The organism is Sphingomonas sp. S1-29 (assembly GCF_026167545.1).
In the GTDB taxonomy this organism is placed as follows: Bacteria; Pseudomonadota; Alphaproteobacteria; order Sphingomonadales; family Sphingomonadaceae; genus Sphingomonas.
In genome coordinates this window covers 990375-1445542 of the sequence record NZ_CP110678.1, presented here as the reverse complement: position 1 = coordinate 1445542, position 455168 = coordinate 990375, and the positions used below count along the sequence as shown (strand labels likewise).

Sequence of the window (455168 nt, the reverse complement as noted above, 5' to 3'; positions counted from 1 at the left end):
GACGGGCTTTATCCTGGCGCTGGCGGCGTTTGCTGCCGGCTTTGCGGTGCGGCCGTTCGGCGCGTTGGTGTTCGGGCGGATCGGCGATCTGGTAGGGCGCAAGAACACGTTTCTGGTGACGATGGGGCTGATGGGCCTGTCGACCTTCGCGGTGGGGCTGTTGCCAAGCTATGCCTCGATCGGCGTTGCCGCGCCGATCATCCTGGTGGCGCTGCGACTGATCCAGGGCCTCGCGCTGGGCGGCGAATATGGCGGCGCGGCGACCTATGTCGCCGAGCATGCCCCGCCGGGCAAGCGCGGGCTGTTCACCAGCTGGATCCAGACGACCGCGACGATGGGGCTGTTCGCGGCCTTGCTGGTCGTCATCGGGCTGCGCACCGCGATGGGCGAGGAAGCCTTCGCTGCCTGGGGCTGGCGCGTGCCGTTCCTGATCTCGATCTTCCTGCTGGCGGTATCGTTGTGGATCCGCTTGCAGCTCGCCGAAAGCCCGGTCTTCCAGAAGATGAAGGACGAAGGTGCCACGTCGAAGGCACCGCTGACCGAAGCGTTCGGGACGTGGAGCAACGGCAAATGGGTGCTGATCGCGCTGTTCGGCGCGGTCGCGGGGCAGGGCGTGGTCTGGTACACCGGCCAATTCTATGCGCTCTTCTTCCTCGAACGCACGATGAAGGTCGATGGCGCGAGCGCGAACATCATGATCGCGATCGCGCTGGCGCTGGCGACGCCGTTCTTCGTGTTCTTCGGCTGGCTGTCGGACAAGATCGGTCGCAAGCCGATCATCCTCAGCGGCTGCGCATTGGCGGCGATCCTGTACTTCCCGCTGTTCGGTGCGCTGACCGACGCGGCCAACCCGGCGTTGGCGCGCGCCACCGCGGCTGCCCCGATCACCGTGCTGGCGCACGAGAATGAATGCTCGTTCCAGTTCGATCCGGTGGGCAAGAACAAGTTCGACAGCACCAGCTGCGACATCGCCAAGGCGTATCTGGCCAAGAACGGCCTCGACTACAACAATGTCGAGGGGCCTGCGGGCACCGTGGCGCAGATCCGCATCGGCGAGACGGTGTTCACCTCGCCCGATCCGGCGACGGTGAGCGGCCCCGAGCGGGCAGCCGCGATCACCGCGTTCCAGAACGAGGTGAAGGCCGGGCTGGCGACTGCGGGCTATCCCGCCAAGGCAGATCCGGCGCAGATCGACCGGGTGACGGTGGTCGCGATCCTGTTCGCGCTCGTCTTCCTGGTGACCATGGTCTACGGCCCGATCGCGGCGTTGCTGGTCGAATTGTTCCCGACGCGGATCCGCTACACCTCGATGTCGCTGCCCTATCATATCGGCAATGGCTGGTTCGGCGGCTTCCTGCCGACGGTAGCCTTCGCGATGGTCGCGGCGACGGGGGATATCACCTACGGCCTGTGGTACCCGATCGTGGTCGCGTCGCTGACGGTGGTCATCGGGCTGATCTGGCTGCCCGAGACGTTCAAGCGCAGCCTGAACGACTAACCAGACAACCGCCCCTTCAAATCCTCCCCCGCAAGGGGGAGGTGGCAGGCGAAGCCTGACCGAAGGGGAGGACACGAGCCGCTGGGTTCGGGAGTCCTCCCCCTCCGTCGCCTTCGGCGCCACCTCCCCCTGGCGGGGGAGGATTGGTTTGGGCGAGCAGCCGCCGCAGGATCATCGCCCCTTTTCTCGCACAACGGGCTTGCCCGTGGCCCCCCCCATCGGCCACACGCAGCCGATGGCGATATCGGTGGACATGGGGGTCGACGATGCGGGACGTCCCGCGTCGATCGACCTGGAAGAACTATTGGCGACCCGCCTGCTGGTGCAGGGCAATTCTGGGTCGGGCAAATCGCACCTGCTGCGCCGGCTGCTCGAACGCAGCGCACCGCACGTCCAGCAAGTGATCATTGATCCCGAGGGCGATTTCGTCACCTTGTCCGAACGCTATGGCCATGTCGTGGTCGAGGCGGGGGAATATTCGGCGGCGGAGATCCTGCGCTTTGCTGGGCGCTGCCGCGAGCATCGCGCGTCGGTGGTGCTGAGCCTGGAGGGGCTGGAGGCCGAAGGGCAGATGCGGACGGCTGCGGCGTTTCTGGGCGGATTGTTCGATGCGCCGCGTGAACATTGGTATCCGGCATTGGTGGTGGTCGACGAGGCGCAGGTGTTCGCGCCGGCAGGCGGCGGCGAGGTGGCCGAAGAGGTGCGGCGTGCATCGCTGGGGGCGATGACCAACCTGATGTGTCGCGGGCGTAAGCGCGGGCTGGCCGGGATCATCGCGACTCAGCGGCTGGCCAAGCTTGCCAAGAACGTCGCCGCCGAAGCATCGAACTTCCTGATGGGGCGCACCTTCCTCGACATCGACATGCTGCGCGCCGCCGATTTGTTGGGGATGGAGCGCAAACAGGCTGACGCGATCCGCGATCTGGCGCGCGGCAGCTTCCTGGCGCTGGGGCCGGCGATCTCGCGGCGGCCGGTGTCGATCCGCATCGGTTCGGTCGAAACCGGCGCGCGTGCGGTGGCACCCAAGCTGACGCCGTTGCCAACGCCATCGGCGGACATGAAGCAGACGTTGCTCGAAGAACCTGAGCAGCCAAGCCTGTTCCTGGTGCCGCCACCGCCGCCGCCGCCAGCGCCCGCCGAGAGCGTGCTCGAAACGCTGGCGCAGGTCGATCTGCCGCCGCCGGTCGAGGATGATTCGCCCCCCGTCGATGTCGCCGCGGTGGTCGCCGACGTGCTGCGCGCGATCGTTGCCGAGCCCGATGCCGCCGCGCGATCGGCGACGATGTTGTTCCAGGATTTCCAGGTGCGCTGCCGGATGCAGGGGGTACACCGCTCGCCGCTCGACGCTTCGGCCTTCGCCCGCCGGGTCGCGGCAGCGCGCGCTGGGGTCTATGATTGCGAGGGCGAGGAATGGGCACCCGCGATCCGCGCCGCGCGTGACCTGCCCGACGACATGCTGGGACCGTATCTGGCGATCGCCCGCGCCGCGCGCGACGGGGCGCCGTGCCCGAGCGACGAGGAACTTGCGCGGGTATATGGCACCACCTCGCTGGGGCGCGCGCGGCGGGTGATCGGCTATATCGAGGAGCGGCAGATACTGGTCACGCGGGTGGATCTGTCAGGCAAGCGTTCGATGACGATCCCGGCGCTGGGTTGGACGACGCTGCCGGCGGCGGCCTGATCGCGCGGGTCAGGCGGTCGCGAACGCCCAGCGCAGCGCCCTGGCGACGCCGGTGGTCGTGCCCGATACCAGCGGCCGGCGCATCCGCGAGGTCGGGAGACCATGCATTGCCGCCGCCCAGGGCGGCAGCAGATCGACCGCCGCCTGCAGCAGCATCGCCTGCACCGGCCCCGCGACTGCCGAGCGCGGCGGCTGCGACAGGATCAGCCGCGAAACCTCGCGCGTCCGCGCATCGACGCGCAACTCGCTTCGATAGGACAGCAACAGCGCATCGGCGGCGGCGCGGGTTGCGGGCACCGGATCGGCCCCCAGCGCGCGCGCAATCTGTGCGAATTGCGCAAAATACCGGTCCTGTTCGGGGCGAGTGAGCGGCTTCGATCCGAACTTCTGCCACGCATCGAGAAAGCCGATCGCCTCAGCGACATGCACCCATGCCAGCAGACGCGGATCACCCGCGCGATAGGGCGTGCCATCGGCCAGCGTGCCGCCGACATGATCGTGGATCCGCCGCACCCGCGCCATCGCGGCTTCGGCATCGACGCGGTCGCCATAGGTGGTCACCGCGATGAAGCGCGCGGTGCGGCGCAGCCGGCCCAGCATGTCCTCGCGGAAATTCGAATGGTCCCACACGCCGGCAAGCGCGGCGGGGTGGAGCATCTGGAGCAGCAACGCCGCGACTCCGCCGACCATCATGCTGGTGACGTCGCCATGCACGCGCCAGATCGGCGTGCCGGGATCGAACAAAGCGTTGTCCGATCGCATCACCGGGCGCTCGCCCTTTGCCTGATCGTTGAATACCGCGCGCACCTGCCCGATCATTTGCCGTCGCAACAGCGCGGCGGGACCCGAGCCGATATCGGCCAAGCGGAGCGGGGTGGGGGGTGGCATCCCACCCGATATGGGGCCGCGGCGCGCAACGTGCAGGGGGAAGCGCGCGAATTCGTCAGCCCAGATGCCTTCGCAGCGCGGCGACGAAGGCGGGCGGGGTGGTGGCGAGCCCCTCGGCATTGGCGGCGTAGATCAGCCCGATCGATCGGCGCAGCTTGAACCCGGCGAGCTTGGGCCGCGCGACGCCGGCCGCGCGATAGGCGTCGGGCATTACCGTCAGTCCCAGCCCGGCAGCGATCATCGCGAGCACGCGCTCGTCATTGGTCGATCGATAGGCGAAATGCGGGCGTACCCCGCGTTCGGTGAAGTGGCGGCTGGTTTCGGACAGCGCCTCACAATGGCGGCGGACGATCATCACCTCGGCGGCGAGCGCCTCGGCCTCGATCACCGCTTCGCCCGCCAGCGGGTGCCCGGCGGGAAGCGCGAGCGCATAGCCTTCGTCGATCAGCGGCTCCTCGAGGAACCGATCGCCGCCGCGCCCCACCAAGGTGACCGCGCAATCGACCCGCCCGCGCGCGACATGGCCGATCAGTTCGCGCTCGCTGCCGCCGACGAGTTCGACCCGCGCGTCGGGATCGATCGCGAGCATGCCGGCGATCGCACCCGCCACCAGCGCGCCGGGCACGCTGCGCAGCATCCCGACGCGCAGCACCGCGCGATCGGTCGCGGCGGTGGCGGCCTGCAGCGCCAGGTTGAACTCGCTTTCGATCCGCCGCGCATGATCGAGGAAGCGCGTGCCGGCGCCGGTCAGCTCGACCCGCTGGCTCGATCGCAGGAACAAGGCGGTGCCAAGGAAGCGTTCGAGCTTCGCGATGCCCGCGGACAAGGTCGGCTGCGACACATGGCAATTGGTGGCGGCACGCGAGAAATTGCCGTGATCGACCACCGCGAGGAAATAGCGAAGCTGATAGCGATCGATCATAGGTGTCATCTATAGCATGGGGCGCGAAGCTTCAATTTCTGTCGCAGCTCGGAATCGGCTAGAAGGGGTGAAAATAGGAGAGAGCCATGGCCAGTTTCGATTTCGCACTCGGCGAAAATGCCGACATGATCCGCGACAGCACCCAGCGGTTCGCGACCGACCGGATCATGCCGATCGCCGCGCGCGTCGACGCCGACGACTGGTTTCCGCGCGAGCTGTGGCCCGAAATGGGCGCGCTCGGGCTGCACGGGATTACCGTTGCCGAGGCGGATGGCGGGCTGGGCCTTGGCTATCTCGAGCATGTGATCGCGTGCGAGGAAGTCAGCCGGGCGTCGGCTTCGGTGGGCTTGAGCTATGGCGCGCATTCGAACCTGTGCATCAATCAGATCGCGCGCTGGGGCAATGCCGAGCAGAAGGCGAAATATCTCCCCAAGCTGATTTCGGGCGAGCATGTCGGATCGCTGGCGATGTCCGAGGCGGGTGCCGGATCGGACGTGGTGTCGATGAAGCTCAAGGCCGAGCGCGTGGCGGGCGGCTATGTGCTCAACGGCACGAAGTTCTGGATCACCAACGCGCCCTATGCCGACACATTGGTGGTCTATGCCAAGACCGGCGAGGGCTCGCGCGGGATCACCACTTTCCTGATCGAAAAGGATATGGCGGGGTTCGCGATCGGCCAGAAGATCGACAAGATGGGGATGCGCGGCAGCCCCACCGCCGAACTGGTCTTCACCGATTGCATGGTGCCCGACGAAAATGTGATGGGCCCCGAAAATGGCGGCGTCGGGGTGCTGATGTCGGGGCTCGATTACGAGCGCACCGTGCTGGCGGGCATCCAGCTGGGGATCATGCAGGCGTGCCTCGACGTCGTGCTGCCCTATGTTCGCGAGCGCCGGCAGTTCGGCGCGGCGATCGGGTCGTTCCAGTTGGTGCAGGCCAAGATCGCCGACATGTATGTCGCGCTCAACTCGGCGCGCGCTTATGTCTATGCGGTCGCCAAGTCGTGCGATGCGGGGCGGACGACGCGCTTCGATGCGGCGGGCGCGATCCTGCTGGCGAGCGAGAATGCGTTTCGGGTTGCGGGGGAGGCGGTGCAGGCGCTGGGCGGGGCGGGTTACACCAAGGACTGGCCGGTCGAGCGCTTCCTGCGCGATGCCAAGTTGCTCGATATTGGGGCGGGGACGAATGAGATCCGGCGGATGCTTATCGGCCGTGAGCTGATCGGAGCGGCATGAGCGCGCCTGTTCTTACCTCGGCGATCGCCACCGATACGCCCGAATTCGCCGCCCGCGCCGCGCATAATCGCGCGCTTGCCGATGAGCTTCGCGCCCGCGTAGCCGAGGCGGCGAAGGGTGGGCCGGAACGCGCGCGTGACAAGCACACCGCGCGCGGCAAGCTGCTGCCGCGCGATCGGGTCGAGCATCTGCTCGACGCGGGCAGTCCGTTCCTTGAGATCGGGCAGTTGGCGGCCAACGGGTTGTATGGCGATGAGGTGCCCGGCGCAGGCGTGATCGCCGGTATCGGTCGGGTATCGGGGCGGCAGGCGATGATCGTCTGCAACGACGCCACGGTGAAGGGCGGCACCTACTTCCCGATGACGGTGAAGAAGCATTTGCGCGCGCAGGAAATCGCTGAGGCGAACCGGCTGCCGTGCATCTATCTGGTCGATTCGGGCGGCGCGAACCTGCCCAACCAGGCCGAGGTGTTTCCCGACCGCGACCATTTCGGGCGCATCTTCTTCAACCAGGCGAATATGAGCGCGGCGGGGATCGCGCAGGTCGCGTGCGTGATGGGAAGCTGCACCGCGGGCGGGGCCTATGTGCCCGCCATGTCCGACGAAAGCGTGATCGTGCGCGGGCAGGGGACGATCTTCCTGGCCGGGCCGCCTTTGGTGCAGGCAGCGACCGGCGAAGTCATCAGCGCCGAGGATCTGGGCGGCGGCGATCTGCACGGGCGGCGATCGGGCGTGGTCGATCATGTCGCCGAGGATGACGCCCATGCGCTGACGATCGTGCGCGACATCGTGTCGACGCTCGCGCCCGATGCGGTGCCCGACGTGAATGTGCGCGCGCCGGTGCCGCCGAAATACGACCCCGCCGAGCTGTATGGCATCATCCCCGACGATGTCCGCGCGCCCTATGACGTGCGCGAGGTGATCGCACGGCTGGTCGATGCGTCGGAATTTCACGAGTTCAAGGCGCTGTACGGCACCACCCTGGTGTGCGGTTTCGCGCATATCCATGGGATGCCGGTCGCGATCCTGGCCAATAACGGCGTGTTGTTCAGCGAAAGCGCGGTCAAGGGCGCGCATTTCATCGAACTGGCGTGCCAGCGGCGGGTGCCGTTGTTGTTCCTGCAGAACATTTCGGGCTTCATGGTCGGCGGCAAATATGAGGCCGAAGGGATCGCCAAGCACGGGGCCAAGCTGGTGACCGCGGTGGCGACCGCCAGCGTGCCCAAGGTGACGGTGCTGATCGGCGGCAGCTTTGGTGCTGGCAATTACGGCATGTGCGGCCGCGCCTATAGCCCGCGCTTCCTGTTTGCCTGGCCCAATAGCCGGATCAGCGTGATGGGCGGCGAGCAGGCGGCAAGTGTGCTGGCGACGGTCCACCGTGACGCCGCGACCTGGTCCGAGGAAGAGGCCGAGGCGTTCAAGGCCCCGGTGCGCGCGACCTATGAGGCCGAGGGTAGTCCGTATTACGCGACCGCACGGCTGTGGGACGACGGGATCATTGATCCGGCGCAGACCCGCGATGTGCTGGGGCTGGCATTTGCGGCGTGTCTGAACGCGCCGGTGCCGCAGCGGGCAAGCTTTGGGGTGTTCCGGATGTGATGGGGCGGGGCGAAACCTTAATCCTCCCCGAGCTTTGCTCGGGGAGGGGGACCATGCGAAGCATGGTGGAGGGGCAGCTGCGCAAGCGCCGCCGCAACGACGCCGCGCACCACTGCCTCCATATCCCCCAGCACCGCAGCCGCAGGGATGCGCAACACCGCGATACCAGCCTTCGCACACCACCGATCACGCGCGGTATCTCGCATTGGCTGGTCGCCGCGCGAATGCACTTCGCCATCGACCTCGATCGCCAGCCGAGCGTCACTGCAGTAAAAGTCGAGGATATAGCTGCCACAGGGATGCTGGCGGCGAAACTTCAGCCCCGCCGGGCGGGCGCGAAGAGCGTTCCACAGCAGCACTTCGGGCAGCGTCATCGCGCGGCGCAAGCGGCGGGCACGGTCGACGCCGCCCGTGGCAGCCTTAGGTGCGATGTCTTTCAGCATCCCCATTTCCCCTCCACCATGCTGCGCATGGTCCCCCTCCCCGAGCAAAGCTCGGGGAGGATTTAGGTAGTCATCATGATCCAGTCGCTGCTTATCGCCAATCGGGGCGAAATCGCCTGCCGCATCATCCGCACCGCACGGGCGATGGGGATCCGCACCGTTGCCGTCTATTCGGATGCCGATGCCGGGGCGTTGCACGTGCGGCTCGCCGATGCGGCGGTGCATGTCGGGCCTTCGCCGGTGCGCGAGAGTTATCTGGTTGGCGAGCGGATCATCGCCGCTGCTCGCGCTAGCGGCGCCGAGGCGATCCATCCCGGCTATGGCTTCCTGTCGGAGAATGCAGCGTTCGCGCAGAGCGTGATCGATGCTGGCCTCGTGTGGGTCGGGCCGCGCCCCGCCTCGATCACCGCGATGGGGCTGAAGGATGCCGCCAAGCGGCTGATGCAGGATGCCGGGGTTCCAACGACGCCGGGCTATCTGGGCGAGGACCAGTCGCCGCAGCGGCTCGCGGTAGAAGCCGATGCGATCGGCTATCCGGTGCTGATCAAGGCGGTGGCGGGCGGCGGTGGCAAGGGAATGCGGCGGGTCGATGATCCGGCCGACTTTGCCGAAGCATTGGTTTCGTGCCGGCGCGAGGCGAGCGCCAGCTTCGGCAATGACCATATCCTGCTCGAAAAATGGATCACCAATCCGCGCCATATCGAGGTGCAGGTGTTCGGCGACACCCACGGCAATGTCGTCCATCTGTTCGAGCGTGACTGCTCGCTGCAACGCCGCCACCAGAAGGTGATCGAGGAAGGGCCCGCACCCGGGATGGATCCCGCCACCCGCGCCGCGATCTGCGATGCGGCGGTGCGCGCGGCGCGCGCGGTCGACTATGTCGGGGCGGGGACGATCGAGTTTATCGCCGATGGTTCGGGCCCGGTTTCGGCCGATCGCACCTGGTTCATGGAAATGAACACGCGGTTGCAGGTCGAACATCCGGTGACCGAGGCGATCACCGGCGTCGATCTGGTCGAGTGGCAATTGCGCGTGGCATCGGGCGAGCCGTTGCCGCTCACCCAGGATCAACTGACGATCACCGGCCATGCGATGGAGGTGCGGCTCTATGCCGAGGACCCTGCCAAGGGATTCCTGCCGTCGATCGGGCGGCTCGATCGGTTCCGGCTGGGCGAGGGGTGCCGAGTCGATACCGGGGTAGAGGAAGGCTCGACGATCTCGCCCTTCTACGACCCGATGATCGCGAAGGTGATCGCGCACGGGCCGACGCGCGAAGCGGCGCGGGCGCGGGTTTCGGCAGCGCTGGCGACGAGCGTGATTTCGCCGCTGCGGACCAATGCGGGGTTTCTGGTCAAGGCGCTCGACCACCCGGCGTTCGTTGCGGGCGAGGTCGATACCGGGCTGATCACGCGCGAGGGTGAGGCGCTGATGCCGGCGGCGATGCCTTCGGAGGCTCGGCTGGCTGCTGCTGCTGGCACGCTGGTGGCGGGGGATGCGCTTGGCGGGTTTCGGTTGAATGCGGCGCGGCAGGCGACGGGGCGGCTTTTGCTCGATGGGGTAGAGGTGGAAACAAGCCTTGAGGGTGCCCTTCGACAAGCTCAGTACGAACGAAGTGGGGGCGGCATTCTCATCTCCGAAGCCGGTCAGACCTGGCACCTGACCCCCTGGCGGATTGATGGCAAGGGTGCCGCTGCCGCCGGCGACGGGTCGATCATCTCGCCGATGCCGGGGCGGATCATCGCGGTGGCGGTGGTGCAGGGCGAGCAGGTGGTCAAAGGCCAGAAGCTGTTGACGCTCGAGGCGATGAAGATGGAGCATAGCCTAGTCGCGCCCTATGACGGGGTGGTCGTCGAACTGAATGCGGTCGAGGGTGGCCAGGTGAGCGAAGGCGCGGTGCTCGCGCGGGTTACCGAAGCGGAGGCAGGGTGATGGCGGGGCGCTATTTCGACCAGTGGAGCGTTGGCGACCGGATCGTCCACGATATCCGCCGAACGGTTACCGAGACCGACAACCTGCTGTTCACGGTGATGACGCACAATCCGCAGCCCTTGCACCTCGATGCCGAGGCGGCGCGCGCGTCGGAGTTCGGGCAGATACTGGTCAACGGCACCTTCACCTTTGCGCTGATGGTGGGGCTGTCGGTCGGCGATACGACGCTGGGGACGCTCGTCGCCAACCTTGGCTATGACAAGCTGGTGATGCCGTCGCCGGTGTTCCTGGGCGATACGCTGCACGCCGAGACCGAGATCGTCGCGCTGAAGGACAGCCGATCGCGGCCCGAGGCGGGGATTGTGACCTTTGGTCACCGGATGCTCAACCAGCGCGACCAAGTGGTGTGCGAATGCCTGCGGACCGCGCTGCTGCTGCGGGCACCGGCATGAGGCTGCGCTCGCTGTTGTTCGTGCCCGGCGACCGGCCCGAACGCTTCGTCAAGGCCGCGGCTAGCGGGGCCGACGCGATCATCCTCGACCTCGAGGATTCGGTGACGCCGGCGCGCAAGGACGACGCGCGTGCGGCGGTGGCTGACTGGCTGGCGGCCGAGCGGACGGTGCCTGCGATTGTGCGGATCAATCCGGTCGACGGCGGGCTGGCCGAGCGCGATCTGGCGGCGGTGCTGGCGGCGCGGCCCGATGCGATCATGCTGCCCAAGGCCGAGGGGGCGGCGTCGGTCGAGGCGCTGGTGGCGATGATGGGGGCGGGCGCGGTGCCGGTGCTGCCGATCGCGACCGAGACGCCGCGCGCGATCTTCGCGCTGGGCGAATATGCTGCGATCGCCGATCGGTTGATCGGGTTGACCTGGGGGGCCGAGGATCTGCCCGCCGCGATTGGGGCGACGTCGTCGCGCGAGGCCGATGGCGGCTACACCGCGCCCTATGAGATGGTGCGATCGCTCACGCTGTTCGGCGCGCATGCCGCCGGCGTGGCGGCGATCGAGACAGTGTTTCCCGCGATCAGCGATGGCGCGGGGCTGGCGGCTTATGTCGCGCGGGCGCGGCGCGATGGCTTTACCGGCATGATGGCGATCCATCCCGCGCAGGTCGCCGCGATCAACCAAGGCTTCACCCCCAGCGCCGATGAAGTGGCGCGCGCGCGGGCGATCGTCGCGGCGTTTGCCGAGGCGGCCGAGGCGGGGGCGTTGCAGCTCGACGGGCGGATGATCGACCGCCCGCATCTGGTGCAGGCGCGCAAGCTGCTCGCCCAGGCGGGGGCGAGTTAGGGCAGGCCCAGCCCCGTCCGATTCGAGCGCAGTCGAGAAATCTGCGTGTCGCGCGAACGGCTTCTCGACTTCGCTCGAAGCGAACGGGTGGGGTTTAGCGGTCGCTGACCCCGAGCGCATCGGCGATTACGTAATAGATGCTGTGCTGTTCGATCGTGCCCTTGAACAGATGCGCCTTGGGGCCCGCCGCGCGCACCGCGACGTCTTCGCCGGCATGGGTTTCGCCGCCTAGCGGCACCAAGGCCTGCTGCTTATAGTCGAGGGCCGTCGTGTCGGTCGCGACCGGATCGGCGCGCGCGCCCTCGACCGCGCCGGGGCCGTTGGCATAGCCGAGCGTCGTGTACCCCTTGCCGTCGCGTGCGCGCGAAGGCTGTTTGTCGTCGCCCGCGACGACGCCCAGGATCGGATTGCCGCGCGCCGGATAGCCCGCCATCGCGAAGGCGTGGCTGTGATCGGCGGTGGTGACGATCAGCGTATCGGTGCCCTTGGTCGCTTCAAGCGCGGCGGCGACCGCCTGGTCGAGCGCCACCGCGTCCTCGAGCGCGCGGCGGGCGTTACCGGCGTGGTGTGCGTGGTCGATCCGGCCGCCTTCCACCAGCAGCACGAAGCCGCGGCGCTCGCGCGACAGCATCGTGATCGCGGTGCGAGTCATGTCGGCTAGCGAGGGCTCGCCCGCCTTGTCGCCCTTGCGGTCGGCTTCATATTGCATGTGGTCGGGCTGGAAGAGGCCGAGCACCTTGCGGTCGCGCGCGGGGTCCAGCGCGGCGAAGCCGGCGGTGTCGGTGATATAGCGCGCGCCGCGATTGCGCCGCTGCCACTCGGCGATCAGGTCGCGGCCATCGTCGCGCGCGCCCTTTACCTCGGGATATTCGGGGTCGACGGCGGTCGCGGGCAGGAAATAGCGCCGGCCGCCGCCGAGCACCACGTCGAGCTTCGATCCGACCTTGTCCTCGACCAGCTGCGCGGCGATGTCCTTGCAGCCTGCCGCCTTGGCTTCGGCGGGCAGCTTGGCCTCCCAGTCGCGCTCGGGGGTGTGGGCATAGGCCGCCGCCGGGGTGGCGTGGGTGATCCGCGCGGTCGAGATCACCCCGGTCGCGCGGCCCTGCTGCTGCGCCAGCGCGATGAACGACGGCACGACATGGCGAAGCGCGCCCGCGCAATCGGTGACGAGCGCTTCGGGACCGACCCCGATCGATCCGTTGCGCGTCTTCACCCCGCTGAGGATCGCGGTGGCGGTCGGCGCCGAATCGGCGACCTGGGTGTCGTGCGAATAGGTCTTCACCAGCGCCGCATGCGGCAGCGTGTCCATCGCGGTGACGAAGGATTCGCCGTCCTTGCCCGCGACCTGCCCCTGATGGATCCGCGCCGCGGTGAGCGTCGATACCCCCATGCCGTCGCCGATGAAGACGATGACGTTGCGCGCCGGGCGATCGATCGGCACCGCCGCCTTCAATCGCGCAAGCTCGGCGCGTCCCTGCTCGCGATAGGCGGCGGTATCGGCCTCCTGCGCGGCGGCGGGCAGCGCGGCGATGCAGAGGAACGGAACGAGGCAGTGGCGCAGGGCGAGGGTCATCGAAATCTCCTTGGCGGTCCCCTTTCCAGACCGATGTGACAATATCGATACAAGGGTGGGATGCGGGCGGCGGGGACGGCGGTCGTATCCAATTGTGTTCCCGGCGACCGGGACTCGTTGCGGCCCAGTTTCGGAGTCGTGGTGGCCGTGGGGTGGCTCCCGGTGCTCGGAAAGCTACAAAAGCTACACTACGTACCCCCCGGATTCGCCTATTCCGCCCAACAAAGCGCGATGCGGGTGGAGTATGCAGGGAGCGTGGTCATGCGGCATGCGTACCAAAGCGGGGGCTTGTAGGACAGCGGGGTTTGGTTGGCGGCGTGGGGGACGAGCCGGTTCGGTAGACGAGGTGGCGGAAAGGGGTGAAAGCGGACGCGCCCCGATCGTCACCCCGGACTTGGTCCGGGGTCCACCGAGCCGCCGGGTGCTACCGATATGGATGGAGGACCGAACCCGAGGGCAAGCTCATGCCACGCCGACCACACCAAAACATGGCGTGTGGTTATAGCGGGTCGACAGGATGTAGACGCAGGGGGGCGTTCGTTCATCAGCGGCATTATGTGTGGCACGGCAGACCCCGGAACAGGTCCGGGGTGACGAGGAAATGCTGTCGGCAATTCGGCGCTTTCATACGGCCAGATTTCCCGGTTGGGTGGGATTTGTAGAAATGGCAGTCGCTTTCCCCGGACCCGCAATTCGTATATACGTCGTCAGTATAAAAGCGAGGACGCCATGCCTAAAGCCGCCGTGTTTACGATGAAGCTGGAAGCCGATCTGCGGGCCGCGTTCATGGCTGCGGCCGAAGCGAGCCATCGCCCGGCATCGCAGGTGGTGCGCGAGATGATGCGGGAGTTCGTCCAGCGCCAGCAGGAGCAGCGCGACCATAGCGCTTTCCTGCAAGGCAAGGTCGAGGCCGCGCGCGCGTCCGCCGAAGCAGGACGGGGCCGGTCCAACGAGGTGGTGGAGACTGCGTTTGCTGCACGCCGTGCCCGGATCACTGATCGGGCGTGAAGGTCCGCTGGACGCCGGAAGCCGAGCAGGACCGCGCGGCGATCTGGGACTATCTCGAAGCCCGCGATCCCGATGCTGCGCTTCGAATCGACCGGCTGTTTAGCGAAGCCGTGGCGGGATTGGCCGAGTATCCGATGCTCGGGCGCGAAGGCGAGGTGCCCGGCACGCGCGAGCTTACGCCGCACCGAAGCTACCGCCTCATCTATGAGGTCGCCGGCGATACGGTCTGGATTCTCGTGCTGATCCACACTGCCCGACACTGGCCCCCGCTCCGCATTTCCCAAAAGTGATGCTATTTTGGGGCTGACCGGGTCTGCTGGGAAGCGGAACGACCGCTTAGGCTTTATAGAATTCAGGAAAGCTCAAGGCGCAATTGGCGTAGATATCACCCTCGAAGCCGGTATATTTGAAGGAAAAGCTCCTTACGATTGCCACTTTCTCAGGCCCTCGATATATTGAAATATCGTTTGGCACGTATTTTTCTTTCATGATCAAATCGGGGGTTTTGGAAAAAACGACTTCAAATCCACTCTTTTCCGAAATACTCACGATTCGGTAGCTGGTTTCAGAGTTTTGACGAAAGCCACTCAGATACTGCTGCCACGCAGAGCTATCGAAAACCGATATACGAGACTCCTGCATGCAAAATCGCTTGAAGCTTTCTATCTTGCTTTCTTGGCATCCAGAAAGGAAAAAAAAGAGTCCAAATATCGAGGCGGCTGTTGGTGCAATGATTCCATCTTTCGAAAACTTTGGGATGAATCGCTCGCAGTAGAATGAACGGACCCTGGTGGATGAATTCCAAGTTGTCACTTTTGGTTACTTCTTAATCGAGTACTAAGCCGATCGAGCCTTATCCTTGCTTCGGCAAGGCCTGTCGCCGGCCCCTTTTGCTGCAAAGGTACAATGCCAGCTGGAGCACCTCCGACCGCAGGCGCGTAGACCCAGTTCGGTTGTTCGTCGTCACGTGCCGCAAATCGATAAAGGGTCGCGGCTCGATCAAGGTTAGGCAATACGCCGTCGCCCTGTTCGTATCGAATACCTAATTCAAGCTGCGCTGCCTTGTCGCCTGCCTTAGCACGGACTGCGAGCAGCTGAATGTCGCTAGATGAACCGCCGGGTCGCAAATCGATTCCGGCATAGCGGCCAAGGGGCGCACACGACGCCAGCAGCGCCGCTGAGGTGCCGAGTATGAAAGCGAAAAGCCGACGCAACATAGCACGTATTGGTAGTCGTATGGCCCGCTCTCGTCTCGTGGAAAACAAGCCACGACCGGCTCCCTTGCCACTTCGCGCTTTTATTCGAAACGGCAATCCAGGGGCCCCCCGCTTTCCGTTTGGCAACGGTGATTCGAAGGAGCCGAGGTTTCCTAAAAAGGAAGGTTTATAGGGGAGGCAGGGCAATGATCGCCCCCCTCGCTACCACCGATACGACCGCTTTCCCAAAACCCGTTCCCAATTGCCCTTTCCCAGAATGGGCGGCTGGAGATGGAGTTATGGGAACGACGACCTAGCGCTCGAACCGCCACCTTCGGTTGATACGCGGTCGCTCCCGGCGGTATGCCACTCACCAAAGGAGCAAGCATGACGACAACGCTATACGGCATCCCCAATTGCGACACCGTCAAAAAGGCCCGGGCGTGGCTGGCCGAGCATGGCGTCGCCTATCACTTCCACGATTATAAGAAGCAAGGCGTCGATGCCGCGCGGCTCGCCAAGTGGAGCGAGCAGGTCGGCTGGGAGCGGCTGGTCAATCGCGCGGGTACCACCTTTCGCAAGCTGCCCGAGGCCGACAAGGCGATTGCCGATGCCGATGCGGCGATCGCGCTGATGGCCGCCCACCCGTCGCTCATCAAGCGGCCGGTGGTCGAATATCCCGGCGGGTTGCTCGTCGGCTATTCGGCCGAAGGCTTCGCCGCGGCGCTGGGCTGAGCGCGGTCGGCGGCGCTGGCATCGTCGTTGTATCTGCGTTACGATTGGGCTCGGGCGCCGCTTCGGGCGCGGGCACGAGAGGACATCCGCCATGTTTAAACGGCCTTTGCCCGGCTGGTATTGGATCGCATCGGCGTTGATCGTGCTGTGGGGCGCGATGGGGGTATTCGCCTTCTATACCGATGCGACGATGTCCGACGCGGCGCTGGCGGCGCTGCCCGCATGGGATCGCGCTTTTTATCAGGCGCGGCCGGGCTGGTTCGTCTGGGTCTATGGCATCGCGACCTGGGGCGGGCTGCTCGGCGGCGTCGCCTTGCTCGCCAAGCGGCGGCTGGCGATCGCGTTGTTCGGGGTTTCGCTCGCGGCGATCGTCGTCCAGTTCGGCTATGTGTTTCTGGCGACCGATATCGTCGCGGCGAAGGGCGCGGCGGCGACGGTGCCGTTCCCGCTGCTGATCGCGGCGGTCGGCGTGGTCCAGCTCTGGCTGGCGCGAACCGCGGCGGCGCGCGGCTGGCTGCGGTGAGGCTTGCCGCCGCGCTTGGCGTTTGCGCGCCGAGGCTCTAGAGCGCGGCGCAATGTCCACGACCTTCACCCTCGACACCGGCACCAGCCGCGCCAACCCCACGCCGGCACCGATGCGCCGGCTGACCGTGCCCGCAATCGCGGCGCGCAAGGGGGGCGAGCCGATCGTGATGCTCACCGCCTATACCGCGCGGACGGCGCAGCTGCTCGATCCGCATTGCGACATGCTGCTGGTCGGCGACAGCCTGGGGCAGGTGATCTATGGCCTGCCGTCGACGCTGTCGGTGACGCTCGACATGATGTGCGCGCATGGCGCGGCGGTGGTGCGCGGCAGCTATCATTCGGTGGTGGTGATCGACATGCCCTTCGGCAGCTATGAGGCGAGCCCGCAGCAGGCCTTCGCCTCGGCGGCGCGGATCATGGCCGAGACCGGCGCGGCGGCGGTGAAGCTCGAAGGCGGGGCGGCGATGGCGCCGACGATCGCGTTCCTGTCGCAGCGCGGCGTGCCCGTGATGGCGCATATCGGGCTGACCCCGCAGGCGGTGAACGTGCTCGGCGGCTATGGCGCGCGCGGGCGCTCGGATGCCGAGCACGAAAAGATCCTGGGCGATGCGCGCGCGGTCGCCGATGCCGGCGCGTTTGCGATGGTGGTCGAGGGCGTGGTCGAGCCGCTGGCGGTGGCGATCACTGAAGGCGTGTCGTGCCCGGTGATCGGCATCGGCGCGTCGGCCAAGTGCGACGGGCAGGTGCTGGTGACCGAGGATATGCTGGGCATGTTCGAGCGCACCCCGCGCTTCGTGAAGAAGTTCGACGACATGGCTGGCCGCATTTCCGCCGCGGTTGCCGATTATGCCTCCGCCGTGCGCGGGCGCAGCTTTCCGGGGCCGGATCAGCTATACCAACCCAAGCCCTGACCGATCCGATAGACCATTTCGTTTCGCCCGCGCTGCGGCTAATGTCCGCCGCCGCAATACCGCATGGAGTTCCCCTTGGCGTTGACCCCCCAGAATAACGACCAGTTCGCGCGCGAAGTCGACGAGGAACTGCGCCGGGAAGAATTGCGCAGCTTCTGGCAGCGTTGGGGAATTGCGGTCATTGCCGCGATCGTGCTGGCGCTTGCGGCGCTGGCGGGCTGGCTGTGGTGGCAGCAGCATCAGGTGACGCAGGCGGGGGTGCAGGGCGAGCAATTCTCCAAGGCGCTCGAAAGCCTGGGCGCGCAAAAGACCGATGCCGCCAAGGCGCCACTGGCCGAGCTCGCGACTTCGGATGCCGCGGGCTATCGCGCGATGGCGCAGTTCACCCAGGCCGATATCCTGCTGCAGGCCGATGATCTGAAGGGCGCCGCCGCCAAGTTCGCCGCGGTCGCCGCCGATGGCTCGCTGCCGCAGCCCTATCGCGACCTGGCATTGGTGCGCCAGACCAGCGCCGAATTCGACACGCTGAAGCCGGCAGCGGTGATCGACCGGCTGCGCGGCCTCGCGACCAAGGACAGCCCGTGGTTCGGCAGCGCGGGCGAGATGGTCGGCATCGCTTACATGCGGCTCGGTCGCAACGCCGAGGCGGGGAAGCTGTTCGGCGAAATCGCGCAGGCCGAAACCGTCCCCGAAACCATCCGTCAACGCGCGGTTCAGCTCGCCGGCGTACTCGGGGTCGACGCGGTCGACACCGACCAGGAAAAGAAAGCGGCATGATGATCAATCGGGTCAAATTTCCCATCGCGTTGCTCGCGATGACCGCGCTGAGCGCGTGCGGCATCTTCAAGGGCGGCGACAAGAAGACCCCGGTGCTGGGCGATCGCGTGCCGATCCTGGTGTCCGAAAGCGATACCGAGGTCGATCCGACGCTGGCGGGGCAGGAAGTGCTGCTGCCGCCCGCGGTGGCGAACACCGGCTGGACCCAGCCCGGCGGCAATGAATCGAAGGCGATGGGGCATCTGGCGCTGGCCGCGCAGCCGACGCGCGCCTGGTCGGTATCGATCCCCGGCGGCGACACGCGGGTTCGGCTCGCGGCGACCCCGGTGATCGATGGCACGCGGTTATACGTCTCCGACGTCAACGGCGCGGTGCACGCGATCGACACCGCGACCGGCGCGACCGTGTGGCGCGCCGAAACCGCGCGCGGCGACGAGAACCAGAATGCGCGCTTCGGCGGCGGGGTGAGCGTCGAGGGCGACCGGCTCTATGCCAGCAACGGCGTGGGCGACGTGGTGGCGATGAACATTGCCGATGGCAGCGAGATCTGGCGGGTGAAGCCCGGCGGCCCGCTGCGCGGTGCGCCGACGATCGCCAACGGCGCGCTGTACATCCTCACCCAGGACAACCAGCTGTTCGCGCTCAACACCGCCGACGGCAAGACGATCTGGACGCAATCGGGCTCGCTCGAGGCGCAGGGGGTGTTCGGCGTCGCCGCGCCTGCTTCGGCGCAAGGCACCGTGGTCGCGGGCTTCTCGTCGGGCGAGCTCAACGCCTATCGCTACGAGAATGGCCGCTCGGTCTGGGCCGACAGCCTGTCGCGCACCAGCATGACGACCTCGGTGTCGAGCCTAGCCGATATCGACGCCTTCCCGGTGATCGACAATGGCCGGGTCTATGCGGTCGGGCAGGGCGGGCGAATGGTCGCGCTCGAGATCCTCAGCGGCCAGCGGCTTTGGGAACAGAATATCGCGGGCATCTCGACCCCCTGGGTCGTGGGCGAATGGATCTTTGTCGTGACCGACGAAGCGCGACTGATGGCGATCTCGCGCGGCAATGGCCGGATCCGCTGGATCTCGCAGCTGCCGCGCTGGCGCAACGAGAAGAAGAAGTCGGGTGCGATCCGCTGGGTCGGGCCGGTGCTGGCGGGCGATCGCCTGCTGGTGGCGAGCTCGCGCGGCGTGGTGGCTTCGGCATCGCCCGCCGACGGAACGCTGACCACGATCGCCGAGGGCAAGACCGGCTACACGCTGCCGCCGGTGGTGGCGGGGAACACGATGTACCTGCTCGACGACGCGGGCGAACTGAGCGCGTATCGGTAACCCGAGCGCTGTGCTAGGGCGGGATTCAACACAGGTTTGACCCCGTTCGGGCTGAGCTTGTCGAAGCCCGCCCTGTCCGAGCCGCGCATGCAGTGCTTCGCGATCTGCGGGGTGCCCTTCGGCAAGCTCAGGGCGAACGGTGGCAGCTTGGTATTTGTTTCAAGGTACACCCATGCCCCTGCCTACCGTCGCCATCATCGGCCGCCCCAATGTCGGCAAATCGACGCTCTTCAACCGCCTGGTCGGCAAGAAGCTGGCGCTGGTCGACGACCAGCCCGGCGTCACGCGCGACCGGCGCGAGGCCGATGCGCACCTGCTCGGCCTCGATTTCCGCATCATCGATACCGCTGGTTTCGAGAATGAGGATATCGCAACGCTGCCCGGGCGGATGCGCGCGCAGACGCAGGCGGCGCTCGACGAAGCCGACGTCGCGCTGTTCCTGGTCGATGCGCGCGACGGGCTGACGCCGATCGACGAGGAAATCGCGCGCTGGCTGCGCGTCGCCGACGTGCCGGTGATCCTGGCCGCGAACAAGGCCGAGGGGCGACTGGCGCAAAGCAGCATCTATGAGGCGATGTCGCTCGGCTTCGACGACCCGATCGCGCTGTCGGCCGAACATGGCGAAGGCATCGCTGACCTGTTCGACGCGCTTCGCCCCTATATCGAACGGCTCGAACAGGAGATCGAGGAAGAGGATCCCGAGGATCCCGACGCGATCCTGAAGCTGGCGGTCGTCGGCCGCCCCAATGCGGGCAAATCGACGCTGATCAACCGCATCCTCAACCAGGAACGGCTAATCACCGGGCCCGAGGCGGGCATCACCCGCGATTCGATCGCGATCGACTGGGTGTGGACCGATGCCGAGAACAAGGACCGCCGCGTCCGGCTGATCGACACCGCGGGGATGCGCAAGCGCGCCAAGGTGCAGGAGAAGCTCGAGAAGCTGTCGGTCGCCGACGCGCTGCGCGCGGTCGATTTCGCCGAGGTCGTCGTGCTGCTGCTCGATGCCACCAAGGGGCTCGAGGTGCAGGACCTCAAGATCGCCGACAAGGTGCTGCAGGAAGGCCGCGCGCTGGTGATCGCGCTGAACAAATGGGACGTCGCCGAGAATGCGTCGAGCCTGTTCAACGGGGTGAAGGGCGCGCTCGACGAGGGGCTGGCGCAGGTGAAGGGCGTGCCGCTGCTGACGGTGTCGGGCGCCACCGGCAAGGGGCTCGACGTGCTGCTGCGCGTGGCGTTCGAAACGCGCGCGGCGTGGAGCCGGCGCACCTCGACCGGCGCGCTCAACCGCTGGTTCGAAAAGGCGATCGAGGCCAATCCGCCGCCCGCCCCCGGCGGCAAGCGGATCAAGCCGCGCTACATCACCCAGAACAAGACGCGCCCGCCGACGTTCGTGCTGTTCGGCACGCGCGTCGACCTGCTGCCCGAAAGCTATCGCCGCTATCTGGTCAACAGCATGCGCAAGGAATTCGACATGGGCGCGGTGCCGGTGCGGCTGATGCTGCGCGCCTCGTCGAACCCGTTCGACCACGACAAGTGAGCGGGGGACCGCTGCGAATCGACGCACGCGGGCTGAAATGCCCCTGGCCCGCGATCCGGCTGGGCCGTGCGTTGCGGGCGGGCGCGGCGATCGTCGAGATTCGTGCCGACGACCCCGCCGCCGAGCGCGAACTGGCGGCACTGGCTTCGGCGTGTGGGGCGGCGTTTACCCAATTGGAATCACAACTTTTTTGCATTGAACGACAGGCGGCGTAACCTGTCATTTACCGCAGCGGGTTAAGCCTTCGTTGTCCGCGCCTTGGCGGATGGGAGGTATTGCATGATCCTTGGCGCCGATACTGGTTCGCTGGTGAATATGGCGACCCTGTCGCGGGCGCGCGCCGAGTTGGGCGCGAATTTCGTGCGCATCCTCGGCTATTTCCGCGAGGATGGGGTCAAGTCGCTAGAGCTGATCGAGACCGCGATGCGTGGTCGGGTCGCCGCGGCGATGGTGATCCCCGCGCACACGCTGAAAGGCGAGGCCGGGCAGTTCGGTGCCGATGAGCTGGCCGAGCTTGCCGAAACGATCGAGGCGATCGCGCGCGATTGCGTGGAAACGCATGATTCGCCCGACGAGGCGCTCGAGCATGTGGTGCGGCTGCGCCCGTTGTTCGAGGCGACGCTGGCGCTGCTCGAAACGGAGGCAAATCCGTTGGTGGCGCGCAAGCCTGCGGTCTTCGGGCGCCGCGCGGTATAGCCGGGGGCGTCGACCGCCATTCGCGCGGGCTGCGCGAATGGCGGATCGCGACGATCAGTCCTTCTTGTCAGCGTCGGCTTCGGCCTGCGAGTTCAGCTGGACGTAGTTCTGCAGCCCCATCCGCTCGATCATGTCGAACTGGCGCTCGAGCGTGTCGAGATGGCTTTCCTCGCTGTCGAGGATGCGGCGGAACAGGTCGCGGCTGACATAGTCGCGGACCTTCTCGCAATGCTCGATCGCGTCGCGCAGCAGCGGGATCGCTTCTTCCTCGAGCGCGAGATCGCCCTTGAGCACTTCCTCGACGGTTTCGCCGATGCGCAGGCGCCCGAGCAGCTGGAAATTCGGCAGGCCGTCGAGGAAGAGGATGCGTTCGGCAAGCCAATCGGCATGCTCCATCTCTTCGATCGATTCCTGGCGCTCGAACTTGGCGAGCTTGTGGACGCCCCAATGGTCGAGCAGGCGATAATGCAGCCAATATTGGTTGATCGCGGTCAGCTCGTTCTTGAGCGCCGTGTTCAGATATTCGATGACTTGGGGGTCGCCCTTCATGGTCGCGTGCCTTTTTAGATTAGGCGACGAACATAGCGCGGCGGGCGCCAAACGAACAGGGAAAAATCGGCAGTTTTCCGCGGGTTTCAGCCGCTGCAAACGCTACGCAGCAGCGCGTTCGGCGTCGATAATGGCTCGCGCGAACGGGACGCACTGGCCGCATTTTGCCTGGCAGCCGAGCGTGCGATACGCCTGGCAGGCGCTCATCGCACCATTGCGTGCAGCGGCGCGTACTTCGCGTTCGCGGATGGCATTGCAGACGCAGACGACCATGAGCACCCTCGCTTTGTTGGGTGCATGCTACGGCTAATGCGAAACGGTCGCAAGCGTTATTGCGTCGCTGTCGCAACTTTTCGGAGCGGCTCGATCCGGCCGCGGGCGAGCGAGCGCCAGAGCCATTCGAGCGGGCCGTTCGAGAAGCGCTGCAGCCAGGGCTGCGACCACGCGAGGATCAGCGCCCAGACCAACAGGACGACCGGCACCAGTTGGGCGCGGTCGAGCCGCCCAAACAGCGCCAGGCCGTGGCCGTAGAAGATCGCGGTGCAGACCAGGCTGGTGGCGATGTAGTTGCTGAACGCCATCCGCCCGGTTGCCGCCAGCCGGCGGGCGCTCGCGCTTCCTGGAGGGACGGCGAGCAAAGTCAGCGGAATCCAGCCGAAGATCATCACCGGGCGCACCGGAACGGGCAAGGTGAGCACCGCCAGGACGATCGCATAGAGGTCGAAGCCGCGCGCGGCGAGGTAGAAGGCGAGCAGCAAATAGATCGGCAGCGATATGCCGAAGCTCAGCGTGGCGAGCCGTAGCAGACGGCGTCGCTCCCAGCCGCCGGTGAGCAGTCCCGAGCGGAACGCCGCCATGCCGAACAGCATATAGGCGAGCGTCTCGAAGCCGTTCTGCAGCAGCGCGTTCCACGGCGTGCCGGCATAGACGCGCCAACGAAACGCGACGGCATCGGCATAGCTGCCGCGATAGGCCGCGAGCTGCTGCGCGATATGTGCCGGGTCGGGGCGCCCGAAGGCGCGCTCGAGCTCGACCAGCGTCCGCACCGCCGAGGCAGGGTCGGGCTGCCCCGCCTGCGCCGTGGCGACCGCGACGGGCAGCCCCGCCATCGTGATCGTCTGGAGCGCGACCAGCACGATGCCGGTGACGATCAGCTGGTGCGTCGCCTGACGCCGGAACGCATAGGCGATCATCCCCACCAGCGCATATTGCGCGAGGATGTCGCCCCACCAGATCAGGTACAGATGCGCCAGGCCGAAGGCGAGCAGCCAGCCCATCCGCGCGAAATGCACCTGCGCGGGGCTTCGGCCATCGGCTTGCGCACGCTCGATCACCAACAGCATCGACGCGCCGAACAGCACCGAGAACAGCCCGCGCATCTTGCCGTCGAACAGCACGAACTGCGCGAGGTAGAGCAACGTATCGAGCGTGCCCGCCGGGCCGGTCGCGGTCGGGTTGAGATAGGCGGCGGGGACGTCGGCGAAGGCGACGATGTTCATCGTCAGGATGCCGAGCACCGCCACCCCGCGAACGATATCGAGGCTCGGGAAGCGGGTGTCCCTTCCCGAGCCTTGGAGAATCACGCCGCGATTTCGCCCTGCATCAGCTTGGGCAGGAAGCCTTCATGCGCCGCGCGCAGATCGTCGAGCGCGACGGTCCAGTCGCCGGCGTCCATCTCGAACACGATCTTGTCGCGGATCGTGCGGCCGAGCCCGTCGACCGCGACATCGGCGCGGTGGGCGGCCTGCATGAAATCGGCGAGGCAGGTGTCGCAGACGGTGACGACATAGACGCCCTGGTCTTCGCCGAAGAAGCTCTCCGCCATGCCGAAGGGCTGGACCGAATCGATCAGCGCGCCGATGTTCGATGCCAGCGCCATCTCGGCGACCGTCACCGCCAGCCCGCCATCGGAGACGTCGTGGCATGCGGTGATCGCGCCGCAGGCGATCTGGCTGCGGACGAAGTCGCCGGTGCGGCGTTCGGCCTTGAGGTCGACCTCGGGGGGCGGGCCTTCCTCGCGGCCATAAAGTTCGCGCAGGTACAGCGACTGGCCGAGATGACCGGCGCGCTCGCCGATCACCAGGATGACGTCGCCGAACCCCTTGAAGCCGATCGTTGCCGATTTCGACCAGTCAGCGAGCAGCCCGACCCCGCCGATCGCGGGGGTGGGGAGGATCGCCGATCCGCCGCCGGTCGCCTTGCTTTCGTTGTAGAGCGAGACGTTGCCGCTGACGATCGGGAAGTCGAGCGCGCGGCAGGCATCGGCCATGCCTTCGAGACAGCCGACGATCTGGCCCATGATCTCGGGCCGCTGCGGATTGGCGAAATTGAGGCAGTTGGTGATCGCGAGCGGAGTCGCGCCGACTGCGGTGAGGTTGCGCCAGGCTTCGGCCACCGCCTGCTTGCCGCCCTCGACCGGGTCGGCGAAGCAATAGCGCGGGGTGCAGTCGGTGGTGATCGCGAGGCCCTTTTGCGTGCCGTGGACGCGCACCACCGCGGCATCGCCGCCGGGGCGCTGGACGGTGTCGGCGCCGACCATGTGGTCATATTGTTCCCAGATCCAGCGGCGGCTGGCGATGTCGGGGGTGCCGATCAGCGCGAGCAGGTCGCGCGCGACATCGTCGCTTTCGGGGACGTCGGTGAGCGCATCGCGCGGCGGGGTGGGGACGTGCGGACGGTCGTAGAGCGGGGCTTCGTCGGCGAGCGGCGCGAGCGGAATGTCGGCGACGGTCTCGCCCTTCCATTTCAGCACCATCCGCCCGGTATCGGTGACGCGGCCGATCACCGCGAAATCGAGTTCCCATTTGCGGAAGATCGCCTCGGCCTCAGCCTCGCGGCCGGGCTTGAGCACCATCAGCATCCGTTCCTGCGATTCGGAGAGCATCATCTCGTACGGCGTCATGCCGGTTTCGCGCTGCGGCACGTCGTCCATGACGAGTTCGATGCCGACCCCGCCCTTGCTCGCCATCTCGACCGAGGAGGAGGTGAGGCCCGCCGCGCCCATGTCCTGGATCGCGACGATCATGTCGGTTGCCATCAGTTCGAGGCACGCCTCGATCAGCAGCTTTTCGGTGAAGGGGTCGCCGACCTGCACCGTCGGGCGCTTGGCGTCGGCGTCGTCGCCGAAATCGGCCGAGGCCATCGTCGCGCCGTGGATGCCATCGCGCCCGGTCTTCGAGCCGACATAGACGATCGAATTGCCGATCCCCGACGCCGCCGAATAGAAGATCTTGTCCTGATCGGCGATGCCGACGGTCATCGCGTTGACCAGGATGTTGCCGTCATAGGCGGGGTGGAAATTCACCTCGCCGCCGACCGTCGGCACGCCGACGCAATTGCCATAGCCGCCGATGCCGTGGACGACGCCCGAGATCAGGTGGCGCATCTTGGGGTGATCGGGGCGGCCAAAGCGCAGCGCGTTCATGTTGGCGACCGGGCGTGCGCCCATCGTGAACACGTCGCGCAGGATTCCGCCGACCCCGGTCGCCGCGCCCTGATAGGGTTCGATGTACGACGGGTGGTTGTGGCTCTCCATCTTGAAGATCGCCGCCTGGTTGTCGCCGATGTCGATCACGCCGGCATTCTCGCCGGGGCCGCAGATGACCCAGGGGGCTTGCGTCGGCAGCTTCTTCAAGTGAATGCGACTCGATTTGTAGCTGCAATGCTCGGACCACATGACCGAGAAGATGCCGAGCTCGGTCAGGTTCGGCTCGCGCCCCATCGCGTGCAGGACGCGGTCATATTCCTCGGGCGACAGGCCGTGCTCGGCGACGATTTCGGGCGTGATCTGGGTCATGGCTTGCCCTTAGCCGGGGGCGGCGCGGGGGGCTAGAGTACGAATGCGGTTGGCGTGCTTCCGTTCGTTTCGAGCGAAGTCGAGAAACCGCCATGTGCGGTGGGCCAGGTTTCTCGACTTCGCTCGAAACGAACGGGGCAGGGTTAGTTCTCAAGCCCCGATAGAAACCGATCCACCTCGCGCGCCGTCGCGTCGGGCGCTTCCTCCATCGGCAGGTGGCCGATGCCCGGATAGGTCACCAGCTCGGCGCCGGGGATGTGGCTCGCCAGCCAGTCGCCCGACGATGCCGGGATCATCCGGTCGTCGGTGCCCCACAGGATCAGCGTCGGCACCGCGATCCGGCCGAGCGTCTCGGGGGTGGCGGGGGTGTTGGGGGTGGCGAAACGGTCGATCGTCGCGAGGCGATTGCCGGGATAGCGGAGCAATTCCCAATAGAGGTCGATCGCCGCCGCATCGACCTTGGCGGGGTCGCCATAGGCCGAGGGCAGCGCCTGTTCGATCCAGCTGCGCGGCGTCACCATCGTCGCCAGGTCGCGCAGCACCGGCAGGCGGGCGATGCGCATCACCAAAGGCGGCTCGGCATAGGTCGGGTCGGGCTGGCCGGTCGAATCGACGAGCACCAGCGCGTTCACCCGCGCGGGATGCGCGAGCGCATAGGACCAGGCGACCCCGCCGCCCATCGAATTGCCGCCGATCGCGAACCGGTCGATCCCCAGCGCGCGCACCAGCCGATCGACGATCTCGACCTGGCGCGCTGTCGAATAATCGTGCGTCGGATCCTCGCCGGTCAGGCCGTGGCCGGGCAGGTCGAGGCGGACGATGCGGTAGCGCCGACCGAGCCGCTCGGCCCAAGGCTCCCAGGTGTGGAGCGAGGCGTTCGATCCGTGGATCAGCAGCAGGGCGGGCGCATCGCGCGGGCCGGTGTCGCGGACATGGAGCGTCAGCCCGTCGCCCAGATCGACGAAGCGCGACGGCGCCCCGCCATATTTGGCGCGCATCGCGGCGGCATCGGTATCGGGGGTGCGAAACAGGAACAATGCGGCGGCGACAATGGCGATCAGCGCGAGCAGCGCCGCGATCAGCCATTGCCACCATCGCATCAGGCGGCGTCCTCGCGCGCCAGCCATTCCTCGAGCCACTTGATCGTATAGTCGCCGCGCTGGAAATCGGGGTCGTTGAGCAGCGCCTGGTGCAGCGGGATCGTCGTCTTCACCCCGTCGATCACGAACTCCTCGAGCGCGCGGCGGAGCCGCATCAGACAGCCTTCGCGGGTGCGCCCGTAAACGATCAGCTTGGCGATCATCGAATCATAATATGGCGGTATGCGATAGCCGGCATACAGCCCGCTATCGACGCGAACGTGCATGCCGCCCGGCGCATGATAATAGGTCACCTTGCCCGGCGACGGCGCGAAAGTGCGCGCATCCTCGGCATTGATCCGGCATTCGATCGCATGGCCGTGGAAGACCAGGTCCTCCTGCCGCACCGACAGCGGATGCCCCTCGGCGATGCGGATCTGCTCGCGCACCAGGTCGACCCCGGTGATCATCTCGGTCACCGGATGCTCGACCTGCAGCCGGGTGTTCATCTCGATGAAGTAGAACTCGCCGTCTTCCCACAGGAATTCGATCGTGCCCGCGCCGCGATAGCCCATATCGGCCATCGCCTTGGCGCAGATCGCCCCCATCCGCGCGCGATCCTCGGCGCCGAGTGCGGGCGAAGGCGCCTCTTCGAGCACCTTCTGGTGGCGGCGCTGGAGCGAACAGTCGCGCTCACCCAGATGGATCGCATTACCGTTGCCGTCGCCGAACACCTGGAATTCGATGTGGCGCGGGTTGCCGAGATATTTCTCGATATAGACGGTGGCGTCGCCGAACGCCGCCTTCGCCTCGCTGCCCGCTTGGGCCATGAGCGTTTCGAGCTGGTCTTCGGACTCGCACACCTTCATGCCGCGCCCGCCGCCGCCCGATGCCGCCTTGATGATCACCGGATAGCCGACGCGCGCCGCGATCGTCTTGGCTTCGGCGAGGTCGCTCACCGCGCCGTCCGAGCCGGGGACCAAAGGCAGCCCGAGCGCGCCCGCGGTGCGCTTGGCCTCGACCTTGTCGCCCATCGTGCGGATATGTTCGGGCTTGGGGCCCACGAACATCAGATTGTGGAGCTCGACGATCTCGGCGAACTTGGCGTTCTCGCTCAGGAAGCCATAGCCCGGATGGATCGCGTCGGCGCCCGAGACTTCGGCGGCCGAGATGATGTTGGGGATGTTGAGATAGCTCTCGCCCGCGGGCGGCGGGCCGATGCAGATCGCCTGATCGGCGAGCCGGACGTGCATCGCATCGGCGTCGGCGGTCGAATGCACCGCGACGGTCTGGATGCCCATTTCATGGCATGCACGATGGATTCGCAGCGCGATCTCGCCGCGATTGGCGATCAGCAGCTTCTTGATCTGCGCCATTATTCGACCACGACGAGCGGCTGATCGAACTCCACCGGCTGGCCGTTTTCGACGAGGATGGCACCGACGGTGCCCGCCGACGGCGCGAGGATCGGGTTCATCACCTTCATCGCCTCGACGATCAGCAGCGTGTCGCCCGCCTGGACCTTCTGGCCCGGCGAAACGAACGGCTTGCTGCCGGGTTCGGCCGAAAGATAGACGGTGCCGACCATCGGCGAGCGGACCGCGTTGGCCGCGGGATTGGGCGCGGGCGCGCCGACCTCGGCAGGCGCGGGGGCAGCGTTGGTCAGCGCGGGGGCCATGTTCGCCATCGGCGCGGCCTGCATCATCTGCGGCGCGATCATCACTTCGCGCGCGACGCGGACGCGGCGTTCGCCGTCCTCGACCTCGATTTCGGTCAGTTTCGTCTCGTCGAGGACCGCGGCGAGCTGGCGCACGAGATCGACATCGATTCGCATATTGCCCGGTTCGTCGTGTTCGTTGCTCATTGCGACCTGTTTCTCTGTTAAGCGCGGGGCCTTACGGCAGGCGGGCGGCGGCTTCAAGCGCGAGCACATAGGATTGCGCGCCGAACCCGCTGATGCTGCCGCGCGCCGCCATCGCGACATAGCTTTTGTGGCGAAAAGCCTCGCGCGCATGCGGGTTCGACAGATGGACCTCGATCACCGGGGTGCGGATCGCGCGGATCGCGTCGTACAGCGCGACCGAGGTGTGGGTGAAGGCCGCGGCGTTGAGCAGCACCGCGCGCGCGCCTTCGGCCTGCGCCTCGTGCAGCCAATCGACCAGATGGCCCTCATGGTTCGACTGACGGACCTCGACCTCGACCCCTAGCTCGCGCGCGCGATCCTCGAGCATTCCGGCGATGTCGTCGAGCGTGTCGGCACCATAGACATCGGGCTCGCGCATGCCGAGCAGATTGAGGTTCGGGCCGTTGAGGACATAGATGGTCGCGGGGATCGCGGCTGGATTCGTTTCGGCCATCATGCCCCTCTTGGTTGCGGGCGCGCTCTCGCACCCCTAGATCGCGCATTCCTTACCCGTTCGTGTCGAGCGAAGTCGAGACACGTCCGCGGGCGCAACGAAACTCGTTTCTCGACTTCGCTCGAAACGAACGGCTTGGGGCAGACATGCACACCGACGGTACCGTATCGATCATGGTCAATGGCGAGCACAAGCGTGTCCGCGCGGGCCTCAGCATTGCCGGCCTGGCGAGCGAACTCGGGCTGGTGCCCGAAAAGGTCGCGGTCGAGCGCAATCTCGAGGTGGTGCCGCGCTCGACCCTGGGCGATGTCATGGTCGAGGATGGCGACGAGCTCGAGATCGTCCATTTCGTCGGCGGCGGCGATCATGAGCCCGCGGTCGACACCGATAGTTGGAGCGTCGCCGGGCGCACCTTCCGCTCGCGGCTGATCGTCGGCACGGGCAAGTACAAGGACTTCGCGCAGAACGCCGCCGCGGTCGAAGCCGCAGGGGCCGAGATCGTCACCGTCGCGGTGCGCCGCGTGAATGTCAGCGATCCCAAGGCGCCGATGCTCACCGACTTCATCGATCCCAAGCGCGTGACGTATCTGCCCAACACCGCGGGCTGTTTCACCGGCGACGAGGCGATCCGCACGCTGCGGCTGGCGCGCGAGGCGGGGGGCTGGGACCTGGTGAAGCTCGAAGTGCTGGGCGAGGCGCGCACGCTGTATCCCGACATGGTCGAGACGCTGCGCGCGACCGAGGTGCTGGCCAAGGAAGGCTTTCTGCCGATGGTCTATTGCGTCGACGATCCGATCGCGGCGAAGCGGCTCGAGGATGCCGGCGCGGTGGCGATCATGCCGCTGGGGGCGCCGATCGGATCGGGGCTGGGGATCCAGAACCGGATCACGATCCGGCTGATCGTCGAGGGGGCCAAGGTGCCGGTGCTGGTCGATGCCGGCGTGGGCACCGCGTCGGATGCCGCGGTGGCGATGGAGCTCGGCTGCGACGGCGTGCTGATGAACACCGCGATCGCCGAAGCCAAGAACCCGGTGATGATGGCGGCGGCGATGAAGGCGGCGGTCGAATCGGGGCGGCTCGCCTATCGCGCGGGGCGGATGGGGCAGCGGCGCTATGCCGATCCCTCGAGCCCGCTGGCGGGGCTTATCTAATTCGGAACCAAGTTCACCCCGGGCCGTTCTTACTACAAGCGCAAGCAATGATGGCAAACATCATCGCCGCACATGATTTGAGGAGAAACCCCATGGGTGAATTCGTAGACAAGGTCAAAGGCAACACCAACGAAGCCATTGGCGAAGTGAAGCAGCAGTCGAGCAATCCTGAGACGCGCGCCGAAGGCGAAGCGCAGGAAGCCAAGGGCAAGCTTCAGCAGACTGCAGGCAAGGTCAAAGGCGCCCTCGGCGACGACATCTGACCTGCAGCGTTACTTCGGGTAACGCGAAACGATTGGGCCGCTTCGGGAAACCGGGGCGGCCTTTTTCGTGCGCATCGACTTTTGCGGATGTCAGCGCGCGCGGATCGCGCTGATCGTCGTGCCCGGATTGATCACCTCGATATCGGTGCGCAGGTGCAACAGCCGAACGCCGGGCTGTTCCTGCGCGCGCGCGAGCGCCGCGGCGAAATCCTCGGTGCGCTCGACGGTTTCGGACCAGCAGCCATAGGCGCGGGCGAGCGCGGCGAAATCGGGGTTGGCGAGCCGCGTCGCGCTCACCCGGCCGGGGAATTCGCGCTCCTGATGCATGCGGATCGTGCCATATCCGCCATTGTCGATCACCAGCACGAGCATCTCGGCGCCATGCTGGACCGCGGTCGCCAGCTCCTGGCCGTTCATCAGGAAATCGCCATCGCCCGCCAATGCCACGACCATCCGGTCGGGCGCGCGCAGCGCGGCGGCGACGGCGGCGGGTACGCCATAGCCCATCGCACCGCAGGTCGGCGCGAGTTGCGAGGGCTGGACGCCATACTGCCAATAGCGGTGCCACCAGCCCGCGAAATTGCCCGCGCCGTTGCAGATGATCGTATCCGCCGGCAGCGCTTCGCGCATCGCCGCGACGCATAGGCCGAGGTCTAGCGTCACGCCGTCGCGCGGCTTGGGGGTCGACCATTCGCGCCATTCGGCATGCGCCTCGCCGCCGCCGGCATGCGGGGTCGGCGGATACTCGGCGCGCACCAGCGCGTCGGCGAACGAGAAGGTGTCCGAACAGACCGCGACGTCGGCGCGATAGACGCGGTTGAGCTCGGCGGGATCGGGGTGGACGTGGATCAGCTTCTGGCCCGGATGGTCGGGGGTGATCAGCGTATAGCCGTCGGTCGTCGCCTCCCCCAGCCGGGCGCCGAGGACGAGCACCACATCGGCCGCCTTGATCCGCGCGACCAGCCTGGGGTTGGGGCCATAGCCCAGATTGCCCGCCCACGCCTTCGAGGCGTTGGGGATCGCGTCCTGTCGGCGGAACGCACCCGCGACGGGGATGCCCCAGTTGCGCGCGAAGCAATCGAAGGCGCCGGTGGTCGCTTTGTCCCAGCCCGCCCCGCCGACGATCGCGACGGGGCGCTTCGCGGCGCGCAGCAGGTCGAGCGCCGCGTCGGCGTCGTCGGGATTGGCGGCCTGCCAGACCCGCTCGATCCGCGGCCGATCGACCGCCTCGACGACATCGCACAGCATGTCCTCGGGCAGCGCGATCACCACCGGGCCGGGGCGGCCGCTGATCGCGGTGTTCCACGCGCGCGCGATATATTCGGGGATTCGCGCGGCGTCCTCGATCCGCGTCGCCCATTTGGCGAGCGGCGCGAACATCGCGGGAAAATCGACCTCCTGGAACCCCTCGCGGTCGCGCATGCCGCGGTCGACGTCGCCGATGAACAACAGCATCGGCTGCGAATCCTGCATCGCGACATGGACGCCGATGCTGGCATTGGTCGCGCCGGGTCCGCGCGTTACGAAGCACACGCCGGGCCGCTGCGTCATCGCCGCGTCGGCGCAGGCCATGAAGGCCGCACCACCCTCCTGCCGGCATGTCACGACCTCGATCGCGGGCACGTCGACCAGCGCGTCGAGCACCGCGAGGAAGCTCTCGCCGGGCACCTGGAACAGCCGGTCGCAGCCCTGCGCCACGAGATTGTCGACGAGGATGCGGCCGCCGGTGCGCTTGGTCATGCGATACTCTCCTGCAACGCCCGTTCGATCGGACCCGTCAATCATCGTCGGCCGCGAAGCCCTGTTCCTCGACCGCGGCCAGCAGCACGGTGATCGCGGCGCGTTCTTCCTCGCCGATATCGGGTCGCCAGATTTCGAACAACAGCACCACGCGGTCCGAGCTGCCGCGATTCCACGCCTCATGCTCGAAGCTGTCGTCGAGGATCAGCAGCTCGCCTTCGCGCCACTGGCGGGTATGGCTGCCGACGCGGATGCCGCAGCCATCGGGCACCACCAGCGGCAGATGGCAGATCAGCCGGGTGTTGAAGACGCCGTGGTGCGGCGCGATGTGGGTGCCCGGCTTGAGCCGCGAGAACAACGCCATCGGCGAGCGCGTGCCGATCGCGGGCTGCGGCGCCAGCGCCAGCGCAGCCATCGTCGCGGGGCAGCGCGCGGCATGAACCGGGTGCGGGCGCCCCTGCTCGATCAGGTGGATGGCGCCCCAGCCGGGATGTTCGAGCAGGTGGTTGGCAGGGGCCGGCGCGCGCGGGTCGGTGCGGACATAGGGGGTGAAGACATCCTGGAGCGCGGCCAATTCGTCGCGAATCGCCTCGGTCGCGGCTTCGACTTGCGAGGCCCAGGCGAATTCGGAGCGGCCGAAGAACGCGCGCTGCGCCAGACCGGGGAAATAGAACATCGAGGGCTGCTCGAGGTACAGCTGGCGGCGACCCAGCAGCAGGTCGATCGCCTCGGCGACGCGCGGCGGGGTATCGGACTGCATCAACCCCGCAGCCTCGACCGCGGCAACCATCGTGTCGGTGAAATCCTGCGTCTGCTCGGCAAGGAACGCCTGCGCCTCGCGGAGCGCCGGATGGAGCGCCGGCGGCGGCGGTGTCGCTGCGGCTACCGCAAGCGCGGTGCGCAGGAACCGTACCGCCACGCGCGGTTCGCCCGCACGCCGCTCGCAATCGCCGCGCGCCAATAATGCCGACAGGTGGCGCGGCTCGTGGCGCAACGCTTCGATCAGCGCCGCGCGTTCGGCTTCGAGGGCGCCTGCTTGTCGCTCCACGAAGGCGAGCGCGGTGAAACCATCGGCGGTCGCATCGATCCGATCCAGCATCGCCCGCGCCGCTGCCAGATCGCGGTTGCGCGCCAAGCCGATCGCCGCGCCGATGCTGTCGGGGGTGTTGGGCTGCTGCATTGGTGCGAACCTGCCCCAACGCTTGGCCGTTGCCTAGACCGCGCATGGTTTATAAGCACGGCGCATCTCTCCATCGTTCCACGAGGCCGCGCATGCAGAAACTCTATCCCGATGCCGCAGCCGCGCTCGACGGGCTGCTCCATGATGGCATGACGATCTGCGCCGGCGGGTTCGGCCTGTGCGGGATCCCCGAGCGGCTGATCGATGCGATCCAGGCATCGGGGATCAAGGACCTGACGATCGCCAGCAACAATGCCGGCATCGACAATGAGGGCCTGGGCAAGCTGCTGCGCACGCGGCAGGTGAAGAAGATGATCTCGTCCTATGTCGGCGAGAACAAGGAATTCGAGCGGCAATATCTCTCGGGCGAGCTCGAGGTCGAATTCTGCCCGCAGGGCACGCTCGCCGAACGCTGCCGCGCGGGCGGGGCGGGGATTCCGGGCTTCTACACCAAGACCGGGGTCGGCACGCTGGTGGCCGAAGGCAAGGAGACCAAGGTCTTCGACGGTCAGGAATATATCCTCGAACGCGGCATCCGCGCCGACCTTTCGATCATCAAGGGGTGGAAGGCCGACGAGGCGGGTAATCTGATCTTCCGCAAGACCGCGCGCAATTTCAACCAGCCGATGGCGACCGCGGGGCGGATCTGCGTCGCCGAGGTCGAGGAGATCGTGCCGGTCGGCGCGCTCGATGCCGATGCGGTGCATCTGCCGGGCATCTACGTGAAGCGGATGATCGTCGGCGCGCCCTATGACAAGAAGATCGAGTTCCGCACCGTCCGCGAGCGCGCGGCGTGAGAATGCGGCTTTCTCCCCTCCCTGGAAGGGAGGGGCCGGGGGTGGGTATGGTCCGGGGGATACGGGTACCGCATACGCAGTTGGGCGGCCGTATCGCCAGGCATCGACCCACCCCCAACCCCTCCCTTTCAGGGAGGGGAGTGATGGCGGCTGGCCTTCTCGCACTTTCGGCGTGCGCGACTGCGCCGGCGCAGGTGGCGAGCGCGCCGCCGCCGCCGCCCAAGCAATATCAGTGGCTGCTCGGGTCGGGCGAGGCGGCGGTGCTGTCGCGGCAGGCCTATGACGGGATGGTCGAGCACGTCACTGCGGCACTCGCCGCGCGCAAGGCCGGTCGCGCGGTTGATTCGGCGATCTTCGCCCCCGGTGCGACGCCCGGCGATCCGCGCTGGGCGAGCTGCGATGCCAAGCCGCCAGCGGTGGTGCTCGACATGGACGAAACCGCGATCCTGAACACCGGGGCGAATTACGACACCGCGCTGCGCGGCGATCCGCCGTTCGATCCGGCGCGCTGGGAGCGCTGGGAGCAGGACGGCGCGACGCTGGTCGAGCCCGCCCCCGGCGCGGTCGATGCGCTGGCAAGGCTGCGCGCGGCGGGCGTCGCGATCGTGTTCAATTCGAACCGCGAGAACCGCTTCGCGCGCCAGGCCGTCGACGCGCTCCGCGCGGCGGGGCTGGGCGATGCCAAGCCGGGCGAAACGCTGTTCCTGCGCGGCGATATCGCGCCCGGATCGAGCAAGGACCCGCGCCGCACCGCGATCGCCGAGCGCTATTGCGTGCTCGCGATGGCGGGCGACCAGCTCGGCGATTTTTCCGACGCCTTCAACGACAAGGCGCTCGGCGTGCAGCAGCGCCGCGCTTTGGCGGTCGCACCGGGGATCGCGGGCAAATGGGGCAAGGGCTGGTTCCTGCTCCCCAACCCGATGTACGGTCCCGGCGTCGCGGGCGGCTATGACGACCTGTTTCCGGCCGACAAGCGCTGGACCCCCAAAGGAGCGAACTGACATGCCCTGGACTCGTGACGAGATGGCGGCGCGCGCCGCCAAGGAACTGCAGGACGGCTTCTATGTGAACCTGGGCATCGGCATCCCGACGCTGGTCGCCAACCACATCCCCGCGGGCGTCGAGGTGACGCTGCAATCGGAGAACGGGATGCTCGGCATCGGGCCTTTCCCCTATGCGGGCGAGGAAGACCCCGACCTGATCAACGCGGGCAAGCAGACGATCAGCGAGCTGCCGCAATCGGTGTATTTTTCGAGCGCCGAGAGCTTCGCGATGATCCGCGGCGGGCATATCGATCTGACGGTACTCGGCGCGATGGAAGTCGCCGAGAATGGCGACATCGCCAACTGGATGATCCCCGGCAAGATGATCAAGGGGATGGGCGGCGCGATGGACCTCGTCGCCGGGGTCAAGAAGATCATCGTGGTGATGGAGCATACGTCGAAGCACGGCGATCCGAAGTTCATCCCGGCGTGCACGCTGCCGCTTACCGGCAAGAACGTCGTCGACATGATCGTCACCGACCTGGCGGTGTTCCAGCGCCCCGACCATGCCAGCGCGTTCCGGCTGGTCGAGACCGCGCCCGGCGTCACCGCCGACGAGGTCGCCGCCAAGACGACGGCGCGGTACGAGGCGTGATCCGGCTGGCGGTGCCGGCGCTGATCGCGGCGGCACTGTCGGCCTGTTCGCCGCCGGGCCTGCTCAACCGTCTCGATTCGGTCGCGGGCGGCGGGGCCGGGGTCGAGCGCGCGGGGCAGGGGGTGGCGTTCGGCAGCCACGGCCAGACGCTCGACGTGTGGCGTCCGCGCGGTGGCGGTACGCACCCGGTGGTGATCTTCTGGTATGGCGGCGGCTGGGTGTCGGGCCGGCGCGAGGAATATGGCTTTGCCGGGCGCGCGCTGGCGGCGCGCGGCTTCGTCGTGGTGGTGCCCGATTATCGCAAGGTGCCCGCGGTGCGCTTCCCCGCCTTTGTCGAGGACGGCGCGCAGGCGGTGCGCTGGACGCGCGACACGATCGCGTCCTTTGGCGGCGATCCCGAGCGGATCGCGCTCGCGGGCCATTCGGCAGGCGCCTATACCGTCGCGATGCTGGCGCTCGACCCGCGGTTCCTCGCGGCTGAGGGGGTGCCTGCGGGGACGGTAAAGGCCGGCATCGGCCTGAGCGGACCCTATGACTTCTATCCCTTCGACACGCGGCGGTCGATCGACGCGATGGCGGGGGTGGCCGATCCCGCAGCGACCCAGCCAGTCAATTTCGCGCGCGCCGATGCGCCGCCGCTGCTGCTGGTGACCAGCAGTGACGACGCCGTGGTGCGCCCGCGCAACGCGATCAACCTCGCCGAGCGACTTAAGGCAGCGGGCGCGCCGGTCGAACTTCGCAACTATCCGGGGCTGGCACATGAGGAAGTCGTGATGGCGCTCGCCAAGCCGTTTCGCGGCAAGGGGCCGGTGCTCGACGACAGCGTGGCGTTTCTCGAGCGGACGCTGGGCGAGCGATAGATCAGGCGCGCGCGCGCAGCGGCACCGGCTCGGGCGCGACCATGCGATCGACGAATGCCTGGTGCGCGGGCAGCTTGGCGACCGTCGCGTTGACCTGCCCCGACAGATTGCCGAGCACTTCCTTGAGCCGCCCCGGCGGCATCAGCCGCGCGACGCGGTTGTGCCCGGCGGGATGCAGTTCCTGCCCGAGCATCACCTGCACCCACGAGGTGACGGTGAAGAGTTCATCGCTCGCCTGGAACGCCTGTGCGCTTTCCGCGAACAGCGCGATCCGCTCGGCGAGGCTGTCGGGCAGCGATGCCTCGCGATGCGCGCGCCAGAAGGGCTCGTCGCGCTGGTTGAGGTGGTAATGCAGGACGATGAAGTCGCGCACCCCCTCGATCTCGCGCCGCGACATTTCGTTGAAGCGCGCCGCGGCGGGCGCAGTCACGCCGTCGAAGGGGAACAGCTGGAGCAGCCGGGTGAGCGCGATCATGATCAGGTGGATGCTGGTCGATTCGAGCGGTTCGACGAACCCGCCCGCCAGGCTGAGCGCGACGCAATTATGTTCCCACGCCTTGGCGCGGCGACCGGTCTGGAAGCGGATCAGCCGCGGATCGGTCAGCGCCTCGCCCTGCACCGCGCCGAGCAGGCGTTGGTGCGCGGCATCGTCCGAGAGATGGTCGCTGCAATAGACGATGCCGTTGCCGACGCGGTGCTGGAGCGGGATCCGCCATTGCCAGCCGGCATCGTGCGCGGTGGCGCGGGTATAGGGCACCGCCGGCCCGACCGCGGCGGTCTGCACCGCGAGCGCGCGGTTGGTGGGCAGCCACTTGCTCCAATCCTCGTACGGCACGCCGAGCGCGTCGCCGATCAGCAGCGCGCGAAAGCCGGTGCAATCGATGAACAGGTCGCCCTCGATCCGCGACCCGTCGGCCATCACCACCGCGGCGATGTCGCCGGTTTGGGGATCGCGGTCGGCGCGGGTGATCCGGCCTTCGATGCGGGTCAGCCCATCGGCCTCGCAACGCTCGCGCAGGAAGCGGGCGTAGCGGCCCGCGTCGAAATGATAGGCGTAGTTGAGGTTCGTCTCGGGCCGCCCGGCAAAGCGCTCGGCGCGCGCGGCCTCGTGCTCGACGCAATAGGCCCCGAGTTCGGCATTGCTGCCCTGCGCGCGGGCTTCGAGCCAGAAATGGTGGAAATCGGCCATCCAGGTCGAGGTGCCGAGCGTGCCGAACGAATGGATGTAACGCGAATCGGGCTGCGACCAGCCTTCGAACGAGATGCCGAGCTTGAAGGTCGCGCCGGTCTCGCGGACGAAATCCTGCTCTTCGATCCCGAGCAGCGTGTGGAAGGCGCGCACGGTGGGAATGGTCGATTCGCCGACCCCGACGGTGCCGATCTCGTCGGATTCGATCAGCGTCACCTCGACCAGCTTGCCGATCTGGCGGGTCAGCAAAGCGGCGGCGAGCCAGCCGGCGGTGCCGCCGCCGGCAATCACGACGCGTTTTACGGGCTTCATCGGTTCAGCCTCCGCAAGAGTTCGGCGCGCAGCCGGCGCGCACCCATGTCGTCGAGCGGGGCGAGCGGCCCCTGCGCGGCCCTTGGCAGATGCGCCACCGGGCGGGTGGCAGGGCCGAAGACATAATAGTCGAACATCGCCGCCCACGCATCCTTCTCGGTCTGCGGCCGATCGCGCAGGCTGAGCATCGCGTGGAGCAGCGTGTTCATCGGGGTGTCGGCGAACGCCGGCGCGGCGTTCCACCAATAATTCACCAGGATGTTGAACTCGCCGAGCGCCTCGACCTGATGCCACCAGAGCGCTGGATACACGACCGCGTCGCCCGGCCCGAGCTCGGCGATCTGCGCCGCCTGCGCCGCGTGCGCGAAGTTCGGAAAGGCCTCGAGATCGGGATCGGCGAGGTTCACCAGCGACACGACTTGTCCGCCGGGGGTGGGCTCGAGCGGGCCGGGATAGAGGTTCGCGACCTGGTCGGGAGGAAACAGCGTAAAGCGACGCCGGCCCGCCGCGACGCAGGCGATGTTGTTCGACATGTCGTAATGCGTCGTCGCGGTGGTGCGGTTGCCGATCCAGATGCTGCGCAGCACGCGATCGAACGCAGGCCCGGGCAGCGCGAGCGGATTTGCGTCGCTGAAGCCGGGGAAATATTGGTTGAGATCGGTCGATCCGACGTAGAAACCGGGGGAGGCGGGGTCGCCGAGCGCGCCGAGGATGCGGCCTAGATACTCGTCGAGCTGGACGCGTTCGCGATCGAAATCGAGCGCGGTCAGCGTCTCGTCGTAATAATAGCGGCCGCGTAATTCGGGCCGCGCGGTGTAGCCGGTGCCGGGGCGGCCATTGTAGAATTGCAGGACATAGTCGGCGGCTGCCTTGGCGCCGCTGCGGCCCGCCGCCACTACCGGCCAGTCGGCGACCAGCCCGCGGATCACCACCGGCTGACCCGCCGCGACCAAGGCTTCGAGATCACCGGCGGCGGGGTCGCCGGCCGAGATCTCGATCGCGTGCCGGTCGGTGATCGGCTTGGTCACGGGGCAGCACGCTTGCGGTTCTTGCGCGCGATCAGCTCAGGGATGTTGCCGAGCGAGCAGGCGGCCATCGTCGCGGCGTGGAGCAACCCGCTGCGGTGCAGCCGTTCGAGCGCGTCGCCCGACAGCTCGGCCAGCGCCTGCGGATCGACCGTCAGCAGGTCGGGCACTTCATATTGGGTCTCGTCGTCGAGATCGATCTGCATCGTCACCGGCTTCAGCAGCCCGGCGGCTTCGAGCTCGGCGTTGATCGCGCGCGCGGTCTGCATCCCTTCGAAGATGACGGTCAGCACCGCGCCGGCCTCGTCGAGATACGGCGCGTTGCCGCCATGATCGAGGAACAGCGGCAATCCGTCGGGATCGCCGACGCGCGGATCGTCGAGGTCGACATGGATCATCAAGTCGGTGTTGGCGGGCGCGCCGCCGGGGTCGGGCCGCGCCAGCGCGATCGAGAAGGGGCCGCGGCGCTGGATCGCGGGGACATAGCGGCTGGTCCAGCCATGTTCGCCGAGGAACAGGTTTTCGTCGCGATCGAGCCCGAGCAGGACATAGGCGTCGATCCCGTCGTCGTTGCGGCGGAAAACGATCGCGAACTCGCGCTGGAGCTCCTGGAATTCGGAAGGGAAGACCGGCAGCTGGTTGGCGCAGTCGCCGAACGCGGCGCCGCTGAGGATCGCCACCTTCATGGCGTGATGATCGACGTTGTTGAGCAGAACGCGGTTCATTCGGTCGTGACGCCCTTCAAGGATGCAGCAGGGTAGCAATCGTCCGGCGCGGGTCCAAACGGAAAGGGCCGCCCATGACGGACGGCCCCTCCTGCTTTGTACGGTACCGGCAGGTGCCGATCAGAAGCGATAGCGGGCACCGAACAGGATGCGTGGCTTGAGCTCCTGCGCGAATACCAGGTTGCGCTCGGTACGGCCGTAGGTCCGCACGCTTTCGCTCAGCAGGTTGATGCCCTCGAGCGTAAGCGCGATGTTCTCGTTGACGTCGTAGCTGACGTTGACGTCGAGCGTGCCGAACGGCGCGACGAACAGCGGGTTGCGGTTGCCGCCCTGGTTGGTGGCCGTCAGGTAGGATGCACGCCAGTTGTAGGCAGCGCGCGCCGACAGGCCGTTCTTGTCATAGATCGCGGTGGCGTTGGCGCTGTCGCCCAAGCCGGTCAGAGCGAAGATGTTGACCAACGGGTCGGCATAGGGGTCGACGTTCACGTCGCCGCTGACCTTGGTATACGACCCAGCAAAACCAAAGCCGGTATCACCAAAGAAGTGCGTCAGGGCAAATTCGAAACCGTTGATCTTGCCTTCGCGGTTGTTGATCGGCTGCGATACCGAGAAGTTGAACAGCGGATCATTGGCGTCCGCGACGATGTCGACCTGGTTGAGGACCGTATCGACGAACCCCTGGTTGAGTGCGCCGTTCGAATAATTTGCCTCAAACTGCGCGGTTGCCGCTGCCTGATTACCGTTGTTGCGGATCAGCAACGCAGTGTAGGTGAACAGGTTGACGTCGCTCAAATCGCGCGCATTGGCACGCAGATAGGCGGCGGCAATTCCCGAGCGCGAACCCGGTGCGCCCGATGTCGGGTCGCGCAGCCCGAACAGTTCTTGATTGATCACGCCGTTGCCGAGGAAGTTCGACACGCGCTTGTCGAAGAAGCCGAGCGAAACGAAGCTCGACGGCTTATAATACCATTCGACCGACACGTCGAAATTGTCCGACAGCAATGGCAGCAGGTTGGCGTTGCCCGAGCTGCCGGTGGGGATGCCCCCCAGCAAGGTCGGCCGACCCGGTGCACCGGCAGAAGACGTGGCGAAGAGGCTGCCGTAATCGGGGCGACCAAGCGTGCGGCTAAACGAAACGCGTGCCTTGACGTTCTGGATCGGCTCGACGCTGAAATCGACCGCGGGCAGCAGGTTGTTGTAGTTGCCGCGCTGAGTGATCGTCGTGAACACCCCGCTGGCATCACCGCGGAAATCATTGTCCGAAATCCAGGTGATGTTGTTGTAAGTCTGGACCGCATCGGACCTCACGCGCGTCTGCTCGTACCGCGCGCCGATCACGAGGTTGGCGGGAACCTGCGCGACTTCGCCGTTCCAGGTGAACTGACCATAGACCGCCCAGATGCGCTCTTGCACCGTATCGTCGGCGGGCGCCGACGCGATGTTGGGATTGCCGAGACCCGCATAATAGGGGCTGAATACGTCGAGCAGATCGACCGCATTGCCGCGAAAGGCGATGAGCGACGACCCGGTCGCGCCTGGATCGAAATCGTCGAACTTGCAGGTGATGCAAATCGTGTCGACCAGGTCGCCCGCCAGCTGGCTGACGATTCCGGTGTCCTCAATTCCCCAGTTACCCAGCGTCTGCTGGGTTTGCGCCTGCGTCGAGCGCATCTTCGAATCGGTATAGTTGAAGCCGGCGTCGAAGCGGCTGCCGCCGCCCAGATCCCAGCCAAGCTCGGCACGCGCCTGCGTGATCGTCTGCGTCTGGTTGGCAGTCACGGTGCGCCCGATCTGCGTACCCAGATCACCGACGTCGAGCTGGTTGTTGCAATTGCCTTTCACGCAATCGTTGAGCGTCTGCGTCTGCTGCGGAAAGCCGCTGGTGAAGTCGAGCGTATGGCCTGCGATGACCGGCGCGCCCATTGAGAACAACGTGGCCGACGTCCCATTAGGGTTGTCGGGCGACGAGGTCGACTTCGAATGATGTCCGTCGAGCTTCAGCGTGAAGTTGTCGGCGAATTCCCACTTTGCATTGAGACCAACCGACACCAATTCGGTCTTGGTCGCGAAACGCTGCTGCTCGAAACCCTCGTCCTTCGGTCCGCTGGGCAGATAGTCCGACAGGAACGTGGCGGTCGCCATGTTGGGGTTGTCGTCGAAGGTGACGCGGCTGAACGGGCGGTTGAACCAGTTGGTCTGCTCGCTGCGTTCCTCGCTCAGACGGTTCTGCGCGTACAGGCTGTCGATGCTGATCTCGAGCCGGTCAGTCGGCCGAAACTGCAAAACGCCCTGAAAGTTGATACGTTCGCGGCGGTTTTCGGAGAATGCATAGCGGCTGTCGTTGGGGATCAGCACATAAGGCGCTGTCGGACGGCTATCGACCACGGTCAGCGCGTTGATGAAGGTACCTGGGGTGAAGAACGTCGAGGTCGGAACCACGTTCCAATAGTTCGGATTCGAGTTCACCGATGCCGAATGGCGCAGCTGATAGCTGCCGAACACCGCCGCGCCGAAGGTGTTATCTTCGTTGGCATAGCTTAGGAGCCCCGAAAGCTCTGGGGTGATGCGGTTCTTGTCGCCCTCGGCCTTCTCGACCGAGGTGTCGTACAGGGCCTTGGCACCGATCGACCCTGTGAGGCCGCTTTCGCGCGCATCGAGCGGCTTGCGGGTGACGATGTTAATCGCGGCGCCGATGCCGCCCGACGGGATCGCGGCGCGACCGGTCTTGTACACTTCAAGCCCGCTGACGCCTTCCGACGCGACATTCTGGAAATCGAATGAGCGGCCTGCACCGCGCGCAAAGGCGTTGGCGCCGCTGGTGTCGATGTTCGACGCCGGCAACTGGCGGCCGTTGACGGTGACCAGGTTATAGCCGCCCGAGAAACCACGGACCGAGACCTGCGAACCTTCGCCGTTGACGCGGTTGATCGACACGCCGGTGATGCGCTGGAGCGATTCGGCAAGGTTGGTGTCGGGGAACTTGCCGATGTCTTCGGCCGAGATCGCGTCGACGACGCCCGAGGAGTTGCGCTTGATGTCGATCGCGCGCTGAAGGCTGGCGCGGACGCCGGTGACGACGATGTCCTCCTGCCCGGCGGTATCCTGATCCTGGCTGGCGACCGGTGCGGTTTCCGCCGGCTGCGCATTGGTCGGCGACTCGGCTGCGACCTGGGCGCTCGCCGTACCCGGCAGCGCGAGCCACGTGAGCAGTGCAATCGTCGATGTCGTGTGCGCGAGTGCGCGCGTGCGTGTTGAACGCATCGTAATCCCCTCCTGTGCGGCAGTCGCCGCTCCCGTTGCCGACTCTTGTGGCCGTCCTGATAACGCTACCACTGCGGCAAATGGTGTCAATTGAGAAAGTACAATATGGACCAAGCAGGTGAAATGATGTTGCGCGGCGGCCACAGTCGTGGCCGCCGCTAGCCTTGCCTGTCCTAAGTCAATCGCGCCGGATCGGCGGGCGTATAGCGCGGCACGATCAGGTGGATCACGAGCAGCGCCAAAAGATACGCGCACGACGCGACGATGAAGATCGGCTGGTAGCTGCCCAGCGTCTCGAGGATGTTGCCGGCGAAGCGCGCCATCAACATCCCGCCGATCGCGCCCGACAGGCCGCCAAGCCCCACCACCGACCCCGCCGCCCAGCGCGGCAACAGATCGCCGGGCAGCGCGTAGAGATTGGCCGAAAAGCCCTGATGCCCCGCGCAGGCCAGCCCGATCAGCAGCACCGCCCACCACATCGAGGGCACTTCGGTCGCGAAGGCGATCGGCACCGCGCACAGCGCGCAGGCGAACATCGCGGTCTTGCGGCCGCGATTGATGCTCGCGCCGCGGCCGATCAGCCGCGACGAGAACCAGCCGCCCGCCACCGATCCGACATCGGCGAGCAGATAGATCGCGATCAGCGGCGGGCCGAAGGCGAGCATCGTGACGCCATATTGGCGGTTGAAGAAGTCGGGCAGCCAGAACAGGAAGGTCCACCACACCGGGTCGATCAGGAAGCGGCCCGCCATATACGCCCAGGTCTGGCGCTGGCGCAGCAGCTTGCTCCACGCGACGGCGCGCGTCGGCTCGACCGGATCGCTCTCGATGAACGCCAGTTCCTCGGCCGAGACGCGCTTATGTTCCTGCGGCTTGCGGTAGAAAGCCAGCCACGCAACCAGCCAGATCACGGTCAGCAGCCCGGTGAGGATGAACGCCATCCGCCAGCCCATCGTCACCGCGATGATCGGCACGATCAGCGGCGTCAGGATCGCGCCGATATTGCTGCCGGCGTTGAAGATCCCGATCGCCAGCGCGCGCTCGCGCTTGGGAAACCATTCGTTGGTCGCGGCGATCGCGGCGGGGAAGGTGCCCGCCTCGCCGATCGCCAGCGGGATCCGCGCGAGGATCATGCCGCCGGTCGAGGTGAAGAAGATGTGCGCGACATGGCCGATCGTCCAGATCGCCACCGCCATCGCATAGCCGATCCGCGCGCCGACCTTGTCGATCAGCCGCCCGAAGACGACGTACGAGATGCCGTACGCCGCCTGGAACCAGATTGCGAGATCGGCATAGCCGGTCTCGGTCCAGCCATAGCGCCCCTGCAGATCGGGCTTGAGCGTCGGCAGCACCAGTCGATCGACATAGCTCAGCACGACGGCGAAGAAGAGCAGCGCGCAGACGATCCAGCGGACATTGCCCGATGGCTTCGGCATCGCCGCGGCGGTTTCGGCGGTGTTGCTCACCAGTCGTGCATCGTGCCGTCTTCGCGCCGGTTCACCGGCAGATAGGCGCGGCTATATTCATAGCCCGCCGCAAGTTCCTCGTCGATGTCGACGCCCAGCCCCGGCGCATCGCCCGGGTGCATCGCGCCGTCGGCGAAGGTGTAGGCGTGCGGGAAGACCGCGTCGGTCTCGGGCGTGTGGCGCATATATTCCTGGACGCCGAAATTGGGCACCGACAGGTCGAAGTGCAGCGCGGCGGCCATGCAGACCGGCGACAGGTCGGTCGCGCCGTGGCAGCCGGTCTTGATCTGGTAGAGATCGGCGAGCGCGGCGATCCGGCGCAAATGGGTGATGCCGCCGGCATGGACCACGGTGGCGCGGATATAGTCGATTAGCTGGTTCTCGATCAGCGCCTTGCAGTCCCAGATCGAATTGAAGATCTCGCCCACCGCCAGCGGGCTGGTGGTGTGCTGGCGGATCAGCCGGAACGCGTCCTGGTTCTCGGCGGGGGTCGCGTCCTCGAGCCAGAAGGGGCGATAGGGTTCGAGATCCTTGCCGAGGCGCCCGGCCTCGATCGGCGTCAGCCGGTGATGGATGTCGTGGAGCAGATGGACGTCCCAGCCCAGCGCCTCGCGCGCCGCCTTGAACAATTCGGGCACGACGCGGAGATATTTGCTGGTCGACCAGACATTTTCGGTGGGCAGGTCGGCATCGGCGGGTTCGTAGAAATAACGGTCCTTCGACACGCCATAGGTCGATGCCATGCCGGGAACGCCGCATTGCAGCCGGATCGCCTTATAGCCCTGCTGCTGATATTCGAGCGCGGCCTCGATCGTGTCGTCGATCGAGCTGCCGTTGGCGTGGCCATAGACCATCACGCTCTCGCGGCTTGCCCCGCCGAGCAGCTGGTAGACCGGCAGGCCGGCCAGCTTGCCCTTGATGTCCCACAACGCGGTATCGACCGCGGCGATCGCCGACATCGTCACCGGGCCGCGCCGCCAATAGGCGCCCTTGTACAGATACTGCCAGACATCCTCGATCCGGTGCGCGTCGCGACCGATCAGGCAGGGGATGACATGTTCGCTGAGGTAACTGGCCACCGCCAGCTCGCGGCCGTTGAGCGTCGCGTCGCCGACGCCGGTGGTGCCATCGTCGCATTCGATCTTGAGCGTGACGAAGTTGCGGCCGGGGCAGGTGATGATCACCCGGGCGGCTGTGATACGCGGCATCCAGCATCCTCTCATATTTCAGGTCGAATCGATATGATTCGCCGGGATTTTGGCGACTGATGATCGCCCCTTTATTGATAGCGCTACCATGGTATAGCCCCTGTCTGTCAATGCCGGCCACGCACGAGCCGGCGAATCGGAGCGGATAAATTATGCAGCGATCGCTGACGAAATTCGGACTGGCCCTTGCAGCAACGCTGAGCGCCACCGCCCCCGCGCAGGCCGAAGACGGCTATGATCTGTGGCTGCGGCACGCGCCGCTTCCCACCGCGCAGCGCCTCGCGGTCGATCCCTATGCCGGCTGCGTCGCCGCGGCGCAGCGCGCGACCCAGGCGACGATCGCGATCGCCGCGCGCGAGATCGAAACCGCGATCGACGCGATGACCGAAAAGGCCGCGCCGCGCGATTGCACCGCCTCGACTCCTGCTGCCGCACCCAGCCATGGCGTGATGATCGGCACGCGCGACGATCCCGCGATCGCCGCGCTCGGACTGCCGCTCGCCAAGGCGGGCGATGAAGGCTTCGTGATCCGCAGCATCGAGCGCGACGGGCGCAAGTTGATCGTCGTCGCCGCCAATCGTCCGGTCGGGGTGTTGTACGGTGCGTTCGCGCTGCTGCGCGAGCTCCAGACCGGCACCGCGATCGATGCGATCGACGTTGCCGAGCAGCCCAAGGTCGATCTTCGCCTGCTCAACCATTGGGACAATCTCGATCGCACCGTCGAGCGCGGCTATGCGGGCCAGTCGATCTGGGACTGGTGGAAGCTGCCCGACGTCAACGACCAGCGCTATACCGACTATGCGCGCGCCAACGCATCGATCGGCATCAACGGCGCGGTGCTCAACAACGTCAACGCCAAGCCCGACAGCATGACCGCGCCGTGGATCGCCAAGGCCGCCGCGGTCGCCGATGTGCTGCGCCCCTATGGCATCAAGGTGTATCTGTCGGCGCGCTGGTCGACCCCGGTCGAGCTCAAGCAGACCACGACCGCCGATCCGCTCGATCCCGCGGTGGCGGCGTGGTGGAAGGCCAAGGCCGACGAAATCTATGCCGCGATCCCTGATTTCGGCGGGTTCCTGGTCAAGGCCAATTCGGAAGGCCAGCCGGGGCCGCAGGATTACAAGCGCACCCATGCCGAGGGTGCCAACATGCTCGCCGCGGCGGTCAAGCCGCATGGCGGTATCGTAATGTGGCGCGCCTTCGTCTATTCGGAGGCCGATCCCGACGATCGCGCGAAGCAGGCCTATTCGGACTTCAAGCCGCTCGACGGCAAGTTCGCCGACAATGTCATCGTCCAGGTCAAGAACGGCGCGATCGATTTCCAGCCGCGCGAACCCTTCCACCCGATGTTCGGGACGATGCCCAAGACTCCGCTGATGATGGAGTTCCAAATCACCAAGGAGTATCTCGGCTTCGCGACGCACCTCGCCTATCTCGCGCCGATGTACGAGGAGGTGCTCGACGCCGACACCTTCGCCAAGGGCAAGGGATCGACCGTCGCCGAGGTGATCGACGGATCGCTCGAGGGCCACACGCTCAACGGCATGGCGGGGGTCGCCAATATCGGCAGCGACCGCAACTGGTCGGGGTCGATCTTCGACCAGGCCAATTGGTACGCCTTCGGTCGGCTCGCCTGGGATCACCAATTGTCGGCGGACGCGATCGCGCGCGAATGGGCGAAGCAGACCTTCACCCCCGATCCGGCGTTCGTCCAGCCGGTCACCGCGATGATGATGGGGTCGCGCGAAACCGTCGTCGATTACATGACCCCGATGGGGCTCGCGCACCTGATGGCCACCGGCCACCATTATGGTCCGGGGCCGTGGGTGTCCGATCTGGCGCGCCCCGAATGGAACCCGGTCTATTATCACCGCGCCGACAAGGACGGCATCGGCTTCGATCGCACCGCAAGCGGATCGAACGCGGTCGCGCAATATATGCCGCAGGTCGCGCGTCGCTTCGCCAGCCGTCGCAGCGTCGACGACAAGGATCTCTTGTGGTTCCACCATGTCGGCTGGGACGAGAAGATGAAGTCGGGGCGGACGCTCTGGGCCGAATTGCTGCACCGCTATGATCGCGGCGTTGCCGGGGTGGGCGACATGCAGGCGCGCTGGGCGACGCTCAAGCCCTTCGTTGATGCGCCGCGCTTCGAAGAGGTTACCCAGTTCCTTGCGATCCAGCAGCGCGAGGCCATATGGTGGCGTGACGCCAGTATCGCGTATTTCGCGAGCGTTTCAGGCCGGGCGTTGCCGACGGGCGTCCAGCCCCCAGCGCATGATCTCGAATATTACAAGGCCATCGAGCATTCCTATGCCCCTGGCCATCACTAAGACTGTAACGGAGAAGCATCTATGAAACTTACCGGCGATCTATTTATCGGTGGCGAACGCCGCCAGTCGACCGAAAGCTTCCGTGCTTATGATCCCTCGAAGGGCACCGAGATCGACGATGCGTCGTTCTTCGGCGCGACCGAGCAGGACGTCGCCGACGCGTGCGCCGCTGCCGAGGCGGCATTCCTGCCCTATTCGAGCGCACCGATCGCCGACCGCGCCGCGTTCCTCGACGCGATCGCCGACGAGATCGAAGCGCTGGGCGACACGCTGGTCGAGCGCGCCTGCCGTGAGAGCGGGCTGCCGCCTGCGCGCATTACCGGCGAGCGCGGGCGCACTGCGGGCCAGATGCGGCTGTTCGCCAAGGAAATCCGCGACGGCCAGTGGCAGAAGCTGCGGATTGACCATGCCGACAAGCAGCGCACCCCGCCCAAGCCCGACCTTCGCCTGCGGATGATCGCGCTCGGCCCCGTCGCGGTGTTCGGCGCGTCGAACTTCCCGCTCGCCTTCTCGACCGCGGGCGGTGACACCGCCGCCGCGCTTGCCGCCGGTTGCCCGGTGGTGATGAAGGGCCACAGCGCGCACCCCGGCACCGCCGAGCTGATCGCCACCGCGATCGAGCGTGCGGTCGAAAAGACCGGCATGCCCAAGGGCGTGTTCAGCCTGGTCAACGGCATGTCGCGCAAGGTAGGGCAGGCGCTGGTCGCCGATCCGCGGATCATGGCGGTCGGCTTCACCGGATCGCGCACCGGCGGCGAGGCGCTGATGAAGATCGCCGCCGAGCGTCCGCGGCCGATCCCGGTTTATGCCGAAATGTCGGCGATCAACCCCGTCGTGCTGATGCCCGAAGCGTTGAAGGCACGCGGCGCGGCGCTTGCTGAGGCCTATGTCGCCAGCCTCGGCATGGGTGCGGGCCAGTTCTGCACCAATCCCGGTCTGGTGATGGCGATCGACGGCCTCGAGCTCGACGCCTTCGTCGCGCGTGCGGGCGAAGTACTGACCGGCCAGGCGGCGCAGGTGATGCTCACCTCGGGCATCTACCAGGCGTTCGAGGACGGCAAGGCCAAGCTCGAGGGCAGCCCCTTCGTGACCAAGGTCGCCGAGGGTGCCGAGCCCGCCGGCCCGACCCAGGGTCGCGCTGCGCTGTTCAGCGTCGCAGGCAAGGACTTCCTGGCCGATCCGGTCCATCTGCACGAGGTGTTCGGTGCGTCGTCGGTGGTGGTGCGCTGCGCCAACCTCGACGAACTGCTGAGCGTGTTGTCCGAGCTCGAAGGCCAGCTCACCGCGACGCTGCAGATCGACGAGGGCGACTATGCCGATGCCAAGCGCGTGCTGCCGGTGCTCGAGCGCACCGTCGGCCGCATCCTGGCCAATGGCTGGCCGACCGGCGTCGAAGTGACGCACGCGATGGTGCATGGCGGCCCGTATCCGGCGACGTCGGATGGGCGTTCGACCTCGGTCGGCACGCTGGCGATCGATCGCTTCCTGCGCCCGGTGAGCTATCAGGACCTGCCCGAGGCGCTGCTGCCCGAAGCGCTGCGCGAAGGCGCGCAGGCCGGCGTGCTGACCCGCGTCGACGGCGCCTGGAAGCTCTGATCGACTGAACCCGCCCCCACTTGCCTCGCGGTCGCCAAGGCGACATCGTCATGCGATGGCAAGTGGGGGAGGGACTTCCCGATCGGCTGCGAACGATAGCCGGCGGTTGCGACGACCCTGCAAAGCCCCGGATCGTCGTCGGAGAGTAGCGTGAACAGCCTGCCTGAACCCCGGCCGCTTGCCGAACGCGAACCGGTCGCCGCCGACCGCTTCACCACCGACATCTTCGACCACTATGAGCCGATCGTGCTGCGCGGCCAGGCCGCGCATTGGCCCGCCGTCGCGGCGGCGCGCGAGGGGCATGAGGCGATCGCGCGCTATATCGCCGGCTTCGATACTGGTCGCCCCGTCGAGGTGATGGTCGGTGCCCCGACGATCGAGGGACGCTTCTTCTACCGCGACGACATGCGCGGCTTCAATTTCAAACGCGAGCCCGCCAGCGTCACCACGCTGCTGCGCGAACTCGTGCGGCTGGCGGCCGACCCGGCGGCACCCGCGCTCTATGCCGGCGCGGCGGCGGCGGGGCAGCATCTTCCCGGCTGGATCGAGGCCAATGCGATCGGCCTGCCGCTCGCCGGCACCACCCCGCGCGTCTGGATCGGTAACGCCACCCATGTCTCGACGCATTTCGACGCCTCGCCCAACCTCGCCTGCGTCGTCGCGGGCGAGCGGCGCTTCCTGCTGTTCCCGCCCGATCAGATCGCCAACCTCTATATCGGCCCGATCGACGTCACGATGGCGGGGCAGCCGTCGAGCATGGTCGATCCCTATGCCCCCGATCTCGATCGCTTCCCGCGCTTCGCCGAAGCGATGCGCCATGCGCGCGTCGCGGTGCTGCGGCCGGGCGACGCGATCTTCATGCCCGCCTTGTGGTGGCACAATATCCGCGCGTTCGGCCCGCTCAACGTGCTGGTCAATTATTGGTGGGACAGCGACCCGCGCGCCTCGCCGATGGGGGTGCTCGCGCACGCGCTGCTGGCGATCCGCGACCTGCCGCCGGGCGAGCGCGCGGCGTGGCGCGGGTGGTTCGACCATTATATCTTCGGCGATGCCGCCCCCGCTGCGGTCGACCACGTGCCCGAACATGCGCGCGGGGTGCTCGGGCCGGCGAATCCGGCGCGCGACGATCGGCTGCGGACCTTTCTGAAGAACGTGCTGCCGGGCTGAGCAATATGCGCGATCGGTCCATGTTGCGGACCGGCGTCAACGCTGATAGCGCTATCAGCATAAGCCGGATTGGGAGAGGTACATGCAGGTCAACTGGAGTTCGCAGGCATTGCCTGTCGATCACGCCGATGCGGTGCTCGCGGGCCGGGTGCTGACCCCGCAGGGGCCGGTGCCGGTGATCGTTCGTGGCGGCACGGTGGAATCGGTGATCGCGCATGCCGAGACGACGTCGGACCTGTTCGACATGGCCGATCCGACCGCGGTGTCGGGCGAAGCGCTCTGCGCGGTCGAGGATCTGGGCGCCGCCGGTTCGGACGCGCGCTTCCAGCTGCTCGCGCCGATCGACCTGCAATGCGTCAAGGCCGCCGGCGTCACCTTCGCGGTGTCGGCGATCGAGCGGGTGATCGAGGAGCGCGCGCGCGGCGATTCGGCTGCAGCATCGGCGATCCGCGCCGAGCTCGAAGAGAAGGTCGGCGGCGGTATCCGCTCGGTGGTGCCGGGCAGCGACGATGCTGCACGGCTCAAGACCGCGTTGATTGACGCGGGCATGTGGTCGCAATATCTCGAGGTCGCGATCGGCCCCGATGCCGAGGTGTTCACCAAGACCCCGGTGCTGTCGTCGATCGGCTGGGGCGGCGAAGTCGGCGTCCGGTCGGATTCGACTTGGAACAATCCCGAGCCTGAAATTGTGCTGGTCTCGGACAGCCGCGGTCGTACCGTTGGCGCGACGCTCGGCAACGACGTCAATCTGCGCGATTTCGAGGGGCGCAGCGCGCTGCTGCTGGGCAAGGCGAAGGACAATAACGCATCGTGCGCGATCGGGCCGTTCGTTCGGTTGTTCGACGGCGGCTTCACGATGGACGATGTCCGCAGCGCCGAGCTCGACCTGACGATCGAGGGGACCGAGGGCTATACGCTGACCGGGCACAGCTCGATGCGCGAGATCAGCCGCGATCCCGAGGATCTGATGCGCCAGGCGATGAGCGAGCATCAATATCCCGACGGCTTCGTGCTGTTCCTGGGCACGCTGTTCGCCCCGGTGCAGGACCGCGACGAGCCGGGCCGCGGCTTCACCCACAAGCAGGGCGATATCGTATCGATCCGCGCCGAACGGCTGGGGACGCTGGTCAACCGCGTCACCACGTCGAAGGCCGCCGCCCCTTGGGCCTTCGGTATCCGCGACCTGATGCGCAACCTCGCCGATCGCCGCCGCGCGGCGGCATGAACGACCTTCTAGACAGCGGAACCACCATGGCCGAAGCCGACATCAGTATCCCGAAACAACAGGCTGCACCGCAGGGCAACCGCGCAATCTACCCCAGCCTGCGCGGCAAGCGCGTGCTGGTAACCGGCGGCGGATCGGGGATCGGCGCGGGCCTGGTCGAAGGCTTCGTCGCGCAGGGCGCCGACGTTACCTTCTTCGACATCGCCGAGGCCGATTCGCGCGCGCTGGTCGAAGCGCTGGCCCCTGCCAAGGTGCGGTTCGAGCATGTCGATCTGACCAAAATCGATGTGCTCCGCGACACCATCGCGCGGCTGATCGCCGAGGAGGGCGCGTTCGACATTCTGGTGAACAACGCCGCCAATGACGACCGCCATTCGATCGACCAGGTCGACGAAGCCTATTGGGACAACCGCCTGTCGGTGAACCTGAAGCATATGTTCTTCAGCGCGCAGGCGGTGATCCCCGCGATGCGCGAACGCGGCGGCGGGGTGATCGTCAACCTCGGCTCGATTTCGTGGCATTTGGCGCTTGCCGACCTGACCTTGTACCAGACCTGCAAGGCGGCGATCGAGGGCATGACGCGCAGCCTGGCGCGCGAACTCGGCCCCGACGGCATTCGCGCCACCTGCGTGATCCCGGGCAATGTCCGCACCGAGCGTCAGCTCAAATGGTACACGCCCGAGGGCGAGGCCGAGATCGTCGATGCACAGTGCCTAAAGGGCCGGCTGCTGCCGCACGACATCGCGGCGATGGTGCTGTTCCTGGCGAGCGATGATGCCGCTTTGGTGACGGGGCACAATTACTTCGTGGACGCGGGCTGGCGGTGAGCGGCGTGGCGACAAGCGAACCGCGCAGCGTCTGGTCGCTCGGCGCGCCGTTGCCCGAAGGGCCGACCTGGGTCGCGCGCGACCGCGCCTTGTGGTTCGTCGATATCAAGGGCCGGTTCGTCCATCGCTACGATCCCGCCAGCGGGGACCGGCAGAGCTGGAACGCGCCCGCGCAGGTCGGCTTCGTGCTGCCGATGCGCAGCGGGGGCTTCGTTGCCGGGCTACAGACCGGGCTGGCGCGCTTCGATCCCGCAGACGGATCGTTCGCGCCGCTGATCGATCCCGAGCCCGACATGCCGGGCAATCGGCTGAACGACGCCACGATCGATCCTGCCGGGCGGCTGTGGTTCGGGACGATGGACGATGCCGAAGCGGCGGCGACCGGGCGGATATATCGCTATGACGGCAAGGATTGCGTCGCCTCGACCGCGCCGGTGTCGATCACCAACGGCCCCGCGATCAGCCCCGATGGGCGGACGCTGTATCATGTCGATACGCTGGGCGGCACGATCCACGCCTGCGCGCTCGCCGCCGACGGTACGCTGACCGACATGCGGCTGTTCGCGCAGATCGACCCCGCAGACGGCTATCCCGACGGCCCGGTATGCGACGCCGAAGGCTGCGTATGGATCGGCCTCTACAATGGCTGGGGCGCGCGGCGCTATTCGCCCGCCGGCGAACTGCGGGAAACCGTTCGCTTTCCGGTGAGCGCGATCACCAAGCTCGCCTTTGGCGGTCCCGATCTGCGCACGGTATTCGCGACCACCGCCGCCAAGCATCTCGATGCCGCGGGGCGCGACCGCGAACCGCTAGCGGGCGATCTGTTCAGCTTCACCGTCGACGTGCCGGGGGTGGCGGGGGTCGAGGCGGCGTTCTAAGCGCCGGGCGATGATCCACGCAGGACGAGCATGAACTTCTTCAAACCGCTGTTGGCCGGCGCCAACTTCACCGACCGGCTGATCGGCTGCCTCGGCGCGACGATCGGCATCGCGCTGACGATCGTCGTCACCGGCGGCTTGCCGCTGACCAGCATCGATTTCCCGCTGATTGTCGCGCCGCTCGGCGCATCGGCGGTGCTGGTGTTCGGGGTGCCGTCGAGCCCGCTGGCGCAGCCCTGGCCTGTCGTTGGCGGCAACGTCATCTCGTCTTTGGTGGGGGTCGCGGTGTATCGGCTGATCCCCGATATCACGATCGCGGCAGGCGTCGCGGTGGGGGCGGCGATCCTGGTCATGTCGCTGCTGCGCTGCCTGCATCCGCCCGGCGGCGCCGCGGCGCTGACCGCGGTGATCGGCAGCGAGGGCATCCATGCCGCGGGCTATGGCTTCGCGTTCGCGCCGGTCGCGATCAATTCGATCGCGCTGGTGGCGGTGGCATTGCTGTTCCACCGCGCGACCGCGGGCAATTACCCGCATGTCCCGGCAGCGGTGCCGGTGTCGCGGCTCCAGCATGCCGATATCGAGGCTGCGCTCGAGGATATGGACGAGAGCTTCGATATCGCGTCAGAGGATCTGGAAGCGCTGCTCGCGCACGCCGAGCGCCACGCCGCGAAGCGCCAAGCCAAGCGCTGAGGTTTCGGGGCCGGCAACCTACCCCATCCGTTCGCGCTGCGCTTGTCGAAGCGCCGTACTTCTTAGGCGTGCCGGTCGCTAAGTAAGGACAGTGCTTCGACAAGCTCAGCACGAACGGGGAGGGGGCGGGGTGGTCCCGCTATCCCCGCTTAGTGATTATGCCGCGGCGGCTTTTCCGACGTTCCGCGATATTTCAGCGCCATTTCCATCACGCCGCCCTCGGCGAGCTGCCCCGTCTTTTCGCGGTACAGTTCCTCCCAGGGCGTGTTGCTGGCGGGCACGGGCGGTGCCGGCTCTGCCTTGCGGCGTTCGATCTCGGCGGGCTCGACCAGCGCGTTGCACTCGCCGCGGTTGAGATCGACGCGCACCCGGTCGCCGGTGCGCAGCCACGCGAGGCCACCGCCGCCCGCGCTCTCGGGCGAGGCGTTGAGGATCGAGGGGCTGTCCGACGTTCCCGACTGGCGGCCATCGCCCAGCGTCGGCAGGCTCTGGACGCCGCGCGCCAGCAGGGCGTCGGGCGGCTGCATGTTGACGACTTCGGCCGACCCCGGCCAGCCGAGCACGCCCGCGCCGCGGATCACCAGGATGCAATCCTCGTCGATATTCAGCGCAGGATCGTTGATCCGGTGATGATAATCGTCCGAACCGTCGAACACGATCGCTCGACCCTCGAAGATATTCTCCTCGCCGGGGCGTGACAGATAGCGCGCGCGGAAGGCGTCGGAGATCACGCTGGTCTTCATGATCGCGAAGTCGAACAAATTGCCCGTGAGCACCAGGAAGCCCGCGCGCTCCTTGAGCGGCGCGTCATAGGGCCAGATGACGTCGCGGTCGCGAGTCTCGCGCCCGGCGACATTCTCGGCCAGCGTGCGGCCGGTGACCGTCGGCACGTCGCCGTCGATCTTGCCCTTGGCGAGCAGCTCGCACAGCACTGCGGGCACGCCGCCGGCGCGATGGAAGCGCTCGCCCAGATATTTGCCCGCCGGTTGCATGTTTACCAGCAGCGGCAGGTCGTAGCCGACCATCCAGTCCTCGGGCGTGATGTCGACGCCGGCATGGCGCGCCATCGCCATGATGTGCGGCTGCGCGTTCGACGATCCACCGATCGCGGTGGTCAGCGCGATCGCGTTGAGGAACGCCTGGCGGGTGAGGATCGACGAGGGGCGGATGTCTTCATACGCCATCTCGACCGCGCGGACGCCGGTTTCATAAGCGATCTGCCCGCGCTCGCGATAGGGGGCGGGGATCGCCGCGCAGCCGGGAAGCGACAGCCCCAGCCCTTCGGCGATCGCGTTCATCGTCGATGCGGTGCCCATCGTGTTGCAATGCCCTGCCGACGGGGCCGAGGCGGTGGCGGCATCGAGGAATTCGTCCTCGGTGATCTCGCCCGCGCCCAGCTTGCGCCGGCTGCGCCAGATGACGGTGCCCGAACCCACCAGTTCGCCATCATGCCAGCCATCGAGCATCGGTCCGCCCGACAGCACGATCGCGGGAATGTCGACGGTCGAGGCCGCCATCACCTGCGCGGGCGTCGTCTTGTCGCACCCGGTGGTGAGCACCACCGCGTCGATCGGATAGCCGTTGAGGATCTCGACCAGCCCGAGATAGGCGAGGTTGCGGTCGAGCGCCGCGGTGGGGCGGCGGCAGTTTTCGAAGATCGGATGGAGCGGAAACTCCATCGCGATCCCGCCGGCATCGCGGATCCCGTCGCGCACGCGCTTGGCGAGCTCGACATGGATCCGGTTGCACGGCGCGAGGTCCGACCCCGATTGCGCGATCCCGATGATCGGTCGGCCCGAGCGCAGCTCCTGCGGTGTGATGCCGTAGTTCATGAAGCGCTCGAGATAGAGCGCCGCCATGTCGCTGCGCCCGGGGGCGGCAAACCATTCGCGCGATCGGAAGGGACGGACCGGAGTGCGCATCAGCCTTCCATATTCTCGAGCTCGACGCCGCGCGTTTCGTGCACCGCACGCATCACGAAGAAGTACGAGATCGCCGCGCTGATCGCGAAGAAGCTGTAGGTGACGACCAGGCCGATATTCGCGGCCGCCCAGGGGAAGCTGACCGAGATCGCGAAGTTGGCGAGCCACTGCGCGAGGCCGGCGAAGGCGAGCGCCGAACCGCGGATCTGGTTCGGGAACATCTCGCCCAGCATCACCCACATCACCGGGCCCCAGCTGACGTTGAAGAAGATGACGTACAGATTGGCGGCGATCAGCGCGATGATGCCCCAATTGCCCGGCAGGCCGACGCTGCCATCGGCTGCCGTCACCGAGTTCGAGAAGGCGAAGGCGACGGTGCCGAGCGTAACGGTCATGCCCGCCGAACCGATCAGCAGCAGCGGCTTGCGCCCCACCTTGTCGATCACCAGCACGGTGACGAGGCAGGCTAGGATCGACAGCGTGCCCGACACGATGTTGATCAGCAGCGCGTCGCTCTCGGAGAAGCCGACCGACTGCCACAGCACCGCGCCATAATAGAACACGACGTTGATGCCGACCATCTGCTGGAAGATCGCCAGGCCGATGCCGACATAGACGATCGGACGCACCTTGCCGGTGGTCTTGCTGATCAGGTCCGACAGGCGCGGACGATGCTGGTCCGAGCTCAGCGAATCGCGGATCTCGACGACCTTGCGCGACCCTTCGTCGCGGCCGAGCAGCTTGACCAGCACCGCTTCGGCCTCGGCTTCGCGGCCCTTGGCCATCAGGTAGCGCGGGCTTTCGGGGATCGTCAGCAGCGCGAGCAGATACACCAGCGCAGGGATGCCCTGCAGCCAGAACATCCAGCGCCATGCTTCATAGCCGTACCAGAATTCGGCGGTCGATCCGCCGGCGACCGACGCCAGCGCCCAGTTGGCGACGAACGCGCCGGTGAGGCCGGTGATGATCATGATCTGCTGGATCGAGGCCAGCCGGCCGCGGATCGCGGCGGGGGTGACTTCGGAAATATAGGCGGGCGACAGCACCGATGCCGCGCCGACGCCGAGGCCGCCGATGATGCGCGCCAGGATGAACCAGCCCGACGAACCCGCGGCACCCGCGAGCAGCGCGCTGACGAGGAACAGCACCGCCGAGATCATCATGACCTTGCGGCGACCCATGATGTCGGCAAGCCGGCCGGCGCCGAACGCACCCGCAGCGCAGCCGATCAGGATCGCGCCGACGTTGAACCCGGTGCCGAGCTCGGACAGGTCGAACGCTGCCTCGAGCCCGTCCTGCGTGCCGTTGATGACGCCGCTGTCATAGCCGAACATGAAGCCGCCGATCGTCGCCACCGCAACGATGGCGCCGATGAACCCTATATTCGCGCGATTGCCTGCTGCCCCGTCCATGCCTGCTCCTGAATCCGTGCGCTCGCTGCGCCTCGTGTGTTAGCGGTAACCAAAGAGCGCAAATGCCCGCCGATTGCAAGCGACTGTTAGCCGCGGCAATTCGTCGCGCCAAGCCTTTCCGCAAGCGACCCCGCGGGGCGGCCGTTCAGCGCCTGGGCGGTGGCGGCGCGGTCGATTCGCGCAGGATCAGCTCGTGCGGCAGGATGTGTTCGAGCGTGTCGTCGCCCGCCACCCCGCCGCGCGTGCGCAAGCGGTTCAGCAGCATCGTCACCGCCATTTCGGCCATCCGCGCGATCGGCTGGCGGACGGTGGTGAGCTCGGGCCAGACATTGGTGGCGAGCGCGGTATCGTCGAAGCCGACGATGCTGAGGTCGCGCGGCACCTGCAGCCCCAGCCGATGTGCGACACCCACTGCGGCGGCGGCCATGTCGTCGTTGCTCGCGAAGATCGCGGTCGGGCGCCGCTCGCGCGCCAGGATCGATTCGGCGGCGGTCATCCCCGATCGGAAGGTGAAGAAGCCCTGTTCGACCTGCATCGCCGCGGGATCAAGCCCCGCGCGTTCGATCGCCCAGGTGAAGCCGCGATAGCGCTCGGCGCTGGCGACCTGGTTGGGGTGGCCGCGGATGAAGGCGATGTCGGTGTGGCCAAGGTCGAGCAGATGCTGCGTCACCGCGACCGCGCCGTCGAAATCGTCGATCCGCACGCTGAGGCTGCCGGGGCTGGGGCGGCCCATGGCGACAGCGACTGCGGGAATACCCGCAGCTTCAAGCTCGGCGCGGACCGCCGCCGATTCGGACAGCGGCGGCGGCAGGATCACGCCCTGCACCTGGGTACTGGCGAAGATGCGGGTCGCTTCGGCCTGTTCCTCGGCGCTGTCGCCCTCGCACGGTTCGAGCACCAGGTGGCAGCCCGCGCGCCGCGCGCCCGCCAGCGCACCGATCAGGAACTGGCTGAGATAGGCCGCCGAAGGGTTCGAATAGAGCAGCCCGATCTGCGTCGCATCGCCCGCCGCCAGCGTCCGCGCGGCGGCGTTGGGCTTGTATTGCAGCTTGTCGATCGTTTCGAGCACCGCAACGCGTGTGCTTTCGCGGACATTGGTGCCACCATTGACGACGCGCGATACCGTCATCGCCGAAACCCCGGCCTCGCGCGCCACGTCCTGAACCGTAATTCCGCCTTGCCCCCGCCGTGTCGATCGCATCGTCTCTCCCCTGTCGCAGGGTTATTGCGCCTTCCACGACTTGGCAAATTCCCGCCGGCATTGACGCCAAACTCGGGCTTCGCCTATCCGTGATAGCGCTATCACAAACGACATGACCGCGTTCTACGCGATCGGCGGTGCAAATGGGAGAGTTGCGTCATGGATAATCGAGCGATGAAGCGCGCAGGTCGCCGGCTGGCGATCGCGACGCTGGCACTGGGCACCGCGACCGCTGCGATCCACGCACCACAACTCGCCGCGCAGACCCGGGCCCCTGCCGATGCGCCGCTGTACAAGGATGCACGCCAGCCGATTCCTGCGCGTGTCGAGGATTTGCTCAAGCGGATGACGCTCGAGGAAAAGGTCGCGCAGATGGTGACGATCTGGGAGGGCAAGGCCAAGATCCAGACCGCGACCGGGGTGTTCTCGCCCGAGATCGCAGCGAAGTCCTTCCCCAACGGCATTGGCCAGATCGCGCGTCCCTATGACCGCCGCGGCGTGAAGGTCGCGGCGCAGGGCGGCGTCGGCGCCGCCGGTGCCGCTGCGGGGGCCAGCAACCGCAGCCCCGCCGAAACCGCAGCCTATGTGAATGCTGCGCAGCGCTGGGCGGTCGAACAGACCCGGCTCGGTATCCCGATGATCTTCCACGAAGAGGCGCTGCACGGCTATGTCGCGCCGGGCGCCACCAGCTTTCCGCAGTCGATCGGGCTCGCCAGCAGCTTCGACCCCGCCTTGGTCGAGCGCATCTTCGGCGTTGCGGCGCGCGAGATGCGCGCGGTCGGCGCGCAATTGGCGCTGGCACCCGTGGTCGATGTCGCGCGCGATCCGCGCTGGGGGCGGATCGAGGAGACCTATGGCGAGGACCCGCATCTGGTGAGCGAGATGGGGCTCGCGGCGATCCGCGGCTTTCAGGGGACGACGCTGCCGCTGGCCCCAAATAAGGTGTTCGTCACGCTCAAGCACATGACCGGGCATGGCCAGCCCGAGGGCGGCACCAACATCGCACCCGCCAACATTTCCGAGCGCACGCTGCGCGAGAATTTCTTCCCGCCGTTTGAGCGCGCGGTGAAGGAATTGCCGGTGATGTCGGTGATGGCGTCGTATAACGAGATCGACGGCATCCCCAGCCACGGCAACAAATGGCTGCTGGGCGACGTGCTGCGCAAGGAATGGGGGTTCCAGGGGCTGGTGGTCAGCGACTATTTCGCGATCCGCGAGATGGTGACCCGGCACAAGATGTATAGCGACATCGGCGATGCAGCAGCGCGCGCGCTCGATGCCGGGGTCGATATCGAGACCCCCGATGGCGAGGGTTTCACCAAGCTTCCCGAATTGCTCAAGGCGGGCAAGGTCACGCAGGAGCAGATCGACACCGCGGTGCGCCGCATCCTGACGATGAAGTTCCAGGCAGGGCTGTTCGAGAACCCCTATGTCGATGCCAACGCGGCGGCCGCAAAGGTCAACACCCCCGACGCGGTGGCGCTGGCGCGCGAGGCGGCGCAGCGCGCGATGGTGCTGCTGAAGAACGATCAAGGCGTGCTGCCGCTCGACGCGACCAAGATCAAGCGGATGGCGGTGATCGGCACCCATGCCAACGACACGCCGCTCGGCGGCTATTCGGAGGTGCCGGCCAAGGTGGTCAGCGTCCTCGACGGGATGCGCGCCGAAGGGCAGGGCAAGTTCGCGGTCGATTATGCCGAGGGGGTGCGGCTGACCAAGAGCCGCTCCTGGTCAGCCGATGCGGTCGATCTGGTCGAGCCCGAAGTGAACGCCAAGCTGGCCGACGAAGCGGTCGCGACCGCGCGCAATGCCGATGTGATCGTTATGGTGTTGGGCGACAACGAGCAATTGAGCCGCGAGGCCTGGGCCGACGCGCATCTGGGTGACCGGACCTCGCTCGACCTGATCGGGCCGCAGAACGAACTCGCGCGGCGGATATTCGCGCTCGGCAAGCCGGTGGTGGTGTTGCTGCTCAACGGGCGGCCATTGTCGGTGAACTATCTGTCCGAGGCGGCGCCCGCGCTGATCGAGGGCTGGTATATGGGCGAGCAGACCGGTGCCGCTGCCGCCGACGTGATCTTCGGGCGGGTCAATCCGGGCGGCAAGCTGCCGGTGTCGATCGCGCGCAATGTCGGCCAGCTGCCCAATTTCTACAACTACAAGCCGTCGGCGCGGCGCGGCTATCTGTTCGACACCACCAAGCCGCTCTACCCGTTCGGCTATGGGCTGAGCTACACCAGCTTCACGGTCGGCGCGCCCAGGATCGTGACGCCGCGGATCGGCGCGGGCGACACCGCGCGCGTCGAGGTCGAGGTGCAGAATACCGGGCGCCGGACCGGCGACGAGGTCGTCCAGCTTTATGTCCGCGACGACGAGGCGAGCGTCACCCGACCGGTGCAGGAGCTCAAGGGCTTTCAGCGGGTGACGCTCAAGGCAGGCGAGCGGCGGACGGTACGCTTCGAGCTGAAGCCTGCTGACCTTGCGATCTGGAACCAGCAGATGCAGCGCGAGGTCGAGCCGGGGACGTTCACGATCTCGGCGGGGCCGAACTCGGTCGATCTGAAGAGTGCGAAGCTGACGGTGCGGTAAGCCGCGGGGTCGTCATTCCCGCGTTGGCGGGAATGACGACCCGATCAGCGGTCAGCTATCGGCGGTAGTCGCGACCCACACCAGCGGCGCGTTCCAGTTGATCGCGACTTCGTTCATCGTGAACGCGCCGATATCGTCGACCCAGCAGCGCTGCGGCGCGCATTTGCCCTTCAGCTTTTCGGCAACCGGATCGCCCATGTTGCTGTTATTGGGGCCACCCGACAGCGCACCCGGCGGCGGGCCGGGATAGGCGGGGTCGGCCTGGCGTGCCCAGAAGCGGTGATGCGGGTTCTGCAGAGCGCGCTCGCCATGGCCGCTGACATAAGACGTCCCCATGGGGTTGCGCCCGAGGATGTAATCGAGCGCATCGCCCGCCGCCGCGCCGAAGCGTGCCTCGCCGGTCCAGCGCTGCGCCATCCGCAGCAGCATCGCGCGGTTGAGCAGGTTGCTGGTCGATCCCCAGACATAGCGTTCGCCCGCGAAGGGGATGCGATAGGCAACGTCGCCGCGTTCGCGCTCGAACCGGTCGGCGGCCTCGACGATCAGCGCGCGCGAACGGTCGCGCCGCTGCGCATCGCTGCCGATCGCGAGGGTCGCATGGCCGAGCGCCGCGACCGACGCCCAGCTCGGCTCGCCGCCGAGCCGGCCGGCGTGCGGCGATGCATCGACCGCGGTAGCGAAGCGCGGATCGCCGGTCGTCGCGTAGAGCTCGGCGGCGGCCCAGAAGGCTTCGTCGGACACGTCGCGATCGCCATAGCCCCCCGATCCGGTGAAATCGCCGACCGCGAACAGCTGCGGATTACGCTGCGCAGCCGCCCAGGCGCTGGTGGCGGCATCGAGGCATTTTTTGGCGAAGGCCGGGTCGATCGTGCGCCAGATCCGCGCCGCCTGCGCCGCGACCGCGGCCAGGTTGAGCGTCGCCGCGGTGCTCGGCGGATAGAGGCGGCGCGCCTCGGGATCGCGATCGGGGCGCATCGGGATGCTGGTCCAGCGCTCGTCGGCGACCTTGTGGTGCGCCATCCCGCCGGCATCGACCGCGGTGAAGGTCAGCTTCTTGGCGGGGTCGTTCTGGCCGACGGGCAATTGCATCGTCGTGCCCTGCGGCACCTGCATCGCCAGCAGGAATTCGACCTCGTAGCGCGCCTCGTCGAGCAGGTCGGAGACGCGGTTGCCCGCTTCGGGGATCGACTGCGCGCCATCGGGGAAGGCGGCTCCGGCGGTCCATTCGTGGAGGTTGAGCAGCGTCCAGGTCGCGATGCCGCCATTGACGACATATTTGCCGTGATCGCCCGCGTCATACCAGCCGCCGGTCACGTCGAGCGTGTGGCCGCAGCCCGGCCAGACATTGCCGCGCTGGTCCTTGCCCGCGAAGCAGGTGACGCGCTCGCCGACATGCGCGGCGGGGCGTGCCCATTGCGCGCCGCCGGCATGGCGCGCCAGGATCGGCGTACCCGCACGCTGGTGGTAGAAGAAGGCGAGCGCATCGCTGGCGAGTACGCGATAGGGCTGCGGCGCTACCGCGAACGCCGCGCTGGCGGCATCGCCGATGCGGATGCGGTAGCCCTTGCCCGGATCGGTCAGCGCCGACAGGTCGATCGCCTGCTGGTGCCCGCCGGCGCGCGGGTCGGCGGGCAAGGGCGTGGTCTTGCCCGCCAACATGGTCTTGCCCGCCGCGTCCTCGACCCGCCAGTCGCGCGGCGCCGCATCGGGCGTCCGCGCGATTGCCAGCTTGGGCGCGTCGGGGGCGAAGCCGAGCTGGTTGACGTCGATCGCGAGCTCACCCTGCGCCGCTAGCAGCAGCAGGGCGGCCTTCACCGCTTTGCTCCGGTGGTGGCATAGGGGCCGAACACCGCGCCGACGAACCCGCCCGCAGTCTTGGTGCTCAGCATCTTGCCATCGCGGCCCTCGGCGAGAATCTGCCATTCGCCGGGCTTGGCGGCATAGGCGAAGTCGTAGCGGTCACCGCGCGCGGTGATCTTCAGCTCGACCGGGTGGCCGGGGGTGCCGGTGAAGGGCACGCTGGCGATCGTCTTGCCGTTCTTCGGGTCGGCCTCGCCCGCGCGCTGGTCGAGCCGCAGCACCTGCTTGCCCCCCTCGCGCGCGACGACCAGCGCGTACCAATACTCATCGCTCTGCAGCGCGACGAGCCCGGCAGCCTCGCCGTCACGCGTCGGCGCGAAGCGGACGACGGTGGTCGCGGTCGCGTCGCGATGCTGCTGGCGCCGCGCCAGGAACGAGGGGTTGGCGTTGTCGCCCAGCGTCTCGGGCCGCGCGCGCAGGTGGAGGGCGCCGCCTTCCAGCCGGTGCCATTGTTCGCGCGGGTTGCGCATCATCATCCATTGCGGCCCGAGCTTGTCGGCATCGAACTGCTCGAGCACGCCGAACGCGCCGTTGGTCGGCAGCGCGGGCTTGGGCTGCGGCGGCAGCGCGGGGCGGGCATGGGTGTAGGGCAGAACCTCGCCGGGCTTGGTGATGCTCGGCCAGCCATTTTCCCAGGTCACCGGCATCAGGAACGTTTCGCGCCCGGTATTGTAGAAATCGCCCTCATAGGGACGCACCGCCAGGAAGGTCGCCCACCAGTCGCCATTGGGCAGCTGGACCAGATCGGCATGGCCCGCCGAGGTGATCGGGTTGGCGCGATCGGCGGGAAGCCCGCGCTGCGTCAGGAAGGGGTTGGCGGGGTTGGGGGTGAAGGGGCCATCGGGGCTGCGGCTGCGCAGCACGACCTGGCTGTGCGCCTCGGCGGTGCCGCCCTCGGCGCAGGTGAGATAATACCAGCCGTCCTTCTGGATCAGATGCGGCCCTTCGATCCAGATCGGGTTCTTCGACGGATCGACGCCGCCATCGACCAGCATCTTGCGCGGGCCGAAGGTCTTGTTGGTCTTGGCATCAAAGCGCTGGATCCAGATCGCGCGATGCCCCTGGTAGCGCGGTTGGCCGATCGGCGGGCCGTTGTTGAGGATCCACGCGGTGCCGTCGTCCTCGAAGAACAACGACGGATCGATCGCGCCTTCGAGGTCGGGCAGCCAGACCGGATCGCTCCACGGCCCCTTGGGGTCGGTCGCGGTCACCAGGAAGTTGCCGCCGCAATCGACGCAGGTGTTCAGGATGTAGAAAATCCCGTCGCGATGCTCGATCGCGGGGGCGAAGACGCCGCGCGACAGGCCGAGCTGCTTGAAATCGAGCTGATCGGGGCGATCGATCGCGTTGCCGATCTGCGTCCAGTTTACCAGATCGCGGCTGTGCCAGATCGGAATCCCAGGAAAATAGCTGAAGGTCGAGGTGACCAGATAATAATCTTCGCCGACGCGGGTGATGCTGGGATCGGGGTAGAAGCCCTGCAGGATCGGGTTGCGATAGTCGCCGGGGCCGGGGCGGACGACGCTGTCGATCGGATCGCTGCCGCGATAATCGAACCAGTCGAAGCTGGCGGTGCCGGGCGCCTGCTGCGCAACGCCGGGTGCGGTGGTCGCCAGCAGCATTGCCGCGAACATGGGGGCAATCGATCGCATCAGTCTCTCCCTGTCGGCTCTTGGTGGCCGTTGATAGCGCTACCGTGTCGAAGGGGGGCGGCGCTAGGGGGAAAAGGAAAAATCGACGGCTGCCGTACGGGATTGCGGATCGTTGCGCCGGCTCGCGCCGCACCATGCTGCGCAACAAAACCGCCTGGGCGCCTCGTGGCTCCTTGATTGACAATGGGCGCGGGCGGGGCATGATATCGCTATCAACCCGGCGGAAATCGGCCTTTCGATCCGCCGGTGCGAGCGCAGCATAAGGATCGCCGCATCCAGACCGATCTCGCGCGATCCCGCCACCGACCTTTACGCCCTGCCAGATCGAGGATTCCATGAAAACCAACGTACCGATCGACCGTCGTAGCTTGCTCGGGGGCGGCCTCGCCGCCGCGGGTACCGCCTTGCTGCCTGCCGCCGCGTTCGCGCAGGCCGAGGGCGAGGGGCTGCACGCGATCGCCAAGACGCGGAATCTTCGCTTCGGCTCGGCCTTTGCGTGGAGCCGGCCAGGGGCCGACGCCGGATCGTTCGCCAACCCCGCTTTCGCCGCGCTGCTGCAGCGCGATTGCGGCGTGCTGGTGCCCGAGAACGAGCTGAAGTGGCAACGCACGCGCCCCTCGGCCGCCGCGTTCGACTTCGATCGGCTCGATCCGATGATTGCCTATGCCAAGGCGGCGGGGATGCCGGTGCGCGGGCATACGCTGTTGTGGCATTACAGCCGCTGGTTCCCGAAATGGCTCAACGACTATGACTTCGGCAGCAAGCCCGCGGCCGAGGCGCAGCGGCTGTTGTCCGCGCACATCGATACCGTCGCCGCGCGCTACGGCACCGCGATCTACAGCTATGACGTGGTCAACGAAGCGGTCGATCCCGATACCGGCGGTATGCGCGAGACATCGCTGTCGAAGGCGATGGGCGGGCCCGAGCAGGTGCTCGACCACGCCTTCCGCACCGCGCGCGCCGCGGCGCCGCACGCCGAGCTGGTGTATAACGACTATATGAGCTGGGAAGCGGGCAACGAGAAGCATCGCAGCGGCGTGCTGCGGATGCTCGAAGGGCTGCGCAAGCGCGGCACCCCGGTCGATACGCTGGGGGTCCAGTCGCATATCAGCATTTCCAAGCCGACGTCGTCGATCGCGGCGCTGGTGGGGCAGCTGACCCCGGCGTGGCGCGCGTTCCTGAACGAGGTCACCGGCATGGGCTATCGCCTGAGCATCACCGAGTTCGACGTGCGCGACCGCGGGCTTCCCGCCGACATCGCGACGCGCGACCGCGCGGTCGCCGATTTTGCGGGCGCCTATCTCGACCTGATGCTGTCCTATCCGCAGCTCACCGACGTCCTCGCCTGGGGGATGAGCGACAAATATAGCTGGCTGCGCAGCTTCGAGCCGCGCCCCGACAAGGAGATCACGCGCGGCCTGCCCTATGACGTGGCGTTCGAGCCCAAGCCGCTGCGCGCGGCGATCGCACGATCGCTCGCGGGCGCGCCGATGCGCCCCGCTGCGCCGGAGCGCGCGGCATGATCCGCGGCTGGCTGATCGCGCTGTGCCTGGTCTTCGCGGTGCCGCAGGCGCAGGCGGGCGACCGCGATTGGGTATCGAGCTGGGCGACCGCGGTGATGCCGATGGAGGGCGACAATGCGCTGCCGCCGGGCGAGGCGGGGCCGCTGACGATCCGCCAGACGATGCGGCTGTCGGTCGGCGGCACGCGGATCAGGCTGCGGGTGTCGAACCGGCATGGCCGCCAGCCGCTGCGCGTCGACGGCGTCCGCGTCGCGCTGGCCAGCGCGGCGGGGGCGGCGAGCGGTACCCCCGGCACCGAGCGGGTCGCGACCTTCGCAGGCGAGCGCAGCTTCACCGTGCCCGCGGGGGCCGACTATTGGTCCGACCCGGTCGCGCTGGCGGTCAAGCCGCTGGCGCATGTCGCGGTTGCGATCGACCTCGCCGAACGCCCCGAGCTGGCGACCGGGCATCCGGGCGCGCGCACGACGACGCATATCGGCAAGGCTGATGCTGCGGTGAAGGTGGTACGCTGGTATCATCTGTCGGGGATCGACGTCGATTCTCCCGGCGCCTCGGCGATCGCGCTGCTCGGCGATTCGATTACCGACGGCTATGGCGTCGTGCCAGACAGCGACGGGCGCTGGACCGACTATCTGGCGCAGCGGCTCGCGGCCGATCCGGCGACGCGCGACCTGGCAATTGCCAATTTCGGGATCGGCGGCAATCGGCTGCTGCTTGATGGGCTTGGCCCCAATGCGATGGCGCGGCTCGACCGCGACGTGCTGCTGCTGCCGGGGGTGGAGCAATTGGTGGTGATGATCGGGGTCAACGACCTCGGCACGCTGACGCGCGAACAGCCGGTGTCGGAGGCCGAGCACCGCCAGTTGGTCGCGCGGATGATCGCCGGCTATCGCCAGATCGCGACGCGCGCGCGGGCGGCGGGGGTGCGGGTGATCGGCGCGACGATCATGCCCTATGGCGGCTCGGAATATTACCACCCCGACCGGCTGAACGAAGCCGATCGCCAGGCGCTCAACGCCTTCATCCGTACGCCTGGCAATTTCGACGCGGTGATCGATATGGACGCCGCGATGCGCGACCCCGCCAAGCCGACGCATCTGCGCAAGGCTTTGGATTCGGGCGACGGGCTCCATCCGTCGAACGCCGGCTATCGCGCGATGGCGGCGGCGGTGCCGCTGGCGGTGTTCGAAGACGCCGCACGTTGAAACGGAGCGGGGCGGGGGAGGCACCTCCGCCCCGGCATGACCCGCGCCATACGCGGCGCTTGCCACTTCTACCCGACCCGTTCGTGCCGAGCTTGTCGAAGTACCGTTCTTTGTCCGGCAAGTTGCGCCTGTGGTGCGCAGGGCGGTGCAACGACAAGCTCGGCACGAACGGCAGGAGTGCGGTTCCTACTCACCCGTCCCCAATCGCAAACGCACAAAAAAAGTGGCCGCCACGAACGTGACGACCACCGAGGGGGAGGAAACAGATCGGGTCGAGGCGCTTAGAAGCGGCCGCGAACCCCCACGAGCACGGTGCGGCCCGGGTTGTATTCGTTGAACGTCGCGTTCTCGTACTGGAAGTACGAGCTCTGCGCCTGCTTCGTGATGTTGATCACGTTGACGACCAGCGTCGGCAGATAGTCGTTGCCCAGAATCTTGCCGAGATCGACATTGCCCGAGAAATCGAGCTGCCCATAGTCGCGACCGATGATCGCGGCGGCAGGGAGGCCGTTCTGGTTCAGACCCGAGTTCACCGACCCTTCGTTATAGGTGTAGGTCAGCCGCGCCGAGAGGCCGTTGCCTTCGTAATAGCCGGTCGCCGTATAGGTGGTCGGGGCGACGCCGAGCGCCACTGCGGGCACCTGGCCTTCGCCGCGCTGGTCGATCAGCGTCAGGTTGCCCTGGAAGCCGAAGCCGCGGACGCCGATATATTGCGTCAGGAAGTCGAGCGGCTGGGTGAGCTGGAACTCGAGCCCGTTGACCTTGAGCTTGCCGTCGGCGTTGACCTGCTGCTGGAGCTGGATCGGCACCTGCTCGGGTGCGATGCCCGATGGGCGTGCGCGATCGAGCAACGCTTGCTGCTGGGCCTGCGTCAGCGAAGCGAACGTGATGCCGAACGGCGCCAACGTCGAGAACGGCACGGTGTTGATGCCGTTGACGGTGAAGCCGGTGATCGACTTGCGGAAGGCTGCGAACGCGATGACGCCTTCACCGCCGGTATAATATTCGAACCCAAGGTCGATATTGTCCGAGATGTAGGGGTTGAGCGCGTTGTTGCCGAGCGTGCCGACGTCGGCCGAAGGCTGGACGAACGAAGCACCGGGCAGCAGCTGGTTGGGATCGGGCCGCGTCATCGTCCGCGAGATCGAGCCGCGAGCGACTGCCTGGCGGCCGAAGTTGAACGCCACGCTCGCCGACGGCAGGAAGTTCGAATACAACCGGTCGGTCTGCGCGAAGTTAACGATCGTCGGATAGCACGAACCGTCGAGCGCGAAGGTCGGGCTCACCCCGGGGCAGGTAACGCCGCCACGCACGTTGAGCGGGTTCGGCAAGGTCGTGCGACCGCCGACCAGCTGTTCGGTGCGAACATAGCGCAGGCCACCGTTCAGCCGGAGCGTATTCTCGGTGCCGACATCGAAGATGCCGTTCATCTCGATGAAGGTGCCCGTCACCTTTTCGCGGATCAGGCCGCCATTCGCGCCGCTGCTGCCAGCGCCGGTCTCGGTCGCGCCGGCCAGCAACTCGTCATAGCCGGTATCCTGCTTGAACTTGTCCCAATCGACGGTGATGAAACCGTTGCTGCCCGGCAGCAGATAGCTGGGGACCCCCGCGGTGGGGATGAGCGACCCGCCGTAATTGAGCGGCGCGCCGCCGACGGTGGCGCCGGTGCCATAGCCTGGATAGGTCGGATAGCCTGCCGGCGCGGTGGTGCCGGGCTGATTGGCGCCGTCGCACGGCGGCTGACGGTTTGGCCCCGGCAGCACGACGCTGGGGTTGTTGCCGCAGATCGCCGCCTGCCAGGGATTGGTGTTGTCGAACGGCGTGATCCGGCGGCTGATATCGTCATAGGCCGCGCCGACGCGGACGCTGAAGCGCTGCTCGTCGCCGAACAACAGGCTGCCACGGATACCCTTGGTCTCGGTCTCGCGCTCTTCGCCGTTCAGATTGACGCGACCACCACCGTTCCAGCCGAAGCTGTTCGGGTTGTTGAGGTCGATATTGCTCTGGATATCGGGGATGCCGCCATTGTTGGTGTAGTTCACCGTCAGGCCGCTGCTCGGCGGGGTGATGACCAGCACCGTCGGGCTCTCGCGGCGGAAGTTGCTCCGCGTGTAATTGGCCTGCAGATCACCCTTGATGTAATCGTTGATGATGAAATCGATGCCGGGGTTGACGCCCCAATAGTCCTGCGTGTCCTTGTACGGACGATATTCCAGGAAGAATTGCGAATTCGCGTAGGTACCGCCGGTCACGGTGCAGCCGACGCTGCAATCGCTGTTGTCGTAGGTGGTGTTGAGCGGAATGACCGCGCCGTTGCGAACCACCCAGTTCATCGACGTCCGGGTCATGTCGGTTTCTCGCTGCGCATACATGCCGTCGACATAGAAATGCAGCGCGTCGCTGGGGCGCCATTCGAGCGACACCAGGCCGTTGTAGCGCGTGCGTTCGCCGATCTCGGTGCGCGGGCGGCCCAGGCGCGGCAGGAGGCCGTTGTCGATCTGCTGGATCGTCGCGCCGGGGTTGTTGGCAAGCAGGAACGCCTGATCGATCGTCGTGCCGGGGGTCAGGCCGTTGCCCGCGTTCATCGGCACGGTGCCGGGGATGGTGAAGTTGCCGCCGCCGGTGTTGTTGCGCGTCGAGCTGGTATTCTGGGTGGCGGTCAGGTTGGGGTTGGTGAAGCCGATCGTTTCATAGCCATCGACCTGGAAGCGGTTCTTCACCGCCGCGCCGCCGACCAGGATGCCGAAATCGCCAAAGGTGGCGCTGGCCAGCGCATAGCCGCGATAGCCCCATTTGTCGGTGGTGCTGACCTGCGAACCCTGCAGGCCATAGCTGAAATAGGGCTTGGGGTTGTCGAACGGGCGGGCCGAACGCAGGTTCACTGTGCCCGCGGCGCCGCCTTCGAGCTGGCTGGCAACCGGCGACTTGCTGACGGTCAGCTGGGTGAACAGCTCGGTCGGGATCAGGTCGAGATCGACTTCGCGGTTGGTGCTCTGCGCGTCGAAGCGGACCGATGCGATCGCGATCGGCGCGCCGTTGAGCAGCACGCGGGTGAAGTTGGTGCCGAGCCCGCGGATCGCGACGTTCGAGCCTTCACCGGTCACTTCGCGGCTGATCGTCACGCCGGGGATACGGTTGACCGATTCGGCGATGTTGGTGTCGGGGAACTTGCCGATATCCTCGGCGAAGATCGTGTCGGTGAAGCCGATCGAGTTGCGCTTGGCGTTGGTCTGGCTTTCGAGCGAAGCCCGATAGCCGGTCACGACGATATCGGCGTTGCCCGTTGCCGAAGGATCGGCGCCTTGCTGGTCGGTCGAATCGATCGCGGTCGGCTGAGTCTGGCCCGCGCCGTCCTGCGCAGCGATGCTGGGCGCTTCGTTGGCGCTGCTGCTCGACGATGCGGTCGGAGCGGGCGGCGTGGTTTGGGTGGTCTGCGCAAAGGCCGGCCAGGCGGCGGTCGTCAGCAGCATCGCCGACATCGTCGCGACGCGACGCGACATTCCAATGGTGTCCATTTCTTTCCCTCTCCCGTGTCGACGCCCCGAGCTTCGGGGTCGCAAAGGGCCGGTCCAACCGGATCGGCTGTTGCGCTGATACCGCTGTCAGGACAACGGTGTCAATTGGCGGCGACCGGTATTAAAGACGGTACGGCGGGTTGACCCGATGGGCAGCCATCGTGATGGTAACGCTAACCTAAAACAGGCTGCGAGCAGCGGTCGCGAGGGGAGAGACGATGCGGTTTGATCGGACCATGGGCGCTGGGGAAAGGCTGTCCATCGCCTTCGGGCTGGCGGTGCTTTGGGCATTGCTGGCGACTGCGGCGATCGCGCAAACCGCGGTCGGGCGTGAGCGAATCCGCATCGACGATAATTGGCGTTTCACGCGCGGCGATCCCGCCGGCATGACCACCGATCTTCGCTACGACGTCCGTCCCGTCGTCGAGCGCAGCGCCGATGGTCGCGTCGCCGATGCCGAGCCCGAGGATGCGGTGGCGGTGCGCGCGGGCGACAGCCGTGTGCTCAAGCCGTGGATTTTGCCCACCGCCAACGCCTTTATCGCCGATCCCGCCAAGTGGCATGTCCGCCCCGCAGGCGATCCCGGCAGCGACGTTGCCTATGTCCAGTCGGGGTTCGACGACAGCGCCTGGACCAAGGTAACGCTGCCGCACGACTGGGCGATCGCCGGCCCGTTCATCAAGGACGGCCCTTATGGCGGGATGGGCCGGCTCAAGAGCTGGGGGATCGGCTGGTATCGCAAGACGCTCGACATCCCCGCGCGCGATGCCGGGCGCTCGATCTTCCTCGATGTCGATGGGGCGATGTCCTATGCGACGGTGTGGCTGAACGGTCGGCTCGTGGGCGGCTGGCCTTATGGCTATAATGGCTGGCGGCTTGACCTGACGCCGCATGTCGTGCCCGGTGGACGCAACCAGCTGGCGATCCGGCTCGACAATCCGCCCGAATCGGCGCGCTGGTATCCCGGCGGTGGGCTGTATCGCGACGTGTGGCTGGTGAAGGCCGCGCCGGTGCATGTCGGCCATTGGGGCAGCATCGTGCGCACCCCGAAGGTCGACAAGGCAGCCGCCGAGGTCACGCTGGCGCTGACGATCGACAATGATTCGGACGCGGCGGCGACGGTGGAAGTCGCAAGCGACCTGTATGTGCTGGGGGCCGATGGCCGCCACACCGGTCGTCCGGTCGCGCGCATCGCGGCGGCGCGGCAGCAGGTAGCCGCCAAGGGCTCGGCGCGGTTCGATGGCGCGACGGTGATCGCCAATCCGCGGCTTTGGGGGCCGCCGCCGACGCAGCAGCCCAACCGATATGTCGCGGTGTCGAGCGTTCGCGTCGGCGGGCGTGTCGTCGACAGCTATGAAACGCCGTTCGGGGTGCGCGACATCGAATTCGCTGGGCCGCGCGGGGTGATCGTCAATGGCCAGCCGGTGCGGCTGAACGGGGTGAACAACCACCATGATCTCGGCGCATTGGGGGCGGCGTTCAACGTGCGCGCCGCCGAACGCCAGCTCGAAATCCTGCGCGAAATGGGGGTCAATGCGATCCGCATGAGCCACAATCCGCCCGCGCCCGAACTGCTCGACCTCACCGACCGGATGGGGTTCCTGGTGATCGACGAGGTGTTCGATTCGTGGGAGCGCAAGAAGACCCCGCTCGATTTCCACCTGATCTTCCCCGATTGGCACGAGGCCGATCTGCGGTCGATGCTGCGCCGCGACCGCAACCACCCCTCGATCATGTTGTGGAGCGTCGGCAACGAGGTAGGCGAGCAATATACCGGCGAGGAGGGCGCGGCGATCGCGCGCAAGCTGGTCGGCATCGTCCGCGAGGAGGATACCCGCCCAGCCACCAGCGCGATGAATTATGCCAAGCCCGACATGCCGATGCCCGCCGAGATGGACGTCATTAACATCAACTATCAGGGCTCGGGTATCCGCACCTTGCCCGGCCAATATCCCGCGTTCCGCGCGAAATTCCCCGACAAGGTGATCTTCGAGAGCGAAAGCGCGTCGGCGCTGAGCAGCCGCGGCGAATACCTGTTCCCGGTGTCGGGCAGCGTCAGCGGGCCGGTGCGGCCGGGATCGGGGGGCGATCCGGTGACGCATCACGTCAGCGCCTATGAGCTCCACGCGTCCGATTTCGGATCGTCGGCCGATCGCGAATTTTCGGCGATCGACCAGAACCCCGATGTCGCGGGCGAGTTCGTCTGGACCGGCTTCGACTATCTCGGCGAGCCGACGCCTTATTATACCTCGCGCAGCTCCTATTCGGGGATCGTCGACCTGGCGGGGTTCCGCAAGGATCGCTTCTATCTCTATCAGGCGCGCTGGCGCCCCGACCTCAAATTCGCGCATATCCTGCCGCATTGGACCTGGCCGGGGCGCGAGGGCGAGGTGACGCCGGTGCATGTGTTCAGTTCCGCCGACGAAGCCGAATTGTTCGTCAATGGCGAGTCGCAGGGGCGGATCAAGCGCGCCCCCTTTGCCTATCGCTTCCGCTGGGACTTCGTGACCTATCAGCCGGGCGTGCTGCAGGTGGTGACGTGGAAGGAGGGCAAGCCCTGGGCCGACGCCAGTGTCGAGACGGTGGGGGAGGCGAGTGCCTTGTCTGCCACCGCCGATCGGTCGCGGATTGCGGGCGATGGCCGTGACCTCGCCTTCGTCACCGTCGATGTCGTCGATTCGCAGCGCCGGATCGCGCCGCGCGCCAAGATGCCGATCCGCTTCCGCGTCGAGGGGCCGGGTGAACTGGTCGCGACCGACAATGGCGACCCGACCGACCTGACCGCTTTCCCCTCCGCCACCCGCGCCGCCTTCAACGGCAAGGCGCTTGCGATCGTCCGCGCCCGCCCCGGCGGCAAGGGGCCGATCACCCTGGTTGCCGAAGCCGATGGGCTGGCACCGACCCGCGTCGTCGTGACGGCGACCGGCAAATGAACAGGAACCAGACCATGCGCACCGCCTGCCTGATCGCCACCGCGATCGTTTCGCTTGCCGCCACCCCCGCTTTTGCCTGCACCGAGGCGGTGAGCATGTGCGATCGCAATACCACCGGCGCGCTGTCGCTGATCGAGCGCGGGGTCGCCGCGCGGGTGGTGGTCGAGGGTGTCACCGATGCCGGAGTGCGCGACGCAGCCGAAGACCTGACGCGCGATCTGGCGGCGGTCGCGGGGCGGGCCGACGTCGCGCCCGATCGCGCGGTGCTGATCGGGGTGGTGGGGGCCAGCCCCCTGGTCGACCGGCTGATTGCCGAAGGTAAGCTCGACGTCTCGACGCTCGCCGGGCGCTGGGAGGGTTATGTCCAGCAGGTGGTCGACGCGCCGATGCCCGGAGTTGCGCGCGCGCTGGTGATCGCGGGGAGCGATCGGCGTGGGGCAATCTTCGGCACTTACGACCTTTCGCGCCGCGCCGGGGTGTCGCCGTGGAACTGGTGGGCCGATGTGCCGGTCGCGACCAAGGCGAGCCTGTTCGTCACGCCGGGCCGGCGGATCGACGCGCCGGCGGTGCGCTATCGCGGTATCTTCCTCAATGATGAGGAGCCGGCGCTCGGCGAATGGGCGCGGACCAGCTTCGGCGGGATCAACGCCAAATTCTATGAGCGGGTGTTCGAGCTGACGCTGCGGCTGAAGGGCAATTATCTATGGCCGGCCATGTGGGGCAAGTCGCTTTGGCAGGACGATCCCAAGAGCGCGGCGCTGGCGCAGCGTATGGGAATCGTGCTTGGCACCTCGCACCACGAACCGATGCAGCGCGCGCATGTCGAATGGGCGCGCGGCAAGGGCGGCGCATGGGATTACAACACCAACCCCGCCGAATTGCAGCGTTTCTGGGCCGATGGGATCAAGCGCAATGCGGGGCGCGAGACGGTGATTACCGTGGGCATGCGCGGCGATGGCGACGAGCCGATGACCACCGGCACCGCGACCAAATTGCTCGAGACGATCGTCGCCGACCAGCGCAAGATTCTCGCCGACGTCACCGGCAAGCCCGCCGAGCAGACGCCGCAGGTCTGGGCGCTCTACAAGGAAGTGCAGGATTATTACGACCAGGGGATGCGCGTTCCCGACGACGTGACCCTGCTGTTCGCCGATGATAATTGGGGCAATATCCGCCGCCTGCCCAAGCCCGGCGTCACCCGGCCCGGCGGTTATGGCGTCTATTATCACTTCGATTATGTCGGCGGGCCGCGCAACTATAAGTGGCTCAACACCAACCAGATTTCGCGGACCTGGGAGCAGATGTCGCTGGCCGCCGCGCATGGCGTCGATCGGATGTGGATCGTCAACGTCGGCGACCTCAAGCCGATGGAATTGCCGACCAGCTTCTTCCTCGACATGGCGTGGGACCCCGCGGCGATGACGGTCGAGAAGATGGCCGGGTATCACCAGGCCTGGGCGACCGAGCAGTTCGGCGCCGCGCCGGCGCCGGCGATCGCGTCGATCCTCGATCGCACCACGCGCTATCTGGCGCGGCAAAAGCCCGAGCTCTGGTCGCCCGATAGCTGGAGCCTGGCGGACGGTACCGCCGATCGCGTGCTCGCCGAATGGGCGGCGCTCGATCGCGATGTCGCGGCGGTGCGGCCGAGCGTCGCGCCGGGGGCGAGCGATGCCTTCTACCAACTGGTCGAACATCCCGTGCAGGCGGCGGGCAATCTCGCGCGGCTATACGTTACCGTCGCGCGCAACCGCGCCGCCGCCGCAGCGAACGATCCCCGCGCCAACGCGCTGGCCGACGAGGCCGAGCGGTTGTTCGCGCAGGACCGCGTGATCCGCGATCGCTATGAATCGCTGGGCGGCGGCAAGTGGAAGCACATGATGGCGCAGACGCATATCGGCTATACGAGCTGGCAGCAGCCCGATCAGGATATCATGCCGGTGGTACAACGCGTGGCCGCCGGCAGCCCGATCAAGCCCGCGCCGCGTCCCGCCACGACCGCGCGACCGATTGAGATCGATGCCACCGCGCACACCGCGGTTCGCGCGGGCAAGGATGCGACCCGCTGGCTGACCGTACCCGGCCTCGGCATCACCGGCGCCGCGGTAACGCCCTGGCCGCAGACCGCACCGATCCAGGCGCCGGGGCAGGGGCCGATGCTCGAATACACGGTGACGCTGCCGCGTGCGGGCGATGTCCGCATCGATGTGCTCGCCGCCCCTTCGCTCGACGTCGTGGGCACCGGACGCCGCTATGCGATCGCGATCGACGACGCAGCGCCGCAGGTGATCGACCTGTGGAAGGGCACCGGCGAAAGGGAATGGGAGCAAGCCGTGGCCAACGCCGCACGCACCACCAGCTCGACGCATCGCGTGGGTAGCGCTGGCAAGCACCGCATCCGTATCTGGATGATCGATCCAGGCGTGGTGATCCAGCAGCTGCGGGTCGCTTCGTGAAGGCTGCCCGCCGCCCGATCAAGAATCTGCGCTGGTGGCTGATCGGCGTGGTGATGATCGGCACCAGCCTGAATTATCTGACGCGCAGCACGCTCGGCGTCGCCGCGCCGACGGTGCTCGCCGATCTGGGGATCGGCGAGCGCGAATATGGCTGGATCACCGGCGCGTTCCAGCTGGGCATCATGCTCCAGCCGGTCGCGGGCTATCTGCTCGACACGATCGGGCTTCGTATGGGGCTGGCGATCTTCGCCAGCGCCTGGGCGGTCATCACGATGGCGCATGGCCTGGCGACCGGCTGGCTGTCGCTGATGGGGCTTCGCGCCGCGCTCGGCTTTGCCGAGGGCACCGCGCATCCCGGCGGGCTCAAGGTGGTCGCCGAATGGTTTCCTGCGCGCGAACGCGGCTTTGCCAGCGGTATCTACAATGTCGGCGCGTCGTTCGGGTCGATGCTCGCGCCGCCGTTGGTCGCGGGCGCGATACTTTGGTGGAACTGGCGTGCGGCGTTCGTGGTGGTCGGGATCCTGGCAGGGCTGTGGGTCGTGCTGTGGCTGTTCACCTATCGATCGGTCGAGACGCACCAGCGGCTGAGCGAGGAAGAGCGCGCGCTGATTGCGACCGGGCGCGAGGCGCATCTGGCGGTCGGCCCGCGGCGGTCGATCCCGACCTTGCTCCGCCAGCGCAACCTGTGGGGCATCGTGCTGCCGCGCTTCCTCGCCGATCCGACCTGGGGGACGCTCACCTTCTGGCTGCCGCTCTACCTGGTCACCGCGCGCGGCTTCGACCTGGCGCAGATCGCGATGTTCGCGTGGCTGCCCTTCGTCGCCGCCGATTTCGGCTGCATGGCCGGCCCCGCGATGGCGGCGTGGCTGCGGCGGCGCGGGGTTGGCCTGATCAACGCGCGGCGCGGGGCGTTCACGATCGGCGCGCTGCTGATGACGTGCATGATCTTCGTCGGCAGCGTCGAGAGTCCCTATGCCGCGATCGCGCTGCTGAGCCTGGGCGGCTTCGCGCACCAGATGCTGTCGGTGACCTGCATCACGCTTGCCACCGATCTGTTCCCGCAGAACGAGATCGGCACCGTCGCGGGGATCGGCGGCACCTTCGCCAATTTGGGGGTGCTGTTGTTCTCGGTCGCGATCGGCACGCTGGTGACGACGATCGGCTACGAGCCCTTCTTCGTCGCGTTGTCGATGCTCGACCTGCTCGCCGCCGTGGTGCTGTGGACGGTGGTCAAGCCGCCCGCGGTCGCCCCCGAACCCCAAGGACAGGATGTCGCCGCATGATCCGCAATCCGATCCTGCCGGGGTTCAACCCCGACCCCTCGATCGTCCGTGTCGGCGACGATTATTACATCGCCACCTCGACCTTCGAATGGTTTCCGGGGGTGCAGATCCACCATTCGACCGATCTGGCGAACTGGACACTGGTCGCGCGCCCGCTTGCGCGTGCCGACCTGCTCGACATGCGCGGCGATCCCGACAGCTGCGGGGTGTGGGCGCCGTGCCTGACCTATGCGAACGGGCTGTTCCACCTCGTCTATACCGACGTCAAACGCTATGGCCGCACCACCACCGGCGGCGCTTCGGGGGCGTCGCTGCGCGATTTCCACAATTATCTGGTGACCGCGCCGTCGATCGACGGGCCATGGTCGGATCGGGTGTATCTCAACAGCAGCGGCTTCGACCCGTCGCTGTTCACCGATGAGGACGGCCGGCAATATGTCTCGAATATGCTGTGGGACCATCGCCCCGGCCGCAATCGTTTCGCCGGCATCGTGCTGCAGGAATATGATGCGACCGTGCGCGCGCTGGTGGGCGAGCGCCACCTGATTTTCAAAGGCACCGAATTGGGTCTTACCGAAGCGCCGCATATCTACCGGCGCGACGGCTATTATTATCTGCTGACCGCCGAGGGCGGGACGGGATGGAACCACGCGGTGACGATGGCGCGGTCGCGCACGCTCACCGGTCCGTATGAGCTCCATCCCGATCGCTACATCCTCACCGCGCGCAACCGCCCCGACGCGCCGCTCCAGCGCGCGGGCCATGCCGATCTGGTCGAGGCGCCCGACGGGACGCCGTGGCTGGCCTATCTGTGCGGCCGCCCGCTCCCCAATCGCGGGCGCTGCGTGATGGGGCGCGAGACCGCGATCCAGCCGATGCGCTGGGGCGACGATGGCTGGCTCTACACGCTTGCGGGCGATGCGATGCCGGTGCTCGCGGTCGAGCATGATGCCGCACCGCCCGAACCGCGGCAGGAGCGCACCCGCTTCGACACGCCCCAACTGCCGATCGATTTCCAGTGGTTGCGCACCCCCGAACCCGATCGCATCTTCTCGCTCACCGCGCGTCCGGGGCATTTGCGGCTCTATGGCCGCGAGACGATCGGCAGCGTGTTCGAGCAAGCGCTGGTCGCGCGGCGGCAACAGGCATTTTGCTACACCGCGCAGACGCGGATCGAAGTCGCACCCGCGCACTTCCAGCAGATGGCGGGACTGGTCTGCTATTATAACGGCACCAAGTTCCATTACCTGTACGTCAGCCACGACGACGCGATCGGGCGACATCTGGCGGTGATGTCGGCGCTGCCCGACAGCCCGCAGGCCGATGCCTTCACCGCGCCGATCGCGATTCCCGACGGCGCGATCGAACTCGGCGTCGAGGTCGATTTCGAGCGGCTGCGCTTTCGCTATCGTTGCGAGGGCGACGCCGATTGGACCTGGCTGCCGCAATTGTTCGACGCGAGCATCCTGTCGGACGAGGCGAGCGCACCGGGGATGGCGAACTTCACCGGCGCCTTCGTCGGGGTCGCGGCGCAGGACATGGCGGGCACCGCGATGCCCGCCGATGTCGCCTGGTTCGATTATCGCGAACGCGAATATGCCGCGTGAACGTGGGGCCGAGCGGCATGGCTTCTGCACGTTCTGTACCCTTGTGCCGCCACGATCGCGGCCATAGAAGCATGTCGATGCGTACGTTGCCGGACCCAGTTACCGCATGACCGACGCCGATAGTGCGCGTGCCCTGCTGTGCGATGACATCGCGCGCGTCGCGGCGGGTGATCGCGCTGCGCTGAAGGCGGTCTATGACCGCACCTCGGCCAAGCTGTTCGGCGTATGCTTCCGTATCGTGAAGGACCGCGAATCGGCCGAAGACGTGCTGCAGGAAGTCTATCTCAAGGTCTGGCACCGTGCCGCGCGCTTCGATCGCGAGCGGGCGAGCCCGATCACCTGGCTGTGCGCGATCGCGCGCAACAGCGCGATCGACTGGCGCCGCACCAGCGAGCGCCGGCTCGAAGATCCCGATGAACTCATCCAGACCGCGTTCGCCGACGTAGCTTCCACCGATGAGAACATGGTCGATCACGAAGGACGGATGCTGCTGGCACAATGCCTCGACACGCTCGAGGAGCATCAGCATCACTCGATCCGCGCTGCGTTCTTCGATGGCTACACCTATGCCGAGCTCGCCGAGCGCGCGTCGGTGCCGTTGGGCACGATGAAGAGCTGGGTCCGCCGCGGCCTCGAACGGCTCAAACGGTGCATCGATCATGGTTGAGCCGATGACCCCCGAGGAGCGCGCGTTGCTGGCGGGCGAATTGTCGCTCGGGCTGCTGAGCGGCGCCGAGCGGCTCGCGGCCGAGCAGCTGCGCGCCGAGGATCCGGTGTTCGCCGCCGAAGTCGATGCCTGGGACCAGCGCTTTGCCGGGCTCTATGCCGAAATTACGCCGATCGCGCCGACGCAGCGCGTGTGGAGCGCGGTCGAGCAGCGCTTGCCGCCGATCGCCGCGAACGATCCCGGCCCGGCGCTGACCGGCGGGGCGGGCGGCTGGAAATGGGCGACCGCGGGTTTCGCCGCGATCGCTGCGACGCTGGCGCTGATGCTGGTCACCCAGCCCGATCCGGTCGCACCGCCGCCGGTGGTCGTCGCCGAAGCACCCGAACCGCTGCCGCCCGAACCTTTGCCGACCGAGACGCTGGTCGCGCAGCTCAACGACGGCGAAGGCGCGTCGATGCTGGCGATGCGCCTCGACCCGCAGGGTGGCGTGCTGCGCGTCCGCGCGACCGCGATCCCGGCGGGCGCCGGCGAGCCCGAATTGTGGGTCATTCCCGAAGGCGGCGCGCCGACCTCGCTCGGCCTGATCGCGCGCGACGGCGAGAGCGAAGTGCGGTTGGCGGCTGACACCGGGCGACTGCTCGCCGACGGTGCGACGCTGGCGCTGACGCTCGAACCCGCCGATGGCGCACCGCATGCCGCCCCGACCGGCGATATCCTGGGCACGGCGCGGATCACGCTGCTGTAGCGGGGAAGGGGCCACCCTTTCCCCGTTCGTGCTGCGCTTGCCGAAGCACCGCTTTTCCCTCTTTGGGCGGCACGAAAAAGAAGAACGGTGCTTCGACAAGCTCGGCACCCCCTGCTCTGGGTTGGGGTCTACCGCTCGAACAGCGCAGCATAGGCGGCCTCGGCAGGGCCATAGGCCGGTCCCGCCGCGGCTTCGAGCGCGCCGCGATCGCGAACGAAGATCTTGCCGCGGGTACAGCGGACGATCCGCTCGCCTTCGAGCACGTGGAGCGAATCGGTGATGCTCGCGCGTCGCGCGTTGAGGAACGCCGCCAGGCGCAGATGGGTGATGTCGAGCGTGTCGCCCTCGACCCGGTCGTGCAGCATGCACAGCCAGCGCGCCAGCCGGCGATCGGGCCCGTTCTGCAGCCGCGCGGCGATCGTCCAGCGCATCTGAATCAACAACGTCTCGCGATAGCGCAGCAGGTGCGCGAGGATCGCCGGACGTTGGTCGCAAAGCGCCGCCGCCTGGCCGCACGGTATCGCGTGCAGGCTGCCGCCGACCAGCGCCGCGACCCGCTGGTTCGATTGCGGCAGGCCGATCAGCGGCTCCCAGCCGATCGCGCCCTCGGCGCCGACGATGCCGCATTCGACATTGCGTTCGGCAAGCGTCTCGCCGAACGACAGCACCGCGGTGTCGGGCAGCCACAACACCGCTGCGCCGCCGGCAACCACCGCCGGTTCGCCCGCGCGAAGCGTCATCGGCTGGGCGAGCGCGGCGAGCGCCGCACCGTCTTCGCGCGGCAGCGCGGCTATTAGCCGGTTTTCCATCGACGACGTGCGCCGGCCAGAATCGCGTTCGATCTGCTGGGTTTCATTCAAGCGTAGCACGGACCCTCTTTCGACATTTCGCTCAGCGAAGGTTCGACGCGCGGCGCTGAAAAGATGCGCACCTCGAAGAATATAAAAGATCGCGCGCAACTGCGTCTTTGTCGGCGCGGCGCGGCGTAGCTTTCGCGTCCACATGAATGGGCGATCAAGGGAGGCTGCCGATGACTGACAGTAGCGAAATGGTCGAAATGTTCGACAAGCGGGCGCTGCGCCTGGAGGATCGCCGCGATTTCTTCCGTAGCTTCGGCGTTGCCGCGGCGGTGGCGGGCGGCGCGATGATCGCGACGAAATCGTCGCCGCTGATGGCGCAGGCCGCACCGGCGATCACCGATGCCGATATCCTCAACTTCGCGCTCAACCTCGAATATCTCGAGGCGCAATTTTATCTCTATGCCGCGACTGGTTCGGGCCTGCCCAACGACCTGCTGACGGGCACCGGTACGCGGGGCGCGGTCAGCGGCGGCCGGCAGGTGGCCTTCACCGATCCGGTGGTTGCCGCCTATGCGCAGGAAATCGCCGCCGATGAAGTCGAGCATGTCCGCTTCCTGCGGACCGCGCTCGGCAGCGCGACCGTTGCCCAGCCGGCGATCGACATCGGCTCGACGCCGACCGGCGCGTTTTCGAGCGCGGCGCGCGCCGCCGGCCTGATCGGCCCCGGCAACACCAGCTTCGATCCCTATGCCAGCGACGAGAATTTCCTGCTCGGTGCGTTCATCTTCGAAGATGTCGGCGTCACCGCGTACAAGGGCGCATCGCCGCTGATCACCAGCAAGGTGTTCCTCGAAGCCGCCGCCGGGCTGCTCGCGGTCGAGGCGTACCATGCCGCGTTGGTGCGCACCGTGCTGTACGCCAAGGGGATCGAGACCCCGAGCGCGATGCTGATCCAGGCGACCGAAGCAATTTCGGGCGCGCGCGACAGCCTCGATGGCACCACCGATCTCGACCAGGGCGTCGCCAATATCGGCAACGCTTCGAACATCGTCCCGCTCGACGAGAACGGCCTCGCCTACAGCCGCAGCGCCGGCCAGGTGCTCAACATCGTGTACCTCAACAACATGATGACCGACCGCGGCGGGTTCTATCCCGCAGGCATGAACGGCACCATCCGCACCAGCGCCGCGAACTGAGAAAGAGGGAGGATACGACATGAACGATCAGAACCTGCTCCTCGACGTATTGGCGGCGGGCGAAGCCCGGCGCGAGAGCCGTCGGGCGATGCTCAAGATGGCGGGCACCGCCGGGCTCGCGGTTGCCGGGGCATCGATGCTCGCGGCCTGCGACGACAGCGGCGATTTTCCGGGCAACCCGCCGCCGGCCCCCGCGCCGACGCCTACCCCGACCCCGACGCCAGCGGCGATCACCGATGGCGATGTGCTCAACTTCGCGCTGAACCTCGAATATCTCGAAGCGCAATTCTACCTGTTCGCGGCGACCGGTGCGGGGCTTCCCAACGACGCGTTGACCGGTGCGGGAACGCAGGGCGCGGTTACCGGCGGTCGGCAGGTGAATTTCACCGATCCGCTGGTGGCGGCCTATGCGCGCGAAATCGCCAATGACGAGCGCCAGCATGTGCTGTTCCTGCGCAGCGCGCTTGGCGCGGCGCGGGTGGCGCAGCCCGCGATCGACATCGGATCGGCTGCGAACGGCGCGTTTTCCAACGCCGCGCGTGCTGCCGGGTTGGTCGGCGCGGGGGTCGCGTTCGATCCCTATGCGAACGACGAGAACTTCCTGCTCGCCGCCTATATCTTCGAGGATGTCGGGGTCACCGCGTACAAGGGCGCGTCGCCCTTGCTGACCAACAAGACCTTCCTCGAGGCAGCGGCAGGGTTGCTCGCGGCCGAGGCGTATCACGCCGGCCTCGTTCGCACCGTGCTGTATCGCAAGGGGATCGATACTCCGTCGCTGATCGCGGCGACCGAAGCGATTTCGGACGCGCGCGACAGCCTCGACGGTGCGACCGATCTCGACCAGGGCGTCCGCGCGACGACCAGCAACGGCGTGACGCGGTCGAACATCGTGCCGACCGATGCCAGTGGCCTCGCCTATAGCCGCTCGGCGGGGCAGGTGCTCAACATCGTCTATCTCAACCGCATGGCGGCGACTGCGGGCGGGTTCTTCCCCGCGGGCGTCAACGGCACGATCCGGAGCAGCGCCGCAAGCTGACCCGATCGCCGCCGCGCGGCCTCCCCCCTCCAGCGCGGCGCCCTATGGCCGCTCGACCCGCGAAAGTCGGTCGGGCGGCCATTTTCTTGTCGCGCCGGGTGCGTTAGGGGGTGCGCACACGACCTGCGGAACCCACGCAGGCAGAACGGCCGCTTCGCTCCTGGACCGAGCGCGCGGTCGCGACAGACAGACGTCAGGAGATGAGATGCGGATCATTGATCATGTGATCGCGGGCGGTGCCGGCGGCACTTCGGCGCGTACCGGCGACGTTTTCGACCCCAATACCGGCCAGGTGCAGGCGCGGGTGAACCTCGGCACCCAAGCGACGCTCGACGCGGCGATCGCGGCGGCACAAGCGGCGCAACCGGCCTGGGCGGCGACCAACCCGCAGCGCCGCGCGCGCGTGATGTTCCAGTTCAAGGCGCTGGTCGAAGCGCATATCGACGAACTCGCGCACCTGCTGTCGTCCGAACACGGCAAGGTGATCGCCGATTCGAAGGGCGACATCCAGCGCGGGCTCGAAGTGATCGAATTCGCCTGCGGAATCCCGCACGTGCTCAAGGGCGAATATACCCAAGGCGCGGGGCCGGGGATCGACGTCTATTCGATGCGCCAGCCATTGGGCATCGGCGCTGGCATCACCCCGTTCAACTTCCCCGCGATGATCCCGCTGTGGATGAGCGGCGTCGCGATCGCCTGCGGCAATGCGTTCCTGCTCAAGCCCAGCGAGCGCGATCCTTCGGTGCCGGTGCGGTTGGCCGAACTGATGCTTGAGGCCGGCCTGCCCGAGGGCATCTTGCAGGTGGTGCATGGCGACAAGGAGATGGTCGACGCGATCCTCGACCACCCGGCGATCAGCGCGGTGAGCTTCGTCGGATCGTCGGACATCGCGCACTATGTCTATCGGCGCGGTGTCGCGGCGGGCAAGCGGGTGCAGGCGATGGGCGGCGCGAAGAATCACGGCATCGTCATGCCCGACGCCGATCTCGACCAGGTGGTGAACGACCTGACGGGCGCAGCCTTCGGTTCGGCGGGCGAGCGCTGCATGGCGCTGCCGGTGGTGGTGCCGGTGGGCGAGAAGACCGCCGATGCCTTGCGCGAAAAGCTGTTGCCCGCGATCGCCGCGTTGCGCATCGGCGTGTCGACCGACAACGACGCGCATTACGGTCCGGTCGTGAACGCCGCGCACCAGCAGCGCGTCGAAAACTGGATCCAGACCGGCGTCGACGAAGGCGCCGAACTGGTCGTCGACGGGCGCGGCTTCAAATTGCAGGGGCATGAGCAGGGCTTCTTCATCGGCCCCAGCCTGTTCGACCATGTCACTCCCGACATGCAGGCGTATAAGGAAGAAATCTTCGGCCCGGTCCTCCAGATCGTCCGCGCCCCCGATTTCGAAACCGCGCTTCGGCTGCCGAGCGAGCATCAATATGGCAACGGCGTCGCGATCTTCACGCGCAACGGCCACGCCGCGCGCGAATTCGCCGCGCGGGTGAATGTCGGCATGGTCGGCATCAACGTGCCGATCCCGGTGCCGGTGGCGTATCACAGCTTCGGCGGCTGGAAGCGAAGCGCGTTCGGCGACACCAACCAGCACGGCATGGAAGGCGTCCGTTTCTGGACCAAGGTGAAGACGATCACCCAGCGCTGGCCCGATGGCGGGGTGGGCGATGCTGCCAATGCGTTCGTTATTCCGACGATGGGGTGAGGGATGTCGGTGCTTCAGTCCGTCGTCCCGGACTTGATCCGGGATCCAGCGTTACGGGCGGTGTCGCCTGCAGCCCTGGGTCCTGACTTTCGTCAGGATGACGGTGGAGTGGTGGATTTGGCGTCGTTTACCTTTGTCATCCCGGACTTGATCCGGGATCCAGGGTTACGGGCGATGCCGCCTGCGGCTCTGGGTCCTGACTTTCGTCAGGATGACGGTGGGGGTGGGTCGAGCGGGTCGAACCCCAGATCGAGCGCCAGGTCGCGCCAGGTCGGGTTGTCCGTTTCGATCAGCTCGAGCTTCCAACTACGGTGCCAGTTCTTGATCCGCTTTTCTCGGACGATCGCTGATTCCATCGTTTCGTGGACCTCGAACCAGACCAGGCGATCGCAGCCATACTCGGCGGAGAAACCCCTGAACGCCTTAGTGCGATGCTGATGGATGCGCCCGAGCAGGTTGGACGTGACGCCGGTGTAGATCGTGCCGTTGCGCTGGCTTGCGACGATATAGACGGTGGGGATTTTCGCCATGTTCGATCCCCCCATCGTCATCCTGGCGAAAGCCAGGACCCAGAGCCACGGGCGGCATCCTGCGTGGCCCTGGGTGCCGGATCAAGTCCGGCATGACGGATACGTGATCAAATGAAGACCGAAGCGACCGTTCACCCGGTCGCGGCAAAGGAATCGTAATGAACCAGTTCGACCTCACCGACGACCAGCGCGAGATCCAGGAGCTCGCGCGGAAATTCACCGCCGACCGGATCACCCCGTTCGCCGCCGAATGGGACGAGAAGCACATCTTCCCGCGCGAGACGATCAAGGCCGCCGCAGAGCTTGGCTTCGCGGCGATCTATGTCAGCGAGGAAGGCGGTGGCATCGGGCTCGGGCGGCTCGAGGCGGCGTTGATCATGGAGGCGATGGCCTATGGCTGTCCCTCGACCAGCGCGTTCATCAGCATTCACAACATGGCCGCCTGGATGCTCGACCGCTTCGGCAGCGCCGACCTGAAAGCCCGCTACCTTTCCAAGCTGACGACGATGGACTGGATCGCGTCCTACGCGCTGACCGAACCGTCTTCGGGCTCCGACGCCGCGGCGCTCAAGACCCGCGCGGTGAAGGATGGCGACCACTACGTCGTCAACGGCAGCAAGCAGTTCATCTCGGGTGCGGGCGAGAACGAGCTGTACCTGGTGATGGTCCGCACCGGCGAGGACGGGCCGAAGGGCATTTCTTGCCTGGCGATCGAAAAGGACATGGCCGGTGTCAGCTTTGGTGCGAACGAGAAGAAGCTCGGCTGGCATTCGCAGCCGACGCGGCAGTTGATCCTGGAGGATGTGCGCGTGCCGGTGGCCAATCTGGTCGGCGGCGAGGGCGAGGGCTTCCGAATCGCGATGATGGGGCTCGATGGCGGGCGGCTGAATATCGGCGCATGTTCGCTCGGCGGGGCGCAGCGCTGCCTCGACGAGAGCATCGCCTATACCAAGGATCGCCAGCAATTCGGCCAGCCGATCGCCGAGTTCCAGAACACCCAGTTCATGCTCGCCGACATGGCGACCGATCTCGAGGCGGCAAGGGCGCTGCTGTATGTCGCAGCGGCCAAGGTTACCGCCAATGCCCCCGACAAGACACGCTTTGCCGCGATGGCGAAACGGCTGGCCACCGACAATGGATCGAAGATCGTCAACGATGCGCTGCAGCTACATGGCGGCTATGGCTATTTGCAGGATTACCCGATCGAGCGCTTCTGGCGCGACCTGCGGGTGCATTCGATCCTCGAGGGGACCAATCAGGTGATGCGGATGATCGTCGGCCGTGATCTGGTGCGGCAGGGTTGAACTCCCTCTCCCGCTGGCGGGAGAGGGATGCGTAGACTTGGGTCGCATTCTTCATGCGGCCCTAGTCGAAGCTGGGTGAGGGTGGTGCGGTCGCGCTCGCGACCGCGCGGCGCGAGCGCCGCTCGACCCCTCACCAACCTGCGCTAGCCAGCAAGCTGGCAAGCTGCGGTATCCTCTCCCCTATCCAGGGGAGAGGGAAATGAAGGAGCAGGCGTGGAAGAAGTTCTCATCACCACCGAGGGCCGCATCGGTCGAATCCGGCTCAACCGGCCCAAGGCGATCCATGCGCTCACGCACCCGATGTGCGACGCAATCACCGCCGCGCTCGATGCCTGGGTCGAGGAGCCCGCGGTCGAGGCGATCCTGATCGACCACGCCGAGGGCCGCGGCTTTTGCGCTGGCGGTGACATCCGCATGATCGCCGAGAGCGGGGCCAAGGACGGCGTTGACGCGCGCGCCTTCTTCCGCGCCGAATATACGATGAACCACCGGCTGTTCACCTATGCCAAGCCGATCGTCGCGTTCATGGACGGGATCACGATGGGCGGCGGCGTCGGCCTGTCGCAGCCTGCGACGTTCCGCGTCGCGACCCAGAACACCAAGCTGGCGATGCCCGAGACCGGGATCGGGCTGTTCCCCGATGTCGGCGGTGGCTGGTATCTGTCGCGGCTGCCGGGGCGGATCGGCCAGTATCTGGCGCTCACCGGCGCGCGGATCGACGGCGGCGAATGCCTTGCACTTGGGTTGGCGACGCATTTCGTGCCGGCAGAGGCGCTCGACGGCGTGAAGCAGCGGATCGCGCAGAACCCGCAGGCGATCGAGGCGATCCTGACCGAAGCATCCGCCCCCGCCCCGCAAGCGCGCATCCTGGCGCAGCGCGAGGCGATCGACCGGCTATTCGCCAGCGATCGGCTCGAGGACATCTACGCCGCGCTGCGCGAGGATGGCGGCGAATGGGCGATGCAGACGCTCGCCACGCTCGACACCAAGTCACCGCAGACGATGAAGGTCAGCCTCAAGCTGCTGCTCGACGGGCGGACGATGCCGACTTTCGAGGACGAAATGCGCCAGGAATTCGCGGTGGCGAGCCACGTCGTCCAGCGCCACGACTTCATCGAAGGCGTGCGCGCGGTGATCATCGACAAGGACAACGCGCCGCGCTGGCAGCCAGCGACCCCCGAGGAGGTCACCGGCCATTTGATCGACCAGATTTTCGCGCCGCTGCCCGCCGATGACGAATGGAATCCGGCCTGAATATCGTCATGCCGGACTCGATCCGGCATCCATGCGACCCATCAGCCGCACCCCCGACGCCGAGGTTTCGCATGGACCCCGGATCAAGTCCGGGGTGACGAAGGAGAAGAGTGCGATGAATTACGAAACCATCCTGGTCGAACAGCGCGGCGCGGTGACGCTGGTCACGCTCAACCGGCCCCAGGCGCTCAACGCGCTCAATGGGCAGGTGCTGACCGAATTGCTCGATGCGATGGCGGCGTTCGACGCCGATCCCTCGCAGGGCTGTGCGGTACTGACCGGCAGCGAAAAGGCGTTCGCCGCGGGGGCCGACATCAAGGAGATGCAGGCACAGGGCTTTGCCGACATGTACGGCCATGATTTCTTCGCCGGCTGGGACGCCTTCACCCGCACGCGCAAGCCGGTGATTGCTGCGGTCGCTGGCTATGCGCTGGGCGGTGGCTGCGAGGTGGCGATGATGTGCGACTTCATCCTCGCCGCCGACACCGCCAAGTTCGGCCAGCCCGAGATCAAGCTGGCGGTCTCCCCCGGCATGGGCGGATCGCAGCGGCTGGCGCGTGCGGTGGGCAAGGCCAAGGCGATGGAAATGTGCCTGACCGGACGGATGATGGATGCGCAGGAAGCCGAGCGCGCCGGGCTGGTCAGCCGGATCATCCCCGCCGCCGATCTGGTCGAGGAAGCGGTCAAGACCGCCGCGACGATTGCGGGCATGGCGCCGTTAGCGGTGAAGGCGAATAAGGAAATGGTGAACGCTGCCTTTGACATGGGGCTAAGCCAAGGGGTTCAGTTTGAGCGGCGGCTGTTCCACGGGTTGTTCGGCACGCAGGATCAGAAGGAAGGCATGGCGGCGTTCGTCGAAAAACGCGCCGGGGTGTGGACTGGGAAGTGACGCAGTTTCCCTCGCCCCTGCTTGCAGGGGAGAGGGTTGCGCAGACTTGGTCCGCGTTCTTCACGCGGGCCTAGTCGTAGCTGGGTGAGGGGTAGGCGGTCGCGCTTGCGACCGCGCGGCGTAAGTGCGCCGCTCGACCCCTCACCAACCTGCGCTAGCCAGCAAGCTGGCAAGCTGCGGTATCCTGTCCCCTGTCCAGGGGAGAGGGGAGATAGAATAGGAGAGCAACATGGCACGCATCGCATTCATCGGGCTGGGCAATATGGGCGGCGGCATGGCCGCGAACCTGGCCAAGGCCGGCCACGACGTCCGCGCGTTCGACCTGTCGGCCGACGCACTCGCCCGCGCCAAGGACGCCGGCTGTCTGCCCGCCGACTCCGCCGCGATCGCGTGCGCCGAGGCAGAGGCGGTGATCACGATGCTGCCAGCGGGCAGCCATGTCGAGGCGGTCTATACCACCGACGTATTCGCCGCCGCACCGCCGAGCGCGATCCTGATCGACTGTTCGACGATCGACGTCGAAACCGCGCGCCGCGTCGCCGAAGCGGCGGCGGTAAAGGGGCTGACGATGGTCGATGCGCCGGTGTCGGGCGGGATCGCCGCCGCCAATGCGGGCACGCTCACCTTCATGGCGGGCGGCAGCGAGGAAGCGTTTCGCCGCGCCGAGCCGTTCCTGGCCGACATGGGCAAGACCGTCATCCATGCCGGGCCGGTCGGCGCCGGGCAGGCGGCGAAGATCTGCAACAACATGCTGCTCGGCGCGACGATGGTCGCGACCGGCGAGGCGTTCGTGCTGGCGCAGAAACTCGGGCTCGACCTCCAGACCTTCTACGACATCGCCAGCGTATCGTCGGGGCAAAGCTGGTCGATGACCAGCTATTGCCCGGTCCCCGGTATCGGCCCCGAAACCCCCGCCGATCGCGACTGGCAGGGCGGCTTCGCCGCCGCGCTTCAGCTCAAGGATCTGCGGCTGGCGATGCAGGCGGCGGCTAGCGTTTCGGCCGACACCCCGATGGGCGCGCGCGCGGCGGAGATGTACCAGCGTTTCGTCGACGAAGGCGGCGCGGCGACCGACTTTTCGGGGATCATCAAGATGCTGGGGTTGAAGCAAATGTGATCCTCACCCCCGTTCGTCCTGAGCTTGTCGAAGGACCGTCCTTTTGCGACGATGCAGAGATAAGGACGGTGCTTCGACAGGCTCAGCACGAACGGGGAAAGGGCGGTATGTAAATCGCACCGGCGCGCGCTATGGTGTTCGCACACGTCCACCCCGAAAGCCGCCAATGCCCCTGTTGCGTATCCTTGCCGCCCTGTTGATGCTCGCGCTGGCGATGCCGGCGTTCGCGCAAGGCGCGGGGGCCGCGCCGCACATCGCAATCGAGCTGGTGCCCGAAACCGCCACCCCCGCGCCCGGCGACGAGGTGACGCTGGCGTTCGTCTCCACTCCCCAGCCCGGCTGGCATGGCTATTGGAAGAACCCCGGCGATGCCGGACTTGAAACCACGCTGGATTGGGGCTTGCCCACCGGGGTCACCGCCGGGCCGCTGCAATATCCGGTGCCGCAGCGGCTGCTGATCGCGGGGCTGATGAACTATGTCTATGAGGGCCGCTTCACCCAGTTCGTCACGCTGAAGATCCCCGCCGATGCCGTGCCGGGCACGGTGATGCCGGTGTCGGTGAAGGCCGATTATCTGGTCTGCACCAACGAGATTTGCGTGCCCGAAAGCCAAAGGCTTGCAACCAAGCTGACCATTGGCGACGGCGTGATCGCCCCCGACATACGCGCGCGGTTCGACCAATGGCGCGCGGGGCTGCCCAAGCCGCTGGGGTCGCAGGCGAGCTTCGAGGTGGCCGAGGGCATGTTCCGCCTCGCGGTGCCGTTCCCCGCCGAAGCCGCCGCGACCGACCCCTATTTCTTCCCGCTGACGCCCAATGCGCTCAACTACGCCGCGCCGCAGACGGTGCGCCGCGAGGGCGACCTGCTGATCATCGAAACCACTGCGCCCACCGCGGGGCCGCAGGCGGTAGAGGGGGTGTTGTCGATCGGCGAGGGCAAGGGCTTTGCGGTAACCGCAGTGCCGGGCTCGGTCGCGGCGGGGCAGGCGGCGGCGACGCTCGATGTCGCCACTGCGCTGCTGGCGTTCGCTGGCGCGCTGCTCGGCGGGCTGATCCTCAATATCATGCCCTGCGTTTTCCCGATCCTCAGCCTCAAGGCATTGAGCCTTGCGCGCGCGGGCGGTGATGAGCGCAGCGCGCGCGGCGAGGCGCTCGCCTATACCGCAGGCGTGGTGCTGGTGTGCCTCGCGCTGGGCGGCATCCTGCTCGGGCTGCGCGCGGCGGGGGCAAGCGTCGGCTGGGCGTTCCAGCTGCAGGACCCGCGCGTCATCCTGTTCCTGCTGCTGCTGGTCACCGCGATCGCGCTGAACCTGGCGGGGCTGTTCGAGGTCGGCGCGCCGGGCATCGCCAACCGGATGAGCGCGAAGGGGACTGGCAGCGCCTTCCTCACCGGCGCGCTCGCCGCCTTCGTCGCGACGCCGTGCACCGGGCCGTTCATGGGCGCGGCGCTGGGGACAGCGCTGGTGCTCCCGTGGTGGATGGGGATGCTGGTGTTCGCCGGGCTGGGGCTTGGCCTAGCGCTCCCGTTCCTGCTGCTCGGCTTCGTCCCCGCGCTTCGCCGGCGGCTGCCCAAGCCCGGCGCGTGGATGGCGACCTTTCGCCATATCCTGTCGGTGCCGATGTTCCTGACCGCGCTGGCGCTCGCCTGGGTGCTGGGGCGGCAGGCGGGGGTCGATGGCATGACGCTGGGGCTGGCGGCGGCATTGGTGCTGGCGCTGGCATTGTGGTGGACCGGGCGGCGGCAGTTAGGGGGCAAGGCGCTGCAATGGGCACCAGCCGGCGTCGCGCTGGCGATCGGCCTGGTCGCGGTCGCCAGCGTCGAGCGCAGCGCCGCCGAACCCTCGCAAGTCGCCGCATTGGGGGCCGAGCCCTTCAGCGAAGCGACGCTCGAACGCCTGCGCGCCGAGGGGCGCCCGGTCTTCGCCTATTTCACCGCCGACTGGTGCGTCACCTGCAAGGTCAACGAAAAGGCGGCGATCGAGACCGGGGGCGTCGCCAAGGCGTTTGGCGACGGCAAGGTCAGCGTGCTGGTGGGCGATTGGACCGATGGCGATCCGGCGCTGGGGCGCTTCATCGAACGGCATAACCGCGCCGGCGTGCCGCTGTACCTCTGGTATGCCCCGGGGGCCGCAGCACCGCGCGTGCTGCCGCAATTGCTGACCCCGGCGATGCTGACCGAGCTGCCGGCGAACCGCACTAGCTAATCCTCCCCCGACGGGGGAGGGGGACCGCGAAGCGGTGGAGTGGGCTGCCACAAACGGTGTCGCCCGTGGCTCGCCCCCTCCACCATGCTGCGCATGGTCCCCTCCCCCTGAAGGGGGAGGAATGAGGTTAATCCTCCCCCGAACGCCCTTGTGCGACCCAACGTTCGCGGGCAGCATGCAACCAACCGGCGGCTCGAAGCTTTTGAGGTCGAATGGAAGATACGCGCGCGTTCGACGAAATCTGGGGGAAGGGCGGGCCGCAGGCGCCGCGGCCCGAATTCGCGGCCCTGGCCGCCTGGATCAACGAAACCCCGCGCGAGGAGCTTCAGCGCCGCACCGAGGCGGCAGAGAACACCTTCCGCCAGCTCGGCATCACCTTCGCGGTCTATGGCGACCATGACGCCAGCGAACGCATCATCCCCTTCGACATCGTGCCCCGCGTGTTCCTCGCCGACGAATGGGCGCGGCTGAGCCAGGGGTTGATCCAGCGGGTCGAGGCGATCAACGCCTTTCTCGACGACATTTACGGCGAACGCCGCATCCTTGCCGAAGGCGTGCTGCCCGCCGAACTGGTGCTGGGCAACGCGCAGTTCCGCCACGAAGTCGTCGGCATCCGCCCGCCGCACGGCGTCTTCGCGCATATCTGCGGCATCGACCTCGTCCGCACCGGGCCCGACGAATTCTACGTGCTCGAGGACAATGCCCGCACCCCGTCGGGCGTGTCGTACATGCTCGAAAACCGCGAGGCGATGATCCGGCTGTGCCCCGAGCTGTTCCGCTCGTTCCGCGTCGCCGCGGTCGACAGCTATCCCGACCGGCTGCACGAAACGATGCGATCGGTCGCGCCCGAGGGTAGCGGCCTGCGCCCGGTGTGCGTCGTGCTGACGCCGGGGCATTTCAACAGCGCCTATTACGAACACAGCTTCCTGGCCGACAGCATGGGGATCGAGTTGGTCGAGCCCGCCGATCTTGTGGTCGACGACGATGTCGTCTGGATGCAGACGATCGCCGGGCGGGTGAAGGTCGACGTGATCTATCGCCGCATCGACGACGACTATCTCGATCCTTTGGTATTCCGCGCCGATTCGATGCTCGGTGTGCCCGGGCTGATGGCGGCGTATCGCGCGGGCAACGTCACGCTCATCAACGCGCCGGGCAACGGCATCGCCGACGACAAGGCGATCTACAGCTACATGCCCGAGATCGTGCGCTTCTATTCGGGCGGCGAGGCCAAGCTGCCCAATGTCGAGACCTATCGCTGCCGCGAGCCGCAGGCGCTCAAATACGTCCTCGAACGCCTGCCCGAACTGGTCGTGAAGCTTGTCGATGGCTCGGGCGGCTATGGCATGCTCGTCGGCCCGACCGCGACCAAGGCCGAGATCGAGGCCTTCCGCGCCGCGCTGATCGCCGAGCCGCACCGCTATATCGCGCAGCCGACGCTGGCGCTGTCGACGGTGCCGACGATGACCGCGGCGGGGCTCGCGCCGCGCCATGTCGATTTCCGCCCCTTCGTGCTGACCGGGCGCGACGGGGTCCAGGTGGTCCCCGGCGGCCTCACCCGCGTGGCGCTGCGCGAAGGCTCGTTGGTGGTCAATTCGTCGCAGGGCGGCGGGACCAAGGACAGCTTCGTGCTGATGCCCGAGGAACGCCGCCAGATGCAGGCAATGGGGGGCATGTTGCAGCGTCAGGAACTGGGATCATGAGCGGCCACCTACATCCTCCCCATGCAATGGGGAGGGGGACCATGCGCAGCATGGTGGAGGGGGCCGGCGCGCAGCGTCGGCTTCGCCGCCGCCCCCTCCACCACCGCTTCGCGGTGGTCCCCCTCCCCATCTGTGATGGGGAGGACGTCGCATGGTGATGCTCTCGCGCACGGCGGCATCGCTCTACTGGCTCGGCCGCTATGTCGAGCGCGCCGATTTCGTCGCGCGGCTGGTCGAGGCCACCGTCCGGCTCGATGCGCTGTCGCCCACCCCGGCGGGCGAGGCGGCGTGGGAAAGCGCGCTGCGCGTCACCGATAGCGACGCGCTCTATGCCGATACCGGCGCGCCGATCGACCAGGCCAATGTCGCGCGCTTCCTGACGATCGATACCGCCAATGCCGGGTCGCTGGTCCGCTGCCTCGACATGGCGCGCAACAACGCCCGCGCGGTGCGCACCGCGCTGACGCGCGAGGCATGGACCGCGATCAACCGCGCGTGGCTGTTGTTCAACAGCCAGGTGCGCCCGGGCAACGCGATGGCGACGCTCAATCTGGTCGAGGCGGTGAAGGCCGAAACGCGCGGGTTCGAGGGCGCAGTGCTGCGGATGATGCGCAACGAAGCGGTGTGGCTGATCCGGCTGGGCGCCGCGATTGAGCGCGCCGACAACACCGCGCGGCTGGTCGACGTCAAATATCATCTGCTACTGCCCGAGGGCGAGCCGGTCGGCGGCATCGTCGATCGCGACCAGTGGACGACGATCCTCCAGACGGTGTCGGCGGTGACCGCCTATCGCTGGCTCTATGCCGAGGGGCTCAAGCCCAATCTGGTGATCGACCTGCTGCTCACCCGCCCCGAACTGCCGCGCTCGCTCGCTGCGTGCGTCGAGGAAACGGTTGAGGTGCTCAGCCTCGTCGGCAAGCGCACCGGGCTGCAGGGCGAGGCCGATCGGATGGCGCGCAACCGCATGGCCAAGATGCACCGCACTCGCACCCACGAGGTGATCGTGCGCGGGCTGCACGAATATCTGGGCGGATTCCTCGCGGAAAATGCGGCGCTCGACGCCGCGATCGCCCGCCAATTTCGGTTCATCTGATGCGCATCACGATCGATCATCGCACCCGTTATGCCTTTAGCGAGCCGCAATTGCGGCTGGTCCAGGCGCTGCGGCTCTCGCCCGACGACACCAACGACCAGACGATCGTCAGCTGGCGGATCGACGTCGATTGCGACGCGCGGCTGCGCGAGGCGCGCGACGGCTTGGGCAACAAGCTGACGATGCTCTATGCCGAAGGGCCGCTCGAAAGCATCGAGATCAGCGTCCAGGGTGAAGTACTCACCGCGGGCGCCGACGGCTTCGTCCACGGCACCGCCGAGCCGTTGCCGCCCGCTTTCTATCTGCGCGAGACCGAGCGGACGCGCGCGGGCGATGCCCTGTCGGGCGTCGTCGGGGCGGCAGTCGGGCTGGGCGGGGTCGAGGGGATCGACGCCGCGGTTCGCGCGATGCACGACCGCTTTGGCCTGGCCGAAGACGTCAACGAACCGCTGCGCGATGCCGCAGCAGCGTTCGAGGGCGATCGCGCGACCGGCCGCGAACTCGCCCAGATGCTGGTGGCGGGGCTACGCAGCGCGCGGGTGCCGGCTCGCTACGTCAGCGGCTATCGCCAGGCGCAGAGCGAACGCTGCTCGCCGCACGGCTGGGTCGAGGCGCATCTGCCCGATCTGGGGTGGATCGGGGTCGATCCGTCGGTCGGCGCGCGGATCGACGAGCGCTATGTGCGCGTCGCGGTCGGGCTCGATGCGGGCGATGCGACCCCGGTGGCGGGATCGCGGCTGGGACCGGGCGAGGAGGAGCTCGACGTCGCGCTTCGGGTGGCGGTGGTCGGCGGGAATGCTTGAGCGCGGGTGCTTAACTCGTTCGCTAGCGCGGATTGCCCAATAAATCCGTTCGTTTCGAGCGAAGTCGAGAAACCTGGGATGGCGCTGCTTGACCGTTTCTCGACTTCGCTCGAAACGAACGGGGGGCTAGATTGTAGCATGATGACTTTACCTTGATCCGTTCGCCCTGAGCTTGTCGAAGGGCTGTCCTTCTTCTTGCCGCAGTCATTCCGGCTCGAAGAAAAACAGTGCTTCGGTCCGCTCAGCACGAATGGCAGCGGTCGGATCAAGCTAACTTAAACCCCCGCCGGCTTTCATGCGCCGGGCTGGCCGCCGCCGTGCCCTCAAACCAGCGCCGCCACCCGCGCGCACGCCGGCACCGCCACCGCATCCACCTCAAGCGGCCCCCAGCCGTTGCGACCCAGCACCTCCATCGGGCGATAGCGCGTCTTATATTCCATTCGCGCCGACCCCTTCACCCAATAGCCGAGATAGACATAGGGCAGCCTGGCGGCGCGCGCGCGCATGATGTGATCGAGGATGATGTAGTTGCCCAGCCCCTGGCGCGCGTCGGGCGCGGCGTCGAAGAAGCTGTAGATCATCGACAGCCCATCGGCCTGCTGGTCGCTGATGCACGCCCCCACCAGCTTGCCCGGGCGGCCGCCGACCGAAGGTTCGCGATATTCGACGACATAGCTGCGCACCGGGCTGTGCTCGACCATGTCGGCATAGTCGCCCTCGTCCATCGCCGCCATGCCGCCGCCGGGATGCCGGTTCGCCAGATATTGCGTCAGCAGCTCGAACTGCTCCTCGGTCGCCCAGGGGCGGCAGGCGCTGACTTCGAGGTCACCGTGGCGCCGGAGCAATTTGCGCTGCGTCGCATTGGTTTCGAAGCGGTCGGCGACGACGCGGACCGACTGGCACGCGCTGCAGCTGGGGCAGCTGGGGCGATAGGCGACGCCCTGGCTGCGGCGGAAGCCGATCCGCCCGAGCGCATCGTTGAGTTCGCCGGCATGTTGGCCGTTGAGTTCGGTGAACACCTTCCGCTCCTGCCGCCCGGGCAGATAGGGGCAGGGTGTCGGGGTGGTCACGAAGAACCGGGGGAAACGAAACGGCGCGGTCACGCTGTGGAAAAGCCCTTCGAACCAAGCCGCGAGCTGCGACCGTGGGCTCACTATGTGGCCGCGCGGCAATGATGAAAAGCTTGTTAACCAAGGAAAGAGCGTTAACGCGCGAAAGAGTTTCGCCGAGCCGCGACCTGCCCCGGTGCGGGCGTCAGGCGAGCTCGACGGGGCTCACTTCGTAATGCGCCGCGGTCAACGCCGCCATCAGCCGGTCGAGATGCGCCTTGTCGCGCGTCTCGCATTCGATGTCGGTGATGAGGCCCTTGGCGGGCAGCGTGGTGAACACCCGCTGGTGATACACCTCGATGATGTTGACGCCCTGTTCGTGGAAGATCCGCGCGACGTTGAACAGCGCGCCGGGGCGGTCCTGCAGCCGCACCCGCAGCCTCGCGAGCCTGCCCGAGCGCGCGAGATCGCGCAGCAGCACGTTGGCGAGCAGCCGCGTGTCGATATTGCCGCCGCACAGGATCGTGCCGACGGTCTTGCCGCGGAACTTCTCGGGGTGCGCGAGCAGCGCGGCGAGCCCGGCGGCGCCGGCGCCTTCGACCACGGTCTTTTCGATCTGCAGCAACAGGCTGACCGATTCCTCCAGGCTGCGCTCGTTGACCAGCACGATGTCGTCGACCAGCTCGCGCACGATCTGCGCGGTCAGCCCGCCGGGCTCCTTCACCGCGATCCCCTCGGCCAGCGTATCGCCGCCGCAGGGCAGGTCGGTACCGTTGATCCGGTTGTACATCGACGGGAACAGCTCGGCCTCGACCCCGATCACCTCGATCGGCCGCTCGCTCGCCTTGGCGACCGTCGCGACGCCCGAGATCAGCCCGCCGCCGCCGATCGGCACCAGGAAGGTGTCGATTTCGGGCACGTCCTCGAGCATCTCGATCGCGATCGTCCCCTGGCCCGCGATGATCCGCGCATCGTCGAACGGATGGACGAAGGTATAGCCGTTGGTCGCCTCTAACTTGCGCGCATGCGCGTGCGCGGCGTCGAAGGTTTCGCCCTCGAGGATCACCGTCGCGCCATGGCCTTCGGTCTGCGTCACCTTCACCGTCGGCGTGTTCTGCGGCATCACGATCGTCACCGGGATGCCCAGCCGGTTGCCATGATAGGCCAGGCCCTGCGCGTGATTGCCTGCCGATGCCGCGATCACCCCCTTGGCGCGCGCGGCAGCGTCGAGCTGGAGCAGCGTGTTGAGCGCGCCGCGCTCCTTGTAGGCGGCGGTGAACTGGAGGTTTTCGAACTTCAGATACACCGTCGCGCCGGTCAGCTGCGACAGTGTCCGGCTGATCAGGGTCGGCGTGCGCACCACCGCATCGGCGATCCGGATATGCGCGGCGCGCACATCGTCGAGGGTCACGAGCGCAGAGGCGGGCGGTGCGACGGGAAGGGTAGCCATGCGACAGCGCCTAGCCGATCGCGCGCGCGGGGGAAACCGGGTTGCGATTTCGCCGCCGAGCCTCGAAACTGCTGGCCATGCATCGCTATTTCTTTTCGCTGCGCGTCGCCATGCTGGTGGTGCTCGCAGGAATCGCGGTCGCGTCGGTCGACCTGTTCGTCAACGGCTTCGTGGTGGTGAGCGACCCCGATCATGTGCTCGCGTCGGGGGCGCTGGTGAGCGGCGCGGGCGAGCGGCGGCCGCTGCGCGAATTCGCCAGCGGCTATTGGGCGACGCGGCCGCGCCAGGATGCCGCGGTGAAGCTCACCTGCCGCACCGGACGCGAGGTGGCCGCGGGCTATGCGACGCGCGGGGTGCGCACCAGATATACGGTACGCGCCGACGACTGCGCCGCCGTTGCGGGGCGCGCGGCTCGCGCCTAAGGCAGTGCGCATGGCAGCAATCGCATTCATCGGAACCGGCGTCATGGGCGCGCCCATGGCGGGGCACCTTGTCAAAGCCGGGCACCACGTCACCGTCTACAACCGCACTCGCTCGAAGGCCGACGCCTGGGCAGCGACCCATGGCGGCGCAGTCGCCGCGACTCCCGCCGAGGCGGCGGTGGGCAAGGACGCGGTCATCACCTGCGTCGGCAATGACGACGATCTGGCCGGAGTGACGCTCGGCGACGACGGAGCTTTCGCTGCGATGCGCGACGATGCGGTCTTCATCGATCACACCACGGTCTCGGCCTCGATCGCGCGGCGGCTGGCGGGTGCGCGCGCGCTGGTCGTCGATGCGCCGGTGTCGGGCGGGCAGGCAGGCGCCGAGAACGGCAAGCTTTCGATCATGTGCGGCGGCTCGGCTGACGCGCTCGCGGTCGCAGAGCCCTTGATGCAGGCCTACGCCGCGCGGATCGTCCATGTCGGCGATGCCGGTGCCGGCCAGACCACCAAGATGGTCAACCAGATCGCGATTGCCGGGGTGCTCCAGGGCGTGAGCGAAGCGCTGCGCTTCGCGCAGGCCGCCGATCTCGATCTCGACAAGGTGTTCGAAGCGATTTCGGGCGGAGCGGCGCAGAGCTGGCAGATGGTCAATCGCTGGCAGACGATGGGCGAGGACCGGTTCGATTTCGGCTTCGCGGTCGATTGGATGCGCAAGGATCTCGGGCTGGCGCTCGACGAGGCCAAGCACAACGGCGCATCGCTGCCGGTCGCCGCGCTGGTCGATCAATTTTACGCCGAAGTGCAAAAGATGGGCGGCGCTCGGCAGGACACGAGCGCGCTGGTGCGGAGATTGCCGAAGTGATGAACAACATTCTCTCCTCCCTGAAGGGGAGGGGAGCCTTGGCGGCCCTCGCCCTGCTCGCCGCCAGCCCGGCCTTCGCCGATGCGCTCGTCGAGAATGTCGACGGCATGACGCTCGACGAGAACGGCCGCGTCGTGCGCTTCACCGGCGTGCTGGTCGATCGTGACGGCAAGGTGTCCAAGCTGCTCCAGCGCCGCGACAAGCGCCCCGAGAAGCTCGACTGGCGGATCGACATGAAGGGGCGGATCCTGATCCCCGGCATGATCGACGCGCATGGCCATGTGATGGGGCTGGGCTTCCAGGCGCTCGCGCTCGACCTGTCGGAGACGCAGAGCTTCGACGAGGCCAAGGCCAAAATCGTCGCCTATGCCGCCGCCAATCCCGATCGCCCCTGGATAACCGGCGGCGGCTGGAACCAGGAACGCTGGGGGCTGGGTCGCTTCCCCACCGCCGCCGAGCTCGACGCGCTGGTGCCGGGCAAGCCGGTATGGCTCGAACGAGTCGACGGCCATGCCGCCTGGGCGAACAGCGCGGCGATGAAGGCCGCGGGCATCACCGCCAAGAGCGAATCGCCGAGCGGCGGCCGGATCGAAAAGGGCGCCAATGGCCAGCCGAGCGGGGTCTTCATCGATGCCGCGATGGCGCTGGTGGGCAAGGCGGTGCCAGCCCCGTCGCCGCGCGACCGCAACGCCGCCTTCCTCGAGGCGCAGAAGATCCTGCTGCGCAACGGCATCACCGCCACCGCCGACATGGGCACCAGCCTCGACGACTGGATGACCTATCGCCGGATGGCCGATCTCAACTTCCTGCGCGTCCGGCTGATGACCTATGCCGATTCGGTCGATACCGCGGTGCGCGTCGGCGGCAGCGGGCCGACGCCGTGGCTGTATGCCGACAAATTGCGGATGGGCGGGATCAAGCTGTATCTCGACGGGGCGCTGGGGTCGCGCGGGGCGTGGCTCAAGGCGCCCTATGCCGATGCCGCGGGCCAGACCGGGCTGCCCTTCCAGACCGATACCCAATTGCTCAACCAGATGAGCCGCGGCGCGATGGACGGCTTCCAGCTGGCGATCCACGCGATTGGCGACCGTGCCAACGGGCAGGTGCTCGACGCGATCGACGAGATGCAGACCAGCTACAAGGGCGACCGGCGCTGGCGGATCGAACATGCACAGATCGTCGATGCGGCCGATCTGCCGCGCTTCGGGCGCAACGGCATCATCGCCTCGATGCAGCCGGTCCACCAGACCAGCGACCGCACGATGGCCGAGACGCGGCTGGGTGCCGAGCGGCTGGGCGGCGCCTATGCCTGGCGGTCGATGCTCAGGAACAACGCACGGATCGCGTTCGGATCGGACTATCCGGTCGAGAACCCCAATCCCTTCGTCGGCTGGGCAGCGGGCTTTACCCGCCAGGGCCCCGACGGCCAGCCCTTCGGCGGCTGGCGCGCCGAGGAAGCACTCACGCGCGAGGAAACGTGGAAGGCGTTCACGATCGACGCCGCCTATGCGGGATTCGCTGAATCGAAGTTCGGGCGGCTCGCGCCCGGCATGCGCGCCGATTTCGTGATCGTCGATCGCGATCCGAGCGCGGTGTCGCCCGCCGAGCTTCGCCAGACGGTGGTGCTCGAGACCTGGGTCGGCGGGCAGAAGGTGTTCGAACGCGGCGGTCGCGAAGATGCGGTGCCCGAGGCGCTGACGCGCGATCCGGTGCGGGCGGGTCCGCCGGGGCGCTGACGCTTCGTCACCCCAGCTTCGTGCCGGGACTGACCGGGGCGCTCGAACCCCCGCCGTCGTCACCCCGGCCTTGTGCCGGGGTCCACGACGCGGCGGTCGGTGCCGCCCGGGGCCGCCTGCCGATGCGGCTTCGGCGCGGTGGACCCCGGCACAAGGCCGGGGTGACGGCTAAGGAGGCTCCCCCCCAAGAAGCTTTTGTTTCTCCTACAATCGCTCGGCTGCTTTGCGCACTGCAACATGAGCGCATAGCTTGGAGACATGCACGCACCCGCACCCACGCCGGCGATCGATCGCACCGGGCTGATCCAGGGCGTCGCCGCCTATTCGATCTGGGGGGTGCTGCCGCTCTATTTCCTGCTGCTCGAGGGTGTCGGGTCGAGCGAGATCGTCGCCAGCCGGATCGTCTGGTCGCTGGTGCTGCTGACCATCGTCGTCCTAGCGATGCGCCGCCGCGACAAGCTGCTCACCGCGCTGCGCGACCGGCGGGTGATGCTCGCGCTCACCGCCAGCGCCGCGCTGATCTCGGTCAACTGGTTGGTCTATATCTGGGCGGTCCAGCACCAGCAGGTGCTTGCGGGCAGCCTCGGCTATTTCCTCAATCCGCTCATCAACGTGCTGCTCGGCGTCGTCGTGCTGCGCGAGCGGCTGACGCGGCTGCAGGCGCTGGCGGTGGGAATCGCCGGGGTCGGCGTCGCGGTGCTTGCGGCGGGGGCGGGCGAGGGGTTGTGGATCAGCCTGACGCTGGCGATGTCGTTCGCGCTCTACGGCCTGGTGCGCAAGATGGTGCGCGTCGAATCGATCGAGGGACTGGCGCTCGAAACCGCGATCCTCACTCCGTTCGCGCTCGCCTATCTCGGCTGGATGGCGAGCAGCCATTCGCTAGCGTTCGGCGATCGCACGGATGTGAGCATCCTGCTGGTGCTCACCGGCATCGTCACCGCGGTGCCGCTGCTGTTGTTCGCTGCCTCGGCAAGGCGGCTACCTTATGCGATGGTGGGGTTGCTGCAGTACATCGCGCCGACGCTCCAGTTCGCGCTGGCGGTGCTTTGGCTGGGCGAACCGCTCACCACCGCGCATATCATCTGCTTCGTCTGCATATGGACAGGGCTGGCGCTCTACGTCGGCAGTGGCTTCCTGCCCAAGCGCCGCCCGGTGCCCGCGGGCTGAGATTGTTGCCGATCGGCAGATTGCCGCTTAGAGCCCGGGCATGACGCTTTACACCCGCTTTGCCGCCCATCTCAACGCAGCCCTCGACGCGCTGGTCGCCGCGGGCGACCTGCCCGCCGGGCTCGAACGCCGCGCGGTAACCGTCGAGCCGCCGCGCGACGCCAGCCATGGTGATCTTGCGACTAACGCGGCGATGGTGCTCGCCAAGCCCGCGGGCACCAACCCGCGTGCGCTCGCCGAAAAGATCGCTGCCGAGTTGCAGAAGATCGACGAGGTTTCGGCGGTGTCGGTCGCCGGCCCTGGCTTCATTAATTTGACGCTCACCGACGCCACCTGGCGCGACGAGCTGGCGACGATCCATGCCGAGGGCGACCGTTATGGCCGCTCCGAGCTGGGCAAGGGCACGACCGTCAACATCGAATATGTCTCGGCCAACCCCACCGGCCCGATGCATATGGGGCATTGCCGCGGCGCGGTGGTGGGCGATGCACTCGCCAGCCTGCTCGAATTCGTCGGCCACGACGTGATCCGCGAATATTATGTCAACGACGCCGGCGGCCAGGTCGATACGCTCGCGCGCTCGGCGCACCTTCGCTATCGCGAGGCGCTTGGCGAGACGATCGCGATCCCCGAGGGGTTGTACCCCGGCGAGTATCTCAAGCCGATCGGCGAAAAGTTGGCTGCCGAACATGGCAATGCGTTCGTCGACGCGCCCGAGGGCGAATGGCTCGCATTGTTCCGGCGCGAAGCAGTGGCGGCGATGCTGGTGATGATCCGCGCCGATCTCGCCCTGCTCGGCATCCACCACGACAAGTTCGCCTCCGAGGCCGAGCTCCAGGCGGCGGGCAAGCCCGAGGCGGCGGAAGCCTGGCTGCGCGCGCGCGACCTCGTCTATGACGGTGTGCTCGAAGCCCCCAAGGGCGAAGTCGCCGATGATTGGGAGCCGGTCGAGCTGCCGCTGTTCCGCTCGACGAAGTTCGGCGACGACCAGGATCGCCCGATCAAGAAGTCGAACGGTGCCTGGACCTATTTCGGCGCCGACCTCGCTTATCATTTCCAGAAGGCCGAGAGCGCCGACCAGCTGATCGACATCTGGGGTGCCGACCATGCCGGCACGGTCAAGCGCATCGTCGCCGCGGTCAACGCGCTGACCGAGGGCAAGACGCGCTTCGACGTCAAGCTGGTGCAGATGGTGCGGCTGCTGCGCGCGGGCGAACCGGTGAAGATGTCGAAGCGCTCGGGCAATTTCGTCACGCTCGCCGACGTGGTCGAGGAAGTCGGCAAGGACGTCGTCCGCTTCACGATGCTGACGCGCAAGGCCGATGCGCAGATGGATTTCGATTTCGCCAAGGTGGTCGAGGCGTCGAAGGACAATCCGGTCTTCTACGTCCAATATGCCCATGCGCGGATCGCATCGCTCCACCGCCGCGCGCTGGAGGCGGGAATCGAACCGACCGCTACGCCCGACCTGTCCCGGCTTGATACGGAGGAGCTGGCGCTGGTGAAGCTGGCGGCGCAGTTCCCGCGCATCGCCGAAAGCGCCGCGCTCGCCCGCGAACCGCACCGAATCGCGTTCTATCTCTACGATTTGGCTGCCGAATTTCACGCTGCGTGGAATGTCGGCAACGAGCGCGCCGATCGCCGCTACCTGATCGCCGACGATGCCGGGCTTACGCAGGCGCGGCTTTATCTGGCGGGCGCGATCGGGCAGATCATCCGCAGCGGTCTCGGCGTCATGGGCGTCGTGGCGGTCGAGGAGATGCACTGATGACGACTCTCGAAATGACCGGCGATTCGATCGAGCGCGACGAGGATCGGCTGCCCTGGCTCGAAACCGTCGACGACGGCTATGACGACCGGCCGTCGATGCTGCGGCTGATCCTGCTGATCGGCGTCGGGCTGGCGGTGATCGCCGCCGCGGTCGCGGGTCTCTACTGGTATCAGGATCGCCGCGTAACCGGCGGGTCGGGCGAGCTTATCGCCGCGCCCGAGGGGGATTATAAGGTCAAGCCCGACCAGCCCGGCGGCATGCGCGTCGCGGGCGAGGGCGACGCGGTGTTCAAGACCAGCGAAGGCAGCGCGACCAAGGCGCGGGTCGACCTTTCGGCGGTGCCGGAGGCGCCCGTCGCTGGCCGTGCGCAGCCGCAGGCGGTGCCCGTCGCCCCACCCAGCGGTCGCCGCGTCGAGGCCGATGTGCCGCCCCCCTCGGGCCGGCTGAGCGCCGCCGCGCCCGCCACCGCCACCCCGCCGCCCACGGCGACCGGCGGCGGCGGTGCGGTGGTCCAGCTCGGATCGTTCCCGAGCGACGCGGTCGCGCAATCGTCGTGGAAGCAGCTCTCGAGCCGCTTCGGCTATCTCGCCGGGCTCGGCCAGTCGATCCAGGCCGCCGAGGTCAATGGCCGCACCGTCCACCGGCTGCGCGTCAACGCCGGCAGCAACGCGCAGGCGCGCGAGATCTGCGGCAAGCTGAAGATCGCGGGCGAGGCGTGCTTCGTGGTGTCTTGAGCGCAAGCGCTCCGGTGCTGCTTCGCCCAACGGATAAAGGGGGGGGCTTGAACCTTTCCCGTTCGTCCTGAGCTTGTCGAAGGACCGTACTTTCTTCGACGTTACAGAAGGACAGTGCTTCGACAAGCTCAGCACGAACGGAGAGGGTTTTGGATGAGGCGGTGATCGGCTACCCCCCGCCGATGCAACCCGTGATCTATGGCCTCTCCGGCCTGACGCTGACCGCCGACGAGCGCGCCTTCTTCGTCGATGCCGATCCACTCGGCTACATCCTCTTCGGCCGCAACGTGCGCGATCGCGCGCAACTCCGCGCGCTGACCGACGAGCTTCGCGCGCTTTCTGGCCGCGACGAATTGCCGATCCTGATCGACCAGGAAGGGGGCCCCGTCGCCCGGATGCGCGCGCCCGAATGGCCCGCCTTTCCCGCCGGCCCCGCCTTCGCCGCACTGTGGCAGGTCGCGCCGATCTCGGCGATCGAGGCGGCGCGCTGCAACGCCCACGCGATCGCGCTGACGCTCGCAGAGGTCGGCATCACCGTCGATTGCATGCCCTTGCTCGACGTCCCTGTTACCGGCGCCGCCTCAATCATCACCAGCCGCGCTTATGGCAACGAACCGATGCAGGTCGCCGCGATCGGCCGCGCGGTGCTCGACGGGCTCGCGCGCGGCGGGGTGGTGGGGGTGGTCAAGCACATGCCCGGCCATGGCCGCGCCGGCGTCGACAGCCATCTCGAACTGCCGCGCGTGACCGCATCGGACGCCGAGCTGGCGATCGACCTCGAACCCTTCGCCTCGCTCGCCGATGCACCGATGGGCATGACCTGCCATTGCGTGTTCGAGGCCTGGGACGCCGAGCGCCCGGCAACGCTGTCGCCGATCGTGATCGAGGAAGTGATCCGCGGGCGGATCGGCTTCGACGGGCTGTTGATGAGCGACGATATCGACATGAAGGCGCTGTCGGGCAGCGCGGGCGACAAGGCCGCGGGGGTGCTGGCGGCGGGGTGCGACGTCGTGCTCGATTGCTGGGGGCGGATGGGCGAGATGGTCGATATCGCGGGCAGGGTGGGCGACATCACCCCGCAGGCACGCGAACGGCTCGACCGCGCGATGGCGTGGCGGACCGCGGCGATGGTCGAAGGCGACTTGGCCGAACTCACCGCCAAGCGCGATTCGCTGCTCGCCTTGGTGTGACACCGAAAGCCTTGGTGCGGCGGCATCGTCTGGCATATCCTGCGGCGATGCGTCGTGCTCCCACCGGCCTTTGCCCTGTCGCGCCTCGCCGCGATGGCTGATCCCGAACCGACGCTCACCGTCGCGCTCGACGGGTGGGAGGGGCCGCTCGACCTGCTGCTCGGGCTCGCGCGCGCCCAGAAGGTCGATCTCAAGGCGATCTCGATCCTCGACCTGGTCGAGCAATATCTCGCCTTCATCGAAGGTGCGCGTGCGCTCCAGCTCGAAGTCGCGGCCGATTATCTCGTGATGGCGGCGTGGCTCGCCTATCTCAAATCAGCGCTGCTGCTGCCGCGCGACCCGCAGGAGACGCCGAGCCCCGAGGAACTCGCGCTGCGCCTCACGCTCCGGCTCGAACGGCTGAACGCGATGCGCGAGGCAGGCGCGCGGCTGATGGCACGCGACAGGATGGGCCGCGACGTATTTCCGCGCGGCGCTCCCGAAGGGCTGCGCACCGATCGGCGGACGCGCTGGGAAGCCGAGATCTACGACCTGATCGCGGCTTATGGCCAGATCAGCGCGCGCTCGCGCCCGGTGATGCACGTCGTCGCGCGCCGCGCGGTGATGACGCTCGACGAAGCGATCGCGCGGGTGTCGCGGATGGTGGGGGAAGCGATCGACTGGGCGGTGCTGGCAAGCTTCCTGCCGCTCACCCCCGACGAAGCCTATCGCCGCTCGGCGCTGGCATCGAGCTTCGTCGCCGCGCTCGAACTCGCGCGGCAGGGCAGGCTCGAATTGCGCCAGGCATCGCCCTTCGCGCCGCTGTACGTGCGCGAACTCGCATGACGCCCCCCGACGATCTGGTCCGCGCGGTCGAGGCGGTGTTGTTCGCCTCGCCGACGCCGCTCACGCCTTCGCAGATCGCCGAGCATCTGGGCGAGGGCGCCGACGTCCGCCGCGCGCTGGGTACGCTGGCGGACCACTATGCCGGGCGCGGCATCGCGCTGGTCCGGCGCGGCGAGCATTGGCATTTCGAGACCGCGGGCGACCTGGCCCATCTGCTGCGCCGCGACCGCGAGGACAGCCGCAAGCTCAGCCGCGCGGGGATCGAGACGCTGGCGATCATCGCCTATCACGAGCCCGTCACCCGCGCTGAGATCGAGGCGATTCGCGGCGTTCAGGTCGCCAAGGGGACGATCGATGTGCTGATGGCGGCGGGCTGGGTGCGCCCCGCCGGGCGCCGCGAAGTCCCCGGCCGGCCGCTAACGTACGCAACGACGGCGGGGTTTCTCGACCATTTCGGGCTGGCGAGCCGGCGCGACCTGCCCGGCATCGACGATCTGCGCGCCGCGGGGCTGCTCGATCCGGTCGATCTGTCGATCGAGGTGGTATCTGCCGACGACTCGGACTAGATAGGGCCCGACACGAGGAGAATTGTCATGGGTGGTTTCAGCCTGATGCATTGGCTGGTGTTCGGCGTGATCGCGATCCTGTTGCTGGGTGGCGGTCGCTTCTCGAACCTGATGGGTGACGTTGCCAAGGGCATCAAGAACTTCAAGAAGGGCATGATCGAGGACGACGACGACAAGGTCGAGCCGAGCCGGATCGAAGCCCAGCGCGCCGCCGAGCCCGCGTTCAAGACCGACGCCGATCGCACGCGCGACGATCGCTGAGGCGACGCCTTTTTGACTTTCGGCGCGCCCGCGTGGCGCGCCGCTAACGGCGGAGCACGATGCTCGACTTCAATCTGAGCGAGATGATCGTGGTCGCGGTCGTCGCGCTTCTGGTCATCGGTCCCAAGGACCTGCCAAAGGCGATGCGCTTCGTCGGCCAGTGGGTCGGCAAGGCGCGTGGCGTCGCGCGCCAGTTCCGCAGCGGCTTCGATGCGATGGTGCGCGAAGCCGAGCTGGCCGAGATGGAAAAGAAGTGGGCCGATGAAAATGCGCGGATCATGCGCGAGCATCCGCCCGAGCCTGCGCAGTCGCCCGAGCCCGCGCAGGCTATGCTGCCGGCACCCGAGGGCGACGTGGCGCACGCCTATGACGGTGAGCAGCCGCCGGTGAGCGTCGCCAAGCCCGATATCCGGCCCGAGATCGGGTCGGTCGACACGCCGCACCTCGCGCCCGCCGATTCGCGCGATCTGCCGGCCACCGACGGCAAGGCGCCGTCGTGAGGGACGATATCGACCAGAGCCAGGCGCCGCTGCTCGATCACCTGATCGAGCTGCGCAAGCGCGCGCTATATTGCGTGCTCACCGTCGTGATCGCGTTTGCGGTCTGCTACGCCTTTGCCGAGGAAATCTTCTCGTTCCTCGTCCAGCCGCTGGTCGCCGCCGGACAGAAGCGCGTCATCTTCACCCAATTGTTCGAAGCCTTTTTCGTGCGGGTGAAGGTCGCCTTGTTCGCGGCGCTGATGATCTCGTTCCCGGTGCTGTCCAACCAACTCTGGCAGTTCGTTGCGCCCGGCCTGTATCGCGCCGAGAAGCGCGCGCTGTTCCCGTTCCTGCTGGCGACGCCGGTGCTGTTCACCGCGGGCGCGTCGCTCGCCTATTTCGTGACCATTCCCGTCGCGCTCACCTTCCTGCTGAGCTTCCAGGGCAATTTCGGCGGGATCGAGCAGGAGGCCTTGCCTTCGGTCGGCAACTATCTGTCGTTCGTGATGCAGTTCCTGTTCGCGTTCGGCATCTCGTTCCTGCTGCCGGTGCTGCTGATGCTGCTCGAGCGCGCGGGGATCGTCACCCGCAAGCAGCTGGTCAGCGCGCGCCGCTACGCGATCGTCGCGGCGTTCGGGATCGCTGCGGTGCTGACCCCGCCCGACATCGGGTCGCAGTTCCTGCTCGCGGTGCCGCTGATCCTTTTGTACGAGCTGGCGTTGATCGGCATCTGGTTCACCGAGCGCAAGCGCGCCAAGAACGCCGACGCGACCGCCACCGATGCGGTGGAAAAGCCCGCCGAATAGAAAAGGGGCCGCGGTTGCCCGCAGCCCCTCATCGATACAGTGCGAAAAGATCGGGTCAGTCGACGGCGTCTTCGACCGCCGCGCCAGCCGACTGAACGTCGCGCCCTACGCCCTGGACCGTGTTGCATGCGCTTACCAACAGTGCGCTGGCAACGATGGCCAGACCGAAAAACTTGCGCATCTTGATTCTCCTTGGCGGATACAAACTCCGGCAATTGAATGATCGCCGGGCGATTTCGTTCCGCATCACGAACCAAATGCTTCGGTGCAATTGGCGGGCTAGAATCAATTACGGCTGGAACGAATTAGGCCCGGAAGCGCCTCCGGGGGGGGGGGAGGGTGGCGCTTCCGGGCCCATGTCGTGGATAGCGAGAGCGGGGGGGCAAATAGTCGCTATCCGAAGAGTAAAACGGCGCGGTCGGACAGGGGTTCCAGCCGGTTGTAAGATTTTTTTATGCGCGCATCACCGCGATCGATATCTCATAGGCGCCGACCAGCGGATCATGGTGCAACGGTGCGCGTAGCTGGCGCGCGAGACCGGTAATGACCCTGCCATAGCGAGTTGCCAGCAGGTGATCGAGCGTCGGTCCGCCGACCAGCGACGGTGAACTGACGCGCAGCGTCGCGGTACCGTCATGCTCGCCAGCGCGCATCGTCAGGCGTATTTGCGTTTGCGGCTGGACGTTCATCGCCAGCTCGATCAGCTCGGTCAGCAGAAATGCCACCGCCACCGCGACGTCCTGCGACGCCTGCAGCGGTTCGATCTCGAGCGCGATTCCCAGCCGCGACCCGGGGTCGGGCGCGGTCGCGCGGATGTTCGACGCGAGCTCGCCAATCACCGATCGCAGCTCGAGTCCGCGATTATCTTCCATCTCGGCGAAGTGATAGCGATGCACCACCGCGAGCGCGTCGACGCGCCGCTGGATCGATGCATAGGCGGCGGCAGCATCGGGCGAGGGCGCGCCGCGTGCGTGAAAGTTGATCAGGCTGGCGATCACCTGCAGGTTGTTCTTCACGCGATGATGCACTTCGCGCGTCAGCTTGGTCTGGCGGACCAGCCCTTCGGCCAGATCGGCCTCGTGCAGCTGTACCGTGCGGGTGATTTGTTCGAACGTGTCGCCGAGCTCGCGAATCTCTTCGGCGGGCATCGCGCCATATTGGATCGGCTGCAGCACTTCGCCCGGCTGATAGGTGCCGACATTGGCGCGCAGCCGGCGTAGCGGGCGAATCAGCAGCCGATCGACCACGAACCAGCCGATCCCCGCCGCGGCTGCCCACATCAGCAGCGGCAGCAGCATCGCGATCAACAGCGGCGAGGTGATCGGCGGCGAGCTGATCGTCATCGCCATCGCCAGGCCGGGGACGCCGATCGGCGCGATATGCGTGTCGCGTCGCCGCAAGGTCGATTGATCGGGCAGCGATGTCAGCTCGATCGTATCGGGACCGGCGGTCAGGCGGCTGCCATAATCGGTGGGGAAACCGCTCGGCCGGCCAACGACCGCCAGGAATTCGGTGGGAAAGAATGCCGTGGCGACCGCGTTACCGCCGCGTCCCTTGATCCCCAGCACCAGCCCGTTGTCACGCATCCGCACGCCGATCCGGCCGGGCCCGCTCGCCACAGACCCGGCGTCGATCGGGTCACCGCACAGCAGCCGCCCGGTGCGATCGGTGATCGCGAAGCTGGTGCCGGTGGAAAATTGCTGCGCGAACACGCCGCGTGCCCTTGCGCAGGCCGGGCTGTTCGCAGCGTCGCGTTCGAGCGCGCTGGCGGCATCGCGCAACGCGGTCATGTCGCCGACCAGTTCGATCGTGAGCGCGCGCGCGCCCTGTTCGGTCGCGATCCGCAGCCGCGCGCGGGCTTCCATGTCGGATGCGCGATTGGTCTGCAGCGAGGCGAAGAAGGCGATCAGCGCCAGCGGCAACAGCGCGCAGCTGAGGATCAGGAAGACCTTCGCGCCGGTGGGAATGCGCGCCAGTCTGTCCCCGGCGCGGGTAGGCTCCGGAGTACCCTGATCGGTAATGCTCATGCTGTCGGGCTAATCTAGCTTTTTGAGGAGGTCCAGCAACTCGTCGGGAATGCTTTCGTCGATTGCCTGGCGGTACACGGCACGCAATGCGTCGCCCACGGACTTCTCGCTGTGACGCGGATCCGACGAACCTTTGGTCGTCACCGCTTCGTTTGTGGGCTTATTCCCAGGACGCACCAATTTCCCCCTTCATCCCGCGGTGAGCGCGGCACGATGATGTGATCGACCCTCTGTGCATCTTCTGCGGCAGATTGGCCAGCGGCTGTAACATTTTCGGGTGGACGCCATCCGAACGCATCATTCCTTAACGCGCTCGCAAGTGCGCTTGCGGTGTGAAACCAAAAACAATCTCGTTGGTTCCAGACCCGAAGCAAAAACGGGGGATGCGTCTCCCGCCATTGCGCTCGCATCAAAAAACGCCTTTGAGCGTTGTCATATATCGCGCTCAACCGGATGGAGACCACCCCGATCATGTCGCTTGGCCAACAGCTTGCTCCCCATCTTCCTTTCCTGCGCCGCTACGGCCGCGCACTGACGGGGAGCCAGACCGAGGGCGACCGCTATGTGCGCGCTACGCTCGAGGCCATCGTTTCGGCGCCCGAGGAGTTTCCCAAGGACGTCGATCCGCGGCTCGGGCTGTACCGCACCTTCCAGGCGATCTGGTCGTCGGCGCACATCGACGATGACCGCTTTCCCGGCGAAGCATCGAGCGATCCCGAAGCAATCGCACGCGCACGGCTCTCGCGCATCGCGCCGCTGTCGCGCCAGGCACTGCTGCTGACCGCGATGGAAGGCTTCACCGTCGAGGATGCGGCGTATCTGATCGATGTGTCCGACGACGAGATCGACGCCCTGGTGTCCGATGCGCTGTCCGAGATCGAGCAGCAGACCCGCGCGCGGGTGCTGGTGATCGAGGACGAGCCGATCATCGCGATGGACATCGAAACGATCGTCCGCGATCTCGGCCACGAGGTTACCGGCGTTGCGGTGACGCGCGACGAAGCCGTCGCGCTGGCGATGGAAGACCGCCCCGGCCTCGTCCTGGCGGACATCCAGCTGGCTGACGACAGCTCGGGCATCGATGCAGTCAAGGACATCTTGGCGCAGTTCAACGTGCCCGTGATCTTCATCACCGCCTTCCCCGAGCGGTTGCTGACCGGCGAGCGGCCCGAGCCGACCTTCCTCATCACCAAGCCGTTCCAGCGGTCGACGGTGAAGGCGGCGATCAGCCAGGCATTGTTCTTCGATCAGTCGTCGGTACCCGCCGGCTGATCGCCAGCGGTCAGATTTTCAGTTTATCCAAGGGGGCGCTTACATGGCCGACCAGAACGAACCACATATCGATACCGACCGCGCCCGTGCCGGCGCCACCCCGCACATGACGCGCTATATCCTGCCGATCTCGCTGGTGCTGGTGGTGATCATTTTCGCGGTGCTCCTGCTCAGCTGAGCGCGGCGCCCCGGTTGATCGCCGGGGAAGGGGGGTGGCTATCCCCCCGGCCACCCCCTATCTTCGCGGTTCCGGCGCGGACCGACCGCGCCCTGTCGAACGGAAACGAATGTCGCAGCACGACGAGCATGAAGAAGCGCCCGACGTCGAGGTTGTAGTCGAGCATGTTTCGCTTTCGGATAGCGAGTTCAAGGTTCAGCTGACCCAGGTCATCCCGCATCTTCGCGCCTTCGGGCGGTCGCTGTCGGGCAGCCGCGACCTGGCCGACGATCTGGTGCAGGAAACCTTGCTGAAGGCATGGGCGGCGCGCCAGCGTTTCCAGGCGGGCACCAACATGCGCGCATGGACCTTCATCATCCTGCGCAACCTGTATCTGTCGCAGATGCGGCGTGCGCGGTTCAAGGGCGAGTGGGACGATCTGGTGGCCGACCGGCTGTTGGCGGCACCCGCTAGCCAGGATCGGCATGTCGAGCTCACCGACATGCAGCGCGCGCTGCTGCACCTGCCGCGCCCGCAGCGCGAGGCGCTGATTCTGGTCGGGGCGGGCGGTTTCGCTTATGAAGAAGCGGCGGAGATCTGCGAAGTCGCGGTCGGCACGATCAAGAGCCGGGTGGCGCGCGGCCGCGTGGCGCTAGAGAATCTGCTGACCGATGGCGCCTTGCCTTCGCGCCGCGAGCATGACGCCGGCGGGCGCAGCGCGCTCGATACGATCATGGGCGAAGTCGACGAACTCAGCCGCGACCGTTGAGCGCGGCTTAGCCGCGCAGGGCGGGCGAAGCGTCGATCTGTGCGAGTAGGTCGAGCATATCGCTCGGCAGCGTGCGCTCGCGACCATAAACGCGGCGCAGCGCGCCGCCGATCGCGTCGCATGCTTGCGGCATCGCTACGATGACGTGCATGGCGTCGTCGTTGGTTCCATGATGCGGCGAAAGCATTTTCATACAGGCGACAACGAGCGATTGGGCGATTTGTTGCGGCGATGTTGCAGCGTCGGCGAATTCTTTCTGCGGGGTACGCGATGAACCCAATTCCTGACACCGGCGCGCTGTCCGAAGCGCTCGATCGCGCACGTCGATTCGCGCCCTTTCTCGCCTGGCTGATCGATCGCGAGCCCGATTTGGCCGCAGATGCTGCAACCGCGCTGACCGATCCACTGCGCGCCGCGGCGGGGGACGTCGACGACCGACCGGTCGCGCAACGCTTGCGGATCGAGCGGCGGCGGCTGGCGTTGCTCGTGGCGCTGGGCGACCTCGCGGGTAGCTATCGATTCGAGCAGGTGGTGCGAACGCTCACCAGCTTCGCCGATCACGCGCTCGACATGGCAATCCGCACCGCGATCGAAGAGCGGACGCCGGGGGCGGCACCCACCGGGTTCGTCGCGATCGCCTTGGGCAAGCAGGGCAGCCACGAGCTCAACTACTCGTCGGATATCGACCCGATCCTGCTGTACGACCCGGCGACATTGCCGTGCCGCCCGCGCGAAGATGTCGAAGACGCCGCGGTACGGATCGGCAAGCGCGTCGTCGAATTGCTGCAGGCGCGCGATGCCGATGGCTATGTGCTGCGCGTCGACCTGCGGCTGCGGCCTTCGCCCGAGATCACCCCGATCGCGCTGCCGGTCGATGCCGCGATCGGCTATTATGAATCGCAGGCGCTGGCGTGGGAGCGCGCGGCGTTCATCCGCGCGCGGTCAGCGGCGGGCGACATCGCGCTGGGCGAGCGCTTCCTTGCCGCGATCCGCCCTTTCGTCTGGCGGCGCGCGCTCGATTTCGGGACGATCGCCGAAATCCGCCAGATCACCGTCCGCATTCGCGACCATCATGTCCAGGGGCAGGCATTCGGTGCGGGATACGACCTCAAGCGCGGCCGCGGGGGCATCCGCGAGATCGAATTTTATGCGCAGGTGCACCAGCTCATCCACGGTGGCCGCGACCCGGTGCTGCGAGCGCCCGCCACGCTCGATGCGCTCGCGGCGCTGGCGGCGGCGGGCTGGATCGACGCCGGCGACGCGGCGCACCTTGCCGAGGCTTATCGCCTGCTGCGCACGATCGAGCATCGCGTCCAGATGATCGACGACCGCCAGACGCATGCGCTGCCGAGCGGCGAGGCGCTCGATCGCGTGGCGCGGCTGCACGGCCTAGCGGACGGGGCGGCGCTACTCGATCTGCTGCGCCCGCATGTCGAGCGGGTGGGGCGGATCTATGACGCGATCGAACCGCCGGGAGAGACGCGGCTTCCGGGCAGCGACGATGGACTGGGCGAGCGGCTTCGCGTGCTCGGGTTCGGCGAAACCGACGCAGTAGTGCGGCGGATCGACCAGTGGCGGACGGGCAATTATCCGGCGCTGCGCAGCCCGCCCGCGCGCGCCGCGCTCGAAGCGGTGCTGCCGCAATTGTGCGAGGCGTTCGGCGACGCGCCCGATCCCGCGGCGGCGGTCGCCCGGCTCGATACGATGCTCGCGCGGCTGCCTAGCGCGATCAACTTCTTCCGCCTGCTCGAAGCGCAGCCGCCGCTGATGCGCCTGCTCGCGACGACGCTGAGCTACGCCCCGACGCTCGCCGACACGCTCGGGCGGCGGATCGAGCTGCTCGACGGGTTGATCGACGCCAGCGCGCTCGATCCGGTGGGGTCGGTTGCCGAACTGGCGGGCGAGATGCGGCTGCGATCGTTCGATGGCGACGGCTATGAGCGCCAGCTCGATCACGTCCGCCGGATCGTCAACGAAAAGCGTTTCGCGCTGGGCGTGCAGATCGTCGCGGGCACCGCCGATCCGCTCGACGTCGCGGCGGGCTATGCGCGCGTCGCCGAAGCGGCGATCGTCGCGCTGGGCGATGCGACCGTCGCCGAATTCGCGCGGCGGCATGGCGTGGTGCCCGGTAGCGAACTGGTGGTGCTCGCGCTCGGCCGGCTCGGCGGCGCGGCGCTCACCCATGCGTCGGACCTCGACCTGATCTATCTCTTCACCGGCGATCACGGCGGCGAGTCGGACGGCGCCAAGCCGTTAGCCGCGGTGCTCTACTACAACCGGTTGGCGCAGCGGCTCACCGCCGCGCTATCGGTCGCGACCGCGTCGGGGCCGCTCTATCCGGTCGATACCCGGCTTCGGCCTTCGGGAACGCAGGGGCCGCTGGTGGTCTCGCTCGAGGGGTTCGCGCGTTACCAGCGCGAGAGCGCGTGGACCTGGGAGCATATGGCGCTCACCCGCGCGCGCCCGGTGTTCGGCTCGCCCGCCGCGCGCGCCGCGACGCAAGCCGCGATCGATACGGTGCTGGCGGGCGAACGCCCCGAGCGCGACATCGTCGCCGATGCGCGCGCGATGCGGCGCGACATGCGCGCGCACAAGCCCGCGCAAGGTCCGCTCGATGCCAAGCTGCTCGATGGCGGGCTGGTCGATCTCGAATTCGCGGTGCACGTCCGGCAATTGGTGCAGCGCACCGGCTTTTCGCCCGACCTGCCGACCGCGATCGCGTCGCTGGTCGCTGCGGGGCATCTGCCCGCTTCGATCGGGCCGGCGCATGATCTGCTGACGCGGTTGCTGGTGACGCTGCGGCTGGTCGCCCCCGATGCGCAGCCCCCCGCGGTGCCGACGCAGGCGCTGATCGCGCGCGCGCTGGTTTTGCCCGATTGGGACGCGGTGGTTGCGTCGCTCGAGGCGACGCGTCAGGACGTGCGCGCCGCCTGGGCGGCGATTGGTGGAGACGAAGAATGACGCTCGAACCCGGTGCCCCGATCCCCGATGTCGCGGTAACGCTGCCCGATGGCAGCGTGCGGCGCCTGGCCGACGCTACCGGCCGCGCGCTGGTGGTGTATTTCTACCCCAAGGACGACACGCCGGGCTGCACCCGCGAGGCGCAGGGCTTTTCCGAGGCGATGCCCGCGTTCGAGGCGGCGGGCGTCGAGATCCTCGGCATCTCGAAGGATCCTCCCGCCAAGCACCAGAAGTTCGCGGCCAAATATGCGCTCGCCGTACCGCTCGCCAGCGATGTCGACGACAGCGTCTGCGAAGCGTTCGGCGCCTGGGTCGAAAAGAGCATGTACGGCAAACAATATATGGGGATCGACCGATCGACCTTCCTGTTCGGCGCCGATGGCCGGCTGGTGCGCGCCTGGCGCAAGGTGAAGGTGCCGGGCCATGTCGATGAGGTGCTTGCAGCCGCCAACGCGCTGCCGCGGGGGTAGCGCTAACCGGATTCGGGCCGGGCTAACGCTTCGAATTCGGACGATTAAGCCGCCGTTCAACGACTCAACGTGCGGCCAACCCGGTTTAACCCGCGATAATCGGCACGCTATTGCTGTCGATGCGTAGTTTCCGCACAACCCAATCGTCAGAGCGCGGAGGGGCTGCGATCATGACAAATCTCTCGCAGCCGCCATTCTGGGGGCCGCGCAACATGGTCGCCGGGGAAAAATGAACAATCTTTCCAGCAGCAAGAACGAAAGCCTGTCAGACAGGTTCCGAAATTTTTTCACCACCCGCGATTTCATCTTCCATGACGGCCACAAGCTCCGCCGCCTTTCGGTGACCGGCCGCACCCAGGCGATGATGGCCGGGGTTGCCGCGATCACGCTGACCTTTTCGGCGCTCGGCGTCGCCCAGACCGTCGATGGCGCGCTCGAGAGCAACGGTTTCGCCGCCGCCGATGCCGAACTGTCGCAGATGGAAGCCGAAGTCGCCCGGATGCGCGCCGACGTCGCATCGGTGAAACAGACCGCCGAAGCGCATGCCGCCCGCGTCGAGCAGCGCCAGGCGCTGATCGCCTCGGTCCTCAGCGGGAAGGGCGATCCCCAGGAACTCGCCGCACTCGCCGAAATCCCCGCCAACCCCGCTGCCGCCTCGGTCATCGCCCCCCTCCGCCGGATCGAGAATCAACAGGTCGCCTTCGCCATCCAGGCCCGCGCCGCCACCGAGCAGCGGATCGCCGCCACCGAAAAGCATCTTCGCCGCCTGGGCGTCCGCCCCGACCGCGTCCTTTCGAAGGCCGGTCTGGCCATGGGTGGCCCGTTCGAGCCGCTCGACCGCGAAGCCGAGGCGGAAGCCGCAGCTGAGCCCAATGCCGATGCGCAGTTCCGCTCGCTTTTCCAGAGCTGGAAGAAGCTCGACACGCTCGAGCAGGCGGTGATCGCGATCCCGTCGCTCCAGCCGGTCGAAAACCTCACCTTGACCTCGAGCTTCGGCGTCCGCTCGGACCCGTTCCGCGGCACCGCGGCGATGCATGCCGGGCTCGACATTCCCGGCCCGATCGGCACCCCAGTCTATGCCACCGCCGACGGTGTCGTCAGCCGCGCGCAGCGCGCCGGAGCCTATGGCAACCTCGTCGAGATCAACCATGGCAAGGGCATCCAGACGCGCTACGGCCATCTCTCGCGCGTCATCGTATCGGGCAACACCCGCGTGAAGCGCGGCCAGCTGGTCGGGCTGATGGGCTCGACCGGGCGTTCGACCGGCAGCCATCTTCACTATGAAGTCCGCATCGATGGCCGCCCGGTCAATCCGATGCCGTATATGCAGAGCGCCGACATGCTGCTCGCCTCGCAGGACAAGGCGCTGCGCCAGCGCGCGAACGTCGGCGGCCCGCTGTCGAAGTGAGCTGATCGGTCGAGCAGGGCGCCATCCATTGCCGGTGGCGCCTGCTTCCCCTATCTCTGATCCATGGCCAGTATCGAACCATCCGCGATCGCGTTGACGCCGTCGGCGGCGGCACGCGTTGCCGCAATCGCCGCCAAGCAGGCGAAACCCGCGATCCTGCGGCTCTCGGTCGAGGGCGGGGGCTGTTCGGGTTTCCAATATCGCTTCGGGCTGGCCGATGGCCCCGATGCCGACGACACGATCGCCGAAACCGATGGCGTCCGCTTGGTGGTCGATTCAATGAGTCTCGACCTGGTGCGCGGCGGGCAGGTCGATTTCGTCGAAAGCCTGGGCGGCGCGGCGTTCAAGGTGACCAACCCGCAGGCTGCCGCGGGCTGCGGATGCGGCTCCAGCTTCGCGATCTGAGCCTGTGCGAATCACCAGCTACAACGTCAACGGCATCAAGGCGCGTCTGCCCCGGCTCATCGAGTATCTCGACGAGGTGAAGCCCGATGTCGTGTGCCTGCAGGAACTGAAGTCGAGCGACGAAACCTTTCCCGAACGCGATATCCGCGACGCGGGCTATGGCGCGATCTGGCATGGGCAGAAGGGCTTCAACGGCGTCGCCATCCTCGCGCGCGGTGCGGACCCCGTTGAGCGCCTGCGCGGGCTCGATGGCGAGCCCGAGGACGAGCATAGCCGCTATCTCGAGGCCGAGGTCGACGGCGTGGTGATCGCGTCGATTTATCTACCGAACGGCAACCCGCAGCCCGGCCCCAAATTCGACTATAAGCTGCGCTGGTTCGAGCGGCTGTCAGCGCGCGCGCGAGCGCTGCTGGCCGAGGAACGCGCGGTGGTGCTCGCGGGCGACTACAACGTCATCGCCAATGACGACGACACCTATTCGGTGCGCGCGATGGCGAGCGATGCGCTGATGCAGCCCGAATCGCGCGAGGCCTATCGGCGGTTGCTGTCGCAGGGTTGGACCGATTCGCTACGGACCCGCTTCCCCGGCGGCGGGGTATGGACCTTCTGGGACTATCAGGCAGGCGCCTGGCAGCGCGACGCCGGGTTTCGCATCGATCATCTGCTGCTCAGCCCGATGGCCGCCGATCGCTTGGTCGATGCCGGGGTCGACAAGGCCTATCGCGGCCGTGAAAAGGCGAGCGATCACGCGCCCACCTGGGTCCAGCTACGCTGATTGGCGCGCCGCGCCACGTTATGGCGTGATTCACTGACTACTAGTGTAAACAAGGAGCGGGATTCTCGCTAAACCATTGATATTGCGTCGATCGAGTGTCTGGCATGCTTAGTGCAGTGCTACACGTGCCGCCGCGTAAGGCGGTTACGGAGGACAAGCCGATGACCCGTTTTACCCCGATTTTCGCCGCCGCCTGCGCCCTGGCGATCGCCGCCCCCGCGCTTGCCGAAGACCCTAAGCCGGCGACGCGCGCCACCGCCGCCGATTCGCAAAAGGCGGTGCCCAACCCCAACCAGCGCATCTGCTTCCGCGACACGCTGACCGGTTCGCACATCCCGCGCACCGAATGCAATACGCGCGCCGAATGGGCCAAGCAGGGGGTGAAGGTACCCGCACGGTGACGCTTCACGATGCCGGGCCGCGACGATCGCGGCCCGGTATTCGCCGCGCTACAGCGTGCGTTCGTAGATCGTGTAGCGCTTGTTGATCTTCGCCTTGATGGCATCGGCGATCGCGATCATCCCCTGGTTGTCGTCGAGGATCCAGCCGATCTCGCCGCGAGTCGCGCCGAACTTGGCGAGCGTGTCGCGCCGGACATATTCGATCATCATGAAGGCCAATTGGCTCGCCATCCGCGAGGCCTGCAGCCTTTTGACCACCCCCATCAACGGCACCCGCACCGTCCGGCATTGCGGCGGCGTGCGCAGCCACCACAGCAATTTGGCCCAGCCGAAGGGGAAGAGATTGCCGTTCAGCGGTGCGATCGCTTCGTTGAGGTCGGGCAGAGTGATCAGGAACGCGACGGGCTCGCCATCGACCTCGGCGATGCGGATCAGGTCCTCGAACACGATCGGCTTCAGCTTGCGCCCGACATCGGCGATCTCGGGCGGGGTCAGCGGCACGAACCCCCAATTGTCGCGCCAGGCATCGTTGAGGATGGCGAGGATGATCCCAGCCTCTTCGTCGAAGCGCGACTTGTCGACCCGGCGGATGACGATCCGCGGGTTCTTCTCGCCCGCGGCGATGATCCGCCCGACGATCGGCGGGAAATCGGGGGTGATGTCGAGGTCGTAGGTGACGAGTTCCTTGGCGGGGGTGTAGCCCGCGCGTTCGATCCAGCCGCGCTGCTCGGGCAGGTTATGCCCCATCATCACCGTCGGCGGATGATCGAACCCCTCGACCAGCAGCCCCGGCTGTTCCCAGATCGACAGGCTGATCGGCCCCAGCGCTCGGGTAAGCCCGCGATTGCGCAGCCAGGTCTCGGCGGTCGCGATCAGCGCGTGCGCGACTTCCTCGTCCTCGGCTTCGAACAGCCCCCATTGCCCCGCGCCCGGACCGAATCCGCGGTCGGCGGGCATCGTCAGCGCCAGCGTATCGACATGCGCCGAGATCCGCCCGACGACCTGTCCGTCGCGTTCGGCCAGGAACAACTGGCCCTCGGCGTGGCTGAACCAGCCATTCTTGGCGGGGTCGATCGTCTCGGCCACTTCGCTGCGAAGCGGGGCGATCCAGTTGGGATCGCGGGCGTTGAGCCGATAGGCCAAGTCGATGAATTTGCTGCGATCGGCGCGCGTGGCGACGGGGCGGATGGCGATCATGGCAGCGTCGTCCCGCGTCGCCCGGCGGATGTCAACTTATTGAATGCCCATATACTGCCACTATCTGGCGTTAATGACGAGCACCATGAACTCTTTCTCTCTCGACGGGCTCGACGCCACCGGTGTCACTTCGGCGCGGCTGTCGCTGCCGCGCGGGCAGGTGGCAGACGACAAGGCGATGCTTCGCACCGCCGCCGAAATGACGCGCGACCTGCTCGCGCCGCGCCCGGCCGTTTATTGGACCGATCTGCTGGTCTCGACCGCAGTGGGCTATGCGGCGCTTGCCGGTGCGATCCTGTTCGAACCGCTCGACTGGGCGATCGTGTCGTGGCTCGTCTCGGTGCTCGCGCTCTATCGCGCCGCCAGCTTCATCCACGAAGTCAGCCATATGAAGCATGCCGCGGTGCCCGGTTTCCGGTTGGGGTGGAACGCGCTGATCGGCGTGCCGCTGATGGCGCCGTCGTTCACCTATGAAGGCGTGCACAACCTGCACCACGCCAAGACCCGCTATGGCACCGCCGAAGATCCCGAATATCTGCCGCTGGCGCATATGAAGCCGTGGAGTGTGCCGCTGTTCGTGCTGATCTCCGCGCTGGCGCCGATCGGCTTCCTGGTGCGCTATGCGCTGCTGACGCCGCTATCGATCCTGGTGCCGTCGCTTCGCCGCCCCGTCGAGGCGCGTTTCTCGGCGCTGTGCATCAACCCCGATTTCCGCCGCCGCCCGACCGAGGGCGAGGCGATGCGTCGCTGGTGGCAGCTCGAGATCGCGACCAGCATCTGGGCGATCGGCCTGATCGCCGCGACCGCGACCGGGGTGCTGCCGCTCAAGGCGTTCGTCATCCTGCTCGCGACGATCTCGGGGATGATGGCGATCAACCAGGTGCGCACCCTGGTCGCGCATCTGTGGGAGAATGAGGGCGAGGAAATGTCGCTGACCGCGCAGTATCTCGATTCGGTCAATGTGCCGCCGCCCGCCACGCTGCCGGTGCTGTGGGCGCCGGTGGGGTTGCGCTATCACGCGCTGCATCATCTGCTGCCGGGGCTGCCCTATCATTCGCTGGGCGAGGCGCATCGCCGGCTGACGACCGCGCTCGACGGACATTCGCCCTATCACAAGGCGAGCTATGCCGGCTTGCCGGGGCTGCTGAACCGGCTGGTGCGCGGGACGCTGCGCAGCCGCTAAGCGGCTAGGATCATTCCTCGGTCCGCACCAGCACCGCTTCGCCGATCAGGAAGAACAGCAGGAAGGGCGCCCACGCCGCCAGGAAGGGCGGATAGGCGCCCAGGTTGCCCATCGCGAGCGCGAAATTGTCGGCGACGAAATAGGCGAAGCCCAGACCCATCCCGATCACCGCGCGGATGAAGAGCTTGCCCGATCGCGCGATACCGAACGCTGCGACCGCTCCCAGCAGTGGCATCAGGATCGACGACAGCGGGCCCGACAATTTGTGCCACAGCGCGCCCTCGAGCGCCTTGGTCGGGCGACCCGCCTGCTCGAGCTCGCCTACCGCGGTCTTGAGCGCGCCGAACGACATCGCATCGGCCTCGACCGACGACAAGGTGAACTGGTCGGGGCTGATCCCGCGCCCGATCACGATTGAGGGCAGGCGCTGCACCTCGCCGCGGCGAACGTCGAAGCGCGTCGCGTCGGTCAGCCGCCAGCCATCGCCCTCGCGCACCCCGCGCTCGCCGGTGATGACCGACACGATCGATCCGCCCTGGCGCTGATATTGGCTGATGCCGCGTAGCTGCGCCGCATCGCCGCGGCCGCGCACTTCTTGCACCTGCACTAGGTCGTCGCCCTCGCGCACCCAGATATTCGCGCGATCGCCGCGATCGACGGGCATCGGCCCGAAATCGACCCGCTCCCAGGCGCTCAGCGTCGCGGTCGCGCGGCTGACGACGCGGTCGTTGAACGCGAACGACAGCACCGCGACGCCCAATGCGGTGACGATCAACGGCGCGAGCACCTGATGCGCCGAAAGCCCCGCGGCCTTGAGCGAGATGATCTCGCTATTCTGGTTGAGCGTCGACAGCGTGATGATCGTGCCGAGCAGCACGGCGAAGGGCAGGAAGCGCGCGATGATCTGCGGCGTGCGCAGCGACGCATAGCGCCACACCTCGGCCTGGCCATTGCCCTCATAGGCAAGGATGCGCCCGCTCTCGCTTAGCAGGTCGAGCGCCTGGAGCACCATCACCAGCGCCGCCAGGATGGCGAAGGTGCGGATCAGGAACATCTTGCCCATGTAGAGCGACACCGTCCGCGACGGGAAAAACGACACGTTCATTGCGATAGCGCCTTAAGGAAGCGGTCGGGCATCAAGCGGTCCGGCGCCGGCCAGGCAGGCGGCTGGTCACCACCTTCACCAGCTTGCCAGCGACGCGTTCGAGCCCGCCGATCGGCTGGCCGCCGGGGACATAGGCGATCTGATAATACATCCAGCCGACGAGCGCGGCGAAGAGCGCGAAGGGCACCCACAACGCGATGATCGGATCGACGCGGCCGAGCCCGCCCACCGCTTCGCCGTATTCGTTCACCTTGTGATAGGTGACGATCATCACGATCGACAGGAAGACGCCGAGCGCCGATCCCGATCTTTTGGCGGGGACGCCGAGGGCAAGCGCGAGCAGCGGCAGCAGGAACATCGTCGCCACCTCGACCACGCGGAAGTGGAACGCCGCGCGGCTGGTGTTGCGAAGCTCGGGGCTGGCATCGTCGTCGCCGCCCAGCCGCACCAGTTCGGGCAAGGTACGTTCGAGATTGCGGTCGCCGCGCGCGCGGAAGCGCCCGAATTCGGGCAGCGGGATCGGCAAATCATGGCTGGTGAAGGTCAGCACCCGCGGGCGCACGAAGCCGGGCGAATTATGCACCAGCGTGCCGCGCGTCAGGCGAAACAGGATGGTATTGGGATCGTCGGTCGCGAGGAACTGGCCCTTTTCGGCCGAGGCGGCGTACCAGCCGCCGTCCTTGTCGCGGAAATTGACGAAGATGCCCGAGAGGTCGCGGCCGCTGTCGCGGCTGTCCTCGATCCGCATCGTCATGTCGGCGCCGAAGCTGGTGAATTCGCCGACCTTGATCGAGGCGCCGAGCGCGCCCGATCGCAGCTCGAAGCGCAATTCCTCATAGGCATAGCGCGCGGTCGGCTGGACATAGCCGACAATCGCCAGGTTCAGCGCCGCCAGCACGATGGTGTAGAAATACGGCACGCGCAGCAGCCGCCAATAGCTCATGCCGACGCCCTGGAGCACGTCGAGCTCGGACGAGGCGGCAAGCTTGCGGAAGGCGAGCAGGATGCCGAGCAGCAGCCCGATCGGAATGCCCAAGCCCAGATATTCGGGCAGCAGGTTGGCGAGCATCTTCCACACGACGCTCACCGGACCGCCCTCGGTCGCGACGAAGTCGAACAACCGCAGCATCCGGTCGAGCACCAACAGCATCGCCGCGATCACCAGCGTCGAAAACAGCGGCACCGCGATCAGGCGTGCCATGTAGCGGTCGATCGACTTCATGTCGGGAAAAGCGTGCTTTCGCTGCGGGGTGAACGCCCGGCTATACCCGGCAGAGGACAAGGCGTCAGCATCGAATTCGCCATCGGTACGTCACCCCGGCCTTGTGCGCCGCCGATTCCTCCCCCGCCAGGGGGAGGTGGCGGACGCTTCAGCGTCCGTCGGAGGGGGAGGATGGGGCGCGGTCGGTGGTTGTGCGGTTCTCGGCGCGCGTGGGTCGAGAGCGCTTCGTGTCCGCCCCCTCCGTCAGCCTTTGGCTGCCACCTCCCCCTGGCGGGGGAGGATGGAACGACCCCAGGATTTACGAAATCACGCCGACCGCACGCCCCGCCGCGCCGAACATCGCCAGCACGCGCTCGATCTGTTCGGGGGTGTGCTCGGCGCACAGCGAGCAGCGCAGCAGGAAGGTGCCGGCGGGCGTCGCCGGCGGGCGCGCCATGTTGACGTACAGGCCGCCTTCGAGCAGCGCCTGCCACATCACCACCGCCTGCTGCTGGTCGTCGAGGATGATCGCGATGATCGCCGAATCGGGCTGCGCGGTGCCGAGCTTGAACCCCATGTCGGTCAGCCCGCGATGCAGCGTGCGCGCATTGTCCCACAATTGCGCGCGCTTCTTGTCGGCGGTCATCAGCTTGCGGATCGAGGTCGCGGCGGTCGCGACCACCGAGGGCGGCAGCGAGGCGGTGAAGATATAGGGCCGGCACGACAGCCGCATCACTTCAAACTTGGGATGGTTCGACACGCAGAAACCGCCGACGGTGCCGACCGACTTCGAGAAGGTGCCGATCACGAAATCGACGTCGGTGCCGAGTTCGAGCCCGACTTCCTCATACACGCCGCGGCCATGGTCGCCGAAAAAGCCCATCGAATGCGCTTCATCGACCAGCACCATCGCGCCGTGCTTGCGCGCGACCTCAACCATTTCCTTGAGAGGCGCGATGTCGCCGAGCATCGAATACACGCCTTCGAGCACCACCAGCTTCCCGGCATCGGCGGGCAGCCGGCCGAGGCGCTTGTCGAGGTCCTCGACCGAATTGTGGCGGAAGCGGACGATTTCGGCATTGCCCAGCGCGCAGCCGTCATAGATCGACGCATGGCTGTCGGCGTCGAGGATGATGTATTCGCCCTTGGTGGCGATCGTCGACAGGATGCCGAGGTTCGCCTGGTATCCGGTCGAGAACACCATCGCGTGGTCGGCGCCGTAGAATTCCTTGAGCGCTTCCTCGGCATCGACATGATCGCGGAAGGTGCCGTTGAGCATCCGGCTGCCATTGGTGCCCGACCCGAACTGGTCGAGCGCCGCCTTGCCCGCGGCGATCACGTCGGGATCGAAGGTCATGCCCATGTAATTATAGGTGCCGAGCAGGATCGTGTCCTTGCCGCGGATCACCGCCTCGGTCGGTGATTTCACGCGCTCCATCACGATCGCGAACGGATCGCGCACGCCGGTGGCGAGCAGCGCCTCGCGCTCGGCGATCAGCGGGTCGAACTTGCTGAACAGGTCGCGCGCGGGCGGCGCGGTCGCCGGTTCGACGGGCAGGGCGTGGGGCGCGGTTGCGGCTTCGGTCATCTCAAATCCATCCTGGCCCGTTCGTCCTGCGTAGGGGCTGAGCTTGTCGAAGATCCGTATCGAAGGAGCACGCCCCAGACGACCCGGTCCTTCGATACGCCATTTCGACGGGCTCAATGGCTACTCAGGACGAACGGTGGTTACTGCTTCAGCTTCTGCACCGCATCGACCAGCTGGCCGACGGTTTCGATCTCGGCCTGCATGTTCATCGTGATCAGCACGTCGAACTCGTCCTCGACCGCGGCGACGAAATCCATCACCGTCAGGCTGTCCCATTCGAGATCGCCGGCGAAGGTGGTGCCCTCCTCCAGCGCGATGCCCTTCTTGTTGAAGGGCTCGATCTGGGCGGTGACGGTGTCGAAGATCGCCTGACGGTCGGACATTCGGTGCTTTCTGGCTAAGTTGCGTATCGGCCTGCCAGCAAAATGCGGCGGCATTCCGGCGCTGCTATAGCAGGCCGTTGGCGCGATACCACTGGGCGGTGGCAGGTAGCCCCTCTGCAGCGCTGATCCGCGGTTGCCACAGCGCGGCGGGCGGGCGGCGATCGGGGTCGGCGGTCCAGTCGGGATGGCAGAAATAGGCGACGCGATCGGGGGTGAGCTTGGCCTTGTCGCCCTGCACCGTGCGCGCGACCCGCGCCGCGATCGCCAGCAACGGACGCGGCAGCGACAGCGGCATCACCCGCTGGCCGACCGCACGACCGAGCGCGCGCGCGAAGCTGTCGTGCGTCCAGGCGCCGGGGGTCTGGTCGTCGACCTCGTAGATCGCATGCGCGCCCTTGCTGCCCGCGAGCGCGAGCAGCAGCCGCACCAGATCGTCGACGTGCAGGATCGAAAGCCTGCCCGGTGGCGGCAGCGGCATCACCCCGCGCGTCGCCAGCCGGAACATCTCGCGCAGCTCCATGTCGCCGGGGCCGTAGATTGCGGGCGGGCGGACGATGTCCCAATCGCGGTCGCTCGCGGTCACCAGCGCATCGCCCTGCGCCTTCGACCAGCCATAGCCCGAGAGATCGGGCTCGCGCGCCGCGAGCGACGAGACATGGACGAAGCGCGCGACCCCCGCCGCCTTGGCCGCGTCGAGCACCGCACGCGTGCCCTCGATATTACCCGCGACGAACCCAGCGCGATCGGGCGCGTTCACGACGCCCGCGACATGGATCACCGCATCGGCGCCCTCGCACAGCCCGCCGACGCGATCGAGCGCGCCTTCGATCCAGGTCACGCCCTCACGCGGCGGCTGCGCGCGGCGGGTGAGGGCGCGCACCCGGTGGCCGTCGGCAAGCGCCTGCGTAACCAGCCGCGACCCGACGAAGCCAGTGCCGCCGGTGATCGCCAATACGCTCACAGCAACGCCATGTGGTTGCGATGCACCAGCGCCGAGCGCGGCGCGTAGCCGAGCAGGTCGCCAAGCTCCTCGCTGCGCCGGCCGATCACCAGCGAGGCATCGGCGTCACCATATTCGGTCAACCCCCGCGCGACATGGCTGCCATCGGGCGCGACCAGCAGCACGAGGTCGCCGCGTGCGAATCGTCCGTCGATCCGCTGTGCGCCGGCGGGAAGCAGGCTTTTGCCCGCGCGCAACGCCTCGACCGCGCCGGCATCGATGTGGATCGCGCCGCGCGCGGTGAGCCCGCCGCGCAGCCAGGCCTTGCGCGCAGGCGCGCTCGCGGGTGCGACGAAGACGGTGCCGTGGCCGCTGTCGGCGAAGCGTTGCAACGGATTCAGCCCATGGCCCCCGGCGATTGCGAGATGCGCGCCCGCGGCGGTGGCGATCCGCGCCGCCTCGACCTTGGCGAGCATGCCGCCCGATCCCATCCCCGAGCGCGACGAGCCATCGGCCATCCCCTCGATCGCGGCGATCGTCTCGACGCGCGGGATCAGCGTCGCTGCGGGATCGGTCGCGGGGTTGGCGGTGTAGAGCCCATCGACGTCGGACAGCAGGATCACCCCCTGCGCCATCGCCGCGCCGGCGACGCGCGCCGCCAGCCGGTCATTGTCGCCGAAGCGAATTTCTTCGGTCGCGACCGAATCATTCTCGTTGATGATCGGCACGACGTTCAGCCGCAACAGCCGGTCGAGCGTCGCGGCGGCGTTGAGGTAGCGGCGGCGATCTTCGAGATCGTCGAGCGTCAACAGCATCTGCGCGGCGGTTAGCCCCTGTTCGTGCAGCAGCCCCGCCCAGGTGCCCGCCAGCGCGATCTGCCCGGTCGCCGCCGCGGCCTGCGCATCCTCGAGGCTCGCGCGCCCGCCCTTGGCGAGCTTCAACCGCCTTGCCCCGAGCGCGATCGCGCCCGACGACACCACCGCGACCTGCTGCCCGGCGCGCGTCCGCTCGGCGATGTCGGCGACCAGGCTCGCCAGCCAGTCGCGGCGAATCTCCCCCGCCGGATCGACCAGCAGCGAAGACCCGACCTTGACGACGAGCCGCGGACAGGCGGCCGGCGAAAACGTCATACCCCCCTCCCTTCCAGGGAGGGGATGGGGGTGGGTAGAGGCCTGGCAATACGGCCGCCGCCAGGCGACGAGCGTTCGGTATCGCGAGCACGCGACCCACCCCCGACCCCTCCCTTCCAGGGAGGGGGGCCTAGATCGGCGACCATGCCTTCACTTCTCCAGCGCCGTCGTCCTCGTCGTCAGCATTGTCGAGTTCGTAATGCGTCCGCTCGACCGGGCCGATCGTCTCGATCATCCGGTCGAGCAGTGGCTCGATGCCCGCGCCGGTCGCGCCAGAAATCGCGAAGATTTCGGCGCCGCCCGATGCTTCGCGCAACTCGGCGGTCATCGCTTCGACGAGTTCGGCGTCGAGCAGGTCGCATTTGTTGAGCGCGATCACTTCGGGCTTGTCGTCGAGGTCGGCGCCATAGGCGGCGATCTCTTCGCGAACGATGCGATAGGCTTCCATCACGTCGTCGCCATTGGCGTCGACCAGATGGAGCAGTACGCGGCAGCGCTCGACATGGCCCAGGAACCGGTCGCCGATCCCCGCGCCATCGGCGGCACCCTCGATCAGCCCGGGAATGTCGGCGAGCACGAATTCGCGGGACTTGTGGCTGACCACGCCCAATTGCGGGCGCGTGGTGGTGAAGGGATAGTCGCCGACCTTGGCCTTGGTATTGGTCACCGCGTTGATGAAGGTCGATTTGCCCGCATTGGGCAGCCCCAGCAGCCCGGCATCGGCAAGCAGCTTCAGCCGCAGCCATACCCAAGCCTCGTCACCCGGCCACCCGCTGCCATGCTGGCGCGGGGTGCGGTTGGTCGAGGTTTTGTAGCTGGCATTGCCGCGCCCGCCATCGCCGCCGCGCATGAACACCTGGCGCTGCCCCGGCTTGGTGAAGTCGGCGAGCACATGTTCCTTGTCTTCGCTGATGATCTGGGTGCCGACCGGCACCTTGATCACCAGATCCTCGCCGCCGCCGCCGGTGCGGTTGCTGCCCGCACCGCCATTGCCGCGCGGCGCGCGGAAATGCTGGGTATAGCGAAAGTCGATCAGCGTGTTGAGACCGGGGACGGCCTCGAAGATGATGTCGCCGCCCTTGCCGCCGTCGCCGCCATCGGGACCGCCATATTCGATATATTTCTCACGCCGGAAGCCAACCGCTCCGCCGCCGCCCGCGCCCGATCGGACGAAGATCTTTGCCTGGTCAAGAAAATGCATGGCGTGCCGATAGCGCAGTTACAGGGAAATGTCGAAGCCTACCAAATCCTCCCCCGCAAGGGGGAGGGGGACCGCGAAGCGGTGGAGGGGGAGGACACGAGCGGCCGTTGGTAATCCGCCCCCTCCACCAGCTTCGCTGGTTCCCCTCCCCCTGGCGGGGGAGGATCTAGGCGTTCACCCCGTGCGATCGCACCAGCGCCTGCAACGCCAGCCGCCTGGCGGTATCGCGCGGCAATCCCAGCGCCTTGGCCATCGGCCCGCCCATCAGCGCATCGCCCAGCGCCATCAGCACCAGCTGCAACGTATCGTCGTGGATCGGCCGGTCGCCCCCCGCCGCCGAAAGATCGTCGACCAGCCGATGGATCGCCTCGAGGATCGGGTCGAGCGCGTCGTTGTTGCCCGACAGGATCATCCAGCTCGCCAGCGCGCCGGCGCCTTCCTTGTCGAACGCATCGAAGGTCAGCTCGACCACTTCGCGCGGATCCTGCTCGGCGCGCGCGCGCAGCGCCGCGGCACCGATCTTGGCGGTGATCGTGTCGGCCATGCTCTCGGCCAGCGCCTTTTGCAGCCCTGCCGCCGAGCCGAAATGGTGGAGCAGATTGGCGTGGGTCCGCCCGATCCGCGCCGCGACCGCCTTGAGCGTCACCGCCTGCGGGCCGGCTTCGATCAGCAGCTCGCGCGCGGCCTGCAGTGCAGCGACCCGCGACTGCTCGGGGCTAAGCCTTTTGCGTTCTATTGACATGAATGTAAGTAGCGATTATTTCGAGGCATCTGTCGCAAACCGTGGAGGATTTCGGTGTCGAAAGCAAAGACTCCCGCCGACCTGACGATCACCCCGCGCGATCGTCGCTTCGGTCGTGGCGGCGATCGCTACCGCCGCTGGTGGCTGAACGACGATCCGATCGCGACCGCCTTCTACAATGCGCTGTCGGTCACTTTTCCCAAGGGGGAGGGGTTTTTCGTCGATTCGGTGCGCAAGTTCCGCGACGATGCGCCGCCGCGGCTCGCCGCCGAAATCAACGCGTTCGTGAAGCAGGAAGTGCTCCACACCCGCGAGCATGTCGCATTCAACCGCCACGTCACCGACCAGGGCTATGACGTGTCGCGGCTCGAGCGGCGCGTCGATGACGAGCTTGCGATCACCAAGGGACGGCCGCCGATTGCTAATCTGGCCGCGACGATGTGCCTCGAACATTTCACCGCGATCCTGGCGCACGAGCTAGTCGCGACGCCGGCGCATCTCGCCGGTGGCGATGCCGAGGCGGTGGCGATGTGGCGCTGGCACGCGATCGAGGAGATCGAGCATAAGGGAGTCGCCTACGACACCTGGATGCACGCGACACGCGATTTGAGCCGGCTGCGGCGCTGGTATGTCAAATCACTGGTGATGGTGATCGTCACCGCGAAATTCTTTCGCGGACGGACCACCGGGATTCTCGACCTGCTCGACCAGGACGGGCTGCGCGGGCCGGCGGTGCAATGGCGGCTGTTCCGCTACGCCTTCGGCCGCCCCGGCATGGCGCGCAAGATCATGGGCGCTTGGGCGAGCTTCTTCCTGCCCGGCTTCCACCCCTGGAACCACGACGATCGCGCGCTGATCGGCAAGGTCGACAGCGATTATGCCGCGGCGAGAATGCCGGTGGCGGCATAGGTCCAATCCCCCTCCCGCAGGCGGGAGGGGTTAGGGGAGGGTCTGTCACGCTACCGCTTCAACCAGTCCTCCCCCGACCCCTCCCGCAAGCGGGAGGGGAGAAGGGGCGTCGCGCTCGTACAGCACGCACGGCACCTCGACACCGCGGGCGCGCGACCAGCGCGGCTCGACCGCGCCCGTGGGCACGAACCCCAGCTTCGCCAGTACCCGTCCCGACGCCGGATTGTCGGCGAAATGCCCCGACACGATTCGCTTGATCCGCAGGCTGGCGCGCAGCGTCTCGAGCACCGCCGCGCCCGCCTCGGTCGCATAACCGCGCCCCCAGGCATCGCGCCTTATCCAATAGCCGAATTCGAGCGCGCCGGCATCGTCGCGATGCACGCCGATGCTGCCGATCAGCCGGACCGCGCGATCGACATGCTCGAAGATCAGGAAATTGGGTTCGCCCGCGCGCGCAGGCTGCGCCAGGAATGCCGCCGCGTCGTCAAGGCCATAGGGCCAGGGCGCCCGTGCGAGCATCTCTACCACGCCGCGATCGGCGATCGCCGCGAACAGAGCAGGGGCGTCCTCGGGCCAGCCGGGCCGCAACGTCAGTCTTGCCGTGCGTATGAACATGCTCGCGCTCCTCGCAAACGCCGTCGCCGGCGAGCGGCGGGGCAGGGGAGGGAGCATGAAAAAAGGGAGACCGGGGTGACCCGTCTCCCTTGTTCGCTGGTTCCTTGACGGAACACCGGGTCGCCCTGGTGGGCAACCCGGCCGGTTGCCCGTTATTCTGCGGCTTGCGCCATCGGCTGCACCGCACAGAAAGTACGGCCAAGCTTGCCCTTGTTGAACGCGACATGGCCGTCGACCAACGCGAACAGCGTGTGGTCCTTGCCGATGCCGACGTTCGGGCCGGGATAGAATTTGGTGCCACGCTGGCGCACCAGAATGTTGCCCGGCACGACCAGCTGGCCGCCGAACTTCTTCACGCCAAGGCGCTTGCTCTCGGAGTCGCGACCGTTGCGCGACGAGCCGCCTGCTTTCTTATGTGCCATTGTCTATGCTCCTCGTGCTCGGATCAGGCCGCAGCGTCTTCGCTGGCGCCGGCCTTGGCCTGCTCGCCCTTGGCCCGCTCGCCGCCGATCGCCACGATCTTCAGGATCGTGTGATTCTGGCGGTGGCCGTTCTTGCGGCGATAATTGTGGCGGCGACGCTTCTTGAAGACGATGACCTTGTCGCCCTTCGCCTGCGCAATGATCTCGGCGGCGACGGTCAGCCCGCTGCCAGCCTTCAAATCGCTGCCTTCACCGGTCATCAGGACATCGCCCAGCGTGACCGAATCACCAGCTTCACCGTCGATCTTCTCGACGACGATCTTGTCTCCGGCGGCAACGCGATACTGCTTGCCGCCCGTGCGCACGACTGCGAACATGGGCTTTCGACTCTTCTTCAATGCGTAATCCCCGCGAAAAGCCAAAGCCCCGCGAGAAGGAAAGGTGGGGTTATGCCAAGGGGCGGCGGCTGTCAACCGCCTGCGCCCCTGGATGTCAGTGCCGATGGCTCTGTTTTAGCCGATATCGACCGTTATCCAACTTGTCGAACAGCCCGCCGATCGCTGGATGGTCGATCGGCTCGTCGCTGTCGTCGGTCACCAGATTCTGTTGGCTGACATAGGCGACATAGCTCGAATCGGCATTTTCCGCGAGCAGGTGGTAAAAGGGCTGGTCCTTGCGCGGGCGCACGCTCTCGGGGATCGCGTCATACCATTCCTCGGTATTGGCGAAGACCGGATCGACGTCGAAGATCACGCCGCGAAAGTCGAACAGGCGGTGGCGGACGACTTCGCCCACGTTGAAGCGCGCATGCGCGATCGGCGGCAGCGGCACGCCGGGATCGAGCGGGCGGTCGTGTGGAAATTGGTTTTGCGACATGCCCCCAATCTAATGGCTGTTGCGCAGCGCACAAGCAGCCCCTTGCACGCCCGTCGATTGTCGATTAGACGCCCGCCTTCGTCGACCGGAGCCGGTCTCGGACAGCTTGTCCACCGGCACCAAATGACCTCGCGGAGAGGTGGCAGAGTGGTCGAATGTACCGCACTCGAAATGCGGCGTGCCCTTGCGGGTACCGTGGGTTCGAATCCCACCCTCTCCGCCATTTGGTCTTCACGCTTTTCGAATTTGGCGGAAGAACCTGGCCACGGGCGCATTTCTGCGCCGTTCCGCGCCGCTGCGGTACCGCAGCGAGTCTGATGCTGACCCGCGGACGCGCATTCTGCCCGACGATTCTCCAGGCTTACGGGTTGCAGTGCCGCACTGGGAGCGGCCCACGGCGCGGCCGAACGGGGCCCTTATGGACGCGCCCAGGTTCGACCGCTTGATGGGCGGTGCGATGGTGTGTCGAGGGGTCCTGATGCCCCGCCCGCACAAGCCAGTCAGCCCGTTTCGCTACTTCAGCTCGTCGCCGGAGGTGATCCGGCTGAAGTGCCGATGTATGTGCGCTTTCTGCTGTCACTGCGGCACGTGGAGGAGCCGCTACGCGAGAGGGAGATCGACATCTGCCATGAGACGGTACGGATGTGGTGGAACAGGTTCGGACCGATGTTCGCTGGTTACACCCGCCGCCAGCGGTTGAGCTGGATGCGGGCTTTTGACGCTGGCGCTGGGACCTCGACGAGATGTACGTGAAGCTGAATGGGGAGATGGTCTACCTCTGGCGAGCCGTCGACCAGCGTCCCGGAATAACCGGTCCCATAGAGATGCGTTCACCGCCAGGTTAGTTAGGCGGTATATGTCACGCCAGAGCTTTTGAACTTCAACGACCTTCTCACCGATAGCTGTCGGCGCGGCCAGGCGGTCTGCAATTTGCAATGCAGACGAAACGTGATCAGCGTGGGGATGTGTACCCAAATCCCAATCAAAAATTAGCCGCTCCTTTTTTACAATGCCGATTAGCTTGTCAGCATTTATCGTCGATATGTTCGCGGATAAAGAATCAAAACCGAGCACCGGGTCGATAATCTCGGCGTGATCAGTGGCCCTGTCGATTAATACATATTGTCAAATGCCTGTGGTCGATATTAAAATCGACGGTAATTATTCCTCGCTCCTGTGGGAACTATAGATTAAACGACAGGTGTAAGTTGGTCATATATCAACTTGCACTGGCGCGATCGACGAGCATGTCGGTGGTCAGCACTTGGGGCAGCTCATGCTCGCGCCCTACGGTATCGCTGAAGAGGTAGTAGGGTATCGAATTCCGGCCATTGGTCTTGAGAAACTTGGTGATAGTAGGATCGCCGCGCGTCCAGTCGCCAACGAGCATCACTACGCCTGCATCAGCGAATGCCTTGCGTGTCGAGGGGCGGTCGATCGCGACACGCTTGTTAACCTGGCAAATCAAGCACCAGTCGGCGGTCATGTCGACGAAGACCGGCGTGCCAGCCGATCGAAGCTCGGCGTAACGGACCTCCGTGAAAGCTTCGGTTGCTTGAGCCGTCTGACTGGCGGCGGTTGCGGGCTGAGGCAATTCGATGACCAGCGAAATGGCCAGCGCGGCAGCCATCGGAACAAGGCTGATTGCAATTGGCTTGCCGTTTTTTTGGCGAAGCCCGAACCACCATAAGCCTAGCGCGGCTACCATAGCCAGGACAAGGCCGACCGCCATGCCATCCGCCCCGCTCTGCCGACCGAGCACCCATGCAAGTCCGATCGCAGTCAGCAACATCGGTATCGCTAGAAGGCGACGGAACGTTTCCATCCAGGCACCCGGCTTTGGTAAAAGTTGGCGCAGCGGCGGGAACATCGCGATCGCAAGAAATGGCAGCGCCATCCCTAGCCCGAGACCAGCGAAAACCGCCAAAGCTGATGCAGGTGGCAGTATCAGGGCCGCGCCAAGTGCGACGCCCATGAACGGCCCGCTGCAGGGTGTCGCAATCACCGCCGCAAGAGCGCCAGTCCCGAAAGCGCCCTGCCAGTCGCGTCGCGTCAGCCAGCCCCCCGATAGGGAAGGGCCGCGTACATTGAAGACACCAGCCAAATTGAGGGCAATGGCCAGCGTCATAATCATCAGGACGATGATCGCGCGCGGGTCTTGGAGCTGGAAGGACCATCCGATGTCCTGGCCCATCGCTCGGGCGGCTAGCAAAACCGCGCCCAGCGCAGTGGTGACCGATACGCTGCCCGCTAGATAGGCCATTCCTTCGACACGCGCAGCGCTTGGATTGCCGGCTGAGCGAACCAAGCTCAAGGCTTTCAGCGACAGAATAGGAAAGACGCATGGCATAAGGTTGAGCAGCAGGCCGCCCAGCAATGCGCCGATGAGTGCTACCCATATGGCTGGGGCGTCATCGCCCACGCTAGGCGCCGCGAAAGCGGGAATTTCGGGTACCCTGGCAAGCGGCGGCGATGCCTGCTCCAGCTGGATAGGCTGCTCGCTAGATTTTGGCGCATTTCGAGCCTGGGTGTTGGAACGTTGTGGGTCCGCGTTCACGACAATGCTGTGTTGCCCGTCGCTGAGTACGCCCTTGAACTGCCTGGCCGGCAACTTGGCGCTCGTCGTGACGGATATCCGAATTCCACTCGATGAGGAGGAAACCTGCTGAACGACATCCGCAGGGAACCACCCGGATTCCGCCGGATAAAGCCGAACCTGCTTCATGTCGAAGGCGACCGGAGATTCGATCTCGATTTGCAGACGATCTCCCACCTGATCGAAACTCGCCTGAACGGATGGGTTGATCGGCAATGCGGCTTCGGCGCGCCTGAAAACCGCATTGCTGCTTTCGCTGACCGAGCCGTCGCCGGCCGCCAAGTCCAGCTTTATCTCAGCCTTTTCCGGAACACACAGACTGTCGGAGCAGGCAAGCCAGCTTAGTGAACCCCGTATGGGCAGGGGTGTCCCGGCCGGTACGGATGGGCTTATCGTCAGGTCAGCCAGTAGGGTAAATGTCCCCGCGTGGACGTAGCTGGCTAGTCCGCCCAATTCGAGCAAGCTCGGCGCAGGATGCTCGAACGCACCGATCCTCACCCCTTCGGGCAAGGTCCAGGTTGCCTCGGGAGGCAATCCGCTATCGCCGGGGTTGCTCCAATATGCATGCCAACCTGGTTCAGGCGTCATGACAATAGCGACACGAGCGCCCGAGCCGGGGCGGGGGGCAGTGCTGCTTGCCGTTATGGCTACAGAGATGTGCTGATCGGCAGCAGACACAACATTGGGCGTTGCTGCGACCAGCAATGCTATCAGGCCAAGCAGAAATCGAGTAATCATTGCTAGCCCCGGTTATGTTGTGGAGGCGCCATTTGGATTTTCCCGCGCCATGGCTACGGCCTTGCGCATACCAGGCAAATCGATCGCACCCGGAATAAGGTAAGGGCCTACCAGCATCGCGGGCGTGCCGCTTAATCCCATCATGGCGGCATAGCGCCCGGTACGGTCTATCGCTCCATCGATGTCACTCGTATGGGCGGTCATATCAGCCTGTAATTTGGCCCAGTCGACGTTAGCGCGGCCCGCGGCGGCGCGGATGCTGGCCGACGTGACTTTGCCCTGGACGTTCATCATCGCATCGTTGAAGGCAGCATGCTTACCTTGGTATTGCGATGCTATCGACGCCCTAGCCGCTTCTAATGATCCCGCACCGAAGATCGGCCAATCCCGGTATACGATCCGCAATTTCTTGTCTTCGCGCTTCATCTGCTCGAGGACTGGATGAACCTTGCGGCAATAGGGGCACTGATAGTCGGAAAACATCACCACGGTTACATCGTAGCCCCTGGGAGCAACCTTCGGCACGACAGTGTCATTCTGAATTTCGGCCCTGATAAGCGCACCTTCGTCCACTCGCCGGGTGTCGCCCGCGAGTTCGACGTTCTGTGCATGGGCACTGTTATCGATGTCCGACCGACCAACCAGTACGGCGATAAGCAGGAGCACAGCGGCAGCCAGGCCTAGTAAGTAGAGCCTCTTCATAATGTCGCCCTTTCAAGGTCGCGAATAGCGGCGGTCAGCGCCGCTCGAGATATTTCGCCAGTGTGGACGCGGGCTATTTCACCATCGGCATTCACAAAAAGCGTCGTCGGAAAAGCGCGAGCGCCGGTCGCAGCGGCGACGCGCTGTTCGGTGTCGAGGATCACCGAACCCCCGGGCAGGTCATTGATCGAAAGAAATGCCCGTACCCTTCCCGCCGGCTCGCCCTGGTTAACAAGAAGGACCGGGACGTCTGTATTGCCAGCGACGTCCATCAACATCGGAAGTTCTCGGCGACACGGGGGGCACCACGTCGCCCAAAGGTTCAAAACGAACGGCTGACCGCGCATTGTGTCGAGCGCAACCTCTGCGCCCGCCATCGATCGCAGCACGATGGTCGAGGGCAGAGGCTTGGGCTTTGTGGCGGTAGCTGCTCCAACCGCCACGTGGGTCAGCGACAGGGCAATCAGGGCACCGATCAGGTACGCCGTGGCAGGCTGTCGCCCAAGCGTCACTATTACTGTCGCCGCCGTCGCCGCGATCCCCAGCCACGGCATGAACCCTCCTTGCCAAAGAGCGATAATGGTCCACGGCTCGACTAGGAAAGCCCCCATATTTTGAAAGATGAATCCCGCTCGCGCTGCAACAATACCGATGCCCACCGCAATCCAAGCGACTCGCCCGGCACGGCTTTCGGTTTGCGCAGCAATGATTGTTCCGGCGCTGAGGAATGCCCAAATTGCAATCAATGCCAGCGCTCGATCGATTTCGATCATAAAAGGGCCAAGTCGAAAGATACCATCCATGGCCATCCCGATCGCCTTGCTACCTTAAGGCTCGCTTATGGCCTGCGTTAAGCTGGCTATAAGATTGCGGCCCGAGGGAATGAGAATGCGAATTTTATTGGTAGAAGACGACGACGTCCTACGCGATGGATTGGTGGCAGGTCTTGGGCTTGACGGTTTCGAGGTCGATGCTGTCGCCTGTATTGCGGACGCCCGTGCAGGCCTCGTTGCAAGCGATCATCTAGGTGTCATTCTCGATATTGGGTTACCCGACGGGTCGGGCCTCGACCTACTAGCCGAATGGCGGCGAGCAGGAAACGACACGCCGGTTCTGCTGCTCACGGCGCGAAACCTTGTAGGTGATCGAGTCGACGGGCTGGATTCGGGTGCGGATGATTATCTCGGCAAACCGTTCGATCTCGCGGAGCTTTCAGCCCGCGTCCGCGCCATGTTACGCAGATCGGTCGGTCGGGCGTCTGACGCGATCGTGCTAGGCGAGCTCGAAATCAGTGTCGCGCAAAGAAAGGTCACGCTTGGCGCTGAGCAGGTAACCCTGTCTCGCCGTGAATTCGCTATCCTGCACGCCCTTGCCGAACATCCGGGGCATATCCTGTCGCGAGTTGTGCTCGAAGATCGGATCTACGGCTGGCGAGAGGAGGTCGAGAGCAACGCTGTCGAAGTTCATATTCACAAGCTCCGAACCAAACTTGGCCGAACGCGCATCGAGACGGTGCGCGGTGAAGGCTACAGGATTGCGACCTGATGCGTTCGTTGCGTATCCGCCTTTTCGCGCTCGTTGCAACGGTAACCTTACTGGTGTGGTCTGGGGCCGCAGCATGGACGGCGATCTCGACTCGCGCCGAAATTGAACGAGTGCTCGATCGCCGGCTTGTGGAAGCAGCGCGAATGGTCGCGGCACTCGATGTAGCCGCTGGAACGCCTGCCAAGCAGGCGATTGCCGCACCCTATTCGAGAGAGCTTTCCTGCCAGATATGGTCGCTTGGCGGGGGATTGCTCGGTCAGTCGGCCGGCGCGCCTGATGTGCCGCTGGCCGGGGGAGCTCCTGGCTTTTCCGAGCGTAGTATCAACGAGCATAATTGGCGGGTTTATACGCACATCGATACGGCGCGCAGTATTCGCGTAATGGTCGGCGACAATCTGGCGGTGCGGCAGCGGCTGCTGCGCGATTTGATGTTCGGTTTGCTGCTCCCTGCCTCGGTGGGATTAGCGGCGCTTGCGATGCTTCTATGGCTGGGGGTGCGCCGCGGGCTGTCGCCGCTGCAGCGCCTTACCGCTGCCATCGATAGCCGGTCTCCCGATAGCCTGTTGCCTCTGGAGACACACGCGGTACCGTCTGAGCTCGGTCCGCTGGTTCGGGCGATGGATGAATTGCTTCGTCGGTTAGATGCAGCTCGACAAGCCGAGCGGGCTTTCGTTGCCAACGCTGCCCACGAACTGCAAACGCCGCTCGCTGGGCTAAAAACGCAAGCCGAGGTCGCACGCCGGGCAACCGACGACGGCATGCGTGATCACGCGCTGGAGCGGATTACGGTGTCGGTCGATCGAACCAGCCGACTTGTCCGTCAGTTGCTCGACCTTGCTCGCCAGGAAGCACAGGCTCGGGGTTCAAAGCAGACTTTTACCCGGCTCGGTGATGTTATTGAGGCGGTCGAGCATGACTATGGGTTGATAGCCGACCTCAAAGAGCGGCAGCTGAAGACGGCATGTCGCCATTCAGGGTTGGAAATCGCCCTCGATCAAGAATCCCTGCGACTGGCCCTGGGCAACCTGGTTGAAAATGCGATCCATCACGGTCAGCCCGGCAGCGTTGGCATTAAGTGCGTGCTCGCGGATACGTTCGAACTTCACGTTACCGATGTCGGTCGCGGCATCGCACGATCTGACCAGGAACGAGTTCGTCGACGCTTTGAGCGCGGCCCCGGCGCACAAGCGGGAGGAACAGGACTCGGTCTGGCTATCGTCGAAGCTGCCATTGCTCCCGCTGATGGCGTGCTTGAGCTTGTTACGCATGAGGGCGGTTTTACCGCGGTGTTGCGCTTCCCCCGATCGCGGATACGCGAAGGCACCACTTAATAAGGAGTTCGTCTTGCACGACCGTCATCGAATGGAATTGGCCTGAAGTGACTTATGACGCGGTGATCGCGATCTTCATTCGATTTGCAAGCCCAGCAGAGCGTCCTGCCATTTTCGGGGGCATGAAAAAGGGTACGCGGCCGGGTGGACTGGTCCTTTTGCAGGGATACCGGGTGGACTGGTCCTTTTGCAGGGATATCGGCGCGAGCATATAAGCAATGGGGCCGGAGGGCCGCCTAACGTCGCTTATATGTATACTGAAGACTTACTGCGCTAGTGCTTCCTAGGCTGGGAGATCGAGCACCTTGTGGTTCATCACAGCCCCATCAACGAAGGACCGAGGCATTGTGGAATGTCTGCGCTGATCGATCTCGATCGACCAGGTCGCGGCGCAAGGCGTGCGCACGATCATCAACAACTGCCCCGATGACGAGGAGCCTGGTCAACCGCGCTCGGCCAATCTCGAACCGCGCGACGTACATCATTATCAACCCGGTTGGACGATGGTGGGGGCCGGTGGTTTCGATCTTGATTTGACGAGCCACAGCATGGCTTCGGTCGTACCAAAGGGCGTGAAATCGGTGAAGGACGCGGTCGCGACCTTCCTACCAGCTGCGGTTCGGAAGCAGGCGCCGATCGTCGCGATCAATCTCCTTGCGACGCTGGCGGGCAAGCCTTTGGTGGCGGGCTATGACGGCTATGGTTTCTGTCTACTGACCGTTGAACGCGGCAAGATCGTGCTCGCTGAGTTCGGCTATGGCGGCAAGCTGCTACCAAGCTTTCCGAAATGGTTGATTGACGGCACCTAGCCGCGTTCGGGCGCGTTGACGCCATAGCCGACGAAGACGACGTAGGAGTCTTTCAGGTCGATGCGCGGCGTGACCTGATGGGTGCCGATCACCATTTGCGGCCCGTATGCGAGGCTCATCGGAGTCTTGTCGCCGGTGAAGGTCAGCGGCGACACGTTGCGCGCGGTGATTTCGACCAGCGGCACATCCTGGAACCATTCGCCCTGATTGCCCGGCTCCAGCCCTGCCGCTTGGAATTGCTCGACGAGATAAGGGTAGGGCGCGGAACAGCGCTTTCCGCTCGCTACGCGCGCGCGCTGAATGCGACGTTGCCGATCCTGCTCGTGTCGGGCTACGCTGGCGTAGATAGCATCGCGCCGAGGCTACCGCGAGTGACTACGCCGTTCAAGAATGCCGATCTGGCCACTAGTCTTGCGGCGTTATTCCCTGACCAGCGCAGATAAGTGACGCGTCGCGAAAACCAGCAAGCGGAGAACGGCTTCCGAACAGCCAGCCCCGCGAGCCTCAGCGCCTCGTCGATGCGGCTTGAGTGGCGTCACCGCCGCCCGAACGCTTCAAGGCCCGCATGACAGCGGCTAGCTTCCCCGACGCGGAGGGTAGAAGCGATCGAGGTCCATGACCTTTGCCCAGGCGGCGACGAAGTTGTCGACGAACTGCGTCTTGGCATCGTCCGAAGCATAGGCCTCGGACACGGCGCGCAGCTCGGCATTCGATCCGAAAACGAGATCGACCGGGGTGGCGGTCCATTTCAGCTTGCCGGTGGTCCGGTCGCGCCCTTCATACAGGGCGGCGTTCTTGGGCGATTTTTGCCATTTCGTCGTCATATCGAGCAGGTTGACGAAAAAGTCGTTGGTGAGCGTGCCGGGGCGGGTGGTGAACACACCGTTTGCCGAATGCCCGGTATTGGCATCGAGCGCGCGCATGCCGCCGACCAGCACCGTCATCTCGGGTACGGTAAGGTTCAGCATGCTGGCCTTGTCCACGAGCATCGCTGCCGGTGCCAGGTCGCTGTCGGCGCCGTAGAAGTTGCGAAAGCCGTCGGCTCGCGGGCGCAGATGGGCGTAGGAGGCAGCGTCGGTTTGCGCCTGGGTGGCATCGACCCGGCCCGGGGTGAAGGGCACCGTCACGGAGCGTCCGGCCTTGGCCGCGGCCTGCTCGATCGCCGCATTGCCGCCCAGCACGAGCAGATCGGCGAGCGACACCTGCTTGCCGCTACCGGCCGAACGGTTGAAATCGCGCTGCACGCCTTCGAGCTTGCCGACAACGCGGGCGAGTTCGGCGGGGTCGTTGGCGGCCCAGCCGCTCGCCGGGTCGAGCCGCACGCGCGCGCCATTGGCGCCGCCCCGCATATCGCTTCGGCGAAAGGTCGATGCCGACGCCCAGGCGGCCTTGACCAGTTCGCGCGGGGCAAGGCCGGTTGCCAGGATCTGCGCCCGGAGCCGGGCGGCGTCCGATGCGTCGATCATGGCATGGTCCGCCTTGGGCAGCGGGTCCTGCCACGAAAAGGCTTCCTGCGGCGCGTCCTTGCCCAGATAGCGCGCGCTGGTTCCCATGTCGCGATGGGTCAGCTTGAACCAGGCCTGGGCAAAGGCTTTGGCGAAGGCGTTGGGATTCTCGTGGAAGCGCCTGGAGATCGCGCGGAAGCCCGGGTCTTCCTTGAGTGCGATATCGGTGGTGAACATGATCGGTGCGTGACGCCTGCCTTCGACATGCGCGTCGGGTACCAGCCTGGCGGCGAATTGGGTGGTGGGGATCCACTGGACCGCGCCTGCCGGGCTCTTGGTCTTCACCCAGTCGAACCCGAACAGATTGTCGAAAAATTGCGTCGTGAACGCGATCGGGCTGGCCGACCATGCGCCCTCTAGACCGCTGGTGACGGTATCCTCGGCATTGCCCTTGCCGCATTTATTGTCCCAGCCCAGGCCCTGCTGTTCGACGCCGCCACCGGCGGGATCGGTGCCGACGCAATCGGCGGGTTTGTGTGCGCCATGTGCCTTGCCGAAGGTATGCCCGCCGGCGATCAGCGCGACGGTTTCCTCATCGTTCATCGCCATATTGCCGAAGGCGATCCGGATCGCCTTGGCCGCGGCGATCGGGTCGGGGTTGCCGCCGGGCCCTTCGGGATTGACGTAGATCAGCCCCATTTGGGTGGCCGCGAGCGGGCCTTTGAGGTTGCCGTCCTTGTCAAAGCGATCGGCGGCAAGGAATTTGGATTCGGGGCCCCAAAAGACCAGATCGGGCTGCCAGGAATCGACGCGGCCGCCGGCGAAGCCGATCGTCTTGAAGCCCATATTCTCGAGCGCAACATTGCCCGTCAGCACCATGAGGTCGCCCCATGACAGTTTGCGGCCATATTTCTGCTTGATCGGCCACACGAGTCGGCGGGCCTTGTCGAGGCTAACATTGTCGGGCCAGGAATTGAGCGGTTCGAATCGTTGTTCACCGCCGCCCCCGCCGCCGCGCCCATCGCCGACGCGGTAGGTCCCCGCGCTGTGCCAGGCCATGCGGATGAATAGTGGACCATAATTGCCATAGTCGGCGGGCCACCATGGCTGCGAAGTGGTCAGGAGTTTGGCAATGTCGCGCTTCACCGCGTCAAGGTCGAGCGTGGCGAATTCGGCGGCATAGTCGAAATCGGCGCCGTAGGGGTTGGCACCTGCATCGTCCCGGCGCAGCGGGCTGAGATCTAGGCGGTTCGGCCACCAGTCCTGGTTCGACATGATCTTGTCCTGCGCATGCGCTGAAACGGGCAAGAAGGCCGGCGCCATTACCACCGCTAAAATGGCCAGGATCGATGTCGAATGCTTTGGCATGTCGCTTCCCTGTTCACCGCAAGAGGAAAATCAAGAACAGCGACTGGGTGCGACTTCGGCAGCGTTGGAACAATAGGTATAGTCCCGGACCATCACTTTAGCCTGCCGCACAACTTGCTGCCGCCGCCGACCGGGCCCCGATGCGCTGCGACTATCCCGTATATCGGCAAGCCCAACCGCGCCGCAGGGTTGCCGTCAGGCGCTCGTCAGCATCGTCGCTGAAAAGGGGCCTTGGAAAAGGAGACCGCGCATGCGCGAAGCCATGACGATGCGCCGTTTGCGAGCGCTACCGCGGCGGCTGTGGCCGTGACTAGGTTGGCGCTGCACCGCGAACGGCACCTCGTGTCGCGCGTGGGCTGGCTGCGCGCCGCGGTGCTGGGGGCGAATGACGGGATCGTCTCGACCGCCAGCCTGATCATCGGCGTCGCGGCGGCGGCGGCCAAGCCGGCGGACATCCTGATTGCGGGCGCGGCAGGGCTGGTGGCTGGCGCGATGTCGATGGCGGCGGGCGAATATGTCTCGGTCAGCTCGCAATCGGATACCGAACAGGCCGATCTCGCGCGCGAACGCGCCGAACTGACCGATGACGTCGATGCGGAGATCCGCGAGCTCGCCGGAATCTATGAAAAGCGCGGCGTCGACCGCGCGACCGCCGACACCGTCGCGCGGCAGCTGATGGCCAAGGATGCGCTGGCGGCGCACGCGCATGACGAGCTGGGCATTTCCGAAATGACCACCGCGCGGCCGATCCAGGCGGCGCTGACCTCGGCGGCGACCTTCACCGCGGGTGCCGCGCTGCCGCTGGCGATCGTGATCTTCGCGCCGCGAGCGGGGCTGGTCGTGATCGAGGCGGTCGCCTCGCTGCTGTTCCTCGCGCTGCTGGGCGCGGTCGGGGCGCGGGCGGGCGGGGCACCGGTGTGGACCGCGACGCTCCGCGTGACCTTCTGGGGGGCGCTGGCAATGGCGCTGACCGCGGGAATCGGGAGGCTGGTGGGCACTGCGATATGAGCCCGCGGCCGGTTCTTGCCCCGCCGGTCCGCCATCCCCGATGACCGCGCTCGCGCTTCTTGGCTACATCTCACTTGCGTTGCTGGCGCAGCTTGGCGCGGTGATCGTCATGACTGTTTTGCGCTACCGACCGCATGTTGCACCAACGGTCGACACCGCCCCGGCAGCCCCTGCCGATCGCCAGGGAGCCTGGGCGGGCTTGCGCGAGTTTCGCGTGCGCTACCGCGAGGACGAAGACGAGGCGCTCAGCCAAACCTCCTTCTATCTCGAGCCGGTCGACGGCCGGCCGCTCGCCGCGTACCACGCCGGCCAGTTCCTGACGCTGCAACTGGCGCTTCGCGATGCGCAGGGGGCGCTCCGCACGGTCACGCGCTGCTATTCGCTGTCCGATCGGCATGACCCCGGGGGCTACCGAATCACGATCAAGCGTATCCCGGCCCCGCCCGATCGGCCCGATCTGCCGCCCGGACTGGTTTCCAATCATTTCCATGATCGAGTCGCGCCCGGCACGCTGTTGGAGGTGCGGGCGCCGGCGGGCAGCTTCGTGCTTGATGAGGATCGCGGCATCGTTGCGGTGCTGGTCGCGGGCGGTATCGGCATCACGCCGCTGTTCGCGATGGCGCGGGCGGCGTTGGCGGCGCAGCCCGATCGCGCGATCCATCTGATCTATGGCGTGCGCAACTGGCGCGACCTGGTGTTCGAGGCCGCGCTGGCGGAAATGGCCGAACGCCACCGCAATTTCCAGGTAACGCTGGTGCAGAGCTGCCCCGCTCCAGGGGACAGCGCCCGCCATGGTTTCGGCCTGAGCGGGGTGATCGACATGACATTGCTACACCAGGTCCTGCCCCCCGGCCGGCATGATTTCTATGTCTGCGGGCCGCCGCCGATGATGGTCAGCCTGATCCCCGCGCTGCGCGACGGCGGGGTGCCCGCCGATCGCATCCATCACGAAGCATTTGGCCCCGCTTCGATCGGCGTGCCAGAACCAGCCGTGGATGTGCCGCTCGACACGCGAATCGTGGTTCGCTTCGCGCGCTCGGGGCGAACGCTCGGCTGGACCGGCGAGGACGCCAGCCTGCTCGACTTTGCCGAACGCAACGGCGTCGCGGTCGATTCGGGATGCCGTTCGGGGAGTTGCGGCACCTGCGAGATCGGCATCAGCTCGGGCACGCTGCGCTATGTGCGCCCGCCCGTTTTCGAGCCAGGGCCAGGGCGATGCCTGTTGTGCGTGTCGGCCCCCATCAGCGACCTGGTGCTCGAAGCATGACCGGGCTCGGTGCCAGCCTGATCCGCCGCGAGGTGATCCCCTTCTATCTTTCGCTGGTCGCGCTGGGGGGCGCGGCGCTTGCGCTCGATGCGTTGCTGCATTTGTCGAACCTGGTCTGGATCGGGCGCTACCTCGGCATTCCCGGGGTGCTGCTGATCCTGGCGTCGTCGGGCTATTCGCTGCGCAAGCGTAAGCTGATCAAACGGGGCAAGCCGGCAACGCTGCTGCGCTGGCATGAGAGGCTCGCCTGGGCGGGATCGTTGCTGATCCTTGTCCATGCCGGCATCCACTTCAACGCGATCCTCGCCTGGCTGGCGGTGTGGGCGATGCTGATCAACATCGCGAGCGGACTGACCGGCAAATATCTCCTCGGCCGCGCGCGTAAGCGGCTCGAGGCGACGCGCACCCGGCTGCGCGCGCAGGGGCTGACCCCAGACGCGCTCGAAGAACAAACCTATTGGGACAGCCTCACCTTCGACGTCGTGAAGGCGTGGCGGGTGGTGCATCTGCCGATCACGCTGGGGTTCGGGGTGCTGGCGCTGGCGCATATCATCGCCATCTTGCTTTTCTGGGGGTGGCGGTGATCCGGCGCTGGGGCCTGTGGCTGATCGCGGTCAACCTGGGCGCGCTGATCGCGCTGAGCTTTGCCTGGCCGCACCTGATGGTCGCGCCCGGGCCGCTGGTCCCGGCGCATGCGCGCATCACCGGCGACTGTTTCGCCTGCCACGCGCCGTTCCGGGGCGTATCGGCCAATCGCTGTGCAACCTGCCACAAGGTCGCCGACATCGGCATCCGCACCACCCGCGGCGTGCCGGTGGCAAGGCGAAGCAGCGCGATCGCGTTCCATCAGGCGCTCCGCCAGCCCGATTGCGTCGCCTGCCACACCGATCACAGCGGGCCGCGGCTGGTCCAGGCATCGCACCAGAGCTTCGCGCATGCGCTGCTGCGCCTCGAGGTCCGCGGCCAGTGCGCGGCCTGCCACCGGCCCCCACGGACCCCGCTGCATGCGCAGGCGGGACGCAACTGCGCCGCATGCCATAGCAGCACCGCGTGGGAGCCCGCGACGTTCGACCATAGGCGCTCCTTTGCGCTGACCGGGCCGCACAACGTGTCGTGTGCGACGTGCCACACCGGGGGCGACTTGACGCGCAACACTTGCTTCGGCTGCCACGAACATCAGCCCGCGCAGGTCCGCGCCGAGCATGCCGAGGAAGGAATCCGCAACATCGACAATTGCGCGCGCTGCCACCGCAGTGGCGCCGGTGAGCAGGGTGGCGAGCGGGAAGGTGATGATTGAACTCGGTAATCCGACCGGGTTTGCGTCGGCGGCCTTACCTAAGCGCTGGTGCTGGTAGGCTTCGCCATCTTGTGGTCGGCGTGACCATAATTCAGGAGCCTTGCACCGAACATGTTTTTGAAGCGCTTCGTAACCTGTCACTCCGCGTGCGCTGTTCATTCGAGACCGCTCGGGTGCTCCATCGCAAGACGCGACGTGGTGCACGAAGACCTTCTAGTCATCGAGCAAGTAAACCGCATCGCCGCTGATGGCGTGCTGGTCGGGGCAAGCGATTTGAACGTCAATGCGCCACCGTTGGCCTGCAAGCCGTGTGCAATAGCTTCCAGCCAAAGCATCGCGACAGTGTCGTCTGATATCAAGGCTTCGATTGGGCAGGTAGTTCTAAACGGAAAAACTTGCGATCGGGGAAGGTTCGGTACATCATGGGCGCGTGTCAAGACGTTATTCGTGTACTATATAACTTAAACTGGATTGGTGTTGCGTTTTACAGACCAGAGAGAGAGCGGGCGTCCGTGATATTTATTGCGCATCCAACCTCTGCCCCGGCGCATTTTCCCGTTCGCCGGGGCACCATTTGCCCGACTGGCTCTGCACCGCTTCACTGGTATAGGCCAACAGACCGCTGACGACGATGGGCTGTTCCGTATGGTCTGCCGGGGCCCCGATGGCCTAGTGCAATCCAAGCACCAGGTGGCCGCTCGCGGACACGCAAAAATCTATGCGGTCGTAGGGCCGCAGCACGTCGACGCCGTTGGTGATCAGGCTTAGCTTGGTCAGCTGGCATCGCTTCAGTCATGCCCACTTGGTTCAGCCGGACGCGAGGCTATTAGGGTCAAGCGGCGGGCCGCCTGCTTTGCAATGACATGATCAATATGGTTCAATGCATGATCGGCCCCGTCGCTGCGCTCCGGTTGCGCCATCCATGCATGCAATGGCGGGTTGCGCCACCAGCGGAGTCGTTGAACCTTCGCCGCAATGGTATGTGATGTTCAACGCAAATACCGCTCTAATCGTCATCGTCGAAATGCGTCCGCTGCCCGGCTAGGTGCGACCTGACGCGTAATTGCGGTTGGCTAAAGGTCGATTGTGCCGAAGCGAGGAGTCTTCGCCGTCGGCCGTGTGGCGGAGGCTCCTCACGGTATTAATCAGCTAGCGGCGGTGATCGCGATCTTGCGCGTGCGCTCGGCGGCCTGCGCGTCCTTGGGCAGCACGATCGTTAGTACACCGTGCTTGAATTCAGCGTTAATAGCGTCTTGATTTACATCCGCTGGAAGGGGAACCCGGCGTTCAAATGCGCCATAGCGTCGCTCGCGAAGCAGAAAACCGTTGTCTTTGCGTTCGTCTTCCTCGTGCTTTTCTCCCGAGAGCGTGAGGGCGCCATCGGCGATGCTTATCTCGACATCGTCTTCCTTTAGTCCGGGAAGCTCGGCGGTAAGCCGGTATTCGTTTTCCTTTTCCGCCAATTCCAAAGCGGGCGCTGGCGTCATCGTGCTCAGCCCCGAGGTGAAGATGCTACGGGCGGGGCCGCCGAAGTCGTCGAACAGCCGGTCGATCTCGGTACGCAGCCAGCCAAGCGGACTTTCCTGCACAGGGCGTTCACTTACCGTAACGGGGATTTGGTCATTCATCTGAGTTCACTCCAGTTCGAGTTTTGGCCGACAAGGAACCCTGCGCTAACTGCGTATCCCGGCTGACAGCTCGCGACCCACTTGAAGGGACTGCTCGTCAGCGACACGCGTGATTTTCCAATTCTTCTATCATATGGCTATTTGCAGCACGCGCGGTACGACATTAGGAACAGTACTAATGAGCCGCTGCCGGTCCCATGGACACCAAGTTAGGCTCCTTGAGCTTGCCTCTCGAATTCCATGGGGCTGAGATAACCCAAGGTGGCTCTGTCAGACCAAATGCACCGGTTTGTATCGGGGGCGGGTAAGGGGCTGGAAGGCCCCGCCCGCACAAGCCAGTCAGCCCGTTTCGCTACTCAACTCGTCTCCGGAGGTGATCCGGCTGGTAGTGCCGATGTATGTGCGCTTTCCGCTGTCACTGCGGAACGTGGAGGAACCTGCTGCTCGAGAGGGGGATCGACATCTGCAATGAGACGGTACGGATGTGGTGGAACAGGTTCGGACCGATGTTCGCTGGTGACATCCGCCGCCAGCGGGTGAGCCGGATGCGAGGCTTTCGCCACTGGCGCTGGCACCTCGGCGAGATGTACGTGAAGATCGAAGTGCATCGTGTGGAGAGGGGGTCGCATTAGACTGACAGCACCCCCCGCGGCCTTGTTCGAGCGCGACGACGAAGGCGTGATCGAGGCCGAGGCGGCAATCCCGACCTCGAACGCTTCAAGGCCGACAATTTCGACGTCGGGGTCGAATATTATCCCGGCAGCTCGTCGGTGATCTCGGCGGGCGCCTTCTACAAGCGGCTGCAGAACCCGACCTTCGGCATCGATCTCGCGGGGACTGACGGGTTCGAGGGCTTCGACGTCTACAGCACCTTCATCAACGGCGAGCGCGCCGAGGTGCTGGGGTTCGAGGCGAACATCCAGCAGGATCTCGACTTCCTGCCATCGCCGCTCGACGGGCTGCTGATCGCGGCGAACTACACCTTCACCGACGCCACCGCGCGCGTGCCCTTGCCCGACGGCACCACGCGCGATTCGGTGCTGCCGTTCCAGTCGCGCCACACCGCCAACGCATCGATCGGCTATGACAAATACGGCTTCCAGTTCCGCGCCGCGCTGTCGTACCGCGACCGCATCCTCGACGAGATCGACGATCCGACCGATCCGACCGATCCGGCAGGCGACGTGTTCATCGACGAGCATCTACAGATCGACCTGACCGCGGCATACCAGGTGACGCCCGGCGTGCGGGTGTTCGGGCAGGTGTCGAACCTCAACGACCGGCCGCTCTACAGCTATGCCGGCAATCGCGGCGTCAACGTGCAGTTCGAGGAATACAAGCTGTCGGCGAGCCTGGGGCTGCGCGTGACCTTCGGCGGCAAGTGACCGGGCGGGCGGAGCGGGAAGGGCCGCTCCGCCCTTTTCGGCAAAGGACGCGCGACAGCGTCCTGCGAGGTCCGAGGGGACGCGGCTAGGTCCGCTCGAGCCGCACGCGCACGATCTTCATGCCCTGCACATCTTCGGCCACCAGCCGCACGCCGCCGCGCTCCAACCGGTCGCCGATGTCGGGTAACACCCCGCTCTCGGCCAGGAACAGCCCCGCGACGGTCGTCACTTCGGGGTGGTCGAGCGTGATGCCATGGTCTTCCTCGAGCTCGGCGAGCGTTACCTCGCCGTCGAGCAGCAGCGTGCCGTCGGGCAGCTTTCGGATCCAGTCCGATGACACCCCGTCGTCCTGGTCGATCAGGTCGGCAACCAGATCGTCCATCGTGACGAACCCCAGCGTCCCACCGAATTCGTCGACCACCAGCGCGGCGTGGACGCGCTGCTTCTTGAACAACGTCATCAGCTCGAGCGCCGACATTCCCGCCGCCACGCGCGGCAGCGGGCGCACGACGGTCCTGAGGTCGATATCGCCCTCGGCCAGCCGGCGGCGGATGAAATCCTTGACGTGGAGCACGCCGAGCACGTCGTCGAGCGAGGTGCCATAGACCGGATAGCGGGCGAGTTTTTCATGCGCAACGATCGCCGCCACATCGCTGCCGCTGGCGCTTGCTGGGATCGCGATCAGCCGCGTGCGCGACGTCATCAGCGCCTCGGCGGTGCGATCCTCCATCTCGAAGATATTCTCGATCAACCGCGTCTGCGCATCGTCGAGCTGGCCGCTGGCCGCCACTTCGCCGGTCGCGATCTCGAGTTCCTGCGCGCTGTACAGCATCGCCGACTTGCCCGGATCGGGAATGCCCAGCATCCGCATCAGCCCGAAGGCGATCTTGTTGAGGACGATCACCATCGGGCGGAAGAGGATCGCGAACAGCCGCATGACCGGGTTGAGCGTCATGCTCACGCGTTCGGGCGCCTGGAGCGCCATCGCCTTGGGGATCATCTCGCCGAACACGACATGGAGGAAGGTGATCCCGCCGAGCGCGATCACGAAGCCGACGCCATGCGACTGGTCGTAGGAAAGGCCGAGATTCTCGAGCGGCTGGTAGAGCCATTGCGCCACCGCGGGCTCGCCATACATGCCAAGCCCGATGCTCGCGAGCGTGATGCCCAATTGCGCGACGGCGATATAGGCATCCTTGCCGCCTTCGCGATCGAAGACGCGCAGCAGCCATTTGGCGGCGGTGCTGCCGCCCGCGGCCATCGTCTCGAAGCGGCCGCGGCGTGCGCCGACCAGCGCGAATTCGGCGCCGACGAAGATGCCGTTGACGAGAACGAGCGCGAGGATCGCGGCGATCGGGAGAAGCACGTCGGTCATACTTCCTCGCGCTCGCGCAGGCGTTCGATGCGGACGCGGCGGACCGCGTGGCCCTGCATCGCCTCGACCACCAAGGTGTATGGCGTATCGGGCGCGCGAACCCGATCGCCCTTCGCGGGCATCCGCCCGAGCTCGTGCCAGACCAGGCCGCTGACCGTGTCGGCGCGATCCTGCGGCAGCATGATATCGTGGCGATCGGCGAGCATCGACAGCCGCACGTCGCCGCGGACGCTCAGATGCCCGTCCTGCTCGATGACCAGCTCTTCCTCGTCGTCGAACTCGTCCTGCACCTCGCCGAAGACTTCCTCGAGCGCATCCTCGAGCGTCACCAGCCCGGTGAAGCTGCCATATTCGTTGATCACCATCGCGCTGCGCCGCCCTTGCGCCTGCAGCGTCTGCCACAGCTTGGGCACCGTCATCACATCGGCGACGATCAGCGGGTCGCGCTGGATCGATGCGACGGTGGCTCGGGGATCGGCCTCGAACGCGGCGAACAGCGTGCGCAGGTGGACGATGCCGACGACATCCTCGGTGGTCTCGCCGGTCACCGGGAAGCGCGAATAGGGGGTCTCTGCCGAGCGGCGCAGCGCCACTTCGACGCTCTCGTCGGCGCGGACGGTGATCATTCGCGTGCGCGGCGTCATGATCTCGCGGACGATGCGGTGATCGACGCTGAGCGCGCCCGACAGCATGTCGCGCTCGTCGGCGTCGATCAGCCCGCCCGCGGCGCTCGCCTTGAACAACGCCTCGAGTTCGTCGGGCGAATGGACATGGGTATGGCCGTGGTCGACGTTCAACTTGAACAGCCGCATGATCGCGAAGGCGGTGCCGTTGAACACGAAAATCAGTGGGCGGAACAGCACCAGGCTGATCCGCATCGGCAGCATCGTCGCCATCGACAGCCGCTCGGGGTAGCGAAGCGCGATCGTCTTGGGCAGCAATTCGCCAAGCACCACCTGCAACACGGTGATCAGCAGCAGCACGATGATGATCGCGGCAAGCGGGCCGCCGATCGCACCGAGGTGCGGGGTGAGCAGCGGCGTCAATTGCGCCTGCGCATAGGCGCCGGCGACCAGGCTGCTGATCGTGATGCCGACCTGGCAACCGGCGACATAATTGTCGAGCGCGACCGGATCGCGAAGGATCTTCAGCAACTTGGCGGCGGTGCGATTGCCCGACTCGGCCTCTTCCTGCACACGCGACTTGCGCGCGCCGACCGTCGCGAACTCGGCGGCGACGTAGAGCGCGTTCGCCGCCACCATCACGAGGATGATGGCGACGGGGATGAGATAGCTTTGAATGGTGCTAGACTCGATGTTGATGCTGGCTACCGTCAATAGCCACCTGCCGGTGGATCAACAAACGGTCATGTCTGGTTTGGCGAGCGCGGCTATGCCCGAGAGGTCCCGGCAGTGCGCCCTTGTTGGGAACAGTGCGGCGCGCGTCGGACAATGGACGTCAACGCCAGCAGTCAGCCTGTGAACGCTGCCGCACTGCGCCACAGCATATAGCCCGCGACCACTAGGATCAGGACCGCAAACACGCGCGAAAGCTTGCCCGAGTCCGCTAACCGTCCCGCCGCGCGTGTCCCCACGACGCCGCCCAGCAGCCCGCCGCCGACGAACACTGCGGCGAGCGGCCAGTCGATCAGTCCCGATACCGCATAGTTGAGCGCGGTGGTCAGCCCGAACGCGGCTACCGCGATCAGCGACGTCCCGACCGCGCTGATCATCGGCATGCCGGTCGATGCGATCAATCCGGGAACGATCAGGAAGCCGCCGCCGATACCGAAGAACCCCGAAAATGCCCCGGTGCCCAGCCCGAAGCCGAGCACTTTGGGGGCATTGGTGCGGTTGCACTGCACGTCGGGGCGATCTTCGCGCGTGCGCTTGCGCAGCATCAGCACCCCGATCGCCACCATCAGCAGCGCGAACAGGACAAGCAGTTGTTGCCCGTCAACCGCCTTGCCCAGCGTCGATCCCGCGAGCGCGCCGATCACGCCCGCTGCGGCGTACATCCCGCCGCATCGCCATTTCACCGTTCCGGCACGCGCGTGACTGATAAGCCCTGTCGCGGCGTTGGCGGCGACCGCCAACGCGCTCGTGCCGATCGCGACATGCGCGCTGGGCACGCCCACCAGATAGACCATCAGCGGCACCGCCAGGATCGATCCACCGCCGCCGACCAGGCCCAGCGTGAAGCCGATCAGCACGCCCGATCCCGCACCAAGCAGATACTGGAGCGGTTCGAGCATCTCAGCTGCGAATCAATTTGGCACGCGCTTCGATCCGCGGGACCAATGGTGCAAGGTCATAGCCGCAGGTTGCGGCCCGGCGCATGATCTCGGCCGGGGGAAGCTTGCCTGCCTGCACGAGCGCCCAGAGCGAGGCGGCACGCATCCCCGATTTGCAGAATGCAAGCGCAGGCTTGCTGCAGGCGGCGATCGCGTCGCCAAAGGCATCGATTTGCGCGTCGCCGAACTGCCCCGGCACGACCGGGATATGGTAATAGTCCATCCCCGCCGCCTTCGCCTTGGCCTCGAGTTCGGCGCTGCCCGGCTGACCGGGCTCTTCGCGATCGGGGCGGTTGTTGATGATCGTGCCGAAGCCCGCGGCCTTGGCGGCGGCGACGGCGTCGGGGGTCAATTGGCTGGTGACGCTGAAGTCAGGGCCGAGCGATTTATGGTGCATATGATATTCCTTGGCTGCAAATGACGCTCAAACCGCGTCGAGCGGGATTTTGAGGTAGCGCACCCCGTTCGCCTCGGGCTCGGGCAGCTCGCCGCCGCGCATATTCACCTGAACCGAGGGCAGGATCAGCCGCGGCATGCTGAGCGTGCGATCGCGCGCGCCGCGCATCGCGACGAACGCGTCTTCGCTCACGCCGTCATGGACATGGACGTTGGAGTCGCGCTCCGCGCCCACGTTGGTTTCCCAGGCAAAGGTGTCGCGCCCCGGCGCCTTGTAATCGTGGCACAGAAACAGCCGCGTCTGGCGCGGCAGCTCGAGCAGCCGGCGGATCGAGCGATAGAGCTGCGCCGCGTCGCCGCCGGGGAAATCGGCGCGCGCGGTACCGTAATCGGGCATGAAGATCGTGTCGCCGGTGAACACCGCATCGCCGATAACATAGGCAAGGTCGGCGGGCGTGTGCCCCGGCACGTGCAGGACCGCGCCGCGCAGCGTTCCGACTTCGAAGGTATCGCCATCGTCGAACAACCGGTCGAACTGCGATCCGTCGCGCGCGAACTCGGTGCCGGCGTTGAACAAGGTGCCGAACACCTCCTGTACCGCGATGATCGCCCGCCCGATCGCGAGCCGTCCGCCCAGCCGCTGCTGCAGATACGGCGCCGCCGAGAGATGATCGGCATGGGCATGGGTTTCGAGCAGCCAGTCGACGCTCAAACCCTCCTGCGCGACATAGGCGACGATCGCATCGGCCGAATCGTGCGAAGTCCGCCCTGCCGCGGGGTCGTAATCGAGCACCGAATCGATGATCGCAGCGCGCCGTGTCGCGCGATCGTGCACGACATAGCTGGCGGTGAAGGTCGCCTCGTCGAAGAAGGCGCGCACGGCGGGCCTGGCCGCGGGCGTGTCGAGCGCAGCGGTAACGATCGCGGTCGCGCGATCGAGTCCGGGGTCACGCAGCGGGCAGGGGGTGTTCTGGGGGATCATGCCGGGTTCCATTCAATGGCCGCCGAGCAGCGCGTTGAGCTGATAGGCCGCGGTTACGCGGTCAGCGCGCGCGCTGAGCACGAGCACGCCCGCTGCGGTCGCCTCACGCTCGGCATCGAGCAGGTCGATCTGGGGTTTTTGCCCGACCTTCACTTCGTCGCGCACGTTACGCACCGCTTCCTCGGCGGCGGCGCGCTGGTCGCCCGCCGCCTGTTCGATGAGCGCACTGGTCGTGACGGCGGCGTGTGCGGCGATGACTGCCTCCTGCGTCTGGTCGCGCGCCGCGGCAAGCGCGGCCCGCGCCGCGCGGACGCCGGCATCGGCCTCGGCAAGCTGTCCGCGCACGCGCCCGCCGTCGAGAAACTGCCAGCGGGCGCGCAGCCCTATCGTCGCCGAATCGCCGCGATAGCCGGGGAAGAACTGGTCGCGCACCGTCGCCGCCTCGGCAAAGGCGCCGACCGTCGGCAGCCGCTCTGCACCGGCGCCGCGTTTGGCGGCTAGCGCTGCGTCGAGCCCGGCCTGCGCCTGGGCTATCGTTGGGCTGGCCTGCTCGGCGCGCAGGATCGCCGCGCTGAGATCGCCCGGGACTGCGGGCGGCGCGGGCAGGGGCGCCAGCGTGCCGGGATCGCGCCCGACCAGATTGGCCAACCGCGCGCGCGCGACCAGGATCGCGCCCTGCGCATTGGCAAGCTGCGCGCGCGCATCGGCCTGGCGAACCTTCGCCTGGTTCAGGTCGGTTCGCGGCGCGTCGCCCACATCGAAGCGGTCGGTCGCATGACGCACCAGTTCGGTCGTCGTCATGACCAGCGCGGCGTATAGCCGCTGCCGCTCCTGTTCGACCAATACCGCGCCATAGGCTTGCGCAACCCGCGCGGCCAGATCGGCGCGGACGCGGCCGCCCGCCGCCTCGGCCATCCGTTCGCCGGCCAGCGCGCGCGCCGTCGCCGCACCGACGCGTCCGCCGGTGAACAGCGGTTGCTCGAAGGTCGCCTGCGCAGCGCGCGGGGTCACGTCGGCGGCTTGCAGCCCGAAAAACCCGCCGGGATCGAGGCGGCCCCGGCCGATCGTGCCGGTCAGCGTTGCGCTTGGCCGGCCAGCCGCGCGCGCTTGGGTGGTGCGTGCGGCAGCGGCGTCGCGATCGGCCTCGGCGGATTCGATCGCGGGTGCTTGCGCCTCGGCCTCGGCGATCGCCTGATCGAGCGTGAGCTGGGGTGCCGCCTGCAACGCCGCCGGACTGGCCAGCACAAGGATCCACGATGCCAACATGCGATCAGCGGAACGCGTTGCCGGCGCGCAGGCCCAACGCCTTGAATGCGATCGCCGCCGGACACCAGCCGGTGAAGGCCGCCTGGATCATGTTCAACCCGGCAAAGGCCGATAGCGCGATCCACCAGGGATCGACTGTCAGCGACAGCACTATCCCCGCGAGCACGACGATCCCGGCAAAGACGAACACGGCGCGGTCTATGTTCATGGCCGAGCCCCGATCGATAGCGAGGATGGCACGCGCGCCGGGCGGATCTTGAGCTTGCCCACGCCCATCATCCGCAGCGCCAGCTTCTCGTACATCGGTTCGGCCTGGCCGTGCCGCACCTTGTAGAGGAAGAAGCGCTCGAACAGCACCTTGGCGCGGTGGACCCATTTGCCCTGCGCCACCCAGTTGACGTTGCGCGGCGGAATCTGTGGCTGCGCGACGAACGCCACGCCGCTGTCGCCGAAATCGGCGAGACAGATGGCGTTCCAGCTCGCCTCGGTTTCGGGTTGCTCGCCGTCGAGTTCGTCGGCGATGTTCTCGACGATCGCGGCCATCATGCTTTCGATCATGAAGCCGGTCTTGGGCACGCCGACGGGCACCGGGGTCGGCCCCGTCGGTGGGATCGCGACGCACACGCCAAGCGCGTAGATGTTGGGGAAGGCCGGATTGCGCTGGTGCTTGTCTGCCAGAATGAAGCCGCGCGGATTGGTCAGCCCCTCGATCCCGAACACCGCCGGCACGCCCTTGAAGGCGGGCAGGATCATCGAGAAGTCGAACGGCAGGGCGTGCGTCTTGGCGACCGAACCGTCGGCGGCAATCTCCTCGACCTGCATCAGTTTGTCTTCGACCTTCGCAATGCGCGCGCTGGTGATCCATTTGATGTCGCGGTCGCGCATCCGGCTTTCGAGCAGCGACTTGGTGTCGCCGACGCCGTCGAGGCCGAGATGGCCGATATAGGGTTCGGCGGTGACGAAGGTCATCGGCACGCGGTCGCGAATCTTGCGCCGGCGCAGCTCGGTATCGACGATCATCGCGAATTCGTAGGCGGGGCCGTAGCAGGAGGCGCCCTGCGCCGCGCCGATGATCACCGGGCCGGGGTTCTCGACGAACCGGTCGAACGCCGCCGCCGCCGCCTCGGCATGATGACCGGTGCAGACCGATTGGGTGAACCCGTCGGGGCCAAGGCCTTCGACTTCGTCGAATGCCAGATGCGGGCCGGTCGCGATGACCAGATAGTCGTAGGCGAGGCTGGTCCCGTCGCCCAGTTCGATGCGGTTCTCGCCGGGGACGAGGCGCCTGGCGCCCGCGCTCGAAAAGCCGATGCCCTGCTTGGCGAACACCGGGGGAAGCGCGACCTGGATGTCCTTCACGTCGCGCCAGCGCACCGCGACCCACGGGTTTGACGGTACGAAGGTGTAGGTATCGCTGTCCGACAAGGCGAACACATCGGCGCGATCCTTGAGCCGCTCGCGCAGCGCAAAGGCGGTCAGCGTGCCGCCCAGTCCGGCTCCCAGAACGACGATCTTCGGCTTTGCCATGACACGCTCCTTCCTCATCACTTGTCTATATGCGCAATTGCTGCATATACGCAATAACTAAGACTCATTCGGTGCAGGTGCGCGATGAAGGAGACGTTCGTGGAAATGCCGCCCCCCGCCCATAAGGGATTGTCCCAATTCGGCCGTGGCCAGGGGGCTGGTACTCCTGTCGGGCAGATCGAGGGTGCCCGGCCCGCGCCCATCGGCGTGTCGCGGCGGCCGATGGAGAGAGCTCGCATGACGCGAACAGGAACATCGCTGGCAGTCATGCTGCTGCTCGCCGCTTGCGGCAGCGGTACCGAACCCGCAGCCGAGCCCGCCGCGCCGCGGGTGGCGCAGGGCGAACGACTGACGGTGCGGTCGAGTCAAATAGCGCAGCGCAAACCACTCGCCGCCGAGGTCGCAACCCGCGACCAGGCAGAGGCCATGACGCGTATCCCCGGCACGCTGGTTCAGCTTACGGTCCGCGAAGGCGATCAGGTCCGCAAAGGCCAGGTGATCGGACGCGTCGTCGATTCGCGCCTGGGGTTCGAGACAAGCGCCTTCGAAGGGCAGGCCGCCGCCGCAGCCGCGCAGGCCGAGGCTGCAGGCGCCGAACTTTCGCGCATCCGCTATCTCCACCAGCGCGGCGTCTATGCCCAGGCACGGCTCGACCAGGCGCAGGCCGCCGCGCGTTCCGCCGATGCACAGCTGCGCGCGGCCCGATCGCAGCGTTCGGCGAGTGCTGCCGGCGCGGCACAAGGCACCATCGTCGCCCCCGCGACCGGCCGGGTGTTGCGCGCCGACATTCCCGAAGGATCGGCCGTTGCGGCGGGCATGTCGGTTGCGACCGTCACTGCCGGCCCGCCGCTGCTGCGGCTTGACGTTCCCGAATCGCTCGCCGGGCAGCTCCGCCGGGGCGCAATCGTCACGATCGAGGACGAAGGCGCGCTCGACGGTCGGCGCGGCACGATCGTCCAGCTCTATCCGGCGGTCTCGGGCGGACGGCTGCGGGCCGATGTCGACGTCGCCGGCCTGTCGACCGATCTGGTCGGGCGCCGGGTGAGCGTGATGATCGATGTCGGCACGCATCCTGGCATCGTCGTTCCGCGGCGCTTCGTCTCGACCCGCTTCGGCATCGACTATGTCGATCTGCTAGCCAAGGACGGTTCGGCCGCATCGGTGCCGGTGCAGACCGCGCCGACCGGCGACCCCGCCAATGTCGAGATACTCTCCGGCGCGTCGGCCGGCGACGTGCTGGTCGCCGGCGGGGCGGCACGATGAAGCTGGGGATTTCGGGCGCGCTCACCCGCGCCACGATTCAGTCGCCGCTGACCCCGCTGTTCCTGCTCGCGGCGATCGCGCTGGGGTTGTTCGCGCTGATGGCGATCCCGCGCGAGGAGGAGCCGCAGATCAGCGTGCCGATGGTCGATATCCGGGTTGCCGTCCCCGGCCTGAATGCCGCCGACGCCGTCGAACTGGTCGGCAAGCCGCTCGAGACGATCGTCCGCTCGGTCGACGGGGTTGAACACACCTATACCCAGGCCGAAGACGATGGCGTGCTGGTCACCGCGCGCTTCCTGGTCGGCACCGAGCCCGATGCCGCCGCGGTTCGCGTCCATGAGAAGCTTCGCGCGAACTGGGACCGGATTCCCGTTGGCGTGCCCGAACCGCTGGTGACGGTGCGCGGGATCAACGACGTGCCGATCGTGGTGTTCACGCTCTCGGCAAAGGCGGGCGAAGGCGCGCGCTGGAACGCGGCGACGCTGCGCGACATGGCCGAGCGGCTGCGCAGTGAGATCGCCAAGGTCGATGATGTCGGTTTGACGTTCATCACCGGCGGCGCCCCCGAACAGATCCGCGTCGCCCCCGATCCGGCGCGGCTGGCGCTGCACGGCGTGCCGCTCAGCGCGCTCGCCGATGCCGTCGGCCAGACCAACCGCGCCTTTCCCGCCGGCAATGTGCGCGAGCAAGGCAGGGAATTGACGGTCACGACCGGGCGAACGGTGGCGAGCGCGAATGACCTCGGCATGCTCACGCTGCCGTCGGCGCGCGGCGCGCCAGTCTATCTGCGCGATGTGGCCGATATCTCGCAGGCGCCCGAGGAAGCCCAGGAAAAGGTATCGCGCTGGGTGAAGGGCGAGCGCGGCTGGACTGCCGCGCCCGCCGTCAGCATCGCGGTCGCCAAACGCGCCGGCGCCAATGCGGTCACCGTTTCCGACGCGGTGCTGCACAGGGCCGAGAGCCTCAAGGGCGGCCTGATCCCCGCCGGGCTCGAACTGGCGGTGACGCGGAACTACGGCGAAAGCGCCAATGAAAAGGCCAACGAGCTGCTCTTCCATCTCGGGCTGGCGACGATCTCGATCGTCGTGCTGATCGGCTTCGCGATCGGCTGGCGCGAGGCGGGGGTTACCGCGATCGTCATCCCGACGACGATCCTGCTGACGCTCTTCGCCTCGAACCTGATGGGCTATACGATCAACCGCGTCAGCCTTTTCGCGCTGATCTTCTCGATCGGCATCCTCGTCGACGACGCGATCGTGATGATTGAGAATATCGCCCGCCACTGGGGCATGGCTGACGTCGGAATCGAGGGCGGGCGCAGCCGGGTCGACGCGGTGGTCGATGCAGTGGCCGAGGTCGGCAACCCCACCGTCATCGCCACGCTCACCGTTGTCGCGGCGCTGCTGCCGATGTTGTTCGTCTCGGGGCTGATGGGGCCGTATATGGCGCCGATCCCGATCAACGCGTCGGCGGCGATGATCTTCTCCTTCTTCGTCGCGGTGGTGATCGCGCCGTGGCTGATGATTCGCTTCGCGCGCAAGACACTCGCCCACAGCGACGACCATGCCGCCGGCGGCAAGCTCGGTGCGCTCTATGCGCGCGTCGCGACGCACGTGATTGCAACCAAGCGCAGCGCCTGGCTGTTCCTGGGCGGCGTCGGCATCGCGACGCTGCTCGCCTGTTCGATGTTCTATTTCCAGCTGGTCACGGTCAAGCTGCTGCCCTTCGACAACAAGTCCGAGGTCCAGGTGGTGATCGACCTGCCCGAAGGCAGCGCGCTCGAGGACACCGCGCGCGCCGCCGAACAAGTGGCGTCGATCGCCCGTACGCTGCCCGAAGTCACTGCGATGGAGCTCTATTCGGGCACCTCCGCGCCGTTCAACTTCAACGGGCTCGTCCGCCATTATTTCCTGCGCGACAGGCCCGAGCAGGGCGACGTGATGATCACTCTGGCGCCGAAGGGCGAACGCAGCCGCGCCAGCCATGCGGTCGCGTTGGTGCTGCGTGAACGGCTCCAGGCGATCCCGTTGCCTGCCGGCGGCTCGCTCAAGGTGGTCGAGACGCCGCCGGGTCCGCCGGTGATGGCCACGCTGCTGGCGGAGATCTACGGCCCCGATGCGGCGGCGCGGCGCAAGACCGCCGAGGAACTGGCGCGGCTGTTCCGCACCGTGCCCTATATCGTCGATGTCGACACCAGCTACGGCCAGCCGCGCCCGCGGCTGCGGCTGGTGCCCGATCGCGCCAAGCTCGACTATTACGGGCTGTCCGAGCGCGAGATGTACGATTCGATCGGCATGTTGATGGGCACGAAGACCGTCGGCTATGCCGCCCGCGGCGACGGGCGCACCCCGCTGCCGATCACGATCGCGCTGGCGCAGTCGGAGCGCCGGTGGGACGCGGCGCTCGCGTCGACCCCGGTTGCAGTCGCGCGCGGCGCGGGGGCAGGGCGGCTGGTCGAGCTCGGCGAGGTGGTCGATGCGTCGCGCGAGGCCGGCAGCTATGCCGTGTTCCGGCGTAACGGCCGCGCCGCCGACATGGTCACCGCCGAACTCGCCGGCGACTATGAAGCACCGATCTACGGCATGATCGCGGTGCAAAAGGCGATCGACGCCAACGACTGGGCCGCCAAGGGCCTGGTCAAGCCCGTCGTCCGCCTCAACGGTCAGCCCGACGACGAGAGCGTCCCGACGCTGTTGTGGGAAGGCGAATGGGAGATCACCTGGGTCACCTTCCGTGACATGGGCGCGGCGTTCGGCGCGGCGCTGCTGGCGATCTATTTCCTCGTGGTCGCCCAATTCCGCAGCTTCAAGCTGCCGCTGGTGATCCTGACGCCGATCCCGTTGACGCTGATCGGCATCGTTATCGGCCACATGCTGTTCGGCGCGCCGTTCACCGCCACCTCGATGATCGGATTCATTGCGCTGGCCGGGATCATCGTGCGCAACTCGATCCTACTGGTCGATTTCATCGGCCATAGTCGCAGCGCCGACAAGTCCCTGCGCGAGACGCTGATCGAGGCTGGCGCGATCCGTTTCAAGCCGATCCTGCTGACCGCAGTGGCGGCGATGATCGGCGCGGCGGTGATCCTAACCGACCCGATCTTCCAGGGGCTGGCGATCTCGCTGCTGTTCGGGCTTGCCTCGTCGACGCTGCTGACGGTGCTCGTGATCCCCGCCATCTATGTCGTGCTGCGCGACGATGGCCGGCTTGCAACCGGGTCGGCGCCTGCATAGCTGTAGGCCGATGAAACAGGACATGCTAGCCGCCCTCGACCAGGCATCGGACTTCCTGAAATCGCTGTCGGGGCGCAGCCGGCTGATGATTCTTTGCCATTTATGGGAAGGCGAGAAGTCGGTCGGGGAGATCATCCGGCTGACCGGCGCGCGCGACACGACGGTGTCGCAGCAACTGGCGTTGCTGCGCAAGGACGGGATCGTCAGCGCCCGGCGCGACGGGCAGACGCTCTATTATTCGATCGTCCACGACGGCGCCGCCCGCGTGCTGGAAACGTTGCACGGCGTGTTCTGCCCGGTCGACGACAAACCCTGAAAAACATTGGTGGCGGGACTCGGTGCGCCCGGGCTTGCCAACACGCAATGGCATAGCGACGAAGACCGATTAGCCGGGGCGCTCGCCAGAGCAGCGCTCCTCGTTCCGATGGCGCAATTCGATGACCCGGAAGCGCTGCGCTCAGGGAGCGTGATCGTCGGCATCGATCCAAACGACATGCGAATCGATTTCGAGCCGCAGGATCGCGCGCAACGCCTCGACCCGCGCGCGTACTTCCTCGCGGCGGGCGTCGTTGGCCTGGCGCTGGGCGTAGAGCAGGTCGGCCAGGTCGATCGCGCCCAGCCGGTTGCCCGAAAGCGTCCTGGCCGCCACCGATTCGGCGCTCGAGGCCGCCGCTTGCACCGCCATCCAGCTCTCGATGCGCGCGCGTGCCAGCGCAACGTCGGACGCGGCGGTGGCCTCGACCGAGCGGCGGACGACAGCCACTTCGTGCAGCGCGGCGCTCGAGTATGCGCCGGCCTCCTGGGCAGCATACCGCCGATATCCGCCGCCCAGCGGCATCGTCGCGACCAGGCCGAGCCCGCGTTCCATTCCGCTGCGCTCACTGAACGCGCGTACGCCCAAGCTCGGATCGGCGATCCGGTCGGCGCGCGCGCGTTGCGCCGCAAAGCCCAGCCGGTCGGCATCGGCCTGCGCCGCGGCGATCTCGTGGCTGCGCTCGATCACCAATTGGCCAAGCGCGTCAAAGCTGATTGGCGGTTCGTCGGGCGTACCGGGCAGCGGCGGCGTAGCTGGCAACCGAATCGTCGGATAGGTGGCGCGCAGCCGCGCCTCGGCCTCGGCCATCAGTGCGCGCGCATCGGCATGCTGGCCCCGCGCGCGCGACAATGCCGATTGCGCCTGCTCGACGTCGAGGATCGCGGCGTCGCGCAATTGTGATCGTCGGCGGACGGCGGCCAGCGCCTGTTCGAGGTTGGCGACGTTGCGGGCATCGGTGTCGGCTAGGGCACCCGCGCCGATCCAGTCGAACCACAGCCGCGAAAGCTCGAGCGCTGCCTGGTGCCGCGCATCGGCCATGCGATTCTGCGCAGCCAAGATGCCAGCGCTGCCCGTCTTGCGGTCGAGCGCCGCCTTGCCCGGCAGGCGGAGCGGCCGCATGACGGTGGCGTCGAATTCCTGGTAGCTGCCCTCGCGATCGACGCTGCGGCGGAGCACCGATCCGGTGATGCTGAACTCGTGCGGCCCCTTGGCCAGCGCACCCGCCTGCGCCTGCGCGGCGGTGACGCGTGCGCCTGCGGCAAGTACCGAGGGATGCTCGTCGAGCGCTGCGGTCACCACTGCTGGCGGCGGCAGGTCGGGGCGGATGTCGAGCTGCTGCGCGGCTGCCGGCATCGCCAGCGCCGATAGCGCAATACCCAGCCCCAGGCTTCTCGCGATCATGGCATCCTGCCTCGTTCGATGATGGGAATTGCCTGCCAGCGGAACGGCCCCTTGCGTTTGGTGCGCGCGGCAACGGCGATCGCGTCTCGCAAAAGCTCGGCTTCGACGATGAGCTCGATTGCCGCGCGATCGAGCGATCCGGTCACGCGTTCGGCGGTGGTGGCGTCGGAAAAATCGAGCCCGAGCACGGCTTCGCCGCGGATATGCACCGGCACGCGAAACGCGGCCCGAAGCGCGTCGCCGATCGTCGATGCATCGACTGCGGCGCTATGGAAGGTCAACAACAGCTCAGCCATCGGCCATCTCCGCACGGCTTTCGCCGAAGCGTTCGAACAGGATCGGCAACAGGATCAGCGTCAGCAGGGTCGAGGTGACGAGCCCGCCGATCACCACGATCGCCAGCGGGCGCTGGATTTCCGAACCCGGCCCGCTCGCGAACAGCAGCGGGACAAGGCCGAAGGCGGTGATGCTCGCGGTCATCAGCACCGGGCGCAGCCGCCGCGCGGCACCGGTGCGGACGGCTTCAGCCATAGGCACGCCTTCGCTGCGCAACTGGCGGAAATAGGCGATCAACACGAGGCCGTTGAGCACTGCAATCCCGAGCAGCGCGATGAAGCCGACCGAGGCTGGCACCGACAGATATTGCCCGGTCGCCCACAGCGCGACGATCCCGCCAACCATCGCGAAGGGAATGTTGACGAGGATCAGCAGCGATGCCCTCAGCGACCGCAACGTTGCCAGCAGGACGAGCAGGATCAGCAACACCGCGATCGGCACGACGAGCGACAGCCGCGCCGCCGCCCGCTGCTGATTCTCGAACTGGCCGCCCCATACCAGGCGATACCCGGCGGGCAGGGGAACCCGCGCGGCGACGCCGGCCTTGGCTTCCTCGACATAGCCAACCAGATCGCGACCCGAGACGAACGCCTGGACCATCGCATAGCGCGCACCATTTTCGTGATCGATCTTCACCGGCCCGGCGACCGGGCGGATCGTCGCGACATCGCTCAGCCGGACGGTCTGCCCACCCGGCGAGCGCAGCAGCAGGTCGGCGAACAGCGCGGGGCTGCTCCGCACCCCCTCGGCGCCGCGAATGACGATCGGCGTCCGCCGGTTGCTCTCCGCGACGATTCCCGCGCGCATACCTTCGAGCTGGCTGCGCAATCCGTCCTCGATTTCGTCCACCGTCAGCCCGGCACGGCCGGCGGCGAGCCGGTCGATGTCGAGCTGGAGATAATCGACGCGGTCGTTGGCGACGGTCATCACCTCGGTCGCACCGCGCGTGGTCTCGAGCACCGACTGGACCTGCCCGGCCAGCCGCCCGAGCGTCGCGCCATCGGGGCCGAAGATCTTGATCGCCAGGTCGCCGCGCGCGCCGGTGAGCATTTCCGAAACGCGCATCTCGATCGGCTGGGTAAAGCTCGCCTCGATGCCCGGCAGCAAGGCCATCGCGTCGCGCATCGCGGTCACCACGGCTTCCTTGTCGCCGCGCCAATCGGCACGCGGTTTCAGCGCGATGAAGGTGTCGGTCTCGTTCAGCCCCATCGGATCGAGCCCGAGCTCGTCCGACCCGACTCGCGCGATCACGCGCTGCACTTCGGGCACCTTGTCCAGCAACAGCCGCTGGGCGGCGAGATCGCCGCGCACCGAATGGTCGAGCCCGATACTCGGGCTTTTGACGAGCTGCATCACGACCGAACCTTCGTCCATCTGCGGCATGAAGGTCTTGCCCACCGCGCCATAGGCGATCACCGCGACGACCAGCCCGACCGCCGACAGCGCATACACCAGCGGCTTGCGCGCGAACGCGCCGCCGAGCAGCGCATGATAGCGCGGCGACAGCTGGCGCATGATCCATGGTTCGGCATGCGGATGCGCCTTCAACCCGAGCGAGGCGAGCACCGGCACCAGCGTAATCGTCAGCAGCAGCGCGGCGGCGAGCGCAAACATGATCGTCAGCGCGACCGGCGCGAATAACTTGCCCTCGAGCCCCTCGAGCGAAACGAGCGGCAGGAACACCAGCGCGATGATGAGCAAGCCCGCCGATACCGGCACGATGACGTCGCTGGTCGCGCGGAAGATCAGGTTCAGCCGTGGTGTTTCATCGGCATGGCCCTGTTGCGCGAGCCGCTCGACCACATTCTCGATCACCACCACCGCGCCGTCGACAAGCATCCCGATCGCGATCGCCAGCCCGCCCAGGCTCATCAGATTGGCGGTGAGCCCCCAGCCGCGCATCAGCATGAAAGTCATCAGCGCCGCCATCGGCAGCGTCACCGCGACGATCGCCGCCGCGCGCCAATCGCCCAGGAACAGGATCAGCAGGATCACGACCAGGATCGTCGCCTCGATCAGTGCCTTTTCGACGGTGCCCACCGCGCGGGTGATCAGGTCTGAGCGGTCGTAGAAGACGTTGATCGTCGTCCCCGCAGGCAGCGTCCGCGACAATTCGGCGATCTTGGCCTTGACCCCGGCAACCACCTGGCGCGCGTCGGACCCGCGCAGCGCGATGACCAACCCCTCGACCGTCTCGCCGCGCCCGTCGCTGCTGACCGCGCCGTAGCGCGTCAGGCTGCCGATCGCGACAGTGGCGACATCGCCCAGCCGCAACACCCGGCCGTCGTCGCTGCGCAGCACCAGCGCGCGCAGATCATCGACCGTCGCAATCGCGCCGACCGCGCGCACGATCAGCGCGTCTTCGCCACTGACGAGCCGGCCCGCGCCGTCGTTGCGGTTGCCGCGATCGATCGCCGCGGCGATGTCGGCGATCGTCAGCCCGGCGGTGGCGGTCGCGACCGGATCGGGCTGCACCTCGAACGTGCGGACAAAGCCGCCGAGCGCGTTGACATCGGCGACCCCCGGCACGGTGCGCAGCGCGGGCCGGATGGTCCAATCGAGCAAGGTCCGCCGCTCCTGCAGCGACAGCGGCCCGTCGATCGTGAACATGAACATCTCGGACAAGGGCGTCGAGATCGGTGCCAGTCCGCCGGTCACCCCCGCGGGCAGATCGCCCGTCACACCGGCAAGCCGCTCGCTCACCTGCTGGCGCGCCCAATAGATGTCGGTGCCGTCGACGAAATCGATCGTCACGTCGGCGACCGCATATTTCGCGGTCGCGCGCAGGATCGCTTGGGCGGGGATGCCCAGCATCTCCTGCTCGATCGGCGCCAGGATGCGCGTCTCGACCTCGTCGGGGGTCATCCCCGGTGCCTTCAGGATGATCTTCACCTGGGTCGGCGCGATGTCGGGATAGGCATCGATCGGCAGGGTGACGAAGGCCCAGACGCCCAGGCCCGCCAGCACCGCGGCGGCGGCAATGACGAACAGCCGGTACGAAAGCGCTTGGGCGAGCAGTGCACGGAGCATGGTTGCCGCCCGTCAGTTCGCGCCAGCGAGCGTCTTGAGCTCGCTGATTCCGCGCGTCGCGATCCGCTCGCCGCGCTTGAGGCCGCGCGTCACGATGACCTGGTCGCCGGCGCCAGGCGTGGTCGCGACGCGACGCGCCGAAACGCCGCCGGCAACGATGACGAAGACGACAGGCTGGCCGCCGAGTTCGGAAACCGCCGACGCGGGCACCTGCACCGCGCCAGCAGGCGCCGGCCCCTCGACGATCACGCTCGTGGCGCTCCCCGCCGAGATGCCGGGGGCGGGCGGGACGTTGGCGGTGAGGGTCGCCGATCGGGTCAGCGGATCGATCGCGCTCCCGACCGCCAGAATCGTCCCGATCGCATCGCGCCCGACGCGAACCTGCATGCCCGGCCGCACCGACCCGATCAGCCGCTCGGGAACTTGCGCGGTAACCTGCAACGGCCCGTCGCCGTCGATCACGAAGGGGGCCATGGCCGGATCGACTGTCTTGCCGGTTTCGGCGGTCATGCTGCTGATCCGCCCCGCGATCGGCGCGGTCAGCGCATAGCCCGCGCCGCCGCCGCCACCGCCGCCGAGCAGTGCGATCAGGCGGTGCTGCTCGCTGACATCGATATCGCTCTGGCGCGCCAGCGCCGATGCTTCGTCGGCGCGCGACGGCGCGATGATTCCTTCGCGCGACAATTGCCCGAGCCTTGCCGCCTGCGCCCGCGCCGCCGCCTGGCGCGACCGCGCGCGGGCCAGGTCAGCGCCGAGGCTCACGACATCGCGGCTGGCGACGGTCGCCAGCGTCTGGCCCTTGGCAACCGCCTGGCCGTTGACGACGAAGATCCGCGTGACGACCCCCGGAAGCTGCGCCGCCACCGCCACCCTCGCATTGGGCGGCGGGGCGATCTGCGCCGGCAGCGTCGCCACCGCGACGGTCTGCGCCGCCTCGACCGTCGCTATCGCGATTCCCAGGCTACGGATCTGGTCGGCGGTCAGCGCGACATTCCCCGGCACTTGTGTCGGGCTCGCGGCGGGGGCTGGGTCGGCTGCCGGCGTATCTGCAGGCAACACCAACCAGAGCGCGATCGCGGCAATCGCGGCGCCGCCGCCGCCCAAAATCAAGGTTCGCTGCTTCATCGAAGCACCGATATCGGCTCAGCCTGACGTCAGCCTGACACCGGCAGGTGGAGCCGGATCTCGCCTTCTTCGGGCGCGGTGCCGAGGCTGCCGCCATGCGCCTTCATGATGCGGTCGACGATCGCCAGGCCGAGCCCGGCGCCATCCTTGCTCGCATAGTCGGCACGGTGATGCCGCTCGACCAGATGCACCAGCGCCTGGGTATCGAGCCCGGGCCCTTCGTCGCGAACCGCAATCAGCCCCTGCGCGGTGACGCGAACGACGATCGTACCGCCCGGCGGCGTCACCCGCAGCGCATTCTCCAGCAGATTGCGAAGCGCCGCGCCGATAGCCTCGCGCCGACCCGGCGCCAACACCCGATCGCCGGCAACGAGTTCGAAATGGACGCCCTGATCGAGCGCGAGCGGCGCCATCCGCGCGATCACGTCGCCCGCGAGATCGACCAGATCGACGTCGCTGGGCGCGCTTAGCGATGCCGCGTCGGCCTCGACCTGCGCCAGCAGCATCAACTGGTCGATCAGGCGCCGCATCTGCGCGACGGCTTCGCGCAGATGCGGCGCCTGCGGCGCGTCGAGCCGGTCGAGCTCGAGCGACAGCAAGGTCAGCGGTGTGCGCAGTTCGTGCGCGATGTCGGCGGCAAAACCCTCGTGCATCGACGCGGCGTGATCGGCTCTCCCGAGCATGCGGTTGATCGCATCGGCGAAGGGGCGCGCTTCCATCGGCAGCGTGTCGGTCGCCACGCGGACGCCGCGGACCGCGTCGGCGCGCGCATCGATCTCGGCGGCGGCGGTGCGCAGCGGCTCGATCGCGCGGCGGATCGCCCAGCGCCCTGCCAGCGCCATCGGCACGATCAGCACCACCATCGGCAGCAGCACATGCTCGGCGAGTTCGTGCAGCACCAGCGGCAGCGCGTCGCCGCTCGAAACGTGACTGAACGACAAGCGATATTCGATGCCGATGACGATCAGCAGCAGCAGCGCGCCCAGCCCGCCGACTACGGCCATGCTGCGCGTCAATCGCCGCGTGATCGAAGGCGCGTCGATCATGCGTTTCGCTCGCGCAGCAGATATCCGACCCCGCGGACGGTGTGCAGGTCGAGGTCGGCACCGGCATCGTCCAGCCGCCGGCGAAGCCGCGACACGATCGCCTCGACCGCGTTCGGCGTCACCGCCTCGTCGAACGTGTACAGCCCATCCTCGATCACCCCGCGCCGAACCACCTCGCCCGCGCGCCGCAGCAGCAGTTCGAGCAGCGCGGCCTCGCGGCGCGGCAGTTCGTGCGCCTGCGTCGCGACCGTTACCGCATGGCTCGCGGGATCGAACGTGACGTTACCGAGCGAGATCCGCGTCTGCCGCCGCGAGCCCGGGCGCCGCAGCATCGCGCGCAATCTCGCTGCCAGTTCGTCCATCGCGAACGGCTTGGCGAGATAGTCGTCGGCGCCGGCGTCGAGTCCCGTGATCCGGTCCTCGAGCGCGTCGCGTGCGGTAAGGATCAGCGCCGGCGGCTCTCCGCCGGCGCGCTGCCGCAACCAGTCGATACCATCGCCGTCGGGGAGCCCGAGATCTAGGATGATCCCGTCGAACGCGAACGAAGCCAGCGCATCCGAAGCCGCGGCGAGCGTCGGGACTTGATCGCAGACATGCCCCTGCTCGCCCAGCCCGGCCGAAACCAGGCTGGCCAGCCGCTCATTGTCTTCGACGATCAGGAATCGGGCCATGGCATCCAGATACGGTAACGCGGTCTTGATCCATAATCTGGCTATCTGACACGAGTCTGACTGGGCGCGTATATTTGGTGACGGTGCGTCCCGCACTGGCGGCGTCATCGGCACGACGTAGATCGGATCGATCGCGGTGAACTCTGCCCCAGTTTTTGGGCCCCGGCCTGGCGGGCACCCTGCACAAAAGCCGTCCGGTATTACGCCGGTTCGGAAGAGTATCGACGCACTGCCGGGTTTAGCGGCGTTTTGTCCGAGCGACGGATGCTGGGCTAGATCGGCGTCTAAGGTCAATGAACCGCTGCCTCGTGGAAACGGCTTCTAGCCGCTGAACATCCGCATCATTCATGCGGCAGGTGTATCGTTCCGACGCCAGACCTCTTCAGCGAGCAAGGTCGCAAGGCCAACCCACGCTGCCAGCGGCAATCCCGCAACGGCGGCGCGAATAGCTACTTGTCGAGCGGCACCAACATGACCGACCGCGCTGCCGCCCAAGGCTGCAGAGCCGAGCGCCGCCCAACCCGGCGCCCTGAGCCGGAAAAATCCCTCGGACCAGCCTGCCACACCGATCTGGTTCGCGCCCCAAAAGACCAGCGCGGTTGTGCGCTCTGGCGAAGGCGGCGCTCGCAGCAATGAATAGCCGCTATAGGCCTGCGCGGCCTGGATCGTTGGCCATGTCAGGGCAAACACCGGCGCGGGTGGTGTGAAGCCAGGCTTTCGCAGGCGATCATACCAACGCTGTGCCCGTGGACTGCTGAGAGAAGGGCTGGGCGACGGCCCAGTAGCAGAGCGGCGGTCACGGTGCCGATGGCCAATCCGGCCGCCAAACGTGGCGCCATGCTGGTCTTGTGATTTGCTGCGGGCATGTCATCTCCTGGCTGATCAGAAAAGCGACCGTTCAACGCGACCCATCAGGTTTTCAGCGCGTTGCTTGTAGAATGACCGCCGTCGTCTCGTGCGGCATGTCCCACATCGGAAAATGACCGCTGTGCTCAAACCAGTGCAGCGTTGCAGAAGGGAATGCCGCCATCGCACGGGCCGCCTGGCGGGGCAGGCACAACCGGTCATGCGTGCCCCAACCGATGACGATGCGTTGCTTGGGGTCGGCCGCAGGGCCTTCCTGCCCGGGGCCATTGGCAAGGTCACGGACCAAATGGTCAAACGTCGGCGTGTCGGTGATGCTGGTCAGCTCGGTGCATACCAACGCGGGCGAGAGGGTCGAGGGCTTCGCCGATAGCTGGGCTAATAGCGCGGTGCGCGCCGGGGCGCTGCGACTGATCGCTGGTAGGCGCGATCGCAGGGCGCGCAACAATTGTGCGGATAGGCCTATGGTGGTGCGGAAGAAAGGCCGTTCCCAACCGCGCCAAAACCCACCCGGATCGAGCGCGACGACATTGCCAACCTTCCCTCGTCGCGCCAACTCCAGCACGATCCGAGCGCCCATCGAGCTGCCCACGGCATCGATGCCGATGAGGCCGTTATCAACCAGGTAGCGCTCGCAACTCCCGACCAGCCCCTCGAATGTCCCACTATCTTGTTCCGCCGGTGTCGCACCGTGACCCGGCAGATCGATGGCGATGACCGATCGTTCGGCCGCCAGATTGGCCAGAATTGGCTGCCAAGCACGCCAGCTGCTACCCAATCCATGAATAAGTAGCAGCGGCTTGCCCGTGCCACAGCTTGTCTGATGCATATGAAGTTCCGTCCTGTTCGCGCCACTCAACGATCGAGAGGACAGAACGGCCCCGGAAAGGGGGGAACCGTCCTTCCCGGCTAAGGCTGCAGTAGGGCCAACGCGCGTGCACATGACTAATAGCTCGGGCTGGCGGCACAGGCAGGCTTCGACCTCAACGTGACGCCGCGGATGTCGATCAATTTCGACGGTATTAGATCGACATCGACACCACCGCGCGGCTCAGCACGACTGTGACCGGCGACCCGTCGCTGCGCCTGCATCTCGACCCGCTGGTGGTCAGTGCGCACGTCGGCCTCCGGCTCTAAACCCGAGCGCTGCAGCGCGTGCGGCCGGATGTCTTGCAGCATTTCGGGAGCGGCAAGGGCGGGGGGTATTGCAGCGCCAACCCGCCGCCGTCCGCCCCACCGAGTGCGCTGTGCGGCCATACGCGGCCGCTACGTATATTTGCGAATGGGGGCCATCCCCCCGTCGCCGCTAGCAGCGGGAGCCTAGGGGGCGGAGCTTTGTCACATGTACGCAACGATATTTGAGAGCGCGATCGATCGGCTGCATGCAGGCGCGCTCACCAGCGTCCGGCACCTCAAGCAATCGGCTACCGAGCGCGAAGGCCAGCAAGCCGCTGCCGCGCAACGCAAGGCGATGCTGCGCGACGCCGGCCTGCCGGGGTTGCCCACCGCGACGCACATCGTGCCGCTGATGGTCGGCGATCCGGTGCGCGCCAAGCAGATCAGCGCCATCCTGCTCGCCGGATACGGGATCTACGCCCAACCGATCAATTATCCCACCGTCCCACGCGGTACCGAACGGCTGCGCTTCACGCCCGGCCTATCGCACGGTGCTGCGATGCTGCGGGCGCTCACCGATGCGCTGGTCGAGAGCTGGTACCGCCCCGCATTCCGAAAGGCCGCATGATGCACGGTTCGAGAACCCCGAATATGACCGCCGCGCGAGCGCCTTACATCGACGACGTACTGCTTCGCGCCGCCCTGTGGCTGTTCGCGGGCATGGCGGCGGTCGTGCTGGCGGCAGTTGCGGTCGATACCGCGTTCAGCGTCCACATGATGATCGTCGCGCTGGCGGGCTTTGCTGCGGCGGCCATGACGATCCGCCAGGTCGGCACCCCCGCGCTGAGCGTTGCCGCACAGGCGGCGCAAGCGACCGAATATTATGACGATGTCATCCGCTGGGGGGTGATCGCCACCGTATTCTGGGGGGTGGTGGGCTTCCTGGTCGGCATCGTCATCGCCTCGCAGCTCGCCTATCCGCTGCTCAACCTCAGCAGCGAATATACGACCTTCGGGCGGTTGCGGCCGCTGCATACCTCGGCGGTGATCTTCGCCTTTGGCGGCAACGCCTTGTTGTGCACCAGCTTCTATGTCGTCCAGCGCACCTGCCGCGCGCGACTGGTCTTCCCCGCGCTCTCGCGGTTCGTTTTCTGGGGATACCAGCTGTTCATCGTCCTAGCGGCGACGGGCTATCTGATGGGGGTGACCGAAGGCCGCGAATATGCCGAGCCCGAATGGTATGTCGATATCTGGCTGACGATCGTCTGGGTAAGCTATCTGGCGATCTTCATCGGCACGATCGTCCGCCGGTCAGAGCCGCATATCTATGTCGCCAACTGGTTCTACCTCGCCTTCATCATCACCGTGGCGATGCTGCATCTGGTCAACAACCTGTCGTTGCCGGTGTCGTGGGTGGGATCGAAATCCTATTCGCTGTTCGCCGGCGTCCAGGATGCGCTGACCCAGTGGTGGTACGGGCATAACGCGGTCGGTTTCTTCCTGACCGCCGGCTTCCTGGGCATGATGTATTATTTCGTGCCCAAACAGGCCGAACGCCCGGTCTATAGCTATCGCCTGTCGATCATCCATTTCTGGTCGCTGATCTTCCTCTATATCTGGGCCGGCCCGCACCACCTTCACTACACCGCGCTGCCCGATTGGGCGCAGACATTGGGCATGGTGTTCTCGGTCATGCTGTGGATGCCGAGCTGGGGCGGCATGATCAACGGCCTGATGACGCTCAACGGCGCATGGGACAAGATCCGCACCGATCCGATCATCCGCATGATGGTGTTCGCGCTCGCCTTCTACGGCATGAGCACCTTCGAAGGCCCGCTGATGTCGATCAAGAGCGTCAATTCGCTCTCGCACTACACCAACTGGACGATCGGCCATGTCCATTCGGGTGCGCTCGGCTGGAACGGCATGATCACCTTCGGCGCGATCTATTACATGGTCCCGCGCCTATGGGGTCGCACGCGGCTCTATTCGCTGCGGATGGTCAACTGGCACTTCTGGTGCGCGACGCTGGGCATCGTCCTCTATGCCTCGGCGATGTGGGTCGCTGGCATCACCCAGGGGTTGATGTGGCGCGAATATGGTGACGACGGCTACCTCGTCTATGCCTTCGCCGAAGTCGTTGCCGCGATGCATCCCTATTACCTGATCCGCACTGCCGGCGGCCTGCTCTACTTCGCCGGCGCGCTGTTCATGGTCTGGAACGTCTGGATGACGATCAAAGGCAAGCTGCGCGACGAGGCACCGATGTCGTCGCCGGTGTTCGATCCAGCGAAGGATCGTCCGGCCCCGGCTGCCGCCATCGCCCCTCATGCCACGCTCGACGGCACCGCCGTCGCAGCCGCCCGATAGGAAGTTCGCCATGGCAAGCATTGTCCAGCGTCACAAGAAGATCGAACGCAACGTCACGCTGCTGGCCGCGCTCGCGCTCGTTACCGTCGCGATCGGCGGCATCGTCGAAATCGCGCCCTTGTTCTGGATCCAGTCGACGGTGACCAAGGTCGAAGGGGTTCGACCCTATACCCCGCTCGAGCTGGTCGGACGGAACATCTATATCCGCGAGGGCTGCTATGGCTGCCATAGCCAGATGATCCGCCCGTTCCGCGACGAAACCGAACGCTATGGCCATTACAGCCTGGCTGCTGAGAGCATGTACGATCATCCGTTCCAATGGGGATCGCAGCGGACCGGCCCCGATCTGGCGCGCGTGGGCACCCGCTATTCGGACGAATGGCATGTCCAGCACATGAAGGACCCCCGGTCGGTGGTGCCCGAATCGATCATGCCGCCCTATGCCTTCCTGGCCAACCGCGCGGTCGATGCCAAGGACATGGCGAGCCATCTGAAGGTGCTGCGCGCCGAGGGGGTGCCCTATACCGACGAGGACATCCGCAACGCCGTCACCGACGTGTGGACACAGGCACGCGGCGACACCGATTCGACCGATCTGGTGCGGCGCTATCCCGGGGCGCAGGCGCGCGATTTCGACGGGAACCCGGTAGTCACCGAGATGGATGCGATGATCGCGTATCTCCAGGGGCTGGGCGTCCAGGTCGATTTCAAGGCGGCGGCGCCGCGCGAGCTCGCGAAATGAGCACCTACGACGCCTTCCGCCATTTCGCCGACAGCTGGGGTCTCGTGATGATGGCCATAGTGTTCGTCACCTTTACCGGCTGGACCTTCCTGCCCTCGGTCCGCGATGCGCACCGGACGGCGGCGACCAGCATCTTCGAACCAGAGGACGCGATCGATGGCTGAGCGCAGTCGCATCGACGACAAGACCGGCACCCCCACCGTCGGCCATGAATGGGACGGGATCGAGGAACTCGACACGCCGATGCCGCGCTGGTGGCTTTGGACGCTGTATGCCAGCATCGTCTTCGCGATCGGCTATGTCATCGCCTATCCGGCGATACCGATGCTGAACAGCGCGACCAAGGGCGTGCTCGGCTGGTCGAGCCAAGGCGAGCTCGATCGCGACATCGCCGGCGAACAGAAGCGGCGCGCGCCGATCATGACCGCGCTTGCGGCCACCCCGCTCGATCAGCTGGCGGCCAACCCCAAATTGCTCGCGGCGGCCGAAGAGGGCGGACGTTCGGTCTTCAAGGTGCATTGCGCGGCCTGCCACGGTGCGGGTGCCGCGGGCAGCAAGGGCTATCCCAATCTGAACGATGATGATTGGCTGTGGGGCGGCGACATGGCGGCGATCGAGCAGACGCTGATCCACGGAATCCGCCATCCCGGCGACGTCCAGACCCGCATCTCGCAAATGCCCGCCTTCGGTCGCGACGGCATTTTGCAACCGGCGGAAATCGAGGATGTGGTGTCGTTCGTGCGCGTCCGGTCGGGGCAGGACCAGCCGAGCGCAGCGGCGGCGCGCGGCGGCGCGCTCTACACCAATAATTGCGCGGCGTGTCATGGCGAGGACGGGCGCGGCAATCGCACGCTTGGCGCGCCGAACCTCACCGACAGCATCTGGCTGTTCGGCGGTGACCGCGGTTCGCTGACCACGACGCTCATCAACGGCCGCGGCGGCATCATGCCCGCCTGGGAAAAGCAGCTCGATCCGGTGACGATCAAGATGCTCGCCGCTTATGTCCATTCGCTGGGCGGCGGTGAGGCATCGCCGGCACCCACCCGCGTCGCAGCCGCGCCGCAGCGCGTTGCCGCGAAGCAGTGACCAAAACCTCGCCCCTTTCTCCGTCCGGCACTCGCGCCGGGTCGGATAAGACCAAGCAGGGCAAGAGCAAGCCGCCCGGGCTGTTCGAGGCGCGGCGCATGATCTTTCCCAAGGCGGTCGATGGGGCGTTTCGCCGCTTCAAATGGGTGGTGATGATCGTCACGCTGGCGATTTATTACATCACGCCGTGGCTGCGCTGGGATCGCGGCCCGTATGCGCCCGACCAGGCGGTGCTGATCGATCTGGCGAACCGGCGCTTTTACATGTTTGCGATCGAGATCTGGCCGCACGAATTCTATTATGTCGCCGGGCTGCTGGTGATGGCGGCAATCGGGCTGTTCTTCGTCACCTCGGCGGTGGGGCGTGCCTGGTGCGGCTATGCCTGTCCGCAGACGGTGTGGACCGATCTGTTCCAGCATGTCGAGCGGTGGATCGACGGCGATCGCAACGCTCAGATCCGCCTGCAGCGGGCACCCTGGTCGCTCGGCAAGATCGCGCGGCGCGTTGCCAAGCACAGCGTGTGGATCGCAATCGGCGTGCTGACCGGCGGCGCGTGGATCTTCTACTTCGCCGACGCCCCGACGCTTGCCCCTGCATTGTTCAGCGGCGAGGCGCCGATGGTGGCCTACAGCACCGTCGCGCTGCTGACCGCCACCACCTATGTGCTGGGCGGGCTGATGCGCGAGCAGGTCTGCCAGTTCATGTGCCCATGGCCGCGGATCCAGGCGGCGATGATGGACGAACAATCGCTCACCGTCACGTACAAGGAATGGCGCGGCGAACCGCGCTCGCACGGGTTGAAGCGCGCACAGGCCGATGCAGCGGACGGCCCCGATCCGCTGCGGATCGGCGACTGCATCGATTGCAACGCCTGTGTCGCCGTCTGCCCCACCGGCATCGACATTCGCGGCGGGCCGCAGATCGGCTGCATCACCTGCGGCCTGTGCATCGATGCCTGCGACGATGCGATGCTGCGCGTCGGGCGCGAGCCAAAGCTGATCGGTTATTCCACCCAGGCCGATGACGATGCCGCACGCGCCGGCAAGCCTTCGGTCGCGCCGCTGCGCCGGATGCTGCGTCCGCGCACGCTGATCTATCTCGGCAGCTGGAGCGCGATCGGTGCCGTGATGCTGTTCGCGCTCGAAACGCGATCGCATCTCGACATCAGCGTGACCCAGACGCGCAACCCGCAATGGGTGCAACTGTCCGACGGGTCGATCCGCAACACCTACACCGTGAAAATCCGCAACATGGAAACGCGCCCGCGCCGTGTGGAGATCGCGATCGACGGCGAGCCCGCCTTGCTATGGGACGAGCGCGGCAGCCGCGAGACGGCGGGGCGCGCGGTGCAGCTTGCGATCGACCCCGACCAGGTCACCAAGACGCAGTTGTTCGTTGCCGCGCCGGGCGACGGCCCGCAGCATAGCGACCTGCGCTTCACCGTCCGCGCGCTCGACGGCGACCATGCGAGCGCCAGCGACGACAGCCGCTTCGAACGGCCGGAGGAAACGCAATGACCAAGCCATTTACCGGTTGGCACATGACCGCGATCATGGTCGCGTTCTTCGCGGTCGTCGTCACCGTGAACTTCATTATGGCAACGCAGGCGAGCCGGACCTTTGGCGGCGTCGTGGTCGAAAACAGCTATGTCGCCAGCCAGCGGTTCAACGGCTGGCTGGGGGAAGCCCGCGCGCAGGCCCAATTGGGGTGGAGTGTCGAGGCATCGGGCGAGCCCGGCGGGGTGCTGGCGGTCGATCTGCGTGGGCCGGACGGGCCGGTGGATGGCGCGGCGGTGGTGGTGATGGCCGAACATCCGCTGGGCCGGGTTCCCGCCACCCGGCTTGCCTTGGCCCCGGGGCGCGACGGGCGCTATGCCGCGCGCCACGCGCTGCTGCCAGGGCGGTGGATCCTGCGCATCACGGTCAAGCGCGGCGAAACCGAAGCGCGGTTCAAGCAGGAACTCATGCTGTGAACGCGGTCACCGCGATCCGGGCTGCCGACCACCGCACCACGACATTGGTCGTCGATGGCCTGAGCTGCGCCGGTTGCATCGCCAAGATCGAGCGCGGGCTGCTGGGGCTTGAAGCAGTGTCGTCGGCGCGGATCAACTTCACCACCAAGCGGCTGGCGGTCGCGCATGCGCCCGCGATCGATGCCGATGCGCTGATCGAATCGATCAAGCGGATCGGCTATTCGGCACATCCGCTGGTCGAGCAAGCAGGCTCGACAGAGGTGCGCGAAAGCCGCGCCTTGGCCAAGGCGCTGGGGGTGGCGGCGTTCGCGGCGATGAACGTGATGCTGTTGTCGGTGTCGGTCTGGTCGGGTGCCGATGGTGCGGCGCGCGAGCTGTTCCACTGGCTGTCGGCGCTGATCGCGCTGCCCGGGATCGCCTATGCCGGTCGGCCCTTCTTCGTCAGTGCCTGGCGGGCGGTGCGGGTCGGGCGGACCAATATGGACGTGCCGATCACGATCGGCGTCGTCGTCACCTGCGCGATGAGCCTGTATGAAACCGCGGTGGGCGGCGCACACGCCTATTTCGACGGCGCGGTGATGCTGGTGGCGTTCCTGCTGGCGGGGCGGCTGCTCGACACGGTGATGCGCGAACGCGCGCAGGACGGCGTCACCGCGCTGCTGCGCCGCCTGCCCGACCAGGTGATGGTGATGGCGAAGGATGGCTCGGTCGAACGGATGCCGATCGCCGATGTCGGCATCGGCGCGCGCATCCTGATCGCCGCGGGCGAACGCATCGGCGTCGACGGCATCGTCGACCAAGGGGTTAGCGACGTCGATCGCAGTCTCGTGACCGGCGAAAGCGCCCCCGAGCCCGTCGAAACGGGCGGCCAGGTGCTGGCGGGCACGATGAACCTGACCTCGCCCCTGGTGGTGACCGCGACCGCGCTGGCCGACAGCACCGTGATCGCCGACATTGCGCGGCTGATGGAGGCGGCGGGGCAAAGCAAGTCGCGCTATGTCCGCATCGCCGATCGCGCCTCGCGGCTATACGCGCCCGCGGTTCACACGCTGGCGGCGCTGAGCCTGGCGGGATGGATGATCGCGGGTGCGGGCTGGCATGAATCGCTGTTGATCGCGGTGGCGGTGCTGATCATCACTTGCCCCTGCGCACTTGGCCTTGCGGTGCCGGTGGCGCAGGTGGTCGCCGCCGGGGCGCTGATGCGGCGCGGCGTGCTGGTGCGCGATGGCGCCGCGCTCGAAAAGCTGGCGACGATCGACACGGTGCTGCTCGACAAGACCGGCACGGTAACGCTGGGGCGGCTCGAGCCGGTGTCGGGCATCCCCCAAGACCCGCATGCGCGGCGGATATTGCTGGCGCTGGCGCAGACCAGCCGCCACCCGCTGGCAAAGGCGATTGCCCAGGCGCTGGAAGACGCCGGCGTCGCGCCCGCGCTGGCGACGCAGTTTCGTGAGGATGTCGGCAATGGGGTCGAGGGGGTGATCGACGGTGTGACTGCACGGCTGGGGCGCGCTGCCTGGGTTTCGCCGACGACCGATCCCAGCCAATCGACGACGACCACCTGGTTCCGCGTCGGCGACGGAGCGGTGCATCCGATCCTGTTCACCGATGCGATCCGGCCCGACGCGGCGGCGGCGGTCGATCGGCTGCGCGCGTTGCGCCTCGACGCGCAGTTCGTGTCGGGGGACGGGCAGGCGGTGGTCGATGCACTGGCGCAGCAGCTCGGGCTGCCGGCGCGCGCGCAAATGTCGCCGGCGGACAAGCATGATCGCGTCGTCGCGCTCGAAGATGCGGGGCATCACGTCCTGATGGTGGGAGACGGGTTGAACGACGGCCCGGCGCTGAAGCGCGCGAGCGTTGGCATGGCGCCGGCGGCAGCGAGTGATGTCGGGCGGCAGGCTGCCGACCTCGTCTTTTTCGGCGATCGCCTGATGCCGGTGCCGATCGCCATCGCGGCGGCGCGGCGGACCGCGCGGGTGGTGAAGCAGAATTTCGCGATGGCGATCGGCTACAACGTGCTGGCGGTGCCGCTGGCGATGGCCGGGCTGGTCACGCCGTTGGTCGCGGCGCTGGCGATGTCGGGGTCGTCGATCCTGGTGGTGGCCAACGCGCTTCGGCTGCGATCGGCGGCACGATGAACATCGTCGCCATCCTGATCCCGATCGCGCTGCTGCTGGGCTTGATGGGGCTGGCGGCGTTTTTCTGGGCATCGTCGTCGGGGCAGTTTGACGATCTCGACGGTGCGGCGCTCAGGATATTGATCGACGACGAGAAGCCGGAAGGGCTCTGTCAGACCAAATCCACCGGTCGGTAATCAGGGGGGCGGAGGCTAGCGGCAGGACTCATTGGTCTTAGCCAGAAGAAGACGGTGGCAGCGAGAGCGACGGCGGAGAAGAAGGCGGTTGGGCAACGGGATGCCAACCGCAAAAGGCCCAGGCCGCAGATCAACCTGATCGCGCCCGCTGACCAGCTCGACGCGGCCGACCCCTCGCCCGTGACGATGTCCCTTTACCGAACAGCGCGCCCGCGCCCACCAAGCGGATGCCGCTCGTTAGCCCGCTGATGACTTTGGCAGCGTCGATCGAAGGATTGGTGTCGTTCGATATGAACCGCAGCTCTACCGCGAGTAGCCCTAGTCCGGATGCGCTGAGCGAAATGATCACAAACGGTCGAAAACCGGCCAGTTTTTGGTGGACGAAGCGTTGGATGCCGATGGACAGCACTAGGATGATCGCCGCATCGATGCGGGCAATCGCGCCAAGCAGGCGCATGTGGACGTGAAAGAAGCTACCGGGTTCCATCGTGTTTGATCGGACGGGGGCGGCACCCGATGCGATGCTGGCGCCAAGCCAACAGAAGAGAGGGCTCTGTCCGATCAAATGAACTGACTGGTAAGGGGGCCGGCAAGGAGTGTGATGCCTCGTCCGCAAAAGCCAGCCGGGTCGCCAACACATTCCGGCTTAAAGGGCAGTTTTAGCCTGCGGCTCATACCGTTGGCGTTTGGATCAAGGGCGGCCCCACGGGGTCAGAAATCGCGCAATATCAGTCGGGCGTGGCAGGAGGCCCGCAACGGGTCCGGTCACCCGCTGCGCAAGCGACAACGTCGCGTTCCCAAAGCTGCCGCGCCACGCGCGCCGCATCGACCTGTGCGTTATAGTCAGCCATCGCGGCTGCATGAGCCGCCACCGCTTCACGATATCTGGCTAGTCGGTCGCGCTCGGCTCGCTTGTCAGTTGCGATCCGGTCGAGCTGGCGCCGAGCGGCGGCAAGCTGTTCGGTGTTGGCGGTGCGCAGCCTGGCGGACTCGGCTGCGGCTATCGCACCCGCCGCCGCATTGACATCGAGTCCGGCAACGCTCCCGGGCGGGTCGGCCGGACGCCCTTCAGCGGCGTCGCGCGCGCGTGCTTCTTCGAGCGTAGGCAGATCCAGATGCAGCCTTTCGGATGGCTCGATCTCGGGCATCACAGCAGCCGCCGGTTCGGGCCCGGGAGTAATCGGTTCTGGCTGTGATGGGGGGATTTCGACATTTCGTATCTGTGCGGGGTCGACGCCGGCCGCACTAAGCGCTGCAGATTGCAGCAAAAGAAAAGCCAAGATTGCGGGTCTTGTCCGTCGGTGCAGCATGATGAACCGGTAGCTGGCACAACCTGTCGAAGCAATGAACGCGACGGCGTGGACGTCGGTTCATGGAGCTAGCTTGGAGCCAACCCGATCAGCGTCGTGCGACGCACATCGGGGTGTGGCTTGGAGCGCCTCGCGGCTCGCAAGGCGGTGGTAATCTGTGTTGCGATAATTATGATCGCACCACGGTAACCGCATTGCGAGAAGCATCATGTTCTGGTTTGCGATTGTGCTGCAGGCGGCTAGCGCTCAGCGCTACCAGCTGCGCCGCCGCCGCGCCGACGGCGGCGCCGAAGACCCCGGCGACGCTGGCCGATGAGTTCGTCGTGACGACCATCGGCCAGAGCGTCTGGCGATCATGCGCGACCCTCCCGAAACTTTCGATGCGAAGCCTAGCCAATTGGTAGCTGATCGCCAGCGCCGCGATTGGCGGGTTGGGTAAGCAACAGTCGGCCCAGATTCGCCAATCTGAATACTTTCCACCGCGGAAGTAAGCGACGCCAATTGCGCTGCACCGCGTTGCTACGCATGGTGCCGGCGGAACAATAGGGGATGCGGCATGCAAGCGACTTGGGCCTTGGCGGCGGCGTTGAGCGTACCGGTGGCGGCAATAGCGCAGCAGGCGCCGCCGCCCCCCGCGGCTTCGCCCGGCGCGGGCAGTGCGCAGGGCGACGTGTCGGTGACGATCTACAACAACGACATCGCGCTGGTGCAGGACGTGCGATCGCTCGACCTGGCGAGCGGGCGGGTGCGGCAGAGCTTCCCCGATGTCAGCGCGCAGATCCGCCCCGAAACGGTGTCGCTCGCGGTGCCCGATGCCGCGATCGTCGAACAGAATTTCGACTATGACCTGCTCAGCCCGTCGAGCCTGATGGAAAAGGCGGTGGGCGAAACGATCACCCTGGTGCGCACCAATCCCGCGACCGGCAGCGAGACGCGCGAGCGCGCCAAGGTGCTCGCGGTCAATGGCGGGGTGGTGCTCGACATCGGCGGGCGGATCGAGGTGCTGCGCGACGACGGGCTGCCGGTGCGCGCGGTGTTCGATCGCGTACCCGATTCGCTGCGCGCGCGACCGACGCTGTCGGTGACGCTCGCCAGCACCCGCAGCGGCACCCGCCCTGCGCGGCTGTCTTATCTCAGCCGCGGCCTCGGCTGGAGCGCCGACTATGTCGCGCTGTTCGACGAAAAGAGCGGCACCATCGATGTCCAGGGCTGGGTGACGCTGCGCAACGCCAGCGGGACGACCTTCAACAATGCGCGCACATTGCTGGTCGCGGGCGATGTCGGCGGCAGCGATGGCGGGCAGAACTACACCCCGCGGCAGCGCGGCTCGTTCCAGGTGCAGATGCAACCCGGCACCGAAAGCGCCGACCGCGAACAGCTCGGCGATTTCTACCTCTATCCGCTCGCCGAACGCACGACGATCGCCGACAAGCAGACCAAGCAGGTCAGCTTTCTCGATGCCAAGGGCGTCACCGCGAGTTCGGGCTATCGCTTCGAAAATGGCTGGCTCGGCACCGCCGACGAACCGCGCAGCGCGCAGACCATCCTGCGCTTCGCCAATGCGGGCGATGCGGGGCTGGGCGATGCGCTCCCCGCGGGCGTGGTGCGCGTCTATATCCGCGATGCGCGCGGCCAGCCGCAATTCACCGGCGAAAACCAGATCGGCCACACGCCGCAGGGATCGACGATCGCGCTGCCCACCGGCGACGCCTTCGACGTGAAGGTCCAGCCGACCACCTTGTCGCGGACGCGGCTGGGCAGCGATCGCTGGCGCACCGAAGTGCGCTACCGCCTTACCAACGCGCGCGCCCGCGCCGTGACGGTGGAACTGGTGCAATCGGGGCTCGGCTCGGGCGACACGCGGATCATCGCGCAAAGCCGCGAGAGCGAACGCCGCAACGTCGCCAGCGCGGTATGGCAGGTGCCGGTGCCCGCCAATGGGGAGAGCGTGGTCACCGCCACCTTCGACACCCGCTACTGATGCGCGCCGCCGCCCTGTTCCGCGCGGCGTTGCTCTTGCTGGCGGCGACCGCGGCCAGCCCCGCCGCCGCGCAGCCGGTGGTCACCTCGGCGGCGCCGCAGCGCGTGGCGCTGACGGTGTACCGCGCGCCTGGCGGCAGCGGCGCGATCAACCTGCGCTTCCTCGGCGGCTTCGCATTGGTCACCGAGACCCGCCGCGTCGCGCTGCCGCGCGGGGCGGCGGTGCTGCGCTTCGAAGGCGTCGCCGAAGGGATCGTCCCCGTCAGCGCGGTGGTCGACGGCCTGCCCGGCGGGGTGGTCGAAAAGAACCGCGACGCGCGCTTGCTCTCGCCCGCGTCACTCGTCGACGGCAGCCTCGGCCGGCAGGTGACGCTCACGCGCACCAACCGCGCCACCGGACGCAAGACCAGCGAGGACGCGACGATCGTCGCGGGGCCGACCCCCGGCGTGGTGCTGCGAACCGCGACAGGTATCGAAACGCTGCGCTGCTCGGGACTGCCCGAGGGGCTGTCGTACGGCGGCGTGCCCGCCGGGCTGTCGAGCAAGCCGGTGCTGAGCATCGCCACCGTCAGCCCGGTCGCGCGCACCGTCACCGTGCGCCTGAGCTATCTCGCCTCGGACTTCGACTGGCGCGCAAGCTATGTCGCCACGCTCGCCGCCGACCAGCGCTCGCTCGACCTGTTCGCCTGGCTAACGCTGGCGAACGGCAATGCCGAGATATTCCCCAATGCCGAGGTCGCCGCGGTCGCGGGCCGGCTCAACCGGATCTACACGCCGTCCTTGCGCGCCGCGGTGGGGGCGCTGTCGCTCACCTGCTACCCGCTCGGCACGACGACCTCGAATCTGCGCAAGCGCGAGTTCGAGCCGGCCGAGGAAATCATCGTCACCGGGAGCCGCGTAATGGCCGCACCCGCGTTCGGGCCGCCGCCACCTCCCCCGCCGCCGCCCGAGGATCTCGGCGACCTGAAGCTGTACCGCGTCCCCGAACGCGTGACCGTCGCCGCGCGCGGCCAGAAGCAGGTCGCGCTGCTGGCGCGCAGCGCGGTGCCGTTCGAGCGCCGCTATCGCCGCCAGCTCTATCCGCGCCAGACGATGCCACTGTCGCCGACCGTCGCGGTGCTGGTACTGCGCAATCGTGCCGAGTCCGGGCTCGGGCTCGCTTTGCCCTCGGGTAGCACCGCCACCTATGCCCGGCGCGGCGACGAGCGGCTGCTGCTCGGGCTTGGCGCGCTCGACGATCGCGCCGAGGGCGAGACCTTCCGCCTGTCGGCTGGCACCAGCACGCAGATACTGGTCGGCCAGACCCAGCTCAGCCAGAACGAGACGCTGATCACCGCGACCAACGCCTCGCGCCTGCCGGCAAGGCTCGAAGTGCCGATCGGCGATGCGGGGCAAAAGATCGAGAGCGACGACCCCGCGCTCGAACGCATCGACGGCATCGCAACGTGGTCGATCCTGCTAGAGCCAAATTCTCGCGCTGAATTGCGCATCCGCTACTAACTTCGGTCGATTTGGCGTCGTTCGGTTGCGGTATTGGGCGGCCGCGGACATGGCGTGTGATGCTTCTGTCAGGGCAAATGCACCGGCTGGCAATAAGGGGCGGGCGGGGGGAGCCGGACCGGCTCCCAGGGAATAAGGCTGGCCCTGTACGCGACGATCGGGTCAATCAGTGACATCGAAATTTCTACCCCAACAACCCACCCTCCTCAACCATAAACGCGCTTGTCGTTTCATCCTACTCGTCTTGTTCAACCGGTCGAATTGAACGCTAGATTTCGGCCGCCGGGATGGAACGGGCGACAATAGATCGGAGAGGATCGAGCCCTTTTTTCCCGACCCGAGTTGAGCGGTGAAGTGAGCAGCTTGCGCGCTGCTAGCTGGCTCATCGCGCTTCTGGATAGAGTCCAGCGCCACGGTGGCGGCATCATCGCCGTCGGTCCCGGCGGGCGCGCATGCCGAACGTCGCCGCGAAGCGGCAGCGGTTCGCCCTCGCGCAATTTCGCGCTCACGTTGCGGGTCTACGGCGCAATAGTTTGATGCGACACAAACCGTCCCTGAAGCAGCCGCCCGTTGAGTCGCATTGCATCTTTGCCGCCGAGCGTGATAGCCGTCCGCTTGCCTGCAGCTGAGCTTCGTGGCTGATGGCGTAACTTGGCCGAGGCCATCGGCGGGGTGACGACATATTGGGGCTGACCTGGTATCAAGGGGTATAACCCGATGGTCGCCCAAATATACCAGGCCGACATCGTGCCCTGGTCATCGTCCATGCCATCGGCGAAGCCCTGGGGAGCCAGCCGAAAGCTGCGTCCGATCCAGGGTTCGGGGCGAACCCCGCTGTTGACGTAGCGGTGCGGCACCGGCTCGTTGACATAGCGCGAGACCAGCCGCGCGGTCGCGGCGGGGTCGCCCAGCCAGGCGAAAAGATAGGGCACGTGGATGTCGGGTTGATTGGTCATGTTGAACAGGTTTTCGGCGAAGAACCGGTCGAGCTCGGGTCGCATGCGCGGCCCCAGCGCCTCGGCCAGCCATGGCAGGTCGAATACCGGTGCCCAGCGATACTGCGCCAGCGTTCCCTGATACAGCCCGCGCGCCTTCACGATATCGGCATCGGCACCCAGATCGCGAAACGTCGCCAGCCACATCGGGCGGTACGCCAATGCCTTGGCGCGGAACCGCTCGGCGATCGCCGTCTCGCCCAAATCGCCGGCAAGCTCGGCGATCGCCCAATCGTCATAGGCGGCTTCGATCTGTTCGTCGGGCGTCGCGCGTGCCAGCGTCGCGCTTTCGGCGATCATGCCCGCCAGCGCGGCATACGCATCGAAATCGACGATTCCCTTGCGGCGGAAGTCCAGGAGCACGATCCCGGCATGCTCGGTCCGAACGGCGTCTCCGCCGGCTCCGCTGCAGCCCACCCCGACGGCACGGGTGTGCGAAAACCCCACCAGATGCGTCGCGGCGAAATCATAGCCGGCGAAATTGGCGGGGCGCGTGTCGGGGCCGAGCTGGACCATGCCGTGCGGCGCGACCGCAGCGGGGCTGAGTTGACCGAAATCGGCAAGCGTTCCGACGAACGGATCGACGATACGCCCCGGTGCCTGCGCATCGGCGCCGGAGAGCGCGAGCAGCAGCGCGGCCGCGAACGCCAGCAGCCACATGCCGAGGCGGGTCATGGATCGAGCGGGTCCATCGCCTCGACATGTAAGGCGAGCGGGGAGGGGGTGAAGCGTGCGGTGAAGCGATCCGGCCCCGGCGCGATACGCCCCGGCTGTACGCCCATCTCGTCGAGATTGCGCTGCGCCAGTTGCGGCCCGGTGATATATTGGATGGTGCGGTGATCGGAGACGATCAGCGCCTCGCGATCGGCGGGCAAGCCGGCGGCGAGCATCAGCCGCGCGACGTTCCGCAAATTGGTCGTGGTATGGCGGGCATGCGGCTCTATCAAAATGCGATCGGCGGGCACGCCGTGCTGCGTGACGAGCAGCCGCTTCATCTCGGCGGCTTCGTTGAACGGGGTACGGTTGGGATGCACGTTGCCCCCCGACACGATGACGAACGGCGCAACGCCGCGCGCGAACCGGTCGGCTGCGATACGAAGGCGGACATGCGTCAATGGACCCGTCCGCGACTGCGCATCTTCTGCGCCATGTCCGAACACGAGCAATGCCGAATAAGGGCTTTTCTGCCAATCGGTCCGCGCGACTGCTTGCGTCGCGGCGGCGTTCGGGCCGTCGAGCAACGGACGATATTCGCCCGCATTGGTGCGTTCGTTCAGCTGCAACAGCCCGGTGGCATAGCGAAGCGCCGGATCGAAAAACAGATCGTGGCTGCCGCCCAATGCGGCGGTTGCGACGCCATGAACGTCCAACAATGCGGCAAACTCTGGCGCCGCAACGTCGAAGATCGTCGCATCGATCGCCGGATAGCGCGGTGTCACGCCCTGGGCATAGACCGCGATCACTCGATTGATCGCGGCGGCGGCATCGCGCCACGCGGTTGCAAGCAGATCGGCATCGCGCAACGCCGCGTGCCGCCCGAAGCGTCCCGATGCGCGCATCTGGTTCGTGACCAGCGCGCGCGATAGCGCAGCGTTACGCGCCAGTGCGCGCAGTCGTGCTTCGACGGTGGCGATGTCGGCATCGGTCCACGTCCAGGCATCGGCAAGGCATTTGGGCGATGGCACACAGCCCGACGCCACCACCCGCGCCGCGCGCTCGGCAGCGAGCTTTTGCAGGTCTCGGTCCTGGTGTAGCGCGACGGCCCAATCGGGCGACTGCCGCATCATCGCGAACAGCGGGAAGATGCGGGTTGGGAGCGTGTCGCCGAAGGGCGCGCTATACCCCGGCAAATCCTGCGCCCCGACCGAAGTCGGGGCGAGGACTGCGATGCCAAGGCTGGCGGCGATGATCGCGCGGCGCACTACCATTCCCGGCTGACGACGAGGCGGAAGTTGCGACCGAACAAGGGGCGACCGTAGATGGCGTCGCTTGCGCCTTGGCCACCCAGCTGATCGGTACGCGGATTGCCCTCGGTCAGCCCGCGCGCGTTGGTCAAATTGTCCCCGACCACCTGGAAGCGCCATTGATCGACGGTCAGCGACGCGCTGGCGCCCAGCGTTTGGAACGCGGGCAGCGCGGTAAGGTTGAACAGATCGACATAGCGTCGTCCCTGCCAATCGAACCGACCCGCGATATCGAGCGTCCCGGTGCCGACGGGGACACGGAAAGTGGGGCGGATGTTGCCGAAGAATTTCGGCTCGCGGATGATCTGGTTGCCGTTGACCGCGCTGGGGTCGGCGCCCGAATTGTTCGCCAGGTTGCGATATTGCGGATCGGCCACCGTCACCGCGCCCGCCAGCTCGAACCAGCGCGCCGGTTTCAGCCGACCGTCGATCTCGATACCCTTCGCCACGGCTTCGCCGATGAACGGAACGACCTGATCGTTGCGGCCCGTTTCGGGGTTGAAGGCGACGAACGAGGCGTTGAACGGATCGAACTTGGTGTAGAAGCCCGTGACATAGAGCGAAGCCATGTCGAAGCTTGCCTTCAAGCCGACTTCATATTGGCGCGCCCGGGTCTTGAGGATCGCCGGATTGATGCTCGACACCACGCCGAGCTGCGGCGGCACTTCCAGGTTCGAAATGCGACCATAGGTGCCGAAATTGGCGCCGAAGTCGTAATTGACACCGACCGTCCAGTTGGTCGCGCTGGGCGTTAGCTCGGATGCGACGCTCGCGCCGGTAAAGGCGCGCGTGGCATCATCGGCCAGCGTCGTCGGGTCGCCCAGATTGGCATTGCCCGACAGCAGCGCAAACCCCTGATAATCATACCATTCCTGGCGAATCCCTGCGTCGAGGCGCAGGCCGTCGAAGACATCCCAGCTGTCGTTGGCGTACAGCGCCAGTACCTTGCCGTCGGCTTCACCCTGGTTGAGCGTGGTGGTGTAGCGCAGCACGCCATTTTGCGTGACCGATCCGAGCACCGTGCCGGTGGCCGAATAGGCCACCAGGTCGATCGTGCGCGGCTGGCCACGCAATTCGATGAGCATGTCCTGATAGGCGATGAAGCTGGTGTTGCCATAGGCCGAGCCATAGGCACCAACGCGCACATCATGCGTGCCGAACCCGGTTTCGAACTTTCTGGTGACGCTGACGTCCGCCTGGCTCGAATAGAAGTCGGCCTCGACCGCGCGATACTGGCCTGAAAGGATCAGGCCCGAATCGGCATAGGGGTCATAGGCCGTCGCGCCATTCGTTCCCGCGATCGCATAGCCTAGCCGGGCGACGGGATTGGCCGCGGTGCCGAAGGCCGTACCCGCGGCGCTGGTATAGCGTGCGGCAAAGGCGTTGGCGTCGACCGGATTGGTGGTCGAATAAAAGGCGTCGAAGCTGCTCTTGCCCTTGGTGACACCCAGCTTGGCGGCGACGAGCCAGCCGCCGAAATCGCCGTCCCAATCCAGCCCGGCATTGAAGAAGCGCATATGCCGACCATCGGCGAGATCGCGGCTCTGCGACTGCAGCACGCCGGCGCCATCGCGATATTTGATGTTCACGTCGCGCAGCGCGGGCGAGTTCAACGTCCCGCGATGATAATCGAGGAAGCGATCGAGCGAAACCGAAGGGTCGCGCGGATCGGCGACGGGAATCGGCAGATAGAAGATATTATGGTCGTTCACATACATGGCCGATATCTTGATCGAGCCATTGGCAAGGTCGTGCTTCAGATTGGCGCGGATCTGGCCGCCCTTGTCGCTGGGAAAGCCCGAATCGCGATAGCCGTCGTGCTGGCGCAGGAACCCGCCGATCGCGAAATGGGTATTCTCGCCGATCGGCCCCGATTGCATCAGGTCGAGCCGGTACAGCCCGGTATCGCCGAGCGTAACCTGTGCCTTGCCGCGGGGGACGTCGGAGCCGGTGACGGTGATGTTGTTGGCGATCGCGGCCGCGCTGCTGGCGTAGATAGGCGCCGGACCGCCACGAACGACTTCGACGCGTTCGGTCATCAGATCGAAGCGATGCATGCCTTCGCCCGAATTGAAGAAGACACCGTCGATTTCATGGTACAGCGGAAGGCCGTCCTGCTGGAAGATGAGGTAGCCGCGATCGGTGGGGATGCCGCGAACGCGCGTGATGTTCTGCACCTCGCCGCCGGTCGCCTCGACCTGGATGCCCGGCACCGTGCCGAGCAGCTCGGCGAAGTTTTTCGGCGCGATCCGTTGGATTTCGTCCTGGGACAGCGAATTGACGGCATAGGACACGTCGAAGCGGCGCTGCGCACGCGCCGCACCGGTCACGATGATGTCGGATTCCACCGCGTCTTCTTTTTCGGCGGTCTGCGCTGCATCGACAGGAGCATTCGCTACGGGCTGCGCCGCCATCGTCTGCGCCTGCGCACCGTGCAGCCATGCGGCATTCAGCGCTAACCCGGACACGGCCAGCTGCATGCAAATCCTAATCGCCGAGACGCTCATTACCATTTTCCCCTGACTGTGAGCTGGCGCCACTAGGGGTGGTTCACGACTGATTGATGAAACGCGGAAGGCATTTTGGTTACGCCGGCAATGAGACCCGCGCCAGGTGTATCGCCTAACGCGCGGCGCAACTTACCCCTGCCCACATTTCGGTAATGCACGTTCCGCCTGAATTGCCGTCGAAAACGCCATGCAGATCGCCGGCGCTGAACTCGCTTCCGAGCGAGGTTTGGCTGACGGTCGCGCTATAGGCCGCGTCCCGCTCGGCACGGGTGCTGCCGGGGCCGATACCAGCGGCGGTCGCGATGCCGCCAACGCCGCGCGTTCCCAGGCTCCATCCGGCAAAGCGGGCGCCCTGGAAGAGCAGGCTCAGCCCGTCGTGCCAGCCTGCGACGTGGACCGGGCCGGCGCCGCAATCGGCGTTGGTGCCTTTGACGGCGGGGCCGCGTACACGCTCCAAGGAACCGAGTACCTCGTCGTCGGGGGGCGATTCGACCACCGAGCCCTCGTTGCGCCAGCCATAGCCAGGCGCGGCGGATCGAGCGACGCGCTGGTCGCCAGCCCGATCGCCGACGGGTTCGAGCCGAAGGTGGAGACCGAATAATCGAGCCGGAAGCGACCATCGACGAAGCGGATGTCGGACGCCCACCGGTTGCGCGCACCGGGGATCGCCTTGGCGGCCCAATCGGGGATCCGGTCGAAGCGCGCCTTGCCCTTTTGCCAGGCGACCATGTCGCGCGAGCTTCAGGCGGCGATCAGCCCGTGCGGTCCCTCGCCGAAGCCGGTCGAGAATATATGCCAGCGATCGCCGGCGCGGATGATCACCGGGTCGTGGACGGGGGTTATGTCGGGCGCGGGGCTTGCTGCGCCGATGCGCCGGCGATCATGCCGAGCAACCCGCTCAGCACCAATGCCGAGCGGGTGTGCCGGAATGCGCAGCCTGAGGCGGCGGCCGGGTTCAGCGACGCCGCCGCGCCGGAGGCGGCGCAGCGGCCGCTGCTTCCGGCACGACACCCTTGGGCGCCGCAGCCAGGCGGCGGATCAGGTCGGTTTCGGCGGTGCGATAGGGGGTGCCGTCGGCGCGGAACACTTCGTGGAATCAGATGGTCGGCTCGGCGAGTACATAGGGTTTCTGCCAGCTGTCCCAGGGGAAGCGCGTCTGCGTCTTCCCGTCGACGAAGCCCCAGTTCGGCGCCTTTTCGTCGCGCGATCTCAAGACCTGGAAACCGCGCGGCGAACTGATCCGCCGCGACCAGATCAAGTGGATCGGCGACGACGGCGCGCCCGAGCATTTCCTGTGGGCGCCCGGCGTCGCGACGAAGGGCGGCAAATGGTATCTCTATTTCTCGGTCGGGCCGCAAAATCCCACGCCGAGCCGGATCGGCGTCGCCGTCGCCGACCAGCCGCAGGGGCCGTATCGCGATAGCGGCCGGCCGCTGGTGACCGGCGGCAAGGGCTTCGAAGCGATCGACCCGCATGTCTTCACCGATCGGCGGTCGGGGATCAGCTACCTTTATGCCGGGGGCAGCGCGGGCGCGACTTTGCGCGTCTGGGAACTCGGCGCCGACATGATCAGCCTCAAGCGCGAAGTGAAGGTCGCCCAGCCGCGCATGTTCACCGAAGGCGCGTTCATGCACGAGCGCCAGGGCACCTATTATCTGTCGTACAGCCATGGCCGCTTCAACGCCGACGATTATTCGGTGCATTATTCGACCGCGTCGTCGCCGATCGGACCCTGGCGCTATCGCGGGCGAATCCTGGGAAGCGATGCGCGGCACAAGGGGCCGGGGCACCACAGCTTCGTCAAGACACCCGCGGGCCAGGACCTCATCGTCTATCACCGCTGGGAAAACCCCGCCGGTCCGCCACCCTTTTCGTGCGAGCGTCAGGTCGCGATCGATCGGGTCAACTATACCCGCGACGGCCGCATTCTGCCGGTCGTGATGACCGATGGCGCTGCTTCGCCAACGCTGAAGGTCGCTCGCTAAGCCTGCCGATTGGCCCTCGCCAAGGCTTGGACCCGTAGCGATCCATGGGGCCGGACATCACCGGCCCCATGGCAGGAAAGACGCCAGGCATATCGGGCCAGCACATGGCCCTGGCGCCTTATGCGGGGATGTAGATCCCGCAAAGCTTGTTGCCGTCGGGATCGCGAACATAGGCCAGGTCGATCGTCCCCATCTGGGTCTCGCGCGGACCCGGCAGATCCTCGATCGAGGTGCCGCCGTTGGCGATCGCGGTGGCGTAAAATTGTTCGACCTGCTCGGGCGAGTCGCATGCGAAGGCCACGGTGCTGCCGTTGGCGACCGTTGCAGGCTCATCGTTGATCGGTTGGGTGACGACGAAGTTCGTCCCACCCTCACTCCGGAAGAACAGACGGGTATGGCCGCTGCCCGCGATGTTCAGCGTCGCTTCGCCATGGCCGAGGATTCCGAGCACCACGTCGTAGAATCGTTTGGATCGCTCAATGTCGTTCGACCCTACCATCGTGTGAAACAGCAAATACACTCTCCTCGTTGCTGTCGACGCTATCGGCGAATGTGCCGCTCGATCCGCGACCTCGCACAGGGTACGGTAGACCGACAGCTCCGCGCATCCATCCCATCGCGCCGCCCGTTGGCGATCCGCGTCGGCACGACCCGGCAAGTCGTGACGTGGCGCGGCGTCAGCCCTGATAGCGCAACGTGTTGGCGAACCCGTCATTCGCCTTGGTCATCTTGGCAATTTTTCGGAGGTTGGCGCGGACGTTGCGATCGAAGCGCCGGTCATCATAGATGCCCGTGATCGGATATTCATCGCGAGCCAGCAGCGCCTTGAGCTGTCCGGCGAACGCTGCCTGGTCATCGCCAAGCGCGGCGGTTTGCAGCGTCCGGCAGACCCATTCTTCGGCAGCGGCTTTGTCGAAGTCGTCCTGCGCCGCATATCCGCGCTTGTCCGCCGCTGCTTGGTCGAGCCGCGCAGCCTTGAGGCGGCTGTCCAGCCATCGACGAACGAGTTCACCATCCCAAGCCTTCGACGCGTCACCCATCATGCTTTCCCATCCTGATCGCGCGCTGCCTATCCGAAAGCCGACCGCCTGGACACGGCCAAGGAGGACAAATCGGAACCTCGATGCATGTCAGCTAGGCAGGGTGGAAGCTCCGAGCGCGTTCGGCGGCCTTGCTTCCCATCGGTTTCCAAAAGGCATATTCTGCGGGTGCTGCAGGAGACGATCGATGACGGCCACCGCCTTGGTACCCGACATGACCCGACCCTCTATGATCGGCATCGGCGCCGGCCTCGGCGGCATCGCCGAACGACTGGGAAGCTTCAGCGGACTGCCGCGTTTCGATTGTCAGATCGCGCTCGGCGCGGGTTCGGCGGCGGCGCGCAGCCGCTTCGCCTATCAGCTCGACGCCGCGGTGCGCGAGGCCGATCGGTCGGTGTTGCTGATCGGGGCGGGGGTCGCCTGCTCGGCGATCGCGTGGTGGGCGCGGCTGTCGCCGCGGCAATATACCAGCCGGGTCGTGGGCGCGTTGTTCCTCGCCCCCGAAGACGGCGATCGTGCGGCGCGCGAGGCCTTCTTATCGCCGCGCGAAAAGCTGGGTTTTCCCTCGGTCATCGTCGACCGACTGGCGAGCGACGCCGGTCACGGTCACGCGGCTGCATTCGCCGATTCATGGGGGAGCCGGATGCTGACCTATGTCGCCGACGAAGCACCCGCGCTGGGGGCCTCGACCCCCTGGAACTGGCTGGGGCATACGATACGCGATTGGACCGGCTCGGTAGTCGAGCACGACGTCAGGCGGGCGGCATCGCTGGCCGGTCGATCACCCGACTGAACCTGCCGCGCCGCCTATCCCAGCCGCTTGCGGTTCGCCGCCACCTTCTTCTTGTAATGCTTCAGCGTCTTCTGCGTCCCCGACAGCGCAGTCGTGCCAAGGCCACCGGTGAGCATCTGCATCTGCAGCTCGGCCATCGCCTGCATCTTTTCGCTTACCATCAGCTGCGCTTCCTTGTCGGCGGCGGCGCCGCCCACCGCCATCTTGGCCATCCGCATCCCGATGACGGTCGATGCCTCGGCGCCCAGCGTCCAGGCATCGATGCTTGCCTGCGTCCACGCTGCATAGGGCCATTTATACATTTGGAGTTCCCGTGCCGCATGATGCGGCGTTGTCATAACGATTGGCTGCGCGGATGGTTCGCCGCGTCATGGCAGCGCAGCGCGCAATTCCTCCAGCCACACCGTCGCGGTGCCGTCCGACGGCGCACGCCAGTCACCGCGCGGCGACAGCGCGCCGGCGGCGGCAACCTTGGGGCCGTTGGGGATCGCCGATCGCTTGAACTGGCTGGTGCGGAAGAAGCGATCGAGAAACGCCTCGAGCCATTTGGCAACCGTCGGCAGGTCGTACGCATTGCGCGATTCGGGGGGGAAATGCGCGGGCCAGCGGCCGGCCTCGGCATCGTGCCAGGCATGCAGCGCCATGAACGCGATCTTCGAGGGCGCGAGCCCGTGGCGGACGACATAGTGGAGGAAGAAATCGTGCAGCTCGTACGGCCCGATCCGGTCCTGCGTCGACTGGATCGCGCCATCGGCGCCGGCGGGCACCAGCTCGGGCGAAATCTCGGTCGCCAGGATGGTGTTGAGCACCTGGTTGGTCGCGTCGTCATATTGGCCGGTGCGCTCGGTCCAGCGGATCAGATGCTGGATCAATGTCTTGGGCACGCCGGCATTGACCGCATAATGGCTCATCTGGTCGCCGACGCCATAGGTACACCAGCCAAGTGCCAGCTCGGACAGGTCGCCGGTGCCGACCACGATCCCCTCGCGCTGGTTGGCGAGGCGGAAGAGATAATCGGTGCGCAGCCCCGCCTGCACATTCTCGAACGTCACGTCATAGTGCGGCTCACCATCGGCGAAGGGGTGGCCGAGATCGGACAGCATCTGGCGCGCGGCGGGGGTAATGTCGATCTCGGCGCCGCTGATCCCCAGCGCGCGCATCAGCGCCCAGGCGCTAGCCTTGGTCGCCTCGCCGGTCGCGAAGCCCGGCATCGTGAAGCCCAATATGTCGGTGCGCGGCCGCCCCAGCCGGTCGAACGCCTTGGCCGCAACGAGCAGCGCATGGGTCGAATCGAGCCCGCCCGACACGCCGATCACCAGCCGCTTCGATCCGCTTGCGACGACGCGCTTGCGCAACCCCTCGACCTGGATGTTGAAGGCTTCGTAGCAATCCTCGTCGAGCGTCGCGGGGGTGTTGGGGACGAACGGAAAGCGGCGGATGTCGCGGCGCAGCCCGGCATCGGCGAAATCGGGGGCGTGTTCGAACGCGATCCGACGGAAGCGCGTTTCGGGATGGCCCGCGGCGGCGGCGGCATCGTTGAAGGTGCCCATCCGCATCCGCTCGAGCCGCACCCGCCCGGCATCGACATCGGCGACGACCAACTCGGTCGCGAGATCGAAGCGGCCCGAGGTCGCGAGCAGCTCGCCCAGTTCGTGGACCATTCCCTGGCCGTCCCAGGCAAGGTCGGTGGTGCTTTCGCCCGGCCCCGTCGCCGAATAGACATAGGCGCACACCGCGCGCGCGCTTTGGGCCGCGCAAAGCAGGTCGCGCTCGCGCCCCTTGCCGATGACGATGTTCGATGCCGACAGGTTGCAGCAGATCAGCGCGCCGGCCAGCGCACCTGCGGTCGAGGGCGGGGCGGGGGCCCAGAAATCCTCGCAGATCTCGGCGTGGAAGATGAAGTCGGACAGGTCGCTCGCGGCGAAGAGCAGGTCGGTGCCAAACGGTACGGTCTGGCCGGCGACGTCGATCGTCAGGCCGCTGAGGCCAAGCCCCGAGGCGAACCAGCGCTTCTCATAATATTCGCGGTAATTGGGCAGGAAGCTCTTGGGCACCACGCCCAGGATCCGCCCGCGTGCGATCGCGACTGCGGTGTTGTAGACGCGCCCGTTGCGCCGCAGTGCTGCGCCGACCAGCAGCACCGGGCGGATCTCGGCGCTCGCCGCGACCACCGCCGCCACCGCCGCTTCGCTCGCCGCGAGCAGCGCGTCCTGCAGGTGCAGGTCATCGATCGCATAGCTGGTGAGGTTGAGCTCGGGATAGACCACCAGATCGACGCGCTCGCGATCCGCCTCCTGCGCCAGCGCGATCGTCGAGGCGGCGGCAGCCATCGGATCGCCCACCATCGCGGCAGGGGTCGCGGCGGCGACGCGGACGAAGCCATGGGTGTGGTGCGAGAAGAAACGGTGGCGCATGCGGCGGGTTTAGGCGCGGGCGTGGCGCAGGCCAAGACAAACCACACCGTTCGTGCTGAGTAGCCGCTGAGCTTGTCGAAGCGGCGTATCGAAGCATCCGCCCGCTTGTGGCAGGGTCCTTCGATACGGGTCTTCGCCTTCGCTCAGCCCCTACTCAGGACGAACGGAAGTGCCCTCAAGCCTTCGCGGCGTAGATCAGCGCGCCTTCGCCCAGATGGTTGAACACCTGCTGCAACCGCGCTTCGCCCACCGCGAAGCAGCCTTGGCTGCGCCCCAGCTTGCCGTGGAGCGCCAGCATCTCGGCCTCGGCATACCAGGCGCCGTGGACGACGATCGCGCGCGCCAGCGCATTGTCGTTGGTCGGATCGAGCCCGAGCAACCGCTGCGATCGGCCATGCTTGCCGACATAATAGTCGCTGGTGGCATAGGCGCCTTCGGACGTCGCGTTGGATCCATCGACGTTCGAGAAATGCTGGAGAAAGCCGGTGTGGCGGGGGTCCGACCCGCTGCCATGCGCGACCAGCAAATCGGTGACGCGACCATTGGCGACATCGACTAGGTGCATCCGTGGCGCCGCCGACCCCGCGCCGAAATCGACCACCGCGATCCGATCGCGCTTGGTGATGCTGCGGCGATGCGTGTCACGCGCCGCCAGCGCGCGTTCGAGCAGCGGCCGCCGCACCCCCGCGATCCGGCGGGGATCGACCTCGGGTGCGACATAAGGAGCAGGGGCGGGGGGCATCGACGCCAGCGGCTCGACCCCGCGCGCCGCCATGCCATCGACCGGCGCGCGTACGCAGCTCGGTATCGCCAACACAGCGCCTGCCACCAGGCTGCCGCGTAAAAGCGTGCGCCGCGAGGCCGATTTGGTTAGCAGGTTGTTTACCTCTTCCGAGGTTTGATTTACGCCATACATACGGAGGCTATAGCAGATGACGGTAAAGCCTTTGGGTGGTTTCGCGGTTTTGTTGCGCGGTCTGGCGGGTAACCACCACGGCTCGTCTCGCCCGCAACGACTTGGCATGGTTAATGCGGCGTTCGTCGCGGTCGGCTTGGTCGCAGCGCCGCTCGACACGGTGCGCGCGCAAACCAACGTCGAATCGCGCGCTGCGGCCTTGCAGGCGGGCGAATATGTCTGGCGCGAAGACGCCGCCACCACCGGCGATGTCGCGATCGTCATCAGCCTGCCCAGCCAGCTCGCCTATGTCTATCGCGGCGGCAAGTTGGTCGGCATTTCGACGGTATCGACCGGCAAGCCCGGCAAGGATACCCCGGTGGGCGCCTTCACGATCCTGCAAAAGAAGGTGTTCCACCGCTCGAACCTTTATTCGGACGCACCGATGCCCTTCATGCAGCGGCTCACCTGGACCGGCATTGCGCTCCACGCCGGCGACCTGCCCGGCTATCCCGCGTCGCACGGCTGCATCCGCTTCCCCGCCGACTTTGCCGAGCGGTTGTTCGACCTCACCAGGATGGGCGGCAAGGTGCGGGTAATCGATACCGCCGTCGACGGCGTACTCCCGCGCGCCGCGCCGCGCGAAATCGAACTGCCGCCGGTGCTGATCGCCGATCGCGGCGTCCTCACCGGCCCCGTCGCCGACGATCGCGTGCTGGCAAGGGCGGAGCCGCTGCCAAGGATCGAGCTGGCGAACGAGGATGTGCGGTTCGCGGTGTATGATGCGGTGTTCGCCGAGGGCTATGGCGCCAAGGGCGGCGCGCGGAAGCGGTGAATTGATGGGATAGCGTCCCCCCGTTCGTCCTGAGCTTGTCGAAGGACCGTACTTCTTTTCGACGGTGGCGAAGAAAGAACGGTGCTTCGACAAGCTCAGCACGAACGGGGAGGGGGCGTGCCCGATCAAGTCGCCTCGGGCAGAACCCCCGTCACGATCATCCCCGCCTCGACCACCAACGGCCAGGCCCCCAGCCGCGCCCCCACGCACGGCCCGCCGACGCATTCGCCATCATCGATCCGAAACAGCGCGCCATGCCACGCGCACGCGATCAACCCGCCATCGGGGGTCAGATACGCATCGAGACTCTGCGCCAGCGGCACCTGCATGTGCGGGCAACGATCGACATAGCCGACCACGCCGTCCCCGCGCCGCACCGCAAAGCCATGAAACCGCCCGGCACGCATCTGCACCACGAAACTGCGCGCCGCGCCGTCGGCGACCAAATCGAGCGCGCCCAGAGTCACCCCCGCCGGGGTCGCGAACACCCGCGTATCGGCGGTGCTCACTGCGGCAGCTTCGCCTTGGGAAAGTCGTTCCACACCGCGTCGTAATCGAGCTGCGCGCGATCGAGCGCGCCCTGCGTCGGGCGATACGGCCAGCAGCTCTCGAGCATGAACGCCATCGTGCCGTCGATCTTGTGCGGCTTCAGTTCGGCGGCGCTCGCGGCCTTCCACGTCGCGACATCGGGGCCGTGGCCCGACATCAGATTGTGCAGCGAAATGCCGCCCGGCTGAAATCCCTCGGCCTTGGCGTCATACGCCCCCTGGATCAGCCCCATCGCTTCGGACATCACGTTGCGGTGGAACCAGGGCGGGCGGAAGCTGTCCTCGGCCACCATCCAGCGCGGCGGGAAGATCACGAAATCGGCATTGGCGCGACCCGCCACGTCGCTGGGCGAGGTCAGCACGGTGAAGATCGACGGATCGGGATGGTCGAAACTGACGGTGTTGATCGCGTTGAACCGCGCCAGATCATAGCGCCACGGGGCCAGGTTGCCGTGCCACGCCACCACGTCGAGCGGCGAATGGTCGATCGTCGTCGTCCATAGCGAGCCGAGAAATTTCTGCACCACCTCGAACGGCTCGTCGCGATCCTCGTACCAGGCGACCGGCGTCTCGAAATCGCGCGGGTTGGCGAGGCCATTGGCACCGATCGGCCCCAGATCGGGCAAGCGAAAGAAGCTGCCGTGATTCTCGCAGACATAGCCGCGCGCGCTGCCGTCGGGCAGCAGCGCACGAAAGCGCACCCCGCGCGGAACCAGCGCGATCTGCCCCGGCGCAACGTCGATCCGCCCGAGCTCGGTCAACAGTGCCAGCCGGCCATGTTCGGGGACGAACAGCATCTCGCCATCGGCGTTCATGAACACGCGCGCGTCCATGTCGCGGCTGGCGGCATAGACGTGCAGCGCGACGCCGTTGAGGCTGGCGGGATCGCGGCTGGCCATCATCGTCGTCATGCCGTCGATCAGGTCGACCGGGGTTTGCGGCAGCGGCAGCGGATCCCAGCGCAGGCGATTGGGCGCAAGCGGCGCGTCGGCGGTGCCGGGCGCGAAATCGGCCGCGCCGGTGTAGAGCACGAACGGCGGATGCTCGGCGGTGGGCCGCATCCGGTACAGCCACGACCGGCGATTCTCGTGGCGCGGCGCGGTGAAGGCGGTGCCCGACAATTGCTCGGCATATAGCCCGAACGCTGGCCGCTGCGGCGAATTGCGCCCGATCGGCAGCGCGCCGGGGATCGCCTCGGTCGAAACATGATTGCCGAAGCCGGGGAGGTAATGGGTCATGGTCGCCTCTCTACCCCTCTCCCGCCAGCGGGAGAGGGTTGCGTAGCCTTGGTCGCGCTACTTCAGCGCGGCCTAGGCGAAGCTGGGTGAGGGTGGTGCGGTCGCACTTGCGACCGCGCGGCCCCTAGGGGCCGCACCACCCTCATCCAACCTTCGCTAGGCCGCTTCGCAGCCAAGCTTCGGTATCCTTCTCCCGCCAGCGGGAGAAGGTTTGATTACGCATCCACCGTCACCACACCCCGACGGATCTGGTCCAGCTCGATCGACTCATACAGCGCCTGGAAATTCCCCGCGCCGAAGCCTTCATTGCCCTTGCGCTGGATGATCTCGAAGAAGATCGGCCCGAACATATTCTCGGTGAAGATCTGCAGCAAAATCCCCTCGTCGCCGGTGTCGCCGTCGATCAGGATGCGGTTGCGCTTCAGCCGCTCGACATCCTCGCCATGCCCCGGCACGCGCTTGTCGATCAGTTCGTAGTACGTCTCGATCGTGTCCTGCAGCTTCACGCCGCGCGCGCGAAGCTTTTCCACCGTCGCGTAGATGTCGTCGGTGGTGAAGGCCAAATGCTGGATGCCTTCGCCATTATATTCGCGCAGATATTCCTCGATCTGGCTCTTGTCGTCCTGGCTCTCGTTCAGCGGGATGCGGATCGCCTTGTCGGGGGCGATCATCGCCTGGCTGAACAGCCCGGTCGCCTTGCCCTTGATGTCGAAATATTTCTGCTCTTCGAAGCCGAAGATCGCGTTGTAGAATTGCGACCACACCCGCATCTGCCCGCGCCGGACATTGTGGGTAAGGTGATCGAGCAGGTCGAGCCCGACATTGTTCGCCGCCTCGGCCTCCGCCGCGCCCTCGACCGGGGTCCAGTCGTCATACAGGCTGCCGCGCGCGCCGTGGCGGTCGACCAGGTACAGCATCGACCCGCCGATTCCCTGCAGCGCATAGCCTTCGCCCAGCGCGCCTTCGGCAGCATCGGCCGCGATCGCGCCGCGCTCGAGCGCCGCATCGAACGCCGCCTGGGCGTCCTGCACGCGGAACGCCATGCCGCTGGCCGAAGGGCCGTGCGCGGCGCGGAATTCGGCGGCATGGCCGGTCGGTTCGCGGTTGAGCAGGATGTTGATCCGCCCCTGCTTGTAGCGAACGACGTCGCGCGTGGGATGCACCGACGCCGCAACGAAGCCCATCGCCTCGAGCTGGCCCGCCATCCGCTCGGGATCGGCCGAGGTGAATTCGCAAAATTCGAAGCCGTCGAGGCCCATCGGGTTCACGTCCATATGATCCATGGTCGGCATCGCTCCTAAACTGGTAACAGTTGTTACTATATGCCCGTTGCGACGGCGGGGGTCAATCGCCGGCGCGGGGCAGGGCGCGATTGACTCGGCTCGGCGATCGGCGCGATAAGAACATATAGTGAACAATTATGACCGAGTCGTCCGCCTTGAGCGACCTGCGCCGCAGGATCGCCGCGATCGAGCCACCGTCCTCGATCGCGTCGACGTGCGTGGCGACCGGCCATGTCGCGATCGACCTGGCGCTGGGCGGCGGGCTGGCGCGCGGGCGGGTGCACGAGGTGTTCGCGCTCGATGCCGCCGATGCGAGCTGCGCGGCGGGGTTCGCGGCGATGCTCGCGCGGCGGCTGGGGGGCGGGATCGTGTGGCTGCGCGAGGAAACCGCCGATCGGCAGGGGGGACAGCTCCATGCCGCGGGGCTGGTCGAGATCGGTATCGACCCCGACCGGCTGATCCTGGGGCTGTTGCCCGATCCGCTCGCGGTGCTGCGCGCCGCTGCCGATGTCGTGCGCTGCCCCGATGTCGGCATCGCGCTGATCGAATTGTGGCGCGATCCGCGCCGGCTCGATCTCACGGCAAGCCGGCGGCTGGCGCTGGCGGCGGAGGAATCGGGGGTCACCGCGATCATCCTGCGGATCGCCGCCGAACCTTCGCCAAGCGCCGCGCAAACGCGCTGGGCGGTGCGCGCGGCGGCATCGGTGCCGCTCGCTGCCGATGCGCCGGGGCATCCCGCGCTCGAAGTCGAATTGTTGCGCCAGCGTGGCCGCGCCCAAAGCGGGGTTTGGCGAGTGGAGTGGGATCGTGAACAAGCAAGCTTCCGCGCGCCGGCGCTATCTGGCGCTGTGGTTTCCCTTCCTGCCGGCCGATCGGCTGGTGCGGATGGGGGTGCCCGATTGCGACGTGCCTGATGACGCGCCGTTCGCGCTGGTCGAAAGGGATCGTGGCGCGATCCGCCTTGCCGCAGTCGATCCACGCGCGCAGACGCTGGGGCTCATCGCCGGGCTCTCGCTCGCCGATGCCCGCGCGCGGGTGCCCGAGCTTGCGGTGTTCGATGCCGATCCGGTCGCCGATATCGGCTGGCTCGAACGGCTGGCCGATGGGTGCGAGCGCTATACCCCGATGGTTGCGCTCGATTCGCCCGATGGGCTGACGCTCGACATCACCGGCGCGGCGCATCTGTTCGGCGACGAGGGCGGCTTGCTCGCCGATGTCGAGGCGCGGATGGCGCGCTGGACCGGGCATCTGCGCCACGCCTTCGCCGCCAGTCCCGAGGGCGCGCAGGCGCTCGCGCGCTTCCAGACCGCACCCGCCGCGAGCGAAGATGCGGCGCTACGGCGCTTGGGGGTCGAGGCGCTGCGGCTCGATGACGAGACCGAAACCGCGCTTCGCCGCGCCGGGCTCAAGACGCTGGGCGATCTGGCGGTGCGCCCGTCTGGCCCGGTATCGGCGCGCTTCGGCAAGGGCACCACCGACATGCTGGCGCGCGTGCTCGGATCCTCCGACAGCCGAATCTCGCCGCGCCGTCCGCCGCCTGCAATGCTGTTCGAGCGCCGCTTCGCCGAGCCTATCGCGCGGACGCAGGATGCCTTGGCGGCGATCGGCGATCTGGCGCAACAGGCCGCGATCGAGCTCGAGGAGCGCCACATGGGCGGCCGCCGCTTCGCCGTCCGGCTGTTCCGCAGCGACGGGCGGGTGTTCGATCTCGCGGTCGAAAGCGGCCAGCCGCTGCGCGATGCCGCGATGCTGGTGCGGCTGTTCGGCGAGCGCGTCGATTCGCTCGCCGATCCGATCGATCCGGGCTTCGGCTTCGACATGATCCGCCTGGCGATCCCCGCGATCGAGCCGCTTGCGCCGACCCAGCTCCAGCTCGAAGGCGGGACGATCAGCGAAGAGGCGATGGCGGCATTGGTCGATCGCCTCAGCGCGCGGCTGGGGCGCGGGCGGATCCGCCGCTTCGCCACGCGCGACACGCATATCCCCGAACAAGGCGTGCTGACGCTGCCCGCGGTCGATACCGGCACCCCCGCCGCCTGGGACACCCCCGAGCCCGGTGAGCCGCCGCTTCGCCCGCTCCACCTGTTCGACCCGCCACAGCCGATCGAGGTGATGGCCGAAGTCCCCGACGGCCCGCCGCATCGCTTTCGCTGGCGGCGCACGCTGCACGACATCACCCGGTTCGAAGGCCCTGAGCGGATCGCCCCTGAATGGTGGCGGCGCGCCGACAATGGCGGGCTGACGCGCGATTATTACCGGATTGAGGACGCGCGCGGCCGCCGCTTCTGGGTGTTCCGCCACGGCCTCTATGGCCGCGAGGCCGCCGATCCGCGCTGGTACGTACACGGCCTATTTGCATGACCGGGTTCGCCGAACTCGGGGCGGCGACCAATTATTCGTTCCTGCGCGGCGCGTCGGCACCGTCGGACATGGTCGCGCAGGCCTTCGCGCTCGGGATGGCGGGGATCGGCATCGCTGACCGCAACAGCGTGGCGGGGGTGGTGCGCGCGCACGTCGCGCTCAAACAGGCGCGCGCCAAGGCTGCCGAGGCGGGGCTGGGCGAGATCGACTTCCGCCTGGTCGTCGGCGCGCGGCTGGTGTTCGCCGATGATACCCCCGACATCCTGGCTTATCCCGCCACGCGCCACGGTTGGGGTCGGCTCACTCGGCTGCTGACCTTGGGCAATCTGCGCGCGCAAAAGGGCGGCTGCGTACTGCGGCTCGAGGATCTGCTGGCGTATTGCGACGACCTGCTGCTGATCGTGATGGCCACGCCCTCGCTCGGCCCCGTTCGCGCGCCACCCGTCGAACCCAAACTCACCCTGCTTCGTCACCCCGGACTGGTTCCGGGGTCCACCTCTCCACCACCTGCGCCAGCGGTTGGCGCACGCTGGACCCCGGAACTAGTCCGGGGTGACGATGGGGTGGGGGGCCAAGAGCGCATCCTCGCCACCCTCCAGTCCGCCGCCCCCGGCCGCGTCTGGATCGGCGCGACCATGCACCGCGCAGGCCGCGACCGTCGTCGCCTCGCCGCGCTCATCGACCTGGCCGCGCGCACCGGGCTGCCGCTGCTCGCCACCAACGATGCGCTCTACGCCACCCCCGATCAGCGCCAGCTCCACGACGTCCTCACCTGTATCGAGCAGAAGACGACGATCGCCGCCGCCGGGCGCCGCCTCGCCGCCAATGCCGAACGCTATCTCAAGCCCGCCGCCGAAATGGCGCGGCTGTTCCGCGATTGCCCGCAGGCGGTCGCCGAAAGCCTGAACCTGCTCGCCCGCATCGCCTTCACCCTCGACGATTTGCGCTACGAATATCCGCACGAGCCGGTGCCCGAGGGCTGGCAGCCGCAGGCATGGCTCGAACATATGGTCGTCGAGGCGGCGCACCAGCGCTACGGCGCCGATCTGCCCGCCGATGTCCGCCGCCGGCTGGCCGAGGAATTCGCGCTGATCGCCAGCCAGAACTACGCCTATTATTTCCTCACCGTCCACGATCTGGTCCGCTTCGCGCGCACCCGCGATCCGCCGATCCTGTGCCAGGGGCGCGGCTCTGCGGCCAATTCGATCGTCTGCTTCCTGCTCGGCGTCACCTCGGTCGATCCGACCGAGCACGATCTGCTGTTCTCGCGCTTCGTGTCCGAGGAACGCCACGAGCCCCCCGATATCGACGTCGATTTCGAGCATGAACGCCGCGAGGAGGTGATGCAGTATATCTATGCCCGCTATGGCCGCGAGCGGGCAGGGATCGCCGCGACCGTCATCCATTACCGCCCGCGAAGCGCGGTCCGCGAAGTCGGCAAGGTGCTGGGCTTTTCGGAGGACGCGACCGTGCGGCTGGTCGGCACCGTCTGGGGCAGCTTCGCCAGCCGCATGGAGGAGCGCCGCTTCACCGAATCGGGCTTCGATCCCGCCAACCCGCATGTCGCGCGGCTGCGCTGCCTGGTCGACCAGATCCTCGAATTCCCCCGCCATCTCTCGCAGCATGTCGGCGGCTTCATCCTCACCCAGAACCGGCTCGATGAGACGGTGCCGATCCACAATGGCGCGATGGCCGACCGCACCTTCATCGAATGGGACAAGGACGATATCGACGCGCTGGGGCTGATGAAGGTCGACGTTCTCGCGCTCGGCATGCTCACCTGCATCCGCAAGGCGTTCGCGATGATGCGCGAGCACGGGCTTGGCGATCACGACCTCACCGTCGACATCAAGGCCGACGACCCAGCAGTCTATGCCATGCTCGACAAGGGCGACAGCATCGGTGTGTTCCAGGTCGAAAGCCGCGCGCAGATCAACATGCTCCCGCGCCTCAAACCGCGCTCGCTCTACGACCTCACCGTCCAGGTCGCGATCGTCCGCCCCGGCCCGATCGAGGGCGACATGGTCCACCCCTATCTTCGCCGCCGCAGCGGGATCGAGAAGGTCGACTATCCCTCGCCCGCGCCGCCGCACGACCCGAACGAGCTTCGCACCCTGCTCGGCAAGACCTTCGGCGTGCCCTTGTTCCAGGAACAGGCGATGAAGCTGGCGATCGTCGCGGCGGGCTTCACCCCGGGCGAGGCCAACCAGCTGCGCCGCGCAATGGCCACCTTCCGCAACCATGGCGGGATCGACAAGATGAAGGACAAGCTCGTCGATGGCATGACCGCGCGCGGCTACGAACGCGCCTTTGCCGAGCGTTGCTATCGCCAGATCGAGGGCTTCGGCAGCTATGGCTTTCCCGAAAGCCACGCGCTGTCGTTCGCGCGGCTGGTCTATGTCTCGTCATGGATCAAATGCCACCAGCCCGCGGTGTTCACCTGCGCGCTGCTCAATTCGCAGCCGATGGGCTTCTACGCCCCCGCGCAGCTCGTGCGCGACGCGCGCGAACATGGCGTCGAGGTGCGGCCGATCGACATCAACGCCAGCATTTGGGACAATGACCTAGAGGGCGGCATGAAGCAGCCGGGGCAGGGCGCGCTCGCGATCCGGCTGGGCTTTCGCCAGATGGACGGCTTCCGCCAGGCATGGGCGCAGGCCTTGGTCGCCGCCCGCGCGTACGGCCGCTTCGACAGTGTCGAGGCACTCGCGCGCCGCGCCGATCTGCCGCAGCGCGCGCTTCGCCTGCTCGCCGATGCCGATGCCTTTGGCTCGCTGGGGCTGGGGCGGCGGCAGGCCTTGTGGGAAGCGCGCCGCACCCCCAGTGGCGAGCTGCCGCTGTTCGCCGCCGCGCGCGCGCGCGAGCTTGCCGACGAACCCGATATGGCGCTGCCCGCCATGGCGGCGTCGCAGGAAGTCGCGATCGATTACCAGACGCTTCGCCTGTCGCTGAAGGATCATCCGATGACCTTCGTGCGGCGCACGCTCGATGCCGAACGCGTCGCCACCTGCGCGCAGACCAGCGCGGCCAAGGCGGGCACCCGGCTTCGCACCGCGGGCATCGTGCTGGTCCGCCAGCGCCCCGGCAAGGGCAATGCGATCTTCGTCACGATCGAGGACGAAACCGGCGTCACCAACGTCGTTTTATGGGCGCGCCTGTTCGAAACCTATCGCCGCGAGGTGATGACCGCGCGGCTGATGCTGGTCGAGGGCGAGGTCCAGCGCAGCCCCGAGGGCGTCGTCCACCTGATGGGCGCCCGCGTGATCGACCGCACCGCGCTGCTCGACACGCTGGGCGACGCCGCGCCCCCGACGACGCTATCGCGCGCCGACGAAGTCGCGCGGCCCGTGTATGATCGCCACCCCCGCGACGTGCGGGTGCTGCCGAAATCGCGGGATTTTCATTAGAGGGAGTATGGTATGCCAGCAATGTTTCGCGTCTAAGAACGCGGCCATTGATACGTTCGAAAAAGGGGGCGCAGCTTTCGCCACGCCCCCCCCCGATAACGTTATCGGAGCCGATTACCGGCCTCGAACCTGGCCCTTGGTTTCGTCATTGCTGAGGGCTGCGCCTGCAAGCGTGGCGATTTGGGCTTTGGTCGGCTTCACACGCCCAGCGAGGACGTTTGAGGCCAATGTGGAGACCTTCGGAGATGTTTGCTTCTTCGGGGTAGGCATTTTATTAAAACCTTCATTCTAGCGTCAAATTAGACACGCAACGCGGATTGCGTTATAGAGAAGGTCGCCGAGAGGCCCGGCAAGGCCCCCGGCGACCGGTATCACTGCCCTAATAAGAGCAGTGGGAAGTGGATCGGCGGCAACCGAACCAACTTCCCGAAGGGATGCACAAACATCCCGTATTACCTTTCTGCGGGGTCCGAGCACCCCCGCTGTGCTGACACACAGTTGAAATGACGACCCGTAGGCCCTGATGGGCTTGCGGGCGTCACCCCATGCAATAAACCTACTGCACGCGGCACCGCCATTGTATACCAATCAGATACGGCACGCAAGGGCCGTATCTTGCGTTGTATATCGAAGGGTGTATTCTCGAGGTGAACCTAATCGTGGAGGCCAACGTGCACGATGTACCAGCCGATAATCCTGTCAAACTTCGCGATCAGTTCGTGGAGCGTTTGCGTGCAGTAGAGGAGCAGATTGCTGGGCTCCGCGAAGAGCGTGACATACTCCAGAGAGACCTGCAGGTGACCGAGCAGTTTATTGCCGTATGGCGGCGTACGAATAACGTACAAGGCCCTCCCGAGCGGATCGAGGCGAAAATAAACCTGACCCATAACGACGTACCGTCTCACTCCAAAAAGCCGAAAAATCCCCGGCGTGAAGCTGTCGCTGAAGCTGTACTGGAAATCATTTCCAACCGCGGCGCGCCCGTTAGTCGTAGCGAGCTGTATGAAGCTCTCAAAGCTCGCGGTGTTGCTGTCTACGGAAAGGACCCGGTGATGGTTCTCAGTACGATGCTGTGGCGGTCACAGGATCGAATTGTGCGGCTAGGAAGCGAAGGATACTGGTTCAGAAACCGTCCCTATCCCCCGGCGAACTACTATCCGGATACGGCAGACGTCACTGGAGTGGCTCATACGGATCCGGAAGATGGCGCTATCGAGGACCCCGATGACGACCCCGAAGTAACTTCCAGCGAGGACTAAGCGGTTGCACGCTGGCACCGGTGCAACGGGTTGCATGACTTGTATCGATGCAACCCGTGCACAGAAAGTGCAGAACTTTCAGAGGGTTAAATCCCTTTTACATCACAGCTTGGATTGGGTCATCTGTATGGGATCCAAATGATACCCGAATGCGACCTTTCAGCGTTCCACGAATGACGCATACGAGCCAAGCTCGATCTGAATAATTGTCGACGTATGGGATGATCTCTAGCCTTTTGAACGGCTGGAAATGGGGCTTTAGCTGCTGCGAGATGCTATTCGGCAAATGTCCAAATGCATTCCCCCAACACTCCCCCCCAATCAATCCCCCACCACAACCCGCGGCAGCGCCTTGATCGGCTCCACCGTGATCCCCCGAAACCACGTCTCCGCCCCCTCCGACTGCAACTGGATTTGGCCATGCGTCAGCGGCACGCGGGTGCCGTCGGGGGCGATCGTCGCCAGGTCGCGGACCTGTGCCACCGGGACGCCGTTGACGACATGCACCGCGCGGTCGCCCACCACGTACAGGTCCAGCGTGTTCCATTCGCCCACCGGGCGCTCGGCGTCGGTCGCCGCCTCGACATTCCAGGTCGGGGTGCCGTTGACGATGTCGATCTCACGCCCGCCCGCGCGGTAGCGCAGATGCGGCGCGATCAGCGTCGGATCGAAGCTTACAGTGGTGCGCCCGCGCAGCTTGCCGCCCACCGCGACGATCATCCCGGTCGATCCGGTCATGATCTCGAACTCCGACGATGGCCGCCAGGTGCCGAACACTTCGCCGGGCGCGCCATGCGTGTGATAGAGCAGGCCGTTGTTGCGCGGCAGCGTCTCACGCGGGGCGAAGGTCCTGGCCCCCCATTTGAACTCGAGCCGCAGGTGATAGTCGCGCAGGTCGGCGCGGTGGACCAGGCTGCCCCAGGTCTCGCCCTTTACCCAGATCGCCGGCGCGCCGTCGATCTCGCGCACCGCGAAATCGCCCTTGGTGTCGCGGGAGGTGCCGATCGGCGTCGCGCCGGGATTGGCCTGATAGGTGATCGCGGGATCGGCATAGCCCAGCCACGCCGTCCACCCGTCGAGGCTGCGCCCGTCGAACAGCGCGGTTCGCTTGCCTGTCGGCTCGGGCAGGTCGGTGAGCGTCAGCCGCTGCGGCGCGGCGACGGGCTCGCCCGCGATCGCGCGCGCCTGTTGCTGTGAGTCCTGCGCCAGCGCCGGTGTGCCAAGCGCCAGCAGCGCCGCGAATGCCCGATGAACCCGCATGATATTCCCCTCCGCCCTTCGCCCGACGGCGATTATGGCAAGAAGCATAGCGCGGTAACGCTAGGCGGCGTGGACAAATTTGAGCCAGTATCTGGCGGCGGCGATGTGGACCATGCTGAGGAAGCTTTCGGAGAGTTGGTCATATCGGGTTGCGATGGCGCGGTTGGTTTTCAGGCGACCGAAGAAGCGCTCGATGTGGTTTCGCTCTCTGTAGAGCCCCCGGTCATGGTCGATCTTGATACGGCGGTTCGAACGGCCCGGGATGACCGCCTGGATGTTGCGGCGTGCAAGGTCAGCGCGGATGGCGTCGGCGTCATACCCTTTGTCGGCTAGCAGCGCCTTGGGCACCTGCTCGGGCAGGGCGATCAGCGTATCATAGGCCTTGCAATCGGCCGCTTCGCCAACCGTCAGGTGGAAGGCGAGCGGTCTTCCTCGGGCATCTGCCAGACAGTGAAGTTTACTGGTAAACCCGCCCCGCGAGCGGCCAAGAGCGCGTCGATGAGCCCCCCTTTTCCGCCCGCTGCCGAGACGTGAGCGCGAACAGTGGTGCTGTCGATGCTATAGTGGCCGCTGTCGGCCATCATCTCCGCCAGCGTGACCGATACGGCCTCCCACACCCCGGCCTCGCTCCAGCGCCGAAACCGCCGGTAAATCGTGTTCCAGTTGCCATATTTGGGCGGCACATCGCGCCAAGGCGTGCCGCACCGTAGCCGCCAGAGGATGCCGTTAATGATCGAACGGTTCTCTTCGGGCGGCCGCCCAGGCCCCCGGTTTGCCGCATCAATCGGCAGCAAACCCTTCAAAACACGCCACTCAGCTTCGCTCAGATCGCCCCGGCTCAACCCCGCCTCCAAAAGGAAGCCTTGAATCAACCACCAAGTTTCGCGTCAAACAATTTGTCCACGCCGCCTAACAGGCGAAAGCGTTTTGCTTCAGATCATCGTCGCGAAATCGATCAGCAGCTTCACGTTGAGCGTCACGATCACCGCCGCGACGATCCACGCCGCCCATTTGAGCGCGGGGCGGTTGGCGAAGCCGCCCATCTTGGCGCGATCGCTGGTGAAGGCGACCAGCGGGATCACCGCGAAGGGCAATTGCATCGACAGCACCACCTGGCTGAACACCAGCAATTGCGCGGTGCCGCTGTCGCCATACAGCGCCGCGACGGTGACCGCGGGGATGATCGCCAGCAGCCGGGTGATCAGCCGCCGCTGCCACGCGGGCAGGCGGATGCGCAGGAAACCCTCCATCACGATCTGCCCGGCGAGCGTCGCGGTGATCGTCGAATTCTGCCCCGATGCCAGCAGCGCCACCGCGAACAGCGTGCTGGCGACGCCCACCCCCAGCATCGGTGCGAGCAATTGATACGCATCGCCGATCTCGGCGACGTCGGTGCGGCCGGCGGTGTGAAAGGTCGCGGCGGCCAGGATCAGGATCGCCGAATTGATCAGCAGCGCCAGCATCAGCGCGATCGTGCTGTCGAGCGTGGCGTATTTGATCGCCTCGCGCTTGCCCCGCTCGTCGCGCTCGAACGCGCGCGTCTGGACGATCGACGAATGGAGATACAGATTATGCGGCATCACCGTCGCGCCCAGGATGCCGATCGCGACGTACAGCATCGCCGGGTTGGTCACGACCTGCGCGGTGGGGATATAGCCGCGCAGCACATCGCCGATCGCGGGCTGCGCCAGCGCCAGCTCGACCGCGAAGCAAACCCCGATCACGATCAACAGCGCGATCACGAACGCCTCGAGCTTGCGGAAGCCGCGTTGCTGCAGCAGCAGGATCAGCAGCACGTCGAACGCTGTGATGACGACGCCCCAGACCAGCGGGATGCCGAACAGCAATTGCAGCGCGATCGCGGTGCCGATCACCTCGGCCAGGTCGCAGGCGATGATCGCCAGCTCGCACGCCACCCACAGCATGAAACCGACGGGGCGGCTGTAGTGGTCGCGGCACGCCTGCGCCAAGTCGCGCCCGGTCACGATGCCGAGCTTGGCGGCCAGCCCCTGCAACAGGATCGCCATCACGTTCGACAGCAGCACGACCGACAACAGGGTATAGCCGAACTGCGATCCCCCCGCGAGGCCGGTGGCCCAGTTGCCCGGGTCCATATAGCCGACCGCGACCAGATAGCCGGGGCCGGAAAAGGCACCCATCTTGGTCCAGAAGCGCGCATCGCGCGGGATCGGGATGCTGCGGAACACCTCGGGCAGGCTGTCGCCCGATTGCGTCCGCCAGCCGCGCGGCTTGGCGGGGCTGGCCTCGGGCGTGATGGCGTCGTCGGTCATGCAGGGCGTCTCCGGTCGCCCAGCCTATATGCGCGCGCGATCAAGATTAGCTAGGGCTAATATTTGGACTGAAGGCAATCTCGTGCCAAGGGTGCGGCTACGTACAGGAGCTGCCCGCCGTGACCTTGCCCGAACCCCAGGAACATGCGCGCCGCTTCGCGCGCCTGCGCTCGGCGCACCGCACCGAAACGCAGGAGGACTATGTCGAGCTGATCGCCGATCTGATCGCCGAAACCGGCGAAGCGCGAGCGACAGAGCTGGCCGAACGGCTCGGCGTCACCCCCGCGACGGTGGCGAACACGCTCACCCGGCTCAAGCGCGACGGGCTGGTCGAAATGCGCCCCTATCGCTCGATCTTCCTGACCGATGAGGGGCGTGCGCTGGCGGCGCGATCAAAGGCACGCCACGACATCGTCGTCGGCTTCCTGCTGCGGCTGGGCGTATCGAGCGAGATCGCCGAGATGGACGCCGAGGGGCTCGAACATCACCTCAGCCAGGAAACGCTCGACGCGATGCAGGCGTTCGGCACGCAGCGATAATTCTCCGTCGGTTTAACCGTTGCTCGTGCGCGGATATCGAACGCCGACCCTCCGCTTCGTGTTAAGCCCTGCCGATGGTCCGATACGACATGCGCATCAGGTTGCTGGCCGCTTCGCTGTCGGCGCTGGCGGGGTTTGTCGACGCGGTCGGCTTCGTCCATCTCGGCGGCTTCTTCGTCTCGTTCATGAGCGGGAACACCACGCGGATCGGGGTGGGGTTGAGCGAGCGCGGCGGTGACGCGGTGGTCGCCGGCGGGCTGATCCTGAGCTTCGTTGCGGGGGTCGTGTTCGGATCGCTGGTGGGGCGGCGTTTCGGCACCGCGCGGCGAAGGGCGGTCCTGGCGTTGGTGGCGGCGCTGCTCGGGCTGGCGGCGTTGCTCGCGGCGTGGGGCCATCACGGCGCCGCCGCGGTAGCGATGGCGCTGGCGATGGGGGCCGAGAATGCGGTGTTCGCCGAGGGCGCCGACATCCATATCGGGCTCACCTATATGACGGGAACCCTGGTGAAGCTGGGCCAGCATCTCGCGATCGCACTGGGCGGCGGCGATCGCTTCGGATGGGCACCCTATCTGCTGCTATGGGCAGGGTTGCTCGCCGGGGGGATATTGGGCGCGGCGAGCTATGCCGTCGCCGGAATGGGCGCGCTGTGGGCGGCGGCAGCGGCGGCGGGCATTGCCGCGATCGTCGCACCGCCGGTCGAGGCGGCCAGGGTCGCCGCGCGCGCACACGCTACGAAACCGAACGAATAAGAGGAACATCGATGCCCCGAATTGCCAGCGACCGCCTGCGCGACAGGATCATGAGCGCCGATGCGGCCGCCGCGTTGATCGCCCCCGGCAGCACGGTGGGGCTGAGCGGCTTCACCGGCTCGGGCTATCCCAAGGCGGTGCCGCTGGCGCTCGCGGCGCGGATCGAGGCCGAGCATTCCAAGGGCAACCCGTTCCAGATCCGCGTCTGGACCGGCGCATCGACCGGCCCCGAGCTCGACGGCGCGCTCGCCAAGGCCGACGGCATCGAATTCCGCCTGCCCTATAATTCGGACCCGATCGCGCGCCAGAAGATCAATCGCGGCGAGATGGACTATTTCGACATGCACCTGAGCCAGGTCGCGCCGATGGCGTGGCAGGGGTTCCTCGGGCCGCTCGACACCGCGGTGGTCGAGATTTCGGGCATTCGCGCCGACGGATCGCTGATCCCGTCATCGTCGATCGGCAACAACAAGACCTGGCTCGATCGCGCCGACCAGATCATCCTCGAGGTCAATCGCTGGCAGAACCCCGCGCTCGAAGGGATGCACGACATTTATTACGGCACCGCGCTGCCGCCGCACCGCGTGCCGATCCCATTGATCCGCCCCGACGACCGGATCGGCGAGGCCTATTTCCGCGTCGATCCCGAAAAGATCGTCGCGATCGTCGAGACCGAAGCCCCCGACCGCAACCTGCCCTTCGCCGCGCCCGATGCCGCCGCGCATGCGATCGCCGGGCATCTGATCGAGTTCTTCGCGCACGAAGTCGCGCGCGGGCGGCTGCCGGCATCGTTGCTGCCGTTGCAATCGGGGGTGGGCAACATCGCCAATGCGGTGCTGAGCGGGCTGGTGACCGGGCCGTTCGACGACATGACCTCGTACACCGAAGTGATCCAGGACGGGATGCTCGACCTGCTCGATTCGGGCAAGCTGCGGATGGCGTCGGCGACCGCCTTTTCGCTGAGCCCCGAGGCGGCGGCGCGGCTCAACGCCGATCTGGGGGCGTATCGCGATCGAATGATCCTGCGGCCGCAGGAGATCAGCAACCATCCCGAGCTGATCCGCCGGCTGGGCTGCCTGGCGATGAACGGGCTGATCGAGGCCGACATCTATGGCAACGTCAATTCGACGCACATCATGGGATCGCGAATCCAGAACGGCATCGGCGGATCGCGCGATTTCGCGCGCAATGCCTATGTCTCGATCTTCATGACCCCCTCGACCGCCAAGGGCGGCGCGATTTCGGCGATCGTACCGCAGGCGAGCCATGTCGATCACATCAGCCAGGACGTCCAGGTGCTGGTGACCGAGCAGGGGCTGGCCGACCTACGCGGGCTCAGCCCCAAGCAGCGCGCGGCGTTGATCATCGAAAAGTGCGCGCATCCGGAGTATCGCCCGGCGCTGATCGATTATTACCAGCGCGCGCGGACGGGTTCCTACGGCCAGCAAACCCCGGTGCTGCCGGGCGAGGCTTTGTCCTGGCACCAACGCTTCATCGAGACGGGGACGATGCGGATGTAGCCCGCTTCCAAGGGCGGCGCGGACCGAAAGTGTCGGGCAGGGGTTTGGACGACGTCGTTCCCAATTCGGACGTGCGTGTTCGCCGGACTTGGCGCATGCAAAGCATCCCCTAGCGCAAGGCAAGCTCCCCGATGGCGGTGAATCGTGAACGCGTTGAGAATGGCGGTTTGATCGCGTTGGTCGTGCTCGTCACGCTGGCGCTGCTGCTGGTGGTGTCGGACTTTATCGGCGCGTTGCTGTGGGCGGCGCTGGCGGCGATCCTGTTCCAGCCGCTGTTCCACCGGCTGCTCGCGCGCTTCCCCGATCGGCGCAATACCGCCGCGGCGCTGGCGATCCTGATCATCACCGTCGCGGTCGTCATCCCCGCCATCATCATTGCCAGCTTGGTCGTCGACCAAGCGGCGGGGGTGTATAGTCAGATGCTGTCGGGGCAGATCAATTTCGGCCTGTATTTCGAGCAGGTCCACGACGCGCTGCCGCTTCGGCTGCAGCGGCTGCTCGACAATTCGGGCTTCAACAGCCTCGAGCAGGCGCAGGCGAGCCTCGCCCGTGCGGTCGGCAGCAGCGCGAGCATGCTCGCCACCCGCGCGCTGTCGATCGGTGCCAATGCGGCGGGCTTCCTGCTCGCCTTCGGCGTCGGGTTGTACATCACCTTCTTCCTGTTGCGCGACGGCGACGACATCGGGCCGGCGATCGTCCGCGCGATGCCGCTCGAGCGGTCGGTCGCCGAGCGGCTGGCCGACAAGTTCGCCGCGGTGGTGCGTGCGACGATCAAGGGCTCGGGGATCGTCGCGCTGGTGCAGGGCGCGATCGGCGCGGCCACCTTCTGGGTGGTCGGGCTGCCCGCGGCGTTGCTGTGGGGGGTGCTGATGGCGATCGCCGCGCTTCTGCCCGCGATCGGCCCTGCGCTCATCTGGGCGCCGGTCGGCATCTATCTGTTGGCGACCGGCGCGATCTGGCAGGCGGCGATCGTGATCCTGTCGGGGGTGCTGGTGATCGGGCTCGCCGACAATATCCTGCGCCCGATCCTGGTGGGGCGCGACACCGGCATCCCCGATTGGCTGGTGCTGGTGACCACGCTCGGCGGGATCAATCTGGTGGGCTTGAGCGGCATCGTCGTCGGCCCGCTCGCCGCGGGATTGTTCATCGCGGCGTGGCAGGTGCTGACCGAGCAACGGCTGGGCGATGCGCCGGACACCGAATGATGGCGGGCCATGCTGCGGTGGTAAGGCGGCGCTTGCTGCGATAGGGGCGCAACCAGCTTTCAGGAATCAGATCGACCCATGGCGCGCAAACATTCGAAGCATGATCCCTATGGCGATGCCGACCGCGAGGACGAGGCGCCCGCGGCGCCGGTAGTGTGCTGGCTGTGCGGCCGGCCGACCGGCAAGACGATCGTCTGGCACCACCCGGTCCCCAAGAGCCGGGGCGGGCGCGACGTTGTGCCGATGCACGGCATCTGCCAGCAAACGCTGACCGCCAACTTCACCAATTCCGAACTCCAGCGCCACGGGATGGACGTCGAGGGGCTGCTGGCGAACCCCAATGTGCGCAAGTTCGTCGACTGGGTGGCGAAAAAAGACCCCGACTTCACCGCGACCATCACCAAGAAGCAGCGCTGAGCGACTTAACGCAGCAGACTTCGGGTATCCGTTTTATAGTGCTTTGCCCCCGCAATACACCGTGTTAGGCTTGCCGCCTGACCGGGGGGTAAGATGCTCGAACTCAACAACATCAGCCATGTCTATGCCAATGGCACGCGCGCGCTCGACGGCGTCAGCCTGTCGATTCCCAAGGGAATGTACGGGCTGCTAGGCCCCAATGGTGCGGGCAAATCGACGCTGATGCGCACGATCGCGACGCTCCAGACGCCGACCGAGGGTGCGATCACCTTCGGCGACATCGACGTCATCGCCCAGCCCGAACGATTGCGCCGCACGCTCGGCTATCTGCCGCAGGATTTCGGGGTGTATCCGCGCGTGTCGGCCTATGACATGCTCGATCACATGGCGGTGCTCAAGGGCGTCGCCTCGGCCGCCGATCGCAAGGCGACGGTCGAGACATTGCTCAACCAGACCAATTTATGGTCGGTACGCAAGAAAGCGATCGCGGGCTTTTCGGGCGGGATGCGCCAGCGCTTCGGGATCGCGCAGGCGCTGATCGGCAATCCCGAGCTGATTATCGTCGACGAGCCGACCGCCGGGCTCGACCCCGAAGAGCGCAACCGCTTCCTCAACCTGCTCGCCGAGATCGGCGAGAATGTCGTCATCATCCTGTCGACGCATATCGTCGAGGACGTTGCCGATCTTTGCCCGCGCATGGCGATCCTGGCGGGCGGGCGAATCCAGCGCGAAGGTGCGCCGCACGATCTGATCGCGCAGACCCGCGGCAGCATCTGGGCCAAGACGATCGCGCGCGACCAGCTCGACGCCTATCGCGAGCGCTATGAGGTGATCTCGACCCGGCTGTTCGCCGGCCGGACGGTGATCCACATCCTCGCACCAGCCGATCCCGGCGACGGGTTCGCCAGCGTCGATGGCGGGCTCGAGGACGTCTATTTCTCGACGCTCGCGCACAGCCGCCGCGCGCCCATGCCCGCGCAAGCCGCCTGAGCGGGGGAGCGCAGCGCATGTTCGCCCGTATCGCCGCCTTCGAGCTTCGCTACCAGCTCGGCAGCCCCGTCTTCTGGGTCGTCGCGATCCTGTTCTTCCTGCTGACCTTCGGCGCGACGACGATCGACCAGATCCAGATCGGCAGCGGCGGCAACGTCCATGTCAATTCGCCCTTTGCGATCGCGCAGACGCATCTGATCCTGTCGATCTTCTTCATGTTCGTGACCACCGCGTTCGTCGCCAACGTGATCGTGCGCGACGACGAAAGCGGCTTCGGGCCGATGGTGCGATCGACGCGAGTGGTGAAGTTCGACTATCTGATCGGGCGCTTCGCGGGCGCGCTCGGCGCCGCCGCGATCGCCTTTGCCGCGGTGCCGCTGGCGATCTGGCTCGGTTCGCTGATGCCGTGGCTCGATGCCGAAACGCTGGGGCCGAACCGGGTGCGCGATTACGCCTTCGCCTATTTCGTGCTGGCGCTGCCCAATGTGGTGCTGACCGCGGCGATCTTCTTCGCGGTCGCGACGCTGACGCGGTCGATGGTGTACAGCTACCTCGGGGTAATCGTCTTCCTCGTCGGCTATTTCGTGCTGATCGGCGTGATCCAGGCGCGTCCCGAATGGCGCGATACCGTCGCCTATTTCGAACCCTTCGGCATCGGCGCGTTCGGCGTGACCGCGCGTTATTGGACCGCGGCTGAATCCAATACGATGATTCCCCCGCTCGAGGGTGCATTGCTCGTCAATCGCTGCCTGGCGTTCGGCGTCGCTGCGCTCGCGCTGCTGTTGGCCTATGCCCGGTTCAGCTTTGCCGAACGCGGCATGTCGAAGCGGCGGCTGCGACGGCAGGCCAAGCGCGAGGCCAAGCTCGCCGCGCAGCCGCCGGCAATCGTCACCAAATTGCCCGCGACCAACCCGGAAGCGGCGCGCGGTACCCAGTTGCTGGCGCGGTGCCGGTTCGAGATCGGCCAGGTGCTCAAGAGCCCCGCCTTTTTCGTGCTGTTGGCGATCGGTCTCGCCAATGCGGTGGGCGGCCTGCTCGGCGCCAACCAGTCCTATGGCACCCCCGGCCGGCCGCTGACCTTCGCGATCCTCGAAGTGCTGTTCGGCAGTTTCGGCATCATCCCGATCGTCATCGCGATCTATTATGCGGGCGAAGTCGTATGGCGCGACCGCGATCGGCGGATGCACGAGATCGTCGATGCCACCGCCTTGCCCAATTGGGCGTATATGGTGCCCAAGACGCTCGCGGTGGCGATCGTGCTGTTCGCGACGCTGGCGGTATCGGTCGTCGCGGCGATCCTGGTCCAGGTGAGCCGCGGCGGCGGCAGCATCGAGCTCGGCCAATATCTCGGCTGGTATCTGCTCCCGCTGTCGATCGACATGCTGCTGATCGCGGTGCTCGCGGTGTTCCTCCAGGCGCTCAGCCCCAACAAATATGTCGGCTGGGCGCTAATGGTCGTCTATCTCGTCGCGACGATTACGCTGTCGAACATCGGCTTCGAACACCCGCTATATCTGTACGGCAGCACTGGCACGCCGCAGCTTTCGGACATGAACGGCGATCAGGTCGGCGGGCCGGCGGGATGGTGGCTGCGGCTGTACTGGGGCGCTTTCGCGGTCATCCTCGCGGTGCTGGCGCATCTGCTGTGGCGGCGCGGTACCGAGACGCGGCTCAAGGCACGGCTGGCACGGCTCCCCGCCCGGCTCATGGGCGCACCCCGCGCGATCATCGCCGCCGCGCTGCTGGTCTTCGGCGCGACCGGCGGGTTCCTCTACTGGAACATGAACGTCCTCAACGACTATCGCACCCGCGACGACAACAATGCCAAGCTCGCCGAATACGAGAAGCGCTATCTGCGCTACGAGACCGTGCGCCAGCCATCGGCGACCGCGATGCGCATCAAGGTCGATCTCTATCCCGAGCGTCGCCGGATGGAGGCACGCGGCCGCTTCTGGCTGATCAACGACACCGGGGCGCCGCTCGAGACGCTGCACGTCCGTGCCGCCGATCCCTCGATGCGGATCACCGGTATCGGCGTGCCCGGCGCCCGGCTGGCGATCGACGACGCGAAGAACCAATATCGCATCTATCGCTTCGATACCCCGCTCGCGCCGGGCGCGCGCACCGTGCTCGACTTCACGACGATTCGCGAGCAGCGCGGGCTGCGCGCCAATGGCGACGACACCCGGCTCGTCGCCAATGGCAGCTTCCTCAACAACACCGAATTCGCGCCGCAGATCGGGATGCAGCGCTTCGGCTTGCTCACCGATCGTGCCGAGCGGCGCAAATACGGCCTGCCCGCCGAGCAGCGCATGGCCAAGCTCGAGGATATATCGGCAACGCGGCGCAACTACATCGCCAATGCCAGCTGGGTGATGAGCGACATCACGCTGTCGACCAGCGCCGATCAGGTGCCGATCGCGCCCGGCCGCCGCGTATCGGACACCACCGCCGATGGCCGCCGCACCGCGCGCTTCGTGTCGACCGCGCCGATCCTCGCCTTTTTCTCGGTCCAGTCGGCGCGCTATGCCGAGGCGACCGCGCGTGCGGGCGATGTGGCGCTCAGCGTCTATCACCACCCCGGCCATGCCTATAACGTCCCGCGGATGCTGGCGGCGATGCAGCGCTCGCTCGGCTATTTCGAACGCGCGTTCGGCCCCTATCAGTTCGACTATGCCCGGGTCGTCGAGTTTCCCGGCTATGCCGCCTTCGCGCAGGCGTTTGCCGGCACCATTCCCTATTCGGAAAAGATCGGCTTCATCGCCGATACGCGCGATCCCAAGGCGATCGACTATGTGACCTATGTCACCGCGCACGAGCTGGCGCACCAATATTGGGCGCACCAGCTCATCAGCGCCGACATGCAGGGCGGCACGATGCTGGTCGAGACGCTGGCGCAATATGGCGCGCTGATGGTGATGAAGGACATGTATGGCGACGATCGCATCCGCCGCTTCCTGAAATACGAGCTCGACAATTATCTGCGTTCGCGCGGCAGCGAGGCGATCGAGGAGCTCCCGCTCAACCGGGTCGAGAACCAGGGCTATATCCATTACCGCAAGGGTTCGCTGGCGATGTATCTGCTGCAGGACCGGCTGGGCGAGGATCGCGTCAACGCAATGCTCGCGGCGTTGCTCGACCGCTATCGCTTCAAGGGTGCGCCCTATGCGCGATCGACCGATCTGGTCGAAGGCTTCCGCGGGCTCGCGCGCAACGATGCCGAGCGGCAGCTGGTCGCCGACCTGCTCGAACGCATCACCATTTACGATCTCAAGACCACCGCAGCGACGGTTCGCCCGATCGCCGGCGGGCGGTTCGAAACGACGCTGACCGTCGCGGCGGGCAAGGCCTATGCCGATGGCAAGGGAGTCGAGAAACAAGCGCGGCTGAACGACACGATCGAGATCGGCGTGTTCACCGCACGCCCCGGCGTGGGCGACTTCGCAGCGCCCAACGTGGTGGCGATCGAACGCCGCCCGGTCCGCAGCGGGCAGCAGCAGATCCGCATCGTCACCGCGCGCCGCCCGACCTTTGCCGGCGTCGATCCGTACAACAAATATGTCGATCGCAACTCCGACGATAACGTGGTGGCGATCACGGACTAATCGCGGCGGGGGGCCGGCGAGGCCACACCCGGCGCGCTCGAGCGCGGAAATGCGGTGAAAAGCTGGCTGGGGCGGCAGGGTTCGAACCTGCGCATGGCGGCATCAAAAGCCGCTGCCTTACCACTTGGCGACGCCCCAGCAAGGCGTGCGCTTATAACCGCGCACGCGGGTTAGGGAAGGGGCTTTAGGCCAGGTATTCGACCCAGCCGTGCGGATCGGGCGCCTGGCCGCGCTGGATCGCCACCAGTTGCGCGCGAAGCCGCGTCGTCACCTCGCCCGGCCCGCCATTGCCGATACGGAAATCGCGCGACGTGCCGCGCACCCGGCCGATCGGCGTCACCACCGCCGCAGTGCCGCAGGCGAAGCTCTCGCGCAGCCGGCCACTCGCGGCATCGGCCTCCCACGCATCGATCGCATAGGGCGCCTCGCGCACCGTCATGCCGGCGTCGCGCGCCAGCGTCAGAATCGAATCGCGGGTGATGCCGGGCAGGATCGTGCCCCCCAGCGGCGGGGTCTGCAGGCTGCCGTCGTCCATCACGAAGAAAGTGTTCATGCCGCCCAGCTCCTCGACATAGCGGCGCTCGACCGCGTCGAGGAACACCACCTGGTCGCATTCCTGGCGGATCGCCTCGGCCTGCGCGAGCAAGCCGCTGGCATAATTGCCGCCGCACTTCGCTGCCCCGGTGCCGCCGGGGGCGGCGCGGGTGAAATCGTCCGACACCCAGACGGTGATCGAGGGGGCACCGCCCTTGAAATACGCGCCCGCGGGCGAGGCAATGACCATGTAGAGATATTCGGCCGAGGGCTTCACCCCCAGGAACACCTCGCTCGCGATCATGAACGGGCGCAGGTACAGCGATCCGCCGTCGATGCTCGGCAGCCAGGCGCGGTCGGCACGGACCAGCGCGCGGATCGATTCGAGGAACAGCGCCTCGGGCAGTTCGCCCATCGCCATCCGCCGCGCCGATTCGGCGAAGCGCCGCGCATTGGCATCGGGGCGGAACAAGGTCGCGCCGCCGTCGTCGGTGCGATAGGCCTTGAGCCCTTCGAAAATCTCCTGCGCATAATGCAGCACCGACGATGCCGGATCCATCTGCAGCGGTGCGCGCGGGCAGATCCGCGCATCGTGCCAGCCCTGCTCGGTGTTCCAGCGGATCATCGCCATATGATCGGTGAACACCCGCCCGAAGCCCGGATTCGCCAGCAGCGCCTCGCGCTCGCTCGCCGCGACCGGGTTGGGATTGGGTTCGATCGTGAAGGGCAGGGTGGCGGTATCGAGCATCGGGGCATCCAGCGTCAAAGCGCCATGGGAGCGCCATGGCCAAGGGTTGCCGAACGGTAGGGGCGCTGCCAAAACAGGTCAACATGGCTGGCCCAACGATCCCCGATCCGCTGCGTACCGCCTCGCCCTTGTTCCTGCGCGAGCCCGAGATCCGCAAGGGGATCGAGCTGCTCTATTTCGGCTATAGCCACCTCACGCGCTCGGTCGACGATGCGTTGGCGGTGCAAGGGCTGGGGCGGGCGCACCACCGCGCGCTGTATTTCATCGCGCGCCAGCCCGGGCTTACCGTCAGCGAGCTGCTGGCTTTGCTGGCGATCACCAAACAGTCGCTCGGCCGCGTGCTCGGCGATCTCGCCGAGCGCGGGCTGGTCGAGATGCGCCCCGGCGACCGCGACCGGCGCCAGCGGCTGCTGCGGCTGACCGCCGAGGGCAACGCGCTAGAAACCGTGTTGTTCGATCAACTGCGCGAGCGGCTGTCGGCAGCCTATGCCAGCGCAGGGCAGGGCGCGGTCGGCGGCTTCTGGGCGGTCCTCGAAGGGCTGATCCCCGACGAGGAACGCGCGCGCATCGCGATGCTGGGCCGCTAAATCCCCTCCCGCGCACGGGAGGGGGCAAGCGTCACGCGACCTTGAACCCTTCCTTGTTCATCGCGCTCGTCAGATGCTTGTTCTTCTCCTCCGACAGCTGCGCGCGCAGCGCCGGGAACAGCTCGGTTTCTTCCTCGGTCATATGCTGCTCGATATCGGCGCGGAACTTGCGCACCTTGATCAGGAAATCGGGCGAATCCTTGGGGCTGTTGTCGAGCTCGTACAGGTGCTGCTTCACATAGCCGTGATCCTTGGTGAGGTGATCGGCCGCCTCGACCTGCCCCGCCTCGCGCAGCGCGGGGTAGATCACGCTCGATTCCTCGACGTCGTGCTTCACCAGCGCGTGCTTCATCTGCGCCAGCAGCATCGCCCGCTTGGTGGTGTTGCGCGAATCGGTCGCCTCGAGCGCGTCGAAGATCTTCAGCACCGCCTTGTGCTCGAGCGTCAGCGCCTCGACCCAGTCGCGCGCCAGCGCGCTCGGCGCCTGTACCGCTGCCTTGCGGCCGATCATCGCCAGCATCCCCAGCGCCGCACCCGCGGTCGCCGCGCCAGCCAGCAGGCCCAGATTGGGCTTCTCGGCCTTGGCGGTACGACCTTCGCTATCGCGGTCGATGGTGGTGGTCGTCGTCATGGGTGCCTCCGTTGCAAATCCGTCTGACGGGACAACGGGTCGGGGCAAGCGGCGTTCCGTCGGTTTCAGCCGCGCGCGGCGGCGGCCATCTCGGCATTGCGGCGGGTCGCCGCCTCGAGCGTGCGCGTGACCAGCGTCACCAGCGCATCGTCGGCGTCGAGGACGTTGAGCCCCTCGCGCGTCGATCCGCCCGGGCTCGCGACCCGATCCGCCAGCACGCCGGGGCTCTCGCTTGCCCCCGCGGCGAGGATCGCCGATCCCTCGACCGTCGCGCGCGCCAGCCGCAGCGCCTGATCGGCGGGCAGACCCAGCGCCGCACCGCCCTGCGCGAGCGCATCGATGAAGCGATAGGTGAAGCCCGGCCCGCTGCCCGACAGCGCGGTGACGACGTCGAACAGCGCCTCGTCGTCGATCCATTCGACCAGCCCCAGCGGCGCCATCAGCGCTTCGGCAGCGGCGCGTCCGGCGCTATCGCCATGCAGCGCCACCACGCCCTTGCCGATCGCGACGGGCAGATTGGGCATCGCGCGCACCACCGCATCGGCGGCAAAACGCTCGGCAAGCGTCGATACCTCAACCCCGGCAAGGATCGACACCAGCAACGGCACCGGTGCGGCGCCCTTGCGCAGGCTTGGCAGCGCCTGGTCGATCAGTTGTGGTTTCACCGCGAGCACGACGATCTCGGGCAGCGGGCCATCGGGCGCCTCCGCCACCACGGTCACGCCCTCGGGTACCGAAGGACTGCCCGGATCGATCACCGTCACCTTGGCCGTCGGCAGTCCGCTGGCGACCCAGCAGCGCAGCATCGCGCCGCCCATGTTGCCCGCGCCGACCAGCCACAAGGTCGGCATCGCGTCGCCGCTCACGCCTCGCCCTGCGTCTCGATCAGCGATGCCGCGATCGCTTCCTTGGGGGTCTTGCCGCCCCACAGCACGAACTGGAACACCGGATAGAAGCGCTCGCATTCGTCGATCGCGCTTTCGATCAGCATCTCGGCCTGGTCGAGCGTCAGCGTGCCGCCGCCTTCGCCGTCGATCATCGCGGCGTGGCGGTACAGCAGGATGCCGCTGGTCGACCAAAGCTCAAAATGGCCGATCCACAGTTGCTCGTTGACCAGCCCCATCGTCTCATAAATCGTCGCGCGGCGTTCGTCGGCGACGCGGACGTCGGGAAAGGCCAGGAACTGCAGGACATTGTCGTCCTCGCGCCAGATCGCGCGAAGCTCATATTCGGCCCAGCTGCCCTTCACCTTCGCGACGATCTCGTCATCGTCGCGCTCATGGCTCCAGCCATGCGCGGCGAAATAGCTCTCCAGCATGTCGATGGGTGCCGCATCGTCGCGGTCGAACTCGGCTTCTTCGAGCATGGTTATCCTTTGCACGGCCCGGGTGCCCGATGCAAATCGTGTCGCGCCGCCGTCCCCCGCGCAAGCGGGTTGCGGGAAGGACGGCCAGAAACCTGTGGACGGTTGCTCAAATCGCGGGCGGCGGTGCCAGCTTGGCTTCGAGCGCGTCGATCCGGGCTTTCAGCACGTCGTTCTCGTCGCGCGCGGCGGCGGCCATCGCCTTGACCGCGTCGAACTCGTCGCGCGCGACGAAGTCGAGCCCGCCGATCCATTCGCGCGCACGCTCGCGCGCGGCGCCTTCGGCCTCGCGCCCCATGCCGGCGATGGTGCCCGCGGCGCCATTCAGGATCTTGGCGAAATCGTCGAACAGGCGGTTTTCGGTCTGCATGATTCTATCCTCGAAGCGTTCAAAGCTCGATTTGGGTGGACGCGCCCGATGGCACAAGGGTTTCGCCATAGGGATTGAGCCGATCGATCTCCCACGACAGCAGCAGCGCGAAGCTGATCCAGCACAGATACGGCGCCATCAGCCACGCCGCCAGGCTGCGCACGCGCCCGAACGCGAAGGTGGTGGCGATCGCCAGCACCAGGATGGCCGCGATATGAATCACCGCAAAGCTCACCAGATGCGCGCCGAAGAACAGCGGCGCCCAGGCGAGGTTCACCAGCAACTGCAGGACGAATAACCCGATCGCTAGCCCGCGCCCGCGTGCCCGGCGCGCGTTGAGGATGATCGCCAGCGCGAGGCCCATCAGCACGTACAACGTGGTCCACGCGACAGGGAACGCCCAACCGGGCGGCTGCCATTCGGGTTTGGCGAGCGCCATGTACCAGGCGTTTTCCGAGCCCGTCGGCGCAATCCGGCCCGACAGGAACCCCAACAACACGACTGCGGGAACGGTAACCACCGCCCAGCGCAGGAAGGATAGTCGCAACTGGCCCCGTGACGCTAATTCGCGCATGCCGTTCCTTCTCGTCGAACCGCATCCGCGCGGCGCTCCGCCCTAAACCAAGACGCCGGGCGATGAAATGATCCGTATCGCACCGCGATGGGACGATTTTTTCAGACGCACCCGCCAATTCCGTTGGCACTGAGCTTGTCGAAATGCCGATCTTCTTGATCGCCCGAAATTTACGCTTGGGTCGCCTTTAAGTCGGGCAAGCTGGCGGCGATCAGGAACTCGACATTCCCCTCGGGCCCGGTGATCGGGCTCTCGACCACCCCCTCGACCGTCCAGCCGATCCCGGCCAGCCAGCCCGCGACCTCGTCGCACACCCGCGCATGGATCGCTGGATCGCGCACGACGCCGCCCTTGCCGACCTCGCCGCGCCCCGCCTCGAACTGTGGCTTGATCAGCGCCAGCAGCCGGCCGCCGGGGCGAACGAACGACAGCGGCCGGTCGAGCACCTTGGCAAGCCCGATGAAGCTAGCGTCGCACACCACCAGGTCGATCGGTTCGGCGATGTGCGCGGCGGTCAGGATCCGCGCGCTGGTCTGTTCGTGGACCACCACGCGCGCATCCTGCCGCAGCTTCCACGCGAGCTGGTTGGTCCCCGAATCGATCGCATAGACCCGCGCCGCGCCGTTGGTGAGCATCACATCGGTGAACCCGCCGGTCGACGACCCGACATCGATCGCCACCGCGCCCTCGACCCCCCAGCCGAAATGCACCAGCGCGTGCGCCAGCTTCACCCCGCCGCGCGACACCCAGGGATGGTCGCGCCCGCGCACGTCGAGCACCACGTCTTCGGCCATCGCCTGGCCCGGCTTCTCCACCTTGCGATCACCCGCGAACACCAGCCCCGCCATCACCAGCGCCTGTGCGCGCGTGCGGCTTTCGGCGAGCCCGCGATCGACGAGCATCTGGTCCACGCGCATCTTGGGCATTAGTTAGCTCTCGCGATCGCTGCGCTTGGAAGCGAGCGGTTTCCGATCGACCGGGTCAATATCCCAGCCGCACCAGCTTCGCCTTGCGCGTCGTCAGCTTGGCCAGCACGCTGTCATGCCCCGCCAGATGCCCCGCGCCGACCGCCATGAACACCGTCCCCGGCGTCTCGAGCCTTTTTTCGATCCAGTCGGCCCAGCGTTCGTTGCGGTCGTTGAGCAGCACCTTGGCGACTTCGCGGCTCTCGCGCAGGCTGTCGTTCATCAGCTTGCCCAGCGCCTCGGGGTCGCCTTTCGCCCATGCACCGACCATCGTCTTGATCATCGGCCCCAGCCCGTCGAGCTCGTCGACCGTCGATACCAGCAGCTTCACCTGCGCCGGCTGCGATAACGCGTCGAAAAAGCCCAATTGCTCCTCGGCGGTTTCGAGCCCGATCACCGTCTTGCCCGCCGCCTTGGCCGCCGCGCTCACCTGCGCCTCGACCCCCTGGGTGGGGTCATAGCCCAGCTTCTGCAGCGGCAGCAGGCTGAGGTTGACCGAGGCGAACCACGGATCGAGCCGGTCGAACGCGTTGGCGGGCAGCCCCAGCCCGGTCACCGCCTTGGCATAGGCCTCGCGCTTGTCGGCGGGCAGCTTTTCGGTCAGCGTCGGCCCGGTCGGATTGACCGCCAGTTTCATGATGAGCCCCTGCATCGCCGCCGGCTCGGGCGTCACCAGCTCGAGCACGACCTGGTCGCTCTGGTCGAACGCGCGGCGCACCGCATCGTCGAACCACGACAGGCCGGGTTTCAGGACATGGATCGTGCCGAACAGATAGATCGTCGTGTCCTCGTCGCGCACCGCCCACAAGGCGGGATCGGCATCGACCGAGGCTGGTCCGGCGGCGGCGGGGGGTGCCGCGGTGAGCGCCGGCGCGGCGGGCGCGGTCTGCGCGGCCGCGATCGTGGGCAGCGCGGCGAGCCAGAGCGCCGTTCCTACCTTCAGCAACGTCATTTTCATCGTCATTCTCCCTGCGATCGCGCCGCGATCAGTTGCGATATTTGAGCCAGCCATAGCTGATCGCCGTGACGATCATGGTGGCCATGAAAATGGTCTCGCCGTTCGGCGCCGGAACTAGCGCGCCTTTCCACAACGTCCACCACGCGGGGTAGGTAAGCGCGTACATGTTGAGGCCGATCATCGACGCCAGCATATTGTCGCGGCGATCGAGCTCATCGGTGCTCTGCCAATAGCGCAGCCCGCCCCATAGGATCGCGACGATGCCAAGGACGACCGCACCGATCGCAAAGGCGGGTGGCAGTGCTCCGACACCGGCCACCGGTCCCTTGGCGTCGTCTTCGAGCAGCGCCATGACCAGTCCGGTGACAAAACCCGCCGCAGCCAACGCAGCGAAAAGGCGCCGAATGCGTCGCTGCCGCAACCGCGCCGCCTGTTCCCCGGTGCCGATCGAACCGTCACGCATCTTCACCCCCATGCTCGTCATCGAAAATCTCCTCGATCGGGGCATCGAACAGGCGTGCGATCTTGAAGGCCAGCGGCAACGAGGGGTCGTATTTCCCCGTCTCGATCGCGTTCACCGCCTGACGCGACACCCCCAGCCGGCCGCCAAGCTCGGCTTGGCTCCAGTCGCGTTCGGCGCGCAGCACTTTCAGGCGATTTTTCATCCACACTCCGGCTGGTTCCCCTGCCATGTCTAGCTGACCTTATGTCAGGCGACCATGACAAAATGCCACATCATGCGAAGATGTCAAGCGTCCATGACTAAAGGTCGTGGTTGCATGACGTGGGCGGTCACGCAGCCGCGTCGAACTTGTCGCGTTTCCTCTGTCCGAACAGCAGCTTGCGCTCGAGGTGCAGCCGAACCGCGGCATAATAGGCGTCGAGGAACTGGCGGTCGTCGGGCATGTCGTCGCGCCCGATCCGCCGCCGAATCGCCGCCGCGACGGTAGTGATCGAATCGCGGTCGCTCCGCCGCAGCACTTCCTCGAGCTTCTGCAGCTCATATTGGCCGTATGCGTCGAGCTCGGCATCGCTGAAGGGCGTCGTTGCCGCGATCGGGGCGGCGGCGAGCAGGTCGGCACCGATCCGTCGCCGCTGCGTCTCGATCACCCAGGTCCCCGCGATCAGGTCGCCCGCGCGCAGCCGGTCGCGGTTGAAGGCGGGGAAGAACAGAAAGATCGCTGCCCACAGCAACCCCGCCGCGCCCGCCCAGCGGTCGCCGATCCCCTGCGATGCGCTATAGGCGGTGAACATCAGCGGCAGGAAGATCTCGATCTCGCGCATCAGGTTGCGCGCGACGATCGCGCCGCCGGTCAGCCGCCCGCCATCGCGCGCGATCACCCGCAGCCGCATCACCCGCTTGCCGAGCGTCGCCGCGCGCGCACCGCTTTCGGACAGGATGAAATAGAAGTTCCGCAACGCGAAGAAGCCTAGCATCCACAGGATCAGCAACAGGCTGCCGAACGCGCTGCCCAGGCCGGCATGGAAGGCGAACAGCGCCAGCGTCGTGCCGATCAGGATCGCCAGCATCACCAGCGCATCGATGATGAACGCCCCCGCACGCGCACCCGACCCCGCGAGCTTGAGCTGCAGCGTCACTCCCTCGGGCGTCACCAGCCGCCGTTCGAGCCCGATTCGCTTAGCCTTGGCCACGCGCCCGCCCTCCGAACGCGAAATACGCCACCCATCCCGCGAGCATCGTCAGCGCGATCGCAAACCTTGCTTCGTCGGTGCGCACCAACTGCCGGGCAAAGCCTTCGAGCAGCCCCGCCACCAGCAGCATCACCACCACGCCGATCATCGCGATCGCCGCGCGCCGCCCCGCCTCCGACGCTGCCGCCATCCGCGTGCGCTGCTCGGGAAACGCCACGGCGCGCCCGATATGGAACCCCGCGCCCGCCGAAATCAGGATCGCGAAAATCTCGGTGGTGCCGTGGATCGACAGCCAGCCGAGCAGCCCCCAGCCGAGCCCATGCGGGACATAGACCGCGAAGAACGCTCCCATCAGCGCGCCGTTCGACGCCAGCAGCAGCATCGTCGGCACCCCGAAGGCAAAGCCCAGCGCGAAGACCAGGATCGAGATCTGCGCATTGTGCGTGAACAATTGCGTCGCGAACACCTCGAGCCCGCTATCCTTCGGCGCGCCGTACAGCGTATCGCGCAGGAACGCGGCGCTCGCCTCCATATTGCGCCCGCTCGCCATGCCTTCGTCGACGATGCCGGCGAACCAGGCGGGGTCGGCGACGACCAAGGCATAGCCCGCCACGGCGCTCGCCGCGAACAGCGCCAGCGCGAGCAAGATTTCGGGCACCATCCGGCGCACCGCTTGCGGCCAGCCGCGCGCGAAGAAGCCGAGCAGCTGGCGCCGCATCGGCGTTCGCCCGCTGTACAAGATGAAATAGGCGCGGGTCGCCAGGCTCTCGAGATAGCCGACAAGGCTCGCGTCGAGCGAGGTTTCGCGCGCGATCGACAGCGCCGACAAGGTCGCGCGGTACAGGCGTGGCAGCTCGACCAGTTCGTCGGATGACAGGCGCTTGGCCGATCGTTTCTCGACGATGTCGAGCAATGCCTCGAGCCGAGCCCAATCGCCCTCGCGCTCGGCGCGGAAATTGCGCGTGGTGAAGAAGGGGGTGGTCATCGATCCTGCGCTTCGCGGCGGTGCAACCTACCTCCGTCATGCCGGGCTCGACCCGGCATCCAGGTGAGACAGTCGCCCCCGGCGTCCGGCACGCGGTACGCGTCGCGCCTGGACCCCGGATCAAGTCCGGGGTGACGCTCCTCTGAGCGCATCGTCCGCAGCCCCATCACCCGCGCTCCCGCAGCGCCAGATACCGCTCGACCAGCACCAGCGGCATCGCGTGCGGATCGGCCTCGATCAGCTCGATCCCCAGCCGCTTCACCCGCTCGATCACGATCCGCCGCTCGCGCAGCAGCGCCTGCGCGACATTTGCGTGCGTCACATCGTCGGCGCTCGCAGGCCGCGCCGCGACGAAGCCTTCGAGCTCGACATCGTGGAACAGCACGAACAGCACGCGGTGCCGCTTGAGCAGCCGCTGGCCCGCCGCGAGCAGCAATTCGGCGGCGGTGGGATCGGTGAATTCGGTGAAGATCACCACCAACGACCGCCGGTCGAGCCGTTGGTCGAGCGCGGTCAGCGACAGCGTGTAGTTGCTCTCGCCCGTCCCGTAATCGATGTCGGCGGCATGCGCGTGGAGGTTCGCGAAGCTGCGCGCGCCGGTCAGCGATCCACTGTCGACTTGCGGCCGCGCGGCGAAACCGAACAGCCGCACCCGGTCGCCCGATTTGAGCGCGACGAACGCCGCGAGCAGCGCCGCCGACACCGCGCGATCGACCCGCGGCACCCCCTCGACCGGATCGGCCATCGCGCGCCCCGAATCGATCGCCAGCACCACGGCATGGTCGCGCTCGGTGCGATATTCGCGCGCCTGCAGCGACAAATGCCGCGCCGATGCCTTCCAGTCGATCGCGCGGCGCTGCATCCCCGGCTGGAAATCGGTCAGTGCCTGGAATTCCTGTCCGTCGCCGCTTTCGGTGCGCATCCGGCTGCCGAACTGCGTGCTGCGCAGATATTGCCGCATCCCCTGTTCGCGCGTCGGGCGGATGTCGGGGACGACGCGGATCGCGGTGTCGGTGGCGATCTTGCGTTGCCGCCACGCGAAACCGAGCGGGCCGCGGCGGCGCGCCCAAAGCGCCGAGACACGCGCGGTGCCGCGGCGTGGGGCGGTGTAGGATAGCGCGCCATCCTCGCTGCCGTCTGATTGCTGGGGGATATCCTCTCCCCGTTCGCCCTGAGCTTGTCGAAGGGCCGTTCTGTTCTTCGAAGCGAAGGACGGTGCTTCGACAAGCTCAGCACGAACGCGGAGGGGATGGGGTGTCCTCTCGAGTGGCGCGCTCACCTCAGCCGCAAATTCCGCCGCCACCCCACCCGCAATCGCAGGCGCAAGCAAAACCCGCCCCCCCACCGGCACCATCGCCGGTGCGTCCACCGTCGCCGCACCCGCCAGCGAAGGCGCAAGCAACCCGTCGACGAACACCGCCGCGACCACGACCACCACCCAACCAATCGCCGCGACCCAGCCGCCGGGCACCGCCACCCCCAGCGCCAGCGCCACCGGCGCCGCCACCGCGACCAGCATCGCCGCGCGCTGGGTGGGGTAGATCAACGCGGCGCCTCGGTCGCCTCGATCAGCTCGGCGACGACGTCGTCGACCTGCCGCCCGTCGATCTCGGCGGCGGGTGACAGCAGGATGCGGTGGCGCAGCAGCGCGGGGGCCAGCGCCTTCACATCGTCGGGGATCACATAATCGCGCCCGTCGAGCGCCGCCGCCGCGCGCGCCGCGCCGGCCAGCGCCGATGCCGCGCGCGGCGATGCCCCACTCGCGCAATCGCGATGCGTCCGCGTCGCGCGCACCAAAGCGACGATATAGTCGATCACCGGATCGGCGAGCGTCACCCCGCGCACCGCCTCGATCGCGGCGGCCACCTGCGCTGCGCTAGCGATCTCGCCGACGCCGCTGTCCTCGGGCCGCGGCGTGCCGGTGCGCTTGCCGTACTGCGCGACGATCGCGCGTTCGCTCGCCTCCGAAGGATAGCCGATCGCGATCTTGAACAGGAACCGGTCGAGCTGCGCCTCGGGCAGCGGATACACCCCCTGCTGCTCGATCGGATTCTGCGTCGCCAGCACGGTGAAGCGCTCGGACAGTCGCTCGGTCCGCCCGTCGAGCGTGATCGCGCGCTCCTGCATCGCCTCGAGCAGCGCTGCCTGCGTCTTGGGCGGGGTGCGGTTGATCTCGTCGGCCAGCAGCAATTCGCAAAAGACCGGCCCGCGGGTCAGCTCGAACTGGCTGGTCTGGAAATTGAACAAATTCGATCCGACGATGTCGCCGGGCATCAGATCGGGGGTGAACTGGATCCGCCCGAAATCGAGTCCCGTCGTGCGCGCGAAGCTCTGCGCCAGCAGCGTCTTGGCGGTGCCCGGCGCCCCTTCGAGCAGTACGTGCCCCGCCGAGAAAAGCGCGACCAGCAGGAAGCGAACGACGTCGCGCTGGTCGACCACCGCCTTGGCGATTTCGGCGTCGATCGCCTCGCCGAGGCTGCGGACTTCGTCGAGGATCATGCTGTCTCCTGTCGCCAGTCGTGCAGGCCTTGCGCCGCCGACACTAATTCGCTTTCGTTGCCTGCGCGCCGCAGCCTTTGGTCACGCGCGGCATAGCCCGGCCGCTGCGCCTCGATCCACGCCGCCAGCGACTCGCCGTGCAGATGCCCCGGCGCGCGCATCCGCTGCCCCAGCCAGTCGCGCATCGTGTCGGCATAGGCGCCGCCGCCCGCGCCCGCCTTGCCCGCCGCGCGCGTGAGCGCCGCCACGGTGTCGAGCAACGCCGCCTTGCCGAACGCCAGCGCGCGCACGTCGCGCAGCGGCGGCCCGAAGCGCGCGATGCTCGCCCAGCCCGCGAGCGCGGCGGCGGCGAGCAAGGCGATCGTCACCGCGATGAAGGGCGGGGTGAACATCAGCTTCACCAGGTTGCGGTCGCCGGGGCGGTAATGCAGCGTCAGGTCGAACGCGATCCGCCCCGGCGCGGCGATCCCCATCCATTCGAGCACGGCGACCATCGCCACAGCGTTACGCGGATCGCGCATGCCGTAATTGTTCGCCAGATCAGGATCGGCAAGGATGTAGGTGTCGCTGCCCGCGACGCGCGCGAGCAACGCACCGCCGCGGTTGATCGACACCAACGGCGTGATCGCGCGCCCGCTGATCGTCGCGGGCCGCTCGACCGGACCGAAGCTCGGCAGGTCGTTCTGGTTCTGCGGACGGCGCACCCCCGGCATCCGGTCGTACCTGGTCTCGGCGACGTTGCTCAGCATCGCGCCGATCCGCCCCGCGCCGAAATCGATCGCATCGGTCCGCCGTTCGCGCGTGCCCGTCAGCCCGTCGCGCTCGGTCTGCCATTTGGGCAGGATGATCAGCGTCGGATGCTCGATGCGCTGGCGGACGATCTCGCCCAGATCGGCGGCGGTGACGCTGCGATCGGGGGTCAGGATCAGCAAATCGTCGGTGGCATAGTCCCCGCGCTCGCGCAGCATCCGCACCTCGAAGCCCGGCGTCCGCGCGAGGATGTCGTGCAGCGCCTGGAACCCCGTCGCGCCCTTGGCGGCGGGGCCGGGGACGCGCCCCACCTGCCGGTTGATGTCCTCGCCGAACCCCGACAGCAGCAGGAAGCCCAGCAGCAGCACCGCGCCGAGCACCGTCAGCACGATCCCCGCGCGCGGCCCGAACGGGGTGGGGTTGGCCGCCGTCACCGCATCGCTCACAGCGCGAACGCCGCATAATCGTCGCGCGCGCGCTGCCAGTCGGCAGCCCCCAGCGGCCGCCGCGCGAACAGCCCGCGCTCGACCAAGGCGACGATCCGCGCGAACACCGCGCGCGCATTGCCCGGCAGCGCATCGACCGCGGCGATGTCGCGCGACGTCAGCGAGGGGCGCACCACCCCGCCGCGCCAGCGCTCGATATCCTCGATGCTGCGGTGGAGCAGCAGCCGCACCGCCTCGTCATAGCGCGCCGCCCCCGCCAGCGCCTCGGCCTCGGCAAGCAGCGCGCGCGCCGCCCCTGCTTCGGGCCGCCAGCCTTCCTCGGCCACCGGCGCGGGCCGCCGCCGCAGCCGCTCGAGCACCCAGGCGCGCGCCGGCGGGAACAGGCTGATCACCAGGATCGCCGCCAACACCGCCAGCATTCCCCAGAAGATCACTTCCCACACCGGTCCCAGTCCGACGAAGAAGCGCTGCAACGCCTCGCCCAGCGCGGTCAGCCAGGGCGACTCGGGGTCGGGCTCGATCCGTCGCCACGGAAAGTCGAACTGGATTTCGGAGTCCGCGCGCACGGCCGCATGCGCCGCGCGGATCGCGGCTTCGTCGGGCACGGGGGCGGGTGGGGGCAATCGCGACTCCGCAAGCTGCCGGCGCGGCAACGCGTGCCTTTTGCGGCACTTCGCGATTTACACGCAATGGTTTTCGCTCCACCCTGCACGCTCAAGGGGGCGAGTTGTTCACGATCATCATTCTCGCATTCCTGCTGCTTGCGGCGGCGCTGGCGGTCGCGATCGGCATGGCGATGCGCAATGCCGCCAATCGCGGCTGGAGCTTCGAATTGTCGCGGGTGATCGGCGATGCGTTCGGCGCGATCGCGCAGGCGCCGCTGCTGTTCGCGGTGACGGTGCTCGTCAGCGGTGCGGCACCGATGGTCGGGGCGCTGCTGCTGATCGGTGTTTCGGACGTCAGCCAGGTGCCGTCCTTCTTCTCGGCGATGCTCGTCGGACTTGCGGCGCTCGCGATCGGCCAGCTCGGCAATCTGCTGCTGGTCGCCGCCACGCTCGACCTGCTCGACCGCCAGCCGATCGACCTGCCGCGCCTCGTCGCGCGCGTGTTGCCGCGCATCCCCTCGGCGGTGCTGCTGCTGATCCTCTTCTGGTTCGCGATCGGCATCGGCTTCGTGTTCTTCATCATCCCCGCGCTCGTGCTGACCTGCCTGTGGTTCGTCGTCACCCCCGCGATGGTCGCCGAGCGGCTCGGCGCCTTCGCCAGCTTCGCGCGCAGCGCAGAGCTCACTGCGGGGGTGCGCTGGCAATTGCTGCTGCTGCTGGTGATCGGCGCGATCTTCTGGCTGGTGGCGCAGGCGATGATCGGCGGGATCGCCGCGATCACCGGCGATGGCCAGGGCGCGAGCGTCCTCTATACCGTCCTCACCGCCTTGCTCGGCATGATCCCGCCCGCGGTGGTGGCATCGGCCTATCACACGCTGCGCACCCAGAAGGAGGGGCTGCGCGGCGACGATCTCGAACAGGTGTTTGCCTGAATGATACAGACGACAGGGAGACTGCAACGACATGCGTAGCGCGATCACGATCCTGGCCGCGGTCGGCCTCGCCGGCTGTGCCGCCAATGGCGCCGGCGCGCCCAAGACGGCGTCCTTCGGCGCCAAGGCGCCCGCCCCCGGCATGGGCAAGGGTTTCGACCACAACCCTTATCCCTCGACCTACCGCGCCTATCCCGGCCTGCCGACGCTCATCACCAACGTGACGATCCTCGATGGCGAGGGCGGACGGATCGACAATGGCGCGGTGCTGTTCCGCGAGGGCAAGATCGTCGAGGTCGGCCAGCAGATCGCCGCCGCCGACGCGCAGGTGATCGACGGGCAGGGCAAATGGGTCACCCCCGGGATCATCGACGTCCATAGCCATCTCGGCGACTATCCCTCGCCCGGCGTGCAGGCGCATTCCGACGGCAACGAAGCGACCGCGCCGATCACCGCCGAAGTCTGGGCCGAACATTCGGTCTGGCCGCAGGACCCCGGCTTCAGCCGCGCGCTCGCCAATGGCGGGGTGACCACGCTCCAGATCCTGCCCGGCTCGGCGAACCTGATGGGCGGCCGCGCGGTGACGCTCAAGAACGTCTATGCGCGCACGATGCAGGGGATGAAGTTCCCCGATGCGCCCTATGGCTTCAAGATGGCCTGCGGCGAGAACCCCAAGCGCGTCTATGGCGGCAAGGGCCGCGCGCCCTCGACCCGCATGGGCAATGTCGCAGTAAACCGCGCGACCTGGGCCAAGGCCAAGGAATATGGGCGCAAATGGGACAAGTACGAAACCGACGGCGGCGAGGCCCCGGTGCGCGACATCCAGCTCGATACGCTGCGCGGCGTGATGTCGGGCGAAATCCTCGTCCACAACCATTGCTACCGCGCCGATGAGATGGCCATCGTCATGGATATGGCCAAGGAGTTCGGCTACAAGGTCACGGCGTTCCACCACGCGGTCGAAAGCTACAAGATCGCCGACCTGCTCAAGGCCAATGGCGCCTGCTCGGCGGTGTGGGCCGACTGGTACGGCTTCAAGATGGAAAGCTACGACGCGGTCACCGAAAACCTCGCGATCCTAGAAAATGAGGGCGCGTGCGCGATGATCCATTCGGACGACGCCAACGGCATCCAGCGCCTCAACCAGGAAGTCGCCAAGGTATGGCACGCCGCGCGCCGCGCGGGCATGGACATCTCGAAGGAGCGCGCCTGGCGCTGGCTCGGCATCGGCCCTGCCGCCGCGCTCGGCGTCGCCGACAAGACCGGCAGCCTCAAGCCCGGCAAAATGGCCGATGTCGTGTTGTGGAACGGCGATCCCTTCAGCGTCTACACCCGCCCCGAGCGCGTCTGGATCGACGGCGCGCTGATGTACGACGCCAACAACCCCAAGATGCGACCGGTATCTGATTTTGAGCTCGGCCAGCCCGGCGAAGGAGACACCAAGTAATGCGCGCTTTTGCTTTTGCGGCGGCATTGCTCGCCGGTACCACCCTTGCAGTGGCGGTTCCCGCCGCTGCGCAGGACGTCGTCATCACCAACGCCAAGCTGGCCATCGGTGACGGCTCGGCCCCGATCGAGGGCGGCACCGTCGTCATTCGCGGCGGCCGCGTCGTCTCGGCGGGCGCGGGTGGAGCGGCCCCTGCCGGCGGTCGCACGATTGATGCCGGCGGCCGCTGGGTATCGCCCGGCATCGTCGCTGGGTTCAGCCGGATGGGGATCATCGAGGTCGACGGCGTCAGCGAGACCAATGATTCCTCGGCGCCGCGCTCGCCCTTCAACGCCGCGCTCGACGTCGCCTCGGCGGTGAACCCGCTATCGGGGCCGATCGCGGTCAACCGCGCCGAGGGGATCACCCGCGCGATCGTCGCGCCCGATCCACGCGGCTCGATCTTCGCGGGGCAGGGCGCGGTCATCGACCTTGGCAGCGACATGAACCCGGTCACGCGCGGCCAGGCGTTCCAGTTCATGGAATGGGGCCAGACCGGCGCCGAACAGGCGGGGGGCAGCCGCCCCGCCGCAATGGCGATGCTGCGCAACGCCTTGTTCGAGGCGCGCACCTACGCCGCCAACCCCGCGAGCTACAATGATCGCGGCAAGGACGCGTTGCTCACCCGCGCCGACGCGCAGGCGCTGGGGCCGGTGCTGCGCGGCGAAATGCCGTTGCTGGTCCATGCCGAGCGCGCGTCGGACATTCTCACGATCATCGCGCTCAAGCGCGAATTCCCCGCGCTTAAGCCGGTGCTCGTCGGCGCGACCGAGGGCTGGATGGTCGCGCGCGAAATCGCCGCCGCGCAGATCCCCGTCATCGCCTCGGCGCTCGCCGATCTTCCCGCCTCGTTCGAGCAACTGGCGGCAACCCAGTCGAACATCGGGCGCTTGAAGGCGGCGGGCGTCCTCGTCGGCATCGGCCAGATCAACGACGATGAATCGCGCCAGGCGCGGCTGGTGAAGCAATATGCCGGCAATCTGGTCGCGCTCACCAAAATTCCCGGTGCTGCCGGCCTCAGCTGGGGCGAGGCGTTCGCGACGATCACTTCGAAACCCGCCGAGGCGATCGGCATGGGTGGCGAGATCGGCTCGCTCCGCCCCGGCCGCCGCGGCGACGTGGTGATCTGGGACGGCGACCCGCTCGAAGTCGGCACTGCGGCGACGTCGGTGTTCATCGACGGCGTCGAACAGCCGCTCGAGAACCGCCAGACCCGGCTGCGCCAGCGCTATCTCGATCCCAAGGAAGGCGCGCTGCCCAAGGCCTATCAACACTGACGTCGAAACTTCGGTCGCTATCGCGCGGGCACGGACCTCTAGCCGGGGTTGCGCGTTCGCCAGATAGCGACCAACCGTTGAATCGACCGGACGAACGGTCATGGAAGGAAGAACGATCGTTAAGCAAAGCCGCTTCGGACTGAAGGCGCTTGCCTGTTGTGGCGGCCAACCGGTCAAGAACGGTCCCGGCCGACCGCGCGACCCCGCCAAACAGGACGCAATCATCAGCGCGGCGCGCGAATCCTTCATCGAACGCGGGTTCAACGCCTCGACGATCGAGGACATCGCGCAGCGCGCCGGCGTATCGAAGGTCACGCTCTACAACCGCTTCGGCGACAAGGAGACGTTGTTCGAAGCGGTCATTCGCGGCGAGATGCCGCGGATGGACAGCGCGCTTTCGATCGACGAGCAGGCCGGGCTGTCGCTCGAGGAGCGGCTGAACCTGTTCGGCGAAGGCTTGCTGACCTTCATCTTCCACGAGGATCACGCGGTCTTCGAACGGATGCTCGCGCAGGAGATCACCCAGGTCCCCGCGCTGGCCGAACGCTTCTTCCGCGCCGGGCCTGCCTTGTGTCGCGGGCGGCTCGCCGATTTGATCGCCGAGGGCGATGCCGCCGGGCTGCTCGAGGTCGACGATCCGCAGCGTGCCGCCGAGGATCTCGTCGGCATCTGGAAGGGCTTTTGCGAGATCGAGCTGATGTTCGGGATGATTCCCGAACCGACGCTCGATATGATCCGCGAACGCGCGGCGCGCGGCACCAGCCGCTTCATGCGCGCCTATGCGCCGCGCGGTGCCGACGTCGTTGTCGAAGGAGAAGCGATGTGAAGACCAGCCTATTCATCCCCCTGATCGCCGCGCTGGCGCTCGCCGGCTGCGGCAGCGAACCCGCGCCGGCGCCCGCGCCCGCCAAGCCCAAGGTCGCAAAGGACGGTGTCGATTATCAGGCCGCGGTCGCGGCTCTGCCGGCGGCGCAGCGCAACGGCGTCTTCATCCGCGCGATCCGCGACGCCGGCCTACCGTGTCAGGGCGTCACGTCGAGCGAGCAGCAAGGCGACACCGGCTCGATCTGGCGCGCGCGCTGCGAGGGCGGGGTCGAGCACGTGATCTCGATCGAAGCCGACGGCAACGCCAAGGTGTCGACCCGGGCGATGACGAAGCCATAGCCCAAACGCAAAACCCTCTCCCAAGTGCGGGAGAGGGAGCGAGACTTGGGGGCGCTCTTGCGGCCCCTAGTCGCAGCGGTGAGGGTCTTCTTTTGATCTGAAAAAGTAGCAGAAGGCCCTCACCCAACCCTCTCCCGTAAACGGGAGAGGGCCAAGTAAGAGAAGCGCGGCTTAAAGCGCCACGACCCCGCCGTCGTTCTTGCGGATCACCACGATACCCGAACGCGGGCGCGTGCCTGCCGCAGGTGCGGTCGTCGCACCCTGGGTCGCGGGCCAGGCGCTCGATGGCATCGCCGGGGTGCCACCTTCACCCGGATGCTGGATGCCGACGAACATCGTGCGGCCATCGGGGGTGGTGTCGACACCGGTGATCTCGCACTGGATCGGACCGGTCAGGAAGCGCCGCAACTGGGTGCCCGGCGCCGCACCGATCCGCGTGGTCACCGTGGTTGTGGTGCCATTGGCAGCGGTGTTGGTGACGGTGCGCGTGCCGCCATCGCCGACACGGCCTGGCAGCGCCGCCAACATCTGGTTGTTGGTCTGGTCGGTGAATGCGCCGTCATCGGTCTGCACCCACAGCAACGGATTGACCTGACCCGTCGCGTTGGTCGACCGGCCGAACCACAGGCCATCGGGGCTCGAAAAGTCGTTGTCGGCGGTCAGACCCGACAGGTTGATGTTGGTCGCGTCGAGGTCCGAACCCGCACCAAAGGCATAGATGTCCCAGGCAAAGCCAGTGGCTTCGGTCGTGTCGCCGGTTTCGCGCAGACGCAGGATGTGGCCGTTGCGGTTCGAGATCGAGGCGCTCGGCGGATCGATATACGCGCGTGGGTTGGACGCATCGGTAGTGGCGGGCGTACGCGACGAGTTGTTGGTCAACGTCAGGTACATTTCGCCGGTGGTCGGGCTGACCGCGGTCCATTCCGGACGATCCATCCGCGTCGCACCCAGCGCATCGGCGGCAAGCCGCGCATGGGTGAGTACATCGGCTTGGTCGGCATAGGAATAGACGGTGTTGGCAGCGGTCAGCGGGCCCTGGCCGAACACCAACGGCAACCACTCACCCGACCCGTTCGCGTTGAAGCGCGCAACGTACAGCGTGCCGTTGTCGAGATATTTGTCGCCGATCGCGAGGCGATCGGCAGCGGTCGCATCGGCGGCGACCCAAGGCGTCGCCGAGACGAACTTGTACAGATATTCATTCTGCGCATCGTCGCCCATATACCAGGCGGGGCGGCGACCGACGACGAAGTTGCCCGGCCAAGCACCCTCATGGTTGAAGCGCCCGAGCGCGGTGCGCTTGCGCGGCGCCTTGGTGCGATCATAGGGGTCGATCTCGACGCACCAGCCATATTGGTTGGGCTCGTTGCGATAATCGGCGGTCGCGCTCGCACCGGTCGCCTGCGCGTCCCACTTGCGGAAGATCGTGCTCGACGAATCGGCGGGGGTCACCGACGCCCAGGCATAGTTGCCGTTGGTGCTGCCGACGCCATAGCGCGCCAGCGCGGTGACTTCCTTGGCGGTCCGGCGCGGATTGTCGACCGCGGTCGGGCGGCGGAAATAGCCCGCCCAGTTTTCTTCGCAGGTCAGGTTGGTGGCCCAAGGGGTCACGCCGTTGGCGCAATTGTTGATCGTGCCGCGGCCATCGGTGCCGGCGGGCGAGAAGGCGGTGCGCACCAGCGTGCTGCCGCGGACCGGGCCGTTGATGGTTACCGGGGTGTTGGGCGTGATACGGCGGTTGAAGGCGCTGTTCTGGACATAGCTCCAACCGGTCGTGCCCTGGATCACCTCGATCACGCCGACGCCGTGCGCTTCGATTTCCTTGATCGCTTCGGCTTCGGGGCGCGGGCCTGCCGACACGTTGGTCGGGCCGTTCGGGTGCAGATATTGCTCGTTGAGGTTTTCGTAATTCTGCACCAGCACGCCGCGGATGTTGCTGTTGTCGTCGCGCGCGCCGGCGGCGTTCAGGCCGTAATAATAGAGCGCATCGCCATGGTCGCCGATGCGCTGTGCGAAATTGGTGTCGGTGCCGTTATTGGCATAGGCAGCGACGCCCTCGGCGATCGGATCGCCGAGCCGCGCCAGCACGGCGACGCTGTAGCCGGTCGGCACCGTCACGACGTCGTTGCGGTTCTTGGCGACCGCGGTGAAGCCCAGTTGCGCGGGCGAGATCGTCACCGTCGTATCGGCGCTGCTCGCCTGGCCGCTCTGGTCGGTCGCGGTGTAGCGGAACACCAACGGCGTGCCTGCGGCGACTGCCGGCGCGACGAAGGTCGCGGTCGCGGTGGTCGCGCCCGAAAGCGTCACGGTGGGGCCCGAAACCTGCGTCCACGACGACGTGACGATGCCGCCATCGTCGGTCACGGTGCTGGTCAAGGTCACCAACCGTCCAGCACTGGTCGCGCCGCTCGATCCTGCGGTGACGACGGGGGCCGAATCGTCGTCGGTATCGCTCTCGTCGTCGCATGCCGCGAGCAGCGCGCCGCCGAACACCGCAATCGCCGCAGCCGAAGCACCGCCGCGTAGCGTCTCACGGCGCGAATAGCGGCGATCGATCAGGTCGCTCAAATGCGAGTTGCTGGTCGGGTTGGTGTCGATATCGCCATCGGTATAGCCCGACGTCACTTCGAAGCTGTCGCTCATGCTGATCCCCATTTTCCCGAATCCGTGATGGATCCCCGTACTGGCATTCCCTTTGAGCGCGCAGCCTTACAGCTACATGCACAATCGATTACCGTTCGGCGTAACTGATAAGACTGTTTTAAGACAAGGTGGTGGCCGGCAGCGATAGGTTGCGGGCGCTTGTTCGATCGGGGTGCGACGCGCTAGGCGGCGGCATGGACTCCGCCGATCGCCCCAGCCTCGCCGACCGCCTGTTCGCGGCGATGCGCAGTCGTGGGGCAACGCCGCGCGCCGAGCCTGAGGCATCCGCGATGGAGCGCTCTCGCGGCGATGATTCGCGCAGCTTCGGTATCCTGCTCGCGATCCTGCTGCCCGCCGGCCCGGTGCTCGCCTGGGGGGCGGCAACGCTGCAGGCCTCGGCGATCCGCCAGGAGACTCAGGCGCAACGCCGCGCCGCCGCCCCTGCGCTCGCCGCGCGCGCCGCCGGCCTCGCCGATCACGCCGCGCTGGCCGAAGTCGCGCCGGGAATCGCCGATACCCTCAACGCCTTCGCCGCGACGCTGCCGGCCGATGCGCGCCTCGTCGCCGTCGCCGCCGACGAGCGCGGTCGCCTGAGCGCCGACGTCGCCACCCCCGATCCCGATACGCTGCGCACCGCGCTGCGCCGCGATCCGCGCACCGCGCGCCTCCGCGACGTCGGCCAGACGCGCGGCGACGGCGTAATCCTGGTGCGGCTGCGCGAGGGCGCGGAATGACGCTGCGCTGGACCGCGATCGGCGGCACTACGGGGCTCGCCATCGCGCTGGCGGCGAGCTGGCCGATGCTCGGCGCGATCGCCGATCTCGGCAACGCGCGCGCCGCACAGGCAGCGCTAGCCGCCGAAATCGCCGCGTCGCCGCTCCCGCCGATGCTCACCGATCCTCAGCTGACCCCGGCCCCCGATGCCGCCACCGCCGTCCGCCGGGCCACGCTCCGTCTCCGCCGCGCGGCGACCGCGGGCGGGGTGCTGGTCGAAACGCTCGCGCCCACCGAAGCCGCCGCCCCGCGCGTCGCCCGCCTCACACTCTCGGCGTCAGGCAGCGAAAAGGCGGTCCTCGCCTTCGCCGACGGGATCGAGCGCGGCGATCCGGTCCTGCGCTGGCGGCGCTGGCGGCTGGCGAGCGTCTCGGGCGGCGCGGTCCGCGTCGAGGGCGAGGTGCTGGTGCCATGGCGCTGACCCGCGAACAGATCGGCTGGAGCGCCGCGCTGGCGCTGCTCGCGATCGCCACCCCTGCGGTGGTGTTGCTCGCGCCGTCACCCGAACCCGTCCCCACCCCGCCAGGCCCGTCGCAGACGACGCTCGCGGCCCGCCCCCCGCTCGACGCAGCCCTCGGCCGCCCGCTGTTCGGCGCGGTAACCGAAGCCCGCGCGACCCCCGCCGACGCCCCGACGCTGGTGGGAATCGCCGGCCGTCTCAACGTCGACGCGGTCGCGCTGGTCCGCACCAGCGACGGCACCAGCCGAACGCTGGCGGTGGGCGAAGCCGTCGACGGCTGGCAACTCCGCGCGCTCGCGATCGACGCCGCTTTCTTCACCCGCGGCACGCAGGAGGCGAGGGTGCCGATGCCGGGGGCGGAGGAATAGCGCGCGCGCTGCCGCCCGTACTCCACCGTCACCCCGGACTTGCTCCGGGGTCCACCGCGCCGCGGACGCCACGGCTAGAGGCCCGACCACACGGCCCGCTGGCGCGTGGACCCCGGAACAAGCCCGGGGTGACGGTGGGTGGCGGGCCGCAACCGCGCCCCCTCAATAAATCCCGTCAATCTCCACCGTCAGCCGCGGCGCCGGCGGCTTGAGCAACAGGCTGCGACGCTCGCTCAGGTACGATTCGTCGCCGCGCAGCCGCTGATAGCGTTCGTCCGATGCCGCTGCGGTTTCATCGCTCGATCGCAGGATCGTCGGCTTGAGGAAGATGAACAGCGTCCGCTTGGTCCGCGATTCGCGGCGCGATTTGAAGAATTCGCCCAGGATCGGGATATCGCCCAAGATCGGCACCTGGCTTTTCTGCCGCGCATAATCGTCGCTGATCAGCCCGCCGAGCACGATCGTCCGGCCATTGTCCGCCAGTACCGTGGTGTTGATCGCGCGCCGGTTGGTGATGATGTCGGTCGCGCTGCTCAGCTGCGTCTGCGCGATCGACGAGGCTTCCTGGCTGATCTCGAGCCGGATCGTGTCGCCCGCATTGATCCGCGGCAGCACCCGCAGCGTGATGCCGACATCCTTGCGCTCGACCGAGGTATAAGGCGTTACGCCGGCATTGTCGGTCAGGATCGATCCGGTGATGAACGGCACTTCCTGCGCCACCACGATCTCGCCCACCTTGTTGTCGACCACCGTCACCGACGGTGTCGACAGCAGGTTCGATTTGTCCGAGACGCCCAGCGCCTGGACAAGGATCGAGAAATCATTGCCGATCGCCAGGTTGCCACTGAGTCCTTCGCCGAGCAGCGCAGCGGCGGGAACGCCGAGCGCGCCCAGGATCGTGCGCAGCGACACGCCGTTATTCGCTCCGAACGACGTCGCCACGCCTTCGAACTGATTTACCACCGCGCCCGACGAACCGATCTGCACCGCTAGCTGTTCGGCTTCGGTGCCGGTGATCTCGGCGATCGCGGCTTCGAGGATCACCTGCGGCCGGCGAACGTCGAGATCGGCGACGATCGTTTCCATGCTCGCAACCGCGGTCGGGGTGCCGCGCACGACGATCGCGTTGATGTCGGGGGCGGGCTGGACGGTGAGCTCCGGGGTGGAAAAACCCTGCGCAGGTTGCTCGCGCTGGCCTTCGCCGACGGTGCTGATGCCACCCCCGCCGCCGGTCATGCCGCCGCCGCCGCCAAGTCCTCCTGCACCGCCGAGCGCCGCTGCCGCAGCACCCGCATTGTTCGAATTGACCAGCCCCGAGAGCGTCGCGGTCGGGCTGCGGTTGGTCGATGACAACCCCCCCCGCGTACCCCGCGACTGCAGGCTGCGCGCCACCGGATTGCTCGCCTCGCCATCCTGGCCCAGCACCCCGCGCAGCACGTCGGTGACGCTTTCGGCATCGGCATAGTTCAGGCGGAACACCCGCGTGATCGGCGTCGCGCCGCCCGGCGTGTCGAGCGAGATCGCGATCCGCCGTGCCTCGGCCACCGACGAAGGTGTGCCGCGCACCACCACGATGTTGCTGCGCGGATCGGCGGCAACGCGCGCGCCGCCGGCTTCGCCTTCACCCAACACCTGGCTGATCGCCGCAGCCACTTCGGGCGCCGATCCGTTGCGCAGCGGGATCGTCGCAAAGGTCTGCCCGCCGCCGCCATCGAGGCTGCGCATCAGCGATTCGATCCGCCGCACATTGTCGGCATAATCGGTCACGACGATCGCATTGGGGCTGGCGAGTGGCTCGACCGATCCGAAGGTCGCGATCAGCGGCCGCGCAATCCGCGCCGCTTCGGCAGCGGGCACGTTCGACAGCCGGATCATCCGCGTCGTCAGTTCCTGCCCCGCGCCCGAACGCCGCACCCCGCCGTCGCGCACCGCATTGGCCTGCGGCACGATCCGCCACGCGCGCCCCGATTGCACCGCGGCAAAGCCGTTGGCGCGCAGCACCGACTGGAACAGTTCCCACACACCCGCCGCCGACAGCGGCTGTGCCGAGGTCACCGTCACCGTGCCCCGCACCGCCGGATCGAGGATCAGCGTGCGCCCGGTCAGCCGCGAAATCTGGTCGGCGACATCGGCGATCTCGACCCCGCGCATGTTGACGACGATGTCGCCCGGCGGCCCCTCTTGCGCGGCGAGCGGCTGGAGCGCGGTCGCGGCGAGCGCGAGGAGCAATAGGGTGCGTTTGGCCACGGATCGTTTCTCTAGCGTAAGGGGACGGTGAGCGTCACGGGCTTGCCGTCGCGCACGACTTGTATCTGCGCCGATCCGCTGCGCGCGGCGGCGGCGAACGCGGCCTGGTCGGCAGGACCGCGGCCCAATGCCTGGCCATTGACCGACTGGACGACATCGCCCGGCTGCATTCCCGGCGGTGCATTCTGGCCGACCGCATAGCCGCCCTCGGTCGGCGTCGCGTCGAAGCGCTGCAGCAGCGACGCGGCGGCTTGGGGGGCGGAAGCAGGGGCGGCGGGCGCGGCGGCCGGCCCGGTGCCGGCTGCTGGCGGCGTGCCCGGGGGAGGCACCGGCCCGGCGGCGGGATCGGGGAATGCCAGGAATTCGGTCCGCCCGGCATTGTTCAGCAATACGCGGTCGCGCTGGATTCCCTCGATCGTCGCACCGCCAATGCCGTCGCCGATGCGGAACGGTTTCGCCGCCTCGCCCGCGTTCGAGATATAGGCGACCGAGAAGCTGGCGGGCACGGCGAACACCACGCCCTTGAGCGCGATCTGCAACCCCGTCGCCTGCGCCGCGGCGACCTGCGCCGCCTTGCCGAACGGCGCGAGCGCGAGCGCGGGCGCGATATCGGGCGCGACGCTCACCGGCCGCGTCCCCGACGGCACGGTGATCGCGCCTTGCCCGGCATGGCCCGCGATCCGCCAGGTAAGGCCGGCGAGCGCCCAAGCGACCGACGCGAGCATGCCGGCGGTGAACAGATCGATCGCCAGCTTCGACTGGCGCGGGGTGAGGATGATCAGCCGGTTCATGCTGCGCCTGCGTCGAGGAAACCGTCGAGCGATGCAAGCGGCGATCCATTGGGTGCGCTCGCGGCGCCTGCGAACACCTCGATCCGCACGCGCTCGATCTCGGGATCGTCGGTGCCGGTCCGCCGCACCGCGACGCGCCAGGGCTGGCCCAGCATCTCGACCTGGTCGGGCGGTGCTAGCCCGATCTCGAGCTCGGCCAACCGGTTCTCCGCCACCCACATCGCGATGGCACGCTGCTCCATCCCGCGCGTCGAATCGATGTGCGTCTCGGTGGTGCGGATCAGCCCGACGGTGGCGATCGCGAGGATGGCCAGCGCCACCATCGCCTCGATTAATGAGAAGCCTTCGGAACCGTTCGCCCCGAGCTTGTCGAAGGGTCGGCCCGCAATGTCAGCAGTCGCGCCGGCGGCGGGTCCGGGCCGACGCTTCAACAAGCTCAGCGCGAACGGAAGGGAAAGGGTTGAACCCAACCCCGTTCGTCCCGAGCTTGTCGAAGGACCGTCCTTCTTCGCCGCCCGTACGGCAGGCAAATGGCCCGACACCCCCCTCACGCCGCCGGCATCACATTAGCGGTCAGCCCGTCATACAGCACCACCCAGCGCTGCGATCCCGCTTCCACCGTCGCGGTCATCGGCTTGCCCGCGCCGTCGGGGCCCAGCACCACCGGCGGGCGCAGCGACAAGGTCATCGTCATCCCTCCCGGCAGTTCGTGGAAGCCCAGCGCATCGCCCTCGAACGCCTGCATTTCGCCCCCCGCGCCGAAGCGCGCAAAGCCATAGCCAGTCTTGCGTGCGGTGAACGCCACCATCGTATCGCCCAGCATCGCATCGTCAGCCGCCGCCTGCAGCCGCTGCGCCAATCGCCGCGCCTCGCTCTCGGCCGAGGGCGAGCGAGTCGCCGCGCCGATTCCCAGCGTCACCGATCCCGCCGCCACCGCGATGATCGCCAGCACGATCAGCATCTCGATGAGAGTCATGCCCACTTCGCCGGCACGGCGCGCGGGCATTGCTTATTTCCCGCCCGTCAGGTCCGCGTCGAGACCCTCGCCGCCGGGCTGGCCGTCCTTGCCGAGCGACTTCAGCGCGAAGCCGCCGGGCGCGGGCGAGGCATAGCTGTACGGATTGCCCCAGGGATCCTCGGGCACCTGCCCCAGATACCCCTCCGACGACCAGCTCGACGGGATCGGCGGCGTCGTCGGCTTTTCGGCCAATGCCTTCAGCCCCTGCGCCGTCGTCGGGTACGAGCCATTGTCGAGCCGGTACATCTTCAGCGCGGCGGAGATCGTGCGGATGTCAGTGTTCGCCACCGTCACCCGCGCTTCGTCGGGCCGGCCGATCACGTTGGGCACGATCAGCGCCGCGACCAGCGCGATGATCGCCAGCACGACGATCATCTCGACCAGCGTCAGCCCGGCCTCGCTTTCGGCGACGTTGGGGTTTTGAGCGATGGTGCGCGCGCGGGATTGTCCGCGGGCACGCCGGCTGTCATGAAACTGTTTCAATAAGATGCGCATCCACGCCCCATGCGACCGGTCCATGAAAGCAATGTTACAATCGATGGCGCCCCCGGCATGAGCCACCAGCGAACCCCCGCAGACCCGCGCCCCGCAGCGGGCGTCTGGACGCTCGACGGCGGCAGCGTCACCATAGCCGATGGCGATGGCCCGGCAACCTTGCTCGTGCCGACCGAGGATGTGCGGCTGCTGGCGGTCGATCTGCCGCTGCCCTCCCGCGCCAAGCGGATCGAGGCGTTGCCCTTTGCGGTCGAGGAGATGATCGCCGATTCGCTCGATGCGGTGCATCTGGTGCTCGGTGCCGAAATTGCGCCCAAACGCTATCTGGTCGGCGTCGTCCGCCACGAACGGATGGAAGTGTGGGCGGCAATTGCCGACGAAGCCGGGCTCGGCGCCGCCGCGATCGTCCCCGACGCGCTCGCGCTGCCGCAGCCCGATCCGGGCGAATGGGCGGTGCAGTTGGGCGACACCCGCGCGGTGGTGCGCGCAGGCGACGGCACCGGCTTCGCGCTGCCCGCCCCGGTGCTGCGCACCGCCTGGGACGCCGCGGGCCGTCCTGCGATCCGCGCCTACGGCGCGCCGCTGCCCGAAGACATGGGCGCGCTTCCCGCCGAGATGGGAGAGGCGCCGCTCACCCGCCGGCTCGCCAACCCCGCGCTCGATCTTCGCACCGGCATCTATGCCCGCCGCCGGGTCGCGGTGCCCACCTATCGCCGCCGCCTGGCCTGGGTGATCGGGCTCGGCATCGTCGCGCATGCCTCGATCGCGGTCGCCGACACGCTCATGCTGCGCGCGATCGCCGATCGCCGCCAGGACGAGACGCGGCTGCTCGTCGCCACCGCCGCGCCGGGCACCCCCACCAACGCCGCCGACCTCGCGGGCTCGGTCGCCGACATGCTCCCCGAACCCGGCCGCGCCAGCGCCTTCCTGCCGCTCGTTACCCGCGTATCGGGCGCGCTCGCCCCGGTCGCGAGCGCGATCACCGTCCGCTCGATGCGCTTCGAGGGATCGACGCTGATCCTCGATCTCGATTCGCTCCAGCCCGGCACCGCCGCGCGAATCACCGCGGCGCTCGCCGACGCGCGGATCACCGGCCGCGTCGTGCAAGGTCCCGGCGGCACCCTCCGATTGACGGCGACCGGCGCATGAGAACGATCCGAATCATCGAACGCAGCCGGATCGAAAGCGCATTGCTCCGCCTCGACACCTGGTGGAGCGGGCTTACCCAGCGCGAGCGCCTCCTCGTTTCGATACTCGGCACGCTGCTCGCCGCGGTGGTGCTGGTCTACGGCGTCATCAAGCCGATCCAGGACGCGCGGGCTGAGGCGCAGGCCGACATCCGCACCTATGAAACGCTCAACGCCCGCATCCGCGCGGCGGGCACGCTCACCCCCAATGCCACTCGCCGCGAAGGCCCGCCCGAGGCGATCGTCACCGGCGCCGCGCAGGGCTTCGGCCTCGCTCCGACCGTAACCCCCATCGAAGGCGGCGTCCGCGCCGCGGTCACCGACGCGAGCTATGACAATGTTGTCGGCTGGATCGCCGAGGTCAGCCGTTCCTCGGCGCTCGGCGTCGTTCGCACCGACATCGTCCGCCGCCCGACGCCGGGCCATGTCGCCGCCACGATCGAGTTCGCGCAATGACCGACACGCTGATCATCGAGGAAACCGTCGCCCCGCCGCCGCTTGCGCGATTGCCCTATGGCTTTGCCCGCAAGCACGGCGTGCTGCTGCGCGCAGGGCAGGGCGGCACCGAATGCGTCCATCGCGGCGATGTGACGCTCGACGCGCTGATCGAGGTCCAGCGGATCGCCCCCGGCGCGGCGATGGTCATGGTCCCCGACGACGCCTTCGACGCCGCGCTGAGCGCGGGCTATGGCGACCGCAGCACCAACGCCGCCGATTTCGAGATCACCGAAACCGACCTTGCGGCGCTCGCTGATTCGGCGGCGGCGGTCGACGACCTGCTCGACACCCGCGACGATTCGCCCGTCATCCGCCTGATCAACGCGCTGCTGCTCGAAGCGATCAAGGAAGGCGCCTCGGACGTCCATGTCGAAACGCAGGAAAAGCGCCTTGTCGTCCGCTTCCGCATCGACGGCGTGCTGCGCGACATCGTCGAGCCGCAACGCGCGCTCGCGCCGCTGCTGGTCAGCCGGATCAAGGTGATGGCCAAGCTCGACATCGCCGAAAAGCGCACCCCGCAGGATGGCCGAGTCACGCTTCGGATCGGCGGCCACGATGTCGATGCGCGTGTCTCGACGATACCCACCCAGCATGGCGAGCGCGTCGTGATGCGCCTGCTCGAACGCGGCGGCATGACGCTCGATCTCGGCAAGCTCGGCATGAGCGATCGCGACCGCAGCGTCTTCACCCGCCTGCTCGAACGCCCGCACGGCATCCTGCTGGTCACCGGGCCCACCGGCTCGGGCAAGACGACGACGCTCTACACCGCGCTCACCCGGCTCAACGATCGCAAGCGCAACGTGATGACGGTCGAGGACCCGATCGAATATGAGCTCGCCGGAATCGCGCAGACGCAGGTGAACCCGCGCACCGACATGACCTTCGCGCGCGGGCTTCGCGCGATCCTGCGCCAGGACCCCGACGTCATCATGGTCGGCGAGATCCGCGACCAGGAAACCGCGCAGACCGCGGTGCGGTCGGCGATGACCGGCCATTTCGTGCTCTCGACGCTCCACACCAATTCGGCGGTCGGATCGGTGACCCGGCTGATCGACATGGGGGTCGAGCGCTATCTGCTCGCGCCGATGGTGGTCGGCCTGTGCGCGCAGCGGCTGGTCCGCCGGCTCTGCCCGCACTGCCGCCGCGAGGATGTCGCGACCCCCGGCGACGCGCTGCTGCTGGGCAATGTGCTGGCGGTCGGTGATCCGGTGTGGCGTCCGGTCGGCTGCGACGAATGCAATGGCGACGGCTATCGCGGGCGTGCAGGGCTGTACGAAGTCGTCGCGGTCGACGATCGCTTTCAGGCAATGATCCACGACGGCGCGTCCGAAGCCGAACTCGAACGCGCGGCCAGAGGCGGCGACAATCCGTCGCTGCTCGACGATGGCGTGGCGAAAGTGCGGGCAGGGGTAACGACGGTCGAAGAGGTCGCGCGGGTGGTGAGGGATGAGGCGTGAGCCCTGCGCGCTCCCCGTTCGTGCTGAGTAGCCGCTGAGCTTGTCGAAGCGGCGTATCGAAGCACCCGTCCGCTTGGGGCAACGTCCTTCGATACGGGTCTTCGCCAAGCTCAGCCCCTACTCGGGACGAACGGGGGGGTAGATATCTCCGTTCGTTTCGAGCGTAGTCGAGAAACCGCCACGCAGCGCCCGGCCCGTTTTCTCGACTACGCTCGAAACGAACGGGTAGTGAGGAGGATGAAATAGCCCACCCCAACCAGCCACCCCGGCGCATCCTGGTCCTCGGCGCGACCGGCACCATCGGCCGAGCCACCGTCCGCGCGCTGGTGGCGCGGGGATACGAAACCATCTGCTTCGTCCGTCCCGGCGCAACGCTAGACGTGGACCCCCACGCTTCCCCCATACCCGAAGAAAAGAACGGCACTTCGACAAGCTCAGTGCGAACGGGGGAGGGGCATCCCGGACCCAACCCAAACCCAACCCTCCGCCACGGCACCATCACCGACCCCGCCGCGCTCCCCACCGCCATCGCAGGCGATCGCTTCGACGCCATCATCTCGTGCCTGGCCTCGCGCACCGGCACCCCCGCCGACGCCTGGGCGATCGACCACGCCGCGCACAGCAACGCCCTCGCCGCCGCCAAAGCCGCCGGCATCCCCCATTTCATCCAGCTCTCGGCGATCTGCGTCCAGAAGCCGCTGCTCGCCTTCCAGCACGCCAAGCTCGCCTTCGAAGCCGAGCTCATCGCCTCGGGGCTCCGCTATTCGATCGTCCGCCCCACCGCCTTCTTCAAATCGCTCTCGGGCCAGGTCGAGCGGGTCCGCAGCGGCAAACCCTATCTGCTCTTCGGCGATGGCAGCCTCACCGCGTGCAAGCCGATCAGCGACGACGATCTCGCCGCCTATCTGGTCGATTGCCTCGACGACCCCCGCCGCTGGAACCGCATCCTGCCGATCGGCGGCCCCGGTCCCGCGCAAACCCCGCGCCAGCAGGGCGAGGCGCTGTTCGCCCTGCTCGGCCGCCCGCCGCGCTTTCGCCAGGTGCCGGTAAAGCTGCTCGACACGATCATCGCTACGCTGTCGGCGCTCGGCCGCATCGCCCCGCCGCTCGCGGCCAAGGCCGAACTCGCGCGGATAGGGCGCTATTATGCGACCGAATCGATGCTCGTGCTCGATCCCCAAACCGGCCGTTACGACGCCGACGCCACCCCCTCGACCGGCACCCAGACGCTCGCCGACTATCACGCACAACTCCTGGCCGGGCAGGCGCAGGCCGAACGCGGCGATCACGCGGTGTTCTGATCGCGGGCAGGAACCCAGCGCGGTGCCACCTGTTATGCCCCCGCAACGAAAAAGGGGAAAATCGCGATGCTGTCCGACGCCAATGCCACCATGCTCGCCCGGTTGGGCTTCGCCGCGCGCGGGCTGGTCTATCTGCTGATCGGCTGGTTCGCGATCACCGCGGCGATGGGGGGCGGCCAAACCGCCGACAATCAGGGCGCAATCGCCTCGCTCGCCCGCCAGCCCTTCGGCCAGGTGCTGCTCGCGATCGTCGCGGCGGGGTTGCTCGGCTATGCCGTCTGGCGGCTGACCGAAGCCGTCGCCGATCCCGAGCGGATCGCGCATGACGGCAAGGGCAACCTCAAGCGCGCTGCGCACGCGATCAGCGGCATCGCGCATGTCATCCTCGCCTGGACCGCCGCCAAGCTCGCGCTCGACCTCGGCGCTTCGGGCGGCCAGTCGCCCGGCGACGAAAGCGCGCGCGACTGGACCGCGTGGTTGCTGACCCAGCCGCTCGGCCGCTTCCTGGTCGCCGCGGTCGCGATCGGCCTGCTGGTCGCGGCGTTCCAGCAGTTCAAGAAGGCCTATAAGGGCGATTTCATCACCGAATTGCGCGGCGATGCGCCGGCACCCGGCTATGTCTGCACGATGGGTCGCATCGGCTACGGCGCGCGCGGCTTGGTGTTCCTGATCATCGCGGGCTTCTTCAGCGTAGCCGCGTGGCAGTCGCGCGCCAGCGAAGCCGGTGGCATGGCCGACGCGCTGACCGCGCTCGAATCGCAGCCCGGCGGCAAATGGCTGTTGGCGGCGACCGGCATCGGGCTCGCGCTGTTCGGGGTGTACAGCTTCATCGAGGCGCGCTTTCGCCGAATTCGCGTCAACCTGCCCGGCTGATCGATCGAACCTTACCGACAAACCTGTCCTGCGAACGCCGGCTGTGCTTAATGGCGCGCATGGCCGGCACCGACCCTACCGCACGCGATGACGTCCGCCCCGAGCGCAGCGCGATCGGGGCAGCGCGATGACCGCTTATGCCTATCGCGCCGCCGATCGCAGCGGCGCATCGCGCAAGGGGATGATCGAGGCATCGTCGCCCGCCGCCGCGCGCGCGGCGCTGCGTGAACAGGCGCTGCTGCCGCTTTCGGTCGAGCCCGCCAATGATCGCGGGCCGTCGGTCGGTTCATTCCGGCTGCCGTCGCTTCGCCGCAAGGGGATGAGCGCGCGGCAATTGTCGACCGTCACGCGCCAGATCTCGACCTTGGTCGGCTCGGACATCCCGATCGAGGAATCGGTCCGCCTCGTCGCCGCGCAGTCCGAAGTCCCCGCGGTTTCGGCGCTGCTCACCGACGTGCGCGGTGCGATCCTCGACGGACGCAGCTTCGCCGCCGCGCTTGGGCAACAGCCGCAGGCCTTCCCCGAATTCTACCGCGCCTCGGTCGCGGCGGGCGAACAATCGGGCAAGCTCCCCAGCGTCCTCGATCACCTCGCCGAATTCGTCGAAGCGCGGCAGGCCAATGGCCAGAAGATGCAGTTGGCGCTGCTCTATCCCGCGCTGCTCGCGACGGTCAGCTTCGGGATGATGGCGCTGCTGATGGTCTATGTCGTCCCCGACATCGTTCGCGTCTTCGTGTCACGCGGGGCCGAGCTGCCGTTCCTGACCCGCGCGCTGATCGCGGTCAGTGCGGGGTTGCAGCATTACGGGCTGTACATGCTGCTCGCCGCGGCGATCGCCTTCCTGCTGTTCGGCCGCTGGTCGCGCGTCCCTGCCAACCGGCTGCGGCTGCATCGCTTCTTCAGCGAGACCAAGCCGTTCGCGCGCTTCAGCCGCCAGTTCAACGCCGCGCGCTTCGCAGGCAGCCTCGCCACCCTGGTCGGCAGCGCGGTGCCGCTGGTCGAGGCGCTCCAGGCCGCCGCCGCGGTCACCCCCAACCTCCACGTCCGCACCAAGGCGCTCGGCATCGCCGCGCGTGTCCGCGAAGGCGTGAGCCTGCGCGCCGCGATGGCCGAATCGGGGGTCTTCCCGACGATGCTCGTCGCGATCGTCGCCAGCGGCGAAGCCAGCGGCCGCTTGGCCCCCGCGCTCGCCCGCGCGTCGGGCGAGCTCGAACGCGAGTTGGACGGGCTGGTCGCCACGCTGGTCGCCTTGGTCGAACCTTTGGTGCTGCTGCTGATGGGCGGGCTGGTGCTGATGATGGTGCTGGCGATCCTGCTGCCGATCATCAACCTCAACAATCTGGTCGCGATTTAGCCGCGCGCCCTAAAGGCCGTTCGTCCTGAGCTTGTCGAAGGACCGCACTTCTTCTCCACCGCCGACAAGAAGGACGGTGGAAGGGCTACGCCCGCCTTCGGCTCGACAAGCGCAGCACGAACGGCAAGGCGCTACAATTCGCTCTCGATCCCGACCCCCGCGGGCAACCCGGTAAACGGCAGCATCGCCGCGCCGTCCTGTGTCAATTGCACCTTATACCCGCCATCCTCGTTCAGCGTCGCGTCGATCAGCGTCCGCCGCCGCTGGCCGATCGGTGCCAGCCGGATGCGGCTCTCGGTGCCGATATGTTCGGCGGTCAGGATCATCGCCGGCGTCGCGCTCGCGATCCCCGGCACCGCCGCACCCTTGGCGCGCGCCGAGCAGCTGCCCGGATCGATCGTCGCATTGCCCTCGACCAGCTGGCCGTCACCACCCAGTCGGAGCCGCGGCAGCTCGAGCTGCATCGTCAATTGGCAGGCAAAGGGTAGCTTGGGGAACACCGCCGCCAGCAGCGACGCATCGGCCGACCCGCTGACATTGTCGAGCCGCACCCCGCCGCCGCGCAGCAGCGCCTGCCCGCCAAGATCGGTGTCCGGCCCCTTGGCGGTCCAGTCGACCGCGAAGCCCAGGCTGGTCAGCGAGCGCAGCGGCGCCCATTCCCACGCCACCACGCTGCCCCCGGCGACCCCGACTTCGCCGTTCCACACCGTGCCCGCGACGCCGGTGCGCCACGGCTTGTTCTTCAGAAACACGCTCGCGGGCATCGTCGCCACCATCGCCGCGACGTAAGCGGCTATGCCGATGCCGGCGAACAGCGTAATACGCCGCCGTGCCTGAATTCTTGTATCCTGGAGTAGCGGCGATGAACCGGCGGGCAGCGCTTCGTTTTCTGCGATCCACCCTCGTCGTATCGTCGGCGACATGGGCCGCATCCCCCTTGCTGGCGGCGAAGAAGGCCGACAAGCGGCCGATCGCCCTGCTGGTGCCGCTGACCGGCGCCCATTCGGCGCTGGGGCTTAGCATGCAGCGCGCCGCCATGCTCGCCGAAAACACGCCCAGGCTGCTCCAGGTGTTCGATACCGGCGGCACCCCCGCGGGCGCGCAGGCCGCGGCGCTGGCGGCGATGAAGGCCAAGTGCGCGATGGTGCTCGGGCCATTGCTCGCCGCCGAGGCAGGGTGGGTGGTGCAGGCGGTGGCGGGCCGCGCGCCGGTGATCTGCTTCTCGAACGACCCCGCCGTGCGCTCGACCGGCGCGTTCGTGATGGGAATCACCGCAACGCAGGTGACCGGCGCGGTGCTGCGCTACGCCCGCACCCGCGGCATCCGCCGCGTGGCGGTGATCGGCGACGGCAACCCCTGGGCCACCGCCGCCGCCACCGCCGCCGACGCGCTGCAGGGCGAGCTCAACATGGCGGTCCAGCGGATCGAGGTGCTGCCCGGCGGCGTCGTGCCCAATGCCGGTGACGCGCCCGACGCGGTGATGATCCCCGGCGGCGGCGAGACGATGATGGCCGCCGCGCGCAACCTGAAGGGCAGCGGCATCCAGCTGCTCGGCACCGTCCAGGCGCTCGACCACCGCCCGGCGTCGCTCGAACTGCTCGACGGCGCCTGGCTCGCCAGCCCCGATCCGGTGGCATTCGGCGCCTTTGCCGGCGCCTATGAAGGCCGGATGGGCGGCGCCCCCGGCGCGATCGCCGCGCTCGCCTATGACGCCGCCGCGATCTGCCGCCAGCTACGCGAAAAGAGCACGCTCGACCGCACCGGGCTGCTCGGTGAACCCGCGTACGAGGCAGCGACTGGCCCGCTACGCTTCCGCGAGGACGGCAGCGTCGCGCGCGACATGGCGATCGTCGTGGCTGGGCCCGACGGCTACCAGAAGGTGGCGATGAGCCGCGGCGCGTGAAGACATGGGCTCTTTTTCCCTCTCCCGCCTGCGGGAGAGGGAAGGGGCCCGCCCGGCGCAGCCGGGTGGGAAGGGTGAGGGACTGTAACGAGGAAGAAGCAGGCTTCACCCTCCTCGAACTGATGATCTCGCTCGGCCTGTTCGCGCTCATCGCGGTCGCCGGGCTCGCGCTGGTCGACAGCGTGCTCGGCGTCCAGGCCCGCACCGCCACCCGGCTCGATTCGCTCGCGAACGTCAGCCGCGCGATGTTCGTCGTCTCGAGCGACCTCGAACAGATCGCGCGCGGCCGCGTCGTCTCGAGCGGGCGCGACCTGATCTTCACCCGCGTCGCCCCCGGATTTGGCGGCCCGCCGGTCGAGGTGCGCTACACCCTTGCCGGCGGCACGCTGCTGCGTTCGATCGGCGGCGCGCCGCAGCGGTTGCTGTCGGGGGTCACCGCCGCGCGCTTCCGCTTCGAGGACGGCGGCTGGCGCGAAACCTGGCCGCTGTCCGAGGAAACCGGCGAGGCCTGGCCGCGCGCGGTCGAGATGGAGCTTGGCATCGAAGGCCGCGGCACGCTCCGCCGCGTCGTCGCGCTCCCCGCGCGCCCCGAGCAGGCACCATGACCCGCCGCCCCCCGCCGCCCGGCGAAGAGGGCATGATCCTCATCAACGTCCTGCTGTTCGTCGCGATCGCCACCGGCCTCGTGCTGCTGATGGTCAACCGTGAGGAGCTCGCGCTCGACGGCGCGCTGCGGATGCGCGAGGCGTCGCGCGCGCTCGCGATCGTGCGCGGCGGCGAAGTCTCGGCGCTCGTGGCGCTGCGCCGCGATGCGATCGAGGCGCCGCAGGTCGATCACGCCGCCGAACCCTGGGGCGCGCTCGCCGAAAGCGGGATCGCGATCGAGGGCGGTACCTTCGACCTGGTGATCGCCGATGCCGAGGGGCGCTTCAACATCAACAGCCTGCGCTCGGGCGAGGCCGCTCCGGTCATCATGTTCAACACGATCGCGCGGCAGGTCGGGCTCGACGAGGAACAGATGCTGCTGGCGATCGCCTATGTCCGCGGGCAGGGGCCGATCACCGATCTCCGCCCGATCCGCCTCGCCGGGGTCGAGCGCGCGGTCGCCGACCGGCTGCAACGCCTCGTCACCGCGTTGCCCGGCATCACCCAGATCAACCTCAACGCCGCCGATCGCGAGATGCTGCTGCTGCTGTTCAACGATCCCGCGGTGGTCGATCGGCTGATCGCGGTGCGCGACCGGCAGGGCTTCCTGACCCAGCAGGATTTGAGCGACCAGAACGTCACCGCGCCGCCGGGCACGCGCTTTGCCTCGAACACCTTCTGGGTGCGTACCCGCGCGACGATCGGCAGCACCGCGCAATCGGGCGCCGCGCTGATCCAGCGGCGACCGCGCGACGATGGCAGCATCGAAACCGTGACCGTCGAACGCTGGCGCAACGCCGCCGTCCCGCCCGAGGCTCCCGCGTTCGTCGACCCCGCATGATCCGCCAGGCTTTCTAGCCGGTCGCCGACGCGGTAAGCCTGCCGCCATGTCCACGATAACCTATGACAGCTATCTCGCGCTCGACCAGTTGCTGAGCGCGCAGCAGCCGATCTCCGATCATCACGACGAACCCTTGTTCATCGTGATGCACCAGACCAAGGAATTGTGGATGCGCCAGACGATCCATGAGCTGGGTCTGGCGATCGAGCTGATCCGCGCCGATCGATTGGTCGAAAGCTACAAGACGCTGGCGCGTGTCAGCCGGATCCAGGCGGTGATGACGCTGTCGTGGGACGTGCTCCAGACGATGACCGCGACCGATTATCTGCGCTTCCGCCGCGTGCTCGGCACCTCGTCGGGCTTCCAGTCGGACCAGTTCCGCACGGTCGAGGTGATGCTCGGCTTTCGCGACGGCCCGCGCCACGGCCCCGCCACCCGCGCCGCCGCCGAGCGCCCCAGCCTGTGGGACGAAGCCAACGCCGCCGCGCACCGCGCCGGCCTGCCGATCCCCGCCGAAGCGCTCGCGCGCGACTGGCCAGCGCCCTATGCCCCCGACGGCCGCGTCGAGGATGCCTGGCGCGAAGTGTATCGCGAAGAAGCCAAATGGTGGCCGCTCTATCAGCTCGCTGAAAAGCTGGTCGATCTCGACGAAGCCTTCGCGGTCTGGCGGCACAAGCATGTCATGACGGTCTCGCGGATCATCGGCCACAAACAGGGCACCGGCGGCACCGGCGTTTCCTATCTCGAGGCTACCTTGCCCAAGCGCGCTTTCCCCGAACTCTGGTCGCTAAGGACCGCTTTGTGACGAGCTACAAGCACCTGTTCCAGCGCGCCACCGCCGCCGCACCCGATCGGCTGCATATGGCGGCGCACAGCCATCATCTGTGGCCCGACGCGAGTTGGCTTGGCCAGCAGGCGGCGTGGGACGATGCCGCGCGGCTCGCCGATCGCAAATGGCGGCGCGTGATGGAGGAAATCTGGCCCGCAGCGCAGGCGCATGTCGCGCACGAGCTGAACCTGCCCGATCCCTCGACGGTCTGCTTTTCGAGCAACACCCATGATTTCCTGCTGCGTATCGCCTCGGCGATCGAGCGCCGCCCGATCCGCATCCTCACCACCGACGGCGAGTTCCACAGCTTCACCCGTCAGGCGCTGCGCTGGGTCGAGGCCGGCGAAGCCGTCGTCGAGCGCGTCCCCGTCGCCGACGGGTTCGAAGCGCGGCTGCTCGATCGCGCGGCGAGCGGCGAGCACGACTTGATCGTCGTCAGCCACGTGATGTTCGGCACCGGGCGCGTCGTCGGCGGGTTCGACGCGCTGGCGCAGGTCGCGCGGCCCGAAGGACCGTGGCTGCTGATCGACGGCTATCACGGCTTCATGGCGGTCGACACCGACTTGTCGGCAATCGCCGATCGCGCCTTCTACACCAGCGGCGGCTATAAATACGCGATGGCGGGGGAGGGGGTCGGCTTCCTCCACGCGCCCGCCGGCTTTGCGCCGCGCCCCGTCGCGACCGGCTGGTACGGCGCGTTCGACGACCTCGCGCTGCCGCCCGAACAGGTCGGCTACGCCCCCGATGCGCGCCGGTTTCTCGGCGCGACCTTCGATCCGTCGGGCCTCTACCGCTTCGTCGCGGTGCGCGACATGCTGGCGCGCGAAGGCATCTCGACCGGCGTCGTCAGCGCCCACGTCGCGGCGCTGCGCGATCGGTTGATCGACAGCCTGGGCCGTTCGCCGCTCGGCGATGCCGAACTGGTCAACCCTCCGGGCAAGGGCGCGCAGGCGCGCTTCATCGCCTTGCGCAGCCCGCGCGCCGCCGATTGGCAGGCGGCATTGCTCGCGCGCGACGTCATCACCGACGTGCGCGGCGACGTGCTGCGGATCGGCCTCGGCCTCTATCACGACGAACGCGACATCGATCGCTTCTGCGCGATCGCCTCGGAGCTTTAGCGCGACAAGCTCGTTGGCGCGCGAACCCAAAGGATTGCATATGCCCGACACCGAAGACGAACGCTGGATGCGCGAAGCGATCGCGCTCGCCCTCACCAAGGGCAGCGACCCTTCGGACACCCCGATCGCCGCGATCATCGTCCGCGACGGCACGGTGCTGGCGGCGCGCTGCAACGAAACCGCCGAGACCTGCGACGCCACCGCGCATGCCGAAATCGTCGCGATGCGCGCGGCGGGCGCGGCGATCGGTGACATGGAGCTGCGCGGCGCGACGCTCTATTCGACGCTCCAGCCGTGCGGCATGTGCACGATGGCGTCGATCTGGTCGAAGGTCGGGCGGATCGTGTTCGGCGCCGGGCGCGACGACGTCCATCCGATGTATTTCGAGGATCGCCAGATCGATACGGTCGATTTCATCCGCGACGCCTGGCGCGACGATCTGTCGATCGAGGGCGGGGTGCTCGCCGCGGAGTGCGCAAAGCTCTATTACGGCCCGAACGATGACGTGCCGGTCGAGGAGCAGGGCAACATCTGACGCCGCCGTTGTGCGGGTTGGGCAGGCGCTCTAGGGTCGCGGCATACCAAGCCGATCCCAGGGAGTTTTCGTCTATGCTGCGTAGCGCTGCGTCCATCCTCGCCCTCGCCATTTCGCTGGGGGCCGCCGCCGCTGCCCAGACCCCGCCCGCCCAAACCCCACCAGCCCAGACCCAGCCGCCGGTCGAGGCGACCGAAGCCCCCGAGGATCAGGCGCGCGACCCCAATCCCGCCGCCGACCAGCTCCCGCAGCCGCAGCCCGCATCGACCGCGCCGACGACGCCGGTCCCCGCTGCGACCCCCGCGGCAAAGCCCAAATGGGACGTCAACGCCCCCACCGGCGCGACCATCCGCCAGGTGCCGATCGCGACCGACGAGGGTAGCTGGATGGACCTCGACATCAGCCCCGATGGCGGCACGATCGCCTTCGCGCTGCTCGGCGATCTTTACACCATGCCGATCGGCGGCGGCGCGCCGACGCGCATCGCCGAGGGGCTGGCATGGGAGGTGCAACCGCGCTTCTCGCCCGACGGCAACCGCATCGCCTTCACCTCGGATCGCGGCGGCGGCGACAATATCTGGGTGATGAACCGGGACGGCAGCGACAAGCGCCAGGTGACCAAGGAAGAATTCCGCCTGCTCAACCAGCCGAGCTGGTCGCCCGATGGCCGCTTCATCGCCGCCAAGAAGCATTTTACCACCGGCCGTTCGCTCGGCACCGGCGAGGTGTGGCTCTATCACGTCTCGGGCGGCACCGGGGTGAAGCTGGTCAAGCGCCCCGACGAGCGCCACCAGAAGGAACTGGGCGAGCCGATCTTCGCCCCCGACGGCAAGGGGATATACTTCACCCGCAACGTCACCCCGGGCCCGATCTTCGAATATGCGCAGGATTCGAACACCAATTTGTTCAATATCGAACGCTACGACCTCGAAACCGGCGAAACGACCACTGCGGTCTCGGGCAATGGCGGATCGGTGCGGCCGACGCCGTCGCGCGACGGCACGCGGATCGCCTTCGTCCGCCGCGAGGCGACCAAGTCCAAGCTCTACGTCCGCGATCTCGAATCGGGCGAGGAGCGCAAGATCTATGACGCGCTTGATCAGGACGTGCAGGAAACCTGGGCGGTCACCGGCCTGTATCCCAACATGGCGTGGATGCCCGGCGACCGCGAGATCGTCGTCTGGGCTGGCGGCAAGCTGCGCCGGGTGAATGTCGAAAGCGGTGCGGCGACCGACATCCCCTTCCGCATCAGCGACACCCGCGGCGTCGCCAATGCCCCGCATCCGACCGTCGAGGTCGCACCCGATCGCTTCACCACCGCGATGCCACGCTTCGCCACCGTCTCGCCCGACGGGCGGCAAGTGGTGTTCGAAAGCCTGGGCAAGCTCTACGTCAAGCCCGCAGCAGGCGGCACGGCGCGCCGGCTGACGCGCGGCGGCGAGGGGCGCGAGCTGTTCCCGACCTGGTCGCGCGACGGCCGCACGATCGCCTTCGTCGACTGGACCGATACCGCTCTCGGCCGGATCGTTACCGTCGCCGCCAGCGGTGGGTCGCCCAAGGTGGTGACCACGCGCCCCGGCCATTATGCCCGCCCGGTCTTCTCGCCCGACGGCAAGACGATCGCGTTCGAAGCCAAGCGCTCGGGCGGCGTCACCTCGCGCCGCTATGGCGACGATCCCGGCGTCTATCGCGTCGCCGCGACCGGCGGTGCGCCGGTGCTGATCGCCAAGGGGATGGCGCAGCCGCAATTCGCCGCCGCCTCCGATCGGCTGTTCATGGTTGGCGAGGAGGAGCAGAAGCAGTTGCTCGTCAGCACCGACCTCAATGGCGGCGCCAAGCGCAAGCATTTCGCGGGTGAACTGGCGGTCAGCTATTCGGTCGCGCCCGACGGGCAATATGCCGCCTTCATCCAGAATTATGAAGCGCATGTCCTGCCGCTGATGCCCGGCAACCAGGCGGTCGATATCGATACCGAGGGCAAGGTGCTGCCCGTCACCCGCGTCAGCGCCAATGGCGCGAGCTATGTGAACTGGTCGCAGGACGGCCAGCGGCTGCACTGGTCGATGGGGCCGACGCTTTATACTGTCGATCGCAACACGCTGTTCGCCAATGCCCCTCGCGCGGAAAATGCGCCCAAGTTCGTGCCGCCATCGCAGGGCCTCAGCCTTGCGATGGAGCAGGCCGCCGACAAGCCCGGTGGCACGGTCGCGCTCACCGGCGCGCGGATCGTGACGATGGCGGGTGCCGATGGCGGAATCGTCGATGACGGCGTCGTGGTGATCCGCGGCGACCGCATCGTCGCAATCGGCCCGCGCGCCTCGACCCCGGTACCGGCGGGCGCCAAGACGATCGACGTCGCGGGCAAGACGATCATTCCCGGCCTGGTCGATGCGCATGCGCACGGCCCGCAGGGCGATGACGAGGTGGTACCGCAGCAAAACTGGTCGCTGCTCCAGAATCTCGCGCTCGGCACCACGACGATCCACGACCCGTCGAGCCAGGCGAGCGAAATCTTCGTCGCCAAGGAAATGCAGGCGGCGGGATTGCTCACCGGTCCGCGCATCTTCTCGACCGGTGAGATCATCTATGGCGCGCGCGCAGCCAATGTGTACGCCAAGATCGACAGCTATGAAGATGCGCTGTCGCATGTCCGCCGGCTGAAGGCGCAGGGGGCGCGTTCGGTGAAGAACTACAACCAGCCGCGCCGCGACCAGCGGCAGATGGTGGTGGCGGCCGCGCGCGCCGAGAATATCCAGGTCGTCGCCGAGGGCGGCTCGCTGTTCGGCATGGACATGAACCTGATCGCCGACGGCAATTCGACGCTCGAGCACAATATCCCGCTCGACGTCTTCTACAAGGACGTGGTCCAGATGTTCGGCCAGTCGGACACCAACTACACGCCGACCTTGGTAGTGTCCTATGGCGGCCTGGCGGGCGATCCCTATTGGCGCCAGGCGACCAATGTCTGGGAAAACCCGCTGCTGGTCCACACCCCCACCGACACGTTGCTCGCGGCCACCGCGCGCGTGACCAAGGCGCCCGAGAGCAACTTCGTCGACGACAACAATGCGCGCGAGGCGAACAAGATCGCCAAGGCGGGCAAGCTCGTGTCGATCGGCGCGCACGGCCAGCAGGCGGGAATCGGCTCGCATTGGGAGCTGTGGTCGTTCGTCCGCGGCGGGATGACCCCGGTCGAGGCGCTGGGGGCGGGCACGATCGTCGCCGCGCAGTCGCTCGGCATGGCGCGCGACATCGGTTCGCTCGAAGTCGGCAAGCTCGCCGACCTGGTGGTGCTCGATGCCGATCCCACCGCCGACATCCGCAATTCGGACAAGGTCAACCGCGTGATGGTCGGCGGCCGGATGTTCGATGCCCGGACGATGAACGAAGTCGAGACCGGGAACCGCCAGCGGCTGCCTTATTGGTGGCAGTGACCGGGGCAGGGACGGTGCAGCCGCACCGTCCCGATCCGATACAGCCGGGCGCGCGTTTGGGGTTGGACCAAATCCCTAACGAAACGTTAACTGCGCATGATGCAGCGCCCAACACCCCCGGCCCCGCAGGGGCATCCGTTCCGTCGCAGCCTGTCGCGCAAGCCCGTCGTCACCGCGCAGGCGAGCGCCGACGATAGCGACATGAAGCTGTTCGTCCTCAGCTTCACCGCCTTCTTCATCTGCTTCTATACGTTCCTGGTGTAGCGCCTCAGTCGCAGGCCTGGTGGAGCCGCCACGCGGCATAGGCCGATACCGTCGCGGTCGCGACCAGCACCCACAGCGCGTTGACCAGCTCGATACCCAGGTTGGTCACCCCCAGGATGCCGACCGATCCGATCACCATCGCGCCCGAATTGACGATGTTGTTCGCCGCCACCGTTCGTGCGGTTTGCGACTGGTCGACGATCGTCGTCAGGAAGGCATAGAGCGGCACCACGAACATGCCGCCGGTGATCGATATCCCCGCCAGATCGAAGAACACGCGGATCGCGCCCGGATCGCGGAGGAAAGTCGGCAGGTCGGCAAGCCCCGGCACCACCGGCGCCCAGCCACGCGAGGTGAACCAGAAATCGATCAGGAACCCGCCCATCGCCAGCACCGATGCGGGGGCATAGCGCGCCGACACCTCGCCCTTGAGCAGCCGGTTGATGATCACCGATCCGATCGCGATGCCGATCGAGAATACCGCCAGGAAGCTGCTGGCGACGCTCGGCTCGGCGAAATAGACGTTCTTCACCAGCGGCGGGAACAGCACCGCGATCATCGCCGCGATGCTCCAGAACACGCTGATCGCGACAATCGCCAGGAACAGCCGGCGCACATGCATCGTCGCGCGCACCAGCCGGATCGACGATCGCAGCACGTTCCAGTCGATCTTGATCGCCACCGAAGGCGGCGCGGGCGGGATCGCGCGCGCCGCGAGCATGCCGATCACCGCGACGCCGATCACCGCGATCGCGGCGTGATGCGGGTGCAGCAGCCCGCCGGCGATGGTGCCCGCCAGGATCGCGACATAGGTGCCCGCCTCGACCAGCCCGGTGCCGCCCAGCACCTCTTCCTTGGCGAGATGCTGCGGCAGTACGGCATATTTGATCGGCCCGAAAAAGGTCGAATGCACCCCCATCGCGAACAGCGCGAGCAGCATCACCCAGGTGAGTTCGAGGAAGATGCCCGTCGCGCCGACGATCATGATGCCGATCTCGGCCCATTTGATCGTCCGCATGATCGCGGCCTTGTCGTGGCTGTCGGCGAGCTCGCCCGCCAGCGCCGAAAACAGGAAGAAGGGCAGGATGAAGATGCCCGTCGCCACCGCCGAGAAGGTCGTTTCGGCTCCGACATCGTTATACACCGAATAGGTGACGAAGAAGATCAGCGCGTTCTTGAACAGATTGTCGTTGAAGGCCCCCAGGAACTGGGTGACGAACAAGGGCAGGAACCGTCGCGCGCCGAGCAGGCTGATGGATGGAATCATCGGGTAGGCGCAATCCACGTCGCTCTCGGGAGCCGCTCCATAGGCCATTGGTAACGCATGCGACAATGACGATTGCGCGCGCTCGGCGTTGCGGGAACCGGGGCGGGCCCGTACAGCCATGCTTGCCCATGCTTACCTTGCCCAACATCCTGACGCTTTCGCGGATCTTCGCGGTGCCGATCCTCGTCGCCCTGCTGTGGTGGCCGGGGTGGCAGCTGGGCTATGGCATCGCCTTCGTGCTCTACTGCATCGTCGGCTTCACCGATTATCTCGACGGCTATCTGGCGCGCTCGCAAGGAACGGTGTCGAAGCTCGGCATCTTCCTCGATCCGATCGCTGACAAGATCATGGTCGCCGCGGTGATCCTGATCCTGGTCGGCACGCACGATATCGAAGGCGTCCACATGATCGCCGCGCTGATCATCCTGCTGCGCGAGATCATGGTGTCGGGGCTGCGCGAATTTCTCGGCAGCGTGCGCGTGTCGATGCCGGTGTCGCAGCTCGCCAAGTGGAAGACGACGCTGCAGCTGGTGTCGCTCGGCGCGCTGATCCTCGGCGGCGCGCTGCCCGAATGGCCTTTTGTGAAGATGGTCGGGCTCGCCTCGCTATGGGGCGCAGCGGTGCTCACGCTGATCACCGGCTGGGATTATCTGCGCGTCGGCCTCAAGCACATGGACAGCTGATGGCGGTCCGGCTGCTGTATTTTGCTTGGGTCCGCGAAGCGGTCGGCATCGGCGAGGAAATGCTCGATCCGCCCCCCGAAGCCGCCACGCTCGACGCATTGATCGACTGGCTGGCGACGTTGAGCGCGGGCCACGCCGCCGCCTTTGCCGATCGCACGCGGCTACGCGCCGCGGTCGATCAACACTTCGTCGCGATGGACGCGCCGGTAGCCGGCGCGCGCGAGATCGCGATCTTCCCCCCGGTCACCGGCGGATGATCCGCGTCGGCGTCCAGACCGCGCCGATCGACCTGGCCGACGCGCTGGCGGGGGTCGAGGCAGCGGGGATGGGGGGAATTGCCAGCTTCACCGGGCTGGTGCGCGCCGACGACGGCGTCGCCACGCTCACGCTCGAACATTATCCCGGCATGACCGAGGCGGCGCTGCAGGCGGTGGCCGAAGCCGCAGCAGCGCGCTGGTCGCTAGGCGCGGTGACGATCCTCCACCGCGTCGGGACGATGCACCCCGGCGAGCGGATCGTGTTCGTCGGCACCGCCGCCGCGCATCGTGCCGAGGCGCTGGCGGCGTGCAGCTATTGCATCGACCGGCTGAAGACCGACGCCCCCTTCTGGAAGCGCGAGGCGACCGATGCGGGCGACCGCTGGGTCGAACCGCGCGCCGCCGACGACAGCGCCGCCAAGGGCTGGGAATAGCCCAGCAAAAACGCCGCCGGGTTGCCCCGACGGCGTCCTGGTATCGCGAAGGTGCGGCCGATCAGCCGAGCTTGGGCACCACCACGCCGTTGACGATATGCACGACACCGTTCGACTGGTTGACGTCGGGGATCGCGACATAGCTCTTGTTGCCGCTGACGTCGGTCAGCACGATCGCTGCGCCCTCGGTCGCGACGGTCAGCGGGCTGCCCTCGACCGTGGTCAGCGTCGCGGTGCCGCCGCCGGCCTTCATCTGCTCCTGCAGCTGCGCCAGCGAAACCTTGCCCGGCACGACATGGTAGGTCAGCACCTTGGCGAGCACCGCCTTGTTCTCGGGCTTCATCAGCGTGTCGAGCGTGCCGGGGGCAAGCCGCGTGAACGCGTCGTTCTCGGGCGCGAAGACGGTGAAGGGGCCGGCGCCCGACAGCGTTTCGGCGAGATCGGCGGCCTTCACCGCGGTCACCAGCGTCGACAGGCTGGGGGCAGCCGATGCGTTCTCGACGATCGTCTTGGTCGCCAGCATCTCGGCACCGCCGACCTTGGGGTTGGGCGCGGTCGCGGTCGCTGCGGGCGCTGCCATGGTCGAAGGCTGCGCGGTTGCCGCAGGTGCGGTGGTTGCGGTCGGTGCCGGCGTCGCGCCGGTCGGCTGCGTCGTGGTCTGCGCGATCGCGACGGTCGACGTGGCGGCCAAGGCGGCAAGGGTAAGTGCTGACAGGCGAAGCATCTGGTTCTCCAGTGATCGGAATAGGGAAGCGCGCATCGTGAAGCCGACGCACACCCTATATACGCCCCACGACCGCATTTGGTTTCGTATGCGGTACTAATTCCGTGGGTTAGGCCGCCGGCGCGTGGGCGCGCAGCACGTCGGCTAGCAGCCGGAAGTCGCGCTCGCGCGGGCTAGCGCGCCGCCACACCAAGGCGATCCGGCGCGAGGCGCGCTCGGATTCGATTGGCCGCGCGACGATGTGGGTGCCCTCCAAGATGCCCGATTCGATCGCCATCGCGGGCAGCATCGTCACCCCCAGCCCATTCTCGACCATCTGCACGATCGTGTGCAGCGAGGTGCCGAGCATCGAAGCCCGCCCGCGCAGCTCGAGGTGCGAACACGCCGCCAGCGCATGGTCCTTCAGGCAATGCCCGTCCTCGAGCAGCAGCAGCCGCGTCTCGTCGATATCCTCGGCGACGATCGGCCCGTTGGTGCCGCCTACCTCGCCCTGCGGGAACGCGACGAGCAGCCGGTCGTCGAACAATTCGTCGACCTCGACATCGCCGCAGCCATAAGGCAGCGCGAGCAGCACGCAGTCGGTCCGCCCCTGTTGCAGCGCCTCGCACGCCGATCCGCTGGCTTCCTCGCGCAGATACAATTTAAGGTCGGGATAGTCGCGGCGCAGCCGCGGCAGGATCCGCGGCAGCATGAACGGCGCGATCGTCGGGATGACGCTCATCCGCATCTCGCCCGACAGCGGCCGCCCCGCGGCGCGCGCGATTTCGCCGAGCTCGTCGGCCTCGCGCAGCACGCGATGCGCCTTTTCTACGATCCGCTCGCCCAAGGGCGTAAAGCGCACCACGCGGCGGGTACGTTCGACCAGCGTCACCCCGATCAGCGTCTCGAGCTCGCGGATTCCCGCCGACAGCGTGGACTGGGTGACGTTCGACGCTTCGGCGGCGCGGCCGAAATGGCCGGCATCGTGCAGCGCCACCAGATATTGGAGCTGCTTGAGGGTGGGGAGGTAGATGGTCATCGTTGCACCGTCACCTAGGCGCTCACCCCTTCGCGTACCAGAGCGGGCGCCGTGTTATCGAAGCGCCTGCACCAGGCTGAACACGCTGGTCGCGGTCAGCACCACGCCGACCATCACCAGCAGCGTCTTGGTCGGCACCCGCTTGGCGACGAGCGCGCCGAACGGCGCCGCGATCACGCCGCCGATCAGCAGCCCGACGACCGCAGTGGTGAGCGCCGCGAACCCGAAATTGGCGAGGAAGGTGATCGAGATCGCTATCGTCAGGAAAAACTCGACCGAGTTGACCGTGCCGATCGTCATCCGCGGCTGCGCGCCCTGGACCAGCAGGTTCGACGTCACCACCGGTCCCCAGCCGCCACCGCCCGCGGCATCGAGGAAGCCGCCCGCCGCCGCCAGCGGCGAGACGAAGCGCGGGTCGCGATGCTCGCGCGGGGGAAAGCGGATTCCGCGCACCAGCAGATACACCCCGATCGCCGCCAGATACGCCATGACGAACGGTCGCGTGATCCCGGCATCGAGCGAACTCAACAGATAGGCGCCGGTCACCCCGCCGAGCACGCCGGGGATCAGCAGCCGCCAGAACAGCTTCCAATCGACATTCTTGTGCAGCGCGTGGCTGATTCCCGACACCCCGGTCGTGAAGCATTCGGCCAGATGGACCCCCGCCGATGCGGTCGCGGGCGGCACGCCGAGCACGCTCACCAGCAAGGTGCTCGAGATCACCCCGAACGCCATGCCGAGCGCGCCATCGACGATCTGCGCGACCAGGCCGACCGCGATATAGGGCAAGAGATCGACCAGATTGAAAGCTTCGAACATGCGCGCCCTTCCCCTGAAGCGCCGCGGTTCTGCGGCATCGCGCGATATCCCACAAGATACATAGAGTTTATGGCGTGCAAAGCCTGGCTGGGGGTGTTCTGGTAATTGGCAGGGCCAGTGCCTAGATTGGAGCGTCGCTAGGGGACGCGCCGATGCTCAACGGACTGAAACTATATCTGGATTCGATCCGTGCGCGCGATCCCGCGCCGCGGTCGCGTGCCGAAATCCTGCTCTATCCGGGCGTCTGGGCGCTGGGCTATCATCGGATCGCGCACGCGCTGTTCCTGCGGCGGCTATATTTCCTCGCGCGGCTGGTGAACCATTGGTCGCGCTGGATGACCGCGATCGACATCCATCCCGGCGCGACGATCGGGCGCAATTTCTTCATCGATCACGGCTTCACCGTGATCGGCGAAACTGCGGTGATCGGCGACAATGTCACCATTTACCAATGCGTGACCTTGGGCGGGACGAGTCCCGATAACGGGGTTGTCGGCAAGCGCCACCCGACGCTCGAGGATGGCGTGATCGTCGGCGCGGGCGCGCAGGTGCTCGGGCCGATCGTCGTCGGCGCACGTGCGCGGGTCGGCGCCAATGCGGTGGTGACCAAGGACGTCCCCGAAGGCGCGACGATGGTCGGTATCCCCGCCAAATCAACGCTGATCGGCGCGGGCACTTATCAGAAGCCGTTCATGCCCTATGGCACGCCGTGCAGCGAAATGGGCGACCCGGCGACGCAGAAGATCGATGCGCTGCGCTGCGAACTCGAAACCCTGCGCAAGCGGCTCGACCTGCTGGTCGACGAGGAAGAAGGGCGGCGCGACCGCGCGTGACCGCTACCGTCCTTCCGCTTCCGCTCGGCAATCGCCCCAGCCAGATCGGCTTCGACCGACTCGAGCTTACCCGGATCCTCGACCTCTATGGTCGGATGGTCGCCGCGGGGCATTGGCGCGATTACGCGATCCAACTCGGGCGCGAAGCGGCGGTGTTCGCCGCCTTCCGCCGCGCCGCGGAGAACCCTGAATTCCGGATCGAAAAGCGTCCCGCGCTTCGCAATCGCCAGGGCATGTGGGCGTTGGTCGGCGAAAACGGCACCGTGCTGAAGCGCGGTGCCGAACTCGGGCCGGTGCTGGCGCCGGTCGAGCGCCGGCTGATGAAGCTGGTCGAATAGGCCTCAGCCGACCGTCGCCACCGGCGGCAACCGGGTGCTGAGCCCGCCGACCAGCCCGACCACGATCCGCCGCATCGGCTGCCAGAAGGCCGACAGCGTCAGCAACGCCGATCCGATCACCAGCCCGGTGAATGCCGCGCCCAGCTCGACCGCGCCCGCCGAGCGGAACAGCGCGTAGAGCGCGTAGAGGACGTAGGCGAGGCTCGACACCAGCAGCGCGCGCCGATCGACCGCCAGCGCGACGAACCCGAACGCGACGTACAGCAGCAACACCATTACCGCGACATCGGCGCCGATCGCCCCCTTGAACACGCCCAGCATCTGGAAGATCGGGTGCGCGATCAGCGGCGCGGCGGCCAGGTGCAGCCAGAAGGCGACATCGCTTCGGCGGGTGCGGCGATCGGTGTCGGACATGTCCCACCACATCGCGGTGCCGAAGAGGAGGACGCCGCCGACCAGCGCGAGCGGCATCGCCACCGCGTCGCGCGCCGCCTCGTCGGGCAACGCGAACAACACCGCGCCGACGACCGCGCCGACCAGTGCGAGCGCTCCCGCCGCGACGGTGATCGGCACCATGAAGCGGCGCCAATGCACCCATGCCGCGCCCGCTGCCGCCAATCCGATCGCACCCGCGATCACCCCATTGGCGGCGTCGGGCAGATCGGGATTGAGCGTCACGACCAGCCCCACCAGCGTGCCGGCGACGCCGCCGACGAACGCCAGCAGCAACAGGATGCTCGGCAGCGCCATGCGCCGCCGCCGGGTGAAATATTCGGCCAGGAACCATGCCGCGACCGCGACGCCGAGCCCGCCCGCGGCATCGGTGATCGCCGCGCCGATCTGGCCGATCGCCGCGAGCAGCAGCGCGAGCGCGACCGCGACGAAGATATCGTTGAAGCCGGTCAGCAGCCGGAAATGCTCCTCGTCGACCGCGGGGGCATGCCGCCCCGCGGCGACATGGCTGCGCAGCGCCTCGGCCGCCTCGCGGCTGAGCGCTCCGCTTTCGACTGCGCTGTTCAGATCGCTTTCACTGTACATTGCACTCTCCCTGTCTGCGGCGAGTATGTCACGAGTGCATTACCCGTGCAATACACCCATCGAGGTTGGGACGATTGACTAAGCCGCGGCGAGTTGCGACGCGGGGCACCATGCAACAGCTCCGTATCGCGCTCGAATGGTTCCTGAACCCCGATCACCTCCCGCTGATCGCCGCGCGCGACCGCCTGGCGCGCGAGGGGCTGCACATCGAACTCGTGATTCCCGACGATCATTATGACGGCTTCGAAGCGCTGGCGGCGGGCGAGGTCGAGCTGGTCGTCAACGAACCGCTCCATCTGGTCGAGCAGCGCGCGTGCAAGCTACGCTCTTATGGGTGCTTCTTCGCGACCGACGGCGGGGTACTGATCCACCGCGCGTCGCTGGCGCGGCTCGTGGCGGGCCAGCCGGTCCGCATCGCCTCGCCGGTGTCGAACCCGACCACCGATCAATTGTGCAAGGATATCCTTGCCGCGTGGATTCGCCAGCAGGGCGGGGCGGGCGGTACCGACCATGTCGGCATCGAACCCGCGGGCTTCGCGCATGTCGACAATCTGGTCGCGGGCTATGACGGCGCGTGGCTCGCCTTCGCCAATGTCGAGGGCGTCGCCGCGCGCGTCCGCGGGCTCGACACCCAGCTCATCACCACCGGCGAGGCGGGCATCCCCAATTTCTCGGCGCTCGAGCTGATCGGCGCGGCGACCGCCGACGACGCCACCCGCACCGCGATCGCCAAGCTGGTTGCCGCGCTCGATGCGGTGATTCCCGATCTGGTCGCCGACCCGGCGGCAGCGCGCGAGCTCTGGTATGCCGCGAGCGGCGAACAGCCGGGCGAAGAAGTCGACGCGATCGTCGAGGCATCGCTGCGCAAGTTCATCGCGCCGGTCGCCCCCGATATCGAAATGTGGCGGCCGATGTGGCGCTATCTCCACACGCACGGCGGCGACGTCGTCGACGCACCGGCGTTCGAGGCGATGTTTCCGGGCTGAAGCACCGAACCGGCGCTGCCTTGCGGCGCCGGTGTTAGCCAAAGGTTGGCGGAGACGGACTCCGTAGAACTATACGTGATACGTAGCGCGCCAGTGTTCGCCAGCGTTCGCTAATTCCCTCATATTTGGGACTTTTCGAAGCATACGGATGTTGGAGTGGTTGCTACTGTTCGTGGGTGAATGCAAATAGCCGGATTGAAAGTGGGCATGAAGGTGGGCATGATGGTTCAGTAAGGAGCCTATATGAGCCGCACCCTTAATCGTCTCACAAGCCGCGAAGTGGCCAGCCTCAAGCGTTCTGGTCGCCATAGTGACGGCGGTGGCCTTTACCTTCGTATCACGAAGCAAGGTGCCAAAGGGTGGACGTTCATGCATTCCTCAGATGGGAAAAGGCGAGAGATCTCGCTTGGAGCGGTTCATTCTACCACGCTGCTGGATGCCCGCCGCCTCGCTGGAGAGATGCGGCAGTTGATCCAAAGCGGCTGCGATCCTCGGGCGGCGCTACCCTCATTGGAAGCGACCGTCGCTCCGCTGTCTCCAACATTTGGTGATTTCGCGGAGGCCTACATCGCCAGCGTGGAGCAGGGCTGGCGCAACGAAGTGCATCGTCAGCAATGGCGTCATAGTCTGCGAGACCATGCCAAAAACTTGGAAATGCTCCCCATCGACCAAATCGATACGAATGATGTCTTGAGCGCTCTCCAGCCGATATGGACCGAGAAACCCGAGACAGCAAAACGGGTACGCGGTAGAATTGAACGGATACTCGACGCCGCAAAAGCACGTGGCATTCGCGAACGTGACACGATGAACCCAGCCATGTGGCGCGGCCATCTCCAGCTGCTTTTGCCAGCCCAATCGAAGCTTACTCGAGGCCACCACAAGGCTATGGCCTGGGCAGACATACCAGGCTTCATGACGGGCCTCCAAGAACGCCAAGCGTTGGCGGCTCGCTGCCTCGAATTCACGATTTTTACTGCCGCCCGGAGCGGCGAGGCATTGGGCGCGACGTGGCAAGAGATTGATCTGCAGAAAGGGCTGTGGTCCATCCCCGCAGCGCGGATGAAGGCTGGTGCGCCACATACCGTGCCGCTTGCAACTGCCGCTCTTGCTCTTCTCGAACGGCTAGCCGCTGACGGAGGGTGTAAACCAACTCAGTTCGTCTTTTCGGTAAGAGGAGCAAAACGCTCTAACATGGCAATGAGCATGCTGTTGAGACGAATGGAAAAGAGTGACGTGACGGTCCACGGCTTTCGATCCACTTTCCGCGACTGGGCAGGAGATGCTACGGATTATCCTCGCGAACTGATCGAGCAAGCCTTGGCTCATACGATTCAAAACAAGGCAGAGCGCGCGTATCGTCGCGGCGCAGCTATTGAACGTAGACGAGTTCTGATGGAAGATTGGGCAGGTTACCTGCTCGGACATGGAACGACTAACGCTTATGGCAAACGTAGAAGATAGCTCTTGGATATCAGCCAGCGACGCTGTCGATGCGCTCGTTGCAACAGGAACGATTGATACCCTTGCGGCCAAGGCAATGTTGGCCGATTATCTCCGGGATGGCCGGCTTAGCGCAAAAGCAAAGTCGGTTTGGATAAATACAGCCAGCAACGCCGCTACTCTCAGCTGGAAAATTGAGCCAAATAACGAGACTGTCGAACGCGATGTCATGGTACCAGTGAGGTATTGGCGATCAGACAAGCGGGCTCTCGAAGACAGATCACGATGGCGCTGGCCAACGAACCAATTCTACTACACCATCACGGTTAAGCCGCTGAAGCGGAGGATGTTTAGCGGCGTCCGTTTCGATAAGGCGGAGCTGCATCATCTTTTACCGCAAGTGTTTGCTGCAGTCGGAAAAGCGAAACGGGGGCGTCCCCCTGAAATCGAAAAAAGGGACGCCATCTGGACCGAAGTAGTGAGAATGATCTTCGCGAGCGAGCTAACGCGCAAAAACTATCCAGACCAGTTATCGCTCACCGACGCTTTGATGGACCGTCTTCGCTATGGCCCAGATGGAAAATTGCGAGCGGGCCAAGTGCAGATTCGGGAAGTGGCGGGAATGGCGCACAAGCTGCTTGGACCAGCCGATTCTGCAAATTGATGCAAATCCCTGAATGCCCCTTCCGACGCATTTGCATCCAATAAAAAACGGACGTGTGAGCTGAATTTGCACATTTAAATCCCTGTCGCTCGGCATGGTGCTAAGCGGCAGGGAGAATGAAATGCAGCAGTTAACCACCACCGTAGACTCCGCCGCAGCGGCCTTGGGGATCGGCCGTACGAAGTTTTACGAACTCATGGCTAATGGTGCCTTCCGGTCGTTCAAAGTCGGCCGACGAAGGCTTGTTGTAAAGCAAGACTTGGAAGCCTTTGTTTCGAAGGGCATCCTTGGTTGTCCTGATAAGAACATCAGTAGCTGAAGACAATAGTCCGCATACTGCCGATCACGATCGAAATGCTTTGTAATATACATCACATACCATCAAATTTGGGCATCAAGTGGCTTGAGATGCTTTTTGATGCCCAAGAGGTATGAATCTAAGGATTCATTATGACAAAGAAAATTCGTAACCCCTTGCGTGAGGCCCGCAAAAGCTATGACACCAAAGCAAGCATTTATTTGGCGAAAGCACTGCACGCTTCTGAGCGATTAGCGAGTAGCGAGGCCGAAGCAGCGGTAATTCGGTCCCTTCTCGGTGTAGGTGGAAATACCCAGGGTATCGTTCGTTCCGACGTTGGAGCGTGTCGGCAAGCGTCTCGTATATTCGCCAGAGCCATGCTTAGGCATCGGCAGGCCAATCCAGGTATGAGCTATTATCTGGTAACAATGTTCGACGACGAAGGGCTCACCTCAGACCGGCTTCCGATTTGTCGTTCAGATTTCCTTATGGCTAAAGCGCGCCGCGCTATTGCGAAATTGAATCTGAGCGCCGTTTTGGCAACGGATGTCTGCGCCATCATGAACTACTCCAATGATGGGGCTGGTAGGACGCTTTCGTTTCACATCCACGGAATCGCGTGGGGATCATCCGAAAAGAAAATAAAAAAAGGGGTGAAAAAGCTAAACTCTTCAGGCGCTTGGGTATGCAAGTTCGGAGCTGTGCCAATCAAAATCACGAAAATCAATGACTCGAAAGCCGATATGTTTCGGGCATCCTTGTATTGCATCAAGCTCCCTTGCTCGGCGAAAAACTTACGCAAGAAGCGTACAGACGACGGCAAGACCATGTTTATGGACACCATTAAAGGTTACCGACCCGAGTTGGCTCTGCGAATGGCCGAGGGCCTCAGCCAGATCGACTTTATAAGCACAATTGCCGGTACGAAGGGCGGCGCTGGCATTCGGCAGGAAATACGCCAAGAGCTGAATGAGTGGAAGAAAGCGAAGAGCATAGCTGCGGAAAAAAAGCCCGTCGACTTCGACGTCTGGGCGTTCTGGGCAAGGTTACGCGAACATCAAGGGAGCCGGAACTTTATGCCTTATCGATTTGACCGTATGTCACGTCCTGAAAAGAGGAGGCAAGCCACAGGTCGGATAGCTAATACAATCCACCGAATTGGGGCTAGGCCACAAAGTGTTCATACTTCTGTTAGCTCGCCCCACTCAATCCGTTCGCGGCAGAAACATGCCCGACAGGACAAAAAAAGTAGCAGCAGTTAACTGAATACAAGTGTGTGGCGCATTATGCCACACACTTGTAAACCAATTAATAATGGATATAGGAATCAGAGTCTATTTATAAATCAACATAGAGACCCAGGAATCTAGCCGTCTACAATAAACCTATGCAGCTATATACAGCTAGAATATGATCCGACAATATACCTTAAAGGTAGCTGTAGATCAAAGATCATGACATATTGTTATTTTCTTACCGATTTGCAGGACCGCGCCTGATGATTACGCGGCTTTAGATGTGAGCGCCTTCTAGAAGTGCTGTATTTGAGGATCTTCGCGACGTCGATTGGTGGATTACGGCCCGGCCGCTTCCGGGCGACGTTTGAAGGTAAGCAGCCGTTCATTAAGGTTGCCGATCAGGCAGCTCATGTGGCTTTGGGCCGAGCGGTCGAGACAGAGACATAAACGACGTAGATCGCAATTGTTCACGACCGATCGGTATTCTGCGGGTTGATCCGAAATATTGACCGAGGCAAGTAGCATCGTAATAGTGCTTACTAACGCATCAATCGGGGTTCGAGCCAAATTAAATAGGACGGTGCATTAGCTTCCACAGTACACGGAACGTGAATGCTGAAGCCGTACTTTCATCCACCATAGCACTCCGCTAAATTGTCCAACAACTGGCCCACCCGCGCCAGCCGCGCCTGCGGATCATCGATCCGCTCGCGCACCAGCCAGCGGCTCTTGGCCTGCTCGAACCCCTCGGGCAGCGCCGCCTTCAAATCGACCGGAGTCAGCGCGATCGCGCCGGGGCCGACATCGACCTGGCGGATACCCGCAGCATCGGCGAGGATGCCGATCCTCATCGTCGCCACCAACAGCGCCGCCGGCTCGGGCAACGCACCGAAGCGATCCTCGAGCTCGGCCTCAAACGCGTCGAGCGCGGCGGCATCGGTGATCCGCGCCAGCCGGCCATATAATGTCAGGCGGATATCGGTTTCGGGGATCCAGTCGTCGGGCAACCACCCGGCGATCCCCAGCTTGAGCTCGGGCTGCCAGCGATCGCCATCATCGCCGCGCGCCACCCGCAATGCCCGTCCCAGCAGATGCTGGTACAAATCGGTGCCTATCAGCTTCATGTGACCGGCCTGCTCTTCGCCCACCAGGTCGCCCGCGCCGCGCATGTCGAGGTCGCGCGCGCCGATCGCGAAGCCCGCACCCAACTGATCGAGCGCCTGCAGCGTCCGCAGCCGCTTGATCGTCGTATCGGCTATCTTCGCGCCATCGGCGGTGAGCAGCAGGATATGCCCGCGCCGCCCGCCGCGCCCCACCCGTCCGCGCAATTGGTGCAGCTGCGACAGCCCGAAGCGATCGGCATGGTGGACGATCATCGTGTTTGCGCGCGGCACGTCGAGCCCCGCCTCGATGATGTTGGTCGCCAGCAACACGTCGCCATCACCCGCGGCGAAATCGGCCATCGCTTCGTCGAGCATGTTGGCGTCCATCCGGCCATGCGCGACGACCACGCCGAGCTCGGGCACCAGCTTGGCCAGCTTGGCCTCGAGCGGGGCGATATCCTCAATCCGCGGCACCACGACGAAGCTCTGCCCGCCGCGCGCGCGCTCGCGGCGCAGCGCCTTGGCGACCATGTCGCTGTCGAAGGTTTCGACCACGGTGCGGATCGGCTGGCGGCGCGCCGGCGGCGTCGCGATGATCGAGATCGCCTGCAGCCCCACCAGTGCCGATTGCAGCGTGCGGGGGATCGGCGTTGCGCTCAGCGTCAGGCTGTGCCCCGCCCCCATCGCGCGAAGCGACGCCTTGGCCGCCGCGCCGAAACGCTGCTCCTCGTCGATCACCACCAAAGCGAGATCGGCATAGTCGACCCCGCGCCCCGCGACCGCCGCAGTGCCGACGACGATCGAGATCGACCCGTCGGCCAGCCCGGCCTTCACCCGCTTGCGCTCGGCAGCGCTCGACAGCCGCGAAAGCCCCGCGACCTCGCGCCCCGTGCCGGCGAAGCGCTTGGTGAACGTATCGAGATGCTGGCGCACCAGCACCGTCGTCGGCGCGACGATCGCCACCTGCCGCCCGCCGAGCGCCACCAATGCCGCGGCGCGCAACGCGACCTCGGTCTTGCCATAGCCGACATCGCCGACGACGAGCCGGTCCATCGGGCGGCCGCTCGCCAGATCGGCGCGGACCGCGGCGATCGCGCGCGCCTGGTCGATCGTCTCTGAAAACGGGAAGGTCGCGGCGAAGCGTTCATAGGCCGCGCGATCGGGCTCGATCGGATCGGCGGTGCGCGCGTCGCGCTCGGCGGCAAGCGCAGTCAGTGCGCGCGCACTCTCGGCGATTGCGGTGTCGATCGAGGCCCGGCGCTTGATCCAGCTCGCGCCGTCGAGCGTGTCGAGCGTCACCGCATCGCGATCGGCGCCATAACGCCACACCCGCCCGGCATCATAAGCCGGCGCCAGCCGCCGCGCGCCCTTGGCATATTCGAGCACGATCGCATCGCCGCCCTGCGGTAGCATCTCGAGCCCCGCGACCACGCCGATGCCGTGATCCTCGTGCACCACGACATCGCCGACATGGAGCTCGCCATTGCCCGCCAAGCTGAAGGCAGCGTGCGCGGCATGATCGGTATCGGCCTGGGCCCGGCTGCCGAGCAGATCGGCGGCGGCGACGATGATGTGGTCGCCCTGAACGAAGCCGCGGTCGAGCGGCGCGGCCAGCGTGCAGATCGCACCAGCAGACGCCGCAGCGGCCTGCGCGAGCGATTCGACCGCGAGCGGCGGCGGCGTCATCCGCGCGGCGATGAAGCGCAGGTCACGCAGCGATCCGGCGATCAGCAGCCGACCCTCGGCGGTCGCTGACTTGGCGAAGCGACGAAACGCCCGCACCGGATCGGCACGCTCGGCGAAGCGCGGCGGCGGCGCGAGCGGCGTGATGTCGAACGACGCGATCCGGTCGCCGATCGCCGCGGCCCAATCCTCCGCGGTCACCACCGCCGATGCTCCCCGCCGCCGCGTGCCCCCATCGAGCGCGATGCCGAGGAACCGGTCACGGCGCGCGGCGGCGCCCGGTTCGACATGCACCGCCGCGCCGCTCAGGTGATCGGTGATCGGCACACCGTTTTCGGGGGCAGGTTCGCTCGCCTGGCCGATCGTCACCGTCGAAAGCTCCTCGACCGCCAATTGGCTGATCGGGTCATAGGCGCGGATCGCGTCGATCACCCCGTCGTTGAAGCCGATTCGCACCGGGGTCTCGCGGTCGGCGGGATACAGGTCGATCACCGATCCGCGCACCGCGATCTCGCCGGGCTCGTCGACCCGGTCGTCGAGGAAATAGCCCATCGTCTCGGCCAGCGCCGAAAAGCTATCGATCTCGATCGGATCGCCCACCGACAGCACCGGCGGCGCGGCATTGAAGGCGGCGGGCTCGGCATAGCGCACCGCGCTCGCCTCGGCCGATACGACCAGCAGGATCGGCGCTTTGTCCTTGGCGGTGGTCGCCTGCCGCAATCGCCGAAGCGCCGCGACGCGCAGGCCGACATTCGCCGCGCTCGGCGGCGCGGCATCGCCCGGCAGTGCGTCGCTCGCGGGGACGTGGATCACCACCGCCTCGGGCGAGAACGCCGCCGCCAGCCGCGCGATCGCCTGCGCGCGATGCTCGTCCCGAGTGACAACGATCGTGCGATGAGTCCCATTCAATGACCAATATGCTGCGACCAGCGCTTCCGGCGCTGGCGCGGGAGTAGCTGCAACGGGGGCTCGGTCGGTTTGTTGCAACACGTTGGTTCCTCATCCGGGGCATAATGGCGTTGCGCTACAACTGCCGCTCGCGCCTGGCGTTCCGCACCCTCAAGGCGCTATTCGCTGCTCGAAGGGTCTATTAGGCCAAATGCACCAGTTCGTAATTAGAGGCGGGGAGGGTTCTGGATGCCCCGTCTGTTTAAGCCCGTCAGCCTGTTCCACTACGTCTACTATTGAGGGGCTGAGACCATTGTCGCGCGATTTCGCACCAGGCGGGATTCGGCCAAGCCCCTCCAACAGGTTGTCGAACGTCCCATCAAGGCATTCGCACGGCAACCCCCCCATTAACGCACCTGCGATCGAGCACTCGTAAAATGCCTTAGCTATAGCTAAGCATAAGGGAAAATTACTGGCGAGGGTTTGAATGCGCGTTTCGAATGAAATTGATTACCCCGGCTCGGGCACTGGTGAAGACGCGGCCCGCATCGAGGCAGAGTTCAGCGAAAACCGGACCACGCACGATCCCTTCGCCTCTGCCGTCCGAGCAACGCGGATGCCGATAGTAGTCACGAACCCTCGTTTGCCCGACAACCCAATCGTTTTCGTCAACGACTCGTTCTGTCAGTTGACCGGCTATTCGCGCCACGAGATTGTAGGGCAGAACTGCCGTTTTTTACAGGGTCCAGAAACTCGACCTGAGGATGTACAAGCAATTCGCGATGCCATTCGCGAGGAACGGTCGATCGAAATCGACATCCGCAATCATCGGCGGGACGGTGTTCCTTTTTGGAATCGGCTGCTGCTGGCACCTGTCCGCGACGAAGCGGGCAAGCTCACCTATTTTTTCGCCAGCCAGCTCGACGTCACGATGGAACGCGACCAGCTCGTCGGATTACAGGCAGCGAACGCCGTGCTTAGCTCAGAGCGCGCCCTTGCGGAACAACGGCTCGCCCTCAACGAAGTCACGCTCAAGCTTTCGGTAGACGCGGCCGAGATCGGTACCTGGGACTTGGACCTCACCGCCAACGTGCTCAACTGGTCGCCACGTACCAAGGCGATGTTTGGCATCTCGCCGGATGTCTCGTGCAGCATGAACGATTTCTACGCTGGTCTGCATCGTGACGATCGCGACGTAACAGAGGCAGCTTTTGCTAGCGCCCTCGATCCGGAGCGTCGCGCTACCTACGATGTGGAATACCGGACGATTGGCAAGGAAGACGGCATTACTCGCTGGGTAGCGGCCAAAGGCCGCGGCATCTTCGACGACGAGGGACGCTGCATACGGGCAATCGGCACGGCTATAGACATCACCCGGCGTAAGGCGACGGAAGACCGGCTTCGCGAACTTAACGCGACATTGGAACAGCGGGTCGCGGAAAGCACCGCCGAGCGCGATCGCATGTGGCGTCTTACCACAGACCTGATGCTAGTTGCGCAATTCGATGCCACAATCGTGTCGGTCAACCCGGCTTGGACCGCACTGTTGGGATGGGAACGTGACGAGCTGATCGGTCGGCCATATCTCGACTTCGTGCATCCTGATGATCAGCCCGCGACTGGATCCGAAACGCTCCGGCTAACAGATGGCATGACAACGCTACGGTTTGAAAACCGCTATCGGCACCGGGATGGGAGCTATCGCTGGCTCTCCTGGTCCGCTGTTCCCGAACAGAGCCTCATCCATGCCGTAGCTCGCGATATTACGGGTGAAAAGGTGGCCAACGAGGCGCTGAACCAAGCACAAAAGATGGATGCGGTTGGACAGCTCACGGGCGGCGTCGCGCACGACTTCAACAACCTGCTGACCGTAATTCGTTCTGCTGCCGACTTTCTCCGCCGCGCCGACATTACAGACGAGAATCGTCGGCGCTACATCGACGCGATCTCCGACACCGCTGATCGTGGGGCCAAGCTGACAGGGCAGCTCCTTGCCTTCGCGCGTCGTCAGCCGCTAAAGCCCGAGGTGTTTAACGTTGGCGATAAGGTTGCTGGCGTTGCCGAGATGGTACGCTCGCTTTTAGGCAGCCGCATCGCGCTGAACGTCGAACTGCCCCCGGAACCGTTCCACGCTGAAGCCGATGTGGCCCAGTTCGATACCGCCATCCTGAACCTGGCTGTTAATGCGCGTGATGCGATGAGCAGTGAAGGAAGTCTGACTCTCACCGTCCGACCAGCTTCGTCAATTCCATCGGTGCGTCATCATGCCGAACGACCAGGTTCCTATGTAACGATCAGCGTCACCGACACCGGGAGCGGCATAACCCTGGAAAACCTATCACGGATATTCGAGCCGTTCTTCACTACGAAGGACGTCGGCAAAGGCACCGGTCTGGGTCTGAGTCAGGTGTTCGGCTTCGCCAAGCAATCCGGCGGCGACGTGCTCGTGGAAAGTCAGGCAGGCACCGGAACGACATTCACGATCTATCTGAAGCTGGTGTCCGCGAACGGGGTTAAACCGATCGATCGGCCCGATGCCGAACAATCCGCACATGCCCCAAATGCCAGCGTTCTCGTAGTGGAAGATAATGTCGGTGTCGGTGAGTTCGCTACGACCATGCTCCAAGACCTTGGATATCGGACCACTTGGGCGGCGGACGCCTATGCCGCGCTCGATCTGCTAGCCCAAGACGATCTGATGTTCGATGTGGTGTTCACCGATGTCATCATGCCAGGCATGACGGGAATCGAACTCGGCGAGGAAGTCCGGCGTCGCTACCCTGGCTTGCCGATCGTGCTCACAAGCGGATATAGCCACGTCCTCGCCGAAAATGGGCACCACGGTTTCGATTTGCTTCAGAAACCCTATTCGGTAGAGGCCATGTCGCGCGTGCTACGGCGAGCGGTGCGCCATCTTTAGGGAACTATTCCTGATGACGGGCGCTGTTCAACATTGGCGGGGTAAGCAAAGGACACTGTTATGTCACGTGTCGATTTTCTGTCTTCGCTAAACTTAATGACCTTAATCGGCGTATTGCTGGCAGCTTGCATAGCGCTAGCTTGGTTTATGCGAAAACGCTCGAATGCCCACTCGATGGATGGCAAGCAAGAACGCAACGTCGGTCGCGATTTGGACGCGGGAAAAAGTGCTCCCGATCATTCACCGCCCGCCTGAAGCTATCTAAAGCGTAAGCTCAGCCGTATCGGAGGTGCGGCTGATGATATCGGCCGCACCCCTGCTAACTACGCCATCCCGTGCTTCAGCGTGCTCATTTTGTCGTGGCCTTCCCGAACCGATGCATATCCCGCAGTGATGGCAGCAAGCGTGGTCGGTGACAGTTCGCTATCAGCCATCGCTTCTTCGAACTTGGCCTTGATGTGGTCTTCGCCCCGCTCGACCTCCTCGATGATGGCCCTGTCATCGTGGCCGGTGATAGCCTCTTTCAGGTTCATGAACGTGCGGTGCGCAGCGCCAAGCATGCTGGGATCCATTTCCGGCTCGCCACCAAGTGTGCGGACCTGCCCCTGCAGCTCGGTCGCAACCTGCGTGCGGTCGCGAGCAAATTCTGCGAACATCGTTGCATATTGGGTGCTCTCCGCATCCTTTGCAGCTTCCTCATACCCCTTCATGCTGTCGAGCGTCGTCTTGATGAGGCCGTTCAGAAGCGACACTTCGTTTACTTGGTTCATGGCTAGCTCCGAGTGGTTGAGCCTGCACAACGATTGCCTCGCGATAAGGTCCCTCGCTTCCGGTTCGAAGGCTCGTCGCGCAGCTGTCGGAATCCCACTAGCTCGGCCAACGGCCTTTCAGAATGCGGTTCATGCTCATGTGCTTGGACCGCTGCAGTAGGTCTGCACCCGCCACCGCCCATTGCGTAGCCTGCCACCAAGCCGCCAAGCCACGCCGCTCGCGGCCAGGAAGCGGCGATGGATGTGGGCGGCGTGTTGGACGAAATCGGGATAATCGACGCGGTGATGCGCCAGTATGAGGCGACCGCCGGGCCGCAGCGCGGCGGCGACGGCGCGCGCGACCGCGGCCATGTCGCGAGGGCTCAGATAATACAGCACTTCGGCGATAACGACCGCGTCATAGGTCGCGCGGGGAAAGCGGCCCGGCAGGACGAGGCGTGAAACGCGGACGCGGCGGTTGCCGGCCACCGCGCGGGCAACCAGCCTGACGCCGCTCGGCGTGCCTTCGGTCGCGTCCAGGCGCAGCGCTAGGCGGGCAAGCGCTGCGCTGTTCGATCCGTTCCCCGCGGCGAATTCGAGCACGCGCCCGACCTTTTGGCCGCCGATACCGCGCAGGATCGCGCGGCGTTTGCGGGCTTCGTCGCGGTCGGTGAAGGTCGACCAGGGGTCGTCGTTGCCGCTGAACTTCGCATCGAAGCCAGCCAGATCGATCGGGCTCAAACCCTGCGCTCCCGGAAATGCTCAACCGGCCTTGCGAAGCGTGCGCGTTCCTGGCGTGACATCGTGAAGCCGCCGGGATCGTCGGTGATAGTCCCAGTCTGGGTGCGATAGCGACCGATCGCGCCGCGCTTGGCGGCCGCCAGTCCGCCCAGGCGAAGCCAATGCGTCGCTGGCGCCGATCCCGACTGGCGGTTGGGCCAGACCAGATATTCCAGCCGCCGTGCGCCCGTTTGCGGCAGCCCTTGGGCGATCGCGCGGTGATCGGGATGGTCGTCGTCGCGCGCCGGGCCGATCAGCAAGTCGAGCTCGCGATGTCGCCGGACCAGCCGCGCCAAGGTCCGTCGCAAGGGAACGGCCAACGCCGGCAATGCGCCATCGGGCAGGCCGACGAAGACGACGCGTCCCGCCGGCACCCCGATGCGGTGCATCGCTTCGAGCGTTTCACGACGCCGCGCCGCCACCAGCCGCGGTCGCCGCCAACGGATGCTGTTGGGGTGCGACCCCGCGCCGTCGGTGACCACCGCGACCGTCACGCGCGCGCCTCGTCCCGTCAGCGCGCGGATCAGGCCATAGGCACCGATCGTCTCGTCATCGGCATGCGGGGCGACGACCAGTGCGCTGCGCACGCGCGCAATCGACAGGGGTTTCACAAGCCCGGGTCCAGCAAGCCGCCCGCAGCCGCCTTGCCGACGCGCATCCGCTGGGCATCGGGCATCGGTTGGCGGAGATAGACCATCAGGTCGGTGAGCGCCGCCGACAGCGGATGCGTGATGAACATGCCGCCGACTCCCGCCGCCGTTTGCGCGGTGAGGATCGCGCGTTCGGCACAGGCGGTGACGATCATGCGCGCGGCGGCAACGTGATCGACGAACCCCGGCTGCCCCCAAGCGGCGGCTGCGGTCCTGATTGCGGCAGCGGCCGATTCGGCGGCGGTATAGAGTTCGGCCAGCCGCCCCGCCTGGTGCGGATCTTCGGCACGCTCGGTGGTGAGCAGATGGTCGCGCACATGGTCGAACAGCGCCGCGACGCCGCCGGCGTGACACGCGACGAAGCGAAGCGCACCGCCGCTGAAGAAGGGCTCGCGGGCGTAATCGCCGGGATCGCCGACGAAACCGAAGCTGGCCGGCGGTGCGCCGTCCCACCGAACGACGTGCGATTCGGACCGTTGCATGCCCACCACATGCCACCGCGATCGGTCGATCGCCGGCCGCGACGCCGCGAGATCGATCAACACCAGCCGATTGCCGTCGACGGTGTCGGCGCCGGCTAGCGCGTGGGTCAGCACACCGGCGCCCGAGGCGAAGCTCTTGCCGCCGTGCAGTGTCCCGTCGACGATGTGCAGCGGCTCGCCGGGGAGGGCCGCATTCCATACGCCGAAGATCCCGCTCCGTGCCGCTGCGGCTTCGGCGCCCTGCACAATCGCTGGGTCGTAGCGGGCGATGATCTGCAGCGCATCGACATGGCCTTCGAACAATCGCGCCAGCGGCAGGTCGCGGCGGGCGATCGCATGCAGCATCCGCAGCAACGCCAGCAGATCCTCGGGCGTCGCGGGATCGCCGCGCACCGGCAGCAAGCGATGCAACGCCGCCAGCGCTGCGGGAAGCTGATGGATCGAATCCGCTTCATAGCGCGCCAAGACAGCGCCGAGCGATGTGGGGTCGGTCATGCAGCCAGCACCTGATCGGGCACGCATAGCCGCGCCAAGGCCGCTTCGGCATCGGCGAGGGGAACCTGCCGCTCGCCGCCCGGCACGTCGGGAACGACGCGAGTCGCGAACGCCTGCGCGTTTTCTACGTCGGCGGCAACCCGGTCGATGTGCGCGACTTCGCACGCGAGCAGCACCGCGAGCGCAAGTCGGGCGGCGGCCATATTGTCCCATGCGTGTCGCGCCGCGGCGTATCGGCGATAGCGCCAGGCGGCGTCCTCGGGATGCGCGACTAGGGGTTCGCCGCCATCGGCATCGAGTCGGCGGAGATGCTCGGCCAGCCCGCCCACCGCGCGCCCGTCGCGCCGTGCCGAGGTCCGGACGCGGATCGCGGCGTCGTGCCTGACACGCAGCCCTGCGCGATGCGCCGCATCGATGATGTGGCCGTCTTCGCCATGCCCGATCGGGGCGAAGCCACCGAGCGCGCGATAGGCGTCGGCGCGAAAGGCCAGGCTGGCGGCGCTTGTGTAATGATGCGTCTTTGCCGCCTCCCACGGCACCGGATCGAAGGCACGCCGCAACGCATAGAGCGCATCGTAATATGCCTCGAGGCGGTCCTGCGTCGGGCAGGCCTCGCCGCCGATGCGCTCGATCGAACCGGTGGCAATGTCTGCGATATCGAGCGCAGCGCGATTGGCCGACAACCATCGCGGGTCGGGCACTGTATCGGCGTCGGTAGAGATGATCAGCGGATGCTCGCCGTTTACCGCCGAGAGGCCGATTTCCATCGCTTTTCGCCGCGCGAGCCCCGCATTCGGCGCTTCGGAAAATGTCGTCGCGATAATTGTGTCGAACGGCAACAAGGTTGCGCGTGAACGGACGATCGCTTCGCTGGCATCAGTGCAGCTGTCAAGCAGCAGACAAAGCTTGAAAGCAAGGGTATCTCGTTGCGCTGCAAGCGCGTCAAGCAGCCGCGGCAGCAACGCCGCTTCGTTTCTGGCGGGGACGCAGACTGCAATAGACACTGCTGGGCGCAAGTTCAGGTTGGCCTCCAAATTAGCCTAAATGCCACAATAGTGAATGGCATCGCTTCCATATAGGCGGGATGCGCCAGCGTTCAGGGTTTGCTGCGTGCTAAGTACCTGCTTTGCCCCGCTACCCGCTCAGCAGACTGCCAACGATAGAAGGAGGGGCGGATTGAACGAAGCGACGCGCGGTTGGTAGTGGGCAGGGCGTCACCAGCACGCCGTGCTGCGGTATGCTGGTGACGTCAGCTGAGACCTAAACTCTTTTACGGGCCCGCTTCGGCGCTGCCGCGGCTTCGGTATCCTCTTCTTCGTCCGGTGCGTCTTCACCGGCTTCCGTGAGAGCCTCGCCAAGATTCTTCAACTTTTCCTGCGACTTTTCAGCCTTGTCCGCGATCTTCGTCGTTGCCGTGCCGAGACGGTGCAGCAGCGCATGGACTCGATCTGCGTCCGGCTCATTTTTTTCCAGCTGCTTACGCAGCGATCCAAGGTCGCGTAGGATACCTTTAGTGCCTGGAATGTCGATCTCAGCGAGCGCGGCTTCCCAGTCCTCCACCATGTCTGCACCTTTGGCGGGATTGGTGTCTTCCAGACCGCGATTAATCGCATTCATCGTCCCGGCGAATTTGACTGCCATGTTTGTGTCCTTTCTCGGACCAGGCGAATGCCGGCGGTGGTTAACGAAGCGAGTGCAAAAAGATGTCCGATCTTCGTGCGATATTTTTCGGCGCTAGTGCGGAAACGTTCTTTTGGCAGGTTATCTTGGACATCGTGCTGTATCAGTCTTGTTATCTGCGTGAACGAGCGGCCGTTTGAAGGGAGTCGCCAAGCCGGTATGAACGGCTGAAAATGGGTCAGAGGCACGAGGAATATCGTCAAGGCGGCGGCGATCACCGCAGCTGACTATCCTTGCTGCCTCGCCGATTAAACGCCGCAGCCAGTGGTCGATCGCGACCGCTCTGACACCTCACGCAGGTGCGCACCCCGGGTATCGCACGGCGGCGACCCTCGGGAATGTCGTCGCCGCAGATTGTGCAAAACGGCTCACTCTCTCCGCTCGGTATATTCGCCCGGGCCGCCAGCACCGCGTCAGCCACGGTGTCGTCGATTTGATCCTGAATCGCGCCATCACGCGTCCAACCGCCGGCCATCTGCGTCTCCTTCCGAAGCTATATGGGAAGCAGCGGGCATCGGTGCCATCGCGGTGAGACGCTCGAATTTGTCCGCACCCATCTGGCGGCGTGAACAGGTCCTTCCAGACGCCAGTCTTCAACGGCGGTTACACGCTGACAGGCTGTGTAGAATAGCCATACCGTGCAGGCTCTTACGTGCTTGGCTTCGGTTTCCGCGGTTTGGGTGTCGGCAGCCCTGCCGCTGTGATCTGCAGCAGGGCACCTAGCCACCGGGCATCGTCCCAGCGATCAGCCTCGACTAGTAGGTGCAGCTTGGCTCCTGGATACGGCGGAGCTTCCGATACGGGCTCGGCATGGAGGCGAACGGCTTCACGTAGAGCTGATCGTCGCAAACCGACCCGATCATCTTACCGTCGATATAGACGCTGTACTCGCCAAACATTGGCTTGGTCGACACTGTACCGGCGGCGGTCGCCTGTTCGAGCAAGTAATCGACTGTGCGTTGCTGCGTTGCCATACCGCGAACCTAGGGTCGGGACTCATAACCACCAGGTGACGGCTGCCACGAGGTAGATTGCGCCGAGGAAGTTGGTGGCAAGTTTGTCGTAGCGGGTGGCGATGCGCCGATAATCCTTGAGGCGGCAGAACATGCGCTCGATAGCGTTCCTGCCTTTGTAGAGCGTGCGGGAGAAGCAGCTTTTCCAGCGCCGGTTCACCTTGGAGGGGATGTTGGGCACGGCACCCTGGCGCTCGATCAGGTCGCGGATCGCATTGCTGTCATACGCCTTGTCGGCCAGCACGATGGTGCGTGGCGCGAGATCGTTGAGCAGGACATCAGCAGCACGGCAGTCGGCGACGTTACCGCCGGTCAGCAGGAAGCGGAGCGGGCGGCCTTGACCGTCGGTGAGCGCGTGGAGCTTGCTGTTGCGACCGCCTCTGCTGATCCCGATTGCCTGGACGAGCGCCCCCCTTTTCCGCCGCCCGCCGAGCGGTGGGCCTTCATATGCGTGCTGTCGATCAGGACTTCGGCGGGCGGTCCACCCGCTGCCGCCAGCGTGACGAACATCTCTTGCCAGACGCCTTTCGCCGCCCACCGCACGAACCGGTTGTAGAGCGTCTTTCTCGGACCGTAGCAGGCCGGTGCATCGACCCAGCGCCCGCCCGATTTGACCACATGGATGATGCCGCTGATCACCCGTCGGTCATCTACCCGCGCAACACCGCGCACCTTGTCCGGCAACAATGGCCGAAGCCGCTCGAACTGCTCCTCGCTCAACCAGAACTCGCTCAAATCCACGCTCCTGCTGTTGCCGAGCCTGAATCACATTCGCGCCCCAAAGGGTATCCGATTTATGGGTCCCGACCCTAGCAGACGAGCGTCGTCAGGAGGAACGAAGGGATCACCTTCTGCGTCGAAGACCGGAATGAACGGGCGGCCGCTTTCGGGGAGTATCAAGGTGCCGCTGAGTCACCAGGTATGGGTCAGCTCCGACGCGAAGCCGGCGGCAGCTCTCGACACAGTGGCCCAAAGCGGACGAGAAGCGGTGCCCTGCGTGGAAAGCCAAAGCAGCCGAGCTACCATGCGGTTGGTTGATACGAGTAACGGGATCAGGTTTGCCGTCACCGACCATTTTGTCATATGAACGCTGTCATGTTCACCGCGACCAAATTAGACGGGCGCAGCAGCGACGAGTGGGAGCTCATTCGGTCAATCCGGCTCTCGCCGATCGCCTCAATCGTCACAGATGCGAGGGCTGACGACAATCCGATCATAGCGGCCAACCGGCAATTCGAGCAGCTTACCAGATATTCGGAAAGTGAACTCGTCGGTCGCAACTGCCGCATTCTTGCCGGGCCGGAAACCCAGCGAGCACACTCCGCGGCGCTTGCCCACGCAGTCGCCACAGCCGCGCCGGTCGTGCTTAAGCTCCTCAACTATCGCAAGAACGGCAGCAAGTTCCTGAACGCCGTGATGATTGCTCCTGTCTTCGACGATCAAGCTGAACTGGCTTACTTCGTTGGCAGCCAAATGGAGGTAGCTGCCGGTCAGGGTGATCTCCTTCGCGCTTCGGCCGCGGCCCGGGTTGATCAGCTGACACGGCAGCAGCAGGCCGTTCTGCGCCTGATGGCAAAAGGCATGCGCAATCGGCAGATCGGCGAGCACCTGGGCCTAACCGAGAAGACCATCAAGATGCACCGTGGCGGGCTGGTTAAGCGCTTGGGCGTATCCAGCACCGTTGAAGCCATGCGGCTTGCGATCGAAGCTGGGTTCTAGTTGGACGCGCGCCTCTCGGAACAAGAGGCGATTCCTGTTGCGCGAGGGTTCCGGCTCGGTATGGACTTTGGTCCATGTTTGTAGGCCAGGGCGCTAGCGCAGGATCAGATCTTGAACACAGTTGACACCAATAAGCAGCCTCCAGCCGAGACGTTTCAGCTGCTCGTGGATGCTGTGACGGACTACGCGATCTACATGCTGGATCCCGATGGCAGCATCGTGACCTGGAACACGGGAGCAGAGCGCTTCAAGGGGTATTCGGCAAACGAGATCATTGGTGAGCATTTCTCTAGGTTCTTCTCCCATGAGGATCGAGAAGCGGGCGTGCCGGCCCATGCTCTGGCCACGGCGGCGCGCGAACGCCGTTTCGAAGCCGAAGGCTGGCGAATCAGGAAGGATGGCAGTCGTTTTTGGGCGCATGCCATTCTGGATGCTATCTACGGCGAAGATGGATCGCTCAGAGGCTTCGCAAAGATCACCCGCGACATCACCGAGCGAAAGGAGCGCGAGCGGGCGCTGCGCGACAGCGAACGGCGATTCCAGCTGCTTGTCGGCTCGGTCGAAGATTACGCCATCTACATGCTGGACCTGGAGGGTCGCGTGACCACTTGGAACGCTGGCGCCCGCCGCTTCAAGGGATACGAGGCCGACGAGATCATTGGTCGGCATTTTTCAACGTTCTTCCTGCCGGACGACCAACGGGGCGGCTTGCCCGCACACATCTTGAAGACCGCCGCGGAGCAGAAGCGGTTCGAGATGGAAGGTTGGCGGCTCCGCAAGGATGGGGCGACGTTCCTCGCTCATGTGATCGTGGATGCCGTTCATGATGAGGACGGATCGCTGATCGGCTTCGCCAAGATCACTCGAGACATAACCGAAAAGCGGCGTCTCGAGCAGGCCACCTATGACAGTGCGCTTCAACTCAAGATGCTGGTCGAGGGGGTGCGGGACTACGCCATCTACATGCTCGACCGGCATGGCCGGATCGCGAGCTGGAACTCGGGGGCCCAAACCATAAAGGGGTACGAGGAAGGAGAGGTGCTCGGGCAGCATTTCTCCCTCTTCTACACCGAAGAAGATCGCGAGCGGGGAGCTCCGGACATCGCTTTGGAAACGTCCCTGCGGGCTGGAAAGTTCGAAGCGGAAGCTCAGCGGGTTCGGAAGGACGGCTCGCTGTTCTGGGCGCACGTGCTGATCGACCCGATTTACAATGATGCGGGCGAGCATGTGGGCTTTGCCAAGATCACCCGCGACATAAGCGAGAAAAAGCAAGCGGAGCAGGAGCTGCGCCGTACGCAAGAGGCGCTTCTTCAGTCCCAGAAGCTGCAGGCGCTTGGCGAGCTTGCCGGCGGTATTGCCCACGACTTTAACAACCTGATGACAGTTATGCGTGGCTCAACGGACTTCTTGCTGAAGCAGCCGGACCTGCCACTTGAGAAGCGCAACCGCTATCTGAGCGTCATGCTGGAGACGGCTGAGCGCGCGGCTAGTCTGACCTCCCAGCTGCTTGCCTTCGCCCGCCGTCAGCCGCTCGAACCTGAGGTCATCGACCTCAACGTCCGGCTTGATGCCATGGGGGAGATGCTCGAGCGCACGCTGGGAAGCCTTTACGACCTTCAACTCGACCTTACCCCGGCACTATGGCCCGTGGAGATCGATCTGACTGGCCTTGAAGCAGCATTGCTGAACGCGGTTCTCAATGCCCGCGATGCGATGCCCAGGGGCGGCCGGATTACGATTTCGACCACAAATGCCACGCGAGAACAGGGTGATGGGGTCATCTTGTCGATTCGAGATACCGGCGAAGGGATTGCGCCTGAAACGCTCAAGCGCGTGTTCGAGCCCTTTTTCACCACGAAGCCGACCGGCAAAGGCACTGGACTCGGTCTCTCGCAGATCCACGGCTACGCAGTGCAATCGGGCGGATCGGCTCGCATCGAGTCTGACGTAGGCTACGGCACACTGGTGGAGCTATGGCTGCCCCGAACCGAAAAGCAGCGCGAGAACGAGTACGCTCTTGCGCGTGACGCCGTGCTCCCGAAAGGCCTTAGAGTTCTTCTTGTAGAAGACAGTGAACATGTTCGCTACTTCGCGCGCCAGCTGCTTGAGGATCTCGGCTGCAAGGTAGTTGAGGCGTCCGACGGGGAGGAGGCGCTCCGGTTGATCGAAGAACACGAGGTTGACCTTGTGTTCTCCGATATCGTCATGCCCGGTATGAGCGGGCTTGAACTGGCCACTCAGATAAAGGAGTCGCGCAATGACCTCCCTATCCTGCTCGCCAGCGGCTACAGCAGCAAGCAATTCATCCCCATCAACGAGCGCGCGTTTCCGATATTGCGCAAGCCGTATAAGCTCGAGAATTTGGCCGCCGGCATCAACCAGTTGGTCAACGTGTCCCTATTCACGCGACCGGATACGGAGCCATCTTGACGCGACCGGCCCGAATCCTTTTTGAAACAACACCAGCGCTCTGGGTGCGGCACAGCAATTCTTACCATCTTGCCGCCTTGTAACGAACCGGCAGCAACGTCCCTATTTAAGCTGTTCCGAGCGCCAGTCTAAGCTGGCCGGAGCGTTCGTTTCAATCTGATGAACGAGCTGCCGGTTTCGGGTGCCGCCCTGACGGTGCTGAATGACCGACAGTGGTCATGCCGGCATAGGGGGAACACCCGCATCTGTCAGAAGTCTTTGCGCTCAAGCGTCAACCGCGGATCGTTGCAGAAGCCGCATTCGGGGCCGGTGAAGCGGGCTTCGGCCGCCTTTTTACCTTTCAGCTTCCAGTCAAGCCATGCCGTCACAACCTCTGCGCCGACGCCGCCGTGCGGCCGCATATAGGTGCCGCCGTGGCCGACCGGGATGTTCACCATTGCCGCCGGGATGTTCTCGAGCCGCCGGTAATCATCGGTGCCGTTGGGATAGGCGATGTCGGTCGGGCCGCCGAGGAGGTAGAGGATCGATCCGTGCAGCGTCTTAAGCAGCGCCTTGTCCGATACCACGCCGCTTAACGGGTTGGTACCGTCGGGAAAAAAGCCGCTGTTCATGATGACCGACGTCGTGACCCGCGGGTCGTGCGCGGCGGTCAGCGCCTGCAACCCGCCGCAGCTCCAACCTGAGGCTGCGATCCTGTCGGTCGCGATCCGGCCTGCGAACGGGCTGCCGGCGCGATTGTTCTCGCGCTGTGCCCAGTCGATCGCATCGATGAGCAGGCGCGTTTCGGTTTCGGTCGTCAGCTTCGCACCGGGCCGAGGCGGAGCGGGGGCCGGGGCCGCTGGAGCGGCAGCGCGCGGGATCGTACCCGACGCGATCACGAGATAGCCGCGCGACGCGATCTCGAGCAGATGGTTGCGCGAGCTGGTGCCGTCGGCGCTGCATCCGCCATTGCCGAACACATAGATCGGCAGTCTGTCCGAGCGCGCCGGCGCAAGATCGCGGGGGCGATAGATGACGTGGTTCGGAAGGTCGGCCCGCTCCTCGAAGATCGCGGGATAGGGACCGCTACCGCGTTCCACTTCCTGGCTTTGGACGATCGAACCGATCGATGCCGCTGCAACGGCCAGCGCAAAACGCCCGATATGCATGCAATAGTCTCCCAACCTTTCGCACGTCTTGTATGAGTATTGACGCGGTGGATAGCCGCTTTTACGCTTTGCTTGCTGAACGCCCGAAACGAGGCGGTTATAGGAGAGCAAGACATGGCCGGACCGCTCATAGACCGTCGGCGTGCACTGATCGCGTCGATGGTGGCAGGCGCCGGCCTGGCGCTGCCTCCCGCGCGTGCGCAAAGCGTCCAGCCATCGCCGCGCGGCCCCGCGCGGGGCGGCACGACGCCGCACCGCGCGATTGCCAAGACGCGATATGGTCCGGTGCGCGGCTATGTCGCCGGCGACGTGTTCACCTTCAAGGGCATCCCCTATGGCCAGGATACCGGCGGGGAAAATCGCTGGCTGCCCGCCAAGCCGCCAAAGGCCTGGACCGAGCCGTACAACGCGCTCGTCTATGGCGCGAACAGCCCACAAACGACGCATAATTTCCGCACGGTCGAGCATACGTTCCTGCAGCAATGGGACGACGGCTTCCAGGGCGAGGACATGCTCAAGCTCAACGTCGGGACGCCATCGCTGAGCGGCAATCGCCCGGTGATGGTGTATTTCCACGGCGGCGGCTTTGCCTTCGGATCGTCGTACGAGCTGGCCTCGCACGACGGTGCGCAGATGGCACGGCATCACGACGTGGTGCAGGTGTCGATCAACCATCGCCTGAACGTGCTGGGGTTCCTCGACCTCGTCGAGGTGGGTGGTTCAGCCTATGAAGAATCCGTCAATGTCAGCATGACCGATTGCGTTGCGGCGCTCCGCTGGGTGCAGGAAAACATCGCATCGTTCGGCGGGGATCCCGACAGAGTGATGATCTATGGGCAGTCGGGCGGCGGCTCGAAGGTCACCACGCTGCTCGGCATGCGATCGGGCAAGGGGCTGATCCACCGCGCGGCGGCGCAGTCGGGTGGCGGCGGGGCGCTGCCGACGGCGCAGCAGTCGCGCGAATATTCGCGGCGGCTGGTCAAGCATCTCGGCATCGCCGCCAACGACATCGCGGCGCTCCAGAAGATCACATGGGCCGATCTCTCGGCCGCAAGCAACACCGTCGCCGGCGAGATCAACGGACCGATGCTGCGCAGCCTGGGCGGGCCGCCGCCAACGCCGCGGGTGGGCTGGGGGCCGACGCTCGACGGCAAGGTCATCGACGTCCGGTCGTTCGCCGATGTGGCGCCCGAGGTGTCGCGCGATGTGCCGATGCTGATCGGCAATACGAGCGAAGAAGGTATGCGATGGGGCTCGAACCCCGGCGAAGCCGAGTGGCGCAAGGACCTGACCGATCAACTCGGCGTGGCGAAGGCCGACGCGCTGATCACCTCGATGAAGAAAGCGCATCCCGAAAAGGCGGTTCGCACGCTGTCCTACGGGGTACAGAGCATCGCCTATCGCAACCGGGTGCAGGACATGGTGCGGCTCAAGCACGCGCAGGGCGGGGCACCGGTTTACCAATATTTGTTCCAGTGGCAGTCGCTGCAGCTCGATGGGCTGGCGGGTGCCTGGCATACCGCCGACCTGGCCTTTTGCTTCGACAACACCGCGCGCTGCGAACAGGGCACGGGCAATACCCCGAGGCGCAGCGGCTGGCGCGGACGATGGCCGGCGCCTGGGCCACCTTCGCGCGGACGGGCAATCCCAGCCAGCCGGGGCTGGACTGGAGCCCGAGCGAACCAGTGCGGTGCCAGACGATGGTGTTCGACGACAAATGCCGCATGGTCGACGATCCCGAGGGCGAATCGCGTCGGATAGTGTTGCGCGCTTGAGGACCAGCCCATGTTTTTTCCGGAGACTGCGATGCTCGCTCGACTGATGATCACCGCCGCGCTTGTGCTGCCAGGCACCGCGCAGGCGCAGCGCATCCCGGCCATTGTATCGATCGATACCGGACGGATTGCGGGGGTAGAGGCAGATGGCGTGCTCGCCTGGAAGGGTGTTCCGTTCGCCGCGCCGCCGATCGGGCCCTTGCGGTGGCGCGCGCCGCAACCTGCCGCGAAATGGAGCGGCGTGCGCGAGGCTAAGGCGTATAGCAGCGATTGCATGCAGGTCCCGTTCGGCGGCGATGCCGCGCCGCTCGGGACGACGCCCGCCGAAGATTGCCTCTATGCCAATGTCTGGAAGCCCGCGACTGCAAAGCGCAAGCTGCCCGTCATCGTCTGGATATATGGCGGCGGCTTCGTGAACGGTGGCGCCTCGCCTCCGACCTATTCGGGCGCCAACATGGCGCGGCAAGGGGTAGTGATCGTAAGCTTCAACTATCGCGTCGGGCGCTTCGGCAGCTTCGCGCTGCCGCAGCTGACGAGGGAAGACCCCGATGCCGGGCTGATCGGCAATTACGGCTTCCTCGATCAGATCGCTGCGCTCAAATGGGTCCAGCGTAACATCGCCGCGCTGGGCGGCGACCCGGCGAACGTAATGATCATCGGCGAAAGCGCCGGCGGCATGTCGGTCCATACTCTCGTCACCACGCCGCTGGCGACGGGCCTGTTCCACAAGGCGGTCGTGATGTCGGGGGGCAATGCCGAAACGCCTGCGTCCCCCGAGCTTGCCGACATCGAACGGATCTATACCGATTTTGCGCAAAGCCAGGGGATCGTAGCGCAGGACCCGCAAGCGCTGACCAAGCTGCGTGCGCTCACCGCCGACCAGGTTACCGACGGGCTGAGCATGGTGCAGTTGTTCCAACCAAAGCCAGGTCCCCGAACCTTCAGCGGCCCGTTCCGCGATGGTCGGATCGTCGTCGATCAGGACGCCGCCTACCGATCGGGGAACTTCACCAAGGTGCCGATGTTGATCGGCGCGACCAGCGCCGACATGGGCGGCAAGACCGGCTTCATGATTGCCGGCGCGCGCAGCGCCGCGGCCAAGATCGCGGCGCAAGGGGTGCCGGTATGGCATTATCGCTTCTCGTACGTGGCGGACTCGGTCGGCCAGCCCGGCGCCCAACACGCGAGCGAGATCCCGTTCTTCTTCGACACCACGGCGATCAAATATGGCGACAAGACCACGCCAAAGGACATCGCGATGGGCAAGACGATCAGCTCCTATATCGTCAATTTCGCCAAGGCGGGGGATCCGAACGGATCGGGCCTGGCGGCTTGGCCGCAATATCATGCGGCGTCGGATCGGGTGATGGATTTCACCGCTGCAGGAACCGCGGTTGCGGCGCGCGATCCGTGGGGTGCCGAAATCGACGCCCGTCAAAGGCAATCGGCTATGGCGGCGGGTGGACTTACGGCAGCGCCTGAATGAACGACCGCTTTGGGGAAGCGCGAAAGATGCTTTGAACTTCCGAGTGAGGGTCATGATGCCGCGTAGGCGCTGGTAACGTTCAGGTAGCTCTCAAGCGTAGAGACCTGCGAAGCGGGCACGGTGCCTCGCGACGTAGTCGCGGCGCGGGTGGAGCCGAGCGTCAGCCGGCAGGTGGACACGCTCGCCCGGTAGCGGGAACAGCCGGATGAGCTCGGAAGGGACCTGGTTATGCGACACCAGCAACCGGCACTCGTCATCGAGGCTGATGAGGTGACGGTCGAACAGCCAGTGCGCAGTTGCGGATAGGGCAATGCCGTTCTGTACGGCATCAGGTCCCCCGTCGGCTACGCTCCAGATATGGGCAGCCTGAGCCTCGGCTTTGCCGCCACCATTGACCATGCGCAGGCCAGTTACTGCACAACGGTTATCATAGGCGTCGAGGACGTGGCCGCGAAAGGCGGCGCTGCGAACCTTACGATTGATGAGCAGCTGCGCGACGCGCCGCTCGTTGGGCGGCAAGGCCAGCAATGCGGCGGTGGGAGCGTCGATGTGGCGCGAATCCAGCTCGAGTCTGATCGCGTGCTCGGGTGACAGCGTGTCGATCAACCCGCGGTTTACGATAGAGGCGAAGTCGGCATTGTCGATGGCCCGTACCGATCGACCCCGCAGCGCTCGACCAACAATAGCAGGATTGTCGAGCTCTCGCAGCATGCGCTCTGCGAAGCGCCCATCCTGATCTCGATACGGAACGGGGCGATCGAACTCGATGAAGTCGCTGATGCGGGCATAGAAGAGGGAGCGATCGGTGGGATCAGGGTCGATACTGTGCACCAGACCAGCCGCAACGTAGGCCTTCCGGCCACCGGCTGAGCCGGTCTCTCGGTAGACGATCCAGTCGCCGACGCATGCTTCAGCAGCCCGCAGGTAAACACGTGGAAAGTGGTAGCGCTCAGCTAGGAGGTCGTCGTAGCGCGACGCACCGCTGATTTCGAACACACCCTTCATCCAGAGATCGTGCAGCCATTCTCCTGGCGAAGCAATCAAGCTGTCCAGCATGGACGGAAATCGGCCGTGGCTCAGCGGAGCGCTGAACGGGTGACTGCTTTCGGGAAGCGGATGCTCCGCTCAACGTCGGGTATGCATCGGCATGGACGCTCTCCGGCCTTAGCTGTGCGGCGAACGGCGCCGGCTTATCCGGTTTGATCCAAAGGGGTCGCGGCCAAGGGTCGCGCCTACGTGACCCGCGACCAGGGCAATGAATTCTACACAGCTGCCCTTAGATTGGCGGTCAAACAACCCCTTTCCTACAACCAACCAGATAGGTACATATCGGGAACAAGGAGTCGCGTTATGTCTGTATTTGATCCCCCGATGTTGCTCGCGATCGCCGCGGTGATTTCGAGCGTCTCCAATCTCGTTTGGGCCCTTCGGCGTGGCACGAGCACGACCACGACGACGCCATCACTCGATGATCGGGGGCGGTGACGCAGCCGTTGCTCCTACTTTCCCGGGATCGTCGAAGGCGCAGGATCCGCCGGACGCGGGGACGTGCAGCCGATCTCGGTATCCAGACTTCCAAACGATGCTGTATTCGCCATCGGGAACAGAATGAACCGGCTACGAAGCACAACATGGGTTAGAGACACCCGACCGTCGCAATAGTTGAAGGTACGTGGCGTCGCCTGGTCGAAAACGAAGGCGCTGACCCGACCGTCTGCGAGCGCTACGACTTTCCAATAGCCTGATGGAACCCGTGCAAGCACCGGCCCGGCGGGCAGCGGCCCCATCAGCCGTTCGAACAAAGGTCCAGTGTAGATATAGACCGCGGTGTTCAGTCGTTGCGCTAGCGATCGCTCCTGTCCTTCCAGTGCGTTCCATGGACCTTGGTTCAAGGCTGAAGCCTGGGGCGTGATGTTCGACAGGATGTTGGTATCGGCGGCGAACGGCGTGCCGGAGAATGCAGCCAGCGGCGCTTGATGACCGCGGTCGGTCCGCAGTGCCTGGTTGGCGCCTTCGTACGCGTCCGGGGTCAACGTCTCATCGGTGGCAAGCGAAGGGTCGCTCCGCCAGCCGCGATCCGGCGACGGGCCGATCGAGGCGGGCGTCACGCGATAAGCGACCCAGTCGGCGAGCTTGGTAAGGTCATTGGACGAAAGCGTGTAGATCTCGCGCACTATGGTGTCGTTGGTGGCTGGTGCCCCCACAGGGCAGCCAAAAAGGCAGTGAAAGCTGTGCAGCTCACCGTCGCTCGCCAGCGCGGGGGCTGCACATATCGTAGCCGCAGCAATCAGGGCGGCACGCCCTAGCGTCTTCGCGCATCCTTGGATGCCAGCGTTCAGACGGATCATCGGGCTGTCGTAATAAAGGTCCATATCCGAGCTATATAGCGGGCTGGTGACGCCTGTGCGACGATCGCTGGAGACGCGAGGACCCATCATGAGCGACGACCAGGAACTGCCGGTCTACACCGCCGAAATGTTCGCATCGCCTACCGACGAATGCGACATCGTCATGAAAGGCGGGGTCACCAGCGGTATCGTCTATCCGTATGCTATTCTCGAGCTGGCTAGACGGTATCGGTTCCGCTCAATCGGCGGTACCTCTGCGGGTGCTATCGCGGCATCCCTGGCGGCAGCGGCCGAGTATGCCCGCACCGTACGCGGTGATCCTGCCGGCTTCGTACGCCTGCAACGCCACTGCGACGAATTACCTGAGCGCATGGCCGACCTGTTTCAGCCAGAACCACGCTACCGCCGCCTCCTGACGTATCTGCTCCGCGCCCAGAGCGGACGCAGCGTCTTCCGGCTCCTTGCAGGCTTGCCATCAGTTGCGCCCCTGCAAGCTACCTTCGGTACCGCCACCGGCGCTATCGCTATGTGGGCATTGCGCGCGGGACTGGCGGGCATCCTCCTCGGAGCATTTGTTGGGCTGATCGTCGGCCTCGTTGTCTATGCCCTACGCCTCGTTCGAACCCATCTGCCGCAAAGCGACTTCGGTGTTTGTCCGGGCACCGATCAGCCCAGCGGTAAGGGACCTGCGCTCACGAGCTGGCTTCATGCCGCAATCCAGGACATTGCGTTCGGCGAAGGCTGGCAGAGCAAGCCGCCACTGACCTTCGGGCACCTGCTGGAATCCAGTGCGGAGGGACAGATTGATCTACGGGTTATCACGACGAACCTTGGCATGGGGCGGCCGCACACACTTCCCACGCTTGGTATCACTGCTGCGTACAGCGACGCCGAATGGCGCCGGCTGTTCCCCAGCGACTTGTGCGATTGGATTGCTGGAACCGTTACTGAACCACCGCACATGTCAGGCCTGTCCAGCTTTCCATCGCCGAACGATCTGCCGGTGCTGGTTGCAGCCCGGATGAGCCTTTCCTTCCCGTTGCTGTTCGCAGCGGTGCCGGTCCACGTCCGCGATTTCGCCAATGCCGAGCTTCAGCGCGCAACTGGCGCTGCGCCGGTCATCCAGAACCGGCGTATCCTGTTTGCCGATGGCGGCATCAGTAGCAACTTCCCCATCCACCTGTTCGATGCCTTGCTGCCTGGCCGCCCAACTTTCGCGCTCAGTCTCGATGACCTGCCCCCTGGAACAGCGATCGGGAAACAGCGGGTGTTCATCCCGGCTACTGCTCGGCAGGGTTTCGGTCTGCCGGCACGTGAGACCGGGTCGCTCGGAGGGCTGTTCGGGTCCATCCTGAAGGCGGCGAAAGATTGGCAGGACCAGCTGCTGAGCACGATGCCGGGACAGCGCGAACGTATCGCCCACGTGATGCTTTCCTCTGACGAAGGCGGCCTTAACCTGGCCATGCCGCCGGAACGTGCGCGGGCGCTCATGCGCCGCGGCCTTGAGGTCGGCCGCCGGTTTGCTGACGGTGCACTAGATTTCGATGAGCACCGCTGGCGCCGGTCGCTGGTGGCCTATGACCAGCTCGCTCAGATGTCGGACACTGTCCAGCAAACTTGGACGAACGGGTTTGGTTTTTGGCTGCTGCGCTACCTGCCACGCCCGAAAAGCTATCGACGTCTCACAATGAACGATCGCAATCAGATCCATGAGCGTTTGGGTGCGGTGGCGGATCTGGGCGAGGCGTTTGAGCCGGAGATAAACGACGCGGACCGCAAGTTGCCGCGGCCGGTTGGGTTGTTGCGGGTCGGCCCGCGGTATTGAGCGGGTCGAGCATCAGATTGATAATATGGGCGCAAGCCACGCTAAGCGTAGCCGATCGCGCTGTTTACCCGTGTGTCGGCGGCCATCAGGTTCCACGGGTCGTCTCACCTTTACAGCGACCATGGCAGGCAGTGCTCGATGTCGAACGCGGTCGGCCTTAGCGATCGCGCCGTCCAGACGCATTCCATCCTGTGCCCGCAATAAATGGGTCGTTGTGCGAAATCCCGCTTGAGGGATGCGGTCCCTATTGGCTCTGCCCAAGCTAGCGCGGCTTCCGCCACGCCGGGGAGCAATCGCTAATTCTATTCGCGCTTGCCAGCGTACATCGCTTTCCATTCGTAGCCCGCCAAGAGGCGGGCAGGGTGGGTGGGCGTGAGCAAGCGTCGCGGTATCGGTAACGTACACCGCCCTCACCGAAAATGCCGCATCAATCTTGTGGCCCCTGCACCTGGATGGAATTGGATTGGCAGCGGTGAAAGTAATATTCGGCCTGTGATTCGTCATCCTTGCCCCAGCAAATCCCCGACATGAACAAGCTGTTGAGTAGTGTTGTGTGCCGCTCCATTTGTCCGTCTTCGTCGTTACGTGCGTTGGACCAAGCCGTCTCCGCGTCTTCGATCATTGCTGCTTCCGTAGCGGAAAAGTCGGTGTCGATAAGGCGGCCCGTCATACTAGCGGTCTCGTTGCCATTTAATGACACCGAGATAGTCGAAGTTCCCCGACTCAATGCCGTGGCCGTCAATGCGCTAAAGCTTGACGTTCTTGGTGGTGAGCCGAGTATCTGCAAAGTGGGACGACGACGCCGTATTGAGCAGGCTAGGGGCCGCTGTGCGTGTGGCGCGGCAGGGCCGTGGTCAGTCGCAGGAAGCGCTTGCTGACGCCGCTGGCATAGATCGATCGCACATGGGCAAGATCGAGCGCGGAGAGCGCAACGTCTCGATCCTCAACGTGGCCAGGATCGCAACCGCGCTGGGTGTGTTGCCGTCGGCGCTGCTAAGCGCGGCGGACCTCTAGTTCGCCTTCGAGGTAAAAGTGACGGAAGTTACTAAGTCGGTCGCGCGCTTTCGGGGTCTTTAATCGTCCACGTACGGGCTGAAGGCGCTCTTCCAGCCGTTGCGCAAATACTCACGGCTGTCGATGACGCCGAGCTCGCACGCTCGCCACAAAATGGTATCCACCGTTGCGGCGCGTAGCCCCGTTCCCCTGGCTAACCTTTCGCACAGCGCGTGCGTCGTAGAGCCTTCCGCTTTAGCCAGGCGGGCAACGTGGACATCGGGTTTTGCAGTATCCACGCCCAAATTTTTGGCCAGGTGGTATTGGGTCACGCTGCCGATCCAGGGGAGGGCACTGCAAAACGACAGCTTGTCGTTGGATGCGGCAAACCGCGCCATCAGCGGTTCGCGAGCATGCCATATCAAGTCAATGGCGACAGCTTTGCCCGGGTGCCCGAAAACGTCCGTGGCAGAGCCGCCCGATCGAAGGGCCTCGATGCATTTATTGTAGATCCCCAGCGCGACGCGCGCTTTCATCCCCGAGTTGCAAATCACGTAAATGGTAGCTTCGGCGAACGCCTCTGCATCCACCGGCGGCTGGATGCGCTCGGACCACTCAATGCTGTCACCGTATCCCGCAGCCCTGACAGCCGCTTCGATGCGGCGAAAGCGTTTGAGGGTAATCATGCCTCATCGCCTCCCGCGGCTGTTTCTCCGCCAGAGCGGACGGGGCATCAATATTCCTCCGCCAGCATGATGGTCATCACTCGAGCGGTTTGCGCAGCATCGGAGGGGTCGGGTGACGCCGCGTCCAACGCCATGTTGTAATAGTCGATCTTCCAGAAAACTTTTGCGCCGCCCTCTCGCAGCACACCCATGTCGTGCTCGCCATACGGATCGTTATCCGGCGTGAAATCATCGAACTCGACGATCTGGCGCAGGATGCTGGCGATGACCGCGGAGCCTAGCGCGCGAACACCCGGCGTAGTGGTGATGATGCCGGTTTGAGGGTTGCGGCGGAACGCGTCGTTCAGCCTTTGAACCTTGTGGGGGTCGACGGTGTTGTGGGTCTTGGACGCGCACGATTCCTCTTCTCTACCAGTCATGGCCGAGTTCCTTTTTTGCTAGCGGTGGTGGGGCAGTTAAAGGAGGCTGATGAGCCGACGCTGTGCGTCGCGATCGCCTTCGATGTAGCGTTCGGTGGTGGACAGCGCGCGGTGGCCGGCAAGCTCTTGAATATCGCGAAGCGACCCCCCGCTTTTTGCAAGCAGTCGCGCCGCGCGAGTGATGAACGTCCGCCGTCCGGAATGCGACGAGCACCCGTCAAGACCGTTGGCGGCGTACAGTTGGGCAAACCAGTTCACGATGCTGCGCGGGCGCATGTGAGAGCCCCGCTGCGACTGGATTACCGGGCCGACGAGGGGCTTGCCACCAGCTCGATGCAAAGCTTGCAGTGCGCGTCGCAGATCAGGGTGCATTGGTATCGCACGGCCGCGGCCATTCTTCGCGATGCTACCAGCCACCTGGATCTGTACGGCGAGTTTGCCATCTGGCCGGAGGACCATGGGCCAAGCTAGTCCTGCGATTTCACAAGCCCGCAAGCCCGCCTTTGCACTCAAGAGGATGATTACCTCATCACGCGTTGCGCGGGCCCCGCAACGGACATGGCGCAGCATACGACGCATATCGCTATCGCTCAGCACCCTTGCGGGCTGAGACATGTGATCTCCTTCGATGTGAGTAAAAGCTTTCGCAATTAAACAATAGCAAATGGATAGTAAGTTGTCAAGGGTTTATCAGCTTTGAAGAGTGAGGCGTTGTGAATCCACATCGGGGAGCGGATTATCGTATTCTATTGATATAAAATCGCGGACTTGCCAACCGTGTCAACTGTAAGGTCTACGTTGTATGGGATGAATTACCACTCACGCGAATATCTTTCTATTATTGATCGTAATTTCCATCAGCATTATTTCTACCGATTGTATTAATGAAGAGTCGTCGCTCGTAGAGATAAGCAAGCAGCCGCGACTAAGGGCGCCCGAATTCTAGATTTGCGGCAACTGTCAATGGGCGCGATTACCCTTTCGGAAGCAAAGGGCAGTCCAGTTTAAGGCCCTCTTGAGGGGCATGTATCCGCAGGATACATGCCGTTTGCCTATTATCAGACCCGTGCCGCATGAAAGCGGGCTTACCTTGGTCGCTCTCGGCAGGAGCAAAATAGCTATTCCACCGGGGCGCAGACGGCGGCGAGCTAGACCGGGTCTTCTCCGAAGAGATCTAGCTCACCGCGCTCAGGTTTGTCGTCGTCCCGCCCACCACCTTCGGGTCGCGCTGCCGACATCAACTGCGACGGGTAGGCCGCCACCATCTCAAGCGCCTCATCGATGGACGCCGACAGCCAGCGTGCCTCGTCAGGATCATGCAGGATCACCGGCATAGCCTTCGGGTGGATCGGCTCGACGATAGCGTTTGGCTCGGTGGTGAGGAACGCGAAGATGGCGCAATTCTCGGCTGGTCGCCAGATCCCCGCGAACGAGATGATCGGCCGTGACGGCACGTCGAACCACCACACCGGCTTCTTACCGGCTGGACCTGGCCCGTACTCGCTGAAGCTGGTCACCGGCACCAAGCAGCGTCGGGCCGGGTCGGCCAGCGCCGATCGCCAAAACGGCGACTGCAGGTTGCGGACGTTCGTCACCTTGCGGTCAAGCATTTTTGGCTTGCCGGTGACCGGGTCGACTCGCTTACCCGGCACCTTGTGCGGGAAGCCCCACAGCATCGCATCGAGCGCGATCGAGGCACCTTCGGATCGGACGACCCACGCCCGCCGATCAGGGAAAAGTTCAGACGGCGGTAGATTGTCAAACTCGACGTCCGCGAAGATACCGTAGCGTTCGAGCAGCGCCGCCCGCGAGGCTGTCATTCGGTATCTGTTGCACATCGGGCGAAGATCGCATGGCGGCGCTCTCGATACCAAAATCGCGCTAGCGTGATCATGACCGGCATCGATTATTTTGATGCATAGGAGCGACCATTTCGGCGATGATGTCGGCCACGCCTTGCCGCGCGTGCCACAACCACTGGGCTAGAAGGCGCGGCGACATCGAACCTTGTTGCCTGCCACCGTTTGCGGCCAACGATTCACGATTTTTATCGTTTTGTGTTATGCGACCCCCGTCGGATCAAGCGCGGCACTGGGCGTGTGAGCGCGCGAACCGTGAAGCCTTCGCGCGCGTTCACGATGCGTGGACTTGCACAATCATCAGCAGCTACGCAGACCCGCTAGCGCCACTTCAAGCGCTTTCCGAGTCGAGCGCGATGGTATTAGGAATAAAATGAAGACCGCCTTCGATAATGCCCGCGCTGCGCTAGCCTTTTTAGAGAGCCACAGACTGGAACCGTCGGTCGGTAATTATGCTCTAGCACTACAATATGTTGAGAACCGGCAATCTGATTTGGGACGGGCGATAGCGGCCGAAACTGATGGCGGGCTTCGGCTCACGCATGAGGCGGCCGATCGTTTGCAGGCGCAGTACGTACGCCGGGGTTCCGATTTTGTGACCCGGCAGCGTGAACAGGCAGTAACACGCCATGCTGAGGAGCTCGACTCGCTGACGGCTGATGCCCATGAATTGACCAGCGCATTGGAACGCGACGTCGGAACCATCGTGGCCCAATCTACCGATTGGCCCAAAGCTACGGGCGAGTTTGTCATTCGCCTATCAGAAGCTGAACGTGATTTGGCGGAGTTGCGCAGCGAATTCGCAAAATTCAAAGATCAAATTGGTAATGCGGACGTTCCCGCGAATGATCCAAACCGCGATGAAATGACCCAGGCCCTGAACCAGGGCGGCGCGCATCCGCTTCTTCAGCACCTTGCAAAATTTGAACGCGGTTACGTCCTGATCTTGTTCAGCCTCGACGCATTGCCGCTGTTAAACAATCGTTTTGGTCGTCCAGTCGGCGACAACGTACTGAACGCTCTTGCAGGTACCCTGCGCCAGGTTTTTACCCAACAGGAATTGATTCGTTGGGACGGAAACGAGTTTGTGGTTCTCATGAAAGACACAGCCCTCGTGGCTGCGCGCACTTTGACTGAGGAGGCGCTAGCGGCCATGGAGTCGCGGCGACTAAAGCTCCGTGGCAGTGGCGAAGGCATCGGCATCGTAACTGCGTCCGCCGGGCTGGCGGTTGGTCAAGGGGAAGACGCTACAACTGTGCTGGCTCGAGCTAGGGAGTTAGCTCTTTTGGCAGCAGCCTCAGGCGGAAATTGCTGCAAAGAATGATGGCGACCTCAATAAATCCGGATCGTGCAGGTTTGCCTGCCCCGTCAAGAAATGAGGCTTGCCCCTATGGCAGCCTCTAATCTTCCGAGCCGCGCGGAAGTTTGGAACGACAGCGTAAGAATACAGGGCCCAGGGGACGTCGATTATTTGCTGACCGCCGCCGCTGCCTTTGAAACTGCGTCACGCATCAACGACGCGGCGATCGACCTGCTCATGACGCAAGCGATGCCCATCAGATTGGCGCGGCCGCCCGAGCGCTAACCACCGGGGGCAACGAAGAGTAGCCGTTCGCCATCTCTGTCAAAAGGGCAGCCAGGTGTTGCCCGGCTGCCCTCATATTGGGGAGACATTCGTTCGTTACGCTGCGCTCGGCATTACCTCGCCGGCATGTCCCCGTTGTAGCGCGAACTAGTTAACGCATCCCCGATGCATTTGCCTCGATTAGAACTTGGGCGAACGCGACCGCGGCACGTTGACAGTCCACCCTAAGCCCGATCAGCGCTTGGCTGCCGCCGCCGGTACCCGTCCGGGTTCGCTCGCGACCTGCCCTGGCAAAGACTGGCTCCCACGAATGGCCTCGGGCTCGTCCCTCATCGCGATGATACCCAGACCGATTGCCCCAATCCCTATTATGAGGACGAGGGCGTAGAGGCACTTTGCCAACAAGCCGGGACGTTCCTTGCCGGTACCGCGCGATCGGCTCTTCGACGATTTGCCCCCGTTGCTCATCGCGCAGGCGAGCTTTCGATCAAGATCTGCTCAAACGCCGCCGGCACGAGCGGATAATCGAAGTCGACCCCAAGAGCGCCATTACGGCTCCACGTCACCCAGCCTGCCGGTCGGATACGTTCGTCGAAAACCACCTCGACAAACGACCCAACCGCAACGCGCTCATTTGTGACGAGCCCGCATCCGACCGGTGATAAATCGCGTACGGTTGCGGCGATTTGGTGGCGGGTGAGAGTAGCGATTCTCACACGCCGAAGCACTTTTCGACGCGCGAACCTGCGTTTATCCTCGGACGCATCAGGGCGTGCTTTTGCTGATCCGTAAGCCATATCGGGGTCGCAACGCGCCACCTCCGAAATGGACGCAAACTGGCGATCTACGCGTACAGAAGCGTACTAGCCGCTGATAGCCTGCACCGCTGGCAGCCTTCAGTCGTCGACCTTCTTGAGCGGATCGCGAACGTGGCCGGCGTTGCTGCTGTCGTCAAACTGAACAATTTCCTTCACACAGTTGGCCTAGGGCAGGGCGTCGCCTCGGCTGCGGACAGCAACCCGCCGGGGCGACTACCACCACGTCACCGCCGCTCTTCTTCCTGCTTCATGCCGGCCGCCCCGTGCGAGGAACTGACGCTCGAAAAAAGCCATCCCAGCGGTCCGCAGGCGCGCCCTGCAAGGCTCGCCACATATTTGATAACGTGTCCCCCGTATGGTCACCGACAAGCTGGCAAGAGATGCCGGCGGGAAGACAGGGTTGTAAGCGCCAATGCATGGACATGCTATTCTGGGCACTATTGGCCGTAAGCGACTTTGCTTTGCGCTTTCGGATGAAGCTGGACTGCTACGTCCCGACACAATTCGCGGCTATGGCGTAGATACAGCCACCGGCGTGTCTGCTGCGTTAATGAGCTTCCAGCGCGACGTCGGTTTGTCGAGCCTCCCCCGCCGGGCGGCAATCGCAGTAGCAGGGCTTGCTCGCGGCGACGCTATTTCCATCACCAACACCCGCTGGTTCCTGTCGCGATCAGGCCTGCACGCAATGATGGGTGAGGCACCCCTGATCCTGAATGATTTCGCGGCCGAAGCTTGGGGAATGTGCAGCGGTAGCGCGCGTATTCAGGAATCGTTCGGCGCTAACGCAGCACCGAACCTTCAAACGCCTGGTTGCTATCTCATCTTGGGGATCACTTCGGGTTTGGGCGTAGCCGTTTTGCACCGAAGCGATGCGGGCGCTGCCACTGTGCTGCCTACCGAGGCAGGACACAGCGCCTTTGCAGCGGTCAGCGACGAACTGGCGCAGCTTGTGAGCGATTTGGGGCCCGGCCGCCATCCAGTCGCCGTAGAGGAAATCGTCTCGGCGCCTGGGCTGCTCTCAATCTACAATCTGCTAGCGACGAGACAAGGATTCGAAGCGCGGGCAAAGACGCCCGAAGACGTAACTCGCACCTTTCAATCGGACCCCGTCGCACGCGCTGCCTGCGAAATGCTGAGCAAGGCCTTTTGGGCGCAAGCGGGCAACCTTGTGATGGCGTTCGGCGCCTGGGACGGTGTGGTCGTAACTGGCAAGCTAGCGACTGCCATTCGCCCGATACTTTGCCAGTCGAAGGCGCAAGCTTTATTTGCGGTGTCGGCTAAACACAAACGGGTGCTCCAGAGCGTGCCGCGAGCGCTGGTCACTCTCGATCATGCCGAACTTGTCGGCGTAGCGGAGGCATTGCGCGAGGCTGCCTAGCGACCGAAAACGCCCGATCCCGTGGCCGAGGGACCGAGCGTCCACAAGGCACCCCGTGCGGAGGATGCGGGGTTAAAGATGTCGGTAAGGTTGCCGGATGGCAATGAGTTCAGCTTGCCCAACATGTACTGCAATGGAGCATCCGGGTCACCCCGACGGCTGGCGGCCATTTACCTCCCTGCGAATAACCGTCGTATCTGCAATCGGCAGCACCGCTTTCAGCGGCGTGGGGATCGCCTGGAGTTCTTCACATCATCCCGGCCATATCGCTCGTAGTCCGCTAATCGCGCCGGTCACGAACGCGCCCGCAAGAATAACGGCTATCACGCCATATTCGATGTCAATCCATTTTGAATCGGGGTCTCGATCGTTTGGCATAGCCATGTCATGACACAAGCCGCCGCTTGTAGGACAGCGTCACAATCGAGACCCCGCAACGTATATCGGTTGGGCGTGATCAGTTCGTCGCAGTGACAGTCGACCCCGCGGCCGGAGCGGTCGGCGTAATCACCATTGGCGCGGGTGCCGCACCGGCGGTGAACGCAACGTCTTCGTCAATGAACCCACTCACGGGCGCGCCTACTGGGATCACGGCACTGGTGCCGGTCATGAAGAAACCCGCCGGGAGGAATACGACCGCGGATACGGCCGCAGCACCACCACCAGCCGCAACGCCCTTATCGTCAACCGATCCCGTCAGACGGATCAGCCGGCCATTTGCCCGCACTGAGATAGGCCGCGCCTGGATGTACCCTGACTTGCCCCACATCCCCTTATTGCGAATGTCTGTGACCTCACCGATCGCGGGACTACCCGCTGGAACAACAACGACGCCGTTCACTTCGACCGCTTCGGCGGTTTCCATGTTGAAGCGCTGACCGACCTTGAGTTTTTTGCCCTTCGTCGTCAGCTGCTCCATCATTCGAAGTGCGATCGGTGTGCCGCTACGAAGAACGTTTTGCTGGTTCCCAGCCACGAAGACAGCAGCAGGAGCAGGAGCCGTTGCAGGTGCCGAGACCGCAGGCGCGACAGGCTGGGATGGCTCCGCTGTCTGTGCAGCAGCCGGTACGACGAACAAAATAGACGCGCCAGATAGGGCGATACGCAGGCTATTCATTTGATGACCCCCAATAGATCGATTCGGGTCCCCCGACCGACATCGAAAGCTCTTCGGAAAACGGTTCAGGGTCAATGGGCTAACTTGTACCGTAACAAGACGACGTGGGGCCGTCGCTTGATGACGGCATAGACTCCCGCCCTCGGCCGGTTCATCAGTTCACCGGGTCATGGGGGGGCATAAACGTGCGGATAGCGATCATGCTGCTTGGCATAGCAACGTCGACGACCCCGCTGTCTGCTGCCGCGTACGCCAGTCCCGGCGGGCTAAACAGCCAAGGCTGCCACAACGACCGGAAGGGCGGCACTGGTTACCACTGTCACACCCGGCCTGCCGCTGCTCAGCGATTTGCAGCTCCAAGCGGCGCCAGGGGTCCGTTCGCCAACTGTACCGCCGCTCGCGCCGCCAGTGCGGCACCTGTTCGTGCAGGTGATCCGGGGTACAGTAGCCGCCTAGATCGGGATGGCGACGGGATAGGCTGTGAGTAAGAAAGCTTGTGACCGTGCGCTCGGCTACTGCGGTCGCCCGGTTTGCAGTTGGTCATATCGTTCCGCGATCGCTTTCCACCTCCGCACGCCTGCTTCGTCACCCGCCAGCGCCAGTGCAGACATTTGCTCGGCTATAACCGTTGGGGCTTTGGTGCCGTGTACGCGCTCGACATGCAGGGCTTCCGCCCAGCGTTCGACTTCGGGCGTCATCAGGCCACGTCGCCGAGCTTCTCGTTCAGCTGGTCCTCGATCGTTTCCGGTTCGGCGGCGACCATGATTGCTCTCAGGTCGGCAACGCTAAATCCGCTTCGATCGTCGATCACATCGGTAGCATCCAGTGTCGCAGCGAATTTTGCGGCGCGCTCGAGAGCGGGCGTCAGATCATGAGTTGTCATCCGGCCAGCCTACGTCGCGAAGCTGCCCTCGTGAAGTCGGCATCACCGAGTTCAGCACCGGTGGTGGCGCCAGTAGCGAGCCCATCGCACCGCTGTTCCGCTTGCCACCATGGCGCAAGACAGGTCGCCGACCCGCGGCCCGCGACACCAGGCTGCCGTGCGGCTGCCCTTACCGTTCCCGAGCGACTGACACGTCAGCGCTGGCCCGGCGACCAACACATGACCTTGCGGGGAACGTCCTACCGAACGACCGACCAGCCGTACCAAGGCGTCGCGCGCCGCTTCCGCCGACGCCCGCGGGCATGGGTGATTTGGTCGACAGCTTCCATCCATCTCTCGCGCGGCAATGCCCGCAAGGCGAATACGCGGACCTTCGGCGCACCAAAGTGGGCCATCGCCATCCCAGACACGCACCGGGGTACAGGTGAATGTTACGCCCGCCGGTTCGACCTGCATCGACGCCAGCAATAACAGGGGCAGGATCATTCAATTCTCACAGTTCGAAAATGGGAGTACCGTTCGGCACCGGTGACGCCGCACGCTCGATCAGGCTTTGACGCGCGGAACCTCGTCGATCCGCGTGGTCCATGCCGGCGATCGCATTTCCGATCGCAGCCGCCATTGGCGCTTGAAGCCCTGCGACGCTGTCACCGCAGCGAACTTGCCGAAGCGGCCATTTACCTCGTCGAGCGCTCGCATCAGCCGGTCGCGGCGCTCGGTGTCGTCTTCGAACAGGGTGCGCGGTCGCATGTCTGCCGGTAGCAGATCGTCAAGCATGATGCCCGCCTTGGTGTATGCGTAGCCTTCGCGCCAGGCACGCGCCGCGCACAGGCGGGCGGCGGCGATAAGCTCAAGGCTGTCGCTGGTCATGGGGTGCAGCGTGGTCGAACGGGATGCCGAGTATTGCGGCCGATCAGGCTTATGACGGTTGGTATGGAAGAAGGCAGTAAAGCACGCCGCGACCAATCCGTGCTTGCGCAGCTTTTCGCCCGCTCGCATAGCATATTGCGAAAGCGCCCCCATCATCCCGTCGAAGTCGGTCACCGGTGTGCCGAACGATCGGGTTATCGCCATGCCCTTTCGCTGGGGCGTGATTATCTCGACGGCGTCGGACGGCACCCCGCGCAGTTCTGCCACCAACCGCTCGAGCACGACGGTGCCCACTGAGCGCGCCTGCTTCATCGGCATGTCGCGCAGCGCGCCCGCGGTATGGATGCCCAGATCGGTCAGCTTCCGCGCGGTAGCCCCGCCCACGCCCCAAACGTCCCCGACGGGGAACTGCTGCATTACCTCGTGCCGAATGTCGGGAAGGCGAAGATCCGCCACGCCGTCGAAAGCAACGTTCTTCTTCGCCACCGCGTTCGCCAGCTTGGCCAGCGTCTTGGTGTCGGCAATCCCCACACAGGTCGGTATCGTCGTCCACCGCTGGACCTGACGCCGCAGCGCATGCGCGTGTTCGACCAGGTCGCGATCTTCGAACCCGGCGAGATCAAGAAACGTCTCGTCGATCGAGTATATTTCGAAGTCGCGTGCGAACGCTTGGCAGGCGGCGACCACCCGCCGCTGCATATCGCCGTACAGCGTGTAGTTCGACGATCTAACCTGGATGCCGTGCTGCCGGATCAGGTCGCGCAGGTGATGCGCCGGATCGCCCATCTTGATGCCCAGCGCCTTTGCTTCCGCCGACCGCGCGATCGCGCAGCCATCGTTGTTCGACAGCACGATGACCGGCACGCCCAGCAGGCTCGAATCGAAAGCACGCTCGCAGCTGACGTAGTAGTTGTTGCAGTCGATCAGCGCGATCGGCGTTGTCATGACACCTTGCGAGCCACCCCAACGACCACGCCCCAAATCTCGACATATTCGTCGACCAGAATGTGCGGGAACCCCTCGGCCTCCGGTACGAGCCAGTGGCGACCGTCCATCTGCTTCAGTCGCTTCAAGGTGCGATCGCCATGCACCAGTGCGACAACGATGGCGCCCACCTTCGGGCGCTTTGCGCGGTTGACGACGATCAGGTCGCCATCGTTTATCCCGGCGCCCGCCATGGATCCGCCATCGACGCGCATGATGTAGCTCGCTGCCGGGTGCTCGACGAGATAGGCGCCCAGGTCGATCGGTTCTTCCATGTCGTCCTGCGCCGGCGACGGGAATCCGGCAGGCGTTCGGGCAAGGAAGAATGGCACCTCCTGAGGAAGGAGCTCGAAAGGAACGTCGTGAAGCATGACAGTGCGCATAGACCTCGATCCGAATCGGCGGTCTGCGCATTTAGCGCGACTTGGAACATTTAAAGAACATTATCTTTGACGCGCCTTTCGAAGCCCGTCGTCAGGCCTTTTTCGGCACCCTTCGCCGCCGCCACGATAGCGCAAAATTCCAGCGACGGCGCCGCACCAAGAGGGCGCTGGTTTCAGAGCGCATGACTTTTCACGGCTTATGCGCAATCGTTCGCAGTCGACCGTCTAAAGCCGCGCCGATAATGGGCATCAGAGTGGGCAGGGCGCTTTAAAAAGCAATAAAGTGCTGAGAAAACAGCACGTTATGGCGGAGACGGACGGATTCGAACCGTCGGTGCCGATTACTCAGCACGGCGGTTTAGCAAACCGCTGGTTTCAGCCACTCACCCACGTCTCCGGACACGGCGCTGAGCGGCGGGCTATACCGAGCGATGCGGCGTCGATCAACAGCGCATATCGTGCGGCCGAACGCTAAATCGACTCGCATCGTCGCCGGTTCATTGCAGCGAAAGCCTGTGCAGTTGTATGGTTACCCATGACGATGTGGGGGAAGTGACGATGCGTAGCCAGTGGATCAAGCGCGCCGCGATCGGGGTGGCGCTGGTGGCCGCGCCCGCGATGGCGACCGCGCAGGTGCGGACGATCGACCCCAATGAGGCGATCGACCGCGATCTGTCGGGGCCGCCACCTGCCTATTCGCCGCCCGCGCAGGTCGAGGAACAGCTCGACCCGCTCACCCCCGATGAGCGCGCCGCGCAGCCGGGGATGCCCGCCGCCGCGCCGGTCACGCCAATGAGTACCGCGCCACTGCCGCCGATCGCCGCCGAACAGACGACGGTGGCATCGGAAACCTATGCACGCGAAGACCTAATGGCCGCGGCCGAGGGCGTCTTCGGCAAAGGTGCCGCCGAATTGGCCGGCCTGCTCGAGAAGATCCTGTCCGAACAAGGGCGGCCCAACGCCTATATCGCCGGGCGCGAAGCCGCGGGCGCGTTCGTCGTCGGCGTGCGCTACGGATCGGGGGTGATGACGCACAAGGTCGAGGGCCAGCGCCCGGTCTATTGGACCGGGCCCTCGATCGGCTTCGACGCCGGCGGCGATGCCACCAAGGTGTTCGTGCTGGTCTACAACCTCTATGATTCGCAGGAATTGTACCGCCGTTTCCCCTCGGCCGAGGGGCGCGCCTATTTCATCGGCGGGTTCGCGGCGACCTATATGCGCCGCGGCGACGTGGTGCTGATCCCGATCCGCGTCGGCGTCGGCTACCGGCTGGGCGCCAATATCGGCTATATGAGCTTCAGCGAGAAGGCCGAGTGGCTGCCGTTCTAAGCGAAGCGCGGCAGGCGGCTACGCCCGCCTGACTCGCGCAAGCTCGGCCGGCGGGGGCAAAGCCCCCGACCGACGTCACGGGCTTTGCCGGTGACGCGCCGCCCACTTATCGCCGCCCGCTCACCCCCGCTCGAACACCGTCGATTCGAACCGGATCGGCGCGCCCGCAGCCGCCCCCACCAGCTCGTCCTCCCACATCGCGGCCCGCCCGCGCACGATCGTCCCGATCGGCTTGCCCGTCAGCTCGCGCCCTTCGAACGGCGACCAGCCACTGCGCGACTGCAGCCATGCGCCCTCGATCGTCCAGCGGCGCTTGAGATCGACGACGGTGAAGTCGGCGTCATAGCCGATCGCGATCCGCCCCTTGCCCGCGATGTTGAAGATCCGCTGCGCGCCTGCGCTGGTGAGGTCGATCAGCCGCTGCAGCGTCATCCGCCCCGCCGCGACGTGATCGAGCATCAGCGGCAGCAGCGTCTGCACCCCCGGCATGCCGCTCGGGCTAGCGGGGTAGGGCGCCGCCTTTTCGGCGAGCGTGTGCGGCGCGTGATCCGAGCCGATGACGTCGGGCACGCCCTGGCCCATCCAGTGCCACAGCCCGTCGCGATGCACCGCCGATCGGATCGGCGGGTTCATCTGCGCATGGGTGCCAAGGTCGCGATAGGCATCCTCGCCCGCCAGCGTGAGATGCTGCGGGGTGACCTCGCAGCTAGCGATGTCCTTGTGCTGCGCGAGCAATTCGAGCTCGGCGGGGGTCGAGACGTGGAGCACATGGATACGCCGCCCCGCCGCCCGCGCCAGCCCCAGGATGCGGCGCGTCGCGAGCAACGCGCTTTCGTCGTCGCGCCAGATCGGGTGCGAGGCGACGTCGCCGTCGATCCGGAACTCCCCGGCACGCGCGTTCATCCGCGCTTCGTCCTCGGCATGGATCGCGACGCGGCGACGCCCCGATCGCAGCACCCGCGCGAGCACCTCGTCATCCGCCACCAGCAGGTCGCCGGTCGATGAGCCCATGAAGATCTTGACCCCCGCGGTCCCCGGCAGCCGCTCGAGCTCGCCCAGATGCTCGGCATTGGCGCCGGTCGCGCCGACATAGAAGGCGTGGTCGCACCACATCCGGTCCTTGGCGCGCGCCAGCTTGTCGGCGATCGCCTCGGCGCTGTCGGTATTGGGCTTGGTGTTGGGCATTTCGAACACCGCGACGACGCCGCCCATCACCGCGGCGCGGCTGCCGCTTTCAAGGTCTTCCTTGTGCTCGAGCCCTGGCTCGCGAAAATGCACCTGGGTGTCGATCACCCCCGGCAGGATGTCGAGCCCGGTGCAGTCGATCGTCTGCTCGGCATCGGCGAACCCGCCGATCGCGGCGATCCGGCCGCCGCGCGCATAGACGGTGGTTTGCACCGGGCCGTCGGGCAGATGGACGGTGCCGCCGGTAAGCTTCAGATCATGGGTTGCCATCGCTGCCTCTTTCGTACTGGGTCGCCACGTCTTACTTGCTGCGCATGAGCGATGCCACCCATCCCGACGCCACCCATCTCGCCGATCGCGCGGTCCTTCGCCTTTCGGGGGAGGATGTGCGCGGGTTCCTCCAGGGGCTGGTGACGCAGGATCTGGCGGCGGTCGCACCCGGCGCGCCGCAATGGTCGGGGCTGCTGACGCCGCAGGGCAAGGCGCTGTTCGATTTCCTGCTCTGGGCCGATGGCGACGATGTGCTGATCGATTGCGAGGCGGCGCAGGCCGACGCGCTGGTGCGCCGGCTGTCGCTGTACCGGCTGCGCCGCGCGATCGTGATCGCGCGCGATCCCGCGCTCGGAGTCCATTGGTCGCTGGCGCCCGCTGCCGATGCGGCGGCCGATCCGCGGCACCCGAAGCTGGGCTGGCGCTGGCTCGGCGCCCCGACCGGCGAGGACGCGAGCCCCGCTTGGCGCGCGCATCGCCTGGCGCTCGGGGTGGTCGAGGGCGCCGAGGAACTCGGGCAGGACGCAACGCTCTGGCTCGAGGCGAATGCGCGCGAGCTCAATGGGGTGAGCTTTACCAAGGGCTGCTATGTCGGCCAGGAAAACACCGCGCGGATGCACCACCGCGCCAAGGTGTCGCGCCGGTTGCTGGTCACCCCGCTGGCCGAACCCGGCGCGCGCACACGGGTAAGCTATCCCGACCTAGGAGTGATGGTCGAGCTGCGCCGGCTCGATGCACTAGGCGATGCCAAGTTGCCCAATTGGGTCGAGGAAAGCTAACCAACCCCCGTTCGTTTCGAGCGAAGTCGACAAACCGTCGCTGGGCGCGGACCGGATTTACTAGACCGGGATGACGTCAGGCCGATCCGCCCTTTCCCCGTTCGTGCTGAGCCTGTCGAAGCACTGTTCTTTCTTCGCGCCGCAAGAACCGCGGCACGCAGCAGAACGGCCCTTCGACAAGCTCATCGCGAACGGATCAGGGTAAAGCTCTCACGCCGCCGAGCCCGCCAACGCCGCATCGACCGCCGCAAGCGCATGCAGATCAGTAGTATCGAACAACGGCACCGCGCTGTCGGCCGCGCCCACCAGCAACATGATCTCGGTACAGCCGAGGATGATCGCCTCGGCACCGTGATCGACCAGCCGCGCGATCACCCCGCGATAGACCTCGCGCGATGCCGCTGAAACCTGCCCCTGCACCAGCTCGTCATAGATGATCCGGTGGACTTCGGCGCGATCCTCGGCCTCGGGGACGATCACGTCGAGCCCGAAGCGATCGGCGAGCCGCCCGCGATAGAAGTCGCGCTCCATCGTGAAGGCGGTACCCAGCAGCCCCACCCGCCGGTGCCCCGCCGCGACGATCGCGGCACCCGCGGCATCGCCGATGTGCAGCAACGGGATCGCGACGCTGGCCGCGACCTCATCGGCCATCAAATGCATCGTGTTGGTGCAGATCAGCACCATCTCGGCGCCCCCGCGTTCGAGCCGGCGCGCGGCGTCGATCATCGTTGCGGTCAGCCCGTCCCAATCGCCCGCGGCCTGCCCCGCGGCGATCTCGGCGAAATCGACCGACAGCAGCAGGCAGCGCGCCGAATGGCCGCCGCCCAGTCGCGCGCGCACCGCCTGGTTGATGATCCGGTAATAGTGCGCTGAGCTTTCCCAGCTCATCCCGCCGATCAGTCCGATCGTCCGCACGCCAATCTCCCGCCCCGATGGCGCTACGCTAGCCACATATGCGCGATCGCCAAAGCGCTTGGGGCGGCAACGGCGCAAGGGGCTGTCCTACAGACAGGTCGTTGCGATATGCAGCGATATGCCTTTTTTAGTCGCCCGCACCCCGACGTTCGGCCACGCCAGCGCTTGCTCTCGCGCGTCGTATCCGGATCGGGCGCCAATGGGCATTTTTGGGGGGTACGTAGTGTAGCTTTTGTAGCCTTCCGACCCGCGAATCGGTCATCATCGCATTCCCCATCGCGGTCCCGGCGCTGCGCTCGACGAGGATTGGGCCAGCGAATCGGACATGGCGGAACGGCGGGGTTGCCAACGCCTACGCCGCCAGCCAACCCTGATCGCCGACCGGGCGTCCCAAGCGGGCACGAGCGGCACTTATTCATGATGACATCAGGGGGTTTTAGATGCGGCAATGGATGGCGACGGCGGCGGTAGTGGCGATGACGGCGGCGGCGCAGCCGGCGATGGCGCAGCGCGCCGCGATCGAAGACACGAGTGTCGCGGCGGTGCAGGCCAACATGACCGCCAAGCGGACCACCAGCGAGCGGCTGACCCGCGCCTATCTCGCGCGGATCGCGGCGATCGATCGCAAGGGGCCGACGCTGCGCAGCGTCATCGCGCTCAACCCCGAAGCCGTCGCGCAAGCACGCGCGCTCGACGCCGAGCGCAAGGCGGGGCGGGTGCGCGGACCGCTGCACGGCGTGCCGGTGCTGCTGAAGGACAATATCGAGACCGTCGAGAACGCGACGACCGCGGGCAGCCTGGCGCTCAAGGACAATTTCACCCGCCGCGACGCGCCGCTCGTCACCCGGCTGCGCGCTGCCGGCGCGGTGATCCTCGGCAAGACCAACCTCTCCGAATGGGCGAATATCCGCTCGTCGAATTCGATGAGCGGGTGGAGCGCGGTCGGCGGGCTGGTGCGCAACCCCTATGCGCTCGATCGTTCGTCGTGCGGCTCGTCGAGCGGCACCGGCGCCGCGATCGCCGCCAGCCTCGCGGTGGTCGGGGTGGGGACCGAGACCGATGGGTCGGTCGTATGCCCCGCGGCGATGAACGGGCTGGTCGGGCTGAAGCCGACGATCGGCCTCGTCAGCCGCACCCATGTCGTGCCGATCAGCCATAGCCAGGATACCGCCGGGCCGATGGCGCGCAGCGTGCGCGACGCCGCCGCGCTCTTCTCGGCGATGATCGGCAGCGACGCCGCCGATGCGGTGACCAAGGATGCCGATCGCCACCGCCGCGATTATGCCGCGGCGCTCGATGCCAGCATCGTCAAGGGGCTGCGGATCGGCGTGCTGCGCCCCGAAATGTCGGGCGACCTGGCGGCGCGCTTCGATGCGTCGCTCGCGCTGCTCAAGGCGCAGGGCGCGGTGCTGGTCGATCTCAAGCGGCCCGATACCGAAGGCATGGGCGCCGCCGAATTCGACGTGCTCAAGATGGAGCTCAAGAGCGATCTCAACGCCTATCTCGCGACGACTCCCGCCAGCGTGAAGACACGGACACTCGCCGAAGTGATCGCGTTCAACCAGGCGAATGCGGCGGCCGAAATGCCGTTCTTCGCGCAGGAAATCTTTGAACAGGCGCAGGCGACCGGCGGGGTCGACGACCCCAAATACAAGGCGGCGCGCGCCAAGTCGCTCGGGCTCGCACGCGCGGCGATCGACGGGATGCTAAAGGCCGGCGATGTCCGGCTGATCGTCGCGCCGAGCTATGGCGCGCCCTGGCTGTCCGATCCGGTCCATGGTGACCAGTTCAGCGGCCCCTCGGCGAGCGCGCTCCCCGCGATCTCGGGCTATCCGCATCTGACGGTGCCGATGGGGCTGGTCGATGGCCTGCCGGTCGGCCTGTCCTTCTTCTCGACCGCGCTGACCGAGGGGCTGTTGCTCAATACGGGCTATGCGTTCGAACAGGCGGGGCCGATGCGCGTCGCGCCGGGCTATGCCGCATCGGCGAACGCGGGGCCGGGGATGGAGGGAACCCGCTAACCCCCTCCCGTTCGCACTGAGCTTGTCGAAGTGCCGTTCTTCTTTGGCCGGATCGAGAGGAAGAACAGTGCTTCGACAAGCTCACCACGAACGGGGGAGGGAGGTCAGGCGCGGTCCGCCGCAACCCGCCGCGCCACCCGCCGCTGCCACAGCAGGATCGCCGGCACCACGCCGAGCTCGATGCACAGCCCCACGACATGCCCGCGCGACGGCACCCCCACCAGCACCAAGCTCGCAAGCCGCGCCAGCCCCCCGACGATCACCATCGCGCCGAGCAACCGCAACCGCTGACCCTGCGCCTCGATCCGCGGCACCGTGGCGAGGAAGGCAAGTCCCATCACCAGGAACAGCCCCGAGAGATACCGGAAATGGCTGTCGAGGTCGGTCGGCACGGCGGTCACCCCGCCCAGCCAGCGCGGGCCGTGCCACAGCGATAGGGTCGAAGCCGACAAGGGCACGAAACAGACGAGTACCACCGCCAGCTGCAACAGCCGGCGTTCGGCGGACGGCGTCACTTGCGGCGGTCTTGTTCGAGCAGTTCGGCGCGGATGTGGCTCGCCTTCAGCGACATCCGCACCTCGACCAGAAAGCACAACAATCCGGTCATCAGCATCAGCATCGAAAGGATGAATGCCACCGCCACGATCGTGCCGATTTTGAGGTTGCTCAGCTCGGCGATGAACAGCAGCGCGACCACCAGGCAGATCAGCACCGCGCTGAGCGTGACCAGGAAGATCGCGGCGTTGATGACGCTGATCCGCCGGTCGATCCGGCGCAATTCCCAGACATGGCGGTCATGTTCGGGACCGGTCGAGCGCGGGTGCAGTTGCTCAAGGCTGCGCGCGCGATCGATGATCCGCGCCAGTCGCCCGGTCATCACGTTGAGGATGCCGCCGATCCCGGCGAGCAGGAATACCGGCGCGATGGCGACCTGGATCGTCGCGGCGACGGTCGAAATGACGGGAGAAAATTGCATCGCCGCCCTTGTGCGCAAAGCCGGGCTTTGCGGCAAGCCGTTCATCGCCTGCACGACCTGGTAACGGGTTGCAGGTAGAAAAGCGTGGATGACCAAGCCGATGCTGCCCACCGACTTCGAACGCCTGCCGCCCATCCACGCGATCGAGACGGTCGACGGGCTGGCATCGGCGATCGATACCGTGGCGCAAGGCGCGCACGCGACGCATCGTTTCCTGCGCTATGGCTGGTTCTCAGCGGCGCTCGCGGCCTATGGCGGGCAGGCGCGCACGCTGATCGCGTCACGCGATGGCGCGCCGGTGATCGCGCTGCCGATGGTGGGCCTTGGCCCCGCGATGCTGCGATTGGCCGCGGTGCCCGGCTGCTATTGGCCATTCCGCAGCTTTCCGGTGCGGCAGGATGTCGGGCCCGAGGCGTTCGAGGCGCTGCTCGACGCGCTGGCGCGATCGGTGACTGCGCTGCGGATCGGTCCGGTCTATGACGATGATCCGGGATTGTGCCTGTTGCGCATCGCCGCCGAAGCCCGCGGCTGGACCGCCCTGCCGCGCGACGTCGCCGAAAGCTTCCTGCTCGATATCGACGGCGCCCGCGCCGAAGGCACCTGGCCGCGCAGCTCGACGCTCAAGAAGAACCGCTTCCACGAAAAGCATCTGGCGGCGCATGGGGCACCCGCTTGGGACTTCGTCGCCGGCGATGGCTGGACCGAGGAAGCTTTCGACGATCTGGCGCTGATCGAACGCGCGAGCTGGATATCGGAACGTACCGACGGATCGGACGCAAAGTTCACCGACGAGGGCCATGGCGCCTTCTGGCGCGCGGCGGCGCAGGATCCGGTGCTCGCGCAAATGATGTGGGCGGCAATGCTGCGGATCGACGGCGCCCCCGCGGCCTTCTCGTTCGACCTCAATGTCGGCACGCTGAAATACGCGATCGCCAACAGCTATGTGCCGACCTTCGCCAAGCATTCGCCGGGAAAATTGCTCTATTACCGCAACCTGGTGCGCGCGATCGAAGACGGCATCACGCGCGTCGATTGGGGCGCGGGCGACAGTGGCTACAAGCGCACGATCGGGGCCGAGACAGGGCCGATGATCCGCGACTGGCTATTCGTGCGGCCGGGCGCGGCGAGTGTTGTGGGGCGGATGCTGCGTGGGCGGTGGGCCAAAAGCGGTCAGGGTTAGGAGGTTAGATCCGCATGTAACGGAAGTACCAGACTTCATGCCCCTGCCGCCGCGCTTTTCGCTCGTAGCGCGTCTCGGGCCAGTCCGCGGGTCGCGTCTGGAAATCGCCAGCCGTTGCTGCGGTCCATTCGAAGTCGCGGCGTTGGTTCATCACCATCATCGCCCAGCGGCAATAGGTCGGATCGTCGGTGCCCAGGCGAAACTCGCAGCCCGGCTTCAGCTTGGCGGCGATGAGGTCGAGCGGGCCGTGATTGACCATCCGGCGCTTGGCGTGCCGCGCCTTGGGCCAGGGATCGGGGTGCAGCAGATACACGCGCTCCAGGCTGGCATCGGGCAGCCGATCGAGCACGTCGAGCGCGTCGCCCATGTGCAGCCGGACATTGCCTAGAGCGCCATCGCGAACATGCCCCAGCGCGCTGACGACGCCGTTGAGGAACGGTTCGCAGCCGATAAAGCCGGTGCCGGGGCGCGCGGCGGCTTGCCCGGCGAGGTGCTCGCCACCGCCAAAGCCGATTTCGACCTCCATTGGGCGATCGGCACCGAACAAGGTGGCCGCGGAAAGCGGACCTTCGGGCACCGAAATGCGCGGCAGCAATTCGGCGACCAGCTCTTCTTGGGCCACGCGCAATTTGTGGCCCTGGCGGCGGCCATAGAGGCGGCGGATGACGGCGGGGTCGTTCATGGCGTGCGCGTGTGGCGGGTGGGGGCGGGCGTGTCCAGAGGCTAGGCGATCAGCCCGCCAATCCCTTGAGGCGGTACAGCGCGTCCAATGCCTCTCGCGGACTCAGCGCATCGACATCGATTCCCGCCAGCGCCGTACGCAGTTCGTCGACCGCCTCAGCCTCCTGCGCCGCGACCGCCGCGAAGAGCGGCAGGTCGTCGAGCCCTGCCGCAAGCCCGCCGGTCTTGGCGCGCCCCGCCTCGAGCTTGGCCAGCACCGATTTGGCGCGCGCGATCGTCGCGGGGGGCAACCCTGCGAGCCGCGCGACCGCAAGGCCATAGCTGCGGTCGGCGGGGCCGGTCGCGAGTTCGTGCAGCAGCACCAGTTCGCCCTTCCATTCGCGCGCGCGGACATGGTGCAGCGACAGCGCCTCGCAGCGTTCGGCCAGCCGCGTCAGCTCGTGGTAATGCGTCGCGAACAGGCAGCGGCAGCGATTATCCTCATGGATCGCCTCGACCACCGCCCAGGCGATCGCCAGCCCGTCATAGGTGCTCGTCCCGCGTCCCACCTCGTCGAGAATGACGAAGCTGCGCGGCGTCGCCTGCGCCAGGATCGCCGCTGTCTCGACCATCTCGACCATGAAGGTCGACCGCCCGCGCGCTAGGTTGTCTGACGCGCCGACTCGGCTGAACAGGCGATCGACCAGCCCCAGTTTGGCGCGGGTGGCGGGAACATAGCTGCCCGCCTGCGCCAGCACCGCGATCAGTGCGTTCTGGCGGAGGAAGGTCGATTTACCGCCCATGTTGGGGCCGGTGACCAGCCATAGCCGCGACGATTCGGACAGGTCGCAGTCGTTGGCGACGAAGCGCCCGCCCGCGCGGGCCACCGCCGCCTCGACCACCGGATGCCGCCCGCCCTCGACCTCGAAACAGGCGTGATCGACCAGCGCGGGTCGCGCCCAGCCGCCCTCTGCCGCGCGTTCGGCGAGCCCTGCGGCGACGTCGATCCGCGCCAACGCGTCGGCAGTGATCGCGATCTCGTGCCGGCGCGCGAGCGCGGTTTCGGTCAGGTCTTCGAGATGCGAGGCCTCGGCAGCCAGCGCGTGGTTGCCCGCCTGCGTCACCTGCATCGCCGCTTCGTGCAGATCGGCGGCGTTGAAGCGGACGACGCCCGCCAGCGTCTGACGATGGGTAAAGCCGCTGTCGGGCGCCATCAGCGCATCGGCGGCGCGCGCGGGCACTTCGACATGATAGCCGAGCACGCCGTTGTGGCGGATCTTGAGCGCGGCGATGCCGGTGCGCTTGCGATAGTCGGCCTCGAGCGCGGCGATCGCGCGCCGGCCGCCGGCACCGGTATGGCGCAGGTCGTCGAGCGCGGCGTCAAATCCTTCGGCGATATAGCCGCCACCGGCTGCGTCGATCGGCGGTTCGGGCACCAGGGCGCGTTTGAGCAAGTCGATCAGCGCGCCATGCCCTTGCAGCCGCGGCGCGATCTCGGCGAGCAAGGGCGGCGGCGCGGCAAGCTGGTGCAGCCGCTCGCCCAGCGCCCAGGCGGCGTCGAGCCCGTCGCGCAACTGTCCCAGGTCGCGCGGCGACCCACGCCCGGCGACGATCCGCCCCAGCGCTCGCCCGATATCGGGGAGCGCGCGCAGCGACGACCGCAGCGTCTCGCGCAAATTGGGTTCGTCGTGGAAGCGCTGCACCAGATCGAGCCGCGCGCCGATCGCGCCCGCGTCCATCAACGGCGCCGCGATATCCTGCGCCAGCAACCGCGCGCCCGCGCCGGTGACGGTGCGATCGACCGCGTCGAGCAGGCTGCCCTTGCGCGTGCCACCGGTGGCGAGCGTCAGCTCGAGGCTCTCGCGCGTCGCCGCGTCGATCGCCATGCTGGCGTCGCCCGCATGCAGCACCGGCGGACGCAGGAAGGGCAGCGCGCCCTTGGCGGTATGGTCGAGATAGGCGACCAGCCCGCCCGCCGCCGACAGCGCGGCACGCGAGAACTGGCCGAACCCGTCGAGCGTCGCGACCCCGTACAGCGACTTCAGCCGCGCCTCGCCCGCAGCGCTGTCGAACTGCGCGCGCGGGCGGTGCGAGGTCGCGTCGATTTCGCTCGCCTCACTGGCGACGACTTCGGCGGGGTTGAGCCGCGCGAGCGTCGCGCCAAGCCCCGCCATGTCGGTTTCGAAGATTTCGAACCGCCCGGTCGAAACATCGGCGGCGGCAACCGCGACATCGCCGCCGGCTTCGCCCACCGCGACGCACCAATTGGCCGCGCGCGCATCGAGCAGCGCCTCCTCGGTCAGCGTGCCCGCGGTCACTACGCGGACGATCGCGCGCGCCACCAGCGCCTTCGATCCGCCGCGCTTCTTGGCGGCTTCGGGGGTTTCGGTCTGTTCGGCGATCGCAACGCGATGCCCCGCCTTGATCAGCCGCTGCAGATAGGCGGTCGCGGCATGGACCGGCACGCCGCACATCGGAATCCGCTCGCCATCATGCTCGCCGCGCCCAGTGAGCGCGATGTCGAGACAGGCAGCCGCGATCCGCGCATCTTCGAAGAACATCTCGAAGAAATCGCCCATCCGGTAGAATAGCAGGCAATCTTGCGCCTCGGCCTTCAGCGCCAGATATTGCGCCATCATCGGCGTCGGGGCGGGGGTGGGGGTCGGGTTCGCGCTGGCCATCAACGCCTCGATAGAGGCTAAGCCGCAAAAGCGGAACCACCGCACGCTTGCCCTTACGGCGCCCGACCCCCTAGAGCGTACGCAATCGGCCCCACGGAGTTTGCGAATGACCGACGAATCGAGCGTCCAGTTTTCCGAGCGCGAAGCGCTTCGCTTTCATTCCGAGGGCCGTCCGGGCAAGATCGAGATCATCGCGTCGAAGCCGATGGCGACGCAGCGCGATCTGGCGCTGGCCTATTCGCCCGGCGTCGCGGTGCCGGTGAAGGCGATCTACGACGATCCCGCCACCGCCTATGACTATACCGCCAAGGGCAATCTCGTCGCGGTGATCTCAAATGGTACCGCTATCCTGGGGATGGGCAATCTCGGCGCGCTGGCGTCTAAGCCGGTGATGGAAGGCAAGGCGGTGCTGTTCAAGCGCTTCGCCGACGTCGATTCGATCGACCTCGAGGTCGATACCGAAGACGTCGATGCCTTCATCAACTGCGTCGCATTGCTCGAACCGAGCTTTGGCGGGATCAACCTCGAAGACATCAAGGCGCCCGAATGCTTCATCATCGAGCAGACGCTGCGCGAGCGGATGAACATCCCGGTCTTTCATGACGACCAGCACGGCACCGCGATCATCTGCGCTGCGGGGCTGATCAACGCCTGCCTGCTGACCGGGCGGCAGCTCAAGGACATCCGCGTCGTCGTCAACGGCGCGGGCGCCGCGGCGATTGCCTGCACCGAGCTGATGAAGGCGATGGGCGTCCGCGCCGATCACGTGCTGATGTGCGATCGCAAGGGCGTGATCTATCAGGGGCGCGACGATGTGAACCAGTGGCAGTCGGCGCACGCCGCTGCCACCGATCGCCGCACGCTCACCGAAGCGCTGCACGGCGCCGACGTGTTCCTGGGCCTGTCGGCTGCGGGGGCACTTCAGCCCGAGATGGTCAAGGACATGGCGCCTGCACCGATCATCTTTGCGATGGCCAATCCCGAGCCCGAGATCCGCCCCGAACTCGCCAAGGCCGCGCGTCCCGACGCGATCGTCGCCACCGGCCGGTCGGATTATCCCAACCAGGTCAACAACGTGCTCGGCTTCCCGTTCATCTTCCGCGGCGCGCTCGACGTGCGCGCGACGGGGATCAACGACGCGATGAAGATCGCTGCGGCCAACGCGATCGCCGAGCTGGCGCGCGAACGCGTGCCCGAGGAAGTCGCGATTGCGTACGGAGTCCAGCACAGCTTCGGCCCCGAATATATCATTCCTGCACCGTTCGATCCGCGGCTGATGGAGGTCGTGTCGGTCGCGGTCGCGACCGCGGCGATGGATTCGGGGGTGGCGACCCGCCCGATCCTCGACATGGGTGCCTATCGCCACACGCTGCGCGCGCGGCTCAACCCGACCACCTCGGTGTTGTCGCTGGCGCATGAAGGTGCGCGCGCACGCCCCAAGCGGGTGATTTTCGCCGAGGGCGAGGAAGAAGTGGTGCTGCGCGCGGCGATCGCGTTCCGCGACGGCGGCTATGGCACCCCGGTGCTGGTGGGCCGCGACGATGTGTATGACCGGCTGCGCGCGCTCGGCATCGACGACCCCGAAAGCTTCGAGGTCCACAACAGCCGCCATTCGCCGCTCGTGCCCAAGATGGTCGATTTCCTGTACGCCCGACTCCAGCGCCGCGGATTCTTGCGGCGCGAATGCGAGCGGATGGTGAACCAGGATCGCAACATCTTCGGCGCGCTGCTGCTGCAGCTGGGCGAGGGCGATACGATGATCACCGGCGTGACGCGCGCCTATGCCCAGTCGATCCGCGAGATCAAGCGCGTGATCGATCCCGAGCCGGGCCGTACGCCCTTCGGCATCCATGTGCTGGTCGGCAAGACGCACACGGTGTTCATCGCCGACACCACGGTCAACGAACGCCCTACCGCCGAGCAGCTCGCCGACTTCGCCGAACAGACCGCGCAGGTCGCGCGCCGCATGGGGCATGAGCCGCGCGTTGCGTTCCTCAGCTATTCGACCTTCGGCAACCCCGGCGGCCAGTGGCTCGACAATATCCGCGACGCCGTCGCGGTGCTCGACGCGCGCCAGCCGGGCTTCGAATATGAAGGCGAAATGGCACCCGATGTCGCGCTCAACGAAAAGCAGCTGAAGAATTATCCGTTCGCGCGGCTTTCGGGGCCGGCGAACATCCTGATCATGCCGGGGCTGCAATCGGCCAACATCTCGGCCAAGCTGCTGCGCGAGCTAGGTGGCGACACGATGATCGGGCCGATGCTGATCGGCATGGAAAAGAACGTCCAGATCGCGCCGATGACGAGCACCGCGAGCGAGCTCGTGACGCTGGCGGTGCTCGCGGCAGGCGGGATCGCGCGCTGATCGTGCATGGTTTGCGAACTGCCCTAACCCCGTTCGTGCCGAGCCTGTCGAAGCACTGTCCTTCTTTCCACCAAGGAGGACGGCACTTCGACAAGCTCAGTGCGAACGGGGGGATAAAATTGCTCAGCCTTGCGATATTCGCGCTCGCCACCCCCGCCGCCGCGCAGGAACCCGCAAAGGTCCGCGTCCGATTGGAAACCAGCGCAGGCCCGATCCTGATCGCGGTTGATACCAAGCGCGCGCCGGCCACCGCCAAGAACTTCCTCGCCTATGTCGATGACGGTCGGTTCGACGGCGTCACCTTCTATCGCGCCGCGCGCAGCAAGCGCACCCCCGGCACCGGCTTCGTCCAGGGCGGCATCCGCACCGATGCGCGCCGTATCCTGCCGCCATTCCCGCTCGAGCCGACATCTAAGACCGGCATCCGCCACCTCGACGCGACGATCTCGATGGCGCGCGGCGCGACGCCCGAGGCGGCGGGGGGCAATTTCTTCATCACGATCGGCCCCGCGCCCTCGATGGACGCGCGGCGCGATTATCCGGGCTATGCCGCCTTCGGCCGGGTGATCGGCGGGATGGATGCGGTGAAGCGGATCCTGGCGGTGAAGACCGGCGGCGGCTTCGACGCGTTTCGCGGCCAGATGATCCTCAAGCCGATCCGCATCACCCGCGCGGTTCGGCTCGACGGCGTGAAACGCCCGACCAAATTGCCGCGGATGTGGCTCACCGGGCCCAAACGCGCGCCCTGAGCCTTAGCCGTCGATCGAGGCTCCGACCGACGCGTTCACCAGCCCGCCATCGACGGTGATCGTCTCGCCCACCACATAATCGCCCGCGCGGCTGGCGAGATAGATCGCCGCCGCCGCCATATCCTCGGCCTCGCCGATCCGCTTGGCCGGGATTGCCTTGGCCACCGAATTGCCGTGATCGCGCGCCGCCTTGTTCATGTCGCTGGCAAAGGCACCCGGCGCGATCGAGGTGACGTTGATCCCGTCCTGAATCAGCCGCGCCGCCATCCGGCGGGTGAGGTGGATCAGCGCCGCCTTCGACGCCTGATAGCTATAGGTCTCCCACGCATTGAGCCGCTGGCCGTCGATCGAGGTGATGTTGATCACCTTGGCCGGCTTGTCGCGCGATCCCGCGGCCTTGAGCGCGCCGTGTAGCGCTTGGGTCAGGAAGAAGGGCGATTTGACGTTGAGGTCCATCACCTTGTCCCAGCCCTTTTCGGGAAAGCTGTCGAATGGCTCGCCCCATGCCGCGCCGGCGTTGTTAACCAGGATGTCGAGTGCGGGTTCGTATTCGGCAAATTGCGCCGCCAGCGCCTTGCAGCCATCGACGCTCGATACGTCGGCGGGCAGCGCGATGCAGTGTTCGCCCAGTTCGGCGGCGGTTTGTTCGCACGCGTCGGCGCGGCGCGACGAGATATACACCTTCGCGCCCATGCCGATGAAGCCGGTCGCGATCATCTTGCCGATGCCGCGCGACCCGCCGGTGACAAGCGCGACGCGGCCGTCGAGGCGGAACAGGGTGTTGGTGTCCATGTGATAACTCCCCTCCCGCTTGCGGGAGGGGCCGGGGGTGGGGCCATCCGCAAACAGGACAATAAGTAAGGCCCACCCCCAACCCCTCCCGCAAGCGGGAGGGGGATTTACCCGCCGCGCTTCATCATCTCGCGCGCAATGATCAGTTGCTGGATCTGGCTGGTGCCTTCGTAGATCCGAAACAGCCGGACATCGCGGTAGAGCCGTTCGATGCCGTAATCGGCGATATAGCCGGCGCCGCCATAGATCTGCACCGCACGATCGGCGACGCGGCCGACCATCTCCGAGGCAAAGAGCTTGGCGGCGGCGCTTTCGAGCACGACATCGTCGCCGCGATCCTTTTTATCGGCGGTTTCGAGCACCAGCGCGCGCGCCGCCAGCGCCTCGGTTTTCGAATCGGCGAGCATCGCCTGGATCAGTTGATGCTCGGCGAGCGGCTTGCCGAACTGCCTGCGCTCGCCGGCATAGCCGACGCAATCGGCGATCAGCCGCTCGGCGACGCCGACGCAGACCGCCGCGATATGCAGCCGCCCGCGATCGAGCACGCGCATCGCGATCTTGAAGCCTTCACCCTCGGCCCCCAGCCGATTGGCGGCGGGAACGGCCACGTCGTCGAGGTTGAGGTCGGCGACCTTGGCACCCTTTTGCCCCATCTTCTTTTCAGGCGTGCCGATCGACACGCCGGGCAGGTCACGCGGAACCAGGAACGCCGACACACCGCGTGCGCCGGGCTCGTCGCCAGTGCGCGCCATCACGGTGAACAGGTCGGCCTTGTCGGCATTGGTGATGTAGCGCTTGGTGCCCGACAGCCGATAGCTGTCACCGTCCTTCACCGCGCGCGTCTTCACCGCCCCCGAATCCGAACCGACATCGGGCTCGGTCAGCGCGAAGCTGGTGACGATCTCGCCGCTCGCGATGCGCGGCAGCCATTCGGCCTTCTGCTCAGGCGTGCCCGCCATCACCAGCCCCTGCGACCCGATCCCGACGTTGGTGCCGAAGGTCGACCGGAACGCCGGCGTCGTGCGCCCGAGTTCGATCGCGACGCGGCATTCCTCGCCCATCGTCAGCGCAAGCCCGCCATGTTCCTCGGCGATCGACAGCCCGAACAGTCCCAGCGCCTTCATCTCCTCGACGATGTCCTGCGGTATCGCATCGGCCTCTTCGACCGCAGCCTCGAGCGGGCGCAGCCGTTCGGCGACGAACCGGCGGACGGTATCGATCAGCGCGTCGAAAGTTTCGGCGTCGAGTGCCATCGTCATCCTCTCGCGCCCGTGCCCTTTGTTCGAAAGGCTATCGGACGCCGTTCACGGCGTTCACATATGAAGCCGTTCCTGCAGAACAATTAGGTATCGCTGGCCCTTGTGCTGCGCAACCCGTCTTCGCATACCCGTTCTTCCAAATCCGACATAATTGACGAGTGATAGGCTGCGTCTATGCTTCACAGCCACCCGCGTTTGGAGACATATTGCATGGCGACCGCACAGGCGCTTCCTCCGGTCGGCCGGGTCGAAACGCGCACGACGCTCGCCTTCGGCTTCGGCGCGGTCGCCTATGGCATCAAGGACAATGGCTTCGGCACCTTCCTGTTGCTGTTCTACAACCAGGTGATTGGACTGCCCTCGGCATCGGTGGGGTTCGTCATCATGTGCGCGTTGCTGGTCGATGCCTTCATCGATCCGGCGATCGGCGTCGCGTCGGACCGGACGCGCAGCCGCTGGGGGCGGCGGCATCCGTGGATGTACGCATCGGCGCTGCCGATCGCGCTCGGCTGGCTGCTGCTGTGGAACCCGCCGGTGCTCGATCCGACGATGACCTTGTTGTGGCTGTTCGGCGCCGCGGTGCTCGTGCGCAGCGCGGTCTCTGCCTATGAAGTGCCGAGCCAGGCGCTCACCCCCGAACTCAGCTCGGATTATAACGAGCGCACGCGGCTCACCGCCTATCGCTATATCTTCGGTTGGGCGGCAGGGCTGCTGATGCTGTTCGCTGCCTATCAGCTGTTCCTGGTGCCGACTCCCGCGCAGCCCAACGGGTTGCTCAACCGCGACGGCTATACCGCCTTCGCCGCGACGGGGGCGGCGATCATGGCGTTCGCGATCCTGGTGTCGGCGCTGGGGACGCATCGGCGTATCGCTGCCTTGCCGCGACCGCCGATCGCCGCGGGCGGGATCGGCACCGCGTTTCGCGAGCTGCGCGCGGCGGCGAGCAACCGCGCGTTCGTGCTGCTGATGGCGGCGGGGCTGTTCGCCTATACGATGCAGGGGATCAGCTTCGCGCTGTCGAACTATCTCTACAGCTTCGTGTGGCGCTTCGGCACCGCGACCTTCGGATGGCTGGCGGTTGTGCTGTTCGCGGGCGTCGTGCTCGCCTTTGTCGGTGCGCCCGCGCTGGCGCGGCGGATCGGCAAGCCGCGCGCGGCGGCGTGGCTGATCGTCTCGGCGGGGGTGTTCCAGGGCGTGCCCTTCGCGCTTCGCTTGCTCGATTGGTTCCCGCCGCCCGCAAGCGCGATGATGGTGCCGGTCTTGTTCGCGATCTACATCGTCAGCGGCGCGGCGAGCATCGGCGCGGCGATCGTCGGCGCATCGATGATGGCCGATGTCGTCGAACATGCCGAGGCGCGCACCGGCACGCGCAACGAGGGGGTGTTCTTCGCCGGGCTGTTCTTCGTCCAGAAATGTACCAGCGGGCTCGGGATCTTCGTGTCGGGGGCGATCCTGGCGCTGGCGGGGTTTCCCGAAAGAGCGACGCCGGGGCAGGTGCCCGAGGCGGTGCTCGACCGGCTGACGATCCTGTTCGCGGGCGGCTATTTCCTGCTGTCGCTGGCGGCGGGGTGGCTGTTCCTTCGCTTTCCCTTCGGCCCCGAGGAGCATCGGGCGCGGATCGAGCAGATCGCGGCGGCGCGGTAGGCAATTGAATGCCCGCCGGCGCCTTGCGGTGCCGACGGGCATCTTTCCTCCCCAGGAAAGCTGGTCGAACGGGTCAGGCGGCTTCGGCCTCCAAAGCGGGCGCGGCCTTCTTGAACTGGTCGGCCTCGGTCGATTCGCCGAGCGCGGTGGTCGAGCTTGCGCCGCCCGCCAGCGTCGTGGCGACGAGATCGAAATAGCCGGTGCCGACTTCGCGCTGGTGGCGGGTGGCGGTGTAGCCATGCTGCTCGGCGCCGAATTCGGCCTGTTGCAGCTCGCTATACGCCGCCATGCCGCGATCCTTGTAGCCGCGCGCCAGCTCGAACATGCCGTAGTTGAGCTGGTGGAAGCCCGCGAGCGTGACGAACTGGAACTTATAGCCCATCGCGCCGATTTCGCGCTGGAAGCGGGCGATGTCGTCCTTGTCGAGATTGGCCTCCCAATTGAAGCTGGGCGAGCAATTATACGCCAGCATCTTGTTCGGGAACTGCTTCTTGATCGTCTCGGCGAAGCGGCGCGCGTCGGCCAGGACGGGCTTCGACGTTTCCCACCACAGCAGATCGGCGTGCGGGGCAAAGGCGAGGCCGCGCTTGATGCAGTGATCGACGCCGGTGCCGTCCTTCAGGCGGAAAAAGCCTTCGGGGGTGCGTTCGCCGGTCAGGAACTCGCGGTCGCGTTCGTCGACATCGCTGGTGATCAGCTTGGCGCTTTCGGCGTCGGTGCGCGCGCAGATCACCGTCGGCACGCCCGAGACGTCGGCGGCGAGGCGCGCGGCGTCGAGGTTGCGGATGTGCGCCTGTGTCGGGATCAGCACCTTGCCGCCGAGATGGCCGCACTTCTTCTCGCTCGCCAGCTGGTCCTCGTAATGGACGCCGGCTGCACCTGCGGCGATATACGCCTTCATGATCTCGTAGCAGTTGAGCGGGCCGCCAAAGCCCGCTTCGGCATCGGCGACGATCGGGGCGAACCAGTCGCGGGTTACGCCGCCTTCGCTATGCTCGATCTGGTCGGCGCGCTGGAAGGTGTTGTTGATCCGGCGGGCAAGGTCGGGGCCGGCATTGGCGGGGTAGAGCGACTGATCGGGGTACATTTGCCCGGCGCTGTTGGCGTCGGCTGCGACCTGCCAGCCCGAGAGGTAGATCGCCTTGAGCCCGGCGCGGACCATCTGCATCGCCTGGTTGCCGCTCAGCGCGCCGAGCGCGTTGATATAATCCTCGGTCTTGAGCAGCTCCCACAATTTGTTCGCGCCCTTGGTCGCCAGCGTGTGTTCGATCGTGATCGAGCCGCGCAGGCGTTCGACATCGGCGGCGGTGTAGGGGCGTTCGATCCCGTCGAAGCGACCGGCGGGGGCGGGGATGAGGGTTTCGAAACTCGTCGTCATTGTCATCGCCTTCACAAATCGTCCTGCGGATGATTTGGAAGTATACAAAAGCTACACTACGCACCCCACAGATTCACTTTCCGCGCGGGTCGTGCTGTTGCCAGCAGCGACGTAAACGCTGCAAGGTTGTAAACAATTGACAAGGGCGAGTCGGATTGGCTCCTCGCGGAAGTGTGGCACGAAAGGGGGCTTGTAGGACATGGCCGAACGCAAGGTGATCGCGGGGCATGCGGTGCGGCGGGTGCGGCGGCAGGCTGGGCTGACGCAGGCGGCGATGGCCGAGGCGCTCGAGATATCGCCGAGCTACCTCAACCTGATCGAGCGCAACCAGCGGCCGGTGTCGGCGAACCTGCTGGTGCGGCTGGCGCAGCGATTCGATTTCGATGCGCGCGCGCTGGCGGCGGGCGAGCCGGGGGGCGGCGCGGCGGCGATGCGGCGAAGGCTTGCCGATCCGCTGTTCGCCGATCTCGAGGTCGACCGCAGCGAGGTCGACGAATGGCTCGCCGCCGCGCCGGGCGGGGCCGAGGCGTTCGCGCGGGTGTTCGATCGCGGCGGCGCGGGGAGCGGCACCGCGGCCGACGAAGGCGACACGATCGCGCGCGACGTCCGCCGCGCGATCGAGCGCTGGCGCAACCATTTCGCCGATCTCGACGCCGCCGCCGAACGCCTCGCCGACGAATTGCGGCTGGGCAGCGGCGATTTGGCGCAGGCGATCGCCGAGCGGCTGCGCGTGAAGCACCAATTATCGGTGCGCATCCTGCCGGTCGAGGTGACGCCCGACATGCTCAAGCGCGTCGACCTGCACGCGCGGCAATTGCAATTGTCCGAAATGCTCGACGCCGCCTCGCGCACCTTCGCGATGGCCGAGCGGCTGGGGGCGGAGGCGGGGGCGGAGATCGAGGCGCTGGTGCGCGGCGCCGAGCTGGCCGACCGCACCGCGCAGCGGTTGTTCCGCCGCCACGTTACCGCCTATTTCGCCGCCGCGCTGATGATGCCCTATGCCCGTTTCCTGCGCGCGTGCGAGGGGACGGGCTATGACATCGAGCTGCTGCAGCGGCGCTTCGGCGCTGGGTTCGAGCAGGTGGCGCACCGGCTGACGACGCTGCAGCGCGTGGGCGCGCGCGGGCTGCCCTTCTTCATGCTGCGCGTCGACCGCGCGGGGCAGGTGTCGAAACGCTATGCCGGCGCGAGCGCGTCGCCGCTGGTCGAGGGCGGACTGTGCCCGTTATGGGAATTGTTCGAGACCTTCGGCCGGCCGGGCGACCTGGTGCGCCAACTGGTCGAGACCGAGGACGGTGCGCGCTGGTTCACGCTGGCGCGCACGGTGCAGCCGCAGGGCGCACGCGCCGGCGGTGTGCGCGGGCGTTTCGCGATCGGGCTGGGGCTGGCGGCGAGCGACGCGGCGGCGCTGGCCGCGGCGCGCGGGGTCGATCTGGCGGGCGGCGCGGTGCCGGTGGGGCTTGGCTGCCGTGCCTGCACCCGCACCAACTGCCCGCAACGCAGCGCCCCGCCGGCGGGCCGCGCGCGGATCGTGAGCGATCGCGAGGCGGGGGTTACGCCGTTTGCTTTTGCGGGGGATTGAGGGGGGGGCTACAATTATAGCCTTCCAGAAGGGCGGTGCGATGGCCGCCGTCGACGGCTTTGCCACCTTTCTCAAGATGGGAGCGAAAATTGGGAAGTCGGTCGGGAGCCCTAGTGCGCTAATCGGCGGGTATGAAGCGAAGCGTACCCGCGCGCCGAGCTGGTCCGCCTGTGTCGTTTGGGTGCCTCACTCCGTCCAGCACGGGAACTTCGGCAAAGTCGAATGGGCTTACACCGTCTAAAACGGCGACGTTCACACCGTACTGTTTCTGATTAGATTGGCGCTGGTGATGCGTATATATCCCACAGGCCGAACAGAAGAAGTGTTGCGCCGATCCGGTGTTAAAGCGGTAGCTTGTCAGCGCATCCTCACCCCGGATGATTTTTATTCCGCCCGCCTCTACCGAAACGGCGATTGCGCCGCGCATACGACAATATGAGCAGGTACAACGGCGGATCGTATTAAAGCCATCGCTAAGCGTCGCTTCGAAGCGGACTGCACCGCAATGACATTGGCCGACGATCACCTTGTGTTCGGTGTCCACGGGAGGTTCTCCGCTGTTGTGTCGTACAGGTACCGTAGGGCGAGCGAACCCGCGTGGGAAGGGAACGCTCCGCCATATGGCCGACCTTTGACTTGGCCATTTTGGAATGTCAGGGTCGCGGCAGCGACGGGACCGCGCTCCTCGCTGCCACTGCATCCCTAAACCCAGTTCCAGACCGCATTTCCCAAAATGGCCAGGTTGTGATTAGCGCTGGCGTAGACATGCCGATTGCATAGTATCGGGCGGGCTTGATCGCGGGCGGATGGAGACGATTTCGATGCTGTCGTTGTTGCTGATCTCTTTGGCCGTTTGGGCGGTCCTTATCGCCGCACCGCGAACGCCTGTCGCTGCTTGGCTGCGTCGGGTCGCGGTCGAAGCGCCGGCGCGCTGGCTGAGCAATATTCAGCGCGGCACGATGATCGTCACCTTCCTGTTGCTGCTGATCGGCGGCGCGATGATGTGGCTGATGCAGAACGAAGGCGCGCTGCTGTTCGGCATGGCGATGCCCGAAATTGCCGGGATGATGCTGGCGTTCGATGTGGTCGCTTATGTCGATGCGTTGGTGGTCATCATCACCGCATCGTCGGCGGTGCGGTTGCGTGCGGTGCGGGGATGGCTGGTGGCGCGGTTGCCCAATCGCGGGCGGGCGCGGCGGTCGCGTCGGGGGGTAGAGAAAGCCGCGAACGATGATGATGACGGGCACCGAGGATATGCGCTGGCGGCGTGAGCGGTTTCTCGACTTCGCTCGAAACGAACGGTGGGGGCAGTAGGCACCTCCCTCAATCCTCATCCCCCACCCGTTCGAAGATCCATTCGTGCTTCTCGACCAGCGTCGAGGGTACCGGGCGGCCGCGATACTTCTGACGCCGATGCGGAAGTGGCGCGAATTCAGTCTCGACGCGTGGTTGGATCGCTCGGGGATTGGCGGAGGATCGGTGCGAGCGGCCAGGAGCGATCCGTCATCGGCGCGGCGCTTTGTCGAGGTGAATGCAGGCGAGGTTCCGCGCCCTGCTCGCTGATGAAGCGCACGACATGCTCGGCCACCGCGTCGTCGGCACCCAGCCAGATGTGCCCGCCGCGGAGGAGTATCACCAGCCTGGAATCGCGGATCGTCGCCGCCAGGTATCGTGCGGTTGCGGCGGTGCCGAACCGGTCGTCCTCGACCGACACGATCAAGGTCGGCACCGCGATATCGCGATAGGCGACCGCGCCCGGCGCGCTCGCACGCCGCGCATCGTTGCGGATCCCGCGCACGCGCGCGCTGACCGGCAGCATCTCGTCGAGGATCCGATACGCGCGGGCGCGTTCGCCGGGTTCGACGCGGTCGAGCAACGCGGGATCGGTCGCCAGCAGCGTGCCGATCAGCCGCTTGGGTGCGACCGTGCGCGCGCTCCAATAGGCAAAGTCCGAGCCGAGCACGCGCTCGACCAGTAGCTGTTGCAGCGCGGTCATCTCGACCGGATCGCGGCCGCTGACATTGGCGGCGGGCACCAGCAGGATCAGCAGCGAACAGCGCTCGGGATGGCGCAGCGCGAACGCCACCGCCGACAATGCCCCCGCCGATCCTCCCACCACCGGCAGCCGATCGATCCCGAGATGGTCGAGCAAGGCGACGAACGTATCGGCCTGGTTCGCCGAAGACGGCACGGCGGGATAATCGCTGCGCAGATAGCCGAAGCGCGAAGGCGCGATGATTTGGTACCCGCGCTGCCGCAAGCCGGCGCCGAAGCTCAGCCCCTGGTCGAACCCGCCGCCGGTGCCATGCACCATCAGGATCGGTGGCCCTTGCCCGCGCACCGCATATTCGAGCGTCCCGAACCGCGTCGCGATCACCTCGCTCGCTCGCGCCAGCCGCCGCTCTGCGCGGCGCAGCGCGGCGGTATAGGCTGCGGCGACGACCGCTACGGCAGCGAGCGCGCCGGTTGCCAGCGCGAACCGGCGGGCCGGGCGGGGCGGTCTGATCGACATGCGTTGGCTGCTTGGGGTCCGTCGCGCGCGAGCGTCAGGGCCGGATCGCCACCTTGAGCACGCCGTCGCGCTGGTGCGCGAACAGGTCGTAGGCGGTCTCGATATCGTCGAGCCCGAAATGGTGCGTGACCAGCGCGGCGGTATCGACCCTGCCGCCCGCCACCGCCGCCATCAGCCGCCGCATCCGCTCCTTGCCACCGGGGCACAGCGTCGTGACGATCCGATGATCGCCGAGCCCCGCGGCAAAGGCGTCGAGCGGGATCCGCAGGTCTTCGGAATAGACCCCCAGCGACGATAGCGTGCCGCCTGGCCGCAGGCAGCGCAGCGCCCATTCGAAGGTCTGTTGCCGGCCCAGCGCCTCGATCGCGACATCGACGCCGCGTCCGCGGGTGATCCGCATGATTTCGCTCACCGGGTCTTCGTGCGTGAAGTCGACGACATGATCGGCGCCCATCCTGCGCGAGATCGCCGCGCGCGCGGGCAGGCTTTCGACCGCGATGATCTCGGCCGCGCCCATCGCGCGGGCGCCCGCGGTGGCGCATAGGCCGATCGGACCCTGCGCGAACACCGCGACGGTGTCGCCGATCCGGATCTTGCCCGCCTCGGCACCGCCGAACCCGGTCGACAGGATATCGGGGCACATCAGCACCTGTTCGTCGGTCAGCCCGTCGGGGATCGGCGCGAGATTGGCCATCGCGTCGGGAACGAGCAGATATTCGGCCTGCGCGCCGTCGATCGTGTTGCCGAAACGCCAGCCGCCCAGCGGCTTGAACCCGTGCGGCGCGTCGCGCCCGCATTGCGAATGGCAGCCGTCGAGCGAGGCGTTCGACCAGCCCGACGGGGTGATGGCGCCGGCGATCACCCGCTGCCCCTCTTCATAGCCGAGCACCGCCGAGCCGAGCTTCTCGATCACCCCCACCGGCTCGTGGCCGATGGTGAGCCCCGATGCGACGGGATATTCGCCCTTGAGGATATGCACGTCGGTGCCGCAGATCGTCGTGGTGGTGATCCGAACCAGCGCGTCGAGCGGGCCGATATGCGGGATCGGCTTTTCGCCGAGCACGATCCGCCCGGGTTCGAGGAAGATCGTCGCGCGCATCTTGTCGGCCATGGCTTGCTCCTCTTTTGAAGGCTTTTCGCGTGCCAGGCCGGGCGCGTCGCTACGGAATGTCCCTAGGGCCGCGCCGGCGTTTGCGCCTCAGTCGTCCTTGGCTCGGGTTTCGAGCTCGAGCTCTAACAGTCGGATGCGGCTGACCACCGCGAAGAAGAATGCGGTCGACCAGCCGAGCAGGATGATGCCGTTGGCGCCCTCGATCGCGCCGAACACCCGCCAGCCGGGGGGAAGGACCACGTCGCCATAGCCGATCGTGGTGTAGGTCGAGGTCGAGAAATATAGCGCTTCCTCGAACGAGCCCAGCGCCCCCGCCGCGGCGTACAGCGCCGCATAGGCCCAGATCTCGATCGCATGCAGCGCGAACAGCCCGAACGCCGCCGCAAGAATGCCGACGCTGTCGTGCAGCAGGACATAGGCAACGGGCCGCCCGGCGTGATGCCGGCGCAACAGGCCGAGCAGCGCGGCCAGCCCGCCAAGGTGGACGCCGATCGTGAAGGTGACCATCAACGAGGCCAAAACGAGCTGGGCGGGCAAGGTCATCGCGCCACTATGCGCGAACACCGCACCGCCAACGATGCGGCGATCTACGTAGCGGGGTGCGCTGCATTGGGAGCATTACCTAGCGCCCGCCGCTTCGCCGCGCGCTATGCGGGGGTACGTGGGAAGGAGATGCGCCGATGACCGAAATCCGCCGCAAGCTGACGATCGCGATCCGACCGTGCGAGCCGCCGCCCGACACCATCGACCCGCACGGCCAGCCCGAAATGCCTGTCACCGCCCGCCCGAACGAAGTGCCGACCGAAGAACCTTCGAGCATGGCCCCTGCGCCGGTGTTCGAACAGCCGCCGCAATCGGTGCCCGAAATCCCCGCATTCGGCGACGACGGACGCTAGCGGGTGGCGCGCCGGGGAGCGATGGCCCGCGCCCGATGCCCGCGGTGATCCCGCGCGGCGATCCGATCGACGCCGATCTGATGACGCGGATCGACCTCGAACTATGCCCCGCGCCCGCACGCGTCGTGTTGCGGCCCTTCGTTCCCGCCGAAAGCGCGATCGATGCCGACCCGCGCGATGGATCGCGCGTCGAACATATCCTGCGGCATGTGCTCGCGCTCGATCGCGCAGGCCTCGACGCCGAGCTCGATTGGGTGGTCACCAGCCTCGCCACCCGCCACCGCGACGTCGAACGGCTGCTGCAGCGGCGGTTCGAGGAGATGGCCGATCGCTTTCTCGCCGGCCGCAGCGTCAGCCCCCGCCAGGCGCTGCTGGCGGGCGCCTATTTTGCCGAGGAATATGCCTTCGAGGCGGTCGCGCTGTTCAACCCCAGCATCGTCGCGCATCCCGATCAAAGCGGGGTGGAACCGGGGGCACTGCGCTTCGTGCTGTCGCTGCGCGGGGTGGGTGAGGGGCATGTGTCGTCGGTCAGCTTCCGGACCGGCCAGATCAGCGCGCAAGGTACCATCGCCGTCGACCCGCTCGATCGCTGGGCGACCTCGCCGATCATCGATCGCATCGCCGGCGATCGGCCCGACGATCCCGCGCTCCGGCTCGATTACGGCCCCGCCGGGGATATCGCGCAGGTCGTCATCTTCCCGATCAGCTTCCAGCAGCGTCACGGGATCGAGGATCTGCGGCTGGTTCGTTTCACCGACGATGACGGGCGCGCCACCTATATCGGCACCTACACCGCCTTCAGCGGCGAAACCGTGCGCCAGGAACTGCTGCGCACCGATGATTTCGTCACCTTCGAGCTCGCCGCGCTGCGCGGCAGCCTCAGCGCCAGCAAGGGCATGGCGCTGTTCCCGCGCAGGATCGACGGGCAATATGCGATGCTGGGGCGCCACGATCACGAGAATATCTGGCTGCTCAAATCGGACGACCTATATCGCTGGGACCGCGGCAGCGTGATCGTGTCACCGCGCTGGTCGTGGGAGTTCATCCAGATCGGCAATTGCGGCTCGCCGATCGAGATCGACGAGGGCTGGCTGGTCATCACCCATGGCGTCGGGCCGATCCGCAATTATTGCTTGGGCGCGTGCCTGCTCGACAAGCACGATCCGTCGAAGCTGATCGCGCGCTCGACGCGGCCGCTGATCCGCCCGAGCAACGACACGCGCGAGGGATATGTACCCAATGTCGTCTATAGCTGCGGCGCGATCGTGCTCGGCCGCGCGCTGTGGCTGCCCTATGGCGTCGCCGATTCCTTCACGGCCTTCGCGACGGTGCCGCTCGACGAACTGCTCGCGGCGATGGCGTAGCCGCTGCGCGGCGATGGCGTAACCGCTACAGCGTGAAGGCGAAGAACAGCGCCGATGCCGCCGCCATCACCAGCGTGGCGATCCACCCCATCAGCGTCGCGATCGGCGACAGCGTCAGCCGCCCCATCGCGCGCTTGTTGCGGACGATCAGCATCATCATCGCCATCAGCGGCGCGGCGAGCACGCCATTGACTACCGCCGCCCAATATAGCGCGCGCACCGGATCGACCGCGACCGAGGTCAGCGCCGCGCCCGCCAGCGTCGTCAGCGCGATCGTTGCATAGAACAGCCGGGCCTTGAGCGGCTTGGCGTCGAGGCTTCCGGCCTTGCCCACCATCTCGGTCACCGCATAGGCCGCCGATCCCGCCAGGATCGGCACCGCGAGCAACCCGGTGCCGATGATCCCCAGCGCGAACATCGCAAAGGCGAAATCGCCCGCGATCGGGCGCAGCGCCTCGGCCGCCTGCGCCGAGGTGGTGATGTCGGTGATGCCGTTGGCATTGAGCGTCGCGGCGGTCGCGAACACGATCGCCAGCGATACGATCGAGCTGAACGCCATTCCCACCAGCGTGTCGGTGCGAATGCGGCGGAGTTCGGGGCCGGCCTCGCTGGGGGCGATGCACAGCGGCTTGGCGTGATGGCGGCGCTGCTCCTCGATCTCCTGGCCCGCCTGCCAGAAGAACAGATAGGGGCTGATCGTGGTGCCGAGGATCGCGACGACCGCGGTCGCATAGGCTGCGTTCCATTGCAGTTCGGGTACCACCAGCGCGGTGAGCGCGCGGCCCCAAGGCACCCCCGCGACCATGACCACCCCGACATAGGCGAACAGCGACAGCGTCGTCCATTTGAGGATCGCGGCGTAGCGCGGATAGCTCAACCACACTTCGAGCACGACGCAGACCACGCCGAACAACAGCGTATAGGCGACCGCATTCCCGCCGGTCAGCAGCACCATCGCCGCGCCCATGGCGCTGAGGTCGGCCCCCAGATTGACGATGTTGGCGATCAGCAGCAGCACTACCATCGTCCAGAGCACCGGCCGCGGGTAGTGGCGCCGTAAATTCTGGGCGATGCCGCCGCCGGTGACCCGGCCGATCTCGGCGGCGACCTGCTGGATCACCACCATCAGCGGGAAGCTGAGGACGAAGGTCCAGGCGAGGCCATAGCCGAATTGTGCGCCGATCTGACTGTGCGTGCCGATCCCGCTGGGATCGTCGTCGGCCGCGCCGGTAACGAGCCCGGGGCCGAGCGTGCGCAGGAAGCCGGCGCGCGGCGGTGGGGAATCGTCGGGCTGGGTCGATTCGGCGGCGATTGCGACCGGCAGTTTGGTCACGCCGCGCCCGCTGCGCGGCGGTGGCGTTCAATCATTGGCTCGCGGGGCCGCTTCCACCTTGGCGCGCGGCAATATCATCCGGCACACGGCACCCTCGCGGGGATATTCGAGGATCACGTCGGTGCGAAAGGTGGCCTTGGTGATCTGCTGGATGAAGGTCGTGCCGAACCCCTGGCGTGTCGGCGGGTCGACCGGCGGGCCACCGGTTTCACGCCATTCGATCTCGTAGTGGCTGCCATCGGCGCTGAAGGCGGTGGTAATCGATACGTGGCCGCTCGCGGCGCTCAGCGCGCCATATTTGGACGAATTGGTCGCAAGCTCGTGAAAGACCAGCGCCAGCGTTTGCGCGGCGCTCGCGCCGACCAGCATCGCCGGGCCGTCGACGACGATGTTGGTCCCGTCGGCGGTGCGGAACTGCTCGAGCTCGGCCCATAAAAGCGCGTCGAACCGCGTACTCTGCTCCGCCCCGAAGCCCAGCACCGCCTGCGTGGCGGCGAGCGCATTCACCCGCCCGAGCAATGATTCCTTGAATTCACCGACATCGGCGGCGCATTGCGCGCTGAGTGAAACCAGGGCCTTGACCACCGAAAGCACGTTGCGCGTCCGGTGATCGAGTTCGCGGGCGATCGCATCGTTGCGTTCCTCGATCGCCTTGCGTTCGGTGATGTCGCGATGGACGACGGTCAGCACCGTCCGGCCGGCGATGCGGTGGCGCGACACCATCGCCTCGGCGGGGAATTCCTGGCCGTTCTTGCGAAGGCCTCTAACCTCGCGGCGCTTTCCCATGAGCCCGCTCGCCGGGCCGTGTCCCTGCGCGAAGGAAAATACCTGGCGCGCATGCTCGGCGCGGTTGCGCTCGGGAAGCAATATTTCGATCGGCTGGCCGATGATCTCGATGGCCGAATAGCCAAAGGCGCGTTCGGCGGCCTGGTTGAACAGCAGGATGCGGCCTTCTTCGTCGGCGCAAACCACGGCATCGGCGACAAGCGCTATGACATCGACGCTCTCTAGAGCCGGCAGCGGCGCGGAAACTAGCGATTCGGACACGGTTTACTGCCCTTGGCCAAGGAGCCTGACCTTGGAGCTGTACTATGGCGCATCGGCAGCCAAAAGTCGAATGTCGACGCTTGATCTATTTTGTCCTACCGTTGTCTTCCGGCGGCGTCCGGCTGGTCCTTCAGCCAAAGCTGCGCGGTCGAAGAGGAACGCATGGGCGACGAGATCGAACTGAAGCTCGAGCTGACGCCGCCGGCAGCTGATCTGATCGAAGCCAGCGGGCTCTGGCCCGATGGTATCGGGGTCTTGGCGCAGCGTTCGATCTATTTCGACACCCCCGATCTTGCCCTGGCGAAGGCAGGCCTATCGCTGCGGGTCCGCCATGCGCGCGGCGGCTGGGTGCAGACGGTGAAGGCCGATGGCGCGAGCACCGCCGGGCTGTTCGCGCGCGCCGAATGGGAGTTTCCGGTCGACGGCGACACCCCGGTGCTCGACGATCGGACCCCGGTGGCGGCGGCGCTCGGTGAGGCAACCGACGCCATCGCGCCGATCTTCGACGTGCTGATCGAACGGCGGCGCTCGATCGTCGAGCAGGATGGCGCGGTGATCGAAGTGGCGCTCGACCGCGGCGAGGCGGTGGCGGGCGAGCGGATCACGCCGATCTGCGAGCTCGAACTCGAACTCAAACAGGGCGATCCCGCCGCCTTGTTCGCGCTCGCGCGCCGCATCGACGCGGTCGCGCCGGTGCGGCTCGAGGTGCTCAGCAAGGCCGAGCGCGGCTATCGGCTGTCGGCTGAGGCACCGGCGATGGCGAAGGCGGGGCCGGTGGTGCTGCCCCGCGCCGCCACCGCCGCGCAGGCGTTCGGTCGGATCGTCCAGGCCAGCATCCGCCAGTTCCGGCTCAACGAAGCGCTGCTCCAGGCGGGGCGCAATCCGGCGGCGCTGCACCAGGCGAGGGTGGCGCTGCGCCGGCTGCGATCGGCCTTCGCGACCTTCAAGCCGATCGTCGCGGGCGCCGCCCAGGCGCATCTGGCGACCGAACTGCGCTGGCTGGCCTGCGAACTGGGGAATGCGCGCAACCTCGATGTGTTGCTCGGTCGGGTCGGGCCGGGCGGGCTGCACGACCGGCTCGCCGCCGCGCGCGACGCCGCCTATGCGCGCGTCGCGGAGGTGCTCGGCGCGCCGCGCGTCCGCACGCTGATGCTCGATCTCGCGGCATGGACGTTCGCGGGCGATTGGACGCGTTTGCCCACGCTGGCGCCCGACCGCGACGAGCCGGTGCGCGAAGCCGCGGGCAGGGCGCTCGACCGGTTCCACCGCAAGGTTATCAAGGGCGGCCGCCACCTCGAAACCATCGACGATGAGTCACGGCACCAGTTGCGCAAGGACGCCAAGAAGCTGCGCTACGCTTCGGACTTTTTCGCCAGCGTTTTCGGGCGGAAGCGTGAACGACGGCGGCACCGCAAGTTCGTCGCGGCTTTGGAGGCGCTACAGGACCAGCTCGGTGCGCTGAACGACCTCGCGACCGCGCCGCAGCTGCTCGCGACGCTGGGCATCGCGCCCGATGCTACGCCGCTCGCCGAGGGCGGCCATCGTGCCAAGCTGCTCAAACAAGCAGCGCGCGCGCACGCCGACCTGCACGACCGCAAGCGCTACTGGCGGTAGCGCCGCCGATCCGCGCCAGGAACCGTCGCGCCGCCCGCGCGTCGTCGTGCCACTGATAGCCCGTGCATGAGGGAGCGCTACGCGGATGCGGCATTCGATCGGCGTACGGCGGCATTTGTTGTGGGGCAATTTCTGGGCGCTGCCCTGTGCGATGATCCTCGCGGCGGTCGCGGCGACCTGCGTGTTGCTGGTGATCGACGACCGCGGCGGCGCGATATGGTTCGAAGCGCTCGGCTGGCCCTTCGCGATATCGCCGAGCACCGCCGATACGCTGGCCGCGGGCCTAGTGACGATCCACACCGCCTTTGCGGCGCTGTATTTCTCGATCACCTTGCTGGTGCTGACGCTCGCCGCGAGCAATCTGGGCGTCCGGCTGATCGATCGCTGGATCGGTGATTTTACGATCCGCTTCACGCTGGGGCTGTTGCTGTCGCTGCTGAGCGCGTCGTTGATCCTGCTCTATGCCGTCGATGCCGACGCACCCTCGGCGCGCGTCCCGCGCGTGTCGCTCACCGTGCTGACCGCGGTCACGATTTTGACGATCGCCTGGATGAGCAACGCGCTCCACCATCTCGGCCGCACCGTCCAGGTCGACACCTCGATCGCCAGGCTCGGTCGCGATGCGGCGAACAATCTGCCCGCCAAGCGCGCCAGCGGCGCCGCACCGACGGGGCGCGCGCAGGTGCCGATCCTCGCCAGCGCAACCGGCTATGTCGGCGAGATCGCGTCAACCGCGATCCTGGACGCCGCAGCAGAGCGCGAGGCCTATGTCAGCCTCGCGCTCACACCCGGCGACTATATGATCGCGCGCGAACCGATCGGCTGGGTCGCGGGCGATCCGGGCAGCGGCTGGGTGACCGCGCATATCCGCCATGTCCCTTATCGCACCGACAGCGGCGGCGCGGCGTTCGAGGCCAATTTGCTGGTCGAGGTCGCGGCGCGCGCCTTGTCGCCCGGCATCAACGATTTCTACACCGCGCTTGCCTGTTGCGACCGGTTGGGCAGCCTGCTCGCGGCCGCGTTCGATCAGGGCGAAGATGGCGACTGGCTGTGCGATGCCGCCGGGATCGCGCGGCTGCAACTGCCGCGCGATCGGGTGACGGTGTTCCTCGACGGCCCGCTCAAGGCGCTGCGCCAATCGGCGGCAAACTATCCCTCGGTGACGATCCACATGATCAACCTGTTCGCACGTGCCTGTTCGGCGTCGGCGGTCGACCAACGCCTGCGCGCCTTCGTGCTGCGCCATGCCGAGGCGTTCGCGCAGCACGCCGACGCGCGCGCGCAAACCGACAGCGACCGCGCCGACATCGCCGCCGCGCTCGTGCGCGCGCAATCGGCGGCGTCGGGCACTGCAACGCGGCCCGGCTGAACCGGCGTCAGCCGGCGCGCCTAGTCGAGCAACGCGCGAAGCCGCAGCGCGTCGCCCGTCGCCGCGCCCGACGCGGTATTGTCGAAGATGCACCACACCGGCCCCTTCGCTTCGGCGTCCGCGGCCATCGTCGCTGCCAGCGCCGCGAGATAGCCGTCGTCATAGGACGAATAATACATGCGGGGTGATCCGTGGAGGCGATAGTAGCGCAGCCCAGGCCAGCCCCCGGTGCGCTCGCTGCCCTCGGCCCGCGGCGGATCGGCCGCGACCCGCGCGACGCGGTGCTTGACCAGGCACGCTTCGGCGTCGGCGGCGAGCCACGATGCGTGGCGCGGCTCGCACGCGATCTGGACGTGCGGCGCGAGCCGTTGGCGTAGGGTTTCGAGAAAGCCCGGAGCGACCTCGGGATCAAAGGCCAGGCTCGGCGGCAATTGGAGCAGGACCACGCCGAGCTTCGCGCCGAGCCCTTCCGCTTCCTCCAAAAACGCATCGAGCAGCGCATCGGCATCGGCCAGCTTGTGCTGGCGCGAGATCGTCTTGGGCATCTTCACCGAGAAGCGGAAGCGATCGGGCGTACTCGCTGCCCAGCGCGCATAGGTCGAACGCCGGTGCGCCCGGTGGAACGACGAGTTGATCTCCGCAGCCGGCATCACCCGCGCATAGCGTTCGAGATGGCTGCCTGCGCCGGCAAAGGCGTCGCTCGCCTCGCGCGGGATCGACCAGCCTGCGGTGCCGATCATCATCGGCGGGGCAGCATCAGGGTATTTCATGCGAGAACCAGTCGAAGCTTGGAGCCATAAGGACTCCCGAGGATCGCCGCGGGTTCCGGCGCGATCGCAGCGCCGCCGCGTATCGGCGGCGCCGTCGCCATGCTACGCGGCGCGATGCCAGCGCCAGCATCCGCCCCGAACCCCTGCGGCCCCGCGATACCCACCGCGTTCTTCGCTCGCGACGCCAACATCGTGGCGCGCGCTTTGATCGGCGCCGACCTGCGTTTCGACGGCGTCGGCGGGATCATCGTCGAAACCGAAGCCTATGACGCGACCGATCCGGCGTCGCACAGCTTCAAGGGCGCGACCCCGCGCAACGCCGCGATGTTCGGCCCACCCGGCCGCGCCTATGTCTATCGAAGCTACGGCATCCATTGGTGTCTGAACCTCGTCTGCGGGGCCGAGGGGGAGGGCAGCGCGGTGCTGATCCGCGCAATCGAACCCACCGCCGGGCTGGCCGAGATGGCGCGCCGGCGCAGCCTCACCGATCCGCGGCGGTTGTGCTCGGGCCCCGGTCGGCTCTGCCAGGCGCTCGGCATCGACGGGTCGGCGAACCACGTGCCCCTCGATCGCCCGCCCTTCGAACTCTTCGCAGCCTCCGGGCTGCAGCCGGTCGTCGCCGGCCCGCGGATCGGCATCACGCGCGGCACCGATCTGCCATGGCGCTACAGCGCCAAAGGATCGAAATTCCTGAGCCGTCCACAGTGACGAAGGGGCGACCTGCCCCGCCGGTTTTGCGATGGCGTATTGCAAATGGCACCGGGAAATTCGCTGGACATATTGGGGCTCAAGACGGGTCGGTACCCGGCCCAAGCGCCGAGTGTCGTTGTTTGTCGCGCCCTCATCGTCGAAGCTGCTCCCCCCGAAGTTCGACGGTAAGGCCGCCAGGCCGTCGCACCGCTCCAACCAGGGATATGCCCTTGCCCGTGCTGCTCTGCTGAAGTCGGATCGGCTTTGACGACATGGCCGGCGGCGGCTTGGAGCCCGGTCGCGAACGAGCAAGGCCAAGCCTTTGGCGCGCCGGCAAAAACCGGCCCTGGGATTTGGCGCGGCACGTCCAACGCCCTTTTTGCCGGTGCGAGTGCCTGGGCGCTCGGGAACTTTACCTTGACCGGGCCGATCGCTCGCTAAAGTCGCATGCTGGGCGCCGCTCCCCGGGAAGTGAAAGCAAGGGTGACGCCTTGTGCGTTGACGACATCGGCCTCGTCGATGATTGAAGAGGAGCCATTGTTCGCGACCGCCGAAGCGCCATCGCATGTGCTGATCGACGACGCCGCCGCCGAGCTTCGCGCATTGCTGACGATGCGCTGTAGAGGGCTATTGCGTCTCCGGGGCGGCCAATGCCGCCGAGATGGACCAGACGCTGCAACGCGCGCCAGTCGACTTGGTGATCCTCGACGTGATGATGGCGCGAGGACGGCATTTCGATCTGTCGCCGCCTTTCTCAACGCCCGACGCCGCCGATCGTGATGCTGAGCGCCTTGGGCGACGAGCCCGATCGGATCCTGGGCCTCGAGCTTGGCGCGAGCTATTATCTCGCGAAGCCCTGCAGCGCCCGCGAAGTCTTGGCAACGGTGCGGGCGGCGCTGCGGACGCGCGTCAGGTTCGAGAGCGAAGCCCCGCGCTGGTTGCCGCTCTCGACGCGCGTGATCTGGTCATCGCTTCGGAGCAGCGCGAACGGCGTGCCGCATGTCGATGATCGCCGCGTGCAGCCTACATCCTGGCGGCATTAGCGGCGTGGCGTTCGTTCCAAAGGGCGAGCGGGGCAGGATGCTGGGCCACGCCGACAGCTCGCCGCTTGCACGGAAACGCCGCGTGCAATGCTGGCGGGCGGGGGGTACTCCCCCGCCCGCCACTAAAATTGCCTACACGGGCAGGCGGTAAGGCGCGCGGTAGCGCGGCGTGATCAGCGCATTCGCTTCGACGTCGCCCTTGAACTGCCCCGCCGCCGCGTCCCATTCGACCTTGCGACCGGTGCGCCACGCGACGTTGCCCATCTGGCAAACGATGGCGGTGTTGGCCGCCGATTCGATCGGGCAGGCGGGGGTGCGCGTGCGATCCTTCACGCAGGCGATGAAGTCCGCGGTGTGTCGATCGAGCCCGTCGTCCTTGGCCTGGGTCACCGGAATTGCCGGGGTCATGGGCTTGCCGTCGCTCATCTCGGGCGAGACCCACCATTTGCTGCGGTCGACCACCAACGTGCCCGTCTCGCCGACAAAGGCCACGCCATGATCATGGCCGCCGAAGGGGCCATGGCTGATACCGACCGCATGCTCCCATTCGACCGAATAGGCGCCGAAGTCGAACAGCGCGGTCTGGGTGTCGGGGGTCTCCATCGCCGAGTCGGGATAGCCATACGCGCCGCCCAGCGAGCTGACCGAACTGGGCACCTGCGCCTTCATCCCCAGCAGCGCGATGTCCATCAGGTGGACGCCCCAATCGGTCATCAGGCCGCCGGCATAGTCCCAATACCAGCGCCAGCTGAAGTGGAAGCGGTTGGGGTTGAAGGCGTGCAGCTGCGCCGGGCCGAGCCAGCGGTCATAGTCGACGCCCGGCGGCGGCGCCTGGTCGGGCTGCGGGGCGACGCGCTTCATCCAGCCCATATAGGCCCAGGCCTTCACCTTGCGCACGCGGCCGATGCCGCCCGAATGGACATGCGCGATCGCGTCCGCCCAATGCTGGTTGCTGCGCTGCCACTGGCCGACCTGGACGACGCGGTTGTGGCGCTGCTTGGCGGCGACCATGGCGCGGCATTCGGCGATCGAATTGCCGAGCGGCTTTTCGCAATACACGTCCTTGCCCGCCGACATGGCGTCGACGAGCTGGAGCGCGTGCCAGTGGTCGGGGGTGGCGATGATCACCGCGTCGACCGATTTGTCGTCGAGCATCTGGCGGTAGTCGCCATAAAGCTTCGGCGCGCGGCCCGAGGCCTTTTTGAGCTCGGCGCCGCGCTCGGCGAGGACCTTGGCATCGACGTCGCACAGCGCGACCGGGGTGACATCGGCACCCTTGCACATCGCGGTGAGGTCCGCCCAGCCCATGCCCTTGCAGCCGATCAAGCCGACCTGGACCTTGTCATTGGCCGATCCCCGCCTGCGCTGTGCGAACGCCTCGCTGATGGGCATGACGGTCGCGGCCGATGCGGCGAGGCCGCCGGCAAGCAGCGCGCGGCGATCGAAGTTGGCGGTCATTTGGTCCCCCCTGAATTATTGTTGCGACCTTGGTAGCGCGAAAGCATCATGTCGCAAGGCCCCGGAAGCGCGCGGACCGCCCCTCGGGGCGCGCTAAGGGGGAGCGCCGCGCCGGGGACGGGGGCGCAGCGGCGTCCTCGCCGCATCGGTCGGCCCGAGGTACACGTTCGCGTCAGGCGGCCAGTCGTTCCTCTCGAGAAATGGCGGGACCAAAGGCTGGCACCCGTGAGGAGGGGAGGGCTTTGCCGTACAATAACCCCGCTCAGAATGGACAACAGAAGCCGGCAATAGGTTCTCTTGATCGAGCGCTTCGATCCCCTCTGCCACCCTCGCGTGATTCAGGCTGCGTCCCTGGCTGATCACCGAACCGAGGATCGCAACGCTGCTGGCATCGGCGGGCACTTTCTGCATGAAGAAGTGATCTATCTTGATCAGGTCGGGCGAGCATTAACGCAGATAAGCCGCTAAAAACCAGACCTCGGCCCAACCTAGTGGCGTGACTAAGCAGGGCAGTCTTGGTGAAGAATGTCAGGGTTTGAATGATTTCGCTATAATGACCGGCGATCATGGCGTTATGCTGTCTGCCCGTCGAACTGTCACGGCGCGTCAAGCGACGTCGAACGCTACCGTAAGGCGCTCGCCGGTCCCGAACGAGACGGTGCCGTGATACAGAAAGCTGGGAAACAGGATCATCCGCCCCGGCACCGGCGCGAAGCTGACGAGGGGTTCGAGCGGCAGCGCGATGTCTGCCGGCGGGCGACCGAGTTCGAGCCAGCCTTCGTTGCCGCGGGTGTCCGGCGGCACCGTCAGGTGCAGCGCTGAGCTGAGCGCGCCGCCCGGATGGACGTGCGCGACGTGATGCCCGGGTCCTTCGATCCGGATCGACCATGCGGCGTTGATCTCGCCAGCGACCCCCGTCAGCGGGTGGTCGGGGTCGGCCGCGCGTACGTTCCGGGCCTGTTCGGCGAGCAACGGCCTCAGCCTGTCGAACAGCAGCGCGATCGAAGGCTCGGCGTTCAGCGCGAGGTTGCCGCGCGTCTGGGTGCCGCCGCGGACGCTTTGCCCGAGCGCCGGCCAGCCGACGCGATGCAATCGGCGCAGCGTCTCGACCACGCTGCTGCGCGTATCGGCATCGGCAACGACGTCGACCGCGGCGATCATCGTGCCGGGGTCGATCAACCACCGGTGGCGTGGGTCGTCGGTCGCGCGCCAGGCGAGTTCGGTAAGCGCCCACAACCCGATGTCCGCTGGATCGGCTGCGCGCGCGCGGTCGAGCATTGGCACCGCGGCCTGCGCGTCACCGCGTTGCAGCCGGTAGCGCGCCGATGCCGCGGCATGGCCGGGCAGTATCGCGTCCAAGCCATCGAGCAATGCTCCGGCACGATCGAGCGCGCCCGCGGCGCCGGCGTGGCGCGCTTCGATCAGCCGGAGCGCGGGCACGTCGCCGCCGCGGCGGCGCAAATCGGCTGCGACATCGGCGGCGCGCAACGGCTGCCCGCTCTCCGCGAGCAGCTCCATGTAGCGCATCCACAGCCCGGCATGGCGCGGCAGCACGCGTAGCGCCTGCTCGATCGATGCCGCGAACCCATCGCGATCGCCCGCGCCCCAGCGCAGCCGCGCCAATGCGACATGCCCGTCGATCCAGTCGGGCGCGCGCGCCAGCATCGCGATCAAGCGGTCGAGCGCATTGGGGCTTTGTCGTTCCAACGCCAGCGTGGCGTCGGCGATCAGCACGCCGCCGTCGAGCGGATCGGCGGCGAGCGCCGCTGCGACCAACCCTGCCGCATCGTCATCGCCGCGCGAATAGGCCGCCAGCGCGTGCGCCCGCAGGCTGGGTTCGGGGGTGTCGATCGGGCTGCTCATCTTGCGGCGCTATCAAGAACGATGGCGGGCAGCCACCCTGAGCACGTGCCGCCGACTCGGATTTCCGGCCAGCCCCCGTCAATACGGCACATCATCCCATCGCGTTTCATCGAACTGTCCGCGCGCTGTCATCAAAGCGCAATCCGCGGTCCCCAATGGGCGTGCGACAGCGGCCGACCAGAGCCGTTTGCGTTGCCATAATCGGGGAATAATCATGCGCCACACGCTGTTCGTGGGCGCGGCCATTGCCGCGCTCGTCTCTCCTGTTGCCGTTTCGGCGCAGCAGATCACCTCGGGGATCGAAGGGTCGGTCCGCGACGCCGCGGGCGCTGCGCTGCCGGGTGCCGAAGTGGTCGTCACCGACACGCGCACCGGTGCTTCGCGCACACTGACGGCGAACGACACCGGCGCTTTCCGCACCGATGGCCTGGTCACCGGCGGCCCCTACACGATCGCGGTCACCGCGGCGGGGTATGAAGGGCAGACGATCGAACAGGCGTTCATCGATCTCCAGGGCAACACCAGCTTCAACTTCGCGCTGGTCGAAGGCGCGGGCGAGATCGTCGTCACCGGCGCGCGGGCGCAGCAGACCCAGCTCGCGATCGGGCCAGGCCAGTCGTTCGGCACCGAAGACCTGCAGGATTTCCCCTCGATCACGCGTGACATCCGCGACATCATCCGCTTCGATCCGCGCGTGCGGCTCGATCGCGCGAACGAAGTCGATCGCATCTCGTGCCTGGGCGGCAACGACCGGTCGAACACCTTCACCGTCGACGGTGCGATCCAGACCGACACCTATGGCCTGAACGGTACGCCGTTTGCGTCGCGCAACACGCTGCCGCTGCCGTTCGACGCGATCCGCGAGACTTCGGTCGAATTCGCGCCCTATGACGTGCAATATGGCCAGTTCACCGGCTGCGCGATCAACGTCGTCACCAAGTCGGGTGAGAACAAGTTCCACGGCTCGGGTTTCTTCACCTATACCGATGGCAGCCTGCTGGGGTCGAAGATCGATGGCGAGGATTTCCCGCAAGTCAGCGGCAGCGAGAAGCGCTTCGGTGGCACGCTGTCGGGTCCGATCATCAAGGACCGGCTGTTCTTCTTCGCAGGCTATGAGCAGACCGAGCTCGGCGATACGCAGAATCTCGGGCCGCTGGGGGCAGGGTTCCCCAATGAGCAGGAATTCATCACCGAGGCGCAGTTCAACGAAGTCTCGACGATCGTCCGCGACGTCTATGGCATCGACAGCGGCGGTATCGCGCGCGACCTGACCGAAAGCAGCCAGCGTTATTTCGGCCGGCTCGACTGGTACATCACCGACGGCCAGCGGCTCGAAGTGTCGTATCAGCGGCTCGAGGAACAGAATACCGAGCCCGATGGCCTAGGCAACACGGTTGCAACCGGCATCAACAGCTTCGAATCCGAAGGCACCGTCTCGGATTATTATGCTGGACGCCTGTATTCAAATTGGACCGATAACTTCACCACCGAACTTCGCGTGTCGCACGCCAAGGTGCAGGACGTGCAGGGCCCGGTCGGTGGCGGCGAGGCGCAGTCGGACAATCCGATCCCCCGCATCGTTGTCGGTATCCAGAATGGCGACGAGCAGGGAAGCTTTCTGGCTGGCCCAGGTTTCTCGCGCACCTCGAACGAGTTGCTCACCGAAATCACCCAGGCCAAGGCGAAGGCCAGCCTGACCGCGGGCAACCACACCCTGACCTTGGGCGCCGAACTCAACCATCTGTACGTGCTGAACCTGTTCGGCCAGAACACCACCGGCACGCTGACCTTCGCCAACATCGCCGATCTGCGCGCCGGGCTGCTGTCGGGCGGCACCAACACCAACCCCAATGCCGAGGCGATCCTGGGGGGGCAGGGCGCGGGCGCCTATGGCAACTTCACCGCATCGGGCGACATCAACGACGCGACCGCGATCTGGTCGCGCTCGATCTACACCTTCTACGCGCAGGATGATTGGCAGGTGACGCCGCAGTTGAGCGTGCTGGGCGGCGTCCGCGTCGACTGGTTCGATGGCGATGCACCGACCAACAACCCGAATTTCGTCGACCGCTACGGCTTCAGCAATTCGGTGCCGTTCAGCAAGTTCGACCCGGTCGTGCTGCCGCGCGTGGGCTTCACTTATGATTTCGAGAATGACGGCTTCCTGTCGCGCACCGTGATCCAGGGCGGCGCGGGCATCTTTTCGGGTGGCGATCCCGCGGTGTATTTCTCGAACGCCTTCCAGAACAACGGCATCGCGCTCGGCTTCGGCTCGACGGGCACGACCGCAGCGCAGGGCGGCACCTGCGGCGCCGCGCGCATCAACGTGCTGCAGGGTGGCACCTTCACCGGGGTGCCGCAGTGCATCCGCAACGATGCCGCGCGCCAGGCGAGCACCGGCACCGCCGACACCCAGTCGGTTGATCCGAACTTCGCCCAGCCGACCGTGCTGCGCGCCAATATCGGGCTTCGGACGCGCTTCGGCGTCGGCACCGGCTTCTTCGACGATTGGAGCATCCAGCTCGACTATATCTATAGCCGCTTCCGCAACCCGATCAGCTTGGTCGATCTGTCGCAGGTCGTCGATACCCGGCTCGGCTTGAACGGGTACAGCATCGACGGTCGGCCGATCTATCGGGCGATCGATCCCAGCCGCAGCGGCTGCGATGCGGTATTGCTAGGCGGCGGCGGTTCGCCGCCACAGTATAGCAACGTCACCACGCAATGCTTCGGCGGAACGCGCGACGACGAACTGCAGCTGACGAACGGTCGCAGCTATAACGCGCACACCGTGTCGGCGATCCTGCAAAAGACCTTCCCGGGGCTGCTGACCGCGGGTGGCCAGACGCGCTTCAACCTTGGCTATGCGTACAACAACGCCAAGAACAACCGCTTCAACAACGGCACCGCTGCAACGGGCAATTTCGACGGCGCGGCGGTGTTCGATCTGCAGGACGTGGCAACCGCGACCGCCGAATATGAGACGCGGCACAACATCACCTTCGGGCTCGACTTCAGCGAGAAGTTCGTCGGCGACTATGCCACGCAGTTTGGCATCGCGTTCTTCGCCAGCGAGGGCACGCCGTACAGCTTCACGTTCAATCAGCCGAGCTTGCTGCTCCCGGCAACCATGAACCAGACTGCCACGAACACTGCGGTACGTTTTGCCGACGAACAATCGGGTGCGGGGCAGTTGCTCTATGTCCCAACGGGGCCAACCGATCCTAATGTCGTCTATATCAACGGCACCGGGACGCAGTTGAATGCGAATGCTACCCGCGACGCGCTCGACGCGTATATTTCGGGAGACGAATGCCTGTCGAAGGCGCGGGGCCGCAGCATATCGCGCAACACCTGCCGCAACGACTGGTATTATGATCTCGATCTTCGGATCAGCCAGGAACTGCCTGGGCCGGGCCGCTTGCTCGGGGTAGGCGATAAGCTGCGCGTTTATGCGGATTTCGACAATTTCCTGAATATTCTCGACAGTGCTTGGAACATCCGTCGCAGCCGCGGCACATCGATCCCGGTGCTGACGGGGGCGGTCGATCCGCAGGGCCGCTATGTTTATTCGAACTTCAACCCGAACGACGACAACGACGTGACGACTTCGGCTTCGCTGTGGCGGATCCAGGTCGGCGTGAACTATTCGTTCTAAGGACACAAACACCATGACCGATCGGCAGCGCACGACCCGCCTGGATTTGTCGCGGCGGCATCTGCTCCGGTGCTTCGGCGCCGGCGCGGTCACCGCCTTCGCCTTGCCCTGGGCGGGGCGCGCGCTCGCCGATCCGGTCTTTTCGACCTATCCGTTCCAGCTAGGCATCGCCTCGGGCGAGCCCGCGCCCGACGGGTTCGTCATCTGGACGCGGCTCGCCCCCGATCCCTTCGCGCTCGATCACGGGATGCCGTCGGCGGGGGTCGAGGTCGCGTGGGAAGTCGCCGAGGACGAGCGCTTCCAGACCGTGGCGCAAAAGGGCGTCGCGGTTGCCCGCCCCGAACTCGGCCATGCGGTGCATGTCGAGGTCGCGGGGCTACAGCCTGGGCGCCCCTATTGGTACCGCTTCGTCGCCGGGCGCGAGCGCAGCGGCGCCGGGCGTGCGATGACGACGCCCGCCTTTGGCGCGCCGCTCGATCGGGTGCGCTTCGCGGTCGCAGGGTGCCAGAATTACGAACAGGGCTATTTCACCGCGCACCGTCATCTCGCCAGCCAGAACCCCGATTTCGTGTTCTGCTATGGCGATTACATCTACGAAGGCCGCGGCAATCGCCTGCGCAATGGCCCCGACGGCCCGGTCGAAAGCGTCCGCCAGCATTTCGGCGGCGAGATATATTCGATCGAGGATTATCGCCGCCGCTACGCGCAGTACAAGATGGACACCGACCTGCAGGCGGCGCACGCCGCAGCGCCCTGGTTCGTGACCTGGGACGATCACGAGATCGACAATAATTGGGTCGATTCGCTCGATCAGGATGGCACCCCGGCGCCGATCTTCGCGCTTCGCCGCCAGATGGCGATGCAGGCCTATTACGAGCATATGCCGCTGCGCGCGTCGTCGCTGCCGGTCGGGCCGTCGATGCAATTGTACCGCCAGGCGCGCTACGGCAATCTGCTCGACCTGAACCTGCTCGACACCCGGCAATATCGTACCGACCAGCCTTGCGGCGATCGCTGGGGTGCGGGTTGTGCCGACATTTCGCAGGCCCGTGCCGAGGTGCTCGGCAAGCGCCAGCACGACTGGCTGATGGCCAATCTATCGGGGTCGAAGGCGAAGTGGAAGGCGCTCGCGCAGCAGGTGATGGTGATGGACCTCGACCGCGATCCGGGGCCCGAGACGACCGAGAACCTCGATAGCTGGGCGGGCTATCGCGTCCCGCGCGAGCGGCTGCTGTCGGGGCTGCGCGACCGGCGGATCGCCAATGCGGTGGTGCTGACCGGCGACGAGCACCAGAATTATGCCGGCGAATTGCATATCGACGGCAAGAACCCCGGCCGCGACCCGATCGCGACCGAGTTCGTCGCGACCTCGATCACCAGCGGCGGCGATGGCGAGGACCAGCGACCGCAGACCGTCGAGATCCAGAAGGTCAACCCGCAGCTCAAATTCCACAACTCGCGGCGCGGGTATCTGATGTGCGACGTCGACGGCGAGCGCTGGCAGACCGACTATATCGTCATGGACCAGGTGAGCGACCGCAAGGGGATCGCGAGTTCGCGGCAGAAGCTGGTGGTGGAGGCTGGGGCTGCGCGGCTGCAGATGGGGTGACCGCTAAGCGCGGCGGAACGGCGAGGCAGCACAGGCCGCGTGGCTCGATACCCGATCCGAATTGCCGGACCGAGGGCACGGTTCCGGTCCACGTTGCCTCGAATCGCGTGTTGACCATAGGAACGGGGCGTCGAACCAACCTTACCATGCCCAAGGCTTTGCCCGGCGTTTGCCCCCACCAGCTTCGGTAGCACCAGCAGGTCGAAGGGCTGGCCGATGATCACGTTGCTACCGTAATCGACGATCGAGGTGGGGTAGTTGCCGGCGATCCTGGTACCGAATGCCGCGATCACACACGGGCCAGGGCGCCTGAACGCAGCGGCGGCTGACGTGCTCCCCTGAAACTCCGCCAGTCTGAGCTAGAGTCCTTCATGAAGGAGGACGACGATGAAGCGCAGCAGGTTTACCGAGGAGCAGATCATAGCGATCTTGCGGGAGCAGGAGGCTGGATCGAAGACGGCGGACGTTTGCCGCAAGCACGGCGTGAGCAGTGCGACGTTCGACAGATGGAAGGCGACCTATGGCGGCATGGACGTGTCGCAGGCGCGCAAGCTGAAGGTGCTTGAGGACGAGAACGCGCGACTGAAGCGCCTGTTGGCCGATGCGATGCTGGACAATGCGGTGCTGAAGGAGGTTGCCTCAAAAAACTGGTGAGGCCTGCCGTTCGTCGGAGGGCTGTCGAGGATGTTCGGCAGCTCTTCGGCATCAGCGAGCGTCGGGCCTGTGCCATCCTTGGCGTGGATCGATCGTCGATGCGCTATGCGCATAGGCGTGGTGATGATGGCGACCTGCGGTCGCGTCTTCGCGAGATCGCGCTGGAACGTCGCCGGTTCGGTTATCGGCGTCTGGGGATCATGCTGGCCAGCGAGGGCATCGTGATGAACCACAAGAAGCTGCTGCGGCTGTATCGCGAGGAGAACCTGCGTGTGCGGCGTCGGCGGGGCCGCAAGCGAGCGATGGGAACGCGGGCACCGATGACGCTGCCGCAAGGACCGAACCAGCGTTGGAGCCTGGACTTTGTGAGTGATACGCTGGTGTGCAGCCGGCGTATCCGCATCCTTGCCGTTGTCGATGACTTCACGCGCGAGAACCTGGCGCTGGTGGTCGATACGTCGCTGTCGGGTGCTCGCGTGGCACGTGAGCTTGATGCGATCATCGCGATGCGCGGCAAGCCGCTGATGATCGTCAGCGACAATGGGACCGAGCTGACCAGTCTGGCAATCCTGCGCTGGTCGCAAGACCGGCAGATCGAGTGGCACTATATCGCGCCCGGCAAGCCGCAGCAGAACGGCTACGTCGAGAGCTTTAATGGTCGCTTGCGCGACGAATGCCTGAACGAAACGCTGTTCGCCTCGCTCAGCCATGCCCGGTCAGTGCTGCGGGCATGGCGCGACGACTACAACCATGTGCGGCCGCATAGCGGGATAGGCGGGCTGACGCCCGCCGATGCTGCCAGGCGAGTTGCACAACCCCACCTGCCAGGGCACCCTGGCAGCCCCGGACTCTACTTATGAGTGGAGGAGCTTTGGGGAGCACGTCACGGCCGCTAATCTTCAGAGGTAACAGGATCAGACTCAGTTGAATCAGCGACGGCGTCCAGATTCGCCACGAGTAATGTGCTCAGTTGAACAGCGATGCCTGATCGTCCTTCCGGCGCCGATACAATCCCGATGCTTGAGCCTCGCTCGGCTGAGAGCACCCTATGCATTCGGCCCAGGCCGCAAGCACTCCTGCCTGCGTACGGTTTGCCACACCAAGCTTCGTGAGCAATGCACGTACGCGCATTTTTACGGTATTTTCGGTGCAAGCTATGCCGCGCGCAATTTCCTTGTTCGACATGCCCTGCGAAATCAATTGCAGCAATTCCTTCTGACCACGATCAAGCTTTGCGGTTAAGATGGCTTTGCTGCGGGACTGGTATCGGATGATGCCGTTTTGCTCTCCGATACAGATCCTAGGAACTTCAGCCGCCAGGGCCACGAGATGACCCAACGCTTCGCAAGAAAGATCGGTCGGAACGCTGCAGGCCGGCTTGCCGCGAGCGACCATTGCCGAATAGAAATCGCTATCGTTTTCGTCATGCATTACGATCCAGTTTGCAACTGGAACATTCGCGGCCATGGCAGCTAGCTGCTCACCATCGGCGGAATGGTGGGTGTCCACATAGATGCCGACGTCGGCCGGATTGACGACTGTCTTGGCGGCCACCTGAAAATTTCGTGTCGACGCCGATACAGTCATCCCTTCGGCCTTTAGCGCTTTACCGATCATTTCGCAGAACAGTGAACCCTGACAAACTAGGACCACAGATAGCGGCTTGGACATGATACTCTCGCTTGATCTGAACCGTCAAAACATAGTGATCAAAAACAAGCGGGTGCCTTTGCGACATGCAAAAGCGACGCTTTGGCGGCCATGAATTCGGGTGAAGGGCGTTCCCTTTTGTCCCGTTCGCCAAGCGACGAAGCCATTTGTTCCCGATCACCGATACGCAATGCGACTCGGACCCGACGGGCTGAACAATAGGTAAAAAAAACGTAAATTCAATCCGAAATGGATCGACCCTAAAGTGTCGATTCGAGCGCAAAAGCGCAGTCGGCGAAACGCAATATCAAAACGCCACTCCGCATTCGAACTTGCTTTTGCGATCGGTACTTTCTGACCAACTCATTGGTGCCCAAAGCACCCTACCGCGTGCCACCGCTACCCCATGATTTCGGTAAATTGGCTGCCGGGACACGACAGCATGTAGCAGCAATAAGGTTGGTCGCCTGCGCGCGTGTTTGGGGGTCCTGTCACGGAAGAGCCAACAGGAGACAGATCATGAAGACCATCGTAAAACTCGCCAGTGTTGCAGCCAGCTCGCTTATGCTCGCGGCGACCCCCGCAATGGCACAAGATTCCGAAAGCTATGCGATTGCCCTTTCTGGGACGGTCGCCAGCAATTGTGAGCTGGTGCCCGAAGGCAGCGGCTCCTATAGCGTCGATATGCTGGAGACCGGCAATCAGGGCGTGCTCACCGTCCTTTATTCCTGCAACTCGCCCTATACCGTGTCACTGCAGTCGCAGAACGGCGGCATGCGGCATGTAGAGAGCGCAGGCGCGGTCAACATCGATTATGACGTGGAAGCCAGCTTCCTGGGTCTGGGCATTGGTGCCACCAGCACCAATTCCGCATCGATGCAGGCGGCGCCCGTCGTTATTGTCACCAACAACGACTGGACCAACATCCTGCTGAATGGCGGCACTCGCACCGGCAATCTCGATCTTTCGTTCGACAGCCTGGCTGAATATGCGGTCGCGGGAACGTACGAGGACGAGCTGACGATTACGCTGAAAGCCAACCTCTAAGCGCCCCCGCATAGAGGTTGTCTTGGGTCGGGAGGAACGCGTCCTCCCGACCCACTTCAGTTATGACCAGACATGAGAGGGGGCTGCCATGTCGACGCGTATGAAAGTCACACGATCATTTGTTGTAGTAGCAGCGATCGCAACAACCGCCCATGTGGGCGCTTACGATCTTAAGCCAATCGTCTTCCAGCTGGCGCCTTCTGGCCCTGGTTCAAGCCAAGCCATGATGATCACCAATTCGCACGAAGTGCCGATCGCTATCGAAGTGCGCGCGTACGGGCGAAAGCAATTGGCTGACGGGGAGGATGTGCTTACGCCAGAGGATGACGATATCGTCATATATCCGCCCCAAATGGTGATTCAGCCCAAGACCAGCCAAAGCTTTAAAGTTCAGTGGGTCGGGGATCCAGCTCCAAAGCACGAGCTTTCCTATCGAATCGTGACGAACCAGCTCCCGATCAAATTCAAACGCGCAGAGTCAAACGGCCGCGTCGCCGATGTGACGATGAAATATCGTTATGAGGCAGCGCTGTATGTGGTTCCCAAGGGGGCGACGCCATCAGCCTCTTTAACGTCAGTCACGAGAGTTGCCGAAGCCGGTGGTGCGGCTTCTCTGGAGCTGCGAATCCGTTCGGATGGCACGCTCCGAGCCGTTCTCGACCAGCCATCGTTACAACTGACCACGGCCACGGGCCGAATCCTCAGTTTGACGGGCGATCAAGTCAAACCCCTGGCTGGGCTTAACATCCTGCCTGGCGTGGAACGGGTCGTGCGTATTCCCGCGCCAGATGGCCTTGAGACGGGGGCACTACAGGGACAGCTGAAAACTAAGTATACGACGCTTTAAGGGATATGGCGTGCACATATCCCTTCAGATACCGATGGCAGCGGCGGGTCTATTGATAAGCTGCGCCACCCACGCGTACGCAATGCGCCGCCAGGTGACTGCACCGGCCGCCGCGGCCGATACCTTAAAACCATTGGATCAGGAGGTGCCGCGGGTTACTGATACCCAAGATACGGACGCATTGTTTCGCCAGGTTTTCGGCACGGATCGTCCAGCCCCGGCCGCGGGCGAATACTCTGTGCTCGTCGATGACATCAACGTCGGTGATTACCGGATAACCCCAGGGAGAAGCGACGACGGCAGTGTTGACGCTGGCTTGGTCCGCAACGCACTCTTACCCATAGCGCTGCCCGAATTGGCCGCGAAGCTTAGGTCTGTCTCGCAAAAGCCAATCGTTGCGTTTCAGGATTTGCGATCGCTGGGATTGGAAGTGACATTCGATCCGGGGCAATTGGTGCTTCGTATTCGTGTGCCGGCCAGCTTGCGAAATGTCCGCGAACTGATCCTGAGAACCGCGCGGCGTCGTCAGGATATCGATTATGCCGATCAGGCTGTCGTTTCGGCCTATGCCTCATTCCGAGCAGGCGTCGATGTTATCGCCCAAACGACGACGCGGGATCGGGGGGTTAGCGGCAAGGCGGCTGATATCGATCTAGGCGCCAATCTGTTTGGTGTGGCCGCCCAAGCGCGGTTTCGGTATGATGAGCGCCGCCGGAACCGCTGGTCTCGCGGGGATATCCGTCTGACCTATGACGATGTCAGCCGCTTGATCCGATACGAGTTGGGCGACCTCAGCGTGGGTACTCGGCCCTTCCAGCTAGCCCCTAGAATGGCTGGAATTTCGGCCTATCGTGAGTACCCGATTGATCCCTACCGTAATATCAGGCCCGTCTCTGAGCGGGGCTTTGAGCTCGATCGGCCCGCCAGGGTGGAAATTGTCCTCAACGGCGTTCCGACCCGCAGCTTCGACCTGCCAGCGGGCAGGTTCAGTTTGCGAGATTTTCCGCTTGTTCCATCGGCTGCCAACGATATCGAGCTGCGGATTACCTACGCCACTGGTGAAGTGGAGATCATTTCCTTTCCCGCATTTTATGACATCGAGCTGCTGAGCCCGGGTTTGATCGACTTCGCGTTCAACCTTGGCGTTCCCTATCAAGACGATGATCGGGGCAGGGTCTATGATCGCGGCAACTATAACCTACTTGGCTATGTGCGCTATGGATTGAGCGACACGCTGACGATCGGTGCGAATATCGAAGGTGATCGCTATTTCAATCTCGTCGGCGCTGAGGGCATCTGGGCATCTCCCATTGGATCGATTGCTCTCAATATCGGGATGAATGCCAATAATCCCGGGCTTTCTAGCAGTCGCGTTGCCCTCCAATATGCCTGGCGGGATGCGGATGCCCAAAGAGGTCGGGCGATCGATGCCCTGCTTACCGTGACGGGTGAGGATTATCGTTCGCTAAACGGGATTTTCGGAAGCAACCTAATCACAACGTCCGCATCGCTTCGCGCTGGGCAAATGATCAACGAGCGAACACGACTGCAAGGTTATGGCGGATATGAAGAGGTTAGGGGTTTTGGAAGTCGTTACTATGTCGGCACCAATATTTCGTATCAACTCCCTTGGGGGTCGTTTTCTATGGGTGGCGAATATCAGAAAAGTCCTGAGGAAACAGGACCGGTCGTCCGGGCATCTCTGTCGGTGCCGTTGGGTCGCGGAGCTCTCAATGCCAGCTACACTTCCCAGAATAATACCTCCCGCGTAGAATATAATCGATTGGCCGCCTTGGGTGTCGGGGCCATCGGTGTGAGTGCGGGTGCCGAGCATCGAGACGACTTTGACAGGCAGTTCGCGCGGATGAGCTATATCGGAAATCGTTTCGAGGCCGCGGCAGACTTGACCCGTTCCACGGGTCAAAGCGGACAAAATGATCTTCGAACTGGCCTGTCATTCGGTTCGTCAATCGTCATGGCAGACGGAGCATTTGCGATCGGGCGCCCCATCAGTAACAGCTTTGCCTTGGTCGATCTTGTATCGGGTGCGGCCGATTATCAAATCGCGGTAGAGCCGCGTCAGGGGTTTGGCTCCACTACGACCCGCTACACCGCGTACAGTGGTGCCCTAGGGGCTGCGGTCATCCCCAATCTTCCAGCCTATTTTGATCGTACCATCCAGGTGGATGCGCCGTCTGCACCTGCCGGGACCTCTGTTGGCGGTCAGATCTTCGTCGTCCGCCCGGGATATCGCAGTGGCTTCAAGCTCCTCGTGGGTAGCGATAACAACGCCTCCCTCATCGGAACACTGGTGGATAAGGTCGGCAAACCGGTGAGTTTTGCGTCGGGACAGGCTCGTAAAGTCGGGGCGGGAGAGAAGGACGAGCCGTTGCTCATCTTCACGAACGGCAGCGGACGTTTCTTTCTTGAAAACGTTGCTGAAGGTACTTCTTATGAAATCACGATTTCCGCGGGTGATATCGTCGCCCGCACCACTGTTAGCGTACCTGCGGAAACAGTAGGCATTCATCGGATTGAACAGCCCGTTCCACTCGACTTGGAAATGCCTGCGCGCAAAGGAGATCAGCCGTGAGCCTCGATCGTTTTGCCGCCTTCTGGTGCGCCGCCGGCACCATAGCATTTTCGCCGGAAATGGCAGTTGCTCAAGACCTGCCCGACGATGCAGAATGTCGACTGGAAATGCGGGTGGAAAATGACGTGGAATGGCGAGGGCTCTACGGCCGTGGCTATGAAGTTTTCGACCAAGGCGACGAGTTCGAGGTTGTACCGATCACCATTCGGCACGAAGGCGCTGGGTGCCGCTACTTCATAACTGCATCATGGTTATCGACAGGCGGAGAGCATTTTCTGGCGGGACCGCAGGACCGGCTACGATTTGATCTGTTACGTGACCCCAATGGGCCGTCCGTGTTGTCTCCCGATTTCGCGGGCAATCAGCTGAGCCGGATCGCCGGGGCTTTCAGGACTGGTGCGTCCGCAATCTCAATCCCGCTCTATGTTTCCGTGCCTGCGGGTCAATTCGTACGCGGGGGGAGCTATCAGGGACAGGCGGTCATTCGGCTCTTCAGGGACGACAATGGACCAGAGCTGGCCGACGAAGGGAGCGTGGGTATCGCGGTTCCGGTGGCGTCAGTGCTAAAAGTGGAAAGCCCCGATGCCGGCCCAGGGGTCAAAGACTTAACCGTCGACTTGGGGGACCTCACCCAAGGATCGCGCCACACTGTCACCTTTGCAATCCGCAGCAACGCCAACGTGACAGCACGGTTCGAATCGGCAAATAACGGCGTCCTCAAGCATTCTGCCGGAGCGCCCCCGATTAAATATGACGTCGCGCTGGCGGGAGTCCCGGTCGATCTGACCGGCACAGGATGGCAATCGCTGTCTGTGTTCGGTCAGAATGAAATGTCGGTGCCGTTAGACTTTGTCGTCGGCCCGCAGCAACATGCTGGGGCCGGCTACTATTCCGATATGGTGACTGTGACGTTTCGGGCAGACTGATAAGCGTAACTTGGTCCTTGGATTTCGGTGGATGCGTGGCAGTGCGATCGGCGCTTCGCCGGTTAACAGGTCCGCGAAGGCACCGTTGAGGATCGAGGTTGCGCGGATCGGCGCTGCATCGACGCGCGCCATGAAGCGCCGCCGAAGGTCCATGTTGCGATTGTCGCCGGGGCGGGTCTTGGTGAAGCCTAGCAAAAAGTTGACGGGATGAAACGGGGTACGCCCGCCGCGACCGCCGCATCGAGCAGTGGGGCTTGGAGATCGAGAATGACCGGCTGCGGCCCGTTCAGGACCGAGACGACGCACTCTCACCATCCAGCGCATCCGAGAGCGCAGCGTGATCGGCAAAATCGGCCGGGACCGGTGCACCGCCACGCGCGCGCACGGCATCCTGCGCCGCGGCCGGCGGGCCGCTGCGGACCAGCGCCCGCACCCCCACGCCACGCCGGACCAGCGCCGACAGCGCGCTGCCCCCAATTTTCTGTGGTCTGAACCTCAGGTCAAGATGATCCATTTCGATGGAAACCGATTGCCGTATGTCCGATGACAGACCCGAAAACGATAGCCGCGCATTCTTCGAGGGTGTCTTGCCCATCCGCTTCTGAAGTCGCGTCGTTCAACGCTTTGGGCACGTAGACGGTAGCCGGTCCGCTTAAAGGGTAAGTCGTTATCGCTGTGCCTTTTGGTGATCGTCGACGCGATAACGTGCCACGGCCCGTATGGGCCACATCGCCGCCAAGCCCCTGCCGTCCGATCGAAAAATCGTTGCAAAGGCCGATCCCGGTAAGAATCACAAGAATGCGCGATCCCATAGCCCTCACGCGCGCGTCAAAACACCATCGCTGACCCTGGATGCCATCGAAAGTACCATCAGCTGCCCGAGGTGTTTTGCGTCGGATTGGGGCGATGGACCGCCAAAATTGGAACCGCCGTGCGCGGATGCCCAATGACTAAATTCGTGCTGCTTGCCGACTGCTAGGCTTCGGCAAACGATTCGGGGAAAGCTGCGGTTTGCAGACCCAACGAAAGCAGTCTGTGTCCGGAAACCGGAGGTTCAAGCGCTACCTCGACATTCTCACAACTCCATCTTCAACGGCATATTTGGGGCAAAGCGCAATTGTTAACAAATTCTGCGAAAATGCCCGCATCGATGGCAGGGAGGGTAACAATTCGGTGGCTGCCATCTCACCGAACGTTCGTTTTCGGGAAAGCCAGATGAACCGCGGCCACCCTGCTATTGTAATCGTTCCTGCCGAACCAAGTGAATCACATCAAACCTTGCGCAAGCCGACCGCTCGATATGCGACGCCGCGCTCGAGCCCGCGCAGTTCGGCAAGACCTCGCATTCGTCCGAGCAGCGAATAACCGGGGGACGACTTGCGCTGGAGGTCGTCGAGCATCTGATGGCCGTGGTCCGGCCGCATCGGGATGCTGCGTGCCTCCCGGATGGAGATCTCGTGGACGGCTGCAACCACCTCCGCCATGCCTGCCGAACCGTCGAGATGCGGCGCCTCATGGAACGAGCGCCCCTCTTCCCTCTGGACGGAACGGAGGTGGAGGAAGCCAATACGATCCCCGAAGCGCCGAACCATGCCGGGGAGATCGTTGTCCTCGCGCGCACCGAAGGATCCCGTGCAGAAGCACAGGCCGTTCGACTCTTCTGGGACAGCCGCGAACAACTGGTCCAGGTCCCCCCCGGTACTGACCACCCGCGGCAGGCCGAAGATGGGGAAAGGGGGATCGTCGGGATGGACGACCAATCGGATACCAACCTCCTGGGCAATCGGGCACACCGCACGAAGGAAGGCGTGATGGTTCGCCCGCAGTTGGTGGGCGTCAATATCGCAGTAGCCGTTAATTGCCTCAAGGAACTGTACCGAGTTGAAGCTTGCCTCGCTGCCGGGCAGCCCGGCTATGATGTTGCGCTCAAGCTGCCGCCGTTCCCGTTCATTCATTGCAGAATGCAACTCCTGCGCCGCAACGCGCACAGCGTCATCGTAGTCCGCCTCGGCGCCGGGGCGCCGGAGAATGTGAATGTCGTACGCGGCAACCGCGATCCAATCAAAACGGAGCGCGCGCGCGCCGTCGGGCAGCTCAAAGGCAAGATCAGTCCGCGTCCAATCCAGCAGCGGCATGAAGTTGTAGGTCACCACCGTGATGCCGCCCGCGGCGAGGTTGCGCAGGCTTTCGCAATAGGCGGCAACCAGTCGGCCCCAATCGTCGCTGCGCTGCTTTAGACCTTCGTGGACCGGCAGGCTCTCCACCACCGACCATTCTAGGCCTGCCGCCTCGATTATCTTCCGACGTTCGGCGATTGCCGCCAACGGCCAAACCTCGCCGTTGGGAACCTCGTGGAGTGCGGTGACGATCCCGGAGGCACCGGCTTGCCGGATGTGCCCTAGCCCGACAGGATCCGACGGGCCGAACCAGCGCATTGTCTGCTGCATCAACATGGCGTTGGCCCTTTCTTCCAGACCCGGGGCGGGTTCAACCGTAATCTTCCCGGTGCACGGGTCGCCCGACGCCGCTACCCGAAGGGGAAGCAGGTTCAAAGGTCTTGGTTCGGCAGGGCAACGGTCTGCATAGGACCGCACGGATGCCGGGTTGCGAGCCGCAGTCGACGTCTTGCGCGCTGCGGACGCTCGTGAGAGGAAGCCCGCATGCACAGCGTTGGCCGTAAACTATACCAGCAGATCTCCGAGCAGATCGCCCTTGAGATCAAAGAGAATGTCCATCCTGCAGGATCTCGCCTTCCCGCAGAACGCGATTTGGCAGACAGATTCGGCGTCAGCCGTCCAACGATCCGCGAAGCGATGATAGCGCTTGAGATGCGAGGACTAGTCGAAGCTCGACATGGCTCCGGCATTTACGTGACATTCTTGAATCCCCTTGAGATGGCGACGGCCGAGCTGGACGTCGGTGCATTCGAGCTGGTTGAGGCTCGGGTCCTTGTTGAGGGGGAAGCGGCAGCCCTTGCCGCAACCGCCATCACCGAAAGCATGATCGCGCGATTGGACGATACGTTGATGGAGATGACGTCCGTTCCTCCAGCCTCTGACGAGGCGCGGGTCCTGGACCGAAAATTCCATCTATTGATTGCGGAAGCCACCGGGAACACGGTTGTTCATTCGTTTGTGGGAGCGCTCTGGGACATTCGCGAGCAGTCCCCTTTGAGTGTTCACATGTTCGCCCAAGCGCAACATGAGGGTGTCCACCCACGAATCGATGAACACCAATCGATAGTGGAGGCGCTCCGCGCGAACGACGCTGCTGGAGCGCGTCAGGCAATGCATGTCCATCTGCAACGCGTTACCGATGACCTGCTCGTGGCGACGGAGCTCCAACTCATTGGACGGGCGCGGCTCGAGGCTGCCGCCAAGCGGTAATAATTCCCTCAACGTCCGAAAAAACTGCGATAAAATTGGCTTGACCAATTCGCAGCAGCCCTTCATGTTTGCGCTATCAAAGGGAAGTCGGCAAATTTCCTGGTAACGCGAAGACAATAGCCAGCGTTACCCTTAATTCGCAAGACAATGCCGATCTCCTGCGAACATGCTGACGCAAAATTGCGCTGTCTGGAGAGGGAAAATGCGAGCAAGCCTAAATAAATCCGCCGGTCGCGTATCGCGCTTCATGGCGACGACTAGGGTCGGGACCCATAAATCGGATACCCTTTGGGGCGCGAATGTGATTCAGGCTCGGCAACAGCAGGAGCGTGGATTTGAGCGAGTTCTGGTTGAGCGAGGAGCAGTTCGAGCGGCTTCGGCCATTGTTGCCGGACAAGGTGCGCGGTGTTGCGCGGGTAGATGACCGACGGGTGATCAGCGGCATCATCCATGTGGTCAAATCGGGCGGGCGCTGGGTCGATGCACCGGCCTGCTACGGTCCGAGAAAGACGCTCTACAACCGGTTCGTGCGGTGGGCGGCGAAAGGCGTCTGGCAAGAGATGTTCGTCACGCTGGCGGCAGCGGGTGGACCGCCCGCCGAAGTCCTGATCGACAGCACGCATATGAAGGCCCACCGCTCGGCGGGCGGCGGAAAAGGGGGGCGCTCGTCCAGGCAATCGGGATCAGCAGAGGCGGTCGCAACAGCAAGCTCCACGCGCTCACCGACGGTCAAGGCCGCCCGCTCCGCTTCCTGCTGACCGGCGGTAACGTCGCCGACTGCCGTGCTGCTGATGTCCTGCTCAACGATCTCGCGCCACGCACCATCGTGCTGGCCGACAAGGCGTATGACAGCAATGCGATCCGCGACCTGATCGAGCGCCAGGGTGCCGTGCCCAACATCCCCTCCAAGGTGAACCGGCGCTGGAAAAGCTGCTTCTCCCGCACGCTCTACAAAGGCAGGAACGCTATCGAGCGCATGTTCTGCCGCCTCAAGGATTATCGGCGCATCGCCACCCGCTACGACAAACTTGCCACCAACTTCCTCGGCGCAATCTACCTCGTGGCAGCCGTCACCTGGTGGTTATGAGTCCCGACCCTAGCATTATTGTTGCGGCAAGCTCGCAGTTCGCCGCTGCCCAGACCATGCCGGTGGTTTCCGCGACACCGCAGTCCGCCCGGCCGACACCAGCGCCAGCACCTCGCACTACTACCGGCATCCAGGCGGATCCAACGACAACGACTAGCCGTGACGAAACCGGCGTGACGCAAGGCGGTAGCTCCACGACATCGGCTGATGACGCATCCACTCAAGCCACCACTGGCCAGTCACCCGGTGCCGGCGGTACCGCGGTCGATGACGGCGGCATTGGTGCCCAGCAGTCGGGCGGTACGGGCACTGGGAACCAGGTTGGTGCTGAAGGCGACATCATTATCACCGGCTATCGGCGGTCTCTTGAAGACTCGGCCAACGCCAAAAAGAACGCCACCAACTTCATCGACTCCATCTACGCCGAAGATGTCGGCAAGTTTCCCGACCTTAACCTCGCCGAATCGTTGCAGCGTTTGCCCGGCGTCGTCATTGATCGCGACCGGTCAGGCGAGGGGACGACTGTCAACGTGCGCGGTTTAAGCGCTGGCTTCACCGTCACAACAATCAACGGTTTCGCGACGACCACCTCTGCCTATTCGGGCAACGAAGGCCGCGGATCGGGCTTGGACGTGCTGCCCAACGAACTATTCCGCCGCTTGACCTTAAGCAAATCGCCGACCGCCAGCACCGTCGAGGGCGGCACGGCGGGGGTGATTGACCTTCAGCCGCTGCGCGCGTTTGACCGCAAGGGGTTTAACATCAGCCTGCAGGCGCAGGCGCAGTATCAGGATGCGAGCGGCACCACCACGCCGCGCGCGGCACTGATCGTCAGCAACCGCTTCGACACCGGCATCGGCGAGTTCGGCATCCTTGGCGCCGTGGCGTGGGCGAAGCGCGATTATCGCAGCGAAAACTTCGACACGATTGGGTGGACGACATTGGCCGTAGGTGCCTGCCCCAACAACACCGCGGGCATCGCGCGTGGATGTAATTCTGGCAACCCTGCTACTGGCGGCTATGGCCGTGGTGCGGGAGCCACGCTGGCCCGAGTTCCAGGAAACGTTCCCGCATCGCTCGGCCTTGGGGCACAGGGCTCGCCACTGACTCAATGTCTGGATGGGGCGCCGGGCGGCACCTCGGGTCTGAGTTGCCAAGATTTGAGCTTTGCGCTTGTCCCGCGCCTGATGCGAGCCGAACAGACCATCGGCACGCGCCAGCGTACCGGCGGCCTCGTGAACCTGGAATACCGGCCTATCGAATCTCTGCGCTTCCGGGCTGATTTCTTGTTTAGTGACGTCAAGAACGAGTTCAAACAACATCAATTGATGATGGTGGTGCGAAGCTACAACAATCAAATCCCAGTCGACTTCGAATTGAACGACGATCGCGTGCTGACCTCCGGCACGTTTGCGAATACCTATTTCCTTAACCAGTCGGACGGCGGCAACACGCCTTCCGACCTGTTTTACCGCTCAGCGGCGATGGAATGGGACGTGTCACCTACGTTGCGATTCAACGTGTCGGGCATGATGAACAGCGCCAACCTGCTTAACGAGTCGCTTCAGTACACGATTCAGTCCGCGCGACCCACGATCCCGCTTTCGTTCCACCCTGCAGGAACGCCGGCGCCGGCAAGCACGCCCGCCGTAAATCTGACGCCGAACAACACCGGCCAAGTCGGATACTATAACTATAATCCCGGCGACCTGACACCGTCGATCGAAACCAATCTCGATCTGCCCACCTACCGTGATTACTTCTGGCAGGAAGGCCGAAACGGCGTTTCCCAGCAAGACCTTGAGCAAAAATCGATCCGGTTCGATCTTATCGGGGGCGACGTAGACAGCTTCCAATGGTCTGTCGGGTATATGAAAAATGTGTTTGATCGCCGGATTAGCGCTTGGGCGGGAGGCCAGATCGCCGGGTGCTTCACACGGGGCTTCTGTGGATCAACCTTTGCGTCACAGCGACCTTCGCTGGTCGAGGCAATCCCCGACTCTGAACTGCCCAATTACATGATCGAATTGCCTTCGATGGAATTGTTCAAAGGCGCGCCGTTCAACGCCGGGTTCGATAATGGGTGGCTGGTTCCGGACTTTGACAAGATTGCGCAGACCGTCGATCTAGACTATTTCCGTAATGGCATTAATCCCGGCGAAACTGCGGAAAGCTATCTTGGTTCCTTTGCGCGGAGGGATCTTAAGGAAGATACCGACGCGGCCTATTTTATGCTGGACGGGCGAAACGAGCTGTTCGGCATGGAACTTAGAGCCAACGCAGGGCTGCGTTACGCACGTACGTTTCAAAGTGCCAACGGCCGGGTCAACGACTTTATTTTGAACGACGGCACCGGTCCAACGATCCGGGCATTCTCCAACGAGTATGATAATTTCTTGCCGAGTGCGAACTTCGCGCTCTTCCTGCGGCCTGACCTCGTGCTGCGCGGTGCTGGTGCCAAGACGGTTACCGGGGTCAGCCCGGCCGATTTGTTGCCCGGTTTCTCGCTGAACCTCGATGCGACAAACTACGACCTTGGCAATCCGGAGCTTCAGCCGTTCACGGCGGACAATTTCGACGTCGGTATCGAATGGTATCCGCGCTCGCGAACGGTGCTGACTTTCAACGCATGGTGGAAGCGAATCTACAACTATCCCTTCGTCCTTCGTACCCAGCAACCGTTCAATACGCTTAACATCAATTTCGACCGCCTAACGACGCGCCAACAGGAAGGGATTAATTCGCTTGGCGGCCCTGATGTCGCGACTATACAGGTGTCGCAACGTGACAACTCTGATCTGGTCATCAACCTAGCCGGGCAAGAGTTCCAGTGGGTGCAGCCGCTCGACTTCCTGTTCAAAGGCCTCGGGTTCAACGCCAACGTTACTCATATCAAGCAGTCGCTTAGTGGTAACGTACCCGCTGGTTTCAATCCTAACGCTCTACTTGCTGGGCTGGCCCCCTGGACCTACAATCTTACCGGATATTATGAATCAAAGATCTTCCAGGTGCGCCTGTCCTACGTGCATCGTGATGCAACGCTTGCCTTTGTTTGCCCGTGCGATAACGTTCCGGGTGCCGACAACTACAACATCGCGACGGACTATTTGGACGCACAGCTATCGTTTCCGCTGCCATTCTATCCAAAGGCTGCCATTACCGTTCAGGCCCAGAATCTGCTGCAACAGGTATCCTTGTCGCGGTTCGGCAATCAGGAAGCCAGGCCCTACAACGGCAGCTTCGCTGGTCGTAACTTCGTAGTTGGCCTTCGCTCGAACTTTTGACGTTCTCCCCCAACTGGGGCGGCATCCTTAAATGCCGTCCCTTTTTTTATTTTGCTGGCATAAAGCGGCACCTTACCGCGCTAGTGGCACATCATATTTGGCTGGCCGGACTAGGGCCAGGACCCATTGATGTGAGGCGTGCGATCTGATTCGGGCTTCGCAAGGAGGCCTGGGATGAGCGACCTGTCCTGGCTGACGGATGAGCAGATGGCTCGCCTGCAACCGTATTTTCCCAAAAGCCACAGCAGACCTCGTGTCCATGATCGACGGGTGTTGAGCGGCATCGTCTTCGTCAACCGCAATGGTGGGATGCGGTGGCGGGATGCGCCCAGCGCTTATGGACCGCACAAGACGCGGTTCAACCGGTGGAAGTGGTGGGGCGAGCGGGGCGTGTTCCTGCGCATGATGGAGGGGATTTCGGGCGCCTGTTTGTCCGCACCATAAGTGGCATGAACCCCAAGCTGCCCGCCGTCAGCGATGCGAAGGGGCGCCCGCTCAGCTTCTTGATGACCGCCGGACAGGTCAGCGACTACATCGGTGCAGCCGCGCTGCTGGACGATCGGCCGAAGGCGCAATGGCTGCTCGGCGATCCTGGCTATGACGCCGACTGGTTCAGGGACGCTCGGCAAGCCAAGGGCATCGAACCCCGCATCCCAAGGCCGGAAATCACGGCTCCGCGTCGCTATCCGCTACGACCGTTGCCCAACCGGCTTCTGCTCCGCCGTCGCTCTCGCTGTCACCGTATTCTTCTGGCTATGACCAATGAGTCCTCACCCTAGGGGCGCTCAACCTTCATCCCCTTTAGTCATCCTCTTCCACCCGCTCGAAAATCCATTCGTGCTTCTCGACCAGCGTCGAGGGTACCGGGCGGCCGCTTGCGTCGCGCGAGGGGTCGAAGCGGTAGCGGCGGGTGATCAGGCGGCAGGTGGTCTGGTCGAGGATCGCATAGCCGCTCGAGCGGGTGATCTCGCAATCGGCGACGCGGCCGTTGGGGAGGACGGTGTAGGCGATCTCTACCGTGCCGCTGAGCCCCGCCTCGATCGCGGCGCGCGGGAAGTCGTTGTTGCTCATCCGGCCGCTGCGCCAGACCGGCGGGGTCTGCGATCCTCCCGCGCCGTCGCCATCGCCGCGCCCGCCGCTGCCGGTGCCGTCGCCCACGCCGCCCGCGCCGGTGCCGGGGCCGACGATCTCGGCGCTGCCGGTGGAGGTGTCGGCGCCGGTGCCCGCCTTGGGTGCGACGATTACCGGGGGCGGGGGGATCGGCAGGCGGATTTCGGGCGGCGGGGCCACCAGTTCGGTGGCGCGCGAGCGGAGGTTGGGGGGCGATGCCTCGCCCTCGGGACGGGTGTCGGCGACGGGGTTGGGCTCGATCCGCGCTGGCGGCGGCGGCGCGGGTTCGGGGGGGATGGTGAAGAGGTTGAGCGTGTCGGCGACGGGGGCGGGGAGGCGCACCTGCAGCCCGTCGATCAGGACCCAGGCCAGCAGCGCGGGGAGCGCCAGCGCGGCCAGCGCTGAGGCGGTTCGGTCGCGGGGGGTGGCTGGGGTGTAGGGCATGGGTTTGGGGTAACGGGGTTTGGGTGAATGGGGCATTTCCCCTTCTCCCGCTGCCGGAAGAGGGGGCGAGACTTGGGGGCGCTCTTGCGGCCCCTAGTCGCAGCGGTGAGGGTATTTTCTTCTTTGGGAGTAGAAGAAGAAGGCCCTCACCCAACCCTCTCCCGCAGGCGGGAGAGGGCTTTTAGAAGTTAGACTCTGGCTTCGTTCAACGCCTCCAGCTGGTCTTCGCTCAGCTTCAGTTCCCAGCCGTCGATCAGTTCGTCGAGCTGCGCCACGCTCGTCGCGCTGGCGATCGGGGCGACGACGCCTTCCTGTGCGGCTAGCCAGGCGAGCGCGATCTGGGCGTGGGTGGCGCCGGTTTCGGTGGCGATCGTGTCCATCACGCTCAGCACCTCGGCGCCCTTGCCTTCGAGCAGCTTCGCCATGCCGCCGCCGCGCACGCTCTGGCCGAAGTCTTCGGGCTTGCGATATTTGCCGGTGAGGAAGCCCGAGGCGAGGCCGTAATAGGGCGCGACGCCGATGTTGTGCTCGACGCACAGATTCTGCAGCTCGCCTTCGAACTTGTGGCGGCTGACCAGATTATATTCGGGCTGGAGCACGCGGTAATGCGGCAGACCCTGTTCGCGCGCGAGGTCGAGCGCCGATTTGAGCCGCATCGCACCGAAGTTCGACGCGCCGATCTCGCGCACCAGCCCCGCGTCGATCAGCTCGCCGAACGCTGCGAGCACCTCGGCCTGCGGCACCTCGGGATCGTCCTGGTGCGCGTAATAGAGGTCGATGCGGTCGATGCCGAGCCGGTCGAGCGAGGCGCGCGCCGCGGCGGCGATGCGCGCGGGGGCGAGGCCGGTGCCGCCCTCGCCGGGGAGCATGCCGACCTTGGTGGCGATCAATACCTTGTCGCGCTTGCCCGATTGCTTGAGCCAGCGGCCGATCAGCGCCTCGGATTCACCGCCCTGGTGGCCGGGCACCCAGGCCGAATAGCCATCGGCGGTGTCGATCATCGTGCCGCCGCGCTCGACGAAGCGATCGAGGATCGCGAAGCTGGTCGGCTCGTCGGCGGTCCAGCCGAAGACGTTGCCGCCCAGGATCATCGGCGGGGTCTGCATATCGGTGGACCCGAGCGTCCTGGGATCGTTGGGGGCGGGGTGGCGATCGGTCATGGCGCGGTTCCTTCGTTGGCGACGGCATCGGGGGCGATGGCGTCAAGCGACACGCTGTTGGCGTCGAGCATCTCGGCGGCCTCGTTGAGTTCGCGCGCTTCGTCGGGGCTGACACCGCCCGGCGCGGTGGCGGCGGGGTCGCCGCAGCCGGCGAGCGCCAGCGAGAGCAGCAACGGCAAGATCGGACGCATCATCATCCTCGCAAGGCTCGGGGAAGGGGGAACGAAGGGGCAAAACAAAAGGGGCCGCGTCTTCCAACGCAGCCCCCCGTGCAATCGATCCTTTGGCGGATGCGATCAGTTCTGCATGTCGCGGCCGGCTTCCTCGACTTCTTCGCCGGTCTCGCGCGCTGCGTTGTCGGCAGCGGCTTCGGTGCGGTCGCCGGCGTTCTCGATCGACTGGCCGGCCTGGTCGAGGCCGTTCTCGGCGGCGCCGAAGGCTTCTTCGCTGGCGGCTTCGACGTCCGACGCGGCTTCGCTGGTGGTCGTCTCGACATCGGTGGCGATCGCGTTGGCGGCTTCGCCGGTCTCGTTCTGCGCGTTTTCGCTGCAAGCGGCGAGGCCGAGTGCGGCTGCGGCGACGATCGGCAGCAGGAACAGGTTCTTCATGGGATTTCCCTTTCTTCGAAACAAATACTGGCCCGCTGAGGGCAAAGCCGGCGCGACGCTATGCGGCTGCGGGCCTTCGTGCAAGGCGAAGCGCGATGAGCCGCGTGTGGGGACCCCGATCGGCCGATGCCCGAACACTTCGATTGACCACATATAAAGATATCTTTATATGTCGCGACATGGACACCGCAACCGAAACCTTCCGTGCCCTGGCGGACTCGACCCGGCTGCGCATCCTTGCGCTGCTGCGGTCGATGGAATTGTCGGTCGGCGAACTGGCGCAGGTGCTGGGGCAAAGCCAGCCGCGCGTCAGCCGGCATGTGAAGATATTGTGCGACGCGGGGCTCGCGGCGCGGCGCAAGGAGGGCAGCTGGGTGTTCGTGGCGCTGGGCGCGGCGCGGCGGGTGCGGCCGGTGCTCGACGCGCTCGACGCCTGGAGCGAGGATTCGCCCGATCATTGGGCGGTCGCCGACAGCGCGCGGCTGGCGGCGGTGCGCGCCGATCGCGCCGCATCGGCGGCCGAATGGTTCGAGGCGAATGCCGGGCAGTGGGACGCGATCCGCTCGCTCCACGTCGCCGACAGCGAGGTCGAGGCGGCGATGTTGCGCGTGCTGGGCGACGGCGCGATCGATCAGCTGATCGACATCGGCACCGGCACCGGGCGGATGCTCGAGCTGTTCGGGCCGCGCGCGGCGCGGGCGCTGGGGATCGACCGGTCGTCGGAGATGCTGCGGCTGGCGCGCGCCAAGCTCGCCGAGCGTGGGCTCGACCATGCCGAGCTGCGGCAGGCCGATCTGTACGCGCTTCCGCTGGGCGATGGTGATGCCGATGCCGCGATCCTGCATCATGTGCTCCATTTCGCGCAGCAGCCCGGCGCCGCGATCGTCGAGGCGGGGCGGGTGCTGGCACCCGGCGGGCGGCTGCTGATCGTCGATTTCGCGCCGCACGAGCGCGAAGAGTTGCGGCTGCGCGATGCGCATGCGCGGCTGGGCTTTTCGGACGAACAGATATTGGGGTGGTTCGCCACCGCCGGGCTGGCGCCGGTGCAGACCGAGACGCTCGAAGGCGGCGAACTCACGGTGAAACTATGGTTGGCCCGCAAACGCCCCGAAGGGGCTGGGCTGCGTAAATTGGAGGTTGCGGCATGACCCTGTCGGTTGGACAGCTCGAGGAAGCCCGGCGCGCATTGGATGCGCCCTTGTTCGCCGATGTCGCGGGCGATTGCGCGGTGTCGTTCGAATTCTTCCCGCCCAAGAACGAGAAGATGGAAGCGACCTTGTGGCAGTCGGTCGAGACGCTGACCCCGCTCAATCCGCGCTTCGTGTCGGTAACCTATGGCGCCGGCGGCTCGACCCGCGAGCGGACCCACGCGACGGTGGCGCGGATCGCGCGCGAGACGCCGATCCCCGCCGCGGCGCATCTGACCTGCGTCGAGGCAAGCCGCGCCGAGATCGATGCGGTGGCCGAGGAATATTGGGCGGCGGGCGTGCGCCACATCGTCGCGCTGCGCGGCGACATGCCGACGCCGGGTGCGAAGTTCGAGCCGCGCCCCGACGGGTACGAAAATGCCGCGGCTTTGGTCGAGGGGCTGCGGCGGTTGCATCCGTTCGAACTGTCGGTCGCCGCCTATCCCGAGGGGCATCCCGATTCGGCCGACCTTGCCGCCGATCTCGACAACCTCAAGCGCAAGCTCGATGCCGGCGCGAACCAGGCGATTACGCAGTTTTTCTTCGAGGCCGAGACCTTCTTCCGCTTCCGCGATGCCGCGGCAGCGGCGGGGATCAAGGCCGAGCTGGTGCCGGGGATCATGCCGGTGACCAATTTCGCGGCGGTCCAGCGGATGTCGGCGATGTGCGGCACCGACGTGCCGCAATGGATGGGGCGGCTGTTCGAAGGGCTCGATTCGCTCCCCGACGCGCGGCAATTGGTGTCGGCGACGCTGGCGGCGGAGCTTAGCCGCAAGCTGTACGCCGGCGGGGTGCGGCATCTGCACTTCTACACGCTCAACCGCGCCGAATTGAGCTATGCGATCTGCCACCTGCTGGGGCTTCGGCCGCAGCCGGGCGAGGCGCGCGTGGCGGCTTGAACAACCTACCGTCACCCCAGCGAAAGCTGGGGTCTCGTGCCGCAAGGGCACGCAATCTAACCGGGAGACCCCAGCTTTCGCTGGGGTGACGAAACCATGACCCCACGCCAACAATTCCTCGCGCAGGCAGCGCAGCGTATCCTCATCACCGACGGCGCGTTCGGCACCGAGATCCAGAACTGGAAGCTGTCCGAGGCCGATTATGCCGGCACGCTGACGCTCGGCCGCGACCAAAAGGGCAACAATGACATCCTCGCGCTGACCAAGCCCGAAGTGCCCGAATCGATCCACCGCGCCTATTTCGAGGCGGGGGCCGACATCGCCGAGACCAACACCTTTTCGGCCAACCGGATCAGCCAGGCCGATTACGGCGCCGAGGGGCTGGTGCGCGAGATCAATGTCGAGAGCGCGAAGCTGGCACGGCGGCTGGCCGATGAATTCGCGGCCAAGGATGGCCGTCCGCGCTTCGTCGCGGGCGCGATCGGGCCGACCAACAAGACGCTGTCGCTGAGCCCCGACGTCAACGATCCGGGGTTTCGCGAGATCGATTTCGATTATCTGAAAGACGTGTATCGCGAGCAGATCGACGCGCTGCTCGAAGGCGGGGCCGATTTCATCCTGATCGAGACGGTGTTCGACACGCTCAACGCCAAGGCAGGCATCATGGCGGCGATCGAGGCGGGCAACGACCTGGGGCGCGACGTGCCGATCATGCTGTCGATGACGCTGACCGACCTGTCGGGACGCAATTTGTCGGGGCATACCGTCGAGGCGTTCTGGTGCGCGGTCCGCCATGCGCGGCCGCTGACGATCGGGCTCAATTGCTCGTTCGGCGCCGAGCAGCTGCGGCCGCATGTCCGCACGCTGTCCGACACCGCCGATACGCTGATCATGGTCTATCCCAATGCCGGCCTGCCCAACGAGCTGGGCGAATATGACGAGATGCCGGTGACCACCGCGGGCCTGGTCAAGGAATGGGCCGATGCGGGGCAGGTGAACGTGCTGGGTGGCTGCTGCGGATCGACGCCGGCGCATATCAAGGCGATCGCCGATGCGGTGACCGGGCTGCCGCCGCGCACGATGCCGGTGCCGCCGGTGCAGACCAAGCTTGCCGGGTTGGAGCCGTTCGTGATGGCGGCCTGATTTTCCCGTCACCCCGGCGAAGGCCGGGGCCAGAGCCAAGTGCGGCGTCGCCGGCGACCCTGGGTCCCGGCTTTCGCCGGGATGACGAATTAGGATTTACAATGACCACCCCCTCCTCGACCCATTTCGTCAATATCGGCGAACGCACCAACGTCACCGGCTCGGCGCGGTTCAAGAAGCTCGTGATGGCGGACGATTATGCCGCCGCGGTCGAGGTCGCGCGCCAGCAGGTCGAAAGCGGCGCGCAGGTGATCGACGTCAACATGGACGAGGGATTGCTCGACGCGCATTATGCGATGACGACGTTCCTGAAGCTGATCCAGGCCGAGCCCGATATCGCGCGGGTGCCGGTGATGGTCGACAGCTCGAAATGGTCGGTGATCGAGGCGGGGCTGAAGTGCGTCAGCGGCAAGCCGATCGTCAATTCGATCAGCATGAAGGAAGGCGAGGCGCAGTTCCTGGAGCAGGCGCGCAAGTGCATGGCCTATGGCGCGGCGGTGGTGGTGATGGCGTTCGACGAAGTTGGACAGGCCGACACCAAGGAGCGCAAGGTCGAGATTTGCGAACGCGCCTACAAGCTGCTGACCGGGATCGGCTTCCCGCCCGAAGACATCATCTTTGACCCCAATGTCTTCGCGGTCGCGACGGGGATCGAAGAGCATAACAACTACGGCGTCGATTTCATCGAGGCGTGCCGCGAGATCAAGGCGCGCTGCCCGCATGTCCATATCTCGGGCGGCTTGTCCAATTTGTCCTTCTCGTTCCGCGGCAACGAGCCGGTGCGCAAAGCGATGCACAGCATCTTTCTGTACCATGCGATCCCGGCGGGGATGGACATGGCGATCGTCAATGCCGGGCAACTCGACATTTACGACCAGATCGACCCAAAGCTGCGAGTGGCGTGCGAGGATGTCATCCTCAACCGCGATCCCGACGCCACCGAGCGGCTGATCGCGCTTGCCGAAACCTTCAAGGGCACCGACGTCGTCGCCGAAAAGGCCGCCGCCGAATGGCGCGGCTGGAGCGTGACCAAGCGGCTCGAACATGCGCTGGTCAAGGGAATCGACCTGCATGTCGTCGACGATACCGAAGAGGCGCGGTTGCAATTCGCGCGCCCGATCGAGGTGATCGAGGGGCCGTTGATGGACGGCATGAACGTCGTCGGCGACCTGTTCGGCAGCGGCAAGATGTTCCTGCCGCAGGTGGTGAAATCGGCGCGCGTGATGAAGAAGGCGGTGGCGCATCTGCTGCCCTATATCGAGGCGGCCAAGGAGCCCGGTGCCAAGGGCAAGGGCAAGGTCATCATGGCCACGGTGAAGGGCGACGTCCACGACATCGGCAAGAACATCGTCGGCGTGGTGCTGCAGTGCAACGGCTTCGACGTGGTCGATCTTGGCGTGATGGTGCCCTGGCCCAAGATCATCGAGGCGGCGAACGAGAATGATGCCGACATGATCGGGCTGTCGGGGCTGATCACGCCCTCGCTCGACGAGATGGTGACCGTTGCCGAGGAGATGAAGCGCGCTGGGATGACGATGCCGCTGCTGATCGGCGGCGCGACGACGTCGAAGGTGCATACCGCGCTGCGGATCTCGCCTGTCTATGACGGGCCGGTGGTGCATGTGCTCGACGCCAGCCGCGCGGTGGGCGTTGCCACTACGCTGGTGAGCGATACCCAGCGCAACGACTATGTCGCCAAGATCGCCGACGAATATGAAGCGGTGCGGGTCGCGCGCGCGAACAAGGGGCAGAGCGAGCTGATCCCGCTCGAAGCCGCGCGCGCCAATGGTTTCGTTGCCGATTTTTCGCTGAAGCCCAGCGCGCCTAAGCAGCCGGGGCTGCATGTGTTCGACGCCTGGGACTTGAGCGATCTGCGCGAGGTGATCGACTGGACGCCGTTCTTCCGTTCGTGGGAGCTGGCGGGCAATTTTCCCGCGATCCTCGATGACGAGATTGTGGGGGAGAGTGCGCGGTCGCTGTACGCCGATGCGCAGGCGATGCTCGATACGATCGTGGCAGAGAAATGGCTCACCGCGCGCGGGGTGGTTGGGCTGTGGCCGTGCGTTCGGGATGGCGATGATGTGGTGGTGACTGCAGACCGGAAAACCCAACCGTTCGCTTCGAGCGAAGTCGAGAAGCCTGCACTCGACCACGGTTTCTCGACTTCGCTCGAAACGAACGGGGAGGGGCACGCGCATGAAACCCGCTTCCCCTTCCTGCGCCAGCAGATCGCCAAGCGCGAGGGGCGGCCCAACATGTGCCTCGCCGATTTCGTCGACCCCAATGGCGACTGGATCGGCGGGTTTGCCGTCGGCATCCACGGGATCGACGAGCATATCGCGCGCTTCAAGAGCCAGCATGACGATTATCAGGACATCCTGCTCAAGGCGCTGGCCGATCGCTTCGCCGAAGCCTTTGCCGAGCGGTTGCACCAGCATGTGCGGCAGGAATTGTGGGGCTATGCCGAGGGCGAGCAATTGACCACCGAGGCGCTGATCCGCGAGCAATATCGCGGCATCCGCCCGGCGCCTGGCTATCCGGCTTGCCCCGATCATTCGGCCAAGCCGATGCTGTTCGACCTGCTCGACGCGCCCACGACCACCGGACTGACGCTGACCGAAAGCTTTGCGATGTGGCCGACGGCGGCGGTGTCGGGGTTCTACTTCGGGCATCCCGAGGCTTCGTATTTCGGCGTCGCGCGCGTCGGGCGCGACCAGCTCGAGGATTATGCCGGGCGGCGCGGGGTGGATCTGGCGCAGGCCGAACGTTGGCTGCGGCCGAACTTGGACTAATCATAATCCTCCCCCGCAAGGGGGAGGGGGACCGCCGCGAAGCGGTGGTGGAGGGGGCGGACGCCAACACGCCGCTCGTGTCCTCCCCCTCCACCAGCTTCGCTGGTCCCCCTCCCCCTGGCGGGGGAGGATTTAAGAGGTTCGCCCCACCAACCCCGTCACCCGTTTCAGCTTCGGCGCGACGATCGGCACCGTCAGCATCGTGCTCGCCACTGCCATCAGCAGCAAGGCGGTGAAGGTCTCGTTGGTGATGATCTGCCGGTCGAGCAGGATGTTGGCGAAGATGATCATGATCAGCGCCTTGGTCTGGAGCAGCCAGCCGATGGTCGAGGCCTCGCCCGGCGCCCATTTGAGGATCCGCCCGGCGATGCCGACGCCGAGTAGCTTGCCGCCGACCGACGCCGCCAGCAGCAACGCCGCCGCGCCGAACACCGCGACGCCGCCGACCCCCCATTGGGTGCGAAGCCCGGTCGAGAGGAAGAATACCGGCATCACGGTGAGCAGGATGGTGCCGCGGAAGCGGTCCATCGCTTCCTCGTCGAACCATTTCGAATCGAGCACCGCGCCCGACAGGAACGCGCCGACCATATAATGCAGCCCCGCCCAGTCGGCGGCGAACCCACAGGCCGCTAACCAGATCAGGCTGACATACCAGCGATCGGCCTCGGGGATTCGCTGCATCAGCCGGCGGATCGCCCAGGTCGCGACCGCGAAGGCGGCGAGGAAGGCGACCTGCCGGCCGACGCGCTCCCAATCGAGCAGGATCAGCGCAAGCACCCCCCAGATTGCGATGTCGTCGAGGCTGGCATAGCGCAGGATCCGCTGGCCGAGCGGCTGGCGCAGGATCGCGAGCTTGTCCATCAGCAGCACCAGGATCGGCAGCGCGGTGACCGCGCACGCCATGCCGATGCCGAGCACGACCTGCCAGGGCTGGCCGGCGGGTCCCGCCCAGCCGGGGGTGTGCAGCATGACGATCGCGGCGAGGCTGCCGAAGACGAGCGGGGTGACGAGCGCGAGCCCGGCGGTGATTCCGGTCTCGCGGCGGCTTGCCCAGGCTTGGCCGAGGTCGAGCTCGATTCCCGCGATCCAGACGAAGATCATCACCCCCCACCAGGCGATGCCGTTGAGCGTGGTGATGACCTGCGGGCTGAACACGAAGGCGTAATAATCGGGGAAGGCGGCACCGAGCACGCCGGGGCCGAGCAGCACCCCGCCGACGATCTGCACCACCACCAAGGGCGCCCAATAATCGAGCCGCCCCAATCGCCAGACCAGATAGGGAACGCTGAAGATCAGCAGCATCGCGATCAGAAAGGTCTCGGTCAGTGTCATCGCGTGCATGCGTATCTCCCCCGTAGCGGGCGTAGCGGGGTTTTCGGCAGGGAGACAAGAGGGGCGGGCGGGGCGTGGCGCGAGGCCGCGCGGGGGCATTGTCGCGGGCGTGGGAGGTCGGTACGCGATCGGGCATGACAAACGCTTCCGCTCCGCTTCGGCTGCACCTCGACGGTGCCGCGCTGGTCGCCAATTGGCGTGTGATGGCCGCGATGAGCGGCGGGGCGGCGTGCGGCGCGGCGGTGAAGGCCGATGGCTATGGCCTGGGTGCGCGCGCGGTGGTGCAGCGGCTGGCGGCGGCGGGGTGCCGCGACTTTTTCGTCGCGACCTGGGCCGAGGCGGCGGCGCTCGCCGATCTGGTCGTCGCGCACGACCTGTCGCTGTCGGTGCTGCACGGGGTGCGTCCCGAGGACATGGGCGCGGCGATCGACAGCCCTGCTCGACCAGTGCTCAACACGCCGGGCCAGGTCGCGCGCTGGCGCGAGGCTGGCGGCGGGCGGGCGTGCGACGTGATGGTCGACACGGGCATGCACCGGCTGGGGGTGTCGATCGAGGATGTGGCCGCCGGGTTGCTCGACGGGTTGGCGATCGAGACGCTGATGAGCCACCTTGCCTGCGCCGACGAGGATGTGCCGATGAACGAGGCGCAGCGTTCGGCGTTCGCAGGGCTGGCGGGGCGGACGCGCGCGCGGCGGATGAGCCTCGCCAATTCGGCGGGGGTGGCGCTGGGGCAGGGCTATGGCTTCGACCTCACCCGGCCCGGGATCGCGCTATACGGCGGCGAGCCGAGCGCGGCGCTGGCGGAACGGATTGCGCAGGTGGTGTTCCCACAGGCGCAGATATTGCAGCGGCGGCGCGTGCCGGCGGGCGGCGCGGTGGGCTACAACGCGATGTGGACCGCGCCGCGCGATACCGAGGTGGCGATCCTGAACTTGGGCTATGCCGACGGCTATCTGCGCGGCTTTTCGGGCACCGGCATGGCGAGCGCGGGCGGCGCGGCGTTGCCGGTGATCGGGCGGGTGTCGATGGACCTCACCGCGATCGACGTGTCGGCGGCGCCGGGACTGGCCGAGGGCGACTGGGTGACGATCGACTATGCGCTGCCTGTGGCAAGCGCGGCGAGCGGGCTATCGCAATATGAGTTGCTGACGGGGCTGGGCGACCGGTTCGATCGGCTCTGGGCATAAGAAAAAGGGGGGCCGCAGCGGCCCCCCTTTCCCCCTGTAGTCTCGATACCTTTTAGAACTTGATCGAGGCACCAGCGTAGAGGCTGCGTCCCAGATTACCGTAAGGAACGTTGCCTTCGGTGCCCAACAGGCCAAGCGGCGGCAGCGTGTCGAAGATGTTGTCGACGCCGAGATAGAAGCGGAAGTTTTCCGCCGCCTTCAGCCCAAGGCGGACGTTGTGGTAGAAAGTCTCCGGATAATAGACCAGCGAGTTGGAGTCGGGATTGAGCGGTGCCCGTCCATCGAACGCGAAGAACGTTTCATAGGCGCCGATCACCTGCTTATCGATGTAACGCATCTGATAGAACAGGTCGAAAGACGGCATTTCGAGATTGGCCGAAACCTGCCCTTCCCAGCGCGGCTCACCCAGTTCCGACAGCGTGCGGTCGCGGAAGTCGGGCGCCGACACGTCGGTGAAGTTGTTGCGCCGGAACACGTGGCTCACCACCGAACGCAAGCTGAGCGACCCAGCGCCGACTTCCATGCGGTAGTTCATATCGACATCGATGCCGTTGGTCTGGAACTTGGCGAAGTTGAACGGCTGGTTGAAGAAGGCAGGACCGGTGCGTGGAATGGTAACCGTCCCACCATCGTGGAGAACGTCCTGCTGGCCCGCGAACGTTCCGTTGGGATTGCGGAAGACGACCGCGCAGAACGGATTGTCGATGCCGCTTTCGTTGTCGTAGCACTGGTTGATGATCGTCTGACCGGTCAGGCCCTGGATCGCCTGCTCGATCTCGATGTTGTAGTAATCGATCGACAGCGTGAAGCCGGGCAGGAAGGTTGGTTGGAACACCGCACCGATGGTGAGGCTGAGGCTTTCCTCGGGATCGAGCAGCGGATTGCCGCGGTTGAAGCCCGACACGCCCGACGCCGCGCGGTTGCTGAACGGCTCGGTCACGCCGTTGAAGGTCTGCGTGGTGGGCACGCCCGCCGCGGCGCAGTTGCGAACGCGGTTGGGGTTGTTGTTGATGTTCTGCAGTCCGCAGGGATCCGCAAGGCCGTTGGCGAAGGTCTGCGTTTCGGCTGAGAACAGGTTCGACTGGGTGGGTGCGCGCACCGATTTCGCATAGCTCGCGCGAAGCCGGACATCGCGGATCGGCGCGTAGATACCACCGATGTTCCAGGTGAAGGTCTGACGCTTGTTGCCGACATTGTAGCCGGTCAAACGACCTGCGCCTTCGATGCTCAGTTCGTGCGCGAACGGCATGTTGGCGAGCAGCGGAACGCGAACCTCGCCGAACACTTCCTTCACCTCGAGCGCCGGCGGCGCAAAATCGGCAATCGCGTTCAGGAAGGTCAGTCCTGCCTTGGTGGTTTCGTCGTACGAAGACGAGGCCGTCTCGCGGCGATATTCGGCACCTACTGCAAAGCCGATCGGTCCACCCGGAAGGGTGAACAGCTGGCCAAGGTTACCCGAAACGAACGCCGATGCCACGAACTGCTCGGCCAGCTCTTCACGAGCAGAGGTGTAGCCGAAATAGTCGAGCGCAGCCTGGCCGGGCTGCCCTTCACCGAACAGATTGACGGGAACGCATGCGGGGTCGTCGTTCGCCGTGCTGGCGTCATTGTTGACCGCGCAGACGATCTGCCCCTGCGTGTTGCGGACCGCGTTGATCGACCGACCATATTCGGCGATCAAGACGTTACCGCGCGTCTCGTAATAACCTTCGGTCCGACCGTAATTGGCCGCGACTTCGTAGCGCCAGTCGTTGTTGAACGTACCGTCGATCCCGCCGACGATACGGAAGGTGTCTTTTCGGTGATCCTCGCCGCGACCGGCAAAATCGGTATTGAAACGCTGCGCCGTAAAGGTCGTCACGCCGGGTGCCAAGATGCCCTGGAGCTGCCCGCGCGCCTGGTCGGTCAGGAACGGGTTGTTGATGCTGAACGTGTTGTTGAAGAAGGTCGGCTGACCTTCCTGCAGCGATTCGACGCGGACGAACTTCGCTTCGATGAAGGGCCGGAAGCCCTGCGAGACTTCGAAGCTTGCCAGCAGGTTGGCAGCATAGCGATCGATCTGCGGCTGTAGCATGCCGGTTTCACGCAACGTCGAGCCTTCGCCGCCTACGCAGTTGGCCGAACCGACCGGACGAAAATCGGTGATGCAGTTGTTGCGGACGAGCGATCCATCGGGACGGAAGACATAGGTATTGCCGAACTGCGACAGCGGGTTCGACGAACCCGGGTTGGCAAGACCGCTGCAAACACGGCCGCGGCGTGCCTGGAATGCCGCGTTGCTTTCGCCGGTCGCCGCAGCGACGGGGCAAGCTGCCGTCAGGAGTCCGCCCAGCGAGATGTTGGTGTTCCGAACGCCAGTGATGAACGCATTGTCGGGAACGCCGTTGCCGGTGGCTGCCTCAGGCGTCGGGCGAAGCGCGCCGGCGTTGGGGTTTAGGTTCGGGCCGGTATTTTCGACCAGCTGGAGCTGGCTGCGACCGCTGTACGCGCCCGTCAGGTCGTCACGCTCGGTGAAATACAGCACGTCGCTACGCGCATATTCCAGGTTGACCGCGATGTTGCCGCGGTTGTCGGCAAAATTCTCACCCGCGGTTACGCTGACGAAATAATTGCCCGCATCACCGCGGTCGGACATGCCCGCCTGGCCGCGTACCGCGATACCGTCGAAATCGCGGCGAAGCCGGAAGTTGACTACGCCGGCGACCGCATCGGGGCCGTAAATGGCCGAGTTGCCGCCGGTGAGGATATCGATCCCCTCGACCAGATCGGTCGGGATGGTGTTGACGTCGACCGAGTTGGAGCCGGGCTGGGCGGTGACATGACGTCGACCATTGACGAGCACGAGCGTGCGCGCAGTGCCCAGGTTACGAAGATCGAGGATGCTTAGACCGGAGGTGCCGATGAAGCGCGTCGAGTTGCCCGACGTGTAGGTCTGCCCGAGCTGCGGCAGGTTGCTGAGCGCGTTGCCCAGCGAAACGTCGCCGGTGACGATCTCGTCGATCTCGACCGTGGTGATCGGATTGGTCGAATCGAGATTCGGGCGAGTGATGCGCGACCCTGTGATGACGATCGCGTCGCCTTCATCCGTCTGCGCATCATCGGTCGTTTGCACCGCGGCTTCATCCGCAGGCGCGGTCTGGGCTGCCGCAAGCTGCGGCAGGGTAAGAACGACGCCAGCGAATGCCGTGGCGCAAAGGAACCTGGTCGATTTCATTGAAAGCCCCCAATTCGTAATGAACTGGGGGTAGTTCACCCCTCCCAAGCGCTACTGACAATACGGGCCAGGCGTCAAAACCAAATTAAGTTTCAATTGTTGCGGGATTGTCACATATGTGTGGCATGTTACTAACACACTGTAACAATCGATACTAGTTGCTCACGCGCGCTCGACGCACATCGCGATCCCCATGCCGCCGCCGATGCACAACGTCGCCAACCCCTTCTTCGCATCGCGCTTTTGCATCTCGTAGAGCAGCGTCGTCAGCACGCGCGCGCCGCTCGCGCCGATCGGGTGGCCGATCGCGATCGCGCCGCCGTTGACGTTTACCCGCTCGGTATCCCAGCCCATGTCCTTGCCCACCGCGAGCGCCTGCGCGGCGAAGGCTTCGTTGGCTTCGATGAGGTCGAGGTCGCCGACGGTCCAGCCCGCCTTCTCAAGCGCGCGGCGACTCGCCGGGACGGGGCCGATTCCCATGATCGAGGGATCGACGCCGGCGCTGGCGAAGCTCTTGATCGTTGCGAGCGGGGTGATGCCGCGGCGCTGCGCTTCCTCGGCGGTCATCAGCACCAGCGCGGCCGCGCCGTCGTTGAGGCCGCTGGCGTTGGCGGCGGTGACGCTGCCGTCCTTCTTGAAGGCGGGGCGGAGCCCGGCGATGCCGTCGACGGTGGCGCCGGCGCGGATATATTCGTCGTCGCTGACGATCGTATCACCCTTGCGGCCCTTGATCGTCACCGGTGCGATCTCGTCCTTGAAGCGACCGGCGGCGCGGGCGGCTTCGGCGCGGTTCTGCGAGCGGACCGCGAATGCATCCTGGTCGGCGCGGGTGACCTGATATTGCTCGGCGAGATTCTCGGCGGTGATGCCCATGTGATAGCCGTTGAAGACGTCGGTGAGCCCGTCCTTGATCATCGTATCGACCAGGCTGGCGTCGCCCATCTTGGTGCCCGCGCGCATCGGCAGCGCGTGCGCCGACAGCGACATGCTTTCCTGGCCGCCCGCGACGACGATCGTCGCGTCGCCATTGGCGATCGCCTGCATGCCGAGCGCGACCGAGCGGAGCCCCGAGCCGCAGACCTGGTTGACGCCCCAGGCAGGGACTTCCTTGGGAACCCCCGCTGCCATCGATGCCTGGCGCGCGGGGTTCTGCCCCTGCGCGGCGGTGAGGACCTGGCCCAGGATCACTTCGGACACGTCCTCGCCCTTGATGCCGGCCTGTTCGAGCGCTGCTTCGATCGCGATGCGGCCGAGTTCGTGCGCGGGGGTGGTGGCGAAGGCGCCGAGGAAGCTGCCGACGGGGGTGCGCTTGGCGGCGACGATGACGATTTCGGGCATGCAGAGCTCTCCTTGGATGTTTGCGCCTATCTAGCGGAGGGTATGGCGGTTAGCCAGTCGGCGAGCGGCTGCCAGAGCTGCGCGCGCGCCGAGGAGCCGACGATCATCCCGACATGCCCCGCCGCCAGGATGCGCGCATCGGGCAGCCCGATCGCGCTGGCGGCGGGGACGATGCGGTCGTTGGCCGAGACGAACTCGACGAGCGGGCAAGCGAGCGCGTGCGGATCGACCAGCGTATCGCCGATCCGCCAGCGGCGGGTGCCGGGCAGGTCGGCATCGAACAGGTCGTCGAACATCTGGCGCCCCGCGGCATAGGCGATCGGCGCGCCGTCATTCGCCCAATCCTCGAGCGCGACGAAGCGGTGCGCGGCGGCGCTGTCGGGGGCGATATCGGCAAAGGATTCGAACTTGCCGATCGTGCGCGCGGGATCGAGCCGCCAGAAGCCCGATTGGAGCACTTCGATCGGCACCAGGCCGAGCTGGTCGCAGGCGGGTTGCGCGTCGGTCCAGAGACCGGCGATGTCGGCGCGCGCGGCGTCGCCGAAGCCGGCAAAGCGCCAGGGGGCGGCGATAAGCGCGACGCCGGCGACGGGGGTGAGCGCGGCAGCGGCGAGCGCGATTGTGCCGCCGAGGCAATAGCCGACCAGCAGCGGTGGCTCGCCGATGCTGCGCAGCAAGGGGAGCAGCAGCTGCTCGATATGCGAATCGATATCCTGCGCGCGATCGTCGGGGCCGGGCTGGCCCCAATCAACCAGCAAGGGCGCGAACCCCTGGGCCGCTAACCAGCGCAGCAGCGAGGTGTCGGGCGACAGGTCGAGGATGTAGGGCGGGTTGATGAGCGAGGGGACGAAGACCACCGGGCGCCCGGTGACGGCATAGCTGCGCAGCGTCGCGCGTCCGGCGGTGGCGACGATCTCGCCCGCTGGCGCGCGCGGTCGGCGCGGCGCGGCCTGATAGGCGCGAAGCCCCCCGAGTGCGCGCGCGCGGCGGTCGGGCGCGTCTTCGGTCTGGTTCCTGAGCATTTCCAGAAACAAAGGCAGCGGTCGCGGCGCTTGTTGCGGTGCAGTATCGAACGGTGTTACGGTTGCGTCCATCACTTGCGAGGGTCGTCCATGAAGAAGTCAACGCCAGACGGTGGGCCCGTCATCGTCAAGAAGTACGCCAACCGTCGTCTCTACAATACCGAGACATCGTCTTACATAACGCTCGAACATCTCGCAGTGATGACTCGCGAAGGCCGCGACTTCAAGGTCGTCGACGCGCGAAGCGACGAGGATATCACGCATAATGTGCTGACCCAGATCATCATGGAGGAAGAATCGCGCGGTGGGCAGACGATGCTGCCGGTGAGCTTCCTGCGCCAGCTGATCAGCCTGTACGGCGACAGCATGCAGGCGATGGTGCCGGGCTATCTCGAAGCGTCGATGGACAGCTTCAGCCGCAACCAGGAGCAGTTCAAATCGGCGGTCGAGGGTGCGTTCGCGCATTCGCCCTTCGCCGAGATCGCCAAGCGCAACATGGAAATGTTCGAGGCGGCGACCGCGGCGTTCAAGAGCGCTGGCGTGGTGCCGGGGGCGCCGCCGGTCGCGGCGGGTGCGGCTGCAGCGCCGGCGGCAACGGCTGGCGCGAGCAAGGACGACGAGATCGCGGCGCTGAAATCGCAGCTGTCGGCATTGCAGGCCAAGGTCGACAAGCTGGCCTGATCCGCGGTTAGCGTTCGCCGGCGGCGCAGCTTCGCTGCAGCCGGCGCGCGCGCTCGGCGGTGAGGCCCTGGTTGCTTGTCGCGCAGGGTTCGCCGCGGTGATCGGTTAGTACCGCATAGGGTAGGCCCACCGCGCGCTGCATCAGGCTACGGCGCAGCTCGCGCCGCGCCGGGGTGTCGATCGGCCAGCGGCGATTTGCGTCGATGTTGCGCAGCATCGCCCGCGTCGCGCGGGTGTCGTCATAGGCGACCACCAAGGTACGCGCTGGCCGGGCGGCGGCGGCGATCGCGTCGAGCTCGCGAAGCTCGCGGTGGCACGGCGCGCACCACGATGCGACGAACAGCAGCAAGGTGTCGGGCGGGGTGGTCTCCTGCGCCGCGGCGGGCGCTGCGGCAAGCGCAAGAACCGCCATTACGACTGGTCGCAACCGCGATCGAATCCCCCTCGACGATGACATGGTGGCCGGCATAGGTTCCTGCAAAACCGGGGGAATCGGACATGACGACTACCGCACTCGTTTCGTCGATGGCAATCGCCATCGCCAGCGTCGTCGCCGGCGGCGCGGCGACGGCGCAGGAGGCGGCGCCCAAGCCAATGACCGCGCAGGCGCGCTTCGATGCCGCCACCGCCGCTGGCGAGGCTGGCAAATGTGCCGAGGCGGTGGCGCAGTTCGAATCGATCGAGCAACTGCCGGTCGCGCGCCGCGAAGGCTTCCTCAAATCGGCGATCGCGGTGCGCAAGGGGCGCTGTCTCGCCCGGCTGGGGCGCGGCGATGAGGCCGAGGGGCTGATCCGGCAGGGGCTGCCGGCAATGGCGGCGGCGGGGGACAGTTTCGCCGACGAGCGGCGTGAGGCGCATCTGGTGCTGGCGCGTCAGGCACGCGCGCGGCTAGATTACGATGCCGCGCTGATTGATGCGAAGGCGGCGCTGGCGCTGTCGGCGGGACTGGGGCGGGTCAACCCGTTGCTGATGCTGGTGACGCTGACGCGATTCGACGGCGACGGCGCGGCGATCAGCTATGGTAAGGAAGCGCTGGCATTGGCGCAGGCGCAGGGCTTCGAAAAGCCAGCGTTCGCGCAAGTGCAAACGCATCTCGCGCGCGCGAGCTCAACCAAGGGCAGGCGGCGGCGGCATATCCGTTGCTGCAGGAGGCGGTTACCAATCAGGGTGGGTTGACGATGCGGGTATCCCAGATCGAGGTCGCGACACGCGGCGACCTGGCGCTGGCGGCATCGCTGCTCGGGAGGAAGGAGGAGGCGGCGAAATATCTTAGCTATACCGGTGCCGGACGGATCGCCAACGCGCCGTTCCAACGCGCGGTTTCGATGGATGCGCCTTTCTGCGGCGAATCGACGGGGCTCAAGCCCGAGGACGTCGCGGTCGTGGAGTTTGCGATCCGCGAAGATGGATCGGTTCTCGACCCCGAACCGATCTATGCCACCAGCGGTCGAACCGGTGCGCTGGCCTTTGCACAGGCAGTCGCCGATTGGTCTTGGGCGCCCGAGAAGATTCAGGAAGTACCCGCTTTTTTCCGAGCATCGACGCGGATCGAACTGCGCTGCACCACCGGTGCCGACGTCGGATCAGTAATGGCCCCGCTCGACGAGGCGGTCGCCGCATGGATCGATAGCAAGGGCGTGGTACCGGTCGATCCCCAGCTTAGCACCGCGCAGCAACTGCCGCTGTGGCGTGCGATGTTGGCCAAGGCGGTCGGGGCGGGCGATCAGGCCGCGGAGTTCGCCGCGAGTTGGTGGCTCGCCAAGTCGCCGTTGATCGATGTGGCGGAGCGTCGAACGCACACTGCGCGCGCAATCGCGTTGGCGCAGGCGATGCAGGCGCCAGCGCCGGCGATGGGCCGGCTCGCGATCACGCGCATCGACAACGCCAATGAACGACCCTCGGCCTGGCGAAAGGGGCAGCGGGCGATGTTGGCCGATCCGCGATATGGGGCCGATCCGCTGACCGCATCGACGCTGAGCCTGCGGATCGCGGCGCCGGGCGAGGGGCAACGCGAACCCGAAGATGCGTCTGCATTGCTTGACGCGGTGATCGCTCAGCCGGCGCTTGACGCGCGGCATCCGCTCAAGATCGCCGCCCGGCTCCGCCGTGCCAATCTGGCCGCCAAGGCAGGCGATCTCGCCGCTGCGCAGGCGCAGTTTCAGCAGACCGGGCTTACCGAGCAGCAATGCGCATTAATCGGGGTGAAACCCGCGCTGCGCTCGCACGGCATGGGCAATAGTGATTATCCGATGTTGGCCAGCAAGATCGGGTTCGAAGGGTGGGTTAGCCTCGAGCTCGACGTTTCGGCCGATGGTTCGACGCTTCGGCCCAGGACGTTGATCGCGTATCCGCCCTTCGTCTTCGGCGAATCCGCAGTCGCCGCAGCGAAAAACTTCCGTTTCGAATCAAGCTACCGGCCAAGCGGAGGCACAGCATGTACCGCCAGCCAACACGTCATTCGATACGGGCTCAACTACGACTGAAACGCCGCGTATCGTTCACTTGGGCTTGCGGAACTTGATCGTCATGCGGTCGCTTTCGCCGATCGTTTGATATTTCGCGCGGTCGACGTCCTTCAGGCGAAGCGAGGGCGGCAGCGTCCATACGCCCTCGGGCCAGTCGGCGGTGTCCTTGGGGTTGGCGTTCACCTCGGACTGGCCGGCGACCTCGAAGCCTGCCTTCTTGGCGAAGCCGATGACGCTGCTGGTCTTCATATAGCCGCTCTTTTCCTCGAGCGCTGAATCGCGCGCCTCGGGCAGGCGGTGCTCGACCACGCCGAGCGTGCCGCCGGGCTTGAGCATCGCGAACGCCGCGTTGAAGGCGGTCTGTGCGGCATCGGCACCGCCGAAGCGCCAGTTATGGACGTTGCGGAAGGTGAGGACGACGTCGGCGCTGCCCGCGGGGACCGTAGGCTCGCCGGGCTTAGCGGGGAAGGCGGCGACCTTGACCTTGCCATAGGTCGCGGCGTCCTTGGCGATCAGCGTCTGCAGCCCCTTCACACCATTGGGCATCGGCGCTGCGGCATAATAGGTGCCGCGCGCGCTCAGATACGGCGCGAGGATCTCGGTGTACCAGCCGCCGCCGGGATACAGCTCTACCACGGTGTCGGTGGGACGGACGCCGAAAAAGGCGAGCGTCTCGGCGGGGTGGCGATAGCGATCGCGCAGCTTGTTCGCGGGCGTGCGGGTGGGGGCGTCGACCGCCGCCTTGAGCGCCGAGGATGCGGTTTGCGGCGCGCCGATCGCGACGCTGGTGACGGCGGCGACGGTGGTCGCAAGGACGATGGCGGCAAGGGACTGGCGCATGACGATTCCTTCGGCGATGGGGTGCGGCACAGGATTAAGCGGGTAACGAAACGATGCAAGCGTGGTTTTGGACACACAAGGCATGGGCCGCGGTCGCGGCATTGCTCGCGGTGGCGGTGTGGGCCGGGGTCGCCGAGCATCGTCGCGCGCAGCGTGCCGATTGGGATCGGGTGGGCATGGTCTATTGGCCGAGCGTGCAGATGTTCGCACTGATCGGTGCGTTTATCGGCGCGCTGCTGGCGATCCGCGGCTGACGCCTGCTCAATAGAATTGGCGCAGCGTCAGCCGGCGCTGGGTGCCGTTGCACAGCCCGAGCTCGACGGTGCGGCCGGGGGTGCCCGCCGACCAGCCGGTATCGACGCTACCGCCGGCGTTGATCGGCGGGATCGGCGCGCCATCGACGGTGCAGATCTGGTCGCCCGCACGCCAGCCGGTCGCCGCGGCAGGACCGCCGCGCATCACGTGGAGCACGCGCAGCCGGCCATTGTCATAGCCGATCAGCAGGCCGCTGGTCGACCGCACCGGTGGTCGATCGACCGCCTTGCCCGGCGCGGTGACCATCCGCCCCGCGCGCGGATCGAGCAGCACGCGATAGCGTTGCAGCAGCCCCGACCCGATCCGCCCCGAGGTGCTGGTGAGATCGGAAAAGCCGCCCTTGCCCTCGATCCGCACCTCGACATTGCTGAGCGGCTGGGTGCCCAGGCGGGCGCTGGGGAGGATCGCCAGCTCGGTTTCGATCTGGCCGCCCAGGCCGAAGGCGACCGCGGTGGTGACCGCTTGCGGCTTGGCGCCCGACAGCGCCCACGCGGCGCGCGAGAGCGTCAGCGACGAGCCGTCGCCGGTGTCGACGATCAGCGGGCGCAGCCTTTTGTCGCCGATCGTGACCTCGCTGATGAACACCTTCGAGCGTGGGCCGACCGACAGCGGCGCGGTCGCGCCCTGGAACGGCAGGCGGCCGGTGGGAAGCAGGCGGAAGCGGCTGGCGTCGAAATCGATGTCGAGCGCGCAGCACGACAATATGTCGCTGCCGACGAGGATCTCGACAGGTTCGGCGCTACCCGTGGCGACCGCCTTGAGATCGACGACCGCGAACCGCCCGCCGCTGCGCTGGAGCCCGCCGAAGCCGAGGGTGCGCGTGGCGACCCAGCTGATCGGCACCGCGCCGCCGATCGCCTCGGCACGCACCGCGGGCGCGCGCGCGACATCGAGCCGCGCGGCGCTGGCGAAACGCTGCGACGCGACGCTGAAGCTGACCCCGGTATCGAGGATCGCGGCGGCGGGGCTGCCGTTGACCAGCATCGTGAAGCGAAGCTGGTTGCCGGGGGTGAGGGTGAAATCGACCCAGCGCGCCTCGCTGTCGGCGGTGAGCGCGACGCCGGCCACGGGGGTGGGCAGCGTCGCGGGGGGCGATTGGGCGGAGACCGTTGAAGCGGCGAAAAGCAGCGGCAGCGACGCCAGCCATGGGTAGTGCATGGCCGGGTGGTAGCGTGGGGGTGCGGCGAAGCGAAGCGGAATCGGGTTGGGAGGTTCTCTTGTCCAAATCCCCCGTTCGTCCTGAGTAGGGGCTGAGCGGAGGCGAAGACCCGTATCGAAGGACAGTGCCCCAAGCGGGCGGGTGCTTCGATACGCCGCTTCGACAAGCTCAGCGGCTACTCAGCACGAACGGGTGGGGTAAGACCTACCCCCCGCTGCGAACCCCGCCGCGATCGGCGACGATGCTCGGCGAAGGCCCGGTCGCCGGGCGAAGCGACTCGCGTTCGGCCGCCGATACCGGCGCGGTGGGGTCGGGGCGGAAGGCCACCGGCGCGCGCGCGCTGCCATCGGGGCGCGGCGCGTCGAGCGCCAAGTCAGGTGCGGCGTGTTCGGGCGAGGCGGCGTTGCGGTTGCGCAGCCAAAAGCCCGCCGCGACCGCGCCGATGCCAGCGACCAGCGCGCCGACCGAGGCGAGCGAGAGGGTCTTGCGGCGCGAAGGAGTCTGGTGGGTCATGGGCGATGCTTTCCGAAACGATGATGAGGGCTAAACCACCGGGTGCGGCCCGCGTTCCTTGGAGTTAGCAAGGTCGCGGGCGGCGGGGTCAGGCGGCGGTGTCGGCGCCCAATTGCTTCATCACCGCGGCATGGAGCCAGATGTTCATCTCGGCCGAGCCGTCCTTGGCGCCGGTATAGCCGAGCTCGGTCGCGAGCTCCTTGCGGTTGTCGAGGCTCGAATCGAGGTCGAGCAGCTTCATCAGGTCGACGATCGAGGTCCGCCAGTTGAGGTCAGGATTGCCCTTGAATTCGGCGAGCTCGACCAGCCGCTGTTCGGCCGATTGCGCGACCGGGGCGGCGGCTGCAGGTGCTGCGGGCGCGGGTTGGGCGGGGGCGGGGACCGGCGCGGGGCGCGTTGGCTGGGCGGTGGGGGCAGGGGCTGCCTGCGGTGTGGCCTGCGGCTCGGGCTTGCGACCGCCGATATAGCCGTCGCCCATCGGGCCGCCATTGGTGCCGAAGATCGCGTCCTTGATCTTGCCGAAAATGCTCATGCGCCTGCTCCTGGGGTTGTTCGGGGGCTGAACGCGCGGGCATGAACATGGTGCCCGCGTAATGATTATTCGGGCATCGGCGTCGCCAAGGCGCGCCCTTAGGCCGGTCCGAGTGATCTACGCGCCCCCTTATTCAAGTCTGCCAGACCAAGGCGGGGGTAAAAAGGAACGGCACTTGGACAGGCTGAGTGCGAACGGGGACTGGATAACGGGAGGCCTAATCGACCTCGGCGGGCCGCAATTTCGCGATACCCGCTTCCTTCTGGCGCTTGAGTTCGGCCTTCAGCCGCTGCGGATCGGGCGCCAGGATGAAGCCGAAGCTGACCCCGCCTTCTTTCCCGATCGTCGCATGGTGCAGCTTGTGCGCCTGCACCAGCCGCTTGGCATAGCCGCGCTTGGGCACCCAGCGGAAGAAGCGCTGGTGCACCAGCCCGTCATGGATGAAGGCGTAGATCAGCCCGTAGACGGTGATGCCGAGCGCGGTCCACCACAGCGGCTCGGACCAGCCCGCCTGCGGGTTCAGATACGCCGCAACGAACATCGCGCTGACGATCGTGCCGAAGACGACCGCATACAGGTCGTTGCGTTCGAGCGCGTGATCGTGCGGCTCGTGATGGTCGCGATGCCAGCCCCAGCCCCAGCCGTGCATGATGTAGCGATGCGCGGTCCACGCGAACAGCTCCATGCCCGCGACGGCGGCGAGGACGATGGCGATCTTTTCGAACGCGGTCATTGGATGCTTCCACTGCGCAGCGTCGCCCGGCGGCAGGCGGGCAGCCCCCACCAGGGCACGCCGGGGTTCACATGATGCTCGTGATGATAGCCAAAATGGAAACACGACGCCAGGCTGGCGAGCGTGCCGAAGCCTTCGCTGCGCGCATTGTGGCGGTCGGTGAAGCCGTCATCGTCGTGGCGGTGCGGGCGATAGGTGCCGAAATAGAAGAGCTGGAGCGACGACAGGATCGCGGGCAGGCCATAGAGCAGGATAATGTTGGCGAGCGGCACGCCGAACACCAGCCAATACACGTTGACCACGGTCATCACGTACAGCCCCGATTGCCAGCCGAAATAGCGCTTCAGGAAGGTCGTGTACCAGCGCACGAAATTGCGCGGGTTGGCGGCATCGAAATCGGGGTCGCGCTCGCTGCCGGCATGGCGGTGATGCTCGAAATGCGCGTCGCGCATCTTGGCCCAGCCAAAGCCCGCATAGAGCAGCAGCAGCCCCGCGCCGATGCGCGCGTTGAGCGTCGGCCGCCCCGGGGCGAGCGATCCGTGCATCGCATCGTGCGCGACGATGAACATCCCGACCGACAACCAGCATTGCAGCGCCATCAGCACCGCCACCAGCGGCAGGGTGACAAGCTCGATCTCGAGCACGAACATCGAAACGAAGTGGATAGCGAGCCACGCGGTGCAGATCGCCGCGGCGAGCGACGTCCCGATCAACGCCTGCCGCGGCGCGGCCCAGCGATAGCGTGCGGGGGTTTCGGGGGAGTGGGCGACCGCTGTCATGAAGGTTGCACATAGGGGCTGGCGGCGCGCTTCGATAGTGGGCGTGGGGCGGTAGGGGGGCGATGCGGTGTTCCTCCCCCTGGCGGGGGAGGATTTGGGTTGGGGTGGTCGTTGTCGGCGGCTCCGGCCGGCAAACAGGTGGTTCGTGCCGATGGGATCGGCCTCTGCGTCAAAACATCCTCCCCCGCCAGGGGGAGGTGGCGCCGGAGGCGACGGAGGGGGAGGGTGCGGCGAGGGTTGATTGTGGCGGCTTGCTCCTAGACCGCGAGCCGGACCGCCGCCCGCCCCCTCCGTCAGCCCTGCGGGCTGCCACCTCCCCCTGGCGGGGGAGGATTGGGGTTGGGAGGTCGTTGTTGGGGGCTTTCCGGGTTGCAGAGGAGGTGGTTCGTGCCGGTCGGATCGGCAAGTGCGTCAAAACATCCTCCCCCGCCAGGGGGAGGTGGCGCCGGAGGCGACGGAGGGGGAGGGTGCGGCGAGGGTTGATTGGGGCGCCGTCTACCAGACCGCGCGCCGGACCGCCGCCCGCCCCCTCCGTCAGCCCTGCGGGCTGCCACCTCCCCCTGGCGGGGGAGGATTTGGGTTGGGGTGGTCGTTGTTGGCGGCTTTCCGGCCGGCAAAGAGGTGGTTCGTGCCGGTCGGATCGGCCTGTGCGTCAAAACATCCTCCCCCGCCAGGGGGGGGTGGCGCCGGAGGCGACGGAGGGGGAGGGTACGGGGCGGGTCGATTGTGGCGCCGTCTCCCAGACCGCGAGCCGGACCGCCGTCCTCCCCCTCCGCCAGCCCTGCGGGCTGCCACCTCCCCCTGGCGGGGGAGGATGGGGAGCGACATAATGTGACGCGGCGGCTTGCCCTGGCGCACAAAAACGTTAGAGCGCGGCGGCATGGCCAGTCCGCTAACCATGTATGAAAAGATCTGGGCCGATCATGTCGTCGAACGGCGCGATGACGGCACCTGCCTGATCTATATCGACCGTCACCTCGTCCACGAAGTCACCAGTCCGCAGGCGTTTTCGGGGCTTCGCGCCGCTGGCCGCGCGGTGCGCCGGCCCGAGCTGACTCTGGCGGTGCCCGACCATAACCTTCCGACCACCGCGCGGGTCGATGCCGAAGGCAACCGCCTGGCGATCGCCGACCCGGCCAGCGCCGAACAGCTCGCCGCGCTGGAGCGCAACGTCGCCGAATTCGGCATCACCTATATCGACGCGATCGAGGCGCGGCAGGGGATCGTCCATGTCGTGGGGCCGGAGCAGGGCTTTACGCTTCCGGGTACGACCTTGGTGTGCGGCGACAGCCATACGTCGGCGCATGGCGCGCTGGGGGCGCTGGCGTTCGGGATCGGCACCAGCGAAGTCGAGCATGTGCTCGCGACGCAGACCTTGCTGTTGCAACAGGCCAGGACGATGGAAGTCCGCGTCGACGGCACGCTGGGCTTCGGCGTGTCGGCCAAGGACGCCATCCTGGCGATCATCGGCAAGATCGGCGCGGCTGGCGGCACCGGCCATGTCATCGAATATACCGGCGAAGTCATTCGCGGGCTTTCGATCGAGGGGCGGCTGACGATCAGCAACATGTCGATCGAGGGCGGCGCGCGCGCCGGGCTGATCGCGCCCGACGAGACGACCTTCGCCTATCTGAAGGGGCGGCCGATGGCGCCGCAGGGTGAGGATTGGGAGCGCGCGGTCGCCTATTGGCGGACGCTGCCGAGCGATGCCGGCGCGGTATTCGACAAGACCGTGCTGCTGCATGCCGACGACATCGCGCCGTCGCTCACCTGGGGCACCAGCCCCGAGGATGTCGTGCCGATCACCGGCGTGGTGCCCGCGCCCGAAAGCTTCGCCGATCCGTCGAAACAGGCGGCGGCGCGCAAGTCGCTCGACTATATGGGGCTGACGCCGGGGATGCGGATGCAGGACGTCGCGGTCGAGCATATCTTCATCGGCAGCTGCACCAACAGCCGGATCGAGGATCTGCGTGCCGCCGCCGCCGTCGTGCGCGGGCGCACGATCGCGGGCGGGATCAAGCAGGCGCTGGTCGTCCCCGGATCGGGGCTGGTGAAGCGCCAGGCCGAGGCTGAGGGGCTCGACCGCATCTTCGTCGAGGCGGGCTTTGAATGGCGCGAGCCGGGCTGTTCGATGTGCCTGGCGATGAACCCCGACAAAGTTCCGCCAGGCGAACGCTGCGCTTCCACTTCGAACCGCAATTTTGTAGGACGGCAGGGACCGGGCGCGCGCACGCATCTGGTTTCGCCGGCGATGGCGGCTGCCGCGGCGGTAACGGGGCGGCTGGCCGATGTCAGGGAGTTGATCGGGCGCGCGGACTGACCGGTCGAAACGGAACCGGGGACCACCCGGAAGGGGTCGAGTAGATGCGTAAGGTATTGGCGTTGTTGATCGCGGGAACGCTGTTGAGCGGGCTCGCCGCGGCGTATGCGGGTACGGCGAAGCGCGGCACGCTCGTGGCGGCGACGCCGGGCAGCCCGGTCAAGGCGCTCGCCGAAGATTAAGGCCGGCCGGTTGCGGCCCTGCCTGCCATCCCGCCCCCCAAAGGGCGGGCCATTCGTGTTGGGGAGAAATCTGTGATCCGTCGTCTTGCCTTGTCGGCCGCGCTGTTGGCCGCCCCCGCGTCGCAGGCCGCCGCGCCGCAAGCCGCGCCGGCGATTGCGGTCACGCTTGCCGCGTTCGAATGCGGGCGGCTGGTGCATGACGATCTGGGGCGCTTCAACGACACCTTCCGCTTCGCGGGCGAACGGCGTGAGGCGATCGCCGGCTGCTTTCTGATCCGCCATCCCAAGGGGGTGCTGCTATGGGATACCGGGATTTCGCGCGAAATGGCGGCGGGATCGAAGGGGCGGCTGACCTTCGTCGCGCCGATCGCGCAGCGATTGCGGGCGGCGGGGCTCACGCCGACGCAGGTAACGCATGTCGGGATCAGCCATTATCATGCCGACCATAGCGGCAGCGCGAAGGACTTCCCCAAGGCCGAACTGCTGATCGGCGAGCGCGACTGGGCGGCGGTCCAGGGGTTCAAGCCCGACGATGCGCAGCGGCTGGCGCTCGCGCCCTGGGTGAGCGGCGGCGGCAAGGTGGTGCCGGTGAAGGGCGATCGCGACGTCTTTGGCGACGGCAGCGTGATGATGCTGCAGATGCCAGGGCACACGCCGGGGCACAGCGCGCTGCTGGTGCGGCTCCCCGGCGCTGGCCCGGTGCTGATCAGCGGCGACCAATATCATTTCCGCGAAAACCGCGAAGTGCGCGGGGTGCCGACCTTCAACACCGATCGCGCCGACACGCTGGCATCGCACGATCGTTTCGAGGGGATCGCCAAGCAGCTGAAGGCGCGCGTCATCATCCAGCATGATCCGCGCGACATGGCGGGCCTGCCCGCGTTTCCCAAGGTGCTGAACTGACCATGCAACCCGTGATCCGCATCGACGGCCAGGCCTATCCTTATGGTGTAAAGAATGTCGACACCGACATCATCATCCCCGCGCATTGGCTGAAGACCACCAGCCGCGAGGGGCTGGGCAAAGGGGCGTTCGAAACGGTGCGCGCGGTGCCGGGCAACGTGTTCGACGATCCTGCTTATGCCGGCAGCCCGCTGCTGATCGCCGGCGACAATTTCGGCTGCGGCTCCAGCCGCGAACACGCTGCCTGGGCATTGGCCGACATGGGGGTGCGCGCGGTGATCGCGCCGAGCTATTCGGACATCTTCTCGGGCAACGCGATCAAGAACGGGATCGTCCCCGTCGTGCTGGCGCAGGACGCGATCGACCGGCTGCTCGATGTCGCGCGTGATGGCCAGCCGATCACCGTCGATCTCGAGACGATGACGGTGACGACCAGCTTCCAGGATCGCTTCGGCTTCGAACTCGACCCGTTTCGCCGCCAATGCCTGATGGAAGGGCTGGACGAGATCGGCATCACGCTGGCAAGAGATACCGCGATTTCGAATTACGAGGCGCAGGCACTCAAGTCGCGCCCGTGGATCGCGGGAGAGAGCCGAAATGCGGGCATTGCTATCGAGGGCGCCGGGCGGACCTGAAACTCTGGAATTGGCCGAGCTGCCCGATCCGGTCGCTGGCCGCGGGCAGGTGATCGTCGCGGTGAAGGCGTGTTCGATCAACTTTCCCGACGTGCTGATCATCGAGGATAAATATCAGTTCAAGCCGCAGCGCCCGTTTGCGCCGGGCAGCGAGATCGCCGGGGTGATCGACAGCGTTGGTGACGGCGTCGAGGGCTGGGCGGTCGGCGACCGGGTGATCGCGATGACCGGCCATGGGGGCCTCAGCGAAAAGGTCGCGGTCGATGCGGCGCGGCTGTACCGCCTACCCGAAGGGCGAAGCTTCGAAGAAGGCGCGGCGCTGCTGCTGACCTATGGCACGACGATCCACGCGCTGCTCGATCGCGGGCATCTGAAGGCGGGGCAGACGTTGCTGGTGCTCGGTGCGGCGGGCGGCGTCGGGCTGGCGGCGGTCGAGCTCGGCAAGGCGTTCGGCGCGCGGGTGATCGCGGCGGTATCGTCGCAAGAAAAGGCCGCTGCGGCAGCGCAGGCGGGGGCCGACGAGACGCTGGTGTACGAGCGGGCGCCGTTCGACAAGGCGCAGTCGAAGGCGCTCGCCGATCAGTTCAAGGCGCTGCTCGGCCCCGATGGCGCCGACGTGATCTATGACCCGGTCGGCGGTGATTATGCCGAACCGGCGCTCCGCTCGATCGGTTGGGAAGGGCGCTATCTGGTGGTCGGCTTCCCTGCGGGTATCCCCAGGCTGCCGCTCAACCTGACCCTGCTCAAAAGCTGCGACGTCTGCGGCGTGTTCTGGGGCGCTTTCGCCGCGCGCGATCCGCAGGCCAACGCCGCGCATGTCGAACGGCTGTTCGAGCTATGGGCCAATGGCGCGATCGCTCCCCGCGTGACGCGCACCTTCGCGTTCGAGGATGGCGGCCAGGCGATCGCGGCGATGGCAGCGCGTCAGGCGATCGGCAAACTGGTGGTGCGGGTGGGCTAGCGATCCAACGCTCCCGTTCGTTTCGAGCGAAGTCGAGAAACAGTGCAAAGCGCGAATGGCCGGTTTCTCGACTTCGCTCGAACCGAACGGGTTTCCCTTGTGCGCTGGCACTAGCGCGGTCGTTTCGGGTGCCCTATCTCCCAAGCATACAGCCTAAAGGGAAGATGAGCACATGACGACCTTCGACGATCGCGAACGGGCATTCGAAGCGAAGTTCGCGCGCGACGGTGAGATGGAGTTCCGCATCTCGGCGCGGCGCAACCGGCTGCTCGGCCAATGGGCCGCGGGCCACATGAAGCTGACGCCCGAAGAGACCGACGCCTATGCCAAGGCGGTGGTCCAGGCCGATTTCGAGGAAGCCGGCGACGACGACGTCGTCCGCAAGGTGCTGGGCGACCTGACCGCCGCGGGCGTCGAGGTCGACGAGGCGATGGTCCGCGAGGCGCTCGCCGCGCAGACGATCGAGGCACGCCGCCAGATGATGGAAGTGCGCTGATCCGATGCCGATGGCCGCCGACGATATCGAAACGCTGATCCGCACCGCGATCCCCGATGCGCAGATCACGATCACCGACCTGGCCGGCGACGGCGATCACTACGCCGCGCATGTCGTGGCCGAAAGCTTTCGCGGCCTCCCGCGCGTGCGCCAGCACCAGGCGGTCTATGCAGCACTTGGCGGTCGGATGGGCGGGGTGCTCCACGCACTTCAGCTGACCACCGCAGTTCCCAAGGAGTAATATCGATGACCGACGACATCCACGCTCGCCTGCAAGGCCTGGTCGACGCCAACGACGTCGTGCTGTTCATGAAAGGCAGCCCGCTATTCCCGCAATGCGGTTTCTCGAGCCGCGCGATCGCGATCCTGGGCCACCTCAACGTCGCCTATGAAAGCGTCGACGTGCTGCAGGACCAGGGCGTGCGCCAGGGCATCAAGGCGTTCAGCGACTGGCCGACGATCCCGCAGCTCTACGTCAAGGGCGAGTTTGTCGGCGGTTCGGACATCATGATGGAGATGTTCGAAAGCGGCGAGCTGCAGCAGCTGATGGAAGAAAAGGGCGTCGCGCAAGCCGCGTGAGCCGCACGGGCTCGGGGTGAATCGCTCGGGCCGGAATTTCGGAAAATACCCGGGCGGGCGGGTCGTCGCAAAACGGGGGGAGCGACGACCCGCCCTTTGAAGCGCGGGAGCGCGACAGGTACGCCCCACACTATGCAGTGACCGTGCCAAGCCGGTAGTCTCGCCGATATCCGTAGCTTCCCAAGGTTAACGCAGCCGATGCCGCCAAGCCGGTTGTAAGCGCTACCGACACGCTGAAAGCTCCTTGACTACGCGCGTAATCGATGTGATTACATGCGTAGTCGAGGAGGGTTTATGGTCGAGCGTATCAGTGATGCCGAACATGCGGTGATGGAGGTGCTGTGGGATGAAAGTCCGCTCAGCGCCCAGGAAGTCGTCGAACGTATCCCCGCCGATCGCGACTGGAGCGCGAACACCGTCAAGACGCTGCTCGGGCGGCTGCTGGGCAAGCAGGTGATCGCGCATGAGGAAGATGGGCGGCGCTATCTGTACCGCCCCGTCGTCGCGCGCGAATCCTACGTCGCGGGCGAATCGCAGCGGATGATCGACCGGCTGTTCGGCGGCCGGCTCAGCCCGCTGGTGGCGCACCTGGCCGAGCGCGACGCGCTGACCGGCGACGACATCGCCGAGATCGAGGCTTTGCTCAAGGAGTTGAAGCAATGACCGGCTGGATCATCGAAACGCTGGTAGCAACCACGCTGTTAATGGCGCTGGTGCTGCTGCTGCGCGAACGCGTGCGGCGCGCGTTCGGGCCGGGCATGGCCTATGCGCTCTGGGCGCTCCCGGTGCTGCGGATGCTGTTGCCGCCGATGCCCGACGAGTTGCGTCCGCTCGACATCGCGCCGATCGGCGCCGCGACCGAACCCGGCACGGTGATGATGATGGTGCCGGTCGCCGAGATCCCCGCGCTGCCGCAAGGGTGGGGGATGAGCGACGTTCCGGTCGCGGTGATGCTGTGCTGGGCGATCGGCGCGGCGCTGTTCGTCGGCTATCACGTCTTCAGCCATTCGCGCTTCTGTGCGCGGCTGCGCGGCAGCGCGCGGCGGACGGTTTCGATCGTCGGCGGGCGGGTCGACATGATCGAGAGCGACGCCGCGAGCGGCCCGCTGGCGTTCGGCATCTGGCGCAAGGCGGTCGCATTTCCGGCCGATTTCGAGGAGCGCTATGACGAGCTCGAGCGTGACCTGGCGCTGGCGCACGAGCTTGGCCACCATGCGCGCGGCGACCTGCTCGCCAACTGGGTCGCGCTGGCGATGCTGGGGTTCCACTGGTTCAACCCGATCGCCTGGCGTGCCTATCGCGCCTTCCGCGCCGACCAGGAAATGGCGTGCGACGCGATGGTGCTGAGCGACCGGCATCCCGCGCTGCGCCACGCTTATGGCCGCGCGATCGTCAAATCGGCGCATGGCGGCGCGGTTTCGGCTGCCTGCCATCTGCACAGCGTCAACGAGATCAAGGGGAGACTGCGGATGTTGACCAAGCACAGCAAGCCTTCGCGTGGGAAGCGGATCATCGGCGCGGCAGGGATCGGCGCGCTGACACTGGCGGGGCTGGCGGTAACCGCCTCGGGCACCGCCGCCGCCGACGAATTGCGCGCCAAGGTAGAAAGCCGGATCGGGATGCCGCTCGACGAGATCGTGCTGCCGATCCCACCCGAAATGCCCGAAATGCCCGAAATCCCCGGAACGCCGGAGACCCCGGAGACCTCGGAGGTGCCGACAATGTTCGAGCAGGTCGCTGACTTCGCCGAGCCGCCGATGCAGGCTGCCGACATGCCCGCGCCGCCACCGCCGCCGCCGGTGCCGGACTTCCCTGCGGTGCCCGAAGCCCCCGCGATGCCCGTCCCGGCCGCGCCCCCCGCACCGCCGTTGCCGCCGTTCCCTTCGGAGGGGGAGGGGACCTATGTCTATCGCTACTCGCATGACGGCAAGACCACCGAACTGCGCCGCAAATGGGCCAAGCGCGGCGGCGGCGATGTCGATGTGACCGAAATCCGGCGCGTTCGTTGCGGCAAGGGGACGGGCAATGTCACCAACCGCGTCGAGGGGCGCAAGCGGATCACCACGATCTGCATCGACCGGATCGAACGCCAGGCCCAGCAGGCCGAGCTTGCCGCCGAAAAGGCGAAGCGCTCGGCGGTATTTGCCAAGGCTAACGCGCTGGCGAGCCTGACCAACGCGCGGCGGACCGTGGCGGCGCAGGAGGGGCTATCCGAAGCGCAGCGGCGCGAGGCGCTGGTGGGGATCGACTTGGCGTTGGCCGAGCTGCGGACGCCCGACTGATACCCGGGGGCGGGGGCGCATGGGTGCGCGTCACCCTTGCGCCGCCGCCCCCGACCGGCCATCTCGGTCGCATGACCGAAGCACCGACCGGCGTGGCCGTCACGCTCGACCCGCTGGTGGCGCGGGTGCTGGCGCCCAATCCCTCCCCCTTCACGCATACCGGCACCCAGACGCATCTGGTGGGCAGCGACACGCTCGCGGTGATCGATCCCGGCCCCGACGATCCGCGCCACCTTGCCGCGCTGCTCGCCGCGATCGACGGGCGCCGCGTCGCCGCGATCGTCGTCACCCACACGCATCGCGACCACAGCCCGCTTTCGCGCGCGCTCAAGGCGGCGACCGGCGCGCCGATCGTCGGCTGCGCGCCGCTGGCGATGGAGGATCTGGGGCCGCGCGCCGACGCCGCGTTCGATTTCGATTACGCCCCCGATCGCGTGCTCGCCGATGGCGAGGCGATCGTGGGCGGGGGCTGGACGCTCGAGGCGGTCGCGACCCCCGGCCATACCTCGAACCATCTCGCCTTCGCGCTGCCGGAAACCGGGGCGCTGTTCAGCGGCGATCATGTGATGGGCTGGTCGACCACGATCGTCTCGCCCCCCGATGGCGACATGGCGGCGTATATGGCGAGCCTCGACAAATTGATGCAGCGCGAAGACCGGATCTATTATCCCGGCCACGGCGAGGCGATCGAGAATCCGCGCCGGCTGGTGCGCGGGTTGCTCGGGCATCGCAAGCAGCGCGAGGGGCAGATATTGCGGCTGCTGAACGCGGGCACCGGCGAGGTGCCCGCGATGGTCGAGCGGATGTATGCCGGGATCGACCGCCGGATGTGGCCCGCCGCCGAACGATCGGTGCTGGCGCATCTGATCGATCTGGGCCAGCGCGGATTGGCGATCGAGGAGGGCGACTGGTGGAAACCGGTCTTATATGACACTCACCTCAAACCTTGAAATGCAAGGCGGGGATGTAAGAATGCGAAAGTCGGGTTTCGGTCTCTATCTATTTATTAGTTTTTGTTTGCTGTTGGCAGCAGGAACATACCTTGGAACAGTTTATATATCCAAGATAGATGCCATCGAAGATAATAGCCGGGTCGAGGATGACGGCAAAAGCGTGACAACAATTGTTGCCGTAAAGTTAGCAAGCACGTCCGAGCTGATTGTAAGTAGATTAACCGGTAAAATCCGTATTACAAGCAGCGCTGATCGCCTATGGGGATGGATGAGGTCGTCAATGACGGCTAGCATGCCATTAAGTGTTGCGTATACGGTGCCTTTGGCAAAAGTGCGCGGTAGTGACTTTGAGTGGGACGCTGAGCGTAGGCTTTTATTGATTGATGTTCCCGATATTGTCGTCGGCGATCCTAATATCGACGAGACGAAAATCACGATTGAAAACGAAGAGGGCGTAATCGTAACTCGATCGCAATCGAATGAAATGAGGCAGAAGATTTCGATTGCTGCACAGAAGAGAGCTGGAGATGAAGCGCGAAGCGCAGATCGAATGAACAATGTTCGCGATCGTGCGCGAGTGGAGCTGGAGCGCTTGTTCTCTGCTCCGGTAAAATCTGCTGGGTACTTGGACGTCACGGTCAAGGTTCGCTTTCCGTCTGACCCTGAATTCGATGGCGAGCGCTGGGACGTGTCGAAGTCGGTCGAAGAGGTGTTGGCGAACCGGCGGTGAGCGGGCGCGCGCCGGCGTAGGGGCCGCAGCGACCGCGCACCCCTTACCCCGTTCGTGCTGAGCCTGTCGAAGCATCGGCCTGAACCCGCCGCTGGTGCGCCGGCGGATCGTGCGGGCCGACCCTTCGACAAGCTCAGGGCGAACGGGGGGAGGGGGCAGCACTCATTGCCCCGTTGGGCAGTGGTAAATCGCTCCGCGCCGCTCTACATCGCCCTCGAACGGAGGGTATGCTTTCATGGACGCACGCAATGGCATCGGCGGCACGCTTGGCGGGGTCGATCTGCTCGCTGAGATCGATCGGCTGCGCAAGGAGCGCAACGCGGTCATCCTCGCGCATTATTACCAGAAGCCCGAAATCCAGGACTTGGCCGATTTCGTCGGCGACAGTTTCGACCTCAGCCGCAAGGCCGCCGACACCGATGCCGATGTGATCGCCTTTTGCGGCGTGCGCTTCATGGCCGAGACCGCCAAGGTGCTCAGCCCGCAAAAGACCGTGATCCTGCCCGACATGGACGCCGGTTGCAGCCTGGAAGACAGCTGCCCGCCCGATCAGTTCGCGGCGTTCCGCGCGCAGCATCCCGATCACATCGCGCTGACCTACATCAACTGCTCGGTCGAGGTGAAGGCGCTGTCCGACGTCATCGTCACCTCGTCGTCGGCCGAAAAGATCCTCAGCCAGATCCCCAAGGAGCAGAAGATCATCTTCGGCCCCGACAAGCACCTGGGCGGCTATATCAACCGCAAGCTGGGACGCGACATGCTGTTGTGGCCGGGCGTGTGCATTGTCCATGAGGCGTTCAGCGAGACCGAGCTGCTCAAGCTCAAGGCGCAGCACCCCGACGCCCCGGTCGCGGCGCATCCCGAATGCCCGCCGCATGTGATCGACCATGCCGATTATGTCGGGTCGACCAGCGGCATCCTCGCCTTTGCCGAGAGCTTCACCGGCGACACGCTGATCGTCGCGACCGAACCGCACATCATCCACCAGATGGAAAAGGCGGTGCCGCACAAGCGCTTCATCGGCGCGCCGGGGGCCGACGGGAACTGCAACTGCAACATCTGCCCCTATATGGCGCTCAACACCGTCGAGAAGCTGCACGTCGCGCTGCGCGACCTGACGCCGCGGATCGAAATCCCCGAGGAGATGCGGCTCAAGGCCAAGGTGTCGCTCGACCGGATGCTCGACATGGCGAGCGGCACGGTGGGGCTGGGCGATCTGGGGCCGTTCCGGGTGTCGGGTGACTGACGGCTTCGCGATTGCGGGCTTCGACCTCGATGGCTTCGTCGCCGCGACGCTGGCGGAGGATCTGGGGCCGGGGGGCGACGTCACGTCGGCGGCGGTGATCCCGGCTGAGGCGCGCTTTGCGGGGGTGATGGACAGCCGCGACGCGATCGTCGTCGCGGGGCTGCCGATCGCGGCGGCGTTTTTCCGTGCGCTAGATCCCGATGCGACGGTCGAGCTGCTGGTGGACGAAGGCCAATCGGTTGTGGCGGGCACCCAATTGATGCGCGTCCACGGCAACGCCCGCGCGTTGCTGACCGCCGAGCGATCGGCGCTCAACACCGTCCAGCATCTGTCGGGAATCGCGACGATGACGCGCGCCTATGTCGATGCGATCGGCACGGGGGGGGCGACCTTGCTCGACACGCGCAAGACGATCCCCGGGCTTCGGCTGCTCGAGAAATATGCCACGCGGATGGGTGGCGCGACCAACCACCGCATGGGGCTGTGGGACGCGGCGATGATCAAGGACAACCACGTCGCGGTCGCCGGATCGGTCGAGGCGGCGGTCGAGCGCGCGGTGGCGGCGGGGATCGAGCGGATCATCGTCGAGGTCGACCGGATCGACCAGATCGAACCCGCGCTGGCGGCAGGCGCGACGCATCTGCTGCTCGACAACATGGCGCCACCCATGCTGCGCGAGGCCGTCGCGCTGGTGGCGGGGCGGGTGCCGACCGAGGCGTCGGGCGGGGTGACGCTCGACACGATCGGCGCGATCGGCGCCACCGGGGTTGATTTCGTCAGCGTCGGGCGGTTGACCCAATCGGCACCCGCTGCCGATATCGGGCTCGATTTCGCGCTCGATTGAACGCGTTGCAAGCCGGGGGCGCTGGGCTATCGTAGCGCGGGGCAAAGGGGGATTCGCCATGCGACCAGTTTCGATCGTGCGTTTCGAGCAGGCGTATCTTGCTGCGTTGCTGCTGGGCGTCCTCAACATTCTGTTGTCGTGGGACATGCTCAGCGCCGCCTATTCGGCCGATCCCAACGCTGCGGTGCTGGGAACGGGATTTCTCATCGGATCGCTCGCGGTCAGCTACGGCATATCGCTGCTGCTGTGGTTCCTGACCGCGCGCAAGGCCAGCAGCATCGCCAAATGGTTTCTGGTGGTGCTGTTTGCCTTCGGGGTGCTGTCGCTGCTGTATTCGCTCGCGATGGGGTCGTGGGATGGCGGGCTGACCGGGCTGTTCGGGGTGGTCGGGCTGCTGCTGCAGGCGGTGGCGGTGTATTTCCTGTTTCGTCCCGATGCGCGTGCCTGGTTCGCGACCGACGACATCGCCGAGGGGACGTTCGAATGAGCCGGCTTGCCGCGTTGGGCATCGCCGCGGCGGCGCTGCTGGCCCCGCTGCCCGCGATCGCGCAGGCCTATCGCTGTTCGATGCCGATCGGCGACATCGCGCGGCCGCGCCCCGACGGGCCGACCGCGCGCGAGCCGAGGCGGGTGGTGCCGACGGGGAGCTATACGCTGGCACTCACCTGGAGCCCGCAATATTGCCGCGAGAATGGCAAGCAGGCATCGGCGCGGCTGCAATGCGGCGGCGGCAACCGCTTCGGCTTCACGCTGCACGGGCTGTGGCCCGACGGGAAGGGCACGCAATGGCCGCAATATTGCAGGCCCGCGGCGTTACTCGACACCCGCGTGATCCAGAGCAATTTGTGCGCGACGCCGTCGCCGCAATTGCTCCAGCACGAATATGCCAAGCACGGCACCTGCATGAACCTGGCGCCCGCGGCGTATTTCGATCGCGCGACGGGGCTGTATGCGCGAATCCGCTATCCCGACATGAACGCGCTGTCGCGGCGGCGGCGGCTGACGACGGGGCAGTTCGCGCAGGCCTTTGCCCGCGCCAATCGCGGGATGACCGCGGCGATGGTGAAGGTCACCGCCGATCGGCAGGGCTGGCTCGACGAGGCATGGGTCTGCCTCGACACCCAGTTCCGCTACCGTGCCTGCCCGCGCGCTGGGCGGGCGGCGAACCTGCCGCTCAAGATCTGGCGCGGTGGCGCCGCCTAGCGGCTAGCCCTCGACCACCACGGTCGAGGGGTGATGCTTGTCGAGATGCTTGCGGATGATCCGCAGGTTGCGGGTGTTCGATCGGAAGAAGAAATCGGGGATGATGCCGGCCCCGGGGATCAGGCCGAACAGCCAGTCGAGGCCGACATTGCCCGCCATCCGCGCCATCGCGCCCTTGCCCATGCCCAGGTTGCGCGCTTCCCAGATCATGTAGCCGCCGAACGCCGCACCGATGAAGCTGCCCCCGACCGGCAACAGCCCCAGCAGCGCGTCGATCCCGACCGGGCGGTTGATGCCGGGGATCACGAACATCCGCTCGAGCGCGCGCTCGAGTACCTCGACGCGCTGGCGCACCGACGCTGCATCGCTGCCGATCGGCAGGCGATTGCCCGCCTTGGCGAAGGGACCGGTTCCCATGGGTGTTGGCTTGACCATGGATGCTAGTTGGGATCGCCGCGCAGGTGATTCAACGGGTGGACTGCGCGCGGGTTCTCGCGCCATTCGCGCAGGCGTAGCGCGACGAGCGACCAGCGCATCGGGCGTGCGAGCGGGATGAAGGCGATATCGGCGGCGAGCGCGGCATCGGCCTCGGCAATGCGCTGGCGCCGGGTGGCGAGGTCGGGTGCGTCGCGCGCCGCCAGGATCAGTTCGGCGACGGGGACAGCACAGGGCTGGCATGCCGCCACCAGATACCAGCGGCCGCTGTCATAGGGCGCCAGCCGGTCGATCAGGCGCAGGTCGGCGGCGCTTCGCCACGCCACCCGCTCAGCGCGGACGCCGATTGCCGCCAGCGACGCGCCGACATGCGCCCATATCAGGTTGCCGCCGGGTGCATCGGGCACCGCGATGCGGATAACGGGAACTTCGCCCTCCTGCTCGCGGCGCCACTGCTCGACGCGAAGCCGCGCGGCGTTGCGCCGGTCCTCCAGACTGAACGGGCTCCAGCCGGGCTGTGCCGGCGGTTGTGCCGAATCGAACTGGTCTGGAAGCAGCGCCTCGGCCGCCGGCCAGTCGGGCAGGAAGGCGGCGGTGAGCGCGCCGCGGTCGATCGCCATCGCCACCGCCTCGCGATTGGCGGCGGTGGCGAGGAACCCCTGGCGCGAAACGACCGACAGCCCGAACAGGCCATAAGCGTAGTCGATCTTGCGGTTGGTCGGTGCGACCTTCGAATGTTCGATCAGCGGCCAGTCGCGATAGGTGCCGCCCGATACCAGATCGGACTGGCGCGCGCCGAAGCGGGCGATCGCCAGTGCCGCGGGTTCGGCGCGTAGCCGGACATATTCGGCGGCGTGCGGCTCTTCGAACTCGCTGTCGGTGAGCCGCAAGGGATCGAAGGCCGGGCGCAGCACGATGCCGTTGTCGTCGCGCGACTGGACGCGGAACGGGCCGGTGCCGCCCAGGCGGCGCGATTCGAAGATCGCCATCTCGGGCTGCGCGAACAGCAACAGCATGTCGGGGCGCGGCTTGCTGAGCCGGACTTCGATGACATTAGGGGTCATCTCGACGATCTCGTCGATCGCGCTGACGAAGGGGCGCAGCCGGTTCTGCCCGCCGCGCCGCACTGCGCGGCGAAGCGCGGTCACCACCTGCTTGGCGGTGACCGCGCTGCCATTGGCCCATTCGGTCTGCTGGAGGCGGAAGATGTAGCTCTTGCCGTCCTCGATCACCGTCCAGCGCTCGGCGAGCCCGGGTTCAATCCGGCCATTGGCATCGAAGCGCACCAGCCCCTGCGCGGTAGCCCCGAGCAATGCCGCCGCCGGGCTGCCCGGATTGCGCGAGGCGTTGCCCGTCGATTGGCCGATCACGCTGACGACAACGGGGATGTCGTCGGGTCGGCGTTCGCACGCCCCCAGCGTGAGGGTAGCGGCGATCATGCAAATTTTGAGACGGTTCATGGCGTTCCCGGCGACGAGGCTTTCCGTCTATGGGGCGCCGCGAGGGATGCCAACCCCGGCGAAGATGAAACCATGGTGCGGACGGTGGGACTCGAACCCACACTGATTGCTCAAGCGGATTTTAAGTCCGCCGCGTCTACCATTTCGCCACGTCCGCTTGGAGGCAGGAAAGCCCTAGCGCGGCGGGGTGGTCCGCGTCGAGATGCGGTGGCATCTTCCAGGCCAAGAAGCTGCCGCCGACACGCGGAGCGGCGGTGGCGTGCGCCTTACGTATTCAGGCGCAGGCGCATTTCCTTGCCAGGTTTGAAATAGGGGACGCGCTTGGCATCGACCGAGACCGACTCGCCGGTGCGTGGGTTGCGACCGCTGCGCGCGTCGCGGGCGCGGGTGCTGAACGCACCGAACCCGCGCAGTTCGACGCGGCCGTCATCCGACAGGCGGTGAACGATCTCGTCGAAGAACACGTTCACGATGCGCTCGACATCGCGGATCGACAGGTCGGGGTTGTCGCGGACGAGCAACTGGACGAGCTCGGAACGGATCATGATCTTCTACCCTCCGGAACGACGGGCTGACTAACGACCTGCCGCATCAAGCGACTTCGTTCCTTGTACACTAAGCTCCCTGTACGCGGAACTCTTAACCTGAATCAATCCGTGGGTGTTCGGGTCGAGTTTCCACTAAGTCGCGAGACTGAAACGCAAAAGGGCGAGACTTGCGTCCCGCCCTTCGCATTTTTTTTTGGCCTATGCTTATTTTTTCTCGTTACGGGCCTTCAGCGCTTCGCCGAGGATGTCGCCGAGCGACGCGCCCGAGTCGGACGAGCCATACTGCGCCACAGCCTGCTTCTCTTCGGAGATCTGCATCGCCTTGATCGAGAAGGTTGGCTTCTTCGAACGATCGAAGCCGGTGACCATCGCGTCGAACTTCTGGCCAACCTGGAAGCGCTCGGGACGCTGCTCGTCGCGGTCGCGGCCGAGATCGGTGCGCTTGATGAAGCCGGTGGCGCCATCATCGCCGGTCTGCACTTCAAGGCCCGCATCGCGGACTTCAAGCACGGTGACCGTGACGATCTCGTTCTTGTTGACGCGCGAACCCGCACCACCAGCGGCTTCGCCACCGGTCGCAACCGAAGGTGCGCCACGCTCGAGCTGCTTCATGCCGAGCGAGATACGCTCCTTGTCGGGCTCGATCGCCAGCACGATCGCCTGGACGGTCTCGCCCTTGCGATGCAGGTTGAGCGCGTCCTCGCCCGAAATGCCCCAGGCGATGTCCGACATGTGGACCATGCCGTCAACATCGTTGTCGAGACCGATGAACAGGCCGAACTCGGTGGCGTTCTTGACTTCGCCCTCGACCTGGCTGCCGACCGGGTGATCCTCGGCGAACTTGTCCCAGGGATTGGCCTGTGCCTGCTTGAGGCCCAGCGAGATGCGACGCTTCTCCTGGTCGACCTCGAGCACCATGACGTCGACTTCCTGGCTCGTCGATACGATCTTGCCCGGATGGACGTTCTTCTTGGTCCAGCTCATTTCGCTGACATGGACCAGGCCTTCGATGCCGGCTTCCAGCTCGACGAACGCACCATATTCGGTGATGTTCGTGACACGGCCCGAAAGCTTCGCGCCGACCGGATACTTGGCCGATGCGCCATCCCAAGGATCGCTCTCGAGCTGCTTCATGCCAAGCGAGATACGCTGGGTGTCGCGGTTGATGCGGATGATCTGCACCTTCACCGTGTCGCCGATGTTCAGCATCTCGCTCGGGTGACCGACGCGCTTGTAGCTGAGGTCGGTGACATGCAGCAGGCCGTCGATGCCGCCCAGGTCGACGAACGCACCGTAATCGGTGATGTTCTTGACGATACCGTCGATGATCTGACCCTCGGCCAGGCTCAGGATCAGGCCGCTGCGCTGCTCGGCGCGCGTCTCTTCGAGGACGGCGCGGCGCGAAACGACGATGTTGCCGCGCTTGCGGTCCATCTTCAGGATCTGGAAGGGCTGCGGGATGTCCATCAGCGGGGTGACGTCGCGCACCGGGCGGATATCGACCTGCGAACCGGGCAGGAACGCCACGGCGCCGCTCAGGTCGACGGTGAAGCCGCCCTTGACGCGGCCGAAGATGACGCCCTCGACGCGTGCGGTCTTGGCGAATTCGGTTTCCAGCGTGTCCCATGCGGCTTCGCGGCGGGCGCGGTCGCGCGACAGCATCGCTTCGCCATTGGCGTTCTCGACGCGGTCGACATAGACCTGCACTTCGTCACCGACCTTCAGCTCGGCGGGCTGGCCCGGCGCTGCGAATTCGCGCAGCGGCACGCGGCCTTCGCTCTTCAGGCCGACGTCGATGATCGCGAGGTCGTTCTCGATACCGGTGACGGTGCCGATGACGACTCGGCCTTCGAAGCTTTCCGATGCGCCGAACATGTCGTCGAGCATCGCTGCGAAATCGTCACGGGTAGGATTGGGCTGGGTTGCCATAAAGGATCAGGTTCCTGTGTCGTTCATTTCCGGCCAGCCGGTTTTTCCGGCGGTCTTGGCCTTCGTGTGCCGCGGCGGCCGATCGCCGGTCGCGGCATCCAGGCGCGCAGGAACGCGCGGAGGGCACTCGTCGCACAATGCGAAAAGGGCGCGACGGGCAATGCCGTGCGCCAGCCTCCGCGAACACCAGTTCGTCGGACCGTGCGCGCATAGCCCAGAAAGCGAAAACTAGCAAGCCGAGGCGTGTGGCGCGGGGGCAGGCCGAGCGGACAGCTTAACCTTGTTCGATAGCGATGCGTCAAGCGCCCCCGCGTATTTCCGCTCCCATGCGTGACCGTAATGTATATCGTTTTTGGAAGCCGTTTCGGGCGGTGCCGTTGCGTCGCCAGCAGTGGCGCTATCGCTTCGGCGATCTGGGCGTGTTTCGATCGGGCTTTGTGCTGGCGGCGCTCGCCGGCGCGGCGATCGGCATCGCATCGACCAACCCCGGCGCGTCGCAGGCGGTCACGATCGACGATCGCGGCGACCCGGTCGGATGCCGCGCGGTGGACGGCGACACGCTTCGCTGCGGCAGCGAACGTATCCGGCTGCTGGGCATCGATACCCCCGAACTGCCCGGCCATTGCCGCGCCGGGCGCAACTGCGTCGAAGGCGATGCCGCCGCGGCGACGCGCAGCCTAGCCCGCGCGATCGACGGGCCGCTGACGGTGATGCGGACGGGCGAGGACCGTTATGGCCGTACGCTCGCGACGATCCGGGGGCCGCTTGGTGACGTATCGTGCCACCAGCTACGCTTCACCGATGCGCGCTACCGCCGCGATTGGGACGATGGCGATCGGGTGCGGCGCGCCTGTCCCAGACTGACCGGCGGCTGATCGCGCCGCAGCGGCGCCGGCCTATTGCTGTTCGGAACGTATCCGCATCCGCGCCTCTGCCAGCCCGATCGCGCGCTGGACCGCGGCGTCGATCGACAGGAAGCTGGTATCGAGCAACGCTGCGTCGGCGGCCTGGCGCATCGGCGCTTCGGTGCGGCGCGCATCGCGATCGTCGCGCGCTCGGATGTCGCCCAGCACCTTGTCGAGGCTGACCTTGCTGCCGTGCGCGCGAAGTTCCGAGTGGCGGCGCTGGGCGCGGATCATCGGCGTCGCCTTCACGAACAACTTCACCTCGGCATCGGGGGCGATGACGGTGCCGATGTCGCGGCCGTCGAGTACCGCGCCGCCGGGTTGCTGCGCGAACCGGCGCTGGCGCTGGAGCAATGCCGCGCGCACCAGCGGATGCGCCGACACGACCGAGGCGAGCTTGCCCGCCTCGTCGGTGCGCAGCGCTGGATCCTCAAGCAGCCGGTCTTCGAAGTCGCATACCGCGACCACATCGGCCTCGCGCGTCGGGTCGAGCCCCTCGGCCATCACGCGTTGCGCGACCGCGCGGTACAACAGCCCGGTATCGAGATGCGGCAACCCGAAATGGCGCGAAAGCGCGCGGGCAATCGTGCCCTTTCCCGAGGCGGCGGGTCCATCGACGGCGATAATCATGCTGGGGTCAATCGGTTGCGCGCGCGAGGGCGTCAAGCGTTTCAAAAAAGGCGGGGTAGCTGGTTGCGACCGGATTTGCATCGTCGATGCAAATCGGCGCGCGCGCGACAAGTCCAGCCACCGCCATGCTCATCGCGATACGATGGTCGAGTTTCGAGGCGACTTGAGCGCCGCCTGGCAGGCTCGCGCCGCCCGATCCGTCGATCGACAGTCCGTCGTCATGCTCAGTCACCGCCACGCCGATCGCGGTGAGCGCCGCTGCCATCGTCGCGATCCGGTCCGATTCCTTGACGCGCAGTTCGTGCGCACCGCGCGCGACGGTGCGCCCGGTGGCGCAGGCGGCGGCGACGAACAGGATCGGATATTCGTCGATCATGCTCGGCGCGATGTCGGCAGGAACCTCGATCGCGGTCAGCGGCGCGTGGCGGACGACCAGATCGGCGACGGGTTCGCCGCCGACGGTGCGCGCATTGGTATCGGTGATATCGGCGCCCATCATCCGCAGCACCTGGAGCAGTCCGGTGCGCGTGGGGTTCATGCAGGCGTTGCGGATCGTGATGTGCGATCCGGGAACGATCGACCCCGCGACCAGCCAGAACGCTGCCGACGAGGGATCGCCGGGTACCTGGATATCCTGCGGCTGCAATTCGGCCTCGCCGCGAATCGAAATGATCCGGCCGTCGGGGCCTTCCTCGACGGTCAGCTCGGCACCGAAGCCCGCGAGCATCCGCTCGCTATGGTCGCGGGTCGGCACCGGCTCGATCACGCGGGTGATGCCCGGGGTGTTGAGCCCCGCGAGCAGCACCGCCGACTTCACCTGCGCCGACGCGACGGGCAGCGTGTATTCGACCGGCACCGCGGGCGTCAGGCCGCGCAGCATCAGCGGCAGGCGGCCACCGGGCGAGGCGGTGATGTCCGCACCCATCTGCGTCAGCGGCTCGATCACGCGGCCCATCGGCCGCGACGACAGCGATGCGTCGCCGATGAAGGTCGCGGTGATCGGATGGCTGGCGACCAGCCCCATCAGCAGCCGCGTCGAGGTGCCCGAATTGCCCATGTCGAGCGCCTGCGCGGGCTGGAGCAGCCCGCCGACGCCGACCCCGTCGACCTGCCACACGCCATCCGAATCGCGTTCGATCGTCGCGCCCATCGCGCGCATCGCGGCGGCGGTGGCGAGCACGTCCTCGCCCTCGAGCAGCCCCTCGATCCGGCTGCGGCCGACCGCGAGCGAGGCGAACATCAGCGCGCGATGGCTGATCGATTTGTCGCCGGGCAGCGCGACGTCGCCGCGCAGCGGACCTCGGGCGACGATCGAGACCGGCAAAGGCGAAACGGGTAGGGGGGTGGCGTGCGACATGGCGGCGGGCTTTTGACAGCGCGCTTGTGCTATGGCAAGGCGCGCTCCACTTTGCGGAAGGCATCCTTCCGAAATCAAACATCTCTGAAAGGCGACTTGCGGCATGATCAAGCCGGAATGGGGCACGAAGCGGGCCTGTCCGAAATGCGGAACGCGTTTCTATGATCTTGGCAAGGAGGACCCGGTCAGCTGCATCGCATGCGGCGTGACGTGGAACCCCGAGCCGATCCTGAAATCGAAGCAGCCCTTGCCGTTCGAAGCGGCCAAGGCCGCACCGGTCAAGGAAAAGGCCGAGGATTCGGATCTGGGCGACGATATCGACGTCGAGGACGACGACACCCCTGCGGACGACGATGTCGACCTGGGCGGTGACGAGGATCTGGGCGTCGAGACCCCCGCCGACGAGCACGAAACCTGAGGTGCGCGCCCCGTCTCGGTCGCAGGATCGGGGCGGGGCGGTTTTCGATGGCACACGGCAAAACGCCGCTTGCCAAAGCATCGCGGCCCGCTTAGTGGAGCCGCCTTCCCAACGATGTGGGGCCGTAGCTCAGCTGGGAGAGCGTTCGCATGGCATGCGAAAGGTCAGGGGTTCGATCCCCCTCGGCTCCACCACCCCCCGATCGTTCGGCAGGGTTCGCCGGATAGCCGATTGGGTTCGCCCCGGCTTCGCACCAGCTTCGATAACCCCTGGCGCCGACGGTGCTTCGCAGTCTTCGATTCCCCCGCACGATGTTGCTGCCTCTGCAGCTAAATAGCTGTATCATCGGCATTGCGATGCGCGCGGGTGCCGCAGCGCGGCGACGGGGGTGGCATGAGCACGATCGATACGCGCCGGCATCAGATGTTTCCCACGCTCGATTCGGCGCAGATGGCGACCGCGCGGCGCTTCGCCAGCGGTCCTGCGGTGCGGTTCGCCCCCGGCGATACGCTGTACGCGATCGGCGCGCACGATGTCCCTGCGTGGCTCGTGATCGAGGGGACGATCGAGGTCGTCCGTCGCGACGGGCTGAGCGCCGAAACCGGCATCACCGTGCACCATCCCGGCCAGTTTTCGGGCGAGGTGAACCAGCTCGCCGGGCGTCCGTCGATCGCCGCCGGGGTGGCGGGGCCAGAAGGGTGCAGCGCGATCCCGTTCGACGCCGCGCATCTTCGCGCGCTGATGGTCGGGTCGGCCGAGCTCGGTGAGATCGTGATGCGCGCGCTGATCCTGCGCCGCGTCAGCCTGATCGAGCATGGCGGCGCGGGCACGATCATCGTCGGCGTGCCCGGCAGCCCCGATATCGTGCGACTGCAGACCTTCCTTGGTCGCAGCGGCCTGCCCAATCTGGTGCTCGACGTCGGCGCCGAGGGCGAGGGGCGCGCGCTGGCCGAACGCACCGGGGTGCTGCCCGAGGAATTGCCGCTGGTGATGTGCCCCAATGGCCAGCTGCTCAAGCGCCCGAGCGACGAGGAGCTTGCCGCCTGCCTAGGCGTCATCCCGCCGATCGATCCCGAACATCTGTACGACGTCGCGATCGTCGGCGCAGGGCCCGCCGGCCTCGCGACCGCGGTCTATGCCGCCTCCGAAGGATTGTCGGTGGTGGTGCTCGATTCGCGATCGATGGGCGGGCAGGCGGGGGCGTCGGCGCGGATCGAGAATTATCTGGGGTTCCCGACGGGGATTTCGGGGCTGGCGCTGGCCGGGCGCGCGTTCAACCAGGCGCTGAAATTCGGTGCCGAGGTCGCGATTCCGGTCGCGGTCGAGCGGCTCGAATGCGACGGGGTGCGGCTCGCGCTCGCCTGCGCGGGCGAGCGCCGGGTGCAGGCACGGTCGGTGGTGATCGCCTCGGGGGCGCGCTACCGGCGGCCCGATATCGCCAATCTCGCCGAATTCGAAGGCGCGGGGGTGTCCTACTGGATCTCGGCGATCGAATCGCGACTATGCGCCGGCGAAGAGGTGGTGCTGGTCGGCGGTGGCAATTCGGCGGGGCAGGCGGTGGTGTTCCTCGCGCCGCAGGTGAAGAAGCTGCACCTAGTGGTCCGCCGTGATCTCGGCGAGACGATGTCGCGCTATCTGGTCGATCGGATCGCCGCGCTCGGCAATGTCGAGGTCCATGTCGGCAGCGAGATCGTCGGGTTGGAGGGCGAGCGCGCGACCGGGCTTGCCGCTGCGACCTTCCGCGAGCGCAGCACCGGCAATCTACACCGCCGCGCGGTGCGCCATGTGTTCCTGTTCATCGGTGCCGATCCCAATGCAGATTGGGCGCGCGATTGCGTCGCCACCGATGCCAAGGGCTTTGTCGTCACCGGGGTCGATGCGCAGCCGCTCGAGACGAGCGTCGCGGGGGTGTTCGCGATCGGCGACGTCCGCGCCGGATCGACCAAGCGGGTTGCCGCCGCGGTGGGCGAGGGCGCGGCGGTGGTCGCGCAGATCCACGCGATGTTCGCGCGCGAGGCGGCCCAAGCCGCACGCTGATTGCTCCGCCAAAAGGGGGCGGGTGTCGGCCGCCCCCCTCCGGTTTCACCCCGTCAGCCGCGCACGAACGCCAGCAGATCGGCGTTGAGGATTTCGGCGTTCATCGTCAGCATCCCGTGCGAGAAGCCCGGATAGATTTTGAGCGTCGCGTTGGGCAGGAGTTCGGCCTGCTTCAGCGCGGCCTCGACATAGGGGACGATCTGGTCGTCGTCGCCCGCCAGCACCAAAGTGGGCACGGTGATCGCGCGCAAATCCTCGGTCTGGTCGGTCTCGGAAAACGCCTTGATCCCCTCGTAATGCGCGAGCGCGCTGCCGATCATGCCCTGCCGCCACCAATTCTGGATCACGCCTTGCGAAACCGTCGCGCCGTCGCGGTTGAAGCCGTAGAACGGCCCCGACGCCAGATCGAGATAGAATTGCGAGCGATTATCGGCGAGCGCCTTGCGCAGCCCGTCGAACACCTCGATCGGTACGCCGGCGGGATGCGCCTCGGTCTGGAGCATCAGCGGCGGCACCGCACTCACCAGCACCGCCTTGGCGACACGCCCCTGTGGCTCGCCGAACTTTGCGACATAGCGGGTGACTTCGCCGCCGCCGGTCGAATGGCCGATATGCACCGCGTTGGTGAGGTTCAATTGTGCGGCGAGCGCGGAGACGTCGGCGGCATAATGGTCCATGTCATGGCCTGTCGCGATCTGCGACGATCGCCCATGGCCGCGCCGGTCGTGCGCGACGACGCGATAGCCATTGGCGAGGAAGAACAGCATCTGGGTGTCCCAATCGTCCGACGATAGCGGCCAGCCATGGTGGAAGACGATCGGCTGGGCGTCGCGCGGGCCCCAGTCCTTGTAGAAGATTTCGGCGCCGTCATCGGTGGTGATATATGCCATGATATCCTCCGTTCGCGGCGCAAGCCGATGCCCGCCCGCGCCGCGAACCTACGCGATTCGGGGGTTCGACGGAACCGTTCGAGTCGGTTCAAGGCATTGTGGACGAAAGATATTCGGGCGCGATACCGGTCTGGTCGATGCGACGAAGCGCGGTCGCCTGCGGGCTTACGCCTTGGGCGTCACCCACACCGATACCGGCGCGACGAACTTGCCCGGCGCGGGCTTGCCGACGTCGATCCGGTCGGCCTTTACCAGCTCGCCGGTTTCGAGGTTGAAGGACGCCCAGGGTTTGGGCATGCGGCCGAAGCTCATCTTCTGGATGGGCTGGCCGGTGGTGCTGTTCATGATCGTTGCGATGATTGCCATGCCCCGCCGATAGGAAAGCGCCGGGCCGCTTGTCCAGTGGCGGTTGCGATCGCAACGCTCAGTCGAGCGTTCGCCGCCGCAGCCGAGCGAATGCCGCGCGAAGGTCCGCGGGGCTGGCGGCTTCGAGCGCGCCCGCAGCGACGTCGGCGGGGGACCAGAACAAGGACGGCGCTTCGTCGTCGAGCATCGCCCAGGCGCCGAACATCCGATCGGTCACCTCGTCGCTCAGCAGCAGTTGGACGTCGCCATGGCGATCGTCGCCCAGGATCCGTGCGAACAACGCGTCGATCGCGGGTGCCGGCCCCTCGATCAGTTGCAGATACAGGTCGTGGCGGCAGATCAGCGCGCCGGTGATGTCGTCGCGGCGGTTGTTGCGCCGCGCCTGCGACAGGATGCCGGCGAGCATCGCCTCGTCGAACCCGAACGGCTGCGATCGATAGATCAACTGCTTCATCGTGCCCGACCCCCGGTGATTGCTGCCGATACAGGCTACGCCAAGCAATCGCCGGTGCATAGCGCGGCGCTTTCGCATGGGCGCGGTAGCGCTTAAGGGCGGGCGATGCTGCGCATCACCGAACTCAAGCTGCCGATCCACCATCCCGAGGAAGCGCTGGCGACCGCGATCCGCGATCGGCTGCGGGTCACCCCGCGCGATCTGGTCCGCTACACGATCGCGCGCCGGGCGCACGACGCGCGCGACAAGATGGATATCCAGTTCGTCTATTCGGTCGACGTGACGCTTCGCAACGAAGCGCCGGTGCTCGCACGCTGCCGCCGCGATCGCCACGTCAATCCGACCCCCGATACCGGCTATCGCTTCGTCGCCAAGGCACCCGCCGACTATGCCGGACCGCGCCCGGTGGTGGTGGGAGCGGGGCCATGCGGGTTGTTCGCGGGGCTGATGCTGGCGCAGATGGGGTTCCGCCCGATCATCCTCGATCGCGGCAAGGTGGTGCGCGAACGCACCAAGGATACTTGGGGGCTGTGGCGGCGAAGCGAGCTGAACCCCGAATCGAACGTCCAGTTCGGCGAGGGCGGGGCGGGCACCTTCTCCGACGGCAAGCTGTGGAGCCAGATCAAGGACCCGCGCCATCTGGGCCGCAAGGTGCTGACCGAATTCGTCAAGGCGGGGGCGCCGGCCGAAATCCTCACCGAGGCGCATCCGCATATCGGCACCTTCCGGCTGGTGACGATGGTCGAGAGCATGCGTGCAACCGTCGAGGCGCTGGGCGGCGAATATCGCTTCGAGCATCGCGTCGAGGACATCGAGGTCGAGACCGCGCCCGACGGGTCGCGGCGGCTGCGCACGCTTAGCTTCCAGACTGGCGAGACGATGGCGGTGGGGCCGGTGGTGCTCGCGGTCGGCCACAGCGCGCGCGACACCTTCCACATGCTGCACGATCGCGGCGTGTTCCTCGAGGCCAAGCCGTTTTCGATCGGGGTGCGGATCGAGCATCCGCAATCGTGGATCGACCGTGCGCGCTTCGGGCCGTGCGCGGGGCATCCCGATCTGGGCGCTGCCGCCTACAGCCTGTCGCATCACTGCGCCAATGAACGCACCGTCTACAGCTTTTGCATGTGTCCCGGCGGCACCGTGGTCGCCGCGACATCCGAGCCGGGGCGCGTCGCGACCAACGGCATGAGCCAATATTCGCGTAACGAGCGCAACGCCAATTCGGGGATCGTCGTCGGCATCGATCCTGCGCGCGATTATCCGGGGCACCCGCTGGCGGGGATCGCGCTCCAGCGGCATTGGGAGGAGCGCGCTTATGTGGTGGGCGGCGGCGATTACAGCGCGCCGGCGCAGAAATTGGGCGATTTCCTCGCCGGTCGGCCCTCGACGGCGCTTGGCAGCGTCATCCCCTCCTATCGTCCCGGCGTGAAGCTGACCGATCTGGCCGAATGCCTGCCCGAGTTTGTGGTGACCGCGATGCGTGAGGCGTTGGTGGCGTTCGGGCGCGAAATTCCGGGCTACGACCATCCCGACGCGGTGCTGACCGGGGTCGAGACGCGGACGTCTTCGCCGGTGCGGATCACGCGGGGGGAGGATTTCCAGAGCCTCAACACCGCGGGGCTGTACCCGGCGGGCGAGGGGGCGGGCTATGCCGGGGGCATCCTGTCGGCAGCGGTCGATGGCATCAAGGTGGCCGAGGCGGTGGCGCGCGATTTGCTGGCGATGGGGCAGGCAAAGGTGGCTGTGGCGAGGGCGTAAGGTCCGTATGGGAGCACTGCCCTCACCCCGTTCGTGCTGAGCCTGTCGAAGCACTGTCCTTCTTGCCAACATAGCAAAGGAGAACGGCACTTCGACAAGTTCAGTGCGAACGGAAGGAGGCTTGGCGCTAAATGGTGTGCACGCGCCGTCGTTCGAGCCACCAAAGCGGCGCGAGCAGCGCCAGCAGCAACAGGAGCCAGGGCCAGCGCGGCCCTAGCGCCGATCTTTCGGCTGCCTCGCCCGATGGTGATCCGATCAACGCCAACGTCGCCTCGCGCCGCTGCGCAGCCGCGAGCGCGGGAGCGGCGTCGGTGGGATGAACGTAAAGCGCCGTCTCGCGGTCCTTGGCATCGCGGACCACATGCCAGCCGGCCTGCTGCGGCCAGAAGGCGGCGCAATCCTTGGCGGCGCGATCGACCAACAAGCGGCTGACCCCGCCATCGGGCGACAGCAACCGGGCGTCGTCGGCCAACCCGCACACCGCGCCGCGTCCGCCCGCGCGAACCAGCGTCGCCAGCCGCGGCGGTGCTGCGTCGCCTTCGCGCGCCAGGGTCGAGAAGATCACGCTCCACAGCGCCGAGTAACGCTCGGGCGCTCCGGTGAGCGTGAGCGCATAGCTGTCGGTGATGCTCGACAGGCCCACGCGACCGCGGCCGCGCGGGGCCCATGCCGCGATCGCCTCGCCCGCCGAATCGCGCAGCATCGTCACCGTGTTGGCCCCGCCAATGCTGAGGTTGCGGCGCGCGAGCGGCAGCGCGTCGGGGGTGTCGTCGATCCGCACCGGCAGGCTGGCATCGCCCCCCGAGACCGCGAGCCCGAGCGAAGCCCAGTCGCGCCGCACCCCGGCGGGCAGCGGGCCGGTGGGACGCAGCAGCAACCCCATCCCGCCCGATACCGCCGATCCGATCGCCCCGCGTTCGCCGCCGCCCAGACGTTCCCAGCGGCGATCGTCGATCAACAGCAGGTCGGTTCGGGCAAGCGTCGCACGGTCGATCGCGACCGGCGCGTCGCCGGTCTGCAGTCCGGCGCCGAGATCGACACGAAGCGTAACGTCGATCCCCGCATCCTCGGCGAAGCGGCGCAATTGGCGTACCTCGGTCGAAGGGGCGCCGGCGAGGATCAGCAGCCGCGGCGGGGTGGGTTCGCGGCTGTCGACGGGGATCGCCAGCCGCTCGACGATGCCGCCCGAACGGTTGCGCGCGACCAGCGTGAACAGCGCGGTGCCGGCGACCGGCGCGGTGCCCGACAGCGCGAATTGGCCGTCGGCGCCGATCGGGACGCGCGCGACGCGGGTGCCTGCCGGATCGAGCATCTCGACCGTGCCGCCCGCCAAGCCGCTTGTCTGCCCGCCGAAGGCAAAGCCCGCACCGGGGGCGGTGGGTTCGGGGAAGGCGATCGCGACGATGCCCACGGGCTGCGGCGGCGGGGTGAAGCGCAGCGGGTTGGCGACCGCGATCCGGTCGCGCTCGACCAGCCCCAGGCCCAGCAGCTCGATCGGCGTGCCGGCGGGAACGCTGGCGATCGCGGCGGCGAAATCGGGCACCGGCTTGGCGCCCGGCAGGCTGCCCGCTTCGGGCAAGCTGACGACGTTACCCGTCGGCATCGCAGCGATCGGGCTGGTGACGACGGTCAGCGAACCACCGCCGATCGGCACGCTCGGCGGGAACAGGAACAACAGCAACGCCGCCCCCGCCAGCCATTGCAACGCCAATAGCGGCACCAGCCTTCGCGGCCCGAGCCCCCGGCGCACCAACAGCCAGCTTGCCACCAGCAGCGATCCGACGACTGCGACCATGCTCCAGGTGAAGGCGCCGCCGGTCATCGCAGCGCCTCGAGATAGCGGCGCCCGATCGCGCGCGGGGTCGCGCGCCGCTTGATCGCGGCGACGGGGGGCTCGATCGCGCGCCACAGCAACGCGCGCAGCTGGGCACGACACTCGCCGCAGCCGGGTTCGCCGCGCAACGTGTCGATCGCCGCACGCAGCGCCAGCGGATCGGCGAGCTTGCCGCCATTGGCGCGTACCCAGCGATCGAGCGCGCCGAGCTGGAGCGGGGGACGCTTGCCGGGGGTGTCGGCGAGCGCGCGCCACGAATCGGCGAGGATCGTCTCGGGGTCGGGGCGATCGGCTTGCGGCAGTCGCCGCGCGACGATCCCCTCGCGATCGCCCGAGAGCCGGCGGGTCAGGTCGATCGGCGGCAGCGCGGCGCCGACGCGTGGCAGGAAAATCCGCGTCGCCTGCTGCGCTTCCTTGAGGAAGGCGAGCGCACGGTTGGCGTGGGGCAATGCGGCGCGCGGATCGCCCTGGCGTAGCTCGCGCTCCGACGACCACATCGCGTCGAGTGCCTGCGCAAGCGTCGTCCGTGTTCCCGGGGCGAAGAGCGTCGAGGCATCGCTATCGTCATGGACATGACCGAAGCTGCGCGCGGCATCGAACGCGGCGCCGGGCGCGGTGTGATCGTGGCCGTCGTCCGCCGAATGCCCGTCGCCCAGCGTCGGGTCCTGCCGGTCCTGCGCTGCGGGGGCCGGCGCATCGTTGGTCGGCAGCGCGGGGCTGTCGTTGGTCGGCAAGGCGGGCGCGTCGTTGGTGGGCAGCGCGATGCCGCCGGTCGATCCGCCGCCCTCGGCCTCCTCGCCGACGAACTGGCCGTAGCGCAGCCGCAGGATCGCCTGGTCCTCGCCGAGCGCGTTCGATCGCGTGGCGAAGGCGTCGGCCCCAAGTTGCGCGCGATCGCGGATCAAGGCTTCGGCATCGATGATGATCTGGCGCTGGCTGCGGAAATAGGCGGGCATCACCGGCTGCGCCATGCCGTCGAGCCCATCGGCGAGCGCCAGATCGGCGGGCCAGCGCAGGATCACGCTCGGCCCCTCGACGCGCTGCGGCGCGGGCGAACGATTGTCGGTGACGATGAGCTGCGCGATGAGGTCGCCGCCCGGCGCAAGGCCTTCGCGCGCCAGGTCGAGCGTGGCGGCGAAGCGGCGGCGGCGGGCGGGGCCGCTGCCCGCCAGCGTCGTCGTCCGCTGGGTGAAGGTGATGTTCTCGCCCTCGCCCGCGGTGACGGTGATCCGCAGCACCGCGCCGGCGGCGACGCCGTAATCGTCGCTCGCCTCGAACACCGGGGTCCAGCGGCGTTGGCCGGGGGTGACGGTGGCGAGCTGCTCGGGCGGGGTGATCGCGCGGACGGTGGGGGGCGTGTCGGCGATGGTTTCGATGCGGTGGAGCCGCTGGCGGGGAAGGCCGGGGGCTTCGATCCGGTACAAGGCGGGGCGGGCGGCGGCGTGGGCCGCAGTCCAGCGATTGCCGCTGCGGGTCAGCGGGACTCCTGCGCTGCCGGGGAAGGCGATCGTCGCGGCGGCGGGGTCGGGCGCGAAGGCGAGCGACCAGCTGATCCGCGATCCTTCCGGAACGCGTGCGTCGAGGCTCGTCTGCTCGCGCACCGGGAGCCCGGTATAGGCGGGCGGCGCGATCCGCAGGCGGGCGGCGATCAGGCGGGGCGGGCCGGCGATGGCGGCAGGCGTCGCGGTCGGCTGCGGGGCGACGGGGTCGCGGGGATCGGGCCAGAGCCAAGCCGCGAGCACCAGCACGACACCCGCGATCCAGGCGGCCACGATCGCGCGGCGCGACCAGGGCGTGCGAAGGTCGAGCGGCTGCGCGGCATCGATCCGCGCCTCGATCCGGCGGCGTTGCAGGTCTGCGAAGCCGCCAAGCGTATCGGCGGGGGCGAATAGGAGGGCGCTGCTGTCTTCGAACCCGGGAACCTCGGAATCGAGCCGCGACACCAGCCAGGGCTGGTCGAAGCGCCGACCGCGTCGCCAGGCGATTACCGCCAGTACCGCCGCGCCGATGAGCAACAGCGCCACCGCGAGCGCGCCGCCGCCCAACCGCCAGCCGATCGCCGCCGCGCCGAGCGTCAGTGGCAGCGCGACCGCAGCGCCGTCGAGCAGCACGCGCATCTTCGCGTCGCGGCGGTGCCGGTCGAGGATCGGGCGTTCGATCATGCGATCACCCGGCGCGGGCGGGTCGCGAGCAGGCGTTCGATCGCGAAGACCAATGCGATCGCCAGCGCGAACCATGGCGCGAGGTCGAGCGGCGGTTGCGGCCAGGCGGGGGTGCCCGTCAGCGGCGCATGATCGGCGGCGGAGGCGCGCGCTGGCGGCGGGGCGGGGTCGAGTAGCTCGGCGAGGCGATCGGGGAAGGTCGCGTCGAGCAGGATCGGCATCGCGGCGGGGTCGATCGTGCGTGTCAGGCGAAGCACGCGGCCCTTGCCGTGGCGCTGTTCGATCGCGAGCTGCTGGCCTTCGGGGTCGCGCCAGACGGTGCGCGGGGGGGCTTCGAGCGCGAGCAAGGTGTCGCTTGCCGCCAGCACGGTCGCGCCGTCGGCGGCTCGATCGAGGATGGAGGCGGGAAGCTCGCCGCTATCGAGCCAGATGATATGCCGAATTGCCGACGGTATCGGTTGGTCGAGGGCGGCAATGTCAGGCGCACGGTCCGACGGTGCCAAGGCAGTGGCGGCTGCGCGGAAATAGCGGACTGCGCCGCGCATCGGCGGGGCATGGCGGATCGCGATTGGCGGCGGCACCGTAGGCGCGGCAGCGGGGACCGGCGCATTTACGACACGCCAGGTGACTTCGCGCGACAATCGCGGACGCTCCGCATCGAGGTCGCCCAGCACCGGCGGCACGATGATCGTCAGCTTTACCCCCGGCGCAAGCGCAGCATCGAGCCTGCGGATCAGCGTTGCGGGGCGTTCGGGGCGCGGCGGCGAAGCATCGGCGACCGAGGAGAAGCCCGGCGCGAGCCAGACCCCGCGCACGTCTTCGCCGATTGCCGGTGCCGCTATGCCGGGAAACACCGCCACGACCGCGCGGCGATCCTCGGCGCCCCACAGGATCGGCCCCGCCAGCAGGAGCGAGACCAGCGCGAGCAACAGGATCCGCACCGCGAGCAGCAGCCATTCGTCGAGCCGTAAGCGCTGCCGCGGGCGCGGACGCGCGTCGAGGTAGCGTAGCGCGGCGAAGTCGACCGGCCGCATCTCGGTCCGACGCGCCAGATGGATCGCGATCGGCAGCAGGATCGACGCCAGCGCCAACAGGCCGAGCGGGGCGAGCAGCGCCGGCGTCATCGGCGGGTGCGGCGGTCGAACAACGCCGCGATCGGTTCGTCGGCAGGCCGGTCGACGAAGCTTTCGGTGTGGCGAACTCCTGCGGATTCGAGCCGTGCTTCCTGCGCGGCGCGCGCGGCGGCGAAGCGCGTCAAATACTGCTCGCGTAATGCCGGCCCGTCGCCGATCACGCTGGCGCCACCTTCGACGTCGGTGAAGCGATAGCCGCTATCGAAGGGGAAATCGCGTTCGTCGGCGGTGAGCAGCCGGATCGTGCACAGGTCACGGCCCGACGCGGCGAGCGCCTCGATCGTGGCGATACAAGCTTCGTCGAACCCGTCGGTCAGCACGATCGCGACATCGTCGCGGCTGATTCGCTCGCCCAGCCGCTGCCGCGCGCCTTCCCAGTCGGCGACGCCCGCAGCGGCAAGCGGCGCGAGCGCCAGATGCAGTCGGTCGCGGTGGCGCGGGCCGCTGCCTGGGGCGACGACGATCGGCGCGCTGCCGCCCTCGACGATCAGCCCGAAGCGGTCGCCCTGCGCCAGCGCGACCGCGGCGATCGCGGCGGCGAGGCGGCGCGCTGCGTCAAAGCGCGACCAGCCGGGAGTGGCGAGATCGGCCTGCGCCATCGATGCGCTGGCATCGAGGATGATCCATACCGCGAGCGGGCTTTCGCGCTCGGCATCGCGAACGAAGAAGCGGTCCGAGCGGGCGTAGAGCTTCCAGTCGATCGAGCGCAATTCGTCGCCGCGCTCATAGGGGCGGTATTGCGCGAACTCCATCCCGGTGCCGCGGTTGCGGCTGGCATGGATGCCGACGCCGCCGAGCCCGGTGCGCCGGCGCGGCACGATCGACAGCCGCGCCAGCCGGCGGCGAACGTCGTGCGGAAGGTCGAGCGGCGACACGGGCGAGGTCAGGCGGGCGCTGGGATCGCGGCGAGCAGATCGGCGATGACGTCGTCGGGCGAGCGGCGCTCGGCCTCAGCAGCAAAGGACAGCAGGATGCGGTGGCGAAGCACCGGCGCGACCAGGGCGGCGATATCGTCGCGCGTCGCCGCCAGCCGCCCCTCGAGCATCGCGCGCGCCTTGGCGGCGAGGATCAGCGCCTGTCCGGCGCGCGGACCTGCACCCCAGCGGACATATTGGTTGATCGCGGCGGGCGCGGTTGCGCCGGGGCGGGTGGCGCGCACCAACGCGGTCACCCAGCCGAGCAGCGCCTCGCTGACATGCACTTGGCGCACCCATTGCTGGATCTGGACGATGTCTTCGGCGTGCATCACCGCCTCGACGCGCGTGCCCGCCGCGCCGGTGGTGTGGGTGATGATCGCGCGTTCCTCCGCCTCGGTCGGATAATCGACGCGGATGTTGAGCAGGAAGCGGTCGAGCTGCGCCTCGGGCAGCGGATAGGTACCCGCCTGTTCGATCGGGTTTTGCGTCGCCAGCACGAAAAAGGGTTCGGACAGCCGGTGGGTGACGCCGGCATAGCTGACGCTGTGTTCCTGCATCGCCTCGAGCAGCGCCGCCTGGGTCTTGGGCGGGGTGCGGTTGAGTTCGTCCGCCAGGAAGAGGTTGGTGAAGACCGGGCCTTTCTGGAAGCGGAAATGGCGATGGCCGGTGCCGTGATCCTCTTCGAGCAATTCGGTGCCCAAAATGTCACTCGGCATCAGATCGGGGGTGAACTGGACGCGGCGAAATTCGAGCGACAAGGCTTCGCTTAGGGTACGGACGAGCAGCGTCTTGCCGAGCCCCGGCACCCCCTCGATCAGGCAATGGCCGCCGGCGAACAGCCCGATCAGCAATTGTTCGACCACGTCGTGCTGGCCGATGATCGCCCGGCCGATTTCGACGCGCAGTCGCGCAATCGCATCGATCCGCGCGGCAAGGTCGGCTTCGCTTGGGGTGTCGGTCATTTGGGCTCCGGGTGCGGGCAGGGGGTCAGACGGTCAGCGCGTAGACGATGATGTTGACCGCCAATTTGGTATTGTCTTCGGCCAGGAAGCGCTTGTTTCGCCAGTCATAATCCCATTCGCAACCATAATCCTTGTTGCTGTAGAGAATGCCGAGCCGGCCATTGGCGGTGTAGCCCTTGAGGTAATCATGGACGAGATCGTCGCCCCAGCCGTTCAGCTCGAAGCTGGTGGCGGGGGGGGCTTCGAACTTGAAGAAGCTCGAATAGATCGGGTGGGTGTTGGGTAGCTTCTTCAGCGGGTCGGCGCCGAACAGCTTCGCCATCTGGCGCTCGAACGACTTGGCGAACAAGCCGTCGATATCATGGTTGCAATCGTCGACGAACACGAAGCCGCCGTTTTTGACATAGGCCTTGAAATTGGCCGCTTCGGCGGCGCTGAAGTCGACCAGCTTGTGCCCTGCGAGATAGCAGAAGGGCGCGCGCAGCATCGCCGGGTCGGACAGCCGGACGACACGCTCGCGCGGATCGATGCGCAGGTTGGTATAGTCGACCAGCGAGGTGAGGATGTTGGCGGGCATCCGCTGATCGACGTCCCAGTCGCCCGAATCATAGCGGAGCCGGGTGAACCAGAAATCATATTCGGGCGCCGCACTCGCGACCGAAGGCAGCGCGGCGGCGATCGCGCCGCCGCCGAGCAGCCGGAGGAATTGCGCACGGGTCATCGGCATGGGGCCGACCCTAAACCATCCGTCACCCCGGACTTGTTCCGGGGGGCACCGTCCCGCAAACTTTGAACCCGCGTGCCTTGCGGCGCCGCGGACCCCGGACCAAGTCCGGGGTGACGAAGTGCCCCTGGATACGACGCGAACAGCCTGAGCGCTGCAGGTGCGGCACGAACGGACAAGATCGACTGCCGCACCCCGATCCTACACCGCGTCCGACAGCGAGGTGAAGGTGAAGTCGCGCAGCCGCATCGCCGGGATCATCATCTGCAACCCGCCCTCGTCGCTCACGCGTACCGGGCGACCCAGCTCGTCGATATTGTTGAGCATGATGACCGGCGATTCGTTGAAGCGGAAATTCTTCAGCGGATATTTGATCTGGCCGTTCTCGATATAGAAGGTGCCGTCGCGCGTCAGGCCGGTGAGCAGCACGGTCTGCGGATCGACCATGCGGATATACCAGGTGCGCGTGACGAGCACGCCGCGCTCGGTTTCGCGGACCAGGTCGGCGGTCGATTTGGTGCCGCCCGCCATGATCAGATTGCCCGGCATACCGCGCGCGGTCTTGCCCTGCTTCTGCGCCCAGAAACGCGAATACATCATGTCGGTGACGCGGCCCTTTTCGACCCAGGACTGGCGCTGGCGCGGCAAGCCCTCATCGTCCCACGGCATCGTTGCTAGGCCGGGATGCGCCGGGTCCGAATAGAGATCGACGCGCGGGTCGAACACCTGCTGGCCGATCTTGTTGCCGCCGCCCGCCTTCGACAGGAAGCTGCGGCCCTCATCGGCCTGCCGCGCGTCGAAATAGCGCGTCATGAAGCCGATCAACCCCGCTGCGGCAGCGGGTTCAAGGATGACGGTATATTTGCCCGGCTCGAGTGCCTGCGCCTCGACGGAGGCGCTCGCCTTGCGCATCGCGATATCGACATCGCGCGCGGCGCTGAAGCCGCTGATGTCCTGCAGATTGCTGCCGACCCAGCCCGACCCACGCCCATCCTCGGTCCGCACGGTGCAGGTATAGTCCATCAGCGTCGCGCGCTGGTAACCGAAATTGCCGTTCGAATTGGCGAAGGCGACGAAGCTCTGGCCGTCTTCGAGGAACCCGGCGGCGATCAGCTTTTGCGCGCGGCACGGCGCGATCGACGCGCGGGCAATCTCGGCGCGCTGATCGGGGGTGATCGCCGCGGTCGCCTGGCTGAAGGTGTTGGTCGCGCGATAGGTCTGCTTGCCCACCGCGGGCACGAATTCGGGGCTTTCGGGCGCGAGCTTGGCCAGCGCCTCGGCGCGCTGGACGACACGCGCGAGCGCCGCATCCGAAAACTCGTTGATCGTCGCGGTGCCGAGGCGGCGGCCGAACGCTACCTGCACCGCCAAGTCGGTGTTGCTCACCGCGCCGCTGGTCGAGACGTTGTTGAGCGCGAAGCGGATATTGCCCTGGTCCGATCCGGTCAGCTGCGCGGTGCATTCATCGGCGGTCGCCAGCGCGATCACCTTGTCGAGGATCGTCTTGGCCTCGGCCTCGGTCATGATTGCCATTGTCGTGTTCTCCCCGCGTACCGTTCAACCGAGCGCGCGCGCGGTGTTGATGACGTTGATGCCGTCGAAACGGGTCGTCGCCGACCCATGGCTGACCGCCGAGACCTGACTCGGCTGCCCCTTGCCGTCGAAGAACGACCCGAACAGGCGATAATCGCTCTGGTCGCAAATCCCCGAACACGCCGCCCAGAATTCGGGAGTGCGCATCTGATACGCGACATCCTCGATCGGCTGGGTGATCTTGCCGTTCTTGATCTCGTAGAACAGCGTGCCGCCGAACTGCGCGTTATAGCGCTGCTGGTCGATCGAGAACGACCCGCGCCCCAGGATATAGATGCCGTTGTCGACCCCGGCGATCATGTCGTTCAGGCTGAGCTTGGCCTTGCCGGGCTGCAGCGAGACGTTGGGCATCCGCTGGAACTGCACCGTCGACCAGCTGTCGGCATAGGAGCAGCCATCGGATTCGGCCTTGCCCAGGATATGCGCCTGATCGCGCGTCGCCTGGTAATCGACCAGCCGGCCGTCCTGGATCAGCGGCCAACGCTTGGTCTTGATGCCTTCGTCGTCATAGCCGACCGCACCCAGGCTGCCCGGCTGCATCTTGTCGGCGACGATGTTGACGATGTCGCTGCCATATTTGAACCGCTCCTTGCGCTTGTCGAGCGTCGCGAAGCTGGTGCCGGCGTAATTGGCTTCATAACCGAGCACGCGATCAAGCTCGAGCGGATGGCCGACCGATTCATGGATGGTGAGCCCCAGATGGTTGGGATCGAGCACCAGATCGTAGCGACCCGGCTTGACCGAGGGAGCCTTGAGCTTTTCCTGCGCCTGGCGCGCCGCCGCGACGGCGTCTTCGCGCATGTCGTACGACTTGTTGTAGCTGATGACGCCGTTGGGTGAGCGCACCTTGTCGGCAGCGTTGCCCGCGAGATATTCATAGCCGAGCCCCATCGGCGCCGAGAGGCCGTCGCGCGAGCGGAACTTGCCCGTCGCCTTGTCGATCGCAGTGACGGTGAACGGCGCCCAGATGCGGTGGACGTCCTGATCGATGTACGACCCGTCCGAGCTCGCGAAATATTTCTGCTCGTTGACCAGGAACAGCTGCGAATTGACGAAGCTCGCGCCCGCACTCATCGCGGCGGCGTTGACGCCGAGCAGCAGGTCGACCTTTTCCTTCAGCGGCACTTCCATCGCGTTGCGCTGGATCGGCGTGCGCCACGAAACTTCGCCGACGCCCTTGGCCGGCGCGAGCCGGACCGGTGCGGTCTGGCTCTTGGCATTGGCGCGCGCGATCGCGATCGCCAGGCGCGTCGCCTCGGTCACCGCCTCGGGGGTCATCGTGTTGGTCGCGGCGAAGCCCCACGCCCCATCGGCGATGACGCGGACGCCGACGCCCGAGGATTCGGTATTCACCACATTCTGCACATTGGCTTCGCGCGTCAACACGAACTGGCGCAGGTACCGCCCGACGCGGACGTCGCAATAGCTGGCACCGCCCTGCGACGCCGCCGACAGCCCGGCATCGGCGAGCCTGCGCTTTACCGCAGCCTCGATCGGATCAACCAGCTGCTCGGCAGCGATCGCATGGCCGCTGAACCCCGGCAGGAGCATGCCGCCCGCGCCGACACCGCAAGCAGCAAGAAATTGACGTCTATCCACGGCGTATCTCCACCCCCGACTTGATCACGCCGACTGCAAGGCTCGAAGCGAGCCCGGACGATGCCGAAGCAGCCGGATCGCTCCAAGCATCGCGAGGCGAACGCGATCCGTCAAATGCCGGTAACAAATTTATCGCGTTGGCGGCGGGGGCGGCAGAAACGTGCGTGGCCAGCCTCGCCGTAGCGTCGGCGCGGCGTCTGCAAGAGGAATGGCGCGGACGATCACCCGCGCCAGTCGGGTCAGCCGGCGGCCTTGGTGCGCTTGCGCGGTGCGGGCTTGGCGGCGTCGGTGGGGGCCTGCGCAGCCGCTGCGCGTGCCTGGCGACCCTTGCTGCCAAGACCGATCTTCTTGGCCATCGCGCGGCGCGCTTCCGAATAGGTTTCGGCGACCATCGGGTAATCGGCCTTCAGGTTGTAGCGTGCGCGATATTCCTCGGGGGTCATGCCGTGCGTATTGAGATGCCGGCGTAGCGTCTTGTAGGGCTTGCCGTCGATCATCGAAAGGATGTGATCCTTCGATCCCAATGATTTACGCACCGAAACCGCCGGAACATATTCGGTCGGCGCAACCTCGGCGGGTTCCTCGATGTTTGCATCGGGGGCACCATTGGCGAGCTCGATCACGGTTGCGTGCATCGTGCGAAGGAATGCGGGAACGTCTTCGGCAGCGGCACGGTTATTCTGGTTACCGAGCCATGCGATCGTGAGTTCGGTTGCAAGGTCCACTGCGTTCAATTGCACGTCTTCTGCCATGTTGGCCTCCGATAAGATGGAATCGTGATCGCTGTTATAGCGACTCTGTCAACATCCATATCGAATGCAATTGAAATGTCGAACGATCTTCAACGGCGGGGTGCTTTTGCAGCCGCGAAGTCGGGAAGGTCTTGCGCGCTGAACAGTAATGGACGCCGACATCACTCAGTCTCGAACGACGATCGGGCATAGCGTGTTCAGTATATGGCGGTGGCCCCGCAATACGCGGGGCGCAATCAGTTCGGAGCGGGGTCGGTCGCTTCGAGCGCGCTGGCGATCATCGCCGCAAGCGTTTCCTCGGCGCGCGTGCGGACGCTTGCATCCTTCGAGGCGAGGTCGGTGCGGACCCATTCGGGTGCCTTGGCGAGCATTGCCGTAACCGTTGCTTTGGTCTGGTCGTTCATCACCGCTTATGTGGTGTCGCGTTCGCCCGCGGCAATATGAGATGACCGAGCTCGGGCCAGCTTCCGCCGACGATGCTTTCGGGGGTGGTGCCCGTCGCGCCATAATAGTCGTTCATCGACGTCAGGTTCTGGAAGTACAGCACGTCGCCGAAGCGCGGTTCGTCGACGCGGAAATAGACGATGCCGACGTTCAACTCAGATGGCGGCCGAGCGCGCTGGTGACGCTGAGCCGCGCATCCTCGCCCGCCTGCAGCGCGCGCCTTGCATTCGAAGGCGCACGACATAGGCGGCGCGCAGCGCGACGCCGCCGCGGCCTTCGCGCACGACCACCACGAACACCGAATCCTGCGTGGTGCGCACCTCGACCTGGAGCTCGCCCAGGTCGAATTCGGCGATCGGCTTGGCAGCAGCCGCATGCCCTAACTCGCGCACCGCCAGCACGTGCGGGCTGGCGATGGGAATGCCGCCACCAATGCGCACCAACGGATCGAGGTCCGCCTAGCGCGCTGGCTGTCGATGGCGCACTACCCGATCGACGGTGACGAGCTTCGGCTCACGCATCAATTCATGGCGAAGATGGTGAGCGCCGAGCGCAGCGGCGTTGCGATCGCGCTCCACATGCTCGAGGGCAGCGGACTGATCAAATCCGAACGCGGGCGGGTGATCGTGATCGACCGGCCGATGCTCGAGCAGTTGGCGAGCGAATGCTATGGCTTGCCCGAAGCCGAGTATCGCAAGCTGATCGGGCCACTGGGGCGCAGACATGCGCGCGACGGTTGACGCTGCAGCGCAGCATAGCCATTTGCCGACGATGACGACCACATCAGGGAAAACCCGTGCGCCCGCGATGGTGCTGCTCGCGTTGGCGACCGGCGGCTTTGCCATCGGCACGACCGAATTCGCGACGATGAGCCTGTTGCCCTTCGTCGCCGAGGGGCTCGGCATCGACGAGCCGACCGCGGGGCACATCATTTCGGCCTATGCGATCGGGGTGGTGGTGGGTGCGCCGGTGCTCGCGGTGCTCAGCGCGCGGATCCGGCGGCGCGCCCTGCTCGTGGCGCTGATGCTGTTCTTCGCGCTCGGCAATGCACTGTCGGCGGTCGCCCCTAGCTATCGTTGGATGCTGGCCTTTCGCTTTCTCAGCGGGCTGCCGCATGGCGCCTATTTCGGCATCGCCGCGCTGGTCGCGGCAGGCGTGATGGGCCCCGAACAGCGGACAACCGCGGTCGGCCGGGTGATGCTCGGGCTGACGGTGGCGACGATCATCGGCGTGCCGCTGGCCAACACCATCGGCCAGCTGATGGGCTGGCGCTGGGGCTTTGCGATCGTCGCCGCCATCGCGCTGCTGACCGCGTTGCTCGTGCGGCTATACGCCCCCGATGACCCAGTTGCCGCCGATGCCTCGCCGCTTCGCGAGCTCGGGGCGCTCGGTCGCCGGCAGGTCTGGCTGACGCTGGCGACGGGTGCGATCGGCTTTGGCGGCTTGTTCGCGGTCTATGCGTATCTCCAATCAACGCTGACCGAGGTGACCGGCATGGCCGCGCTCGCGACGCCTTTGGTGTTCGCCGCCTTCGGCATCGGGATGACGCTCGGCAACCTGGTGGTGCCGCGCTTCGCCGACCGCGCGCTGGTGCCGACCGCCACTGCGATGCTGGCGCTGAGCGCTGTCGCACTCGCGTTGTTTCCGCTGGCGGCGCAGCGCGTTCCCACCGTCATGCTCGACGTACTGGCGATCGGTTTCTCCGCCTCGCTCGCCACCGTGCTGCAGACGCGGCTGATGGATGTGGCGGGCGACGCGCAGGCACTGGCGGCGGCGCTCAACCATTCGGCGTTCAATACCGCCAATGCGATCGGCCCGTTACTCGGCGGCCTGGCGATCGCGGCGGGTTGGGGCTGGACCTCGACCGGCTATGTCGGCTGCGGCCTGGCGTTGCTGGGGTTGGTGATCTGGGGCATCGCCACCTGGGATGCCCGGCGGACCGCGGGCAAGCTTCGGATCGGCGGGGTCGCGCATGCAGTTTGACGATCAGGTCCGGCGCTATTTCGGCGCCGACGATCTCGCGGCTGTCTCGCCCGAGGCGATCGACGCTGGGATCGAACGCATGCGGGTCGATCTGGGGCTGTCCGCCGACCCGACGCGACGCTTCGCCTTGTGGTCGTTGCTGTACATGCTCGGATCGGCGCCCGCGCTCGACGTGGTGTTCGAAGATGCCGGCGAACGCGACGCCGCACGCAACTTCATGGACCTGATCGATCGGCAGGGCGCGATCGAGGAAGCGGGCTGAGCGCGCTAGGGTTGCGCTGCCGCTTCGAGTTCGCGCAGACTGCGGCCCCGGGTTTCGCGCCCCGCACGCGCGATCAGCGCCGCCGAAAGCCCCATCGGCAGGATCAGCGCCACCGCCGCGCCGCCCAATGTCGGGATCAACCCGGCAAACGCGCCGAGCTGCACCGCGACCCCGCCGAACTTGCTGCTGGCGGCGATCAAACCGGTCGCACGCCCGCGCACCGCCAGCGCGTAATTTTCGGCGGCATAGGGCAGCAGCACCGCGATCAACCCGTTAGTGCCCACCACCAGCAATGCGATGACGGCAACGAGCAGCGGCGGCCAAGCCAGCGTCGCGGCGGGCAGCAGCGCGCCGGCAAGTCCCGCGAGCGTAAGCAGTACCGTCCCGATCAACGTCCATTTGCTGCTCCAGCGGCTGTACAGCCAGGCGGCGATCATGATCGTCGGCAGCGCAACCAATGCCGAGCTGGCGATGATGCCGCTGGCGAGCTCGGCGCTGAACCCCCGATCCTGCAGGTCAGTCGGCAGCCATAGCAGCAGCCCGAAATTGACGAAGCTCCATGACAGCGCGGTGATGACGAGTGCGGCGGTCAGCTCGCGCTGGTTCGTCGCGGGCGGCGGCGCGTCGGCAGACGCTGCCGGGCGCGCACGCCGGACGATCCCGAACTTGCGCGTCATGTCGGCGAGTTCGGCGTGGAGCCCGCGCTCGAGCAGGAAGCGTGGCGATTCGGGGATCCAGCGTGCCAATGCCAGCAGCAGCAACCCGGTGGGGAAACCCTGCAGCCACAGGCTGCGCCATCCGAACAAGGGCTCGAACAGATGCGCCGCGCCGCTTGCCGCAAGATAGCCGCCGACGAGCCCGGTACCGCCTACCAGGACGAGCACCCAGCTGCGGTGCCGCGGCGGCATGACTTCTGCCAGCAGCGTATAGACGACGGGCAGCATGCCGCCGGCAGAGCACCCCATCAGGAAGCACATGACCAGGTTCCAGCCATAGGATGGCATCGCACCGCAGATCGATGTGGAAACGAACAGGATAGTCGACAGCAGGATCGACACGCGGCGGCCGTAAATGTCGGCGAGCCACCCCCATATGAACGATCCCACCGTGGTCCCTGCGAGCGCGACGAAGGGAAGCAGCGCCGCGGTCGATTTAGCGATCCCATATTCGCCGCGCATGCCGGGTAGGACGAAGCCCAGCGTCGCGGGCTTCATCGTGTCGATGATCAGCCCCAGCGTCAGCACCAGCAGCACCGCGGCGTGCGACCGCGTCAGCGGGGTGTCGTCGGGCGCCTCGAACGTCGTGCCCGCGCTGGCGTCATGATTGGGGCGGTGCTTGGGCAGCGCGCCGATGATCGCCGCGGGCACCCCGATCGCGATCAGCGCCATGCCCAGATACATCCACGCGTCCATCGGCATGCCGGTGAGGTGATTGCCCATCGTGTGCGCCATCGCGAGCATCGGCAGGTGCAGCAGCACCCCCGCGCCGATCGCGACGCAGCCCGCCCAAAACAGCGGCCAGCGCTCACCCACCACCGAAACACGGTTCGCCACCCTTTGCCCCATCACTCGTCCCTGCCGTTTTCGTGCGACCTAGTACGCGAGGGCAGGACGGACGCAAGCGATGCTCGCCGGGCCGATCCGCCGTCACCGCGATGCCGCCAGCCCGCGCGCGATGAACGACGATTACACCGAATTCATCTTCGCCTCATCGCGGGTCCATCGTCCGGGCCCACAACAGCGGTTGATCGAAGCTGCCAAAAAGGAACACCGCCATGGCCTTCCCCCGCAGCTTCACCGTTCGCCCCCTGATCGCCGCCGTCGCGCTGGGCACCACCGCGCTAGCCGGCGTTGCGGGCGGGGCGAGCGCCGCCGACCAGGACCGGGCAGCCATCGTCGGGCAGTTCGTGGCACCCGGGCCCGCCGCGGTCGCGCAGGCGGGGGCCACAGCTCGCTGTCCGACATGGTCGAAGCGGTCGGCACCAGCGTCGTCCAGATCGAGGTCAAGCCCGATGCGCGGGTGCAGCAAATGGCGGGCCCGATGCCGTTCGGGCGGGGCGTTGCGGGCAACGACAGCGAATTCGCCGATCGACTGGGCGAGCTCTTCGGTTTCGACCGGGGCGGGCCGCTTGGGGCGCCCCAGCCGCAGGCGCCGTCGCGCAGCGCGCTGGGATCGGGGTTCATCGTCGATGCGTCGGGGCTGGTCATCACCAACAATCATGTCGTCGAGGGCGCCGATCGCGTGACGGTGCAGATGCCGACGGACGCGAGCTGCCGGACCGCGTGCTGGGCCGCGACCCCAAGATCGACATCGCGGTGATCCGCATCGATGCGAAGGGGACGTTCAAGCCGATCACCTGGGGCGACAGCCGATCAGCCAGCGGCTGGCGCGATTAATGGGTGGCGATGCTGCGGGAACGCGGATGCAGCTGAGCCTGCCGATGCGCATTGCCGATCCGGCCGCGGTGCCGCCGCCCAAGGTATCGATGATGCGACCCGCCAAGCCGAGTTCGGGCGCGCGGATATTGGTGGCCGAGGATGCCTAGATCGATGCCCGTGGTCGACGGGGTCGAGCGACGCGGCGCATCCGCGCGATGGGCGGGACGGGTGCGACGGTGCCGATCGTCGCGTTCACCGCCAACGCCTTTGCCTCGGATGCCGAGCTGTGCCGGGCGGCGGGCATGAACGCGCATCTGTCCAAGCCGATCGACGTCGACGCGGTCATCGCGACGATCGCGCGGCTGCTCGGCGATCGCGCCCCCGCTGCTGCGCCGCCGCCGCCATCGCCCGTGGTCGAGGGCCCGCGGTGACCGCGCTGCGTGGGCGCTACGAGGCCGCCAAGCGCGGCTATTCGGCCGAATTGCTGACGCTCGAGGGCACGATCGGCCCGATCTGGCGGTGCTCGACGCGATGATGCCGATGCTGACGGGCTTCGAAGTGCTGGCGCGGCTGAAGCATGATCCCGGCACCGCCGGCTTGCCCGTCATCATGCTGACCGCGCGGCGGAGCGAGGACGGCGTCGCCGCTGCCCTGCGTGGCGGTGCGGCGGATTATCTCACCAAGCCGTTCGTTCCCGAAGAATTGCTAATGCGCGTCGAAACCGCGCTCGCCCAGTCGCGTATGCCCGGCCAGCCCGGCTCCTGACAATAATCCGCCGGCGCTGGCCGACCTCCCTCAGGGTCTCGCGTCAGCCTCAGCCGGCAGGATCGAGCGTCCCCAGCAGCGCGACGCACCCCAGCACGCCGACCCCCAGCGCTAGTTCGACCGCCAGGCTGCGCCGGATTGCCGCGATTGCGCTTTCGGGGGCGCCATCGTCGAGGGCGCGCGCGAGGCGTGGGATCAGCCGCCAGCGATTGGCGGCGGCGAGCGACAGCATCGCGCCGAACAGCACAAGCTTGAGCGCGAGCAGCGCGCCGTACGGATTGCGCAGCGCCAGGGGGTCGGCAATCAGCAGCAGATCGGCCACACCGCTCGCTCCCAACGCCGCGACAATCACGGTGCCGATCGGCGAAAAGCGCCGCATCGCCGACAGCAGCACCGTCGGGGCGACCGCGCTATTCGCGGCTGCCCGCAGCAGCCGCACCAGGGCGCCGAGCCACACCGCGCCCGCTACCAGATGCGCGACGTCGCTCACGCGGTGCGCGACGCCTGCCGCTGCCTCGGTCGCGCCGGCATGTCCTTGCCAGGCGAGCGATCCGAGCGCGATCAAGGCAAACCATGGCCGAAGTCGCGCACGGCCAATCGCGAGCACGACCGCTGCCAGCGCCACGATCCGCACCGCGGTTGCCGCCCCCATCGCGGTGTCGAACGCGAGGAACCAAAGCATGGCGGGGTCGAGCAGCGCCCGATCGCCGCCCACCATCGCCAGCGCGGTAAAGCCGAACTGCGCGACCGCGATGACGATGCCCGCCACCGCCAGTCCGAGGATCGTCCGCTTCGCCGAGGCGGGCAGCGGCAATCCCAGCGGCACCACCAGCCCCGCCAGCAGCATCAGATCGGCATAGGCGGCGAAGCGCAGCGCGATCGTCGCCCATCCGTCCATCGATCAACCCACGTTGAAGCGATGCTGCCCGGTGATCCGGTGGGTGTCGCCGCCGACGACGTGCCAGTCGATACGGTAGGAGCCCGCAGGCAGCGGCTTTGCCGACACCAGTTCGAGCGACTTGCCGTCGGCGCCAACCTTGGCGGTCACGCCGCTCATCTTCATGTCGGGGTGGTTCTGCATGCCGGGCATCCCGGTCATGATCAGCGCGGCGCCCGATAGCGGTGCCATCAGCTTCTCGCTGAACACCAGCACGATCCGCGTCGTCGGCTTGACGCTGGCGTCGGCTGCGGGGGTTGCCGATACCAGCTTGGGATGCGCGGCGGCGGGGGCGGCGATGGCCACGCCCGAAAGCGCGAGCGCGAGGGTGAGCTTTGAGAACATGCGCATGGGTTTCTCCATTGATCGTGTTAGCCGATACGCGGGTGCGGCATCGATCCCTCATTCGCGCATGAGGGATTTTCGAGAATCGCGCGTATCGAGCATAGACGGGCGCGGGAAGATGCGATGAACGACATGCTGGACGAACGATTGCAGGGGCTCGCGGCGGCACAAGCCCCGGTTGCGCTCGATGGCTTGGAAGCGCGGGTACTCGGCGCGATCGCCGAGCGGCGCACTGGCACGCGCATGGCTGGCTATGCCGCGGCCGCCGCGCTGGGGGTGGGGATCGCCAGCGCCGCGCTGCCGCCGCGCGCAGCGGTCGCGGCGCCACCCGCGCCATTGTTGGGGGAAAGCGCGCTCGCGCCCTCGGCGCTGCTGCTCGAATGACGCGGCGCTATCTGACGATCGCGGTGATCGCGTTCGTGGCCGCGCTGGCGGGGGTGTTCCTCGGGCAATGGCTGATGCCCAAGGCGCCGCCGCCGGGCGCCGAGCTCCATGCCGTCTTGCACGAACGGCTCGACCTCGACGCCGATCAGGAACGCGCGCTCGAACGGCTCGAGGCGCGGTTCGCGGTGAGTCGCCGGGCGTTCGAGGACGAAATGCGCGCCGAGAACCGTGCGCTCGCGGCGGCGATCGCTGCCGAACATGGCGACGGACCGCGCGTCGCGGCGGCGGTCGATGCGTCGCATCGCACGATGGGCGCGCTGCAAAAGGCGACGATCGCGCACATCTTCGCGATGCGCGCGCTGCTGCGCCCCGACCAGGCGGCGGCGTTCGACGCCGCGGTCACCAGGGCACTGACCGAAGCGCACCAGTGAGCGACACGGCGGGGCCGAGCGACGCCGAACTGGCGGCGGCGGCGCGCGCGGGCGACCAGCGCGCGTTCGCCGCGATCGTCACGCGGCACAAGGGCGCGCTCCACCGGCTGGTCGCGCGGATCATCGGCGATCGCGAACAGGCGCTCGACGTCGTGCAGGAAAGCTTCGTTTCGGCGTTCGGCGCGCTCGGGCGCTATGATCCCGCCCGGCCGATGGATGCGTGGCTCAGCCGGATCGCGATCAACAAGGCGCGCGACTGGCAACGGCGGCAGGCGGTGCGGCGCTTCGTCGGCGCGGTGCTGCCCTTCGCCGCCGATCGCGCCGAGGTCGCGACCGACCAGCCCGGCCCCGACCGGATCGCCGAGGGGCGCGCCGCGGTCGCCGAGCTCGAGCGGGCGATCGCGGCGCTGCCGCACCGGCTGCGCGAGGTACTGGTGCTGCGGACGATCGAGGGGCTCGATCAAGCGGCAACCGCACAGCTGCTGGGGATCAGCGCGAAGGCGGTCGAGACGCGGCTGTATCGGGCGCGTGCGCGGTTGGCCGAATTGCTTGAGGGATAAGGCCGCGGCGCGCGTATCGACGGGCATGGCATACAGGACGGGAATACGATGAGCGCGAAGATCGATCGGCGCGCGCTGTTGCGCGGTGTCGCCACCGGCGGCGCGGGCGCGGCGTTGGCGGGGTGGATGCCCGCCTGGGCGCAGACCCACCATGCGGGGCTGTCGCCCGCGCTCCCGAGCGTCTCGGGCGACGATATCCGGCTGACGATCGGGCATGTGATGCGCACGATAGACGGGCGATCTAGCCACGGCATCGGCATCAACGGTACCGTCCCTGGCCCGTTGATTCGGCTGCGCGAAGGGCAGACGGTGCGGTTGCATGTCGACAACCAGCTCGACGAGGACAGCTCGATCCACTGGCATGGGCTGATCCTGCCCTTCCATATGGATGGCGTGCCCGGGGTGAGCTTTCCCGGCATCGCCGCGCGATCGACCTTCACCTATGAATTCCCGATCCGGCAGGCGGGGACCTATTGGTATCACAGCCATTCGGGGCTGCAGGAGCAGATGGGGCATTATGGCCCGATCGTCATCGATCCCGCGGGCACCGACCCCGTCGCGTCGGATCGCGAGCATGTCATCGTGTTGTCGGATCACAGCCCGCTTCACCCGCATGCGATCTTCAAGAAATTGAAGCAGATGGGGGGCTATTTCAACTATCAGAAGCAGACGCTTGCCGATCAGCTGAAGGGCAGGGGGCAGTCCGCCGCCGAACGCGCCGAATGGGGTGCGATGCGGATGGACCCGACCGACGTCGCCGACGTCACCGGATCGACCTATACCTATCTCGTCAACGGCCATGGCCCCAAGGACCATTGGACTGCGCTGTTCCAGCCGGGCGAGCGGGTTCGGCTGCGCTTCGTCAACGCCTCGGCGATGACGACCTTCAACGTGCGCATCCCCGGGTTGAAGATCACCATCGTCCAGGCCGACGGACTCCCGGTGCGACCGGTCAGCGTCGACGAATTCCAGATCGCGGTCGCCGAGACCTACGACGCGATCGTCGAGCCGGCCGACAACCGCGCCTATCCGCTCGTCGCCGAGAGCGTCGATCGATCGGGGATGGCGGTCGCGATGCTCAGCCCGCGCGCAGGGATAGCGGCGCAAGTCCCGCCGCTGCGCCAGCGTCCGCTCGCGACGATGCAGGACATGGGCATGGGCGCGATGGATCATGGGGGCGGGGGGATGGATCATGCCGCGATGGGGCATGACGGTGCGGCGGCGCCGATCGTCGACCCGGCCTGTCCGCCCGAACATGCGCAAATGGGGCATTGCACGCCCGGCGCGACGACCCCGCTTCCCGGCGGTGCCGCGGCGGCGGCCGGCGGCATGGACCATTCGATGCGCGACTTCTCGGTGGTTCCCGACAGCGTCGCCAAGACCCCGACGGTCCAGAGCATCTCGCCGATGCCGATCGACCGCACCGGCGAACCCGGCCAGGGGTTGGCCGACGCCGGGCACCGCGTATTGGTGTATCGCGACCTGGTTGCGCTCGAGCGGAACCCCGATGTCCGCGCGCCCGATCGCGAGCTCGAAATCCATCTGACCGGCAATATGGAACGCTATATGTGGGCGTTCGACGGGCGCAAATTCTCCGAGATCACCAAGCCCATCGGCTTCCTCGAAGGCGAGCGCGTGCGCGTCAAGCTGGTCAACGACACGATGATGGGCCACCCGATCCACCTGCACGGCCATTTCTTCGAGCTGGTGACCGGGCATGGCGATCATTCGCCGCGCAAGCATACCGTCAACGTCCAGCCCGGCGGGATCGTCACCTTCGACTTCACCGCCGACGCGGTGGGTGACTGGGCATTTCACTGCCACATGCTGTACCATATGCACGCCGGCATGATGCAGGTGGTGTCGGTGCGCCCGCGCGGCGAAGCCGCATGATCGGCCTGTCGATCGCCGCTGCGCTGCTGGCGGTGCCGGTTGCGCAGGACCATTCGGCGCATGGGGCGGCGGCACCCGCTACACCCATGCCGCAGGCGAACGGCTGCACCGCCGAACACGCGGCGATGGGGCATTGCGAGATGCCCGCGCCCGCCGAGCCGACGCCGCAACCGAGCGATCCCGATTGCCCGTCCGAACATGCGGCAATGGGGCATTGCACGCCAAAGCCCGCTGCAGCGGCAGACCGCGCGGCGACCACGCTCCCCGCCGGCGACGCGCCCGCGCCCGAGATCGCCGAGGCGGATTATACCGACCGAATCTGGGGCCGCGAGGCGATGGCGCCGGTCCGGGCGGCGATCCGCGCCGAACATGGCGGCGCCAGCTTCAGCCAGATCATGGTCGACATCGCCGAGCTGCAGATCCGCCGCGGTCGCGAAGGCTATCGTTGGGAGGGCGAAGCCTGGTTCGGCGGCGACATCAACCGGCTGGTTGTGAAAACCGAGGGGGAGGGCGTATTCGGCAGCGGTGTCGAGGATGCCGAGGCGCAGGCGCTGTATAGCCGCGCGATCGGCCCCTATTTCAACCTGCAGGCAGGCGCGCGACAAGACTTTGTGCCCGGGACCCCAACCTATGCGGTGATCGGCGTCGAGGGATTGGCGCCCTATTGGTTCGAGGTCGAGGCGCATGGCTTCGTATCGACCGGTGGCGACCTGTTCGGGCGGGTGGCGGCGAGCTATGACCAGCGCATCACCCAGCGGCTGATCCTGCAGCCGCGAGCCGAACTGAACCTGGCGGCGCAGGATGTGCGGCATAGCGGCATCGGCGCAGGCCTGTCCGATGCCGAGTTCGACCTGCGGCTTCGCTACGAAATCGTCCGCGAGTTTGCGCCTTATGTCGGCGTCTCGCACGCGGTGAAGACCGGACGAACCGCCGACTTCGCCCGGGCAGATGGCGAGGGCGCTTCGTCGACCAGTTTCGTGGTCGGCGTCCGGGCGTGGTTCTGAACTGACCAGTCGCGGCGCGCCGCGCCGCGGGCTTGTCAGTCGCCGAACCAGCCGGTGTCGCCGATCGGCATGCCCGGCGGGACCGGCGGGGTGGCGGGCATCTTGTCGAGCTCGCGCTGGAGCCGTTCGTCGTCGGCGAGCAACGTCGCGAGGTGGCGACGCCAGGCGGCGTCCTCGCCCGATCCGCGCTGGCCGAAGCTGGTCGCGAGGCGTTGCAGCCGGTCGCCGATCGCCGCCGCCACTTCGGGCGAGGCCATCGGATCGCGCCCGGCGCGGGCCATGCTCATGACGGTGCGGAAGGCGATGCGGCGACCGACAGCATCCTGGCGCGGGGCGATTGCGGCGGCTTCGATCCGGTCGAACAAGGTGTAGAGGCCGGGCAGCGATGCGTCGCGGCGATGCTGTTCGACCATGCGCGCGAGGCGGGCAGGGGCAAGCAGCGAGCCGAGCGTCACTTGCGCGGCGACGTCGGCGGCGACCAGCGGATCGAACGCGGCTGCGCCCGAGGTGCGGAAGATTTCCTGCGTATATTGCGGATCGTCGCGCGCGGTGGTGGCCGACGACAGCGGCATTACCAGCGCCGCGGGCACCGTCAGCGTATCGGTCGCCAGGGTCGCGAGCATCGCGTCGATCGCCGCCAATTGCACGTCGGCGGCAACCGGGATGGCGGGCGGCTGGCCGTCGCCTGCCACTGCATAGCTATAGTCGATCCCGCCGATCAGCTTGCCCGCCGCCTCGGCGGCATAGCGATGGAGCAGCCAGACGGGGACGAATTTGCGGCGCAGGTTCGACAGCGGCTCGTCCTGCCGCAGCACGCCGGGGCCGAAATTGTTGAGCGCGACGCGGCGTACCGCCAGTGTCTGGCGAAGATGCGCGACGGGGTCGGCACCATCGTCCCACATGCTGCCCCAGGGGCTGGCGGCATCGGCCGAGCGGCCATCGACATCGGTGATGAAGCGCATGCCGCCGGCCATCGCGGCCTTGGCCTTGGCGCGGGCGGCGACGTCGGGATCGGTGCCGGGGGCGGGATCGGCATAGAGCCAGTCGACGGTGAAGGCGTCCCATTTGCCGCCGGGCGGGGCATAGGCATCGGACAGGTCGATCTGCCCGCCGGTGAGCTTCAGCCGGGGGCCGGGATAGTCCATCACCGAGGCGCGTTCCTGCGTGCTGGCGGCGAAATTATGCATGATGCCGATCGCGTGGCCGACTTCGTGCGCGCCCAATTGGCGGATTCGATCGAGCGCGGCGCGCACCGGATCCTGGGGGCCGCCGCTGCCATTGCCCGCGGTGCCGACCAGCCCTTCGAAAATGATCATGTCCTGCCGCACGCGAAGCGCGCCGATGACGACATTGCCCTTCACGATCTCACCCGTGCGCGGATCGACGATGCCGCCGCCATAGGACCAGCCGCGCGTCAGCCGGTTCGACCAGTTGACCATGTTGTAGCGCACGTCGAGCGGGTCGGCGTCTTCGGGGAGCAGTTCGGCGCGGAAGGCGCCGACCAGCCCGGCTTCGTCGAACGCGCGGGTCCAATAGTTCACGCCCTCCATCAGCGCGGTGCGGATCGGTTCGGGGGCTGCGCGATCGATATAGAAGACGATCGGCTTCTTGACCGGCGAGCGCGGCGCCGAGGGATCGGTCTTTTCGAGGCGGAAGCGGTTGGCGACTTGCTGCACCACCGGCGCGCCGAGCGGGGTGCCATAATCATAATATTGGTTGCCGCCCGCCGCCGAGCGAATGTCGAACGCGCGCGGGACATAGCCGGGCGCAGGCAGGCGGATGAAGCTGTGGTGGACGACGAAGCTGGTCTGGCGCGGTTCGGGGGACAGGCGTTCGACTTCGCGGCCCGGGGTGTCGGTCTGATAGGTCTGGAGCGCGTCGATTTCGATATTGTCGGGGAAGGCTTTGACCGAAGCGGAATCGACCGCGCTCAGGCCTTCGGCGAGGCGGAAGCCGCGCCCGCCGCCGCCACCGCCGCCCGCGCCGCCGGGGCTGGCGCCGGCGGGTGCGCCGCGGTTGAGCGTGTCGGCGATGCCGATCACGTCGCGGGTGAGGAAGGGGGCCATGTCGACTACTAGCGGACCGCGGTCCCCGGTATCGACCACCTCGAGCATCGCGACGATGCTGAAGGGGAAGCTGGTGCGCCCGCCTTCGGCCACCTTGGCGTCGCCGGTGGCGCGGAATCGGTGGTTTTCGAAGGTGACCGCGACCTTCTTGCCGATCCGGCGAAAGGCGATGATCTGTTCGCCGCCCAGCATCCCGCGATCGAGGCGGAGATCGGCCGAGCCAAGCCCGGTGCGCAGCGCGGTGGCGTAGAGATAGCGACCCGAAACGCCGTCGGCATCGGCGGCGGGGAGGGTGAAGAGCACGCGGCCATCGGCGGGGTTTGCGCGGACCGGGAGCAGGGTAGGAGCGGTCTGTTGCGACTGCGCATGCGCCGGCATTGCGCCGACCATCGATACGGCAGCCGCCGTCATCCACCATTTCATCTGCATGCGTGCTTCCCCCTTGTGATTTGCCCGAGGCTAGCATGATCGGTGTTGCGCTTTCCGGCAATCAACAGCAGTTTTGACGCGGATTGCGCCGTTATCCTGCGCGAGGGAGACGCTACTTGCCCGAAACCATCACCAACGACCTGAACTTTACCGATTTTCGAATCCTGCGCGAACTGGTCAAGGACGGCCGCGCGTCCGACGTCGCGCTGGGCGAACGGGTGCATCTGTCGAGCACCGCGACCGCGCGCCGCCGCAAGCTGCTCGAGGAGCGCGGGATCATCCAGGGCTATACCGCCGATGTCGACATGGCGAAGCTGGGCTTCAGCATTGGCGTGCTGGTGCAGATCGAACTGAGCAGCCAGGCCGAGCAGGTGCTCAACGAGTTCGAAGAGGCGGTGGTGAAATGCCCGTCGATGTCGTTCTGCAGCTTCGTATCGGGCGACATCGATTTCATCATGATGGTGCACGTTAAATCGTTCGATGATTATGACCGCGTCTATCGCAAGGAATTGTCGACGCTGCCGCACGTCGCGCGGGTGCGCAGCAGCTTCCTGATGCGCGAAGTAACGACTCGCCAGGTCGCGCCGACGGCATTGCGCGCGACCCTGGCGCGGTGACGCACGAAAGCTGCGCGCTTGCGGCGAATCACGCAGGAATCAGTCAATACTGACTTAGGTCGAGGCCTTAAATTGCCGGAAACCGGCGCGCGGCTGCTGCTACGCTGTGCAAACCGCCACGATAGCCGAGCGCGAAAAGCAGCCGGCACAATGCGGTGCAGGGAACCAAGAAACGCGAACCGCCGGGAGAGGAACACCCAAGGCCACGCATTCAAGGGGGTTCCATATGCAGTTTTCGCGCAGCGTCGCCATGCCCGACGCCGTCGTATCGCTTCACCGCCGCCGTCGCCTGCTGCTGGGCGCGGGTGCCGCCATGGCGATGTGCCTGAGCGCGCAGATCGCCGCCGCCCAGACTGCCGCGCAGACTGCCGCCCAGACTGCCGCCCAGACTGCGGCATCGCAGGCGGTTCCCGACCCGTTGCCCGCCGACCAGACCAATAGCGGGCCGGGCAAGTCGTCGCCGGGCGAGGGCGAGATGGTCAATACGCCGGGCGGCAAGCCTGAGCTGGCGACCGATCCGCTGAGCGGCGAGAGCGTGGTGCTGGACGACGGGCAGGACGACGGGCAAATCATCATCACCGGGTCGCGGATCGAGCGCGACGGCTATACCGCGCCGACCCCGGTCAGCGTGATCAGCGCCAAGGAACTGCAGACCGAGGCTCCCGCCAACATCGCCGATTTCGTCAACACGCTGCCATCGGTGCGCGGCAGCTCGACCGCGAGCAACTCGTCGGGGTCGCTGTCGAACGGGCTGGCGGGGATCGCTTCGGTAAACCTGCGCTCCCTGGGTGCCAACCGGACCTTGGTGCTGTTCGACGGGCAGCGATCGGTCGCGTCGTCGACCACCGGCATCGTCGACGTCAACACCTTCCCGCAGGGGCTGATCGAGCGGATCGAGGTCGTCACCGGCGGTGCGTCGTCGGCCTATGGATCGGACGCGGTGTCGGGGGTGATCAACTTCATCCTCGATCGCGACTTCACCGGGCTCAAGGGCGATTACGAATTTGGCGTTACCAATTATTCGGACGGGGCGAACCATAAGGTGTCGCTGACGGGCGGCTTGCCCTTCGCCGATGGGCGCGGGCATCTGATCGTGAGCGCCGAGGCGTTTACGCAAAAGGGCCAGCACACGATCGACCGCGACTGGAACCAGGCGGGCTTCTTCCAGATCGACAACCCCGCTTATACTGCGACCAACGGCCAGCCCGCGCGGCTGGTGCAGGGC

420 protein-coding genes, 5 tRNA genes and 6 pseudogenes (2 of these 431 cut by a window edge) are annotated in these 455168 nt (G+C 66.3%); 225 read left to right on the top strand and 206 right to left on the bottom strand.

Annotation, left to right across the window (positions count from 1 at the left end; all coding sequences use genetic code 11):
* Positions 1-1498, top strand: the 3' portion of a protein-coding gene (locus OKW76_RS06720) for an MFS transporter (RefSeq protein WP_265552243.1). 173 nt of this gene lie to the left of the window's left edge; 1498 of the gene's 1671 nt are visible here — the last part of the coding sequence; the start codon falls outside the window, past its left edge; its stop codon occupies positions 1496-1498.
* 235 nt (positions 1499-1733) lie between these two features.
* Complete coding sequence (locus tag OKW76_RS06715; protein WP_265552242.1) at positions 1734-3179, top strand: ATP-binding protein; 1446 nt, start codon at positions 1734-1736, stop codon at positions 3177-3179.
* Between the two features lie 9 nt (positions 3180-3188).
* Here the strand turns inward: OKW76_RS06715 and OKW76_RS06710 are convergent, their stop codons facing one another.
* Both OKW76_RS06710 and OKW76_RS06705 read right to left on the bottom strand, forming a co-directional pair.
* Positions 3189-4067 (bottom strand): oxygenase MpaB family protein, encoded by an 879-nt coding sequence (locus OKW76_RS06710; protein WP_265552240.1) that lies wholly within the window; start codon positions 4065-4067, stop codon positions 3189-3191.
* Between the two features lie 55 nt (positions 4068-4122).
* The gene (locus tag OKW76_RS06705) at positions 4123-4989 is read right to left on the bottom strand and encodes a LysR family transcriptional regulator (protein WP_265552238.1); all 867 of its coding nucleotides are present in this window, start codon (positions 4987-4989) and stop codon (positions 4123-4125) included.
* Between the two features lie 86 nt (positions 4990-5075).
* On the opposite strand from OKW76_RS06705, the gene OKW76_RS06700 reads away from it, so the two are divergent.
* Together OKW76_RS06700 and OKW76_RS06695 are read left to right on the top strand one after the other, a co-directional pair.
* The gene (locus OKW76_RS06700) at positions 5076-6224 is read left to right on the top strand and encodes an acyl-CoA dehydrogenase family protein (protein ID WP_265552236.1); all 1149 of its coding nucleotides are present in this window, start codon (positions 5076-5078) and stop codon (positions 6222-6224) included.
* Positions 6221-7822 carry a carboxyl transferase domain-containing protein gene (locus tag OKW76_RS06695; protein WP_265552234.1) on the top strand — a complete coding sequence of 534 codons (1602 nt, stop codon included), beginning with the start codon at positions 6221-6223 and terminating at the stop codon, positions 7820-7822. Before OKW76_RS06700 ends, OKW76_RS06695 begins: the two co-directional genes overlap by 4 nt.
* Before the next feature lie 17 nt (positions 7823-7839).
* Here OKW76_RS06695 and OKW76_RS06690 read toward each other — a convergent pair whose 3' ends face one another.
* The gene (locus OKW76_RS06690; protein ID WP_265552232.1) at positions 7840-8265 is read right to left on the bottom strand and encodes an endonuclease domain-containing protein; all 426 of its coding nucleotides are present in this window, start codon (positions 8263-8265) and stop codon (positions 7840-7842) included.
* A gap of 75 nt (positions 8266-8340) precedes the next feature.
* Here OKW76_RS06690 and OKW76_RS06685 point away from each other — a divergent pair, with 75 nt between their 5' ends.
* The 3 genes from OKW76_RS06685 to OKW76_RS06675 are packed head-to-tail and all read left to right on the top strand — an operon-like array spanning position 8341 to position 11482.
* Entirely contained in the window at positions 8341-10194 is a 1854-nt protein-coding gene (locus OKW76_RS06685; protein ID WP_265552229.1) for an acetyl/propionyl/methylcrotonyl-CoA carboxylase subunit alpha, read from the top strand.
* Entirely contained in the window at positions 10194-10646 is a 453-nt protein-coding gene (locus tag OKW76_RS06680; protein WP_265552227.1) for a MaoC family dehydratase, read from the top strand. Before OKW76_RS06685 ends, OKW76_RS06680 begins: the two co-directional genes overlap by 1 nt.
* Positions 10643-11482, top strand: a complete 840-nt coding sequence (locus OKW76_RS06675; RefSeq protein ID WP_265552225.1) for an HpcH/HpaI aldolase/citrate lyase family protein — start codon at positions 10643-10645, stop codon at positions 11480-11482. The genes OKW76_RS06680 and OKW76_RS06675 overlap by 4 nt, the downstream gene beginning before the upstream one ends.
* 94 nt (positions 11483-11576) lie before the next feature.
* On the opposite strand, the gene OKW76_RS06670 is transcribed toward OKW76_RS06675, so the two are convergent.
* Entirely contained in the window at positions 11577-13055 is a 1479-nt protein-coding gene (locus OKW76_RS06670) for an alkaline phosphatase (protein ID WP_265552223.1), read from the bottom strand.
* Positions 13056-13784: 729 nt separating this feature from the next.
* Here OKW76_RS06670 and OKW76_RS06665 point away from each other — a divergent pair.
* The 10 genes from OKW76_RS06665 (at position 13785) to OKW76_RS06620 (ending at position 21765) form a co-directional block, all read left to right on the top strand.
* Positions 13785-14063, top strand: a complete 279-nt coding sequence (locus tag OKW76_RS06665; RefSeq protein ID WP_265552221.1) for an antitoxin of toxin-antitoxin stability system — start codon at positions 13785-13787, stop codon at positions 14061-14063.
* Positions 14060-14353, top strand: coding sequence for a type II toxin-antitoxin system RelE/ParE family toxin (locus tag OKW76_RS06660; protein WP_265552219.1), 294 nt, complete (start codon positions 14060-14062; stop codon positions 14351-14353). Before OKW76_RS06665 ends, OKW76_RS06660 begins: the two co-directional genes overlap by 4 nt.
* A 1293-nt stretch (positions 14354-15646) precedes the next feature.
* Complete coding sequence (locus OKW76_RS06655) at positions 15647-15994, top strand: ArsC family reductase (RefSeq protein WP_265552217.1); 348 nt, start codon at positions 15647-15649, stop codon at positions 15992-15994.
* Between the two features lie 91 nt (positions 15995-16085).
* On the top strand, positions 16086-16517 hold the full coding sequence (locus OKW76_RS06650) for a hypothetical protein (protein ID WP_265552215.1): 432 nt from the start codon (positions 16086-16088) through the stop codon (positions 16515-16517).
* A 52-nt stretch (positions 16518-16569) separates the two neighbouring features.
* Entirely contained in the window at positions 16570-17430 is an 861-nt protein-coding gene (gene panB / locus OKW76_RS06645; protein WP_265552213.1) for a 3-methyl-2-oxobutanoate hydroxymethyltransferase, read from the top strand.
* Positions 17431-17505: 75 nt separating this feature from the next.
* The gene (locus tag OKW76_RS06640; protein ID WP_265552212.1) at positions 17506-18207 is read left to right on the top strand and encodes a tetratricopeptide repeat protein; all 702 of its coding nucleotides are present in this window, start codon (positions 17506-17508) and stop codon (positions 18205-18207) included.
* Positions 18207-19529: a PQQ-binding-like beta-propeller repeat protein gene (locus tag OKW76_RS06635; RefSeq protein ID WP_265552820.1), complete on the top strand. Its 1323-nt coding sequence runs from the start codon at positions 18207-18209 to the stop codon at positions 19527-19529. The genes OKW76_RS06640 and OKW76_RS06635 overlap by 1 nt, the downstream gene beginning before the upstream one ends.
* A gap of 172 nt (positions 19530-19701) precedes the next feature.
* The gene (der, locus tag OKW76_RS06630; RefSeq protein WP_256504895.1) at positions 19702-21069 is read left to right on the top strand and encodes a ribosome biogenesis GTPase Der; all 1368 of its coding nucleotides are present in this window, start codon (positions 19702-19704) and stop codon (positions 21067-21069) included.
* On the top strand, positions 21066-21284 hold the full coding sequence (locus OKW76_RS06625; RefSeq protein ID WP_265552210.1) for a sulfurtransferase TusA family protein: 219 nt from the start codon (positions 21066-21068) through the stop codon (positions 21282-21284). The genes der and OKW76_RS06625 overlap by 4 nt, the downstream gene beginning before the upstream one ends.
* A gap of 64 nt (positions 21285-21348) precedes the next feature.
* Complete coding sequence (locus OKW76_RS06620; RefSeq protein ID WP_265552208.1) at positions 21349-21765, top strand: Hpt domain-containing protein; 417 nt, start codon at positions 21349-21351, stop codon at positions 21763-21765.
* A 54-nt stretch (positions 21766-21819) separates the two neighbouring features.
* On the opposite strand, the gene bfr is transcribed toward OKW76_RS06620, so the two are convergent.
* The 8 genes from bfr to aroQ all read right to left on the bottom strand — a co-directional run bounded on the left by bfr (position 21820) and on the right by aroQ (position 29522).
* The gene (gene bfr / locus OKW76_RS06615) at positions 21820-22314 is read right to left on the bottom strand and encodes a bacterioferritin (RefSeq protein WP_256504891.1); all 495 of its coding nucleotides are present in this window, start codon (positions 22312-22314) and stop codon (positions 21820-21822) included.
* Positions 22315-22416: 102 nt separating this feature from the next.
* Positions 22417-22587 (bottom strand): (2Fe-2S)-binding protein, encoded by a 171-nt coding sequence (locus OKW76_RS06610; RefSeq protein WP_256504890.1) that lies wholly within the window; start codon positions 22585-22587, stop codon positions 22417-22419.
* A gap of 56 nt (positions 22588-22643) precedes the next feature.
* A complete protein-coding gene (locus OKW76_RS06605; RefSeq protein WP_265552204.1) occupies positions 22644-23897 on the bottom strand; it encodes a DUF418 domain-containing protein in 1254 nt (417 codons plus the stop codon).
* On the bottom strand, positions 23894-26110 hold the full coding sequence (purL, locus tag OKW76_RS06600; protein ID WP_265552202.1) for a phosphoribosylformylglycinamidine synthase subunit PurL: 2217 nt from the start codon (positions 26108-26110) through the stop codon (positions 23894-23896). The genes OKW76_RS06605 and purL overlap by 4 nt, the downstream gene beginning before the upstream one ends.
* A 143-nt stretch (positions 26111-26253) precedes the next feature.
* Positions 26254-27210, bottom strand: a complete 957-nt coding sequence (locus OKW76_RS06595) for an alpha/beta fold hydrolase (protein WP_265552200.1) — start codon at positions 27208-27210, stop codon at positions 26254-26256.
* Positions 27210-28565, bottom strand: a complete 1356-nt coding sequence (accC, locus tag OKW76_RS06590; protein WP_265552199.1) for an acetyl-CoA carboxylase biotin carboxylase subunit — start codon at positions 28563-28565, stop codon at positions 27210-27212. Before accC ends, OKW76_RS06595 begins: the two co-directional genes overlap by 1 nt.
* Entirely contained in the window at positions 28565-29053 is a 489-nt protein-coding gene (accB, locus tag OKW76_RS06585; protein WP_265552197.1) for an acetyl-CoA carboxylase biotin carboxyl carrier protein, read from the bottom strand. The genes accC and accB overlap by 1 nt, the downstream gene beginning before the upstream one ends.
* A 31-nt stretch (positions 29054-29084) precedes the next feature.
* Positions 29085-29522: a type II 3-dehydroquinate dehydratase gene (aroQ, locus tag OKW76_RS06580; RefSeq protein WP_265552818.1), complete on the bottom strand. Its 438-nt coding sequence runs from the start codon at positions 29520-29522 to the stop codon at positions 29085-29087.
* 170 nt (positions 29523-29692) lie between these two features.
* On the opposite strand from aroQ, the gene thiS reads away from it, so the two are divergent.
* Positions 29693-30697 (top strand): sulfur carrier protein ThiS, encoded by a 1005-nt coding sequence (thiS, locus tag OKW76_RS06570; RefSeq protein WP_319937574.1) that lies wholly within the window; start codon positions 29693-29695, stop codon positions 30695-30697.
* Positions 30698-30789: 92 nt separating this feature from the next.
* Positions 30790-30960, top strand: a complete 171-nt coding sequence (locus OKW76_RS06565; RefSeq protein WP_256504883.1) for a CsbD family protein — start codon at positions 30790-30792, stop codon at positions 30958-30960.
* Between the two features lie 90 nt (positions 30961-31050).
* Here OKW76_RS06565 and OKW76_RS06560 read toward each other — a convergent pair whose 3' ends face one another.
* Entirely contained in the window at positions 31051-32700 is a 1650-nt protein-coding gene (locus tag OKW76_RS06560) for a thiamine pyrophosphate-dependent enzyme (protein ID WP_265552195.1), read from the bottom strand.
* A gap of 37 nt (positions 32701-32737) precedes the next feature.
* A complete protein-coding gene (locus tag OKW76_RS06555) occupies positions 32738-33880 on the bottom strand; it encodes an aspartyl/asparaginyl beta-hydroxylase domain-containing protein (RefSeq protein ID WP_265552192.1) in 1143 nt (380 codons plus the stop codon).
* Positions 33881-33972: 92 nt separating this feature from the next.
* Between OKW76_RS06555 and OKW76_RS06550 the strand changes: the two genes are divergently transcribed.
* The 4 genes from OKW76_RS06550 to OKW76_RS06535 all read left to right on the top strand — a co-directional run bounded on the left by OKW76_RS06550 (position 33973) and on the right by OKW76_RS06535 (position 37175).
* Entirely contained in the window at positions 33973-34677 is a 705-nt protein-coding gene (locus OKW76_RS06550) for a CoA transferase subunit A (protein WP_265552190.1), read from the top strand.
* Positions 34678-34820: 143 nt separating this feature from the next.
* Positions 34821-35678: a 5'-nucleotidase, lipoprotein e(P4) family gene (locus tag OKW76_RS06545; protein WP_265552188.1), complete on the top strand. Its 858-nt coding sequence runs from the start codon at positions 34821-34823 to the stop codon at positions 35676-35678.
* 1 nt (position 35679) lies between these two features.
* Positions 35680-36315 (top strand): CoA transferase subunit B, encoded by a 636-nt coding sequence (locus OKW76_RS06540; protein ID WP_265552186.1) that lies wholly within the window; start codon positions 35680-35682, stop codon positions 36313-36315.
* Positions 36312-37175: an alpha/beta hydrolase gene (locus OKW76_RS06535; RefSeq protein ID WP_416221849.1), complete on the top strand. Its 864-nt coding sequence runs from the start codon at positions 36312-36314 to the stop codon at positions 37173-37175. The genes OKW76_RS06540 and OKW76_RS06535 overlap by 4 nt, the downstream gene beginning before the upstream one ends.
* Before the next feature lies 1 nt (position 37176).
* On the opposite strand, the gene OKW76_RS06530 is transcribed toward OKW76_RS06535, so the two are convergent.
* From OKW76_RS06530 to manD, 6 genes are all read right to left on the bottom strand, one after another.
* A complete protein-coding gene (locus OKW76_RS06530) occupies positions 37177-38676 on the bottom strand; it encodes a tryptophan halogenase family protein (RefSeq protein WP_265552183.1) in 1500 nt (499 codons plus the stop codon).
* Positions 38673-39704 carry a cupin-like domain-containing protein gene (locus OKW76_RS06525; RefSeq protein ID WP_265552181.1) on the bottom strand — a complete coding sequence of 344 codons (1032 nt, stop codon included), beginning with the start codon at positions 39702-39704 and terminating at the stop codon, positions 38673-38675. Before OKW76_RS06525 ends, OKW76_RS06530 begins: the two co-directional genes overlap by 4 nt.
* Positions 39701-40426 carry a SapC family protein gene (locus OKW76_RS06520; RefSeq protein ID WP_265552179.1) on the bottom strand — a complete coding sequence of 242 codons (726 nt, stop codon included), beginning with the start codon at positions 40424-40426 and terminating at the stop codon, positions 39701-39703. The genes OKW76_RS06525 and OKW76_RS06520 overlap by 4 nt, the downstream gene beginning before the upstream one ends.
* A 120-nt stretch (positions 40427-40546) precedes the next feature.
* Positions 40547-43687, bottom strand: a complete 3141-nt coding sequence (locus OKW76_RS06515; RefSeq protein ID WP_265552177.1) for a TonB-dependent receptor — start codon at positions 43685-43687, stop codon at positions 40547-40549.
* 173 nt (positions 43688-43860) lie between these two features.
* Positions 43861-45123 (bottom strand): MFS transporter, encoded by a 1263-nt coding sequence (locus OKW76_RS06510; RefSeq protein WP_265552811.1) that lies wholly within the window; start codon positions 45121-45123, stop codon positions 43861-43863.
* A 26-nt stretch (positions 45124-45149) separates the two neighbouring features.
* Positions 45150-46361 (bottom strand): D-mannonate dehydratase ManD, encoded by a 1212-nt coding sequence (gene manD, locus OKW76_RS06505; protein ID WP_265552175.1) that lies wholly within the window; start codon positions 46359-46361, stop codon positions 45150-45152.
* Between the two features lie 152 nt (positions 46362-46513).
* On the opposite strand from manD, the gene OKW76_RS06500 reads away from it, so the two are divergent.
* From OKW76_RS06500 to OKW76_RS06470, 7 genes are all read left to right on the top strand, one after another.
* Positions 46514-48691, top strand: a complete 2178-nt coding sequence (locus OKW76_RS06500; RefSeq protein ID WP_265552173.1) for an alpha-glucuronidase family glycosyl hydrolase — start codon at positions 46514-46516, stop codon at positions 48689-48691.
* Between the two features lie 21 nt (positions 48692-48712).
* The gene (locus OKW76_RS06495; protein WP_265552171.1) at positions 48713-50287 is read left to right on the top strand and encodes an aldehyde dehydrogenase (NADP(+)); all 1575 of its coding nucleotides are present in this window, start codon (positions 48713-48715) and stop codon (positions 50285-50287) included.
* 150 nt (positions 50288-50437) lie between these two features.
* Positions 50438-51454, top strand: a complete 1017-nt coding sequence (locus OKW76_RS06490; RefSeq protein ID WP_265552169.1) for a cupin-like domain-containing protein — start codon at positions 50438-50440, stop codon at positions 51452-51454.
* Between the two features lie 82 nt (positions 51455-51536).
* The gene (locus OKW76_RS06485) at positions 51537-52679 is read left to right on the top strand and encodes a fumarylacetoacetate hydrolase family protein (protein WP_265552167.1); all 1143 of its coding nucleotides are present in this window, start codon (positions 51537-51539) and stop codon (positions 52677-52679) included.
* Between the two features lie 26 nt (positions 52680-52705).
* Positions 52706-53506, top strand: coding sequence for an SDR family NAD(P)-dependent oxidoreductase (locus OKW76_RS06480; protein ID WP_265552810.1), 801 nt, complete (start codon positions 52706-52708; stop codon positions 53504-53506).
* 5 nt (positions 53507-53511) lie between these two features.
* Positions 53512-54384 carry an SMP-30/gluconolactonase/LRE family protein gene (locus OKW76_RS06475; RefSeq protein WP_265552165.1) on the top strand — a complete coding sequence of 291 codons (873 nt, stop codon included), beginning with the start codon at positions 53512-53514 and terminating at the stop codon, positions 54382-54384.
* Positions 54385-54414: 30 nt separating this feature from the next.
* Positions 54415-55074 carry an HPP family protein gene (locus OKW76_RS06470; protein ID WP_265552163.1) on the top strand — a complete coding sequence of 220 codons (660 nt, stop codon included), beginning with the start codon at positions 54415-54417 and terminating at the stop codon, positions 55072-55074.
* 149 nt (positions 55075-55223) lie between these two features.
* Here OKW76_RS06470 and OKW76_RS06465 read toward each other — a convergent pair whose 3' ends face one another.
* From OKW76_RS06465 to OKW76_RS06455, 3 genes are all read right to left on the bottom strand, one after another.
* Positions 55224-56996, bottom strand: a complete 1773-nt coding sequence (locus OKW76_RS06465; protein WP_265552161.1) for an IlvD/Edd family dehydratase — start codon at positions 56994-56996, stop codon at positions 55224-55226.
* The gene (locus OKW76_RS06460; RefSeq protein ID WP_265552159.1) at positions 56996-58408 is read right to left on the bottom strand and encodes a sugar porter family MFS transporter; all 1413 of its coding nucleotides are present in this window, start codon (positions 58406-58408) and stop codon (positions 56996-56998) included. Before OKW76_RS06460 ends, OKW76_RS06465 begins: the two co-directional genes overlap by 1 nt.
* A gap of 145 nt (positions 58409-58553) precedes the next feature.
* The gene (locus OKW76_RS06455) at positions 58554-59609 is read right to left on the bottom strand and encodes a LacI family DNA-binding transcriptional regulator (RefSeq protein WP_265552157.1); all 1056 of its coding nucleotides are present in this window, start codon (positions 59607-59609) and stop codon (positions 58554-58556) included.
* A 174-nt stretch (positions 59610-59783) separates the two neighbouring features.
* Here OKW76_RS06455 and OKW76_RS06450 point away from each other — a divergent pair, with 174 nt between their 5' ends.
* Complete coding sequence (locus tag OKW76_RS06450; RefSeq protein WP_265552155.1) at positions 59784-62198, top strand: glycoside hydrolase family 3 N-terminal domain-containing protein; 2415 nt, start codon at positions 59784-59786, stop codon at positions 62196-62198.
* Positions 62199-62249: 51 nt separating this feature from the next.
* Here OKW76_RS06450 and OKW76_RS06445 read toward each other — a convergent pair whose 3' ends face one another.
* Together OKW76_RS06445 and OKW76_RS06440 are read right to left on the bottom strand one after the other, a co-directional pair.
* Positions 62250-64013, bottom strand: coding sequence for a glycoside hydrolase family 9 protein (locus OKW76_RS06445; RefSeq protein ID WP_265552153.1), 1764 nt, complete (start codon positions 64011-64013; stop codon positions 62250-62252).
* On the bottom strand, positions 64010-65710 hold the full coding sequence (locus OKW76_RS06440; RefSeq protein WP_265552151.1) for a glycoside hydrolase family 43 protein: 1701 nt from the start codon (positions 65708-65710) through the stop codon (positions 64010-64012). The genes OKW76_RS06445 and OKW76_RS06440 overlap by 4 nt, the downstream gene beginning before the upstream one ends.
* Before the next feature lie 335 nt (positions 65711-66045).
* Between OKW76_RS06440 and OKW76_RS06435 the strand changes: the two genes are divergently transcribed.
* Together OKW76_RS06435 and OKW76_RS06430 are read left to right on the top strand one after the other, a co-directional pair.
* Entirely contained in the window at positions 66046-67233 is a 1188-nt protein-coding gene (locus tag OKW76_RS06435; RefSeq protein ID WP_265552149.1) for an endo-1,4-beta-xylanase, read from the top strand.
* Complete coding sequence (locus OKW76_RS06430) at positions 67230-68438, top strand: SGNH/GDSL hydrolase family protein (protein ID WP_265552147.1); 1209 nt, start codon at positions 67230-67232, stop codon at positions 68436-68438. The genes OKW76_RS06435 and OKW76_RS06430 overlap by 4 nt, the downstream gene beginning before the upstream one ends.
* A 281-nt stretch (positions 68439-68719) precedes the next feature.
* On the opposite strand, the gene OKW76_RS06425 is transcribed toward OKW76_RS06430, so the two are convergent.
* Positions 68720-71938 carry a TonB-dependent receptor gene (locus tag OKW76_RS06425; protein WP_265552145.1) on the bottom strand — a complete coding sequence of 1073 codons (3219 nt, stop codon included), beginning with the start codon at positions 71936-71938 and terminating at the stop codon, positions 68720-68722.
* Between the two features lie 233 nt (positions 71939-72171).
* On the opposite strand from OKW76_RS06425, the gene galB reads away from it, so the two are divergent.
* The 6 genes from galB (at position 72172) to OKW76_RS06395 (ending at position 81641) form a co-directional block, all read left to right on the top strand.
* Positions 72172-74886: a beta-galactosidase GalB gene (galB, locus tag OKW76_RS06420; protein ID WP_265552143.1), complete on the top strand. Its 2715-nt coding sequence runs from the start codon at positions 72172-72174 to the stop codon at positions 74884-74886.
* Positions 74887-74900: 14 nt separating this feature from the next.
* Positions 74901-77339: a glycosyl hydrolase 115 family protein gene (locus tag OKW76_RS06415; protein ID WP_265552142.1), complete on the top strand. Its 2439-nt coding sequence runs from the start codon at positions 74901-74903 to the stop codon at positions 77337-77339.
* The gene (locus OKW76_RS06410) at positions 77336-78622 is read left to right on the top strand and encodes an MFS transporter (RefSeq protein ID WP_265552140.1); all 1287 of its coding nucleotides are present in this window, start codon (positions 77336-77338) and stop codon (positions 78620-78622) included. The genes OKW76_RS06415 and OKW76_RS06410 overlap by 4 nt, the downstream gene beginning before the upstream one ends.
* Complete coding sequence (locus OKW76_RS06405; RefSeq protein WP_265552137.1) at positions 78619-80229, top strand: glycoside hydrolase family 43 protein; 1611 nt, start codon at positions 78619-78621, stop codon at positions 80227-80229. Before OKW76_RS06410 ends, OKW76_RS06405 begins: the two co-directional genes overlap by 4 nt.
* A gap of 106 nt (positions 80230-80335) precedes the next feature.
* The gene (locus OKW76_RS06400) at positions 80336-80896 is read left to right on the top strand and encodes a sigma-70 family RNA polymerase sigma factor (RefSeq protein ID WP_265552135.1); all 561 of its coding nucleotides are present in this window, start codon (positions 80336-80338) and stop codon (positions 80894-80896) included.
* Entirely contained in the window at positions 80889-81641 is a 753-nt protein-coding gene (locus tag OKW76_RS06395) for an anti-sigma factor domain-containing protein (RefSeq protein ID WP_265552134.1), read from the top strand. Before OKW76_RS06400 ends, OKW76_RS06395 begins: the two co-directional genes overlap by 8 nt.
* Positions 81642-81769: 128 nt before the next feature.
* On the opposite strand, the gene OKW76_RS06390 is transcribed toward OKW76_RS06395, so the two are convergent.
* Complete coding sequence (locus tag OKW76_RS06390; RefSeq protein ID WP_265552132.1) at positions 81770-82510, bottom strand: Crp/Fnr family transcriptional regulator; 741 nt, start codon at positions 82508-82510, stop codon at positions 81770-81772.
* A 161-nt stretch (positions 82511-82671) separates the two neighbouring features.
* Between OKW76_RS06390 and OKW76_RS06385 the strand changes: the two genes are divergently transcribed.
* The 3 genes from OKW76_RS06385 (at position 82672) to OKW76_RS06375 (ending at position 86378) form a co-directional block, all read left to right on the top strand.
* Positions 82672-83637, top strand: coding sequence for a ferritin-like domain-containing protein (locus OKW76_RS06385; RefSeq protein WP_265552130.1), 966 nt, complete (start codon positions 82672-82674; stop codon positions 83635-83637).
* 19 nt (positions 83638-83656) lie between these two features.
* Positions 83657-84673, top strand: a complete 1017-nt coding sequence (locus tag OKW76_RS06380; RefSeq protein ID WP_265552129.1) for a ferritin-like domain-containing protein — start codon at positions 83657-83659, stop codon at positions 84671-84673.
* 205 nt (positions 84674-84878) lie between these two features.
* Entirely contained in the window at positions 84879-86378 is a 1500-nt protein-coding gene (locus OKW76_RS06375) for a CoA-acylating methylmalonate-semialdehyde dehydrogenase (RefSeq protein ID WP_265552128.1), read from the top strand.
* Between the two features lie 206 nt (positions 86379-86584).
* Here OKW76_RS06375 and OKW76_RS06370 read toward each other — a convergent pair whose 3' ends face one another.
* The gene (locus tag OKW76_RS06370) at positions 86585-86908 is read right to left on the bottom strand and encodes a GIY-YIG nuclease family protein (protein WP_265552126.1); all 324 of its coding nucleotides are present in this window, start codon (positions 86906-86908) and stop codon (positions 86585-86587) included.
* A gap of 158 nt (positions 86909-87066) precedes the next feature.
* On the opposite strand from OKW76_RS06370, the gene OKW76_RS06365 reads away from it, so the two are divergent.
* The 8 genes from OKW76_RS06365 to OKW76_RS06330 all read left to right on the top strand — a co-directional run bounded on the left by OKW76_RS06365 (position 87067) and on the right by OKW76_RS06330 (position 97274).
* Positions 87067-88212: an acyl-CoA dehydrogenase family protein gene (locus OKW76_RS06365; RefSeq protein WP_265552124.1), complete on the top strand. Its 1146-nt coding sequence runs from the start codon at positions 87067-87069 to the stop codon at positions 88210-88212.
* A gap of 213 nt (positions 88213-88425) precedes the next feature.
* Positions 88426-89466, top strand: a complete 1041-nt coding sequence (locus OKW76_RS06360) for an enoyl-CoA hydratase/isomerase family protein (RefSeq protein ID WP_265552122.1) — start codon at positions 88426-88428, stop codon at positions 89464-89466.
* A 115-nt stretch (positions 89467-89581) separates the two neighbouring features.
* Complete coding sequence (locus tag OKW76_RS06355) at positions 89582-90355, top strand: enoyl-CoA hydratase (protein WP_265552119.1); 774 nt, start codon at positions 89582-89584, stop codon at positions 90353-90355.
* A 229-nt stretch (positions 90356-90584) separates the two neighbouring features.
* On the top strand, positions 90585-91472 hold the full coding sequence (mmsB, locus tag OKW76_RS06350) for a 3-hydroxyisobutyrate dehydrogenase (protein WP_265552117.1): 888 nt from the start codon (positions 90585-90587) through the stop codon (positions 91470-91472).
* 166 nt (positions 91473-91638) lie between these two features.
* Complete coding sequence (locus OKW76_RS06345) at positions 91639-93675, top strand: protein-disulfide reductase DsbD family protein (RefSeq protein WP_265552115.1); 2037 nt, start codon at positions 91639-91641, stop codon at positions 93673-93675.
* Between the two features lie 212 nt (positions 93676-93887).
* On the top strand, positions 93888-95378 hold the full coding sequence (locus tag OKW76_RS06340; RefSeq protein ID WP_265552112.1) for a circularly permuted type 2 ATP-grasp protein: 1491 nt from the start codon (positions 93888-93890) through the stop codon (positions 95376-95378).
* A gap of 157 nt (positions 95379-95535) precedes the next feature.
* Positions 95536-96471: an alpha-E domain-containing protein gene (locus OKW76_RS06335; RefSeq protein ID WP_265552808.1), complete on the top strand. Its 936-nt coding sequence runs from the start codon at positions 95536-95538 to the stop codon at positions 96469-96471.
* Positions 96471-97274, top strand: coding sequence for a transglutaminase family protein (locus tag OKW76_RS06330; protein WP_265552110.1), 804 nt, complete (start codon positions 96471-96473; stop codon positions 97272-97274). Before OKW76_RS06335 ends, OKW76_RS06330 begins: the two co-directional genes overlap by 1 nt.
* A 323-nt stretch (positions 97275-97597) precedes the next feature.
* Here OKW76_RS06330 and OKW76_RS06325 read toward each other — a convergent pair whose 3' ends face one another.
* Both OKW76_RS06325 and OKW76_RS06320 read right to left on the bottom strand, forming a co-directional pair.
* Positions 97598-98377 (bottom strand): arginyltransferase, encoded by a 780-nt coding sequence (locus OKW76_RS06325; protein WP_265552108.1) that lies wholly within the window; start codon positions 98375-98377, stop codon positions 97598-97600.
* A 151-nt stretch (positions 98378-98528) separates the two neighbouring features.
* The gene (locus OKW76_RS06320) at positions 98529-99773 is read right to left on the bottom strand and encodes a threonine ammonia-lyase (RefSeq protein ID WP_265552106.1); all 1245 of its coding nucleotides are present in this window, start codon (positions 99771-99773) and stop codon (positions 98529-98531) included.
* A gap of 77 nt (positions 99774-99850) precedes the next feature.
* Here OKW76_RS06320 and OKW76_RS06315 point away from each other — a divergent pair, with 77 nt between their 5' ends.
* The 12 genes from OKW76_RS06315 (at position 99851) to tatC (ending at position 110595) form a co-directional block, all read left to right on the top strand.
* Positions 99851-100195, top strand: a complete 345-nt coding sequence (locus OKW76_RS06315; protein ID WP_265552104.1) for a hypothetical protein — start codon at positions 99851-99853, stop codon at positions 100193-100195.
* A 10-nt stretch (positions 100196-100205) separates the two neighbouring features.
* On the top strand, positions 100206-101060 hold the full coding sequence (locus OKW76_RS06310) for an NAD(P)-dependent oxidoreductase (protein WP_265552102.1): 855 nt from the start codon (positions 100206-100208) through the stop codon (positions 101058-101060).
* On the top strand, positions 101060-102796 hold the full coding sequence (locus tag OKW76_RS06305) for an amidohydrolase (protein ID WP_265552100.1): 1737 nt from the start codon (positions 101060-101062) through the stop codon (positions 102794-102796). Before OKW76_RS06310 ends, OKW76_RS06305 begins: the two co-directional genes overlap by 1 nt.
* A 258-nt stretch (positions 102797-103054) precedes the next feature.
* Positions 103055-103963, top strand: coding sequence for an EamA family transporter RarD (gene rarD / locus OKW76_RS06300; protein ID WP_265552098.1), 909 nt, complete (start codon positions 103055-103057; stop codon positions 103961-103963).
* Positions 103964-104003: 40 nt separating this feature from the next.
* Positions 104004-105731: an arginine--tRNA ligase gene (argS, locus tag OKW76_RS06295; protein ID WP_265552097.1), complete on the top strand. Its 1728-nt coding sequence runs from the start codon at positions 104004-104006 to the stop codon at positions 105729-105731.
* The gene (locus OKW76_RS06290) at positions 105731-106468 is read left to right on the top strand and encodes an SPOR domain-containing protein (protein WP_265552095.1); all 738 of its coding nucleotides are present in this window, start codon (positions 105731-105733) and stop codon (positions 106466-106468) included. Before argS ends, OKW76_RS06290 begins: the two co-directional genes overlap by 1 nt.
* Positions 106469-106650: 182 nt before the next feature.
* On the top strand, positions 106651-107658 hold the full coding sequence (locus OKW76_RS06285; RefSeq protein ID WP_265552093.1) for a glycoside hydrolase family 3 N-terminal domain-containing protein: 1008 nt from the start codon (positions 106651-106653) through the stop codon (positions 107656-107658).
* Between the two features lie 93 nt (positions 107659-107751).
* On the top strand, positions 107752-108483 hold the full coding sequence (locus tag OKW76_RS06280) for a segregation and condensation protein A (protein ID WP_256507947.1): 732 nt from the start codon (positions 107752-107754) through the stop codon (positions 108481-108483).
* Positions 108480-109049: an SMC-Scp complex subunit ScpB gene (gene scpB, locus OKW76_RS06275; protein ID WP_256507946.1), complete on the top strand. Its 570-nt coding sequence runs from the start codon at positions 108480-108482 to the stop codon at positions 109047-109049. Before OKW76_RS06280 ends, scpB begins: the two co-directional genes overlap by 4 nt.
* A gap of 27 nt (positions 109050-109076) precedes the next feature.
* Positions 109077-109310: a twin-arginine translocase TatA/TatE family subunit gene (locus OKW76_RS06270; RefSeq protein ID WP_256507945.1), complete on the top strand. Its 234-nt coding sequence runs from the start codon at positions 109077-109079 to the stop codon at positions 109308-109310.
* A gap of 59 nt (positions 109311-109369) precedes the next feature.
* Positions 109370-109810, top strand: a complete 441-nt coding sequence (tatB, locus tag OKW76_RS06265; RefSeq protein WP_265552090.1) for a Sec-independent protein translocase protein TatB — start codon at positions 109370-109372, stop codon at positions 109808-109810.
* Entirely contained in the window at positions 109807-110595 is a 789-nt protein-coding gene (gene tatC, locus OKW76_RS06260; RefSeq protein WP_265552089.1) for a twin-arginine translocase subunit TatC, read from the top strand. Before tatB ends, tatC begins: the two co-directional genes overlap by 4 nt.
* 55 nt (positions 110596-110650) lie before the next feature.
* Here tatC and OKW76_RS06255 read toward each other — a convergent pair whose 3' ends face one another.
* The 3 genes from OKW76_RS06255 to OKW76_RS06245 form a co-directional block, all read right to left on the bottom strand.
* Complete coding sequence (locus tag OKW76_RS06255) at positions 110651-110776, bottom strand: entericidin A/B family lipoprotein (protein ID WP_256507942.1); 126 nt, start codon at positions 110774-110776, stop codon at positions 110651-110653.
* 271 nt (positions 110777-111047) lie between these two features.
* Positions 111048-112622, bottom strand: coding sequence for a sensor histidine kinase (locus OKW76_RS06250; RefSeq protein WP_265552087.1), 1575 nt, complete (start codon positions 112620-112622; stop codon positions 111048-111050).
* Positions 112623-112631: 9 nt separating this feature from the next.
* Positions 112632-112721: a NepR family anti-sigma factor gene (locus OKW76_RS06245; RefSeq protein ID WP_265552806.1), complete on the bottom strand. Its 90-nt coding sequence runs from the start codon at positions 112719-112721 to the stop codon at positions 112632-112634.
* A gap of 372 nt (positions 112722-113093) precedes the next feature.
* Between OKW76_RS06245 and OKW76_RS06240 the strand changes: the two genes are divergently transcribed.
* The 3 genes from OKW76_RS06240 (at position 113094) to OKW76_RS06230 (ending at position 114820) form a co-directional block, all read left to right on the top strand.
* The gene (locus OKW76_RS06240; RefSeq protein WP_265552804.1) at positions 113094-113894 is read left to right on the top strand and encodes a response regulator; all 801 of its coding nucleotides are present in this window, start codon (positions 113094-113096) and stop codon (positions 113892-113894) included.
* A gap of 43 nt (positions 113895-113937) precedes the next feature.
* Positions 113938-114072 carry a hypothetical protein gene (locus OKW76_RS06235; RefSeq protein WP_256507940.1) on the top strand — a complete coding sequence of 45 codons (135 nt, stop codon included), beginning with the start codon at positions 113938-113940 and terminating at the stop codon, positions 114070-114072.
* A 109-nt stretch (positions 114073-114181) separates the two neighbouring features.
* Positions 114182-114820, top strand: a complete 639-nt coding sequence (locus OKW76_RS06230) for a sigma-70 family RNA polymerase sigma factor (protein ID WP_265552084.1) — start codon at positions 114182-114184, stop codon at positions 114818-114820.
* A gap of 7 nt (positions 114821-114827) precedes the next feature.
* Here OKW76_RS06230 and OKW76_RS06225 read toward each other — a convergent pair whose 3' ends face one another.
* Positions 114828-115100 carry a hypothetical protein gene (locus OKW76_RS06225; RefSeq protein WP_265552083.1) on the bottom strand — a complete coding sequence of 91 codons (273 nt, stop codon included), beginning with the start codon at positions 115098-115100 and terminating at the stop codon, positions 114828-114830.
* Here OKW76_RS06225 and OKW76_RS06220 point away from each other — a divergent pair.
* The 6 genes from OKW76_RS06220 to OKW76_RS06195 all read left to right on the top strand — a co-directional run bounded on the left by OKW76_RS06220 (position 115091) and on the right by OKW76_RS06195 (position 121240).
* Complete coding sequence (locus OKW76_RS06220; protein WP_265552082.1) at positions 115091-117781, top strand: bifunctional [glutamine synthetase] adenylyltransferase/[glutamine synthetase]-adenylyl-L-tyrosine phosphorylase; 2691 nt, start codon at positions 115091-115093, stop codon at positions 117779-117781. The two genes, OKW76_RS06225 and OKW76_RS06220, sit on opposite strands and share 10 nt — an antisense overlap.
* Positions 117778-118251, top strand: coding sequence for a peroxiredoxin (locus tag OKW76_RS06215; protein WP_265552080.1), 474 nt, complete (start codon positions 117778-117780; stop codon positions 118249-118251). Before OKW76_RS06220 ends, OKW76_RS06215 begins: the two co-directional genes overlap by 4 nt.
* Positions 118252-118480: 229 nt before the next feature.
* Entirely contained in the window at positions 118481-119659 is a 1179-nt protein-coding gene (locus tag OKW76_RS06210; protein WP_265552078.1) for a M23 family metallopeptidase, read from the top strand.
* A gap of 63 nt (positions 119660-119722) precedes the next feature.
* On the top strand, positions 119723-120064 hold the full coding sequence (gene erpA / locus OKW76_RS06205; protein WP_265552074.1) for an iron-sulfur cluster insertion protein ErpA: 342 nt from the start codon (positions 119723-119725) through the stop codon (positions 120062-120064).
* A gap of 4 nt (positions 120065-120068) precedes the next feature.
* Positions 120069-120839, top strand: a complete 771-nt coding sequence (gene xth / locus OKW76_RS06200; protein WP_265552072.1) for an exodeoxyribonuclease III — start codon at positions 120069-120071, stop codon at positions 120837-120839.
* Between the two features lie 161 nt (positions 120840-121000).
* Positions 121001-121240, top strand: coding sequence for a hypothetical protein (locus OKW76_RS06195; RefSeq protein ID WP_265552070.1), 240 nt, complete (start codon positions 121001-121003; stop codon positions 121238-121240).
* Positions 121241-121288: 48 nt separating this feature from the next.
* On the opposite strand, the gene OKW76_RS06190 is transcribed toward OKW76_RS06195, so the two are convergent.
* Positions 121289-122437 (bottom strand): N-acetyltransferase, encoded by a 1149-nt coding sequence (locus tag OKW76_RS06190; protein ID WP_265552069.1) that lies wholly within the window; start codon positions 122435-122437, stop codon positions 121289-121291.
* Between the two features lie 85 nt (positions 122438-122522).
* Between OKW76_RS06190 and OKW76_RS06185 the strand changes: the two genes are divergently transcribed.
* On the top strand, positions 122523-123620 hold the full coding sequence (locus OKW76_RS06185) for a fatty acid desaturase family protein (RefSeq protein ID WP_265552067.1): 1098 nt from the start codon (positions 122523-122525) through the stop codon (positions 123618-123620).
* Positions 123621-123630: 10 nt separating this feature from the next.
* On the opposite strand, the gene lptG is transcribed toward OKW76_RS06185, so the two are convergent.
* The 8 genes from lptG to OKW76_RS06145 form a co-directional block, all read right to left on the bottom strand.
* The gene (gene lptG, locus OKW76_RS06180; RefSeq protein WP_265552064.1) at positions 123631-124725 is read right to left on the bottom strand and encodes an LPS export ABC transporter permease LptG; all 1095 of its coding nucleotides are present in this window, start codon (positions 124723-124725) and stop codon (positions 123631-123633) included.
* Between the two features lie 31 nt (positions 124726-124756).
* The gene (locus OKW76_RS06175) at positions 124757-125926 is read right to left on the bottom strand and encodes an LptF/LptG family permease (RefSeq protein WP_265552061.1); all 1170 of its coding nucleotides are present in this window, start codon (positions 125924-125926) and stop codon (positions 124757-124759) included.
* A 319-nt stretch (positions 125927-126245) separates the two neighbouring features.
* Positions 126246-127514, bottom strand: coding sequence for a serine palmitoyltransferase (gene spt / locus OKW76_RS06170; protein ID WP_265552059.1), 1269 nt, complete (start codon positions 127512-127514; stop codon positions 126246-126248).
* Between the two features lie 140 nt (positions 127515-127654).
* Complete coding sequence (locus tag OKW76_RS06165; RefSeq protein WP_256507926.1) at positions 127655-127897, bottom strand: acyl carrier protein; 243 nt, start codon at positions 127895-127897, stop codon at positions 127655-127657.
* A gap of 64 nt (positions 127898-127961) precedes the next feature.
* The gene (locus OKW76_RS06160) at positions 127962-128858 is read right to left on the bottom strand and encodes an NAD-dependent epimerase/dehydratase family protein (protein WP_265552057.1); all 897 of its coding nucleotides are present in this window, start codon (positions 128856-128858) and stop codon (positions 127962-127964) included.
* Positions 128855-129967: a glutamate 5-kinase gene (proB, locus tag OKW76_RS06155; RefSeq protein WP_265552055.1), complete on the bottom strand. Its 1113-nt coding sequence runs from the start codon at positions 129965-129967 to the stop codon at positions 128855-128857. Before proB ends, OKW76_RS06160 begins: the two co-directional genes overlap by 4 nt.
* 130 nt (positions 129968-130097) lie before the next feature.
* The gene (gene obgE / locus OKW76_RS06150; protein WP_265552053.1) at positions 130098-131168 is read right to left on the bottom strand and encodes a GTPase ObgE; all 1071 of its coding nucleotides are present in this window, start codon (positions 131166-131168) and stop codon (positions 130098-130100) included.
* A gap of 166 nt (positions 131169-131334) precedes the next feature.
* Complete coding sequence (locus OKW76_RS06145; RefSeq protein ID WP_265552051.1) at positions 131335-131910, bottom strand: TetR/AcrR family transcriptional regulator; 576 nt, start codon at positions 131908-131910, stop codon at positions 131335-131337.
* Between the two features lie 54 nt (positions 131911-131964).
* On the opposite strand from OKW76_RS06145, the gene OKW76_RS06140 reads away from it, so the two are divergent.
* Positions 131965-132819 carry a metal-dependent hydrolase gene (locus OKW76_RS06140; RefSeq protein WP_265552049.1) on the top strand — a complete coding sequence of 285 codons (855 nt, stop codon included), beginning with the start codon at positions 131965-131967 and terminating at the stop codon, positions 132817-132819.
* Between the two features lie 45 nt (positions 132820-132864).
* Here OKW76_RS06140 and OKW76_RS06135 read toward each other — a convergent pair whose 3' ends face one another.
* The 4 genes from OKW76_RS06135 to hspQ form a co-directional block, all read right to left on the bottom strand.
* Entirely contained in the window at positions 132865-133434 is a 570-nt protein-coding gene (locus OKW76_RS06135; RefSeq protein WP_265552047.1) for a GNAT family N-acetyltransferase, read from the bottom strand.
* Positions 133435-133586: 152 nt separating this feature from the next.
* Entirely contained in the window at positions 133587-133856 is a 270-nt protein-coding gene (gene rpmA, locus OKW76_RS06130; RefSeq protein ID WP_033920798.1) for a 50S ribosomal protein L27, read from the bottom strand.
* Between the two features lie 23 nt (positions 133857-133879).
* Complete coding sequence (gene rplU, locus OKW76_RS06125) at positions 133880-134233, bottom strand: 50S ribosomal protein L21 (protein WP_265552802.1); 354 nt, start codon at positions 134231-134233, stop codon at positions 133880-133882.
* A 115-nt stretch (positions 134234-134348) separates the two neighbouring features.
* Positions 134349-134732 (bottom strand): heat shock protein HspQ, encoded by a 384-nt coding sequence (hspQ, locus tag OKW76_RS06120; RefSeq protein ID WP_265552045.1) that lies wholly within the window; start codon positions 134730-134732, stop codon positions 134349-134351.
* Positions 134733-134865: 133 nt separating this feature from the next.
* On the opposite strand from hspQ, the gene OKW76_RS06115 reads away from it, so the two are divergent.
* A tRNA-Ser gene (locus OKW76_RS06115) sits at positions 134866-134955 on the top strand.
* A 520-nt stretch (positions 134956-135475) separates the two neighbouring features.
* Positions 135476-135577: a hypothetical protein gene (locus OKW76_RS06110; protein ID WP_265552042.1), complete on the top strand. Its 102-nt coding sequence runs from the start codon at positions 135476-135478 to the stop codon at positions 135575-135577.
* 374 nt (positions 135578-135951) lie between these two features.
* Here the strand turns inward: OKW76_RS06110 and OKW76_RS06105 are convergent, their stop codons facing one another.
* From OKW76_RS06105 to OKW76_RS06095, 3 genes are read right to left on the bottom strand one after another with little or no spacing between them, the layout of a single operon-like run.
* Positions 135952-138066: a protein-disulfide reductase DsbD family protein gene (locus tag OKW76_RS06105; RefSeq protein WP_265552040.1), complete on the bottom strand. Its 2115-nt coding sequence runs from the start codon at positions 138064-138066 to the stop codon at positions 135952-135954.
* A 12-nt stretch (positions 138067-138078) separates the two neighbouring features.
* The gene (locus OKW76_RS06100; RefSeq protein WP_265552037.1) at positions 138079-138768 is read right to left on the bottom strand and encodes a DsbA family protein; all 690 of its coding nucleotides are present in this window, start codon (positions 138766-138768) and stop codon (positions 138079-138081) included.
* Entirely contained in the window at positions 138765-139541 is a 777-nt protein-coding gene (locus OKW76_RS06095) for a TlpA disulfide reductase family protein (protein ID WP_265552035.1), read from the bottom strand. The genes OKW76_RS06100 and OKW76_RS06095 overlap by 4 nt, the downstream gene beginning before the upstream one ends.
* A 115-nt stretch (positions 139542-139656) precedes the next feature.
* Here OKW76_RS06095 and OKW76_RS06090 point away from each other — a divergent pair, with 115 nt between their 5' ends.
* From OKW76_RS06090 to OKW76_RS16175, 3 genes are all read left to right on the top strand, one after another.
* Positions 139657-140313, top strand: a complete 657-nt coding sequence (locus OKW76_RS06090) for a winged helix-turn-helix domain-containing protein (RefSeq protein ID WP_265552032.1) — start codon at positions 139657-139659, stop codon at positions 140311-140313.
* Positions 140313-141644 (top strand): ATP-binding protein, encoded by a 1332-nt coding sequence (locus tag OKW76_RS06085; RefSeq protein WP_265552029.1) that lies wholly within the window; start codon positions 140313-140315, stop codon positions 141642-141644. The genes OKW76_RS06090 and OKW76_RS06085 overlap by 1 nt, the downstream gene beginning before the upstream one ends.
* A 398-nt stretch (positions 141645-142042) precedes the next feature.
* The gene (locus OKW76_RS16175; protein WP_322740113.1) at positions 142043-142453 is read left to right on the top strand and encodes a hypothetical protein; all 411 of its coding nucleotides are present in this window, start codon (positions 142043-142045) and stop codon (positions 142451-142453) included.
* Here OKW76_RS16175 and OKW76_RS06075 read toward each other — a convergent pair.
* Together OKW76_RS06075 and katG are read right to left on the bottom strand one after the other, a co-directional pair.
* Positions 142453-142704 (bottom strand): annotated as a pseudogene (locus OKW76_RS06075) (peptidase M28); the annotation flags it as partial. The gene OKW76_RS16175 and the pseudogene OKW76_RS06075 overlap by 1 nt on opposite strands.
* A 324-nt stretch (positions 142705-143028) precedes the next feature.
* The gene (katG, locus tag OKW76_RS06070; RefSeq protein WP_265552027.1) at positions 143029-145266 is read right to left on the bottom strand and encodes a catalase/peroxidase HPI; all 2238 of its coding nucleotides are present in this window, start codon (positions 145264-145266) and stop codon (positions 143029-143031) included.
* Positions 145267-145572: 306 nt separating this feature from the next.
* Here katG and OKW76_RS06065 point away from each other — a divergent pair, with 306 nt between their 5' ends.
* The 4 genes from OKW76_RS06065 to OKW76_RS06050 all read left to right on the top strand — a co-directional run bounded on the left by OKW76_RS06065 (position 145573) and on the right by OKW76_RS06050 (position 148838).
* Positions 145573-146274, top strand: coding sequence for a VIT1/CCC1 transporter family protein (locus OKW76_RS06065; protein WP_265552800.1), 702 nt, complete (start codon positions 145573-145575; stop codon positions 146272-146274).
* Between the two features lie 79 nt (positions 146275-146353).
* Entirely contained in the window at positions 146354-147541 is a 1188-nt protein-coding gene (locus OKW76_RS06060; protein WP_265552024.1) for a 2Fe-2S iron-sulfur cluster-binding protein, read from the top strand.
* Positions 147538-148125, top strand: a complete 588-nt coding sequence (locus OKW76_RS06055; protein ID WP_265552022.1) for a hypothetical protein — start codon at positions 147538-147540, stop codon at positions 148123-148125. Before OKW76_RS06060 ends, OKW76_RS06055 begins: the two co-directional genes overlap by 4 nt.
* Entirely contained in the window at positions 148122-148838 is a 717-nt protein-coding gene (locus OKW76_RS06050; RefSeq protein WP_265552020.1) for a cytochrome c3 family protein, read from the top strand. The genes OKW76_RS06055 and OKW76_RS06050 overlap by 4 nt, the downstream gene beginning before the upstream one ends.
* Before the next feature lie 1145 nt (positions 148839-149983).
* Here the strand turns inward: OKW76_RS06050 and OKW76_RS06045 are convergent.
* Entirely contained in the window at positions 149984-150466 is a 483-nt protein-coding gene (locus OKW76_RS06045; RefSeq protein ID WP_265552018.1) for an Hsp20/alpha crystallin family protein, read from the bottom strand.
* 698 nt (positions 150467-151164) lie between these two features.
* On the opposite strand from OKW76_RS06045, the pseudogene OKW76_RS06040 reads away from it, so the two are divergent.
* Positions 151165-151851 (top strand): annotated as a pseudogene (locus OKW76_RS06040) (TonB-dependent receptor domain-containing protein); the annotation flags it as partial.
* A gap of 85 nt (positions 151852-151936) precedes the next feature.
* Here the strand turns inward: OKW76_RS06040 and OKW76_RS06035 are convergent.
* From OKW76_RS06035 to OKW76_RS06000, 8 genes are all read right to left on the bottom strand, one after another.
* Entirely contained in the window at positions 151937-153226 is a 1290-nt protein-coding gene (locus OKW76_RS06035; protein ID WP_265552017.1) for a hemolysin family protein, read from the bottom strand.
* Positions 153223-154563: a hemolysin family protein gene (locus OKW76_RS06030; protein WP_265552015.1), complete on the bottom strand. Its 1341-nt coding sequence runs from the start codon at positions 154561-154563 to the stop codon at positions 153223-153225. Before OKW76_RS06030 ends, OKW76_RS06035 begins: the two co-directional genes overlap by 4 nt.
* A gap of 134 nt (positions 154564-154697) precedes the next feature.
* The gene (locus tag OKW76_RS06025; protein ID WP_265552013.1) at positions 154698-155480 is read right to left on the bottom strand and encodes a sulfite exporter TauE/SafE family protein; all 783 of its coding nucleotides are present in this window, start codon (positions 155478-155480) and stop codon (positions 154698-154700) included.
* Between the two features lies 1 nt (position 155481).
* Positions 155482-155916: a TIGR01244 family sulfur transferase gene (locus tag OKW76_RS06020; RefSeq protein ID WP_265552011.1), complete on the bottom strand. Its 435-nt coding sequence runs from the start codon at positions 155914-155916 to the stop codon at positions 155482-155484.
* A gap of 27 nt (positions 155917-155943) precedes the next feature.
* On the bottom strand, positions 155944-156897 hold the full coding sequence (locus tag OKW76_RS06015; RefSeq protein WP_265552009.1) for an MBL fold metallo-hydrolase: 954 nt from the start codon (positions 156895-156897) through the stop codon (positions 155944-155946).
* Between the two features lie 12 nt (positions 156898-156909).
* Positions 156910-158163, bottom strand: coding sequence for a TolC family protein (locus tag OKW76_RS06010; protein ID WP_265552008.1), 1254 nt, complete (start codon positions 158161-158163; stop codon positions 156910-156912).
* A 4-nt stretch (positions 158164-158167) separates the two neighbouring features.
* Entirely contained in the window at positions 158168-158371 is a 204-nt protein-coding gene (locus tag OKW76_RS06005; RefSeq protein WP_265552006.1) for a DUF2892 domain-containing protein, read from the bottom strand.
* Positions 158368-159690: an NAD(P)/FAD-dependent oxidoreductase gene (locus OKW76_RS06000; RefSeq protein ID WP_265552005.1), complete on the bottom strand. Its 1323-nt coding sequence runs from the start codon at positions 159688-159690 to the stop codon at positions 158368-158370. The genes OKW76_RS06005 and OKW76_RS06000 overlap by 4 nt, the downstream gene beginning before the upstream one ends.
* 237 nt (positions 159691-159927) lie before the next feature.
* On the opposite strand from OKW76_RS06000, the gene OKW76_RS05995 reads away from it, so the two are divergent.
* Genes OKW76_RS05995 through OKW76_RS05985 form a run of 3 tightly spaced genes read left to right on the top strand, consistent with a single transcriptional unit; the run spans position 159928 to position 164502 of the window.
* Positions 159928-160953, top strand: a complete 1026-nt coding sequence (locus OKW76_RS05995; protein WP_265552003.1) for an efflux RND transporter periplasmic adaptor subunit — start codon at positions 159928-159930, stop codon at positions 160951-160953.
* Entirely contained in the window at positions 160950-164186 is a 3237-nt protein-coding gene (locus OKW76_RS05990) for an efflux RND transporter permease subunit (protein WP_265552002.1), read from the top strand. Before OKW76_RS05995 ends, OKW76_RS05990 begins: the two co-directional genes overlap by 4 nt.
* A 22-nt stretch (positions 164187-164208) precedes the next feature.
* On the top strand, positions 164209-164502 hold the full coding sequence (locus OKW76_RS05985) for an ArsR/SmtB family transcription factor (protein WP_265552000.1): 294 nt from the start codon (positions 164209-164211) through the stop codon (positions 164500-164502).
* A gap of 141 nt (positions 164503-164643) precedes the next feature.
* On the opposite strand, the gene OKW76_RS05980 is transcribed toward OKW76_RS05985, so the two are convergent.
* The 9 genes from OKW76_RS05980 to OKW76_RS05945 all read right to left on the bottom strand — a co-directional run bounded on the left by OKW76_RS05980 (position 164644) and on the right by OKW76_RS05945 (position 174154).
* The gene (locus OKW76_RS05980; RefSeq protein WP_265551999.1) at positions 164644-165903 is read right to left on the bottom strand and encodes a TolC family protein; all 1260 of its coding nucleotides are present in this window, start codon (positions 165901-165903) and stop codon (positions 164644-164646) included.
* On the bottom strand, positions 165900-166199 hold the full coding sequence (locus OKW76_RS05975; RefSeq protein ID WP_265551998.1) for a DUF3240 domain-containing protein: 300 nt from the start codon (positions 166197-166199) through the stop codon (positions 165900-165902). Before OKW76_RS05975 ends, OKW76_RS05980 begins: the two co-directional genes overlap by 4 nt.
* Positions 166192-169269 (bottom strand): efflux RND transporter permease subunit, encoded by a 3078-nt coding sequence (locus OKW76_RS05970; protein ID WP_265551996.1) that lies wholly within the window; start codon positions 169267-169269, stop codon positions 166192-166194. Before OKW76_RS05970 ends, OKW76_RS05975 begins: the two co-directional genes overlap by 8 nt.
* Positions 169270-169281: 12 nt before the next feature.
* A complete protein-coding gene (locus OKW76_RS05965; protein ID WP_265551994.1) occupies positions 169282-170394 on the bottom strand; it encodes an efflux RND transporter periplasmic adaptor subunit in 1113 nt (370 codons plus the stop codon).
* Positions 170395-170423: 29 nt separating this feature from the next.
* Positions 170424-171440: a sensor histidine kinase gene (locus OKW76_RS05960; RefSeq protein ID WP_265551992.1), complete on the bottom strand. Its 1017-nt coding sequence runs from the start codon at positions 171438-171440 to the stop codon at positions 170424-170426.
* Complete coding sequence (locus OKW76_RS05955) at positions 171437-172111, bottom strand: response regulator transcription factor (RefSeq protein WP_265551990.1); 675 nt, start codon at positions 172109-172111, stop codon at positions 171437-171439. Before OKW76_RS05955 ends, OKW76_RS05960 begins: the two co-directional genes overlap by 4 nt.
* Before the next feature lie 345 nt (positions 172112-172456).
* The gene (locus tag OKW76_RS16205) at positions 172457-172927 is read right to left on the bottom strand and encodes a TspO/MBR family protein (protein WP_416221858.1); all 471 of its coding nucleotides are present in this window, start codon (positions 172925-172927) and stop codon (positions 172457-172459) included.
* Between the two features lie 103 nt (positions 172928-173030).
* Positions 173031-173804 carry an alpha/beta fold hydrolase gene (locus OKW76_RS05950; RefSeq protein ID WP_265551988.1) on the bottom strand — a complete coding sequence of 258 codons (774 nt, stop codon included), beginning with the start codon at positions 173802-173804 and terminating at the stop codon, positions 173031-173033.
* A 116-nt stretch (positions 173805-173920) separates the two neighbouring features.
* A complete protein-coding gene (locus tag OKW76_RS05945) occupies positions 173921-174154 on the bottom strand; it encodes a hypothetical protein (protein WP_265551986.1) in 234 nt (77 codons plus the stop codon).
* 199 nt (positions 174155-174353) lie between these two features.
* Between OKW76_RS05945 and OKW76_RS05940 the strand changes: the two are divergent.
* The 9 genes and pseudogenes from OKW76_RS05940 to ccoS all read left to right on the top strand — a co-directional run.
* Positions 174354-174719, top strand: a pseudogene (locus OKW76_RS05940) (aminotransferase class I/II-fold pyridoxal phosphate-dependent enzyme); the annotation flags it as partial.
* Between the two features lie 23 nt (positions 174720-174742).
* A complete protein-coding gene (gene ccoN, locus OKW76_RS05935) occupies positions 174743-176461 on the top strand; it encodes a cytochrome-c oxidase, cbb3-type subunit I (protein WP_416221848.1) in 1719 nt (572 codons plus the stop codon).
* A 10-nt stretch (positions 176462-176471) separates the two neighbouring features.
* Entirely contained in the window at positions 176472-177203 is a 732-nt protein-coding gene (gene ccoO / locus OKW76_RS05930; protein WP_265551984.1) for a cytochrome-c oxidase, cbb3-type subunit II, read from the top strand.
* Positions 177200-177367 carry a cbb3-type cytochrome c oxidase subunit 3 gene (locus OKW76_RS05925; protein ID WP_265551982.1) on the top strand — a complete coding sequence of 56 codons (168 nt, stop codon included), beginning with the start codon at positions 177200-177202 and terminating at the stop codon, positions 177365-177367. The genes ccoO and OKW76_RS05925 overlap by 4 nt, the downstream gene beginning before the upstream one ends.
* Positions 177360-178289: a cytochrome-c oxidase, cbb3-type subunit III gene (ccoP, locus tag OKW76_RS05920; RefSeq protein WP_265551980.1), complete on the top strand. Its 930-nt coding sequence runs from the start codon at positions 177360-177362 to the stop codon at positions 178287-178289. The genes OKW76_RS05925 and ccoP overlap by 8 nt, the downstream gene beginning before the upstream one ends.
* A gap of 98 nt (positions 178290-178387) precedes the next feature.
* Positions 178388-179806, top strand: a complete 1419-nt coding sequence (gene ccoG, locus OKW76_RS05915) for a cytochrome c oxidase accessory protein CcoG (RefSeq protein ID WP_256507880.1) — start codon at positions 178388-178390, stop codon at positions 179804-179806.
* On the top strand, positions 179803-180261 hold the full coding sequence (locus OKW76_RS05910; protein WP_265551976.1) for a FixH family protein: 459 nt from the start codon (positions 179803-179805) through the stop codon (positions 180259-180261). The genes ccoG and OKW76_RS05910 overlap by 4 nt, the downstream gene beginning before the upstream one ends.
* On the top strand, positions 180258-182399 hold the full coding sequence (locus OKW76_RS05905) for a heavy metal translocating P-type ATPase (RefSeq protein ID WP_265551975.1): 2142 nt from the start codon (positions 180258-180260) through the stop codon (positions 182397-182399). Before OKW76_RS05910 ends, OKW76_RS05905 begins: the two co-directional genes overlap by 4 nt.
* Positions 182396-182575 (top strand): cbb3-type cytochrome oxidase assembly protein CcoS, encoded by a 180-nt coding sequence (gene ccoS / locus OKW76_RS05900; RefSeq protein WP_265551974.1) that lies wholly within the window; start codon positions 182396-182398, stop codon positions 182573-182575. The genes OKW76_RS05905 and ccoS overlap by 4 nt, the downstream gene beginning before the upstream one ends.
* Positions 182576-182705: 130 nt before the next feature.
* Here the strand turns inward: ccoS and OKW76_RS05895 are convergent, their stop codons facing one another.
* Positions 182706-183032 (bottom strand): MgtC/SapB family protein, encoded by a 327-nt coding sequence (locus OKW76_RS05895; protein WP_265551972.1) that lies wholly within the window; start codon positions 183030-183032, stop codon positions 182706-182708.
* Between the two features lie 271 nt (positions 183033-183303).
* Complete coding sequence (locus OKW76_RS05890; protein WP_265551970.1) at positions 183304-183723, bottom strand: hypothetical protein; 420 nt, start codon at positions 183721-183723, stop codon at positions 183304-183306.
* Positions 183724-184441: 718 nt separating this feature from the next.
* On the opposite strand from OKW76_RS05890, the gene OKW76_RS05885 reads away from it, so the two are divergent.
* Entirely contained in the window at positions 184442-185866 is a 1425-nt protein-coding gene (locus OKW76_RS05885; RefSeq protein WP_265551968.1) for a DUF4139 domain-containing protein, read from the top strand.
* Positions 185866-187365 carry a DUF4139 domain-containing protein gene (locus tag OKW76_RS05880; protein WP_265551966.1) on the top strand — a complete coding sequence of 500 codons (1500 nt, stop codon included), beginning with the start codon at positions 185866-185868 and terminating at the stop codon, positions 187363-187365. The genes OKW76_RS05885 and OKW76_RS05880 overlap by 1 nt, the downstream gene beginning before the upstream one ends.
* Before the next feature lie 518 nt (positions 187366-187883).
* Here the strand turns inward: OKW76_RS05880 and OKW76_RS05875 are convergent.
* The 6 genes and pseudogenes from OKW76_RS05875 to OKW76_RS05850 form a co-directional block, all read right to left on the bottom strand.
* Positions 187884-189035, bottom strand: coding sequence for a glycoside hydrolase domain-containing protein (locus OKW76_RS05875; RefSeq protein WP_265551964.1), 1152 nt, complete (start codon positions 189033-189035; stop codon positions 187884-187886).
* Positions 189032-190288, bottom strand: a complete 1257-nt coding sequence (locus tag OKW76_RS05870) for a YdcF family protein (protein ID WP_416221847.1) — start codon at positions 190286-190288, stop codon at positions 189032-189034. The genes OKW76_RS05875 and OKW76_RS05870 overlap by 4 nt, the downstream gene beginning before the upstream one ends.
* Positions 190282-192804: a TonB-dependent receptor gene (locus tag OKW76_RS05865; RefSeq protein ID WP_265551960.1), complete on the bottom strand. Its 2523-nt coding sequence runs from the start codon at positions 192802-192804 to the stop codon at positions 190282-190284. Before OKW76_RS05865 ends, OKW76_RS05870 begins: the two co-directional genes overlap by 7 nt.
* A 142-nt stretch (positions 192805-192946) precedes the next feature.
* Entirely contained in the window at positions 192947-193330 is a 384-nt protein-coding gene (locus OKW76_RS05860) for a hypothetical protein (protein WP_265551958.1), read from the bottom strand.
* 245 nt (positions 193331-193575) lie between these two features.
* Complete coding sequence (locus OKW76_RS05855) at positions 193576-193845, bottom strand: hypothetical protein (RefSeq protein WP_265553094.1); 270 nt, start codon at positions 193843-193845, stop codon at positions 193576-193578.
* Positions 193790-194020, bottom strand: a pseudogene (locus OKW76_RS05850) (1,4-beta-xylanase); the annotation flags it as partial. The gene OKW76_RS05855 and the pseudogene OKW76_RS05850, both read right to left, overlap by 56 nt.
* Here OKW76_RS05850 and OKW76_RS05845 point away from each other — a divergent pair.
* Complete coding sequence (locus OKW76_RS05845; protein WP_265552796.1) at positions 193971-194819, top strand: family 43 glycosylhydrolase; 849 nt, start codon at positions 193971-193973, stop codon at positions 194817-194819. The pseudogene OKW76_RS05850 and the gene OKW76_RS05845 overlap by 50 nt on opposite strands.
* A gap of 118 nt (positions 194820-194937) precedes the next feature.
* Here OKW76_RS05845 and OKW76_RS05840 read toward each other — a convergent pair whose 3' ends face one another.
* Positions 194938-195333 carry a VOC family protein gene (locus OKW76_RS05840; protein WP_265551956.1) on the bottom strand — a complete coding sequence of 132 codons (396 nt, stop codon included), beginning with the start codon at positions 195331-195333 and terminating at the stop codon, positions 194938-194940.
* Positions 195334-195496: 163 nt separating this feature from the next.
* Complete coding sequence (locus OKW76_RS05835; protein ID WP_265552795.1) at positions 195497-195859, bottom strand: hypothetical protein; 363 nt, start codon at positions 195857-195859, stop codon at positions 195497-195499.
* Positions 195860-196046: 187 nt separating this feature from the next.
* Here OKW76_RS05835 and OKW76_RS05830 point away from each other — a divergent pair, with 187 nt between their 5' ends.
* Entirely contained in the window at positions 196047-196652 is a 606-nt protein-coding gene (locus OKW76_RS05830; RefSeq protein WP_265551955.1) for an alpha/beta hydrolase, read from the top strand.
* Positions 196653-196666: 14 nt separating this feature from the next.
* Here OKW76_RS05830 and OKW76_RS05825 read toward each other — a convergent pair whose 3' ends face one another.
* The 3 genes from OKW76_RS05825 to OKW76_RS05815 form a co-directional block, all read right to left on the bottom strand.
* Positions 196667-196954, bottom strand: coding sequence for a hypothetical protein (locus tag OKW76_RS05825; RefSeq protein WP_256507830.1), 288 nt, complete (start codon positions 196952-196954; stop codon positions 196667-196669).
* Between the two features lie 66 nt (positions 196955-197020).
* On the bottom strand, positions 197021-199066 hold the full coding sequence (locus OKW76_RS05820; protein WP_265551951.1) for an NAD(+) synthase: 2046 nt from the start codon (positions 199064-199066) through the stop codon (positions 197021-197023).
* A 175-nt stretch (positions 199067-199241) separates the two neighbouring features.
* Positions 199242-199880, bottom strand: a complete 639-nt coding sequence (locus OKW76_RS05815) for a murein L,D-transpeptidase catalytic domain family protein (RefSeq protein ID WP_265551949.1) — start codon at positions 199878-199880, stop codon at positions 199242-199244.
* A 208-nt stretch (positions 199881-200088) separates the two neighbouring features.
* Between OKW76_RS05815 and OKW76_RS05810 the strand changes: the two genes are divergently transcribed.
* Positions 200089-200796, top strand: a complete 708-nt coding sequence (locus tag OKW76_RS05810) for a L,D-transpeptidase family protein (RefSeq protein ID WP_265551947.1) — start codon at positions 200089-200091, stop codon at positions 200794-200796.
* Between the two features lie 125 nt (positions 200797-200921).
* Here the strand turns inward: OKW76_RS05810 and OKW76_RS05805 are convergent, their stop codons facing one another.
* From OKW76_RS05805 to hppD, 3 genes are all read right to left on the bottom strand, one after another.
* Complete coding sequence (locus tag OKW76_RS05805) at positions 200922-201305, bottom strand: Rieske (2Fe-2S) protein (RefSeq protein WP_265551945.1); 384 nt, start codon at positions 201303-201305, stop codon at positions 200922-200924.
* Positions 201302-202582: a homogentisate 1,2-dioxygenase gene (hmgA, locus tag OKW76_RS05800; protein WP_265551943.1), complete on the bottom strand. Its 1281-nt coding sequence runs from the start codon at positions 202580-202582 to the stop codon at positions 201302-201304. Before hmgA ends, OKW76_RS05805 begins: the two co-directional genes overlap by 4 nt.
* A 215-nt stretch (positions 202583-202797) precedes the next feature.
* Entirely contained in the window at positions 202798-203865 is a 1068-nt protein-coding gene (gene hppD, locus OKW76_RS05795; RefSeq protein ID WP_265552793.1) for a 4-hydroxyphenylpyruvate dioxygenase, read from the bottom strand.
* A 137-nt stretch (positions 203866-204002) separates the two neighbouring features.
* Here hppD and OKW76_RS05790 point away from each other — a divergent pair, with 137 nt between their 5' ends.
* The 4 genes from OKW76_RS05790 (at position 204003) to OKW76_RS05775 (ending at position 210892) form a co-directional block, all read left to right on the top strand.
* A complete protein-coding gene (locus OKW76_RS05790; RefSeq protein WP_265551941.1) occupies positions 204003-204779 on the top strand; it encodes an ImuA family protein in 777 nt (258 codons plus the stop codon).
* On the top strand, positions 204673-206226 hold the full coding sequence (locus OKW76_RS05785; RefSeq protein WP_416221846.1) for a Y-family DNA polymerase: 1554 nt from the start codon (positions 204673-204675) through the stop codon (positions 206224-206226). The genes OKW76_RS05790 and OKW76_RS05785 overlap by 107 nt, the downstream gene beginning before the upstream one ends.
* Positions 206223-209633: an error-prone DNA polymerase gene (locus OKW76_RS05780; protein WP_265551939.1), complete on the top strand. Its 3411-nt coding sequence runs from the start codon at positions 206223-206225 to the stop codon at positions 209631-209633. The genes OKW76_RS05785 and OKW76_RS05780 overlap by 4 nt, the downstream gene beginning before the upstream one ends.
* A 671-nt stretch (positions 209634-210304) precedes the next feature.
* Positions 210305-210892, top strand: coding sequence for a hypothetical protein (locus tag OKW76_RS05775; RefSeq protein WP_265551937.1), 588 nt, complete (start codon positions 210305-210307; stop codon positions 210890-210892).
* Between the two features lie 321 nt (positions 210893-211213).
* On the opposite strand, the gene OKW76_RS05770 is transcribed toward OKW76_RS05775, so the two are convergent.
* The 3 genes and pseudogenes from OKW76_RS05770 to OKW76_RS05760 form a co-directional block, all read right to left on the bottom strand.
* The gene (locus OKW76_RS05770; RefSeq protein WP_265551935.1) at positions 211214-212152 is read right to left on the bottom strand and encodes a 3-keto-disaccharide hydrolase; all 939 of its coding nucleotides are present in this window, start codon (positions 212150-212152) and stop codon (positions 211214-211216) included.
* Between the two features lie 60 nt (positions 212153-212212).
* Positions 212213-212946, bottom strand: a pseudogene (locus tag OKW76_RS05765) (IS5 family transposase).
* Between the two features lie 138 nt (positions 212947-213084).
* Entirely contained in the window at positions 213085-214443 is a 1359-nt protein-coding gene (locus OKW76_RS05760; RefSeq protein ID WP_265551933.1) for an Nramp family divalent metal transporter, read from the bottom strand.
* A 119-nt stretch (positions 214444-214562) separates the two neighbouring features.
* On the opposite strand from OKW76_RS05760, the gene mntR reads away from it, so the two are divergent.
* The 7 genes from mntR (at position 214563) to OKW76_RS05725 (ending at position 223468) form a co-directional block, all read left to right on the top strand.
* On the top strand, positions 214563-214982 hold the full coding sequence (gene mntR / locus OKW76_RS05755) for a manganese-binding transcriptional regulator MntR (protein WP_265551931.1): 420 nt from the start codon (positions 214563-214565) through the stop codon (positions 214980-214982).
* A gap of 89 nt (positions 214983-215071) precedes the next feature.
* Positions 215072-215731 carry a DUF1275 family protein gene (locus OKW76_RS05750; protein WP_265551929.1) on the top strand — a complete coding sequence of 220 codons (660 nt, stop codon included), beginning with the start codon at positions 215072-215074 and terminating at the stop codon, positions 215729-215731.
* Positions 215732-215742: 11 nt separating this feature from the next.
* Positions 215743-217251 (top strand): acetyl-CoA hydrolase/transferase family protein, encoded by a 1509-nt coding sequence (locus OKW76_RS05745; protein WP_265551927.1) that lies wholly within the window; start codon positions 215743-215745, stop codon positions 217249-217251.
* A 131-nt stretch (positions 217252-217382) separates the two neighbouring features.
* A complete protein-coding gene (locus tag OKW76_RS05740) occupies positions 217383-218456 on the top strand; it encodes an AI-2E family transporter (protein ID WP_265551925.1) in 1074 nt (357 codons plus the stop codon).
* A 78-nt stretch (positions 218457-218534) separates the two neighbouring features.
* Complete coding sequence (locus OKW76_RS05735; RefSeq protein ID WP_265551922.1) at positions 218535-218873, top strand: hypothetical protein; 339 nt, start codon at positions 218535-218537, stop codon at positions 218871-218873.
* A 93-nt stretch (positions 218874-218966) separates the two neighbouring features.
* The gene (locus OKW76_RS05730) at positions 218967-219863 is read left to right on the top strand and encodes an ABC transporter ATP-binding protein (RefSeq protein ID WP_265551921.1); all 897 of its coding nucleotides are present in this window, start codon (positions 218967-218969) and stop codon (positions 219861-219863) included.
* A gap of 17 nt (positions 219864-219880) precedes the next feature.
* Positions 219881-223468, top strand: a complete 3588-nt coding sequence (locus OKW76_RS05725; RefSeq protein ID WP_265551919.1) for an ABC transporter permease/M1 family aminopeptidase — start codon at positions 219881-219883, stop codon at positions 223466-223468.
* A gap of 63 nt (positions 223469-223531) precedes the next feature.
* On the opposite strand, the gene OKW76_RS05720 is transcribed toward OKW76_RS05725, so the two are convergent.
* Both OKW76_RS05720 and OKW76_RS05715 read right to left on the bottom strand, forming a co-directional pair.
* Positions 223532-223606, bottom strand: a tRNA-Gln gene (locus OKW76_RS05720).
* 46 nt (positions 223607-223652) lie between these two features.
* The gene (locus tag OKW76_RS05715; RefSeq protein WP_265551917.1) at positions 223653-224750 is read right to left on the bottom strand and encodes a branched-chain amino acid aminotransferase; all 1098 of its coding nucleotides are present in this window, start codon (positions 224748-224750) and stop codon (positions 223653-223655) included.
* Positions 224751-224833: 83 nt separating this feature from the next.
* Between OKW76_RS05715 and OKW76_RS05710 the strand changes: the two genes are divergently transcribed.
* Positions 224834-225337, top strand: coding sequence for a MarR family transcriptional regulator (locus OKW76_RS05710; RefSeq protein ID WP_265551915.1), 504 nt, complete (start codon positions 224834-224836; stop codon positions 225335-225337).
* A 31-nt stretch (positions 225338-225368) separates the two neighbouring features.
* Here OKW76_RS05710 and OKW76_RS05705 read toward each other — a convergent pair whose 3' ends face one another.
* The 15 genes from OKW76_RS05705 to OKW76_RS05635 form a co-directional block, all read right to left on the bottom strand.
* Positions 225369-225968 (bottom strand): hemerythrin domain-containing protein, encoded by a 600-nt coding sequence (locus tag OKW76_RS05705; protein WP_265551913.1) that lies wholly within the window; start codon positions 225966-225968, stop codon positions 225369-225371.
* A gap of 65 nt (positions 225969-226033) precedes the next feature.
* The gene (gene proC, locus OKW76_RS05700) at positions 226034-226819 is read right to left on the bottom strand and encodes a pyrroline-5-carboxylate reductase (protein ID WP_265552787.1); all 786 of its coding nucleotides are present in this window, start codon (positions 226817-226819) and stop codon (positions 226034-226036) included.
* A gap of 11 nt (positions 226820-226830) precedes the next feature.
* The gene (locus tag OKW76_RS05695; protein ID WP_256507797.1) at positions 226831-227334 is read right to left on the bottom strand and encodes a YbjN domain-containing protein; all 504 of its coding nucleotides are present in this window, start codon (positions 227332-227334) and stop codon (positions 226831-226833) included.
* 106 nt (positions 227335-227440) lie between these two features.
* The gene (locus tag OKW76_RS05690) at positions 227441-227701 is read right to left on the bottom strand and encodes an accessory factor UbiK family protein (protein WP_265551910.1); all 261 of its coding nucleotides are present in this window, start codon (positions 227699-227701) and stop codon (positions 227441-227443) included.
* A gap of 19 nt (positions 227702-227720) precedes the next feature.
* Entirely contained in the window at positions 227721-228275 is a 555-nt protein-coding gene (locus OKW76_RS05685) for a TspO/MBR family protein (protein WP_265551908.1), read from the bottom strand.
* A gap of 170 nt (positions 228276-228445) precedes the next feature.
* Complete coding sequence (locus tag OKW76_RS05680) at positions 228446-229201, bottom strand: TlyA family RNA methyltransferase (protein WP_265551906.1); 756 nt, start codon at positions 229199-229201, stop codon at positions 228446-228448.
* A gap of 55 nt (positions 229202-229256) precedes the next feature.
* Complete coding sequence (locus tag OKW76_RS05675; protein WP_265551904.1) at positions 229257-230204, bottom strand: TraB/GumN family protein; 948 nt, start codon at positions 230202-230204, stop codon at positions 229257-229259.
* Between the two features lie 22 nt (positions 230205-230226).
* Positions 230227-230682, bottom strand: a complete 456-nt coding sequence (locus OKW76_RS05670; RefSeq protein WP_265551902.1) for a hypothetical protein — start codon at positions 230680-230682, stop codon at positions 230227-230229.
* Positions 230654-230863: a helix-turn-helix transcriptional regulator gene (locus OKW76_RS05665; protein WP_256507791.1), complete on the bottom strand. Its 210-nt coding sequence runs from the start codon at positions 230861-230863 to the stop codon at positions 230654-230656. The genes OKW76_RS05670 and OKW76_RS05665 overlap by 29 nt, the downstream gene beginning before the upstream one ends.
* 127 nt (positions 230864-230990) lie before the next feature.
* Positions 230991-231851 carry an RDD family protein gene (locus OKW76_RS05660; RefSeq protein WP_265551900.1) on the bottom strand — a complete coding sequence of 287 codons (861 nt, stop codon included), beginning with the start codon at positions 231849-231851 and terminating at the stop codon, positions 230991-230993.
* Complete coding sequence (locus OKW76_RS05655) at positions 231838-232836, bottom strand: stage II sporulation protein M (protein WP_265551898.1); 999 nt, start codon at positions 232834-232836, stop codon at positions 231838-231840. The genes OKW76_RS05660 and OKW76_RS05655 overlap by 14 nt, the downstream gene beginning before the upstream one ends.
* A 166-nt stretch (positions 232837-233002) precedes the next feature.
* A complete protein-coding gene (locus tag OKW76_RS05650; protein ID WP_265551897.1) occupies positions 233003-234382 on the bottom strand; it encodes a DUF58 domain-containing protein in 1380 nt (459 codons plus the stop codon).
* Entirely contained in the window at positions 234379-235335 is a 957-nt protein-coding gene (locus OKW76_RS05645) for an AAA family ATPase (RefSeq protein WP_265551895.1), read from the bottom strand. The genes OKW76_RS05650 and OKW76_RS05645 overlap by 4 nt, the downstream gene beginning before the upstream one ends.
* Positions 235332-236519, bottom strand: coding sequence for a hypothetical protein (locus OKW76_RS05640; protein WP_265551893.1), 1188 nt, complete (start codon positions 236517-236519; stop codon positions 235332-235334). The genes OKW76_RS05645 and OKW76_RS05640 overlap by 4 nt, the downstream gene beginning before the upstream one ends.
* A gap of 8 nt (positions 236520-236527) precedes the next feature.
* The gene (locus OKW76_RS05635; RefSeq protein WP_265551891.1) at positions 236528-237154 is read right to left on the bottom strand and encodes a hypothetical protein; all 627 of its coding nucleotides are present in this window, start codon (positions 237152-237154) and stop codon (positions 236528-236530) included.
* Between the two features lie 104 nt (positions 237155-237258).
* On the opposite strand from OKW76_RS05635, the gene OKW76_RS05630 reads away from it, so the two are divergent.
* The 5 genes from OKW76_RS05630 to OKW76_RS05610 all read left to right on the top strand — a co-directional run bounded on the left by OKW76_RS05630 (position 237259) and on the right by OKW76_RS05610 (position 241995).
* A complete protein-coding gene (locus tag OKW76_RS05630; protein WP_265551889.1) occupies positions 237259-238068 on the top strand; it encodes a hypothetical protein in 810 nt (269 codons plus the stop codon).
* A gap of 31 nt (positions 238069-238099) precedes the next feature.
* Positions 238100-239515 carry an amidohydrolase gene (locus OKW76_RS05625; protein ID WP_265551887.1) on the top strand — a complete coding sequence of 472 codons (1416 nt, stop codon included), beginning with the start codon at positions 238100-238102 and terminating at the stop codon, positions 239513-239515.
* Entirely contained in the window at positions 239515-240831 is a 1317-nt protein-coding gene (locus OKW76_RS05620; RefSeq protein WP_265551885.1) for an amidohydrolase family protein, read from the top strand. Before OKW76_RS05625 ends, OKW76_RS05620 begins: the two co-directional genes overlap by 1 nt.
* Before the next feature lie 100 nt (positions 240832-240931).
* On the top strand, positions 240932-241657 hold the full coding sequence (locus OKW76_RS05615) for a TetR/AcrR family transcriptional regulator (RefSeq protein ID WP_265551883.1): 726 nt from the start codon (positions 240932-240934) through the stop codon (positions 241655-241657).
* The gene (locus OKW76_RS05610) at positions 241654-241995 is read left to right on the top strand and encodes a hypothetical protein (RefSeq protein WP_265551881.1); all 342 of its coding nucleotides are present in this window, start codon (positions 241654-241656) and stop codon (positions 241993-241995) included. The genes OKW76_RS05615 and OKW76_RS05610 overlap by 4 nt, the downstream gene beginning before the upstream one ends.
* A 171-nt stretch (positions 241996-242166) precedes the next feature.
* Here OKW76_RS05610 and OKW76_RS05605 read toward each other — a convergent pair whose 3' ends face one another.
* Positions 242167-244638 (bottom strand): PhoX family protein, encoded by a 2472-nt coding sequence (locus tag OKW76_RS05605; RefSeq protein WP_265551879.1) that lies wholly within the window; start codon positions 244636-244638, stop codon positions 242167-242169.
* Positions 244639-244832: 194 nt separating this feature from the next.
* Between OKW76_RS05605 and OKW76_RS05600 the strand changes: the two genes are divergently transcribed.
* Genes OKW76_RS05600 through OKW76_RS05590 form a run of 3 tightly spaced genes read left to right on the top strand, consistent with a single transcriptional unit; the run spans position 244833 to position 246240 of the window.
* Positions 244833-245372, top strand: a complete 540-nt coding sequence (locus OKW76_RS05600) for a hypothetical protein (protein WP_265551877.1) — start codon at positions 244833-244835, stop codon at positions 245370-245372.
* Entirely contained in the window at positions 245369-245833 is a 465-nt protein-coding gene (locus tag OKW76_RS05595; RefSeq protein WP_265551875.1) for a hypothetical protein, read from the top strand. Before OKW76_RS05600 ends, OKW76_RS05595 begins: the two co-directional genes overlap by 4 nt.
* Positions 245824-246240, top strand: coding sequence for a hypothetical protein (locus tag OKW76_RS05590; RefSeq protein ID WP_265551873.1), 417 nt, complete (start codon positions 245824-245826; stop codon positions 246238-246240). Before OKW76_RS05595 ends, OKW76_RS05590 begins: the two co-directional genes overlap by 10 nt.
* A 162-nt stretch (positions 246241-246402) precedes the next feature.
* On the opposite strand, the gene gspD is transcribed toward OKW76_RS05590, so the two are convergent.
* The 5 genes from gspD to gspG all read right to left on the bottom strand — a co-directional run bounded on the left by gspD (position 246403) and on the right by gspG (position 250791).
* Complete coding sequence (gene gspD, locus OKW76_RS05585) at positions 246403-248487, bottom strand: type II secretion system secretin GspD (RefSeq protein WP_265551872.1); 2085 nt, start codon at positions 248485-248487, stop codon at positions 246403-246405.
* An 11-nt stretch (positions 248488-248498) separates the two neighbouring features.
* Positions 248499-249278, bottom strand: a complete 780-nt coding sequence (locus OKW76_RS05580; protein ID WP_265551869.1) for a type II secretion system protein N — start codon at positions 249276-249278, stop codon at positions 248499-248501.
* Positions 249275-249667 carry a type II secretion system minor pseudopilin GspI gene (gspI, locus tag OKW76_RS05575; RefSeq protein WP_265552785.1) on the bottom strand — a complete coding sequence of 131 codons (393 nt, stop codon included), beginning with the start codon at positions 249665-249667 and terminating at the stop codon, positions 249275-249277. The genes OKW76_RS05580 and gspI overlap by 4 nt, the downstream gene beginning before the upstream one ends.
* A 158-nt stretch (positions 249668-249825) precedes the next feature.
* Positions 249826-250284: a prepilin-type N-terminal cleavage/methylation domain-containing protein gene (locus OKW76_RS05570; protein ID WP_265551868.1), complete on the bottom strand. Its 459-nt coding sequence runs from the start codon at positions 250282-250284 to the stop codon at positions 249826-249828.
* Between the two features lie 3 nt (positions 250285-250287).
* The gene (gene gspG / locus OKW76_RS05565; RefSeq protein WP_265551866.1) at positions 250288-250791 is read right to left on the bottom strand and encodes a type II secretion system major pseudopilin GspG; all 504 of its coding nucleotides are present in this window, start codon (positions 250789-250791) and stop codon (positions 250288-250290) included.
* A 57-nt stretch (positions 250792-250848) separates the two neighbouring features.
* On the opposite strand from gspG, the gene gspL reads away from it, so the two are divergent.
* The 6 genes from gspL (at position 250849) to OKW76_RS05535 (ending at position 257461) form a co-directional block, all read left to right on the top strand.
* Positions 250849-251940, top strand: coding sequence for a type II secretion system protein GspL (gspL, locus tag OKW76_RS05560; protein ID WP_265551864.1), 1092 nt, complete (start codon positions 250849-250851; stop codon positions 251938-251940).
* Entirely contained in the window at positions 251937-252434 is a 498-nt protein-coding gene (locus OKW76_RS05555) for a type II secretion system protein M (protein WP_265551862.1), read from the top strand. Before gspL ends, OKW76_RS05555 begins: the two co-directional genes overlap by 4 nt.
* Positions 252431-253933 (top strand): GspE/PulE family protein, encoded by a 1503-nt coding sequence (locus tag OKW76_RS05550; RefSeq protein WP_265551861.1) that lies wholly within the window; start codon positions 252431-252433, stop codon positions 253931-253933. Before OKW76_RS05555 ends, OKW76_RS05550 begins: the two co-directional genes overlap by 4 nt.
* A 242-nt stretch (positions 253934-254175) precedes the next feature.
* Positions 254176-255234 carry an NAD(P)H-binding protein gene (locus OKW76_RS05545; protein ID WP_265552784.1) on the top strand — a complete coding sequence of 353 codons (1059 nt, stop codon included), beginning with the start codon at positions 254176-254178 and terminating at the stop codon, positions 255232-255234.
* A gap of 66 nt (positions 255235-255300) precedes the next feature.
* The gene (locus OKW76_RS05540) at positions 255301-256107 is read left to right on the top strand and encodes a DUF1206 domain-containing protein (protein WP_265551859.1); all 807 of its coding nucleotides are present in this window, start codon (positions 255301-255303) and stop codon (positions 256105-256107) included.
* Between the two features lie 127 nt (positions 256108-256234).
* Positions 256235-257461 (top strand): type II secretion system F family protein, encoded by a 1227-nt coding sequence (locus OKW76_RS05535; RefSeq protein WP_265551856.1) that lies wholly within the window; start codon positions 256235-256237, stop codon positions 257459-257461.
* 131 nt (positions 257462-257592) lie between these two features.
* Here OKW76_RS05535 and gspN read toward each other — a convergent pair whose 3' ends face one another.
* Positions 257593-258384, bottom strand: coding sequence for a type II secretion system protein N (gene gspN, locus OKW76_RS05530; RefSeq protein WP_265551854.1), 792 nt, complete (start codon positions 258382-258384; stop codon positions 257593-257595).
* 14 nt (positions 258385-258398) lie between these two features.
* Here gspN and OKW76_RS05525 point away from each other — a divergent pair, with 14 nt between their 5' ends.
* From OKW76_RS05525 to OKW76_RS05490, 8 genes are all read left to right on the top strand, one after another.
* Complete coding sequence (locus OKW76_RS05525) at positions 258399-259364, top strand: ABC transporter substrate-binding protein (RefSeq protein ID WP_265551852.1); 966 nt, start codon at positions 258399-258401, stop codon at positions 259362-259364.
* Positions 259365-259438: 74 nt separating this feature from the next.
* On the top strand, positions 259439-259969 hold the full coding sequence (locus OKW76_RS05520; RefSeq protein WP_265551850.1) for a type II secretion system protein GspJ: 531 nt from the start codon (positions 259439-259441) through the stop codon (positions 259967-259969).
* Positions 259966-260850 carry a general secretion pathway protein GspK gene (locus OKW76_RS05515; RefSeq protein WP_265551848.1) on the top strand — a complete coding sequence of 295 codons (885 nt, stop codon included), beginning with the start codon at positions 259966-259968 and terminating at the stop codon, positions 260848-260850. Before OKW76_RS05520 ends, OKW76_RS05515 begins: the two co-directional genes overlap by 4 nt.
* Before the next feature lie 46 nt (positions 260851-260896).
* Positions 260897-261655: a tryptophan 2,3-dioxygenase gene (locus OKW76_RS05510; protein ID WP_265551846.1), complete on the top strand. Its 759-nt coding sequence runs from the start codon at positions 260897-260899 to the stop codon at positions 261653-261655.
* Positions 261652-262797, top strand: coding sequence for an aminotransferase class V-fold PLP-dependent enzyme (locus OKW76_RS05505; protein WP_265551845.1), 1146 nt, complete (start codon positions 261652-261654; stop codon positions 262795-262797). The genes OKW76_RS05510 and OKW76_RS05505 overlap by 4 nt, the downstream gene beginning before the upstream one ends.
* 40 nt (positions 262798-262837) lie before the next feature.
* Positions 262838-263332: a nucleoside deaminase gene (locus tag OKW76_RS05500; protein ID WP_265551843.1), complete on the top strand. Its 495-nt coding sequence runs from the start codon at positions 262838-262840 to the stop codon at positions 263330-263332.
* A gap of 74 nt (positions 263333-263406) precedes the next feature.
* Entirely contained in the window at positions 263407-266766 is a 3360-nt protein-coding gene (locus tag OKW76_RS05495) for an amidohydrolase family protein (protein WP_265551841.1), read from the top strand.
* A 96-nt stretch (positions 266767-266862) separates the two neighbouring features.
* Positions 266863-267030, top strand: coding sequence for a hypothetical protein (locus tag OKW76_RS05490; protein WP_265551840.1), 168 nt, complete (start codon positions 266863-266865; stop codon positions 267028-267030).
* Between the two features lie 4 nt (positions 267031-267034).
* On the opposite strand, the gene OKW76_RS05485 is transcribed toward OKW76_RS05490, so the two are convergent.
* The gene (locus tag OKW76_RS05485; RefSeq protein ID WP_265551838.1) at positions 267035-268297 is read right to left on the bottom strand and encodes an MFS transporter; all 1263 of its coding nucleotides are present in this window, start codon (positions 268295-268297) and stop codon (positions 267035-267037) included.
* Between the two features lie 128 nt (positions 268298-268425).
* Between OKW76_RS05485 and pgsA the strand changes: the two genes are divergently transcribed.
* Genes pgsA through OKW76_RS05470 form a run of 3 tightly spaced genes read left to right on the top strand, consistent with a single transcriptional unit; the run spans position 268426 to position 269671 of the window.
* Positions 268426-268980: a CDP-diacylglycerol--glycerol-3-phosphate 3-phosphatidyltransferase gene (gene pgsA, locus OKW76_RS05480; RefSeq protein ID WP_265551836.1), complete on the top strand. Its 555-nt coding sequence runs from the start codon at positions 268426-268428 to the stop codon at positions 268978-268980.
* The gene (gene moaD, locus OKW76_RS05475; RefSeq protein ID WP_265551834.1) at positions 268980-269237 is read left to right on the top strand and encodes a molybdopterin converting factor subunit 1; all 258 of its coding nucleotides are present in this window, start codon (positions 268980-268982) and stop codon (positions 269235-269237) included. Before pgsA ends, moaD begins: the two co-directional genes overlap by 1 nt.
* Positions 269234-269671, top strand: coding sequence for a molybdenum cofactor biosynthesis protein MoaE (locus OKW76_RS05470; protein WP_265551832.1), 438 nt, complete (start codon positions 269234-269236; stop codon positions 269669-269671). Before moaD ends, OKW76_RS05470 begins: the two co-directional genes overlap by 4 nt.
* A 61-nt stretch (positions 269672-269732) precedes the next feature.
* On the opposite strand, the gene OKW76_RS05465 is transcribed toward OKW76_RS05470, so the two are convergent.
* From OKW76_RS05465 to OKW76_RS05455, 3 genes are all read right to left on the bottom strand, one after another.
* Positions 269733-270251: a fasciclin domain-containing protein gene (locus OKW76_RS05465; RefSeq protein WP_265552782.1), complete on the bottom strand. Its 519-nt coding sequence runs from the start codon at positions 270249-270251 to the stop codon at positions 269733-269735.
* Positions 270252-270504: 253 nt separating this feature from the next.
* Positions 270505-271413, bottom strand: a complete 909-nt coding sequence (locus OKW76_RS05460) for a hydrogen peroxide-inducible genes activator (RefSeq protein WP_256507753.1) — start codon at positions 271411-271413, stop codon at positions 270505-270507.
* 54 nt (positions 271414-271467) lie between these two features.
* Positions 271468-272232: a sulfite exporter TauE/SafE family protein gene (locus OKW76_RS05455; protein WP_265551828.1), complete on the bottom strand. Its 765-nt coding sequence runs from the start codon at positions 272230-272232 to the stop codon at positions 271468-271470.
* 152 nt (positions 272233-272384) lie between these two features.
* On the opposite strand from OKW76_RS05455, the gene epsC reads away from it, so the two are divergent.
* Positions 272385-273065, top strand: a complete 681-nt coding sequence (gene epsC / locus OKW76_RS05450) for a serine O-acetyltransferase EpsC (protein ID WP_265551826.1) — start codon at positions 272385-272387, stop codon at positions 273063-273065.
* Positions 273062-273403: a DUF2794 domain-containing protein gene (locus tag OKW76_RS05445; protein WP_265551824.1), complete on the top strand. Its 342-nt coding sequence runs from the start codon at positions 273062-273064 to the stop codon at positions 273401-273403. The genes epsC and OKW76_RS05445 overlap by 4 nt, the downstream gene beginning before the upstream one ends.
* 3 nt (positions 273404-273406) lie before the next feature.
* Here the strand turns inward: OKW76_RS05445 and OKW76_RS05440 are convergent, their stop codons facing one another.
* Positions 273407-274441, bottom strand: coding sequence for a hypothetical protein (locus OKW76_RS05440; protein ID WP_265551822.1), 1035 nt, complete (start codon positions 274439-274441; stop codon positions 273407-273409).
* A 110-nt stretch (positions 274442-274551) separates the two neighbouring features.
* Between OKW76_RS05440 and OKW76_RS05435 the strand changes: the two genes are divergently transcribed.
* The 5 genes from OKW76_RS05435 to OKW76_RS05415 all read left to right on the top strand — a co-directional run bounded on the left by OKW76_RS05435 (position 274552) and on the right by OKW76_RS05415 (position 279094).
* Positions 274552-275427, top strand: a complete 876-nt coding sequence (locus tag OKW76_RS05435) for an ABC transporter substrate-binding protein (RefSeq protein WP_265551820.1) — start codon at positions 274552-274554, stop codon at positions 275425-275427.
* 243 nt (positions 275428-275670) lie between these two features.
* On the top strand, positions 275671-276891 hold the full coding sequence (locus OKW76_RS05430) for a tyrosine-type recombinase/integrase (protein WP_265551818.1): 1221 nt from the start codon (positions 275671-275673) through the stop codon (positions 276889-276891).
* Positions 276872-277534 carry a hypothetical protein gene (locus OKW76_RS05425; RefSeq protein ID WP_265551816.1) on the top strand — a complete coding sequence of 221 codons (663 nt, stop codon included), beginning with the start codon at positions 276872-276874 and terminating at the stop codon, positions 277532-277534. The genes OKW76_RS05430 and OKW76_RS05425 overlap by 20 nt, the downstream gene beginning before the upstream one ends.
* Before the next feature lie 121 nt (positions 277535-277655).
* Positions 277656-277853 carry an excisionase family DNA-binding protein gene (locus tag OKW76_RS05420; protein ID WP_265551814.1) on the top strand — a complete coding sequence of 66 codons (198 nt, stop codon included), beginning with the start codon at positions 277656-277658 and terminating at the stop codon, positions 277851-277853.
* Between the two features lie 131 nt (positions 277854-277984).
* Entirely contained in the window at positions 277985-279094 is a 1110-nt protein-coding gene (locus OKW76_RS05415; protein ID WP_265551812.1) for a hypothetical protein, read from the top strand.
* Between the two features lie 605 nt (positions 279095-279699).
* On the opposite strand, the gene OKW76_RS05410 is transcribed toward OKW76_RS05415, so the two are convergent.
* Positions 279700-282765, bottom strand: coding sequence for a helicase-related protein (locus OKW76_RS05410; RefSeq protein WP_265551810.1), 3066 nt, complete (start codon positions 282763-282765; stop codon positions 279700-279702).
* Between the two features lie 466 nt (positions 282766-283231).
* Here OKW76_RS05410 and OKW76_RS05405 point away from each other — a divergent pair, with 466 nt between their 5' ends.
* On the top strand, positions 283232-285664 hold the full coding sequence (locus OKW76_RS05405; protein WP_265551808.1) for a hybrid sensor histidine kinase/response regulator: 2433 nt from the start codon (positions 283232-283234) through the stop codon (positions 285662-285664).
* Between the two features lie 323 nt (positions 285665-285987).
* Here the strand turns inward: OKW76_RS05405 and OKW76_RS05400 are convergent, their stop codons facing one another.
* The 9 genes from OKW76_RS05400 to OKW76_RS05360 all read right to left on the bottom strand — a co-directional run bounded on the left by OKW76_RS05400 (position 285988) and on the right by OKW76_RS05360 (position 292248).
* On the bottom strand, positions 285988-286434 hold the full coding sequence (locus OKW76_RS05400; protein WP_265551806.1) for a ferritin-like domain-containing protein: 447 nt from the start codon (positions 286432-286434) through the stop codon (positions 285988-285990).
* Positions 286435-286569: 135 nt separating this feature from the next.
* Positions 286570-287154 (bottom strand): class I SAM-dependent methyltransferase, encoded by a 585-nt coding sequence (locus OKW76_RS05395; RefSeq protein ID WP_265551805.1) that lies wholly within the window; start codon positions 287152-287154, stop codon positions 286570-286572.
* On the bottom strand, positions 287151-287780 hold the full coding sequence (locus OKW76_RS05390) for a PIG-L deacetylase family protein (RefSeq protein WP_265551804.1): 630 nt from the start codon (positions 287778-287780) through the stop codon (positions 287151-287153). The genes OKW76_RS05395 and OKW76_RS05390 overlap by 4 nt, the downstream gene beginning before the upstream one ends.
* A 20-nt stretch (positions 287781-287800) precedes the next feature.
* A complete protein-coding gene (locus OKW76_RS05385; protein WP_265551803.1) occupies positions 287801-288820 on the bottom strand; it encodes an acyl-CoA dehydrogenase in 1020 nt (339 codons plus the stop codon).
* Positions 288817-289824 (bottom strand): glycosyltransferase, encoded by a 1008-nt coding sequence (locus OKW76_RS05380; protein WP_265551801.1) that lies wholly within the window; start codon positions 289822-289824, stop codon positions 288817-288819. Before OKW76_RS05380 ends, OKW76_RS05385 begins: the two co-directional genes overlap by 4 nt.
* 256 nt (positions 289825-290080) lie before the next feature.
* Positions 290081-290461 (bottom strand): hypothetical protein, encoded by a 381-nt coding sequence (locus OKW76_RS05375; protein ID WP_265551800.1) that lies wholly within the window; start codon positions 290459-290461, stop codon positions 290081-290083.
* A 253-nt stretch (positions 290462-290714) separates the two neighbouring features.
* Positions 290715-290975, bottom strand: coding sequence for a DksA/TraR family C4-type zinc finger protein (locus OKW76_RS05370; RefSeq protein WP_265551799.1), 261 nt, complete (start codon positions 290973-290975; stop codon positions 290715-290717).
* A 280-nt stretch (positions 290976-291255) separates the two neighbouring features.
* On the bottom strand, positions 291256-291474 hold the full coding sequence (locus OKW76_RS05365; protein WP_265551798.1) for a TfoX/Sxy family protein: 219 nt from the start codon (positions 291472-291474) through the stop codon (positions 291256-291258).
* 22 nt (positions 291475-291496) lie between these two features.
* A protein-coding gene (locus OKW76_RS05360; RefSeq protein WP_265551684.1) for an IS5 family transposase occupies positions 291497-292248 on the bottom strand; the annotation gives its coding sequence in 2 pieces (ribosomal slippage) (positions 291497-291936 and positions 291936-292248; 753 coding nt in all).
* A 348-nt stretch (positions 292249-292596) separates the two neighbouring features.
* Here OKW76_RS05360 and OKW76_RS05355 point away from each other — a divergent pair.
* Both OKW76_RS05355 and OKW76_RS05350 read left to right on the top strand, forming a co-directional pair.
* A complete protein-coding gene (locus OKW76_RS05355) occupies positions 292597-293232 on the top strand; it encodes a LuxR C-terminal-related transcriptional regulator (protein WP_265551796.1) in 636 nt (211 codons plus the stop codon).
* A gap of 111 nt (positions 293233-293343) precedes the next feature.
* On the top strand, positions 293344-295662 hold the full coding sequence (locus OKW76_RS05350; protein WP_265551794.1) for a PAS domain S-box protein: 2319 nt from the start codon (positions 293344-293346) through the stop codon (positions 295660-295662).
* Positions 295663-295910: 248 nt separating this feature from the next.
* On the opposite strand, the gene OKW76_RS05345 is transcribed toward OKW76_RS05350, so the two are convergent.
* Positions 295911-297014, bottom strand: a complete 1104-nt coding sequence (locus tag OKW76_RS05345; protein WP_265551793.1) for a hypothetical protein — start codon at positions 297012-297014, stop codon at positions 295911-295913.
* On the opposite strand from OKW76_RS05345, the gene OKW76_RS05340 reads away from it, so the two are divergent.
* Both OKW76_RS05340 and OKW76_RS05335 read left to right on the top strand, forming a co-directional pair.
* Complete coding sequence (locus tag OKW76_RS05340) at positions 296970-298571, top strand: carboxylesterase/lipase family protein (RefSeq protein ID WP_265551792.1); 1602 nt, start codon at positions 296970-296972, stop codon at positions 298569-298571. The genes OKW76_RS05345 and OKW76_RS05340 overlap by 45 nt on opposite strands.
* 45 nt (positions 298572-298616) lie before the next feature.
* Positions 298617-300071, top strand: a complete 1455-nt coding sequence (locus OKW76_RS05335) for a carboxylesterase/lipase family protein (RefSeq protein WP_265551790.1) — start codon at positions 298617-298619, stop codon at positions 300069-300071.
* Between the two features lie 90 nt (positions 300072-300161).
* On the opposite strand, the gene OKW76_RS05330 is transcribed toward OKW76_RS05335, so the two are convergent.
* Positions 300162-301127 (bottom strand): HNH endonuclease, encoded by a 966-nt coding sequence (locus OKW76_RS05330; RefSeq protein WP_265551788.1) that lies wholly within the window; start codon positions 301125-301127, stop codon positions 300162-300164.
* Between the two features lie 443 nt (positions 301128-301570).
* Positions 301571-302443 (bottom strand): DNA/RNA non-specific endonuclease, encoded by an 873-nt coding sequence (locus OKW76_RS05325; protein ID WP_265551786.1) that lies wholly within the window; start codon positions 302441-302443, stop codon positions 301571-301573.
* Positions 302444-302507: 64 nt separating this feature from the next.
* Between OKW76_RS05325 and OKW76_RS05320 the strand changes: the two genes are divergently transcribed.
* Positions 302508-304244, top strand: a complete 1737-nt coding sequence (locus OKW76_RS05320; RefSeq protein ID WP_265551784.1) for a patatin-like phospholipase family protein — start codon at positions 302508-302510, stop codon at positions 304242-304244.
* A 427-nt stretch (positions 304245-304671) separates the two neighbouring features.
* Here OKW76_RS05320 and OKW76_RS05315 read toward each other — a convergent pair whose 3' ends face one another.
* Positions 304672-304914 carry a hypothetical protein gene (locus tag OKW76_RS05315; RefSeq protein WP_265551782.1) on the bottom strand — a complete coding sequence of 81 codons (243 nt, stop codon included), beginning with the start codon at positions 304912-304914 and terminating at the stop codon, positions 304672-304674.
* A 95-nt stretch (positions 304915-305009) separates the two neighbouring features.
* On the opposite strand from OKW76_RS05315, the gene OKW76_RS05310 reads away from it, so the two are divergent.
* Complete coding sequence (locus OKW76_RS05310; RefSeq protein ID WP_322740124.1) at positions 305010-305258, top strand: helix-turn-helix transcriptional regulator; 249 nt, start codon at positions 305010-305012, stop codon at positions 305256-305258.
* Between the two features lie 59 nt (positions 305259-305317).
* Here OKW76_RS05310 and OKW76_RS05305 read toward each other — a convergent pair whose 3' ends face one another.
* The 4 genes from OKW76_RS05305 to OKW76_RS05290 form a co-directional block, all read right to left on the bottom strand.
* Positions 305318-305923 carry a hypothetical protein gene (locus tag OKW76_RS05305; protein WP_265551781.1) on the bottom strand — a complete coding sequence of 202 codons (606 nt, stop codon included), beginning with the start codon at positions 305921-305923 and terminating at the stop codon, positions 305318-305320.
* Between the two features lie 47 nt (positions 305924-305970).
* The gene (locus OKW76_RS05300) at positions 305971-306342 is read right to left on the bottom strand and encodes a DUF3768 domain-containing protein (protein ID WP_265551779.1); all 372 of its coding nucleotides are present in this window, start codon (positions 306340-306342) and stop codon (positions 305971-305973) included.
* 36 nt (positions 306343-306378) lie between these two features.
* A complete protein-coding gene (locus OKW76_RS05295; protein WP_265551777.1) occupies positions 306379-306957 on the bottom strand; it encodes a tyrosine-type recombinase/integrase in 579 nt (192 codons plus the stop codon).
* A 533-nt stretch (positions 306958-307490) separates the two neighbouring features.
* Positions 307491-308180, bottom strand: a complete 690-nt coding sequence (locus OKW76_RS05290) for an SOS response-associated peptidase (RefSeq protein WP_265551775.1) — start codon at positions 308178-308180, stop codon at positions 307491-307493.
* Between the two features lie 394 nt (positions 308181-308574).
* Between OKW76_RS05290 and OKW76_RS05285 the strand changes: the two genes are divergently transcribed.
* Positions 308575-309525 carry a GGDEF domain-containing protein gene (locus OKW76_RS05285; protein ID WP_265551773.1) on the top strand — a complete coding sequence of 317 codons (951 nt, stop codon included), beginning with the start codon at positions 308575-308577 and terminating at the stop codon, positions 309523-309525.
* 725 nt (positions 309526-310250) lie between these two features.
* On the opposite strand, the gene OKW76_RS16200 is transcribed toward OKW76_RS05285, so the two are convergent.
* Positions 310251-310583 (bottom strand): PilZ domain-containing protein, encoded by a 333-nt coding sequence (locus OKW76_RS16200; protein ID WP_416221845.1) that lies wholly within the window; start codon positions 310581-310583, stop codon positions 310251-310253.
* 433 nt (positions 310584-311016) lie between these two features.
* Here OKW76_RS16200 and OKW76_RS05280 point away from each other — a divergent pair, with 433 nt between their 5' ends.
* Positions 311017-311982 carry a glucokinase gene (locus OKW76_RS05280; protein ID WP_265551771.1) on the top strand — a complete coding sequence of 322 codons (966 nt, stop codon included), beginning with the start codon at positions 311017-311019 and terminating at the stop codon, positions 311980-311982.
* A 457-nt stretch (positions 311983-312439) separates the two neighbouring features.
* On the opposite strand, the gene OKW76_RS05275 is transcribed toward OKW76_RS05280, so the two are convergent.
* Complete coding sequence (locus OKW76_RS05275) at positions 312440-312904, bottom strand: hypothetical protein (RefSeq protein ID WP_322740112.1); 465 nt, start codon at positions 312902-312904, stop codon at positions 312440-312442.
* Between the two features lie 395 nt (positions 312905-313299).
* On the opposite strand from OKW76_RS05275, the gene OKW76_RS05270 reads away from it, so the two are divergent.
* A complete protein-coding gene (locus OKW76_RS05270; RefSeq protein ID WP_265552778.1) occupies positions 313300-313587 on the top strand; it encodes an excalibur calcium-binding domain-containing protein in 288 nt (95 codons plus the stop codon).
* 24 nt (positions 313588-313611) lie between these two features.
* On the opposite strand, the gene OKW76_RS05265 is transcribed toward OKW76_RS05270, so the two are convergent.
* The 6 genes from OKW76_RS05265 to OKW76_RS05240 all read right to left on the bottom strand — a co-directional run bounded on the left by OKW76_RS05265 (position 313612) and on the right by OKW76_RS05240 (position 316616).
* Entirely contained in the window at positions 313612-313797 is a 186-nt protein-coding gene (locus tag OKW76_RS05265; protein ID WP_265551767.1) for a DUF6961 family protein, read from the bottom strand.
* Positions 313797-313982, bottom strand: a complete 186-nt coding sequence (locus OKW76_RS05260) for a hypothetical protein (protein ID WP_265551765.1) — start codon at positions 313980-313982, stop codon at positions 313797-313799. Before OKW76_RS05260 ends, OKW76_RS05265 begins: the two co-directional genes overlap by 1 nt.
* A gap of 51 nt (positions 313983-314033) precedes the next feature.
* Positions 314034-314468: a thermonuclease family protein gene (locus tag OKW76_RS05255; RefSeq protein ID WP_265551762.1), complete on the bottom strand. Its 435-nt coding sequence runs from the start codon at positions 314466-314468 to the stop codon at positions 314034-314036.
* 60 nt (positions 314469-314528) lie between these two features.
* Complete coding sequence (locus tag OKW76_RS05250) at positions 314529-315833, bottom strand: Y-family DNA polymerase (RefSeq protein WP_265551760.1); 1305 nt, start codon at positions 315831-315833, stop codon at positions 314529-314531.
* Complete coding sequence (locus tag OKW76_RS05245; protein ID WP_265551757.1) at positions 315794-316207, bottom strand: LexA family protein; 414 nt, start codon at positions 316205-316207, stop codon at positions 315794-315796. Before OKW76_RS05245 ends, OKW76_RS05250 begins: the two co-directional genes overlap by 40 nt.
* 317 nt (positions 316208-316524) lie before the next feature.
* Positions 316525-316616 (bottom strand) — tRNA-Ser (locus tag OKW76_RS05240).
* Positions 316617-316777: 161 nt separating this feature from the next.
* On the opposite strand from OKW76_RS05240, the gene OKW76_RS05235 reads away from it, so the two are divergent.
* Entirely contained in the window at positions 316778-317548 is a 771-nt protein-coding gene (locus OKW76_RS05235; RefSeq protein ID WP_265552776.1) for a DUF1134 domain-containing protein, read from the top strand.
* A 120-nt stretch (positions 317549-317668) separates the two neighbouring features.
* Here OKW76_RS05235 and OKW76_RS05230 read toward each other — a convergent pair whose 3' ends face one another.
* A complete protein-coding gene (locus OKW76_RS05230; RefSeq protein ID WP_265551756.1) occupies positions 317669-319003 on the bottom strand; it encodes a dihydroorotase in 1335 nt (444 codons plus the stop codon).
* A gap of 44 nt (positions 319004-319047) precedes the next feature.
* On the opposite strand from OKW76_RS05230, the gene OKW76_RS05225 reads away from it, so the two are divergent.
* Positions 319048-319782, top strand: a complete 735-nt coding sequence (locus tag OKW76_RS05225; RefSeq protein WP_265551753.1) for a YgfZ/GcvT domain-containing protein — start codon at positions 319048-319050, stop codon at positions 319780-319782.
* 210 nt (positions 319783-319992) lie between these two features.
* Here OKW76_RS05225 and OKW76_RS05220 read toward each other — a convergent pair whose 3' ends face one another.
* Complete coding sequence (locus tag OKW76_RS05220; protein WP_265551751.1) at positions 319993-320697, bottom strand: aspartate/glutamate racemase family protein; 705 nt, start codon at positions 320695-320697, stop codon at positions 319993-319995.
* A gap of 440 nt (positions 320698-321137) precedes the next feature.
* Between OKW76_RS05220 and OKW76_RS05215 the strand changes: the two genes are divergently transcribed.
* Positions 321138-322718, top strand: coding sequence for an amidase (locus OKW76_RS05215; protein ID WP_265551749.1), 1581 nt, complete (start codon positions 321138-321140; stop codon positions 322716-322718).
* A gap of 104 nt (positions 322719-322822) precedes the next feature.
* Here OKW76_RS05215 and OKW76_RS05210 read toward each other — a convergent pair whose 3' ends face one another.
* Together OKW76_RS05210 and OKW76_RS05205 are read right to left on the bottom strand one after the other, a co-directional pair.
* Complete coding sequence (locus OKW76_RS05210; RefSeq protein WP_265551746.1) at positions 322823-323233, bottom strand: DUF4345 domain-containing protein; 411 nt, start codon at positions 323231-323233, stop codon at positions 322823-322825.
* Positions 323230-323694 carry a DUF2721 domain-containing protein gene (locus OKW76_RS05205; protein ID WP_265551744.1) on the bottom strand — a complete coding sequence of 155 codons (465 nt, stop codon included), beginning with the start codon at positions 323692-323694 and terminating at the stop codon, positions 323230-323232. Before OKW76_RS05205 ends, OKW76_RS05210 begins: the two co-directional genes overlap by 4 nt.
* 88 nt (positions 323695-323782) lie before the next feature.
* Between OKW76_RS05205 and OKW76_RS05200 the strand changes: the two genes are divergently transcribed.
* Positions 323783-324874: a GNAT family N-acetyltransferase gene (locus OKW76_RS05200; RefSeq protein ID WP_265551742.1), complete on the top strand. Its 1092-nt coding sequence runs from the start codon at positions 323783-323785 to the stop codon at positions 324872-324874.
* A gap of 4 nt (positions 324875-324878) precedes the next feature.
* Here OKW76_RS05200 and trmB read toward each other — a convergent pair whose 3' ends face one another.
* Both trmB and mutS read right to left on the bottom strand, forming a co-directional pair.
* On the bottom strand, positions 324879-325556 hold the full coding sequence (gene trmB / locus OKW76_RS05195; protein WP_265551740.1) for a tRNA (guanine(46)-N(7))-methyltransferase TrmB: 678 nt from the start codon (positions 325554-325556) through the stop codon (positions 324879-324881).
* A gap of 49 nt (positions 325557-325605) precedes the next feature.
* Complete coding sequence (mutS, locus tag OKW76_RS05190; protein ID WP_265552775.1) at positions 325606-328173, bottom strand: DNA mismatch repair protein MutS; 2568 nt, start codon at positions 328171-328173, stop codon at positions 325606-325608.
* 148 nt (positions 328174-328321) lie between these two features.
* On the opposite strand from mutS, the gene OKW76_RS05185 reads away from it, so the two are divergent.
* A complete protein-coding gene (locus OKW76_RS05185; RefSeq protein WP_265551738.1) occupies positions 328322-330580 on the top strand; it encodes an NADP-dependent malic enzyme in 2259 nt (752 codons plus the stop codon).
* 113 nt (positions 330581-330693) lie between these two features.
* Positions 330694-331329 (top strand): peptidylprolyl isomerase, encoded by a 636-nt coding sequence (locus OKW76_RS05180; RefSeq protein ID WP_265552773.1) that lies wholly within the window; start codon positions 330694-330696, stop codon positions 331327-331329.
* A gap of 3 nt (positions 331330-331332) precedes the next feature.
* Here OKW76_RS05180 and OKW76_RS05175 read toward each other — a convergent pair whose 3' ends face one another.
* Both OKW76_RS05175 and OKW76_RS05170 read right to left on the bottom strand, forming a co-directional pair.
* Entirely contained in the window at positions 331333-332121 is a 789-nt protein-coding gene (locus OKW76_RS05175; protein ID WP_265551736.1) for an SDR family oxidoreductase, read from the bottom strand.
* A gap of 107 nt (positions 332122-332228) precedes the next feature.
* The gene (locus tag OKW76_RS05170; protein WP_265551734.1) at positions 332229-333374 is read right to left on the bottom strand and encodes an acyl-CoA dehydrogenase family protein; all 1146 of its coding nucleotides are present in this window, start codon (positions 333372-333374) and stop codon (positions 332229-332231) included.
* Between the two features lie 216 nt (positions 333375-333590).
* Between OKW76_RS05170 and OKW76_RS05165 the strand changes: the two genes are divergently transcribed.
* Complete coding sequence (locus OKW76_RS05165) at positions 333591-335024, top strand: MFS transporter (protein WP_265551733.1); 1434 nt, start codon at positions 333591-333593, stop codon at positions 335022-335024.
* Between the two features lie 73 nt (positions 335025-335097).
* Here OKW76_RS05165 and aceA read toward each other — a convergent pair whose 3' ends face one another.
* Positions 335098-336402, bottom strand: coding sequence for an isocitrate lyase (gene aceA, locus OKW76_RS05160; protein ID WP_265551732.1), 1305 nt, complete (start codon positions 336400-336402; stop codon positions 335098-335100).
* A 199-nt stretch (positions 336403-336601) separates the two neighbouring features.
* Here aceA and OKW76_RS05155 point away from each other — a divergent pair, with 199 nt between their 5' ends.
* Positions 336602-337984, top strand: coding sequence for a helix-turn-helix domain-containing protein (locus OKW76_RS05155; protein ID WP_265551731.1), 1383 nt, complete (start codon positions 336602-336604; stop codon positions 337982-337984).
* A 118-nt stretch (positions 337985-338102) separates the two neighbouring features.
* On the opposite strand, the gene OKW76_RS05150 is transcribed toward OKW76_RS05155, so the two are convergent.
* Positions 338103-338528: a GFA family protein gene (locus tag OKW76_RS05150; protein WP_265551730.1), complete on the bottom strand. Its 426-nt coding sequence runs from the start codon at positions 338526-338528 to the stop codon at positions 338103-338105.
* 262 nt (positions 338529-338790) lie between these two features.
* Between OKW76_RS05150 and OKW76_RS05145 the strand changes: the two genes are divergently transcribed.
* The gene (locus OKW76_RS05145; protein ID WP_265551729.1) at positions 338791-339255 is read left to right on the top strand and encodes a hypothetical protein; all 465 of its coding nucleotides are present in this window, start codon (positions 338791-338793) and stop codon (positions 339253-339255) included.
* A 161-nt stretch (positions 339256-339416) separates the two neighbouring features.
* Here OKW76_RS05145 and OKW76_RS05140 read toward each other — a convergent pair whose 3' ends face one another.
* The 3 genes from OKW76_RS05140 to OKW76_RS05130 form a co-directional block, all read right to left on the bottom strand.
* Positions 339417-340496, bottom strand: coding sequence for an alpha/beta fold hydrolase (locus tag OKW76_RS05140; RefSeq protein ID WP_265551728.1), 1080 nt, complete (start codon positions 340494-340496; stop codon positions 339417-339419).
* Between the two features lie 34 nt (positions 340497-340530).
* Positions 340531-341607 (bottom strand): NAD(P)-dependent alcohol dehydrogenase, encoded by a 1077-nt coding sequence (locus OKW76_RS05135; RefSeq protein WP_265551726.1) that lies wholly within the window; start codon positions 341605-341607, stop codon positions 340531-340533.
* Positions 341608-341694: 87 nt separating this feature from the next.
* Positions 341695-342150, bottom strand: a complete 456-nt coding sequence (locus OKW76_RS05130) for a potassium channel family protein (RefSeq protein WP_265551725.1) — start codon at positions 342148-342150, stop codon at positions 341695-341697.
* A gap of 137 nt (positions 342151-342287) precedes the next feature.
* Between OKW76_RS05130 and OKW76_RS05125 the strand changes: the two genes are divergently transcribed.
* Both OKW76_RS05125 and OKW76_RS05120 read left to right on the top strand, forming a co-directional pair.
* Positions 342288-342503, top strand: coding sequence for a hypothetical protein (locus OKW76_RS05125; protein ID WP_265551723.1), 216 nt, complete (start codon positions 342288-342290; stop codon positions 342501-342503).
* 35 nt (positions 342504-342538) lie between these two features.
* Positions 342539-343867 carry a glycoside hydrolase family 130 protein gene (locus tag OKW76_RS05120; protein WP_265551721.1) on the top strand — a complete coding sequence of 443 codons (1329 nt, stop codon included), beginning with the start codon at positions 342539-342541 and terminating at the stop codon, positions 343865-343867.
* 25 nt (positions 343868-343892) lie between these two features.
* On the opposite strand, the gene OKW76_RS05115 is transcribed toward OKW76_RS05120, so the two are convergent.
* Both OKW76_RS05115 and OKW76_RS05110 read right to left on the bottom strand, forming a co-directional pair.
* Positions 343893-345200 (bottom strand): NRAMP family divalent metal transporter, encoded by a 1308-nt coding sequence (locus tag OKW76_RS05115; RefSeq protein WP_265551720.1) that lies wholly within the window; start codon positions 345198-345200, stop codon positions 343893-343895.
* Between the two features lie 27 nt (positions 345201-345227).
* Positions 345228-346247 carry a sensor histidine kinase gene (locus tag OKW76_RS05110; protein ID WP_265551718.1) on the bottom strand — a complete coding sequence of 340 codons (1020 nt, stop codon included), beginning with the start codon at positions 346245-346247 and terminating at the stop codon, positions 345228-345230.
* Positions 346248-346409: 162 nt separating this feature from the next.
* On the opposite strand from OKW76_RS05110, the gene OKW76_RS05105 reads away from it, so the two are divergent.
* Both OKW76_RS05105 and OKW76_RS05100 read left to right on the top strand, forming a co-directional pair.
* The gene (locus OKW76_RS05105) at positions 346410-347861 is read left to right on the top strand and encodes a CHAD domain-containing protein (RefSeq protein ID WP_265551716.1); all 1452 of its coding nucleotides are present in this window, start codon (positions 346410-346412) and stop codon (positions 347859-347861) included.
* A gap of 85 nt (positions 347862-347946) precedes the next feature.
* The gene (locus OKW76_RS05100) at positions 347947-349230 is read left to right on the top strand and encodes a DUF2254 family protein (protein WP_265551714.1); all 1284 of its coding nucleotides are present in this window, start codon (positions 347947-347949) and stop codon (positions 349228-349230) included.
* A 20-nt stretch (positions 349231-349250) separates the two neighbouring features.
* Here the strand turns inward: OKW76_RS05100 and OKW76_RS05095 are convergent, their stop codons facing one another.
* Complete coding sequence (locus tag OKW76_RS05095; RefSeq protein WP_265551712.1) at positions 349251-350000, bottom strand: DUF72 domain-containing protein; 750 nt, start codon at positions 349998-350000, stop codon at positions 349251-349253.
* 99 nt (positions 350001-350099) lie between these two features.
* Here OKW76_RS05095 and OKW76_RS05090 point away from each other — a divergent pair, with 99 nt between their 5' ends.
* Together OKW76_RS05090 and OKW76_RS05085 are read left to right on the top strand one after the other, a co-directional pair.
* A complete protein-coding gene (locus OKW76_RS05090) occupies positions 350100-350708 on the top strand; it encodes a DNA-3-methyladenine glycosylase (protein WP_322740111.1) in 609 nt (202 codons plus the stop codon).
* 761 nt (positions 350709-351469) lie between these two features.
* Positions 351470-351733, top strand: coding sequence for a hypothetical protein (locus tag OKW76_RS05085; RefSeq protein ID WP_265552771.1), 264 nt, complete (start codon positions 351470-351472; stop codon positions 351731-351733).
* A 132-nt stretch (positions 351734-351865) separates the two neighbouring features.
* On the opposite strand, the gene OKW76_RS05080 is transcribed toward OKW76_RS05085, so the two are convergent.
* Positions 351866-353191 carry a Gfo/Idh/MocA family protein gene (locus tag OKW76_RS05080; RefSeq protein WP_265551708.1) on the bottom strand — a complete coding sequence of 442 codons (1326 nt, stop codon included), beginning with the start codon at positions 353189-353191 and terminating at the stop codon, positions 351866-351868.
* Positions 353192-353488: 297 nt separating this feature from the next.
* Between OKW76_RS05080 and OKW76_RS05075 the strand changes: the two genes are divergently transcribed.
* Positions 353489-353659 carry a hypothetical protein gene (locus OKW76_RS05075; protein ID WP_265551706.1) on the top strand — a complete coding sequence of 57 codons (171 nt, stop codon included), beginning with the start codon at positions 353489-353491 and terminating at the stop codon, positions 353657-353659.
* A gap of 138 nt (positions 353660-353797) precedes the next feature.
* Here the strand turns inward: OKW76_RS05075 and OKW76_RS05070 are convergent, their stop codons facing one another.
* Entirely contained in the window at positions 353798-355054 is a 1257-nt protein-coding gene (locus OKW76_RS05070) for a 2OG-Fe(II) oxygenase family protein (RefSeq protein ID WP_265551704.1), read from the bottom strand.
* 214 nt (positions 355055-355268) lie between these two features.
* On the opposite strand from OKW76_RS05070, the gene OKW76_RS05065 reads away from it, so the two are divergent.
* From OKW76_RS05065 to OKW76_RS05055, 3 genes are all read left to right on the top strand, one after another.
* Positions 355269-358712: a TonB-dependent receptor gene (locus tag OKW76_RS05065; protein ID WP_265551702.1), complete on the top strand. Its 3444-nt coding sequence runs from the start codon at positions 355269-355271 to the stop codon at positions 358710-358712.
* Between the two features lie 13 nt (positions 358713-358725).
* A complete protein-coding gene (locus tag OKW76_RS05060) occupies positions 358726-360321 on the top strand; it encodes an alkaline phosphatase D family protein (protein ID WP_265551700.1) in 1596 nt (531 codons plus the stop codon).
* A gap of 387 nt (positions 360322-360708) precedes the next feature.
* A protein-coding gene (locus OKW76_RS05055; RefSeq protein ID WP_416221844.1) for an IS3 family transposase occupies positions 360709-361835 on the top strand; the annotation gives its coding sequence in 2 pieces (ribosomal slippage) (positions 360709-360961 and positions 360961-361835; 1128 coding nt in all).
* Positions 361836-361941: 106 nt separating this feature from the next.
* On the opposite strand, the gene OKW76_RS05050 is transcribed toward OKW76_RS05055, so the two are convergent.
* Positions 361942-362646 carry a response regulator transcription factor gene (locus OKW76_RS05050; protein WP_265551697.1) on the bottom strand — a complete coding sequence of 235 codons (705 nt, stop codon included), beginning with the start codon at positions 362644-362646 and terminating at the stop codon, positions 361942-361944.
* A gap of 498 nt (positions 362647-363144) precedes the next feature.
* Here OKW76_RS05050 and OKW76_RS05045 point away from each other — a divergent pair, with 498 nt between their 5' ends.
* The 4 genes from OKW76_RS05045 to OKW76_RS05030 all read left to right on the top strand — a co-directional run bounded on the left by OKW76_RS05045 (position 363145) and on the right by OKW76_RS05030 (position 368038).
* On the top strand, positions 363145-363672 hold the full coding sequence (locus tag OKW76_RS05045; protein WP_265551695.1) for a hypothetical protein: 528 nt from the start codon (positions 363145-363147) through the stop codon (positions 363670-363672).
* A gap of 88 nt (positions 363673-363760) precedes the next feature.
* On the top strand, positions 363761-364519 hold the full coding sequence (locus tag OKW76_RS05040; protein WP_265551693.1) for a fimbria/pilus periplasmic chaperone: 759 nt from the start codon (positions 363761-363763) through the stop codon (positions 364517-364519).
* Between the two features lie 82 nt (positions 364520-364601).
* Positions 364602-367112 (top strand): hypothetical protein, encoded by a 2511-nt coding sequence (locus OKW76_RS05035; protein ID WP_265551691.1) that lies wholly within the window; start codon positions 364602-364604, stop codon positions 367110-367112.
* Complete coding sequence (locus tag OKW76_RS05030; RefSeq protein ID WP_265551689.1) at positions 367109-368038, top strand: hypothetical protein; 930 nt, start codon at positions 367109-367111, stop codon at positions 368036-368038. Before OKW76_RS05035 ends, OKW76_RS05030 begins: the two co-directional genes overlap by 4 nt.
* Before the next feature lie 286 nt (positions 368039-368324).
* On the opposite strand, the gene OKW76_RS05025 is transcribed toward OKW76_RS05030, so the two are convergent.
* Together OKW76_RS05025 and uxuA are read right to left on the bottom strand one after the other, a co-directional pair.
* Positions 368325-368633 (bottom strand): hypothetical protein, encoded by a 309-nt coding sequence (locus OKW76_RS05025; protein ID WP_265551688.1) that lies wholly within the window; start codon positions 368631-368633, stop codon positions 368325-368327.
* A 676-nt stretch (positions 368634-369309) separates the two neighbouring features.
* Complete coding sequence (uxuA, locus tag OKW76_RS05020) at positions 369310-370491, bottom strand: mannonate dehydratase (RefSeq protein WP_265551687.1); 1182 nt, start codon at positions 370489-370491, stop codon at positions 369310-369312.
* 207 nt (positions 370492-370698) lie between these two features.
* On the opposite strand from uxuA, the gene OKW76_RS05015 reads away from it, so the two are divergent.
* The 4 genes and pseudogenes from OKW76_RS05015 to OKW76_RS05000 all read left to right on the top strand — a co-directional run bounded on the left by OKW76_RS05015 (position 370699) and on the right by OKW76_RS05000 (position 376574).
* Positions 370699-371424, top strand: coding sequence for a FadR/GntR family transcriptional regulator (locus OKW76_RS05015; RefSeq protein WP_265551686.1), 726 nt, complete (start codon positions 370699-370701; stop codon positions 371422-371424).
* Between the two features lie 335 nt (positions 371425-371759).
* Positions 371760-372511 (top strand): IS5 family transposase gene (locus OKW76_RS05010; RefSeq protein WP_265551684.1). Its coding sequence is split into 2 segments (ribosomal slippage): positions 371760-372072 and positions 372072-372511, totalling 753 coding nucleotides; the frame shifts between segments, so codons are not numbered across the junction.
* Positions 372508-375795 carry a TonB-dependent receptor gene (locus OKW76_RS05005; protein WP_265551683.1) on the top strand — a complete coding sequence of 1096 codons (3288 nt, stop codon included), beginning with the start codon at positions 372508-372510 and terminating at the stop codon, positions 375793-375795. The genes OKW76_RS05010 and OKW76_RS05005 overlap by 4 nt, the downstream gene beginning before the upstream one ends.
* A gap of 174 nt (positions 375796-375969) precedes the next feature.
* Positions 375970-376574 (top strand): annotated as a pseudogene (locus OKW76_RS05000) (transposase).
* Positions 376575-376596: 22 nt separating this feature from the next.
* Here the strand turns inward: OKW76_RS05000 and OKW76_RS04995 are convergent.
* The 4 genes from OKW76_RS04995 to OKW76_RS04980 form a co-directional block, all read right to left on the bottom strand.
* The gene (locus tag OKW76_RS04995) at positions 376597-377349 is read right to left on the bottom strand and encodes an energy transducer TonB (RefSeq protein ID WP_265551681.1); all 753 of its coding nucleotides are present in this window, start codon (positions 377347-377349) and stop codon (positions 376597-376599) included.
* Positions 377350-377537: 188 nt separating this feature from the next.
* The gene (locus OKW76_RS04990) at positions 377538-378509 is read right to left on the bottom strand and encodes an aldo/keto reductase (RefSeq protein ID WP_265551679.1); all 972 of its coding nucleotides are present in this window, start codon (positions 378507-378509) and stop codon (positions 377538-377540) included.
* Entirely contained in the window at positions 378506-378706 is a 201-nt protein-coding gene (locus OKW76_RS04985) for a hypothetical protein (protein WP_265551677.1), read from the bottom strand. The genes OKW76_RS04990 and OKW76_RS04985 overlap by 4 nt, the downstream gene beginning before the upstream one ends.
* Positions 378707-378805: 99 nt before the next feature.
* On the bottom strand, positions 378806-379117 hold the full coding sequence (locus OKW76_RS04980) for a hypothetical protein (RefSeq protein ID WP_265551676.1): 312 nt from the start codon (positions 379115-379117) through the stop codon (positions 378806-378808).
* A gap of 179 nt (positions 379118-379296) precedes the next feature.
* Between OKW76_RS04980 and OKW76_RS04975 the strand changes: the two genes are divergently transcribed.
* The 4 genes from OKW76_RS04975 (at position 379297) to metH (ending at position 385138) form a co-directional block, all read left to right on the top strand.
* Positions 379297-380265 (top strand): ArsR/SmtB family transcription factor, encoded by a 969-nt coding sequence (locus tag OKW76_RS04975; RefSeq protein ID WP_265551674.1) that lies wholly within the window; start codon positions 379297-379299, stop codon positions 380263-380265.
* Entirely contained in the window at positions 380262-381203 is a 942-nt protein-coding gene (gene metF, locus OKW76_RS04970) for a methylenetetrahydrofolate reductase [NAD(P)H] (RefSeq protein ID WP_265551672.1), read from the top strand. The genes OKW76_RS04975 and metF overlap by 4 nt, the downstream gene beginning before the upstream one ends.
* Before the next feature lie 96 nt (positions 381204-381299).
* The gene (locus tag OKW76_RS04965) at positions 381300-382346 is read left to right on the top strand and encodes a homocysteine S-methyltransferase family protein (protein ID WP_265551671.1); all 1047 of its coding nucleotides are present in this window, start codon (positions 381300-381302) and stop codon (positions 382344-382346) included.
* A 101-nt stretch (positions 382347-382447) separates the two neighbouring features.
* The gene (gene metH / locus OKW76_RS04960; protein ID WP_265551670.1) at positions 382448-385138 is read left to right on the top strand and encodes a methionine synthase; all 2691 of its coding nucleotides are present in this window, start codon (positions 382448-382450) and stop codon (positions 385136-385138) included.
* Positions 385139-385270: 132 nt separating this feature from the next.
* On the opposite strand, the gene OKW76_RS04955 is transcribed toward metH, so the two are convergent.
* Positions 385271-386479, bottom strand: coding sequence for a cation:proton antiporter (locus OKW76_RS04955; RefSeq protein ID WP_265551669.1), 1209 nt, complete (start codon positions 386477-386479; stop codon positions 385271-385273).
* A 125-nt stretch (positions 386480-386604) separates the two neighbouring features.
* On the opposite strand from OKW76_RS04955, the gene OKW76_RS04950 reads away from it, so the two are divergent.
* Positions 386605-387657, top strand: coding sequence for an alanine racemase (locus OKW76_RS04950; RefSeq protein ID WP_265551668.1), 1053 nt, complete (start codon positions 386605-386607; stop codon positions 387655-387657).
* 52 nt (positions 387658-387709) lie between these two features.
* Here the strand turns inward: OKW76_RS04950 and OKW76_RS04945 are convergent, their stop codons facing one another.
* The 3 genes from OKW76_RS04945 to OKW76_RS04935 all read right to left on the bottom strand — a co-directional run bounded on the left by OKW76_RS04945 (position 387710) and on the right by OKW76_RS04935 (position 393231).
* Positions 387710-390769: a TonB-dependent receptor domain-containing protein gene (locus tag OKW76_RS04945; RefSeq protein ID WP_265551667.1), complete on the bottom strand. Its 3060-nt coding sequence runs from the start codon at positions 390767-390769 to the stop codon at positions 387710-387712.
* 264 nt (positions 390770-391033) lie between these two features.
* On the bottom strand, positions 391034-392209 hold the full coding sequence (locus OKW76_RS04940) for an acetyl-CoA C-acetyltransferase (protein ID WP_265551665.1): 1176 nt from the start codon (positions 392207-392209) through the stop codon (positions 391034-391036).
* A gap of 26 nt (positions 392210-392235) precedes the next feature.
* Complete coding sequence (locus OKW76_RS04935) at positions 392236-393231, bottom strand: alpha/beta fold hydrolase (RefSeq protein WP_265551664.1); 996 nt, start codon at positions 393229-393231, stop codon at positions 392236-392238.
* Between the two features lie 90 nt (positions 393232-393321).
* On the opposite strand from OKW76_RS04935, the gene phaR reads away from it, so the two are divergent.
* Positions 393322-393912, top strand: a complete 591-nt coding sequence (gene phaR / locus OKW76_RS04930; protein WP_265551663.1) for a polyhydroxyalkanoate synthesis repressor PhaR — start codon at positions 393322-393324, stop codon at positions 393910-393912.
* Positions 393913-393919: 7 nt separating this feature from the next.
* On the opposite strand, the gene OKW76_RS04925 is transcribed toward phaR, so the two are convergent.
* Entirely contained in the window at positions 393920-394324 is a 405-nt protein-coding gene (locus tag OKW76_RS04925; RefSeq protein ID WP_265551661.1) for a TlpA family protein disulfide reductase, read from the bottom strand.
* 86 nt (positions 394325-394410) lie between these two features.
* On the opposite strand from OKW76_RS04925, the gene OKW76_RS04920 reads away from it, so the two are divergent.
* Positions 394411-395088, top strand: coding sequence for a hypothetical protein (locus OKW76_RS04920; RefSeq protein WP_265551659.1), 678 nt, complete (start codon positions 394411-394413; stop codon positions 395086-395088).
* A gap of 413 nt (positions 395089-395501) precedes the next feature.
* On the top strand, positions 395502-396395 hold the full coding sequence (locus OKW76_RS04915; RefSeq protein WP_265551658.1) for a hypothetical protein: 894 nt from the start codon (positions 395502-395504) through the stop codon (positions 396393-396395).
* A 15-nt stretch (positions 396396-396410) separates the two neighbouring features.
* On the opposite strand, the gene OKW76_RS04910 is transcribed toward OKW76_RS04915, so the two are convergent.
* A complete protein-coding gene (locus tag OKW76_RS04910) occupies positions 396411-397217 on the bottom strand; it encodes a class I SAM-dependent methyltransferase (protein ID WP_265551656.1) in 807 nt (268 codons plus the stop codon).
* A gap of 53 nt (positions 397218-397270) precedes the next feature.
* On the opposite strand from OKW76_RS04910, the gene OKW76_RS04905 reads away from it, so the two are divergent.
* Positions 397271-397471 carry a hypothetical protein gene (locus OKW76_RS04905; RefSeq protein ID WP_265551654.1) on the top strand — a complete coding sequence of 67 codons (201 nt, stop codon included), beginning with the start codon at positions 397271-397273 and terminating at the stop codon, positions 397469-397471.
* A 7-nt stretch (positions 397472-397478) separates the two neighbouring features.
* On the opposite strand, the gene OKW76_RS04900 is transcribed toward OKW76_RS04905, so the two are convergent.
* From OKW76_RS04900 to OKW76_RS04880, 5 genes are all read right to left on the bottom strand, one after another.
* Positions 397479-398690, bottom strand: coding sequence for an aspartyl protease family protein (locus OKW76_RS04900; RefSeq protein ID WP_265551651.1), 1212 nt, complete (start codon positions 398688-398690; stop codon positions 397479-397481).
* A gap of 205 nt (positions 398691-398895) precedes the next feature.
* A complete protein-coding gene (locus OKW76_RS04895; RefSeq protein WP_265551648.1) occupies positions 398896-399204 on the bottom strand; it encodes a hypothetical protein in 309 nt (102 codons plus the stop codon).
* A gap of 88 nt (positions 399205-399292) precedes the next feature.
* Positions 399293-399736 (bottom strand): DUF3597 domain-containing protein, encoded by a 444-nt coding sequence (locus OKW76_RS04890; protein ID WP_265551646.1) that lies wholly within the window; start codon positions 399734-399736, stop codon positions 399293-399295.
* Between the two features lie 217 nt (positions 399737-399953).
* Positions 399954-400469 (bottom strand): sterol desaturase family protein, encoded by a 516-nt coding sequence (locus OKW76_RS04885; protein ID WP_265551644.1) that lies wholly within the window; start codon positions 400467-400469, stop codon positions 399954-399956.
* A complete protein-coding gene (locus OKW76_RS04880; protein ID WP_265551642.1) occupies positions 400466-401248 on the bottom strand; it encodes a fatty acid desaturase in 783 nt (260 codons plus the stop codon). Before OKW76_RS04880 ends, OKW76_RS04885 begins: the two co-directional genes overlap by 4 nt.
* 880 nt (positions 401249-402128) lie before the next feature.
* Between OKW76_RS04880 and leuC the strand changes: the two genes are divergently transcribed.
* The 16 genes from leuC to OKW76_RS04800 all read left to right on the top strand — a co-directional run bounded on the left by leuC (position 402129) and on the right by OKW76_RS04800 (position 414582).
* Positions 402129-403568, top strand: a complete 1440-nt coding sequence (leuC, locus tag OKW76_RS04875; RefSeq protein ID WP_265551640.1) for a 3-isopropylmalate dehydratase large subunit — start codon at positions 402129-402131, stop codon at positions 403566-403568.
* 44 nt (positions 403569-403612) lie between these two features.
* Positions 403613-403750 (top strand): hypothetical protein, encoded by a 138-nt coding sequence (locus OKW76_RS04870; protein WP_256507705.1) that lies wholly within the window; start codon positions 403613-403615, stop codon positions 403748-403750.
* Positions 403751-403822: 72 nt separating this feature from the next.
* Positions 403823-404653 (top strand): N-acyl homoserine lactonase family protein, encoded by an 831-nt coding sequence (locus tag OKW76_RS04865; protein ID WP_265551637.1) that lies wholly within the window; start codon positions 403823-403825, stop codon positions 404651-404653.
* Between the two features lie 2 nt (positions 404654-404655).
* Positions 404656-405288, top strand: a complete 633-nt coding sequence (gene leuD, locus OKW76_RS04860) for a 3-isopropylmalate dehydratase small subunit (RefSeq protein ID WP_265551635.1) — start codon at positions 404656-404658, stop codon at positions 405286-405288.
* On the top strand, positions 405251-406249 hold the full coding sequence (locus OKW76_RS04855; RefSeq protein ID WP_265551633.1) for an NADPH:quinone oxidoreductase family protein: 999 nt from the start codon (positions 405251-405253) through the stop codon (positions 406247-406249). The genes leuD and OKW76_RS04855 overlap by 38 nt, the downstream gene beginning before the upstream one ends.
* A gap of 172 nt (positions 406250-406421) precedes the next feature.
* On the top strand, positions 406422-406745 hold the full coding sequence (locus tag OKW76_RS04850) for a DUF1476 domain-containing protein (RefSeq protein WP_265551631.1): 324 nt from the start codon (positions 406422-406424) through the stop codon (positions 406743-406745).
* 4 nt (positions 406746-406749) lie between these two features.
* Positions 406750-406986, top strand: a complete 237-nt coding sequence (locus OKW76_RS04845) for a BolA/IbaG family iron-sulfur metabolism protein (protein WP_131603432.1) — start codon at positions 406750-406752, stop codon at positions 406984-406986.
* Between the two features lie 5 nt (positions 406987-406991).
* Positions 406992-407324, top strand: coding sequence for a Grx4 family monothiol glutaredoxin (gene grxD, locus OKW76_RS04840; RefSeq protein ID WP_265551628.1), 333 nt, complete (start codon positions 406992-406994; stop codon positions 407322-407324).
* Between the two features lie 294 nt (positions 407325-407618).
* Complete coding sequence (locus OKW76_RS04835) at positions 407619-407987, top strand: BlaI/MecI/CopY family transcriptional regulator (RefSeq protein WP_265551626.1); 369 nt, start codon at positions 407619-407621, stop codon at positions 407985-407987.
* Entirely contained in the window at positions 407984-409606 is a 1623-nt protein-coding gene (locus OKW76_RS04830; RefSeq protein ID WP_265551625.1) for a M56 family metallopeptidase, read from the top strand. Before OKW76_RS04835 ends, OKW76_RS04830 begins: the two co-directional genes overlap by 4 nt.
* Positions 409607-409677: 71 nt before the next feature.
* A complete protein-coding gene (locus OKW76_RS04825; RefSeq protein WP_265551623.1) occupies positions 409678-410556 on the top strand; it encodes an MBL fold metallo-hydrolase in 879 nt (292 codons plus the stop codon).
* Complete coding sequence (locus OKW76_RS04820) at positions 410534-411289, top strand: DUF4230 domain-containing protein (protein WP_265551622.1); 756 nt, start codon at positions 410534-410536, stop codon at positions 411287-411289. The genes OKW76_RS04825 and OKW76_RS04820 overlap by 23 nt, the downstream gene beginning before the upstream one ends.
* 235 nt (positions 411290-411524) lie before the next feature.
* On the top strand, positions 411525-412535 hold the full coding sequence (nadA, locus tag OKW76_RS04815) for a quinolinate synthase NadA (protein WP_265551620.1): 1011 nt from the start codon (positions 411525-411527) through the stop codon (positions 412533-412535).
* Complete coding sequence (nadC, locus tag OKW76_RS04810) at positions 412528-413379, top strand: carboxylating nicotinate-nucleotide diphosphorylase (protein WP_265551618.1); 852 nt, start codon at positions 412528-412530, stop codon at positions 413377-413379. The genes nadA and nadC overlap by 8 nt, the downstream gene beginning before the upstream one ends.
* Positions 413380-413437: 58 nt before the next feature.
* Entirely contained in the window at positions 413438-413866 is a 429-nt protein-coding gene (locus tag OKW76_RS04805; protein WP_265551617.1) for a hypothetical protein, read from the top strand.
* A complete protein-coding gene (locus tag OKW76_RS04800) occupies positions 413863-414582 on the top strand; it encodes a ribonuclease T2 family protein (RefSeq protein WP_265551615.1) in 720 nt (239 codons plus the stop codon). Before OKW76_RS04805 ends, OKW76_RS04800 begins: the two co-directional genes overlap by 4 nt.
* A gap of 3 nt (positions 414583-414585) precedes the next feature.
* Here OKW76_RS04800 and OKW76_RS04795 read toward each other — a convergent pair whose 3' ends face one another.
* The 5 genes from OKW76_RS04795 to rpsA form a co-directional block, all read right to left on the bottom strand.
* Positions 414586-414999: a DUF4112 domain-containing protein gene (locus OKW76_RS04795; RefSeq protein WP_265551613.1), complete on the bottom strand. Its 414-nt coding sequence runs from the start codon at positions 414997-414999 to the stop codon at positions 414586-414588.
* 23 nt (positions 415000-415022) lie between these two features.
* Positions 415023-416477 carry an ABC transporter substrate-binding protein gene (locus tag OKW76_RS04790; RefSeq protein WP_265551612.1) on the bottom strand — a complete coding sequence of 485 codons (1455 nt, stop codon included), beginning with the start codon at positions 416475-416477 and terminating at the stop codon, positions 415023-415025.
* A 73-nt stretch (positions 416478-416550) separates the two neighbouring features.
* A tRNA-Leu gene (locus OKW76_RS04785) sits at positions 416551-416634 on the bottom strand.
* A 109-nt stretch (positions 416635-416743) separates the two neighbouring features.
* Entirely contained in the window at positions 416744-417022 is a 279-nt protein-coding gene (locus tag OKW76_RS04780; RefSeq protein WP_256507689.1) for an integration host factor subunit beta, read from the bottom strand.
* Positions 417023-417229: 207 nt separating this feature from the next.
* Positions 417230-418954, bottom strand: a complete 1725-nt coding sequence (gene rpsA, locus OKW76_RS04775) for a 30S ribosomal protein S1 (RefSeq protein WP_265551610.1) — start codon at positions 418952-418954, stop codon at positions 417230-417232.
* 326 nt (positions 418955-419280) lie between these two features.
* Here rpsA and OKW76_RS04770 point away from each other — a divergent pair, with 326 nt between their 5' ends.
* Positions 419281-419829 (top strand): thermonuclease family protein, encoded by a 549-nt coding sequence (locus OKW76_RS04770; RefSeq protein WP_265551608.1) that lies wholly within the window; start codon positions 419281-419283, stop codon positions 419827-419829.
* Between the two features lie 21 nt (positions 419830-419850).
* Here the strand turns inward: OKW76_RS04770 and cmk are convergent, their stop codons facing one another.
* Positions 419851-420489 (bottom strand): (d)CMP kinase, encoded by a 639-nt coding sequence (cmk, locus tag OKW76_RS04765; RefSeq protein ID WP_265551606.1) that lies wholly within the window; start codon positions 420487-420489, stop codon positions 419851-419853.
* 7 nt (positions 420490-420496) lie between these two features.
* Positions 420497-421846: a 3-phosphoshikimate 1-carboxyvinyltransferase gene (aroA, locus tag OKW76_RS04760; RefSeq protein ID WP_265551605.1), complete on the bottom strand. Its 1350-nt coding sequence runs from the start codon at positions 421844-421846 to the stop codon at positions 420497-420499.
* A gap of 103 nt (positions 421847-421949) precedes the next feature.
* Here aroA and OKW76_RS04755 point away from each other — a divergent pair, with 103 nt between their 5' ends.
* From OKW76_RS04755 to OKW76_RS04745, 3 genes are all read left to right on the top strand, one after another.
* Positions 421950-422264, top strand: coding sequence for an FYDLN acid domain-containing protein (locus OKW76_RS04755; protein WP_256507683.1), 315 nt, complete (start codon positions 421950-421952; stop codon positions 422262-422264).
* Positions 422265-422382: 118 nt separating this feature from the next.
* Positions 422383-422458 (top strand) — tRNA-Ala (locus OKW76_RS04750).
* Positions 422459-422657: 199 nt separating this feature from the next.
* Complete coding sequence (locus tag OKW76_RS04745; RefSeq protein ID WP_265551602.1) at positions 422658-424301, top strand: FAD-dependent oxidoreductase; 1644 nt, start codon at positions 422658-422660, stop codon at positions 424299-424301.
* 53 nt (positions 424302-424354) lie between these two features.
* On the opposite strand, the gene OKW76_RS04740 is transcribed toward OKW76_RS04745, so the two are convergent.
* The 3 genes from OKW76_RS04740 to OKW76_RS04730 form a co-directional block, all read right to left on the bottom strand.
* Positions 424355-425191 (bottom strand): alpha/beta fold hydrolase, encoded by an 837-nt coding sequence (locus OKW76_RS04740; protein ID WP_265551599.1) that lies wholly within the window; start codon positions 425189-425191, stop codon positions 424355-424357.
* Positions 425192-425356: 165 nt separating this feature from the next.
* A complete protein-coding gene (locus tag OKW76_RS04735) occupies positions 425357-425557 on the bottom strand; it encodes a hypothetical protein (RefSeq protein ID WP_256507682.1) in 201 nt (66 codons plus the stop codon).
* A gap of 58 nt (positions 425558-425615) precedes the next feature.
* The gene (locus OKW76_RS04730) at positions 425616-426011 is read right to left on the bottom strand and encodes a BLUF domain-containing protein (protein WP_265551596.1); all 396 of its coding nucleotides are present in this window, start codon (positions 426009-426011) and stop codon (positions 425616-425618) included.
* Positions 426012-426116: 105 nt separating this feature from the next.
* On the opposite strand from OKW76_RS04730, the gene OKW76_RS04725 reads away from it, so the two are divergent.
* A complete protein-coding gene (locus tag OKW76_RS04725) occupies positions 426117-427769 on the top strand; it encodes an NAD(P)/FAD-dependent oxidoreductase (protein WP_265551595.1) in 1653 nt (550 codons plus the stop codon).
* Positions 427770-427896: 127 nt separating this feature from the next.
* On the opposite strand, the gene OKW76_RS04720 is transcribed toward OKW76_RS04725, so the two are convergent.
* The 12 genes from OKW76_RS04720 to OKW76_RS04665 all read right to left on the bottom strand — a co-directional run bounded on the left by OKW76_RS04720 (position 427897) and on the right by OKW76_RS04665 (position 440290).
* Positions 427897-429591: a carboxypeptidase regulatory-like domain-containing protein gene (locus OKW76_RS04720; RefSeq protein WP_265551593.1), complete on the bottom strand. Its 1695-nt coding sequence runs from the start codon at positions 429589-429591 to the stop codon at positions 427897-427899.
* Positions 429588-431765, bottom strand: coding sequence for a DUF4175 family protein (locus OKW76_RS04715; protein WP_265551591.1), 2178 nt, complete (start codon positions 431763-431765; stop codon positions 429588-429590). The genes OKW76_RS04720 and OKW76_RS04715 overlap by 4 nt, the downstream gene beginning before the upstream one ends.
* On the bottom strand, positions 431762-432889 hold the full coding sequence (locus OKW76_RS04710) for a BatA domain-containing protein (RefSeq protein ID WP_265551590.1): 1128 nt from the start codon (positions 432887-432889) through the stop codon (positions 431762-431764). Before OKW76_RS04710 ends, OKW76_RS04715 begins: the two co-directional genes overlap by 4 nt.
* Entirely contained in the window at positions 432886-433773 is an 888-nt protein-coding gene (locus tag OKW76_RS04705) for a DUF58 domain-containing protein (RefSeq protein WP_265551588.1), read from the bottom strand. Before OKW76_RS04705 ends, OKW76_RS04710 begins: the two co-directional genes overlap by 4 nt.
* Before the next feature lie 8 nt (positions 433774-433781).
* Positions 433782-434777 (bottom strand): AAA family ATPase, encoded by a 996-nt coding sequence (locus OKW76_RS04700; protein ID WP_265551586.1) that lies wholly within the window; start codon positions 434775-434777, stop codon positions 433782-433784.
* Positions 434778-434802: 25 nt separating this feature from the next.
* A complete protein-coding gene (locus tag OKW76_RS04695) occupies positions 434803-435504 on the bottom strand; it encodes a DUF4159 domain-containing protein (RefSeq protein WP_265551584.1) in 702 nt (233 codons plus the stop codon).
* Positions 435505-435702: 198 nt separating this feature from the next.
* On the bottom strand, positions 435703-437034 hold the full coding sequence (locus tag OKW76_RS04690) for a TldD/PmbA family protein (RefSeq protein WP_265551583.1): 1332 nt from the start codon (positions 437032-437034) through the stop codon (positions 435703-435705).
* 24 nt (positions 437035-437058) lie between these two features.
* The gene (locus OKW76_RS04685) at positions 437059-438645 is read right to left on the bottom strand and encodes a TldD/PmbA family protein (RefSeq protein ID WP_265551581.1); all 1587 of its coding nucleotides are present in this window, start codon (positions 438643-438645) and stop codon (positions 437059-437061) included.
* A gap of 287 nt (positions 438646-438932) precedes the next feature.
* Positions 438933-439445, bottom strand: a complete 513-nt coding sequence (locus OKW76_RS04680; RefSeq protein ID WP_265551579.1) for a MucR family transcriptional regulator — start codon at positions 439443-439445, stop codon at positions 438933-438935.
* A gap of 236 nt (positions 439446-439681) precedes the next feature.
* Entirely contained in the window at positions 439682-439849 is a 168-nt protein-coding gene (locus OKW76_RS04675; protein WP_265551577.1) for a DUF6771 family protein, read from the bottom strand.
* The gene (locus tag OKW76_RS04670; RefSeq protein ID WP_265551575.1) at positions 439849-440043 is read right to left on the bottom strand and encodes a hypothetical protein; all 195 of its coding nucleotides are present in this window, start codon (positions 440041-440043) and stop codon (positions 439849-439851) included. Before OKW76_RS04670 ends, OKW76_RS04675 begins: the two co-directional genes overlap by 1 nt.
* A 1-nt stretch (position 440044) precedes the next feature.
* Positions 440045-440290 (bottom strand): hypothetical protein, encoded by a 246-nt coding sequence (locus OKW76_RS04665; RefSeq protein ID WP_265551572.1) that lies wholly within the window; start codon positions 440288-440290, stop codon positions 440045-440047.
* On the opposite strand from OKW76_RS04665, the gene OKW76_RS04660 reads away from it, so the two are divergent.
* The 3 genes from OKW76_RS04660 to OKW76_RS04650 are packed head-to-tail and all read left to right on the top strand — an operon-like array spanning position 440291 to position 442134.
* Positions 440291-440629, top strand: coding sequence for a Crp/Fnr family transcriptional regulator (locus tag OKW76_RS04660; protein WP_265551570.1), 339 nt, complete (start codon positions 440291-440293; stop codon positions 440627-440629).
* Positions 440630-440660: 31 nt separating this feature from the next.
* Complete coding sequence (locus OKW76_RS04655; protein ID WP_265551569.1) at positions 440661-441872, top strand: MFS transporter; 1212 nt, start codon at positions 440661-440663, stop codon at positions 441870-441872.
* Positions 441862-442134, top strand: coding sequence for a hypothetical protein (locus OKW76_RS04650; protein ID WP_265551567.1), 273 nt, complete (start codon positions 441862-441864; stop codon positions 442132-442134). The genes OKW76_RS04655 and OKW76_RS04650 overlap by 11 nt, the downstream gene beginning before the upstream one ends.
* 5 nt (positions 442135-442139) lie before the next feature.
* On the opposite strand, the gene OKW76_RS04645 is transcribed toward OKW76_RS04650, so the two are convergent.
* On the bottom strand, positions 442140-443687 hold the full coding sequence (locus OKW76_RS04645) for an MFS transporter (RefSeq protein WP_265551566.1): 1548 nt from the start codon (positions 443685-443687) through the stop codon (positions 442140-442142).
* 409 nt (positions 443688-444096) lie between these two features.
* On the opposite strand from OKW76_RS04645, the gene OKW76_RS04640 reads away from it, so the two are divergent.
* The 4 genes from OKW76_RS04640 (at position 444097) to OKW76_RS04625 (ending at position 445277) form a co-directional block, all read left to right on the top strand.
* Entirely contained in the window at positions 444097-444453 is a 357-nt protein-coding gene (locus OKW76_RS04640) for a trypsin-like peptidase domain-containing protein (RefSeq protein WP_265551564.1), read from the top strand.
* A gap of 76 nt (positions 444454-444529) precedes the next feature.
* Positions 444530-444679: a hypothetical protein gene (locus OKW76_RS04635; RefSeq protein ID WP_265551563.1), complete on the top strand. Its 150-nt coding sequence runs from the start codon at positions 444530-444532 to the stop codon at positions 444677-444679.
* Positions 444680-444727: 48 nt separating this feature from the next.
* Complete coding sequence (locus OKW76_RS04630; RefSeq protein ID WP_265551561.1) at positions 444728-444943, top strand: hypothetical protein; 216 nt, start codon at positions 444728-444730, stop codon at positions 444941-444943.
* Positions 444944-445031: 88 nt separating this feature from the next.
* On the top strand, positions 445032-445277 hold the full coding sequence (locus OKW76_RS04625) for a response regulator (RefSeq protein ID WP_265551559.1): 246 nt from the start codon (positions 445032-445034) through the stop codon (positions 445275-445277).
* A gap of 49 nt (positions 445278-445326) precedes the next feature.
* Here OKW76_RS04625 and copD read toward each other — a convergent pair whose 3' ends face one another.
* Both copD and copC read right to left on the bottom strand, forming a co-directional pair.
* Positions 445327-446175, bottom strand: a complete 849-nt coding sequence (gene copD / locus OKW76_RS04620) for a copper homeostasis membrane protein CopD (protein WP_265551557.1) — start codon at positions 446173-446175, stop codon at positions 445327-445329.
* A gap of 3 nt (positions 446176-446178) precedes the next feature.
* A complete protein-coding gene (gene copC / locus OKW76_RS04615; RefSeq protein WP_265551555.1) occupies positions 446179-446565 on the bottom strand; it encodes a copper homeostasis periplasmic binding protein CopC in 387 nt (128 codons plus the stop codon).
* A 117-nt stretch (positions 446566-446682) separates the two neighbouring features.
* On the opposite strand from copC, the gene OKW76_RS04610 reads away from it, so the two are divergent.
* From OKW76_RS04610 to OKW76_RS04590, 5 genes are read left to right on the top strand one after another with little or no spacing between them, the layout of a single operon-like run.
* Positions 446683-446943 carry a hypothetical protein gene (locus OKW76_RS04610; protein WP_265551554.1) on the top strand — a complete coding sequence of 87 codons (261 nt, stop codon included), beginning with the start codon at positions 446683-446685 and terminating at the stop codon, positions 446941-446943.
* Positions 446940-447374 (top strand): periplasmic heavy metal sensor, encoded by a 435-nt coding sequence (locus OKW76_RS04605; RefSeq protein ID WP_265551553.1) that lies wholly within the window; start codon positions 446940-446942, stop codon positions 447372-447374. The genes OKW76_RS04610 and OKW76_RS04605 overlap by 4 nt, the downstream gene beginning before the upstream one ends.
* Positions 447371-447934: an RNA polymerase sigma factor gene (locus OKW76_RS04600; protein WP_265551550.1), complete on the top strand. Its 564-nt coding sequence runs from the start codon at positions 447371-447373 to the stop codon at positions 447932-447934. Before OKW76_RS04605 ends, OKW76_RS04600 begins: the two co-directional genes overlap by 4 nt.
* Before the next feature lie 48 nt (positions 447935-447982).
* Entirely contained in the window at positions 447983-449827 is a 1845-nt protein-coding gene (locus tag OKW76_RS04595) for a copper resistance system multicopper oxidase (RefSeq protein WP_265551548.1), read from the top strand.
* Complete coding sequence (locus tag OKW76_RS04590) at positions 449824-450831, top strand: copper resistance protein B (RefSeq protein WP_265551545.1); 1008 nt, start codon at positions 449824-449826, stop codon at positions 450829-450831. Before OKW76_RS04595 ends, OKW76_RS04590 begins: the two co-directional genes overlap by 4 nt.
* Before the next feature lie 35 nt (positions 450832-450866).
* On the opposite strand, the gene OKW76_RS04585 is transcribed toward OKW76_RS04590, so the two are convergent.
* Positions 450867-453326: a zinc-dependent metalloprotease gene (locus OKW76_RS04585; protein ID WP_265551543.1), complete on the bottom strand. Its 2460-nt coding sequence runs from the start codon at positions 453324-453326 to the stop codon at positions 450867-450869.
* A gap of 116 nt (positions 453327-453442) precedes the next feature.
* Here OKW76_RS04585 and OKW76_RS04580 point away from each other — a divergent pair, with 116 nt between their 5' ends.
* Together OKW76_RS04580 and OKW76_RS04575 are read left to right on the top strand one after the other, a co-directional pair.
* Positions 453443-453943, top strand: coding sequence for an Lrp/AsnC family transcriptional regulator (locus OKW76_RS04580; protein ID WP_265551541.1), 501 nt, complete (start codon positions 453443-453445; stop codon positions 453941-453943).
* Positions 453944-454169: 226 nt separating this feature from the next.
* On the top strand, positions 454170-455168 hold the 5' end (the start) of the coding sequence (locus OKW76_RS04575; protein ID WP_265551539.1) for a TonB-dependent receptor plug domain-containing protein. It continues 2142 nt past the right edge of the window; only the first 999 of its 3141 coding nucleotides appear in the window; its start codon is at positions 454170-454172; the stop codon falls past the right edge of the window.

Excerpts from the sequence above, each read along its gene's own strand:
- OKW76_RS06495 (WP_265552171.1), top strand. The coding sequence starts at position 48,713 with ATGAAACTTACCGGCGATCTATTTATCGGTGGCGAACGCCGCCAGTCG.
- OKW76_RS05670 (WP_265551902.1), bottom strand. The coding sequence starts at position 230,682 with ATGACGAGCATGGGGGTGAAGATGCGTGACGGTTCGATCGGCACCGGG.
- OKW76_RS05715 (WP_265551917.1), bottom strand. The coding sequence starts at position 224,750 with ATGCTCGATACCGCCACCCTGCCCTTCACGATCGAACCCAATCCCAAC.
- OKW76_RS06165 (WP_256507926.1), bottom strand. The coding sequence starts at position 127,897 with ATGTCCGACCGTCAGGCGATCTTCGACACCGTCACCGCCCAGATCGAG.
- OKW76_RS04885 (WP_265551644.1), bottom strand. The coding sequence starts at position 400,469 with ATGACCGCGTTCGAAAAGATCGCCATCGTCCTCGCCGCCGTCGCGGGC.
- OKW76_RS04635 (WP_265551563.1), top strand. The coding sequence starts at position 444,530 with ATGGGTGGCGATGCTGCGGGAACGCGGATGCAGCTGAGCCTGCCGATG.
- OKW76_RS06465 (WP_265552161.1), bottom strand. The coding sequence starts at position 56,996 with ATGCGCACTCCGGTCCGTCCCTTCCGATCGCGCGAATGGTTTGCCGCC.
- OKW76_RS04630 (WP_265551561.1), top strand. The coding sequence starts at position 444,728 with ATGGGCGGGACGGGTGCGACGGTGCCGATCGTCGCGTTCACCGCCAAC.
- OKW76_RS05695 (WP_256507797.1), bottom strand. The coding sequence starts at position 227,334 with ATGCTCGAAGAAGCCGAGTTCGACCGCGACGATGCGGCACCCATCGAC.
- OKW76_RS04655 (WP_265551569.1), top strand. The coding sequence starts at position 440,661 with ATGACGACCACATCAGGGAAAACCCGTGCGCCCGCGATGGTGCTGCTC.
- hmgA (WP_265551943.1), bottom strand. The coding sequence starts at position 202,582 with ATGACCCATTACCTCCCCGGCTTCGGCAATCATGTTTCGACCGAGGCG.
- OKW76_RS05890 (WP_265551970.1), bottom strand. The coding sequence starts at position 183,723 with ATGCCCGAGATCGAGCCATCCGAAAGGCTGCATCTGGATCTGCCTACG.
- OKW76_RS06460 (WP_265552159.1), bottom strand. The coding sequence starts at position 58,408 with ATGGACGGGGCAGCAGGCAATCGCGCGAATATAGGGTTCATCGGCGCC.
- OKW76_RS05305 (WP_265551781.1), bottom strand. The coding sequence starts at position 305,923 with ATGATTACCCTCAAACGCTTTCGCCGCATCGAAGCGGCTGTCAGGGCT.
- hppD (WP_265552793.1), bottom strand. The coding sequence starts at position 203,865 with ATGGATCATATGGACGTGAACCCGATGGGCCTCGACGGCTTCGAATTT.
- rpsA (WP_265551610.1), bottom strand. The coding sequence starts at position 418,954 with ATGGCAACCCAGCCCAATCCTACCCGTGACGATTTCGCAGCGATGCTC.
- OKW76_RS04800 (WP_265551615.1), top strand. The coding sequence starts at position 413,863 with ATGAGCCGGCTTGCCGCGTTGGGCATCGCCGCGGCGGCGCTGCTGGCC.
- OKW76_RS06175 (WP_265552061.1), bottom strand. The coding sequence starts at position 125,926 with ATGGCACGCCTGATCGCGGTGCCGCTGTTTTCGACGCTGGTGATCGCG.
- OKW76_RS06035 (WP_265552017.1), bottom strand. The coding sequence starts at position 153,226 with ATGACCGACGTGCTTCTCCCGATCGCCGCGATCCTCGCGCTCGTTCTC.
- OKW76_RS05830 (WP_265551955.1), top strand. The coding sequence starts at position 196,047 with ATGACGGCCACCGCCTTGGTACCCGACATGACCCGACCCTCTATGATC.
- ccoS (WP_265551974.1), top strand. The coding sequence starts at position 182,396 with ATGAACATCGTCGCCATCCTGATCCCGATCGCGCTGCTGCTGGGCTTG.
- OKW76_RS06705 (WP_265552238.1), bottom strand. The coding sequence starts at position 4,989 with ATGATCGATCGCTATCAGCTTCGCTATTTCCTCGCGGTGGTCGATCAC.
- OKW76_RS05685 (WP_265551908.1), bottom strand. The coding sequence starts at position 228,275 with ATGCGCGAATTAGCGTCACGGGGCCAGTTGCGACTATCCTTCCTGCGC.
- OKW76_RS06685 (WP_265552229.1), top strand. The coding sequence starts at position 8,341 with ATGATCCAGTCGCTGCTTATCGCCAATCGGGGCGAAATCGCCTGCCGC.
- OKW76_RS06330 (WP_265552110.1), top strand. The coding sequence starts at position 96,471 with ATGCGCATCACGATCGATCATCGCACCCGTTATGCCTTTAGCGAGCCG.
- OKW76_RS05315 (WP_265551782.1), bottom strand. The coding sequence starts at position 304,914 with ATGACGGGCCGCCTTATCGACACCGACTTTTCCGCTACGGAAGCAGCA.
- OKW76_RS06305 (WP_265552100.1), top strand. The coding sequence starts at position 101,060 with ATGAACAACATTCTCTCCTCCCTGAAGGGGAGGGGAGCCTTGGCGGCC.
- thiS (WP_319937574.1), top strand. The coding sequence starts at position 29,693 with ATGCACACCGACGGTACCGTATCGATCATGGTCAATGGCGAGCACAAG.
- OKW76_RS05925 (WP_265551982.1), top strand. The coding sequence starts at position 177,200 with ATGAGCACCTACGACGCCTTCCGCCATTTCGCCGACAGCTGGGGTCTC.
- OKW76_RS05595 (WP_265551875.1), top strand. The coding sequence starts at position 245,369 with ATGACGCTGCGCTGGACCGCGATCGGCGGCACTACGGGGCTCGCCATC.
- OKW76_RS04985 (WP_265551677.1), bottom strand. The coding sequence starts at position 378,706 with ATGATGATGCGTCCGATCTTGCCGTTGCTGCTCTCGCTGGCGCTCGCC.
- OKW76_RS05130 (WP_265551725.1), bottom strand. The coding sequence starts at position 342,150 with ATGACCTTGCCCGCCCAGCTCGTTTTGGCCTCGTTGATGGTCACCTTC.
- OKW76_RS05140 (WP_265551728.1), bottom strand. The coding sequence starts at position 340,496 with ATGTCGATCAGACCGCCCCGCCCGGCCCGCCGGTTCGCGCTGGCAACC.
- OKW76_RS05290 (WP_265551775.1), bottom strand. The coding sequence starts at position 308,180 with ATGTGCAACAGATACCGAATGACAGCCTCGCGGGCGGCGCTGCTCGAA.
- OKW76_RS05570 (WP_265551868.1), bottom strand. The coding sequence starts at position 250,284 with ATGCCCGCGCGCCGTGCCGGCGAAGTGGGCATGACTCTCATCGAGATG.
- OKW76_RS05760 (WP_265551933.1), bottom strand. The coding sequence starts at position 214,443 with ATGACCGACGACGCCATCACGCCCGAGGCCAGCCCCGCCAAGCCGCGC.
- OKW76_RS05620 (WP_265551885.1), top strand. The coding sequence starts at position 239,515 with ATGCGCGCTTTTGCTTTTGCGGCGGCATTGCTCGCCGGTACCACCCTT.
- OKW76_RS06405 (WP_265552137.1), top strand. The coding sequence starts at position 78,619 with ATGATCCGCAATCCGATCCTGCCGGGGTTCAACCCCGACCCCTCGATC.
- OKW76_RS05230 (WP_265551756.1), bottom strand. The coding sequence starts at position 319,003 with ATGGCAACCCATGATCTGAAGCTTACCGGCGGCACCGTCCATCTGCCC.
- OKW76_RS06670 (WP_265552223.1), bottom strand. The coding sequence starts at position 13,055 with ATGACCCTCGCCCTGCGCCACTGCCTCGTTCCGTTCCTCTGCATCGCC.
- OKW76_RS05485 (WP_265551838.1), bottom strand. The coding sequence starts at position 268,297 with ATGATTCCATCCATCAGCCTGCTCGGCGCGCGACGGTTCCTGCCCTTG.
- OKW76_RS04585 (WP_265551543.1), bottom strand. The coding sequence starts at position 453,326 with ATGCAGATGAAATGGTGGATGACGGCGGCTGCCGTATCGATGGTCGGC.
- leuC (WP_265551640.1), top strand. The coding sequence starts at position 402,129 with ATGGCCAGTCCGCTAACCATGTATGAAAAGATCTGGGCCGATCATGTC.
- OKW76_RS05085 (WP_265552771.1), top strand. The coding sequence starts at position 351,470 with ATGCTGAGCGCCTTGGGCGACGAGCCCGATCGGATCCTGGGCCTCGAG.
- OKW76_RS05490 (WP_265551840.1), top strand. The coding sequence starts at position 266,863 with ATGATGCAGCGCCCAACACCCCCGGCCCCGCAGGGGCATCCGTTCCGT.
- OKW76_RS04650 (WP_265551567.1), top strand. The coding sequence starts at position 441,862 with ATGCAGTTTGACGATCAGGTCCGGCGCTATTTCGGCGCCGACGATCTC.
- OKW76_RS04955 (WP_265551669.1), bottom strand. The coding sequence starts at position 386,479 with ATGCACGCGATGACACTGACCGAGACCTTTCTGATCGCGATGCTGCTG.
- OKW76_RS06480 (WP_265552810.1), top strand. The coding sequence starts at position 52,706 with ATGGCCGAAGCCGACATCAGTATCCCGAAACAACAGGCTGCACCGCAG.
- OKW76_RS06565 (WP_256504883.1), top strand. The coding sequence starts at position 30,790 with ATGGGTGAATTCGTAGACAAGGTCAAAGGCAACACCAACGAAGCCATT.
- gspG (WP_265551866.1), bottom strand. The coding sequence starts at position 250,791 with ATGCGCATCTTATTGAAACAGTTTCATGACAGCCGGCGTGCCCGCGGA.
- OKW76_RS04835 (WP_265551626.1), top strand. The coding sequence starts at position 407,619 with ATGGTCGAGCGTATCAGTGATGCCGAACATGCGGTGATGGAGGTGCTG.
- OKW76_RS04735 (WP_256507682.1), bottom strand. The coding sequence starts at position 425,557 with ATGGCAATCATCGCAACGATCATGAACAGCACCACCGGCCAGCCCATC.
- OKW76_RS04890 (WP_265551646.1), bottom strand. The coding sequence starts at position 399,736 with ATGAGCATTTTCGGCAAGATCAAGGACGCGATCTTCGGCACCAATGGC.
- OKW76_RS05205 (WP_265551744.1), bottom strand. The coding sequence starts at position 323,694 with ATGCAATTTTCTCCCGTCATTTCGACCGTCGCCGCGACGATCCAGGTC.
- OKW76_RS05705 (WP_265551913.1), bottom strand. The coding sequence starts at position 225,968 with ATGACGACGACCACCACCATCGACCGCGATAGCGAAGGTCGTACCGCC.
- OKW76_RS04685 (WP_265551581.1), bottom strand. The coding sequence starts at position 438,645 with ATGCTCCTGCCGGGGTTCAGCGGCCATGCGATCGCTGCCGAGCAGCTG.
- OKW76_RS06470 (WP_265552163.1), top strand. The coding sequence starts at position 54,415 with ATGAACTTCTTCAAACCGCTGTTGGCCGGCGCCAACTTCACCGACCGG.
- OKW76_RS05425 (WP_265551816.1), top strand. The coding sequence starts at position 276,872 with ATGGCAAACGTAGAAGATAGCTCTTGGATATCAGCCAGCGACGCTGTC.
- accB (WP_265552197.1), bottom strand. The coding sequence starts at position 29,053 with ATGAGCAACGAACACGACGAACCGGGCAATATGCGAATCGATGTCGAT.
- OKW76_RS06015 (WP_265552009.1), bottom strand. The coding sequence starts at position 156,897 with ATGATCCCCCAGAACACCCCCTGCCCGCTGCGTGACCCCGGACTCGAT.
- OKW76_RS05185 (WP_265551738.1), top strand. The coding sequence starts at position 328,322 with ATGACCGACGAATCGAGCGTCCAGTTTTCCGAGCGCGAAGCGCTTCGC.
- rplU (WP_265552802.1), bottom strand. The coding sequence starts at position 134,233 with ATGTTCGCAGTCGTGCGCACGGGCGGCAAGCAGTATCGCGTTGCCGCC.
- OKW76_RS06230 (WP_265552084.1), top strand. The coding sequence starts at position 114,182 with ATGTCGCAGCACGACGAGCATGAAGAAGCGCCCGACGTCGAGGTTGTA.
- OKW76_RS05090 (WP_322740111.1), top strand. The coding sequence starts at position 350,100 with ATGCTACGCGGCGCGATGCCAGCGCCAGCATCCGCCCCGAACCCCTGC.
- cmk (WP_265551606.1), bottom strand. The coding sequence starts at position 420,489 with ATGATTATCGCCGTCGATGGACCCGCCGCCTCGGGAAAGGGCACGATT.
- OKW76_RS05975 (WP_265551998.1), bottom strand. The coding sequence starts at position 166,199 with ATGGCTGAGCTGTTGTTGACCTTCCATAGCGCCGCAGTCGATGCATCG.
- OKW76_RS04605 (WP_265551553.1), top strand. The coding sequence starts at position 446,940 with ATGACGCGGCGCTATCTGACGATCGCGGTGATCGCGTTCGTGGCCGCG.
- OKW76_RS06055 (WP_265552022.1), top strand. The coding sequence starts at position 147,538 with ATGACCGGGCTCGGTGCCAGCCTGATCCGCCGCGAGGTGATCCCCTTC.
- OKW76_RS05280 (WP_265551771.1), top strand. The coding sequence starts at position 311,017 with ATGCATGGACATGCTATTCTGGGCACTATTGGCCGTAAGCGACTTTGC.
- mutS (WP_265552775.1), bottom strand. The coding sequence starts at position 328,173 with ATGATGGCGCAATATCTGGCGCTGAAGGCCGAGGCGCAAGATTGCCTG.
- nadA (WP_265551620.1), top strand. The coding sequence starts at position 411,525 with ATGGACGCACGCAATGGCATCGGCGGCACGCTTGGCGGGGTCGATCTG.
- OKW76_RS06385 (WP_265552130.1), top strand. The coding sequence starts at position 82,672 with ATGACTGACAGTAGCGAAATGGTCGAAATGTTCGACAAGCGGGCGCTG.
- OKW76_RS06455 (WP_265552157.1), bottom strand. The coding sequence starts at position 59,609 with ATGCGATCGACACGGCGGGGGCAAGGCGGAATTACGGTTCAGGACGTG.
- OKW76_RS05175 (WP_265551736.1), bottom strand. The coding sequence starts at position 332,121 with ATGGACACCAACACCCTGTTCCGCCTCGACGGCCGCGTCGCGCTTGTC.
- ccoO (WP_265551984.1), top strand. The coding sequence starts at position 176,472 with ATGGCAAGCATTGTCCAGCGTCACAAGAAGATCGAACGCAACGTCACG.
- OKW76_RS05035 (WP_265551691.1), top strand. The coding sequence starts at position 364,602 with ATGCGCCGCCAGGTGACTGCACCGGCCGCCGCGGCCGATACCTTAAAA.
- OKW76_RS04905 (WP_265551654.1), top strand. The coding sequence starts at position 397,271 with ATGCAAGCGTGGTTTTGGACACACAAGGCATGGGCCGCGGTCGCGGCA.
- tatB (WP_265552090.1), top strand. The coding sequence starts at position 109,370 with ATGCTCGACTTCAATCTGAGCGAGATGATCGTGGTCGCGGTCGTCGCG.
- OKW76_RS06530 (WP_265552183.1), bottom strand. The coding sequence starts at position 38,676 with ATGAAGCCCGTAAAACGCGTCGTGATTGCCGGCGGCGGCACCGCCGGC.
- OKW76_RS05365 (WP_265551798.1), bottom strand. The coding sequence starts at position 291,474 with ATGGCAACGCAGCAACGCACAGTCGATTACTTGCTCGAACAGGCGACC.
- panB (WP_265552213.1), top strand. The coding sequence starts at position 16,570 with ATGTCCACGACCTTCACCCTCGACACCGGCACCAGCCGCGCCAACCCC.
- OKW76_RS05825 (WP_256507830.1), bottom strand. The coding sequence starts at position 196,954 with ATGTATAAATGGCCCTATGCAGCGTGGACGCAGGCAAGCATCGATGCC.
- OKW76_RS05885 (WP_265551968.1), top strand. The coding sequence starts at position 184,442 with ATGCAAGCGACTTGGGCCTTGGCGGCGGCGTTGAGCGTACCGGTGGCG.
- mmsB (WP_265552117.1), top strand. The coding sequence starts at position 90,585 with ATGGCACGCATCGCATTCATCGGGCTGGGCAATATGGGCGGCGGCATG.
- OKW76_RS06560 (WP_265552195.1), bottom strand. The coding sequence starts at position 32,700 with ATGACCAAGCGCACCGGCGGCCGCATCCTCGTCGACAATCTCGTGGCG.
- OKW76_RS05060 (WP_265551700.1), top strand. The coding sequence starts at position 358,726 with ATGACCGATCGGCAGCGCACGACCCGCCTGGATTTGTCGCGGCGGCAT.
- OKW76_RS05895 (WP_265551972.1), bottom strand. The coding sequence starts at position 183,032 with ATGCGCCTGCTTGGCGCGATTGCCCGCATCGATGCGGCGATCATCCTA.
- metH (WP_265551670.1), top strand. The coding sequence starts at position 382,448 with ATGACCACCCCCTCCTCGACCCATTTCGTCAATATCGGCGAACGCACC.
- OKW76_RS04725 (WP_265551595.1), top strand. The coding sequence starts at position 426,117 with ATGCTGCGCATCACCGAACTCAAGCTGCCGATCCACCATCCCGAGGAA.
- OKW76_RS04675 (WP_265551577.1), bottom strand. The coding sequence starts at position 439,849 with ATGAACGACCAGACCAAAGCAACGGTTACGGCAATGCTCGCCAAGGCA.
- OKW76_RS06370 (WP_265552126.1), bottom strand. The coding sequence starts at position 86,908 with ATGGCGAAAATCCCCACCGTCTATATCGTCGCAAGCCAGCGCAACGGC.
- scpB (WP_256507946.1), top strand. The coding sequence starts at position 108,480 with ATGACGCCCCCCGACGATCTGGTCCGCGCGGTCGAGGCGGTGTTGTTC.
- OKW76_RS04975 (WP_265551674.1), top strand. The coding sequence starts at position 379,297 with ATGGACACCGCAACCGAAACCTTCCGTGCCCTGGCGGACTCGACCCGG.
- OKW76_RS05105 (WP_265551716.1), top strand. The coding sequence starts at position 346,410 with ATGGGCGACGAGATCGAACTGAAGCTCGAGCTGACGCCGCCGGCAGCT.
- OKW76_RS06000 (WP_265552005.1), bottom strand. The coding sequence starts at position 159,690 with ATGGCAAAGCCGAAGATCGTCGTTCTGGGAGCCGGACTGGGCGGCACG.
- OKW76_RS04745 (WP_265551602.1), top strand. The coding sequence starts at position 422,658 with ATGAGCACGATCGATACGCGCCGGCATCAGATGTTTCCCACGCTCGAT.
- OKW76_RS06240 (WP_265552804.1), top strand. The coding sequence starts at position 113,094 with ATGTCGCTTGGCCAACAGCTTGCTCCCCATCTTCCTTTCCTGCGCCGC.
- OKW76_RS06045 (WP_265552018.1), bottom strand. The coding sequence starts at position 150,466 with ATGAATGACCAAATCCCCGTTACGGTAAGTGAACGCCCTGTGCAGGAA.
- OKW76_RS06010 (WP_265552008.1), bottom strand. The coding sequence starts at position 158,163 with ATGTTGGCATCGTGGATCCTTGTGCTGGCCAGTCCGGCGGCGTTGCAG.
- lptG (WP_265552064.1), bottom strand. The coding sequence starts at position 124,725 with ATGAACGTGTCGTTTTTCCCGTCGCGGACGGTGTCGCTCTACATGGGC.
- OKW76_RS05320 (WP_265551784.1), top strand. The coding sequence starts at position 302,508 with ATGAGCGACGACCAGGAACTGCCGGTCTACACCGCCGAAATGTTCGCA.
- OKW76_RS05680 (WP_265551906.1), bottom strand. The coding sequence starts at position 229,201 with ATGCCCAAGATGCGCGTGGACCAGATGCTCGTCGATCGCGGGCTCGCC.
- grxD (WP_265551628.1), top strand. The coding sequence starts at position 406,992 with ATGACCGACGACATCCACGCTCGCCTGCAAGGCCTGGTCGACGCCAAC.
- OKW76_RS05750 (WP_265551929.1), top strand. The coding sequence starts at position 215,072 with ATGCGCATCAGGTTGCTGGCCGCTTCGCTGTCGGCGCTGGCGGGGTTT.
- OKW76_RS04915 (WP_265551658.1), top strand. The coding sequence starts at position 395,502 with ATGGCCCCGCTCGACGAGGCGGTCGCCGCATGGATCGATAGCAAGGGC.
- OKW76_RS04770 (WP_265551608.1), top strand. The coding sequence starts at position 419,281 with ATGCGTGACCGTAATGTATATCGTTTTTGGAAGCCGTTTCGGGCGGTG.
- OKW76_RS06440 (WP_265552151.1), bottom strand. The coding sequence starts at position 65,710 with ATGCGATCGATTGCCCCCATGTTCGCGGCAATGCTGCTGGCGACCACC.
- OKW76_RS05270 (WP_265552778.1), top strand. The coding sequence starts at position 313,300 with ATGCTGCTTGGCATAGCAACGTCGACGACCCCGCTGTCTGCTGCCGCG.
- OKW76_RS05080 (WP_265551708.1), bottom strand. The coding sequence starts at position 353,191 with ATGACCGCCAACTTCGATCGCCGCGCGCTGCTTGCCGGCGGCCTCGCC.
- OKW76_RS04950 (WP_265551668.1), top strand. The coding sequence starts at position 386,605 with ATGACAAACGCTTCCGCTCCGCTTCGGCTGCACCTCGACGGTGCCGCG.
- OKW76_RS05625 (WP_265551887.1), top strand. The coding sequence starts at position 238,100 with ATGCGTAGCGCGATCACGATCCTGGCCGCGGTCGGCCTCGCCGGCTGT.
- OKW76_RS05355 (WP_265551796.1), top strand. The coding sequence starts at position 292,597 with ATGAACGCTGTCATGTTCACCGCGACCAAATTAGACGGGCGCAGCAGC.
- OKW76_RS05965 (WP_265551994.1), bottom strand. The coding sequence starts at position 170,394 with ATGAAGCAGCGAACCTTGATTTTGGGCGGCGGCGGCGCCGCGATTGCC.
- OKW76_RS04910 (WP_265551656.1), bottom strand. The coding sequence starts at position 397,217 with ATGCGCCAGTCCCTTGCCGCCATCGTCCTTGCGACCACCGTCGCCGCC.
- OKW76_RS06425 (WP_265552145.1), bottom strand. The coding sequence starts at position 71,938 with ATGTCGCGTCGCGTCGCGACGATGTCGGCGATGCTGCTGACGACCGCC.
- OKW76_RS06510 (WP_265552811.1), bottom strand. The coding sequence starts at position 45,123 with ATGCCGAAGCCATCGGGCAATGTCCGCTGGATCGTCTGCGCGCTGCTC.
- OKW76_RS06415 (WP_265552142.1), top strand. The coding sequence starts at position 74,901 with ATGCGCACCGCCTGCCTGATCGCCACCGCGATCGTTTCGCTTGCCGCC.
- OKW76_RS06135 (WP_265552047.1), bottom strand. The coding sequence starts at position 133,434 with ATGTTCATACGCACGGCAAGACTGACGTTGCGGCCCGGCTGGCCCGAG.
- OKW76_RS06695 (WP_265552234.1), top strand. The coding sequence starts at position 6,221 with ATGAGCGCGCCTGTTCTTACCTCGGCGATCGCCACCGATACGCCCGAA.
- OKW76_RS06690 (WP_265552232.1), bottom strand. The coding sequence starts at position 8,265 with ATGCTGAAAGACATCGCACCTAAGGCTGCCACGGGCGGCGTCGACCGT.
- OKW76_RS06320 (WP_265552106.1), bottom strand. The coding sequence starts at position 99,773 with ATGGCTACCCTTCCCGTCGCACCGCCCGCCTCTGCGCTCGTGACCCTC.
- OKW76_RS05590 (WP_265551873.1), top strand. The coding sequence starts at position 245,824 with ATGGCGCTGACCCGCGAACAGATCGGCTGGAGCGCCGCGCTGGCGCTG.
- OKW76_RS05500 (WP_265551843.1), top strand. The coding sequence starts at position 262,838 with ATGCCCGACACCGAAGACGAACGCTGGATGCGCGAAGCGATCGCGCTC.
- OKW76_RS06210 (WP_265552078.1), top strand. The coding sequence starts at position 118,481 with ATGAACAATCTTTCCAGCAGCAAGAACGAAAGCCTGTCAGACAGGTTC.
- OKW76_RS06215 (WP_265552080.1), top strand. The coding sequence starts at position 117,778 with ATGACGCTCGAACCCGGTGCCCCGATCCCCGATGTCGCGGTAACGCTG.
- OKW76_RS06665 (WP_265552221.1), top strand. The coding sequence starts at position 13,785 with ATGCCTAAAGCCGCCGTGTTTACGATGAAGCTGGAAGCCGATCTGCGG.
- OKW76_RS05990 (WP_265552002.1), top strand. The coding sequence starts at position 160,950 with ATGAAGCTGGGGATTTCGGGCGCGCTCACCCGCGCCACGATTCAGTCG.
- OKW76_RS05460 (WP_256507753.1), bottom strand. The coding sequence starts at position 271,413 with ATGACCATCTACCTCCCCACCCTCAAGCAGCTCCAATATCTGGTGGCG.
- OKW76_RS06335 (WP_265552808.1), top strand. The coding sequence starts at position 95,536 with ATGCTCTCGCGCACGGCGGCATCGCTCTACTGGCTCGGCCGCTATGTC.
- OKW76_RS05580 (WP_265551869.1), bottom strand. The coding sequence starts at position 249,278 with ATGAACCGGCTGATCATCCTCACCCCGCGCCAGTCGAAGCTGGCGATC.
- OKW76_RS06105 (WP_265552040.1), bottom strand. The coding sequence starts at position 138,066 with ATGATTACTCGATTTCTGCTTGGCCTGATAGCATTGCTGGTCGCAGCA.
- OKW76_RS04695 (WP_265551584.1), bottom strand. The coding sequence starts at position 435,504 with ATGCCGATGACCCGTGCGCAATTCCTCCGGCTGCTCGGCGGCGGCGCG.
- OKW76_RS04925 (WP_265551661.1), bottom strand. The coding sequence starts at position 394,324 with ATGGCGGTTCTTGCGCTTGCCGCAGCGCCCGCCGCGGCGCAGGAGACC.
- OKW76_RS05790 (WP_265551941.1), top strand. The coding sequence starts at position 204,003 with ATGACCGAGTCGTCCGCCTTGAGCGACCTGCGCCGCAGGATCGCCGCG.
- OKW76_RS04610 (WP_265551554.1), top strand. The coding sequence starts at position 446,683 with ATGAACGACATGCTGGACGAACGATTGCAGGGGCTCGCGGCGGCACAA.
- OKW76_RS04595 (WP_265551548.1), top strand. The coding sequence starts at position 447,983 with ATGAGCGCGAAGATCGATCGGCGCGCGCTGTTGCGCGGTGTCGCCACC.
- aceA (WP_265551732.1), bottom strand. The coding sequence starts at position 336,402 with ATGACGACGAGTTTCGAAACCCTCATCCCCGCCCCCGCCGGTCGCTTC.
- OKW76_RS06715 (WP_265552242.1), top strand. The coding sequence starts at position 1,734 with ATGGCGATATCGGTGGACATGGGGGTCGACGATGCGGGACGTCCCGCG.
- OKW76_RS06270 (WP_256507945.1), top strand. The coding sequence starts at position 109,077 with ATGGGTGGTTTCAGCCTGATGCATTGGCTGGTGTTCGGCGTGATCGCG.
- OKW76_RS05810 (WP_265551947.1), top strand. The coding sequence starts at position 200,089 with ATGGTTAATGCGGCGTTCGTCGCGGTCGGCTTGGTCGCAGCGCCGCTC.
- OKW76_RS06550 (WP_265552190.1), top strand. The coding sequence starts at position 33,973 with ATGCAGAAACTCTATCCCGATGCCGCAGCCGCGCTCGACGGGCTGCTC.
- OKW76_RS05555 (WP_265551862.1), top strand. The coding sequence starts at position 251,937 with ATGAGAACGATCCGAATCATCGAACGCAGCCGGATCGAAAGCGCATTG.
- erpA (WP_265552074.1), top strand. The coding sequence starts at position 119,723 with ATGGCCAGTATCGAACCATCCGCGATCGCGTTGACGCCGTCGGCGGCG.
- OKW76_RS06290 (WP_265552095.1), top strand. The coding sequence starts at position 105,731 with ATGACGACTCTCGAAATGACCGGCGATTCGATCGAGCGCGACGAGGAT.
- OKW76_RS06545 (WP_265552188.1), top strand. The coding sequence starts at position 34,821 with ATGGCGGCTGGCCTTCTCGCACTTTCGGCGTGCGCGACTGCGCCGGCG.
- phaR (WP_265551663.1), top strand. The coding sequence starts at position 393,322 with ATGAAGAAGTCAACGCCAGACGGTGGGCCCGTCATCGTCAAGAAGTAC.
- OKW76_RS04900 (WP_265551651.1), bottom strand. The coding sequence starts at position 398,690 with ATGCACTACCCATGGCTGGCGTCGCTGCCGCTGCTTTTCGCCGCTTCA.
- OKW76_RS05255 (WP_265551762.1), bottom strand. The coding sequence starts at position 314,468 with ATGATCCTGCCCCTGTTATTGCTGGCGTCGATGCAGGTCGAACCGGCG.
- OKW76_RS06095 (WP_265552035.1), bottom strand. The coding sequence starts at position 139,541 with ATGATCGAAATCGATCGAGCGCTGGCATTGATTGCAATTTGGGCATTC.
- OKW76_RS06655 (WP_265552217.1), top strand. The coding sequence starts at position 15,647 with ATGACGACAACGCTATACGGCATCCCCAATTGCGACACCGTCAAAAAG.
- OKW76_RS04730 (WP_265551596.1), bottom strand. The coding sequence starts at position 426,011 with ATGAAGCAGTTGATCTATCGATCGCAGCCGTTCGGGTTCGACGAGGCG.
- OKW76_RS06380 (WP_265552129.1), top strand. The coding sequence starts at position 83,657 with ATGAACGATCAGAACCTGCTCCTCGACGTATTGGCGGCGGGCGAAGCC.
- OKW76_RS05070 (WP_265551704.1), bottom strand. The coding sequence starts at position 355,054 with ATGAGCAGCCCGATCGACACCCCCGAACCCAGCCTGCGGGCGCACGCG.
- OKW76_RS05440 (WP_265551822.1), bottom strand. The coding sequence starts at position 274,441 with ATGTACAGTGAAAGCGATCTGAACAGCGCAGTCGAAAGCGGAGCGCTC.
- OKW76_RS04880 (WP_265551642.1), bottom strand. The coding sequence starts at position 401,248 with ATGACAGCGGTCGCCCACTCCCCCGAAACCCCCGCACGCTATCGCTGG.
- OKW76_RS04715 (WP_265551591.1), bottom strand. The coding sequence starts at position 431,765 with ATGATCGAACGCCCGATCCTCGACCGGCACCGCCGCGACGCGAAGATG.
- OKW76_RS04870 (WP_256507705.1), top strand. The coding sequence starts at position 403,613 with ATGCGTAAGGTATTGGCGTTGTTGATCGCGGGAACGCTGTTGAGCGGG.
- OKW76_RS05435 (WP_265551820.1), top strand. The coding sequence starts at position 274,552 with ATGCAACAGCTCCGTATCGCGCTCGAATGGTTCCTGAACCCCGATCAC.
- OKW76_RS05730 (WP_265551921.1), top strand. The coding sequence starts at position 218,967 with ATGCTCGAACTCAACAACATCAGCCATGTCTATGCCAATGGCACGCGC.
- OKW76_RS05710 (WP_265551915.1), top strand. The coding sequence starts at position 224,834 with ATGGCTGGCCCAACGATCCCCGATCCGCTGCGTACCGCCTCGCCCTTG.
- OKW76_RS06450 (WP_265552155.1), top strand. The coding sequence starts at position 59,784 with ATGAAGCGCGCAGGTCGCCGGCTGGCGATCGCGACGCTGGCACTGGGC.
- leuD (WP_265551635.1), top strand. The coding sequence starts at position 404,656 with ATGCAACCCGTGATCCGCATCGACGGCCAGGCCTATCCTTATGGTGTA.
- OKW76_RS05820 (WP_265551951.1), bottom strand. The coding sequence starts at position 199,066 with ATGCGCCACCGTTTCTTCTCGCACCACACCCATGGCTTCGTCCGCGTC.
- gspL (WP_265551864.1), top strand. The coding sequence starts at position 250,849 with ATGAGCCACCAGCGAACCCCCGCAGACCCGCGCCCCGCAGCGGGCGTC.
- OKW76_RS05045 (WP_265551695.1), top strand. The coding sequence starts at position 363,145 with ATGAAGACCATCGTAAAACTCGCCAGTGTTGCAGCCAGCTCGCTTATG.
- OKW76_RS04940 (WP_265551665.1), bottom strand. The coding sequence starts at position 392,209 with ATGCCCGAAATCGTCATCGTCGCCGCCAAGCGCACCCCCGTCGGCAGC.
- OKW76_RS05970 (WP_265551996.1), bottom strand. The coding sequence starts at position 169,269 with ATGCTCCGTGCACTGCTCGCCCAAGCGCTTTCGTACCGGCTGTTCGTC.
- OKW76_RS04920 (WP_265551659.1), top strand. The coding sequence starts at position 394,411 with ATGACGACTACCGCACTCGTTTCGTCGATGGCAATCGCCATCGCCAGC.
- OKW76_RS04845 (WP_131603432.1), top strand. The coding sequence starts at position 406,750 with ATGCCGATGGCCGCCGACGATATCGAAACGCTGATCCGCACCGCGATC.
- OKW76_RS05875 (WP_265551964.1), bottom strand. The coding sequence starts at position 189,035 with ATGACCCGCCTCGGCATGTGGCTGCTGGCGTTCGCGGCCGCGCTGCTG.
- OKW76_RS04825 (WP_265551623.1), top strand. The coding sequence starts at position 409,678 with ATGACCGAAGCACCGACCGGCGTGGCCGTCACGCTCGACCCGCTGGTG.
- OKW76_RS06650 (WP_265552215.1), top strand. The coding sequence starts at position 16,086 with ATGTTTAAACGGCCTTTGCCCGGCTGGTATTGGATCGCATCGGCGTTG.
- rarD (WP_265552098.1), top strand. The coding sequence starts at position 103,055 with ATGCACGCACCCGCACCCACGCCGGCGATCGATCGCACCGGGCTGATC.
- OKW76_RS06100 (WP_265552037.1), bottom strand. The coding sequence starts at position 138,768 with ATGAAGAGGCTCTACTTACTAGGCCTGGCTGCCGCTGTGCTCCTGCTT.
- OKW76_RS05165 (WP_265551733.1), top strand. The coding sequence starts at position 333,591 with ATGGCGACCGCACAGGCGCTTCCTCCGGTCGGCCGGGTCGAAACGCGC.
- OKW76_RS06680 (WP_265552227.1), top strand. The coding sequence starts at position 10,194 with ATGGCGGGGCGCTATTTCGACCAGTGGAGCGTTGGCGACCGGATCGTC.
- OKW76_RS06540 (WP_265552186.1), top strand. The coding sequence starts at position 35,680 with ATGCCCTGGACTCGTGACGAGATGGCGGCGCGCGCCGCCAAGGAACTG.
- OKW76_RS05385 (WP_265551803.1), bottom strand. The coding sequence starts at position 288,820 with ATGACCGACCCCACATCGCTCGGCGCTGTCTTGGCGCGCTATGAAGCG.
- OKW76_RS04820 (WP_265551622.1), top strand. The coding sequence starts at position 410,534 with ATGACACTCACCTCAAACCTTGAAATGCAAGGCGGGGATGTAAGAATG.
- OKW76_RS05100 (WP_265551714.1), top strand. The coding sequence starts at position 347,947 with ATGCGGCATTCGATCGGCGTACGGCGGCATTTGTTGTGGGGCAATTTC.
- OKW76_RS05025 (WP_265551688.1), bottom strand. The coding sequence starts at position 368,633 with ATGGGCAAGACACCCTCGAAGAATGCGCGGCTATCGTTTTCGGGTCTG.
- ccoN (WP_416221848.1), top strand. The coding sequence starts at position 174,743 with ATGACCGCCGCGCGAGCGCCTTACATCGACGACGTACTGCTTCGCGCC.
- OKW76_RS05880 (WP_265551966.1), top strand. The coding sequence starts at position 185,866 with ATGCGCGCCGCCGCCCTGTTCCGCGCGGCGTTGCTCTTGCTGGCGGCG.
- OKW76_RS04805 (WP_265551617.1), top strand. The coding sequence starts at position 413,438 with ATGCGACCAGTTTCGATCGTGCGTTTCGAGCAGGCGTATCTTGCTGCG.
- OKW76_RS05515 (WP_265551848.1), top strand. The coding sequence starts at position 259,966 with ATGACCCGCCGCCCCCCGCCGCCCGGCGAAGAGGGCATGATCCTCATC.
- OKW76_RS06085 (WP_265552029.1), top strand. The coding sequence starts at position 140,313 with ATGCGTTCGTTGCGTATCCGCCTTTTCGCGCTCGTTGCAACGGTAACC.
- OKW76_RS04965 (WP_265551671.1), top strand. The coding sequence starts at position 381,300 with ATGACCCCACGCCAACAATTCCTCGCGCAGGCAGCGCAGCGTATCCTC.
- OKW76_RS05690 (WP_265551910.1), bottom strand. The coding sequence starts at position 227,701 with ATGCAGACCGAAAACCGCCTGTTCGACGATTTCGCCAAGATCCTGAAT.
- OKW76_RS06710 (WP_265552240.1), bottom strand. The coding sequence starts at position 4,067 with ATGCCACCCCCCACCCCGCTCCGCTTGGCCGATATCGGCTCGGGTCCC.
- OKW76_RS04990 (WP_265551679.1), bottom strand. The coding sequence starts at position 378,509 with ATGACCGATCGCCACCCCGCCCCCAACGATCCCAGGACGCTCGGGTCC.
- OKW76_RS05145 (WP_265551729.1), top strand. The coding sequence starts at position 338,791 with ATGGAGACGATTTCGATGCTGTCGTTGTTGCTGATCTCTTTGGCCGTT.
- OKW76_RS05285 (WP_265551773.1), top strand. The coding sequence starts at position 308,575 with ATGAAGACCGCCTTCGATAATGCCCGCGCTGCGCTAGCCTTTTTAGAG.
- OKW76_RS06250 (WP_265552087.1), bottom strand. The coding sequence starts at position 112,622 with ATGAGCATTACCGATCAGGGTACTCCGGAGCCTACCCGCGCCGGGGAC.
- OKW76_RS04640 (WP_265551564.1), top strand. The coding sequence starts at position 444,097 with ATGGTCGAAGCGGTCGGCACCAGCGTCGTCCAGATCGAGGTCAAGCCC.
- OKW76_RS05375 (WP_265551800.1), bottom strand. The coding sequence starts at position 290,461 with ATGGCAGTCAAATTCGCCGGGACGATGAATGCGATTAATCGCGGTCTG.
- OKW76_RS05995 (WP_265552003.1), top strand. The coding sequence starts at position 159,928 with ATGACGCGAACAGGAACATCGCTGGCAGTCATGCTGCTGCTCGCCGCT.
- OKW76_RS06090 (WP_265552032.1), top strand. The coding sequence starts at position 139,657 with ATGCGAATTTTATTGGTAGAAGACGACGACGTCCTACGCGATGGATTG.
- OKW76_RS04590 (WP_265551545.1), top strand. The coding sequence starts at position 449,824 with ATGATCGGCCTGTCGATCGCCGCTGCGCTGCTGGCGGTGCCGGTTGCG.
- OKW76_RS05865 (WP_265551960.1), bottom strand. The coding sequence starts at position 192,804 with ATGCAGCTGGCCGTGTCCGGGTTAGCGCTGAATGCCGCATGGCTGCAC.
- OKW76_RS05335 (WP_265551790.1), top strand. The coding sequence starts at position 298,617 with ATGCTCGCTCGACTGATGATCACCGCCGCGCTTGTGCTGCCAGGCACC.
- OKW76_RS04780 (WP_256507689.1), bottom strand. The coding sequence starts at position 417,022 with ATGATCCGTTCCGAGCTCGTCCAGTTGCTCGTCCGCGACAACCCCGAC.
- OKW76_RS06340 (WP_265552112.1), top strand. The coding sequence starts at position 93,888 with ATGGAAGATACGCGCGCGTTCGACGAAATCTGGGGGAAGGGCGGGCCG.
- purL (WP_265552202.1), bottom strand. The coding sequence starts at position 26,110 with ATGACCCAGATCACGCCCGAAATCGTCGCCGAGCACGGCCTGTCGCCC.
- accC (WP_265552199.1), bottom strand. The coding sequence starts at position 28,565 with ATGGCGCAGATCAAGAAGCTGCTGATCGCCAATCGCGGCGAGATCGCG.
- gspN (WP_265551854.1), bottom strand. The coding sequence starts at position 258,384 with ATGTCGCCGACGATACGACGAGGGTGGATCGCAGAAAACGAAGCGCTG.
- OKW76_RS05665 (WP_256507791.1), bottom strand. The coding sequence starts at position 230,863 with ATGAAAAATCGCCTGAAAGTGCTGCGCGCCGAACGCGACTGGAGCCAA.
- OKW76_RS05405 (WP_265551808.1), top strand. The coding sequence starts at position 283,232 with ATGCGCGTTTCGAATGAAATTGATTACCCCGGCTCGGGCACTGGTGAA.
- OKW76_RS05985 (WP_265552000.1), top strand. The coding sequence starts at position 164,209 with ATGCTAGCCGCCCTCGACCAGGCATCGGACTTCCTGAAATCGCTGTCG.
- OKW76_RS06190 (WP_265552069.1), bottom strand. The coding sequence starts at position 122,437 with ATGATCGCCATCCGCCCCGTCGCCACGCGCGCCGATCGCAGCAAATTC.
- ccoP (WP_265551980.1), top strand. The coding sequence starts at position 177,360 with ATGGCTGAGCGCAGTCGCATCGACGACAAGACCGGCACCCCCACCGTC.
- OKW76_RS06280 (WP_256507947.1), top strand. The coding sequence starts at position 107,752 with ATGGCTGATCCCGAACCGACGCTCACCGTCGCGCTCGACGGGTGGGAG.
- OKW76_RS04850 (WP_265551631.1), top strand. The coding sequence starts at position 406,422 with ATGACGACCTTCGACGATCGCGAACGGGCATTCGAAGCGAAGTTCGCG.
- OKW76_RS04855 (WP_265551633.1), top strand. The coding sequence starts at position 405,251 with ATGCGGGCATTGCTATCGAGGGCGCCGGGCGGACCTGAAACTCTGGAA.
- OKW76_RS05955 (WP_265551990.1), bottom strand. The coding sequence starts at position 172,111 with ATGGCCCGATTCCTGATCGTCGAAGACAATGAGCGGCTGGCCAGCCTG.
- pgsA (WP_265551836.1), top strand. The coding sequence starts at position 268,426 with ATGCTTACCTTGCCCAACATCCTGACGCTTTCGCGGATCTTCGCGGTG.
- OKW76_RS05870 (WP_416221847.1), bottom strand. The coding sequence starts at position 190,288 with ATGGTAGTGCGCCGCGCGATCATCGCCGCCAGCCTTGGCATCGCAGTC.
- OKW76_RS06700 (WP_265552236.1), top strand. The coding sequence starts at position 5,076 with ATGGCCAGTTTCGATTTCGCACTCGGCGAAAATGCCGACATGATCCGC.
- OKW76_RS05910 (WP_265551976.1), top strand. The coding sequence starts at position 179,803 with ATGACCAAGCCATTTACCGGTTGGCACATGACCGCGATCATGGTCGCG.
- OKW76_RS05135 (WP_265551726.1), bottom strand. The coding sequence starts at position 341,607 with ATGGCCGACAAGATGCGCGCGACGATCTTCCTCGAACCCGGGCGGATC.
- OKW76_RS05040 (WP_265551693.1), top strand. The coding sequence starts at position 363,761 with ATGTCGACGCGTATGAAAGTCACACGATCATTTGTTGTAGTAGCAGCG.
- manD (WP_265552175.1), bottom strand. The coding sequence starts at position 46,361 with ATGCCGCGTATCACAGCCGCCCGGGTGATCATCACCTGCCCCGGCCGC.
- ccoG (WP_256507880.1), top strand. The coding sequence starts at position 178,388 with ATGATCTTTCCCAAGGCGGTCGATGGGGCGTTTCGCCGCTTCAAATGG.
- OKW76_RS05655 (WP_265551898.1), bottom strand. The coding sequence starts at position 232,836 with ATGACCACCCCCTTCTTCACCACGCGCAATTTCCGCGCCGAGCGCGAG.
- der (WP_256504895.1), top strand. The coding sequence starts at position 19,702 with ATGCCCCTGCCTACCGTCGCCATCATCGGCCGCCCCAATGTCGGCAAA.
- OKW76_RS04720 (WP_265551593.1), bottom strand. The coding sequence starts at position 429,591 with ATGACCGGCGGCGCCTTCACCTGGAGCATGGTCGCAGTCGTCGGATCG.
- OKW76_RS06220 (WP_265552082.1), top strand. The coding sequence starts at position 115,091 with ATGAACCCAATTCCTGACACCGGCGCGCTGTCCGAAGCGCTCGATCGC.
- OKW76_RS06520 (WP_265552179.1), bottom strand. The coding sequence starts at position 40,426 with ATGAACCGCGTTCTGCTCAACAACGTCGATCATCACGCCATGAAGGTG.
- obgE (WP_265552053.1), bottom strand. The coding sequence starts at position 131,168 with ATGCATTTTCTTGACCAGGCAAAGATCTTCGTCCGATCGGGCGCGGGC.
- OKW76_RS05420 (WP_265551814.1), top strand. The coding sequence starts at position 277,656 with ATGCAGCAGTTAACCACCACCGTAGACTCCGCCGCAGCGGCCTTGGGG.
- OKW76_RS05050 (WP_265551697.1), bottom strand. The coding sequence starts at position 362,646 with ATGTCCAAGCCGCTATCTGTGGTCCTAGTTTGTCAGGGTTCACTGTTC.
- OKW76_RS05770 (WP_265551935.1), bottom strand. The coding sequence starts at position 212,152 with ATGCGGGTTCATCGGGCATTCGCGGCGCTGCTGGCGCTTGGCACACCG.
- OKW76_RS04790 (WP_265551612.1), bottom strand. The coding sequence starts at position 416,477 with ATGAACCGTCTCAAAATTTGCATGATCGCCGCTACCCTCACGCTGGGG.
- OKW76_RS06345 (WP_265552115.1), top strand. The coding sequence starts at position 91,639 with ATGCCCCTGTTGCGTATCCTTGCCGCCCTGTTGATGCTCGCGCTGGCG.
- OKW76_RS04980 (WP_265551676.1), bottom strand. The coding sequence starts at position 379,117 with ATGAAGAACCTGTTCCTGCTGCCGATCGTCGCCGCAGCCGCACTCGGC.
- OKW76_RS05495 (WP_265551841.1), top strand. The coding sequence starts at position 263,407 with ATGCTGCGTAGCGCTGCGTCCATCCTCGCCCTCGCCATTTCGCTGGGG.
- OKW76_RS05470 (WP_265551832.1), top strand. The coding sequence starts at position 269,234 with ATGATCCGCGTCGGCGTCCAGACCGCGCCGATCGACCTGGCCGACGCG.
- moaD (WP_265551834.1), top strand. The coding sequence starts at position 268,980 with ATGGCGGTCCGGCTGCTGTATTTTGCTTGGGTCCGCGAAGCGGTCGGC.
- OKW76_RS06395 (WP_265552134.1), top strand. The coding sequence starts at position 80,889 with ATGGTTGAGCCGATGACCCCCGAGGAGCGCGCGTTGCTGGCGGGCGAA.
- OKW76_RS05245 (WP_265551757.1), bottom strand. The coding sequence starts at position 316,207 with ATGCTTCACGACGTTCCTTTCGAGCTCCTTCCTCAGGAGGTGCCATTC.
- OKW76_RS06365 (WP_265552124.1), top strand. The coding sequence starts at position 87,067 with ATGAACCAGTTCGACCTCACCGACGACCAGCGCGAGATCCAGGAGCTC.
- OKW76_RS06375 (WP_265552128.1), top strand. The coding sequence starts at position 84,879 with ATGCGGATCATTGATCATGTGATCGCGGGCGGTGCCGGCGGCACTTCG.
- OKW76_RS06110 (WP_265552042.1), top strand. The coding sequence starts at position 135,476 with ATGTACGTGAAGCTGAATGGGGAGATGGTCTACCTCTGGCGAGCCGTC.
- OKW76_RS04895 (WP_265551648.1), bottom strand. The coding sequence starts at position 399,204 with ATGACCCACCAGACTCCTTCGCGCCGCAAGACCCTCTCGCTCGCCTCG.
- OKW76_RS06485 (WP_265552167.1), top strand. The coding sequence starts at position 51,537 with ATGCAGGTCAACTGGAGTTCGCAGGCATTGCCTGTCGATCACGCCGAT.
- OKW76_RS05065 (WP_265551702.1), top strand. The coding sequence starts at position 355,269 with ATGCGCCACACGCTGTTCGTGGGCGCGGCCATTGCCGCGCTCGTCTCT.
- OKW76_RS06315 (WP_265552104.1), top strand. The coding sequence starts at position 99,851 with ATGCATCGCTATTTCTTTTCGCTGCGCGTCGCCATGCTGGTGGTGCTC.
- OKW76_RS06430 (WP_265552147.1), top strand. The coding sequence starts at position 67,230 with ATGATCCGCGGCTGGCTGATCGCGCTGTGCCTGGTCTTCGCGGTGCCG.
- OKW76_RS06355 (WP_265552119.1), top strand. The coding sequence starts at position 89,582 with ATGAATTACGAAACCATCCTGGTCGAACAGCGCGGCGCGGTGACGCTG.
- OKW76_RS06610 (WP_256504890.1), bottom strand. The coding sequence starts at position 22,587 with ATGGTCGTCTGCGTCTGCAATGCCATCCGCGAACGCGAAGTACGCGCC.
- OKW76_RS05745 (WP_265551927.1), top strand. The coding sequence starts at position 215,743 with ATGCCCCGAATTGCCAGCGACCGCCTGCGCGACAGGATCATGAGCGCC.
- OKW76_RS05235 (WP_265552776.1), top strand. The coding sequence starts at position 316,778 with ATGCGTAGCCAGTGGATCAAGCGCGCCGCGATCGGGGTGGCGCTGGTG.
- OKW76_RS05455 (WP_265551828.1), bottom strand. The coding sequence starts at position 272,232 with ATGTTCGAAGCTTTCAATCTGGTCGATCTCTTGCCCTATATCGCGGTC.
- OKW76_RS06255 (WP_256507942.1), bottom strand. The coding sequence starts at position 110,776 with ATGCGCAAGTTTTTCGGTCTGGCCATCGTTGCCAGCGCACTGTTGGTA.
- OKW76_RS06620 (WP_265552208.1), top strand. The coding sequence starts at position 21,349 with ATGATCCTTGGCGCCGATACTGGTTCGCTGGTGAATATGGCGACCCTG.
- OKW76_RS05415 (WP_265551812.1), top strand. The coding sequence starts at position 277,985 with ATGACAAAGAAAATTCGTAACCCCTTGCGTGAGGCCCGCAAAAGCTAT.
- OKW76_RS06555 (WP_265552192.1), bottom strand. The coding sequence starts at position 33,880 with ATGCAGCAGCCCAACACCCCCGACAGCATCGGCGCGGCGATCGGCTTG.
- OKW76_RS06675 (WP_265552225.1), top strand. The coding sequence starts at position 10,643 with ATGAGGCTGCGCTCGCTGTTGTTCGTGCCCGGCGACCGGCCCGAACGC.
- OKW76_RS05535 (WP_265551856.1), top strand. The coding sequence starts at position 256,235 with ATGACCGCTTATGCCTATCGCGCCGCCGATCGCAGCGGCGCATCGCGC.
- OKW76_RS05430 (WP_265551818.1), top strand. The coding sequence starts at position 275,671 with ATGAGCCGCACCCTTAATCGTCTCACAAGCCGCGAAGTGGCCAGCCTC.
- OKW76_RS05400 (WP_265551806.1), bottom strand. The coding sequence starts at position 286,434 with ATGAACCAAGTAAACGAAGTGTCGCTTCTGAACGGCCTCATCAAGACG.
- OKW76_RS05615 (WP_265551883.1), top strand. The coding sequence starts at position 240,932 with ATGGAAGGAAGAACGATCGTTAAGCAAAGCCGCTTCGGACTGAAGGCG.
- OKW76_RS05540 (WP_265551859.1), top strand. The coding sequence starts at position 255,301 with ATGCTGTCCGACGCCAATGCCACCATGCTCGCCCGGTTGGGCTTCGCC.
- OKW76_RS05960 (WP_265551992.1), bottom strand. The coding sequence starts at position 171,440 with ATGATCGACGCGCCTTCGATCACGCGGCGATTGACGCGCAGCATGGCC.
- OKW76_RS05265 (WP_265551767.1), bottom strand. The coding sequence starts at position 313,797 with ATGACGCCCGAAGTCGAACGCTGGGCGGAAGCCCTGCATGTCGAGCGC.
- OKW76_RS04830 (WP_265551625.1), top strand. The coding sequence starts at position 407,984 with ATGACCGGCTGGATCATCGAAACGCTGGTAGCAACCACGCTGTTAATG.
- argS (WP_265552097.1), top strand. The coding sequence starts at position 104,004 with ATGACGCTTTACACCCGCTTTGCCGCCCATCTCAACGCAGCCCTCGAC.
- OKW76_RS06185 (WP_265552067.1), top strand. The coding sequence starts at position 122,523 with ATGAACTCTTTCTCTCTCGACGGGCTCGACGCCACCGGTGTCACTTCG.
- OKW76_RS04795 (WP_265551613.1), bottom strand. The coding sequence starts at position 414,999 with ATGGGAACCGGTCCCTTCGCCAAGGCGGGCAATCGCCTGCCGATCGGC.
- OKW76_RS06435 (WP_265552149.1), top strand. The coding sequence starts at position 66,046 with ATGAAAACCAACGTACCGATCGACCGTCGTAGCTTGCTCGGGGGCGGC.
- OKW76_RS04740 (WP_265551599.1), bottom strand. The coding sequence starts at position 425,191 with ATGGCATATATCACCACCGATGACGGCGCCGAAATCTTCTACAAGGAC.
- OKW76_RS04700 (WP_265551586.1), bottom strand. The coding sequence starts at position 434,777 with ATGACCGACACCCCAAGCGAAGCCGACCTTGCCGCGCGGATCGATGCG.
- OKW76_RS04935 (WP_265551664.1), bottom strand. The coding sequence starts at position 393,231 with ATGCTCAGGAACCAGACCGAAGACGCGCCCGACCGCCGCGCGCGCGCA.
- hspQ (WP_265552045.1), bottom strand. The coding sequence starts at position 134,732 with ATGTCGCAAAACCAATTTCCACACGACCGCCCGCTCGATCCCGGCGTG.
- OKW76_RS06595 (WP_265552200.1), bottom strand. The coding sequence starts at position 27,210 with ATGCGATGGTGGCAATGGCTGATCGCGGCGCTGCTCGCGCTGATCGCC.
- OKW76_RS05330 (WP_265551788.1), bottom strand. The coding sequence starts at position 301,127 with ATGCTGGACAGCTTGATTGCTTCGCCAGGAGAATGGCTGCACGATCTC.
- OKW76_RS05600 (WP_265551877.1), top strand. The coding sequence starts at position 244,833 with ATGGACTCCGCCGATCGCCCCAGCCTCGCCGACCGCCTGTTCGCGGCG.
- OKW76_RS04710 (WP_265551590.1), bottom strand. The coding sequence starts at position 432,889 with ATGACGCCGGCGCTGCTCGCCCCGCTCGGCCTGTTGGCGCTGGCGTCG.
- OKW76_RS05740 (WP_265551925.1), top strand. The coding sequence starts at position 217,383 with ATGGCGGTGAATCGTGAACGCGTTGAGAATGGCGGTTTGATCGCGTTG.
- rpmA (WP_033920798.1), bottom strand. The coding sequence starts at position 133,856 with ATGGCACATAAGAAAGCAGGCGGCTCGTCGCGCAACGGTCGCGACTCC.
- copC (WP_265551555.1), bottom strand. The coding sequence starts at position 446,565 with ATGCGCATGTTCTCAAAGCTCACCCTCGCGCTCGCGCTTTCGGGCGTG.
- OKW76_RS06235 (WP_256507940.1), top strand. The coding sequence starts at position 113,938 with ATGGCCGACCAGAACGAACCACATATCGATACCGACCGCGCCCGTGCC.
- copD (WP_265551557.1), bottom strand. The coding sequence starts at position 446,175 with ATGGACGGATGGGCGACGATCGCGCTGCGCTTCGCCGCCTATGCCGAT.
- OKW76_RS05945 (WP_265551986.1), bottom strand. The coding sequence starts at position 174,154 with ATGCTGCAAGACATCCGGCCGCACGCGCTGCAGCGCTCGGGTTTAGAG.
- OKW76_RS05125 (WP_265551723.1), top strand. The coding sequence starts at position 342,288 with ATGACCGAAATCCGCCGCAAGCTGACGATCGCGATCCGACCGTGCGAG.
- OKW76_RS05200 (WP_265551742.1), top strand. The coding sequence starts at position 323,783 with ATGACCAAGCCGATGCTGCCCACCGACTTCGAACGCCTGCCGCCCATC.
- OKW76_RS05980 (WP_265551999.1), bottom strand. The coding sequence starts at position 165,903 with ATGATCGCGAGAAGCCTGGGGCTGGGTATTGCGCTATCGGCGCTGGCG.
- proC (WP_265552787.1), bottom strand. The coding sequence starts at position 226,819 with ATGCCGACCTTGTGGCTGGTCGGCGCGGGCAACATGGGCGGCGCGATG.
- OKW76_RS05170 (WP_265551734.1), bottom strand. The coding sequence starts at position 333,374 with ATGGCACTCGACGCCGAAACTTTCGACGCGCTGATCGATACCGTCCGC.
- galB (WP_265552143.1), top strand. The coding sequence starts at position 72,172 with ATGCGGTTTGATCGGACCATGGGCGCTGGGGAAAGGCTGTCCATCGCC.
- OKW76_RS05735 (WP_265551922.1), top strand. The coding sequence starts at position 218,535 with ATGGCGCGCAAACATTCGAAGCATGATCCCTATGGCGATGCCGACCGC.
- uxuA (WP_265551687.1), bottom strand. The coding sequence starts at position 370,491 with ATGTTGATGCAGCAGACAATGCGCTGGTTCGGCCCGTCGGATCCTGTC.
- OKW76_RS05950 (WP_265551988.1), bottom strand. The coding sequence starts at position 173,804 with ATGCATCAGACAAGCTGTGGCACGGGCAAGCCGCTGCTACTTATTCAT.
- OKW76_RS05675 (WP_265551904.1), bottom strand. The coding sequence starts at position 230,204 with ATGACGATGAAAATGACGTTGCTGAAGGTAGGAACGGCGCTCTGGCTC.
- spt (WP_265552059.1), bottom strand. The coding sequence starts at position 127,514 with ATGACCGAAGCCGCAACCGCGCCCCACGCCCTGCCCGTCGAACCGGCG.
- OKW76_RS06400 (WP_265552135.1), top strand. The coding sequence starts at position 80,336 with ATGACCGACGCCGATAGTGCGCGTGCCCTGCTGTGCGATGACATCGCG.
- OKW76_RS05260 (WP_265551765.1), bottom strand. The coding sequence starts at position 313,982 with ATGACAACTCATGATCTGACGCCCGCTCTCGAGCGCGCCGCAAAATTC.
- epsC (WP_265551826.1), top strand. The coding sequence starts at position 272,385 with ATGCTCAACGGACTGAAACTATATCTGGATTCGATCCGTGCGCGCGAT.
- OKW76_RS06005 (WP_265552006.1), bottom strand. The coding sequence starts at position 158,371 with ATGAACATAGACCGCGCCGTGTTCGTCTTTGCCGGGATCGTCGTGCTC.
- OKW76_RS05605 (WP_265551879.1), bottom strand. The coding sequence starts at position 244,638 with ATGAGCGACAGCTTCGAAGTGACGTCGGGCTATACCGATGGCGATATC.
- OKW76_RS06515 (WP_265552177.1), bottom strand. The coding sequence starts at position 43,687 with ATGCGTTCAACACGCACGCGCGCACTCGCGCACACGACATCGACGATT.
- OKW76_RS05005 (WP_265551683.1), top strand. The coding sequence starts at position 372,508 with ATGAGTCCCGACCCTAGCATTATTGTTGCGGCAAGCTCGCAGTTCGCC.
- OKW76_RS04680 (WP_265551579.1), bottom strand. The coding sequence starts at position 439,445 with ATGGCAGAAGACGTGCAATTGAACGCAGTGGACCTTGCAACCGAACTC.
- bfr (WP_256504891.1), bottom strand. The coding sequence starts at position 22,314 with ATGAAGGGCGACCCCCAAGTCATCGAATATCTGAACACGGCGCTCAAG.
- OKW76_RS05215 (WP_265551749.1), top strand. The coding sequence starts at position 321,138 with ATGCGGCAATGGATGGCGACGGCGGCGGTAGTGGCGATGACGGCGGCG.
- OKW76_RS06145 (WP_265552051.1), bottom strand. The coding sequence starts at position 131,910 with ATGTCAATAGAACGCAAAAGGCTTAGCCCCGAGCAGTCGCGGGTCGCT.
- OKW76_RS06195 (WP_265552070.1), top strand. The coding sequence starts at position 121,001 with ATGACCCGTTTTACCCCGATTTTCGCCGCCGCCTGCGCCCTGGCGATC.
- OKW76_RS05835 (WP_265552795.1), bottom strand. The coding sequence starts at position 195,859 with ATGGGTGACGCGTCGAAGGCTTGGGATGGTGAACTCGTTCGTCGATGG.
- OKW76_RS16200 (WP_416221845.1), bottom strand. The coding sequence starts at position 310,583 with ATGGCTTACGGATCAGCAAAAGCACGCCCTGATGCGTCCGAGGATAAA.
- OKW76_RS05780 (WP_265551939.1), top strand. The coding sequence starts at position 206,223 with ATGACCGGGTTCGCCGAACTCGGGGCGGCGACCAATTATTCGTTCCTG.
- OKW76_RS05725 (WP_265551919.1), top strand. The coding sequence starts at position 219,881 with ATGTTCGCCCGTATCGCCGCCTTCGAGCTTCGCTACCAGCTCGGCAGC.
- OKW76_RS05120 (WP_265551721.1), top strand. The coding sequence starts at position 342,539 with ATGCCCGCGGTGATCCCGCGCGGCGATCCGATCGACGCCGATCTGATG.
- OKW76_RS06500 (WP_265552173.1), top strand. The coding sequence starts at position 46,514 with ATGCAGCGATCGCTGACGAAATTCGGACTGGCCCTTGCAGCAACGCTG.
- OKW76_RS05510 (WP_265551846.1), top strand. The coding sequence starts at position 260,897 with ATGTCCACGATAACCTATGACAGCTATCTCGCGCTCGACCAGTTGCTG.
- OKW76_RS06020 (WP_265552011.1), bottom strand. The coding sequence starts at position 155,916 with ATGCACCATAAATCGCTCGGCCCTGACTTCAGCGTCACCAGCCAATTG.
- trmB (WP_265551740.1), bottom strand. The coding sequence starts at position 325,556 with ATGAACGACCCCGCCGTCATCCGCCGCCTCTATGGCCGCCGCCAGGGC.
- OKW76_RS05015 (WP_265551686.1), top strand. The coding sequence starts at position 370,699 with ATGCACAGCGTTGGCCGTAAACTATACCAGCAGATCTCCGAGCAGATC.
- OKW76_RS05550 (WP_265551861.1), top strand. The coding sequence starts at position 252,431 with ATGACCGACACGCTGATCATCGAGGAAACCGTCGCCCCGCCGCCGCTT.
- OKW76_RS05340 (WP_265551792.1), top strand. The coding sequence starts at position 296,970 with ATGGTGGCAGGCGCCGGCCTGGCGCTGCCTCCCGCGCGTGCGCAAAGC.
- OKW76_RS04755 (WP_256507683.1), top strand. The coding sequence starts at position 421,950 with ATGATCAAGCCGGAATGGGGCACGAAGCGGGCCTGTCCGAAATGCGGA.
- OKW76_RS05370 (WP_265551799.1), bottom strand. The coding sequence starts at position 290,975 with ATGGCCGGCGGTTGGACGCGTGATGGCGCGATTCAGGATCAAATCGAC.
- metF (WP_265551672.1), top strand. The coding sequence starts at position 380,262 with ATGACCCTGTCGGTTGGACAGCTCGAGGAAGCCCGGCGCGCATTGGAT.
- proB (WP_265552055.1), bottom strand. The coding sequence starts at position 129,967 with ATGACGTTTTCGCCGGCCGCCTGTCCGCGGCTCGTCGTCAAGGTCGGG.
- OKW76_RS04690 (WP_265551583.1), bottom strand. The coding sequence starts at position 437,034 with ATGGCAATCATGACCGAGGCCGAGGCCAAGACGATCCTCGACAAGGTG.
- katG (WP_265552027.1), bottom strand. The coding sequence starts at position 145,266 with ATGCCAAAGCATTCGACATCGATCCTGGCCATTTTAGCGGTGGTAATG.
- OKW76_RS06285 (WP_265552093.1), top strand. The coding sequence starts at position 106,651 with ATGCAACCCGTGATCTATGGCCTCTCCGGCCTGACGCTGACCGCCGAC.
- aroA (WP_265551605.1), bottom strand. The coding sequence starts at position 421,846 with ATGTCGCACGCCACCCCCCTACCCGTTTCGCCTTTGCCGGTCTCGATC.
- OKW76_RS05295 (WP_265551777.1), bottom strand. The coding sequence starts at position 306,957 with ATGTCTCAGCCCGCAAGGGTGCTGAGCGATAGCGATATGCGTCGTATG.
- OKW76_RS06025 (WP_265552013.1), bottom strand. The coding sequence starts at position 155,480 with ATGCTCGAACCGCTCCAGTATCTGCTTGGTGCGGGATCGGGCGTGCTG.
- OKW76_RS05275 (WP_322740112.1), bottom strand. The coding sequence starts at position 312,904 with ATGATGGAGCAGCTGACGACGAAGGGCAAAAAACTCAAGGTCGGTCAG.
- OKW76_RS05095 (WP_265551712.1), bottom strand. The coding sequence starts at position 350,000 with ATGAAATACCCTGATGCTGCCCCGCCGATGATGATCGGCACCGCAGGC.
- OKW76_RS05645 (WP_265551895.1), bottom strand. The coding sequence starts at position 235,335 with ATGATCCTCGACGAAGTCCGCAGCCTCGGCGAGGCGATCGACGCCGAA.
- OKW76_RS05155 (WP_265551731.1), top strand. The coding sequence starts at position 336,602 with ATGGCCGAACGCAAGGTGATCGCGGGGCATGCGGTGCGGCGGGTGCGG.
- OKW76_RS05325 (WP_265551786.1), bottom strand. The coding sequence starts at position 302,443 with ATGGACCTTTATTACGACAGCCCGATGATCCGTCTGAACGCTGGCATC.
- OKW76_RS06310 (WP_265552102.1), top strand. The coding sequence starts at position 100,206 with ATGGCAGCAATCGCATTCATCGGAACCGGCGTCATGGGCGCGCCCATG.
- OKW76_RS05225 (WP_265551753.1), top strand. The coding sequence starts at position 319,048 with ATGAGCGATGCCACCCATCCCGACGCCACCCATCTCGCCGATCGCGCG.
- OKW76_RS06635 (WP_265552820.1), top strand. The coding sequence starts at position 18,207 with ATGATCAATCGGGTCAAATTTCCCATCGCGTTGCTCGCGATGACCGCG.
- OKW76_RS05465 (WP_265552782.1), bottom strand. The coding sequence starts at position 270,251 with ATGGCAGCGCCCGCAGCGACCGCGACCGCGCCCAACCCCAAGGTCGGC.
- OKW76_RS05300 (WP_265551779.1), bottom strand. The coding sequence starts at position 306,342 with ATGACTGGTAGAGAAGAGGAATCGTGCGCGTCCAAGACCCACAACACC.
- OKW76_RS04995 (WP_265551681.1), bottom strand. The coding sequence starts at position 377,349 with ATGCCCTACACCCCAGCCACCCCCCGCGACCGAACCGCCTCAGCGCTG.